This is a genomic window from Pseudomonas sp. TH07, assembly GCF_016651285.1.
In the GTDB taxonomy this organism is placed as follows: Bacteria; Pseudomonadota; Gammaproteobacteria; order Pseudomonadales; family Pseudomonadaceae; genus Aquipseudomonas.
Window position 1 is genome coordinate 1875314 of the sequence record NZ_JAEKED010000001.1, and the last position, 461373, is coordinate 2336686.

Annotated in this window: 397 protein-coding genes, 4 tRNA genes, 9 pseudogenes and 1 riboswitch (2 of these 411 only partly in view); of the genes and pseudogenes, 214 read left to right on the plus strand and 196 right to left on the minus strand. The window is 62.6% G+C overall.

The window, feature by feature from the left end:
* A protein-coding gene (locus JFU57_RS08900) for a Tex family protein (RefSeq protein ID WP_201128945.1) crosses the window boundary here: on the minus strand, positions 1-877 show its start. 1448 nt of this gene lie to the left of the window's left edge; only the first 877 of its 2325 coding nucleotides appear in the window; it begins with the start codon at positions 875-877; the stop codon falls past the left edge of the window.
* Between the two features lie 359 nt (positions 878-1236).
* On the opposite strand from JFU57_RS08900, the gene ompR reads away from it, so the two are divergent.
* Together ompR and JFU57_RS08910 are read left to right on the plus strand one after the other, a co-directional pair.
* The gene (ompR, locus tag JFU57_RS08905) at positions 1237-1977 is read left to right on the plus strand and encodes an osmolarity response regulator transcription factor OmpR (RefSeq protein WP_078469282.1); all 741 of its coding nucleotides are present in this window, start codon (positions 1237-1239) and stop codon (positions 1975-1977) included.
* Positions 1978-2081: 104 nt separating this feature from the next.
* Positions 2082-3395: an ATP-binding protein gene (locus JFU57_RS08910; protein ID WP_201128946.1), complete on the plus strand. Its 1314-nt coding sequence runs from the start codon at positions 2082-2084 to the stop codon at positions 3393-3395.
* A gap of 63 nt (positions 3396-3458) precedes the next feature.
* Here the strand turns inward: JFU57_RS08910 and rimK are convergent, their stop codons facing one another.
* The 3 genes from rimK to rimA are packed head-to-tail and all read right to left on the minus strand — an operon-like array spanning position 3459 to position 5638.
* The gene (gene rimK / locus JFU57_RS08915) at positions 3459-4364 is read right to left on the minus strand and encodes a 30S ribosomal protein S6--L-glutamate ligase (RefSeq protein WP_007972871.1); all 906 of its coding nucleotides are present in this window, start codon (positions 4362-4364) and stop codon (positions 3459-3461) included.
* Positions 4361-4843 carry a retropepsin-like aspartic endopeptidase RimB gene (gene rimB, locus JFU57_RS08920; RefSeq protein ID WP_446739659.1) on the minus strand — a complete coding sequence of 161 codons (483 nt, stop codon included), beginning with the start codon at positions 4841-4843 and terminating at the stop codon, positions 4361-4363. Before rimB ends, rimK begins: the two co-directional genes overlap by 4 nt.
* 15 nt (positions 4844-4858) lie before the next feature.
* Positions 4859-5638, minus strand: a complete 780-nt coding sequence (rimA, locus tag JFU57_RS08925) for a S6 modification regulatory phosphodiesterase RimA (protein ID WP_201128947.1) — start codon at positions 5636-5638, stop codon at positions 4859-4861.
* A 115-nt stretch (positions 5639-5753) separates the two neighbouring features.
* Here rimA and JFU57_RS08930 point away from each other — a divergent pair, with 115 nt between their 5' ends.
* Complete coding sequence (locus tag JFU57_RS08930; RefSeq protein ID WP_020299814.1) at positions 5754-6158, plus strand: RNA-binding S4 domain-containing protein; 405 nt, start codon at positions 5754-5756, stop codon at positions 6156-6158.
* Positions 6159-6230: 72 nt separating this feature from the next.
* On the opposite strand, the gene JFU57_RS08935 is transcribed toward JFU57_RS08930, so the two are convergent.
* Positions 6231-7031, minus strand: coding sequence for a phosphatase PAP2 family protein (locus JFU57_RS08935; protein WP_201128949.1), 801 nt, complete (start codon positions 7029-7031; stop codon positions 6231-6233).
* A gap of 102 nt (positions 7032-7133) precedes the next feature.
* On the opposite strand from JFU57_RS08935, the gene hslO reads away from it, so the two are divergent.
* Entirely contained in the window at positions 7134-8036 is a 903-nt protein-coding gene (hslO, locus tag JFU57_RS08940; RefSeq protein ID WP_078469287.1) for an Hsp33 family molecular chaperone HslO, read from the plus strand.
* 179 nt (positions 8037-8215) lie between these two features.
* Positions 8216-9757: a phosphoenolpyruvate carboxykinase gene (locus JFU57_RS08945; protein WP_020299817.1), complete on the plus strand. Its 1542-nt coding sequence runs from the start codon at positions 8216-8218 to the stop codon at positions 9755-9757.
* Positions 9758-9916: 159 nt separating this feature from the next.
* Here JFU57_RS08945 and JFU57_RS08950 read toward each other — a convergent pair whose 3' ends face one another.
* Complete coding sequence (locus JFU57_RS08950; protein WP_201128950.1) at positions 9917-10276, minus strand: DUF1493 family protein; 360 nt, start codon at positions 10274-10276, stop codon at positions 9917-9919.
* Between the two features lie 2 nt (positions 10277-10278).
* Entirely contained in the window at positions 10279-10563 is a 285-nt protein-coding gene (locus JFU57_RS08955) for a hypothetical protein (RefSeq protein ID WP_201128952.1), read from the minus strand.
* Positions 10564-10771: 208 nt separating this feature from the next.
* Here JFU57_RS08955 and JFU57_RS08960 point away from each other — a divergent pair, with 208 nt between their 5' ends.
* From JFU57_RS08960 to JFU57_RS08980, 5 genes are all read left to right on the plus strand, one after another.
* Entirely contained in the window at positions 10772-11947 is a 1176-nt protein-coding gene (locus JFU57_RS08960; protein WP_201128954.1) for a tetratricopeptide repeat protein, read from the plus strand.
* A 66-nt stretch (positions 11948-12013) separates the two neighbouring features.
* Positions 12014-13144, plus strand: coding sequence for a polysaccharide deacetylase family protein (locus tag JFU57_RS08965; protein ID WP_201128960.1), 1131 nt, complete (start codon positions 12014-12016; stop codon positions 13142-13144).
* A 240-nt stretch (positions 13145-13384) separates the two neighbouring features.
* A complete protein-coding gene (locus JFU57_RS08970; protein WP_201128963.1) occupies positions 13385-15319 on the plus strand; it encodes a RecQ family ATP-dependent DNA helicase in 1935 nt (644 codons plus the stop codon).
* 129 nt (positions 15320-15448) lie between these two features.
* On the plus strand, positions 15449-16675 hold the full coding sequence (locus tag JFU57_RS08975) for a 3-hydroxyacyl-CoA dehydrogenase (RefSeq protein WP_201128965.1): 1227 nt from the start codon (positions 15449-15451) through the stop codon (positions 16673-16675).
* A gap of 167 nt (positions 16676-16842) precedes the next feature.
* Positions 16843-17286: an acyl-CoA thioesterase gene (locus JFU57_RS08980; protein ID WP_078469294.1), complete on the plus strand. Its 444-nt coding sequence runs from the start codon at positions 16843-16845 to the stop codon at positions 17284-17286.
* Positions 17287-17353: 67 nt separating this feature from the next.
* Here the strand turns inward: JFU57_RS08980 and JFU57_RS08985 are convergent, their stop codons facing one another.
* From JFU57_RS08985 to JFU57_RS09000, 4 genes are all read right to left on the minus strand, one after another.
* Positions 17354-17827 (minus strand): YMGG-like glycine zipper-containing protein, encoded by a 474-nt coding sequence (locus JFU57_RS08985; RefSeq protein ID WP_020299825.1) that lies wholly within the window; start codon positions 17825-17827, stop codon positions 17354-17356.
* A 253-nt stretch (positions 17828-18080) separates the two neighbouring features.
* Entirely contained in the window at positions 18081-20429 is a 2349-nt protein-coding gene (locus JFU57_RS08990) for an FdhF/YdeP family oxidoreductase (RefSeq protein ID WP_201128970.1), read from the minus strand.
* The gene (gene fdhD / locus JFU57_RS08995) at positions 20426-21265 is read right to left on the minus strand and encodes a formate dehydrogenase accessory sulfurtransferase FdhD (RefSeq protein ID WP_078469296.1); all 840 of its coding nucleotides are present in this window, start codon (positions 21263-21265) and stop codon (positions 20426-20428) included. Before fdhD ends, JFU57_RS08990 begins: the two co-directional genes overlap by 4 nt.
* Before the next feature lie 94 nt (positions 21266-21359).
* Positions 21360-22247 (minus strand): LysR substrate-binding domain-containing protein, encoded by an 888-nt coding sequence (locus JFU57_RS09000; protein WP_201128972.1) that lies wholly within the window; start codon positions 22245-22247, stop codon positions 21360-21362.
* 138 nt (positions 22248-22385) lie between these two features.
* On the opposite strand from JFU57_RS09000, the gene lysM reads away from it, so the two are divergent.
* A complete protein-coding gene (gene lysM / locus JFU57_RS09005) occupies positions 22386-22826 on the plus strand; it encodes a peptidoglycan-binding protein LysM (RefSeq protein ID WP_020299829.1) in 441 nt (146 codons plus the stop codon).
* Between the two features lie 108 nt (positions 22827-22934).
* Here the strand turns inward: lysM and yrfG are convergent, their stop codons facing one another.
* Positions 22935-23597: a GMP/IMP nucleotidase gene (gene yrfG, locus JFU57_RS09010; protein WP_020299830.1), complete on the minus strand. Its 663-nt coding sequence runs from the start codon at positions 23595-23597 to the stop codon at positions 22935-22937.
* An 89-nt stretch (positions 23598-23686) separates the two neighbouring features.
* Here yrfG and nudE point away from each other — a divergent pair, with 89 nt between their 5' ends.
* Together nudE and cysQ are read left to right on the plus strand one after the other, a co-directional pair.
* Positions 23687-24253, plus strand: coding sequence for an ADP compounds hydrolase NudE (gene nudE / locus JFU57_RS09015; RefSeq protein WP_020299831.1), 567 nt, complete (start codon positions 23687-23689; stop codon positions 24251-24253).
* Positions 24254-24264: 11 nt separating this feature from the next.
* On the plus strand, positions 24265-25092 hold the full coding sequence (gene cysQ, locus JFU57_RS09020; protein WP_201132091.1) for a 3'(2'),5'-bisphosphate nucleotidase CysQ: 828 nt from the start codon (positions 24265-24267) through the stop codon (positions 25090-25092).
* A gap of 18 nt (positions 25093-25110) precedes the next feature.
* Here cysQ and JFU57_RS09025 read toward each other — a convergent pair whose 3' ends face one another.
* The 7 genes from JFU57_RS09025 to rfbB are packed head-to-tail and all read right to left on the minus strand — an operon-like array spanning position 25111 to position 32226.
* Positions 25111-25566 (minus strand): thioesterase domain-containing protein, encoded by a 456-nt coding sequence (locus JFU57_RS09025; protein WP_201128974.1) that lies wholly within the window; start codon positions 25564-25566, stop codon positions 25111-25113.
* 44 nt (positions 25567-25610) lie between these two features.
* Entirely contained in the window at positions 25611-27011 is a 1401-nt protein-coding gene (locus JFU57_RS09030; protein WP_020299834.1) for a sigma-54-dependent transcriptional regulator, read from the minus strand.
* On the minus strand, positions 27008-28816 hold the full coding sequence (locus JFU57_RS09035) for a sensor histidine kinase (protein WP_078469301.1): 1809 nt from the start codon (positions 28814-28816) through the stop codon (positions 27008-27010). The genes JFU57_RS09030 and JFU57_RS09035 overlap by 4 nt, the downstream gene beginning before the upstream one ends.
* 35 nt (positions 28817-28851) lie before the next feature.
* A complete protein-coding gene (gene rfbD, locus JFU57_RS09040; protein WP_201128976.1) occupies positions 28852-29733 on the minus strand; it encodes a dTDP-4-dehydrorhamnose reductase in 882 nt (293 codons plus the stop codon).
* Positions 29730-30275 (minus strand): dTDP-4-dehydrorhamnose 3,5-epimerase, encoded by a 546-nt coding sequence (gene rfbC / locus JFU57_RS09045; protein ID WP_201128978.1) that lies wholly within the window; start codon positions 30273-30275, stop codon positions 29730-29732. The genes rfbD and rfbC overlap by 4 nt, the downstream gene beginning before the upstream one ends.
* The gene (gene rfbA / locus JFU57_RS09050) at positions 30272-31147 is read right to left on the minus strand and encodes a glucose-1-phosphate thymidylyltransferase RfbA (protein WP_201128980.1); all 876 of its coding nucleotides are present in this window, start codon (positions 31145-31147) and stop codon (positions 30272-30274) included. Before rfbA ends, rfbC begins: the two co-directional genes overlap by 4 nt.
* On the minus strand, positions 31144-32226 hold the full coding sequence (gene rfbB, locus JFU57_RS09055; RefSeq protein ID WP_201128982.1) for a dTDP-glucose 4,6-dehydratase: 1083 nt from the start codon (positions 32224-32226) through the stop codon (positions 31144-31146). Before rfbB ends, rfbA begins: the two co-directional genes overlap by 4 nt.
* A gap of 242 nt (positions 32227-32468) precedes the next feature.
* Here rfbB and JFU57_RS09060 point away from each other — a divergent pair, with 242 nt between their 5' ends.
* The 4 genes from JFU57_RS09060 to JFU57_RS09075 all read left to right on the plus strand — a co-directional run bounded on the left by JFU57_RS09060 (position 32469) and on the right by JFU57_RS09075 (position 38016).
* Entirely contained in the window at positions 32469-35381 is a 2913-nt protein-coding gene (locus tag JFU57_RS09060) for an aminotransferase (RefSeq protein ID WP_201128984.1), read from the plus strand.
* A 198-nt stretch (positions 35382-35579) separates the two neighbouring features.
* Positions 35580-36458, plus strand: coding sequence for an N-carbamoylputrescine amidase (gene aguB / locus JFU57_RS09065; RefSeq protein ID WP_078469307.1), 879 nt, complete (start codon positions 35580-35582; stop codon positions 36456-36458).
* Positions 36459-36463: 5 nt separating this feature from the next.
* Positions 36464-37570: an agmatine deiminase gene (gene aguA / locus JFU57_RS09070; protein WP_201128987.1), complete on the plus strand. Its 1107-nt coding sequence runs from the start codon at positions 36464-36466 to the stop codon at positions 37568-37570.
* Positions 37571-37815: 245 nt separating this feature from the next.
* Positions 37816-38016, plus strand: a complete 201-nt coding sequence (locus tag JFU57_RS09075) for a hypothetical protein (protein ID WP_020299843.1) — start codon at positions 37816-37818, stop codon at positions 38014-38016.
* 91 nt (positions 38017-38107) lie between these two features.
* Here JFU57_RS09075 and JFU57_RS09080 read toward each other — a convergent pair whose 3' ends face one another.
* Positions 38108-40204, minus strand: a complete 2097-nt coding sequence (locus JFU57_RS09080; protein ID WP_201128988.1) for a TonB-dependent receptor — start codon at positions 40202-40204, stop codon at positions 38108-38110.
* 261 nt (positions 40205-40465) lie between these two features.
* Here JFU57_RS09080 and JFU57_RS09085 point away from each other — a divergent pair, with 261 nt between their 5' ends.
* The 3 genes from JFU57_RS09085 to JFU57_RS09095 all read left to right on the plus strand — a co-directional run bounded on the left by JFU57_RS09085 (position 40466) and on the right by JFU57_RS09095 (position 43201).
* Positions 40466-41161, plus strand: a complete 696-nt coding sequence (locus JFU57_RS09085; RefSeq protein WP_201128990.1) for a DsbA family protein — start codon at positions 40466-40468, stop codon at positions 41159-41161.
* A 29-nt stretch (positions 41162-41190) separates the two neighbouring features.
* Positions 41191-41595 (plus strand): nuclear transport factor 2 family protein, encoded by a 405-nt coding sequence (locus JFU57_RS09090; RefSeq protein ID WP_201128992.1) that lies wholly within the window; start codon positions 41191-41193, stop codon positions 41593-41595.
* Positions 41596-41896: 301 nt separating this feature from the next.
* Positions 41897-43201 (plus strand): OprD family porin, encoded by a 1305-nt coding sequence (locus JFU57_RS09095; RefSeq protein ID WP_078469312.1) that lies wholly within the window; start codon positions 41897-41899, stop codon positions 43199-43201.
* A gap of 78 nt (positions 43202-43279) precedes the next feature.
* Here JFU57_RS09095 and JFU57_RS09100 read toward each other — a convergent pair whose 3' ends face one another.
* A complete protein-coding gene (locus tag JFU57_RS09100; protein ID WP_201128994.1) occupies positions 43280-43666 on the minus strand; it encodes a c-type cytochrome in 387 nt (128 codons plus the stop codon).
* A gap of 230 nt (positions 43667-43896) precedes the next feature.
* On the opposite strand from JFU57_RS09100, the gene JFU57_RS09105 reads away from it, so the two are divergent.
* The 4 genes from JFU57_RS09105 to JFU57_RS09120 all read left to right on the plus strand — a co-directional run bounded on the left by JFU57_RS09105 (position 43897) and on the right by JFU57_RS09120 (position 45837).
* Positions 43897-44334, plus strand: a complete 438-nt coding sequence (locus JFU57_RS09105; RefSeq protein ID WP_201128996.1) for an SMI1/KNR4 family protein — start codon at positions 43897-43899, stop codon at positions 44332-44334.
* A 2-nt stretch (positions 44335-44336) separates the two neighbouring features.
* Positions 44337-44525, plus strand: coding sequence for a hypothetical protein (locus JFU57_RS09110; protein ID WP_201128998.1), 189 nt, complete (start codon positions 44337-44339; stop codon positions 44523-44525).
* Between the two features lie 20 nt (positions 44526-44545).
* Complete coding sequence (locus JFU57_RS09115) at positions 44546-44914, plus strand: hypothetical protein (RefSeq protein WP_201129000.1); 369 nt, start codon at positions 44546-44548, stop codon at positions 44912-44914.
* Positions 44915-45078: 164 nt separating this feature from the next.
* Entirely contained in the window at positions 45079-45837 is a 759-nt protein-coding gene (locus tag JFU57_RS09120) for a FadR/GntR family transcriptional regulator (protein ID WP_020299852.1), read from the plus strand.
* A 33-nt stretch (positions 45838-45870) separates the two neighbouring features.
* Here JFU57_RS09120 and JFU57_RS09125 read toward each other — a convergent pair whose 3' ends face one another.
* The 3 genes from JFU57_RS09125 to JFU57_RS09135 all read right to left on the minus strand — a co-directional run bounded on the left by JFU57_RS09125 (position 45871) and on the right by JFU57_RS09135 (position 48471).
* Positions 45871-46764, minus strand: coding sequence for an SMP-30/gluconolactonase/LRE family protein (locus JFU57_RS09125; RefSeq protein ID WP_201129002.1), 894 nt, complete (start codon positions 46762-46764; stop codon positions 45871-45873).
* Positions 46765-46830: 66 nt separating this feature from the next.
* Positions 46831-47655, minus strand: a complete 825-nt coding sequence (locus JFU57_RS09130) for an NAD-dependent epimerase/dehydratase family protein (protein WP_078469318.1) — start codon at positions 47653-47655, stop codon at positions 46831-46833.
* 90 nt (positions 47656-47745) lie between these two features.
* Positions 47746-48471, minus strand: a complete 726-nt coding sequence (locus JFU57_RS09135; protein ID WP_078469319.1) for an oligogalacturonate-specific porin KdgM family protein — start codon at positions 48469-48471, stop codon at positions 47746-47748.
* Positions 48472-48829: 358 nt separating this feature from the next.
* Here JFU57_RS09135 and JFU57_RS09140 point away from each other — a divergent pair, with 358 nt between their 5' ends.
* The 13 genes from JFU57_RS09140 to JFU57_RS09200 all read left to right on the plus strand — a co-directional run bounded on the left by JFU57_RS09140 (position 48830) and on the right by JFU57_RS09200 (position 62897).
* Positions 48830-49984, plus strand: a complete 1155-nt coding sequence (locus tag JFU57_RS09140; protein WP_078469320.1) for a mandelate racemase family protein — start codon at positions 48830-48832, stop codon at positions 49982-49984.
* A gap of 75 nt (positions 49985-50059) precedes the next feature.
* Positions 50060-51670 (plus strand): ABC transporter substrate-binding protein, encoded by a 1611-nt coding sequence (locus JFU57_RS09145; RefSeq protein WP_201129004.1) that lies wholly within the window; start codon positions 50060-50062, stop codon positions 51668-51670.
* A 64-nt stretch (positions 51671-51734) separates the two neighbouring features.
* Positions 51735-52772 (plus strand): ABC transporter permease, encoded by a 1038-nt coding sequence (locus tag JFU57_RS09150; RefSeq protein ID WP_078469322.1) that lies wholly within the window; start codon positions 51735-51737, stop codon positions 52770-52772.
* 50 nt (positions 52773-52822) lie between these two features.
* Positions 52823-54433, plus strand: coding sequence for an ABC transporter substrate-binding protein (locus JFU57_RS09155; protein WP_201129005.1), 1611 nt, complete (start codon positions 52823-52825; stop codon positions 54431-54433).
* Positions 54434-54495: 62 nt separating this feature from the next.
* Positions 54496-55413 carry an ABC transporter permease gene (locus JFU57_RS09160; RefSeq protein WP_020299860.1) on the plus strand — a complete coding sequence of 306 codons (918 nt, stop codon included), beginning with the start codon at positions 54496-54498 and terminating at the stop codon, positions 55411-55413.
* An 11-nt stretch (positions 55414-55424) separates the two neighbouring features.
* Entirely contained in the window at positions 55425-56264 is an 840-nt protein-coding gene (locus JFU57_RS09165; protein WP_201129006.1) for an ABC transporter ATP-binding protein, read from the plus strand.
* A 10-nt stretch (positions 56265-56274) separates the two neighbouring features.
* Positions 56275-57051, plus strand: coding sequence for an ABC transporter ATP-binding protein (locus JFU57_RS09170; RefSeq protein ID WP_043230485.1), 777 nt, complete (start codon positions 56275-56277; stop codon positions 57049-57051).
* A gap of 217 nt (positions 57052-57268) precedes the next feature.
* Positions 57269-58180, plus strand: coding sequence for a 5-dehydro-4-deoxyglucarate dehydratase (kdgD, locus tag JFU57_RS09175; RefSeq protein ID WP_201129007.1), 912 nt, complete (start codon positions 57269-57271; stop codon positions 58178-58180).
* Positions 58181-58265: 85 nt separating this feature from the next.
* Positions 58266-59879 (plus strand): methyl-accepting chemotaxis protein, encoded by a 1614-nt coding sequence (locus JFU57_RS09180; RefSeq protein WP_242487493.1) that lies wholly within the window; start codon positions 58266-58268, stop codon positions 59877-59879.
* A gap of 30 nt (positions 59880-59909) precedes the next feature.
* Positions 59910-60278, plus strand: coding sequence for a 5-carboxymethyl-2-hydroxymuconate Delta-isomerase (locus JFU57_RS09185; protein ID WP_078469327.1), 369 nt, complete (start codon positions 59910-59912; stop codon positions 60276-60278).
* Positions 60279-60332: 54 nt separating this feature from the next.
* Positions 60333-62150 carry a glycosyl hydrolase family 28 protein gene (locus JFU57_RS09190; protein WP_201129008.1) on the plus strand — a complete coding sequence of 606 codons (1818 nt, stop codon included), beginning with the start codon at positions 60333-60335 and terminating at the stop codon, positions 62148-62150.
* Between the two features lie 154 nt (positions 62151-62304).
* Positions 62305-62583: a ribbon-helix-helix domain-containing protein gene (locus JFU57_RS09195; RefSeq protein ID WP_078469328.1), complete on the plus strand. Its 279-nt coding sequence runs from the start codon at positions 62305-62307 to the stop codon at positions 62581-62583.
* Positions 62583-62897, plus strand: coding sequence for a type II toxin-antitoxin system RelE/ParE family toxin (locus JFU57_RS09200; RefSeq protein ID WP_201129009.1), 315 nt, complete (start codon positions 62583-62585; stop codon positions 62895-62897). Before JFU57_RS09195 ends, JFU57_RS09200 begins: the two co-directional genes overlap by 1 nt.
* Before the next feature lie 128 nt (positions 62898-63025).
* Here the strand turns inward: JFU57_RS09200 and JFU57_RS09205 are convergent.
* Together JFU57_RS09205 and JFU57_RS09210 are read right to left on the minus strand one after the other, a co-directional pair.
* Positions 63026-63667, minus strand: a pseudogene (locus tag JFU57_RS09205) (TonB-dependent siderophore receptor); the annotation flags it as partial.
* A gap of 19 nt (positions 63668-63686) precedes the next feature.
* Positions 63687-64124 (minus strand): Lrp/AsnC family transcriptional regulator, encoded by a 438-nt coding sequence (locus JFU57_RS09210; protein ID WP_020299869.1) that lies wholly within the window; start codon positions 64122-64124, stop codon positions 63687-63689.
* A gap of 140 nt (positions 64125-64264) precedes the next feature.
* Here JFU57_RS09210 and JFU57_RS09215 point away from each other — a divergent pair, with 140 nt between their 5' ends.
* The 7 genes and pseudogenes from JFU57_RS09215 to JFU57_RS09245 all read left to right on the plus strand — a co-directional run.
* Complete coding sequence (locus JFU57_RS09215; protein WP_201129010.1) at positions 64265-67312, plus strand: aminotransferase class III-fold pyridoxal phosphate-dependent enzyme; 3048 nt, start codon at positions 64265-64267, stop codon at positions 67310-67312.
* 260 nt (positions 67313-67572) lie between these two features.
* Positions 67573-68361 (plus strand): ABC transporter substrate-binding protein, encoded by a 789-nt coding sequence (locus tag JFU57_RS09220; protein WP_201129011.1) that lies wholly within the window; start codon positions 67573-67575, stop codon positions 68359-68361.
* 63 nt (positions 68362-68424) lie between these two features.
* On the plus strand, positions 68425-69072 hold the full coding sequence (locus JFU57_RS09225; RefSeq protein ID WP_201129013.1) for an amino acid ABC transporter permease: 648 nt from the start codon (positions 68425-68427) through the stop codon (positions 69070-69072).
* Positions 69073-69081: 9 nt separating this feature from the next.
* Positions 69082-69741: an amino acid ABC transporter permease gene (locus tag JFU57_RS09230; RefSeq protein ID WP_201129015.1), complete on the plus strand. Its 660-nt coding sequence runs from the start codon at positions 69082-69084 to the stop codon at positions 69739-69741.
* Positions 69738-70505, plus strand: coding sequence for an amino acid ABC transporter ATP-binding protein (locus JFU57_RS09235; RefSeq protein WP_078469337.1), 768 nt, complete (start codon positions 69738-69740; stop codon positions 70503-70505). The genes JFU57_RS09230 and JFU57_RS09235 overlap by 4 nt, the downstream gene beginning before the upstream one ends.
* Before the next feature lie 442 nt (positions 70506-70947).
* Positions 70948-71112, plus strand: a pseudogene (locus JFU57_RS09240) (DsbA family oxidoreductase); the annotation flags it as partial.
* Positions 71052-71234: pseudogene (locus JFU57_RS09245) on the plus strand (hypothetical protein); the annotation flags it as partial. The pseudogenes JFU57_RS09240 and JFU57_RS09245, both read left to right, overlap by 61 nt.
* A gap of 97 nt (positions 71235-71331) precedes the next feature.
* Here JFU57_RS09245 and JFU57_RS09250 read toward each other — a convergent pair.
* The 6 genes and pseudogenes from JFU57_RS09250 to JFU57_RS09270 form a co-directional block, all read right to left on the minus strand.
* On the minus strand, positions 71332-73749 hold the full coding sequence (locus JFU57_RS09250; RefSeq protein ID WP_201129017.1) for a TonB-dependent siderophore receptor: 2418 nt from the start codon (positions 73747-73749) through the stop codon (positions 71332-71334).
* Positions 73750-73860: 111 nt separating this feature from the next.
* Positions 73861-74796, minus strand: a complete 936-nt coding sequence (locus JFU57_RS09255; RefSeq protein ID WP_201132093.1) for a FecR domain-containing protein — start codon at positions 74794-74796, stop codon at positions 73861-73863.
* An 11-nt stretch (positions 74797-74807) separates the two neighbouring features.
* Positions 74808-75308, minus strand: coding sequence for a sigma-70 family RNA polymerase sigma factor (locus JFU57_RS09260; RefSeq protein ID WP_150573250.1), 501 nt, complete (start codon positions 75306-75308; stop codon positions 74808-74810).
* A gap of 162 nt (positions 75309-75470) precedes the next feature.
* Positions 75471-75569, minus strand: a pseudogene (locus JFU57_RS33585) (DUF6124 family protein); the annotation flags it as partial.
* Positions 75570-76250: 681 nt separating this feature from the next.
* Positions 76251-76511: a hypothetical protein gene (locus JFU57_RS09265; protein ID WP_201129019.1), complete on the minus strand. Its 261-nt coding sequence runs from the start codon at positions 76509-76511 to the stop codon at positions 76251-76253.
* A gap of 187 nt (positions 76512-76698) precedes the next feature.
* Positions 76699-76774: transfer RNA gene (locus JFU57_RS09270), tRNA-Thr, on the minus strand.
* A 255-nt stretch (positions 76775-77029) separates the two neighbouring features.
* Between JFU57_RS09270 and JFU57_RS09275 the strand changes: the two genes are divergently transcribed.
* Complete coding sequence (locus JFU57_RS09275; RefSeq protein WP_342032564.1) at positions 77030-77617, plus strand: amidase; 588 nt, start codon at positions 77030-77032, stop codon at positions 77615-77617.
* A gap of 103 nt (positions 77618-77720) precedes the next feature.
* Here the strand turns inward: JFU57_RS09275 and JFU57_RS09280 are convergent, their stop codons facing one another.
* From JFU57_RS09280 to JFU57_RS09340, 13 genes are all read right to left on the minus strand, one after another.
* Positions 77721-77942 carry a formate dehydrogenase subunit delta gene (locus JFU57_RS09280; protein WP_020299883.1) on the minus strand — a complete coding sequence of 74 codons (222 nt, stop codon included), beginning with the start codon at positions 77940-77942 and terminating at the stop codon, positions 77721-77723.
* Complete coding sequence (fdhF, locus tag JFU57_RS09285) at positions 77939-80827, minus strand: formate dehydrogenase subunit alpha (protein WP_201129023.1); 2889 nt, start codon at positions 80825-80827, stop codon at positions 77939-77941. Before fdhF ends, JFU57_RS09280 begins: the two co-directional genes overlap by 4 nt.
* Positions 80824-82383, minus strand: a complete 1560-nt coding sequence (locus JFU57_RS09290; protein ID WP_201129025.1) for a formate dehydrogenase beta subunit — start codon at positions 82381-82383, stop codon at positions 80824-80826. Before JFU57_RS09290 ends, fdhF begins: the two co-directional genes overlap by 4 nt.
* Entirely contained in the window at positions 82380-82859 is a 480-nt protein-coding gene (locus JFU57_RS09295; protein ID WP_201129027.1) for a formate dehydrogenase subunit gamma, read from the minus strand. Before JFU57_RS09295 ends, JFU57_RS09290 begins: the two co-directional genes overlap by 4 nt.
* 520 nt (positions 82860-83379) lie before the next feature.
* A complete protein-coding gene (locus JFU57_RS09300) occupies positions 83380-84195 on the minus strand; it encodes an ABC transporter permease (RefSeq protein WP_078469352.1) in 816 nt (271 codons plus the stop codon).
* A 7-nt stretch (positions 84196-84202) separates the two neighbouring features.
* On the minus strand, positions 84203-85039 hold the full coding sequence (locus JFU57_RS09305) for an ABC transporter permease (RefSeq protein WP_078469353.1): 837 nt from the start codon (positions 85037-85039) through the stop codon (positions 84203-84205).
* Between the two features lie 10 nt (positions 85040-85049).
* Positions 85050-86162, minus strand: coding sequence for an ABC transporter substrate-binding protein (locus tag JFU57_RS09310; RefSeq protein WP_201129029.1), 1113 nt, complete (start codon positions 86160-86162; stop codon positions 85050-85052).
* Between the two features lie 101 nt (positions 86163-86263).
* A complete protein-coding gene (locus tag JFU57_RS33500) occupies positions 86264-87355 on the minus strand; it encodes an ATP-binding cassette domain-containing protein (RefSeq protein WP_201129031.1) in 1092 nt (363 codons plus the stop codon).
* A 471-nt stretch (positions 87356-87826) separates the two neighbouring features.
* A complete protein-coding gene (locus tag JFU57_RS09320) occupies positions 87827-89038 on the minus strand; it encodes a methyltransferase (protein ID WP_201129033.1) in 1212 nt (403 codons plus the stop codon).
* Positions 89039-89109: 71 nt separating this feature from the next.
* The gene (locus tag JFU57_RS09325; protein WP_201129034.1) at positions 89110-89799 is read right to left on the minus strand and encodes an ABC transporter permease; all 690 of its coding nucleotides are present in this window, start codon (positions 89797-89799) and stop codon (positions 89110-89112) included.
* Complete coding sequence (locus JFU57_RS09330; protein WP_078469358.1) at positions 89799-90491, minus strand: ABC transporter permease; 693 nt, start codon at positions 90489-90491, stop codon at positions 89799-89801. Before JFU57_RS09330 ends, JFU57_RS09325 begins: the two co-directional genes overlap by 1 nt.
* A 65-nt stretch (positions 90492-90556) precedes the next feature.
* Positions 90557-91309 (minus strand): ABC transporter substrate-binding protein, encoded by a 753-nt coding sequence (locus tag JFU57_RS09335; RefSeq protein ID WP_020299576.1) that lies wholly within the window; start codon positions 91307-91309, stop codon positions 90557-90559.
* 13 nt (positions 91310-91322) lie between these two features.
* Positions 91323-92096, minus strand: coding sequence for an ABC transporter ATP-binding protein (locus JFU57_RS09340; protein WP_020299575.1), 774 nt, complete (start codon positions 92094-92096; stop codon positions 91323-91325).
* A 555-nt stretch (positions 92097-92651) separates the two neighbouring features.
* Here JFU57_RS09340 and gabP point away from each other — a divergent pair.
* The 3 genes from gabP (at position 92652) to JFU57_RS09355 (ending at position 96922) form a co-directional block, all read left to right on the plus strand.
* A complete protein-coding gene (gabP, locus tag JFU57_RS09345; protein ID WP_201129038.1) occupies positions 92652-94043 on the plus strand; it encodes a GABA permease in 1392 nt (463 codons plus the stop codon).
* Positions 94044-94211: 168 nt separating this feature from the next.
* Positions 94212-96233, plus strand: a complete 2022-nt coding sequence (locus JFU57_RS09350) for a DKNYY domain-containing protein (RefSeq protein ID WP_201129040.1) — start codon at positions 94212-94214, stop codon at positions 96231-96233.
* A 368-nt stretch (positions 96234-96601) separates the two neighbouring features.
* Positions 96602-96922, plus strand: a complete 321-nt coding sequence (locus JFU57_RS09355; RefSeq protein ID WP_020299573.1) for a hypothetical protein — start codon at positions 96602-96604, stop codon at positions 96920-96922.
* A gap of 79 nt (positions 96923-97001) precedes the next feature.
* On the opposite strand, the gene JFU57_RS09360 is transcribed toward JFU57_RS09355, so the two are convergent.
* Together JFU57_RS09360 and JFU57_RS09365 are read right to left on the minus strand one after the other, a co-directional pair.
* Positions 97002-97412: a hypothetical protein gene (locus tag JFU57_RS09360; RefSeq protein WP_078469361.1), complete on the minus strand. Its 411-nt coding sequence runs from the start codon at positions 97410-97412 to the stop codon at positions 97002-97004.
* Positions 97413-97519: 107 nt separating this feature from the next.
* On the minus strand, positions 97520-98476 hold the full coding sequence (locus JFU57_RS09365) for an alpha/beta hydrolase family protein (RefSeq protein ID WP_201129044.1): 957 nt from the start codon (positions 98474-98476) through the stop codon (positions 97520-97522).
* Positions 98477-98650: 174 nt separating this feature from the next.
* Here JFU57_RS09365 and JFU57_RS09370 point away from each other — a divergent pair, with 174 nt between their 5' ends.
* Both JFU57_RS09370 and JFU57_RS09375 read left to right on the plus strand, forming a co-directional pair.
* Positions 98651-100675 carry a DKNYY domain-containing protein gene (locus JFU57_RS09370; protein WP_201129046.1) on the plus strand — a complete coding sequence of 675 codons (2025 nt, stop codon included), beginning with the start codon at positions 98651-98653 and terminating at the stop codon, positions 100673-100675.
* A gap of 23 nt (positions 100676-100698) precedes the next feature.
* The gene (locus tag JFU57_RS09375) at positions 100699-101019 is read left to right on the plus strand and encodes an isochorismate lyase (protein WP_078469364.1); all 321 of its coding nucleotides are present in this window, start codon (positions 100699-100701) and stop codon (positions 101017-101019) included.
* A 10-nt stretch (positions 101020-101029) separates the two neighbouring features.
* Here the strand turns inward: JFU57_RS09375 and JFU57_RS09380 are convergent, their stop codons facing one another.
* Positions 101030-101593 (minus strand): DUF4272 domain-containing protein, encoded by a 564-nt coding sequence (locus JFU57_RS09380; RefSeq protein ID WP_201129048.1) that lies wholly within the window; start codon positions 101591-101593, stop codon positions 101030-101032.
* A gap of 83 nt (positions 101594-101676) precedes the next feature.
* The gene (locus tag JFU57_RS09385) at positions 101677-102231 is read right to left on the minus strand and encodes a hypothetical protein (protein ID WP_201129050.1); all 555 of its coding nucleotides are present in this window, start codon (positions 102229-102231) and stop codon (positions 101677-101679) included.
* A gap of 89 nt (positions 102232-102320) precedes the next feature.
* Here JFU57_RS09385 and JFU57_RS09390 point away from each other — a divergent pair, with 89 nt between their 5' ends.
* On the plus strand, positions 102321-102920 hold the full coding sequence (locus JFU57_RS09390) for a hypothetical protein (RefSeq protein WP_201129052.1): 600 nt from the start codon (positions 102321-102323) through the stop codon (positions 102918-102920).
* Between the two features lie 18 nt (positions 102921-102938).
* Here the strand turns inward: JFU57_RS09390 and JFU57_RS09395 are convergent, their stop codons facing one another.
* From JFU57_RS09395 to JFU57_RS09405, 3 genes are all read right to left on the minus strand, one after another.
* Complete coding sequence (locus JFU57_RS09395) at positions 102939-104780, minus strand: M48 family metallopeptidase (RefSeq protein WP_201129054.1); 1842 nt, start codon at positions 104778-104780, stop codon at positions 102939-102941.
* A 5-nt stretch (positions 104781-104785) separates the two neighbouring features.
* Positions 104786-106786, minus strand: coding sequence for a DUF4034 domain-containing protein (locus JFU57_RS09400; RefSeq protein ID WP_201129056.1), 2001 nt, complete (start codon positions 106784-106786; stop codon positions 104786-104788).
* Between the two features lie 142 nt (positions 106787-106928).
* The gene (locus JFU57_RS09405; RefSeq protein WP_201129058.1) at positions 106929-107891 is read right to left on the minus strand and encodes a LysR substrate-binding domain-containing protein; all 963 of its coding nucleotides are present in this window, start codon (positions 107889-107891) and stop codon (positions 106929-106931) included.
* A gap of 92 nt (positions 107892-107983) precedes the next feature.
* Between JFU57_RS09405 and JFU57_RS09410 the strand changes: the two genes are divergently transcribed.
* From JFU57_RS09410 to JFU57_RS09425, 4 genes are all read left to right on the plus strand, one after another.
* Complete coding sequence (locus JFU57_RS09410; RefSeq protein ID WP_201129060.1) at positions 107984-108973, plus strand: DMT family transporter; 990 nt, start codon at positions 107984-107986, stop codon at positions 108971-108973.
* Between the two features lie 270 nt (positions 108974-109243).
* The gene (locus JFU57_RS09415) at positions 109244-109819 is read left to right on the plus strand and encodes a hypothetical protein (RefSeq protein ID WP_201129062.1); all 576 of its coding nucleotides are present in this window, start codon (positions 109244-109246) and stop codon (positions 109817-109819) included.
* A 97-nt stretch (positions 109820-109916) separates the two neighbouring features.
* Positions 109917-110207, plus strand: coding sequence for a type II toxin-antitoxin system RelE/ParE family toxin (locus JFU57_RS09420; protein WP_201129064.1), 291 nt, complete (start codon positions 109917-109919; stop codon positions 110205-110207).
* A gap of 9 nt (positions 110208-110216) precedes the next feature.
* A complete protein-coding gene (locus JFU57_RS09425; RefSeq protein WP_201129066.1) occupies positions 110217-110543 on the plus strand; it encodes an addiction module antidote protein in 327 nt (108 codons plus the stop codon).
* Positions 110544-110624: 81 nt separating this feature from the next.
* Here JFU57_RS09425 and JFU57_RS09430 read toward each other — a convergent pair.
* The 5 genes from JFU57_RS09430 to JFU57_RS09450 form a co-directional block, all read right to left on the minus strand.
* Positions 110625-110700, minus strand: a tRNA-Phe gene (locus JFU57_RS09430).
* A 104-nt stretch (positions 110701-110804) separates the two neighbouring features.
* Complete coding sequence (locus tag JFU57_RS09435) at positions 110805-111077, minus strand: oxidative damage protection protein (protein ID WP_078469385.1); 273 nt, start codon at positions 111075-111077, stop codon at positions 110805-110807.
* Positions 111074-112141 (minus strand): A/G-specific adenine glycosylase, encoded by a 1068-nt coding sequence (gene mutY / locus JFU57_RS09440; protein WP_078469386.1) that lies wholly within the window; start codon positions 112139-112141, stop codon positions 111074-111076. Before mutY ends, JFU57_RS09435 begins: the two co-directional genes overlap by 4 nt.
* Positions 112138-114366 carry an AsmA family protein gene (locus tag JFU57_RS09445; protein ID WP_201129067.1) on the minus strand — a complete coding sequence of 743 codons (2229 nt, stop codon included), beginning with the start codon at positions 114364-114366 and terminating at the stop codon, positions 112138-112140. The genes mutY and JFU57_RS09445 overlap by 4 nt, the downstream gene beginning before the upstream one ends.
* 81 nt (positions 114367-114447) lie before the next feature.
* Positions 114448-114846 (minus strand): acetyl-CoA sensor PanZ family protein, encoded by a 399-nt coding sequence (locus JFU57_RS09450; protein ID WP_201129069.1) that lies wholly within the window; start codon positions 114844-114846, stop codon positions 114448-114450.
* 309 nt (positions 114847-115155) lie between these two features.
* Here JFU57_RS09450 and JFU57_RS09455 point away from each other — a divergent pair, with 309 nt between their 5' ends.
* From JFU57_RS09455 to JFU57_RS09485, 7 genes are all read left to right on the plus strand, one after another.
* Complete coding sequence (locus JFU57_RS09455; RefSeq protein WP_201129072.1) at positions 115156-116817, plus strand: OFA family MFS transporter; 1662 nt, start codon at positions 115156-115158, stop codon at positions 116815-116817.
* 220 nt (positions 116818-117037) lie between these two features.
* Positions 117038-117631, plus strand: a complete 594-nt coding sequence (hisB, locus tag JFU57_RS09460; protein WP_017849940.1) for an imidazoleglycerol-phosphate dehydratase HisB — start codon at positions 117038-117040, stop codon at positions 117629-117631.
* Entirely contained in the window at positions 117631-118269 is a 639-nt protein-coding gene (gene hisH / locus JFU57_RS09465) for an imidazole glycerol phosphate synthase subunit HisH (protein ID WP_020299546.1), read from the plus strand. Before hisB ends, hisH begins: the two co-directional genes overlap by 1 nt.
* Positions 118269-118526: a DUF2164 domain-containing protein gene (locus JFU57_RS09470; protein WP_078469390.1), complete on the plus strand. Its 258-nt coding sequence runs from the start codon at positions 118269-118271 to the stop codon at positions 118524-118526. Before hisH ends, JFU57_RS09470 begins: the two co-directional genes overlap by 1 nt.
* A gap of 100 nt (positions 118527-118626) precedes the next feature.
* On the plus strand, positions 118627-119364 hold the full coding sequence (hisA, locus tag JFU57_RS09475) for a 1-(5-phosphoribosyl)-5-[(5-phosphoribosylamino)methylideneamino]imidazole-4-carboxamide isomerase (RefSeq protein ID WP_003187784.1): 738 nt from the start codon (positions 118627-118629) through the stop codon (positions 119362-119364).
* A gap of 9 nt (positions 119365-119373) precedes the next feature.
* Positions 119374-120144 (plus strand): imidazole glycerol phosphate synthase subunit HisF, encoded by a 771-nt coding sequence (gene hisF, locus JFU57_RS09480; RefSeq protein ID WP_020299543.1) that lies wholly within the window; start codon positions 119374-119376, stop codon positions 120142-120144.
* Positions 120145-120207: 63 nt separating this feature from the next.
* Complete coding sequence (locus JFU57_RS09485) at positions 120208-120963, plus strand: substrate-binding periplasmic protein (protein ID WP_078469391.1); 756 nt, start codon at positions 120208-120210, stop codon at positions 120961-120963.
* Positions 120964-120973: 10 nt separating this feature from the next.
* On the opposite strand, the gene JFU57_RS09490 is transcribed toward JFU57_RS09485, so the two are convergent.
* The 4 genes from JFU57_RS09490 to gpmI form a co-directional block, all read right to left on the minus strand.
* Entirely contained in the window at positions 120974-121798 is an 825-nt protein-coding gene (locus JFU57_RS09490; protein WP_242487496.1) for a divergent polysaccharide deacetylase family protein, read from the minus strand.
* A gap of 115 nt (positions 121799-121913) precedes the next feature.
* Positions 121914-123224, minus strand: coding sequence for a S41 family peptidase (locus JFU57_RS09495; RefSeq protein WP_020299540.1), 1311 nt, complete (start codon positions 123222-123224; stop codon positions 121914-121916).
* Positions 123225-123256: 32 nt separating this feature from the next.
* A complete protein-coding gene (locus tag JFU57_RS09500) occupies positions 123257-124543 on the minus strand; it encodes a murein hydrolase activator EnvC family protein (protein WP_020299539.1) in 1287 nt (428 codons plus the stop codon).
* Between the two features lie 134 nt (positions 124544-124677).
* Positions 124678-126207: a 2,3-bisphosphoglycerate-independent phosphoglycerate mutase gene (gene gpmI, locus JFU57_RS09505; protein WP_078469393.1), complete on the minus strand. Its 1530-nt coding sequence runs from the start codon at positions 126205-126207 to the stop codon at positions 124678-124680.
* Between the two features lie 151 nt (positions 126208-126358).
* On the opposite strand from gpmI, the gene JFU57_RS09510 reads away from it, so the two are divergent.
* The 3 genes from JFU57_RS09510 to secB are packed head-to-tail and all read left to right on the plus strand — an operon-like array spanning position 126359 to position 127569.
* Positions 126359-126772 (plus strand): rhodanese-like domain-containing protein, encoded by a 414-nt coding sequence (locus tag JFU57_RS09510; protein ID WP_078469394.1) that lies wholly within the window; start codon positions 126359-126361, stop codon positions 126770-126772.
* 1 nt (position 126773) lies between these two features.
* Complete coding sequence (gene grxC / locus JFU57_RS09515; protein WP_020299536.1) at positions 126774-127028, plus strand: glutaredoxin 3; 255 nt, start codon at positions 126774-126776, stop codon at positions 127026-127028.
* Between the two features lie 58 nt (positions 127029-127086).
* Positions 127087-127569 carry a protein-export chaperone SecB gene (gene secB, locus JFU57_RS09520; RefSeq protein ID WP_020299535.1) on the plus strand — a complete coding sequence of 161 codons (483 nt, stop codon included), beginning with the start codon at positions 127087-127089 and terminating at the stop codon, positions 127567-127569.
* 180 nt (positions 127570-127749) lie between these two features.
* Here secB and JFU57_RS09525 read toward each other — a convergent pair whose 3' ends face one another.
* Positions 127750-128205 carry a tRNA (cytidine(34)-2'-O)-methyltransferase gene (locus JFU57_RS09525; protein WP_078469395.1) on the minus strand — a complete coding sequence of 152 codons (456 nt, stop codon included), beginning with the start codon at positions 128203-128205 and terminating at the stop codon, positions 127750-127752.
* Here JFU57_RS09525 and JFU57_RS09530 point away from each other — a divergent pair.
* On the plus strand, positions 128204-128644 hold the full coding sequence (locus JFU57_RS09530; RefSeq protein WP_201129074.1) for a hypothetical protein: 441 nt from the start codon (positions 128204-128206) through the stop codon (positions 128642-128644). The genes JFU57_RS09525 and JFU57_RS09530 overlap by 2 nt on opposite strands.
* A gap of 677 nt (positions 128645-129321) precedes the next feature.
* On the opposite strand, the gene ntrC is transcribed toward JFU57_RS09530, so the two are convergent.
* From ntrC to JFU57_RS09550, 4 genes are all read right to left on the minus strand, one after another.
* Positions 129322-130758, minus strand: a complete 1437-nt coding sequence (gene ntrC, locus JFU57_RS09535; RefSeq protein WP_020299532.1) for a nitrogen regulation protein NR(I) — start codon at positions 130756-130758, stop codon at positions 129322-129324.
* Positions 130755-131840, minus strand: a complete 1086-nt coding sequence (gene glnL, locus JFU57_RS09540; RefSeq protein ID WP_020299531.1) for a nitrogen regulation protein NR(II) — start codon at positions 131838-131840, stop codon at positions 130755-130757. The genes ntrC and glnL overlap by 4 nt, the downstream gene beginning before the upstream one ends.
* A gap of 416 nt (positions 131841-132256) precedes the next feature.
* On the minus strand, positions 132257-133675 hold the full coding sequence (locus JFU57_RS09545; RefSeq protein WP_201129076.1) for an MFS transporter: 1419 nt from the start codon (positions 133673-133675) through the stop codon (positions 132257-132259).
* Between the two features lie 198 nt (positions 133676-133873).
* Complete coding sequence (locus JFU57_RS09550; RefSeq protein WP_078469398.1) at positions 133874-134773, minus strand: LysR family transcriptional regulator; 900 nt, start codon at positions 134771-134773, stop codon at positions 133874-133876.
* Positions 134774-134884: 111 nt separating this feature from the next.
* Between JFU57_RS09550 and JFU57_RS09555 the strand changes: the two genes are divergently transcribed.
* From JFU57_RS09555 to JFU57_RS09570, 4 genes are read left to right on the plus strand one after another with little or no spacing between them, the layout of a single operon-like run.
* On the plus strand, positions 134885-136606 hold the full coding sequence (locus tag JFU57_RS09555; protein ID WP_201129078.1) for an acyl-CoA dehydrogenase family protein: 1722 nt from the start codon (positions 134885-134887) through the stop codon (positions 136604-136606).
* A 32-nt stretch (positions 136607-136638) separates the two neighbouring features.
* Positions 136639-137826 carry a CaiB/BaiF CoA transferase family protein gene (locus JFU57_RS09560; protein WP_201129080.1) on the plus strand — a complete coding sequence of 396 codons (1188 nt, stop codon included), beginning with the start codon at positions 136639-136641 and terminating at the stop codon, positions 137824-137826.
* A 36-nt stretch (positions 137827-137862) separates the two neighbouring features.
* Positions 137863-139410 (plus strand): 3-hydroxyacyl-CoA dehydrogenase, encoded by a 1548-nt coding sequence (locus tag JFU57_RS09565; RefSeq protein ID WP_201129081.1) that lies wholly within the window; start codon positions 137863-137865, stop codon positions 139408-139410.
* Positions 139411-139443: 33 nt separating this feature from the next.
* On the plus strand, positions 139444-140646 hold the full coding sequence (locus JFU57_RS09570; protein ID WP_078469402.1) for a 3-oxoadipyl-CoA thiolase: 1203 nt from the start codon (positions 139444-139446) through the stop codon (positions 140644-140646).
* Positions 140647-140662: 16 nt separating this feature from the next.
* Here the strand turns inward: JFU57_RS09570 and JFU57_RS09575 are convergent, their stop codons facing one another.
* The 4 genes from JFU57_RS09575 to glnA form a co-directional block, all read right to left on the minus strand.
* Entirely contained in the window at positions 140663-141181 is a 519-nt protein-coding gene (locus JFU57_RS09575; RefSeq protein WP_201129082.1) for a DUF4124 domain-containing protein, read from the minus strand.
* Between the two features lie 70 nt (positions 141182-141251).
* Complete coding sequence (locus JFU57_RS09580) at positions 141252-141806, minus strand: chorismate mutase (protein WP_201129083.1); 555 nt, start codon at positions 141804-141806, stop codon at positions 141252-141254.
* A gap of 128 nt (positions 141807-141934) precedes the next feature.
* Positions 141935-143977 carry a hypothetical protein gene (locus JFU57_RS09585; protein ID WP_201129084.1) on the minus strand — a complete coding sequence of 681 codons (2043 nt, stop codon included), beginning with the start codon at positions 143975-143977 and terminating at the stop codon, positions 141935-141937.
* Positions 143978-144135: 158 nt separating this feature from the next.
* Complete coding sequence (gene glnA, locus JFU57_RS09590) at positions 144136-145542, minus strand: glutamate--ammonia ligase (RefSeq protein WP_020299521.1); 1407 nt, start codon at positions 145540-145542, stop codon at positions 144136-144138.
* 331 nt (positions 145543-145873) lie between these two features.
* Between glnA and thiI the strand changes: the two genes are divergently transcribed.
* The gene (gene thiI, locus JFU57_RS09595; protein WP_078469407.1) at positions 145874-147328 is read left to right on the plus strand and encodes a tRNA uracil 4-sulfurtransferase ThiI; all 1455 of its coding nucleotides are present in this window, start codon (positions 145874-145876) and stop codon (positions 147326-147328) included.
* Positions 147329-147465: 137 nt separating this feature from the next.
* Positions 147466-149286, plus strand: a complete 1821-nt coding sequence (gene typA / locus JFU57_RS09600) for a translational GTPase TypA (protein ID WP_020299519.1) — start codon at positions 147466-147468, stop codon at positions 149284-149286.
* Positions 149287-149516: 230 nt separating this feature from the next.
* On the opposite strand, the gene JFU57_RS09605 is transcribed toward typA, so the two are convergent.
* Positions 149517-149951 (minus strand): YkgJ family cysteine cluster protein, encoded by a 435-nt coding sequence (locus tag JFU57_RS09605; RefSeq protein WP_020299518.1) that lies wholly within the window; start codon positions 149949-149951, stop codon positions 149517-149519.
* 237 nt (positions 149952-150188) lie between these two features.
* Between JFU57_RS09605 and JFU57_RS09610 the strand changes: the two genes are divergently transcribed.
* From JFU57_RS09610 to JFU57_RS09630, 5 genes are all read left to right on the plus strand, one after another.
* Entirely contained in the window at positions 150189-152639 is a 2451-nt protein-coding gene (locus JFU57_RS09610; RefSeq protein ID WP_201129085.1) for a glycogen/starch/alpha-glucan phosphorylase, read from the plus strand.
* 129 nt (positions 152640-152768) lie between these two features.
* Positions 152769-156413, plus strand: coding sequence for a DUF2339 domain-containing protein (locus tag JFU57_RS09615; RefSeq protein ID WP_201129086.1), 3645 nt, complete (start codon positions 152769-152771; stop codon positions 156411-156413).
* Positions 156410-157789 (plus strand): DUF3999 domain-containing protein, encoded by a 1380-nt coding sequence (locus JFU57_RS09620; RefSeq protein WP_201129088.1) that lies wholly within the window; start codon positions 156410-156412, stop codon positions 157787-157789. Before JFU57_RS09615 ends, JFU57_RS09620 begins: the two co-directional genes overlap by 4 nt.
* Before the next feature lie 218 nt (positions 157790-158007).
* The gene (locus JFU57_RS09625) at positions 158008-159018 is read left to right on the plus strand and encodes a class 1 fructose-bisphosphatase (protein ID WP_020299514.1); all 1011 of its coding nucleotides are present in this window, start codon (positions 158008-158010) and stop codon (positions 159016-159018) included.
* Between the two features lie 4 nt (positions 159019-159022).
* Positions 159023-159625, plus strand: coding sequence for a DUF924 family protein (locus JFU57_RS09630; protein ID WP_201129090.1), 603 nt, complete (start codon positions 159023-159025; stop codon positions 159623-159625).
* Positions 159626-159784: 159 nt separating this feature from the next.
* Here JFU57_RS09630 and JFU57_RS33590 read toward each other — a convergent pair whose 3' ends face one another.
* From JFU57_RS33590 to JFU57_RS09640, 3 genes and pseudogenes are all read right to left on the minus strand, one after another.
* The gene (locus tag JFU57_RS33590; RefSeq protein WP_421548313.1) at positions 159785-160549 is read right to left on the minus strand and encodes a methyl-accepting chemotaxis protein; all 765 of its coding nucleotides are present in this window, start codon (positions 160547-160549) and stop codon (positions 159785-159787) included.
* 93 nt (positions 160550-160642) lie between these two features.
* A pseudogene (locus tag JFU57_RS33595) lies at positions 160643-161677 on the minus strand (HAMP domain-containing protein); the annotation flags it as partial.
* 25 nt (positions 161678-161702) lie between these two features.
* Positions 161703-161930, minus strand: a complete 228-nt coding sequence (locus tag JFU57_RS09640; protein WP_201129093.1) for a hypothetical protein — start codon at positions 161928-161930, stop codon at positions 161703-161705.
* 29 nt (positions 161931-161959) lie between these two features.
* Here JFU57_RS09640 and JFU57_RS09645 point away from each other — a divergent pair, with 29 nt between their 5' ends.
* Positions 161960-162214 carry a lipoprotein gene (locus JFU57_RS09645; RefSeq protein ID WP_020299511.1) on the plus strand — a complete coding sequence of 85 codons (255 nt, stop codon included), beginning with the start codon at positions 161960-161962 and terminating at the stop codon, positions 162212-162214.
* A gap of 31 nt (positions 162215-162245) precedes the next feature.
* Complete coding sequence (locus JFU57_RS09650; protein WP_020299510.1) at positions 162246-162815, plus strand: lipocalin family protein; 570 nt, start codon at positions 162246-162248, stop codon at positions 162813-162815.
* Between the two features lie 132 nt (positions 162816-162947).
* Here JFU57_RS09650 and JFU57_RS09655 read toward each other — a convergent pair whose 3' ends face one another.
* Positions 162948-164312, minus strand: coding sequence for a formimidoylglutamate deiminase (locus JFU57_RS09655; RefSeq protein WP_201129094.1), 1365 nt, complete (start codon positions 164310-164312; stop codon positions 162948-162950).
* 187 nt (positions 164313-164499) lie between these two features.
* Between JFU57_RS09655 and hutC the strand changes: the two genes are divergently transcribed.
* The 19 genes from hutC to JFU57_RS09750 all read left to right on the plus strand — a co-directional run bounded on the left by hutC (position 164500) and on the right by JFU57_RS09750 (position 188308).
* The gene (gene hutC / locus JFU57_RS09660; RefSeq protein WP_238596131.1) at positions 164500-165168 is read left to right on the plus strand and encodes a histidine utilization repressor; all 669 of its coding nucleotides are present in this window, start codon (positions 164500-164502) and stop codon (positions 165166-165168) included.
* Positions 165165-165737 carry a HutD/Ves family protein gene (locus JFU57_RS09665; RefSeq protein ID WP_201129095.1) on the plus strand — a complete coding sequence of 191 codons (573 nt, stop codon included), beginning with the start codon at positions 165165-165167 and terminating at the stop codon, positions 165735-165737. The genes hutC and JFU57_RS09665 overlap by 4 nt, the downstream gene beginning before the upstream one ends.
* Positions 165738-166125: 388 nt before the next feature.
* Positions 166126-167808 (plus strand): urocanate hydratase, encoded by a 1683-nt coding sequence (gene hutU / locus JFU57_RS09670; RefSeq protein ID WP_078469416.1) that lies wholly within the window; start codon positions 166126-166128, stop codon positions 167806-167808.
* 99 nt (positions 167809-167907) lie between these two features.
* On the plus strand, positions 167908-169377 hold the full coding sequence (locus tag JFU57_RS09675) for a purine-cytosine permease family protein (RefSeq protein ID WP_201129096.1): 1470 nt from the start codon (positions 167908-167910) through the stop codon (positions 169375-169377).
* Between the two features lie 74 nt (positions 169378-169451).
* Positions 169452-170420 (plus strand): ABC transporter substrate-binding protein, encoded by a 969-nt coding sequence (locus JFU57_RS09680; protein WP_201129097.1) that lies wholly within the window; start codon positions 169452-169454, stop codon positions 170418-170420.
* A gap of 72 nt (positions 170421-170492) precedes the next feature.
* Positions 170493-171344 carry an ABC transporter permease gene (locus JFU57_RS09685; protein WP_078469419.1) on the plus strand — a complete coding sequence of 284 codons (852 nt, stop codon included), beginning with the start codon at positions 170493-170495 and terminating at the stop codon, positions 171342-171344.
* Positions 171341-172171, plus strand: a complete 831-nt coding sequence (locus JFU57_RS09690; RefSeq protein ID WP_020299502.1) for a quaternary amine ABC transporter ATP-binding protein — start codon at positions 171341-171343, stop codon at positions 172169-172171. The genes JFU57_RS09685 and JFU57_RS09690 overlap by 4 nt, the downstream gene beginning before the upstream one ends.
* 48 nt (positions 172172-172219) lie before the next feature.
* Complete coding sequence (hutH, locus tag JFU57_RS09695; protein WP_201129098.1) at positions 172220-173743, plus strand: histidine ammonia-lyase; 1524 nt, start codon at positions 172220-172222, stop codon at positions 173741-173743.
* Positions 173744-173854: 111 nt separating this feature from the next.
* The gene (gene hutH / locus JFU57_RS09700) at positions 173855-175393 is read left to right on the plus strand and encodes a histidine ammonia-lyase (RefSeq protein ID WP_102047881.1); all 1539 of its coding nucleotides are present in this window, start codon (positions 173855-173857) and stop codon (positions 175391-175393) included.
* A gap of 224 nt (positions 175394-175617) precedes the next feature.
* Entirely contained in the window at positions 175618-177027 is a 1410-nt protein-coding gene (locus tag JFU57_RS09705; RefSeq protein WP_078469421.1) for an amino acid permease, read from the plus strand.
* A 12-nt stretch (positions 177028-177039) separates the two neighbouring features.
* Complete coding sequence (gene hutI, locus JFU57_RS09710; RefSeq protein ID WP_201129099.1) at positions 177040-178245, plus strand: imidazolonepropionase; 1206 nt, start codon at positions 177040-177042, stop codon at positions 178243-178245.
* A gap of 10 nt (positions 178246-178255) precedes the next feature.
* Positions 178256-179059 (plus strand): N-formylglutamate deformylase, encoded by an 804-nt coding sequence (hutG, locus tag JFU57_RS09715; protein ID WP_201129101.1) that lies wholly within the window; start codon positions 178256-178258, stop codon positions 179057-179059.
* A 173-nt stretch (positions 179060-179232) separates the two neighbouring features.
* Positions 179233-180204 carry a prolyl aminopeptidase gene (pip, locus tag JFU57_RS09720; RefSeq protein WP_078469424.1) on the plus strand — a complete coding sequence of 324 codons (972 nt, stop codon included), beginning with the start codon at positions 179233-179235 and terminating at the stop codon, positions 180202-180204.
* Positions 180201-180638 carry a D-aminoacyl-tRNA deacylase gene (dtd, locus tag JFU57_RS09725; protein WP_201129104.1) on the plus strand — a complete coding sequence of 146 codons (438 nt, stop codon included), beginning with the start codon at positions 180201-180203 and terminating at the stop codon, positions 180636-180638. The genes pip and dtd overlap by 4 nt, the downstream gene beginning before the upstream one ends.
* Before the next feature lie 276 nt (positions 180639-180914).
* Positions 180915-182732, plus strand: coding sequence for a glucan biosynthesis protein (locus tag JFU57_RS09730; protein ID WP_201129106.1), 1818 nt, complete (start codon positions 180915-180917; stop codon positions 182730-182732).
* Positions 182725-185295 (plus strand): glucans biosynthesis glucosyltransferase MdoH, encoded by a 2571-nt coding sequence (gene mdoH, locus JFU57_RS09735; RefSeq protein ID WP_201129108.1) that lies wholly within the window; start codon positions 182725-182727, stop codon positions 185293-185295. Before JFU57_RS09730 ends, mdoH begins: the two co-directional genes overlap by 8 nt.
* Positions 185296-185680: 385 nt before the next feature.
* Complete coding sequence (locus JFU57_RS09740; protein WP_078469427.1) at positions 185681-186478, plus strand: transporter substrate-binding domain-containing protein; 798 nt, start codon at positions 185681-185683, stop codon at positions 186476-186478.
* A gap of 143 nt (positions 186479-186621) precedes the next feature.
* Positions 186622-187581 carry an amino acid ABC transporter permease gene (locus JFU57_RS09745; RefSeq protein ID WP_201129109.1) on the plus strand — a complete coding sequence of 320 codons (960 nt, stop codon included), beginning with the start codon at positions 186622-186624 and terminating at the stop codon, positions 187579-187581.
* A complete protein-coding gene (locus tag JFU57_RS09750) occupies positions 187574-188308 on the plus strand; it encodes an amino acid ABC transporter ATP-binding protein (protein WP_078469429.1) in 735 nt (244 codons plus the stop codon). The genes JFU57_RS09745 and JFU57_RS09750 overlap by 8 nt, the downstream gene beginning before the upstream one ends.
* A gap of 132 nt (positions 188309-188440) precedes the next feature.
* On the opposite strand, the gene JFU57_RS33600 is transcribed toward JFU57_RS09750, so the two are convergent.
* The 11 genes and pseudogenes from JFU57_RS33600 to ubiE all read right to left on the minus strand — a co-directional run bounded on the left by JFU57_RS33600 (position 188441) and on the right by ubiE (position 196575).
* Positions 188441-189313 (minus strand): methyl-accepting chemotaxis protein, encoded by an 873-nt coding sequence (locus tag JFU57_RS33600; RefSeq protein ID WP_443217280.1) that lies wholly within the window; start codon positions 189311-189313, stop codon positions 188441-188443.
* Positions 189296-190357 (minus strand): annotated as a pseudogene (locus JFU57_RS33605) (methyl-accepting chemotaxis protein); the annotation flags it as partial. The pseudogene JFU57_RS33605 and the gene JFU57_RS33600, both read right to left, overlap by 18 nt.
* A 145-nt stretch (positions 190358-190502) precedes the next feature.
* Complete coding sequence (locus JFU57_RS09760) at positions 190503-191210, minus strand: 16S rRNA (uracil(1498)-N(3))-methyltransferase (protein WP_078469431.1); 708 nt, start codon at positions 191208-191210, stop codon at positions 190503-190505.
* Positions 191207-192001, minus strand: coding sequence for a twin-arginine translocase subunit TatC (gene tatC / locus JFU57_RS09765; protein WP_078469432.1), 795 nt, complete (start codon positions 191999-192001; stop codon positions 191207-191209). The genes JFU57_RS09760 and tatC overlap by 4 nt, the downstream gene beginning before the upstream one ends.
* A complete protein-coding gene (tatB, locus tag JFU57_RS09770; RefSeq protein WP_201129111.1) occupies positions 191998-192453 on the minus strand; it encodes a Sec-independent protein translocase protein TatB in 456 nt (151 codons plus the stop codon). Before tatB ends, tatC begins: the two co-directional genes overlap by 4 nt.
* 10 nt (positions 192454-192463) lie before the next feature.
* Positions 192464-192745, minus strand: a complete 282-nt coding sequence (locus JFU57_RS09775) for a twin-arginine translocase TatA/TatE family subunit (RefSeq protein ID WP_078469434.1) — start codon at positions 192743-192745, stop codon at positions 192464-192466.
* Positions 192746-192772: 27 nt separating this feature from the next.
* The gene (locus tag JFU57_RS09780; protein ID WP_020299481.1) at positions 192773-193105 is read right to left on the minus strand and encodes a phosphoribosyl-ATP diphosphatase; all 333 of its coding nucleotides are present in this window, start codon (positions 193103-193105) and stop codon (positions 192773-192775) included.
* A gap of 2 nt (positions 193106-193107) precedes the next feature.
* A complete protein-coding gene (gene hisI, locus JFU57_RS09785; protein ID WP_201129112.1) occupies positions 193108-193500 on the minus strand; it encodes a phosphoribosyl-AMP cyclohydrolase in 393 nt (130 codons plus the stop codon).
* A gap of 80 nt (positions 193501-193580) precedes the next feature.
* Positions 193581-195185, minus strand: a complete 1605-nt coding sequence (ubiB, locus tag JFU57_RS09790; RefSeq protein ID WP_201129113.1) for a ubiquinone biosynthesis regulatory protein kinase UbiB — start codon at positions 195183-195185, stop codon at positions 193581-193583.
* On the minus strand, positions 195182-195805 hold the full coding sequence (locus JFU57_RS09795; protein ID WP_201129114.1) for a ubiquinone biosynthesis accessory factor UbiJ: 624 nt from the start codon (positions 195803-195805) through the stop codon (positions 195182-195184). Before JFU57_RS09795 ends, ubiB begins: the two co-directional genes overlap by 4 nt.
* Complete coding sequence (ubiE, locus tag JFU57_RS09800) at positions 195805-196575, minus strand: bifunctional demethylmenaquinone methyltransferase/2-methoxy-6-polyprenyl-1,4-benzoquinol methylase UbiE (protein ID WP_020299477.1); 771 nt, start codon at positions 196573-196575, stop codon at positions 195805-195807. The genes JFU57_RS09795 and ubiE overlap by 1 nt, the downstream gene beginning before the upstream one ends.
* Before the next feature lie 155 nt (positions 196576-196730).
* Between ubiE and JFU57_RS09805 the strand changes: the two genes are divergently transcribed.
* The 3 genes from JFU57_RS09805 to JFU57_RS09815 all read left to right on the plus strand — a co-directional run bounded on the left by JFU57_RS09805 (position 196731) and on the right by JFU57_RS09815 (position 198577).
* A complete protein-coding gene (locus JFU57_RS09805) occupies positions 196731-197006 on the plus strand; it encodes a polyhydroxyalkanoic acid system family protein (RefSeq protein ID WP_201129115.1) in 276 nt (91 codons plus the stop codon).
* Between the two features lie 208 nt (positions 197007-197214).
* Complete coding sequence (locus JFU57_RS09810; RefSeq protein WP_020299475.1) at positions 197215-197637, plus strand: phasin family protein; 423 nt, start codon at positions 197215-197217, stop codon at positions 197635-197637.
* Between the two features lie 10 nt (positions 197638-197647).
* Positions 197648-198577, plus strand: a complete 930-nt coding sequence (locus JFU57_RS09815; RefSeq protein ID WP_078469439.1) for a phasin family protein — start codon at positions 197648-197650, stop codon at positions 198575-198577.
* A 116-nt stretch (positions 198578-198693) separates the two neighbouring features.
* Here the strand turns inward: JFU57_RS09815 and JFU57_RS09820 are convergent, their stop codons facing one another.
* From JFU57_RS09820 to JFU57_RS09865, 10 genes are all read right to left on the minus strand, one after another.
* Positions 198694-199314, minus strand: coding sequence for a TetR/AcrR family transcriptional regulator (locus JFU57_RS09820; RefSeq protein ID WP_078469440.1), 621 nt, complete (start codon positions 199312-199314; stop codon positions 198694-198696).
* A gap of 61 nt (positions 199315-199375) precedes the next feature.
* Positions 199376-201058 (minus strand): class II poly(R)-hydroxyalkanoic acid synthase, encoded by a 1683-nt coding sequence (gene phaC / locus JFU57_RS09825; RefSeq protein WP_201129117.1) that lies wholly within the window; start codon positions 201056-201058, stop codon positions 199376-199378.
* Between the two features lie 107 nt (positions 201059-201165).
* Positions 201166-202023 (minus strand): poly(3-hydroxyalkanoate) depolymerase, encoded by an 858-nt coding sequence (phaZ, locus tag JFU57_RS09830; protein ID WP_078469442.1) that lies wholly within the window; start codon positions 202021-202023, stop codon positions 201166-201168.
* Between the two features lie 137 nt (positions 202024-202160).
* On the minus strand, positions 202161-203840 hold the full coding sequence (gene phaC, locus JFU57_RS09835) for a class II poly(R)-hydroxyalkanoic acid synthase (protein WP_201129119.1): 1680 nt from the start codon (positions 203838-203840) through the stop codon (positions 202161-202163).
* 259 nt (positions 203841-204099) lie between these two features.
* Positions 204100-204477 carry a gamma-butyrobetaine hydroxylase-like domain-containing protein gene (locus JFU57_RS09840; RefSeq protein WP_078469444.1) on the minus strand — a complete coding sequence of 126 codons (378 nt, stop codon included), beginning with the start codon at positions 204475-204477 and terminating at the stop codon, positions 204100-204102.
* An 80-nt stretch (positions 204478-204557) separates the two neighbouring features.
* A complete protein-coding gene (gene hslU / locus JFU57_RS09845) occupies positions 204558-205895 on the minus strand; it encodes an ATP-dependent protease ATPase subunit HslU (RefSeq protein ID WP_020299468.1) in 1338 nt (445 codons plus the stop codon).
* A 57-nt stretch (positions 205896-205952) separates the two neighbouring features.
* Positions 205953-206483: an ATP-dependent protease subunit HslV gene (gene hslV / locus JFU57_RS09850; protein WP_020299467.1), complete on the minus strand. Its 531-nt coding sequence runs from the start codon at positions 206481-206483 to the stop codon at positions 205953-205955.
* Between the two features lie 305 nt (positions 206484-206788).
* Positions 206789-207487, minus strand: coding sequence for an SPOR domain-containing protein (locus JFU57_RS09855; RefSeq protein ID WP_078469445.1), 699 nt, complete (start codon positions 207485-207487; stop codon positions 206789-206791).
* 1 nt (position 207488) lies between these two features.
* Complete coding sequence (gene argS / locus JFU57_RS09860) at positions 207489-209225, minus strand: arginine--tRNA ligase (RefSeq protein WP_078469446.1); 1737 nt, start codon at positions 209223-209225, stop codon at positions 207489-207491.
* 155 nt (positions 209226-209380) lie between these two features.
* Positions 209381-211600, minus strand: a complete 2220-nt coding sequence (locus JFU57_RS09865) for a primosomal protein N' (RefSeq protein ID WP_078469447.1) — start codon at positions 211598-211600, stop codon at positions 209381-209383.
* 168 nt (positions 211601-211768) lie between these two features.
* Between JFU57_RS09865 and rpmE the strand changes: the two genes are divergently transcribed.
* From rpmE to JFU57_RS09880, 3 genes are all read left to right on the plus strand, one after another.
* Positions 211769-211990 carry a 50S ribosomal protein L31 gene (rpmE, locus tag JFU57_RS09870; protein ID WP_011058815.1) on the plus strand — a complete coding sequence of 74 codons (222 nt, stop codon included), beginning with the start codon at positions 211769-211771 and terminating at the stop codon, positions 211988-211990.
* 41 nt (positions 211991-212031) lie between these two features.
* Positions 212032-212811: a thermonuclease family protein gene (locus JFU57_RS09875; protein ID WP_201129121.1), complete on the plus strand. Its 780-nt coding sequence runs from the start codon at positions 212032-212034 to the stop codon at positions 212809-212811.
* Between the two features lie 187 nt (positions 212812-212998).
* Positions 212999-214267, plus strand: coding sequence for a malic enzyme-like NAD(P)-binding protein (locus JFU57_RS09880; RefSeq protein ID WP_078469449.1), 1269 nt, complete (start codon positions 212999-213001; stop codon positions 214265-214267).
* 135 nt (positions 214268-214402) lie between these two features.
* On the opposite strand, the gene JFU57_RS09885 is transcribed toward JFU57_RS09880, so the two are convergent.
* Complete coding sequence (locus JFU57_RS09885; protein WP_421548920.1) at positions 214403-216838, minus strand: penicillin-binding protein 1A; 2436 nt, start codon at positions 216836-216838, stop codon at positions 214403-214405.
* Between the two features lie 230 nt (positions 216839-217068).
* Between JFU57_RS09885 and JFU57_RS09890 the strand changes: the two genes are divergently transcribed.
* The 12 genes and pseudogenes from JFU57_RS09890 (at position 217069) to JFU57_RS09945 (ending at position 233007) form a co-directional block, all read left to right on the plus strand.
* Entirely contained in the window at positions 217069-218118 is a 1050-nt protein-coding gene (locus tag JFU57_RS09890) for a type IV pilus assembly protein PilM (RefSeq protein ID WP_201129125.1), read from the plus strand.
* Positions 218118-218684, plus strand: coding sequence for a PilN domain-containing protein (locus JFU57_RS09895; RefSeq protein ID WP_201129127.1), 567 nt, complete (start codon positions 218118-218120; stop codon positions 218682-218684). Before JFU57_RS09890 ends, JFU57_RS09895 begins: the two co-directional genes overlap by 1 nt.
* Positions 218681-219304: a type 4a pilus biogenesis protein PilO gene (locus JFU57_RS09900; RefSeq protein ID WP_201129129.1), complete on the plus strand. Its 624-nt coding sequence runs from the start codon at positions 218681-218683 to the stop codon at positions 219302-219304. The genes JFU57_RS09895 and JFU57_RS09900 overlap by 4 nt, the downstream gene beginning before the upstream one ends.
* The gene (locus tag JFU57_RS09905; RefSeq protein ID WP_078469454.1) at positions 219301-219828 is read left to right on the plus strand and encodes a pilus assembly protein PilP; all 528 of its coding nucleotides are present in this window, start codon (positions 219301-219303) and stop codon (positions 219826-219828) included. Before JFU57_RS09900 ends, JFU57_RS09905 begins: the two co-directional genes overlap by 4 nt.
* A 112-nt stretch (positions 219829-219940) precedes the next feature.
* A pseudogene (locus tag JFU57_RS09910) lies at positions 219941-221563 on the plus strand (type IV pilus secretin PilQ); the annotation flags it as partial.
* Between the two features lie 4 nt (positions 221564-221567).
* Complete coding sequence (gene aroK / locus JFU57_RS09915; RefSeq protein ID WP_078469456.1) at positions 221568-222086, plus strand: shikimate kinase AroK; 519 nt, start codon at positions 221568-221570, stop codon at positions 222084-222086.
* A gap of 148 nt (positions 222087-222234) precedes the next feature.
* Entirely contained in the window at positions 222235-223335 is a 1101-nt protein-coding gene (gene aroB, locus JFU57_RS09920; protein ID WP_078469457.1) for a 3-dehydroquinate synthase, read from the plus strand.
* Between the two features lie 10 nt (positions 223336-223345).
* Positions 223346-224926, plus strand: coding sequence for an AAA family ATPase (locus JFU57_RS09925; protein WP_201129131.1), 1581 nt, complete (start codon positions 223346-223348; stop codon positions 224924-224926).
* Between the two features lie 351 nt (positions 224927-225277).
* Entirely contained in the window at positions 225278-229726 is a 4449-nt protein-coding gene (gltB, locus tag JFU57_RS09930) for a glutamate synthase large subunit (protein WP_078469459.1), read from the plus strand.
* A gap of 124 nt (positions 229727-229850) precedes the next feature.
* Complete coding sequence (locus tag JFU57_RS09935) at positions 229851-231269, plus strand: FAD-dependent oxidoreductase (RefSeq protein WP_201129134.1); 1419 nt, start codon at positions 229851-229853, stop codon at positions 231267-231269.
* Positions 231270-231458: 189 nt separating this feature from the next.
* On the plus strand, positions 231459-232526 hold the full coding sequence (hemE, locus tag JFU57_RS09940) for a uroporphyrinogen decarboxylase (protein ID WP_078469461.1): 1068 nt from the start codon (positions 231459-231461) through the stop codon (positions 232524-232526).
* Positions 232527-232659: 133 nt separating this feature from the next.
* The gene (locus JFU57_RS09945) at positions 232660-233007 is read left to right on the plus strand and encodes a YgiW/YdeI family stress tolerance OB fold protein (RefSeq protein WP_078469462.1); all 348 of its coding nucleotides are present in this window, start codon (positions 232660-232662) and stop codon (positions 233005-233007) included.
* 94 nt (positions 233008-233101) lie between these two features.
* On the opposite strand, the gene JFU57_RS09950 is transcribed toward JFU57_RS09945, so the two are convergent.
* On the minus strand, positions 233102-234370 hold the full coding sequence (locus JFU57_RS09950) for an MFS transporter (protein ID WP_201129136.1): 1269 nt from the start codon (positions 234368-234370) through the stop codon (positions 233102-233104).
* A 122-nt stretch (positions 234371-234492) separates the two neighbouring features.
* On the opposite strand from JFU57_RS09950, the gene JFU57_RS09955 reads away from it, so the two are divergent.
* Positions 234493-235401, plus strand: coding sequence for a LysR family transcriptional regulator (locus JFU57_RS09955; protein ID WP_201129138.1), 909 nt, complete (start codon positions 234493-234495; stop codon positions 235399-235401).
* A 15-nt stretch (positions 235402-235416) separates the two neighbouring features.
* On the opposite strand, the gene JFU57_RS09960 is transcribed toward JFU57_RS09955, so the two are convergent.
* The 23 genes from JFU57_RS09960 to JFU57_RS10070 form a co-directional block, all read right to left on the minus strand.
* Positions 235417-235854 (minus strand): hypothetical protein, encoded by a 438-nt coding sequence (locus JFU57_RS09960; protein ID WP_020297415.1) that lies wholly within the window; start codon positions 235852-235854, stop codon positions 235417-235419.
* 267 nt (positions 235855-236121) lie between these two features.
* On the minus strand, positions 236122-236568 hold the full coding sequence (locus JFU57_RS09965) for an excinuclease (protein ID WP_078469465.1): 447 nt from the start codon (positions 236566-236568) through the stop codon (positions 236122-236124).
* Positions 236569-236640: 72 nt separating this feature from the next.
* Complete coding sequence (locus JFU57_RS09970) at positions 236641-237087, minus strand: hypothetical protein (RefSeq protein ID WP_078469466.1); 447 nt, start codon at positions 237085-237087, stop codon at positions 236641-236643.
* A gap of 27 nt (positions 237088-237114) precedes the next feature.
* A complete protein-coding gene (locus JFU57_RS09975) occupies positions 237115-238341 on the minus strand; it encodes a beta-ketoacyl-ACP synthase (RefSeq protein ID WP_201129139.1) in 1227 nt (408 codons plus the stop codon).
* Entirely contained in the window at positions 238341-239069 is a 729-nt protein-coding gene (fabG, locus tag JFU57_RS09980; protein WP_078469468.1) for a 3-oxoacyl-ACP reductase FabG, read from the minus strand. Before fabG ends, JFU57_RS09975 begins: the two co-directional genes overlap by 1 nt.
* Positions 239062-239526 (minus strand): ApeP family dehydratase, encoded by a 465-nt coding sequence (locus tag JFU57_RS09985; protein WP_078469469.1) that lies wholly within the window; start codon positions 239524-239526, stop codon positions 239062-239064. Before JFU57_RS09985 ends, fabG begins: the two co-directional genes overlap by 8 nt.
* Positions 239523-240719, minus strand: a complete 1197-nt coding sequence (locus tag JFU57_RS09990) for a beta-ketoacyl-[acyl-carrier-protein] synthase family protein (RefSeq protein WP_201129141.1) — start codon at positions 240717-240719, stop codon at positions 239523-239525. Before JFU57_RS09990 ends, JFU57_RS09985 begins: the two co-directional genes overlap by 4 nt.
* On the minus strand, positions 240716-241201 hold the full coding sequence (locus JFU57_RS09995) for a DUF3261 domain-containing protein (protein WP_078469471.1): 486 nt from the start codon (positions 241199-241201) through the stop codon (positions 240716-240718). The genes JFU57_RS09990 and JFU57_RS09995 overlap by 4 nt, the downstream gene beginning before the upstream one ends.
* The gene (locus JFU57_RS10000; protein ID WP_201129143.1) at positions 241198-241956 is read right to left on the minus strand and encodes a class I SAM-dependent methyltransferase; all 759 of its coding nucleotides are present in this window, start codon (positions 241954-241956) and stop codon (positions 241198-241200) included. The genes JFU57_RS09995 and JFU57_RS10000 overlap by 4 nt, the downstream gene beginning before the upstream one ends.
* On the minus strand, positions 241953-243200 hold the full coding sequence (locus tag JFU57_RS10005) for an NAD(P)/FAD-dependent oxidoreductase (RefSeq protein ID WP_078469473.1): 1248 nt from the start codon (positions 243198-243200) through the stop codon (positions 241953-241955). The genes JFU57_RS10000 and JFU57_RS10005 overlap by 4 nt, the downstream gene beginning before the upstream one ends.
* Positions 243187-244362 carry a sodium:proton antiporter gene (locus JFU57_RS10010; protein WP_201129145.1) on the minus strand — a complete coding sequence of 392 codons (1176 nt, stop codon included), beginning with the start codon at positions 244360-244362 and terminating at the stop codon, positions 243187-243189. Before JFU57_RS10010 ends, JFU57_RS10005 begins: the two co-directional genes overlap by 14 nt.
* The gene (locus JFU57_RS10015; protein ID WP_201129147.1) at positions 244356-246698 is read right to left on the minus strand and encodes an MMPL family transporter; all 2343 of its coding nucleotides are present in this window, start codon (positions 246696-246698) and stop codon (positions 244356-244358) included. The genes JFU57_RS10010 and JFU57_RS10015 overlap by 7 nt, the downstream gene beginning before the upstream one ends.
* Complete coding sequence (locus tag JFU57_RS10020; protein ID WP_078469476.1) at positions 246682-247302, minus strand: outer membrane lipoprotein carrier protein LolA; 621 nt, start codon at positions 247300-247302, stop codon at positions 246682-246684. The genes JFU57_RS10015 and JFU57_RS10020 overlap by 17 nt, the downstream gene beginning before the upstream one ends.
* Entirely contained in the window at positions 247299-247724 is a 426-nt protein-coding gene (locus tag JFU57_RS10025; RefSeq protein WP_078469477.1) for an acyl-CoA thioesterase, read from the minus strand. Before JFU57_RS10025 ends, JFU57_RS10020 begins: the two co-directional genes overlap by 4 nt.
* Positions 247714-249261: an HAL/PAL/TAL family ammonia-lyase gene (locus JFU57_RS10030; RefSeq protein WP_078469478.1), complete on the minus strand. Its 1548-nt coding sequence runs from the start codon at positions 249259-249261 to the stop codon at positions 247714-247716. Before JFU57_RS10030 ends, JFU57_RS10025 begins: the two co-directional genes overlap by 11 nt.
* Entirely contained in the window at positions 249242-250177 is a 936-nt protein-coding gene (locus JFU57_RS10035; protein ID WP_201129149.1) for an LpxL/LpxP family acyltransferase, read from the minus strand. Before JFU57_RS10035 ends, JFU57_RS10030 begins: the two co-directional genes overlap by 20 nt.
* On the minus strand, positions 250174-250908 hold the full coding sequence (locus tag JFU57_RS10040; RefSeq protein WP_201129151.1) for a glycosyltransferase family 2 protein: 735 nt from the start codon (positions 250906-250908) through the stop codon (positions 250174-250176). The genes JFU57_RS10035 and JFU57_RS10040 overlap by 4 nt, the downstream gene beginning before the upstream one ends.
* 62 nt (positions 250909-250970) lie before the next feature.
* Positions 250971-252650 (minus strand): AMP-binding protein, encoded by a 1680-nt coding sequence (locus JFU57_RS10045; protein ID WP_201129153.1) that lies wholly within the window; start codon positions 252648-252650, stop codon positions 250971-250973.
* A complete protein-coding gene (locus tag JFU57_RS10050; RefSeq protein ID WP_078469482.1) occupies positions 252647-253192 on the minus strand; it encodes a COG4648 family protein in 546 nt (181 codons plus the stop codon). Before JFU57_RS10050 ends, JFU57_RS10045 begins: the two co-directional genes overlap by 4 nt.
* Complete coding sequence (locus JFU57_RS10055) at positions 253189-253443, minus strand: acyl carrier protein (protein WP_078469483.1); 255 nt, start codon at positions 253441-253443, stop codon at positions 253189-253191. The genes JFU57_RS10050 and JFU57_RS10055 overlap by 4 nt, the downstream gene beginning before the upstream one ends.
* 9 nt (positions 253444-253452) lie before the next feature.
* Positions 253453-253725, minus strand: a complete 273-nt coding sequence (locus JFU57_RS10060) for a phosphopantetheine-binding protein (RefSeq protein WP_020297332.1) — start codon at positions 253723-253725, stop codon at positions 253453-253455.
* Positions 253694-254515 (minus strand): lysophospholipid acyltransferase family protein, encoded by an 822-nt coding sequence (locus JFU57_RS10065; protein WP_020297331.1) that lies wholly within the window; start codon positions 254513-254515, stop codon positions 253694-253696. Before JFU57_RS10065 ends, JFU57_RS10060 begins: the two co-directional genes overlap by 32 nt.
* Complete coding sequence (locus JFU57_RS10070) at positions 254491-255225, minus strand: beta-ketoacyl synthase chain length factor (RefSeq protein ID WP_201129154.1); 735 nt, start codon at positions 255223-255225, stop codon at positions 254491-254493. Before JFU57_RS10070 ends, JFU57_RS10065 begins: the two co-directional genes overlap by 25 nt.
* 346 nt (positions 255226-255571) lie before the next feature.
* Between JFU57_RS10070 and JFU57_RS10075 the strand changes: the two genes are divergently transcribed.
* Positions 255572-256342, plus strand: a complete 771-nt coding sequence (locus tag JFU57_RS10075) for a ParA family protein (RefSeq protein WP_078469485.1) — start codon at positions 255572-255574, stop codon at positions 256340-256342.
* Positions 256343-256386: 44 nt separating this feature from the next.
* Here JFU57_RS10075 and trxC read toward each other — a convergent pair whose 3' ends face one another.
* The 6 genes from trxC to JFU57_RS10105 form a co-directional block, all read right to left on the minus strand.
* Positions 256387-256821: a thioredoxin TrxC gene (gene trxC, locus JFU57_RS10080; protein ID WP_020297328.1), complete on the minus strand. Its 435-nt coding sequence runs from the start codon at positions 256819-256821 to the stop codon at positions 256387-256389.
* A gap of 100 nt (positions 256822-256921) precedes the next feature.
* Positions 256922-257872 (minus strand): hypothetical protein, encoded by a 951-nt coding sequence (locus tag JFU57_RS10085; protein ID WP_201129155.1) that lies wholly within the window; start codon positions 257870-257872, stop codon positions 256922-256924.
* Between the two features lie 24 nt (positions 257873-257896).
* On the minus strand, positions 257897-258838 hold the full coding sequence (locus tag JFU57_RS10090) for a hypothetical protein (protein WP_201129156.1): 942 nt from the start codon (positions 258836-258838) through the stop codon (positions 257897-257899).
* Between the two features lie 82 nt (positions 258839-258920).
* The gene (locus JFU57_RS10095; RefSeq protein WP_201129157.1) at positions 258921-259361 is read right to left on the minus strand and encodes a hypothetical protein; all 441 of its coding nucleotides are present in this window, start codon (positions 259359-259361) and stop codon (positions 258921-258923) included.
* Between the two features lie 81 nt (positions 259362-259442).
* Complete coding sequence (locus tag JFU57_RS10100) at positions 259443-259781, minus strand: DUF7716 domain-containing protein (RefSeq protein WP_201129158.1); 339 nt, start codon at positions 259779-259781, stop codon at positions 259443-259445.
* Between the two features lie 14 nt (positions 259782-259795).
* Entirely contained in the window at positions 259796-260179 is a 384-nt protein-coding gene (locus tag JFU57_RS10105) for an immunity 22 family protein (protein WP_078469490.1), read from the minus strand.
* Positions 260180-260427: 248 nt separating this feature from the next.
* On the opposite strand from JFU57_RS10105, the gene JFU57_RS10110 reads away from it, so the two are divergent.
* Both JFU57_RS10110 and JFU57_RS10115 read left to right on the plus strand, forming a co-directional pair.
* A complete protein-coding gene (locus JFU57_RS10110) occupies positions 260428-260724 on the plus strand; it encodes a type II toxin-antitoxin system HigB family toxin (protein ID WP_201129159.1) in 297 nt (98 codons plus the stop codon).
* Positions 260721-261122, plus strand: coding sequence for a helix-turn-helix domain-containing protein (locus JFU57_RS10115; protein WP_078469492.1), 402 nt, complete (start codon positions 260721-260723; stop codon positions 261120-261122). The genes JFU57_RS10110 and JFU57_RS10115 overlap by 4 nt, the downstream gene beginning before the upstream one ends.
* Positions 261123-261131: 9 nt before the next feature.
* Here the strand turns inward: JFU57_RS10115 and selO are convergent, their stop codons facing one another.
* The 3 genes from selO to JFU57_RS10130 all read right to left on the minus strand — a co-directional run bounded on the left by selO (position 261132) and on the right by JFU57_RS10130 (position 267915).
* The gene (selO, locus tag JFU57_RS10120; RefSeq protein ID WP_078469493.1) at positions 261132-262595 is read right to left on the minus strand and encodes a protein adenylyltransferase SelO; all 1464 of its coding nucleotides are present in this window, start codon (positions 262593-262595) and stop codon (positions 261132-261134) included.
* A gap of 138 nt (positions 262596-262733) precedes the next feature.
* Positions 262734-266087 (minus strand): mechanosensitive channel MscK, encoded by a 3354-nt coding sequence (gene mscK / locus JFU57_RS10125; RefSeq protein ID WP_201129161.1) that lies wholly within the window; start codon positions 266085-266087, stop codon positions 262734-262736.
* A gap of 85 nt (positions 266088-266172) precedes the next feature.
* Positions 266173-267915 carry a potassium/proton antiporter gene (locus JFU57_RS10130; protein WP_078469495.1) on the minus strand — a complete coding sequence of 581 codons (1743 nt, stop codon included), beginning with the start codon at positions 267913-267915 and terminating at the stop codon, positions 266173-266175.
* Between the two features lie 437 nt (positions 267916-268352).
* On the opposite strand from JFU57_RS10130, the gene JFU57_RS10135 reads away from it, so the two are divergent.
* The 4 genes and pseudogenes from JFU57_RS10135 (at position 268353) to JFU57_RS33615 (ending at position 270919) form a co-directional block, all read left to right on the plus strand.
* A complete protein-coding gene (locus JFU57_RS10135) occupies positions 268353-268583 on the plus strand; it encodes a hypothetical protein (RefSeq protein WP_078469497.1) in 231 nt (76 codons plus the stop codon).
* A complete protein-coding gene (locus JFU57_RS10140) occupies positions 268580-268882 on the plus strand; it encodes a cell division protein ZapA (protein ID WP_078469498.1) in 303 nt (100 codons plus the stop codon). The genes JFU57_RS10135 and JFU57_RS10140 overlap by 4 nt, the downstream gene beginning before the upstream one ends.
* A gap of 144 nt (positions 268883-269026) precedes the next feature.
* Positions 269027-270052 (plus strand): annotated as a pseudogene (locus tag JFU57_RS33610) (HAMP domain-containing protein); the annotation flags it as partial.
* Positions 270053-270187: 135 nt separating this feature from the next.
* Complete coding sequence (locus JFU57_RS33615) at positions 270188-270919, plus strand: methyl-accepting chemotaxis protein (protein WP_443217282.1); 732 nt, start codon at positions 270188-270190, stop codon at positions 270917-270919.
* 37 nt (positions 270920-270956) lie between these two features.
* Here the strand turns inward: JFU57_RS33615 and JFU57_RS10150 are convergent, their stop codons facing one another.
* Both JFU57_RS10150 and putA read right to left on the minus strand, forming a co-directional pair.
* Positions 270957-272759, minus strand: coding sequence for an acyl-CoA dehydrogenase (locus tag JFU57_RS10150; RefSeq protein WP_078469500.1), 1803 nt, complete (start codon positions 272757-272759; stop codon positions 270957-270959).
* Positions 272760-272949: 190 nt separating this feature from the next.
* On the minus strand, positions 272950-276903 hold the full coding sequence (gene putA, locus JFU57_RS10155) for a trifunctional transcriptional regulator/proline dehydrogenase/L-glutamate gamma-semialdehyde dehydrogenase (protein WP_201129162.1): 3954 nt from the start codon (positions 276901-276903) through the stop codon (positions 272950-272952).
* Positions 276904-277362: 459 nt separating this feature from the next.
* On the opposite strand from putA, the gene putP reads away from it, so the two are divergent.
* Complete coding sequence (gene putP / locus JFU57_RS10160; RefSeq protein WP_078469502.1) at positions 277363-278847, plus strand: sodium/proline symporter PutP; 1485 nt, start codon at positions 277363-277365, stop codon at positions 278845-278847.
* Positions 278848-278919: 72 nt separating this feature from the next.
* Here the strand turns inward: putP and JFU57_RS10165 are convergent, their stop codons facing one another.
* Entirely contained in the window at positions 278920-280191 is a 1272-nt protein-coding gene (locus JFU57_RS10165) for an O-acetylhomoserine aminocarboxypropyltransferase/cysteine synthase family protein (RefSeq protein WP_201129163.1), read from the minus strand.
* A 198-nt stretch (positions 280192-280389) separates the two neighbouring features.
* Here JFU57_RS10165 and JFU57_RS10170 point away from each other — a divergent pair, with 198 nt between their 5' ends.
* On the plus strand, positions 280390-281226 hold the full coding sequence (locus JFU57_RS10170) for a 23S rRNA (adenine(2030)-N(6))-methyltransferase RlmJ (RefSeq protein WP_078469504.1): 837 nt from the start codon (positions 280390-280392) through the stop codon (positions 281224-281226).
* 67 nt (positions 281227-281293) lie between these two features.
* Here the strand turns inward: JFU57_RS10170 and msrA are convergent, their stop codons facing one another.
* The 4 genes from msrA to aceE all read right to left on the minus strand — a co-directional run bounded on the left by msrA (position 281294) and on the right by aceE (position 289622).
* Positions 281294-281941 carry a peptide-methionine (S)-S-oxide reductase MsrA gene (gene msrA, locus JFU57_RS10175; protein ID WP_020297308.1) on the minus strand — a complete coding sequence of 216 codons (648 nt, stop codon included), beginning with the start codon at positions 281939-281941 and terminating at the stop codon, positions 281294-281296.
* Positions 281942-282016: 75 nt separating this feature from the next.
* A complete protein-coding gene (locus tag JFU57_RS10180) occupies positions 282017-284710 on the minus strand; it encodes a sensor domain-containing phosphodiesterase (RefSeq protein ID WP_201129164.1) in 2694 nt (897 codons plus the stop codon).
* A gap of 308 nt (positions 284711-285018) precedes the next feature.
* Positions 285019-286965, minus strand: coding sequence for a dihydrolipoyllysine-residue acetyltransferase (gene aceF / locus JFU57_RS10185; RefSeq protein ID WP_201129165.1), 1947 nt, complete (start codon positions 286963-286965; stop codon positions 285019-285021).
* 11 nt (positions 286966-286976) lie between these two features.
* A complete protein-coding gene (gene aceE, locus JFU57_RS10190; RefSeq protein WP_078469508.1) occupies positions 286977-289622 on the minus strand; it encodes a pyruvate dehydrogenase (acetyl-transferring), homodimeric type in 2646 nt (881 codons plus the stop codon).
* Positions 289623-290007: 385 nt separating this feature from the next.
* Between aceE and glnE the strand changes: the two genes are divergently transcribed.
* From glnE to JFU57_RS10230, 8 genes are all read left to right on the plus strand, one after another.
* Complete coding sequence (gene glnE, locus JFU57_RS10195; protein ID WP_078469509.1) at positions 290008-292947, plus strand: bifunctional [glutamate--ammonia ligase]-adenylyl-L-tyrosine phosphorylase/[glutamate--ammonia-ligase] adenylyltransferase; 2940 nt, start codon at positions 290008-290010, stop codon at positions 292945-292947.
* Positions 292948-293118: 171 nt separating this feature from the next.
* Positions 293119-294153: a lipopolysaccharide heptosyltransferase II gene (waaF, locus tag JFU57_RS10200; RefSeq protein WP_020298936.1), complete on the plus strand. Its 1035-nt coding sequence runs from the start codon at positions 293119-293121 to the stop codon at positions 294151-294153.
* A gap of 1 nt (position 294154) precedes the next feature.
* Complete coding sequence (waaC, locus tag JFU57_RS10205; RefSeq protein ID WP_078469510.1) at positions 294155-295216, plus strand: lipopolysaccharide heptosyltransferase I; 1062 nt, start codon at positions 294155-294157, stop codon at positions 295214-295216.
* Entirely contained in the window at positions 295216-296337 is a 1122-nt protein-coding gene (locus JFU57_RS10210) for a glycosyltransferase family 4 protein (RefSeq protein ID WP_201129166.1), read from the plus strand. The genes waaC and JFU57_RS10210 overlap by 1 nt, the downstream gene beginning before the upstream one ends.
* Positions 296337-297143 (plus strand): lipopolysaccharide core heptose(I) kinase RfaP, encoded by an 807-nt coding sequence (rfaP, locus tag JFU57_RS10215; RefSeq protein ID WP_078469512.1) that lies wholly within the window; start codon positions 296337-296339, stop codon positions 297141-297143. The genes JFU57_RS10210 and rfaP overlap by 1 nt, the downstream gene beginning before the upstream one ends.
* A complete protein-coding gene (locus JFU57_RS10220; RefSeq protein ID WP_078469513.1) occupies positions 297143-297877 on the plus strand; it encodes a lipopolysaccharide kinase InaA family protein in 735 nt (244 codons plus the stop codon). Before rfaP ends, JFU57_RS10220 begins: the two co-directional genes overlap by 1 nt.
* Complete coding sequence (locus JFU57_RS10225; protein WP_201129167.1) at positions 297874-298626, plus strand: lipopolysaccharide kinase InaA family protein; 753 nt, start codon at positions 297874-297876, stop codon at positions 298624-298626. The genes JFU57_RS10220 and JFU57_RS10225 overlap by 4 nt, the downstream gene beginning before the upstream one ends.
* Positions 298626-300068 carry a lipopolysaccharide kinase InaA family protein gene (locus tag JFU57_RS10230; protein ID WP_201129168.1) on the plus strand — a complete coding sequence of 481 codons (1443 nt, stop codon included), beginning with the start codon at positions 298626-298628 and terminating at the stop codon, positions 300066-300068. The genes JFU57_RS10225 and JFU57_RS10230 overlap by 1 nt, the downstream gene beginning before the upstream one ends.
* 87 nt (positions 300069-300155) lie before the next feature.
* On the opposite strand, the gene JFU57_RS10235 is transcribed toward JFU57_RS10230, so the two are convergent.
* Positions 300156-302264 carry a TonB-dependent receptor family protein gene (locus JFU57_RS10235; protein ID WP_201129170.1) on the minus strand — a complete coding sequence of 703 codons (2109 nt, stop codon included), beginning with the start codon at positions 302262-302264 and terminating at the stop codon, positions 300156-300158.
* A 373-nt stretch (positions 302265-302637) separates the two neighbouring features.
* On the opposite strand from JFU57_RS10235, the gene JFU57_RS10240 reads away from it, so the two are divergent.
* The 7 genes from JFU57_RS10240 to JFU57_RS10270 are packed head-to-tail and all read left to right on the plus strand — an operon-like array spanning position 302638 to position 310751.
* A complete protein-coding gene (locus JFU57_RS10240) occupies positions 302638-304395 on the plus strand; it encodes a carbamoyltransferase family protein (RefSeq protein WP_020298928.1) in 1758 nt (585 codons plus the stop codon).
* Positions 304379-305509, plus strand: a complete 1131-nt coding sequence (locus JFU57_RS10245) for a glycosyltransferase (protein ID WP_201129171.1) — start codon at positions 304379-304381, stop codon at positions 305507-305509. Before JFU57_RS10240 ends, JFU57_RS10245 begins: the two co-directional genes overlap by 17 nt.
* Positions 305509-306405, plus strand: a complete 897-nt coding sequence (locus JFU57_RS10250) for an antimicrobial resistance protein Mig-14 (protein WP_201129172.1) — start codon at positions 305509-305511, stop codon at positions 306403-306405. The genes JFU57_RS10245 and JFU57_RS10250 overlap by 1 nt, the downstream gene beginning before the upstream one ends.
* A gap of 8 nt (positions 306406-306413) precedes the next feature.
* On the plus strand, positions 306414-307838 hold the full coding sequence (locus JFU57_RS10255) for a PIG-L deacetylase family protein (protein WP_201129173.1): 1425 nt from the start codon (positions 306414-306416) through the stop codon (positions 307836-307838).
* Positions 307835-308791 (plus strand): glycosyltransferase family protein, encoded by a 957-nt coding sequence (locus JFU57_RS10260; protein WP_201129174.1) that lies wholly within the window; start codon positions 307835-307837, stop codon positions 308789-308791. The genes JFU57_RS10255 and JFU57_RS10260 overlap by 4 nt, the downstream gene beginning before the upstream one ends.
* A 42-nt stretch (positions 308792-308833) precedes the next feature.
* Positions 308834-309601, plus strand: coding sequence for a hypothetical protein (locus JFU57_RS10265; protein WP_078469521.1), 768 nt, complete (start codon positions 308834-308836; stop codon positions 309599-309601).
* On the plus strand, positions 309591-310751 hold the full coding sequence (locus tag JFU57_RS10270; RefSeq protein ID WP_201129175.1) for an O-antigen ligase domain-containing protein: 1161 nt from the start codon (positions 309591-309593) through the stop codon (positions 310749-310751). The genes JFU57_RS10265 and JFU57_RS10270 overlap by 11 nt, the downstream gene beginning before the upstream one ends.
* Positions 310752-310792: 41 nt before the next feature.
* On the opposite strand, the gene JFU57_RS10275 is transcribed toward JFU57_RS10270, so the two are convergent.
* Positions 310793-311437: a toluene tolerance protein gene (locus tag JFU57_RS10275; RefSeq protein ID WP_201129176.1), complete on the minus strand. Its 645-nt coding sequence runs from the start codon at positions 311435-311437 to the stop codon at positions 310793-310795.
* A gap of 115 nt (positions 311438-311552) precedes the next feature.
* Between JFU57_RS10275 and msbA the strand changes: the two genes are divergently transcribed.
* From msbA to hldE, 4 genes are all read left to right on the plus strand, one after another.
* Complete coding sequence (msbA, locus tag JFU57_RS10280) at positions 311553-313355, plus strand: lipid A export permease/ATP-binding protein MsbA (RefSeq protein WP_020298920.1); 1803 nt, start codon at positions 311553-311555, stop codon at positions 313353-313355.
* A 187-nt stretch (positions 313356-313542) separates the two neighbouring features.
* The gene (locus JFU57_RS10285; RefSeq protein ID WP_201129177.1) at positions 313543-314247 is read left to right on the plus strand and encodes a sulfotransferase family 2 domain-containing protein; all 705 of its coding nucleotides are present in this window, start codon (positions 313543-313545) and stop codon (positions 314245-314247) included.
* Positions 314240-314851 carry an adenylyl-sulfate kinase gene (gene cysC, locus JFU57_RS10290; protein ID WP_078469526.1) on the plus strand — a complete coding sequence of 204 codons (612 nt, stop codon included), beginning with the start codon at positions 314240-314242 and terminating at the stop codon, positions 314849-314851. Before JFU57_RS10285 ends, cysC begins: the two co-directional genes overlap by 8 nt.
* Positions 314852-314953: 102 nt before the next feature.
* Complete coding sequence (hldE, locus tag JFU57_RS10295; RefSeq protein WP_078469527.1) at positions 314954-316375, plus strand: bifunctional D-glycero-beta-D-manno-heptose-7-phosphate kinase/D-glycero-beta-D-manno-heptose 1-phosphate adenylyltransferase HldE; 1422 nt, start codon at positions 314954-314956, stop codon at positions 316373-316375.
* A 51-nt stretch (positions 316376-316426) separates the two neighbouring features.
* Here hldE and JFU57_RS10300 read toward each other — a convergent pair whose 3' ends face one another.
* The 4 genes from JFU57_RS10300 to JFU57_RS10315 all read right to left on the minus strand — a co-directional run bounded on the left by JFU57_RS10300 (position 316427) and on the right by JFU57_RS10315 (position 319867).
* Positions 316427-317398, minus strand: a complete 972-nt coding sequence (locus JFU57_RS10300; RefSeq protein WP_020298916.1) for a hypothetical protein — start codon at positions 317396-317398, stop codon at positions 316427-316429.
* A 41-nt stretch (positions 317399-317439) separates the two neighbouring features.
* The gene (locus tag JFU57_RS10305) at positions 317440-318252 is read right to left on the minus strand and encodes an aldo/keto reductase (RefSeq protein ID WP_078469528.1); all 813 of its coding nucleotides are present in this window, start codon (positions 318250-318252) and stop codon (positions 317440-317442) included.
* Positions 318249-319424: an FAD-dependent oxidoreductase gene (locus tag JFU57_RS10310; protein WP_078469529.1), complete on the minus strand. Its 1176-nt coding sequence runs from the start codon at positions 319422-319424 to the stop codon at positions 318249-318251. Before JFU57_RS10310 ends, JFU57_RS10305 begins: the two co-directional genes overlap by 4 nt.
* A 110-nt stretch (positions 319425-319534) precedes the next feature.
* A complete protein-coding gene (locus JFU57_RS10315) occupies positions 319535-319867 on the minus strand; it encodes a DMT family transporter (RefSeq protein ID WP_242487468.1) in 333 nt (110 codons plus the stop codon).
* A 103-nt stretch (positions 319868-319970) separates the two neighbouring features.
* Between JFU57_RS10315 and JFU57_RS10320 the strand changes: the two genes are divergently transcribed.
* Positions 319971-320873 (plus strand): LysR family transcriptional regulator, encoded by a 903-nt coding sequence (locus tag JFU57_RS10320; RefSeq protein WP_201129180.1) that lies wholly within the window; start codon positions 319971-319973, stop codon positions 320871-320873.
* A gap of 11 nt (positions 320874-320884) precedes the next feature.
* Positions 320885-322165: a lipid IV(A) 3-deoxy-D-manno-octulosonic acid transferase gene (waaA, locus tag JFU57_RS10325; protein ID WP_201129181.1), complete on the plus strand. Its 1281-nt coding sequence runs from the start codon at positions 320885-320887 to the stop codon at positions 322163-322165.
* A 187-nt stretch (positions 322166-322352) separates the two neighbouring features.
* On the opposite strand, the gene JFU57_RS10330 is transcribed toward waaA, so the two are convergent.
* Entirely contained in the window at positions 322353-323786 is a 1434-nt protein-coding gene (locus JFU57_RS10330; RefSeq protein WP_020299466.1) for a TolC family outer membrane protein, read from the minus strand.
* Positions 323787-323983: 197 nt separating this feature from the next.
* Positions 323984-324088: riboswitch (TPP riboswitch) on the plus strand.
* A gap of 165 nt (positions 324089-324253) precedes the next feature.
* Between JFU57_RS10330 and thiC the strand changes: the two genes are divergently transcribed.
* Together thiC and cytX are read left to right on the plus strand one after the other, a co-directional pair.
* Positions 324254-326143, plus strand: coding sequence for a phosphomethylpyrimidine synthase ThiC (gene thiC, locus JFU57_RS10335; protein WP_020299465.1), 1890 nt, complete (start codon positions 324254-324256; stop codon positions 326141-326143).
* A gap of 103 nt (positions 326144-326246) precedes the next feature.
* Complete coding sequence (gene cytX / locus JFU57_RS10340) at positions 326247-327539, plus strand: putative hydroxymethylpyrimidine transporter CytX (protein WP_201129182.1); 1293 nt, start codon at positions 326247-326249, stop codon at positions 327537-327539.
* Here the strand turns inward: cytX and JFU57_RS10345 are convergent.
* The gene (locus JFU57_RS10345; RefSeq protein WP_201129183.1) at positions 327508-328254 is read right to left on the minus strand and encodes an RsiV family protein; all 747 of its coding nucleotides are present in this window, start codon (positions 328252-328254) and stop codon (positions 327508-327510) included. The two genes, cytX and JFU57_RS10345, sit on opposite strands and share 32 nt — an antisense overlap.
* A 223-nt stretch (positions 328255-328477) precedes the next feature.
* Here JFU57_RS10345 and JFU57_RS10350 point away from each other — a divergent pair, with 223 nt between their 5' ends.
* From JFU57_RS10350 to JFU57_RS10390, 9 genes are all read left to right on the plus strand, one after another.
* Positions 328478-329095 carry an NUDIX domain-containing protein gene (locus tag JFU57_RS10350; RefSeq protein WP_078469535.1) on the plus strand — a complete coding sequence of 206 codons (618 nt, stop codon included), beginning with the start codon at positions 328478-328480 and terminating at the stop codon, positions 329093-329095.
* The gene (locus tag JFU57_RS10355; protein ID WP_020299461.1) at positions 329086-329538 is read left to right on the plus strand and encodes a DUF1249 domain-containing protein; all 453 of its coding nucleotides are present in this window, start codon (positions 329086-329088) and stop codon (positions 329536-329538) included. The genes JFU57_RS10350 and JFU57_RS10355 overlap by 10 nt, the downstream gene beginning before the upstream one ends.
* 98 nt (positions 329539-329636) lie before the next feature.
* On the plus strand, positions 329637-330452 hold the full coding sequence (cpdA, locus tag JFU57_RS10360) for a 3',5'-cyclic-AMP phosphodiesterase (RefSeq protein WP_201129184.1): 816 nt from the start codon (positions 329637-329639) through the stop codon (positions 330450-330452).
* Positions 330453-330561: 109 nt separating this feature from the next.
* On the plus strand, positions 330562-331170 hold the full coding sequence (locus tag JFU57_RS10365) for a YqiA/YcfP family alpha/beta fold hydrolase (RefSeq protein ID WP_078469538.1): 609 nt from the start codon (positions 330562-330564) through the stop codon (positions 331168-331170).
* Between the two features lie 43 nt (positions 331171-331213).
* Positions 331214-333118: a DNA topoisomerase IV subunit B gene (gene parE / locus JFU57_RS10370; RefSeq protein WP_020299458.1), complete on the plus strand. Its 1905-nt coding sequence runs from the start codon at positions 331214-331216 to the stop codon at positions 333116-333118.
* Positions 333118-334101: an esterase-like activity of phytase family protein gene (locus JFU57_RS10375; RefSeq protein ID WP_201129185.1), complete on the plus strand. Its 984-nt coding sequence runs from the start codon at positions 333118-333120 to the stop codon at positions 334099-334101. Before parE ends, JFU57_RS10375 begins: the two co-directional genes overlap by 1 nt.
* Entirely contained in the window at positions 334098-334616 is a 519-nt protein-coding gene (locus JFU57_RS10380; protein WP_020299456.1) for a retropepsin-like aspartic protease family protein, read from the plus strand. Before JFU57_RS10375 ends, JFU57_RS10380 begins: the two co-directional genes overlap by 4 nt.
* A 10-nt stretch (positions 334617-334626) precedes the next feature.
* Complete coding sequence (gene parC, locus JFU57_RS10385) at positions 334627-336891, plus strand: DNA topoisomerase IV subunit A (protein ID WP_078469541.1); 2265 nt, start codon at positions 334627-334629, stop codon at positions 336889-336891.
* A 179-nt stretch (positions 336892-337070) separates the two neighbouring features.
* Positions 337071-337781, plus strand: coding sequence for a PqiC family protein (locus tag JFU57_RS10390; RefSeq protein ID WP_020299454.1), 711 nt, complete (start codon positions 337071-337073; stop codon positions 337779-337781).
* 214 nt (positions 337782-337995) lie between these two features.
* On the opposite strand, the gene JFU57_RS10395 is transcribed toward JFU57_RS10390, so the two are convergent.
* Positions 337996-339537, minus strand: a complete 1542-nt coding sequence (locus JFU57_RS10395) for an AhpA/YtjB family protein (protein WP_020299453.1) — start codon at positions 339535-339537, stop codon at positions 337996-337998.
* 134 nt (positions 339538-339671) lie between these two features.
* Between JFU57_RS10395 and serB the strand changes: the two genes are divergently transcribed.
* Positions 339672-340886 carry a phosphoserine phosphatase SerB gene (gene serB / locus JFU57_RS10400; protein ID WP_020299452.1) on the plus strand — a complete coding sequence of 405 codons (1215 nt, stop codon included), beginning with the start codon at positions 339672-339674 and terminating at the stop codon, positions 340884-340886.
* 86 nt (positions 340887-340972) lie between these two features.
* Here serB and asd read toward each other — a convergent pair whose 3' ends face one another.
* From asd to JFU57_RS10415, 3 genes are read right to left on the minus strand one after another with little or no spacing between them, the layout of a single operon-like run.
* Complete coding sequence (gene asd, locus JFU57_RS10405) at positions 340973-341833, minus strand: archaetidylserine decarboxylase (RefSeq protein WP_201129187.1); 861 nt, start codon at positions 341831-341833, stop codon at positions 340973-340975.
* Between the two features lie 18 nt (positions 341834-341851).
* On the minus strand, positions 341852-342667 hold the full coding sequence (locus JFU57_RS10410; RefSeq protein ID WP_078469543.1) for a rhodanese-like domain-containing protein: 816 nt from the start codon (positions 342665-342667) through the stop codon (positions 341852-341854).
* A 43-nt stretch (positions 342668-342710) separates the two neighbouring features.
* Positions 342711-344249 carry an HDOD domain-containing protein gene (locus tag JFU57_RS10415; RefSeq protein ID WP_078469544.1) on the minus strand — a complete coding sequence of 513 codons (1539 nt, stop codon included), beginning with the start codon at positions 344247-344249 and terminating at the stop codon, positions 342711-342713.
* A gap of 166 nt (positions 344250-344415) precedes the next feature.
* Here JFU57_RS10415 and motA point away from each other — a divergent pair, with 166 nt between their 5' ends.
* Both motA and motB read left to right on the plus strand, forming a co-directional pair.
* The gene (gene motA / locus JFU57_RS10420) at positions 344416-345267 is read left to right on the plus strand and encodes a flagellar motor stator protein MotA (RefSeq protein ID WP_020299448.1); all 852 of its coding nucleotides are present in this window, start codon (positions 344416-344418) and stop codon (positions 345265-345267) included.
* A gap of 3 nt (positions 345268-345270) precedes the next feature.
* Positions 345271-346371 (plus strand): flagellar motor protein MotB, encoded by a 1101-nt coding sequence (motB, locus tag JFU57_RS10425; RefSeq protein ID WP_201129189.1) that lies wholly within the window; start codon positions 345271-345273, stop codon positions 346369-346371.
* A gap of 56 nt (positions 346372-346427) precedes the next feature.
* Here motB and rsgA read toward each other — a convergent pair whose 3' ends face one another.
* Positions 346428-347459: a small ribosomal subunit biogenesis GTPase RsgA gene (gene rsgA / locus JFU57_RS10430; RefSeq protein WP_020299446.1), complete on the minus strand. Its 1032-nt coding sequence runs from the start codon at positions 347457-347459 to the stop codon at positions 346428-346430.
* 108 nt (positions 347460-347567) lie between these two features.
* Here rsgA and orn point away from each other — a divergent pair, with 108 nt between their 5' ends.
* On the plus strand, positions 347568-348110 hold the full coding sequence (orn, locus tag JFU57_RS10435; RefSeq protein ID WP_020299445.1) for an oligoribonuclease: 543 nt from the start codon (positions 347568-347570) through the stop codon (positions 348108-348110).
* A 104-nt stretch (positions 348111-348214) separates the two neighbouring features.
* Positions 348215-348829, plus strand: coding sequence for a trimeric intracellular cation channel family protein (locus JFU57_RS10440; RefSeq protein WP_178102921.1), 615 nt, complete (start codon positions 348215-348217; stop codon positions 348827-348829).
* Here JFU57_RS10440 and queG read toward each other — a convergent pair.
* Entirely contained in the window at positions 348811-349890 is a 1080-nt protein-coding gene (gene queG / locus JFU57_RS10445; protein ID WP_078469547.1) for a tRNA epoxyqueuosine(34) reductase QueG, read from the minus strand. The two genes, JFU57_RS10440 and queG, sit on opposite strands and share 19 nt — an antisense overlap.
* 63 nt (positions 349891-349953) lie before the next feature.
* On the opposite strand from queG, the gene JFU57_RS10450 reads away from it, so the two are divergent.
* From JFU57_RS10450 to JFU57_RS33625, 13 genes and pseudogenes are all read left to right on the plus strand, one after another.
* Entirely contained in the window at positions 349954-350814 is an 861-nt protein-coding gene (locus JFU57_RS10450) for an NAD(P)H-hydrate dehydratase (RefSeq protein WP_201129191.1), read from the plus strand.
* Positions 350802-351272: a tRNA (adenosine(37)-N6)-threonylcarbamoyltransferase complex ATPase subunit type 1 TsaE gene (gene tsaE, locus JFU57_RS10455; protein ID WP_020299441.1), complete on the plus strand. Its 471-nt coding sequence runs from the start codon at positions 350802-350804 to the stop codon at positions 351270-351272. The genes JFU57_RS10450 and tsaE overlap by 13 nt, the downstream gene beginning before the upstream one ends.
* A gap of 3 nt (positions 351273-351275) precedes the next feature.
* Entirely contained in the window at positions 351276-352703 is a 1428-nt protein-coding gene (locus JFU57_RS10460) for an N-acetylmuramoyl-L-alanine amidase (RefSeq protein ID WP_201129193.1), read from the plus strand.
* Positions 352700-354610 (plus strand): DNA mismatch repair endonuclease MutL, encoded by a 1911-nt coding sequence (mutL, locus tag JFU57_RS10465; RefSeq protein ID WP_201129194.1) that lies wholly within the window; start codon positions 352700-352702, stop codon positions 354608-354610. The genes JFU57_RS10460 and mutL overlap by 4 nt, the downstream gene beginning before the upstream one ends.
* A complete protein-coding gene (miaA, locus tag JFU57_RS10470) occupies positions 354610-355581 on the plus strand; it encodes a tRNA (adenosine(37)-N6)-dimethylallyltransferase MiaA (protein ID WP_078469551.1) in 972 nt (323 codons plus the stop codon). Before mutL ends, miaA begins: the two co-directional genes overlap by 1 nt.
* 93 nt (positions 355582-355674) lie before the next feature.
* Positions 355675-355935 carry an RNA chaperone Hfq gene (gene hfq / locus JFU57_RS10475; protein ID WP_007921378.1) on the plus strand — a complete coding sequence of 87 codons (261 nt, stop codon included), beginning with the start codon at positions 355675-355677 and terminating at the stop codon, positions 355933-355935.
* Between the two features lie 12 nt (positions 355936-355947).
* Entirely contained in the window at positions 355948-357249 is a 1302-nt protein-coding gene (gene hflX / locus JFU57_RS10480) for a ribosome rescue GTPase HflX (RefSeq protein ID WP_020299437.1), read from the plus strand.
* Positions 357250-357345: 96 nt separating this feature from the next.
* A complete protein-coding gene (gene hflK, locus JFU57_RS10485) occupies positions 357346-358521 on the plus strand; it encodes an FtsH protease activity modulator HflK (protein ID WP_078469552.1) in 1176 nt (391 codons plus the stop codon).
* Complete coding sequence (gene hflC, locus JFU57_RS10490; protein WP_020299435.1) at positions 358521-359390, plus strand: protease modulator HflC; 870 nt, start codon at positions 358521-358523, stop codon at positions 359388-359390. The genes hflK and hflC overlap by 1 nt, the downstream gene beginning before the upstream one ends.
* A 288-nt stretch (positions 359391-359678) precedes the next feature.
* A complete protein-coding gene (locus JFU57_RS10495; RefSeq protein WP_078469553.1) occupies positions 359679-360866 on the plus strand; it encodes an ATP phosphoribosyltransferase regulatory subunit in 1188 nt (395 codons plus the stop codon).
* A 54-nt stretch (positions 360867-360920) separates the two neighbouring features.
* Positions 360921-362210: an adenylosuccinate synthase gene (locus tag JFU57_RS10500; RefSeq protein ID WP_003217505.1), complete on the plus strand. Its 1290-nt coding sequence runs from the start codon at positions 360921-360923 to the stop codon at positions 362208-362210.
* Positions 362211-363164: 954 nt separating this feature from the next.
* Positions 363165-363377: pseudogene (locus tag JFU57_RS33620) on the plus strand (methyl-accepting chemotaxis protein); the annotation flags it as partial.
* A 201-nt stretch (positions 363378-363578) separates the two neighbouring features.
* A complete protein-coding gene (locus JFU57_RS33625; protein WP_443217283.1) occupies positions 363579-364283 on the plus strand; it encodes a methyl-accepting chemotaxis protein in 705 nt (234 codons plus the stop codon).
* 61 nt (positions 364284-364344) lie between these two features.
* On the opposite strand, the gene JFU57_RS10510 is transcribed toward JFU57_RS33625, so the two are convergent.
* Both JFU57_RS10510 and JFU57_RS10515 read right to left on the minus strand, forming a co-directional pair.
* A complete protein-coding gene (locus JFU57_RS10510; RefSeq protein WP_201129196.1) occupies positions 364345-365910 on the minus strand; it encodes an ABC transporter permease in 1566 nt (521 codons plus the stop codon).
* Complete coding sequence (locus JFU57_RS10515) at positions 365910-366923, minus strand: extracellular solute-binding protein (protein WP_078469556.1); 1014 nt, start codon at positions 366921-366923, stop codon at positions 365910-365912. The genes JFU57_RS10510 and JFU57_RS10515 overlap by 1 nt, the downstream gene beginning before the upstream one ends.
* 398 nt (positions 366924-367321) lie before the next feature.
* Between JFU57_RS10515 and JFU57_RS10520 the strand changes: the two genes are divergently transcribed.
* From JFU57_RS10520 to JFU57_RS10530, 3 genes are all read left to right on the plus strand, one after another.
* Positions 367322-370450 carry a TonB-dependent receptor domain-containing protein gene (locus JFU57_RS10520; protein ID WP_242487439.1) on the plus strand — a complete coding sequence of 1043 codons (3129 nt, stop codon included), beginning with the start codon at positions 367322-367324 and terminating at the stop codon, positions 370448-370450.
* Positions 370451-370508: 58 nt separating this feature from the next.
* Positions 370509-371345: a Slam-dependent surface lipoprotein gene (locus JFU57_RS10525; RefSeq protein ID WP_201129197.1), complete on the plus strand. Its 837-nt coding sequence runs from the start codon at positions 370509-370511 to the stop codon at positions 371343-371345.
* Positions 371346-371454: 109 nt separating this feature from the next.
* A complete protein-coding gene (locus tag JFU57_RS10530; RefSeq protein WP_242487438.1) occupies positions 371455-372909 on the plus strand; it encodes a surface lipoprotein assembly modifier in 1455 nt (484 codons plus the stop codon).
* Positions 372910-372981: 72 nt separating this feature from the next.
* Here the strand turns inward: JFU57_RS10530 and JFU57_RS10535 are convergent.
* Together JFU57_RS10535 and JFU57_RS10540 are read right to left on the minus strand one after the other, a co-directional pair.
* Positions 372982-373068, minus strand: a tRNA-Leu gene (locus tag JFU57_RS10535).
* A 164-nt stretch (positions 373069-373232) separates the two neighbouring features.
* A tRNA-Leu gene (locus JFU57_RS10540) sits at positions 373233-373319 on the minus strand.
* A 223-nt stretch (positions 373320-373542) separates the two neighbouring features.
* Between JFU57_RS10540 and rnr the strand changes: the two genes are divergently transcribed.
* The 13 genes from rnr (at position 373543) to JFU57_RS10605 (ending at position 391777) form a co-directional block, all read left to right on the plus strand.
* The gene (gene rnr / locus JFU57_RS10545) at positions 373543-376167 is read left to right on the plus strand and encodes a ribonuclease R (RefSeq protein ID WP_078469559.1); all 2625 of its coding nucleotides are present in this window, start codon (positions 373543-373545) and stop codon (positions 376165-376167) included.
* Positions 376164-376919, plus strand: coding sequence for a 23S rRNA (guanosine(2251)-2'-O)-methyltransferase RlmB (rlmB, locus tag JFU57_RS10550; protein ID WP_078469560.1), 756 nt, complete (start codon positions 376164-376166; stop codon positions 376917-376919). The genes rnr and rlmB overlap by 4 nt, the downstream gene beginning before the upstream one ends.
* Positions 376920-377227: 308 nt before the next feature.
* Positions 377228-377653, plus strand: coding sequence for a 30S ribosomal protein S6 (rpsF, locus tag JFU57_RS10555; RefSeq protein ID WP_020299424.1), 426 nt, complete (start codon positions 377228-377230; stop codon positions 377651-377653).
* Between the two features lie 28 nt (positions 377654-377681).
* On the plus strand, positions 377682-377912 hold the full coding sequence (gene rpsR, locus JFU57_RS10560) for a 30S ribosomal protein S18 (RefSeq protein WP_002551829.1): 231 nt from the start codon (positions 377682-377684) through the stop codon (positions 377910-377912).
* Positions 377913-377948: 36 nt separating this feature from the next.
* Positions 377949-378842 (plus strand): hypothetical protein, encoded by an 894-nt coding sequence (locus tag JFU57_RS10565; protein WP_078469561.1) that lies wholly within the window; start codon positions 377949-377951, stop codon positions 378840-378842.
* 19 nt (positions 378843-378861) lie between these two features.
* On the plus strand, positions 378862-379308 hold the full coding sequence (rplI, locus tag JFU57_RS10570) for a 50S ribosomal protein L9 (protein ID WP_020299422.1): 447 nt from the start codon (positions 378862-378864) through the stop codon (positions 379306-379308).
* Between the two features lie 123 nt (positions 379309-379431).
* Positions 379432-380826 carry a replicative DNA helicase gene (gene dnaB, locus JFU57_RS10575; RefSeq protein ID WP_078469562.1) on the plus strand — a complete coding sequence of 465 codons (1395 nt, stop codon included), beginning with the start codon at positions 379432-379434 and terminating at the stop codon, positions 380824-380826.
* A 143-nt stretch (positions 380827-380969) separates the two neighbouring features.
* Positions 380970-383273 (plus strand): YgiQ family radical SAM protein, encoded by a 2304-nt coding sequence (locus JFU57_RS10580; RefSeq protein WP_043230381.1) that lies wholly within the window; start codon positions 380970-380972, stop codon positions 383271-383273.
* A gap of 164 nt (positions 383274-383437) precedes the next feature.
* A complete protein-coding gene (locus JFU57_RS10585) occupies positions 383438-384409 on the plus strand; it encodes an NAD synthetase (RefSeq protein WP_242487437.1) in 972 nt (323 codons plus the stop codon).
* Positions 384406-384867, plus strand: coding sequence for a hypothetical protein (locus JFU57_RS10590; RefSeq protein WP_078469564.1), 462 nt, complete (start codon positions 384406-384408; stop codon positions 384865-384867). Before JFU57_RS10585 ends, JFU57_RS10590 begins: the two co-directional genes overlap by 4 nt.
* Positions 384868-385037: 170 nt before the next feature.
* Positions 385038-388313 carry a transglutaminase family protein gene (locus JFU57_RS10595; protein WP_201129201.1) on the plus strand — a complete coding sequence of 1092 codons (3276 nt, stop codon included), beginning with the start codon at positions 385038-385040 and terminating at the stop codon, positions 388311-388313.
* Between the two features lie 87 nt (positions 388314-388400).
* Positions 388401-390887, plus strand: a complete 2487-nt coding sequence (locus JFU57_RS10600; RefSeq protein ID WP_201129203.1) for a circularly permuted type 2 ATP-grasp protein — start codon at positions 388401-388403, stop codon at positions 390885-390887.
* On the plus strand, positions 390887-391777 hold the full coding sequence (locus JFU57_RS10605; RefSeq protein WP_078469567.1) for a transglutaminase family protein: 891 nt from the start codon (positions 390887-390889) through the stop codon (positions 391775-391777). The genes JFU57_RS10600 and JFU57_RS10605 overlap by 1 nt, the downstream gene beginning before the upstream one ends.
* Before the next feature lie 179 nt (positions 391778-391956).
* On the opposite strand, the gene JFU57_RS10610 is transcribed toward JFU57_RS10605, so the two are convergent.
* Complete coding sequence (locus JFU57_RS10610; RefSeq protein WP_020299414.1) at positions 391957-392145, minus strand: hypothetical protein; 189 nt, start codon at positions 392143-392145, stop codon at positions 391957-391959.
* 69 nt (positions 392146-392214) lie between these two features.
* On the minus strand, positions 392215-392802 hold the full coding sequence (locus JFU57_RS10615; protein ID WP_201129206.1) for an LOG family protein: 588 nt from the start codon (positions 392800-392802) through the stop codon (positions 392215-392217).
* 351 nt (positions 392803-393153) lie between these two features.
* On the opposite strand from JFU57_RS10615, the gene azu reads away from it, so the two are divergent.
* On the plus strand, positions 393154-393600 hold the full coding sequence (gene azu / locus JFU57_RS10620) for an azurin (RefSeq protein ID WP_020299412.1): 447 nt from the start codon (positions 393154-393156) through the stop codon (positions 393598-393600).
* A gap of 117 nt (positions 393601-393717) precedes the next feature.
* Here the strand turns inward: azu and nadE are convergent, their stop codons facing one another.
* The 3 genes from nadE to JFU57_RS10635 form a co-directional block, all read right to left on the minus strand.
* Positions 393718-394545 carry an ammonia-dependent NAD(+) synthetase gene (nadE, locus tag JFU57_RS10625; protein ID WP_020299411.1) on the minus strand — a complete coding sequence of 276 codons (828 nt, stop codon included), beginning with the start codon at positions 394543-394545 and terminating at the stop codon, positions 393718-393720.
* Positions 394546-394548: 3 nt separating this feature from the next.
* Positions 394549-395775: a nicotinate phosphoribosyltransferase gene (gene pncB, locus JFU57_RS10630; RefSeq protein ID WP_020299410.1), complete on the minus strand. Its 1227-nt coding sequence runs from the start codon at positions 395773-395775 to the stop codon at positions 394549-394551.
* Positions 395776-395900: 125 nt separating this feature from the next.
* Positions 395901-396803, minus strand: a complete 903-nt coding sequence (locus tag JFU57_RS10635) for a LysR family transcriptional regulator (protein WP_078469569.1) — start codon at positions 396801-396803, stop codon at positions 395901-395903.
* A 178-nt stretch (positions 396804-396981) separates the two neighbouring features.
* Between JFU57_RS10635 and amaB the strand changes: the two genes are divergently transcribed.
* The 9 genes from amaB to JFU57_RS10680 all read left to right on the plus strand — a co-directional run bounded on the left by amaB (position 396982) and on the right by JFU57_RS10680 (position 408420).
* Positions 396982-398472, plus strand: a complete 1491-nt coding sequence (gene amaB, locus JFU57_RS10640; RefSeq protein ID WP_201129208.1) for an L-piperidine-6-carboxylate dehydrogenase — start codon at positions 396982-396984, stop codon at positions 398470-398472.
* 244 nt (positions 398473-398716) lie between these two features.
* Positions 398717-400000: an L-pipecolate oxidase gene (gene amaA / locus JFU57_RS10645; RefSeq protein WP_201129210.1), complete on the plus strand. Its 1284-nt coding sequence runs from the start codon at positions 398717-398719 to the stop codon at positions 399998-400000.
* A 362-nt stretch (positions 400001-400362) separates the two neighbouring features.
* Entirely contained in the window at positions 400363-401499 is a 1137-nt protein-coding gene (locus tag JFU57_RS10650; protein ID WP_020299406.1) for a branched-chain amino acid ABC transporter substrate-binding protein, read from the plus strand.
* Positions 401500-401749: 250 nt separating this feature from the next.
* Positions 401750-402664, plus strand: coding sequence for an ABC transporter permease subunit (locus JFU57_RS10655; protein WP_020299405.1), 915 nt, complete (start codon positions 401750-401752; stop codon positions 402662-402664).
* Between the two features lie 2 nt (positions 402665-402666).
* A complete protein-coding gene (gene livM, locus JFU57_RS10660; RefSeq protein ID WP_078469572.1) occupies positions 402667-403962 on the plus strand; it encodes a high-affinity branched-chain amino acid ABC transporter permease LivM in 1296 nt (431 codons plus the stop codon).
* Positions 403959-404834 (plus strand): ABC transporter ATP-binding protein, encoded by an 876-nt coding sequence (locus JFU57_RS10665; protein WP_078469573.1) that lies wholly within the window; start codon positions 403959-403961, stop codon positions 404832-404834. Before livM ends, JFU57_RS10665 begins: the two co-directional genes overlap by 4 nt.
* Complete coding sequence (locus JFU57_RS10670) at positions 404831-405547, plus strand: ABC transporter ATP-binding protein (protein ID WP_078469574.1); 717 nt, start codon at positions 404831-404833, stop codon at positions 405545-405547. The genes JFU57_RS10665 and JFU57_RS10670 overlap by 4 nt, the downstream gene beginning before the upstream one ends.
* A gap of 930 nt (positions 405548-406477) precedes the next feature.
* Positions 406478-407245 (plus strand): SDR family oxidoreductase, encoded by a 768-nt coding sequence (locus JFU57_RS10675; RefSeq protein ID WP_078469575.1) that lies wholly within the window; start codon positions 406478-406480, stop codon positions 407243-407245.
* A gap of 269 nt (positions 407246-407514) precedes the next feature.
* Positions 407515-408420 (plus strand): cation diffusion facilitator family transporter, encoded by a 906-nt coding sequence (locus JFU57_RS10680; protein ID WP_078469576.1) that lies wholly within the window; start codon positions 407515-407517, stop codon positions 408418-408420.
* Positions 408421-408468: 48 nt separating this feature from the next.
* Here JFU57_RS10680 and JFU57_RS10685 read toward each other — a convergent pair whose 3' ends face one another.
* The 7 genes from JFU57_RS10685 to JFU57_RS10715 form a co-directional block, all read right to left on the minus strand.
* Positions 408469-409602, minus strand: a complete 1134-nt coding sequence (locus tag JFU57_RS10685; protein ID WP_201129212.1) for an AGE family epimerase/isomerase — start codon at positions 409600-409602, stop codon at positions 408469-408471.
* A 107-nt stretch (positions 409603-409709) separates the two neighbouring features.
* Positions 409710-410282 (minus strand): HupE/UreJ family protein, encoded by a 573-nt coding sequence (locus JFU57_RS10690; RefSeq protein ID WP_201129214.1) that lies wholly within the window; start codon positions 410280-410282, stop codon positions 409710-409712.
* A gap of 37 nt (positions 410283-410319) precedes the next feature.
* A complete protein-coding gene (ureG, locus tag JFU57_RS10695) occupies positions 410320-410934 on the minus strand; it encodes an urease accessory protein UreG (protein ID WP_020298712.1) in 615 nt (204 codons plus the stop codon).
* A 39-nt stretch (positions 410935-410973) separates the two neighbouring features.
* Positions 410974-411648, minus strand: a complete 675-nt coding sequence (locus JFU57_RS10700; RefSeq protein WP_201129216.1) for an urease accessory protein UreF — start codon at positions 411646-411648, stop codon at positions 410974-410976.
* The gene (gene ureE, locus JFU57_RS10705; protein ID WP_201129218.1) at positions 411645-412145 is read right to left on the minus strand and encodes an urease accessory protein UreE; all 501 of its coding nucleotides are present in this window, start codon (positions 412143-412145) and stop codon (positions 411645-411647) included. The genes JFU57_RS10700 and ureE overlap by 4 nt, the downstream gene beginning before the upstream one ends.
* 274 nt (positions 412146-412419) lie before the next feature.
* Positions 412420-413052 (minus strand): TetR family transcriptional regulator, encoded by a 633-nt coding sequence (locus JFU57_RS10710; RefSeq protein ID WP_020298715.1) that lies wholly within the window; start codon positions 413050-413052, stop codon positions 412420-412422.
* 167 nt (positions 413053-413219) lie between these two features.
* Positions 413220-413729, minus strand: coding sequence for a hypothetical protein (locus tag JFU57_RS10715; RefSeq protein WP_078469582.1), 510 nt, complete (start codon positions 413727-413729; stop codon positions 413220-413222).
* A gap of 388 nt (positions 413730-414117) precedes the next feature.
* On the opposite strand from JFU57_RS10715, the gene JFU57_RS10720 reads away from it, so the two are divergent.
* On the plus strand, positions 414118-416193 hold the full coding sequence (locus tag JFU57_RS10720; RefSeq protein ID WP_201129219.1) for an AsmA family protein: 2076 nt from the start codon (positions 414118-414120) through the stop codon (positions 416191-416193).
* Positions 416194-416252: 59 nt separating this feature from the next.
* Here the strand turns inward: JFU57_RS10720 and JFU57_RS10725 are convergent, their stop codons facing one another.
* The gene (locus JFU57_RS10725) at positions 416253-416783 is read right to left on the minus strand and encodes a ferritin-like domain-containing protein (RefSeq protein WP_020298718.1); all 531 of its coding nucleotides are present in this window, start codon (positions 416781-416783) and stop codon (positions 416253-416255) included.
* A gap of 110 nt (positions 416784-416893) precedes the next feature.
* Positions 416894-417805 carry a LysR substrate-binding domain-containing protein gene (locus tag JFU57_RS10730; RefSeq protein WP_078469584.1) on the minus strand — a complete coding sequence of 304 codons (912 nt, stop codon included), beginning with the start codon at positions 417803-417805 and terminating at the stop codon, positions 416894-416896.
* Positions 417806-417942: 137 nt separating this feature from the next.
* On the opposite strand from JFU57_RS10730, the gene JFU57_RS10735 reads away from it, so the two are divergent.
* Complete coding sequence (locus JFU57_RS10735) at positions 417943-418581, plus strand: FMN-dependent NADH-azoreductase (protein WP_201129220.1); 639 nt, start codon at positions 417943-417945, stop codon at positions 418579-418581.
* Between the two features lie 193 nt (positions 418582-418774).
* A complete protein-coding gene (locus JFU57_RS10740) occupies positions 418775-419665 on the plus strand; it encodes a lipase family alpha/beta hydrolase (protein WP_078469586.1) in 891 nt (296 codons plus the stop codon).
* A 25-nt stretch (positions 419666-419690) separates the two neighbouring features.
* Here JFU57_RS10740 and JFU57_RS10745 read toward each other — a convergent pair whose 3' ends face one another.
* On the minus strand, positions 419691-420578 hold the full coding sequence (locus JFU57_RS10745) for a DMT family transporter (protein WP_078469587.1): 888 nt from the start codon (positions 420576-420578) through the stop codon (positions 419691-419693).
* Between the two features lie 96 nt (positions 420579-420674).
* On the opposite strand from JFU57_RS10745, the gene JFU57_RS10750 reads away from it, so the two are divergent.
* The 7 genes from JFU57_RS10750 (at position 420675) to JFU57_RS10780 (ending at position 436367) form a co-directional block, all read left to right on the plus strand.
* Entirely contained in the window at positions 420675-421463 is a 789-nt protein-coding gene (locus JFU57_RS10750) for an AraC family transcriptional regulator (RefSeq protein WP_078469588.1), read from the plus strand.
* 71 nt (positions 421464-421534) lie between these two features.
* A complete protein-coding gene (locus tag JFU57_RS10755) occupies positions 421535-421828 on the plus strand; it encodes a PsiF family protein (protein ID WP_020298724.1) in 294 nt (97 codons plus the stop codon).
* Positions 421829-422017: 189 nt separating this feature from the next.
* Positions 422018-422695, plus strand: a complete 678-nt coding sequence (locus JFU57_RS10760) for a hypothetical protein (RefSeq protein WP_201129221.1) — start codon at positions 422018-422020, stop codon at positions 422693-422695.
* A 309-nt stretch (positions 422696-423004) separates the two neighbouring features.
* Positions 423005-424702 carry a ShlB/FhaC/HecB family hemolysin secretion/activation protein gene (locus JFU57_RS10765; protein ID WP_446739660.1) on the plus strand — a complete coding sequence of 566 codons (1698 nt, stop codon included), beginning with the start codon at positions 423005-423007 and terminating at the stop codon, positions 424700-424702.
* Positions 424703-424736: 34 nt separating this feature from the next.
* Positions 424737-434375: a hemagglutinin repeat-containing protein gene (locus JFU57_RS10770; protein ID WP_201129222.1), complete on the plus strand. Its 9639-nt coding sequence runs from the start codon at positions 424737-424739 to the stop codon at positions 434373-434375.
* Positions 434372-435214 (plus strand): hypothetical protein, encoded by an 843-nt coding sequence (locus JFU57_RS10775; protein ID WP_201129223.1) that lies wholly within the window; start codon positions 434372-434374, stop codon positions 435212-435214. The genes JFU57_RS10770 and JFU57_RS10775 overlap by 4 nt, the downstream gene beginning before the upstream one ends.
* A gap of 142 nt (positions 435215-435356) precedes the next feature.
* Positions 435357-436367, plus strand: a complete 1011-nt coding sequence (locus tag JFU57_RS10780) for an AI-2E family transporter (RefSeq protein ID WP_078469592.1) — start codon at positions 435357-435359, stop codon at positions 436365-436367.
* A gap of 13 nt (positions 436368-436380) precedes the next feature.
* Here the strand turns inward: JFU57_RS10780 and JFU57_RS10785 are convergent, their stop codons facing one another.
* Together JFU57_RS10785 and JFU57_RS10790 are read right to left on the minus strand one after the other, a co-directional pair.
* The gene (locus JFU57_RS10785; RefSeq protein WP_201129224.1) at positions 436381-437289 is read right to left on the minus strand and encodes a hypothetical protein; all 909 of its coding nucleotides are present in this window, start codon (positions 437287-437289) and stop codon (positions 436381-436383) included.
* Between the two features lie 59 nt (positions 437290-437348).
* Positions 437349-438614 (minus strand): Hsp70 family protein, encoded by a 1266-nt coding sequence (locus JFU57_RS10790; RefSeq protein ID WP_078469594.1) that lies wholly within the window; start codon positions 438612-438614, stop codon positions 437349-437351.
* 300 nt (positions 438615-438914) lie between these two features.
* On the opposite strand from JFU57_RS10790, the gene JFU57_RS10795 reads away from it, so the two are divergent.
* Both JFU57_RS10795 and JFU57_RS10800 read left to right on the plus strand, forming a co-directional pair.
* Entirely contained in the window at positions 438915-439859 is a 945-nt protein-coding gene (locus tag JFU57_RS10795) for a DnaJ C-terminal domain-containing protein (protein WP_078469696.1), read from the plus strand.
* A gap of 22 nt (positions 439860-439881) precedes the next feature.
* Positions 439882-440184 carry a chaperone modulator CbpM gene (locus JFU57_RS10800; protein ID WP_020298733.1) on the plus strand — a complete coding sequence of 101 codons (303 nt, stop codon included), beginning with the start codon at positions 439882-439884 and terminating at the stop codon, positions 440182-440184.
* Between the two features lie 104 nt (positions 440185-440288).
* Here JFU57_RS10800 and JFU57_RS10805 read toward each other — a convergent pair whose 3' ends face one another.
* From JFU57_RS10805 to JFU57_RS10920, 24 genes are all read right to left on the minus strand, one after another.
* Positions 440289-441428 (minus strand): sensor histidine kinase, encoded by a 1140-nt coding sequence (locus JFU57_RS10805; RefSeq protein ID WP_201129225.1) that lies wholly within the window; start codon positions 441426-441428, stop codon positions 440289-440291.
* Positions 441429-441540: 112 nt separating this feature from the next.
* The gene (gene ureC, locus JFU57_RS10810) at positions 441541-443241 is read right to left on the minus strand and encodes an urease subunit alpha (RefSeq protein WP_078469596.1); all 1701 of its coding nucleotides are present in this window, start codon (positions 443239-443241) and stop codon (positions 441541-441543) included.
* A 116-nt stretch (positions 443242-443357) separates the two neighbouring features.
* Positions 443358-443663, minus strand: a complete 306-nt coding sequence (locus tag JFU57_RS10815) for an urease subunit beta (RefSeq protein ID WP_078469597.1) — start codon at positions 443661-443663, stop codon at positions 443358-443360.
* Positions 443660-444193: a GNAT family N-acetyltransferase gene (locus tag JFU57_RS10820; RefSeq protein WP_078469598.1), complete on the minus strand. Its 534-nt coding sequence runs from the start codon at positions 444191-444193 to the stop codon at positions 443660-443662. The genes JFU57_RS10815 and JFU57_RS10820 overlap by 4 nt, the downstream gene beginning before the upstream one ends.
* 6 nt (positions 444194-444199) lie before the next feature.
* A complete protein-coding gene (locus tag JFU57_RS10825; RefSeq protein ID WP_078469599.1) occupies positions 444200-444733 on the minus strand; it encodes a GNAT family N-acetyltransferase in 534 nt (177 codons plus the stop codon).
* Positions 444734-444742: 9 nt separating this feature from the next.
* Positions 444743-445045, minus strand: coding sequence for an urease subunit gamma (locus JFU57_RS10830; RefSeq protein ID WP_020298739.1), 303 nt, complete (start codon positions 445043-445045; stop codon positions 444743-444745).
* Between the two features lie 69 nt (positions 445046-445114).
* Positions 445115-445954, minus strand: a complete 840-nt coding sequence (locus JFU57_RS10835) for an urease accessory protein UreD (protein ID WP_201129226.1) — start codon at positions 445952-445954, stop codon at positions 445115-445117.
* Between the two features lie 30 nt (positions 445955-445984).
* On the minus strand, positions 445985-446683 hold the full coding sequence (urtE, locus tag JFU57_RS10840; RefSeq protein ID WP_201129228.1) for an urea ABC transporter ATP-binding subunit UrtE: 699 nt from the start codon (positions 446681-446683) through the stop codon (positions 445985-445987).
* A 116-nt stretch (positions 446684-446799) separates the two neighbouring features.
* Complete coding sequence (urtD, locus tag JFU57_RS10845) at positions 446800-447660, minus strand: urea ABC transporter ATP-binding protein UrtD (protein ID WP_078469602.1); 861 nt, start codon at positions 447658-447660, stop codon at positions 446800-446802.
* Entirely contained in the window at positions 447657-448736 is a 1080-nt protein-coding gene (gene urtC / locus JFU57_RS10850) for an urea ABC transporter permease subunit UrtC (RefSeq protein ID WP_201129230.1), read from the minus strand. Before urtC ends, urtD begins: the two co-directional genes overlap by 4 nt.
* Positions 448736-450238, minus strand: coding sequence for an urea ABC transporter permease subunit UrtB (gene urtB / locus JFU57_RS10855; RefSeq protein ID WP_078469604.1), 1503 nt, complete (start codon positions 450236-450238; stop codon positions 448736-448738). The genes urtC and urtB overlap by 1 nt, the downstream gene beginning before the upstream one ends.
* A gap of 158 nt (positions 450239-450396) precedes the next feature.
* On the minus strand, positions 450397-451662 hold the full coding sequence (urtA, locus tag JFU57_RS10860) for an urea ABC transporter substrate-binding protein (protein ID WP_020298745.1): 1266 nt from the start codon (positions 451660-451662) through the stop codon (positions 450397-450399).
* A 226-nt stretch (positions 451663-451888) separates the two neighbouring features.
* Positions 451889-452188 carry a hypothetical protein gene (locus JFU57_RS10865; RefSeq protein ID WP_201129232.1) on the minus strand — a complete coding sequence of 100 codons (300 nt, stop codon included), beginning with the start codon at positions 452186-452188 and terminating at the stop codon, positions 451889-451891.
* A 97-nt stretch (positions 452189-452285) separates the two neighbouring features.
* Positions 452286-453296, minus strand: coding sequence for a FecCD family ABC transporter permease (locus JFU57_RS10870; RefSeq protein ID WP_078469606.1), 1011 nt, complete (start codon positions 453294-453296; stop codon positions 452286-452288).
* Positions 453293-454240, minus strand: coding sequence for an ABC transporter substrate-binding protein (locus tag JFU57_RS10875; RefSeq protein ID WP_201129234.1), 948 nt, complete (start codon positions 454238-454240; stop codon positions 453293-453295). Before JFU57_RS10875 ends, JFU57_RS10870 begins: the two co-directional genes overlap by 4 nt.
* Complete coding sequence (locus JFU57_RS10880; protein ID WP_078469608.1) at positions 454237-455025, minus strand: ABC transporter ATP-binding protein; 789 nt, start codon at positions 455023-455025, stop codon at positions 454237-454239. Before JFU57_RS10880 ends, JFU57_RS10875 begins: the two co-directional genes overlap by 4 nt.
* A gap of 144 nt (positions 455026-455169) precedes the next feature.
* Positions 455170-456552, minus strand: coding sequence for a PepSY-associated TM helix domain-containing protein (locus JFU57_RS10885; RefSeq protein WP_201129236.1), 1383 nt, complete (start codon positions 456550-456552; stop codon positions 455170-455172).
* Positions 456553-456707: 155 nt separating this feature from the next.
* Positions 456708-458843 carry a TonB-dependent copper receptor gene (locus JFU57_RS10890; RefSeq protein WP_201129238.1) on the minus strand — a complete coding sequence of 712 codons (2136 nt, stop codon included), beginning with the start codon at positions 458841-458843 and terminating at the stop codon, positions 456708-456710.
* Between the two features lie 85 nt (positions 458844-458928).
* Positions 458929-459339: a DUF2946 family protein gene (locus JFU57_RS10895; protein WP_201129240.1), complete on the minus strand. Its 411-nt coding sequence runs from the start codon at positions 459337-459339 to the stop codon at positions 458929-458931.
* A gap of 55 nt (positions 459340-459394) precedes the next feature.
* On the minus strand, positions 459395-459889 hold the full coding sequence (locus tag JFU57_RS10900; protein ID WP_078469612.1) for a copper chaperone PCu(A)C: 495 nt from the start codon (positions 459887-459889) through the stop codon (positions 459395-459397).
* Positions 459890-459937: 48 nt separating this feature from the next.
* Positions 459938-460336, minus strand: a complete 399-nt coding sequence (locus tag JFU57_RS10905) for a DUF2946 domain-containing protein (RefSeq protein WP_078469613.1) — start codon at positions 460334-460336, stop codon at positions 459938-459940.
* A gap of 98 nt (positions 460337-460434) precedes the next feature.
* Positions 460435-460725: an addiction module antidote protein gene (locus JFU57_RS10910; RefSeq protein WP_201129242.1), complete on the minus strand. Its 291-nt coding sequence runs from the start codon at positions 460723-460725 to the stop codon at positions 460435-460437.
* Between the two features lie 3 nt (positions 460726-460728).
* Positions 460729-461031 (minus strand): type II toxin-antitoxin system RelE/ParE family toxin, encoded by a 303-nt coding sequence (locus JFU57_RS10915; protein ID WP_078469615.1) that lies wholly within the window; start codon positions 461029-461031, stop codon positions 460729-460731.
* Between the two features lie 190 nt (positions 461032-461221).
* Positions 461222-461373, minus strand: partial view of a cobalt-precorrin-6A reductase gene (locus JFU57_RS10920; RefSeq protein WP_201129245.1) — the final stretch only. The gene runs 577 nt beyond the window's last position; only the last 152 of its 729 coding nucleotides appear in the window; the start codon falls outside the window, past its right edge; its stop codon occupies positions 461222-461224.

Consider the following 461373-nt stretch of genomic DNA (forward strand, 5'->3'; position numbering starts at 1 on the left):
CCAGGAGGTCGGTTTCGAGGTGGGTGTAGAGCTTGACCTTCCAGGTCCAGCGCACCACTTCGCCGAGCCATTTGTCGGCCGGGCGATTCTGGTTCTGGATGCCGAATTGCTGGCCGATCATGCCTTCGCACGGGTGCATGGTGCCCGGCAGTTCGTCGCCGACTTTCAGCGCGGAACTGAGGATGCCTTCGTTGCGGCCACGGAAAATCGCCAGGGCGCGGTGCGACGGCATGCTTTTCAGGGGTTCGTCGTGTTCGAAGTAGTCGCGGAACTTGGCGCCTTCCTCTTCCTTGCCGGCGATCACGCGGGCGCTGAGGGTGGCTTCCTGCTTGAGGTAGTTGCGCAGTTTGTCCAACAGGCCCGCGTCTTCGGCGAAGCGTTCCATGAGGATGTATTTGGCGCCTTCGAGGGCGGCCTTGACGTCAGCCACGCCTTTTTCGGCGTCGACAAAGCGTGCGGCTTCGGTTTCCGGGGCCAGGCTCGGATCGTTGAACAGACCGTCCGCCAGCTCGCCGAGGCCGGCTTCCAGGGCGATCTGGCCCTTGGTGCGGCGCTTCTGCTTATACGGCAGGTAAAGGTCTTCGAGGCGGGTCTTGGTGTCGGCGAGCTTGATGTCGCGAGCAAGTTCCGGGGTCAGTTTGCCTTGCTCTTCGATGCTGGCCAGGATGCTGATCCGCCGTTCGTCGAGTTCTCGCAGGTAGCGCAGGCGCTCTTCCAGATGACGCAGCTGGGTGTCATCGAGGCTGCCGGTGATTTCTTTCCGGTAGCGGGAGATGAAGGGCACGGTGGAGCCTTCATCCAATAGAGCGACGGCCGCTTCGACCTGTTGTGGGCGTACGCCGAGTTCCTCGGCGATGCGGCTGTTGATGCTGTCCATAAAACCACCTGACAAATTGTGAAAGCAGGCTCGCAGGCGCGGATTGATGGGCCCGGCGAGCCTGGTTGAGCGGCCTGACCAGCGCCGCCACCTGGGTCAACAGGCAGCCTGTTGACCCGCGAAATCGAAAAATTACTGCCGGCCATGAAAAATAAAAAAGCGGCCATTGGCATAACGATCAGATAATGCCCGACACAAAAGGCGGCGCATTATAACCAGCGTTCTGCTGTTCCGGGGTATTGCGCGGCGCCGGCCGACGGCGGGTTTGCTGGCGACCGAGGAAAAATCTGCTAACAATGCACACGGTGCGTATAACGGCAGCTACGCCATAATGCGCACCGAGATTAGAGGAGCATCCAATGAGCAGCACTGCACAAACTGCTGAAGGCGAAAAAATTCTTATTGTTGACGACGACCCCGGGCTGAGCAGCCTGCTGGAGCGTTTCTTCGTCAGCAAGGGCTATCGTGCCCGCGCAGTACCGAACACCGAACAAATGGACCGCCTGCTGGGCCGCGAGGTCTTCAACCTGGTGGTCCTTGACCTGATGCTGCCTGGCGAAGACGGCCTGACCGCTTGCCGCCGCCTGCGCAACGCCAACAACCAGATCCCGATCATCATGCTCACCGCCAAGGGCGACGAGCTGAGCCGCATCAAGGGCCTGGAACTGGGTGCCGACGATTACCTGGCCAAGCCCTTCAACCCGGACGAGCTGATGGCGCGGGTCAAGGCCGTGCTGCGTCGCCAATCGGCGCCGGTGCCAGGGGCTCCGGGCAGCGAAGACGAAAGCGTGACCTTCGGTGACTACGAACTGTCCCTGGCGACCCGCGAACTCAAGCGCGGCGATGAAGTACACATGCTCACCACCGGTGAGTTCGCGGTACTCAAGGCGCTGGTGATGAACGCCCGCCAACCGCTGACCCGCGACAAGCTGATGAACCTGGCCCGTGGCCGTGAATGGGACGCCCTGGAGCGCTCCATCGACGTGCAGATCTCCCGCCTGCGCCGGATGATCGAGCCTGATCCTTCCAAGCCGCGTTATATCCAGACCGTCTGGGGCGTGGGTTATGTGTTCGTGCCGGATGGCACCGCGACCAAGTGATCGGTGATTTGTAGGAGCGAACGCCCGGGCCATCAACGCCCGGGCGTTCGCATTCCGCAACGCTGCGAGTGCGACTCGCTCCTGCAAAGTGTGTATGGGCTGTTATGAAAACCCCGCTGTGGTTCCCGCAAAGTTTCTTCTCCCGCACCCTGTGGCTGGTGCTGATCGTGGTGCTGTTCTCCAAGGCCCTGACCCTGGTTTATCTGCTGATGAACGAGGACGTGCTGGTGGACCGCCAGTACAGCCACGGCGTGGCCCTGACCCTGCGTGCCTACTGGGCCGCCGATGAGTCAAACCGCGACCAGATCGCCGAAGCCGCCGGGTTGATCAAGGTGGTCGGCAGTGGCGTGCCGGCCGGCGAACAGCACTGGCCCTACAGCGAGATCTACCAGCGGCAGATGCAGGCCGAGCTGGGCGCCGACACCGAAGTGCGGTTGCGCATGCATGCACCCCCCGCCCTCTGGGTCCGGGCACCGAGTCTGGGAGATGGCTGGCTGAAAGTACCGCTGTACCCGCACCCGTTGCGCGGGCAGAAGATCTGGAGCGTGCTGGGCTGGTTCCTTGCCATCGGCCTGTTATCCACTGCGTCGGCCTGGATTTTCGTCAGCCAGCTCAACCAGCCGCTCAAGCGCCTGGTGTATGCCGCCCGACAACTGGGGCAGGGGCGCAGCGTGCGCCTGCCGATCAGCGATACCCCGAGCGAGATGACCGAGGTCTACCGTGCCTTCAATCAGATGGCCGAGGATGTGGAGCAGGCCGGGCGCGAGCGCGAGCTGATGCTGGCCGGGGTCTCCCATGACCTGCGCACACCGCTGACGCGCTTGCGCCTGTCGCTGGAGCTGATGGGCAACCACAGCGACCTGAGCGACGACATGGTGCGCGACATCGAGGACATGGACGCGATTCTCGATCAGTTCCTGGCGTTTATCCGCGACGGGCGTGACGAGTCGGTGGAAGAGGTCGACCTGAGCGACCTGGTGCGTGAAGTGGCAGCGCCCTACAACCAGAACGAAGAGCGGGTGCATCTGCGCCTGGAGCCGATCCAGCCGTTCCCGCTGCGTCGGGTGTCGATGAAGCGCCTGCTCAATAACCTGATTGGTAACGCGCTGAATCACGCGGGCACCGAAGTGGAAGTGGCGGCCTATGTGTCCGGCGACACCAACGCGCCGTACGTGGTGCTGAGCGTGATGGACCGTGGGGCCGGGATCGACCCTTCGGAGCTGGAGGCGATCTTCAACCCGTTCACCCGCGGCGACCGCGCCCGTGGCGGCAAGGGCACCGGCCTCGGGCTGGCGATCGTCAAGCGCATCGCCTCGATGCACGGCGGCAATGTCGAGCTGCGCAATCGCGCCGGTGGCGGCCTGGAAGCACGAGTACGCCTTCCACTAGGCCTGCTGCTCCCCCGCGACGCCGATTGAATCCGCTGTAAGCGGCAAGCCGTTCTTCCCTTGCCGCTTACAGCTTGAAGCGTGTAGTTGCTCCTATCCCTTGCCTTTGGTACGGGTCATGTTCGGCCCGCCGTTCTTTTCCAGGTGCTCGATGATGATCCCCGCCACGTTCTTGCCGGTGGTGGTCTCGATGCCTTCCAGGCCTGGCGAGGAATTGACTTCCATCACCAGCGGCCCGTGGTTCGAGCGCAGGATGTCCACACCGGCCACCGCCAGCCCCATGACCTTGGCTGCGCGCAGGGCGGTCATGCGTTCCTCGGGGGTGATCTTGATCAGGCTGGCGCTGCCGCCACGGTGCAGGTTGGAGCGGAATTCGCCGGGCTTGGCCTGGCGCTTCATGGCGGCAATCACCTTGTCGCCGACCACGAAGCAGCGAATATCGGCACCGCCGGCTTCCTTGATGTACTCCTGGACCATGATGTTCTGCTTCAGACCCATAAAGGCCTCGATCACCGATTCTGCCGCAGTGGCGGTTTCGCACAGGACCACGCCGATGCCCTGGGTGCCTTCCAGCACCTTGATCACCAGTGGCGCGCCGTTGACCATTTCGATCAGGTCGGGGATGTCGTCCGGTGAGTGAGCAAAGCCGGTCACCGGCAAGCCGATACCCCGGCGCGACAGCAATTGCAGCGAGCGCAGTTTGTCCCGCGAGCGGGCGATCGCCACTGACTCGTTGAGGGGAAACACCCCCATCATTTCGAACTGGCGCAGCACCGCGCAGCCATAGAACGTCACCGAGGCGCCAATCCGCGGGATCACCGCATCGAAGCCTTCCAGCGGCTTGCCGCGGTAGTGGATCTGCGGCTTATGGCTGGCGATATTCATGTAGGCGCGCAGGGTATCGACCACCACCATTTCATGGCCACGCTCGGTGCCGGCTTCGACCAGACGACGAGTGGAATACAGACGCGGGTTACGCGACAGCACAGCGATCTTCATGCAACACCTGTGGCAGAGGTAGTGGACACCGGGAACACCGGCTTGTCTTGAACGTATTTGATCCCTGGATTGACCACCAACTGGCCGTCGATCAGGGCTTTGGATCCCAGCAACAAGCGGTAACGCATGGACTTGCGGCAGGCGAGGGTGAACTCGACCCGCCAGACCCGATCGCCCAGGGCCAGGGTGGTGCTGATCACATAACGCACCTGGGCCTGGCCGTTGGAACTCTTGATGGTCTTCATCGCCACCAGCGGCGCTTCACAGCGTCGATGTCGCAGCTGCACCACGCTGCCCAGGTGCGCGGTGAAGCGTACCCAGCGCTCACCGTCGCGCTCGAATGGCTCGATCTCGGTGGCATGCAGGCTGGAGGTGCTGGCGCCGGTGTCGATCTTGGCGCGCAGGCCGGCCACTCCCAAATCGGGAAGCGCCACCCACTCGCGCAAACCCACGACGGTCAAATGGTCAAATGTCTTCAAAATGGTAACCAGCGATTACGCTTTCCAGGCCTCGGGAGGAACCTCGGCCAATGCTTTGAATGCAGGCTTGGCGAACCAGTAGCCCTGCATCAGAAAAATTCCGCAGTCGGCGAGAAAGTCCCGTTCACCGGCACTTTCAATGCCTTCGGCGATGACTGTAATGCTCAATTCCGCACAGATTGTGACAATCCCTCGAACGATGGCCTGCCGGACGCGATCACGGTCGACATCGCGAATCAACGCCATGTCGAGTTTGATCAGGTCAGGTTGGAAATCGGCCAGCAGGTTCAGCCCCGAATAGCCGGAGCCGAAGTCGTCGATGGCGGTCTTGAAGCCGAATTCGCGGTATTCACGCAGAATATTGGTCAAATGGCGATAGTTATCTACGTGCTCACTTTCCAGGGCCTCGAAAATCAGCCGATCCAGCGGGAAGTTATGCTGGCGGGCAGCCTCCAGGGTGCTGCGAATACACAACTCGGGACGGTACACCGCGTTGGGCATGAAGTTGATCGACAGGTGACTCTGCATCCCCAGTTGTGCCGCGCCGGCAATTGCCTGGGTGCGGCAGCGCTGGTCGAATCGATAGCGATTGCTGTCGTTGACCTGGTTCAGCACCGTCAGCGCGCCTTCGCCATGGACCCCGCGTACCAGGGCTTCGTGGGCGAAAATCGAGCGGTCGCGCAGATCGACGATGGGTTGATAGGCGAAGGCAAAGTCAAAGTCCAGCGGCTGGCTTTGTTGGCAACCTTCGCAGCGGGTCTTGGGCGAGGTCAATGATGTGGGGAAATCAGTCACAAGGACTCCTCGCTGTTCAGGTGCAAACCTGGGGTATTTTAGGTGAGGCACGGGGTTTATGCGCCCCTGCGATCAAGTAGTACAGTTGCGACATCTTTCAGAGAGGGGAATTCCAGTGGCTCAAAAGCAGGAAGAGGACGACAAGGTCCGTCTCGATAAATGGCTGTGGGCGGCGCGGTTCTTCAAGACTCGCGCTCTGGCCAAGGCGGCGATCGAGAGCGGCAAGGTGCATCACCGGGGGGAGCGTTGCAAGCCCGGTAAGGAGCCGCGAATCGGCGATGAATTTCAGATCCGCGCCGGTTTCGACGAACGCACCGTGGTGGTTCTGGCGTTATCCATCGTGCGCCGTGGCGCGCCCGAGGCGCAGGCCCTGTACGCGGAAACCGAAGCCAGCATCGCCAAGCGCGAAGGCGCGGCCGCCCTGCGCAAGGCTGGCGCCCTGGGCGTCAGCACCGACGGCAAGCCGAGCAAAAAGCAGCGCCGCGACCTGTTCAAGTTTCACGGCAGCAGCCACGAATGATTGTCCAGCGATCGCAGCAGGGCGAGGGAGCTTGCTCCCTCGCCACTCCACCCGCGTGACGCTGTTACAGCCTCAGCGCAGCCGTACCACGCTCAGCCGCGACAGAAGCGGCATCCGCTCCACCAGGTTGAACAGCGGCGCGGTCAGGCGCAGCAGCAGGTCCGAGGCCTTGGCCGCATATGGCGTGTAGTAACCCCAGCCCAGGGCCCAGATCGCCAGCAGCACGCCGCCGATGTAATCGTCCTGCCCCCAATGGGCGCCCGCCACCAGACGCGGCATCATGAACAGCAGGGCCAGGCCCCAGACCACCACGAACTGCCCCAGGCTGCGGCTGAACAACCCCATGAACATCGCCCAGATCAGCAGCACCGACGCATGATCGCCCGGGAAGCTCTGGCTGGAACGGTCCTTGAGTTCCCAGGTTCTTTCCAGCCCGGGGAAGTACTCGCTCATATGCACCGCGCCGTCGATCACCATCGACGGGCTTTGATGTTGCCAGCCCATGAAGGCGGCGAACTTTGAAAACAGCACGCGAATCACCAGCATCAGCACCAGGATCGAGACAAACCCGAAGAACGCCCGGCGCACGTCGCTGGCCTTGAACACCCAGTCACCGCGAATCAACAGGCTCAGCAGAATCACCCCGACCACCGCATCGAACGGACGCAGGCTGGCCACGGCCCAGATATGCAGCCAGGTCGAGTGCGTCGCCAAGGGGGAATTGAGCAGATGAAACAGCCATTCGTCGAACATCACACAGAGCATTTGCCCGGTCGGCCACAACCAGAAACCCAGCAGGGCCAAAGGGAGTAAATTACACACAGCCAATCTGCCGAGGTTCCACCTTGCTTGGAACAGACCCGGATTGTTCATAAAATGCCTCCAGCAAGCGAAAATACGCGCACCATAAAGGTGCGAAAAAACTGATTTTCGATGCTTGTACACATTTTGTCATCACTTCAGATACCCAGACCTATGACTGATTTGCCGGATACCGACTTCACCCAACGCTTCATCTTCGATGACAGCGACACCCGCGGCGAGCTCGTGGGCCTGGAACTCAGCTATGCCGAAGTCCTTGCCAAACACGCCTATCCCGAGCCTGTAGCACAGTTGCTTGGCGAGCTGATGGCCGCCGCCGCGCTGCTGGTCGGCACCTTGAAGTTCGACGGTTTGCTGATCCTGCAGGCACGCTCCGAGGGCCCGGTTCCGCTGCTGATGATCGAGTGCTCCAGCGACCGTGAAATCCGTGGCCTGGCTCGCTATGACGCGGCGCAGATCGCCCCTGACGCCACCTTGGCCGACCTGATGCCCAACGGCGTCCTGGCGCTGACGGTCGACCCGACCCAGGGCCAGCGCTACCAGGGCATCGTCGACCTGGACGGTGCGACCCTGTCGGAATGCTTCACCAACTATTTCGTGATGTCGCAGCAAGTTGGCACCCGTTTCTGGCTGTACGCCGACGGCCGCCGCGCCCGCGGCCTGCTGCTGCAGCAATTGCCCGCCGACCGCCTGCGTGACCAGGAAGAACGCGACGCCAGCTGGCAGCACATCACCGCCCTGGCCAGCACCCTGACCGCCGACGAGTTGCTCAGCCTGGATAACGAAACCGTGCTGCATCGTCTGTATCACGAAGAGGCCGTGCGCCTGTTCGACGTGCAGTCGCTGCGCTTTCGCTGCAGCTGCTCGCGCGAACGTTCGGGCAATGCACTGGTCAGTCTGGGTCTGGAAGATGCCAAACAACTGGTCATCGAGCATGGTGGCCGCATCGAGATCGATTGCCAGTTCTGCAACGAACGCTACCTGTTCGACGCCACCGATATCGCTCAATTGTTTGCCGGAGCGGGTGTCGACACGCCGTCAGATACTCGTCACTAAAACGATTCAGCGCAGGTAAATCACCTGGCAAGTGCCGGAATAACGCCGTTCTGACGGGAGGGCCCTACTCTTTTTGGGCTTTTCTGGCATAATCCGGCCCACTTTTTTCGCGGTAGTAGTGCACGACTTTCTACTACAAAACGTTTGGAGCACTCGGCCACTGGCCGACGGGGAACCTCATGACGCAAGCCAATAACGCCGTGTACACCGATCTGAGTGTCGATGATCTGGTCAAAGAAGCCCTGAGTCGCGGTGAAGGCGAGCTTGCCGATACCGGCGCGCTGGTGGTTCGCACCGGTCACCGCACCGGCCGCTCGCCAGTCGATCGTTTCATCGTTGAAGAACCGTCCACCTCGGCTGCCATTGCCTGGGGCCCGATCAACCGCAAGTTCCCGGCCGACAAGTTCGATGCCCTGTGGAACCGCGTCGAGGCATTCAACAACGCGCAGGAACATTTTGTTTCCCATGTTCATGTAGGGGCGTCTGCCGATCACTACCTGGCCGTGAAAATGACCACTCAGACTGCCTGGCAGAACCTGTTCGGTCGTTGCCTGTTCATCAACCCGGCCCAGTACAACCCGGCTGGCCGTGACGAGTGGCAGGTGCTCAACGTTGCCAACTTCGAATGCGTTCCAGAGCGTGACGGCACCAACTCCGATGGTTGCGTGATCCTCAACTTCGCTCAGAAAAAAGTGCTGATCGCCGGCATGCGCTACGCCGGTGAAATGAAGAAAGCCATGTTCTCGGTGCAGAACTTCCTGCTGCCGGCCGCCGACGTGCTGCCAATGCACTGCGCTGCCAACATCGGTGAAGCGGGCGACGTGACCCTGTTCTTCGGTCTGTCCGGCACCGGCAAAACCACTCTGTCCGCCGACGAAAGCCGTTACCTGATCGGTGACGACGAACACGGTTGGGGCGAGGGCGTGGTGTTCAACATCGAAGGCGGTTGCTATGCCAAGTGCATCGACTTGTCCGAGAAGAACGAGCCGGTCATCTGGAAAGCCATCAAGCACGGCGCAGTCCTGGAAAACGTCGTTATCGATGACGCCAAGCACGCCGACTACGCCGATGTCAGCCTGACCCAGAACAGCCGCGCCGCCTACCCGCTGGAGCACGTTGCCAAGCGTTCCGAGAAAAACCTCGGTGGCGAGCCAAACGCGGTGATCTTCCTGACCTGCGACCTGACCGGCGTGCTGCCACCCGTGTCGATCCTCAGCGAAGAGCAAGCGGCCTACCACTTCCTGTCCGGCTACACCGCTCTGGTGGGCTCGACTGAAATGGGGTCGGGCACCGGCATCAAGTCGACCTTCTCCACCTGCTTCGGCGCACCGTTCTTCCCGCGTCCGGCTGGCGAATACGCTGAGCTTTTGATCAAGCGCATCCGTGGCTTCGGCTCCAAGGTCTACCTGGTCAACACCGGCTGGACCGGCGGTGGCTACGGCGTCGGCCAACGCTTCAACATCCCGACCACCCGTGGCGTGATCGCAGCGATCCAGAGCGGCGCGCTGATCGGTGCCGAGACCGAGCACCTGGACACCATCAACCTGGACGTGCCACTGGCCGTTCCAGGTGTCGAAACCGGCCTGCTCAACCCACGCAACACCTGGGCTGACAAAGCCGCCTACGACGAGGCTGCCAAAGCCCTGGCCGGCCTGTTCACCGAGAACTTCAAGAAGTTCGACGTAAGCGACGCGATCAAGGCTGCCGGCCCGAAGTTGTAAGCATCGGTTCAGTGTTTTGAGAAGCCGCCCTTCGGGGCGGCTTTTTTGTGGGCGCAAGGTTTGGGTTCAGTTGCCGCCGCCAGGCTTCGACGCCCATCAGAACGGCGTTGGAAACGAGGCGCAGATCAACCCTGCAACAGGTCCGGGTTCTGCTCTGGTTCAGTGCTGGTGGCTTTCCAGCGTCTGTGTGTCCCAACGCTGTGCCTTGATGGCTCGGTACAGCATGCCGATGGTCAGCGGCAGTTTGTCGCCCCGGCCCTTGGCCCGGCGCTTGAGGAAAACGTCGAAGCCTTCGGGCTGGAAGTAGCGATAGGCGTCGTAGTCGACGAACTCGATGACGAACAGTTCTTCCAGCGCCAGCATCAGCTGCTCGGCATCCGCGCCGTCGCAACCCAGGTCGAAGTTGATGGCGGTATCGAGGCTGATGGTCTTGCGCTCGGGCAGGCCAAGTTCTTCGTGCAGCAACTGCATGAGCTGGCGCATGGCCGGGTCATCGGGGAAGTGCGGGGCCAAGTGCATGCCTAAGAGTCCTTGTGAGAAGAGCCGGTGGCCCGCTCATGGGCTTCGGACAGGTTCAGCAGCAGGTTGAGGCTGTCGATGGCACAACGGATGTCGTCCCGTTGTTCCTCATCGCCTTCGTCGGCCTCCAGGCTCATGGCCTTCAGCGAGTGGATGCGCTGTCTGACTTCTGCTCTTTCCGCCGCTCCACATTGGGTGGCAAGGGCTCGCCATTTTTCGTCGCTGATGGACTGCATGACGCTGAGCCCTTGCCTGGCTTCGGCGAACAGGTGTTGCAGCTTGCTCATGGGCATTGCTTACCAAGGTTGTGGTGCAGGGGTGTGATCACTGCAGGATTCGGTGAAGGAGGATGATGCCAGACTCGGGAGTAGGAAGTACCTGCCGCTGTGGCAGGAGAGGTTCCTCAAGCAGTGTGCGGATAATCTGTGTATCGTGCGCGCCAAATGGCCCGGGGGCTGTCAGCCTATGGCGGTTAATACGTAAAGGGATGTGGGTATGCGCAGGTTTCGCATGGCGTGGTGGTTGTCGCTCTGGCTGGTGGCGTGTTCGGTGCAGGCATTGCCCTGGACGATTGAAGTGGTTGATGGCTTGGATCGCCAGCAGACGCTGGCCGAGGTCCAACTGCAGTTGCTTCCCGCACGGCAGCAGGTCGCTGGCGGGCTGACCGATGGCTCAGGCCGGTTCAGCCTCAACACCGAAATGGCGGACGACTCGAGCACCACCCTGACCCTGAAAAAGCATGGACTCGTGGTGATCGAGGCTCCTTGCCCGTGCAATGGCAAAACCTACGCCATGTTGCCGGTAAAGCAGAACTTCGATGGCCTGCGGATCGTGCTGACCTGGGAGGCCGATGGGCTGGATCTGGATGCGCGCCTGATCTATCCCGGCAAGAAACTGTACTTCGAGACCCTGAAGGGGCCCGACACCTTGCTGGAAGGGGCTGACAAACCGGGTCATGGCCCGGAAGTCATCACCCTGGAAAAAAAGCATGCCGGCGACAGTTACATCTATGCCGTGCATGACTTCACTCACGGCACTACCGCGCGCGCCCACCAGCTTTCCCTGAGTCAGGCCAAGGTGCAGCTGTACCTGGGTAAAACCCTGCTGCGCACCTACAAGGTGCCACGCCAGCGCGTCGGCAATCTGTGGACGGTGTTTCGCATTACCGGTAACAGCGAGCTGCAGGACATCAATCGCCTCGGCGAAGTGCGTGGCGAACCTGCCGACGCCATGAGCGAGGTCGAGGTGTTGCTGGACGACAAGGTCGCGGTGAGCAGCCTGGAGGTAGGAGCGGTGCCTCAGGGCGATGCGAAAACCCTGAATGAACAGGGCGAAGCGACCTACAAGGTCGGTGATGTGCTGCGCTCACGTGACTTCTTTCGCCAGGCCATCGAGCAGGACCCGGCTTACGCCCAGGCGTACAGCAACCTCGGGCTGACCCACCGCAAGCTCGGCGAGCTGTCCAGGGCCCTTGAGGCCGACAACCAGGCCATCGCCCTGGCCAGCGGTGCGACGGCGGCCACTGTACGTGCCAGCGCCTATTACAACTCGGCGTCTATCTATGAGGCCGCCGGACGGTTTGCCGATGCCCTGGCCCTGTATCAGAAGGCCCGTGAGCAGAAAGCCAGTCCGGTGTATGACCAAGCTATTGAACGGGTCAGAAAACTCTGAGCTCCCTGACGGAGTACTACCCACAACGCGCCTACCTTGGCGCGTTGTGTATTTAAAGAGGTTGTTATGGGGTTAAGAGGTTTCCTTTTTCTGTCTGCGTTTTTTCTGGTTCCTGGTGTGGCTTGTGCTGCAGGTCCCTCGGTTTTTGCCACCATCGACCGCAGCGGCTGGCCAACTACCCTGAGCAGCGTTAACGGATTTGACACCGCCTCCCGGGCCGAGATTCTGATGTTCGCCAAGGCGCTATTGGCCAGCGAAGCACTGGATGAAAAGGCGCTGCAGCAACAGCTGGGGGTCAAGCGCATCGACCTGGCTGCGGTGAATCGGGTGCGTGAGCGTTTCTGGCAGCGGCTGCTGAACAACTTCCGCCTCGCCAGCCAGCAGTGTGAGGGCGAGGCGTTCTGCCTGAGGGTGCGCAACCTGGGGGAGTTCCGCCAACTGGTGGCCGGCTTCACCGGCCAGAGCAAAGCCACCTATGGTGCCTGGGCTGAGGCGAGCCTGGGTTTTCACCAGCAATACCTGCGTGAGCAACTGCGGCTGGCGGCGTTGTTCCCGATGGTCAGCAGTGAGATTGAACGCTTCTCCGAAGCTGAAATCCTTGGCGATGAACTGGGTGACCGCCAATTTCTGCTGACGTTTGACGATGGTCCGACGGCGCGGAGCGGGTCGACCGACCGCCTGTTGGATGTGGTGCGGGCCGAGGATGTGCATGCTTTTTTCTTCGTGTTGGGCGCGCCATTTCAGAAGCGTCTTGAGCAGTCATCGGCGGACGACATGCGCAATCTTTACAGCGATCAATGCGTTGGCCTACATGGCTGGGAGCACAAATCCCACAGCTCCTGGCGCGATTGGCAGGGCTCGATTACCCGATCGGCAGGCCTGGTCAGTGCCGCCTTGACCGAGGAGTACCAGCCGCTGTTTCGCCCGCCCTATGGCCAGCGTCGCAGCGACAGCGCTGCGTTCTTCAAGGCCCAGGGCGTGCAGTTGATGCTGTGGAACATTGACTCCCAGGACTGGAGCAAGGCCGTTGACAGCCGTGCGGCGAGCCAGCGGGTGCAGACCTTGATGCTGCTGTGGCGCAGCGGCGTGATCCTGTTTCACGACACCCATGACAATGCCGCCAAGGCCTTGCCCGCGCTGTTCGACACCAATCGGGGCAATGGCGTGCAATGGGTGGATTGCCGCATGGGCCGCTGATTGTCGTCGCTGCCGAGCCTGCAAGGTTGCGCTGGCCGGCTTGGGCACCGGGGGGTGTCAGGTGAATCTTGGTCGTGGCCCAGGGCCAGCGCAGCCTGGCGGCAGCGGTCAAGGTGGCGGCCACCGATTTAGCCGTGTGCCTGTATCATCCGGTATCCCTTTCCTCTCGACCTTTTCTCGACCTGCTGACGGGCCACGCTAGGCTTCAAGGCATGTCAGCGGTCAATGGAGTGACAGCTTATGCACAACACCCTCGAACAGGTCTTTGGTTATCCACAGTTTCGCCCGGGCCAGGAGGCGGCGGTCGGTGCGGTGCTGGGCGGGCGTTCAGCGGCGGCGATTTTCCCCACCGGTTCCGGCAAGTCCCTGTGTTATCAACTGCCGGCCCTGCTGCTGCCGCACCTGACCCTGGTGGTTTCGCCGTTGCTGGCGCTGATGCAGGATCAGCTCGCGTTCCTGCAACGCCACGGCATCGCCGCAGCCAGCATCGATTCCGCCCAGAGCCGCGATGACGCCAACGCCGTCATAGCCCGCGCGCGTTCCGGCGAGCTGAAGATTCTGATGATTTCCGTGGAGCGCCTGAAGAACGAGCGCTTCCGGAATTTCCTGCAACAGGTGCCGATCTCGTTGCTGGTGGTGGACGAGGCGCACTGCATCTCCGAATGGGGGCACAACTTCCGCCCGGACTACCTGAAACTGCCGGACTACCAGCGTCAGTTCAACATCCCCCAGGCCTTGTTGCTGACCGCCACCGCGACGCCCAAGGTGATCGCCGACATGCAGGCCAAGTTCGCCATCGCCCCGCAGGATGTGGTCACCACCGGTTTCTACCGGCCCAACCTCAACCTGCTGGTAGAACCGGTGCGTGGGCAGGACAAACGCCGGCGCCTGGTGCAGTGGATGGGCGAACGCCCCGGGCAGCCGAGCATCGTCTATGTCACCCTGCAGAAAACCGCCGAGCAGATTGCCCAACACCTGAGCCAGCACGGCATCCAGGCCCAGGCCTATCACGCCGGCTTGCCCCATGAGCAGCGGGAGGCAATCCAGCGTCAGTTCATGGGCGGTCAGTCCAATTGCATCGTCGCCACCATCGCCTTCGGCATGGGTATCGACAAGAGCGACATCCGCAATGTGGTGCATTTCGACCTGCCCAAATCCATCGAGAACTACAGCCAGGAAATCGGCCGCGCCGGGCGTGACGGGCAGCCCTCGGATTGCCTGGTGCTGGCCAACCGCGACAGCCTCAATGTGCTGGAGAACTTCGTCTACGGCGACACCCCGGAACTGGATGGCATCCGCTGTGTGCTGGACGAACTCCAGGCCGCGGCGCCGGATGGGCAATGGGAGTTTCTGCTGGGGCCGCTGGCGGATCAGAGCAATATTCGCCAGCTGCCACTCAAGACCTTGTTGGTGCAACTGGAGCTGCGCGGCTTGATTGCGCCGCGTTATGCGTATTTTGCCGAGTATCGCTTCAAGTTCCTGCTGGAGCCGCAAGCCCTGCTGGCGCGTTTTGAGGGCGAACGGCGGGATTTCGTCGAGGCCATCATCCAGACCTCAAGCCGCGCCCGCACCTGGGCCACGGTCAATTTCGATGCGCTGTACCTGCAGCATCAGGCCGAGCGCAGCCGCGTGGTCAAGGCCCTGGATTATTTCCAGGAGCGCGGTTGGGTCGAGCTGGAAAGCAAGCAAATGACCGAGGTCTACAGCCTGCTGCAAACCGACTTCGACGCGGCAGAACTGAGTGCGCAATTGCACGGGTATTTCACCCGGCATGAGGGCGCCGAGATTGCGCGGATCCACGCCATGCTCGATCTGTTCGGCACCGAGCAGTGCCTGGGTTACCGCCTGGCGCAGTACTTTGGCGACGATAACGCGCCGCGGCGTTGCGGGCATTGTTCGGTGTGCCATGGCCAGGTGGCGCGTCTGCCGGCGCCGCCCGACTTGCCTGCGCTTGTGGATAAAAACTTTGCCCAGTTGTGCGAGCCCTTTATCCACAGGCATCAGCAGCACACCGAGCGCTTGCCGGGTGCCGAGCGCCTGACGCGGTTTCTGTGCGGCATCAGTGTGCCGCTGTTCACCAAGCTCAAGGCGCGGGCGATCCCCGGGTTTGCGGCGCTTGAGGATTACCCCTACGCCGAGGTGCGGGACTGGGCCGACAGCCATTTGCGCGCTTGAGGTTCGGGGGATTGCAGCCGCTGCTGCATCCATCTGCTGAATGGCGCTCATCACAGGAATAAATTTCAAAAATACCCGGTGCCTGACTATGGTGTGGGCTGTCTTCGCATCGCCAACAAGAGAGCCAATATGAGCCAGACAGCCGTCGATATTCAGCACGCCGCCGTGATTGGCGCGGGCACCATGGGCCGCGGAATCGTAATGTGCCTGGCCAATGCCGGGGTGCGGGTGCAGTGGGTGGACAACAACCCGCAGATGCTGGAGCAGGCGCTGCTGGCCGTGGCCGAGACCTACGCGCACAACGTGCGCCAGGGGCGGATCGAGCAGGCCGAAGCCGATGCGCGTATCGCAAGGGTCAGCTCCGCTGCGGACTATCCGGCGATCCGTGAGGTCGACCTGGTGATCGAGGCGGTCTACGAGAACCTTGAGCTCAAGCAACAGATCTTTCGCCAACTCGATGCCCTGCTCAAGCCCGAAGCGATCCTGGCCAGCAACACGTCGGCCCTGGATATCGACGCCATCGCTGCCGTCACCCAGCGTCCGCAGCAGGTGCTGGGCCTGCACTTCTTCAGCCCGGCGCACATCATGAAGCTGCTCGAAGTGGTGCGCGGCGCGCGGACCGCGCCCGAGGTGCTCGAGGCGGCCCTGGCCCTGGGCCGACGCATGGGTAAAGTCAGTGTGGTGGCGGGGAATTGTTTCGGTTTTATCGGCAACCGCATGCTCAATACCTACGTGCTGGAGGCGCGCAAGATGCTGCTCGAGGGCGCTTTTCCCTACCAGGTGGATGCGGCCCTGCAAGGCTTCGGTTTCGCCATGGGGCCGTTTCGCATGTACGACGTGGTGGGTATCGACCTGGGCTGGCGGGCCCGGCAGCTGGACGGCGTCGGTCAGGATCAACCCGAGGTGCAGGTCGATAATCGTCTGTGCGAGCTGGGGCGCTTCGGCCAAAAGAGCGGGAACGGCTATTACCACTACGAGCCCGGCAGCCGTCAGGCGGAGCACGACCTGGAGGTGGATGCCCTGGTGCAGCAGGTCAGCGAAGGCCTGGGCTATCAGCGCCGGCCGATCGGCCCCGAGGAGATTCTTGAACGGTGCCTGCTGGCCCTGGTCAACGAGGGGGCGAAGATCCTCGAGGAAGGCATTGCCGAGTCGGCCCATGACATCGACCTGGTTTATCTCAATGGCTATGGCTTCCCCAAGGACCAGGGCGGCCCGATGAGCTGGGCCGATCGGCAAGGGCTGGCGGCTGTGCACCAGCGTCTGCTGCGGCTTGAGGCCGAGTTGGGCGAACACTGGCAGCCGGCACGCTTGCTCACTGAGCTGGCGCAAGCCGGTAAAGGGTTTGCCGAACGCTAGGCGCTGTTGATGTTTGCTGGCGGCCCTGTCCCTTTGGGCTGCGCGGCAAATTGTGCGAGGCTGCGCTGCGGGATCTGCCAGGGGAACAACCATTGGCGGCATCCCGCGCGATCAATGGATCGACCTCGCGGGCCAACCCGCACCTACCTGGATTGTGAGAGAGCCTTATGACCGAGCGGATGCCGCAACGCAGCGACTATCGCCACTTTCAGCCGATCATCACCCGTTGGCACGACAACGATGTGTATGGGCATGTGAATAACGTCACCTACTACAGCTTCTTCGACACGGCGGTAAACACCTACCTGATCGAAGAGGGTGGGCTGGATATCCATGACGGTGAGGTGGTGGGGTTTGTGGTGAGTTCCGCCTGCGACTACTTCGCCTCGATCGCCTTTCCCGAGCGTATTGAAATCGGCCTGCGGGTCGGCAAGCTGGGCAACAGTTCGGTGCAGTACGAGTTGGCGGTATTCAAGGCGGGGGAGGAGGATGCCTGTGCTGCCGGGCGCTTTGTGCATGTGTTTGTAGAGCGGGCGTCAAACCGGCCGGTGGCGCTGCCGGCCGGATTACGCGAAGCGTTGGAGCGTCTGGTGCTGGAGCCGATCCGCTAAGTCGCGGTCCAGGGCTCCGGCGAGGTGTGCAGAGCCTGCGTTCGGGCGCAGGCCTGAGCCGCGTTGATCAGTCGCGGTGATGGCGATGTTTGCGGTGGCCATATGCATGGCCGCGACCGCGGTGATCGTCACGGTAGTAGCGGCGGTTGTCGCGGCCACGGTACTCGCGATCGTCGCGCGCACTTTCATTGCCCATGTAGTTGCCCAGCGCGCCGCCGGCACCACCGCCTGCCGCTGCACCGATCAGGCTGCCGGTGTTGCCACCCATGCTGCGCCCGACCACGTTGCCGCCCGCTGCGCCCAAGGCGCCACCAATGGCTGCCTGGCCACGGCTGCGTTTGTCGGCACCCACCGCACTGCCGCCCGCGCCGCCCAATGCTGCGCCGATGGCCGAGCCGGTATTGCCGCCGATCGACTGACCGACCACCGAGCCCAGAACCCCGCCCAATGCGCCGCCCACACCTGCTTCAGTGGTGCCTCCGGCAGAGGCGAAGCCGCTGACCAGGCCAAGGGACAACAAGAGAATCGAGGAAAACTTCATAGAGGAACCTCAAAGGGATGACGGCGCGATCCTGAGGCTGTGTCTGGAGGCTTACAATCAAAATCCGACGAATAGCACGAGTTGTACACAATCTCGTAAGTTATTGTTTTAGCTCGGGAACTTAAGTCGTTTTGACGGGTCTTTAGCTACTTCGGACAGGCCGCTTTTGCACAAAGGCGGCTTTTTTTTGCGCACTGGAAAAGCCGGGCGAGAGGCCCGGCCCCATCGTGATGGGGCCGGGGCAGCCATCGATTTACGCCGACTTGGCCAGGATCAAACCGCTGTCACTGGCGGCTTCCAGGCGAATCGCCACGAACTTCGAGGTCGGCGTATGGCTGCCGTCGCCGGTGCTTTCCAACGGCACCAGCGGGTTGACCTCCGGGTAATAGGCCGCAGCCTGGCCAGCCGGAATATCGAAGGCCAGCAGGGTGAAGCCCTTGACCCGACGTTCGCGGCCGTCGTCCCAGATCGACACGATGTCGGCCTTCTGCCCCGGCTTGAAGCCCAGGCGGATGATGTCCGCTTCGTTGACGAACAGCACATCGCGCTGGCCCTTGACCCCGCGATAGCGGTCGTCCAGGCCATAGATTGTGGTGTTGTACTGATCGTGGGAGCGCATGGACTGCATGATCAGGTCCGGTACCTGCCCGGTGGCTCGGGTGCGTTCGTGCACCAGGTCCTTGGGCAGCACGTTGGCGCGGAAGTTGGCGCGACCGGACGCAGTGCTCCAGCGCCGCGCGCCAGCCGAGTTGCCCAGGTAGAAGCCCCCCGGGTTTTGCAGGCGCTGGTTGAAGTCCTTGAAGCCTGGGATGGTGTCGGCGATCAGGTCGCGGATGCGCCCGTAGTCGGCCACCAGCCAGTTCCAGTCCACCGGGCGGCTGCCCAGGGCTGCGGCGGCGATGCCGGCGATGATCCACGGCTCCGAGCGCATCTGTTGCGACAGCGGCTGCAACTGGCCGTTGGAGGCGTGCACCATGCTGAACGAGTCTTCCACAGTCACTGCCTGCGGACCTTCGCTCTGCAGGTCGATGTCGGTACGACCCAGGCACGGCAGGATCAGGGCCTGTTTGCCATGGGCCAGGTGGCTGCGGTTGAGCTTGGTGCTGATCTGCACCGTGAGGTCGCAGTTGCTCAGGGCCTGGAAGGTCCGCGGGCTGTCCGGGGTGGCCTGGGCGAAGTTGCCGCCCAGGGCGATGAAGACCTTCGAGCGGCCTTCGGCCATGGCGTGGATCGCCTCGACCACGTTGTGCCCGTCGCTGCGTGGCACCTTGAACTGGAAGCGTCGCTCCAGGGCGTCGAGAAACGCTACCGGAGGCCGTTCGTTGATGCCCATGGTGCGGTCGCCCTGCACGTTACTGTGGCCGCGCACCGGGCACAGGCCGGCGCCTGGACGCCCGATATTGCCGCGCAGCAGCATCAGGTTGGCGATTTCCTGGATGGTCGCCACGGAATGGCGATGCTGGGTGATGCCCATGGCCCAGCACATGATCACGTTCTTGCCCTTGGCGTACATACGCGCCGCTTGCTCGATCTCGACCAGGGTCAGGCCGGACTGCTCGACGATCTGCTCCCACGAGGTGTCATCGATCACCCCCAGGTACTCGAGCACGCTGGCGGTGTGTTCATTGAGGAAGTCGTGGTCGAACACCGACGGGCTGCCGGCTTTCTGCGCCTCGCGTTCCCACAGCAGCAGGAACTTGGCCATGCCGCGCACCACTGCCATGTCGCCACCCAGGGCCGGGCGGAAGTAGGCGGTGTTGGTGGGCTTGTCACCGTTGGTGAGCATTTCCAGCGGATGCTGCGGATGCTGGAAGCGTTCCAGGCCGCGCTCTTTCAGCGGGTTGACGCATACGACCTGGGCACCGCGCTTCACCGCTTCACGCAGCGGTTCGAGCATGCGCGGGTGGTTGGTGCCGGGGTTCTGGCCCCAGACGAAAATCGCATCCGCATGCTCGAAATCGTCGAAAGTCACTGTGCCTTTGCCGACGCCGACGCTTTGCGCCAGGGCCACGCCGCTGGCTTCGTGGCACATGTTCGAGCAATCGGGGAAGTTGTTGGTGCCATAGGCGCGCACAAACAGCTGGTACAGGTACGCCGCTTCGTTGCTGGCCCGGCCCGAGGTGTAGAACTCGGCCATGTCCGGGCTCGGCAGCGCCTGCAAATGCTGGCCGATCAAGGCGAACGCGGCTTCCCAGCTGATGGGCTGGTAGCGGTCGCTGGCGGCGTCGTAGCTCAGGGGTTCGGTGAGGCGGCCCTGGTATTCGAGCCAGTAGTCGCTCTGTTCCAGCAGCGAGGTAACGCTGTGCTTGGCGAAGAACGCCCCATCCACACGGCGTTTGGTGGCTTCCCAGTTGACCGCCTTGGCGCCGTTTTCGCAGAACTTGACCATGCCGCTTTCCGGCGAGTCGCCCCAGGCGCAGCCGGGGCAGTCGAAGCCGCCGTTCTGGTTGGTCTTGAGCATCATGCGCAGGTTCTTCAGCGCGTTGTCGCTGGTCAGCCAGGCCTGGGCCACGCTGATCAGCGCGCCCCAGCCGCCTGCTGCGCCTTTGTAAGGCTTGTAGCGCGGTGTTGGGGTCTGGTCGGCTTGGTTGTGGTTGCTCACGCTTGGTTCTCCATCGCGGGGCTATAGACCCGCGGCGCACTTTTCTGCGGCAGGTGGATGAGGTTGAGGTTGTGCCGGCGCGCCCATTGCACGGCCAGGCCGGTGGGAGCCGACAGGCTGACCAGGGTCTGGATGCCCGCGCGCAGGACTTTCTGGATCAGCTCCAGGCTGCAGCGGCTGGTGACAATGGCCACGCCGCCGGCCGTGGGGATGTCCTGGCGGATCAGTGCGCCGATCAGCTTGTCCAGGGCGTTGTGCCGGCCGATGTCTTCCCGGCCCAGCAGCAACTCCCCCTGGTGGTTCATGAACACCGCCGCGTGCACCGCGCCGCAATGCTGGCCCAGGGGCTGGAAGCTGCCGATTCGCTGGCGCAGGCCGTCAAGCCATGCCGCCGGTGGCAAAGGGGCGCCGGGCAATACCTTGAGGTCGGGCAGAGCCTGTTCCACGGCCTCGACACCGCACAGGCCGCAGCCGCTGGTGCCAGCCAACTGACGACGTTGCTGCTTGAGGTTCCAGAACGCGCGGTTGGCGATTTCCACTTGCGCGTACTGCGCCGAGCCCGAACCGCTCAGTTGCAGGTCATAGATCTCGGTCGCGTCGCTGATGATGCCGCTGCCCAGGCTGAAGCCGACGATGAAGTCTTCCAGGTTCGACGGGGTCACGAGCATCACCGCCTGGCTGATGCCGTTGTAGGCGATCGCCAGCGCGACTTCCTCGGCCAGCGCGGTGCTGTCCGATTCGCAGTGTTCAAGGTTGCTGTAGCTGTAGTTCTGACTGGCGGCGGGCGCGGGCGTTTCTAGGGCTGGCGTCGCGCGGGTCGGGCGCTTGGCGGTCATGGGGCAATACCAGCGGAGTATTCAACGCCAAGACTAAGCGCGGCAAAGTGTCACGTCTAATTGCTAGTACTGATGTGTTGATAGATGGCGTCGATCAAGAAGGTTTGGACGATTTCTGGTAAAGCGCGAAACAGGCCTCGGCCAAGGCTGAGCGTGGCGCGCTGCGACGCATGATCAAACCCAGCCGCGCCAGGGTCTGGGCGCCTTCGATGGGTTGCAGGCGCAAGTGCTCGGTGAGGGTTTCCAGGCCGCCTTCCAACGGCATCACCGCGCAGCAGAAACCGCCATGGACCATTTGCACCAACTGATGAACTGCATCGGTCTGCAACAGCGGTTGCGGGCTGAGGCCTCGGCTGTGGAAGTTGTGGTCGATGGATTGGCGAAAATGCATGCCGCTGGTGAGCATGCCCAGGGGCAGTTCGATCAGCGCCTCCCAGCTCAGGGGCTGCTCGCCGAAACTGAAAAACCGTTGGTCGTAGAGCAAGCCCATGCGGGTCTCGCCCAGGGCCAGGGAATCGAAACGCTCGGTGTCCAGGCGCTCCAGGTAGGACACGCCGAGGTCCAGGCGGTTGCTCGCCAGTTGTTCGAGGATCTGCTCGGAACTCAAGGCCGAGAGCTCGAAACGCAAGTTCGGGTGCTGCTGGTGCAGGGCCTGCATCAAGTGCTGCGGGTCGAAGCTAGACAGCGGCACCACCCCCAGGCGCAGGGTGCCGACCAGGTTGCCGCGACAGGCGGCAGCTTCCGCCTGCAGCCCGTCGTAGGCCGCCAGCACGGTGCGTGCCCAAGCCAGCACCCGTTCACCCGGGGCAGTAAAACCTTCGAAGCGCTGGCCGCGATTGACCAGCGGCAGTTCCAGCTCTTCTTCCAGGCTGCGCAGGCGCATGGACAGGGTCGGCTGGGTGATATGGCAGCGGGCGGCGGCCTGGCCGAAATGCCGGGTTTCGTCGAGGGCGATGAGGAATTTCAGCTGCTTGATGTCCATCTTCGCTCCAGGGCGCCGGGAAGGTGCCGATTCTAGCCTGCTTGTGCGGCACTGGGTCACTGGTCGTTTTTGAACCTCATTTGCCGTGGCTGGTCTAGTCTTTCGCGTCTGGACCCCATAACCCAAGGAGTGTGCACCATGAGTATTTTTAGCTTTGTGAAAGAAGCAGGCGAAAAGCTTATTGATCTGTTGACGCCGGGTAACGCCAATGCGAGCGAGCAGTTGAAGGAACACATTGCCAAGGTCGGCCTGGGCAATCCGAATGTGCAGGCCAGCGTCGACGGCGACAAGGTCACGGTGACCGGTGAGGTCGCGAGCCAGGAAGAGAAAGAAAAAATCCTGCTGGCCGTGGGCAATATCGCCGGTGTAGGCAGTGTCGACGACCAGATCACCGTAACCGGGCCGGTGGCGGTGGCGGCGGTGTTTGTCACCGTGAAGAAGGGCGACACCCTGAGTGCGATTGCCAAGGTGCAGTACGGCGACGCGAACAAGTACAACAAGATCTTTGAGGCCAACAAGCCGCTGCTGTCCCATCCGGACAAGATCTATCCGGGTCAGGTACTGCGAATTCCCGAGTGATGGTGGGTGCCTGACAGGGCCAGCGCAGCTTGCGGCAGCGGCTACAGTGTCTCGCCGCTGATGCAGGTTGCGCTGGTCCTGACATCCACCACCTGATTCCGGGCCTCTCTACAGTCCCTCGATCAAGTCTCGATAATCTCCCACCGCCGCGAATTCCGCGGTGTCTTTCGGCCCTTTGCGGCTGTCCGGTTCACGCACCGCCAACAGATGAGCCACACCGAAGTCCCGCGCGCTGCGCAGGATCGGCAGGGTGTCGTCGATAAACAGGCTGCGGCTCGGGTCAAACCCGATATCGGCCTGCAAGGCATCCCAGAACTGCGGGTTTTCCTTGGCGAAACCGTAGTCATGGGAACTGATCAGGCGTTCGAAGTAAGGCGCCAGTTCGATCCGCTCCAGCTTCAGCGACAGCGAGTCGCGGTGGGCGTTGGTGATCAGTACCACACGTTTACCGGCCTGCTTGATGGCGGCCAGGAAGGTGTCGGCGTCAGGACGCAGGGCGATCAGGTGCGCGGTTTCCAGCTTCAGTTCGCGCACCGGCAGCTTCAGTTCGGCGCTCCAGAAGTCCAGGCAGTACCACTTCAACTGGCCGGCGTTGTTCTCGAACAGGGGCTGCAGCTCCATCTCGGCCATGGCCCGGCTGACTCCGTGCAGCTCGGCGTAGCGCTGGGGCAGGTGCTCCATCCAGAAGTGGTTGTCGTAATGCAGATCGAGCAGGGTGCCGTCCATATCCAGCAGAACGGTGTCGATATCGCGCCAGGGCAGTGAAGGCATGGGAAACGTCTCGAGCGGTAGAAAGATATCCGACACAAACTATCGGGAAAGCCGCGTTATAGTAGCGCGTTCACGCCAAGGAGCCCTTCATGCGCCAGAAACCCACTGTACTCGCCCGCGAGATCGTCGCCACCAGCCGTCTGTTTTGTGTCGAAGAAGTGCAGTTGCGCTTTTCCAATGGCGTGGAACGTACCTATGAACGCCTGGTGGGCAAAGGCGCCGGTTATGGCGCGGTGATGATCGTGGCGATGCTCGACGCCGAGCACGCAGTGCTGGTGGAAGAATACTGCGGCGGTACCGACGCCTATGAACTGTCGTTGCCCAAGGGCCTGATCGAGCCGGGCGAGGATGTGCTGGCCGCGGCCGAGCGGGAACTCAAGGAGGAAGCCGGGTATGGCGCACGGCAGCTGGAGCATCTGACCGAGCTGTCCTTGTCGCCCGGTTACATGAGCCAGAAGATCCAGGTGGTGCTGGCCACCGACCTCTACGAAGAAAGCCTGGAAGGCGACGAGCCCGAGCCGATGGGCGTGGACAAGATCAACCTGCGTGAACTCTCGGGCCTGGCCCAGAACCCCAACTTCACCGAAGGCCGTGCCTTGGCGGCGCTGTACCTGGCCCGTGACCTGCTGACCCAGCGCGGAGTGTTTCCGGCATGAGTCAGGCGTCGATGACCTTTCCCCACCCGTTGCTGGCTCCGGTGATCGAGTTGGCCTTGCAGGCTGGCGAGGCAATCCTGCCGTTCTGGCGCTCCGATGTGGCGGTGACGCAAAAAACCGACGACTCGCCGGTGACCGCCGCGGATCTGGCTGCGCACCATCTGATCCTGGCCGGCCTGACCGCGCTGGACCCGAGCATTCCGGTATTGTCCGAAGAGGACGCGAACATTCCGCAGGCGGTGCGCGCCGGCTGGCAGCGCTGGTGGCTGGTTGACCCGCTGGATGGCACCAAGGAATTCATTTCCGGCAGCGAAGAGTTCACCGTCAACATCGCCCTCATCGAACAGGGTCGCGTGGTGTTTGGCGTGGTCACGATGCCGACCAACGGTCGCAGCTACTGCGGCGGTGCCGGCCTGGGCGCCTGGCGCGCCGACCGTGGCCAGGCGCCCGTGCCGATCCAGGTGCGCGAAGCGCCGGGTGCCGACCAGGCCTTCACCGTGGTCGCCAGCCGGCGTCATTCCAGCCCGGAGCAGGAGCGCCTGCTGGCCGGGCTCAGCGCCAGCCTGGGCGAACTGCAACTGGCGAATATCGGCAGCTCGCTGAAATTCTGCCTGCTGGCCGAAGGCGCCGCCGATTGTTACCCCCGACTGGCCCCGACCTCGCAATGGGACACTGCCGCCGCCCAGGGCGTGCTTGAGGGTGCCGGTGGTGAAGTGCTGGACTTGAGTGGCGCACCGTTCTGCTACCCGGCGCGTGAGTCGCTGCTCAATGAGTTTTTCCTGGCGTTGCCGGCCAAGGCGACCTGGCGCCAGAAGCTGCTGGAGTTGGCGCGCAGCTGATGGTCGCCGTTGCGGCGCTCAGCGGTGCAGCACGTACTGCCCGGTAAAGCGCACCGCGTCGGCATCGCTTCCCTCATTGACGATCCGCGTCTCCAGGCTCAGCCGCGCCCGCCCGTGACGTTCATAGGTGCGCAGGAATTTCGTCCACTGCGCATCGTTGGGCGCGGTGCAGATGGCCGTGGCGTCGCGGGTCACGGGCAGCGGATAACTGATCTGGCCCTCCTGGATCACGATGTGCCCGTCCTCGATCCCTTCTTCCTTGAGCCGCAGGTGCAGCCAGCCCCAGCCCACCAGCACCGCACCGCAATACAGGCTGCCGCCGAACATGGTGCTCTTGTGGTTGACGTTGGCCGCCAGCGGCAGTGACAGGCGCAGTTGCCGCGCCTGCCAGTCGAGCACCTTGAGCCCCATGTCCCGGGTGAGCGGGATGTCGTGATGGAGCACGGATTCCAGGTAACGACTGTCGCTGTTCATGCAGGGGCCCTCTGGCTTGAAAGGTGGGAAGGGGTGGACGCTGCTCAATCGAGCTCGTCGCTGCCGGTGCTGGCGCCACTGTCGGCGAAGCTCAGGCCGTGTTTGCGCAGCTTGTCGTGCAGGGTCTTGCGCGGGATGCCCAAGGCCTCGGCCAGGCTGCGCACCGAGCTGTGAGCGCGGCTCATTTCGGCGGCGATCAGGCTCTTTTCGAAGTTCTCCACCTGCTCGCTCAACCCGCCCTCGACCAGGGTCGGGGCCGGCTGCGCACTGCCGTCCGGGGCGCTGTTGTCCAGGGCCAGTTCCAGGCCCAGGGCAAAGCGTTCGGCGGCGTTCTGCAGTTCGCGCACGTTGCCCGGCCAGGTGTGGCGCAGCAGCAACGCCCGTTGCCCGGGTTGCAGCTCATGAAGTGGCAGGCCGTGGCGGGTGCTGGCTTCGTCGGCGAAATGCTGGAACAGCATCAGCGCATCTTCGCCCCGCTCGCGCAGCGGCGGAATGCGCAGCGGCGCGACGTTGAGCCGGTAGTACAGGTCGGCGCGAAAGCGCCCCTGATCGGCGGCCTGGCGCAAGTCTTCCTTGGTCGCGGCGATGATCCGGATGTCCAGCGGGATCAGCTGATTGCCCCCCAGGCGCTCCACCACCCGCTCCTGCAACATGCGCAGCAGCTTGACCTGTACATCCAGGCTCATGCTTTCGATTTCATCGAGAAACAGCGTGCCGCCATTGGCGAACTCGAACTTGCCGATGCGGCGCTTTTGCGCACCGGTGAAGGCCCCGGGTTCGTGGCCGAACAGTTCGCTTTCCACCACCGATTCCGCCAGGGCCCCGGCATTGATCGCCACGAACGGGCCGTTGCGCCGGTTCGACAGGTCGTGCAGTGCTCGCGCCACCACCTCCTTGCCCGCCCCGGTTTCGCCGAGGATCAGCACGTCGGCCCGGGTCGCCGCCAAGGCACCGATCTGTTCGCGCAGGCGCAGCATCGGCGCCGAGTGCCCGACCAGGCGCGTGCTCAGTTGCTGGCGATCACTCAGGGCCAGGCGCAGGCTGCGGTTGTCCAGAACCAGCCGGCGCAAGGCCAGGGCGCGGCGCACGCTGTCGAGCAGGGCATCGCTGGCGAACGGTTTTTCCAGGAAGTCATAGGCCCCGGCGCGCATAGCCTGCACTGCCAGCGGCACATCGCCGTGACCGGTAATCAGCAGCACCGGTAGCTCCGGGTCCTGGCCATGGAGTTCGGCCAGCAGCTCCAGGCCATCCATGCCCGGCATGCGGATGTCGCTGACCACCACGCCCGGCCAGTCGCGCTCCAGGCGCGCGGCCAGCCCGCGGGCCTCGGCCAGCGGCAGGATCTGCAGCCCGGCCAGGTCCAGGGTCTGGCTCAAGGCCTGGCGCAGATGGGGATCGTCGTCGATCAACACCACCTGCACCTGGTGGTCGATGGGGGTACTCATACACTGCGGTCCTCGGACGGTTGCAGGCTCACACCCGGTGCGCCGGCGCGCAGTCGCAGGGTGATCAGGGCGCCGCCTTCGCGGTGGTTGGCGAACGACAGCTCACCGCCAAAGGCGCGCATCAGGGTGTCACAGATCGCCAGGCCCAGGCCAAGGCCCTGGGTCCGGGTCTTGGTGGTGTAGAACGGCTCGCCGGCGCGGCCCAGGGCTTCCATGCAAAAGCCCGGGCCATTGTCGCGAATGTACAGATTGACGCCGCTCTCGGTGGATTCGGCACTCAACCACAATTTGCGCGGCGGGCCTTTTTCGGTCAGGGCATCGAGGGCATTGGCCAGCAGGTTGCCCAGTACCTGGCGCAGGCGGGTCTCCCCGGCTTCGACCCACAGCGTGGCGGCCGGCAGGTCGCGAATCAGCTCGACCTCCATCGCTCTGCGGCGCTTGGCCAGCAAGGCCAGGGCATCGTCCAGCGCCGGTTGCAGGGCCACGCTTTCCGGTGCATGGCGGTCGCGGCGGGCAAAGGCTCGCAGGTGGGCGATGATCGAGGCCATGCGCCCGGTCAGCTCGCTGATCAACTTCAGGTTGCCGCGGGCGTCTTCGGTGCGCTGGTGATCGAGCAGCACCTCGGCGTTTTCCGCGTAGCTGCGGATCGCCGCCAGGGGTTGATTGAGCTCGTGGCTGATGCTCGCCGACATGGTACCCAGGGCCGAGAGCTTGCCGGCCTGGACCAGGTCGTCCTGGGCCCGCACCAATTCCTGCTGCGCGGTTTCCCGCTCCAGTACTTCCTGCTTGAGCCGGCGGTTGAGGCCTTCCAGGTCACTGGTGCGCTCGGCTACGCGCATTTCCAGCTCGCGGCGCGCCTTGGCCTCGAAGGCAATGCGCTCCAGGTAGTGGCGGCGGCGCTGCATCATCAGGCCCAGCAGCAGCATCAACACCAGCAGCGCAGCACCGCCCACCGCCACCACCGTGCGCACCGGGCGCGCCACCAGGGTCTGCGGAGCGAGGATGCTCACGCTCCAGCCGGTTTCATCGATCTGCACGGTCTGGGTCAGCCAGGCATTGGCGTTGAGCTTCAGGGGCCTGGGTTCGCGAGTCGGGTAGGGCTGGATGGCGCTGATCGCCTGGCGCTCCGCATCGCTCAGGGGCCGGGTGGCACGGAAGCGCCACTCGGGGCGCGAGGTCAGGATCACCACACCGTTGTGGTCGGTCACCAGCAGTTGTTCCGGAGTTTTGCCCCACAGACTTTCGGTGTGGTCGAGATCGACCTTGATCACCAGCACGCCGATGATCCGCTCGCCGTCGTGCACCGCTGCGGCGAAGAAGTAACCGCGCTTGGCCGAGGTGGTCCCAAGGCCGAAGAAACGCCCGAGGCGCCCGGCCATGGCTTCGCTGAAATACGGACGGAAGGAAAAATTGCGCCCGACAAAGCTGTCGTGCTTGTCCCAGTTGGAGGCGGCCAGGGTCTTGCCGTTGGTGTCCATCAGGTACATGACTTCGGCGCCGGTCTGGGCACTGATGTTTTTCAGCAGGCGGTTGGCATTGCCTTGGGTGACGCCATCATCCGGGGCATCGAGCACCGAGCGCAGGGCGGGCAGGTCGCCCAGGATCTGCGGCAGCACTTCGTAGCGATGCAGGGTGCCGAGCAGGTTGGCCACGTACAGATCGAGGGTCTGGCGGTTCTGTCCTACCAACTCACTGCGGTAATAGCGCTCGGCCAAATGCTCCAGCGGCCACAGCAGCGGCGCCAGGCACAGGGCCAGCAACGCCAGGCTGCGCCAACGGGGTCTGCGGGGGAGGGGTGGAGTCATGAGGGTCGGCGCCTGTGGATACAGGCGCATTATGCCTAGCCCAGCTCGGCAAGACACTCGTGCAATGCAGCTTGCCAGTCAGGCTGGTTCACGCCCCATTCGCGTTCCAGGCGGCTGCAGTCCATGCGCGAGTTCAGCGGCCGTGGTGCCGGAGTCGGGTAGTCGCTGGAGGGAATCGCCTCCAGTGCGGCGCAGGCCTTGCCTTGGTCCCGAAGGTGCGCGGCGATCGCCTCGGCAAAGCCGAACCACGAGGTGTGGCCTGCAGCGCTCAGGTGATAAGTGCCCCAGGCACCCGCCGTCCCGGCCTGCCAGCGCTCGATCAGCAGGCGGGTGCTGTGGGCGATGGTTCCGGCCCAGGTTGGCGCACCGATCTGATCGGCGACCACCCGCAGCAGGGGTTTTTCCTGCATCAGGCGCTGCATGGTCAGCAGGAAGTTCTTGCCGTGGCTGGAGTAGACCCAGCTGGTGCGCAGGATCAGGTGTTGGCCGCCGACTGCGCCGATCGCGCGCTCCCCGGCCAGTTTGCTCTGGCCGTAGACCCCAAGCGGGTTGGGCACGTCGTCCTCGGTATAGGGCGTGGCCTTGCCGCCATCGAACACATAATCGGTGGAGTAGTGAATCAACGGGATGCCCAGGGCCCGGGCCTCTTCGGCGAAGATGCCGGGGGCCGTGGCGTTGATGGCAAAGGCCAGCTCGGGTTCGCTTTGCGCCTGGTCCACCGCGGTGTGGGCGGCAGCGTTGATGATCAGCTGCGGGGCGATGGCCTGGACCTGGCGGCGGATCTGCTCCGGGTGCGCCAGGTCGAGCTGGTCGCGACCCAGTACGATCAGCTCGCCCAAGCCCTTGAGGCGCTGCTGCAGCTCGCGGGACACCTGGCCATGCTGGCCGCTGATAAGGATCTTCATGGGCGTGCTCATGGAAACAGGTCGGCCTCGTTCAGGCGCTTGCCGGCCTGATCCTTGGCCGAGAGGGTCGGCGTGCCCGTGAGCTGCCAGTCGATGGCCAGGTCCGGGTCATTCCAGCGAATGCAGCGCTCGGCGGATGGGGTGTAGTAATCGGTGGTCTTGTAGAGGAACTCGGCGAAGTCGCTGAGGACGACGAAGCCGTGGGCGAAGCCTTCGGGTACCCATAGCTGGCGATGGTTATCGGCGGACAGCCGCACCGCTACCCACTGCCCGAAATGCGCCGAGCTGCGACGGATATCCACCGCCACATCGAGTACTTCACCCACGGTGACGCGCACCAGTTTGCCTTGGGTATTTTCCAGCTGGTAATGCAAGCCGCGCAGTACACCTTGCTGTGAGCGGGAGTGATTGTCCTGCACGAACTGGGTATCCAGACCGGTGGCTTCCTGGAAGGCCCTGGCATTGAAGCTTTCGTAGAAGAAACCGCGCTCATCGCCAAAGACCTTGGGCTCAAGGATCAATACGCCAGGAAGGTCGGTAGGGATGACGTTCATCGTTCTTCTCCGGCAAGGGTGAAGAGGTATTGGCCGTAGCCGGTCTTGCCGAAGTATTGAGCTCGTTCGAGCAGTAGTGTGCGGTCAATCCAGCCTTGGTTGTAGGCAATTTCTTCGAGGCAGGCGACCTTTAGACCCTGTCGGTGTTCGATGGTCTGCACGTATTGCGACGCCTCGAGCAGGCTATCGTGAGTGCCAGTATCGAGCCAGGCAAACCCCCTGCCGAAACGTTCCACACGAAGATCACCCCGTTGCAGGTACGCATTATTGATGTCGGTAATTTCCAACTCGCCACGGGCCGAGGGTTGGATCGTTTTAGCTATCTGGATGACAGAGTTGTCGTAAAAGTACAGCCCGGTCACTGCGTAACTGGATTTGGGCGTTTCTGGTTTCTCTTCAATCGACAGCGCGTTGCCGTTCTCATCGAAATCGATAACACCAAAACGTTGTGGGTCCTTGACCCAATATCCAAATACGGTAGCTCCCAACGATTTTTCGGCTGCGGCCTGCAGTTTCTCGGTGAAATGCTGACCATGAAAAATGTTGTCACCCAGGATCAGGCACACCGGGTCCTTGCCAATAAATTCTTCGCCAATCAGAAAGGCCTGGGCCAGCCCGTCCGGCGAAGGCTGCTCGGCGTAGCTGAAACGCACCCCGAACTGGCTACCATCGCCCAGCAGGTTGCGGTACTGCGGCAGGTCCTGGGGGGTGGAAATCAGCAGGATGTCCTTGATCCCCGCGAGCATCAGCACCGAGATCGGGTAGTAGATCATCGGCTTGTCGTAGACCGGCAGCAGTTGCTTCGAAACGCCGAGGGTGATCGGGTGCAGGCGCGTGCCTGAACCGCCTGCCAGAACAATGCCCTTCATCATGCAATCAGATCCTTGGTGTCGGTGAAGCCTAATCGTTGGCCCTGGTAGCTGCCGTCCTGGACGTGCTGGCACCATTCGAGGTTTGCCAGGTACCACTGCACGGTCTTGCGCAGGCCGCTGGCGAAGGTTTCCTCGGGAACCCAATCCAGCTCGCGTTCGATCTTGCTGGCGTCGATGGCATAGCGCAGGTCGTGTCCGGGGCGGTCCTGGACGAAGGTGATGAGGTCGGCGAACTGCTTGATCCCGGCCGGTTTGTGCGGCGCCAGCTCTTCGAGCAGGGCGCAGATGCCGCGCACCACGTCGATGTTGGTCTGTTCGTTATGGCCGCCGATGTTGTAGGTCTCGCCGACCACACCTTGGGTCACCACTTCGAACAGGGCGCGGGCGTGGTCTTCGACAAACAGCCAGTCGCGCACTTGCAGGCCATTGCCGTACACCGGCAGCGGCTTGCCCGCGAGGGCATTGAGGATCACCAGTGGAATCAGCTTTTCCGGGAAGTGGAACGGGCCGTAGTTGTTCGAGCAATTGGTGATCAGCACCGGCAGGCCGTAGGTGCGCTGCCAGGCGCGGACCAAGTGGTCGGACGCAGCCTTGCTGGCGGAGTAGGGCGAGCTGGGGGCATAGGGCGTGGTTTCGGTGAACAGGTCATCGACCCCATGCAGGTCGCCGTAAACCTCATCGGTGGAGATATGGTGAAAACGAAAGGCGCTTTTCTCCGCCACCGGCAGGCCCTGCCAATAGGCGCGGCTGGCTTCCAGCAGGCTGTAGGTGCCGACGATATTGGTCTGGATAAAATCCGACGGACCGTCAATGGAGCGGTCGACGTGGGACTCAGCAGCCAGGTGCATGATGGCATGGGGCTGGAAGCGTGCCAGGACGGCACTGACGGTGGCCTGGTCGATGATGTCGGCCTTGACGAATTCATAGCGGCTGTTACTGGCAACACTGTGCAGCGACTCGAGATTGCCGGCGTAGGTCAGTTTGTCCAGGTTGAGCACTTCGTGTTCGGTGTGCTCGATCAAGTGGCGAACCAACGCCGACCCAATAAAACCGGCTCCGCCGGTAACGAGAATGCGCATGTTGGGTGGCCTGTTTCCTTAAGTTGGTCGGTGATTCAAGCGGAAGCAGCATAGCTTGTTGGCATAGCCCCTAGGGTGCAAGGGGGATGGAAGGGGCAATCCATTGTGGTGGAGGCTTTTCAGACGATTCTCAACCCATAGTGGCGCTTGGCTTGTTCACTGGCTGTCACACCTGGGGGGTTGCGTAACGTCGGGCGCGGTGGCGATATAAGCGCCTGATAATAATTGCCTGGGGTCGTTGTATGTTGCTCGCCACGTTGATTCACCGTGCCAGCCTGCCAAGTCCGCAGATTAGCGCGCAGCAGGCGCTGGAGTTGCTGGAAACCCACTACGGGCTGCGCGGCACGGTGCAGTCCCTGGGCAGCCAGCAGGACCTCAACTTTCGCGTCGACACCGATCAGGGTCGGTTTGTCCTGAAAATCTGCCATGGCGACTACGCCGCCCTGGAGTTGCAGGCACAGCACGCCGGGCTGCGGCATCTGGGCCAGCATCCCGAGTGGCGAGTGCCGCGGGTGATCCCGTCCAACAGCGGTGCCGACCTGCTTTCGCTGGAAATATCCGGACAAACGGTACATGTGCGCCTGCTCGATTTCATCGAAGGCCACTCCCTGACCCACCTGGATTACCTGGGGCCGCAACTGATGGCTGGCTTTGGCCGGTTGTGCGGGCAGATGGACCTGGCCCTGGCCGATTTCCAGCATCCGGGCCTTGAGCGCACCTTGCAGTGGGACGCGCGCCACGCCAGCACCCTGATCAGCCATCTGCTGCCGGTGATTGCCGATGCGCACCAGCGCGGGTTGATTGCAGAGGCTGCCGAGCAGGCTGAGCGTCGCTTGCAGCCGCTGCTCGACGAACTCCCGGTGCAGGCGATCCATATGGACATCACCGATGACAACGTGGTCTGGCAGCGTGATTCGCAACGGCACTGGCAATTACAGGGCGTCATCGATTTTGGCGACCTGATCCGCACCTGGCGCATCACCGACCTTTCGGTCACCTGCGCCGCCCTGCTGCACCATGCTGAAGGCGATCCGTTGCGCATCCTGCCGGCAGTTCGGGCCTATCACGCGGTCAACCCGTTGCAGCATGCCGAGTTGCGGGCGCTGTGGCCGCTGATCGTGGCGCGCGCGGCGGTGTTGGTGCTCAGTGGTGAGCAGCAGGTCAGCATCGACCCGGGTAATGCATACAGCCGCGCCAACCTGAGCCATGAATGGGAGATTTTCCGGGTCGCCACGGCCGTGCCCTTCGAGTTGATGGAGGCGGCGATTCTGACGGCGGTTGGCCAGTCCCTGCCGAGCATTGCCAGTGAGGGTTTTGCGCCGCTGTTGCCGAGCCTGGTGGGACGGGAGTTCGCCCTGATCGATCTGGGGGTGCTCAGCCCGCATTTTGAAGCCGGCAACTGGGAACAGCCCGGCATCGATCAGCGGCTGCTGGAAGAGGCAGCCGCCACCCATGGCCTGGCCGCCAGCCGCTATGGCCAGTACCGCTTATCCCGGACCCGCCCTGATAGCGCCGTAGAGCCGGACACCTGCCCGCTGCATGTGCAGTTGCAAGTGCCCAGCGGCACCCCGGTCGAAGCACCTTTTGCCGGTGTACTCAAGGTGGCCGCCGATGGCCGCCTGCGCCTCGACAGCGGGCAATTGAGTGTGCACCTGTGGGGCGTCAGGCCGTCTCTGGACTCGGGTGCGGCGCTGCTCAAGGGGCAGGTGCTGGGTGAGGTGACCCAGGGCTTGCAGGTACAGTTGTGCCGTGGCCTGGAGCTTGACCCGCCGCTGTTTTGCACGCCGGCCCGAGCGGCGGCCTGGCAGGCGTTGTGCCCGTCACCGGCGGCGCTGCTGGGGCTGGCCTGCGATGCCGAGCCGGAGCTTGACTCCCAACTGCTGCTGGCACGGCGCGATGCCAGTTTTGCCCGCTCGCAAAAACACTATTACGTGGACCCGCCGCGTATCGAGCGCGGCTGGCGCAACCATCTGATCGATATGCAGGGCCGTTCCTACCTCGACATGCTCAACAACGTGGCGGTGCTGGGCCATGGCCACCCGCGCATGGCCGCTGAAGCGAGCCGCCAGTGGTCGTTGCTCAACACCAATTCGCGCTTTCACTACGCCGCGTTGGCGGAGTTTTCCGAACGCCTGCTGGCCCTGGCGCCGGACTCCATGGACCGGGTATTTCTGGTCAACAGCGGCACCGAGGCCAACGACCTGGCGATTCGCCTGGCCTGGGCCTACAGCGGCGGGCGCGACATGCTCAGTGTTCTTGAGGCCTATCACGGGTGGTCGGTGGCGGCGGACGCGGTGTCGACCTCGATCGCCGATAATCCCAAGGCCCTGAGCAGTCGACCGGACTGGGTGCACCCGGTCACCGCGCCCAATACCTACCGTGGCGAGTTCCGCGGTCAGGACAGCGCGCCGGACTACGTGCGCAGTGTCGAGCACAACCTGGCCAAGCTGGCCGCGCAACAACGGCAGCTGGCCGGTTTTATCTGCGAGCCGGTGTACGGCAATGCCGGCGGGATTTCCCTGCCGCCGGGTTATCTGCAGCAGGTCTATGGCCTGGTGCGGGCCCAGGGCGGTGTGTGCATTGCCGATGAGGTGCAGGTCGGCTACGGCCGCATGGGCTCCTTCTTCTGGGGCTTTGAAGAGCAGGGCGTGGTGCCGGACATCATCACCATGGCCAAGGGCATGGGCAACGGCCAGCCACTGGGGGCGGTGATCACCCGGCGCGAAATTGCCGAAGCGCTGGAGGCTGAGGGCTATTTCTTCTCGTCCTCGGGCGGCAGTCCGGTGAGCTGCCGGATCGGCATGGCGGTGTTGGATGTGATGGAGCAAGAACAGCTCTGGGAAAACGCCCAGGTGGTCGGCGGCCATTTCAAGCAACGCTTGCTGGCGCTGATGGATATTCATCCGTTGGTGGGGGCGGTGCATGGTTCCGGCTTCTATCTGGGGGTGGAGCTGGTGCGCGACCGCGAGACCCTGGAGCCGGCTACCGAAGAAACCACCCTGCTGTGTGAACGCCTGCGGGAGTTGGGCATCTTCATGCAGCCCACCGGTGACTACCTGAATATTCTCAAGATCAAGCCACCGATGGTCACCACTCGCCAAAGCGTGGATTTCTTTGTCGACATGCTATCCAAGGTGCTGGGCGAGGGGCTGTGAATAGGTAAACTTTAATCGATTGTTATCGGCTTTAGATGCGTGTTTTTCAACTTTATGAATTTATATCGCTTTTAAAGTCGATTTTTATCGGATATAAAGTCGGCGTTGCTGAAACGCCCGCGTGTTCGCACGTCGCCCTTTTCTGTCACGGGCCACTGTCACCATTGGCCCAACGCCCGCCAGCCCAGGAGATGCTCCATGAGTCGTATCGTTACCGTCGCCGCTACCCAGATGGCTTGTTCCTGGGATCTGGAAGCCAATATCGAGACCGCTGAAAAGCTGGTCCGCGAGGCCGCAGGCCAAGGCGCGCAGATCATCCTGATCCAGGAGCTGTTCGAGACCCCGTACTTCTGCCAGAAGCCGAATCCGGACTACCTGCAGTTGGCGACGACGGTTGAAGAAAACGTCGCGATCAAGCATTTCCAGAAGGTCGCCAAGGAGCTGCAAGTGGTGTTGCCCATCAGCTTCTTCGAGCTGGCCGGGCGCGCGCGGTTCAACAGCATCGCGATCATCGACGCCGATGGCAGCAACCTCGGGATTTATCGGAAAAGCCATATTCCGGATGGTCCCGGCTACCACGAAAAGTATTACTTCAACCCGGGCGATACCGGTTTCAAGGTATGGAACACACGCTACGCAAAAATCGGCGTCGGTATTTGCTGGGACCAGTGGTTCCCGGAATGCGCGCGGAGCATGGCGCTGCAAGGGGCGGAAATCCTGTTCTACCCCACCGCCATCGGCAGCGAGCCCCATGACCAAAGCATTTCGTCCCGCGATCATTGGCAGCGCGTGCAGCAAGGTCATGCAGGTGCCAACCTGATGCCGCTGATCGCCAGCAACCGCATCGGCAACGAAGAGCAGGACGGCTACGACATTACCTTCTACGGCTCGTCGTTTATCGCCAATCAATTCGGCGAGAAGGTCCAGGAACTGAACCAGACCGAAGAAGGGGTACTGGTTCAGAGTTTTGACCTCGACCAGCTGGAACACATTCGCAGCGCCTGGGGTTCGTTTCGTGACCGTCGTCCGAACCTGTATGGTGCGATCAAAACACTCGACGGTTCCCTGGAGTCCTAAGCACCATGAGCATTTTGCACAGCACGCCTCGCGCCGACGGCTTTTACATGCCCGCCGAATGGGCAGCGCAGACCCAGACCTGGATGATCTGGCCCGAGCGCCCGGACAACTGGCGCCTGGGCGGCAAGCCGGCGCAGGCCGCGCATGCGGCGGTGGCCCGGGCCATCGCCCGTTTTGAACCGGTGACCGTGGCGGTATCGGCCGGCCAATATGAAAACGCCCGGGCGCGCCTCGACGTCCCCAATATCCGCCTGGTGGAAATGTCCAGCGATGACGCCTGGGTCCGTGATACCGGCCCGACCTTTGTCATCAACAACAGCGGCGAAGTCCGCGGCGTGCACTGGGGGTTCAACTCCTGGGGCGGTTTCGACGGCGGCCTGTACTCGCCGTGGAACCGTGACGAGCAGGTCGCGAGCAAGGTCCTGGAAATCGAACGCTGCCAGCGCTACCGCACTGAAGGTTTTGTGCTCGAAGGCGGCTCGATCCACGTCGATGGCGAAGGCACGGTCATCACCACCGAAGAATGCCTGCTCAACCGCAATCGCAACCCGCACCTGAAGCGCGATGAGATCGAAGCGCTGCTGGGCGAGCACCTGGCGGTGGACAAGGTCATCTGGCTGCCGGATGGCCTGTTCAACGATGAAACCGACGGTCATGTGGATAACTTCTGCTGCTACGTGCGCCCGGGTGAAGTGTTGCTGGCCTGGACCGATGATCCCGAGGACCCGAACTACCCGCGCTGCCAGGCGGCGATGAAAGTGCTGGAAAGTACCCGCGATGCCAAGGGCCGCACCTTCAAGGTGCATAAAATGCCGATCCCGGGACCGCTCTATGCGACCCAGGAAGAGTGCGACGGCGTCGATGCCGTGGAAGGAACCCAGGAGCGCAACCCGTCGGTGCGCCTGGCCGGCTCTTATGTGAACTTCCTGATCGTCAACGGCGGCATCATTGCCCCAAGTTTTGACGATCCTCTGGATGACCAGGCCCGGGAGGTCCTCCAGGGGCTGTTCCCGCAGCATGAAGTGGTGATGGTGCCGGGGCGCGAACTGTTACTGGGGGGCGGCAATATCCATTGCCTTACCCAACAGCAGCCTGCACCGCACAAAGGTTGAGTGGGGTTGTAACAGCCCATGTCACCTGAGTACGGGATGGGATGATGAATTTAATCCTGTACTGAGCAGCAAGCCCGCAGCCCTTATGGACTGCGGGCTTTTTTGTATCCGCCAACCCACATTGCCGGCACATTGGCACAGCTCTTGTATCAGTTCAGAGGTGATTCTGAGACCGGTAGAACTGCGATGTTCTGTCATAAACCTTGGATAAGTTAGCCGCTCACGAACCAGGAGAGAGCGCTGGAATGAATATGATCAGCGAGCGGGCATCGCATCCCTTGGCAATGAATAACGAATCGCTTCAGGCTCTGGCCCTGTGGTTGAAATCCAATGGAACGCGCCAGATCAGAGAGCCTGATCCGCGCCGGATGATCACCGAGCGCTACCCTGCCGGCTTGCTCAGCGAGGCAGAACTGCAAGCGTTGTGGGATGTAATGGAAGGATAGTCAGCAACGGATTGATAAAAGCGCTGCCGGGATGGCAGCGCTTTTTTTTGCGTGGATTTTTTAGCGGGGCTTCAGCGTCTTCCGTGGGGGGTCAGAAGCTGTAGGTGCCGGTGACCACCAGGCTGCGCGGGTCGCCGAACTGGATCTGCCCGGCACTGGTGGCCGTGGAGTAGTAAGTGCGGTCGCTGATGTTGTTCAGCGAGGCCCGCAGGTTCCAGTCTTTCTGCCGGAAGCCGGCCAGGGCATCCCAACGGCCATAACCGGGCAGCACCACGGTATTGAGGTTGTCGGCGTAGCGATCGCCGACCAGGGTCAGGCCGGTTTCGGCGTACCAGCCCGCTTCCGGTTTCCAGGTGATGAACAGGCTGCCGTTGCGCTTGGCGACGTTGTTGACCCGGTTGCCTTCGTCGCCGTTGTTGCTCTTGACCACGGTCGCGTCCTGCAAGCCGATGCCGCCCCGCAGCGACCAGTTGCCGACGATCTTGCCGCTGGCGGTCAGCTCCACGCCACGTGAGCGTTGCAGGCCGGTGAGCAGGATGATGTTCGGATTGTCGACGCTCCGACTGCGGCGGTTGTACAGCTCCAGTTCATAGACCGCGAGGGTGGTGCTGAAACGGTCGTCGAACCAGTCGCTCTTGACCCCGACTTCCTTCTGCCGGGTGCGCTCAGGGCTCAGGTCATTGGTGTTGCCGTTGGCGTTGGGGGTGATGCCGATCAAGCCGCCGCCCACCGGAGAAAAGCTCTTGCTCCACGAGGCATAGAACGAGTGGTGCTCCAGAGGCGTCCAGACCACCCCCAGGCGCGGGCTGGTGCTGTGGCTGTCGCGGTCGTCCTTGCGGTGGGTGACCTGGTTGTCGGTCTCGATGCTGAAGTTGTCGTAACGCAGGCCGGCGAGCAGTTGCCATTGATCGTTCAGGCGCAACTGATCCTGCACATAGACGGCGCGGCTTTCGACTTCGCTCCGGTTGTGGGTGGAAATCACCATTTTCCCGGTGTGCCGCAGGTCGCGGTTCGGGTTGAACGGGTCCAGTGCCGGTACGGCCTGGCCGCCAGCGCCGACTGCGGCCGCGGTGTACAACTTGGGGTCGCGGGTCTGATTGCCCAGCTCAACGCCGGTCAGCAAGCGGTGCTCCAGGCCGAAGGTGTCGAAGGTGCCTTCCAGCTCGGTGTTGTTGTAAAGGTTGCGAGTGTTGAGGTCCTGCTGCCAGCGCTGGCGGGTCACGGTCCTGTTGGCAGGGTTATAGGTGGTGACGTAGGTATTGTCGAAATCGCTGTCGAGCTTGAACACCCCCAGGGTGTTGCGCAGCTGCCAGTTGTCGCTGAGCTCGTAACTGAGCTTGGAACGCAGGGATTGGGATTTGTCGTTGATGTAGTCGCGCTTGTCACCGTAGGTGGTGTCGCGGCTGACATCGGCCGGGCGCCCGTTGATACCGGGAATCCCGCGGTCCGGCGTACGGTCATAACGGCTGTATTCGTATTGCACCAGCCAGTTCAGGTCCGGGGTCAGTTGCCAGCTCATCGACGGTGCGAACAGCTGGCGGTTGCCGCTGACGCCATCGCGGAAACTGTTTCTATCCTCGTTGCCCATGTTCAGGCGCAGGCTGATGTTCTCCGACGGATCGCTGCTGAGGTCGGCGTAGAGGCTGCGCAAATCCTCGCTGCCGCCCCTGAGCTCGACACTGGAGCGACGGCCGAACTGCGGCAGTTTGCTTACGCGGTTGATGATCCCGCCCTGGCTGCCGCGGCCGTAAAGCACGGCGGCAGGGCCCTTGAGCACCTCGATGCGCTCGATGTTGTGCAGGTCGCGCACGTACTGGCTGTCGTCGCGTATACCGTCGAGGTAGAAGTCGTTGCTGGCGTCGAAACCGCGGATGCGCACGCTGTCGAAACGCGTATCGGCGCTGTTGCTGACGTTGGGGATGCCGCTCAGCGCCGTGCCCAGGTCATTGATCCCGTAATCCATGACGTTGGCGGTCTTGATCGAGTCGATGGCCTGGGGCACGTAGCGCAATGGCGTGGCAGTGCGAGTCGCGGTGCTGCTTTCCCTGACCCGAGGATCGTCTTCATCGGCATTGGCTTCGGCGTTGATGGCGGTGACCGGCAGGGTGGTGGCGGCGTAGCTGAACCCGGAAGTCAGCAGGGCGCACAGGCCGATGGAAACGGGCGTGAGACGAGGGTGGGCAGGCATTTAAAGCGCATCCGAAGGGTGGGTGAGTCGAGGGTGCGAATGGTAATGCTTGCTATTTGCTTTCGTTAATTATTCCTGAAAAGTTCCCTTGGGTTTATGTTTCAAATTGTGTCTTTGTCGTAAGGGGCTGGATACACGGGCCGGGAGGACCCATTCGACCGATTGGCGAAACAGACTGAATGCCATTCCGGGGTTTTTCCGTGGCGGGCCTGGGCATAGGCTGCGGCATCGGTTTTTTTCAATCTTTTGCTGGAGCCCGTCATGTCTGCCGCGACCCTTCATTACATCTACGACCCTCTTTGCGGCTGGTGCTACGGCGCCAAGCCTCTGGTACAGGTTGCACAGGCGTTAGTGCCGGTGGTGCTCCATGGCGGCGGCATGATGACCGGCCATAACCGCCAGGCCGTCTCGCCACAGTTGCGCGACTACGTGATGCCCCACGACCGGCGCATTGCCGAGTACACCGGGCAGCCGTTTGGCGAGGCGTATTTTGAAGGCCTGCTGCGCGATCATTCGGCGGTCTTCGATTCGGCGCCGCCCATTGCCGCGGTGCTTGCTGCACAGGCGTTGAGCGGGCAGGGCCTGGCGCTGCTCGGGCGATTGCAGACGGCGCACTACCTTGAAGGCCGGCGCATCGCCGACAAGGATTTACTGCAGGAGCTTGCACAAGAGCTGGGGCTGGACGCCGGCAGCTTCGACGCGGCGTTCGAGTTGGCCAGCGCGCAGCAGGTAACAGACCACATCAAGGACAGCCGTGCGTTGCTGGCCCAGGTCGGTGGCCAAGGGTTCCCGACCCTGGTGCTGGAGCTGGGTGGCCAGCGGCGGCTGCTGGATATCGGCCCCTGGCTGGGCAAGCCCGAAGCGTTCGCCACCTGGCTCAAGGCAGCGCTGATCAGCGAATCCGCTGTACCCTCTTCCAGCGCCCCGGTCTGTGGCCTGGACGGTTGCACCCCTTGAATGTTCTTCCCCCTGTCGCGGAGTCACCCATGGATAACCTTGCGCTGATCAAAAGCACCTACGAAGGTGCCAATTCCCAGGAAAACGCGAAGAACACCGCCGCCGCCCTGGCCCCCGATGCTCGCTGGACCGAAGCGGCGGGTTTTCCCTATGCCGGCACCTATGTGGGTTTCGAGGCCATTGTCGAGAATGTTTTCAAGCGTCTGGCCACCGAATGGGAGGGGTTCGCCTTCAAGGTCGAGAACTATGTGGCCCAGGGCGACCAGGTGGTTGCCTACGGCAATTACACCGGCGTCTACAAGGCCACCGGCTTGCCGATAAACGTCCGCGTGGTCCATTTATGGACCCTGAAAGACGGCAAGGTCAGCCACTTCGAGCAGTTCGTCGACAGCCACCCGGTGCAGTTGGCGATGCAAGGGGCTGCTGCTCCTTGATGAAGGGCCGCACATCCGTCGCGGCCTGTCACTCAAGCGCAATGGCCCCTGCGCAAATGAATTCTTAGAAGATTTTTGCCTATTTCCAGAAGATTCTCGAAATTGACACACTGTTCTGGGCGCGGATAGGATTCGCCCCAACGCCTGTGGCCAAGAGCCATAACTTCTTAAAATAATAAAGGCCCGCCACGTTTTCTCGTGGGGCGGGCCTTTTTATTTTCGGGTCGCAAAAGAGCGCTAAGACGCCATCCGGACCGGGTTCCACAGCGCGTAATCAACCCGTAATAAGGAAAATAAAAGAATGTTGAAACAACGGATCTGCCTGATTGCACTGGGGATTTTGGGCGCTACTCAAGCCATGGCTAACGACCAGGCTGAGTCCAAGGGCTTTGTTGAAGACGCCAGCCTGAAAGTGCTGCTGCGTAACGCTTATATCAATCGCGACAAGAAAGACGGTAATCACGATCAGCGCGAGTGGGGCCAAGCGGCTATCGGTACCTTCTCTTCCGGTTTCACCCAGGGCACGGTCGGTGTGGGCGTTGACGCCTTCGGCCTGTACGGCCTGCGTCTGGACCGTGGTAGCCACGCTGGCGGCGCCGGCATCGACTTCTTCAAGCAAAGCGAAAACGGCAACAAGACGCCGGCTGGCGACCTGGCCAAGGCCGGTGGTGCAGTCAAGTTCCGTGTTTCCAACACCACCCTGGCGTACGGCGACCAGATGCCTGAGCTGCCGGTCCTGAACTACGACAGTTCGCGCCTGCTGCCGGAAAGCTACACCGGTACCCTGATCACTTCCAAAGAGATCAAGGGCCTGGTGCTGAACGCCGGTCGTTTCACCGCTGAGTCGCGCAAGAGCGCCGAAGGCCGTGACAGCGGTGGTCTGAAGTCGATCAACGTTTTGGGCGGTGCCTATCAGTTCACCGAACAGTTCAAGGGCGCGCTGTACGCTTCCGACGTCGAAGACGTGCTGAAGAAGCAATACGTGAACCTGAACTACGTGTTCCCGTTGGCCACCTCCCAGTCCCTGACCCTGGACTTCAACGGCTACCGCACCGAGCTGGACAAGTCCTACGCGCAGAAGACCAACGCTGGCGGCGAAGACAACAAGATCTGGAGCCTGGCCGCTGTCTACGCCGTGGGTCCTCACTCGTTCACCCTGGCCCACCAGCGCAGCACCGGTGACAGCAACCTGGGCTACGCCTATGGCGGCTACCAGAAGCAGCAAGGTCGTGTCGGTGACGGTGGTAACACCATCTACCTGGCCAACTCCTACTGGTCCGACTTCAACGCTGAAGACGAGCGCAGCTGGCAGCTGGGCTACGGCCTGGACTTCGGTACGTTCGGCGTGCCTGGTCTGAGCTACAACCTGGCCTACGTGCGTGGTGACAACATCACTTCGACCAACAGCGCTGGCGCGACCACCACTGGTGGTACCGAGCGTGAAATCTTCAACCAGGTCAAGTACGTGGTGCAGAGCGGCCCGGCCAAAGACCTGAGCGTGAAGGTTCGTAGCTCGATCCTGCGCGTGGCGCAGAAATCCAGCGGCTACAACGACAGCGGCAACGAGCTGCGTGTGTTCGTCGACTACCCGATCAACGTGTTCTGATTCTGGCGCACACGGGTAACGCAAAAGGCCTCACAGCGATGTGAGGCCTTTTTTTTGCCTGGGGAATGCCTCCCGGCCTTATGGCTGCTCGGCAAAGGTTTGTAGATAGGCCAGGAGGTTGTCGATTTTTTCTGCATCGCTCAGCCCCCAGAAGATCATCCGCGTGCCGGGCACCACGGCCTTGGGGTCTTCGAGATAGGCCACCAGTTTGTCGCGGGTCCAGACCACGCCGGAGTTCTTCATGGCCTCCGAATACTGGTAGTCGCTGGCACTGCCCGCCGGGCGTCCGATGATGCCGTTGAGCTGGGGCCCAAAAGAGCTGCGTACCGAAGGCCCGATAGTGTGGCAGCCGCCGCAGATCCGCTTGAACAGCTTGCCGCCGGCCTCGGCATCGCCTTGCGCGTGGGCGGGACTGCCGAGCAGGGCCAGGGTGAACAGTAGGGCCAGGGCTGCGGTTTTCTTCATGGGGGACTCCAGATCGGCAACGGCTTGCGGCAAAAACGCGCGGCTATTTCAGCATGAAAAACCCGTGGCCGGGGTTCGCAGATCAAAGGTCCGGCGCGTGGGGCTTGAGGGATAGGGATTGGCGCCGATCCGAAACTGCTCATAAACTGCCGCGCGACAGTGGTTGGCGGGCAGATTGCCGCGTTCGGTCGAGCGTCGGCGTTATCGGTTTTTTCAAGGAGGAGGCAGCGATGGCTCAGGCACGGGTGATTGGTACGTCGATAGCGGCCATCCAGGCGGCAGAGAGCGAGCTGGGGCGGCGTTTGCCCGAGTCTTTTACGCAATGGCTGCTGGTCAATAACGGTCGCTCGCTAGGTGCGCTGACGGTGTTTCCGGTGTTTGATGCGCGGGATCCGCGCAAGACCTGGGACTCCATCGTTCGGCAGTACCAGGAGGGCTGGCAGGTGTGGCTGGACAACGTGGCCGACACCGCGAGCGACTTCTCGGCATTGCTGCCGTTTGCCGAGTTCGGCACCGGGGATTACTACTGTTTCGACTACGCCGTGGCAGGCGCTGGCGGCGAGCCGGTGGTGGTCCTGTGGTCCCACGAAAGCGGCGTGACCCAGCGGGTGGCGGACAGCTTCATGGCGTTTATGCAGCTGTCCGAGCACCGTGTGAGAGGGGCTTGATGATGATCGACACGTCGCCGCAGGACGTGTTTGAAACCGCAGACGGCGAGGTGCGTGTGGTGCTTGAGCAAGGCTCGTCCATTCATCTCAAGGCGGCCAGCGCCTACAACGATCCTGTCGAGCTTACGGCCACCCAGGCCCTGGAAATTGCCGATATCCTCCTTCACTTCGCCAGTCGCCTGGGCGCTTGAACAGGCCAACGGATCTCCCCATGAACATGCCCACACAGCTCCAGGCCTATGCCGCGGCCCAGGTCCTGGTCGACGCCCTTGATCGGCGCGACACCGACACCCTTCAGCAGGGCTTCTGCATCAGCGACGCCGTCCTGGAAGAGGTTTACCAAGCCTTGGATGACTCATTCGATCCGGGCGCCCGCTTGTCTCTCGCGCCTGTTGCCCTGGCCTTCGCCGAGCGCGGAGGGCAACGGCGGTTTATCGACCTCTATCAACAGAACGACCAGGCCGTGGCCCTGGACTGCGTGCTGTTCGCCGATGGCCAGCCCAGCGAGACGGCAGTGTATCTGGCGCTGCATCAGGTCGATGGCCAGTGGTTGGCGCACTACAAGTACATCGGTCACTGAGGCCCCCAGGTAGCGGGCGCGCGGGTGACGGGAAGCGTTCGGTTTAAAGCAATTGCGCTGAGTTCGTATGCAAATCGCCGCACTTGTTGCGTACAAAGGTAGTTGTCGTACAACTGCTTGAGCTATCATGAGCCTTCATCCGTAAACCTGGATACACGCTCTTAATGGACCACCAGAACGTCCAACCCACCGTCCGCCGAAAGCACCGCAGCCTGGCCCAGGAACTGGTCACCGAACTGTCGCGGCGCATTCGTGAAGGTGAGATCGAGCGCGGGGCGAAGCTGCCCACCGAGTCTCAGGTCATGGACGAGCATAAGGTCAGCCGCACCGTGGTCCGCGAGGCCATTTCCCGGCTGCAGGCCGCGGGCCTGGTGGAAACCCGCCACGGTATCGGCACCTTTGTCCGCGATATCCCCAGCCCCAGCGGCTTTTGTATCGACCCCGAGACCATCGTCACCCTGCATGACGTGCTGGCGGTGCTCGAGTTGCGCATCAGCCTGGAAGTGGAGGCGGCAGGCCTGGCCTGTGTGCGGCGTACCGATGAGCAATTGCGCCTGATGCGCGACTCCCTCGATGCCCTGAATTCCCCGGCGGTCAGTGTCGATTACGCGGTGGCGGCGGACTTTCAGTTTCACCAGCAGATCGCCCTGGCCACGGGCAATCGCTACTTCACCGACATCATGTTGCACATGGGGGTCAGCATCATTCCCCGGACCCGCCTGCACTCCAAGCGCCTGGTGAATGATGCCAAGGAGCCTTACCTGGAGCGCTTGAGCCGCGAGCACGAAGACATCTATCAGGCGATTGCCCGACGCGACGCTGACGCCGCACGTGCTGCGATGCGCCTGCACCTGTCCAACAGTCGCGAGCGCATGCGCAAGGCGTACGAAGCCTTTGAAGCGGCGGCCGCGCTGACTTCCTGAGCGCCGCCGCCAAGGCCTTTCAGCCGAGGTTGTTCAACTGCGCGCCTGGGGCTCGGGCAAGCCTTTGACCCCGGGGTTCAAGGCGAACACGCCACCGGCCAGCGGCTGGTCGCCAAGGTCGATGCCCTGGGGGCGAATCGAGGTCACAAACAAAGTGTCGAGCCCGGCGCCGCCAAAGGCGCACATGGTCGGTTTCTTCACCGGCAGCGGTAGCGAGCGGTCCTGCTTGCCCTCGGGGGTGAAGCGCAGCACCAGACCGGCATCGATGGCACAGATCCAGTAGCACCCCTCGGCATCGACCGCCGCGCCGTCCGGCCGGCCGGGGTGGGCGTTCATGTCGACGAAGCTGCGCCGGTTGTGGGGGGTGCCACTGTCGATGTCGTAGTCGAAGGCCCAGATCTGCTGCACCGTGGGGTGCGAGTCCGACAGGTACAGGGTCTTGCCGTCCGGGCTGAAGGCCAGTCCATTGCCCACCAGCAGGCCGTCCAGTTGTGCGCTCAGTGGCTCGACCAGGCCCGGGGTTTGCCCGTCGTAACGGTACAGCGCCCCCACCGGGTCGGTGCCCATAGCGGGTTGCATGGTGCTGGACCAGAAACGCCCCTGGCGGTCGCAGCGCCCGTCGTTGAAACGCATGTTGGCCCGAGCGTGCTCAACCCCGGCGCGTTTTTCGGCGTGCAGGCGGCCGTCGGCCTGGGGCGTGAGTTGGAAGATGCCGCTTTCCTGGGCCCCGAGCCAGTGGCCCTGGGGGCTGCGGACGATGCAGGCGAGCATCTCGTCGGCCTGCCAGGATTCGGTCTTGCCGTCCGCCTGCCAGCGATGCAGGCGGCCCGCAGGGATATCGACCCAATACAAGGCATTTTCCTGCACGTGCCAGACCGGGCTTTCACCGGTGGCATTGCGGGCATCGACGATGAGTTCGGCGTTCATACCGTGGGCTCCAGAAGGTAGGGGGCGGCGGCGCCCGTGCGCCGCCGCGCAGGGAGAGGGGCAGTCTCAGTCGCCGAACGGCCCGGCTGCGGTAAACGCGCCGCCCTGGAACAGGCTGTTGGGATCATCGGCCGCAGGCTTGGGCTGCTGCTCGATCTGCGGGCGAAATTTTTCCGAGCTGTCCTGCGGGGCAAACTCCAGGTGCGCGGCGTGGCGGTTGTTCCACCACAGGTCGCGGTTGGCGGATACGCCGTAGACCACGCTATGCCCGACATCACTGGCCAGCAGTGCGCGTTCCACCAGGTGGTCGAGGTCCTGGTAACTGAGCCATGTGGACAGCATCCGCAGGTTGCGCGGTTCGGGGAATGACGAACCGATGCGCAGGCTCACGGTTTCGATGCCGTAGCGGTGAAAGTAGAAGGTCGCCAGGTCTTCGCCATAGGACTTGGACAGCGCGTAATAACCGTCCGGGCGGCGCAGGCTGTGGGCGTCGAGTTCTGCGTCCTGCGGGTAGAAGCCGGTGACGTGGTTCGAGCTGGCGAACACCACGCGTTTGATCCCGTGTTTGCGCGCCGCTTCGTAAATATGAAAGGTGCCGCGAATGTTGGCATCGAGAATTTCTTCGAAGGGCCGCTCAACGGAAATCCCGCCGAGGTGGACGATGGCCTCCACGTCCTTGACCAGGGCTTCGACCCCGGCCTTGTCGGCCAGGTTGCAGTTGATCACTTCGTCATGCGCGCCGCGGCTGGGTGCCATGGGGCTGATGTCCGAGGAGCGGACGACGGCGGCGTGGGCCTGCAGGGTTTCCCTGAGTATCTGGCCCAGGCCACCGGCGGCGCCCGTCAGCAGGATGCGGGTGAAGGGTTTGCGCGAAGGGGGCTGTGTGGTCATGGTCGGGTCTTCCATAGAGCTGTGGTTGCGGAGGGGGAGGGGGCGGCCAGGCCTGGTGAACGATGCGCGATCGCCAGGCCGGCTCGACTGTTACATGAAGTTGTACTGGATCCCGAAGCGCCAGCGGGCTTGACGGTCATCACTGGTGGAATTGACTTTGACGTCGCCGATCTCGATGAACGGAACCCACTCCTTGGTGAGTTTGTATTTGACGATCATGTTCTGCTCGTAGTCGCTCTTCTTGTTGTCGTAGCGGATGTAGTCGGTCTTGAAGTAGATGAACTGGTACTCATAGGCCCACTTGCTGGCCGGGGTATAGCCCAGCCAGCCTTCGAAACGGTTGGTGTTCTGGTTGTCCTTGGCGCGATCAGGCAAGTCTTCGTTGATCTGATCGCGGTCGAGCTTCTTGGCATCGAGCCGGTAGCGCGTGGCGACGTAGAAGGCATCGTTGATCTTGTAGTTGTACTTGAGCCCGAACTTGTAGCTGGTCGAGTCCTTGGAGCTGTCCATCTGGAACGCCGGGGTCAGGGTCGACTGCGGGCTCAGCTTGTAGTTGTAGCTGACGGTGAACTCGTGACCGTTGTTGACCATGTTGTCGTAGGCGACATCTTCGCGATCGCCGGCCGTGCGGTATTTCATCTCCGCCTCAAACCCCAGACCACTGTCCAGGCGATAGCCGAGCTTGATCCGATCGGCGTGGGCGCTGTCGTCTTCAGTGAACTGGTGGCGGTAGTTGATGTTGGCGGAATCGGCGCTGGCGCAGAAAGGCAGGCTGAGTGTGGCGAGCGTAACGAGGGTACGGAATGTGATGTTCATGGAGTCTTCTTTTATTGTTTTTGTTGGGTTTGTGAACAGTGCGGCAGGCAGCAGAGGTGTTGCGGAGGTCTCATTTCTTGGTGTCGATATACGTTATCGTACGACTATGGGGGTGTCTACGGGTTATGGCCCTGTTTGTAACGTCTTGTTACATATAATGCCTGTAAATAGGGCTCTAGAGGTCACTGTGTTGTCTTTAAGTCATCTTTAAATAGGGGATTTTGCGGGGCTTACGGGGTAAAATGCGCGGAAATTCGGAGGTTATTTTTCGTCTTTTCAAGTGTTGTACGATGACGTATGATCATTTTCAGCAGGCGACATTCCTGTCATAAATCTAATAAGCAGGCTAAAGACGTCCATGAGAATTACAGCAGTCAACGTCCAGGTTTTTTCCTACCCGACCCGTCGCGCTGTCGACAGTGCGGGCCACGCCCACCCCGGTGATGTCGCCCAGGCCAAGATGGCCCTGCTGCGCATCCAGACCGAAGACGGCAATGAGGGTTATGCCTTCGGCGCCCCCGAATTGATCCGTCCTTATGTGCTCGATGGTTTTGTGCGCAAGGTGCTGATCGGGCAGAACGCCCTCGATCGCGAAAAGATCTGGCACGACCTGGTGCACTGGCAGCGCGGCAGCGCCAGCCAACTCACCGACCGTGCCCTGGCCCTGGTGGAACAGGCGCTGTGGGACTGGGCCGGGCGCAAGTTCAACGTGCCGGTGCACAAACTCATCGGCGGTTTCCGCGACAAGGTGCCGGCGTACGGCTCGACCATGTGTGGCGATGAATTGCCAGGCGGCCTGGCGACCCCGGAAGACTACGGCCGTTTTGCCGAGACCCTGGTCCAGCGCGGCTACAAGGCGATCAAGCTGCACACCTGGATGCCGCCGGTGTCGTTTGCGCCAAGCCCGCGTATCGACGTCAAGGCCTGCGCCGCCGTGCGTGAAGCGGTCGGCCCGGACATCGCCCTGATGCTCGATGGCTACCACTGGTACAACCGCACCGACGCTCTCTACATTGGTCGCGAATTGCAGAAGCTCGACTTCGCCTGGTTCGAAGAACCGATGATGGAAGACTCCGCCGAGTCCTACGCCTGGTTGGCGGGGCAGCTGGATATTCCGGTACTCGGCCCGGAAACCCTGGCCGGCAAGCACCTGAGCCGTGCCAGCTGGGTGAAGAACGATGTCTGCGACATCCTGCGCGCCGGTGTCGCCGGTGTCGGCGGTATTGCCCCCTGCCTGAAGGTGGCGCACATGGCCGAATCCTTCGGCATGGATTGCGAGATCCACGGCAACGGCGCGGCCAACCTGGCGGTGGTCGGGGCAATCAAGAACTGCACCTGGTACGAGCGCGGCCTGCTGCACCCGTACCTGGACTACGACGAAGTCCCGGCCTACCTCAAGCGTCTGGTCGACCCGATGGACAGCGACGGTTTCGTCCACCTGTCCGACCTGCCGGGCCTGGGTGAAGAGATCGACTTCGAGTTCATCGAGACCAACACACTCAACAGTTTCTGATGTGTAACGCGGGCTTCCCGGTCCAGGCCGGGTCGCCCGAGAGCCCTGAATAAATATAAGAAAGGCACTCTCACTATGAGCATTCTCCCCTCGCTTTGGGCGCGGGTATTTGCGGCTACTCTGGCGATCTCCACCTTGCCTGTCGCTTATGCCAAGACCCCGGCCGATCAACTGATTGTCGGCATGAGCATGATCAACCTGTTGTCCCTGGACCCTGCCGCCGCCACCGGGCTGGATGTCTCGGAGATCAACGCCAACCTCTACGACATGCTGCTGGTGCAGGATGTGGCCCAGCCTGATCGCCTGGTTCCGGCCCTGGCCGAACGCTGGCAGGTCAGCGACGACCGCAAGACCTTGACCTTCACCCTGCGTCCCGGGGTCAAGTTCCAGTCCGGCAACCCCCTGAGCGCCGAAGACGTCGCCTGGTCCCTGCAGCGGGTACTCAAGCTCAACCTGGCCCTGGCCTCGACCTGGAAGGCCTACGGTTTCAGCGCGGAAAACGTCGAGCAGTACATGCGCGCCACCGACGCCACTACCTTTGTCATCGAGCTGCCACGGCCGACCGACCCGCTCTTGGTGCTCAACACCCTGGCCACCTCGCCCAGCGCGTTTGTCCTCGACCGCAAGAAAGTGCTGGAGCACCAGAAGAACAACGACCTGGGCGCCGCCTGGCTGGTGACCCACGCCGCCGGCAGTGGCGCCTTTGTGCTCAATGACTGGCGCGCCAACGATGTGATCCTCATGAGCCGTTTCGACGGTTACTGGGGTGGACCGGCCAAGCTCAAGCGCATCGTCATGCGCAACATGACCGAGTCCCAGTCTCTGCGCCTGATGATCGAGCGCGGCGACCTGGACATCGCCAAGGGCATGTCGGCACCGGATATCGAAGCCCTGCAAGGCAGTGACAAGGTGCGCACCCAGACCCTGCAGCGCGGCACCCTGTACTACGTCGCCCTGAGCGTGAAGCAGCCGATGTTCGCCGATGCCCGGGTGCGCAAGGCGGTGCGTTCGCTGATCGATTACCAGGGCATCAACCAGACCGTGATGCCGCACTACGGCCTGATCAACCAGCGGCCGTTGCCCCTGGGCCTGGCGGCGCGCCTGCCGGATCCGGGCTACCGGCTGAATGTCGAGGAAGCGAAAAAGCTCCTGGCCGAAGCCGGCTACCCCAATGGCTTCAAGACCAGCATCCGGGTGCTGACCGATCCGCCCTTCATCAACATCGCCTCCAACCTGCAATCGACCCTGGCCCAGGCCGGGATCCAGGCCAGCATCATCACCGGCACCGGTAACCAGATCTACGGTGCGATGCGCGAGCGCAACTTCGACATCATCGTCGGCCGTGGCGGCGGCGGTGCCGAGCGGCATCCGCATTCCAGCCTGCGGACCCTGGTGTACAACCCGGACAACCGCGATGAAGCCAAGCTGAGCAACTTCCAGGGCTGGCGCACTTCGTTCTACAGCCCCGAGCTGAACCAACTGATCGAGAGCGCCGAGGTCGAGCCTGACGCCAGCAAACAACTGGCCCAGTACCGGCAGATCCAGGAGCAACTCGACCAGCAGGTGGGCGCCATTCTGCCGGTCTCGCAAATGACCGACACGGTGCTGATCTACGGCGACGTTGCCGACTATCAAGGCCATACGGCCGCGACCACTCGCTACAAAGACGTCTACAAGAATCGCTGAGTGTGGCGCGGGGCCTGGCCCTGCGCCCTTGGTGTACCGGTGACTGTTTTATCAGGAGCTCACTATGTTTGTTTCGACTGCCTCCGTGTTGGGGGCTCGCGCTTCCAATACCGCCCGGCGTGTCAGCACGGTCCTGGTGACCTTGCTCGGCCTGCTGGCGCTGACCTTTATCATTGGTCGGGTCATGCCGCTGGATCCCGTGCTGGCGGTGGTCGGGCCAGACGCCGACAGTTCCACCTACGACCAGGTGTACCGGGCCATGGGCCTGGACAAGCCGATCTGGACCCAGTTCGGGCTGTACCTCAACGACTTGCTCCACGGTGATTTCGGCAACGCCCTGTTGACCGGCCACCCGGTGCTGGAAGACATCAAGCGGGTATTCCCGGCGACCATCGAACTGGCGACCCTGGCGATTCTGTTCGGGGTCCTGATCGGCCTGCCGCTGGGTGTGTGCGCCGCCAGCAACCAGGGGCGCCTGGGGGACCATATCGCCCGGGTCATCACCCTGTTCGGTTACTCCACACCGATTTTCTGGCTGGGCATGATGGGCCTGCTGGTGTTCTACGCCTGGCTCGGGTGGGCCGGCGGCGCCGGACGCATCGACCTGGCGTACGACGGCATGGTGCCGGAAGTGACTGGCCTGCTGCTGATCGACTCGACCCTGGCCCGGGACTGGGACGCCTTTGCCAGCGCCCTGCGCCATATCATCCTGCCGTCGCTGATCCTGGGCCTGAACTCGGTGGCCTACATCAGCCGCATGACCCGCAGCTTCATGCTTGAGCAGCTGTCCCAGGAATACATCATCACCGCCCGGGTCAAGGGGTTGTCCCGCCGCCAGGTGGTCTGGGGCCATGCCTTTCGCAACATCCTCGTGCAACTGCTGACGGTGGTCGCGCTGGCCTACGGCTCGCTGCTCGAAGGCGCGGTGCTGATCGAGACTGTGTTTGCCTGGCCCGGTTTCGGCCAGTACCTGACCAGCAGCCTGATGCTCGGCGACATGAACGCGGTGATGGGCTGTGTGCTGGTGATCGGCCTGATCTTCGTCGCCCTGAACCTGATCAGCGACGCCTTGTACAAGGTGTTCGACCCGCGTACGCGCTGAGCCGTTTTGCCGTTGCGAACCGATAAAAATATAAGAAGAAGGATCCTTGAATGAAAACTGCATTTTCCAAACTGCACCTGGGCCTGCTGGCGGCGGTCCTGGCCCTGGGGCCGATGGCCGTGGTGAACGCCAAGACGCCGAACGACCAACTGATCGTCGGCATGAGCATGGTCAACCTGTTCTCCATCGACCCGGCCAATGCCCCGGGCCTGGATGCCTCGGGGGTCAACGCCAACCTCTACGACACCCTGGTCAAGCGCGACCACGGCAACCCGGAAAAACACCTGCCGCAACTGGCCGAGCGCTGGGACATCAGCGAAGACGGCAAGCAGGTGACGTTCCACCTGCGCCAGGACGTGAAGTTCCACTCCGGCAACCCGTTGACCGCTGAAGACGTGGCCTGGTCGCTGTACCGGGTGATGAAGCTCAACTTCGGCCTGGCCACCACCTGGAAGGCCTACGGCTACAGCGTCGACAATATCCAGTCGCTGATTCGTGCCAGCGATGCCAACACCCTTGTCATCGACCTGCCGCAAGTCATGGACCCACTGTTGCTGATCGACTCCCTGGCGATTTCCCCAAGCGCCGTGGTGGTGGATCGCAAGACTGCCCTGGCCCACGAGAAAAACGGCGACCTGGGCGCCGGCTGGCTGGTGACCAACGAGGCCGGCAGCGGCCCGTTCGTGCTCACCAAGTGGAGTGCCAACGACTCGCTGCTGCTGACCCGTTTCGACGGTTACTGGAATGGCGCGGCCAAGCTCAAGCGCGTGGTGGTGCGGCACATGACCGAGTCCCAATCGCTGCGCCTGATGCTTGAGCGCGGCGACCTCGACCTGGCCTATGGCATGGCCGCGCCGGACATCCGCGCCATCGATGGCTCGGAGAAAATCCAGGTCCAGTCCCTGCAGCGCGGCACCATGTATTACGTGGCCATGAGCATGAAACAGCCCGAGTTCGCCAAGCCCAAGGTGCGCGAAGCGGTGCGCAACCTGATCGACTACAAGGGCCTGGACGAACAGGTGATGCCTTACTACGGCAAGCTCAACCAGCAGCCGATGCAGCTGAGCCTGGAGGCCCGCCTGCCGGATCCGGGTTACCACATGGACGTGGCCAAGGCCAAGAAACTGCTGGCCGAAGCCGGTTACCCCGAAGGCTTCAGCACCACCATCCGCACCTTGTCCGAGCCGCCCTTCATCGACATCGCCGCGCGTCTGCAGGCGACCCTGGCCGAAGGCGGGATCAAGGCCAGCATCGTCACCGGCACCGGCAACCAGGTGTATGGCGCGATGCGTGCGCGCAACTTCGAAATCATCGTCGCCCGCGGTGCCGAGCGTTACCCGCACCCGTATTTCAGCCTGCGCACCTTTGCCTACAACCCCAACAACAGCGACGACGCCGGCCTGCCCAACTTCCAGGGCTGGCGTGCCTCATTCTTCAGCCCGGAGCTCAACAGCCTGATCGACAAGGTGGGTATCGAGCGCGACGGTGCCCAGCGCCTGAGCCTGTACCACCAGGCGCAGAAGCTCTACGACCAGCAGGTGGGCCCGATCATGATGATTTCCCAGATGACCGACACCGTGGTCAGCGCTTCCGACGTCAAGGGCTTCGACGGCGATGACGCCGAAGCCACCCGTTACCTGGGTGTCTACAAGCAACGCTGAGTGCCACCCGGGGCGCCTGCGGGCGCATCGGGTGATCCTGATTTTGAACCGAGAACATGCCGATGATTGCCAACATGTCTTCTACCGATTCCACCGCCAAACGCCAGAGCGAGCGGGCCCCCGGGTCCAGCTTCGATGCCTTGTGCAAAAGCGGCCTGCGGGTCCTGCGCCACCTGCTGCGCAACCCCATGACCCTGGCCGGTTTGCTGGTCGCACTGCTGCTGATCGTGGTCGCGGCCTTCGCCCCCTGGATCGCCACCCATGACCCGGTCGCGCAGAACCTGGCCAGCGCCCTGCAGGCACCGGGCGCCGCCCACTGGTTCGGAACCGATGAGTACGGTCGGGATATCTTCAGCCGGCTGGTCTATGGCTCGCGCATCACGCTGTACATCATCACCCTGGTGACTGTGATCGTCGGCCCGATCGGGCTGTTTATCGGCACCGTCTCGGGCTACTACGGCGGCGTGGTGGACACGGTGTTCATGCGCCTGACCGACATCTTCATTTCCTTCCCCAGCCTGGTGCTGGCGCTGGCCTTTATCGCCGCCCTGGGCCCTGGCCTGGAGCATGCGGTGGTGGCGATTGCCCTGACCTCCTGGCCACCGATTGCACGCCTGGCGCGGGCGGAAACCCTGTCCCTGCGCAACGCCGATTTTGTGGTGGCGGTGGAGCTGCAAGGCGCTTCGTCGTCGCGCATCATCCTGCGGCACATCGTGCCGATGTGCATGTCGTCGGTGATCATCCGCCTGACCATGAACATGGCCGGGATCATCCTGACCGCCGCCGCCCTGGGTTTTCTCGGCCTGGGTGCCCAGGCGCCGTCGCCGGAGTGGGGCGCGATGATTTCCACGGGTCGGCGCTACATGCTCGAGTGCTGGTGGCTGGTGGCCGTACCGGGTGCGGCGATCATGCTGGTCAGCCTGGCATTCAACCTGTTGGGCGATGGCCTGCGGGACATCCTCGATCCGCGTAGCGAGTAACCGGAGGCTCCATGTCCGACATCAAACTGAACGTCGAAGGGCTCAATGTGCGCTTCGTCAGTGGCAAGAAAGAAATGCACGCCGTGCGTGATGTGTCCTTCACCCTGGGCCGGGAAAAACTGGCCATCGTCGGCGAGTCCGGCTCGGGTAAATCCACCGTCGGCCGCAGCCTGCTCAAGCTGCACCCGGCAAGCGCCAAAATCACCGCCCAGACCCTGCGCTTTGGCGATGTCGACCTGCTTTCGGCCAGTGAAAAGGCCATGCAGAAGATCCGCGGCCAGCGCATCTCGATGATCATGCAAGACCCCAAATACTCGCTCAACCCGGTGGTCAAGGTCGGCGACCAGATTGCCGAGGCCTACCTGGCCCACCACAAGGCCAGCCGCAGCGACGCTCGCGAGCGGGTGATGGAGATGCTGGAAAAGGTCCATATCCGCGACCCGAAGCGGGTCTACAACCTGTACCCCCATGAAGTCTCCGGCGGCATGGGGCAGCGCATCATGATCGCGATGATGGTCATCACCCGGCCCGAGGTGATCATCGCCGACGAGCCGACCTCGGCCCTCGATGTCTCGGTGCGCCAGCAGGTGCTCAGCGTGCTCGAAGAGCTGGTGGAGCAGCAGGAGCTGGGGCTGATTTTCGTCAGCCACGACCTGAACCTGGTGCGCAATTACTGTGACCGGGTGCTGGTGATGTACTCCGGGCGCGTGGTCGAGTCCCTGGCGGCCTGCGACCTGCAGTACGCCGAGCATCCCTATACCCGTGGCCTGCTGGCTGCCCTGCCGAGCATGGACAACCGCCGCGAGCGCCTGCCGGTGCTGCAGCGCGATCCGCTCTGGCTGACTTCTTGAGGAACCGACCATGCCCATGATCCAAGCCCATTCGCTGAACCTCAGTTTTGGCGCCGGCCCGGCCCTCAACCAGGTGCTGCATGACGTCAACCTCAGCGTCGCCGATGGCGAATCCTTCGGCCTGGTGGGGGAGTCCGGCTCGGGCAAGACCACCGTCCTGCGCTGCCTGGCCGGGCAGTACCGGCACTGGAGCGGCGAGCTGAGCATTGCCGGCGCGCCGTTGCAGCACAAGATCCCCAAGGAGCACTTTCGCAAGGTGCAGATGGTGTTCCAGGACCCCTACGGTTCCCTGCACCCGCGCCACACCATCGACACCGCGCTGCGTGAGCCGCTGATCATCCATGGCATCGCCGACAAGGACGACCGGATCAACGAAATTCTGCTCAAGGTCGGCCTCAACGAAAGCTTTCGCTATCGCTATCCGCACCAGTTGTCCGGTGGCCAGCGCCAGCGCGTGGCGATTGCCCGGGCGCTGATTCTCGAACCCCGGGTGCTGTTGCTGGATGAGCCAACCTCGGCCCTGGATGTGTCGGTGCAGGCAGAAATCCTCAACCTGCTGGCGGACCTGCGTCAGCGCGAGAAACTCACTTACCTGATGGTGACCCACGACCTGGGGGTGGTGACCCACCTGTGTGATCGGGTGGCGGTGATGCAGCAGGGCAAGATCGTCGAACTGCTCGACAGCCAGGCCCTGAGCCAGGACCTGGCAAGCCATGCCTATACGCGGATGCTGGTGCAGGCCAGTCGCGATTTCAGCCGCGAATCCGAACGGCAACTCGCCGGTTGAGGAGGGCGCTGGCAGCGTTATTGTTATCGTACAACTATAAAAGGGCTCTGCTCCGCTATCCCATGGGGTTTACGGGGTAAGGTCCTTTATCTATAGGGTTTTTACTTGCGGTTACATAGCCAGGACGTTTTTGTCGTGGTCCTTTTCAAATTTTAGTTGTACGATGACGTACCTCTTAAGGTATTTCATTCACTTTCCGGCTCGAGGTTTGCGAACCATGACTCCACAAGAACTAAAATCCGTCCTGTCTTCCGGCTTGCTGTCGTTCCCCATCACTGACTTCGACGCGAAAGGCGACTTCCGCGCCGACACCTACGCCCGCCGCCTGGAGTGGCTGACCCCGTACGGTGCCAGTGCTCTGTTCGCCGCGGGTGGCACCGGTGAGTTCTTCTCCCTGGAACCCACCGAGTACACCCAGATCATCAAAACTGCAGTCGACACCTGCAGAGGCCAGGTGCCGATCCTCGCCGGCGCCGGCGGCCCGACTCGCCAGGCCATCGCCTATGCCCAGGAAGCCGAGCGCCTGGGCGCGGCCGGCATCCTGCTGATGCCGCACTACCTCACCGAAGCCAGCCAGAAGGGCCTGGTGGCTCACGTTGAGCAGGTCTGCAACTCGGTGGACTTCGGTGTCGTGGTCTACAACCGCAACCTGTGCCGGCTCAACGCCGAAAGCCTGGAAATCCTCGCAGAGCGTTGCCCGAACCTGATCGGTTTCAAGGACGGCATCGGCGAAGTCGAGTCGATGGTCTCGATCCGCCGCCGCCTGGGCGAGCGCCTGACCTACCTTGGCGGCCTGCCGACCGCAGAGGTCTATGCCGCGGCCTACAAGGCCCTGGGCGTGCCGGTGTATTCCTCGGCGGTGTTCAACTTCATCCCGAAAACCGCCATGGACTTCTACAAGGCGGTGGCCGCTGACGACCACCAAACCGTGGGCCGCCTGATCGATGATTTCTTCCTGCCGTACCTGGCCATTCGCAACCGTTGCGAAGGCTATGGCGTGAGCATCGTCAAGGCCGGCGCACGCCTGGTCGGGCATGACGCGGGCCCGGTGCGCGCACCGCTGACCGACCTGCTGCCGGACGAAGTGGAGCAACTGGGCGCGCTGATCCAGAAACTCGGCGCCCAGTAAGGCGGTTGCCTGCGGCGCTGTCGGGGCGCCGCAGGACCTCGATCAAGCACCGGGTGAGCCGGGTACAACGCAACAGGGACGCGTTATGAAGCTGCATCATCGACTCACGCTTATGGTCATCTGCACCGTGCTCGGCCTGCTGTTGATTGCCGGGTTCGGCTTGAGCGCCCTGCGCTCGAACATGCTGGAAAACAAACGCAGCGAAATTTACACCGTGCTCAATCTGGCCGCGCAGCAAGTGGCGTATTACCAGGAGCAGGAACAACGCGGCATCCTCAGCCGCGACGCTGCGCAGGCCAAGGCCATCGAAGCCCTTTCGAGCCTGCGCGATGGCAAGAAGACCTACCTCTGGGCCCGCACCGTGGACGCCCTGGGCCTGGTCCATCCCAACCCCGAGGTGATCGGCAAGGTCGACGTCGGCGTGACTCTGGCCGACGGTAGAACCAAGTGGCAGGGCTATCTGGACGGTTTGAAAAACACCCGATTCGCTTACTTCGACGACCTGGCCAAATACCCGGGCGCCGAACAAGCGGTGCCGAAAATCAACGGCATCACCAAAATCGACGGCTGGAACTGGCTGGTGGGTTTCGGCATTTTTGTCGACGACATCGATGCCGCATTCTGGCGCCTGGCCTGGCAGTTTCTCGGGGTCGGCCTATTGGTGGTGCTGGTGACCACGGCGCTGGCCTTGAGCATGTCCCGAGGCATTTATCGCAGCCTTGGCGGCGAGCCGACCTATGCCACCGAGGTGGCGCGGGCGATCGCGGCCGGTGACCTGAGCCTCGCGGTCAGCGGGCGCTTCGGCCCGCAGAGCCTGCTGGCGGCGGTGGCGACCATGCAGACCAGCCTGCGGGAAATGATCGTCGGCATCCACAACGGCTCCGGCCTGCTGGGCGAAGCGGCCAGTGGCCTGACCGGGCAGATGCGCCAGATCGACAGCGCCTCCCAGCAGACCTCGGAAGCCACCACCGCCACGGCGGCGGCCATCGAGCAGATGTCGGTCACCATCGATCATATTTCTTCGAGTGCCCGCGAGACCGAAGCCAACTCCGCGCGCTCGGCGCAACTGGCGGCCGACGGCGAGCAACTGGTGCACCAGGCGGCGGGGGCGATCCAGCAAGTGTCGGCCCAGGTCGAGGACGCCTCGGTGCGCATCGCCGGGCTGGTCAAGCGCACCCATGAGATCGACGGCATCGCCAGCGCCATCAGCGACATCGCCAGCCAGACCAACCTGCTGGCGCTGAATGCCGCCATCGAGGCGGCGCGGGCCGGAGAGCAGGGCCGGGGCTTTGCGGTGGTGGCCGATGAAGTGCGGCACCTGGCCCAGCGCACCGCGCTGGCGACCCAGGACATCACCCGCATGATCAATTCGATTCAGGTCGACACCGGCTCGGTGGTCGAGGGCATGACCGCCGTCACGCCCCAGGTGGCGATTGGCGTGGCCCTGGCCGAGCAGGCCGCCAACGCCCTGCGCGAGATCAATCGCGGGGCCTCGCTGACCCTGGTCCAGGTGCGCGAAGTGGCCAGCTCCACCGCCGAACAAAGCCAGGCCAGCGCCAGCGTGGCGCAGAACATCGAGAGCATCGCCAACCGCGTCGAAGACTCGGCGGCATCGGTGCGCGCGGCCCACGGCAACGTGCATTCCCTGGAACGCCTGGCGGATGAACTGCGCGAATCCGTGGCGCGCTTTCGGCTTTGACACCCCCTGACCCCTGAAAGGAGATCCGCCATGCCCCATTGCATCATCGATTGCCCGGTTGCCCTGGCCCAGCGTGTCGGCGAGCAGACGCTGCTGGCCGCCGTGCATGACGCCCTCGATGCCTTCGGCGTATTCAAGCCGGGGGACATCAAGGTGCGCCTCAACGGCTGCAGCCATTACCGCTGCGGCGCGACCCAGGACGACTTCGTGCACGTGGCGCTGTACCTGTTCGCCGGGCGCAGCGCCGAGCAACAACGCAGCCTCGCCTCGGCGACCCTGGCCGCCCTGGTAGCCTTGCTGCCCGAGGTCGAGGCGCTGTCCATGGATGTGAGGGAAATGCCGCGCGAGACGTTCGTCAACCGCAGCCAATACCTCGAAGAAGCCGGGCGCTCGGCCTGAACCCAGCGGTTCAGCCACCCCGGTGTGATGACTGGCAAAAACAAGGAAAACAACATGCCGTATCAAAACCCTGCTGTCGCTCTGCCCAAACGCCCCCTGGCACGCGCTGTCGTCGCCACCCTCACGCTGGGCTGCAGCCTGCCGCTGTGGGCCCTGCAAGCACCGAGCAAGGTGCAAGTGCCGACCCTGGCCTTTGATGACCAGCAGATCATCCTGGTCTGGGAAAAGCCCGCGGACCACGCCGCGATCAAGGATTACCGGGTCTACGTCAATGGCACCCTGCTGGGCAGCGCCAATGGCAACAACGACAGCGTATCGCCGGCCAAGCCCTACATCGACCGCTTCTACGAGCAGGACCCGGCCAACTTCCACTACCGCATCGCCATCCACAGCTTCACCGCCCAGGGCCTGAAGCCCGACACCCAGTACCGTTTCACCGTGCGTTCGGTCGACGGCCATGGCAAGGAGTCCGCCGACAGCCCGGCCGTGGTGCAGCGCACCAGCCAAGTCCCGGCCCTGTTCGATGTCAAAAAATACGGCGCCAAGGGCGATGGCAGCAGCCTCGACACCCTGGCAATCCAGAACGCCATCGACGCCTGCACGGCCGGCTGCAAAGTGCTGCTGCCCAAGGGCACCTACAAAAGCGGCGCGCTCTACCTCAAGAGCAACATGACCCTGGAAATCGCCGAGGGCGCGACCCTGCTCGGCTCCGAGCGCGCCGAAGACTATCCGCTGGCGGGTTACATCCAGTATCCGTACTCGACCACCGTGCGCCCGGCCTCGCTGATCAATGCCTTGCCGCGTGATCCGAAACAGCACCAGACCTTCGAAAACATCCGCATCGTCGGCAAGGGCACCATCGACGGTAACGGCTGGAAGCGCCAGGCCGACGTCAAGGACGAACTGGGCCGGCCGCTGCCGTTCTACCTGCCCAGCGACAACACCCGTTACATGCAGGACGGCATCCTGGCCAAGGCCCAGGTCGAGCAAGCCGTGGCCCGGGGCCTGAACGTCAAGGACGCCTACGGCCAGATGCGCTCGTCGCTGATCACCCTGCGCAACGTGAAGAATGTGTTCTACGGCGGCTTCACTGTGCTCAACCCGGCGTACCACGGGATCATGAACCTGGAAACCGAAAACGTGGTCATGGCCAACACCACCCACAAGACCTACGACGCCAATAACGGCGACGGCATCGAATTCGCCAACAGCAAGGGGGCGATGGTGTTCAACAACTTCTTCGACACCGGCGATGACTGCGTCAACTTCGCCGCCGGCACCGGGGCCGAAGCGGTGAAGCAAAAGCCCCAGGAAGATGCGTGGATCTTCAACAACTTCTTCCGCAAGGGCCACGGCATGGTGGTCGCCGGCAGCCATACCGGTGCCTGGATCCAGAACATCCTGGCTGAAGACAACGTCTCCGACGGCACCGATGCCGGCCTGCGCATGAAGAGCACCAACTTCATGGACGGTGGCGCGCGCAACGTGGTCTTCCGCGATTCGGCGATCCGCAACACGGTCAAGCAAGCCTTTATCTTCACCCTCGACTACAACGACCCCAACGCCAAACTCGACTACACCAAATCCACCGTGCCCGGGCAGTTCAAAGACATTCGGGTCAGCGACGTCAGCGTCGAGAACGCCAAACTGGCCGCCATCGAAGTCAAGGGTGAAGGCAAGAACAACGCCTACCACCAAGGCCTGACCTTCGAGCGCGTACGCTTCAGCGGCACTGCCAAAGCCAAGATCGACGGCCTCAAGGACTCCCGCTTCGACACCCTGCGCTTCACCCAGACCGGTGGCGCCAACCCTTGGCAAATCAGCGACAGCCCGGGCTTGACCTTCAAGGATGTAGAGCCGGCTCCGTTGTAGGGCTCAAATCACCCACCCATAAAAAACCGCCTGTGAAGGCGGTTTTTTGTGCTGCTACTTCAGTGAAAAGCCACGTGGCAATTGGTCCGAACGGTCGTGTGCATGTTTTCTGGATCTAGTAGGATTAAATCCTATTCCATCCGGAAGTCTCATCATGCGCACCACTCAACAATTTAGTATCACGCTGCCCAGCCAGATGGCCGATGTGGTCAAGGCCAAGGTGGCCTCAGGTGAATACGCCACTGAAAGCGAAGTGATTCGGGACGGCCTGCGGGCGCTGCTGGCTCGTGACCGCGCCTTGGATAACTGGTTGGTTGGCCAGGTTGGTCCGGCTTATGACGCTTTGAAAGCTGACCCTGAAAGTGCACTCAGCGTTGAGCAAGTACGCGCTCGTTTACTGGCCGAGCATCAGGCCACCCTTGCTAAACCGTAATGACCTACACCGTGCAGTTCGCCCCGCAGTCCCTGGAGCATTTGGCAGCACTCTATGGTTACCTTGCCGCAGAGGCTTCGCCGCAGATTGCCCTGCGCTACACCGACGCTATCGTTAGCCATTGTGAAAAATTACGTACGTTCCCGCGGCGAGGAAACTTGCGCGAGGATATACGCCCAGGCCTGCGTATCACCCACTACCGCAAGCGGGCAGTGATTGCCTTTACGGTGGATGAGGAGAAGGTTTTCATCCTGGGGATTTTTTATGGTGGGCAAGACTTCGAGACGGCGTTGCAAGGGAATGTGGATGAATAGAGCAGCCTGCAAGATTAAGCACCGCAACGACTACCCACTACTGCCTTGACCCAGAAACAAGAGCTTGGATAGCCGATTTGTGATGCGGCCAGGCAATGCTCCACCCACTGCCTGGCCCATCGCGGCCCTTAGAAATCCCAGCGGGTAGTGACCATCACATTGCGCGGGTCGCCGTAGTAGGCCGAGGTGTAGAAGCCGATGTTGGTGTAGTACACCTTGTCGAACAGGTTGTTGACGTTGAGGGTCGCCGACAGGTTTTCCGTGAGCTGGTAGCGGGCCATCAGGTCCACCAGCCAGTACGGGTCCTGGGTGAACTCTTCGGAGCGTCGCTTGCCGCTGTTGTAGAGCGTCTGCCAGCCAGCGCCCTGCCAGCGTGCGCCGCCGCCGAGGGTGAGTTTGTCCAGGCTGCCCTTGAGCTTGTAGCTGGTGTAGAAGCTGACCTGGTCTTCCGGCTCCCAGGTCGAGACCTTTTCGTTCTCGGCGTCGCGGGCGATCTTGTGGGTGTAGCCCGCCTGCAATTGCCAGCCGGGGCTGAGTTCGCCGGAGATTTCCGCTTCATAGCCTTTGGTCCTGGTCTCGGTGCCCACATAGGCGCGGTCGTTGCCCGGAATCGAGTTGAACAGCGTGTCGGCCAGCGGTCGATTTTTTTCATGCACTTCGAAATAGGCGAGGCTGGTATTCAGTCGGCCGTCGAAGAACTCGCCCTTGAGACCAAATTCATAGTTTTTGCCTTCGTTGGGCTCCAGCATCTTGCCGTTACGGTCCTCGTATTCGGTATTTTTCAGTGAGTCAGGACTGTCGATCAATATCGCGCCGCAGAACGACCGCGGTGGTGATGTCCTCAACGGACTCGTGGCTGGCTACGGCATCCCTGACTCGATTCAAGTCATCGATGGTGCGTGATTCGACCTCAATCACCAGGTCGAGCTGGCCACTGACCGAAGAAATGCGCCGCACCTGAGAGTTCTGCGCCAGCAGGTCCAGCAGGCCCATGGCAGGGGTGCGTTTGAGGCTCACAAGGAGGATGGCGCGAATCACATTGGCATCGATTTCGCCGATATCCGCTCGGTAGCCTCTGATCACGCCATTGCGTTCAAGGTTGATCACCCGCTCGCTGGTAGCGCTTCTTGAAAGCCCGATTCTGGCTGCCAGAGCCTTCAGCGCAATGCGCGCCTCTTTGGACAGAATTTCGAGTATTTCGCGATCTTTCGTGTCCAGGTCGCGCATGAGAACTCCCTCCGTTGTGCTACCGAATTTGTGCCGGTCGATTCCGACAATATGCAGGCCAAAGCCGACCGCATACTTACTGTCCTCCCCTATTTCGCATGCCAAGCTATCTGAAAAAAATGGCTTGGAAAACAATTACTATGACGAACCTTTCCCACCCCGCCCCTCAGTTCTCGATGAGGGATGCCGAAGCGCTGGCTGCACAGCTTTACAACGTTACTGCTACGGCATCGCCTCTGGATGGTGAGCGAGACCGCAACTATCGGTTGAAGACAGGTAGCGATGCGGGGTGGATTCTGAAAGTCGTCAATTCGACCGAGCCACGGGTTGAAAGCGAACTGCAGACGGCCATTCTCAGTCATCTCGCCAGTAACAGCCCCGAGCTTGCGGTGCCCTTGCTCAAGAAAAGCCTCACAGGGGATTTCCTGGCCTCGGCAGTGGCACCCTCTGGCGAAACCCATGCGGTGCGCCTGGTCAGTTGGTTGCACGGAACACCGCTGGCCGAGGTCACGCGCACGTTCGAGCTGATGCGCAGCCTGGGTCGATCGTTCGGTGATATGGATCGGGCCCTTCAGGGTTTCATGCACCCGGGCGCGATACGTGATCTCGACTGGGACTTGCGTCACGCCGCACGGTCCAGATCACGCCTGCATTTCGTGGAAGACCCTGGCAGAAGGGCCATTCTGGAACGCTTCATTGATCGGTTCGAAAACACCGTTCAACCCAGGCTTTCGCGATTGCGCACCCAGGTCATTCACAACGATGGCAATGACTGGAATGTCCTCGTCGATCCCCAGGACCATCAGACAGTCTCCGGCATCATCGATTTTGGCGATGCGGTCCATACGGTGCTCATTGCCGAAGTAGCCATCACCTGCGCCTATTCCATTCTCGACATGGAAGATCCAATCGGCGCGGCCGCCGCGCTCACTGCCGGCTTCCATGAGACGTATCCGCTTCAGGCGCAGGAGCTGGACGTCCTCTTCACCCTCATTGCCATGCGCCTGGTCACAAGCGTCACCTTGTCGGCCTCACGCTACGACCGGACCCAAGACAATCCCTACCTTGCCATCAGCGAAGCGCCGGCCTGGCGCCTGCTGGAAAAAATGGACCGCATGAACCCGCGACTGGCGACGGCGATCCTGCGCAAGGCCTGCGGGTTTGACGCGATCGAAGGTGCTGGGGCGGTTCGCCGCTGGGTGGCCGAAAACAGGCAGTCATTCGCGGATATCGTGCGCCCATCGGCGGCGACCCTGAACAAGGTGATTGTTCCGTTCGCAGATGCCTCCCACGTGATGACCATCGCTTCAGCCGAGCAGCGCCCAGCGGAGGCCACCCAGTGGTGGAATGATTTCTCTGCCGAGCACAAGGTGCCGCTGGGTATCGGGCCATGGGGCGAAGAGCGGACCATCTACACCGACACGGCGTTTGAATCGCGATTTATCGAAGGGCAGCGGCGAATCATTCACGTCGGTGTCGACTTGATCATGCCGGCTGGAACGCCTCTGTATACCCCCGTCGCCGGCGTGGTGCAAAGCGTCGAGGTCGAGCTTGAGCCGCTTGGCTACGGCGGTTTGATCATGCTCGAACACGCGCCTGAAGGCTGTCCGCCGTTCCTGACCTTGTGGGGGCACATGGCGCACGAAGCCATGGCGCGGCTGAAGCCCGGGGACCGTCTTGAGGCCGGCGCGCTGGTTGGATACATGGGGGCGGATACGGAGAATGGCGGCTGGATCCCCCATGTGCATTTCCAGATGTCCACCGACACCCAGCTCAAGGCGAGCGAGTTCATTGGCGTAGGCGAGCGGGCTTACCTTGACGTATGGGCCGACGTTTTTCCCGATGCATCGGTTCTGGCCGGCATTCCTCCGGAAACCTACAGCCAGGAGGGACGGACCAAGGCCGAAATTGTGGCGAAGCGTAAGGAGTTGTTGCTTCCCAACTTGTCGATTTCCTATTCAGACCCGATTAAGTTCGTGCGCGGTGATGGGGTCTGGTTGATCGACAACTTTGGCCGGGCGTATCTGGATTGCTTCAACAATGTCTGCCATCTCGGCCACTCTCATCCCGATGTGGTGCAGGCACTTTCGCGTCAGGCTTCAAAACTGAATACCAACACGCGTTACCTCCACGACACCATTGTGGAGTACGCCGAACGGCTCACCGCGACCCTGCCTGAAGGCTTGGCAGTCGCCTCCTTCGGGTGTTCCGGAAGTGAAGCAAACAGCCTCATGCTGCGCATGGCGCGCAATCACACGGGCCGCAACGACGCCATCGTGCTGGACTGGGCTTACCACGGCACCACACAGGAGCTGATTGATCTCAGCCCCTACAAATACAAACGCAAAGCCGGTAACGGCCGTGCAGAACATGTGTTTGAGGCGACCGTCCCGGACACCTACCGTGGCGTCGAACACTGGCCGTTCGAGGAGCTTGGCAAGCGTTTCGCTGAAAGTGTGGCGCAGCAGATCGAGACCATGCGCAAGCAGGGCAGGTCCCCGGCGTTCTTTCTGGCAGAGTCCATTCCCAGTGTCGCCGGGCAACTGTTCTTCCCGGAAAACTACTTGAAAGAAGTCTATGCAATGGTTCGTGCAGAAGGCGGTCTTTGCCTGGCTGACGAAGTCCAGGTTGGCTTTGGTCGAGTGGGCAGCCACTGGTGGGCCTTTGAAACCCAGGGCGTCGTGCCCGATGCAGTGTCCATGGGCAAACCCATTGGCAATGGCCACCCCATGTCGGCGGTGGTCACCACGCGCGAGATTGCAGACAGCTTCAACAACGGCATGGAGTACTTCAATACCTTTGCCGGCAGCCCGGTTTCATGTGCCGTAGGGCTCAGCGTGCTCGATGTGATTGAGCGCGATAACTTGAAACTCAACGCCCTGACAGTTGGCAATTATTTGCTCGATGGCTTTCGCAAACTGCAACAGCGATACGACGCCATTGGCGACGTACGCGGCCTGGGCCTGTTCCTGGGGATTGAGCTTGTCACGGATCGCAAAAGCAAATTTCCAGCCACGCAACTGGCCAGGAAAGTCGCCGATGGTGCCCGGGAGCGAGGCATTTTGATCGGCACTGAAGGCCCCCATGACAATGTGCTGAAAATGCGCCCATCGATGATTTTCAGTCAAAAAAATGCGGACTTTTTGCTTGAGGTCCTGGACGAAAGCTTCAAGGCTGCGCTCCAGTAAGTCGTGGACCCGGTGGGCGTGTGGCAAGAGGCGGAGGCGGAATGGCCTGCTGGGTTTTGTCGCACACTGTCCGCGCTTTGGCGCAGTACGCAGGACAAGCGCCGTGCCTGGCCGGCATAGTGTCGGCCAACTCCGGCAATGTGTCCGGCAGGCTGACACCTTGCCTGGTGCTTTCCACAATTGCCTATGCAAAGCTTTTCCTGAAGGCTGGGTGAAGAGCCCCAAAAAAATAAATAATAATTCTTCAGAGGTGCCATCCAATGCTAACCAGAACGCTCAAGGGTCTGATTGTCGCATCCACCGTGGCGGCCGCAGCGCTACTTTCCTTCACCGCTGCTCACGCGGACGACTTGAAGTCGATCCAGGAATCCAAAGAGATTCGCATTGCAATGAGCGGTCAATATTCCCCCTTCAGCTTTGCCAACGAGCAGAACCAGATTGTCGGATTCGACGCCTCCATCAGTGAGGCCCTGGCTGAGCGGATGGGCGTGAAAGTGACAATCATCACCACCCCGTTCGACGGAATAATTGCCGGCCTCCTGGCAAAAAAATATGACGCCATCATCGCCTCCATGACCATCACCCCGGAACGCCTGAGGGCAGTGGATTTCGCGGGGCCCTACTACCACGCCGGCCGCACGATCGTGGTGAAGGAGGATTCGGCGATCCAAAGCCTGGATGATCTGAAAGATGTAACTGTTGGCGTCACGCTGGGGGACGCTCACGACAAATGGGCCAGGGCGCGCGGCAACCTGAAGGTGAGAACCTATAAAGGCCTTCCGGAAATGCTGGTCGACCTGGAAGCCGGGCGTATCAACGCGCTGGTGATGGACAGCGTTCCAGTGCTGGTCGCGGTCAAGGAAACAGGACAGAAAGTGCGCATCATCACGCCTCCGGAAAGCGATGGCGGCATTGAAGGCATGGGCATTGCGCTACGCAAAAATAACCCCGAACTCAAGGCGACGGTACAGAAGGCGCTTGACGACATGCTCGCCGATGGCAGCTACGAAAAGATCTCGATGAAGTGGATTGGCAAAGATATCCGCTGATTCATCTTCAGTCTGGCCCGGTTTATTCGCGGGTCAGTCAACCTGACTTTTCCGAGCGTTCCCATGGATCTGACACTCATACAGCGCACACTCCCATTCTTTCTGGAAGCGGCCTGGACCACGGTGCAAATCTCCGTACTTGCACTTCTACTGGGGTTCCTGATCGCAATCGTGCTGGTTGCCATGAGGTTGTCCGGCGTTTTCATAGCTCGATGCCTGGCAAGAGTCTACATAAGCATCTTTCGCGGGACGCCCTGTCTGGTTCAGCTGTTCATCATCTACTTTGGCGGACCCCAAATCGGACTCGAATTGGAGCCGTTTGCGGCGGGGGTGATCGGCCTGGGCCTGAACATCGCGGCGTACATGGCGGAATCGATTCGAGGTGCCATCGTCAACGTCGATCCGGGTCAGGTAGAAGCTGCGCGTTCGATCGGCTTCGGCAAAGGCCAGACCTTATGGCTGGTCACCTTGCCTCAAACGGCAAAGTTGATGATAAGGCCGCTGGGCGTTAATGCAGTCGCGCTTATAAAAGGCTCCGCATTAGTGTCAACCATATCCGTGGTTGAACTCTCCTATACCGCGCAGCGCTTTATCAGCTCAACCTACAAACCTTTTGAAATTTTTGCGGTGTCGGCAGTTCTTTATATTGCGATGGTCTACACGGTCAGATTGATTGTTGACTACCTCGATAATCGCTTCGCGGCAAGGTGAGACTCTTCAATGCAAAGCCTCGATCTAAGCATAGTTGCACCCTACTCTGAACTGCTGGCGACAGGCTTGTGGTGGACCGTTGTATTGTTTCTAAGCTCCAGCGTGTTAAGCCTGATGTTGGGAGTGGTCTTTGCCCTTATCGTTCTTTATGCGCCCAGGGTCGCTGCTCTTCCGGTGCGCTTTATCACCTGGCTGCTGATGGGCACGCCGCTCCTTCTACAGTTGTACGTGATTTATTACGGTCTGGTGCAAGTGGGGATCGATATCCCGGCCTTGGTGGCAGGCATCATAGGCCTGAGCCTGCACTTCGCTGTCTACAATGCTGACGTGATTCGTGCCGGGGTAATGTCCGTGGACCCTGGCCAGATTGAAGGCGCCAGATCCATTGGCCTCAGCCGCGGTCAGACCCAGCGTTACGTGATTGTGCCGCAAGCACTTCGCAGCACCATTGCGCCCCTTGGAAACAACCTGATCGTGCTGTTGAAGGACACCTCCCTGGTGTCCATCATCGGTATTGCAGAGTTGGTCTATAGCGCTCAGCGTGCAGTCAGCGAGACATACAGCCCCTTTGAGTTTTATCTGACCGTTGGGGTTATTTATTATGCGGTCAATCTTGTTCTGGAAGCCGGTCTGCACCTTCTCGAAAATAAGGTAGAGATGTCACGATGATCACAGAAAAGTCCATGATTGAGGTTAAAGGCGCTCGCAAGTCCTATGGCGCCATTGAAGTTCTCAAAGGCATCGATCTTTCCGTCTCTCGCGGACAAATCATCGCCATTATCGGCCCCAGTGGCTCGGGCAAAAGCACACTGTTACGTTCAATCAATCAACTTGAAGTACTGAACGACGGTGAGATTTGGCTAGAGGGTGAACAGGTCAATCGCCCCTTGAAAGGCCGCGCGTTTGAACAGCATATCAATGCGGTGCGTCAGCAAATGGGCATGGTGTTTCAACACTTCAATCTATTTCCGCATCTGACCGTGTATGAAAACATTGCCCTGGGTCCGATAAAGCTCAAAGGGTTTAGTAAAAAAGCATCGCGTGAGTTGGCGATGGAGTACTTGTCAAAAGTTGGACTGGCCAACAAGTTCGATGAGTACCCCTCTCGGCTATCGGGTGGGCAGAAGCAGCGCGTTGCCATTGCACGGGCACTGGCGATGCAACCCAAAGTCATGCTGTTCGATGAGGCCACATCGGCGCTGGATCCCGAGCTTGTCGAAGAGGTCAACTTGGTCATGAAGCAACTTGCTGCAGAGCACATGACCATGTTGATCGTCACCCATGAAATGCGCTTTGCGGGCGAAGTGGCAGACCGGATCATCTTTATGGACGGTGGCGTAGTGGTGGAAGAGGGCGCGCCGGGAGAGATCCTGAAAAACCCTGTTCACGAACGAACCCGGTCGTTCTTGAAAAAGCATCTGCACGATAGATAAGTCGCGCCGGATACAAGGGGTGTGGCGTATCGATCGGGCAATTGAAGCAGAAGCCGTGGGCAGGCCAGCCACGCGGTTACTGTGAAAACCTCGGAATCGGCCACCGCCGAAATCCGGGCCAGAATTCCCAGCCTTCCAGCGCCGCCCGGCGCCCGCCCAAGTCGCATGGCCAGAGCCAGAAGAACCGTCAGCACTCCACCATGCAGGCTGATGCTGGTGCCGCCGCACCAGACGCGCACTCTACCCGCGACATCCAATCGAGGAACGGGGAGCGAACAGGGAAAGTTTTGACTTTCAGGGATGCAAAACAAAAAAGGCCCACCTTTCGGTGAGCCTTTTTCGTTGTTCTCTCGTCCCGCCCTTTCTACCCAAAAGCGCCGATGAGGAATTCATCAGTAAACCGGCGATAGAGGCAAGCCAGCGCTACGGTAGACCCCGACAAGCGACGGCGCTGGAGCAGGCTATCGAGAACGTGGCCGGTGAAGTGTTGGCCGAGCTCACCTACAAGCCGTTCGAGCTGAACCCGAACATGCCGCCCGAAGGCGAGAAAGCCATCGAGCACTTGATGCGCAAATACGGGCGCACCGCCGAAGACGTCGCCGCCGGCACCCGGTCGACCACATGGGCGAGATCAGCGACATTGCCCAGGCGGTGGTTTCCCTGGACAGCGCCAAGGTTGTCACCGGTAAAATCCTGCACGTGGATGGTGAGCAAAGCGCGGGTCACTAAGACCGGGTTTTCCACACCGCGAAAAAAAAAGCCCTCGTAGCGATACGAGGGCTTTGTTGCATGAGCAGCAGAAAGGAAACCGGTTTGATCGCAGAAATCAGAAATCCCAGCGCGTGGTGACCATCATGTTGCGTGGGTCGCCAGGGTAGGCCGAGTCATAGAAACCGATGTTGGTGTAGTAGTGCTTGTCGAACAGGTTGTTGACGTTGAAGGTGACCGAAAGGTTATCGGTCACTTGGTAGCGGGTCATCAGATCAACCAGCCAGTAGGGGTCTTGGGTGAATTTCTCGTAGCGGCCACCACCGGGGTAGCCCCAGTTGTTGACGGTCTGCCAGCCAGCGCTTTGCCAGCGCGCGCCGCCACCGACGGTGAGCTTGTCCAGGCTGCCCTGGAGTTTGTAGGTGCTGTAGAAGCTGACCTGGTCTTCCGGTTCCCAGGTGGCGACTTTATCACCATCGCTATTGCGGGCGATCTTATGGGTATACCCCGCTTGCAACTGCCAGCCCTTGGCCAATTCGCCGGAGATTTCCGCTTCGTAGCCCTTGGTCTTGGTCTTGGTGCCGATGTACGAGTAGTCGACGCCCGGCTGGGAGTTCCAGGCCGTGTCGGCCAGCGGACGGTTTTCTTCGTGCACCTCGAAGTAGGCGAGGCTGGAATTCAAACGGCCACCGAAGAACTCACCCTTGAGGCCGAACTCATAGTTCTTGCCTTCGTTGGGGGCTAGCATGGCACGGGTGCGGGTGCGGTACTGGGTCTGTGGCTGGAAGATTTCGGTGTAGCTGGCGTACGCGGTGAAATTGTCGTTCAGGTCATATGTCAGGCCGGCATACGGCACCACCTTTCCGCTTTCCTGAGTGTCGCTGGTCCCGGTCACCTGGTAGTTGGCGACACGTGAGCCGAGCAACAGGTGCAGTTCATCCGTCAGGCTGAAGCGACCGGTGACGTAGGTGCCGGTCTGGCGGGTAGTTTCGTCGTTGAACTTGGTGGCGGTCCACAGCGGCTCGGTGGCATCGCCGTCCCAGTTGTAGAAATCATAGGAGTTGTTGAAGTAGGTGGTTGCGGTGTAGTCCTTGGCTTTCCATTTGGAAATGGACAGGGACTGGCCGATCACCAGTTCGTGTTCGCGGCCGAACAGCTCGAATGGCCCCGAGGCGTACACATCGAGACTGTCGCTGGTAGTCTTGCCCACGTATTTGCGCGCGTAGATGGAGCTGGCAGTGGCGGAGTCCTGGGAGATGTAGCCCAGGGGGGCGTCATAGCCGTTGATCTGGTGGTTGTATTGGCCTTTGGTGACCCAGCCATTATCAAAGGTATGTTCCAGGCTCGCGAAGGCCGTGCGGCTGTACTGTTCCCATGAGCCCCATTTCGGGCCGTTGTTGAACGAACGCGGCAGGTCCAGCTTTTTGCCGGTCGCATCAAAGATGGTGCGTGTACCGGTCCAACTGGAGCCTTTCGGATCGCTGTCCTGATAATCGGCACCGAGGGTCAGCAGGGTGTTTTCATCCAGGTCGACCTCCAGGATGCCGTATAGCACACCGGTCTTGCGCGAGTAATGATCGAGGAACGATTGTTTGTCCTGATACGCCGCTACGACACGGCCGCGGACGTTGCCGGTTTCGGTCAGGGGACCGCTGACGTCGACTTGGGAGCGATAGTTGTCCCAGGAGCCGGCGCCCAGTTCGATGCTGCTCTTGAACTCGGAGGTCGGTTTCTTGCGAACGAGGTTGATGGTACCCCCTGGGCCGCCTGCCCCGGTGAGCAGACCGGTAGCGCCCTTGAGAACTTCGACGCGATCATAGATCGCCATGTCGGTCAGGGTCTGGCCCGCCGAATATTGGGCGTCGCGCAGAGTGGGGATACCGTCGTACTGGAAGTTGACGATGGAGAAACCGCGGGAATAGTAGTTAGTACGCTCGGTGTCATAGGTCGATACGGTGATGCCCGGAGTATGGCGCATCACGTCATCGATGGCTTCAAGCCCGAAGTCATCCATCACCTGGCGTGTTACCACCGAGATCGATTGCGGTGTTTCTCGAGGCGTCAGCACCATGCGCGTCGCCGTAGCGATAGTGCCAGGGGTGTACGAACCGGTGCCTTCAGTCACGGTGCCCAACTGGTTGGCGGTGATTTGCGTAGTCCCCAGTTCCAGGGCATCGTCGGTGCTGTTCGCGACCAGAACGTACCCGCCATTGTTCTGACGTTGCGCTTGCAGTCCACTGTTGGCGAGCAGGCGCGACAGCCCATCCTCGATGCTATATGAGCCTTTGAGCCCAGCCGTTGTGAGATGACGAGCCTGCTCGGTGTCGAACGAAATAGTAACCCCCGCTTGCACACCAAACTGGGCCAGGGCGGTACCCAACGGCCCGGGGGCGATCTGGTAAGCGCTTAGGCTTTGAGCCATGACCTGAACCGGCATCAGCGCCAGGCCAGATAGGCTGGCGAGGGAAGCGCCCATTACGGCCAGGCGAACGGCGCGCGTCAGCAGCGTCGGGGTTTTGAGGGGAAGCGGGGGCATTCAGTGATCCTTCCGTTGTCATGGCAGAAACCCGCTATATCGCGGCTTATGTCATTGACGGATGAGAATCGAAATCAGCAAGGTTTCCGGTTGAGATTCTGCGACGCAGGTTCACACCGGTTCAATGCTGGCCCAGTAACGCGTCAGGTAACGCACTTTTACCGGCAAGGATTTGCCCAGGTTTTCCAGCACTGTATCCGTATCATCGATGCGGAAGGCGCCCGAAATGCTCAACCCCTGAACCTCTGCGGCACAGCGCAGCACGCCCGGGCGATAGCGCCCCAACTCCTCGAGGAAGTCCCCTAGACGCCAGTCGTCCACGCTCAGCATTCCCTGCACCCAGGCGGTCGAACCCGCTGGCAGGGGGCGGGCGCTGCCCACCCGATCACGATCGAACGTGACCTGCTGGCCGGTTTCCAGGCGCAGCGCGTGATCGGCATGCCGCTGCGGGCTGACTTCAACCGCCGCCTCTAGCACACCGACCCGCGTTTGCTCAGGCAGTTGTCGCACACTGAACCGGGTGCCGAGCGCGCGCACGCCCCCTTGCGCGGTCTGAACCATGAAGGGGCGCTGGGCGGGATCCTTGGCGGTCTGCACAATAATTTCGCCACGGAGTAGCTGGATCAGCCGCTGTCTGGAGTCGAAATGGATATCCAGTGCGGTGTCGGCGTTAAGTTCCAGTTGCGAGCCATCGTCCAGGCGCAGCGAGCGACGTTCCCGGATGCCCGTTCGCTGTTGCGCCAGCATCGAGCGGTACGGCACCTGCTCAACGGCCAGCCATGAACCGCCGCCAACGACCATCAGCATACCGAGCATTTTCAGTACGTCACGGCGTTGCGCTTGCGCTGCACCCAGGCCGGACAACGCCGCCTGCTGCGGCATCATCGCCCACTGCTGCTGAAGTTTTTCAACCCGCGACCAAGCGGCCGCATGTTCAGGGCTGGATTGCATCCACGCCTGCCACGCCTGCGTGCGCGCTTCGCTGGCTGCACCGTCATTGAGCTGCACGTACCACGTGGCGGCCGCTTCCAGCGTCTCCAGGGTCAGGGACGAGGACATCAGTTATCCACCAGCAACAGGCATCGGGTCATGGCGCGAATCAGATGATTCTTCACCGTGGTCACCGACACGCCGAACCGCTCGGCCGCCGCCACGTAGCTCAGCCCTTCGAGCTGCACCGCCAGGAAAATCTCCCGCGTGCGCTGGCCCAGCTCATCTAGCAGGCTATCGACCGCCACCAGCATCTCGATGATGGACAAGCGAATCTCCGGCGAAACATCCACCGGTTCCGGCCGCTGGGCCAACGCATGCAAGTAAGCCTGCTCAATGGCGCGGCGACGGGATTTATCGATCAGCAGCGAACGGGCGATGGCGCTCAGATAACCACGGGGTTCGCGGATGGGCGCGTCATTGCGCGCCGTCATCACTCGCAGGAACGTGTCCTGGGCCAGGTCCGAAGCATCGGCGGCGTTGCCCAAACGCACACGCAACCAGCCTTTCAGCCAACTGTTGTGTTCGCTGTACAACCGATGAAGAGCCGAATGATCAAGCGCCGACATGAGAGAGATACCGAGGTATAAATGGTAATCGATCTCATTATCGTGATGGCGGGATTTTAATGCAAGGGACTTCCCATAGCACCCACTGAATGAAGTCCGTGGAAAACCTGATATCGCGAACAGGCACTCTACGGATCGAGCATGATTTTTACGCGCAGCGTATCAGGCAATTGGGTCGAGCTGATCCAGTGCCCGGTTCACTGAGAGTTCTGCCAGCATCGGAATTTGATGCACGCCCAGCAGCGAATTGCGACTTGGCCCTGTCTCTCGAAGCCAAAACTTTTAAAGCCTTCCCCACGTCATCCCGCCAAGAATGCTGAGTATTATCAGGGATCAAGGCCCCTGCGACCTGTGAGGGTTGTCCACTAACGCGGGACTGGCGGCTCTTTACGACCGGGAGCTTGGGCATCTCATGATCTGGCCTCCTGAACACTTCCGAAGACGTGGGCGGGTGGAGACTGCGCTGGCTGACGAGACCAATGCCGCGAGATCCTGAGTCGGTGAAGGCAGTGAAGCGATGACAGGGGCATGCCTGACTGTCAGTCAGGTGCAGTCCGTTCTGTGTGCTGCGGCACCATCATCTACATCGCTGTTGCGGGTGACTTCGGTGTTTGTCACGCCGATTGTCACGAGGGGGATGCCGCAAAGCCTTGTACGAAGTGGGCTGCAGCAGCGGTAGGAGCGCCGGTCTCTTTCCGGAAGAAAGAGACCGGCGCAGGTTGGCGCAATGAATTGGCCAAGCGGATAGGTTGCTGCAGGGCGACCGAGAAGGGTGGGTTTTGCCGCAGTAGACAAAGCTGAGAAGTAGCCATCCATCACATCGCGGTGACCGTGCGAGCAAAACAACGCTAATCAGTTGAGCCATCAAGGACTGCATGGCTTGAGGGGGCTACTTTGGTTGCGCTCATTGGCAACCTTTTCCAAGCGCTATTAGCAGCTATCTCAGCTGTATCGTTGCTCATAAAGAGCTATGAGATGGCTGCGATTGGTGCCATCGATTGGCCAAGGGGCGTTAATCTCGACCAGGTCAAATTCGGTTTGTTCGGATTTGGCCAGCTCAACGATTTCTTCGTCTGAAAGCTCTGCGTATTCGGGCCATTGGTCAATGAGTTCCCGCGCATTTGCTACGGTATTTTCCTTCGTCTCGCCAATGAAGAGATCTTCGATTTGAGTCATCCCGTAGGTAATCATGTAGAAGCTCATTGGGTTCTCCAGCGGTAACGATCTAGTGGTTAGAAAGTAATAATTTCCCTGTTCTGAAACTCAAAATCAGGGTGCGGGTTACCTTTTACCGACAAATCCAGGCGGTTAGAAGCGTTGGCCTAAAACGCGAAACATATGAAAAACAAAAAAGGCCCACCTTTCGGTGAGCCTTTTTCGTTGTTCTATATGGTGCCGGCACCAGGAGTCGAACCCGGGACCTACTGATTACAAGTCAGTTGCTCTACCAACTGAGCTATACCGGCGTGTTAGGGCGACGATTATAGCGATTGGCGGGCGTCTGTAAACCCCTGAAAACTGACTATTTTTGCGCAGGCGTCTGGTGCGCGGTTGGCGCTTGGTTGGGAAGCCGTGGGCGCGAGTGTGTCCGGTGCGGCTGAGGGTGTGTCCAAGGTGGCGTGTTTGCGTTTTGTCCCCGTTTATCAGGAATAGCCCCAATGGTCATGGATCTCAGGAAAAACCTCGTTTTCGTCGCGTTGGCTTTGCTCGGTGGGTGCAGTGTGAAACCAGTGCAGCCTTATGCCGAGCCCCCACAGGGTGCTCAGACGGCGCAGTTGCGGGTGATCACCAATGGCGAGGTGCGTGGCGCCGATTACGCCGGGTGTGTCGGCGAAACCCGGGGCTTGGCCAAGGCCGGGCGCTTTGGCGAGGATTTGCAGCCGAGCATCAATTATCCACAGGCGCCGCTGGTGCCGGGCAAGCAGGATATGGCGCCGCGTTATGCGCCGAAGATGCAGCAGTACCTGGGGGCGAGTCGCATGGCCGAGGGGTTGTATACCGAGATCGTTGCCGAGTACCGGGTGCCGGCTGGCACGCCTTTCCTGCTGGAAAGCATGGGGCTGGCGGCGGGCAGCTATGGCAGTACTTACCTGACGTGCCCGGCGGCGAAGAAGGTGGTGCAGTTTGAGCCGGGTCGCAGTTATGAGGTTTATGTGGGCTTGAACAACGCCCCGGGTGCCGACGGCAAGCTGGCTGCGATCTGTGTGTTTGGGGTTTACGAACTGCTGCCTCTTGGTCAGGCGCAGAAGTCTCTACCGCTGCCGATTGTGGCCACTCCGGCGGTCGAGACGCGCTGCCCGAGCCGTTGAGACGCCGCACCACTGATGCTCTGTCGGTGGTACGGCGGCACTGGCCACCAAGCCACCCCAGAGCCCGTCCAGCGACGGGCTCTGTCCTTTCATCTCGTCACTTTCAGGCCTCCCACCCTGCGCCGCTGACGGCGGTTTGCACCAGGGGATGCAGTTGCGCCCCCTGGTGTTCGGTTTGCCAGGCCAGCAGGTCTTTGCGCATGCCGGGGGTCCAGAACATTTTCAGGTGGTTGCGCACGCTGAGCATGGCTTGCTGCTGGTCCGGCTCGTTGGCGAAGTACTGGGCGATCTGGTTGGCCATTTTGATCAGGTTGGCGGTGCTCATCGGCGGACCTCCGCGGCAGCGCCGCCTTTGCGTGCCTGGCGACGTTCGCTGAGCAGGCGCTGCTGTTCGTCACTGAACGCCTGGTAGCGTTTCTGCCATTCGGAAGGGTGGTAGACGCGGCTGACTTCCACCGCCGTGACCTTGTACTCCGGGCAGTTGGTGGCCCAGTCGGAGTTGTCGGTGGTGATCACGTTGGCCCCGGATTCGGGGAAGTGGAAGGTGGTGTACACCACGCCCGCCGCCACCCGTTCGGTGACCCGGGCCCGAAGTACGGTCTGCCCGGCGCGGCTGCCGATGCCGACCCAGTCGCCTTCGTTGATGCCCCGGCTTTCGGCGTCGGTGGGGTGGATTTCCAGGCGGTCTTCATCGTGCCAGGCGACGTTGTCGGTGCGGCGAGTCTGGGCGCCGACGTTGTACTGGCTGAGGATGCGCCCGGTGGTCAGCAGCAGTGGGTAGCGGCCGTTGACCTTCTCTTCAGTGGGCACGTAGCCGGTCAGCATGAAGCGCCCCTTGCCGCGCACGAACTGGTCGATGTGCATGGTCGGGGTGCCGTCCGGCGCGTCCTGGTTGCATGGCCATTGCAGGCTGCCGTGGCGGTCCAGTTCGGCGTAGCTGACGTTGGTGAAGGTCGGGGTCAGGCTGGCGATTTCATCCATGATTTCTGATGGGTGCTGATAGTGCATGGGGTAGCCCAGGGCGTTGGCCAGGGCCACGGTGCCTTCCCAGTCGGCCTTGCCGCCCAGGGGCTCCATGACTTTGCGCACCCGCGAGATGCGTCGTTCGGCATTGGTGAAGGTGCCGTCTTTTTCCAGGAACGAGCTGCCCGGCAGGAACACGTGGGCGAACTTGGCGGTTTCGTTGAGGAAGATGTCCTGCACCACCACGCACTCCATGGCCGACAGCGCGGCCGTCACGTGCTGGGTGTTGGGGTCGCTCTGGGCGATGTCTTCGCCCTGGCAGTACAGGCCCTTGAAGCTGCCGCCCAGGGCTGCTTCGAACATGTTGGGGATGCGCAGGCCCGGGTCCGGTTGCAGGCTGACGTTCCACGCCTGCTCGAACTGCGCCCGCACCAGGTCGTTGGAAATATGCCGGTAGCCCGGCAGCTCGTGGGGGAACGAGCCCATGTCGCACGAGCCCTGGACGTTGTTCTGCCCACGCAGCGGGTTGACCCCCACGCCTTCGCGGCCGATGTTGCCGGTGGCCATGGCCAGGTTGGCGATGCCCATTACCGCGGTGCTGCCCTGGCTGTGCTCGGTGATGCCCAGGCCGTAGTAGATCGCCGCGTTGCCACCGGTGGCGTAAAGCCGCGCGGCGGCGCGGATGTCGGAGGCGGGCACGCCGCAGATCAGGCCCAGGACCTCCGGCGAGTTCTCGGGGCGGCTGACAAACTCGCTCCAGCGCACGAAATCCGCAGCCTCGCAGCGGGCATCGATAAAGTCCTGCTGGAGCAGGCCCTCGGTGACGATCACGTGGGCCAGGGCATTGAGCATGGCGACGTTGGTGCCGGGGCGCAGGGCCAGGTGCAGCTCGGCGCGGGCGTGCACCGAGTCCACCAGGTCGATGCGCCGCGGGTCGATCACGATCAACCTGGCGCCTTCGCGCAGGCGCCGTTTGAGCTGGGAGGCGAACACCGGGTGCGCATCGCTGGGGTTGGCGCCCATCACCAGGATCACATCGGCCTGCATCACCGAGTCGAAGCTCTGGGTCCCGGCGGATTCACCCAGGGTTTGCTTGAGGCCGTAGCCGGTGGGCGAGTGGCAGACCCGGGCGCAGGTGTCGACGTTGTTGTTGCCGAAGGCGGCGCGCACCAGTTTCTGCACCAGGTAGGTTTCTTCGTTGGTGCAGCGGCTGGAAGTGATGCCGCCGATCGAGTCGCGGCCGTAGGTCTGTTGCAGCCGGCGGAATTCGCTGGCGGCGTAGGTCACGGCTTCATCCCAGCTGACTTCCTGCCACGGGTCGCTGATGTGCTTGCGGATCATCGGCTTGGTGATGCGATCCGGGTGGGTCGCATAACCCCAGGCGAAGCGCCCTTTGACGCAGGAGTGGCCGTGGTTGGCGTGGCCGTTCTTGTCCGGGACCATGCGCACCAGTTGGTCGCCCTTCATCTCGGCGCGGAATGAGCAGCCGACCCCGCAATAGGCGCAGGTGGTGATGACGCTGCGCTCGGGCTGGCCCAGTTCGACCACGCTTTTTTCCATCAGGGTCGCGGTCGGGCACGCCTGTACGCAGGCGCCGCAGGACACGCATTCGGACTCCAGGAAGTTGTCGCCACCGGCGGCGGCCACCCGCGACTCGAAACCGCGCCCGGTGATGGTCAGGGCGAAGGTGCCCTGGGTTTCCTCGCAGGCGCGCACGCAACGGTTGCAGACGATGCACTTGCTGGGGTCGTAGTCGAAGTAGGGGTTGGAGGTGTCCTTTTTATCACTCAGGTGGTTCTCGCCTTCATAGCCGTAACGCACCTCGCGCAGGCCGACCTGGCCGGCCACGGTTTGCAGTTCGCAGTTGCCGTTGGCCGAGCAGGTCAGGCAGTCCAGCGGGTGGTCGGAGATGTACAGCTCCATCACGTTGCGGCGCAGGGTGGCAAGCTTCGGTGTTTGCGTGTGCACGCTCATGCCCTCGCTGACCGGGGTGGTGCAGGAGGCCGGGTAGCCGCGCATGCCGTCGATTTCCACCAGGCACATGCGGCACGAGCCGAAGGCTTCCAGGCTGTCGGTGGCGCACAGTTTGGGGATGCTGGTGCCCAGCAGCGCGGCGGCGCGCATCACCGAGGTGCCTTGGGGCACGCTGATGCTGCGCCCGTCGATGTTCAGGGTGACCTGCACCTGGCTCTCGCGGGCCGGGGTGCCAAGATCCATGTCTTTGGCGGGGTCGAATTGGATGATCATTGCTCAGCCTCCGCGGCATGCAGACCGAAGTCGGCGGGGAAGTGCTTGAGGGCGCTGGCGACCGGGTAGGAGGTCATGCCCCCGAGGGCGCACAGCGAGCCATATTGCAGGGTGTCGCACAGGTCTTTGAGGATGATGGCCTGCTGTTCGCGATGGTCCTGGTCGGGCGCCGCCAGCAGGCGGTCGATGACCTCCATGCCGCGGGTCGAACCGATCCGGCATGGGGTGCATTTACCGCAGGATTCCTCGGCGCAGAATTGCAGGGCGAAGCGCGCCATGTGCGCCATGTCCAGGCTGTCATCGGCGACCACCACGCCGCCGTGGCCAAGCATCGCGCCCATGGCGGCGAAGGCTTCGTAATCCAGTGGCGTGTCGAATTGCGACGGTGGCACCCAGGCGCCAAGCGGGCCGCCGACCTGGGCCGCTTTCAACGGGCGGCCGCTGGCGGTGCCGCCGCCGTAGTCTTCCACCAGCTCGCGCAGGGTCAGGCCGAAGGCGCGTTCCACCAGGCCGCCGTGGCGCACATTGCCCGCCAGCTGGAAGGGCATGGTGCCCAGGGAGCGCCCCATGCCGTAGTCGCGATAGAACTGTGCACCCTTGGCCAGGATCAGCGGCACCGAGGCCAGGGTCAGCACGTTGTGCACCAGGGTCGGCAGGCCGAACAGCCCTTGCAGGGCCGGGATCGGCGGCTTGGCGCGGACGATCCCGCGCTTGCCTTCCAGGGAGTCCAGCAGCGCGGTTTCTTCGCCGCAGATATAGGCCCCGGCGCCGACCCGCACTTCCATATCGAACGCCTGGCCGCTGCCGCCGACATTGGCCCCGAGGTAACCGTTGCGGCGCGCGATCTCCAGCGCTTCGCGCAGGGTGGCCACGGCCTGCGGGTACTCCGAGCGCACGTAAATATAGCCGTAGCTGGCGCCGACGCTGATGCCGGCGATGGCCATGCCTTCGATCAGCAGAAACGGGTCGCCTTCCATCAGCATGCGGTCGGCGAAGGTGCCGGAGTCGCCTTCGTCGGCGTTGCACACGATGTACTTTTGCGCCGCCTGGGTGCCGCGCACGGTGCGCCATTTGATCCCCGCCGGAAATGCCGCGCCGCCCCGGCCACGCAGGCCGGAATCGAACACCGCGGTGGCGGTCTGTTCGCCGCCCAGGGTCACGGCCCGGGCCAGACCCTCAAAGCCGCCGTGGGCTCGGTAGTCATCCAGGGACAGTGGCCGGGTGATGCCGGCGCGGGCAAACAGCAGGCGTTGCTGGCTGTGCAGATACGGCAGTTGTTCCACCAGACCCAGGGCCAGTGGATGAGCGCTGGCGTCGCCTTGCAGGGCGTCAAGCAGGGAGGGGACATCGGCGGCGGTCAGCGGGCCGAAGCCGATGCGCCCCTCGGGGGTGTCGACTTCCAGCATGGGCTCAAGCCAGTACAGCCCGCGCGAGCTGGTGCGATGCAGGTCCAGCGGCCAGTGGCGTTGCTCGGCCTGGGTCACCAGGGCGCTGGCCACGGCATCGGCGCCGACCGCGCGGGCCAGGGAGTCACAGGGCAGGTACAGGCGGTTCATGGCGCATCCTCCCGACAGCTGTCGAGCAGCGCATCGAGTCGCTCGGCGTTCAGGCGCGCGTGAACCTGGCCATCCAGTTCCAGGGCGGGCGAGCAGGCACAGGCGCCCAGGCAATACACCGGGCGCAGGCTGATGCTGCCATCGGCGCTGCTGCCGTGGTCGTCCAATTGCAGGCGCTCGCGCAGGTGCGCCGCCAGTTGCTCGGCGCCGCGGCTCTGGCATGACTCGGCCCGGCACAGGCGCAGGATATGGCGCGCCGGCGGTGCGGTGCGAAAGTCATGGTAGAAGCTGATTACCCCGCGAATCTCGGCCTGACTCTGGTTCAGGGCGTGGGCAATCTCGGGGATGGCGGCATCGGGGATGTAGCCGATGCCCTCCTGAATTTCATGAAGGATCGGCAACAGTGCGCCGGGGGAGCCCTGGTGGCGCTCCAGCAGGCTGTTGACCATAGGCAGGTGCAACATCTCATCAGGCATACAGCATTCCTCACGGTCACGGACACGCCCAAAGGCTGTCGGCTGTCCGAAAGTGTCGGCTGCGGCAGTCACGCCACGTCACGGTATCGCGGCATGTTCAGGCCGTTGGCCAGGCACCCTGAGCGGGCATCTTGTTGTACCCGGCGCGGTCTTCGCCGCACCTGTTCAGGGCATAAAGGGCAGCTTGCCACGCCGCCTCCGATTCAATGGCTCGGAAGCGACATGTTCAGTTCCATGCACGACTGCCTATTGAGTCTAGAAGAGTCGATGCAACCTGACGGGCCGCGGGCTGAATATCGGACAAAAGATACGTGTCCAGGTATGACCCCGATCAGTTGTAGGCGTAATAGTCAGTGGCGCCGCCCAAAGAGGAGGGTGGGCACTGTGGCGAGGGAGCTTGCTCCCGCTCGGGCGCCCAGCGGCGGTAGAGCCCGCGGTTCGTCGGTCGGAACCGGGACTCAGCCATTGGGCTGGCGTTGCCAGCCAGCGGGAGCAAGCGCCCTCGCCACAAAAAGGGGGGTTAGGAACGGGCGCGGCGCTGGGCGGCGTACTGCAAGGCCAGGCGGGCCAGCAGCACCAGCAGGGTGACGCCGATCAGCAGCACCGAAATCGCCGCCACGCTGGGGTCGACGTTATCGCGCAGGCCGCCCCAGATCCGTCGCGGCAAGGTGTTGACATCGACGCTGGTGATAAACAGGGTCACCGCCACTTCTTCCCAGGACAGGGCAAAGCTCAGCAGCGCGGTGGAAAAAATCCCCAGCTTGAGGTTCGGCAGCATCACCAGGAAGGTGGTCTGCATCAAGCTGGCTCCGAGGTTGCGCGAGGCCAGTTCGATGCGCCGGTCGATCTGGCTCAGGGCCACCAGCATTGTCACCACGCCATAGGGCACCACCATCACCACATGGGCGATCACCACCCCGGGCAGGGTGTCGTAGCCCAGGCCTGGGGCGATGCGGCTGAGGTTGGTTTCCATGAAGTACAGGACCAGCGCCGAGATCACCGGCGGAATGGCCATGGGCAGCAGCACCAGGCCGATCAGCAAGGTCGCCAGGCGTGAGCGCAGGTACCAGATGCCGAGGCTGAAACTCACCGCCAGCAGGGTCGCGATCAGGCTGGTGGCGGTGGCGATGGCCAGGCTCTGGCCGATGCTCGACAGCCAGTCGGGGTTGCTCAGCAGCGCTTCGTAGTGACGCAGCGACCAGTTGCCGTCGGGCATCGACAGGTAGCGCTTGGCGGTGAAGGACACCGGGATCACCGTCAGCAACGGAAACAGCATGAAGGCCATGGCGACCACGGCCAGCAGCCGGGTACTCGGGGCAGTGCGATGTGTATTCATAAAGTCCTCAGCTCACCAGTCGGTTGACGCGGGTGATGCGCAGCAGCAGCCAGATCAGCGCGCTGACCAGGGCCAGCAGCACCAGGCTGAGCGCCGCGCCCAGGCCCCAGTTGCTGGTCTGGAACATTTGCAGGAACACGTATTCGGCAATCATCACGGTCTGCCCGCCACCGAGCAGCACCGGGGTGATGAAAAAGCCCAGGCAGAACACAAAGACCATGATGAAGGCCCCCAGCAGCCCGGGCAGGGTCTGCGGCAACAGCACCTGCCAGAAGGTGCGCAAGGCGCTGGCGCCGAGCCCGCGCGAAGCCAGCAGCACGCGCTGGTCGAGCTGGCGCATGCTCGACAGCAGTGGAAACAACGCATAGGGAATCATGAAGTGGAGCATGCCGATTACCACCCCCAGTTCGTTGCGGGTCAGTTGCAGCGGGTGATCCACCAGCCCCAGGGCCATCAGGCTGTCGTTGACCACACCGTTGCTGCGCAGGGCGATCAGCCAGCCGAAGGCCCGCACCAGCACCGAGATCCAGAACGGGATAAACACGCAGATTTCCACCACCCGCTGCCAGAACGGCGGGCTGAACACCCAGCAATAGGCCAGCAGGTAGCCGATCAGCAGCGCCAGCACGCTGACCGTCAGGCACAGGCGCAAGGTGCGCCAGAGCATGTCGTGGATCGCCGGGTCGGTGGCGATGCGCTGATACTGGTCGAGGCCGGGTTCGGGCAGGGTGAAGCTCCAGCCGACCACGCCGAAAAACGGCAGCAGGTAAAACACCACCAGCAGCAGCGGCAGGGGGAACAGCAGCAGGTTGCGTTCCAGGCGAGCGGTTCGGGTTGCACTCATGGTCGACGGCTCACTTGGACAGGTGGGTCAGGTACTGTTCCAGGGTGCTGGCGTAGTGGTCGGCGTACCACTGGGTGTCGAGGAAGATCTGCTTCTTCAGGTTCTCCTCGGAGGCGCAGTTGCGCTCGCGCTGCTCGGCGCTCATCAACTGCTGGGTGGCCGGGTTGGACGGGCCGTTGCCCAGGCTTTCGAACAGTGTGAGCTGGCCTGCCGGCTGCAACGCGTGCTGGATGAACTGCATAGCCGCCGGCCGCCCGGCCGGGTTGTCCTTGAGCACGCCCCAACTGCTGGCGTTGATAAAGGCGTTGTCGAAGCTCCACTTGATGCGGTTTTCGCTGTCTTCGGCGAGCAGGGTGGCGCGGGTGTGCCAGATGGCGCCGACCGAGGCTTCGCCCTCGATCATCAACTGCTGGCTTTCCGCGCCCGACCCCCAGAACGACAGGACGTGGGGCTTGAGTTCGTCGATTTTGCGCAACGCCCGGGGCACGTCCAGCGGGTACAGCTGATGCGCCGCTACGCCGTCGGCCAGCAGCGCCGCTTCGAGCATGCCGTTCATCCATTTGTAGAGGGTGCGCTTGCCGGGAAATTTTTCCACGTTCCAGAAATCGGCCCAGTTCTTCGGTCCGTTGTCGCCGAATTTCTGGCTGTCCCAGGCAATCACGTAGCTGAACAGATAACCGGCGATCCCGTGTTCGTGGGACAGCTCCGGGGCCACCAGGTCGCGCTGCACGATGCTGTAGTCCAGGGGTTGCAGAACCTGGTCGCGGCCCAGGGTCATGGCGCTGTAACTGTCGACATCGACCACGTCCCAGCTGGGGCGGCCGCTGGCCAGTTGCGAGCGGATGGCGCCCTCGGTCGGCCCGGCGCCGTCGATGCGCACCGCGATCCCGGTGTTGCGGGTGAAGCTGTCGGTCCAGGCCTTGCGAAACGCATCCAGCGCATCGCCGCCCCAGTTGACCACCACCAGCGGCTTGTCCGCTGCCCAGCTGATGCCGCTGCGCATGGCCAGCGGCAGGGCCGCGAGCAACCCCATGGCCTGGATGAAACTGCGGCGGTCGATCTGCCCGGTGCGGGCTTTGTCGATCAGGATCTGAATGCTGTCGCGCTGATGGTCCTGGCTCATGGGGCAAGTCCTCGCTGGGCCGGCACCCTTCAGCGGGTGCGGCCGATTGTTGTTAGGGGGAGAGCTGTGATGGTGCGGCGCTGGGCGAAACCCGCCCTGGTTCAGGCGTCCAGCAGGAACCCGTGCTGCACCGGCCAACTGAGCCACACAGGGGTGCCGCTGGGCAGCCGCGCGCCGGGGTGGTCGCCCGGCACCGACAGGTTGATCGGTGCCAGGTCCACGCTGACGTTGAGCGCCAGGTGGGTGCTGGCGCCCTGGTACACCCGGTCGCCCAGATAGGCCGGCAGCACGTTGCCGCTGCCGGCTTCGGGGCGCTGGGTGTGCAGGGTCATGTGCTCGGGGCGCACGGCCAGCAACTGCGCCTGACTGCCCAGGGCCTGGGGCGCGGCGGCGTGCAGTTGGCTGTCGCCGCAGCGACCACTGGCCTGGCTGCCATGGCGTGCCACGTCCTGCAGCGGGAAGAGGTTCATCTTGCCCAGGAACTCGGCGACGAAACGGCTGTTGGGCCGGTCATAGATGACTTGCGGGGTATCGACCTGGGCCAGGCGGCCCTGGTTGAAAATGGCGATCCGCGTCGACAGTGCCAGGGCTTCGCCCTGGTCGTGGGTGACGAAGACGAAGCTGGTGCCGACCTGGCGGTGGATGCGCTGCAACTCGGTTTGCAGCTGTTCGCGCAGGTTTTTGTCGAGGGCCGACAGGGGTTCGTCGAGCAGCAGCATGTCCGGTTCGAACACCAGGGCGCGGGCGATGGCGACGCGCTGCTGCTGGCCGCCGGAAAGCTCCGAGGGTTTCTTGTCGAGGTGGGCGCCGAGGCCGACCACTTCAATGATGTGCTTGACCCGGCGCTGGCGCTCCTCGGCCTTGACCCCGCGAATGCGCAGCGGATAGGCGACGTTGTCGGCCACGCTCATGTGCGGGAACAGTGCATAACCCTGGAACACCATGCCGTAGTTGCGCTTCTCGGCCGGCCGCTGGCTGATGTCCACGCCATGCTCCAGCAGCTTGCCGGCGCTGGGGCTGAGAAAGCCGGCGAGGATCATCAGCAGGGTGGTTTTGCCCGAGCCGGAAGGTCCGAGCAGGGTCAGGAATTCGCCTTGGCGAACATCCAGGTTGATCGCATCAAGGGCGGTGAATTTGCCGTAGTACTGGCTGATGCCTTGGGCGCTGAGCTGAATAGAGGGATTGCTGGACACGACGAAGTTCTCCCTTTGGCCTGTCTGGCATCTGAGGTTTTTGTTGTGGGCTCAGGCAGGCGTAGGCCCATTATTGTCAAAAGGATTGCTACATCAATGGAATATTTTTCGCCGCATTGGTGAGGAATATTGAACAAAAAAGCAGGCGCGAGGGGGCTTGCCCCGGTGCCTCGCCGCCGCTGTTCAAAGCCGCTAAAAGCCGGTCGAAGGCCCTGGCTCAAAGCTGCTGCGGGGACCTTGAATGGCTGGCCTTATGCCCTTTGGCCGCTGGGCTTATGCACAATCGACGGCTGCCGCGAGCCCCGTCTGCGGGATTTTGTGAAGCCGTTCTCATTAGCTCGCAACTGGCTGTTTTTCCGATATTTTATTGTGTGAACAAAAAATGACCAGCGCTGATGGTGGCCTCTGGGCCATGGTTTTACAGGCGTCGTTGATATTCCATCAACAGAGTTATCCACAGGCTGGGGCGGCTCAGGCGCGCTCGGCAAGCAGCATCAGATTGCGGGGTGTCAGCGGCGCCTGGCAGAACAGGCCCAGGCATACCTGGTAGCCCTGTTCCTGCAGAAACAGTCCGCGATCCAGCACCAGCCACAGTTCCAGTGGCCGCCGAAACAAACCGCGAAGCAATTCCAGGTTGCGCACCTGGGCCAGGCGCTGCCAGCCGGCGGCTTCCAGGGCCGGCCAGTCCGGGTTGCCGGTGATGGCCAAACCCTTGAGCGCCGCCAGGTCGCGGCAATAGTCGGCGAAGGGTTTATCCAGCCAACTGCTGGGCAGCGACGGAGTGGGCAGGTACTGGTCACTGGCGCGCAGGCGGCGTTGCAGCAGGTCGAACCCCAGGCGCCGGGCCATGGAGGTATCACGCTGGCGCCGGACCCGGGCGCCGGCGGTCACGGTTTCACTCATGGGCAGGGCCAGGTCGTCGAGGGACAGGCGCAATGCCGACCCCTGGGCGCTGGTCGACAGCGGCACGTAGTGTGGGGCCTGGATACGGTTGTAGCAGCACGGGGCAATCGCCAGTTGCCGGCAACCGGCGCTGCTGGCCAGTTGCATCAGGCGTACATGCAGATCGCCGCAGGCATGCAGCGCCACCGGGGTGTGTTCGGGTTTGAGGCGCGAGGCCGCGTCGGCGGCCAATACATCCTGCTGCACATGGGTGGCGCTTAGATGATGGTGCTGGCTCAGTTGCTGGCCGCTGGCGATCAGCGCCGGGTCGTACTCCAGGCAGGTCAGCTGTTGCCCCGGTTGCAGCAGGCGCCGGCCCAGGTGGCCCTTGCCCGCGCACCAGTCCAGCCAGTGGCTGGGCGTTGCAGAAAACTGCAGGCGGCTGGCAAAGGCTTCCAGTTGCTGCCATTTGCGCCCGGGTACGTCCACGCTCAGGCGTTGCCGGGCCGGCGGCACCGGGTGTTCGGGCAGCTCGCCCAGGTCACTCAGGGCCAGGGCCTCGTCGGCCAGGGCCGGGAAGGGCGCCGGCGCATCCAGGGTCTGCAGGTGGGTATGGCTGGCCTCGGCGTCGACCAGGGAGCGCCCGCGCAGCCAGTGCGCCAGCTCGGGATACTGGGCTTCCCAAGGCAGGTGCAGGTGCGTGAACGGACGGGGACGCCACAGCGCCTGGTGCGCCAGCAGAAAACGCTCCAGGGCCTGGAAGCGGGGCTGCAGTTCGGGGCCGTGGAGGGCGGTGGGCATGGGCGGCTCGGCGAAGTGGGGCGGGGTATGCGCCCGCTCTGCCGGTAGCGATCAGCAGAGCGGGTGGCGCTTCAGCGACCCTGGCAGGCGTCGACCCGCAGCCAGCGTTCCAGTTGGCGGAATGCCTGGACCAGCATGAACGACATCAACAGGTAGAACACCCCGGCGGTGAAGAACATATCCACCGTCAGGTAGTTGCGGGCAATGATGGTGCGCGCCATGCCGGTCAGTTCCAGCAGGGTCACGGTACTGGCCAGGGAACTGGCCTTGAGCATCAGGATCACTTCGTTGCTGTAGGCCGGCAGGCCGATGCGCGCGGCACGGGGCAGGATGATATAGAACAGCGTCTTGGGCTTGGACATGCCCAGGGCCCGTGCGGCTTCGATCTCGCCGGGCGGAATGGCCTGGATCGCGCCGCGCAGGATCTCGGCAATATAGGCCGCGGTGTGCAGGGTCATGGTGGCGGTGGCACACCAGAACGGGTCACGCAGGTACGGCCACATGAAGCTCTCGCGCACCGCATCGAACTGCGCCAGGCCGTAATACACCAGAAACAGCTGCACCAGCAGCGGCGTGCCGCGAAAGAAAAAGATGTAGGCATAAGGCAGGGCGCGCACGTACCACAGCTTGGACGAGCGGGCGATGCCCAGGGGGATGGCCAGCAGCAGGCCGAGAATCACGGCGATGCCCACCAGCTCCAGGGTCAGCGTCGCGCCCTGGATGAACTTCGGCAGCCATTTGTAGATGACTTCCCATTCCATTACGTCGTCCTCACAAAGCCGCGGGCGGCGCGTTTTTCCAGGAAGTGCATGCCGGTCATGGCCAGCACGGTCAGGCCCAGGTACATGAAGGCCGCGACCATGAAGAAGGTGAACGGGTGCTTGGCGAAGGTCACGGCGTTCTGCGCGTGGCGCATGATCTCTTCAAGGCCGATCACCGACACCAGCGCGGTGTCCTTCATCAGGATCATGAACAGGTTGCCCAGGCCCGGCAGGGCGATGCGCCACATCTGCGGCAGGATCAGCCGGGTGAAAATCCGAAACTTTGAAAGGCCCAGGGCGGTGCCCGCCTCGCGGTGACCCTTGGGGATGGCCAGGATCGCGCCGCGGAACACTTCCGTGGCATAGGCGCCAAAGCACAGGCCGAGGGCGATGACCCCGGCGAGAAACGGGCTGAGGGCCAGATCGGGGTTGCCGAAATACTCACCCAGCGCGCTCATCATATTCACCGTGCCGTAGTACATCAGCAGCACCCACAGCAGTTCCGGGACGCCGCGCACGATGGTCGAATAGGTTTCGCCAAGCCAGCGCAGCGGCTTGTACGGGGAAGTCTTGGCCAAGGCGCCGAGCAGACCGAGTACCAGCCCCAGGCACAACGCCGAGAGGGCCAGCTTGACGGTCATCAGCGCGCCGGCGGCGAGCGCCGGGCCGAATCCGTAGAGATCGATATTCATGGGTTCTGGATGGCTTTGCTAAGGACCGGCGCCCAGGGGGCGAGCGCCGGTCAGGCAAGTCAGTATCAATAGATGCTGAACGGGAAGTACTTGTCGTTGATCTTCTTGTACGTGCCGTCGGCCACGATTTCCTTCAGGGCGGCGTTCAGCTTCTCGCGCAGTGGATCTTTCTTGCGCACGGCAATCCCGATCTTGTCGCTTTCTTCAACCGGGTCGCCCTTGAACTCGTAAGGCTTGCCGGCATCGCTCTTGAGCCACTCGTAGTTGACGTACTTGTCGGCCAGGATCGCGTCCAGGCGGCCGGAGGTCAGGTCCAGGTAGGCGTTTTCCTGGGTGTCATAGAGCTTGATGGTGATGTCGTCGCCCAGGTTGTCTTCCAGCCAGGTGCCGGCCAGGGTCGCCCGTTGTGCGCCGATAATCTTGCCCTTGAGCGAGGCCTTGTCGGTCTTGAACTCGGTTTTGGCTTTAGGGGCAATGAACTGCAGTTTGTTCGAGTAGTACGGGTCGGTGAAATCCACCGCCTGCTTGCGCTCGTCGGTGATCGACAGCGAGGAGATCAGGAAGTCGAACTTCTTGGCGTTCAGGGCCGGAATGATGCCGTCCCAGTCGGAGGTGACCACGGTGCATTCGACTTTCATCTTGGCGCACAGGGCGTCGCCGATGTCTTTGTCGAAGCCGACGACCTGGCCGCTCGCATCTTTATTGTTGAACGGCGGGTAGGCGGCTTCGATCCCCATTTTCAGGGTCTCGGCGGCAGCCGTGGCGCTGAAGGCCAGGGTGACGGCAGCGGCCAGGAGGATTTTTTTATAGCTCTGCATGCGTGTAGCTCCGTTAGCGGTTGCTGGACATGAATTGTTTGCAGCGCGCCGAAAGCGGGTTATCGAAGACCTGCTGTGGCGATCCTTGCTCTTCTACCAGACCCTGGTGCAGGAATACCACTTCACTGGAAACCTGGCGGGCAAAGCCCATCTCATGGGTCACCAGCAGCATGGTACGGCCTTCTTCGGCCAGGGCGCGGATCACGGCCAGCACTTCCTGGACCATTTCCGGGTCCAGGGCCGAGGTCGGTTCATCGAACAGAATGACCTTGGGCGCCATGGCCAGGGTGCGGGCAATGGCCGCGCGTTGCTGCTGGCCACCGGAGAGCTGGGACGGGTAGGCGTGGCGCTTGTCGCCGATGCCGACCTTGGCCAGCAGCGCCTCGGCCACTTCGATGGCTTCGGCCTTGCTCTGGCCGAGGACCCGGCGCGGAGCCTCGATAATGTTGTCGAGCACGCTCATGTGCGGCCAGAGGTTGAAGTTCTGGAACACGAAACCGATTTCGCTGCGCAGGCGGTTGATCTGCTTGCCGTCGGCGGCAACCAGTTCGCCATTTTTGGCGGGCTTGAGCTTGAGTTCTTCACCGGCGACCAGGATCTGGCCCTGGTGCGGGTTTTCCAGCAGGTTGATGCAGCGCAGGAAGGTGGACTTGCCAGAACCGGAGGAGCCCAGGATCGAGATCACGTCGCCGTCGCGTGCGGTCAGCGAGACGCCCTTGAGCACCTCCAGCGAGCCGTAGCGTTTATGCAAGTTGCGGATTTCAAGCGCGGGCGTGGCCTCAGCCATGTGCGGTCCTCATTGGGTTCATTGCGCTCCTGCTGTTGGCCGCCTTCCTGGCGAGGCGCCAAGCTAGCATAGGGTTTCAATCACAGCCAACAGCGCCACGGGGGGTAAACAGAAGGTGTGCGGCAGGTTGTCGCATCAGCACAGCAGACTGTCGCGCCATCAACAACCGAACGCCTGTTTGAACCCGGTTCGTGGTGGGCGTCGCGTAAAAAAAGGCGCGATGGTGCCAGCTTTGGCCGGGTGTTGGAAGCGTCAAGGGGCCAAAGGTCATGGATCCGCACCTTAATTGGGCGCAACGCCGTTTTGGGGTGTGTTTCTGGTGCGCCGTTTCGTCCTACAAAGTGGGTCTCTCGGTAACGCTGTGGCTAATTGCTATCAAACTCAATGACTTGCGATGACCCGCCGGTCGGGCTTGCAGCCCGCGCCGTTGGGGATCCTGTAACATTTTGGCGCAATTCTTGCGTAAGAAATAAACAACGCCCTGTTGGATTATTTTTACGAGAAGGAATGCAGACCGGGCGCAGTGAATCTATTTTCGTTGCAAAGGTGCTTTAAATGAGCGGTACGCAACTCTCCAATGACCTCGAACAGGGGCTCAAACCGCGGCATGTCACCATGCTGTCGATTGCCGGCGTCATCGGCGCCGGGCTGTTTGTCGGCTCCGGCCATGCCATCGCCGAAGCCGGCCCCGCCGTGCTCCTGGCCTATGCCGCCGCCGGTACCCTGGTGGTGCTGGTCATGCGCATGCTGGCCGAGATGGCCGTGGCCTCACCGGATACCGGTTCCTTTTCGACCTACGCCGACCGCGCCATCGGGCACTGGGCCGGTTTCACCATCGGCTGGTTGTACTGGTGGTTCTGGGTGTTGGTGATTCCGCTGGAAGCCAACGCCGCCGCGACCATCCTCCATGCCTGGTTCCCCGGCATCGCGATCTGGGTCTTTACCCTGGTCATCACCCTGTTGCTGACCGCGACCAACCTGTTCAGCGTGAAGAACTACGGCGAGTTCGAGTTCTGGTTCGCCCTGATCAAGGTCGTGGCCATCATCGGCTTCGTGATCCTGGGCCTGCTGGCGATCTTCGGCTGGTTGCCGGGCAGCCAAGTCAGTGGCGTGTCCCACCTGTTTGACACTCAGGGCTTCCTGCCCAACGGCATGGGCGCGGTGTTGGCGGCGATGCTGACCACCATGTTCTCCTTCATGGGCACCGAGATCGTCACCATCGCGGCCGCCGAGTCGAAGAACCCGGGGCAGCAGATCTCCAAGGCCACCAACTCGGTGATCTGGCGGATCGGCCTGTTCTACCTGGTGTCGATCTTTATCGTCGTGGCCCTGGTGCCGTGGAACGATCCGGCCCTGGCCAAGGTGGGTTCCTACCAGACCGTGCTCGACCGCATGGGCATCCCCAACGCCAAGCTGATCGTCGACCTGGTGGTCCTGGTCGCCGTGACCAGCTGCCTGAACTCGGCGCTCTACACCGCCTCGCGCATGCTCTTCTCCCTGGGCAAGCGTGGCGATGCACCGGCCGTGGCCAAGCGCACCAATAAAAGCGGCACCCCGTACTGGGCCGTATTGCTGTCGACGGCAGCAGCGTTCCTCGCGGTATTTGCCAACTATGTGGCACCGGCGGCGGTGTTCGATTTCCTGCTGGCCAGTTCCGGCGCCATCGCCCTGCTGGTGTACCTGGTGATTGCCGTCTCGCAACTGCGCATGCGCCAGAAACGCATGGCTGCGGGCGAGAAAATCGCCTTCCGCATGTGGCTGTTCCCGGGCCTGACCTACGCGGTGATCGTGTTCATCATCGGCGTCCTGGCGATCATGCTGTTCCAGGAAGAGCACCGCGTGGAGATCCTCGCCACCGGCCTGCTGAGCCTGCTGGTGATTGCCGCGGGCCTGCTGGTAGCGCGGCGCCGTCGGATCGAGCGCGCTGGTCCGCCGGTGCTGAGCTGACGGCTGAGCCCACTACCCGCTGAAAAGGCCGCGCTCAGAAATGACCGCGGCCTTTTTCATCTCCGAGCGCAGCCTTGCGCGTTCTTGCCGGTGGTTTGGCAGACGGTCGCTTTACCCACGCAGGAGGGCTGTTGATAATCCCTCGCTCGGTCAGCTTGGGATAGGGCGATGAAGCAACTGGATATGGATTCTGCCGAATGGGAAATGCTCGACCTTGAATGGCATCAAGGGTTTGCCTTCGTGGAGGGGGCGCTGCTGGTGGAGGAGAGGGCCCGGGATGTCTACCTCATGCTCCATGAGGGGCAGACAGCGGCTGAGCAGGCGCGTCAGGCGGCGGCCGAACAATTCCCGGTTTCACCCCTGGTGGCGGGTGAACCCCTCTGGCGGCACCGTATCCACCGGCATCTGCTACGTGATGCCCGGGCGGACTACTATGCCTTGCCCCGCTACGTCGAGCGTTACGGCTATTACCCTTTGCAAGCCTTGCCGGTGCGGGTGGGCCGTGGCTTGCAGAGCCTGGGCCATGACCATTGGCGCGATCACGACCGCGCCTACTTCTGTCACGACTACGGGCTCGCGGTGATCGAAGGCGCGCAGCATGAGCGCCTGGCGCTTCTGCACCCGGTGCCAGAGAACTGGCCTTCGGGCGCGGTGCTGTTCAGTGACGGGCTCAAGGTCTTCCTCGGCGCCCGGGCGATCGCCAGCGCTGAGCAGCAGGTCCGCGGCACCAACCATCCGGCTTATCAAGTGATCGGCGGCCAGGTCTGCCGGGGCGGCGCCGTGCTGCACCAGAAGGACGGTTCGCCGTTGCCGATTGCCAATCCGCACGGCTTTCAGATGCTGGCCTGGCGCTGGGGCACGGACGGGCACTCGGTGATCGTCCAGGCGCAGCAGGGCTCTAGCGTTGCCTACGAGTATTTCTACCGCATCGATAATGTCGACCTGGCGACGTTCAGCGTGCTCAACGAGCGCTATGCCAAGGACGCACGGCGGGCCTACTACCTGACCGGAAAAACCCTGCGTTATGTCGGCGACTTTCGCCTGCTGAACCGCGTTGAGTCGGTGTTCGACGCCGGTGGTCGAGTCTTGAGCCAGAGTGAAAAGGCGGACCCGTACATTGCCGTGGATGACCAGTTCGTCTACTGCAATGGCACCCGTCTGCGGGGTGCCGATGGTCCGAGCTTTCGCCACCTGGGATTCGACTACTACGCTGACCGGCATCGTGCCTACAGGCGCAGCAAACCGCTGGATGTGGATGTAGATAGCTTTGTGGTGACCCAGCCGGATCGCGGCGAATGCAACTATTCGCCCGTGCTGGTGGGGGACAAGCACGGTCCGCTCGGTTCGGATGGGCTGATCGATGACGCCATGCTGCAAGCGTGGTCCGCGTTCTTCGAGGCTCATCCGCAGTTGCAGGGCTACTGGTGGCACCGCCTGCAGGCGCCATCCGCGTCAACCACCCAAGCCCTGCGTTCCATCGGCTTGGGGTTTGAGCTGGGGCACCAGGTGCACTTTCAGGGTCGTGCCATCAATGGTCTGGATGCCGCCAGTTTCAAATTGCTGGGCACACACCTGTGCGGTGACGCCAACGGCTTGTACCTGATCCCCTTTCATCGTGCCGAAACCAAGGTGCCGGAGCGATTTTCTTCAGCCTCCGCCGATCATTACCGTGACCTGGGTGGGCCCTATCTGACAGATGGGCAGAGGGTTTTTTGCCACCGGATCTTTTATCAGGCGCCTGAGCCGCTGGCTAAAGCGGATCAGGCCAGCTTCGAGTCCTGCGGGCATGGCTGGGCCAGGGATAAGGGCGCGGTGTACTACTACAGCGAAAGAAAAAGGAACCTCGACCCGGCCCACACGCGCTTCATGGGCAGTTACGCCTTCACCGCGACGCAGATGTTTTCCGCAGGCAAGACGCTGGAGGTGGAATTCAGCCCGGAAGAAGTGAAGGTTCCCCATCCGGATTTCTTGCAGTTGGGCACGCGCAAGCTGTTTTGTGGCCGGCGCCCAGTGAGTGCCAAGCGCATCGACCTGGCCAGTCTGGAGTTTCTCGCGGACCGCTATGCCCGGGACAAGCAGCGTTTTTACGAGTACGACGGTTACGCGGCGCTCAGTGAAATCAGTGCCGAGCAGTATCGCCAGGCAACGATGAAGGCCTCGGCCGGAGACGCTGAAAATTTGGCTGTTTGAGCGGCAAAAGGGCTGCTGTCAGCATTGATGGTGGTCTTTTTTATCGGATAGGTGACTTGTTGCATGGTGTTTCATGGACAGCCCGCTGGCGAAATAGTAGCCTGCGCGCTCTTCGATAAGAGCTCTTGCGTGCCAGCGTGAGAGGAGCTATGGAATAGCGCGGTATAGCAAGGGATTGAATGCTTGTCGGGGACCTGAATCCGTCTTCTGTCTCTCTCCCTTGATCCCTGCGTACTTGCCATGGCTCCTGAGTGTCAGCGCCTGCCTTCGGCATGCCCGGCAGTCCCGGCTCGAAGAATGAGCATTCAGGGTTCAATGGTGATCGCCCGGCCATTGGTCCCCTAAAAAAGGGCGGCAAGGAGACGCGCATGGCGTTCACTAAAATCATCTTCAAAAACCCGAACACCGGAGCCATCAAGGAAGCGCCAGTTGGTTTCTCTTGGACCGTGTTCTTCTTCGGCTTCATCCCGGCACTGTTCCGCGCCGACTGGAAATGGGCAGCCATCATGTTCCTGCTGGCCATGTTCACGTTCGGTCTGAGCAACCTGGTGTTCATGTTCATCTACAACAAGCTGTACCTCAAAGACCTGATCGGCTCCGGCTTCAAGGCCCAGTCCATCGCCAGCGGCGACCTGAGCTACGCCAGCGCCAACATCGGTATGGAAATCCCGAAGCTGGAAGCGGCATAAGCCACGGGCTTTTAGCCAGACCAAAAAAACGGGCGCCTCCAGTCATGGAAGCGCCCGTTTTTTTTAGGCCTCAGACAGGCTACTGGGCGGCGTCCAGCAGGGCCTGGGAGGCGGCTACGTAGTCGGCCTGGAAGGCCGGTGACTCGATCCAGGCCAGGGCGGCGGCCTCATCGGCTTCAGTGGACCACTGGCGGTACTCGATCAGCGCCGCGAGGATGAAATCGGTGGCGCCGTCTTCGCCTTCCTGCTCGAACACCAGTTCCAGCAGCGGGTCCTGCAAAAAGGCGCTGCACAGGGCCAGTTGGCTGGTCTGCTCGGCGTCGCGCATTTTCTTGAACAGTTCGGTCAGGTCCACCGACTCGAAGTCCAGGCGGTCATCGTTGGGGTCCAGTTCCACCGCGCTGCTGGCGCCGGCGCGCTGGCTGCGGTTCTGCTTGGCCTTGGCTTTGGCCCGGGTGGCACGTTTGTGTTGTTTGTTTGCAGATGCCATGGGCTTCTTACCTGGTGAAAAGGGGGGAGCGGCGGCTGGAGCCGACAATCAGGCGACACAGGATGCCAGTAAATGAGCGGGCCGGCACCCTTGTCCCCGGGCCCGGGTCAATCGAGCCAGCGTCCCGGCGCGTCGGCGGGCAGCTCGGCGTGCTGCAACCAGGCCAGGGCCAGCGGCCACAACCGGGCCTGGTAGTGGCTGCGAAAAAACGCGAAATGCCCGACCTGCTGTTCGCCGATGTCTTCGGGTGTGAGACGCCGATGGTGACAATCGCCGGCCTCGAAATACGCCAGCAGGCGCTCGATGGCCGGCACCGTGCCGTAGGGGTCATCGCTGATGCTGATGGCCAGGATCTGCGCCGTGACCCGCGCGAACGGCAACCCGCCCGACGTCTCCAGCAGCGCCCGCCCGCTGGGCCGACCCTGGTAGCGAGCGCTGGGGGTGGCCCAGTCGCGCACCACGCCGGAGGGGGTGTCTTCCAGCCAACCCAGGCGCTTGCCGGGGAAGTAACCGCAGACGGCGGTGAGCAGCGGCATCGCCAGGTGCCATTTGAGCAGCATGCGCCAGCGGGTTGCGGCGGCGTAGTCGCGCCAGTAGGCGAACTGCGCGCCAACCGTCACCACGCGCCGGATCAGCGCGCTCGACGCCGCCAGCCCCACCGCGCAGCCGCCGAAGCTGTGGCCGACCACATCGATCGGCTGCCCGGGGAACTCGCGCTGTGCACGTTGCAGCATGGCCTCGAAATCCAGCGCGCCCCAATCCGACCACGAGGCCTTGAACCCACGCAATGAGGCCGGGCGCGACTCGCCGATGCCCCGGTAGTCATAGACGATCACATCCAGGCCGTGGGCGAACAGGTAATCGGCGAAGCGAAAGTAATGTCGGCAACGCACCGAGGTCGCGGCGTTGATGATCACCACCGGGCGCTGCGGCTCGTGGCGCGCATGGCGCCAGGTAAAGCCACCGAGGCGCACGCCGTCTGCGGCCCGTTCATGGAAGGCTTCGCCACCGGGGCTGGCGGCCTGCCGGGCGATGGGCTCGGGCAAGGGGGACTGCACGGTCATGGCAGGTGTTCCTGGTTGGGGCTGGGTCCGCTGCGGGCCGTCGAAAGGGCGAGTGGCAGCGTTCGGCTCTTTTTAGTGCGCCCATTAATAACCGGGCCGCCCTGCCTCGGGCAACTTTACTCGCCCCCGGCCGATCACGATAATCGGCGCCTCTATCACCTCGGAACGCCGCACATGGAATTGCTGGAAAGGGATCTTGCCGATTGGGAACCACTGGAGCTTGAGTGGCATCAGGGCTTTGCATTTCTGGAGGGTGAGCTGCTGGGTGATGCCCAGGTTCGTGACACCTACACCCTGATCAGCCCCCAGGGCAAGGCGCCCAAAACGGTGGTCGAAGAAGCCATCGCCCAACAGTGTTGGCCGACGCCGCTGATCCCCGGGCAGCCGGTTTGGCGCCATCGCCGCCAGCCCCATCTGCTGGCCGATGCCCGCTGGGTTTTCTACCGGTTGCCGGCATACGACGGACGCCGCGGCTTTCAGGTGTTGCAGGCCTTGCCGTTCCAGTTCCGCGAGCCGCTGCACAGCCTGGGTAATCGCTATTGGCGCGACCGTCTGACCCTCTACTACTTTCACGACTACACCGTGCATGCGGTGCAGGGCGTGCGGCATGCCGAGTTTGCCCTGCTGGAGCAGGACCTGCCTGAAGGCGCCGTGGCGTCGCCGCTGTACAGCGATGGGGTCAACCTCTTCCTCAGTGGCAGTCGTGTAGCCAGTGCTGGCGATCAGGTACAAGCGACCAACAGCGCGGGCTATCGGTTGGTCAATGGCCAGGTCTGCTGTGGTTTCAAGCCCTTGCACCAGAAGGACGGCAGCCTGTTGCCGATTGCCAATCCGGAGGGTTTCCATCGGGTCAATGGCCGCTGGTTCAGCGATGGCCAGTCGATCATCGTCCAGGCGCAGCAGGGTTCGAGTGCGAGCTACGAATACTTCTACAGCATCGATGACGTCGACCTCGAAAGCTTCACCGTGCTCAACGAGCGCTACGCCAAGGACGCCCGGCGCGCCTATTACATCACCGGCAGAACCATCCGCAACGTCGGCGAGTTCCGCCTGGTGAAGGAGCAGTACCCGCAGTTCGACGCCAGCGGGCGACTGGTGGCGAGCACGGAAAGCGACGACCGCTATTTTGCCGTGGACGAGCAACATGTCTACGCTGCCGGCACCCGATTGCGCGGCGCTCACGGCCCGAGTTTTCGCTCCCTGGGCTTCAACCATTACTGCGATCAGCAGCGGGCCTATCTGGGCAAGCAGCCGCTGGAGCTGGAGGTGGATAGCCTGGTGGTGGCCAAGCTGTACCGCGGCGAGGACGAATACGCACCGGTGCTGGTGGGCGACCGGCATGGCCCGCTGAACTCTGGCGGAGTGCTTAATAACGCGATGTTCGAACAGTGGGCGCCGTACTTTGCCGCGCACCCCGAGCGACAGGATTACTGGTGGCACCGCATGCAGGCGCAACGTGAACAGCCTGAAGCAGAGGAGGACCCGGCCAACCTGCGGGATATCGGCCAGGGCTTCAGCCTGGGGCGCAGTGTCTACTTCCAGGGGAATAAGATCGAAGGCCTGGACGCGGCCAGCTTCAGATTGTTCAACGAAATCCTGTGCGGCGATGTCAATGGCCTGTACCGCGTTGACTTCTATTCGAAGGCCAACATGACCGCCGAGCGTTTTTCGGCCCAGCCTGTAGAGTGTTTCCGGTTCCTGGATGAGGCGTACATCACCGATGGCAAGGCTGTGTTCAAGTACTGGAATCACTACCACCTGCCGGAACTGCTGCGCAAAGCCGATCTCGCCACCTTCGAAACCTTCAGCCACGGCTGGGCCAGGGACGCGTCGGCGGTGTACTGCTATGGCGAAATAAAAAAGCACCTCAACCCGGCGACCACGCGCTTTTTGGGCAGCTATGCCTTCAGCCCCGACCTGATGTCGTGGGCCGGCAAACCGCTGGATGTGGAATTCACCATGGACGAAGTGTCGGTGCCGCACCCGGAGTTTCTGCAACTGGGGACCCGCAAACTGTTCTGCGGCCGCCGCCCGCAGAGCGCCAAGCGCATCGACCTGCCGACCCTGGAGTTTCTCGACGACAAATTTGCCCGGGACAAACGAACGTTCTATCGCTACGAGCGCGACCTGGGCCTGACTGAAACCAGCGAAGACGAGTACCGGCAAGCCTTGGCCAAGGCCGGCGAAACGTCGAAATAATCACTCACCAAAGGACTGCACACATGGACGCGACAAACACGCTGCAACCCCAGGAATGCCAAGGCATGGACGATATCCGCCGGGAAATCGACCGCCTGGATCAGAGCGTCATCCAGCTACTGGGCCAGCGCTTTCAGTACGTCCTGGCGGCCTCTAAGTTCAAGACCTCGGCCACCTCGGTGCGCGCTCCGGAACGCTTCAAGGCGATGCTTGCCACCCGCCGCGAATGGGCCCAGGCCGAGGGCCTGAGCCCGGACGCCATCGAGAAAATGTACAGCGACCTGGTCACACATTTTATCGAGCAGGAGCTGCAGCATTGGCAGGCGGCGCAGCCTGCGGTTTGAGTCGCCAGCATCAGGTATCGGTGGGCACCTCATCCCAATCGTCGCCATAGCCCACCAGCCAGCTCAAGGCATAGCGTCGTTCGTACACCACCCCGGGGTGGAGTTCGTCGGGCATCGGTTTGTTGAACAACTGGGCGTCGCGCACCCGCCAGTGCTGTTGATAGAGCTCGCCTTCGGCGGCTTCGATATCGGCCGCTGGGCGCAGTTGGGCCTGGGCGATAAAGGCTTTAGGGTCGTTCATGGCCTGGGCCAGCAGGCGGATGCTCTTCAGGTCTGCCGTCAGGTTCAGCGCCGGAAGCTGGTCGAGTCCGCCCAGGGCCCAGGCCACTGCGACCAGGCCTTCGGCGCGCCAGCTGAAGTTGACCAACTGCTGCTCGGTGGGCTCCGGTTGCTGGTAAAACGCCCGCTCCTCATCCGAGAAAAACGCCTCGACGCCGTGCTGCTTGACCCAGGCCAGTTCCGGCGAGTCCGCTGCCGAGTAGGTGCGCGACACGGTGGCCGTCAGGGCCAGCAGGCGCTGCGCGACCTGTTCCGGGGTGCGTGGGCTCATGGCGTCATCGTCGTGGTCGGTCATCTGCTGCGAAGCTCCATTTCTGTGGCCGAACGGGCCGGGAGGGCGATCCTGGCACAGCCCTCGGCGGTGTTCAACGTGTGGCGTCAGTCGGTTTTTGCGTGCAGTTTGATCAGCCCGGTGGGCAATTGGTCGAGCTCTTCGTAGGCATCGCGCGGGCCGTACACCAGGTAGCGGTGGCTGCTCTCGTGGCCGACATTGTTGAAGATCACCCGTGGCCCCTGGGCGGTCATCTGCACCCAGCCGGCGCGGTTTCTTTCGGCAAAATCGATGCGCTGCACCTGATTGCCCTGGGGGTCCCAGTAGAACGCCGCGCCTTGCAGGTAATTGGCGGTGAACTCGCCGGACAGCAGCAGCAGGTGGCTGTTGGTACCGGTGGCCACGCATTGCCATTGCACATTCATGCCCAGTGAATCGTCTTCGCTGTTGTAGAGCAGCCAGGTCTGCGGTCCATGGCGCAGGCGATAGATAAACGAATCGACAAAGGCGGCGCTGCGCAGCAAGGCCAGCCGCTGGGAAGGGCCCGCCAGCTCGCAATCGATCACAGTCCTGGCCGGCGCCGCTGCCCAGGCGTGGGCGGTGCACAGCAGGGGCAGCAGGCCGAGTAAAAGGCGGCGCAGGGTTAGCGACAGGGTGGGCATAAAGGGGGCGGCTTCCATGGCGAGATATTGAGGCGGTGCGGGTCGTACCTAGTAATATGGCGGCACTTTTTTTACCAGCTGATTTGTGAATGCCTGAGTACAGCCCGTCTGCCAGCGATGCGCCCATCATGTTGTTTCCCGAGCACATCAGCCTGTGGGCCGATGGGGGGGAATTGCCGGCGCTGGCCATGCCTGTGCCGGGCCCTTTCCGGGTATTGCGTTATGGCTGGCTGGTACTGGCCCTCGGATTGCTGGGGGCGCTGGCACTGGGGCAGCAGGCGCTGGTGCTGATCCTTGGCACGTCGATGGTGATGATTCCATTGCTGGTCCTGGGTGTGCGCCGGTGGCTGTTTCCGCCTGCTCGCCCCAACGCCTGGTTCGACGCCCAGGGCCTGCACCTGGCCTGCGGCACTGAAACAGCCCCCGGTGGCGTTTACCGGCACTTCATTGCCTTCGGTGATATCACCCGTATCGCGAGCCTGGATCAGTCGATAGATCTGCCGCGGCGCGGTCATGCCCAGTACCGCACCTACCTCGTCGAAACTCGGCAGTTTCTGGGCGACGACACCTGTATCCACATCAGCACCCAGCAGAGCCTGGAAGCGCTGCACAGCGTACTGGAGCGCCTGAGGAAACTGCCCGCGGCGGCCCATATCAGCCTGCCGCCGACGCACCAGTACGGTGCCTGAACCGCTGTCCAGCGCGCCTCAGCCGGGTAATGCAGCCAGACGCATCCGCGCCGCCTCTGTGCACTGCGCAAGCCGTGGGTCGTTGTCTTCGAGGAGGTAGGCTTCGACCCGCAGGTGCAGGCGGGGCATTAGCCGATCCAGCAGTTGCTCGCAGTTGCGCTGGCTGTAGTTCTGCTCGCCGGTCAGACGGCTGACCAGGCGCAGCAGAAGGTTCTCCCGGGCCTGGACCAGCAGCACATAGTCCCGGCTATCGGGCTGGCGCAGCAGCCAGACGCCGCTGGCGATGCGCAGCAGCGGGGCCAGGGTCTGAGCCAGTTTGTTGACTTCCACGGCGGCCAGTTCATGGGGGTGATACTGCTGTGGGCCCTGCTCGGCGTTGGTCTGTTTTTGCAGGCGGTCGGCCTGTTGCCGATAGTGGCTGGCCTGCTCCCAGTCCTGCGCGGTCATGGCCAGCATGCTCAATTGGCGCAAGCTGCCCAACTGGTAGGGCCCCGGCTCGGCGGCCAGTTGTTGCCAGCGTTGCGCGGCGGCTTGATGCTCCCCGGCCTGATACAGGCTGAAGGCTTGCTGCTGGCGCAGGGCGCGGTGTTCCGGGTCCTGGCCCAGGGCCTCTTCCAGCAATGAGGCGGCCCGGGGGTTGTCGTCCAGGTGGGTGCGATACAGCCAGGCCAGGCGGGCGATCTCATCACTGTTGAGGCTGCGGATCCGTTGCTTGCGCAACAGCTCGTGGTGTTCGCCGACCAGGGCCTGATAGTCGTCGCGGGCGTCGTTGCAGCGCTCGCGGATGAACTCGGCAAATTCTTGGTCCAGACGTTGCGCCAGGGCCTGGTGCTGTTCTCCCAGCCACGCCTGGGCGGCGCTGGGTTGGGCGCGTTGCCAGTGCAGGGGCAGGTCGGTGCGTGCGGTGTCGATGCCCAGCGCGGCCAGGCGCTCGGCCAGTGCCGGGTGGGTGTCGCTGCGTTCGGTGCTGTTGCACAGTTCGGCGTGCAACCAGGTGCCGGCCTGGGCGGCGTCCACCGGGGTCGCCAGCAGGCCGTGGCGCGCCAGTTCAAGCAGGGGTTGCAGGTCGTCCCGGGGCTGGTTCACCGCCTGGGTGTAGAGCCTGGGCCAGTAGTCCTCGGCCAAGGCGCGGCGTTGCAGGGCGGTGCCGATCAGGGCCTGGGCGAAGGTGTCGGCGCCGCAGACTCGCGCCGCCTCGGCATCGGCCTGGTATTCACAGTGGCGGGCGAAATCCAGGCTGATATCGAGAAACCTCGGCACGTACCACTCCACGAACAACCGCAGCGGGGCGCCGCTCAGGGTGCGATTGCGCTCCAGTCGGTCGCTGACGGCCTGCCATTGCAGGCGGGCGAAATACACCCGGCTGGTGTAGCGCCCGTGGCGATGGGCAATGTGCGCGCATTCGTGGGCGAGGATGGCCGCGCAGGCTGCGGGCGACAAGGTGTCGAGCAGCGGCAGCCCCAGCCACAGCACATTGCGGGTGCGGCCGGCGAGCACCCGGTGCTGGCGAATGCTGGCGTTGAACTGGCTGTTGAGGTACACCGCATCCAGCCTGGGCGCGCCCAGCTCGCTGCGGATCCGCTCCAGTTCGGTGAACAGCTGCGGCACCTCCTCGGGCAGCAGGGCGATGCCGTCTTCATTCCCCTGGACCCGGCTGCTGAACGGAACCTTGAGCATCACCAGGCCGAACGGCGCGGCGGGGAAGGTCGCCACCGCCGCCAGCACCCCAAACAGCCCCGGCAAGGCCACCAGCAACAGCGCCGGCAGCAGGCAGAGCAGCAGGCCCAGGGTCAGCAGCGCTACATCCCCCAGCAGCAGCCAGGCGCTGATCCGCAGCCGGTGTCGACGCAGGTTCGGCATTTCACTCATGACGCAGGTTTGGGTGGCAGGTCGTCGGGGCTGATGTTTCCGCGCTTGAAAAAGGCCCCGACCACCGTGCCCATGGTCTTCACCAGGCTGTGGGAGTTGAGCACCTCGCGTTCGATTTCCTCGATGCCCTCGTTGTCCGGCAACAGGCGGGTGGCGTGCTGGGCCCATTCGATGGCGGCAAAACGGCTGCGCTTGGCGCCGCGTCCGTTCATGTAGGCCAGGGCGATTTCCGCACAGGCGCGGGCGGCGGCCCAGTCGTCCTGGTCGTCGATCAGCGAGCGCAGGTAGCCTTGCACGCCTTCTTCCTGCTCGTCGAGGGTGCCGAAGTCGCGTTGCAGCACGCCGATCCGCAGCCGGGCGAATGCTTCGCAGCGCGGGTCCTCGCGGGACTCCTGCAGCAGTTGGCGCACGGCGTTGAAGTGCTTGCGCTCGTTGAAGTCCAGGCCCTGGCTGAACAGCCGGTCCCAGGCCATGTTGTACTTGGCCAGGGCCGAACCGTCGGCCACTGCGCGCTCCAGCCAGAACTCGCGGGCGGCGTCATTGATATAGCTCTCCGGGGTGTTGCTGCGGCTGCCCCGGTGAATGTCGTACATGGCACTGGAAGCGTCGTGTACCCGGCGTTCGGCGCATTGTCGGATCAAGTAGTAGCCCGCCTCATGGGCGCCGCTGTCCCACAGCAGGTAGCCGGCATTGAGGATATTGAAGTTGTCGTCCATCTGGTTTTTGCTCAGCACCGCGGCGCGGTTGAGCAGGGTGCGTGCGCGCTCCGCATCATGAGCAAAGCCCCAGAGCCCGAACTCGTGACCCACGGCGGCCAGGGCCAGCGGGGTGGCCAATTCATCCATGCGGCACATGCGTTCGATCGCGTCTCTGAAGACGTCGATGTGGTCCGTCATCTGATGGATCAGGGTCAGGTAGGCGAAGCTGTGGAACGGGCCGTCGACCTCACGGAAATACACCCCGGGCGCAAAGGCCGCGACGCTGGCCACATGCAGCGAGTAGGCGCGGGCTTCGTCGTTCAGCGAGTAGCTGCAGAAGTTGGCGAAGCGGCCCAGGGCATCGCCGCGCTCTTCGGGCCGCAGGTCGCGTTGCAGCCAGGCTTCGAAGCGCGTCTGGAAGGCTTGCGCGGTGCTGACTTCATCGGCGGCCGGGTAGTCGCTGATGGCGTCGTAGGCGCCAATCCAGCGGATCGCGTTGCGTTGCGCTTCGTCCAGCCCGGTGGCGAGCGGGCCGCTGGCCAGGCCTTCGATGTCTTCGTAACTGCCGCCCCAGCGCGGCCGCAGATAATTGGTGTAGGCCAGCAAGGCTTCGAGGCAGGCGGGGCGCCATTGCAGGATCTGATGCAGCCAGTAGTCCTGGCCCTGGTCCATCTCGTGGGCCTCCCGGGTCGGCAGCAACTCCGGCAGCGCCTGAGTCGCTTGGGCCAGCGGGGTCAGGCCATAGTCGGCCAGGTGTGCCAGGGCCTGGGCCAGCAGTTCCGGCTCCTGGTCGTTGGCGGCGCAGGTGACGGCGGGCTGTTGGCGGAACAGTTCCAGCAGCCAGGCCGGCTCCTGGAAGTGTGACGACAATTGCAGCATGGCCATGCCGGCTGCCACCGGGCGCGACGAGCGCTGCATGGCGGTCAGCAGTGCTGCGGTGGCGTTCTCGCAGGCCATGGCTGCGCCCAGCCAGCAGTCCTGGGACACGCCCTGGGCCCAGCCGTAGCCGCGGATGTCGGTGGCGCGGCCAAAGCAGAATTTGCCCCAGATCAGTTGTGGGTGATACGCCTCGGGGCAGGCCGCGATCCAGGCCTGGAGAAACTGCGCCACGGACGCATAGGACTGGGTGCTGTAGTCGAACAGCGTCCCGGCCTGGGTTGCATCGATGTAGGGATGGCTGCCAGTGGGCGCCTCGAGCCATTGCGCCTCGAGCTCGTTGTAGTAGTGATCCAGCTCGGCATAGGCGGCAGTGCGTACCAGATCACGAACGTGCAGGCGCAGGGTAGAGAGGGTATGCAAGGGGCATCATCCTTGATCGGGTAAGGGGGCGGCGCAGTCCGGGGTTTGCGCGTGGGGCGTATCGCATGGGGCATCGCGCCCGGGCTGCGGTAAAAAATCCGCGTGATATTAATACAATGGCAGGCGTGGCGCAGCCGGATGTTCAGGCTGGCAGCGGTGGGGTGTCGGCGTCGAGCTTTTTGGCGGCCTGGGCCTCATCGTCAGCGCGCAACTCATCCTCCAGCCATTGCACCAGGGCCCGGGTTTCGTGACGATCGCGGTCCTGATAGCGGCTGAACACCGAGATCGCCTCCGGCAGCGGCACGCTCTGCACGCAGGGGCGGATCAGCGCGCCGCTCTCGATCAAGCGGTTGGCCGTGCGCTGCCAGCCCATGGCGATGCCATGCCCCTCGACAGCGGCTTGCAGCATCATCGGGTAGTTATCGAACACCTGACTGGCACTGTGCTGGGCCAGGGTCAGGCCGAACTTGCCCAGCCAACTGTCCCATTCCATCAAGTGCGGCGGGCTGGAGCGGTGGTGCAGCAGGGTGTGCTGCGGCAAGTCAGTGAGGGCCAGCGGCAGTGCGGTACCTGCCAGATAGCTCGGGCTGCACACCGGGAATACCTCGTCGGACGCCGTGAACGCCAGGGCCTGGGAGCCGCTGGCGCGCCCGGTGCTTTGCAGGGCGACGTCGAAATGGCCGTTAAATTCGGTCAGCGGGCGGGTGGTGGTGACCACTTGGATCTCGATCTGCGCATGCCGCTGATGAAAACCGGACAGGCGCGGCATCAGCCAGTAGAAGGCCTCGCACAGCTGGCACAGCAGCACCAGCTGGTTCTTGCGCGGCGCGCCACGCAGTTCGTCGGCGCTGGTGCCGATGCTGCGCAAGGCGCTGCCGACCACCCGCGACAACTCGATGCCCTGGGCCGTGAGAAACACCGCGCGATTGCGCCGGCTGAACAACTGCACACCGAGGTTCTCCTCCAGCCCGCGAATCTGCCGGCTGATGGCGGCCTGGGTGATGTGCAGCTCCTGCGCCGCCAGGGAAAAACTGCCGAGCCGCGCGGCGGCCTCGAACGGCAGCAAGCTGGCGAGTGGGGGAAGGGACTTGCCGAGAGCATTCATAATCTGTGGTTATGCATAGGCGGCTGAGAACTCGTTTGTAGCACAGAACCGGCGTTGCGCAGTATGGCCCCACGTTATCGATGGAGGCTGTCATGTCCCAACCTGTCCCACATCTGGCCGCTGGCATCGCCTGCGCCGTGTTCGCCACCCTGAGCTGGGCGCTGAACTTCATTGCGCCCTATGTCGGCGGGGCTTACAGCTTGTTTGATCTGCTGGCGCTGCGGTTTCTGCTGGCGGGGTTGATCGGCGGCATATTGCTGCTGGTGCACCACCGCCAACTGACCTTTATCCGCCCGTGGCAACGCGGGCTCGGGCTAAGCCTGGGGGTTATGGGTTACCTGGGCTACAGCGCCTGCATCGCCGGCGGCATCCTCTTCGCCGGCCCGGTACTGACTCCGGCCCTGATTGGCCTGGTGCCGGTGCTGCTGGCGCTGCTGGGCAATGTCCGCTGCCCAACATTGACGTGGAGCCGGCTGGTGTTGCCCCTGGGCTCTCTGCTGTGCGGCTTGCTGTTGATCCACCTCGGTAGCCTCGATCAACCCCTTATCGCCGGTCCATCGCTGGGCATCGGCCTGCTGTTCTCGGTGCTGGCGGTGGTGATCTGGCTGGTGTTCAGTCTGCTCAACCAGCACGCCATGGACCAGTTACCGACCACCGCCAACGGTGCGTGGACCGGGCTGATGATGGCCGGTGGCGCCCTGGGCACCCTGTGCTTGCTGCCGATCGGCCTGCACCTCGACCTGTTGCGCCTGCCGCACCTGGGGTTCGGCTTCGACCAGGCCGGCTCGCTCTACGCCTGGGCCCTGGCGCTGGCCCTGCTGTCATCGGTGGCCGGCGGCTGGGCCTGGAACCTCGCCACTCGCTACCTGCCGATGGTGCTCTCGGCCCAATTGATCTCCCTCGAGTCCCTGTTCGCCAGCGTGCTTGGCCTGCTGTTCCATGGGCGCTGGCCGACCCTGTTTGAAGCCTTGGGCCTGGGGGCCGTGCTGCTGGGGGCGATGCTGGCGGTGCGGGTGATTTTGCCGGGGCGGGGGCAGGAGGTGGGTGAGCGCAGGGCGTGCGTGGGTGGGCGTTTGGATTAGCCGCGTAAACATCTCAACACGAACAGAAGCCGGTCTCAAAAAAGCTGGCTCAGGCACAAAACAACCTGTGGCGAGGGAGCTTGCTCCCGCTGGGCCGCGCAGCGACCCCAAACCCAGTCACCGCGATCTGTCAGGAAAATCTTGCACTCGGGTTTGCGGATTCTGCGCCCCAGGACGCGGGCCGCCCGAGCGGGAGCAAGCTCCCTCGCCTCTGAACACGCCGGCGCAGGTATGCTGGCGGCTTTTGCTGATGGACCAGGAACGACAACGATGACATTACGCACATGGATTGGGCTGGTGCTGCTGGCTGTCAGCGGGCCGCTATGGGCCAGCGAGCCGGCCTCGGTGTACCTGCGCTGCACGATGACAGCCGAGCAGTACGCCAAGGCCATGGCGGCGCCTCCAAGCTCGGCGCTGGCCTATAGCGATTGGCAGGCGTGGTTCGACAGCCAGGGCCCATTCGGCCCGGGGCTGGTCGAGGTGGAATGGCTGCGTGACTATTCCGCTGTCCCCAGCCTGCAAACCCTGGTGCAGTGGTGGCTGGGCGCAGGCGGGACCTCACGCTATGACCCGCAGACCGGGAGTTGGCAGTTTGCGCTGCTGGAATTCACCGACAACTACGGCGAAATGATCCAACTGCTGGCGCCCCTGCGCGGCGTCGCCTCTTACTGCCAGCCGCAGTCCGGCAGCTTCCTGTTTATCTACTCCTACTTCTGGGGCAACGGCGACAACGCCTACCTGACCCTGGATACACAACGCAGCCAGTTCGCCCCCGGCCCGACACCGGCCCAGCGCACCGAGGCGAATGCGGCGCTCAAGGCGCTGATGGAGTCGAGTGCCGACTGAAACCGTCTTATGCCCAGGTATTTTTCGGGACTGAGCACTTCGTCGGTTCGGCAAGGAATTCATTGATAGTCTGTAAGCTGTGGTTTACATTTCTTTCATGCATGCACTTATCCAGACTGAGCGTGACAGCCGATGGTTTGCCAGGCTGCGTGACGCTCGGGCACAAGCTCGAATCAAGGCTCGATTACGTCGGGTTGAGTTGGGGGTTCTGGGTGACTGCAAATCGGTGGGTGAGGGTGTATCGGAATTGCGGATTGATTATGGGCCTGGTTATCGCGTGTATTTCATCCAGCATGGGTATGAAGTGATTGTGCTGTTGGCTGGCGGTGACAAGTCGACGCAGGCCAATGACATTCGGGCGGCTATCAAGTTGGCTCGTGAGCTTTAGGAGGGTGGCATGGCAAAGATCAAACTGAGCAAGTGGGACGTTGTGGACCACTTGAAAACCGAGCAGGACATGGCGCTCTATCTGGAGGCCTGTCTGGAAGAAAACGATCCGGTTCTGCTGGCTGCTGCTCTGGGAGATATCGCCCGAGCGCGAGGCATGTCGCAGCTGGCACGTGATACTGGCCTGACCCGTGAGGGGCTTTACAAGGCGCTTTCTGTCGAGGGCAACCCCAGTCTGGCGACCGTCATGAAGGTAATGGCGGCGCTGGGGATAAAGCTTCACGCTGAAGTTGCGCCGGTATCATTGTTGTCGCCAACAGGTCTGGTAGAAGGCTAAACCCCAGACAACAAAAAACCCGCACTAGGCGGGTTTTCTGGTTGCTCTCACGTGATGTAAACACCACCTGAAAGCCGAAGGTGGTGCCCAGAGACGGAATCGAACCGCCGACACGGGGATTTTCAATCCCCTGCTCTACCGACTGAGCTATCTGGGCAACGGGGCGCATTAAACGGGTTTTTCGGGGGGGCGTCAAGCGAGTTTTGAAAAAAATGTTTAATTATTACCGTCGCTTACGTTCCACCCCCGATTTATACGGGTTTACTCAGCTGGCGGCACGTAGCCGTCGGCCTTGGCGTATTCCTCGCCGGAGAAGAACTTGTCCATCTCGCCCTGCAAGTATTTGCGGTCTTCGGCGTTCATCATGTTCAGGCGTTTTTCGTTGATCAGCAGGGTCTGGTGTTTTTGCCAATCGGCCCAGGCCTTGGCCGAGACGTGGTCGAAGATGTCCTGGCCCTTGGCGCCGGGAAACGGCGCGCGCTCCAGGGCGGGCAATTCTTCTTGGTACTTGCGGCACATGATGGTGCGGGTCATGACAACTCTCCTGCGTTCAAGACGTCGGCCGCGCGTTTAAGCAGCTTTTTCACCGGGGCGGCAAGGCCCAGGCGCGGCGGGGTGGCGAGGTTATACCAGAGCCAGTCGGCCTCGGCCACGTGATGGGCCGACTCCTCGACCTGGACCAGCCAGGGTTCGATGGCCAGCTGGAAGTGGCTGAAGGTGTGCACCAGGCTCGGCAGTTCGTGTTGCTCGCCCAGGGCCAGCGAGTGTTGCAGCGCCAGGTGTTCGAGGTCGGCCAGGTCATCGAGCTCCGGCAGACTCCACAAGCCGCCCCAGAGGCCGCTGGAAGGGCGGCGATAAAGCAGGATCGCGCCGTCGCGATTGGCCAGCATCGGCATCAGGGTGCGCTTTTGCGGCACGCTCTTGCGCGGCTTGGGGATCGGGTAGCGGGTTTCGAGCCCCAGCATGTGAGCCTCGCAGCCGCGCTCCAGGGGGCACAGCAGGCAACTGGGCTTGCTGCGGGTGCAGAGCGTGGCGCCCAGGTCCATCATCGCCTGGGTGTAATGGTTGACCCGGGTGTGCGGCGTGAAGCGCTCGGCGGTGGCCCACAGTTGCTTGGCCACCTTGGGCTCGCCCGGGTAGCCCTCCTGCGCCGTAAACCGTGCCAGCACGCGCTTGACGTTGCCGTCGAGGATCGAGGCGCGGATACCCATGCTCAGGCTGGCGATGGCGCCGGCGGTGGACAGGCCGATGCCTGGCAGTTCGGTGAGTTTCTCGACGTCGCGGGGAAACTCGCCGCCGTAGTCGGCAACGATGATTTTCGCGGTCTTTTGCAGGTTGCGCGCCCGGGTGTAGTAGCCCAGGCCGGTCCACAGGTGCAGCACTTCGTCTTCCGGCGCGGCGGCCAGGGCTTCGACCGTCGGCAGCGAGGCCATGAAACGGTCGAAGTAGTTGAGCACGGTGCTGACCTGGGTCTGTTGCAGCATGATCTCCGAGACCCACACCCGGTACGGGGTGATGCCCTGTTGCCAGGGCAGGTCGTGGCGGCCGTGGTGGTCGTACCAGTCCAGTACCGCCGGTGCAAACTGTTCCGCTCTCATCGTTTGAACAGCCCTTTGAGCGCGTTTTTCAGTTCCGGGCTGACCTTATCGCCGAGTTTCTCTTCAAGCTTTTCGCTGAGGCGATCGCCGGCCATCCGCGTCGCGACCTGACCCAGGCCGTCCTTATCCAGGCGGCAGGCCTTGGCCCCCAGTTCCAGCGGGCCACGGCAGCGCAATGGCAGTTCGAGGCCGACAAAGCGCTCGCCGACCTGGCAGGCCGGATCGGGCATGTCGCTCTTGTCGCCTTCGACCACGATGCCGACGCGGTAGTCCATGCCCAGCACCCGCAGGTCGATGTCGCCGTTGCCGTTGACGGTCATGCCCGGGATGCGCACCTTCAGGTCCGGGTTGCTGGCCACGCCGTTGCGCAAGGTCAGGTTGCCCTTGAGTTCCTGGAACGGCGTGTCCTTGCCGCGCGGGGTGCTGCTGAGGGTCTTGCGGTTGAGGAAGGCGATGCCCTGGCACAGCTGCTGTTCCAGGTTAGCGTTGAGCAGCACGCCGTTGTTGATCACAAAGCTGGTGGTGCCGTTGAGGCTGTCGATCAGGGCTTTCTGGCTGTTGCCGCTGCCGCTGAGGTTGCTGTTGAGCGTCACCAGACCCTTGACCGGAGGCGTCTGCCCCTGGCTTTCGAGGATGCGCTCCACCGGCACCCGGTTGATCTTGGTCTGCAGGCTCAGCAGCGGGGTGGCCTGGCGCACGTCGAGGTTGCCGCTGGCGTCGAAACTGCCGTTGTACAGCTCGCCGCGCAGGCTTTGCAGTTTCAGCAGGCCGCCCTGGCCGTTGGCCTTGAGTGCGGCATTCTGGATCGGCAGTTTGTCCAGGGTCAGTTGGCCAAAGCTCAGGTCGGCGTCGACGTCCAGCTTGCTCAGGCGTTCCACCGGCAGCAGGCGTTCGGTGCTCCAGGCGCCCTTGGTCGGTGCGTCCGGCAGCGGGGTGGTGCCGGCACCGGCCATGGCATCGGCCTCGCTGCTTTGCACTTCGGCCTTGCGCGCCACTGCTGCGCTGTTGGCGGCGGCGGACTTGGGCGGCAGGTAGCGGTCGACGTTGAAGGTATCGGCCTTGAGCTGGGCGCGCAGCGACTGCTTGGCGAAGTCTTCGATGGCCAGGCGGCCGCTGAAGGTGCTGTCGTCGAGCTTCAGGTTCAGGTCTTCCAGGGCCATGCTGGTGGGCGTGCCTTGCAGGCGGCTGACCAGTTCGACCTTGGTCAGGCTGCCCTCGGCCATGGCCGGCAGGGTCTGGCCGATGCTGTCGACGAATTTGGCCAGGTCGAACTGGGCAATCGAGATGCCGCCACTGATCTGCGGGGTTTTATCCAGGTCATTGACCTTGAGTTCACCCAAGGCGCGCAGCTGGTTGGCGGAGATTTTCAGGCCGGTCCATTCACCGACGTTGGCGGCCTTGTCCAGCAGCAACTGGCCTTGGGCGGCGAAGGTCACGGTCTTGCCTTGAAGCGGGTCGCCGGTGACTTCGCCCGACAGGCGCATGTCTTCGAACTGGTAGCGCTGCAGGGCGCGGTCAAAGCGCAGCTCGCCGTTGAGTTCGGTGCGCACCCGCACCACTGGCTGGTTGCTGGCCAGGAATGCGGTGAGTTTGACCGGGGTGGCGGTGGCCTCGTGGATCGGCCCGGTACTGAGCTGGATGCTCTCGGCGGTGAACTGCTTGCCGCTCTGTTCGTCGTTGTATTCAACCCGGGCGTTGTTCACGGTCAGGCTGTCGATGTCGAGGCGGATCGGCTGCGCGGCCTTGTCGGCCGTGGCCGGGGTTTCGACGCTCGGCTCGCCGGTACTGGTGGCCGGGGTATCGGCCTGTTTCGCCAGGGGCGCGGCACGACCGATGTCTTCCCAGTTGCCGTGGCCGTCCTTGTCGCGGTTCAGGCGCAGGTTCAGGCCTTCGACCCGTACATCGCTCATCTGCACTTCGCGGCGCAGCAGGGGCAGCACGCGTACCGACAGGCCCAGCATCTGCAGGTCGGCGAAGGGTTGGGTCGGGTTTGCCAGGGTCGCGACGCTGGCTTCGTGCAGTTCGAGGCCGAGCCAGGGGAACAGGCTCCAGCCGATGTCGCCATTGAGCGTCAGCTCGATGTGGGCCTTGTCGCGGGCAATCTGGCGAATCTCGTCTTTGTAGTCGTTGGGATCAAACAGGTGGGTCAGGGCAAAGCCCAGAGCCACGATGATCAGCAACAGCCCGAGAAGTACCAGACCCAGGATTTTGCCGAACGCTTTCATGGGCGAGTCCTTGTAGTGTCGAATTCAAATTTAGCCGGGGAGTATAGCGCCCCGGAACCGACGACTGGTCACCGATCGCGCCTAGAACTCATCCAGCTCCAGATGCAGTTTGGCGGCCAGTGCCTGGGCCGGCAGATGCCCGGCTGGCGCGAGCAGGCGCAAGGTTGCGCCCTGTTGTCGGGCCATTCTTTGTGCCTCGCTCACCAGTCGCTCGGCCACGCCGCGGCGGCGGGTTATGCTGCGCACGCACAACTGGGACAGGTGCCAGACCGCTTGGTGCCGTTGCAGGCGCGCGGCCCCCAGCAGGCGGTCGTTGAAGCGTCCGGCAATCAGCGAGCCGTCGCCCAGGCCGGTTTCAATCAGATGCCCGGCGTCGCTCAGCGGTGCGAACAGCCAGTGGGGGGCGTCCTGGTAGATTTTCTGTAGGTCCTGCTGATCCTGATAGCTCACGTGGTGCAGCGACTCGACAACGATGGGCATGGATTCTCCTGGGCAGGCAGTGCGGCGTCGGCAAACACGGTTGCAGACGGGCCGGCTGCTGCGCATGGCTCGGGCTTTTGCCGGGTGTGCCTGCAGGTTTGCAGGGGTTCGAAGCAGATGAGCACTGCGCCGCTATCTGTTTGCGTTTTCTGTGGCGGGCAAATGGTAACCTCTCGCCGTTCGTCCGTCCCTCTGCGACTTAACGTCGCGCTCAAATGGAGCTTTACTCAATAAAACGGCCATGCCTGCGTGCAAAGGCCGTGGGTGAAGAGCGGCCGACGAATAATTCTAACAATTGGGGGAATATCCATGAGCACTAGCACTTCGGCGGGCAGTTCCGCCGTCCAGCCAGCGTTCTTGTCCAAAGAGCGCATCATCGCCAAGCCCGGTTTCAACCGCTGGCTGGTTCCACCGGCCGCCCTGGCCATCCACCTGTGCATCGGCATGGCCTATGGCTTTTCCGTGTTCTGGCTGCCGTTGTCCCAGGCCCTGGGGGTAACCGCCCCGGTGGCCTGTGCGCCTGACATGAGCTATATCGCGCAGATCTTCTCGTCCCAGTGTGACTGGCCGATCTCCATGCTCGGCTGGATCTACACCCTGTTCTTCATCTTCCTCGGCTGCTCGGCAGCGATCTGGGGTGGCTGGCTGGAACGCGCCGGCCCGCGCAAGGCTGGGGTGGTCTCGGCACTGTGCTGGTGCGGCGGCCTGCTGATTTCGGCGTTGGGCATCTATACCCACCAGATCTGGCTGATGTGGCTCGGTTCCGGAGTGATTGGCGGCATCGGCCTGGGCCTGGGCTACATCTCGCCGGTGTCGACCCTGATCAAGTGGTTCCCGGACAAGCGCGGCATGGCCACCGGCATGGCGATCATGGGCTTTGGCGGCGGTGCCATGGTCGGTGCTCCGCTGGCCGCGGCGTTGATGGGTCACTTTGCCTCGCCGACCGGCGTCGGTGTATGGCAGAGCTTTCTGGTAATGGCGGCGATCTACTTCGTGTTCATGCTGGCCGGCGCCCTGTCGTACCGCGTTCCGCCGACCGGCTGGAAGCCTGAGGGCTGGACCCCGCCGGCGAAGCGAGCCGCCAACGCGATGATTACCCATCGCCATGTGCACGTGAGCGTGGCCTGGAAAACCCCGCAGTTCCGCCTGGTATGGCTGGTGCTGTGCCTGAACGTCTCGGCCGGTATCGGCATCCTCGGCATGGCTTCGCCGCTGTTGCAGGAAGTGTTCGGCGGCAAGTTGCTGGGCAATGGCTTGTCGTTCGGCCAACTTGATACCGCGCAAAAGGCGTCGATTGCGGCGATTGCTGCGGGCTTCACCGGTTTGTTGAGCCTGTTCAACATCGGCGGCCGCTTCTTCTGGGCCTCGTTCTCCGACTACCTGGGGCGTAAAAATACCTATTTCGTGTTCTTCGCCCTGGGCTTTGCCCTGTACGCGCTGATTCCGAACCTGGGCCACCTGGGCAATATCGCGCTGTTCGTGGCGGCGTTCTGCATCATCCTGTCGATGTACGGCGGCGGTTTTGCCACGGTGCCGGCCTACCTGGCGGACCTGTTCGGCACGCAGATGGTCGGCGCGATCCATGGTCGGCTGCTGACGGCCTGGGCTGCTGCCGGCGTGCTGGGCCCGGTGCTGGTGAACTACCTGCGTGAGTACCAGTTGAGCATCGGCGTCGAGCGCGCCGCCGCCTATGACATCACCCTGTACATCCTCGCCGGCCTGCTGGTGCTGGGTTTCCTGTGCAACCTGCTGGTACGCCCGGTGGCGGACAAGTACTTCATGACCGACGCGCAACTGGCGGCCGAGCAGGCACTGGGGCATGACAAGGGCGCCGACAGCAGCACCATGCTGGAATGGAAGGCGTCGGCGTCGAGCCTGCCGCTGGTGATCGTGGCCTGGCTGGTGGTGGGTATTCCGCTGGCGTGGGGCGTGTGGGTCACCCTGCAAAAAACGGCGGTGCTGTTCCGCTAGGCCTCGGCCTGATGCACAAAAAGCCGGTGCGTGATCTTCACGCGCCGGCTTTTTGCCGTGTGGGCCGGGCCAATGTCCGTTCGGCTGGCTTGTCATGACAGGTATAGCCCCGCAGCCATTGGCTCGCGCCCGTCAGGATATTGTCCGGCATGTTTCTGTTTGGCGGCCGTCGGGCCTATAATGGTCGCCTTTTTCGCCCAATGATTTTGCGGAGCTGGTGATGGCCGAACGTAAGGCGTCTGTCGAGCGCGACACTCTGGAAACCCAGATCAAAGCCTCGATCAACCTGGATGGCACCGGAAAGGCCCGATTTGATATCGGTGTTCCGTTCCTTGAGCACATGCTGGACCAGATCGCCCGTCACGGGCTGATCGACCTGGATATCGTCAGCAAGGGCGACCTGCATATCGATGACCACCACACCGTGGAAGACGTCGGTATCACCCTGGGCCAGGCGTTTGCCAAAGCCATCGGTGACAAGAAAGGCATCCGCCGCTATGGCCATGCCTATGTGCCGTTGGATGAAGCCCTGTCGCGTGTGGTGATCGACTTCTCCGGCCGCCCGGGCCTGCAGATGCACGTGCCCTATACCCGTGCCACCGTTGGCGGCTTCGACGTCGACCTGTTCCAGGAATTCTTCCAGGGCTTCGTCAACCACGCCCTGGTCAGCCTGCACATCGACAACCTGCGTGGCACCAATACCCACCACCAGATCGAGACCGTGTTCAAGGCCTTCGGCCGTGCCCTGCGCATGGCGGTGGAACTGGATGAGCGCATGGCCGGGCAAATGCCCTCGACCAAGGGCGTCCTGTAATGCAGACGGTCGCGGTTATCGATTACGGCATGGGCAACCTGCACTCGGTGGCCAAGGCCCTCGAGCACGTAGGGGCCGGCAAGGTGCTGATCACCAGCGATGCCGATGTGATTCGCGAAGCCGACCGGGTGGTGTTCCCCGGCGTTGGTGCGATTCGCGACTGCATGGCGGAGATCCGGCGCCTGGGTTTCGACTCGCTGGTGCGTGAAGTCAGCCAGGACCGTCCATTCCTCGGCATTTGCGTGGGCATGCAAGCCCTGCTCGATCGCAGCGAAGAGAACGACGGCGTTGACTGCATCGGCCTGTTCCCGGGCCAGGTGAAGTTCTTCGGCAAGGGCCTGGTAGAAGACGGCGAGCACCTCAAAGTCCCGCACATGGGTTGGAATGAAGTGCAGCAGACGGTGGATCACCCGCTGTGGCACAACATCGCCGACCGTGCGCGCTTCTACTTCGTGCACAGCTACTACATTGCCGCCGGCAATGCGCGGCAGGTGGTGGGTGGCGGTCATTACGGTGTCGATTTCGCCGCGGCACTGGCCGATGGCTCGCGTTTCGCCGTGCAGTTCCACCCGGAGAAGAGCCATACCCATGGCCTGCAATTGCTGCAGAACTTCGCCGCCTGGGACGGGCGCTGGTAATGGCCATCAAGAAAAAGCCGCCGATCCTGACCCTCACTCCCGAGCAGGAGAGCGAGGCCAATCACAAGATCAAGCGCTTTATGGAGGATCGCTTCGAACTGGACCTGGGTTCGTTCGAAGCGGCCGAAATCCTCGATCTGTTTACCCGCGAAATTGCGCCGCACTATTACAATAGGGCGATTTTCGATGTGCAGACGCACCTTAAAGAAAGGTTCGAAAGCATCGAAAGCGACTTGTGGGCGCTCGAGAAGAACTAGGGCAGCGGCAAGCTTCAGGCTGCAAGCTGCAAGAAGTAGACACGCGTGCGCGCTTGCAGCTTATGGCTTGCAGCTTGCAGCTCTTTGACGAAGGAAAAGCATGCTAATTATTCCCGCTATCGATCTCAAGGACGGCGCCTGCGTACGTCTGCGCCAGGGCCGCATGGAAGATTCCACAGTGTTCTCCGATGACCCGGTGAGCATGGCTGCCAAGTGGGTGGAGGGCGGTTGCCGTCGCCTGCACCTGGTGGACCTGAACGGTGCCTTCGAAGGTCAGCCGGTCAATGGTGAAGTGGTGACCGCGATCGCCAAGCGCTACCCGAACCTGCCGATCCAGATCGGCGGCGGCATCCGCTCCCTGGAAACCATCGAGCACTACGTCAAGGCTGGCGTCAGCTACGTGATCATCGGCACCAAGGCCGTGAAAGACCCGGCCTTCGTCGCCGAAGCCTGCCGTGCGTTTCCGGGCAAAGTCATCGTTGGCCTGGACGCCAAGGACGGCTTCGTCGCCACCGACGGCTGGGCTGAAATCAGCACCGTGCAGGTGATCGACCTGGCCAAGCAGTTCGAGGCTGATGGCGTGTCTGCCATCGTTTATACCGACATCGCCAAAGACGGCATGATGCAGGGCTGCAACGTGCCTTTCACCGCTGCGCTGGCGGCGGCCACGAAGATTCCGGTGATCGCCTCCGGTGGCATTCACAACCTGGGTGACATCAAATCGCTGCTGGACGCCAAGGCGCCTGGCATTATCGGCGCCATCACCGGCCGTGCGATCTACGAAGGCACCCTGGACGTCGCCGAAGCTCAGGCTTACTGCGACGCCTACAACGGCTGAGGACTGACCATGGCGCTGGCCAAACGCATCATCCCTTGCCTGGACGTCGACAACGGTCGCGTGGTCAAGGGCGTCAAGTTCGAGAACATCCGTGACGCCGGCGACCCGGTGGAAATCGCCCGTCGCTACGATGAGCAGGGTGCCGACGAGATTACCTTTCTCGACATCACCGCCAGCGTCGACGGTCGTGACACCACGCTGCATACCGTCGAGCGCATGGCCAGCCAGGTGTTCATTCCGCTGACCGTGGGCGGTGGTGTGCGTACCGTGCAGGACATCCGCAACTTGTTGAATGCCGGTGCGGACAAGGTTTCGATCAACACTGCAGCCGTGTTCAACCCCGAGTTCGTGGGCGAAGCGGCGCAGCATTTCGGCTCGCAGTGCATCGTCGTCGCCATCGACGCGAAGAAGGTATCCGGCCCGGGCGAAACCCCGCGCTGGGAGATCTTCACCCATGGCGGGCGCAAGCCTACCGGGCTGGACGCGGTGGAGTGGGCGAAGAAGATGGAAGGCCTGGGCGCCGGTGAAATCCTCCTGACCAGCATGGACCAGGACGGCATGAAAAACGGCTTCGACCTGGGCGTGACCCGCGCCATCAGCGATGCCCTGGGGATTCCGGTGATCGCCTCTGGTGGCGTCGGCAACCTGCAGCATCTGGCCGATGGCATCCTCGAAGGCCACGCTAGTGCGGTGCTGGCGGCGAGTATTTTCCACTTCGGCGAGTACACGGTTCCCGAGGCCAAGGCGTACATGGCCCAGCGCGGAATAGTTGTGCGATAGCCACTGGACAGCATGGCGGGCTCACGGCACTCTTGAGCACGCCATGGATTCCGGTAGCCCGTCATGTTCAAACGTCTGCTCCTTGTTCTTGCCAGCGCTACGCTCCTGCTTTCAGCTGCCTCTCGTGCCGCCGACACGTCCGATACCTCCCTGGTGTTGCTGACGGAAAACTTCCCCCCTTACAACATGGCCAAGAACGGCAAGAACTTCGCCCAGGGCGATAACATCAACGGCATCGCCGTGGATATCGTGCGGGAAATGTTCAAGCGCGCCGGGATCAATTACAGCCTCACCCTGCGTTTCCCCTGGGAGCGGATCTACAAGCTGGCCCTGGAGCAGCCGGGTTACGGCGTGTTTGTCATGGCGCGCCTGCCGGACCGGGAGCAGCTGTTCAAATGGGTCGGCCCGATCGGCCCGGATGACTGGATCATGCTGGCCAAGGCCGACAGCAAAATCGCCCTGGAGAATCTGGAGCAGGCGCGTCAGTACAAGATCGGCGCCTACAAGGGCGACGCCATCGCCGAGACCCTGGCCAAGCAGGGCCTGGCACCGCTGGTGGTGCTGCGTGACCAGGACAACGCGAAGAAGCTGCTTAACGGCCAGATCGACCTCTGGGCCACCGGCGACCCGGCCGGGCGCTACCTGGCCAGGCAGGAAGGCATCACCGGTCTCAAGACCGTGCTGCGTTTCAACAGCGCTCAGTTGTACATGGCCCTGAACAAAGACGTCCCCGACGAAATCGTCACCAGACTCCAAGCCGCCCTGGATCAGCTGCGCAAAGAAGGCGTGGTCGACGAAATCATGGGGCGTTATCTCTAGAGCAGTTGCCCTACCTGTACTTGCCGTTTTTGCCGTGAGCTGCTGTGGCCTGGTTGCTGCGCACGCTGATCATCAGTTTGATATCGATCCACTCGATGCTCTGGGCCTTGAGCTTGGGCAGCTCGCGTTCTAGTACGGCCAGGGTCTGTGGATAAGGGTGGCCGATCATCACCGCCGAGCCCTGCTTGTGCGCCAGGTTGATGGCGGTTTGCAGTTGCCCGGCAATAGCGGCCTCGGTGCGCTCGTCGTCGAGGAATACATCCCGTGAAACACTGGCCAGGCCGATTTTCTGGGCCTCGGCGGCGGCGACGGTCTGCGCGCTGGTGCGGCTGTCGACGAAGAACTTGTGGCGGCGCTGCAATTCAGCCATCAACCAGGCCATGGCCTGCGGCTGGGCGGTCATGCGGCTGCCCATATGGTTGTTGATGCCGCTGGTGTAGGGCACGGCCTTGAATGCCGCATCGAGACGCTTTTGCAGTTCTTCGATGGGCAGCTCGGGGTGCCAGGCAAAAGGCCCGGTGGCCGGGTCCATGGGCATGTGCAGGATGACGATCTTGCCGGCGCGATGGGCTTCGCGGGCGAATTCGGCGGCGTGGGGAGTGTCGGGCATGATCGCGGTGGTCACCGGCCCTGGCAGGGCCAGCACGCGGCGATCCCGGGGCAGGTTTTGCCCAAGGTCGTCGATGATCAGGGTCAGGTAGGCCTTGCGCGGCACCTGGGAGGTTTCAGCCGCCTGGGCCGGGATCACATTCAGAAGACACAACAGGGCGACCAGAAGCCCCCACGACAACCTTGAGACGGGTTGGCGCTGGCGGGTCAGGGGGATGCGTAACATGGGATTGGGCTGCGGCCTTTGCACGGGTGGTGAGGCGCCATCGCCGCCGAGGGGCGTGCCCCTCGGGCTCCCGCAGAATGCGCGGGAGCCGCTTTACCGGCGATGGGTTTGACGGTCAGCGACCGCGGGTGATGCTCAAGCCCTTGAGCAGGCTCAACGCCTGGGCCAGCTGGTAATCGTCGTCCTGCGGCATCGGCTTGGCCTTGCTCGCCGAACCGCTCGGCTTGTCCGCGCCGCCGTTGCCATTGCCCAGGTGGCCCTGGAGATCGGCTTCCTTGAAGTATTCGCCGTCCTGGGACTCGCTGGTGATCTTGGCGCGACGCACCTCGATGTCCGGCACGATGCCCTGGGCCTGGATCGAGCGCCCATTGGGGGTGAAGTACAGCGCGGTGGTGATCTTCAGCGCGCGGTCGTTGTTCAGGGGCAGCACGGTTTGCACCGAACCTTTGCCGAAGCTGGTGGTGCCCATCAGCACCGCGCGTTTCTGGTCTTGCAGGGCGCCGGCGACGATTTCCGAGGCCGAGGCGCTGCCACCGTTGATCAGCACCACCATCGGCACGGCTTCGCTTTCGTCCTTGCCGGTGGCCGAGAAGCGCAGCTCGGAGTTGGCGATACGGCCCTTGGTGTAGACGATCAGGCCCTTGGTGATGAAGTGGTCGACCACTTCCACCGCCGATTGCAGCACGCCACCCGGGTTGTTACGCAGGTCGAGAATGATCCCGCTGAGTTTCTTGCCGTTGTCCTTGCGCAGCTTGGCCAGGGCCTTGGAGACTTCTTCGCCGGTCTTGACCTGGAACTGGGTGATGCGGATGTAGCCGTAGCCCGATTCCAGCAACTGGCTCTTCACGCTTTTGACCTGGATCGTGGCGCGCGCCAGGGTCACGTCGAAAGGTGTACCGCCGTCGCGGACCAGGGTCAGGGTGATCTTCTGCCCGAGTTTGCCGCGCATCTTGTCCACGGCTTCGGTCATGGTCTGGCCACGGGTCGGCTGGCCGTTGATCTTGACGATCAGGTCGCCGGCCTGGATCCCGGCCTTGGACGCCGGGGTGTCGTCGATCGGCGATACCACTTTGATAAAGCCGTCTTCGGCGCCGACTTCGATGCCCAGGCCACCGAATTCACCGCTGGTGCTTTCCTGCAGCTCGGCAAAATCTTCCGGGCCCAGATAGGCGGAGTGCGGGTCGAGGTTGCTGAGCATGCCTTTGATGGCGTTTTCCAGCAGGGTCTTGTCGTCGACAGGTTCGACATACGCGGCCTTGATCCGGTCCATGACCTCGGCAAAGGTGCGCAGCTCTTCGAGCGGCAATGGCGCCTTGGTGGTCGCGGCGGCTGCCGATTGAGCAGTTTCGGCGGCGAACGCCAGCGGCGCGCCGATCACCAGAGCGATCGTCAGGGCCAGCGAGGTGAGGCGGGACAAATGCAGCATGTCGAACGAACTCCTAAATTAGGTAACGGCGCTTATCCTTGCGCGCGGCACCATTGTGCCGGGTCGCTGGGGCGGCCCTGCTGACGAATAGCGAAGTACAGCGCAGGTGTGTCTTGTCCGCCACTATTACCGACCGTGGAAATGGACTCACCGGCTTTGACAATGTCGCCAGCTTCTTTAAGCAATGTCTGGTTGTGTCCGTAGAGGCTGAGGTAACCGTTGCCGTGGTCGAGGATCACCAGCAAGCCGGCGCCGCGCAACCAGTCGGCAAACACCACGCGACCACCATGTACGGCGTGTACCTGGCTGCCGGCGCTGGCGCTGATCATCACCCCGTCCCACTTGGTACGGGCGTCGTCGCCACGGGATTCACCAAAGCGTGCAAGCAGTCGACCATCAACAGGCCATGGAAGTTTTCCCCGGGCTGAAGCAAAAGGTCCGCCGAAGGATGCGCCTGAACTTGAAACCAGGGGGCCAGGCGCTGATCTGGTTGGTTTGCGTGGGGCATCGCTGGCGTCTGCCTGGGCCTCACGTAAACGCTTTTTTTCGGCTTCCTGCTGGGCGATCAGCGCTTTCTGTCGCGCTTCTTCTGCCTCTCGAGCCTGGCGGGCCAGGGTTTCCTCGATGGTTTTCAGGACTTTCGACAGGTCGGCCTGGTCTTGCTCGCGGGCTTGCAGCTTCTGGTCGCGGGCCTTCACATCGTCGTTGAGCTTGGCCAGGACCTGCTGGCGTTCCTTGCGGACTTTGTCGAGTTCTTCGCGCTGGCTGTCGAGGCTGCTTTTCTGCACCAGCAACTGGGCCTGTTGCAGGGAGATGTCTTTTTCGACATTGGCCAGTTGGCGCAGGGTTTCGTTGAAGTTCTTCAACTGCTCCAGGCGTGCCTGGCTCAGGTAGTCGTAATAGGTCAGGGTGCGGGCGAATTTTTCCGGATTCTGCTGGTTGAGCAACAGCTTGAGGTATTCCTGGCGACCGTTCTGGTAGGCCGCACGGGCTTGGATCGCGATCAGTCGTTGCTGTTCAGTGCGCGCGCTCTGGAGTTTTTTTTTCTCCTCATCGAGTCGCTGCAGCTCGGTCTCGCTTTTCTTCAGCTCTTTTTGCAGGGTTTCGACCTGCTTTTCCAGCTTGCCCATCTCGGTTTCAGTGCCGCGCAGGTCTTTTTGCACGCCGGATTTTTCTTCCTGCAGCTTGCCCAGCAGCTTTTTCAGCTCGGTAATGTCCTGACGCGTGGCGTCCAACTGTTGTTGGGTTTGCGCGCGCTCATCGGCAAACGCCGGTTGGAGCAGGCAGATCAGAGCAAGGGCAATCAGCGAGCGAAGCATAGAGGCGGGCGACACCAGGGAAAGGGACGGCCTAGTATGCCCGCCCATCGCAGCAAAAAAAACGCCTCAAAGCCAACTGCTTTGAGGCGTTCGTCATAAAAAGCCGTTTCCGGCCGGTTTTGGGCCTTTTGCTATCAAACCAGGATCGATTTACCGGTCATCTCTTCAGGCTGCTTGAGGCCCAGCAGCTTGAGCATGGTCGGCGCGACGTCGGCCAGGACCCCGCCTTCGCGCACTTTCAGTGCACGTTTGCCGACATAAATGAACGGCACCGGCTCGGTGGTGTGGGCGGTGTGCGCCTGGCCGGTGGATTCGTCGGACATTTGCTCGACGTTGCCATGATCGGCGGTGATCAGGGCTTCGCCGCCGACCTTCTCCAGGGCGTCGACAATCCGCCCCACACACAGGTCCAGGCATTCCACGGCCTTGACCGCCGCGTCGAACACGCCGCTGTGGCCGACCATGTCGCCGTTGGCGTAGTTGACGATAATCACGTCATAGCGCTGGTGTTCGATGGCGTCGACGATCTTGTCGGTGACTTCCGGTGCGCTCATTTCCGGCTGCAGGTCATAGGTGGCGACCTTGGGCGACGGGATCAGGATGCGTTCTTCGCCGGGGAAGGGCTCTTCACGGCCGCCGGAGAAGAAGAAGGTCACGTGGGCGTATTTTTCGGTTTCGGCGATGCGCAGCTGGGTCTTGCCGTTTTTCGCCAGGTAGTCGCCGAGGACGTTTTCCAGGCTGCCGGGAGCAAAGGCCGATGGCGCGGGGATGCTGGCGGCGTATTGGGTGAGCATGACGAAACCGGCCAGTTTCGGCTGGCGGGCGCGCTCGAAGTCCTTGAAACCGTCCTCGACGAAGACCCGGGTCAACTCACGGGCGCGGTCGGCGCGGAAGTTCATGAACACCACGGCGTCGCCGTCTTCGACCTTCACCGGCTCGCCCAGGGTGGTGGCCTTGACGAATTCGTCGCTTTCGCCACGCTCGTAAGCGGCCTGCAGGCCTGCCTGGGCATCGGCGGCGTTGAATTCAGCCTGACCGTCGACGATCAGGTTGTAGGCCTGGGCCACGCGGTCCCAGCGATTGTCGCGGTCCATGGCGAAGTAGCGCCCGATCAGGCTGGCGATACGGCCCTTGCCCAGGGTCTTGAAGGATTCATCCAGCAGTTCGATGGACGACTGGGCGCTTTTAGGCGGGGTGTCGCGGCCATCGAGGAAGGCGTGCAGGTAGATTTTTTCGGCGCCACGCTTGAACGCCAGCTCGGCCATGGCCACCAGGTGGTCCTGGTGGCTGTGCACGCCGCCGTCGGACAGCAGGCCGAGGATGTGCACGGCCTTGCCCGCCGCCACGGCTTTATCGACGGTGGCGCAGAGGGTCGGGTTCTCGAAAAAGTCGCCGTCGCGGATCGATTTGGTCACCCGGGTGAAGTCCTGGTACACCACGCGCCCGGCGCCGAGGTTCATGTGGCCGACTTCGGAGTTGCCCATTTGCCCGTCCGGCAGGCCGACATCCATGCCCGAACCCGAGATCAGGCCGTTCGGCATGCTGGCGCACAAGCGGTCCAGGACCGGCTTCTTGGCCGAATAGACGGCGTTGGATTCGTGGCTCTCGCTGTGACCGAAGCCATCCAGAATCATCAGGACCAAAGGTTTAGGCGTGGTAGTCATAGATTCCACTCGTGGCTGGATTGGGGGAGGTGTTTAAAAAGGGAGTGGCAGTTTAAAGCTAAGTTCCGGTGCCGTCACCGCCGGGCGGGGTTTGGCCGACCTTGACGGCTGTGTATACTGGCCGACATTTTAACGCCCTGGAACCTCCTTGATGGTTGCTCACCTGATTCAATTCGCCACTGATCACTACTTGCTCGTCGGCGCCTTCGTCATCTTGTTGGCTCTGTTGATCGCCCATGAGTTGAGCCGCGGCGGCCGCAGCCTCAGCACCCGCGAGCTGACCGCACTGGTCAACAGCGAGCAGGGCGTAGTGATCGATATCCGTCCATCCAAGGACTTCGCCGCAGGCCACATCGTGGGCGCGCTGAACATTCCCCAGGACAAACTGATGGCTCGCATCGGCGAGCTGGAAAAACACAAGGCCAAGACCCTCATCCTGGTCGACGCCCAAGGCCAGCATTCAGGCATTCACGCTCGCGAACTGCTGAAGGCCGGCTTTACCGCCGCCAAGTTGTCCGGTGGCATCGGCAGCTGGAAAGCCGACAATCTGCCGTTGGTGAAGTGATATGGCCGCTGTCGTCGTCTACTCAAGTGATTACTGCCCTTACTGCTCGCGGGCCAAGCACCTGCTCGAGAACAAAGGCGTAGCCTTCGAAGAGATCAAGGTCGATGGCAAGCCCCAGGTGCGCGCCGAAATGGCCCAGAAGGCCGGACGCACGTCCGTGCCACAGATCTGGATCGGCAGCACCCATGTGGGCGGTTGTGATGATTTGTTCGCCCTGGAGCGCGCCGGCAAGCTCGACGCGCTGCTTAAGGCTTGACCGAACCCCCCAAAATAGTCGAACCCTCTAGTAGCCCCGAGATCAAGAAGGATCCGAGATGACTGACCAACAGAACACCGCCGCTACCGAAGACGAAAGCGCTCCACAATTTTCCCTGCAGCGCATTTACGTGCGTGACCTGTCCTTTGAAGCTCCGAAAAGCCCGGCAATCTTCCGCCAGCAGTGGGAGCCAAGCGTCGGTCTGGACCTGAACACCCGCCAAAAACCACTGGAAGGCGACTTCCATGAAGTGGTCCTGACCCTGTCGGTGACCGTGAAAAACGGTGAAGAAGTGGCATTCATCGCTGAAGTGCAACAGGCCGGGATCTTCCTGATCAAGAACCTGGACGAGGCTTCCATGAGCCACACCCTGGGTGCCTTCTGCCCGAACATCCTGTTCCCGTACGCTCGTGAAGCGCTGGACAGCCTGGTGACCCGTGGTTCGTTCCCGGCACTGATGCTGGCGCCGGTGAACTTCGACGCGCTGTACGCCCAGGAGCTGCAGCGCATGCAGTCGGCTGGCGAAAACACCGTCCAGTAAACCGCACGTGCAGTACGAAAAAAGCGCCGTTCAAGGCGCTTTTTTCATGTTCGGCCCAGCCATTTCCAGCGATCACCTTCAGCCGCTGCCGAGCCCGCGGGGCTGCGCTGGCCGGTGAGCTCGCCGTCGGTTGCGATCTGCGGCTGGAGCGTTTAGCAGTCTTGCGCCAGCGGCTGAAACTTACTTGAAACCCAGCTGCCGCCAGCCTTCATAGACGGCGACGGCTACGGTGTTGGACAGGTTCAGGCTGCGGCACCCTTCGCGCATCGGCAGGCGCAGGCGCTGCTCGCCGGGCAGGGCGTCCAGCACTTCGGCGGGCAGGCCGCGGCTTTCCGGGCCGAACAAAAAGGCATCGCCCTCGGCAAAGCTGGCATCGTGGAACGGCCGCGAGCCCTTGGTGGTGAAGGCGAACAAGCGTGGCTGGCCGAGACTTTCCAAGCAACTGGCGAGGTCGGCATGGCGTTGCAGGGTGGCGTATTCGTGATAGTCGAGGCCGGCACGGCGCAGGCGCTTGTCGTCCATGTCGAAACCCAGCGGTTCGATCAAATGCAGGTGGCAGCCACTGTTGGCGCACAGCCTGATAACGTTGCCGGTATTCGGCGGAATTTCTGGTTGAAAGAGGATGACGTGAAACATGCACGGCTCCGAAGAGAAAGACAGGCTGCATTCTACGCCTGAAGAAGACCCCAGGCCGAAGCTAATGCTGCGGGTGTTCGGCTCGTTGGCGATTGTCGGTTTGATGGTGGGGCTGATGATCGGCCGGCTGACGACCCCCGAGCCCACGCTGCTGCAGCAAGTGGAGGTGCAGCCCGATGGCCTGGTGGTGTGGTTCAGTCAGGAACCCAAGGTGCATGGCGAGCATATCGACGGCACCGTGGCGCTGCTGTTCGATGCCCAGGGGACGGCGCAGAACGGTCGGCTGAAGGTCAATGACAAGGATGTGAATTGGCGGGTCAGGGCGGCGGATGCGGGGTTGCTGCTGAACCTGGTGGCGGCGCGACCGCTGCACGGCGAGTGGGCCGGGACCAAGGTCGACGGGCGCTGGAAGCTGCAGATCCATCTGCGGGAGGAATAAAAGAGGGAATCCCCGGCCTGCCTGTACCAAGGTTCCCGAAACGGGTTGGACTCGTCGCTGTGAGCGTGATGAGCCCGGTGTAAAAGAGGGAATCCCCGGCCTGCCTGTACCAAGGTTCCCGAAACGGGTTGGGCTCGTCGCCGTGAGCGTGATGAGCCCGGTGTAAAAGAGGGAATCCCCGGCCTGCCTGTACCAAGGTTCCCGAAACTGGGTCGTGCTTGGGGTATTGCAGGGGGCGTGCCAATGTTCGAAAAGAATGTGGTTGTTGCCGGTATCCATGGTTGAAAGCCCCGTAATACGGGGCTTTTATCTTTTCGAAAGGCCACTGTTCGAATCCGAACTCCGCGAGACTCAAGGCCCGCTCTGTGCCCGATCACGGGGCACCGCGCATTCAGGCAGTGCAAAAGTCGCCTTCCCTGGCCGCCAACATAAATGCCAAGCAGAACTCCCATGCCTGTAGCCGCTGCCAAGCCCGCGAGGCTGCGCTGGCCGGGGGATATCGCTCATGGGTGTCAGAGTGGTTCAGAAGTGTTTGGAAGGGCCAGCGTTCGAACGCGGCCCGAGCCTGCGGCAGCGGCTACACGAGTCTGTAGCCGCTGCCGCGCTGGCGATGCAGCGATGGCTGGGAAGGTCGCCGAAGGGTCTCAGGTGGTTTTGCGGTGTATGCGCGGGCCAGCTCAGCCTTCCTCGCCTTCGTCATCGTCACCGCCGTCGACCTTCATCCCCAACTCCTTGATCTTGCGGGTCAAGGTGTTGCGGCCCCAGCCCAAGAGCACGGCGGCATCGCGACGGCGGCCTGCGGTGTGCTTGAGGGCGGTCTCGATCATGATCCGCTCGAAGCTCGGCACGGCGCTGTCCAGCAGGCTCGACTGACCACGGGCCAAGGCCTGATCGGCCCATTGGCGCAGCGCCTGTTCCCAGTTGGTCACTGGCGCCGAGTCCTGCGGCAGGCTCAGCAGCTCTGGCGGCAGGTCGCTGATGTGCACTTCACGCCCCGAAGCCATGACCGTGATCCAGCGGCAGGTATTCTCCAACTGGCGCACGTTGCCCGGCCACGGCAGATTTTTCAGGTATTCCTCGGTCTCGCTTTTCAGCAGTTTCGGCTCGACCGCCAGCTCCTGGGCGGCACGGCTGAGGAAGTGGCGGGCGAGGGTCGGGATGTCTTCGCGGCGATCGGACATCCGTGGAATATGGATGCGGATCACGTTCAGGCGGTGAAACAAATCCTCACGGAATTTGCCGGCGTGGACCAGGGTTTCCAGGTTCTGGTGGGTCGCGGCGATGATCCGCACATCGACCTTGACCGGCGTGTGCCCGCCGACCCGATAGAACTCGCCATCGGCCAGCACCCGCAACAGGCGGGTCTGGGTCTCGGCCGGCATGTCGCCGATCTCATCGAGAAACAGCGTGCCGCCATCGGCCTGTTCAAAGCGTCCGCGGCGCAGGTTGGCTGCGCCGGTGAAGGCGCCTTTTTCATGGCCGAACAGCTCGGATTCCATCAAGTCCTTGGGAATCGCCGCCATGTTCAGGGCAATGAACGGCGACGCCGCACGCGGGCTGTGGCGATGCAGGGCGTGGGCCACCAGCTCTTTGCCAGTACCGGATTCGCCATTGATCAACACCGTGATGTTGGAGTGACTCAGGCGGCCAATGGCGCGAAACACTTCCTGCATTGCCGGCGCTTCGCCGATGATTTCCGGGGTCCGGGCCAGGGCGGGCACCACTTCCAGGCCTTGCTGCTCCTGGGCGTGCTGGTTGGCGCGCTTGACCAGGGACACTGCCTCATCCACATCGAACGGCTTGGGCAGGTACTCGAAGGCGCCTCCCTGATAGGACGCGACAGCGCTGTCCAGGTCCGAATGGGCGGTCATGATAATCACCGGCAAACGCGGGTGCTGCTCGCGGATCCGCGCCAACAGGTCCAGGCCGCTGGCACCGGGCATCCGGATATCGGAAATGATCACGTCCGGTTGCTGGCGCGCCAGGCGACTCATCACGCCATCGGCACTGTCGAAGCTCTGGGTGGTCATGCCTTCCTGCTGCAAGGCTTTTTCCAGGACCCAACGGATAGAACGGTCGTCATCGACGATCCACACGGTTTCACTACGGCTCATGTCGATGGGGCTCCTTGTTCCAGTGGCAGAAAGATCGAGAACGTGGTGTGGCCAGGATGGCTGTCACATTCGATCAGGCCCTGGTGCTGGCTGATGATGTTCTGGGTAATGGCCAGGCCCAGCCCGGTACCGTCCGGGCGGCCACTGACCATGGGGAAGAAGATGGTTTCCTGCAGGTCGGCAGGGATCCCGGGGCCGTTGTCGATGATCTCGATCTTGGTCACCAGGCGATGGCGCACGTGGCCGATGGTGAACTGGCGCATGGCCCGGGTGCGCAGGCTGATGCGCCCCAGGCGCAGTTCATTCTGGCTGCTGATGGCCTGCATTGCGTTGCGCACGATGTTGAGCACCGCCTGGATCATTTGCTCGCGGTCGATCAACACATCGGGAATGCTTGGGTCGTAGTCGCGCACCAAGGTGATGCAGCCCTGGCTCTCGGCTTCCACCAGGCTGCTGACCCGCTCCAGCACTTCATGCACATTGCACATGGCCAGGGACGGCAGCTTGTTCGAGCCGAGCATGCGGTCCACCAGGTTTCGCAGGCGGTCGGCTTCTTCAATGATGACGTTGGTGTAGTCCTTGAGGCTTTCTTCCGGCAGCTCCCGGGCCAGCAACTGGGCGGCGCCGCGAATCCCGCCGAGGGGGTTCTTGATTTCATGGGCCAGGCCGCGCACCAGCATCTTGCTGGTTTCCTGCTTGGACAACTGGGCCTCTTCCTTGGTGATGCGCAGCAGCCGGTCCCGAGGGTGGACCTCCAGCAGCAGCAAGGTGTCGCCGTTACTCAGAATCGGCGTCACCGCGTAATCCACGGTCAGGGTCTGGCCGGTCAGCGCGGTGAGCATGGCTTCACGCTTGGTGAAGGGATGAGCCTGCTCCACGGCCTGGCGCAAGGAGCTCAGTGCTTCGGCCGACTCGGTGAACAACTCACTGATAAATTGCCCGTGGCTGCGTTGTCCGCTGATGGCCAGGAGCATTTCCGCGGCCGGGTTCATGTACTCAAGGCGCAGGTCGGCGTTGAGCAGAATGGTCGCGGTGGTCAGGTTGTCGAGTAGCAAGCGGTGCAATTGGTCGCTGATGGTCATTAGGACCTCTTTTGGAGCAAAACACTTCGGGGCCGATCCCGGAGTGCGCGCGCGGGTAAAGCGCTGAGTGAGGAAAATGCAAAAACCAAACCAAGGCTCCGAAAAGAAGCGTCAAAGCCCTGAAACAGCTGTTTGAAGCTCGATTGCGTGGCGCTTGGCCAGCTTTGGCGGGTATTTTCGAACCAAAATGGGCCGGGTAATGGGTATCGGGGCGTGCGTGCGCACCAATATAGTGCGCTTCCTGAACGAGTGCTCTAAAGAATAGCCGCTGCCCGTGGCGACGCGATCGGCGCTGCGTTTTTGTGCGGCGCACCACGCACAAGGCCCGCTCGGGGCGGGCCTTGTTATTCAGTCAAAAGCGAACACTTCCTATGGGGGGGAGCAAACTCCCGCGCCACCGGAGGCTGGTCGCTCGGTCAGCGGGCGGGCTGGGGCAATCCGCCCACGTCCTGATGTGCCGGGCGAGGACTGTCTGTCGGGGTGATGGTCGAAGTGCCGGCTTCGCGCGCCAGTTCATCGGCATCTGCCTGCTCGGCGGTCGACAGCTCGGCGGCGTTATGGCCGATGCGTTTGAGCAACAGCAGCATGCACACCAGCGACACCACGGCATAGCAGGCCGATGCGATGGCCACGCCGACGATGCTCCCGGTGCCGTTGAGGATGCTTTGCGCCAGTACCGGTGTGGCGCCGCCCACCAGCAACGAGCACAGCTGATAGGAAATCGACAGCCCGCTGTAGCGCACCCGGGTCGGGAAGGCGCGGGCGAGGATACCGCCGACGGCACCGTAGAACATCGAGTGCGGCACGGTGGCCAGGCACATGCCGAGCACGGCGATCCAGTAATTGCCGGTTTCCACCGCGAAGAACATCGCCGGCATCAGGAAAAATTCCGGCACCACCATCAGCACCACGGCCTTGCGCATGTCCATGCGTGACACCAGCACCGCGCCCAGGGGCTGGGTGATGAACTGCACCACCAGGGCGATGATGATCACGCTGAGAAACGTGCTTTGGGTGTAGCCCAGTTCCTTGGTTGCCCAGGACAGGGCAAAGGTGCTTTTGAAGTAGGTGACGTGGATGATCGGCAACACCCCGGCCCCCAGCAGCACGATTTTCCAGTGGCTGCGCAGCACCTCGAGGATCGGCAGCTTGACGGTCTTTTTCTGCTGGATCAGGCGCTTCATGTCGTCCGACTCTTCGAGCTTGAGGCGGATCACCATGCCGACGATGACCAGCGCCGCCGAGAGCAGGAACGGAATGCGCCAGCCCCAGAGCAGGAAGTCCGGTGCCGGCAGCGCACTGAGGGCGAAGAACACCAGGGTCGCCAGCAGGTTGCCGGCCGGTGAGCCTTGCTGAGCGAAGGCGGCGTAGAGAATGCCCTTGCCCTTGGGCGCGCTTTCACTGGCGATCAGCACCGCGCCGCCCCATTCACCGCCTACCGCGATGCCCTGGATGATGCGCAGCACCACCAGGGCGATTGGCGCCCAGATGCCGATCTGCAGGTAAGTGGGCAGCAGGCCGATGCAGGTAGTGGCGATGCCCATCATGATCAGGGTGATGACCAGGGTGGTCTTGCGCCCGATCTTGTCGCCCAGGTGGCCGAAGATGATGCCGCCGACGGGGCGTGCGACAAAACCGGCCCACAGGGTCAGGAACGACAGCAGGGTAGCGGTGCCCGGTGGCAGGTCGGCGGGGAAGAACACTTTGCCGAAGACCAGGGCGGCCGCGATCCCGTAGGCATAGAAGTCATACCATTCGATGGTGGTGCCGATGAATGAGGCAACGCCCGCTTTGCGGGCTTTTTTGTGGGCAGCAGCTTCCAGGGCGGGATTCATGTTCACTTCCTGCTTGTTGTTATTGTTATGTGCGCCCCGCGCCATTTTCTGCCGAAAATGTCGCGGACATTTCGCTGGGCGAATCGGCGCATGAGGTTCTTGCAAGGTCCGACTGCTCGGAGCCTATACAGGCAGGTATGAAAAAAATAATGATTAAAACTTATTGTTTGATACGTGATTTCGTATGGTCGCCCGGGCTCAGGGCTCCGCTGTTGCGGGTTGTTGCAGGGCCTTGAGCAGCGCCAGGAAACTCTCGGCGGCGGCCGCCGGTTTGTCGGCATGACGAATCGCATGGATCTCTGAAAGCGCGCCCTCGCCCTCGATCTCGCAGTAATGCACCCCTTGTTGCCGAGTCATGGCCAGGGTCTGCGGGACCAGCGCCACGCCCATTTCGTAAGCCACCATCGCCACCACGGTTTGCCAGAGCCGGGTCTCATGGCGGATGCGCGGGCTGAACCCGGCGGCCACGCAGCGGGCGATGATCAGGTCGTGGTAGTGCGGCGAGACGTTACGCGGAAACAGAATGAAATCATCGCCGGCCAGTTGTGCCAGGTCGATCCGCTGTTGCTGCGCCAGGGGGTGTCCCTCGGGCAGGCAGCAGAGAAAGGGTTCGGCCAGCACCGGCTCGCAGTGGATGCTCGCGGCAAAGGTGTTGCCATGCACGAAGCCGATATCGATCTGGCCGCGTTGCAGGGCCTGGACCTGTTCGGCGCTGTTCATTTCCATCATCACCACTTCGGTGTCCGGGTGTTGCTGCTCGAAGCTCTTCACCGCCTGGGGCAGGCCGCGGTGCAGGATCGAGTTGACGAAACCGACACTCAGGCGCCCGACAAAACCCTGGGCCGAACGCTGGGTCAGGCGCCGCGCCTGCTCGGCGCGCAGCAGCAGGTAACGCGCCTCGTCGAGCAGCACCTGGCCGGCATTGGTCAAACTCACCGACTTGTTGTTGCGGATCAGCAGCTGGATATCCAGCTGGCTCTCGAGCTTTTTGATGTCGAAACTCAGCGCCGGTTGCGAGATGAACAGGCGAGTCGCGGCGCGCCCGAAATGCAGTTCTTCGGCCACGGCGACGAAGTAGCGCAACTGTTTGAGGTCCATGCTGATCCCCTGCTCTACGATTTGGTTTTCTTATCGTAGTGGAATGATTTTGTATTAGATACTTATCGATGGCGGTTCTAGTCTCGGCGTACAAGAACCAGGAGACGCCCCATGAACGTCGAGCCACACGCCACCGAAGACAGCCTGAACATCCCCGATAGCCGGGGCCTGAATCTATTCGAATGCGATGCCGGGCTGGCCGCGCTGCTCAAGGTTTACCTGCCGGCGCAGGTCTATGGGCAGTGGCTACCGACCTGGCAGCGCCTGGGGGCCAGGGCGGGTGGCGAACTGGACGTGCTGGCCCTGTCGGCCGACAAGAATCCCCCGGTACTGCGGCCCCGCACCCGACGAGGGGAAAACCTGCAAAGCATCGCCAAGCATCCCGACTTCGTTGAGCTGGAGCGTGTCGCCTATGCCGAACTGGGCCTGGCCGCCATGAGCCATCGCCCCGAGCCGGCGCTGCCGCTGGTGAAGTACGCGCTGACCTACCTGTTCGTGCAGGCGGAGTTCGGCCTGTGCTGCCCGGTGAGCATGACCGACTCCCTGACCCGCACATTGCGCAAGTTCGGTGCCCCGGAATTGGTGGAACGCTACCTGCCGCAGCTGGCGTCACAGGATTTTGACCAACTGTTCCAGGGCGCCATGTTCATGACCGAGCAGGCGGCCGGCTCCGATGTGTCACGCACCGAAACCCGGGCGCGGCTTGAGAATGGCGAATGGCAGCTGTTTGGCGAAAAGTGGTTCTGTTCCAACCCGGATGCCGACCTGGCCATGGTTCTGGCCCGGCCAGACGATGCCCCGGCGGGCATGGCCGGGGTCACCCTGTTCCTGCTGCCCAGGCTGCGCCCCGATGGTTCGCGCAACGCCTACCGGATCCAGCGCCTGAAGGACAAGTTGGGCAGCCGCTCGATGGCCAGTGGCGAGATCACCCTGGAAGGGGCCACCGCGTACCTGATCGGCGAAGTCGGCCGCGGTTTTCAGCAGATGGCCGACATGGTCAACATGTCGCGCCTGTCCAACGGGGTGCGCGCGGCGGGGTTGATGCGCCGTGGCTTCAACGAGGCGCTGTTTATCGCGCGCCAGCGCCGAGCCTTCGGCAAACACCTGATCGAAATGCCGCTGATGCAGCGCCAGTTGTTGAAGATGATGCTGCCCACCGAGCAGGCCCGCTCGATGTTCATGCAGATCGCCACGTTGCTGCCTCGGGCCGATGGCGGCGATGAAGCGGCGCGCAAGTGTGTGCGCATCCTCACCCCGATGATCAAGTTCCGCGCCTGTCGCGATGCGCGGCGAGTGACCGGCGATGCCATGGAGGTGCGCGGCGGGGTCGGTTACATCGAAGAGTGGAGCGACGGGCGGCTGGTGCGCGATGCCCATCTGGGCTCGATCTGGGAAGGCACCAGCAACATTGTTGCGTTGGATATCGCCCGCGCCGTGACCCGCGAGCAAGCCCTGGAACCCTTGCAGAAAATGCTCGCGCAATTGCTGGCCGAAGCCGACTTGCCGGAGCCCAGCCGGCGCCTGTTCGAGGTGACCCTGCAGCGTACGGTCAGCCACTTCGACGAGGTGGCCCGGCAGCGTCAGGACGAACAGGTGCGCCAGGCCGGCAGCGCCCTGTATCACCTCGCCAGCGCGATTTTCATGGCCTGGGAAGCCTGTCGACAGGCACCTGACTATCGCCGCCTGGCCTTGGCCCATCTGGTGCTGCAGCACAAGTTGCTGCCCCGCGACCCGCTGCGTTCGGCACCGGTGATCGACGCCGCGCTGCTGGCGAACCTGGCCAATGAGCGTCCGCTGTCGCTGGCTGAAGCCATGCAGTTGCTGCCTGCCTGAACGGCACTTCCCCTCTTTGCTGGAGAACACTGATGAACCCAACCCAAGGTGCCCTGGCGGGCCTGAAAGTCATTGACCTCAGCCGCGTGCTGGGCGGCCCTTACTGCTCCCAGGCACTGGCTGACCATGGCGCCGAAGTGATCAAGCTCGAACCATTGGGCGGCGACGAAACCCGTGGCTGGGGGCCGCCCTTCGAGGGTGACGACGCCTCGTACTTCAAGGGTGTGAACCGCAACAAGCAAGGGATCGCCGTTGACCTGTCGCGGCCCGAGGGCCTGGATCTGTTGATGCAACTGCTGGAAGGTGCCGACGTGCTGGTGGAGAACTTCAAGCCAGGCACCCTGCAGCGCTGGGGGATCGGTTATGCCGAGGTGCTGAGCCAGCGCTTCCCGGGGCTGATCCATTGCGCGATTTCCGGCTTCGGCGGCGATGGGCCCCTGGGCGGCTTGCCCGGTTACGACGCGGTGATCCAGGCGATGGCGGGCTTGATGAGCGTCAACGGCGAAGGCGATGGCGGGCCGTTGCGCATCGGGCTGCCGATTGTGGACATGGTCACCGGCCTGAACGCCCTGGCCGGGATTCTGCTGGCGCTCAATGAACGTCACCGCAGCGGCCTTGGGCAGTCCCTGGACATCAGCCTTTACGATTGCGGCGTGTCGCTGCTGCACCCGCACCTGGCGAACTTCTTCGCCGCCGGCAAGACCCCGCAGCGCACCGGCAATGCCCACCCCAATATCGCGCCCTACGACAGCTATCGCACCGGCAGCGTGCCGATCTTCCTGGCTGTGGGCAACGACCGCCAGTTCGCCCGATTGTGCGAGCAACTGGGGGCGGGTGCCTTGCTCGATGACCCGCGTTTTGCCAGCAACGGCAGCCGTTCGGTCAACCGTGAGGCACTGAAGCAGGCGCTGGAGCACCACCTGCAAACCCATGACGGCGCGGCCTTGGCCCAGCAGCTGATTGGCCTGGGGGTGCCCTGCGGTTCGATTGCCACCATCGACCAAGTGGTGGCCCACCCCCACACCCGACACCGGGGCTTGCTGGTGCAGATCGACGATTACCGCGGGGTCGGCTCGCCGGTGAAGCTGTCGCGCACCCCCGCCAGCTACCGCAGTGCACCGCCGGCCCTGGGCCAGGACACGCGCCAGGTTCTCGAAGGCCTGGGCCTGGATGCGCAGATGATCGCCGGCCTGTACGCCAGCGGCATCGTGCGCGGCTAAGCGCGCCATGGCTGTTTCATTTTTCGGGAGCGCTTTATGAATGGCGAGTCGGTCTGCCTGAACACCTTGCAATGCATCGGCGTGGTCGGTGCCGGCGCCATGGGCCAGGGCATCACCCAGGTGCTGCTCCAGGCTGGGCTGACGGTGCAACTGTTCGACGCCCGTTCCGGTGCCGCCGATAGTGCCCGCGAGCAACTGCACGTGCGCTTCGCCCGGTTGCAGGACAAGGCACGCATGAGCCCGGAGGCAGTGGTGCAGGCGCTGGGCAAGCTACAGGTCGTGCACAGCCTGCAAGCGCTGGGCGACTGCCAGTTGGTGATCGAGGCGATCGTCGAAAACCTGGAGGCCAAGCAGCAGCTGTTCCGGGAACTGGAGCAGGTGCTGGACAGCAGCGCGCTGCTGGCGAGCAACACCTCGTCGCTGTCGATCACGGCCATCGCGGCGGCCTGTCGTAACCCGCAGCGGGTCGCGGGGCTGCACTTCTTCAACCCGGTGCCGCGTATGCGCCTGGTGGAAGTGATTGCCGGCCTGGAAACCGCGCCCGAGATCGCCGGGCAATTGCAGGCCCTGGTGCGGCACATTGGGCACCGTCCGGTGCTGGCCAAGGATTCCCCCGGGTTTATCGTCAACCATGCCGGCCGTGCGTTTGGCACCGAGGCCCTGCGTATCTTGAGCGAGGGCGTGGCGTCGGTGACGCAGATCGATGCACTGCTGCGTGACGGTGCCGGATTCGCCATGGGGCCCTTCGAACTGATGGACCTGGTGGGCCTGGATGTCAGCCTGCCGGTGATGGAATCGGTCTACCGGCAGTTCTACCAGGAGCCGCGCTACCGCCCCCATCCGCTGCTGCGCCAGATGCAGGCTGCTGGCCATCTGGGGCGCAAGAGTGGCCAGGGTTTCTACCGCTATGACGGCGTGCACGACACTCCGCAGCCATCCTCTGTATCGGCGCCACGTGGTATGCCGCCGGCGGTGTGGATGGCCGCTGATGACGAGCTGGGGCATGCGCGTCTGTTGGCCCTGCTCCAGCGCCTGGGGGTGGAGCTGCAAACCGGCCCTAGGCCATCCGGCGATGCGTTGTGCCTGCTGGCGCCCCTGGGCGATGACGCCACTGAGGCCGCCTTGCGTCATGGGGTCGACCCGGCGCGCACGGTGGCGATCGATACCTTGTTCGGGCTCGATCACCAGCGCTGCCTGATGCTCACTCCCAGCACCCGGCCGGACATGCAGCTGGCTGCCCACGACTTGTTCAGTGCTGACGGTGGCCGGGTGACGCTGATCCACGACAGCTGCGGTTTTGTCCTGCAACGAACCCTGGCGTCGATCGTCAACCTGGCTTGCGATATCGCCCAGCAAGGCATTGCCTCAGTTGCCGATATCGATACCGCGGTGCGCCTGGGGCTCGGTTACCCCCAGGGACCGCTGGCCTGGGGCGATCAATTGGGTGCCGAGCGGCTGTTACAGATTCTGCTGCGCATGCACGCCCTGACCGGCGAGCCGCGCTATCGCCCGAGTGGCTGGCTGCGGCGCCGGGTGCGCCTGGGCCTGTCGTTGTGTCAGGCGCCCGAGCCGCTGCTGGCTTGAGTGCTGTCGTCCACCTGCCATGAGAGTTGCGCCATGCTTGATGCCTACATTTACAGCGGTTTGCGTACCCCGTTCGGCCGCTATGCCGGTTGCCTGTCGCGGGTGCGCCCGGATGATCTGGTCGGGCCGTTGCTGGCCCGGTTGATGGAAACCTCGGGCTTGCCGATGGATGAGCTGGAGGAGGTGATTCTGGGCTGCACCAACCAGGCGGGCGAAGACAGCCGCAACCTGGCGCGCAATGCCTTGCTCAGCGCCGGCCTGCCTTGGTGCGTGCCCGGGCAGACGATCAACCGCCTGTGCGCCAGCGGCCTGTCGGCGGTGGTCGATGCGGCGCGTGCCATCACCTGTGGCGAGGGCCAGTTGTACCTGGCTGGCGGCGTCGAAAGCATGTCCCGTGCGCCCTTTGTCATGGCCAAGGCCGAGAGCGCGTTCAGCCGCTCGGCGGAGGTGGCGGACAGCACCCTCGGCGCGCGTTTCAGCAACCCGCGTCTGGTCCGGCTCTACGGCAACGACAGCATGCCGCAGACCGCTGACAACCTGGCGCGGCTGTTTTCCATCAGCCGCGAGCAGGCCGATATCTTTGCCGCGCTGTCCCAATCGCGTTACCAGTCGGCCCTGCAGGCCGGGCACCTGGACGACGAGATCCTGCCGGTCGAGGTGCCGGCGGGGCGCAAGGGCGAGGTGCTGCAGGTCAGCCACGACGAACATCCACGGCCGCAATCCGATTTCGAACGGCTGTCGAAAATGTCGCCCCTGGCTCCGGGCTCGGTGATCACTGCGGGTAATGCCTCGGGGATCAACGACGGTGCGGCGGTGCTGCTGCTCGGCAATCGCGCCATTGGCGAGGCGCATGGGGTGGCCCCGATGGCGCGGATTCTTTCGTCGGCCGCCGTCGGCGTGGAGCCGCGAATCATGGGGATCGGCCCGCATCAGGCCATCGAGCTGGCGTTGCACCGTGCCGGCCTGACCCTGGAGCAGGTCGACCTGATTGAAATCAACGAAGCATTCGCGGTGCAGGTGCTGGCCTGTCTCAAAGTCCTGGGCCTGCGCCATGACGACCCTCGGGTCAACCCGGGCGGCGGGGCCATTGCCATCGGTCATCCGCTGGGCGCATCCGGCGCTCGCCTGGTGCTGAGCGCCTGCCGCACCTTGCAACGCTACAAGCTGCGCTATGCGGTGGTCAGCCTCTGCGTCGGGTTGGGCCAGGGTGTGGCCATGGTCATTGAGCGCGCCTGAGGCCCAGGGCTCAACCTCAAGGCCGGTGCACCCGCAGCAGGTGAAACGTGGTGCTCGGGCTTTGTTGCACCACGTGTTCGCCATCGAGTACCTGGACCGCCAGGCGATGTTCGCCGCGGTCGATATTTTCCAGATGCAGTTCCAGTGCCGTGCCGGGTTGGCCGTAGGGCTGGTCGTCCAACAGCAGGCGCAGGCGATGGGGCCCTTGCAGGTTCGGTCGCAGCAGCACCTGCACGCTGAAGCTGCCGTTGTTGGCCCGCAATGCGCCGTCGCGCGGCAAGCCACTGACTTGCAGCACCTCATAGGGCCGCGCCACAACGGTGCGCTGCCTGGCGGCAGCTGGCGGCGTCGGTAACGGCAAGCGGGTTGGGCCGGGAATGGCATGGGTGGGCGTTGGCGCAATGGCCTGGCTGCGAGTGTCGCTTGGCGGCTGATCACTGTAGGCCGGGTTGCCCTGGGCATCGGTGTATTGATAGATCTGCGCCGTCGCCGGCAGACAGATGATCAGCAGCAGGTAGCAAACGGCAGCGCGCATGGCTGAGGGTTCCTGGGCGGCGAGGTGAGGGCCCCAGCCTAGAGCAAGGGGCCGTTCGCGGGGCGCGGGCTTAACCTTTGAACACACAAAGCTCGGCCGTGGCCCGGGTCAGGGCCAGCCTGCGCAGTGGGTCCTGGCTTGCGGCCTGGGTGGCCTGGGCCAGCCACTGCGGGCATTGCGCATCGGTGCGCGCCGGGCTGAAGTCGGCCAGTTGCTGCAGCAGGCGTTTTTGTAACTGATCGAGTTGCGGGCGGATCTGCCCCAGCAGATCGGGGCGGGCGCTGTCCGGCGCGTGGCCTTGCAGGTGCCAGGCAGACAGGTGGGCGTATTGCACCAGCTTGTTGGCTTCGATCTGCGCTGCAAAAAACTGCTCAACATCGGCGGCGGCCAGTGAGTATTGCGCGGCCTGGGCCACCGCGCCGGCAATCACTTCACGCTCCCGGGGGCGGTCTTCCACGGCTTTATGGCTGTCCCATTTGCTCAGGGCCACCTGGTCGGCTATTGCCAGGCGCGCCTCGATACTGCTCAACAACGGGGCGAGAGTGGTCGGGGCGTTGGCTGCGCAGGCGTTGCCGGCCAGCAGCAGGGTCGTCAGGGCGAGGCAGAGTATGGCGTGCAGGGGCATGGGCGATCTCGGCTGTTGTGGGCAAGTCGGCGGCCATGATGCACGCAAAGGCGCCCGGTCTGGCAAGCGCTCGCCCTGGGCGCGGGGATTTGGCGAGCGCCGATTGTGACCTGTACCAGGCGCGCCGGTCAGTGCACGGCCTCGGCACTGGTCGGTCTGCGGCAACCGCTGGGGCCGGGGAAGGTTTGCTTGCCGGTCTCGTCATACAGGGTCTTGCAACCGGTGGGGCCCTTGTCGAAAAAGTCGCGACTCTTGATCACGCCATTGGGGTAGTAACACAGCTGCTCGCCGCTCAGGACCGCCTGGTTGTAGTTCTTGAGCTTCTGCTGGTTGATGGTCATCCACTCGAACCCGACCTTGTTGACCCGGCACTCGACCTGGCCGTTGTCGTAGTAGGTGATTTCGCTGACCTGGTCACCCTTGCCGATGACGCGCTCTCGGGTCTTGAGTCCGGTTTGCGCGTTGTATTCGCGGTATTCCTGCAACTCGCCGTACAGGTAGTCGCGTTCGCTGGTGACCCGGCCCTGGCGGAACTCGCGGGACATGCCGCAGAGGCCGACGGTCGACTGGTAGCTTTGGAAGCGGCAGCGGGTTGCGGCGGAAAAGATCTGGCCATGCTCATCGAGCTGGGTCATCAGGCCAATGAATTCGCTGCCCTCGACGCGCCCGACCGTGGCCGGCGAACCGTCTGCGAGGAAAGTCAGGTACGGGCCCTGCTTGTTGCCGTTCTTGTAGCTCATGTCCGACAGCAGCACCTTGCCGTCGGCGCTGTAGATCAGCGAGCGACCTTCGCGCTGGCCGTTTTCGTAGGCATAGGAATACATCAACTGGCCGCTGTCGTTGTAACCCTCCTGAGTGCCCCAGAGCAGGCCGTCGCGATAGTGCTCGATGACCCGCAGCACGCCCTGGGCGTCGGTGTCGCGCAGTTCGCCCTGCATCTTGTCCGCAACAAAGCTGACGCTGTGGGTGTGACCATCGGCGGCCTTGAGTTGCCAGGGCCCACTCTTCAGGCCCCGGTCGTAGCTGCCGCTGCCGGCTGTGGTCAGCCAGGGCCCCTGGCGCAGGTCATCGCGGTAGTCGCCCCGCTCCAGCACCGCGCCACCTTCGCGGCTTTCACTGGGGCCGTTGCGCAGGTCATGGAGGTAGGTGACGAAGCCGCCGTCTTCCAGGGCTTCGGAGTCGCTCAGCTTGATGTCCCAGCGTCCTTCCCGCAGGTCGTCGCGATACAGACCGGTCATGCCGTAGCCTTCGTTTTCATTGGACAGGCTCCATTGGCCCTGGCGCTTGCCGTCGACATAGGGCCCGTGGGACCAACTGTTGGACGGTCCGGCAAAGCCCCACTCGCCGTTGCGTTGGCCATGGGTGTAAGGCCCGCGAGAGGCGATGGCCCCGTCTTCGCTGTAGGCCACGGAGGGCCCGTCTTCGCTGCCGGTCAGGCGCGCGGGTTCGGTGTCCCAGGTCACGCGGCTGGCCTGGTAGTTGTAGAGCTGGCGCGGGCCGTCGACCAGGGCCGGGCTCTGGTCGCGCTGATAGGTGACGCTGAGAAAGCGCCCCTGTTTTTCGCCAAAGGTCTTTTTGTAGCTGTAGGCCTCGGCACCTGGCGAGGTATTGCCCAGGGGCTGGCCGTCCTGGCCGAAGTAACCCACCAGGGTCCCGGCGCTGTGGTCGAGCTGGTCGAACTCGGCAATGCCCGAATCTTCGTAGGAAACCCGGTAATTGAGCGGCGTGAGCTGGCTCAGGGCCTGGTTCACCGTGCGTGCGTCGAGTTTGCGCTGGCCCTGGGTAATGCGGTCCAGGGCTTTTTGCAGATTGTCCAGGCGGCTGTAGAGGTGGTCGTTGTCGTCATAACGGTAGGCGCGCAGGTGATAGTTACCCTGCAGCTTGAACAGCACCAGGCGTGTCAGGTGCTGGTTATCCAGGGCGATGTTGAACACCGACTCGATCGAGGCCTTGCCGAAATCGTCCAGCAATTGCGCCTGGCTTTGCGCCTCATCGACCGCGTAATAGCCCCGTACTCCGGCAGGCGTCTTGATAAAGGCCAGGGTCGCCGAGCTTTCCGCCAGGCCGGTGATCAGCGGATGGGCCAGGGTCTTGCCTTCGTAGAAGGGCGCAGCCTGGGCCTGGCTCAAAGCCAGGCAAGCGATCAGGCCGAGCGCGCGTGTCCATTGCATACCATTCCTTCGTCAATGCGCCGCACCGAGGGTGCGCGAGGCGCGGATTATCCACCGAAGGGGCGAGGGAAGGAACAATCGCGGCCAATGGCCGGGCAATAAAAAAGGCCTCCCGAAGGAGGCCTCTTGGTTACGCCGCTTGCGCGGGCGTCACGGGATCAGCAGCTGTAGTACAGCTCGTATTCCAGTGGGTGCACGAAGGTACGAACCTTGATTTCTTCTTCGCTTTTCAGGGCGATGTAAGCGTCGATGAAGTCGTCGCTGAAAACGCCGCCTTTGGTCAGGAACGCACGACCTTTGTCCAGCTCTTCCAGGGCTTCTTTCAGGCTGCCGCAAACTTGTGGGATCTCTTTGGCCTCTTCAGGCGGCAGGTCATACAGGTTTTTGTCAGCAGCGTCGCCAGGGTGGATCTTGTTCTGGATGCCGTCCAGGCCAGCCATCAGCAGTGCAGCGAAGCCCAGGTACGGGTTGGCTGCTGGATCCGGGAAGCGGGCTTCGATACGGCGAGCGCGAGGGCTGGACACGTAAGGAATACGGATCGAAGCGGAACGGTTGCGAGCCGAGTAGGCCAGCATCACGGGTGCTTCGAAACCTGGGACCAGACGCTTGTAGGAGTTGGTCGACGGGTTGGTGAAGCCGTTCAGGGCCTTACCGTGCTTGATGATGCCGCCGATGAAGTACAGGGCGGTGTCGGACAGGCCGGCATAACCTTCGCCAGCGAAGGTGTTCTTGCCATCTTTGGCGATGGACAGGTGAACGTGCATACCCGAGCCGTTGTCGCCGTACAGAGGCTTAGGCATGAAGGTAGCGGTACGGCCGTAGGCATCAGCCACGTTGTGTACGCAGTACTTCAGGGTCTGAACTTCGTCAGCCTTGGCTACCAGGGTGTTGAACTTGACGCCGATTTCGTTCTGGCCGGCAGTCGCCACTTCGTGGTGGTGAACTTCGATGACCAGGCCCATTTCTTCCATGGCGTTGCACATGGAGGTACGGATTTCGTGGTCGTGGTCGAACGGAGGAACCGGGAAGTAGCCGCCCTTGATACCTGGACGGTGGCCACGGTTGCCGCCTTCCACGTCCTGGTCGGACATCCACGAACCTTGTTCGGAGAAGATTTTGAACATGGAACCGGAGATGTCGGACTTGAACTTCACTTCGTCGAAGATGAAGAACTCAGGCTCCGGACCTACGAATACGGTGTCGCCGATACCGGTCGACTTCAGGTATTCCTCGGCACGCTTGGCGATGGCCCGTGGGTCACGGTCGTAGCCTTGCATGGTCGAAGGCTCGATCACGTCGCAGACCAGGATCAGGGTCGGCTCTTCGGTGAACGGGTCGAGTACGGCAGTGGTGTCGTCCGGCATCAGGATCATGTCGGAGGCTTCGATGCCTTTCCAGCCAGCAATGGAGGAGCCGTCGAACATTTTGCCTTCTTCGAAGAAGGCGTCATCCAGCGCGTCACGGGCCGGCATGGTCACGTGGTGCTGAGTGCCTTTGGTATCAGTGAAGCGCAGATCAATCCACTTGACGTCATGATCTTTGATGAGTTGAACCGACTTCGACATAGTGTCCTCCGGGTGGCTTCGGGCTAAGTAGTGGAGTGCCCTTAGAATGTGGGTGATGCCGGCGCGAATACTCGACCAAGGCAACCTGCCTCACAAGGGAGCAAATTGCATGCCAGTGCCCCGACTTGGGTTTTCTGCCCCAAACTCACGCATATAAAGGTGCAATCCGCCGTTTTCGGGAAAATCGCGCACCGCAATGTGGCGTTGATAAATCAAAATGACCTGTTTTGGTGCATCGAAAACCATCTGTACATAAACTGGTTAAACCTTGAGCAATTTCCGCTATAATCCGCGCCCCCCTTTTTCGGCTGGCCCTGCGCGCGCTGTTTTCATGAAACTAATCGTTAAAGTTTTCCCGGAAATCACCATCAAGAGCCGCCCGGTACGGATGCGTTTCATCCGTCAGTTGGCGAAAAACATCCGTGCCGTGCTCCGCGATCTGGACCCGGCTGTGGTGGTCAATGGTGTCTGGGACAACCTCGAGCTTGAAACCGCGCTCACTGACCCCAAATCCTTGAAGGACATGACCGAGCGCCTGAGTTGCATGCCGGGCATCGCGCATTTCCTGCAGGTCGACGAGTACCCGCTGGGTGACTTCGACGACATCGTCGCCAAGTGCAAGCAGCACTTCGGCGAAGCCCTGGCGGGGAAGATTTTTTCCGTGCGCTGCAAGCGTGCCGGCAAGCATGAATTCACCTCCATGGAGGTCGAAAAATACGTCGGCAGCCAGCTGCGTCGTCAGTGCGGCGCCGCCGGAATCTCCCTGAAAGAGCCGGAAATCGAAGTTCGCATCGAAATTCGCGACCAACGGTTGTTTGTGATCCACAACCAGCACAACAGCATCGGCGGCTACCCCCTGGGCGCCCTGGAACAGACCCTGGTCCTGATGTCCGGCGGTTTCGATTCCACGGTGGCGGCGTACCAGATCATGCGCCGCGGGCTGATGAGCCATTTTTGCTTCTTCAACCTGGGCGGGCGTGCCCACGAATTGGGCGTGATGGAAGTCGCGCACTTTATCTGGAAGAAGTACGGCAGCTCCCAGCGGGTGCTGTTCGTCAGCGTGCCGTTCGAGGAAGTGCTGGGAGAAATTCTCGGCAAAGTCGATAACAGTCATATGGGCGTAGTATTGAAGCGTATGATGTTGCGCGCTGCGTCGAGAATCGCCGACCGCCTGGAGATCGATGCCCTGGTCACCGGCGAAGCGATTTCCCAGGTGTCGAGCCAGACGCTGCCGAACCTGTCCGTGATCGACTGCGTGACCGACAAGCTGGTGCTGCGCCCGCTGATCGCCAGCCACAAGCAGGACATCATCGACCTGGCGAATGAAATCGGCACCGCCGACTTCGCCAAGCACATGCCGGAATATTGCGGGGTCATCTCGGTGAACCCCAAGACCCACGCCAAGCGCCCGCGCGTGGAGCATGAAGAGAAAGAATTCGATATGGCGGTTCTGGAGCGTGCGCTCGAGAACGCCAAGCTGGTGCCGATCGATCGAGTGATCGACGAGTTGGGCCAGGATTTGCAGATCGAAGAAGTCAGCGAAGCGCTGGCCGGTCAGATCGTGATCGACATCCGTCACCCGGATGCTCAGGAAGATCAGCCGCTGGAGCTTGCTGGCATTGAGGTACAAGCGATGCCGTTTTATGCACTGAACGCTCGTTTCAAGGAACTGGACCCTACTCGCCAGTACCTGCTCTATTGCGACAAAGGCGTGATGAGTCGCCTGCATGCCCACCATTTGCTCAGTGAGGGACATGCCAATGTGCGCGTTTATCGACCGAGCTAAGTGCCCGGGGATGTTTGCCTGTGGCCTGCGTCACCGGCCCCCCGACGCCGCCGTCGAGCTGTAACGGCTTTACGGACGCAACGTTAATCGCTGCCACGACCTGTCAGCACACCGAATCCTCTGATCGAGATACACAAGTGATCGAAAATCTACGCAACATCGCCATCATTGCTCACGTTGACCACGGTAAAACCACCCTGGTAGACAAACTCTTGCGTCAATCCGGCACTCTGGAGCGCAACGAGCTCAACGACGAGCGCGTGATGGACTCCAACGACCAGGAGAAAGAGCGCGGTATTACCATTCTGGCGAAAAACACCGCCATCAACTGGAACGGCTACCACATCAACATCGTGGACACCCCGGGCCACGCCGACTTCGGCGGCGAAGTTGAACGTGTAATGTCGATGGTTGACTCCGTTCTGCTGCTGGTTGATGCCCAGGACGGCCCTATGCCGCAAACCCGTTTTGTGACCAAGAAGGCTTTCGAAGCCGGCCTGCGTCCAATCGTGGTAATCAACAAGGTTGACCGTCCAGGCGCCCGTCCGGACTGGGTTCTGGACCAGATCTTCGACCTGTTCGACAACCTGGGTGCTACCGAAGAACAGCTGGACTTCAAAGTGGTTTACGCCTCCGCCCTGAACGGTATTGCTGGTCTTGACCACACCGATATGGCTGAAGACATGACCCCGCTGTACCAGTCGATCGTCGACAACGTACCAGCACCAGCCGTTGACCGTGACGGTCCGTTCCAGATGCAAATCTCGGCTCTGGACTACAACAGCTTCCTGGGTGTTATCGGCGTTGGCCGTATCGCTCGTGGTCGCGTCAAGCCGAACACTCCGGTCGTCGCTATCGACGCCGACGGCAAGAAGCGCAACGGTCGTATCCTCAAGCTGATGGGTCACCACGGCCTGCACCGCATCGACGTTGAAGAAGCAGCTGCCGGCGACATCGTCTGCATCAGCGGCTTCGACCAGCTGTTCATCTCCGACACCCTGTGCGACCCAACCGCTGTTGAAGCGATGAAGCCGCTGACCGTTGACGAGCCAACCGTTTCCATGACCTTCCAGGTAAACGACTCGCCATTCTGCGGTAAAGAAGGCAAGTTCGTGACCAGCCGTAACATCAAGGAACGTCTGGACAAAGAGCTGCTCTACAACGTTGCTCTGCGCGTTGAAGAAGGCGACTCGGCTGACAAGTTCAAGGTCTCCGGCCGTGGTGAGCTGCACCTCTCGGTACTGATCGAAACCATGCGTCGCGAAGGCTTCGAAATGGGTGTTGGTCGTCCGGAAGTGATCATCCGCATGGTTGACGGCGTGAAGCACGAACCGTACGAAAACGTGACCATCGACCTGCCGGAAGAATCGCAAGGTTCGATCATGGAGCAGATCGGTATCCGTAAAGGCGACCTGACCAACATGGTTCCGGATGGCAAGGGCCGTGTGCGCCTTGAGTACAACATCCCGGCTCGTGGCCTGATCGGTTTCCGTAACGAGTTCCTGACCCTGACCTCCGGTGCAGGCATCCTGACCTCGATCTTCGACCGTTACGACGTGATGAAGTCCGGCGACATGTCCGGCCGTCAGAACGGCGTGCTGGTATCGGTTGCTACCGGTAAGGCGCTGACCTACTCGCTGGAAACCCTGCAGTCCCGTGGCAAGCTGTTCATCGAACACGGCCAGGACATCTATGAAGGTCAAATCGTTGGTCTGAACAGCCGCGACAACGACCTGGGTGTGAACCCAACCAAAGGCAAGAAGCTCGACAACATGCGTGCTTCGGGTAAAGACGAAACCATCGCTCTGGTTCCGCCTGTACGTTTCACTCTGGAGCAAGCTCTGGAATTCGTACAAGAAGACGAGCTGTGTGAAGTCACTCCTAAGTCCATCCGTCTTCGCAAGAAGATCCTGGGCGAAAGCGAGCGTACCCGCGCTGCCAAGAAAAGCAGTAACTAAGTCATTTAGTTAGCTGCAAAAAAACGCCCCCGACCGCAAGGTCGGGGGCGTTTTTGTTTGTCTGGGCTTTATGGCCTGGCAACGACCTTGTGGCGAGGGAGCTTGCTCCCGTTGGGCTGCGCAGCAGCCCTAAAGCAGATCGACCCGATCTACCTGAAAGACCGCGCCAGCCTTATTGGGGTCGCTTCGCAACCCAGCGGGAGCAGGCTCCCTCGCCACAGGTAGGCTATTTAAAACTTCTCGAGGGTGCGCAGCTTGGTTTCGCGCACCACTTCCTTGGGCTTGTAGGCGCAGTAGCCTGGGCGCGGCCCGATTTTCGGGTGGTTGCGGCAGGTGTCGGGGCGCTTGTCATAAATAGTGCAGAAGCGGCTTTTACGATCCAGGTACAGGCAGTCGTCGTTGCTCATGCGCTGCAGGGTGAAGATCTCGGACTTGGCGTTGAAGCGCTCGACGATGCCTTCTTTCTGCAAACGCTTGGCGATGTTCTTCGGCGGATCGCCACGCTCGAACTCATCGACGATACCGATGCGGATCAGGTCCTTGATCTTCACCTCGACCGGCAGGGTGCAGCAGCTCGACACACAGCCGCCGCACATATGGCTCGAGTATTTCTGCCAGGTCTCGAGACGGTCGAGTTCCGCGGCGGCGATCAGTTGAGGCTTCATCAGGTTTCCAAGAGGGGGCTTTATCCGGGCGCGCGATCATACCGGGATTGGTGGTTTTTTGAACAATATTTTGCAGCTTTCAGCTCGAAGGCTGCTTTGGCGAATAAACGGGCACGGCCCCTGCATCTAATTAGCGCAAAGGTGAATGAGTTTAAAAACTGCCGAACCAGAGCGTCTACCGTCTGTCAGACCGTCTAGGCTCTAGCAACTCCTTCTATCTCGCCCGAGGTCGCATCGATGTCTCAGGAACCGCTTGTACGAGAAGCAGAGGTAGCCGCATTCCGCGATGCCGTCTTGACCAAACTCACCTACGCGGTGGGCAAGGACCCGGATCACGCCTTTGACCATGACTGGTTCGAAGCCATTGCCCTGGCGGCGCGTGATCATATGGTCGAACACTGGATGGACCACACCCGGCAGATCTACCGCAAGGGTCAGAAGCGGGTGTACTACCTGTCCCTGGAATTCCTTATCGGCCGCCTGCTGTATGACAGCCTGAGCAACCTGGGGCTGCTCGACGTGGCGCGCGATGCCCTCACCGAACTGGGCGTCGACCTGGAACGCATTCGCCTGCTGGAGCCGGATGCGGCCCTGGGCAACGGTGGCCTGGGGCGCCTGGCGGCGTGCTTCATGGAAAGCATGTCGACCCTGGGCATCGCCGGCCATGGCTACGGCATTCGTTATGAGCACGGGCTGTTCCGCCAGGCCATCGTCGATGGCTGGCAGCAGGAACAGACTGAGCACTGGCTGGATTTCGGCAACCCCTGGGAGTTCGAGCGTGCCGAGGTGATCTACCCGATCGGCTTTGGCGGCGGAGTCGAAACCCTGCTCGATGCCAGCGGCAAATCGATCCAGGTCTGGACCCCCAGTGAAACCGTGCGCGCGGTGGCCTATGACACGCCGGTAGTGGGCTGGCGCGGTGCCAGCGTGAATACCCTGCGCCTGTGGCGCGCGCGGGCGGTGGAAGACTTGCACCTGGAACGCTTCAACGCCGGCGACCACTTGGGCGCGGTGGCGGAGGTCGCCCGGGCAGAAAGCATCTCCCGTGTGCTGTACCCGGCCGACAGCACCGAAGCGGGGCAGGAACTGCGCCTGCGCCAGGAATATTTCTTTGTCTCGGCCTCGCTGCAAGACCTGCTGCGTCGCCACAAAAACATGCACGGCTCGGTGCTCAGCCTGGGCGAGCATGCGGCGATCCAGCTCAACGACACCCACCCCTCGATCGCCGTGGCCGAACTGATGCGACAGCTGGTCGACCTGCACGACATCGCCTGGGATGCGGCCTGGCAAGTCACCGTGGAAACCCTGGCCTACACCAACCACACCTTGCTCCCCGAAGCCCTGGAAACCTGGCCGGTCGGCCTGATGGAACGCATGCTGCCGCGGCATATGCAGATCATTTACCTGATCAACGCCCAGCACATCGATTCGCTGCGGGCCAAGGGCATCCATGACTTCGACGTGCTGCGCGCGGTGTCGCTGATCGAGGAAGACAATGGCCGTCGGGTGCGCATGGGCAACCTGGCGTTTCTCGGCTCCCACAGCGTCAACGGCGTGTCCGGGCTGCACACCCAACTGATGCGCAGCACGGTGTTTTCGGAGCTGCACAAGCTGTATCCGGAACGCATCAACAACAAGACCAACGGCATCACCTTCCGCCGCTGGCTGTACCAGGCCAATGCCCAACTGACGGCGATGATGGTCGAGGCGGTCGGCCCCGAGTTGCTGGACAACCCCGAAGAGCTGCTGCTGAAGCTGGAGCCCTTTGCCGAAAAACCCGGGTTCCGCAAACAGTTCGCCGAGCAGCGCCTGCACAGCAAGCGCGCCCTGGCGGCGATCATTCATGAGCGCCTGGGGATTTCGGTCAACCCGGCGGCCATGTTCGATGTGCAGGTCAAGCGCATCCACGAGTACAAGCGCCAGTTGCTCAACCTGCTGCACACCGTGGCGCTGTACCAGGCGATCCGCGCCGAGCCGGAAACCGACTGGGTGCCGCGGGTGAAGATCTTCGCCGGCAAGGCCGCCGCCAGTTATCACCAGGCCAAGCTGATCATCAAGCTGACCAACGACATCGCGCGCACGGTCAACAACGACCCCACCGTGCGCGGCCTGCTCAAGGTGGTGTTCCTGCCCAACTACAACGTCAGCCTGGCGGAAAGCATCATCCCGGCGGCCGACCTCTCGGAGCAGATCTCCACCGCGGGCTTCGAAGCCTCGGGCACCAGCAACATGAAGTTCGGCCTGAACGGCGCGCTGACCATCGGCACCCTGGACGGCGCCAACGTCGAGATGTGCGAGCGCGTGGGCGCCGATCACATGTTTATCTTCGGCCTCACTGCCCAGCAGGTGGAAGCCCGCAAGCGTAACGGCGAGTTCAGCGCGGTGCCGGATATCGCCGCCTCCCATCGGCTCAACGATGTGTTGCAAGCCATCCGTGGCGGGGTGTTTTCGCCGGACGATCCGTCGCGCTACACCGGGCTTATCGATTCACTGATTGACTACGACCGCTTCCTGGTCTGTGCCGACTTCGATTCCTACTGGGCCGCCCAGGCCCGGGTCGAAGAGCGCTGGCACGATTCCAAGGAATGGTGGCGTTCGGCAGTGCTCAACAGTGCGCGGATGGGCTGGTTCTCTTCGGACCGAACCATTCGCGAGTACGCCACGGAAATCTGGAAGGCTCTGGAGTAACCGCTTTCAGAGAATTCTAGAAATGCGCACAAGGCCCAACGTTTGTTGGGCCTTGTCGATATACTGGGCGCCAGTTTTTTCTGCGGCTGCTGGCGGCAGGATCTGATTCGGTGCTTAGGGATATCGACCATGCAATGGATTTTCATGCTGATAGGGCTGGTGCTGGGCTGGGTGCTCGATGAGTCCTTCAGCGACGCACTGATCGGCGCGCTGCTGGGCCTGGGCATTGGCCTGGCGGTCCGGGTGGGTGGCCTGAGTGCCCAGGCCCGCGAGCTGCACCGCGAGCTGCAGCAGGCCAAAACCGCGCTGGCAGCCCTCGGCCAGCGTCTGTCCTCCCTTGAGCGCAGTGGCGTCAGCACGCCTGAGCCGGCCCCGGCCAGCGAAGCGCCCAGCGTCCACCCGGCGCCCACGCCGGAAGCTGCGCTGCCGATTCTGCTGGCCCAGTCTGCAAAACCTCAGCCGCCACCGGTTGTCGAGCCTGCGCCCGGGGAATTGGTCTGGGAACTGCCGCCCACACTGCAACCGAGCCCGGCAACCACTCGCGTATTCAGCCAGGCCCCGCCGGCCGACGTTCTGCGCCAGGCGCAGCCTGCGCGCCAACCGATAGCGCCAGCGGCCCCCGCCGAACCCTTGGAACCCAACCTGATCGAACGCGCCATCAGCGGCGCGCGCGCTTGGCTGTTTGGCGGCAACACTGTGCTGCGGGTGGGTGTGCTGCTGTTGTTCCTCGGCCTGGCCTTCCTGTTGCGCTATGCCACCGAAGGCATGGTGGTGCCGATTGAATTGCGTTACGCCGGGGTTGCCGCCAGCGCCCTGGGGTTGCTGGGCCTGGGCTGGTGGCTGCGGCTGCGCAACAGCAACTACGGGCTGATGCTGCAAGGCACGGGGATCGGCGTGCTGTACCTGACGGTCTTTGCGGCCATGCGCCTGCACCCGCTGCTCGACCCATCGGCAGCCCTGGGACTGTTGGTGGCGGTCACACTGTTCTCGGCGATCCTGGCTGTGACCCAGGATGCCCTGGGCCTGGCCGCCGCCGCTGCCCTGGGCGGCTTTGCCGCGCCGATCCTGACCTCCACCGGAGCCGGCAGCCACGTCGCTTTATTCAGCTACTTCGCCCTGCTCAATGCCGGGATCCTCGCCATCGCCTGGTTCAAGGCCTGGCGCCTGCTGAACCTGATCGGTTTTGTCGGCACCTTCGGCATCGGTTTCGCCTGGGGCCTGCGCTCCTACGAGCCGCAGCTGTTGTGGAGCACCGAGCCGTTCCTGGTGGTGTTCTTCCTGATGTACCTGGCGATCGGCCTGCTGTTCGCCCGGCGCACACTCATGGACCTGCCCGATGCGCCGCAAGACGCCAGCCGCGAGGCACTGCTGCGCTGGTCGGCGCGCAAGGGCGACTACGTCGACGGCAGCATGCTGTTCGGCCCGCCGCTGGTAGGCTTCGGCCTGCAGTTCGCGCTGGTGCAGCACCTGGAGTTCGGCGCGGCGTTCAGTGCCCTGGCGCTGGGCATCCTCTACATGGGCCTGGCGCGAGTGCTGAGCGGCGGCCGCGCCTTGCTGCTGGGCGAGACCTGCCTGGCCCTGGGTGTGATTTTCGCCAGCCTGGCGATTCCCCTGGGCCTGGACGCACGCTGGACCAGCGCCGCCTGGGCGGTCGAAGGCGCGGGGATCTTCTGGCTCGGCTTGCGCCAGCAACGGCCATTGGCCCGGGCATTTGCCTTGTTGCTGCAACTGGGCGCGGCGGTGGCCTTCCTCGGCGAATTGCGCCCCGGCAGCAACAGCCTGCTGGATGGCGCGCCCCTGGGAGCGCTGTTGTTGGGTGCTGCGCTGCTGTTCAGCTTTTATCAACTGCGCAAGGCCCAACCGCAGCAGGTGTCGAGTTGGGAGCAAGGGTTGTTGCCGATTTTGGCCTGCCTGGGCTTGAGTTTCCTGTACCTGTTGGCGCCGTTGTTCTTCTTCACCCACGGCACCGCCATCGGTTGGGCCCTGGCCGGTTTGGCGACGCTGTTTGTCGGCCTGCGCCTGCAATCGCGGACCTTCCTGTTCACGGCCTTTGCCGTGCAGCTGTTGGGCGGTGCGTTGTTTCTGTTGCGCCTGCAAGGCGCCGAAGGCGATTCCACGGCAGTGTTCAGCGCCGGCTGGAATGGCCTGCTCAGCGCCTCGCTGATTGGCCTGGCGCTGATCGGCGGCATGTTGCTGGCTGCCCGGGACGACATGGTGCGCAACGATGTGCGCTTGCTGCGCGGGTTGTCGGTGGTGCTGCTGGCCGGCTTGATGATGATCAACCTGGCGGTGCTGTTTGTCCTGCCGTGGTCCATCGCCAGCGGGGTGTGGGCGGCCAGTGGCCTGTTGATCATCTGGCTGAGCCTGTATTTGCAGCAGCGCGCCAGTTTCGTTTTCGGTTTGCTGTTGCAGGTGATCGGCGGCAGCGCCTTCCTGCTGGCCGGTGCCGACTGGTTCGGCCCGTTGCTCAGCGAAGGCCTACGGCCGTTGGCCAACGCTGACTTCTGCACGCCGATGGTGCTGGCCCTGGCCGCGCTGGTCGGCGCCTGGCGCCTGCAACGCGGCAGTCATGGCCCGGTGTTCGACGCCTTGAAGCTGGGACACCTGTCGGATCTGTTGCTGGCCTGGGGCGCCTGCTGGTGGAGTTTTGCCCTGGTCCGGGAAGTGCTGCGCTTTGCCCCTGTGCACCTACAAGGCAGCCTGTTGCTGGCGATTGCCGCACTCAGTGTGCTGCTCTGGGCCTGGCTGGCACTGCGTCTGAAGTGGGCCTCGCTGGGCCTGCTGTGCAGCCTGTTGATGCCGGTGGCTGCGCTGGTGCTGATCGCCTCCTGGCATTCGCGTTACCACCCGGCCGCGAGTGTTGGCTGGCTGGCCTGGACGCTGGTGTTCGCGGTGCATTTCTTCAGCCTGCGGCGCCTGGCGTCGATGCTGCCGGCGCGGCTGCAAAGCGCTGCCCATGTGCTCGGCTGCTGGTTGCTGATCGGCGTGCTGGCCCTGGAGCTGCGCTACGGCCTGTTGCTGTTGTCCGAGCAGTACAACGCCTGGCGCTGGTTGGGCTGGGCGATTCTGCCGAGCCTGTACCTGGTGCTGATGGCCGCGCCACGGGCCTGGCCATGGCCGGTGGCGGCCCATGCCCGCGAGTATCGGCTGTACGCGGCATTGCCCCTGGCGGTGTTGATGCTGGGCTGGTTCTGGCTGGCGAACATCGCCAGCGACGGCAGCGCCGAGCCTCTGCCGTACCTGCCATTGCTCAACCCGCTGGAACTGGGGCTGCTGTTTGCCTTGTTCGGGGTTTATATGTGGTCGCGCAGCGCGGTGGAGCAATGGGCGATCCGTGTCGACTACGCCGAGCGCGGCACCCAGGCCGTGGCGGGAATTTCGCTGTTCGCGTTCTTCACCGCACTGGTGATGCGTACCGCGCACCATTGGAGCGGGGTGCCGTACGAGCTTGATGCGTTGCTCGGCTCGATGCGGGTGCAGGCCGGGTTGTCCATCGTCTGGACCCTGATTGCCCTGGGGCTGATGATCGGCGGCCACCTGCGCCATCGCCGCGAGGTCTGGCTGGTGGGGGCGGGGTTGATCGCCCTGGTGGTCGCCAAGCTGTTCTTTGTCGAATTGAGCAACCGTGGCGGGCTGGCGCGGATCGTGTCGTTTATCGGCGTTGGGGTGTTGCTGCTGGTGGTCGGCTATTTCGCCCCGCTGCCGCCCAAGCGCGTCGAGGCAGAGCCGGATCAACCCCGGCCAGAGCCTGAAACCGAAGGAGTGTCGTCTTGAAGCAGAACCTGAACCTGGGGTGGCTGGGGGCACTGGGCCTATGTGTGGCGCTGTCGGCCACGGCCCAGGAAAAACCTGCGGACTTCAAGTCCCAGCTGCCGCTGAGCCTGAGTGGCGAAGGCCCCTGGTATCGCCTGGAACTGCCGCTGGCGGCGCAGCTCAATTCCAGCCAGAGCGATCTGAGTGATATCCGCGTGTTCAATGCTGCCGGCGAACCCCAGGCCTATGCCCTGGCCCGCGAACAGGCCGAAACCCGCGAACAGCGCAGCCTGACCGAGGTCAAGTGGTTCCCGCTGTACAGCTCGGCGGATGCCAGCGAAGCGGCGCCGAGCGTGCGCGTGCAGTCGAGTGCCAGCGGGACCCTGGTCGAGGTGCAGCCGTCCAGCCAGCTCGAGGCCGGTGAAGAGGTGCTGCGGGGGTGGTTGCTGGACGCCAGCGCGATCAAGGCACCCTTGCAGCAACTGGTGCTCGACTGGACCAGCGAGCGCGATGGTTTCCAGCGTTTCAGCATCGAGGCCAGCGACGACCTGCAACATTGGCAGGCCTGGGGAGAGGGGCAGGTGGCGCGGCTGTCGTTTGCCGATGAGCGTATCGAGCAGCATGAAGTCGGCTTGCCCGGGCAGTCGGCGCGTTACCTGCGCCTGCTGTGGAGCGCCCCGCAATCGGCGCCGATCCTGACCTCGGCGCAACTGCAAAGCACCAGCACCAGCAGCCTGCCGTTGCCCCTGCTGTGGTCGCAGCCGCTGGCCGGCAGCAGCCCCAAGGCCGGGGAATACATCTGGCAGTTGCCGACGGGGTTGAATGTCGAGCGCCTGCAGGTCGAGCTGAGCCAGCCCAACAGCCTGGCACCGGTGACCCTGTACGGGCGCCGCGACAACAACCAACCCTGGCAGCCGCTGACCAGTGGCTTGCTCTATCGCCTGACCCAGAATGGCCAGGACGTGGTGCAGAACGATCTGCAACTGACCGGGCGCAACGTGCAGCAACTGAGGTTGACGGTGGACGAGCGCGGCGGTGGCCTGGGTGCCGAGGCCCCGGCCTTGAAGGTTGCCGTGCGTGCCACGCAACTGGTGTTCCTGGCCCGTGGCGCCGGCCCCTACACCCTGGCGCTGGGCAACCCAACGGTCGCAGCGGCGAACCTGCCATTGGCCACCCTGATCCCTGACTACAGCCCGCAACGCCTCAAGGCCCTGGGCCAGGCCCGGGTCGATGGCGCGCTGCAGCTGGCTGCGTCCACCGCCACCCCCTCGGTCGCCCCGCAAGCGAGCGGGCCGGACTGGAAGAAAATCGCCCTGTGGGCAGTCTTGCTGCTCGGGGTACTGGCCCTGGGCGCCATGGCCTTCAGCCTGTTGCGCAAACCCGCAGCGAAAACCTGATCGCCGCTGACATCGCCGGCGGTGGCCAGGGCGCCTGCTCTTGCGCCACCGCCGATTGGCGGGGCCGTTGGGGATGTCAGTCATAAAGGCTGTTTTGTAGCTACGCTGAAAGCGGTCCATGAACTCTATTGGGCAGTTCCCTGTCTGACAGGAGGAAATGCGCCTCGACTCGCGTTAAACTGCGCGGGTTTTTAGTCCCCCATCCTCCGGAGCCTTCCATGTCCCGCGTTACCCTGAGTCGCTATTTGATTGAGCAGACCCGCAGCAACAACACTCCTGCCGATCTGCGCTTCCTGATCGAAGTGGTGGCGCGTGCTTGCAAGGAAATCAGCCACGCTGTCTCCAAAGGCGCCCTGGGCGGTGTTCTGGGCAGCATGGGCACCGAAAACGTACAGGGCGAAGTGCAGAAGAAGCTCGACGTGATCTCCAACGAGATCCTGCTCGAAGCCAACGAATGGGGCGGTCACCTGGCCGGCATGGCGTCCGAGGAAATGGACAATGCCTACCAGATTCCCGGCAAATACCCGAAAGGTGCCTACCTGCTGGTATTCGACCCATTGGACGGTTCGTCGAACATCGACATCAACGTCTCGGTCGGCACCATCTTCTCGGTACTGCGTTGCCCTAACGAGCACCTGAGCCAGAACGAAGCCCTGAGCGAAAAAGCCTTCCTGCAACCGGGCACCCAACAAGTGGCTGCCGGTTACGCGATCTACGGCCCGCAGACCATGCTGGTGCTGACCCTGGGTGATGGCGTCAAAGGTTTCACTCTGGACCGTGAAATGGGCAGCTTCGTCCTGACCCACGAAAACATGACCATCCCGGCATCGACCCAGGAATTTGCCATCAACATGTCCAACCAGCGTCACTGGGAAGCCCCGGTACAGCGCTACGTGAGCGAGTTGCTGGAAGGCGAGACCGGCCCGCTGAAGAAAGACTTCAACATGCGCTGGATCGCCGCGATGGTGGCCGACGTGCACCGCATCCTGACCCGTGGCGGTCTGTTCATGTACCCGCGTGATGCTCGCGACCCGTCCAAGCCAGGCAAATTGCGCCTGATGTACGAAGCCAACCCGATGTCGTTCCTGGTGGAACAGGCGGGCGGCGTTTCCACTGACGGTCATCAGCGTATCCTCGACATCCAGCCTGAAGGCCTGCACCAGCGTGTGGCGGTGTTCCTGGGTTCGAAGGAAGAAGTTGACCGCGTGACCGCGTACCACAAGGAATAACCCCATGGCCCAGCCCTGGCAGCCCCTGCTCGATTGGTGGTTCGGCTCAGCCGAAAAGCCGGCCGAGATTGTGGCGGACAAGGGCGGGCTGTGGTTTGGCAAGCGTGACAGCCAGGACCTTGAAGCGCGCGAGCGCTTCGGGGCCCAGGTCGAACAGGCACTGGCCGGCGGATTGACCGAATGGGCGCAAGGCCCACACGGTTGGCTGGCCCTGGTGTTGTTGCTCGATCAACTGCCACGGATGATCTTTCGCGAAACCCCCAAGGCCTTCAGCGGTGACCTGCGTGCGCAAGCACTGGTGGCCCAGGGCATCGCCGCGGATTTTGACCGGCAACTGCCGCCCATGCAGCGCGCGTTCATCTACCTGGTATTCGAGCATTGCGAAAACCTGGCGGTGCAGAACGAAGGCGTATCGCGCTTTGCTGCCCTGCATGACCAACAGTCTGCGGAGGATCGTCCGGTATTTGCCGACCACCTGGATTACGCCGAACGGCACCAGAAGGTCATCGCCCGCTTCGGCCGCTTCCCTCACCGCAATGCCATCCTCGGCCGTGAATCCACCGCTGAAGAACTTACCTTCCTGAGCCAGCCTGGCTCGCGTTTTTAAGCTGCGTTCGACCCTGTCGTCGAGGTACCCCCGTGTCAGTTGCGTGGGTATAGACCCAGCGTCCGAACGGCGGCTACAGGCTTTGTAGCCGCTGCCGAAGGCTGCGCTGGCCCGCACGGCCGCTGACGTATTCCCGGATGCCCCCTAGCGGCTACGGACTCAGATCCGGAAACTACCTACCAACTGCTTCAGGCGTGCCGCCTGCTGTTCCAGGTCGGCGCAGGCGCGCAGGGTGGATTGCAGGTTTTCCACGCCTTCCTGGTTCAGGGTGTTGATCTCGGTGATATCGACATTGATCGACTCGACCACCGCGGTCTGCTCCTCGGTGGCGGTGGCCACCGACTGGTTCATGCCGTCGATCTCGCCGATGCGCTGGGTCACGCTGCCCAGGCGCTCGCCAGCCTGGTTGGCGATGCCCACGCTGCTTTCGCTCTCGCGCTGGCTTTCGGTCATGGTGCTCACCGCCTGGCGCGCGCCCACTTGCAGCTCCTCGATCATCTTCTGCACTTGCTGCGCCGAATCCTGAGTCCGGTGGGCCAGGTTGCGCACCTCATCGGCCACCACCGCAAACCCACGCCCGGCTTCACCGGCGCGGGCCGCTTCAATGGCCGCGTTCAGGGCCAGCAGGTTGGTTTGCTGGGAGATGCTGGTGATCACTTCGAGGATCTGCCCGATGTTCACCGTGTTGCTGTTCAGGGTTTCGATATTGCCGCAGGAGTCGCTGATCTTGGCCGACAGCTGGTGCATCGCGGCGATGGTCTGATCCACCACCTGTTGGCCTTCGGCGGCCAGGTTGCGCGCGTCGCTGGAATGCTGCGAGGCGAGGGCGGCGTTCTGGGCGATTTCCTGGGCCGCGGCCCCCAATTCGTTGATCGCTGCGGCCACGCTGCTGGTGCGCGAGGCCTGCTGGTCGGAGTTGAACATCGACGAGTTGGAGGCCGCGACCACCCGTAGCGCCACTTCATTGACCTGGCCGGTGGCCGAGGACACCTCGGTGATCGAGGTGTGGATGCGCTCGACAAACCGGTTGAACGACAGGCCCAGGGTGCCGAACTCATCGTGGCCGTGGATGCTCAGGCGCTTGGTCAGGTCGCCTTCGCCTTCGGCGATGTCATGCATGGCGCGGCCCATCAGGTGCAGCGGTTGCATCAGTACCCGGATCAGCATGCCGAGCAGGGCGATGATGATCACCACCGCGATAAACATGGCAATGATCGCCGAGGTGCGGAACTCGCTGAGCATGGCGAACGCGGTGTCCTGATCCAGCACCAGCGCCACGTACCAGTCGGCCGAGGGCACGCCGTTGACGTGGGTGAAGGAGATGAATTGGCGTTTGCCGTTCACGTCCACTTCTTTCAGGCCCGGGCTGATGCTGGGTGCGCCGTTGGGGTAGGCCTCGCCCAGGCTTTTGAGCACCAGCTTGCTGTCCGGGTGGATCAGGATCTTGCCGTCGGCACTGACGATAAACGCGTGGCCATGGCCGCCGAAGTTCAGCGAGTTGATGATGGCGCTGACACTGGAGAGGTCGATGTCGGCGCCGGCCACGCCGATAAACTGGTTCTGGTGCTGCACCGGCGTGGCGACGGTGATCACCAGCTTGCCGGAGGACGCGGCGATGTACGGCTCGGTGACGATGGTCCGGCCGGCGCTGTTGGCCGCCTTGAACCAGCCCCGGGCGCGCGGATCGTAGTCGGCGGCCCGGTTGCCGGCTGGCACCGAGAACATCACCCCGTCCTGGCCGCCAAAATAGCTGAGTTGGAAGTTGCTGGCGTAAGCCGGCAGGCCGACGCTGCGTTGCAGGCTGTCGCCACCGTTGCCATCCACGGCGATCTGCTGGGCCAGGGATTGCAGGAGCTGGATGCGGCTTTCGAGCCAGGTCTGAATGTTGCTGGTGGTCAGGCTGCCGAGTTCCTGCATGGAAGATTCGGTGCTGCTGCGCAGGGCTGCGCGCTGACGGTAGTCGTTGAACAGGATGAAACAGGCGAACGCCACGGCGACCACAAGGGCGGCGGCGAGCAGGATCTTGTGGCTGAACTTCATGTTTCTGGTCATTAAATGAACTACCGCGAGAGGCTGGTCAACGAGGGTGCGCTAATTTGCCACAGTAGAGGGCTTTTCGCTGCCTATATGTCGACTTGCCAGCGTCAAAACTGAAGCGAGTTTCGGCAAAGCCGACGAAATGCTTTCGGCCTAGGGAAAGTGCCTGATTTGTGACGCAAATCGTGTTTTTTGCCGGTAATAAATACCCGCCGTCATGGGGAACCAGATCGGGGTTTTCTCTTCTAAGCTTCTGGTTGGCAGCCATGCCTTCCCCCTTCCGTTCAGGAGTTCACCATGTCGCTGCGTTCCCTCGCTCTGTTGTCGTTCTGCGTGCTGCTGGCAGCCTGCAGCAAGGTCAATCAGGAAAACTATTCCAAGCTGTCGGCGGGCATGCCCAAGGCCGAGGTTGAAAACCTGCTCGGCAAACCGACCGATTGCTCCGGCGCCCTGGGCATGTCCAGCTGCACCTGGGGTGACAAGAACAGCTTTATCAGCGTGCAGTACGCCGGTGACAAAGTGCTGATGTTTTCCGGGCAAGGCCTGAAGTAAACCGGGGCCACGTGCCCGCGGGAGAAAAATAATGATGCGTTTGGTATTCACTCTTCTGGCCGGCCTGCTCTTGGCCGGCTGCGCCACGTCCCGGGACGATTCGCTGGCGCCCAAGACCGTTAGTCACGTCGACCTCAAGCGTTACCAAGGGACCTGGTACGAGCTGGCGCGACTGCCGATGTACTTCCAGCGCAATTGTGCGCAATCCGAAGCCCGTTACACCCTGTTGCCCGAAGGCAATGTGGCGGTGCTCAACCGCTGCCTGACGCCCGAGTGGAAGTGGGAAGAAGCACGGGGCACGGCGACGCCGCAGGTGCCGGGTAACACCGACAAGCTGTGGGTCGAGTTCGACAACTGGTTTTCCCGGTTGCTGCCCGGGGTCGCGAAGGGTGATTACTGGGTGCTTTACGTCAGCGACGACTACAAGACAGCCATTGTCGGCGACCCGAGCCGGCGTTACCTGTGGCTGCTGTCGCGCAAACCGGAGGTCAGCGAGACGGTTCGTGAGGACTTGCTGAGCCGGGCACGCCAGCAGGGCTACGACACCACACGACTGATCTGGCGGGTGTCGGATTCGGTGATGGCGAAGAATTCCAAGTAACGCTGGGGGCGAGGGCGATTGGCAGGTGACTGTTGAATTGCCCGTTTGGCCTGAGTGGCCGCTGTGCGGCCAGGCGCGAGCAAGCTCCCGCGCCACAATGATTCCCCGCGCCGCAAGAGCGTGGGGCCGAACTCAGTTGAGCAGTTCGCGCAGGACCTGGGTGAAGGCGCGGTTGCTTTCTTCTTCCCCGGCATGGCGTCCGTTGCGCACCACCCACTGGCCGTTGACCAGCACATCGCGTACCTGACGGTCGCCGCCGGCGAATAGCCAACGATTGAGAATGGCGTCGCCGTCGGCAGTGGCCAGGTACGGGTCGTTGCCGTCCAGCACCAGCCAGTCGGCACGCTTGCCCACTTCCAATGCCCCGATGGCTTGCCCTAGCGCCTCGGCGCCGCCATCCAGCGCGGCGTCATACAGGGTGCGCCCGACCATCGGCTGATCGGCGCCATACAAGCGGTTGCGCCGCTGGTCGCGCAGACGTTGGCCGTATTCCAGCCAGCGCAATTCCTCGACCACGCTCAGTGACACATGGCTGTCGGAACCGATACCCATGCGCCCGCCCTGGGCCAGGAAGTCCACGGCAGGGAAGATCCCGTCCCCGAGGTTGGCTTCGGTGGTCAGGCACAGCCCGGCAATCGCCCGGCTCCTGGCCATCAGCGTGACTTCTTCCGGGTTGGCATGGGTGGCGTGGACCAGGCACCAGCGCTGATCGACCTCAGTGTTTTCATACAGCCATTGCAACGGCCGGCGCCCGCTCCAGGCCAGGCAGTCATCGACTTCCTTCTGCTGCTCGGCGATGTGGATATGCACCGGGCACTCTCGGTCGCTGGCGGCCAGGACTTCGCTGATTTGCTGCGGCGTGACCGCGCGCAATGAGTGAAAGCACAATCCCAGTCGTTGCGCCGGCTGTGCGGCCAGCAGCGGTTGCAGGCGCGATTGCAGCTCGAGGTAGTTCTCGGTGCTGTTGATAAAGCGTCGCTGGCCTTCGTTGGGCGCCTGGCCGCCGAAGCCCGAGTGGCTGTACAGCACGGGTAGCAGGGTCAGGCCGATGCCGGCAGAGCTGGCCGCCTGGCTGATACGCAGCGCCAGTTCGGCCGGGTCTGCATAGGGCTGACCGCTGGTGTCGTGGTGCACGTAATGGAATTCGGCGACCGAGGTGTAGCCGGCCTTGAGCATTTCGATGTACAGCTGGCGCGCGATGACGTGCAGTTGCTCGGGGCTGATCTTGCCGACCAGGCGATACATCAGGTCGCGCCAGGTCCAGAAGCTGTCATTGGGGTTGCCGGCGACTTCCGCCAGGCCGGCCATCGCCCGCTGGAAGGCGTGGGAGTGCAGGTTGGGCATGCCTGGCAGCAGCGGGCCCTGGACCCGTTCAGCTCCTTGCGCATCGGCGTTGGCCTGGATGTGGGTCAGCAGGCCGTCGGCGCTGACCTCAAGACGTACATTGTTGGCCCATCCATTAGGCAGCAGCGCGCGTTCGGCAAAGAAGGCGGACATGGTTCAGCACCCCATCGTGTGTTATTTGTATATACATATACAGACGTTTGCCTGCTCGGTAAACTCCGGCAAGCTAGCCCCCTTTATTCACGAACAAGGATTCCCTGTGCCGATTCCGACTGCCAACTCCCCGCTGGCCGCCCACTTGGGCGATAGTCCGGCGCCCTTGTACGCCCGCGTCAAACAGATGATTACCCAGCAGATCGAGAGCGGAAACTGGCCGCCGCACTACCGCGTTCCGTCGGAAAGTGAACTGGTCAACCAGCTGGGTTTCAGCCGCATGACCATCAACCGTGCCCTGCGCGAAATGACTGCCGAGGGCATGCTGGTGCGGATGCAGGGCGTCGGCACCTTCGTCGCTGAACCCAAGAGCCAGTCGGCGCTGTTCGAAGTGCATAACATTGCCGACGAGATTGCCTCCCGTGGCCATCGCCACACGTGCAAGGTCATCACCTTGGGTGAAGAGGCCGCCGGCTCCGAGCGCGCCGTGGCCCTGGACATGCGCGAAGGGCAGAAGGTGTTCCACTCGCTGATCGTGCATTTCGAAAACGATATTCCGGTACAAATCGAAGACCGCTTCGTCAACGCCCTGGTGGCGCCGGAGTACCTCAAGCAAGACTTCACCCTGCAAACCCCCTACGCCTACCTGAACCAGGTGGCCCCGCTGACCGAGGGCGAGCATGTGGTCGAGGCGATTCTGGCCGAGGCCGAGGAGTGCAGGCTGTTGCAGATCGAGCGCGGCGAGCCGTGCCTGCTGATCCGGCGCCGCACCTGGTCCGGTCGCCAGCCAGTGACCGCGGCGCGGTTGATCCACCCCGGTTCCCGTCATCGTCTGGAAGGACGCTTTCATAAATGACCCAATTGAAACTTTTGCGCGCGACCGACTACCCGCGCATGCCGTGGAAGAACGGCGGTGGCAGCACCGAAGAAATCACCCGTGATGCCGGCGTTGGCCTGGAAGGGTTTGGCTGGCGCCTGTCGATTGCGGATATCGGTGAGTCCGGTGGTTTTTCCAGCTTTGCCGGCTACCAGCGGATCATCACCGTGCTGCAAGGCAGCGGCATGGCGCTGACGGTGGATGGCCACGAGACGCGCCCGCTGCTGCCCCTCGACCCCTTCGCCTTCAGTGGCGCGAGCCAGGTGACCTGCAACCTGCTGGACGGTCCGATCCGCGACTTCAACCTGATCTACGCCGCCGACCGCTATAAAGCGCGCCTGCAATGGCTCGAAGGCGAGCAGCGTTTCTTCAGCCAGGCCAGCACTCTGCTGGTGTTCAGCGTGGCTGAGCAGTTGCAGGTCACGATCAATGACGGCGCGTTGCAGGAGCTGGGTTGCCATGATTGCCTGCAACTGGACGGCAATGCCTCATTGCTGGAGGTCGCCATCGGCGGCCGCTGCTGCGTAATCGAACTCACCCACCTCTAAAAACCGTAGCTCTGCGGCGCTACAGATTTTGTGGGATTGGCGTTTCCCAATCGCGCACCAGTTTGTTACCGAACGCCCCAGCGTGGCGCAAAACCACGCTTTGGTAACAGCCGTTACCACCCTCGAAAAATCCCGCGAAAAAAATCACCTCTGCGCAAAGCCTTTATTTTCAAGGCGTGCGCGCCTGCGTCGAATTTTCTTCGGTAGTCGTTTCCCGAGTTGGCCGCTTGATTGCATATGCTTGTATGTACAAGTAAAGATGTGTGCGTAAGAGTGAGGTGATTTCCTCTTCGCGCCATTGCTGATTCGCTTGTAGCGCAACCCCTGCGCGCAGGCTCGCTGGCCCACTGCCTGGGTTGGTTTGGATTGATTGCTGAGGATTTTTTCCGTGACTGACAACAAACCTACGAAATACCGGAACGTCGAAATTCGCGCTGCCCGCGGCAACAAGCTGACCGCCAAGAGCTGGCTGACGGAAGCGCCGCTGCGGATGCTGATGAACAACCTCGATCCGGAAGTCGCCGAGAACCCTAAAGAGCTGGTGGTCTACGGCGGCATTGGTCGCGCCGCGCGCAACTGGGAGTGCTACGACAAAATCGTCGAGAGCCTGACCAACCTCAATGACGATGAAACCCTGCTGGTGCAGTCGGGCAAGCCGGTCGGCGTGTTCAAGACCCACAGCAACGCACCGCGCGTACTGATCGCCAACTCCAACCTGGTGCCGCACTGGGCCAGTTGGGAACATTTCAACGAACTGGATGCCAAGGGCCTGGCCATGTACGGCCAGATGACCGCCGGCAGCTGGATCTACATCGGCAGCCAGGGCATCGTCCAGGGCACCTACGAAACCTTCGTCGAAGCCGGTCGCCAGCACTACAACAGCAATCTGAAAGGCCGCTGGGTCCTCACCGCCGGCCTCGGCGGCATGGGTGGCGCCCAGCCGCTGGCCGCGACCCTGGCCGGTGCCTGCTCGCTGAACATCGAATGCCAGCAGGTCAGCATCGATTTCCGCCTCAACAGCCGCTACGTCGATGAACAAGCCCGCGACCTCGACGATGCCCTGGCCCGCATCGAGAAATACACCAAGGAAGGCAAGGCCATCTCCATTGCCCTGCTGGGTAACGCCGCGGAAATCCTCCCGGAACTGGTCAAGCGTGGTGTGCGCCCGGACATGGTCACCGACCAGACCAGCGCCCACGATCCGCTCAACGGTTACCTGCCAGCTGGCTGGACCTGGGACGAGTACCGCGCTCGCGCCAAGACCGAGCCGGCCGCCGTGGTCAAGGCCGCCAAGCAATCCATGGCGGTGCACGTCAAGGCCATGCTCGACTTCCAGAAGCAGGGCATTCCGACCTTCGACTACGGCAACAACATCCGGCAGATGGCTCAGGAAGAGGGCGTGGAAAACGCCTTCGACTTCCCGGGTTTCGTACCGGCCTATATCCGTCCGCTGTTCTGCCGTGGCATCGGTCCGTTCCGTTGGGCCGCGCTGTCCGGCGACCCGCAGGACATCTACAAGACCGACGCCAAGGTCAAGGAACTGATCCCCGACGACGCCCACCTGCACAACTGGCTGGACATGGCCCGCGAGCGCATCAGCTTCCAGGGCCTGCCGGCGCGTATCTGCTGGGTCGGCCTGGGCCAGCGCGCCAAGCTCGGCCTGGCATTCAACGAAATGGTGCGCCGCGGTGAGCTGTCGGCGCCGATCGTGATCGGTCGCGACCACCTGGACTCCGGTTCGGTCGCCAGCCCGAACCGCGAAACCGAGTCGATGCAGGATGGTTCCGACGCCGTGTCCGACTGGCCACTGCTCAACGCCCTGCTCAACACCGCCAGTGGCGCGACCTGGGTCTCGCTGCACCACGGTGGCGGCGTCGGCATGGGCTTCTCCCAGCACTCGGGGATGGTCATCGTCTGCGACGGTACCGATGAAGCTGCCGAGCGTATCGCACGCGTGCTGCACAACGACCCGGCCACCGGTGTCATGCGTCACGCCGACGCCGGCTATCAGATCGCCATCGACTGCGCCAAGGAGCAAGGCCTGAATCTGCCGATGATCACCGGCCAGTAAGCCGTATCGCGGGGGCCGGTTCACCGGCTCCCGCCGCTACAAAAAACGCTCCTGTCGGAGCAGCAAATCGTCTGCAGTGCCCATAGAGGTTCGACGTAAATGGCTTTATCGAATGATCGTGCAAGCAGTAAACCGTTGATCGAAAGGCGTTCGATCGACTACATCCCGGAAGCGGAAAGACACGGTCGTCTATTGAGTCAGTTCACCCTATGGCTGGGTGCCAACCTGCAAATCACTGCAATTGTCACCGGGGCCCTGGCCGTGGTGCTGGGCGGTGATGTGTTCTGGTCGCTGATCGGCCTGTTGCTTGGGCAATTGATCGGCGGCGGGGTTATGGCGCTGCACGCGGCGCAAGGGCCGCAACTGGGCCTGCCGCAGATGATCTCCAGCCGTGTGCAGTTCGGTGTCTACGGTGCGGTGATTCCCCTGGTGTTGGTGTGCCTGATGTACATCGGTTTCTCGGCCAGCGGTTCGTTGCTGGCGGGGCAGGCGGTGGCGCAACTGCTGCAGGTCCAGGACTGGGTCGGCATCGTGTTGTTTGCCGGCTCGATCATGGTCTTCACCATCTTCGGCTACCGGGTGATTCACGGCATTGGCCGGATCGCCAGCGTGCTGGGGGTCGTGGCCTTCATCTACCTGTTCTACAAACTGCTGTCCGGCAACGACATTGGCGCGTTGCTGGGGAACAAGCATTTTTCTCTTTCGAGCTTTCTGTTGGCGGTGTCGTTGTCGGCATCCTGGCAAATCGCGTTTGGCCCTTATGTGGCCGACTACTCGCGTTATCTGCCGCGCAGCACTTCGGCGGTCAAGACCTTCTGGGCCGTGGGCCTGGGTTCGGTGATCGGCGCGCAGGCGGCGATGGTGTTCGGGGTGTTCGCGGCGGCCCTGGCCGGTTCGCAGTTCGCCCACCACGAGGTTTCGTTTATCGTCGGCCTGGGTGGCACCGGGATCGTTGCCGGCCTGCTGTATTTCGCCGTGGCCTTCGGCAAGGTGACAGTGACCACCCTCAACGCCTACGGCAGCTTCATGTCGATCGCCACCATCATCAGCGGCTTTCGTGGCAGCCGGCACATCGGCAGCGGCGTGCGCCTGCTGTACATCTTCATCATGGTCTCGATCGCGGCGTCCCTGGCACTGCTGGGCAAGGACTCGTTCCTCAAGGATTTCTCCGCGTTCATCCTGTTCCTGCTGGCGTTCTTCACGCCCTGGAGCGCGATCAACCTGGTGGACTTCTACTGCATCACCAAAGAGCGCTATGACATTCCCGCGCTCTCGGACCCCAATGCCCGGTACGGGCGCTGGAACCTCATGGGCATCAGCATTTACGTGTTTGGTGTGTTGATTCAAATGCCGTTCATCTCCACCCATTTCTACACCGGTCCGCTGGTGGCGAGCCTGGGGGACACCGATATCTCCTGGATCATCGGCCTGGTGGTGCCGGCAGCGCTGTATTACTTCGCCGCCAGGAAATGGCATGGCGCGGTACCCGATCGTCTGATCCTGCCGGTAGAGCAGGACGCGGTCACCGAACAAAAGCTGAGTGGGGCGGCCCGCGCAAGCGCGGTGTGAGCCTGATTGGACGTGGATAGGGCTGGATGCCTCTTGACTGCCGTATGCCAATTCATGATTAGGAGCGTCACACAATGAGCGTCAATAAGACCCTGCTGACCACTCTGCTTTCCATGGGCCTGCTGGCCAGTGCCGGTGCTGCCCAGGCCGCCGGCTGGTGCGAATCCGGCAAACCGGTGAAGTTCGCCGGGCTGAACTGGGAAAGCGGCATGTTGCTGACCGACGTGCTGCAACTGGTGCTGGAAAAAGGCTACGACTGCAAGACCGATACCTTGCCCGGCAACTCCATCACCATGGAGAACGCCCTGGGCAGCAACGACATTCAAGTGTTCGCCGAGGAGTGGGTAGGCCGCAGCGAAGTCTGGAACAAGGCCGAGAGGGCCGGCAAGGTGGTGGGTGTCGGCGCCCCGGTGGTGGGTGCCGTCGAAGGCTGGTACGTGCCGCGCTACGTGATCGAGGGCGATGCCAAGCGCAAGCTGGAAGCCAAGGCGCCGGACCTGAAGAACATCGCCGACCTGGCCAAGTATTCAGCAGTGTTCAAGGACCAGGAAGAGCCTGCCAAAGGTCGTTTCTACAACTGCCCGGCCGGCTGGACCTGTGAGCTGGACAACAGCGAAATGCTCAAGAGCTACGGCCTGGAAAACAGCTACACCAACTTCCGCCCGGGCACCGGCCCGGCCCTGGATGCCGCTGTGCTGTCGAGCTACAAGCGTGGCGAGCCGATCCTGTTTTACTACTGGTCGCCGACGCCGCTGATGGGCCAGGTCGACCTGGTGAAGCTCGAGGAAAAACCCGGCGTGGATAAAAGCGTGACCATCAAGGTCGGCCTGTCCAAGGTGTTCCACGAGCAGGCGCCGGAGCTGGTCGCGGTGCTGGAGAAGGTCAACCTGCCGATCGATCTGCTGAACCAGAACCTGGCGCGGATGACCAAGGAACGCATCGAATCGCCGAAGCTGGCGAAAATTTTTCTCAAGGAACATCCTGAAGTCTGGCATGCATGGGTAAGCGACGATGCGGCCAGGAAAATCGACGCGGCCTTGTAGGTAGAGCCTTTGCGGCCGTCAGCACTGGCTGCCGCAAGCGACGCCACATCCCCCCTTGATCGAGAGTTGCTTATGTTTCCTGAGCGTTTCACATTTTCTATCGCCGACTGGGTCAACGGTTGGGTTGACTCGTTGGTGACCAATTACGGCGATGTCTTCCGCCACATCTCCGACACCCTGCTGTGGGCCATCGTCAACCTCGAAGGTCTGCTGCGCATGGCGCCCTGGTGGCTGATGCTGGCCATTGTCGGCGGCATTGCCTGGCATGCGACACGCAAGGTGGTGACCACTGCGGTGATTGTCGGCCTGCTGTTTCTGGTGGGCGCCGTCGGGCTGTGGGACAAGCTGATGCAGACCCTGGCACTGATGCTGGTGGCGACCGTGATTTCGGTGCTGATCGGCATTCCCCTGGGCATCCTTTCGGCGCGCAGCAATCGCCTGCGTTCGGTGCTGATGCCGCTGCTCGACATCATGCAGACCATGCCCAGCTTCGTGTACCTGATCCCGGTGCTGATGCTGTTCGGTCTGGGCAAGGTGCCGGCGATCTTCGCCACCGTCATCTACGCCGCGCCGCCGCTGATCCGCCTCACCGACCTGGGTATTCGCCAGGTCGACCGCGAGGTCATGGAAGCGATCAACGCCTTTGGTGCCAATCGCTGGCAGCAGCTGTTCGGCGTGCAATTGCCGCTGGCGCTGCCGAGCATCATGGCCGGGATCAACCAGACCACCATGATGGCCCTGTCGATGGTGGTGATCGCCTCGATGATCGGTGCCCGGGGCCTGGGCGAAGATGTGCTGGTGGGCATCCAGACCCTCAACGTCGGGCGCGGCCTGGAGGCGGGGCTGGCCATCGTGATTCTGGCGGTGGTGATCGATCGGATTACCCAGGCCTATGGTCGTCCACGCCATGAGGTGAACCCATGAGCAACACAGCCATCAGCAAAATCGAAGTCAAGAACGTGTTCAAGATCTTCGGCAATCGTTCCGCCGATGCCTTGAACATGATTCGCCAGAACAAGAGCAAGGACCAGGTGCTGGCCGAGACCGGTTGCGTGGTCGGGGTCAACGACCTGTCGCTGAGCATCGGCACCGGCGAAATCTTCGTGATCATGGGCCTCTCCGGCTCCGGCAAGTCGACCCTGGTGCGCCACTTCAATCGCCTGATCGACCCCACCAGCGGCGCGATCCTGGTGGACGGCGAGGACATCCTGCAATACGACATGGACGCCCTGCGCCAGTTTCGCCGGCACAAGATCAGCATGGTGTTCCAGAGTTTCGGCCTGTTGCCCCACAAGAGCGTGCTGGACAACGTCGCCTATGGCCTGAAAGTGCGCGGCGAGAGCAAGCAGGTCTGTGCCGAACGGGCGCTGCACTGGATCAATACCGTGGGCCTCAAGGGCTATGAAAACAAATACCCGCACCAGCTCTCCGGCGGCATGCGCCAACGGGTCGGCCTGGCCCGGGCGTTGGCGGCGGACACCGACATTATCCTGATGGACGAAGCCTTCAGCGCCCTCGACCCACTGATCCGCGCCGAAATGCAGGACCAGTTGCTGGAGCTGCAGAAGACCCTGCACAAGACCATCGTTTTTATCACTCACGATCTGGATGAGGCGGTACGCATCGGCAATCGCATCGCGATCCTCAAGGACGGCCGCCTGATCCAGGTCGGCACGCCGAAAGAGATCCTGCATTCGCCGGCCGACGAGTACGTCGACCGTTTCGTCCAGCGCCGCGCGGCGGTGGTCTGATGAGCACCGTGGCTGCTGCACCGTCATTCACTCGGTATGAGGCCGGACATGTCCCAGGCTGAAACAATCGTTATCGCCGACGCCCCGCTGCGTTGGCAGGATGTCGTCGCCGTCGCCCGCCAGGGCGCGCAGCTGGCGCTGTCGGAGCAGGCCTGGGCGCGGGTCGAGAATGCCCAGGCCATCGTCCAGCGCATCGTCGCCAGCGGCGAGCGCGCCTACGGCGTCAGCACCGGCCTGGGGGCGCTGTGCAACGTTTCGCTCGAGGGTGAGCAACTCAGCCAGTTGTCGCGCAATACCTTGCTCAGCCACGCCTGCGGCGTCGGTCCGGTGCTGAGTGACGAGCAGACCCGGGCCATTCTCTGCGCCGCCATCATCAACTTCAGCCAGGGCAAATCCGGGGTGCAGCGGCCGGTGGTCGAGGCACTGCTGAACGTGCTCAATCGCGGGATTACGCCGCAGGTGCCGTCCCAGGGCTCGGTGGGTTACCTGACCCACATGGCGCATATCAGCATCGCCCTGCTCGGGGTGGGCCAGGTCAGTTATCGCGGCCAGGTGGTCGCGGCCGCGCAAGCCCTGGCAGCCGAAGGTTTGCAGCCGGTGCAACTGGGGGCCAAGGACGGCCTGTGCCTGGTCAACGGCACGCCGTGCATGACCGGCCTCAGTTGCCTGGCATTGGCCGATGCCACACGCCTGCTGCAATGGGCCGATGTGATCGGCGCCATGAGTTTTGAAGCCTTGCGCGGGCAGATTGCCGCGTTCGACGCCGAGATCATCGCCCTCAAGCCGCACCCGGGCATGCAACAGGTCGCCACTAACCTGCGGGGCCTGCTCGAAGGCAGCGAAGTGATCGCCAACAGCCTGGGTATCCGCACCCAGGACGCCTTGAGCATTCGTTCGATTCCCCAGGTGCACGGCGCCGCCCGCGACCAGTTGGCCCACGCCACGCGCCAGATCGAAACCGAACTCAACGCCGCCACCGACAACCCGCTGCTGCTGGGCACGCCGGATAACTACCGGGTGGTGTCCCAGGCCAATCCCCACGGCCAATCGGTGGCCCTGGCCGCGGACCTGCTGGCGATCGCCATGGCGGAAATCGGCTCGATCGCCGAGCGTCGCCTGGACCGCCTGATCAACCCTCATGTCAGCGGCCTGCCGGCCTTCCTGGTGAGCAACCCGGGGGTCAATTCCGGAATGATGATCGTGCAATACGTGGCCGCGTCGCTGTGCGCGGAAAACCGCCAGCTGGCGCAACCCGCGGTGCTCGACAACTACGTGACCTCGGGCCTGCAGGAGGATCACCTGAGCCTGGGCACCAACGCCGCGCTGAAGCTGCACCGGGCCCTGGAGAATTGCCGTCAGATCCTCGCCATCGAGTACCTGCTGGCGGCCCAGGCCTTTGAATTTCTCAAGCCCCAGGGCTTTGGCCAGGGCACCGGCCGCGCCTGGAAGCTGCTGCGCCAACGGGTCCCGGCCTATGACCAGGACCGCTGGCTGGCGCCGGACATCGCCAGCGCCGCCTCGATTTTGCAAGACCCGACACTGCTCGAAGACGTTTTACCGAAGCTGTACTGATTTCTACACAAGCCAGCGTGCCAAGGCGCCACTCCGCTGAACCAGCGGGTGGCGACGGACAACGGAATTATCCGGAGCGACTGGCAAGTTAATAAAACTCTCAAAAGGAGAATGAATGTGACTGCGCTTAACCTTATCCCCGGCCAACTGAGCCTGGCTCAACTGCGTGCCATCTATCAGCAACCGGTGACCCTGAGCCTGGATGACAGTGCCTCGGCCCAGATCGACGCCAGCGTTGCCTGCGTCGAGCAGATCCTCGCGGAAAACCGCACCGCCTATGGCATCAACACCGGTTTCGGCCTGCTGGCCTCGACCCGCATTGCCAGCGCCGACCTGGAAAACCTCCAGCGCTCGCTGGTGCTGTCCCACGCCGCCGGTGTCGGCGAGCCGATCAGCGATGACCTGGTGCGCCTGATCATGGTGCTCAAGGTCAACAGCCTGAGCCGTGGTTTCTCGGGTATCCGTCGCCAGGTGATCGATGGCCTGATCGCGCTGATCAACGCCGAGGTTTATCCCCACATCCCGCTCAAGGGTTCGGTAGGCGCCTCCGGCGACCTGGCACCATTGGCCCATATGTCGCTGGTGCTGCTGGGCGAGGGCAAGGCGCGCTACAAGGGTGAATGGCTGGAAGCGACCGCAGCCTTGAAAGTTGCCGGTCTCAAGCCCCTGACCCTGGCCGCCAAGGAAGGGCTGGCCCTGCTCAATGGCACCCAGGTGTCCACTGCCTATGCCTTGCGCGGCCTGTTTGAAGGTGAAGACCTGTTCGCCGGCGCCCTGGCCTGTGGCGGCCTGACGGTCGAGGCGGTACTGGGTTCGCGCTCGCCGTTCGACGCGCGGATTCACGCAGCCCGTGGCCAGCGTGGCCAGATCGATGCCGCCGCGGCCTACCGCGACCTGCTGGGCGAGGGCAGTGAAGTGTCGGCCTCCCACGAGAACTGCGACAAGGTCCAGGATCCGTACTCCCTGCGCTGCCAGCCGCAAGTCATGGGCGCCTGCCTGACTCAGTTGCGCCAGGCGGCCGAAGTGCTGGTGGTCGAAGCCAACGCCGTTTCCGACAACCCGCTGGTATTCGCCGCCGAAGGCGACGTGATTTCCGGTGGCAACTTCCACGCCGAGCCGGTGGCCATGGCCGCCGACAACATGGCCCTGGCCATTGCCGAAATCGGCTCCCTGAGCGAGCGTCGCATTTCGCTGATGATGGACAAGCACATGTCGCAACTGCCGCCGTTCCTGGTGGCCAATGGCGGCGTCAACTCCGGCTTCATGATCGCCCAGGTCACCGCGGCGGCCCTGGCCAGCGAAAACAAGGCCCTGGCTCACCCGCATTCGGTGGACAGCATCCCGACCTCCGCCAACCAGGAAGACCACGTGTCGATGGCTCCGGCCGCCGGCAAGCGCCTGTGGGAAATGGCTGAAAACACCCGTGGCGTGCTCGCCGTGGAATGGCTGGCGGCCTGCCAGGGCCTGGACCTGCGCGATGGCCTGAAGACCTCGGTCAAGCTGGAAAAAGCCCGCAGCGCCCTGCGCGCCAAGGTGCCGTTCTACGAGAAGGACCGCTTCTTCGCGCCGGACATCAATGCCGCAAGCGAACTGCTGGCCTCGCGCTGCCTGAACGAGCTGGTGCCGGCCAAGTTGCTGCCAAGCCTGTAATCACCAAAAAGCCTTGCGCGGCCCGGCCTTCACGCCGGGCTTGTGCAGGCTGCTGCCGAGCCTCGAGTAGGGGAGGCTGCTGATTGTCTCCATGCCTGGCATGGAAGTGCGGCCTGTGACGCCTGGCGTCACAAAATGGACGCGGAGCGTCTGTTGATGATTCTTCCCGGGCATGTGCCCGGGAAGAAATGGTCGTCTGATAAGAATAAATAGGGGACGAAGAAATGGAACAGAAAACAGCTGGATTGAAGCGCGGCCTATCGGCTCGCCACATTCGGTTCATGGCCTTGGGGTCTGCCATCGGCACCGGGCTTTTTTACGGTTCTGCCTCGGCCATTCAAATGGCCGGCCCTGCAGTTTTGCTCGCCTACCTGATTGGTGGCGCAGCCGTTTTCATGGTGATGCGCGCCCTCGGCGAGATGGCCGTGCATAACCCGGTGTCCGGTTCGTTCGGGCACTACGCAAGCCAGTACCTGGGGCCGTTGTCGGGCTTCATCCTGGGCTGGACCTACGCCTTTGAAATGATCATCGTCTGCCTCGCGGACGTCACTGCGTTCGGTATCTACATGGGCTTCTGGTTCCCGGAGGTGGCCCGCTGGATCTGGGTGCTGGGCATTGTGCTGCTGATCGGCGGCCTGAACCTGTGCAACGTCAAGGTCTTCGGCGAGATGGAGTTCTGGCTGTCGCTGCTCAAGGTCGGGGCCATTGTCGCGATGATTCTCGGCGGCTTCGGCATCATGCTGTTCGGCATCGGTTCGGCCGGCAGCGATCAGGCAGTGGGGGTCTCCAACCTGTGGGCCCATGGCGGTTTCATGCCTAACGGCATCGGTGGCCTGATCGCCTCGTTCGCGGTGGTGATGTTTGCCTTTGGCGGGATTGAAATCATCGGCATCACCGCCGGTGAAGCCAAGGACCCGCGTCGGGTTATTCCCAAGGCGATCAACGCCGTACCGCTGCGGATTCTGCTGTTCTACGTGCTGACCCTGTTTGTGCTGATGGCCATCTACCCATGGCAGCAGATCGGTACCCAGGGCAGCCCGTTCGTGCAGATCTTCGATAACCTGGGCATCGCCTCGGCGGCGACCATCCTCAACATCGTGGTGATCTCGGCGGCGGTTTCGGCGATCAACAGCGACATCTTCGGCGCCGGGCGCATGATGTATGGCCTGGCCCAGCAAGGTCAGGCGCCCAAGGGCTTTGCCCAACTGTCGAAGCAGGGCGTGCCATGGATGACCGTGGTGGTGATGGCGGCGGCCCTGTTGGGCGGCGTGCTGCTGAACTACCTGATCCCGGAAAACGTGTTCCTGCTAATCGCGTCCATCGCGACCTTCGCCACGGTCTGGGTCTGGCTGATGATCCTCGTGACCCAGGTGGCAATGCGTCGCTCCATGAACGCCGAGCAGGTTGCCCAGTTGCAGTTCAAGGTGCCGTTCTGGCCTTGGGCACCGGCGGCGGCCATCGTCTTCATGCTGTTCATCTTTGGCGTGCTGGGCTATTTCCCGCAGACTCAGGCGGCGCTGATGGTGGGCGCGGTGTGGATCGTGCTGCTGGTGATTGCCTATATGTTGTGGGTCAAGCCAGCGGCGGCTCAGGCGCTGGAGGTTGATCGCACTTTTTCACCGACTGACCATTAACGGAGACCCTGGATGAAAACTCTTTGGCAACACTGCAACGTCGCCAGCATGGCCTCGGGCACTTACTCGATCATCGAGGACGCGGCCATGGTGACGTCAGGGGCGCACATCGAGTGGATCGGCCGGCGCTCGGAGGCGCCGGCCGGCGACTACGCCCAGGTCAAGGACCTGGCTGGAGCCTGGGTAACCCCGGGCTTTATCGATTGCCATACCCATACGGTTTTCGGCGGCAACCGCAGCGGTGAATTCGAGCAGCGCCTGCAGGGCGTGAGTTATGCCGAGATCGCCGCCGCCGGTGGCGGTATCGCCAGCACCGTGCGCGCGACCCGCGCCGCCAGTGAGGACGAGCTGTTCGCCAGTGCCAAAAAGCGTCTGCAAAGCCTGCTGCGCGACGGCGTCACCAGTGTCGAGATCAAGTCCGGCTACGGCCTGGACCTGGCCAGCGAGCGCAAGATCCTGCGGGTTATCCGCCGCCTGGGCGCCGAGTTGCCGGTCAGTGTGCGTAGCACCTGCCTGGCGGCCCACGCCTTGCCACCGGAATACGCCGACCGCGCTGACGACTATATCGACCACATCTGCCACGAGATGCTTCCGGCGCTGGCCGCCGAAGGGCTGGTGGATGCAGTGGATGCGTTCTGCGAATACCTGGCGTTTTCGCCGGCCCAGGTGGAACGGGTGTTTATTGCCGCGCAGGCACTTGGCTTGCCGGTGAAGCTGCACGCCGAGCAATTGTCGTCGCTGCACGGTTCGAGCCTGGCCGCGCGCTACCACGCGCTGTCGGCCGACCACCTGGAATTCATGACCGAAGACGATGCCATCGCCATGGCCCAGTCCGGCACGGTGGCGGTGTTGTTGCCGGGGGCGTTCTACTTTTTGCGCGAAACCCAACTGCCGCCGATGGAGGCCCTGCGCAAGCATGGGGTGAAGATCGCCGTGGCCAGCGACCTCAACCCTGGCACCTCGCCGGCGTTGTCGGTGCGCCTGATGCTGAACATGGCCTGCACCTGTTTCCGCATGACCCCGGAAGAAGCCCTGGCCGGCGTCACGCTGCACGCGGCCAAGGCCCTGGGCATGGAACAGACCCATGGTTCGCTGGAGGTCGGCAAGGTCGCGGACTTTGTCGCCTGGCAGATTGATCGTCCGGCCGACCTGGCCTACTGGCTGGGCGGCGACCTGGAAAAACGCGTCGTGCGTCACGGCGTGGAAGTGACTGTTTAGGAGAATGCTTGTGGATAAGGTGCTGAACTTCAAACAAGGCCGGGTGCCGCTGCTGATCAGCATGCCCCATGCCGGCGTGCGCCTGACGCCCGCCGTGGAGGCCGGGCTGATCGCCGAGGCGCAAAGCCTGCCGGACACCGACTGGCACATCCCGCAGCTCTACGAGTTTGCCCAGGAACTGGGGGCCAGCACCCTGGCTGCCGAGTACTCGCGGTTTGTCATCGACCTCAACCGCCCGTCCGACGACACACCTTTATATGTCGGGGCCACCACTGGCCTGTACCCGGCCACCCTGTTCGACGGCGTGCCGTTGTTCAAGGAGGGCCATGAGCCGTCGGCCGAGGAACGGGTGAGTTACCTGCAAAAGGTCTGGGGGCCGTATCACCGCACCCTGCAGGAAGAACTGGCGCGGCTGCGGGACGAGTTTGGCTACGCCTTGCTGTTCGATGCCCACTCGATCCGTTCGCTGATCCCCCATCTGTTCGAGGGCAAGCTGCCGGACTTCAACCTCGGCACCTTCAACGGCGCCAGCTGCGACTCGCAACTGGCTAACCAGCTGGAGGCTATCTGCGCCGGCCATGGCGACTACAGCCATGTGTTGAACGGGCGCTTCAAGGGCGGTCATATCACCCGCCATTACGGCAACCCGGCCGAGCATATCCACGCGGTGCAACTGGAGCTGGCGCAGAGCACCTACATGGAAGAGTTCGAACCGTTCCGCTATCGCCCGGACCTGGCGGCGCCGACCCAGTTGGTGCTCAAGGAGTTGCTGCAAGGGTTGCTCGCCTGGGGCCGGCAGCGTTACGGCAAGTGAGGGTGCGCGCCCTGGCGGCAAACCCCTGAGGGGCAGCGTTCATGTGCATGAATGGGGCTGACAACCCCATTTTTCTCAAGGGCATGCCGATTGCGTAATTCGGGTTTATGATGCCGGACGGCAGAATAATTGAAGTCCCCCCAGGGATGAACCCGACCCTTACGGAGCGCGCAATGCAGACTTTGTACCCGCAGATCAAACCCTACGCCCGGCACGATCTGGCTGTCGACGAACCGCATGTGCTGTACGTCGATGAAAGCGGTTCTCCGGAAGGCCTGCCGGTGGTGTTTATCCACGGTGGCCCGGGAGCCGGGTGCGATGCCCAGAGCCGCTGCTACTTCGACCCGAACCTGTACCGCATCATCACCTTCGATCAGCGCGGTTGCGGTCGCTCCACCCCCCACGCCAGCCTGGAAAACAACACCACCTGGGACCTGGTCGCCGACCTGGAGCGGATTCGCCTGCACTTGGGGATCGAAAAGTGGGTGGTGTTTGGCGGTTCATGGGGGTCGACCCTGGCGCTGGCTTACGCGCAAAGCCATCCAGAGCGTGTGCACGGTCTGATTCTGCGCGGGATCTTTCTGGCGCGTCCGCAGGAAATCGAGTGGTTCTACCAGAACGGCGCCAGCCGTCTGTTCCCGGATTACTGGCAGGACTACGTGGCGCCCATCCCACAGGATGAACGCCACGACCTGCTCAACGCTTTCCACAAACGCCTGACCGGCACCGACCAGATTGCCCAGATGCATGCGGCCAAGGCCTGGTCGACCTGGGAGGGGCGCACCGCGACCCTGCGCCCGAACCCATTGGTGGTGGATCGTTTCTCCGAGCCGCAGCGCGCGCTGTCGATTGCCCGGATCGAATGCCACTACTTCACCAACAATGCCTTCCTTGAGCCCGACCAGCTGATTCGCGACATGGGCAAGATCGCCCACCTGCCGGGGGTTATCGTCCACGGTCGCTACGACGTGATCTGCCCTCTGGACAACGCCTGGGAGCTGCACCAGGCCTGGCCCAACAGCGAGCTGCAAGTCATCCGCGACGCCGGCCATGCGGCCTCCGAGCCAGGGATCACCGACGCCTTGGTGCGCGCCGCCGACCAGATGGCCCGGCGCCTGCTCGACCTGCCGCTTGAAGAAGCATGAAGGGCCTGCTGCAACGGGTGCGTGGCGCACGAGTGGAAGTGGCGGGGGAGGTGGTAGGCGCCATCGACCAAGGGTTGCTGGTGCTGGTGGCGGTCGAACCCGACGACACCCGGGCCAGCGCCGACAAACTTCTGCACAAGCTGCTTAACTATCGGGTGTTCAGTGATCCCGAGGGCAAGATGAATCTGTCCCTGGCCGAGGTTGGTGGCGGTCTGCTGCTGGTGTCGCAGTTCACCCTGGCCGCCGACACCAGAAGCGGCTTGCGTCCGAGCTTTTCCACGGCCGCGCCGCCAGCCCTGGGCCAGGAGCTTTTCGACTATCTATTAGCAAAGGCGCAACAGTTACATGGCAAAGTGGCATCGGGACGTTTCGGTGCGGACATGCAGGTGCATCTGGTCAATGATGGCCCGGTAACCTTCCTGTTACAGACCTGAAAGTGCTTGAAACATCTTTTTCCGCCGATTTAGGTCGAAAACAGCTGTTTTACCCAATAAATACTTTGTTCCCCCTGATGCGTTGTAACGCGGCCTACTAGATAATCGCGCGCTACGGGGATCAGCGTTCGTTGGTCCATTTTGACTTAGGTAGAGACTTGTCCGTGACCGCTTGGGGAATCATTTCGCCCCATCGGAGTCGGAACAATGCTCGCCAACCTGGCATATAGATAGCTGGCCGTTGGTTTTTTGATCTGTTTTCGGCGAGGGTTGCTCGTGATTGTTAGTCCCTGTAATGCACCAAAATTGTCTGCCAAACGGTTACGAAACGCGCTGCTGACAGGCTCTGCCCTGCTTTGCCTGCTTGGCGCCGGTCCGCTCATGGCTTTCAATCTGGATGATGTATCGGCCAAAGCCAAAGAGCTGGCCGGGCAGAAGTACGAGGCCCCGCGCAGTAACCTGCCGAACGAATTTCGTGACATGAAGTTCGCGGATTATCAAAAAATCCGCTTCCTCACTGAAAAAGCTGAGTGGGCCAATCAGAAAACCCCCTTCAAGCTGTCGTTCTATCACCAGGGCATGCACTTCGATACGCCGGTGAAAATCAACGAAATCACGGCCAACACCGTCGAAGAGATCAAATACGACCCAAGTCGCTTCGACTTCGGCGACGTCAAGTTCGATCCCAAGGCCACCGAGAAGCTGGGTTATGCCGGTTTCCGTGTGCTGTATCCGATCAACAAGGCCGACAAGCAAGACGAGATCATGACCATGCTCGGCGCGAGCTACTTCCGCGTTGTGGGCAAGGGCCATACCTACGGCTTGTCCGCCCGTGGCCTGGCGATCGATACCGCCTTGCCTTCCGGCGAAGAGTTCCCGCGTTTCAGCGAGTTCTGGATCCAGCAACCCAAGCCGACCGACAAGCACCTGGTGATCTACGCCCTGCTGGACTCGCCGCGTGCAGCCGGTGCCTACCGCCTGACCCTGCGTCCGGGCAGCGATACCATCGTCGACGTCAAGGCCAAAGTGTTCCTGCGGGACAAGGTCGGCAAGCTGGGCATCGCCCCGCTGACCAGCATGTTCCTGTTCGGCGCCAACCAGCCGTCCAAGGTCCTCAACTACCGTCGCGAGTTGCATGACTCCAGCGGCCTGTCGATCCATGCCGGCAATGGCGAGTGGATCTGGCGCCCGCTGAACAACCCGAAACACCTGGCTGTGAGCAACTTCTCGGTCGAAAACCCGCGTGGTTTCGGCTTGCTGCAACGTGGCCGTGACTTCAGCCACTACGAAGACCTCGATGACCGCTACGACAAGCGTCCAAGCGCGTGGATCGAGCCAAAAGGCGATTGGGGCAAGGGCACCGTCGATCTGGTGGAGATCCCGACTGCCGATGAAACCAACGACAACATCGTTGCCTTCTGGAGCCCGGAGAAACAGCCGGAGCCGGGCCAGGCCTTTGATTTCGCCTACCGCCTGCACTGGACCATCGACGAAGCCGCCCTGCATTCGCCGGACAGCGCCTGGGTCGAGCAGACCCTGCGTTCCACGGGTGACGTCAAACAGTCGAACCTGATCCGTCAGCCGGACGGCAGCGTGGCGTACCTGGTGGACTTCCAGGGCCCATCCCTGGCGGCCCTGCCGGAAGATGCCGAAGTGCGCAGCCAGGTCAGCGTTGGCGATAACGCCGAGCTGGTCGAAAACAGCGTGCGCTACAACCCTGAAACCAAAGGCTGGCGCCTGACCCTGCGGATGAAAATCAAGGACGCAGGCAAGTCCACCGAGATGCGTGCGGCGCTGGTGAGAAACGTGGCTCCGGCCGAACCTGCCAAGTCGACCCTGCCGGCATCCAATTCTTCCGTGGCCAAGGCTGACAAGATTGCCGCCAAGCAACAGGAGAAGAAGGACAAGGAAGCCAAGCTGGCCGAGGCCAAGCAAGCTGACGCCAAGCCGGCCAAAGACGCCAAGGACGCCAAGGACAACAAAGACGCGAAGCAGCCTGTCGCTGCCGATGCCGCCCCAGCCACACCGGAATCTGTCCCGACTGAGCAAGTCCTGACCGAGACCTGGAGCTATCAGTTGCCTGCCGATGAGTAACTCTCAAGTACAGCCAGAGACTCTCGCCGAGTACCTGGCGCACCTGCCAATGACGGACGAGCAGCGCGCTGAACTGGCGGGTTGCCAGTCTTTCAGCGAGCTGCACCAGCGGCTGTCGTCTGCAACCTTCGATGCCCCTGCCGATGCCGCCCAGGCGTCGGTCGGCCGGCGTCTGACCCTGAGCACCGCCGAAGAGCTGGAGGACGCCGAAATGCTGGCGCTCGACGCCAGTGGCCGGGTTTGCCTCAAGGCCACGCCACCGATCCGTCGCACCAAGGTGGTTCCGGAGCCGTGGCGCACCAACATTCTGGTCCGTGGCTGGCGGCGCCTGACCGGGCGCACAAACCCGCCGGCACCACCCAAGGATGAGCGGGTGCTCCCGGCGGCGCGCTGGCGTACCGTGGGCTCGATCCGCCGTTACATCCTGCTGGTGCTGATGCTCGGCCAGACCATCGTCGCCGGCTGGTACATGAAAGGCATCATGCCGTACCAGGGCTGGGCCTTCGTCGACCTGGAAGAAGTCCTGCACCAACCCTTGATGCAGACCGCTACCCAGGTGCTGCCGTATGCGCTGCAGACCAGCATCCTGATCCTGTTCGGGATTCTGTTCTGCTGGGTCTCGGCGGGCTTCTGGACCGCGCTGATGGGCTTCCTCGAGTTGCTCACCGGGCATGACAAATACCGTATCTCCGGCGCCAGTGCCGGTGACGAGCCGATCCCTCGGGACGCGCGCACCGCTCTGGTCATGCCGATCTGCAACGAAGACGTGCCGCGGGTATTCGCCGGTTTGCGAGCGACTTTCGAGTCGGTTGCCGCCACGGGTGACCTCGACCGCTTCGACTTCTTCGTGCTCAGCGACAGTAACGATGCCGATATCTGCATCGCCGAACAGCAGGCGTGGCTGGATGTGTGCCGTGAAGCCAAGGGCTTCGGCAAGATCTTCTATCGCCGCCGTCGTCGCCGGGTCAAACGCAAGAGCGGCAACCTCGACGACTTCTGCCGTCGCTGGGGCGGCGACTACAAGTACATGGTGGTGCTCGACGCCGACAGCGTGATGAGCGGTGAATGCCTGACCAGCCTGGTGCGCTTGATGGAAGCCACGCCGGACGCCGGGATCATTCAGACCGCGCCACGGGCTTCGGGCATGGACACGCTGTATGCGCGCATGCAGCAGTTCGCGACCCGGGTCTACGGCCCGCTGTTCACCGCCGGCCTGCACTTCTGGCAGTTGGGTGAATCCCACTACTGGGGCCACAACGCGATCATCCGCATGCAGCCGTTCATCGAGCATTGCGCCCTGGCGCCTTTGCCGGGCAAAGGCGCGTTCGCCGGTGCGATTCTTTCCCACGACTTCGTCGAAGCTGCGCTGATGCGCCGTGCCGGCTGGGGTGTGTGGATTGCCTACGACCTGCCGGGCAGCTATGAAGAACTGCCGCCGAACCTGCTGGACGAACTCAAGCGTGACCGTCGCTGGTGCCACGGCAACCTGATGAACTTCCGCCTGTTCCTGGTAAAAGGCATGCACCCGGTGCACCGCGCGGTGTTCCTCACTGGCGTGATGTCCTACCTGTCGGCGCCCTTGTGGTTCTTCTTCCTGGTGTTGTCCACCGCCCTGCTGGCAGTGAACACGCTGATGGAGCCGCAGTACTTCATGGAGCCGCGCCAACTGTACCCGCTGTGGCCGCAATGGCACCCGGACAAGGCCGTGGCCCTGTTCTCGACCACCATCGTGCTGCTGTTCCTGCCCAAGTTGCTGAGCATCATCCTGATCTGGGCCAAGGGCGCGAAAGAGTTCGGCGGCAAGTTCAAGGTGACCCTGTCGATGCTGCTGGAGATGCTGTTCTCCATGCTGCTGGCGCCGGTGCGGATGATTTTCCACACCCGCTTCGTTCTGGCCGCATTCCTCGGCTGGGCTGCGACCTGGAATTCGCCACAGCGTGACGACGACTCCACGCCGTGGAGCGAGGCGGTCAAGCGCCACGGTCCACAGACCTTGCTGGGTTTCTTCTGGGCATTGCTGGTGGTGTGGCTGAACCCGAGCTTCCTGTGGTGGCTGGTGCCGATTGTCGGTTCGCTGATGCTGTCGATCCCGGTGTCGGTGATCTCCAGCCGTGTCGGCCTGGGCCTGAAGTCCCGTGACGAGAGCCTGTTCCTGATCCCCGAGGAATACAATCCGCCGCAGGCCTTGCTGGCTACTGACCAGTACACCCACGAAAACCGCTGGCACGCCCTCAACGACGGCTTTATCCGTGCCGTGGTCGACCCGCAGCAGAACGCCCTGGCGTGTGCGCTGGCGACCTCCCGTCACGGTCAGGCCGAGCCGATCGAGTGGCTGCGTATCGAGCGCGTGCGGCATGCGCTGAAAGTCGGGCCGGCGGCCCTCAACAACAGCGAGCGCCTGGCGCTGTTGAGCGACCCGGTGGCCCTGGCCCGCCTGCATGAGCAGGTCTGGAGCGAAGGCCACAGTGAATGGCTCGGTGCCTGGCGCCAGTCGGTAGACGCCGACCCCCATGCCCCGCTGTTACCGTTGCAACCGCTGATCGCGGCCCCGCAACCGGCCTGACGCCAACGCCCTTGAGCTCCCACTCAAGGGCGTTTTACATTGCACCACCACCCTTCAACCCCGTAGCCGCTGCCGCAGGCTGCGCCGGCCGGTACTGGCGCCACCTCTTTTCCTGACACGCTCCGGCGCCCCATAGGGCCAGCGCCGCCCCGCGGGCTCGGCAGCAGCTACAGGTCATACTTTTTCTGGTGCTTCTGCGGTGCTCTCTGGGGCCTGCGTACGGGGTTGTCGTGCTGACAAAAAACCTTGTGCAAATGGCCGAGTGCGTTAGCATCGCTCCCGCAAATTCTTGCGCGTGAACGACAACGGCTTGATATCCGGAGATTTTCCGTCCGGCGCCAGTACGCGCAGGCATCACAATAAAATCGGTTCAGGGGACTTGAAGATGAAGAAGTATCTCTCGATGCTGCTGCTCGGCGTCAGCGCCTTGGTGGCAGTCAACGCAGCCCAGGCGGGCGCCATCGACGACGCGGTCAAGCGCGGCACATTGAAAGTCGGCATGGACCCGACCTACATGCCGTTTGAAATGACCAACAAGCGTGGCGAGATCATCGGTTTTGAAGTCGACCTGCTCAAAGCCATGGCCAAGTCCATGGGCGTCAAGCTGGAGATGGTTTCCACCGGTTACGACGGCATCATCCCGGCCCTGCTGACCGACAAGTTCGACATGATCGGCAGCGGCATGACCCTGACCCAGGAACGCAACCTGCGCCTGAACTTCAGCGACCCCTTCATCGTGGTCGGCCAGACCCTGCTGATCCGCAAAGAACTCGAAGGCACTATCAAGTCCTATAAAGACCTGAACAGCGCCGACTACCGTATCACCTCCAAACTCGGCACCACCGGTGAGATGGTCGCCAAGAAGCTGATCGCCAAAGCCAAGTACCACGGCTACGACAATGAGCAGGAAGCGGTACTCGACGTGGTCAACGGCAAGGCCGACGCCTTTATCTACGACGCCCCGTACAACGTGGTGGCGCTGGGCAAGGTCGGCAACGGCAAGCTTACGTTCCTTGATAAGCCGTTCACCTACGAGCCTCTGGCCTTCGGTCTGAAGAAGGGTGACTACGACAGCATCAACTTCATCAACAACTTCCTGCACCAGATCCACGAAGACGGCACCTACGATCGCATCCATGACAAGTGGTTCAAGAGCACCGAGTGGCTCAAGGACATGGAATAAGCACCCTGTAGCCAAGGCGCTGGTTTTCTTCGGGCCGCTTTGCGGTTCCGCCAGCGCCGTCGCCGCGCCCCGCTCTTTGACCAAGGCGGCGTCCCCCTACCGTTGGGGGTGCTGTCCTTTGATCGCTATGGATTCACCGACCCATGAAGCAGAAAAAAGCCCAGTGGCCCTGGCACATCCTGACCGTACTGGTCCTGATCGGCCTGGCCGGCGCCTTGTATTACGCCACCTCGCTGATGTCTTACGAATGGCGCTGGAACCGCGTACCGCAGTATTTCGTCTACCAGGCTGAAGAGCCCCAGCGCGCCGCGGAGGTTTCCACCGTCAGCCAGCTGGTGCGCAAGGGCGATACGTTCGAGGTCTCCCTGCGCAACGACGGCGGCAACGAGCAGGTGCTGACGGTCGATGCGGCCAGCCTGCAAGTGGCCAATGGCGACGATGTGGGCGAGGGCGATGTGATTGGCATGACTTACCACTGGGCGGCCGGGCCGCTGTTGTGGGGGCTGTGGACCACCTTGTGGCTGTCGGTGGTGTCCGGCGTGCTCGGGCTGCTGATCGGCCTGGCAACGGGCCTGTGCCGGCTGTCGAGCAACCCGACCCTGCGTGATCTGTCGACGATTTATGTCGAGTTGGTACGGGGCACGCCGCTGCTGGTGCAGATTTTCATTTTCTACTTCTTTATCGGCACCGTGCTCAATCTGTCCCGGGAGTTCGCCGGGATTGCCGCGCTGTCGCTGTTCACCGGCGCCTATGTGGCGGAAATCATTCGCGCCGGGGTGCAGTCCATTGCCCGCGGGCAGAACGAAGCCGCGCGCTCCCTGGGCCTGAGCGGTGGCCAGTCGATGCGTCATGTGGTGCTGCCGCAGGCGCTCAAGCGCGTGCTGCCGCCGTTGGCCGGGCAGTTCATCAGCCTGGTCAAGGACACCTCGCTGGTCTCGGTGATCGCCATTACCGAACTGCTCAAGAGCGGCCGCGAGGTGATCACCACCTCGTTCTCGCCGTTCGAGATCCTGTTCTGCGTGGCCGGTCTTTATCTGTTGATCAACCTGCCGCTGTCGAAAATCGCCAGCCGGCTTGAGCGGAGGCTCGCGCAAAGTGATTGAAGTCCGCGATCTGGTAAAAGTCTTCGACACCCGCGGCCAAGTGGTGCGCGCGGTGGATAACGTCACCACCCAGGTGGCCCGTGGCGAAGTGCTGGTGGTGATCGGCCCGTCCGGCTCCGGCAAATCGACCTTCCTGCGTTGCCTCAATGGCCTGGAGGAATTCGACTCCGGCTCGGTGAGCATCGACGGCCTGCAACTGGCCGACCCCAAGACCGATGTGAACGCCTACCGCCGGGAAGTGGGCATGGTGTTCCAGCACTTCAACCTGTTTCCGCACATGACGGTGCTGGAAAACCTGTGCCTGGCGCAGAAAGTGGTGCGCAAGCGCGGCAAGAAAGAGCGCGAGGCCAAGGCCCTGGCGCTGCTGGAAAAAGTCGGTATTGCGCAGAAGGCCAATGAGTTTCCGTCACGTCTGTCCGGCGGCCAGCAGCAGCGCGTGGCGATTGCCCGGGCGCTGGCGATGGAGCCCAAGGTCATGCTGTTCGATGAGCCGACCTCGGCCCTGGACCCGGAAATGGTCGGTGAAGTACTGGACGTGATGAAAACCCTGGCCCTGGAAGGCATGACCATGGTCTGCGTGACCCACGAAATGGGCTTCGCCCGGGAAGTGGCGGACCGGGTGCTGTTTTTCGACCACGGCAAACTGCTGGAAGACGCCGCGCCGGCGGCGTTCTTCGACGCCCCCCAGGACCCCCGGGCCCAGGCCTTCTTGCGCCAGGTGCTGTAGGCGCTCCTGATTCACTCGGCCCCGAGCGCAACCTGCTGGCAGCGGCTACAAATGTAGCCGCTGCCGAGGGACGAGGCTGCGCTGTCCATCCCTGACACACCTGCTCACCTGCTAGGCCGTTGCGGCTACCGGTCAGACCCGAAAGCGCCCCACCAGGCTTTGCAGGTGGATGCCCAGGCGCGCCAGTTCGGCGCTGGAGGCGGCGGTTTCTTCGCTGGCGGCGGAGGTCTGCTCGGAAACGTCACGCACGTTCAGCACGCTGCGGTTGATCTCTTCGGCCACGGCGCTTTGCTGCTCGGCGGCGGTGGCGATCTGTTGGTTCATGGCCTGGATCGCCGACACCGTACGGGTGATGTTCTCCAGGGCGCCGCCGGCACGCCGGGTCAGCTCGACGCTGCTTTCGGTCAGGCCACGGCTGTTGTCCATGATGGTTGCCACCTGCTGGGTGCCGCTTTGCAGGCCGACGATCAACTCCTCGATCTCCTCGGTGGACTTCTGTGTGCGCTGGGCCAGGCTGCGCACCTCGTCGGCCACCACCGCAAAACCACGGCCGGCTTCCCCGGCACGAGCGGCTTCGATGGCGGCATTGAGCGCCAGCAGATTGGTCTGCTGGGCCACGGACTTGATCACATCCAGCACGCTGCCGATCTTGTCGCTCTCGTGCTTGAGGTGGCTCATGGCATCGGTGGAGTTGCCGACCTCGGTCGCCAGGCGCTCGATCTGGGCGATGGCTTCGCTGACCACCCGATCACCCTCGCGGGCCTGCTGATCGGCAGCCACAGCGGCCTCGGAGGCCTCCTCGGCGTTACGCGCGACCTCTTGCACGGTAGCCGCCATCTCATTCATGGCGGTGGCGACCTGGTCGGTCTCGACTTTCTGGTTATTGACCCCGGCGCTGGTCTGCTCGGTGACGGCCGACAGCTGCTCGGCGGCGCTGGCGATCTGGGTCACGCCATCGCCGATGCCGCCGATCAGCTCGCGCAGGCTCAGGGTCATGCGCTGCATGGCGCCTTGTAGCTGGCCCAGCTCATCACGGCGCTCGACGTTGAGGTTCTGGCTCAGATCCCCCGAGGCGACCCGCTCGGCGGCTTTCAGCGCCTGTTGCAGGGGAATGACGATCTGCCGGGTGATGCTCCACGCGGCGATCAGGCCAAAGAGCAGGGCCAGTGCGGTGACGATGATCAGCGTGTTCCGGGCCTGGGCGGCGTCGCTGTCGCGCTTGAGGGTCTGGGCGCTGGTGAGCTGCTTGCTCAGGTCCATCAGGCGCGTGCCTTGATCGGCCATGCGTTTGAGCGCTGCGGCACTGGCCACTTGCGAGTCACGGAACTCACTGACGGCGGCGCGATAGCCTTTGAGGGAGTCGGTGGCCTGTTGCAGGTTGGCGATATGTTGCTCCGGCAATCGGGTCGGCAGGCTGGCCAGGTTGCTCAGGGCGTTGTCGATGGCGTCCAGGGCCGGCTGCTCGGCATCAGCCTTGCCGCTGTAGGTGTAGCCACGCACCTGGAAGCGCGCCTGCTGGATCAGCTTGGAAAGATCGATGACGCTGTTGAACTGGGCGACGCTGTCGCCCTGCAGCAGGGATTTCTCGACCTCGGCAACCCGGGCCACGGCGTTGTCCGCGGTGGCCCCGAGTTTGCCGCGGGCGGCCTCACGGCTGTCGGTGGCACGGGTCATGTCGCTGAAAGCGGCCTTGTACTCGCCGACCGCTGCCAGCTGTTGGTCAATCAGCGTCAGGCTGTCGGATTGCTCCAGCATGCCGCGTGCAGTCTGCAAGCCGCTGTCGAGCTGCTTGAGCAGGTCGCTGACCGCCCCCGGGCCTTGTTCGCCGCGGCGCATTTCGTAATCCAGGCGCGCGGCACGCAGGTCCTTGGTCAATTCGTTGAGGCTGGAGATGTAGCCGAGCTTGTCGCCACGCTCGATCACGCTGCCCAGGCCCATCCAGCCGGTGGCGGTGATCAGCAGGGTCAGGAGCAGCACCAGGCCGAAGCCAAAGCCCAGTTTTTTATTGACGCTTACATTCCCCAGGGTTTGGGCGAGCCAGCGGTACATGGTGTGAACTCCCTTTTTTGCCGATTGGGTTTATCCATACGCTATCGGCGGGCACGGGCGTTCCTGTAGGCAACGGCCTGCCGACAATGGCGCAATAGAGGGGGTAGCGCTGGATGCAAGGCGCCGGCGAGCACCTGCTCGAGCCTCAGAACAAGCGGGCGAGCAGGGCGGTGACGGCGGTTTCGACGCGCAGGATGCGTTCGCCGAGCTGTACCGGCTGCAGGCCGGCCTTGCCCAGCAAGTCGATTTCGTAGGGGATCCAACCGCCTTCGGGGCCGATGGCCAGGGTCACCGGCTCGTCCAGCCCGCGTGGGCAGGCCGGGTAGGGGCCCGGGTGGCCGACCAGGCCCCGCGTGCCTTCAACCAGGCCAGGCAGGCGGTCTTCGACAAAGGGCTTGAAGCGTTTTTCGATCAGCACCTGCGGCAGCACAGTGTCCCGGGCCTGTTCAAGGCCGAGAATCAGTTGTTCGCGAATGGCCGCAGGTTCGAGGAAGGGGGTTTGCCAGAAGCTCTTTTCGACCCGGTAGCTGTTGACCAGGATCAGCCGTGGCACGCCCATGGCGGAAACGGTCTGCAGCACCCGGCGCAGCATCTTCGGCCGGGGCAGGGCCAGCACCAGGGTCAGCGGCAGCTTGGCGGGCGGCGACAGGTCGAGGTTGACCCGCAGTTCGGCCTCATGGGCCTCCAGGCGCAGCAGTTCGGCCGAACCCATCGCGCCGTCGATGCGCCCGACCCGCAGGCTGTCACCGACCGCGGCGCGATGCACTTCCTGCATGTGGGTCAGGCGCCGATCCCGCAGGATCACGCGGTCCGGCGCGATGAAATCGGCCTCTTCGAGGAGCAGCAGGTTCACGCCTGGGTCGCTGGCGGCTGGTCGTTGTGATCGTCGGCCGGTTGATCGTCCACGTGGTCGCCACGCTTGCTGATCAGGCTGCCGAACAGGATGCCGATTTCAAACAGCAGCCACATGGGAACGGCCAGCAGCGTCTGCGAGAAAATGTCCGGCGGCGTGAGGATCATGCCGACCACGAAGCAGCCGATGATCACGTACGGGCGGATCTTCTTCAGGTATTTGACGTCGACCACGCCGATCCAGACCAGCAGCACCACGGCCACCGGGATCTCGAAGGCCACGCCAAAGGCGAAGAACAGGGTCATCACGAAATCGAGGTAGCTGGTGATGTCGGTCATCATTTCGACGCCAGCCGGAGTGGCGGCGGCAAAGAACTTGAAGATCAGCGGGAACACCAGGAAGTAGGCGAAGGCCATGCCGGTGTAGAACAGCATGATGCTCGACACCAGCAGCGGCACGGCGATGCGTTTTTCATGCTTGTACAGGCCCGGTGCGATAAAGCCCCAGATCTGATGCAGGATCACCGGGATTGCCAGAAACAGCGAGACCATCATGGTCAGCTTCAGCGGCGTCAGGAACGGCGAGGACACATCGGTGGCGATCATCGTCGCGCCCACCGGCAAGTACTGGCGCAGCGGCGTGGAGACGAAGGTGTAGATCTGCTGTGTGAAGGCGAACAGCCCGGCAAAGATCAGGAAGATCGCCGCGACGCAGCGCAACAGGCGGGTGCGCAACTCGGTGAGGTGCGACACCAGCGGCATGTGTTGGTCGTTTTCCGGAATATCGCTCATGGGGCTCGCGGCGGCAAAGTAGGGTCATGGGGCGCGGGCGTGGCTGGAGCCGCCGCGGCAGGTGCAGGTTCAGTCAGCGTCTGGGGCGTGGCCGGCTCGACGGGGGCGGTCGGTGCTGGCGCCGGAGCGCTGGCCACTGGCGGAGCGTCGCTCGCAGCCGGGGCCGGTTGTTCAGCCACCGCTGGCGGCGGGGTGGCTTCCAGCTGGGTCGGTGCCAGGATCTTCCGCGCTTCCTGCTCCAACGACAGAATGTGTTCGTTGTGCAGTTGCCGGCGAATCTCGTCGGCACCGATTTCCCGTTCAACTTCCTGTTTAATCGCGTTGAAGCTGCGCTTCAGGCGCCCGACCCAGAGGCCGGCGGTCCGCGCAGCACCCGGCAGGCGCTCCGGGCCCAGGACCAGCAGGGCCACGAGGCCGACGAGCAGCAGTTCAGAGAAGCTGATACCAAACATTAGTCAGTGCTCACGAGTCTTTGCGGGTCGGCTCTTCGACTTTTTGGGCCTGCACGTCAATGGTGTGCGGTTGGCTCAGCGGCGCGGTGGTGTGTGGTTGCACCGGTGGCACGGGCTGCGCGGTCGGCGGTACCACAGGCTCGGCAGGCTTTTCATCGTCGTTCATGGCCTTGCGAAAGCCCTTGATCGATTCGCCGACGTCAGTACCCAGGTTCTTCAGTTTCTTGGTGCCGAATACCAGTACCACGACAACCAGGATGACGATCCAGTGTTTCCAGTCAAAAATGCCCATGCTGCGTTTTCCTCTCTAAAGTGTGGTTCAGGCGGATGGGCGCGAGGCCTTCTCGGCGTGCCCGGACAAACCGAAGCGACGATCCAGCTCATCGAGAACGGCCTGCGGATGCTGCCCCAGTTGGGCGAGCATGACCATACTGTGAAACCACAAATCGGCGGTTTCGTAGATCACATCGCTGCAGTCGCCACTGATGGCGGCGTCCTTGGCGGCGAGGATGGTTTCGACCGACTCTTCGCCCACTTTCTCCAGAATCTTGTTCAGACCCTTGTGGTACAGGCTGGCGACATAGGAACTGTCGGCCGCGGCCCCTTTGCGCTCTTCCAGCACCTGTGCCAGACGGTTCAGGGTGTCATTCATGTTCAGTGTCCTGCCGAATAAATCGCATGCGGGTCTTTGAGGACCGGTTCGACGGTCTTCCACTCACCGTTCTGGTGAACGCGGTAGAAGCAGCTATGGCGGCCGGTGTGGCAGGCGATGTCGCCGACTTGCTCGACCATCAGGATGATCACGTCGGCGTCGCAGTCCAGGCGCATTTCGTGGAGCTTCTGCACGTGCCCGGACTCTTCGCCCTTGCGCCACAGTTTGCCGCGCGAACGTGACCAGTAAATGGCACGGTTCTCGGCGGCGGTCAGGCTCAGGGCCTCGCGGTTCATCCAGGCCATCATCAGCACGCGCCCAGTCTTGTGATCCTGGGCGATGGCCGGCACCAGGCCGTCAGCGTCCCATTTGATCTCGTCCAGCCAATCTTTCATCTTCGACTCCGACTACCAGGTTCAACCCGATGGTTGCGCCTCGGCGATTTGAACAGTTTGCCAGCCGACTGCGTCACTGGCTATCGGCGAACGACCAGATACAGGCCGACCGCAATCATGATTCCCGCCGGCCAGTGCCCCAGTTCGTTCAACGGGCCACCGACTGCCAGGATCGCGCCGCCGGCCAGATGGGCGCAGCCCAGCAGACGCAGGAACCAGTCGTCCTTGCGCTGATGCCAGGGCGGCGGCGGGTCCTTGGCGTGGGGTTGGGACATGCGTTCGAGCAGGTCGCGGGTCATGTTGGCCAGGTGCGGCAGTTGTTCGACCTGGCTGTGGAGGTTGCCCAGCAGGGTTTTCGGGCTGACCCGCTCGCGCATCCAGCGTTCGAGGAAAGGCTGCGCGGTGTTCCACAGGTCCAGGTCCGGGTACAGCTGGCGGCCCAGGCCCTCGATGTTGAGCAGGGTCTTTTGCAGCAGCACCAGTTGCGGCTGGACTTCCATATTGAAGCGCCGCGCCGTCTGGAACAGGCGCATCAGCACCTGGCCGAAGGAAATATCCTTTAACGGTTTTTCGAAGATCGGTTCGCACACGGTGCGGATCGCCGCTTCGAATTCGTTGAGTTTGGTTTCCGCCGGCACCCAGCCGGAGTCAATGTGCAACTGGGCCACGCGGCGGTAGTCGCGCTTGAAAAAGGCGAACAGGTTGCGCGCCAGGTAGTCCTGGTCCTCGGGCGTCAGGCTGCCGACGATGCCGCAGTCGATCGCTATGTATTGCGGGCTCCACGGGTTGACGGTGCTGACAAAAATGTTGCCCGGGTGCATGTCGGCGTGGAAGAAGCTGTCGCGGAACACCTGGGTGAAGAAAATCTCCACACCGCGCTCGGCGAGCATCTTCATGTCGGTGCGCTGGTCGGCCAGGGTCGCGAGGTCGGTGACCTGGATCCCGTAGATACGCTCCATCACCAGCACTTTGGGGCGGCACCAGTCCCAGTAGACCTGGGGCACATACAGCAGCGACGAGCCCTCGAAGTTGCGCTTGAGCTGGCTGGCGTTGGCCGCCTCGCGCAGCAGGTCGAGTTCGTCGTAGATGGTTTTTTCGTAGTCGCTGACCACGTCCACCGGGTGCAGCAGGCGCGCGTCGGCCGAGAGTTTTTCCGCAGTGCGGGCCAGGATGAACAGCCACGCCAGGTCCTGGGCGATGATCGGCTTGAGGCCCGGGCGGATGACCTTGACCACCACCTCTTCACCACTTTTGAGCTGCGCGGCGTGCACCTGCGCCACCGAAGCCGAGGCCAGGGGCTCGATATCAAAGCGACTGAAGACGTCGCTGATCTTCTTGCCCAACTGCTGCTCGATCAGCGCCACGGCCTTTTGCGAGTCGAACGGCGGCACGCGGTCCTGCAGGCGCATCAGTTCATCGGCGATGTCTTCGGGGAGCAGGTCGCGGCGGGTGGATAGAATCTGCCCGAACTTGATAAAGATCGGCCCCAGGTCCTGCAGTGCCAGGCGCAAGCGTGCACCCCGACTCAGCTCCAGCGGTTTGCGCGGCAGCCAGCGCCAGGGCAGGGCGTAGCGCAGGGCCAGGAGAAACCAGGGCAGGGGCAGGGCAAACAGCAGGTCATCGAGGCGGTAACGAATCACGACGCGCTGGATGCGCAACAAACGGCGGACGGCGAGCAGCTTCATGCGTTATCGCTTGGATCAAGGGATCGGGAAAGGCGCTCGAAGCGCGCCTCAAGACGTTCCAGGTCGAGTTTGATCTGGTCCAGCTCGCTAAACCGGGCTTCGGCTTCGCGCTGGCCTACCAGGGTGCGTGATTCTTCGGCCAGGTATTCGCCCAGGTTCTGATTGAGGCTGGCGAACCCTTGCTGATACCAGCGGGCCCGGCTGCGCACATGGCCGCTGAACAGCGAGGTGGCGACCGGGCCAAGCCAGTGCGACAGCTCGTATTCCCAGTCCAGGTCGAGGTCCTGGAGGATCGCCGCCAGTTCCAGGAGCACGCCGCTGTCGCCTTCCAGCTCGACCTCGGGACCATGCAGGATCGTGGTCTTGTCTTTGCTCAGGGCCAGCTTTAGCAGGCTTGAGGCCGGGGCCCGCAAGGTGCAGTCGGCATCGGTGGCCCAGTGCGCGGCCAGCATCAGGCCTTCATCGCTGGGCAGGATAAACAGCTGCAACGCCGGGTTGCGGCAGTCGACCGCGATCACCTTGCCGCTCAGTTGTTGCAGACGCGGCAGGGCCGTGCTGTCGAGGCGCAGCACGCGATTGACGCCGAGTTCGACGCTGGCGAGCAGGCCGCTGAGCAACATCAGGGCTTGATGCCGCGATGCAGGGCGACGATGCCCGCGGTCATGTTGTGGTAGGTCACACGGTCGAAACCGGCCTCGACCATCATCGATTTCAGGGTTTCCTGATTCGGGTGCATGCGGATCGATTCGGCCAGGTAACGGTAGCTTTCCGAGTCATTGGTGATCAGCTTGCCCATCAACGGCATGAAGGCGAACGAATACGCGTCATAGGCCTTGGACATCAGCGCGTTGGTCGGCTTGGAGAACTCCAGCACCAGCAGGCGGCCACCGGGCTTGAGTACACGCAGCATCGAGCGCAGGGCGTCTTCCTTGTGGGTGACGTTGCGCAGGCCGAAGGCGATGGTCACGCAGTCGAAATGGTTGTCCGGGAACGGCAGTTTTTCTGCATCGGCCTGGACGAATTCGACATTGCCGGCCACACCGAGGTCCAGCAGACGGTCGCGACCGACCTTGAGCATGGATGCGTTGATATCAGCCAGTACTACCTGGCCGGTCGGGCCAACCAGGTGCGAGAACTTCTTGGTCAGGTCGCCAGTGCCACCGGCGATGTCCAATACGCGGTTGCCGCTGCGTACGCCCGACAGCTCGATGGCAAAGCGCTTCCACAAACGGTGCATCCCGCCCGACAGCAGGTCGTTCATCAGGTCGTACTTGGCGGCTACCGAGTGGAACACCTCAGCGACTTTTTCCGCCTTTTGGCTTTCTGGAACGTTCTTGAAGCCGAAGTGTGTGGTGGGTTCGGCATCGCTGCCTTTGCGCTGATCAGTCATATCGCTGTCACCAAAAGAGAATGCGGGACATTCTAATCCCGGTGGCGGCCTTTGTCTTGGCAAGGCTGAATGTAAGATAGTGCGCCGCCGAGACGTTTTGACGCAGCCACGGTCAAGATGCTTCAGGCAAGTCCCGATAAATCAGGAGTTATTTAATGGCCCGTATTACTGTTGAACGTGCCCATGGCCTGGGCAAGGAAGCAGCCCGTGAAAAGGCTGAGCAACTGGCGCAGAAACTGGCCGACCAATATGGCCTGGAACCCAAGTGGTCGGGCGACACCCTGAACCTCAAGCGTTCCGGAGTCAAAGGCACGGTGCACGTGGGCGAGGAGTTGATCCGGATTGATGTTGAACTGGGACTGTTGATGTCCGCCATGAGCGGCACCATCAAGTCGGAAATCGAAAAGGCTCTGGATAAAGCCCTGGCCTGATTGGCTGTTACAGCAACTGGCTTGCCGGCCATCGCAGGCGTTGCAATGGCGCTGATTGAACACCACCGGTAAGCCAGCACCCCTATCAAGTTGCTTCACTGTTTTGTTGCAGTGGTTAGGGTGCCGATTCTAATTTTTCTCACTACTTTGTGCTTCAGCCCCATTTTCTGTGGGCAGTTCCTCCAACCTTCTGCGCGTGAGGTGCACCATGGCCAAAGTAATTCTGAAGAAAAAAGTTGATGTTTCGTCGACTGCTCTGAGTGAAGTCAAATCCTATGCCCGCAAGATCTGGCTGGCAGGCCTGGGTGCCTACGCCAAGGTCGGGCAGGAAGGCAGCGAGTACTTCCAGGAACTCATCAAGGAAGGTCAAGTTGTTGAAAAGAAGGGCAAAAAAGTTGTGACTGAACAACTTGATGCTGCCAACAGTCAAATCGACAACGTCAAGGGTGATGTCACCAGTCTCAAAGGCAAAGTTGAAGTGCAACTGGATAAAGTCGAAAAGGCTTTTGACACGCGCGTCGCAAGTGCCTTGAATCGCATCGGCATTCCGTCTAAACATGACGTTGAGACACTCTCTGCTAAGCTCGATGAGCTGACGGCATTGCTCGAACGTGTCGCGCGTAAACATTAAGGAGAACGGGATGGCTGGTAAAAAGAATACTGAAAAAGAAGGCAGCTCGTGGATCGGGAAAGTCGAAGACTACTCCCGCAAAATCTGGCTTGCTGGTTTAGGCGTGTACTCGAAGATTGACACTGACGGCAGCAAACTCTTCGAGACCCTGGTCAAAGATGGCGAGAAAGCCGAGAAGCTGACTAAAAGTGCGGTCGGCAAGAAAGTTGAATCCGCCAAGGATTCCGCCAGCTCTGCCAAGTCGCGTATCAGTGATGTCAAAGACCGTGCACTGGGCAAGTGGGACGAACTCGAAGGTGCGTTCGACAAGCGTCTGAACAGTGCCATCTCGCGCCTCGGCGTGCCAAGCCGCAATGAGGTCAAGGCCCTGCACAGCAAGGTCGATACCCTGACCAAGCAAATCGAAAAACTCACAGGTGCCAAGGTGGCTCCCGTTGCGGCTAAAACTGCAGCGGCCAAGCCGGCTGCCAAACCCGCCGCCAAGCCACTGGTCAAGGCTGCTGCTAAACCAGCTGCCAAGCCAGCTGCAAAACCTGCCGCCAAGACCGCAGCGGCTAAACCGGCAGCCAAACCTGCCGCCAAGACCGCCGCCGCGAAACCTGCCGCCAAACCCGCGGCCAAACCAGTAGCCGCCAAGCCGGCAGCCAAGCCAGCAGCTAAACCTGCTGCGAAGCCCGCCGCTAAAACAGCCGCCGCCAAACCGGCAGCTGCTGCCAAGCCTGCGGTCAAACCGGCAGCCAAGCCAGCAGCGGCGAAAAAGCCGGTAGCCAAGAAACCTGCTGCGGCCAAACCCGCCGCTCCAAAAGCAGCGGCGCCAAAGCCTGCTGTTGCAGCAAAACCTGCCGCCCCGGTCAGCCCAGCGAACTCCTCGTCGGCTCCGACCCCGGTTGCAACCCCGACTGCCGCGCCAACTCCAGTGACGCCAACCAGTCAAACCTGATCTTTTCAGGTTTTGCAAAAACGCCCGGCCTGCAAAGGTCGGGCGTTTTTGTTGCTGCCCGCCAGGGCTTGAATCCTTGAATGCACTGCTTGCCGGTCAGCACTGCCGACAGTGGCTTATTCATGCTGGTCCAGATACTGGCGTGCCATCTGTTCGGTTGCCATCTTGGCCGGCGGCAGCAAGTGCGGCGCCACCAGCATCATGATCTGGTACACCACCAGCCGCACCTCGCCTTCGCGGTCGAGGATTCGCTGGTAGTCCAGGGAAAACAGCAAGGTCATGGTGATCTGTTCCACCAGTTGGCCCAGGGCCTGGGTGTCGCTGACCAATTGACCGGCCGCCTTGAGTCGGGCCAGCAAGGACGCCAGGGTGCGCTTGAGGGCATTGAGCAGGTTGCGAATGCCCCTGGCCAGTTTCGGCAGGCGACCGGCCAGGTTCGACAGGTCCTGGAACAGGAAGCGGTAGTGCGCCAGGCGCTCGACGATCAGGTGCAAAAACAGCCAATAGTCTTCTGGAGCCAGCAACGCGTCGGCGGGCGGGTCCAGCAAGGGGGTCAGCTCGTTCTGGAAGCGCTCGAACAGGCCCAGGATCAACGGCTCCTTGCCGTGGAAATGGTAGTAGAGGTTGCCGGGGCTGATCCCCATTTCATTGGCAACTTCCATGGTCGAGACATTGGGTTCGCCCTTTTGGTTGAACAATTGCAGGGCACATTCGAGGATCCGGTCGCGGGTTTTCATCCAGTCTTCTTGATTGTTCCGTCAGGCCACGGCCCGCTGGCGGGCGTGGCGCCAGGGTTGTTCAGCGTACGTGCACGTAAGTGCCGGGTGCCGCTTCCATGGGTGGATAGTTCTGGTTGCCGAGGGTCATCTGGGTTTCGCGCTGGACGCCGGAACGCTCCTGAATCCAGCCCAGCCACTGAGTCCACCAACTGCCATCGACGTGCTTGGCGTCGTAGTACCAGGCGCGCGGGTCGCTGCTGAGCTTGGGGTTTTCAACGTAGTTGGCCTTGGGGTTGCTCGGCGGGTTGAGGATGCTCTGCACGTGGCCGCTGTTGGACAGCACGAAGCGCCGCTCGCCGCCCAGCAGCAGGGTCGAGCGATACACCGCGTCCCAGGGCGTGATGTGATCGTTGATCCCGGCCACGCTGAAGCTGTCGACATTGACCTTCTGCAGGTCGATCGGTGTGCCGCAGACCTCCAGGCCCCCGGCATGGCTCAACGGGTTGTGCTTGAAGAAGTCCAGCAGGTCGCCGTGCAGCGCGGCCGGCAGGCGGGTGTTGTCATTGTTCCAATAGAGGATGTCGAAAGCCGGTGGCTCTTTGCCCAGCAGGTAGTTGTTGACCCAGTAATTCCAGATCAGGTCGTTGGGGCGCATCCAGGCGAAGACTTTGGCCATGTCCCGGCCGTCCAGCACCCCTTGCTGATAGGAGCGGCGCTTGGCGGCTTCCAGGGTCTGTTCGTCGGCGAACAGGGTTGCCGGGCTGTCCATCTGGCTGTCGAGCAGGCTGACCAGGTAGCTGGCGCTGGACACCCGGCGCAATTGGCGCTTGGCCTGCAAGTGGCCTTGCAGGGCAGCGATGGTCAGGCCACCGGCGCAGGCGCCCATCAGGTTCACTTCGCGGCTGCCGGTGATCGCCCGGCACACATTCATCGCCTCTTCGGCTGCTTCGATGTAGCTGGAAAGCCCCCATTCTCGGTGGCGGATATCCGGGTTGCGCCAACTGATCATGAAGGTCTGCAAGCCGTTTTTCAGGGCGAACTGGACGAAGCTGTTGGCCGGGCTGAGGTCGAAAATGTAGTACTTGTTGATTTGCGGCGGCACGATCAGCAAGGGCTTGGCGTATTGTTTCTCGCTCATCGGCTTGTACTGGATCAGTTCCAGCAGCTCGTTGCGAAACACCACCGAGCCTGGAGTGGTGGCCAGGGTCTTGCCGATCTCGAAAGCCTGTTTGGTGACCTGGCTGGGCAGGCCGTTGTTGTGCAACAGGTCGTCCACCAGATGGCCAAGACCGCGAACCACGCTGTTGCCGCCGGAGTTGAACAGCTCCTTGATCGCCAGCGGGTTGAGCAAGGTGTTGGAGGGGGCGATGGCGTCATTGAGCAAGGTGAAGGCGAAATGCGCACGGGCGCGGTCGTCGTCGTTCATGCCACTGTCGTCGATCCAGTTCCTGGTCTGCTTTTGCCAACTCAGGTAAGCCTGCAGGCTGCGCCGATAGAAGGGGTTCAGGCTCCAGGTCGGGTCGGCGAACCGACTGTCCTGGGGGTTGGGTTTGTGCAGGGTCTCCCCCAGCAGTACCCGACCCCATTGGCCGCCCAGGGCCAGGGCGTGCCGGGCGCTGTGCAGGGGGTTACGCAGGCCGTGAGCGGCCACGTTGCGCAGCGTCGACAACAGATCTCGGCCGCGCAGGCCGGTGATCGCGCTTTGAGCATTGATAAACGCGGCGGGCGTCGTCAACGAGCCTGTCGCTGGTTTTTCTCGCATGAGTCAACACTCCTTCGTCACCATCAACAAGCACACCAATCCAAGACAGACAACATAGTCGGTCCCGGGCCAACTTGCGCGCGAAGTCCTGTTCGACGTGCGCCTTCTCACGTACCGCTGAAAGGCGTCGGGTGCGGATGCATCACGGCCCGCTGCCGCTCCTCCTGGAGAAATTTCATGATGATCGGTGCAACCGCTTCGGCCCGGGTGATCAGAAACAGATGGCCGTCGTCGATGATGTGCAACTGAGCATTGGGGATGCGCCAGGCGAGCAGGCGCATATTGATCAGCGGGATCAGCGGGTCGTCGTCACCGGCCAGCACCAGGGTCGGCTGATGGATCTTGTGCAGCCAGTGGATGCTGGTCCAGCCCATGCCGGCGAACAATTGCCAGTAGTAGCCCAGTTTGCCCGCCGAACGCACCTTGGCCGCGTGTTCTGCGGCCAGGGACGGATCGCGACGAAAGGCGCCGCCATAGATCATCGGTGCGATGCGAATCACGTGGGAGGGCTGAATGTAGCGCCGTGGACTGGCCATCATCCACAGCACCTTGGGCTTGCCCGGGACCATGAAGGCGCCTGCGGCGGTAGCGGCCAGCACCAGCTTCTTGCAGCGCTCGGGATAGTCGTAGGCGAACTGCTGGGCCAGGGCGCCGCCCCACGACACGCCCACCGCATTGACCTGGCCATAGTCGAGGTAATCGAGCATGCGCGCGGTGAGCTTGGCCAGGCCGGGAAAGCGGTAAGGGTGGCTGGGCGTCGAGGAACCGCCGACGCCTGGCACATCGAACGCGATGACTTCCAGGTCCGGGTCCAGGGCCTGGACGAACGGAAACACCAGCTCCAGGTTGGCGCCGATGCCGTTGAAAATCAGCAGCGGGGTCAAGTGAGGCTTGCCTGGGCGTACGGCGGTGCGGATGGTCTGTCCATCCAGATCGACGGTACGAAATATGAACGGTTGAGGCATGCCTGGACCCTGTGAATTAAACCGCCGGAGCCGCCATCGTGGCTGAATCCGGATGACCCGAGGTGGGTATCCGCCTCGTCGAAAAGTAAGGCTGACGGCACCTCCAGGTGCCGGGTTGGTCATTGCCGGCGGACGGTTTACCGCTCGTGGACATAGGTGCCGGGTGCGGCTTCGGCGGCGGCGAACTTCTTGTTGCCCAGGGCGGTCGGCGACGCTTTCAGCTTGCCCGAGCGCTCGGCCTGCCAGGCCTGCCAGTGCAGCCACCAGGAGTCAGTGTGCTTGGTAGAGTTTTCCTGCCAGTCGTCGGCTTTGTCGGTCATTCCGGTGCCGGTCATGTAACGCGACTTGGGGTTGCCCGGCGGGTTGAGAATGCTCTGGATATGGCCGCTGCTGGACAACACGAACTCGACATTGCCGCCAAACAGCTGGGCTGACTTGTAGCAGGACTTCCACGGCGTGATGTGATCGTTGGTGCCGGCCAGGGAGAAGATGTCGGCGGTGACTTGTTTCAGATCGATCGGCGTGCCGCACACTTCCAGTGCATTGGGTCGGATCAGTGGGTTGTTTTTGAACATCTCGATCAGGTCGCCGTGGAATGCTGCCGGCAGCCGGGTCGTGTCGTTGTTCCAGAACAGGATGTCGAACACCGGCGGCTCGTTGCCCAGCAGGTAGTTATTGACCCAGTAATTCCAGATCAGGTCGTTGGGACGCATCCAGGCGAAGACTTTTGCCATGTCGCGCCCTTCCAGGACACCGGCCTGGTAGGAGTGGCGCTTGGCCGCCTCCAGCGTCTGCTCGTCGACAAACAACGCCACATCGCTGTCCAGGGTGGTGTCGAGCACGCTCACCAGCAAGGTCAGGGCGTTGACCTTCTTCTCACCGATCGCGGCGTAGTGCCCGAGCAGGGCGGTGCAGGTAATGCCGCCGGAGCAGGCGCCGAGCATGTTCACGTCTTTGCTGCCGGTGATCGCGGTGACCACGCCGACCGCTTCCTTGAGCGCCTCGATATAGGTCGACAGGCCCCACTCGCGCTGGGCCTTGGTCGGGTTGCGCCAACTGATGATAAAGGTCTGCACATTGTTGCGCAGGCAGAAGCGCGCCAGGCTTTTGTCCGGGCTGAGGTCGAAGACATAGAACTTGTTGATCTGCGGCGGCACCACCAGCAGCGGGCGCTCGTGCACCTGTTCGGTGATCGGGCGGTATTGGATCAATTCCAGCACGTCGTTGCGAAACACCACCGCACCTTCGCTGGTGCCCAGGTTCTTGCCGACCTCGAAGGCGTCCATGTTGACCTGGCTGGGCATGCCGCCGTTGTGCACCAGGTCCTTGGCCAGGTGTGACAGGCCGTCGAGCAGACTCTTGCCGCCGGTTTCAAAGAAGCGCTTGACCGCCGCCGGGTTGGCCGCACTGTTGGTCGGGGCCATGGCTTCGGTCATCAGGTTGATCACGAAATGCCCGCGGCTGATGTCTTTGGGCGAGAGGTTACTGTCGTCGATCCAGTCGTGGAGCTCCTTGCGCCACGCCAGGTAGGTTTGCAGGTAACGCTTGTAGAGCGGATTCTGGCTCCAGGCCGGATCATTGAAGCGGCGGTCATCGCCAGCCGGTTGCAATTGCGATTTGCCGAACAGTACGTTTTTCAGTTCAAGACCGAAATGGGTGACGTGCTTGACACTGTGCAGCGGTTGTTTGATGGCCTGGGTGAGCACCATGCGAGCAGAGCCAAGAAGATCCTTTCGACGCAAGCCAATGACCGGATTTAGCCCCAGGGTGTTTTCCGAGGCTTGGGCTTTCAGGTCATCGTTATTCTTGTTACTCATCTACGACGCTCCATTGTCCTGAGACGAGTACCAGACCTGCTGTGTAGTCACACAGCAAAGATGCCAGGTACTACTGCTCGGGTGACCGTTGATTCCACATCGCTGCTTTGTTGCTGCACAAAGCATTGCAGGGAACTTGCCAGCTCCATTGGTTACCCGAGTTTAATTTTTTTCGCAAGCAGGCCAATGCATGGCACTGCGGCCAAGCATTCAAACAGATGAAATTAGAAAATGCGTTCTAATCAGTTGGAGGCTTGAGCTAGAGCATCAGCTTGACGATCGACTCGCTCGGATCGCGGGATTTTCCAGCCGCTTTGAGCTCGGCCAAATAATCGTTCCACAGCGTGTCCTGGCGCACAGCCAGCTGGTACAGGTAGTCCCAGGTGAACAGGCCGCTGTCATGACCGTCGTCGAAGGTCAATTTCAGTGCGTACTGGCCGGCCGGTTCGACCTTGGTCAGGCCGACGTTGATCTTGCCCCATTGCAGGATGGGTTTGCCGTGGCCCTGGACCTCGGCGGAAGGAGAGTGCACGCGCAACAGCTCGGCGGGCAGGTGATAGACCTCGTCCGGCCCATAGGTCAGGGTCAGGGTTTTCGAGGCTTTGTGCAGGTTGATGGCAGTCGGGAGTTTGGTCATGGGGGGCAGCTTAAAGCTGCGAGCTGCAAGCCACAAGATGACCGCGGTCAACTTGCAGCTTGGCGCTCGTCACGGGTCGCTTAAAGAATGTAGCGCGACAGGTCTTCGTTCTGCGCCAATTCGCCGAGGTGGCTGTTGACGTAGGCGGCGTCGATGCGGATCGGCTCTTCGCCATGGGCGCTGGCCAGGTCACCGGCGCTGAACGACACCTCTTCGAGCAGACGCTCGAGCAGGGTGTGCAGGCGGCGCGCACCGATGTTCTCGGTCTTCTCGTTGACCTGCCAGGCGATTTCCGCCAGGCGCTTGATGCCGTCGGGCAGGAACTCGATGGCCAGGCCTTCGGTTTTCAGCAACTCGCGATACTGCTCGGTCAACGAAGCATGGGGCTCGCTGAGGATGCGCTCGAAGTCGCCGGGGGTCAGGGCCTTGAGTTCGACGCGGATCGGCAGCCGGCCTTGCAACTCGGGGACCAGGTCGCTCGGTTTGCTCAAGTGGAAAGCGCCGGAGGCGATGAACAGGATGTGGTCGGTCTTGACCATGCCCAGTTTGGTATTGACCGTGCAGCCTTCGATCAACGGCAGCAGGTCGCGCTGTACGCCTTCCCGGGAGACGTCGACGCCGCCCGAGTTGCCGCGCTTGGCGACCTTGTCGATTTCGTCGATGAACACGATGCCGTGCTGCTCGACCGCTTCCAGGGCCTTGGCTTTCAATTCTTCATCATTGACCAGGCGCCCGGCTTCTTCGTCGCGCACCAGCTTCAGCGCTTCCTTGACCTTGAGCTTGCGGTTCTTGCGCTTGCCCTTGCCCATGTTGGCGAACAGGCTTTGCAGCTGGTTGGTCATTTCTTCCATGCCCGGTGGCGCGGAGATATCGACGCCGGCGCTTTCCGCCACTTCGATCTCGATCTCCTTGTCATCCAGTTGCCCTTCGCGCAGGCGCTTGCGGAACAGCTGGCGGGTGTTGGAGTCCTGGGCGGGAGCGTCGTCGCTGCTGAAACCCATGCGTGCCGGAGGCAGCAGGGCGTCGAGAATGCGCTCTTCGGCAGCATCTTCGGCGCGATGGCGAACCTTGATGATTTCCTGCTCGCGAAACAGCTTGATCGCGGCATCGGCCAGGTCACGGATGATCGACTCGACATCGCGGCCGACGTAGCCGACTTCGGTGAACTTGGTCGCTTCGACCTTGATGAACGGTGCATTGGCCAGCTTGGCCAGGCGGCGGGCGATTTCGGTCTTGCCGACGCCGGTCGGGCCGATCATCAGGATGTTCTTGGGGGTTACTTCAACGCGCAGCTCTTCCGGCAGCTGCATCCGGCGCCAGCGGTTACGCAGGGCGATGGCGACGGCGCGCTTGGCATCGTCCTGGCCGATGATATGGCGGTTGAGTTCGTGGACGATTTCGCGGGGAGTCATGGACATAGTAGTTGGCGGTCCTCAAGCAAGAATAAATACCGTGGCCCTGGGCCTGTACCGGATTTATTCCGCGAGATCCTGCTCCTCAATGGTGATGTTGTGGTTGGTGAATACGCAGATATCGCCGGCGATGCCGAGGGCGGTTTCAACGATTTCCCGGGCCGACAGGTCGGTTTTCTTCAGCAAGGCGCTGGCTGCGGCCTGGGCGAAGGCGCCGCCGGAACCCATGGCGATCAGGCCGTCTTCGGGTTCGACCACGTCACCGTTGCCGGTGATGATCAGGGAAGCGTCCTTGTTGGCCACGGCGAGCATGGCTTCCAGGCGGCTCAGGGAACGGTCGGTACGCCACTCCTTGGCCAGCTCGACAGCGGCGCGGACCAGATGGCCCTGGTGTTTTTCCAACTGGCCTTCGAAGCGCTCGAACAGGGTGAAGGCGTCAGCGGTGGCACCGGCGAAGCCGGCAATGACTTCACCGTGGTACAGGCGGCGCACTTTTTTGGCGTTGCCTTTCATCACGGTATTGCCCAGAGAAACCTGGCCGTCGCCGCCCATGACGACTTTGCCGTGGCGGCGAACTGAAACGATGGTGGTCAAGGGAGAGTCTCCACGCTGCGGGGCGAAAATGCCCTGATGGAAACTCATATGGGGGTGGTGAGAGGTTTTTCAACCGTGGGGCGGGGATAGAGACGAGCGGTGAGACGGGTCTAATGTCACAGAGTGTGACTTGCCAGACAGCGCAGCCGCACGTTGTAGCCGCTGCCGCAGGTGGGAGGGACTGCGTGGCTTTCACTGACGCTCCAGCGGCGGTCCTGATGGCCAGCGCCGCTCCGTGCCTCGGCAGTGGCTACGGGCGAATGCGGTGGTGAGGGTATTGAGCCATACCCCCGCCACGGATTGGCTTAGCGGCTTTGGCGCTGTTGCAGCAGCAGGTTGCTGAAGCCGGCGCCGGCCAGTTGTTTCTGTGCGGTGGTCAGTTGCTCGCGGTTGCTGAACGGACCGACCAGCACCCGATACCAGGTCTCGTCCTTGACCGTGCCCGACTCCACGGCCACCGACTGCCCGAGCAGGATGATCTGTGCGCGCACCTTGTCGGCGTCGGCTTCCTTGCGGAACGAGCCCGCCTGCAGGAAGAACTTGGTGACCGCTGCGGCTTTGGCCACGGGCGGTGGCGGCGGCGGGGTGATGCCGGCCAGCGCCGCCTGGGCGCGGGCGGTGTCGATCTTCGCCGCTTCGGCTGGGGTGACCGGAGTGGTGGGGGTGGTCTGCGGCGTCGGCAGGGTTTTCTCCGGCACGGCCTCAGGCGGCACTATCACTTCCGATTCCGGCAGCAGGGTGTAGAAGTCGTATTTCGGCTTCACCGGTTGCTGCGGGCTCGGCGGGGTCTTGTTGGCCTCGGCGATCTTGCTGGCCTTTTGCTGTTCCAGCTTTTCCCGTTTGACGTTGTCGCCCTTGCCTGGCTCCAGCTTCATCAGGAACACGATAAACGCGCCGACGGTCAGGCCGATGGCCAGCCACAGCCAGCCCGGGATCGGTTTCTTCGCAGGAGCTTGGTAACGGCTGGCGCCACGCTTGGGTGCAGGTTTTTTCTTGGCAGCCAACTTACATGCGCTCCAGAGTTTCCAGACCCAGCAGTTCCAGGCCTTGCTTGAGTGTGCGGCCGGTCAGTGCGGCGAGGCGCAAGCGGCTCTGCATCTGAGCCGGGGTTTCGGCGTTCAGGATCGGGCAGTTCTCGTAGAAGCTGGAGAACAGGCCGGCCACATCGTAAAGGTAGGTGCAGAGAATGTGCGGCGTGCCTTTTTCGCCAACGCTGTTGAGCACTTCACCGAACTGCGCCAGCTTGGCCGCCAGTTCCTGCTCGTGAGCGGCTTCGAGCACGATCTGCCCTTCGACCTGGCTGAAGTCCTTGCCCAGCTTGCGGAATACGCCAGCGACACGGGTGTAGGCGTACAGCAGGTAAGGCGCGGTGTTGCCTTCAAAGTTGAGCATCAGGTCGAAGTTGAAGCTGTAGTCGCTGGTGCGGTGCTTGGACAGGTCGGCGTATTTGACTGCGCCAATACCCACCACTCGGGCGATGTTGCGCAGTTCGTTCTCGGCCAGTTCCGGGTTCTTTTCCTTGACCAGGGTGTAGGCGCGCTCCCGGGCTTCGGTCAGCAGGTCGATCAGCTTCACGGTGCCGCCGTCGCGGGTCTTGAACGGACGGCCGTCGGCGCCGTTCATGGTGCCGAAGCCCATGTGCTCCATTTCCATCGGGTGGGTCACGAAGCCGGCCTTGCGTGCTACCGCGAACACCTGCTGGAAGTGCAGGGCCTGGCGCTGGTCGACGAAATACAGCGCGCGGTCGGCCTTGAGCACGCCGCTGCGGTAACGCACGGCGGCCAGGTCGGTGGTGGCGTAGAGGTAGCCGCCGTCGGCCTTGACGATGATCACCGGCAGCGGCTCGCCATCAGCGTCCTTGAACTCGTCGAGGAACACGCACTGGGCGCCTTTGCTCTCGACCAGCATGCCCTTGGCCTTGAGGTCATTGACCACGTTGATCAAGTCGTCGTTGTAGGCGCTTTCGCCCATCACGTCGGCCATGGTCAGTTTGACGTTGAGCAGTTCGTAGATCTTCTGGCAGTGGGACAGCGAGATGTCCTTGAACTTGGTCCACAGCGCCAGGCAGTCCGGGTCGCCGGCTTGCAGCTTGACCACCAGTCCCCGGGCGCGGTCGGCGAACTCCGCAGACTCGTCGAAGCGTTGCTTGGCGGCACGGTAGAAGTTTTCCAGGTCCGACAGCTCTTCGCTGGTGATCGGGTTTTCCTGCAGGTAGGCCATCAGCATGCCGAACTGGGTGCCCCAGTCGCCAACGTGGTTCTGGCGGATCACGGTATCGCCGAGGAACTCCAGGACCCGCGCCACGCCGTCGCCGATGATGGTCGAGCGCAGGTGGCCAACGTGCATTTCCTTGGCCAGGTTTGGCGCCGAGAGGTCGACCACCGTGCGTTGTACCGGGCCAGCCTTGCGTACGCCAACCTGCTCATCGGCCAGGGCCGCATCCAGCCGGCTGGCCAGGGCCTGGGTGTTCTGGAAGAAGTTGATGAAGCCTGGGCCGGCAATTTCGGCCTTGGTCACGCTGTCATCGGCCGGCAGCGCGGCGATGATTTTTTCCGCCAGGTCTCGCGGTTTCATGCCGGCCGGCTTGGCCAGCATCATGGCGATATTGCTGGCGAAATCGCCGTGGGTCTTGTCGCGCGTGTTTTCTACCTGGATCGCCGGCGTCAGGCCTTCTGGCAACACACCGTCGTTGACGAGTTGGGTGATGGCTTGCTGGATGAGCTGGCGAATGGTGTCTTTCATGGTCTTCTCTTTCGACCGCAGGCGCGGCGGCGCTTCGATGCGCAGGTGGAAAAACTGGGCATTATCCGTTGCCGGGGCAGGCTTGCCAACCTTCGCACGCCCCGGACGGACGATTAACCGGTGCTGGGGGAGCAAGCTCCCGCGCCACAGGCTTATCAATATAGATCGACGGGATCCACATCCAGCGACCAGCGCACCTGGCGCCCGCTGGGCATCTGCTCCAGCACCAGCAGCCAACTGCTCAGCAGGCGGTGCAGGGGCGCGCGGGCGTTGGCCTGCAGCAGCAGCTGCGCGCGATAACGCCCGGCGCGGCGCTCCATCGGCGCCGGTACCGGGCCCAACAACTCGATGCCACCCAGGTTGTGCTCGGCGAGCAGGCGTTCGGCTTCGCTGCAGGCTTCATCGAGAAACCCCTCGGCCTGCCCCGGTTTGTGGGCTTCGGCCCGCAGCAGCGCCAGGTGCGCAAAGGGCGGTAGCCCGGCGGCGCGGCGCTCGCTCAGGGCCTGTTCGGCAAAGGCGAAATAACCCTGTTCGGTCAGTTGCACCAACAATGGGTGGTCGGCGAGGTGGGTCTGGATGATCACCTTGCCCGGCTCCTCGGCGCGTCCGGCTCGGCCGGCGACCTGGACGATCAACTGGGCCATGCGTTCGCTGGCGCGGAAGTCACCGGAAAACAGCCCGCCGTCGGCATCCAGGATCGACACCAGGGTCACCCGGGGGAAGTGATGGCCCTTTGCGAGCATCTGCGTGCCCACCAGGATGCACGGGTGGCCCTTCTGGATGGTGGCGAACAACTGGTTCATCGCGTCCTTGCGCGAGGTGCTGTCGCGATCCACCCGCAGCACCGGGAAATCGGGAAACAGAATCCCCAGGCGCTCCTCGGCGCGCTCGGTGCCGGCACCCACCGGACGCAAATCGACTTTGCCGCACTGCGGGCAGTGCCGCGGAACCCGCTCCACATGGCCGCAATGGTGACAGCGCAGTTCGCCGGAGCGCTGGTGCACGGTCATCCGCGCATCGCAGCGGTTGCATTCGGACATCCAGCCGCAGTCGTGGCACAGCAGGGTCGGCGCAAAGCCGCGGCGGTTGAGAAACACCAGCACCTGCTGGCCGGCGGCAAGCGTCTGGCCGATGGCCTGCTGCATCGGCCCGGAGATACCGCTGTCCAGAGGGCGGCTTTTGACGTCGAGGCGCAAAAAGCGCGGTTGCTTGGCGCCGCCGGCGCGCTCGGTCAGGCGCAGCAGGCCATAACGGCCGGTGTAGGCGTTGTGCAGGCTTTCCAGGGACGGCGTGGCGGAGCCGAGGACGATCGGAATGTTTTCCTGGCGCGCGCGCACCAGGGCCAGATCGCGGGCGTGGTAGCGCAGGCCTTCCTGCTGTTTATAGGAGCCGTCGTGTTCTTCATCGATGATGATCAGCCCGGGATTCTTCATCGGCGTGAACAGCGCCGAGCGGGTGCCGATAATAATGTCGGCATCGCCGTCCCGCGCCGCCAGCCAGGCGTCCAGGCGTTCGCGGTCATTGACGGCCGAGTGCAGCAGGGCGATGCGTGCATTGAAGCGCTGTTCGAAACGCGCCAGGGTCTGGGGCCCGAGGTTGATCTCCGGGATCAGCACCAGGGCTTGCTTGCCGGCTTCCAGGGTTTCGCGGATCAGTTGCAGGTAGACCTCGGTCTTGCCGCTGCCGGTAACGCCTGCGAGCAGAAACGCGTGGTAGCTGTCGAAACCCGCGCGGATGGCCTCGTAGGCGGCGCGTTGCTCATGGTTGAGGGGCAGTTCCGGCTGCGCCAGCCAGTGTTCATGGCGCGCTTCGGGGGCGTGCTTGCGGATCTCGACCTGGACCAGCTCCTTGGCCAGCAGCAGGTCGAGGCTGTCCTTGCTCAGCATCAACTTGCTCAGCAACTGATGGGCGACGCCGTGGGGGTGCTGGGCCAGGGTCGCCAGGGCTTCCCGCTGGCGTGGCGCGCGGGCGATACGCGGATCGTCCAGCTTGGCGCCGGGGCTGACCGACCAGAAGCGCTCCTGGCGCGCCTCGGCCAGCTCGCCCTGGCGCAGCAGCACCGGCAGTGCCCAGCTCAGGGTGTCGCCGAGGCTGTGCTGGTAATACTGCGAGGTCCACAGGCACAGCTTGAACAGCGCGGGCGGCAGCGGCGGGGTGGCGTCGAGCAGGGCGAGGGCCGGTTTGAGTTTCTCGGCGGGGACTTCGCTGCTGTCGGCGATCTCCACCAGGATGCCGATCATCTCCCGGCGACCAAAGGGCACTCGCAGGCGCATGCCCGGGTGCAACTGGGCTCGCAGGACGCCGGCCGGGGCACGGTAGTCGAACAGGCGGCGCAGGGGCGAAGGCAGGGCGAGGCGCAAGATGGCGTCGGGCACGCGGGGAAATCTCATGAGCGGGCGGTAAAGAAGGCCCGGAGCCTAGCAGACGACCGGTGTAAGGGACAGCTTGCGTGATTGACGCGCTCTGGTAGAATCCGCGGCCTAATTACGTGCGGTATTCAACAATAGTGTTGGGTGGCGGCACGCTAGCCTGAGGAAGACACCATGAAAGCCGATATCCATCCAGTATACGAAGCCATTACCGCTACTTGCAGCTGCGGTAACGTCATCGAAACTCGCTCCACCCTGGCCAAGCCTCTGAGCCTGGACGTGTGCAACGAGTGCCACCCGTTCTACACCGGTAAGCAAAAAACTCTGGACGTTGGCGGCCGTGTCGACAAGTTCAAGTCGCGCTTCGGTGCTTTCGGCGCAACGAAAAAAGCCTAAGGCTGATCGTTCTGGAAAGCCAATACGGCCTTTCCTCGCTGATGAAAAAGGCGTCCCTGGTGGGCGCCTTTTTTGTGTCTGCGATTTGGCTGACAGCCGCCCAGGCATTTTGCCCAACCCCCAGCGGCCTGACGCCGGCCGTGGTGCAGCGCGTGGTCGATGGCGACACCCTGCGCCTGAAAGACGGTCGCAGCGTGCGCCTGATCGGCCTCAATGCGCCCGAGCTGGCGCGCCAAGGTCGTCCTGCCGAGCCCTTCGCGGTGGCGGCGCGTGCGCGTTTGCAGGCGTTGGTCAAGCAAGGCGCAGGGCGAGTGGGCTTGCGGCTCGGGGCCGAGACCAGCGACCGTTACGGCCGGACCCTGGCCTACGTCTACGGTGCCGATGGCAGTAACCTGGCCGCGCGTTTGCTGGCCGAGGGCCTGGCCTATCAGATTGCGATTGCGCCCAACGTCGCTCTGGCGTCCTGCCAGCGGGCTGCCGAAGACAGCGCGCGCCAGGCTCGGCTGGGCCTGTGGCGCCAGGCATCTGTACTGAAAGCGCAGCAGATCAGGGACTCGGGCTTTGCCGTGCTCAGTGGGCGTGTGAGCAAGGTGCAACGCAATCGCGGTGGGGTTTGGATTGAGTTGCCGGGTTCGGTTGTATTGCACATTGCGCCCAAACTGCTGGCGAATTTCGATGCTTCGCTGCTGGATCGCCTCCAGGGTCGGGAAATCGAGGCGCGGGGCTGGGTCGTGGATCGCGCGCGAAAAGCACCGGTCAAGCCTGGTCAGGCTCGCTGGATGTTGCCGCTGACCGACCCAACGATGCTCGGAATGTTCTGATAAATAAAAATTGTAGACATTTTTTATTTGGATTGTGAACAGTTGTAGGCCTTGTGTTCCGTGGCTCTTGGGCCAAAGTCGTATGCCAGGGCCCTTGACAGGGGTGACTGGTCAGTCTTGTAGGGACTTTGCGACACGCGTATCCTCGGCGGTCCGTCTGTCCAACAGTAAAAAGCGGAATGCCCACATGTCTGATTTGAAAACTGCCGCTCTCGAATATCATGCCCATCCTCGTCCAGGAAAGCTGAGTGTCGAGCTCACCAAGGCCACTGCTACCGCTCGCGACCTGTCGCTGGCCTACAGCCCCGGCGTAGCCGAACCAGTACGCGAAATCGCCCGCGATCCTGAGCTGGCCTACAAATACACCGGCAAGGGCAACCTGGTTGCAGTCATTTCCGATGGCACCGCGATTCTCGGCCTGGGTAACCTCGGTCCATTGGCTTCCAAGCCAGTCATGGAAGGCAAGGGCGTGCTGTTCAAGCGTTTCGCCGGCATTGACGTGTTCGACATCGAAGTCGACTCCGAAAGCCCGCAAGCCTTCATCGACACCGTCAAGCGTATCTCCATCACCTTCGGTGGCATCAACCTGGAAGACATCAAGGCACCTGAGTGCTTTGAGATCGAACGTGCTCTGATCGAGCAGTGCGACATTCCGGTATTCCACGATGACCAGCACGGCACCGCGATCGTTACTGCGGCCGGCATGATCAACGCCCTGGAAATCGCTGGCAAAACCCTGCCTGAAGCGAAAATCGTCTGCCTCGGTGCAGGCGCTGCGGCCATCTCCTGCATGAAGTTGCTGGTGAGCATGGGCGCCAATATCGAAAACATCTTCATGGTTGACCGTACCGGCGTGATCCACTCCGGCCGTGACGACCTGAACCAGTACAAGGCGGTGTTCGCCCACGCTACCGACAAGCGCAGCCTGGCTGATGCCCTGCAAGGCGCTGACGTGTTCGTTGGCCTGTCCGGCCCGAACCTGCTGAGCGCTGAAGGCCTGAAGTCGATGGCCGCCAACCCGATCGTGTTCGCGTGCTCGAACCCGGATCCGGAAATCGCTCCTGAGCTGGCCCACGCCACTCGTGACGACGTGATCATGGCCACCGGTCGTTCCGACTACCCGAACCAGGTCAACAACGTACTGGGCTTCCCGTTCATCTTCCGTGGTGCCCTGGACGTTCGCGCCAAGCGCATCAACGAAGAAATGAAAGTCGCCGCAGCCAACGCCCTGCGTGAACTGGCCAAACTGCCAGTGCCACAGGAAGTCTGCGACGCCTACGGCGGCATCAAGCTGGAATTCGGTCGTGAGTACATCATCCCGAAACCAATGGACGCCCGCCTGATCACCGTGATCTCCGATGCCGTGGCCAAGGCCGCGATCGAGACTGGCGTAGCGACCCTGCCGTATCCGAAGAACTACCCGCTGAAAAGCGTGGATGACGTGTTCAACGGTTAACAGCAGCGCATAAAAAACCCGGCCTTTGAGCCGGGTTTTTTTATGGGCGTTTTGAGCTGCAAGCTACAGGCGGCAAGAAGCAGTGCGTACTGCTTCTCTCTTGCCGCTTGAAACTAAAAGCTCGCCGCTGCCCCCTTAGAACAAATCGGCTGGCGCTGATTCGTCGGCTGGCAGTGGGCTGCCCGGCACGCTGCCGTTGCCCAGTTCGTTGACCGACGGTGGGCTGTCTTCGCTTTTGAACAGCTCGAAGTAGGCGTTTGGCGTGCCTGGGGTAGCGGCGCGGCCACTGACCGGGTCGACCCGCAGGCTGAGGATGCCTTCCGGTTCGGGCTGGGTGTGTGGTGGCCGGCCCTTGAGCGCGGCGCCCATGTAGTTCATCCAGATCGGTAGGGCCACGGTGCCGCCGAATTCGCGGCGGCCGAGGCTTTCCGGCTGGTCGAAGCCGGTCCACACGGTGGTCACGTAATCGGCGTTGTAGCCGGAGAACCAGGCATCCTTGGACTCGTTGGTGGTACCGGTCTTGCCTGCCAGGTCGGTGCGGCCCAGGGCCAGGGCGCGGCGCCCGGTGCCGAGCTTGATCACGTCCTGCAGCATGCTGTTGAGGATGTAGGTGGTGCGCCCGTCGACAATCCGCTCGGCAACGGCCGGGGTCTGGGCCACTGGCTGAGCCGGGTTTTCGCCGCCAACCTGGTTGACGGTGAAGGTCTGCTCGCTTGGCGCCGCTATGCCGCTGCTGGCGCTGACGCTGTTGGGCACGCTGGGCGGGTTGGCGGTGAACAGGTTCTCGCCATTGCGGCTTTCGATCTTGTCGATGATGTACGGCGAGATCTTGTAGCCGCCATTGGCAAAGGTGCTCCAGCCGGTGGCGATTTCCATCGGGGTCAGGGTCGCGGTGCCCAGGGCCAGGGACAGGTTGCGTGGCAGGTCCTGCTTGTTGAAGCCGAACTTGCTGATGTAGTCGATGGTGCGGTCGACCCCCATGCTTTGCAGGAGGCGGATCGATACCAGGTTGCGCGACTTGTACAGCGCTTCGCGCATGCGAATCGGGCCGAGGAAGGTGTTGGTGTCGTTTTTCGGACGCCAGACCTTATCCAGGTATTCGTCGACGAACACGATCGGTGCATCGTTCACCAGGCTGGCGGCGGTGTAGCCGTTATCCAGGGCAGCGCTGTAGACGAACGGCTTGAAGCTCGAGCCGGGTTGGCGCTTGGCCTGCATGGCGCGGTTGTAGTTGCTTTGCTCGAAGGCGAAGCCGCCAACCAGTGCCCGAATGGCCCCGTTCTGTGGGTCCAGGGACACCAGGGCGCCCTGGGCCACGGGGAGCTGGCTGAATTTCAGCGAGTTGTCAGCCTGGCGTTGCACGCGGATCAGGTCGCCGACCTGGGCCACGTCCGATGGCTGCTTGGGCGCCGGGCCCATGCTGTTGGTGTTAAGGAAAGGGCGGGCCCATTTCATGCTGTCCCAGCTCACATGCTCTTCACCGGTGCGGGTCAGGACCTGCACGCCGGTCTTGTCGACCTGGGTGACGATGGCGGGTTCAAGCCCGCTGATGGGACGTTGCTTGGTCAGCTCCGAGGCCCAGGCTGCCTGGGTCTTGCCGGGCAGGCGCGATTCCGGGCCACGGTAACCGTGACGCTGGTCGTAGCTGATCAGGCCTTCATGGACGGCGGTGTTGGCCATTTCCTGCAGGTTGCTCGGCACCGTGGTGGTGACGCGGAAACCTTCGGTGTAGGCGTCGCTGCCGTAGCGCCCGACCATCTCGGCACGGGCCATTTCGGCGATGTACGGTGCGTTAACTTCGGGGGTCGGTACGTGGTAGCTGGCGTTGAGCGGCTCGTTGATCGCGGTGGTGTACGCCGCTTCGTCGATTTTGCCGAGCTTGTACATACGGCCCAGGATCCAGTCGCGCCGCTCCTTACTGCGGGCCGGGTTGGCCAGCGGGTTGAAGCGCGACGGCGCCTTGGGCAGGCCGGCAATCATCGCCATCTGCGCCAGGCTCACGTCACGAATCGATTTGCCGTAATACACCTGCGCCGCCGCCTCGATGCCGTAGGCACGGTTACCCAGATAGATCTTGTTGACGTACAGCTCAAGGATTTCGTCCTTGGTCAGCTGGCGTTCGATCTGCAGGGCCAGGAGGATTTCCGTGGTCTTGCGCGAGAAGCTGCGTTCGCTGGTCAGGAAGAAGTTTTTTGCGACCTGCATGGTGATGGTGCTGCCGCCCGACTGGATGTGGCCACTCTTGACCAATTGGGTCGCGGCACGCATCAGGCTGCTGGGGTCAACACCGTAATGGTTAGCAAAGTTGTCGTCTTCAGCACTTAGTAACGCATTGATGAAGTTGGGGGGAATGTCGGCGAAACGTATCGGTGTACGGCGCATTTCGCCGAATTCTGCGATCAACTTGCCGTCGCTGCTGTAGACCCGGAGGGGAATCTGCAACTGGATACTTCTGAGCGCCTCTACGGACGGTAACCCAGGACTAAGATAGAGAAACGCGCCGGACAGAGCCAAAAGCAGCCCGCAGAACACAGCGACGATGGACCACCCGAAAAACTTCAGCAGACGAATCAAGGCTTTTGGATTTCCAGAGAAAGGAATGAATTAGGCGTCAGGGCATTCACGGCAAGTATTCACGGTAAATGGGATCGACCCACGCGGCAGGCAAAGCGGAAAAAAACGCTGGGCATTATAAGCATTTTCCGCCAAGGGCGTCATTTGCCGGTCTGTCAAGGCGCGGTGATTGAACGCAATGGGCATTAGGGAGTCCGTAACTCACGGAAAGTCATAGGGAATGGGTAGTGCTAGGACTCTTCAGTAAAAAGACGAGTTCCCTCCTGGGAATCGATATCAGCTCCACCTCGGTCAAGCTGGTCCAATTGAGCCGCGTCGGCGATCGCCACCGGGTCGAGGCCTACGCCGTGGAGGCGCTGCCTCACAGTGCGGTGGTCGAGAAGCGGATCGCCGAGCTTGAGGTGGTCGGGCAGGCCCTCTCGCGAGTAGTGCTCAAGGCCGATTCGCTCGGCAAGGGCGCAGCGGTGGCGATGGCCGGATCGGCAGTCATCAGCAAACTTATCCAGATGCCCGCCGGACTTTCCGACGAAGCGTTGGAAAACCAGCTCAAGGTCGAGGCCGGCCAATATATTCCCTACCCCCTGGACGAGGTCGCCATCGACTTTGAGGTCCAGGGCTGTTCTGCGCACCACCCGGACCAGGTGGACGTGCTGCTGGTGGCTTGTCGCAAGGAGCACGTCGAGGCGCGGGAAGCGGTCCTGGCGCTGGCGGGGCTGACGGCGCGGGTGGTTGATATCGAGGTCGCCGCACTCGAGCGCGTCCTGGCGTTGCAGGTCGCGGTGCCGGGGCGGACTTCGGCGCTGGTCGATATCGGCGCCAGTATGACCACACTCAGCGTGCTGCACGACGGTCGAGTCATTTATAGCCGCGAACAATTGTTTGGCGGGCGCCAGTTGAGTGAAGCCATCCAGCGGCGTTATGGCCTGTCGGCCGATGAGGCCGAGCGGGCGAAGCATGATGGGCGTTTGCCGGACGACTACCCCGATCAGGTCCTGCAGCCGTTTTGCCAGGAGCTGGTGCAACAGGTCGCACGTTCCCTGCAGTTCTTTGCCGAGTCGCCCCAGGCTCGGGCGCTGGATGACCTGCTGCTGGCGGGCGGTAGTGCCGGGTTGCCGGGTTTGGCGGAGGTCTTGGGCCGGGAGCTGGGTGTTGCGGTTCGGCTGGCCGATCCCTTCGCCGGCATGGCCATCGGTGACAAGGTCGATGCGTTGGCCCTGCAGCGTGACGGGCCGATGTTGATGATTGCCTGCGGCCTGGCGTTGCGAGGGCTCGACTGATGGCGCGGATCAACCTGTTGCCCTGGCGCGAAGAGTTGCGCGAGACGCGGCGCAAGCGTTTTTTCCTGACCCTGGGCGCAGTGCTGGTGGGCGGCTTGGCCGTGGTACTGGTGGCCGAGCGCTACATTGATGCCGCGATCGAGCGACAACTGGCCCGCAATAACCACCTGAGCCAGCAGGCCGCCCACCTCGATCAGCGGATCGTGCAGATCAACGAACTCAAGGCCCATCGCCAGCAACTGATGGAGCGGATGAAGATCATCGAGGACCTGCAAGGTAACCGCTCGATCAGCGCGCGGGTGTTCGACCAGTTGGTGCGGACCCTGCCTGACGGGGTGTATTTCACCGACGTCTCCCAGGTGGGTACTACGCTGGCGATCTCCGGGTCCGCCGAGTCCAATGACCGGATCTCCGAGCTGATGCGTCAGCTGGACCGCTCCGAGTGGTTTGACGCGCCGGTGCTTGGCGAGGTCAAGGGAACGGCGGCCGAAGGTGCGAACCAGGCCAGCCGCTTCCAACTGAGCGTGCGTCAGACCCGGGCTGCCGCACCGGAGGACCAGCAGTGAGCACCAGCCGTTGGTTTGCCGCGTTGCGCAAAACGGAATGGGGCGAGTTGGGTACCCACAACATTGGCTCCTGGCCGATCACGGTCAAGACGGCCGTGGCCGGCCTGGTGCTGCTGGTGGTGCTGGCGACGGGCTACAACCTTTATCTCAGCGGTTCGCTGGAACAACTGGAGCACAAGCGCGGGGAGGAGGTGCAGCTCAAGCAGCAGTTCGCCAGCAAGGCCCGCCAGGCTGCGAACCTTGAGCGCTACAGCGAGCAGCTGCATGTCATGCAGAACGCCTTCGGGCTCTTGCTGCGGCAACTGCCCAGCGATACCGAGGTGCCCGGCCTGTTGGAAGACATCAGCCGGACCGGACTGGGCAGTGGCCTGGAGTTCGAGGAGATCAAACTGCTGCCGGAGGTGACGCGGCCGTTCTATATCGAGCTGCCGATCCAGATCACCGTGATCGGTGCCTACCATGACCTGGCAACCTTCGTCAGCGGTGTCTCCGGACTGCCGCGCATCGTGACCCTGCATGATTTCGAGATCAAACCGCTGGCGGCGGGCGACGGCTCCCGGTTGCGCATGAGCATCCAGGCCCGGACCTATCGCTACAACGGCCAGGAGTCGCAGCGATGAACGTGCGGCAGTGGGGCCTGATGGTGATGCTGGGCGGCAGTTTGAGCGGCTGCGATGGCCGCGATGATTTCAGTGATCTGGACGCCTACATGAATCAGATGCGCCTGCAGCCGCCGGCGCAGATTGAACCAACGCCGGCAATCCGGTCTTACCCATCATTCACCTATGACGCAGCGTCGTTGCGCAGCCCGTTCCAGCCGCCACTCAGGGTCGATCCGGCGGGACGACTTCGGGGTTCGAGCAACGTGGCGCCGGACCCGGCCCGGGTGAAGCAGTTTCTCGAAGGGTTCGGCATTGAACAGTTCGAAATGGTCGGGACCCTTTCCAATGCTTCCGGATCCTTTGCATTGCTGCGCGGTGCGGGTGGTGTGTACCGGCTGAAAGTCGGTGACTACCTGGGGCGCAACGATGGCCGAGTCATCGCTATCAGCGATTCACAGATCGAGGTGGTCGAGATTGTTCCCGATGGAGCGGGAGCCTGGCTGGAGCGACCACGGACGATCCCCTTGAAAGAGCACTCTTAGTGGAACTCGAATAATGAACAGGATTCTTTCAGCCTTCGGCACCGCGCTATGGATAGCGCTGCTGTCGCCCATGGCCTTCGCTGCCAGCCCCAAGACCCAGGATGCCTCCGCCCAGGGGCGCGCCATCAACAGCCTGGATTTCCAGCGTGGCGATCGTGGCGAAGGCAATGTGCAGATCCGCTTGTCCGACCCGGGCATCAGCGCGGACGTCCAGCGCCAGGACGGCAAGATCGTCCTCAGGTTCAGCCGGGTCCAATTGCCCGAGCGGCAGCGTGTGCGCCTCGACGTCAAGGATTTCGCCACCCCGGTGCAGTTCGTCAACGCCACGGCCAAAGCCGATCAGGTGACCATCAGCATCGACGCCGGCGGCGAATTTGATTTTTCGACCTATCAGACCGACCGTCTGCTGACAGTCAGCGTTCGTCCCCTGAATGATAAAGACCGGCAAAAACGTGCAGCGACGCCAGCCTACAGCGGTGAAAAGCTGTCGCTGAATTTCCAGAACATCGAAGTGCGTTCCGTGTTGCAACTGATCGCCGATTTCACCGGGCTCAACCTGGTGGCCAGCGATACGGTGCAGGGCGGCATTACCTTGCGCCTGCAAAATGTGCCCTGGGATCAGGCGCTGGACCTGGTGCTCAAGACCAAGGGGCTGGACCAGCGCAAGATCGGCAACGTGCTGCTGGTGGCGCCGGCGGATGAAATCGCCGCCCGTGAACGCCAGGAACTGGAGTCGCAGAAGCAGCTGGAAGACCTGGCGCCGCTGCGTCGGGAACTGTTGCAGGTCAACTACGCCAAGGCGGCGGATATTGCCAAGCTGTTCCAGTCGGTCACCAGCGTTGAAGAAAAGGCCGACGAACGAGGCTCGATCACGGTCGATGACCGGACCAACAACATCATTGCCTACCAGACCCAGGAGCGCCTCGACGAGCTGCGGCGGATCGTGGCGCAGCTGGATATCCCGGTGCGCCAGGTAATGATCGAGGCGCGCATCGTCGAAGCCAACGTCGACTACGACAAAAGCCTGGGCGTGCGCTGGGGTGGCTCGGTGCAGAACCAGGGCAACTGGAATGCCTCCGGGGTACAGAACGGTGCCAATGGTTCGTCGACCATCGGCACGCCGGGCAGCACCAGCAGCAACGCGCCCTTCGTCGACCTGGGGGCGGTGGCCAACACCTCGGGGATCGGCATCGCCTACATCACCGATAACGTGCTGCTCGACCTGGAGCTGACCGCCATGGAAAAGACCGGCAACGGGGAAATTGTCTCGCAACCCAAGGTGGTCACTTCCGACAAGGAAACCGCCAAGATCCTCAAGGGCACCGAGATTCCCTACCAAGAGGCCAGCTCCAGCGGCGCCACCTCGGTGGCGTTCAAGGAGGCCTCGTTATCGCTGGAGGTGACGCCGCAGATCACCCCGGACAACCGCATCATCATGGAGGTCAAGGTCACCAAGGATGAGCCGGACTACCTCAACAGGGTTCAGGATGTGCCGCCCATCAGGAAAAACGAGGTCAACGCCAAGGTTCTGGTCAACGACGGGGTGACGATCGTCATTGGCGGGGTTTTCTCGAATACGCAAAGCAAGGTTGTAGATAAAGTGCCATTTCTTGGCGATGTGCCGTATCTTGGCCGCCTTTTCCGGCGTGACGTGGTGTCGGAGAAAAAATCCGAGCTGCTGGTATTTCTCACTCCGCGTATCATGAATAACCAGGCGATTGCTGTGAGTCGTTGATTCTGTGCGAAATTTGATTCTTGTTGGGCCGATGGGGGCTGGAAAAAGCACCATCGGTCGCTTGCTGGCCAAAGAGCTGCGCCTGCCATTCAAAGATTCCGATAAGGAAATTGAACTGCGCACGGGCGCCAATATCCCGTGGATCTTCGATAAGGAAGGTGAGCCCGGCTTTCGTGACCGCGAGCAGGCGATGATTGCCGAACTCTGTGGATCCGACGGCGTGGTCCTGGCCACCGGCGGCGGCGCGGTCATGCGTGAAGCCAATCGTCGAGCCCTGCACGAAGGCGGGCGCGTGGTCTATCTGCATGCTTCGGTGGAGCAGCAGGTGGGGCGTACCGCACGGGACCGCAATCGTCCGCTGCTACGCACTGCCGACCCGGCGAAAACCCTTCGCGACCTGCTGACGATCCGCGACCCGCTTTATCGGGAAATCGCCGATCTGGTGGTGGAAACCGATGAGCGGCCGCCGCGAATGGTGGTTCTGGACATACTGGAGCGCTTGCAGCAGCTTCCTCCCCGTTAATGCGCCGAGCGAAATGCGCTATCCTCGGCGTCGCGCTTTGACCGCCTGAGGTCGTGGCGTAGAGCCATCAGAGAGCGTCAGAACACCAGGCAATGCCAGCCGTTGATACAGGGCTCGGCGCCTGCTTCCATCTTCACTGTGGGGACACATGCAGACACTTAAGGTCGACCTGGGCGAGCGCAGCTACCCGATTCATATTGGCGAAGGTTTGTTGGATCAACCCGAGCTGCTGGTACCGCATATCGCCGGGCGGCAAGTGGCGATCATTTCCAATGAAACTGTCGCGCCGCTGTACCTTGAGCGTCTGACCCGCAGCCTCGGGCAGTTCTCCGTGATCTCGGTGATTCTTCCGGATGGCGAAGCCTTCAAGAACTGGGAAACCCTGCAGCTGATTTTCGACGGCCTGCTGACCGCGCGGCATGATCGGCGGACCACCGTCATCGCCCTGGGTGGCGGGGTTATCGGCGATATGGCCGGCTTTGCCGCAGCTTGCTATCAGCGCGGTGTCGACTTCATCCAGATTCCCACCACCCTGCTGTCGCAAGTGGATTCCTCGGTCGGCGGCAAGACCGGAATCAACCATCCGCTGGGCAAGAACATGGTTGGGGCGTTCTATCAGCCCAATGTGGTGCTGATCGATACCACCAGTCTCAACACCTTGCCGGCGCGCGAGCTATCGGCAGGCCTGGCGGAAGTGATCAAGTACGGGCTGATCTGCGATGAGCCGTTTCTCACCTGGCTTGAAGAAAACGTCGACCGGCTGCGAGCTCTGGACCAACAAGCGCTGACTTACGCCATCGAACGCTCCTGCGCGGCCAAGGCGGCCGTGGTCGGCGCCGACGAACGTGAGTCCGGTGTACGCGCCACGCTCAACCTGGGCCACACCTTTGGCCACGCCATCGAAACCCACATGGGTTATGGCGTATGGCTGCATGGCGAGGCGGTGGCTGCGGGCACCGTCATGGCCCTCGAAATGTCCGCGCGCCTGGGCTGGATTTCCGCCCAGGAACGCGACCGCGGCATTCGCCTGTTCCAGCGCGCGGGCTTGCCGGTCATCCCCCCTGAAGAGATGACCGAAGCGGATTTTCTCGAACATATGGCAATTGACAAGAAAGTGATCGACGGTCGTTTGCGTCTGGTGCTATTGCGCCGCATGGGCGAAGCCGTAGTGACCGACGATTATCCGAAAGAGGTTTTACAGGCCACGCTGGGAGCGGATTACCGCGTTCTGGCTCAGCTTAAAGGTTAATAAGATCCCCATGACTAGTTTGCACGCCGACGAGGCTTTCCTCGGCCATTACCAGTTAAGCCACGACCCTTTTGCACCGCGGGTCCCTGGTTTCAAATTTTTCCCTGCCCAACGCAAACCGGTGTTGGGCCAGTTGCATCACCTGGCGCGTTATAGCCAGCTGTTGCTGGTGGTTACCGGCCCACAAGGCAGTGGCAAGACCCTGTTGCGCCAGGCCCTGGTGGCCAGCACCAACAAGCAATCGGTGCAGAGCGTGGTGGTTTCCGCCCGTGGCGCCGGCGACGCGGCCGGCGTGTTGCGCCAGGTGGCGCAGGCGTTGAATGTGGCCCAGGCCGAGGTCGGGCCGATCCTGTCCCAGGTGGTGCAATTGGCACTGACTGGCCAGGAAGTCTATCTGCTGGTGGATGATGCCGAGCAACTCGACGAGTCAGCCCTGGAAGCCTTGCTGGCCCTGGCCGCTGGCGCGCCGGAAGGTCGGCCGCATGTGTTCCTGTTTGGCGAGTCGTCGCTGATTGCCGCCCTGGAGCAATTGAGCACCGAGGAAGAGCGCTTCCACGTCATCGAATTGCAGCCCTACAGCGAAGAAGAAACCCGCGAATACCTGGCCCAGCGTCTTGAGGGGGCAGGCCAGGGGATCGAACTTTTCTCTGCGGATCAGATCACTGATATTCACGAAAGCTCCGATGGCTGGCCTGGCAACATCAACCAGGTCGCTCGCGATGCAATGATCGAAGCCATGATTGCCAGCCGCTCAGCGGTCAAGCGTCCAAGTATGGGGTTCAACATGCCGAAGAAACACGTATTGGCGATATCCGCAGTAGTGGTTGTCGCGGTGGCCGCTGCCTGGTTGATGCCGGGTCGCAGCAAAGCGCCGGCGACCGGCGCACCTGCTACTGAACAAGCGCAGCTGCCCCTGGGGCAGAAACCGACACCTAACAGTGGTGGAAGCCCGGCGGTCGAATTCGCCGGCTCTTCGCAGCCAATGCCGCTGCCGCTGGTAGGCCAGTCGCAACCGGTCATGCGCGGCCCTCTGGCCGAGGCGGCAGGTGGCATCAGCGAAGGCGACGATGGCGTGCCGGTCGAAGGCTCCAGCGCCACGCCACCGACCGTGACCACCACCGCGCCGCCTAGCGGCATGGCAGCGGGCCCGGCGCCGACTCCGGCCGCGCGTCCGACCCCGGCACCGACTCAGGTCGCCACCGCCAAACCTGCTGCCAAGCCCGCAGAGAAACCGGTCGCCGCCGCCAAACCGGCTGCGCCTGCCAAACCTGTCGAGAAACCAGTGGTGGTGGCCAAGGCCGCCGGTGGCAGCTGGTACGCCGGCCAGGCGCCGGGCAACTACGTGGTGCAGATCCTCGGCACCAGCTCGGAAACCGCAGCCCAGAGCTTCGTCAAGGAGCAGGGTGGCGAGTACCGTTACTTCAAGAAAGTCCTCAACGGCAAGCCGCTTTACGTGATCACTTACGGCAACTTCTCCAGCCGTGATGCAGCTGTAAACGCCATCAAAGCCTTGCCAGCGAAGGTTCAGGCTGGTAAACCTTGGCCTCGCACTGTCGCCAGCGTCCAACAAGAACTGGCAACAACTCGCTGAAGATTCGGCGGCCTTACCCAGGCCGCCTCTCCCGGCACCTCAAAAAAAATCACACGGGCATGCTGCCTTCCAGGCCGCGTGCCTTGTGGTGTCTGCGTCACAGTGGCTTTTGAGTCGTAGCGGTCAACATTAAAAATATTTTGACTAGCACAGCGTATCGCTTTAAACCTTTCATAAATGCGACATAGATTTGCGACATTTCGTCGCCAAATTTGTGAGCGTCTGTGTCGGTGTGTACAATGACCTCCCTTTTGCCCCCGCAAAGCTGGCGTACGTTCGGCGCGGATGGTAACGGGTTGAATTGAAAAGAAATTTGCCTCGAACAAGAGGCAGCCTGGTGAGAAAGTGTCTATGAAAGCAGGTCTGTACCAACCAGATGAATTCAAGGATAACTGTGGTTTCGGCCTGATAGCCCATATGCAGGGCGAACCCAGTCATACCCTGTTGCAAACGGCCATTGAGGCCCTGACCTGCATGACCCACCGCGGTGGGATCAACGCAGACGGCAAGACCGGCGACGGTTGCGGTCTGCTGATGCAAAAGCCCGATCTGTTCCTGCGCGCCATCGCCAAGGAACACTTCGGCAATGACCTGCCCAAGCAGTACGCCGTGGGCATGGTGTTCTTCAACCAGGATCCGGTAAAAGCCCAGGCTGCTCGCGAGAACATGAACCGCGAGATCCTGGCTGCCGGCCTGCAATTGATCGGCTGGCGCAAAGTGCCAATCGATACCAGCGTGCTCGGCCGCCTGGCCCTGGAGCGCCTGCCGCAGATCGAACAGGTGTTTATCGGTGGCGAGTCCTTGAGCGATCAGGATTTCGCGATCAAGCTGTTCAGCTCCCGTCGTCGCTCCTCGGTGGCCAACGCCGCCGACACCGACCACTACATCTGCAGCTTTTCCCACAAGACCATCATCTATAAAGGCCTGATGATGCCGGCCGACCTGGCCGCCTTCTATCCAGACCTGGGTGACCCGCGCCTGCAAACCGCGATCTGTGTGTTCCACCAGCGCTTCTCCACCAACACCCTGCCGAAATGGCCGCTGGCCCAGCCATTCCGCTTCCTCGCCCACAACGGCGAGATCAACACCATCACCGGCAACCGCAACTGGGCCCAGGCCCGTCGCACCAAGTTCGCCAACGACCTGATCCCGGACCTCGAAGAGCTCGGCCCGCTGGTCAACCGCGTGGGTTCCGACTCTTCCAGCATGGACAACATGCTGGAGCTGATGGTCACCGGCGGCATCGACCTGTTCCGTGGCGTGCGGATGATCATTCCGCCAGCGTGGCAGAACGTCGAGACCATGGACCCGGACCTGCGTGCGTTCTACGAGTACAACTCGATGCACATGGAGCCGTGGGACGGTCCTGCCGGTGTGGTCATGACCGACGGCCGTTATGCCGTGTGCCTGCTCGACCGTAACGGTCTGCGCCCGGCGCGCTGGGTCACCACCAAGAACGGTTTCATCACCCTGGCTTCGGAAATCGGTGTCTGGAACTACCAGCCTGAAGACGTGATCGCCAAGGGCCGTGTCGGCCCGGGTCAGATCTTTGCCGTGGACACCGAAACCGGGCAGATCCTCGACACTGACGCCATCGACAACCGCTTGAAGTCCCGCCATCCGTACAAGCAATGGCTGCGCAAGAACGCCCTGCGCATCCAGGCGACCATGGAAGACAACGACCACGGTTCGGCTTTCTACGATGTCGACCAGCTCAAGCAGTACATGAAGATGTACCAGGTCACGTTCGAAGAGCGCGACCAGGTGCTGCGTCCACTGGGCGAGCAGGGCTACGAAGCGGTCGGCTCCATGGGCGACGATACGCCGATGGCCGTGCTGTCCCAGCGCGTGCGCACGCCGTACGACTATTTCCGCCAGCAGTTCGCCCAGGTCACCAACCCGCCGATCGACCCGCTACGTGAAGCCATCGTCATGTCGCTGGAGATTTGCCTCGGTGCCGAGCGCAATATCTTCCAGGAGTCGCCGGAACACGCCTCGCGCGTGATCCTCAGCTCGCCGGTCATTTCCCCGGCCAAGTGGCGTTCGCTGATGAACCTCGACCGCCCGGGCTTCGAGCGTCAGATCATCGATCTGAACTACGACGAAAGCCTTGGCCTGGAAGCGGCGATCCGCAACGTGGCCGATCAGGCTGAAGAAGCCGTGCGCTCCGGCCGCACCCAGATCGTCCTCAGCGACCGTCATATCGCACCGGGCAAGCTGCCGATCCACGCCTCCCTGGCCACTGGCGCGGTGCACCACCGCCTGACCGAAAAGGGCCTGCGTTGCGACTCCAACATCCTGGTCGAGACCGCCACTGCCCGCGATCCGCACCACTTCGCGGTATTGATCGGTTTTGGCGCTTCGGCGGTCTACCCGTTCCTGGCCTACGAAGTGCTGGGCGATCTGATCCGCACCGGTGAAGTGCTGGGCGACCTCTACGAGGTGTTCAAGAACTACCGCAAGGGCATCACCAAGGGCCTGCTCAAGATCCTGTCGAAAATGGGTATCTCGACCATCACTTCGTACCGCGGTGCGCAGTTGTTCGAGGCCATTGGCCTGTCTGAGGAAGTCTGCGAGCTGAGCTTCCGTGGCGTACCAAGCCGCATCAAGGGTGCGCGCTTTGTCGACATCGAAGCCGAGCAGAAAGCCCTGGCAGCCGAAGCCTGGAGCCCACGCAAGGCCATCCAGCAGGGCGGTTTGCTGAAGTTCGTCCACGGTGGCGAGTACCACGCTTACAACCCGGACGTGGTCAACACCCTGCAGGCCGCTGTGCAGCAGGGCGACTACGCCAAGTTCAAGGAATACACGGCGCTGGTGGACAACCGCCCGGTGTCGATGATCCGCGACCTGTTCAAGGTCAAGGTCCTGGATACCGCGCTCGACCTCAGCGAAGTCGAGCCCCTGGAGTCGGTGCTCAAGCGCTTCGATTCCGCCGGGATCTCCCTCGGCGCACTGTCGCCCGAGGCCCACGAAGCCCTGGCCGAAGCCATGAACCGCCTGGGTGCGCGTTCCAACTCCGGTGAAGGCGGCGAAGACCCGGCGCGTTACGGCACCATCAAGAGCTCGAAAATCAAGCAAGTGGCCACCGGTCGTTTTGGTGTCACCCCGGAGTACCTGGTCAACGCCGAAGTGCTGCAGATCAAGGTGGCCCAGGGTGCCAAGCCCGGTGAGGGCGGCCAGCTGCCAGGCGGCAAGGTCAACGGCCTGATCGCCAAGCTGCGCTATGCGGTTCCGGGCGTGACCCTGATCTCGCCACCGCCGCACCACGACATCTATTCCATCGAAGACTTGTCGCAGCTGATTTTCGACCTGAAACAGGTCAATCCCCAGGCGCTGGTCTCGGTCAAGCTGGTGGCGGAAGCCGGCGTTGGCACCATCGCCGCTGGCGTGGCCAAGGCCTATGCCGACCTGATCACCATCTCCGGCTACGACGGCGGCACCGGCGCTTCGCCGCTGACGTCGATCAAGTACGCGGGCGCTCCGTGGGAGCTAGGCCTGGCGGAAACCCACCAGACCCTGCGCGGCAACGACCTGCGCGGCAAGGTCCGGGTGCAGACCGACGGCGGCCTGAAAACCGGCCTCGACGTGATCAAGGCCGCGATCCTCGGCGCCGAAAGCTTCGGCTTCGGCACCGCGCCAATGATCGCCCTGGGCTGCAAATACCTGCGCATCTGCCACCTGAACAACTGCGCCACCGGCGTGGCGACGCAGAACGAGAAACTGCGCAAGGATCACTACATCGGCACCGTCGACATGGTGGTGAACTTCTTCACCTACGTCGCCGAAGAAACCCGCGAGTGGCTGGCCAAGCTCGGCGTGCGCTCCCTCGAAGAGCTGATTGGGCGTACCGATCTGCTGGAAATCCTCGAAGGCCAGACCGCCAAGCAGCAACACCTGGACCTGACGCCGTTGCTGGGCAGTGATCACATCCCGGCCGACAAACCGCAGTTCTGCCAGGTGGACCGCAACCCGCCGTTCGACAAAGGCCTGCTGGCCGAGAAGATGGTCGACATGGCGAGGTCGGCCATCAACGACCTCAGCGGCGCCGATTTTGCCCTGGATATCTGTAACTGCGACCGTTCGATCGGTGCGCGGATCTCCGGTGAAATCGCCAAGCTCCACGGCAACCAGGGCATGGCCAAGGCGCCGATCACGTTCCGCTTCAAGGGCACCGCAGGCCAGAGCTTCGGCGTATGGAACGCCGGTGGCTTGAACATGTACCTGGAAGGCGATGCCAACGATTACGTGGGCAAGGGCATGACCGGCGGCAAGCTGGTGATCGTTCCGCCCAAAGGCAGCGTGTACAAGACCCAGGACAGCGCGATTATCGGCAACACCTGCCTGTACGGCGCCACTGGCGGCAAGCTGTTTGCCGCAGGTACGGCCGGCGAGCGGTTCGCGGTGCGCAACTCCGGTGCCCACACCGTGGTTGAAGGCACGGGCGATCACTGCTGCGAATACATGACCGGTGGTTTCGTCTGCGTCCTGGGCAAGACCGGTTACAACTTCGGCTCAGGCATGACCGGCGGGTTCGCCTACGTGCTCGACCAGGACAACACCTTCGTTGACCGGGTCAACCACGAACTGGTGGAAATCCAGCGAATCAGCGGCGAAGCGATGGAGGCCTATCGCAGCCACCTGCAACGTGTGCTGGACGAGTACGTCGCGGAAACCGACAGCGAGTGGGGACGTAATCTCGCCGAGAACCTCGATGACTACTTGCGTCGTTTCTGGCTGGTCAAACCCAAGGCGGCGAGCTTGAAATCTCTGCTCACCAGTACTCGTGCCAACCCGCAATAACGACGCAGCTGCAAGCGGCAAGCTTCAAGCCGCAAGTTAACAGCAGTGCGCGATATGCCTGCACACGTGATTGTCTTGCAGCTTGAAGCTTGTAGCTTCGAGCTGCTGCTAAGAGGTTTTGATAATGGCCGAACGTCTGAATAACGACTTCCAATTCATCGAAGTCGGGCGTAAAGACCCGAAGAAGAAACTGTTGCGTCAACGCAAGAAAGAGTTCGTGGAAATCTACGAACCGTTCAAACCCCAGCATTCGGCCGACCAGGCCCACCGCTGCCTGGGTTGCGGCAACCCGTATTGCGAATGGAAGTGCCCGGTGCACAACTTCATTCCCAACTGGCTGAAGTTGGTGGCCGAGGGCAACATCCTCCAGGCCGCCGAGCTGTCGCACCAGACCAATACCCTGCCGGAAGTCTGCGGCCGCGTTTGCCCCCAGGACCGGCTGTGCGAGGGTGCCTGCACCCTTAACGACGGTTTTGGCGCGGTGACCATCGGTTCGGTGGAGAAGTACATCACCGACACCGCCTTCGCCATGGGCTGGCGTCCGGACATGTCCAAGGTCAAGCCGACCGGCAAGCGCGTCGCGATCATCGGCGCCGGCCCGGCAGGCCTGGGCTGTGCCGACGTTCTGGTGCGCGGCGGCGTGACCCCGGTGGTGTTCGACAAGAACCCGGAAATCGGCGGCCTGCTGACCTTCGGCATCCCCGAGTTCAAGCTGGAAAAGACCGTGCTGAGCAATCGCCGCGAAGTCTTCACCGGCATGGGTATCGAGTTCCGCCTCAACACCGAGGTGGGCAAGGACGTGACCATGGAGCAACTGCTCGCCGAATACGATGCCGTGTTCATGGGCATGGGCACCTACACCTACATGAAAGGCGGTTTCGCCGGTGAAGACCTGCCAGGCGTGCATGACGCGCTCGATTTCCTGATTGCCAACGTCAACCGCAACCTGGGCTTTGAAAAGTCGCCGGAAGATTTCGTCGACATGAAAGGCAAGAGGGTGGTGGTCCTGGGCGGCGGCGACACGGCGATGGACTGCAACCGCACGTCGATCCGTCAGGGCGCCAAGTCGGTGACCTGCGCCTATCGTCGTGACGAAGCGAACATGCCGGGCTCGCGCAAGGAAGTGAAAAACGCCAAGGAAGAAGGGGTGAAGTTCCTCTACAACCGCCAGCCGATCGCCATTATCGGCGAAGACAAGGTCGAAGGCGTGAAGGTAGTCGAGACCCGTCTCGGCGCGCCGGATGCCCGTGGCCGCCGCAGCCCCGAGCCGATCCCGGGTTCCGAAGAGATCATCCCGGCCGACGCCGTGGTCATCGCCTTCGGTTTCCGCCCGAGCCCGGCACCCTGGTTCGAGCAGTTCAGCATCCAGACCGACAGCCAGGGCCGCGTCGTGGCTCCGGAACATGCCCAGTACAAACACCAGACCAGCAACCCGAAAATCTTCGCCGGTGGCGATATGGTGCGCGGTTCTGACCTGGTGGTGACGGCGATCTTCGAAGGGCGCAATGCGGCCGAAGGGATCCTCGATTACCTGGGCGTCTGACGACGCCAGCGGCAAGCTGCAAGCGGCAAGTTAGAGGCGATACAGCCTCTCTCTTGAAGCTTGCGCTTGCAGCTTGCAGCTGCTCCCCTCTGTGACAAATTGCCCCCATAGACATAAAGAAACGGCTCTTGCCGTGCCTTTTGCGTCGCGCTCTGAGAAAATGCCCCCACTTTTTTTCCGGATGCCGACATGACTGCCCTGAAGAACGACCGTTTCCTTCGTGCCCTGCTCAAGCAACCCGTAGACGTCACCCCGGTGTGGATGATGCGTCAGGCTGGGCGCTACCTGCCTGAATACCGCGCCAGCCGTGCCAAGGCCGGTGACTTCATGAGCCTGTGCATGAACCCGGAGTTCGCTTGCGAAGTCACGATGCAGCCTCTGGACCGCTATCCGCAGCTGGATGCGGCGATTCTGTTCTCCGACATCCTGACCATCCCCGACGCCATGGGCCAAGGCCTGTATTTTGAAACCGGCGAAGGTCCGCGCTTCAAGAAAGTCGTCAGCACCCTGGCCGATATCGAAGCCCTGCCGATTCCGGATCCGCACAAGGACCTGGGTTATGTGATGGATGCGGTCAGCACCATTCGTCGCGAACTTAATGGCCGTGTACCGCTGATCGGTTTCTCCGGCAGCCCTTGGACCCTGGCGACTTACATGGTCGAAGGCGGCTCGTCGAAAGACTTCCGCAAATCCAAAGCCATGCTTTACGAAAACCCTCAAGCCATGCACTTGCTGCTGGACAAGCTCGCGCAGTCGGTGACGTCCTACCTCAATGGCCAGATCATGGCCGGCGCGCAAGCGGTGCAGATCTTCGACAGCTGGGGCGGCAGCCTCTCGGCGGCGGCCTACCAGGAGTTCTCCCTGGCCTATATGCGCAAGATCGTCAGCGGCCTGATCCGCGAGCACGAGGGGCGCAAGGTTCCGGTGATCCTGTTCACCAAAGGCGGCGGCCTGTGGCTGGAAAGCATCGCCGACGCTGGCGCTGATGCCCTGGGCCTGGACTGGACCTGCGATATCGGCAACGCCCGTGAGCGCGTCGGCAACAAAGTCGCCCTGCAAGGCAACATGGACCCGACCGTGCTCTACGCCAACCCGGAAGCGATCCGCACTGAAGTCGGGCGCATTCTCGCCAGCTACGGCAAAGGCAGCGGCCACGTGTTCAACCTCGGTCACGGCATCACCCCGGAAGTCGATCCGGAACACGCCGGCGCCTTCCTGCGTGCGGTGCATGAGCTGTCGGCGCAGTACCACGAGTAAGCGTCATCCGCTAAAAAACGCCCGGCCAGTGCCGGGCTTTTTTATGGGCGGGGTAAACCGATCGGTGGATTAAGTTTCAATTCAGCATCACTGGTTAACCTGGCTCCATCGAAACCCACACTGGATCACTGCCATGAAAACCCGTTATCTCGTTCTGCTGCTTGCTCCGCTGTTCAGCACCGCTGCTCTGGCTGTCGGTTACACCGGCCCGGGCGCGCACGCGGTCACCACCGTTGCCGCGGCCAACGACGCCGCAGACGACACGCCGGTGGTATTGCAGGGCCACGTGACCAAGAAGTTGAACAATGACGACAAGTACGAATTCAAGGATGCCAGCGGCACCATCACCGTCGAGATCGATGACGAGGACCTGCCGCCCGTGGCGTTCAACGAAAAGACCCGGGTCAAACTGACCGGTGAAGTCGAGAAGAGCCTGATGAAGCGCGAGATCGATGTCGACCTGGTGGAGATCGTCCAGTAACTTGCCCCGTCTTCTCAGATGCAGTCGCCCATGCCGGCGATCGGGTCCTGGCGCTCTACGCGCCGAACCCGATCGCCGGCATGGGCGTTTCAGATCACTGGGTGGCCAGTGGCGGCAGTTTCGACAGCTTCATGGCAATCAGCAGCGCGCCCACCAGCAACGCCCCGATAAACAGCCCGATCCCATTCCAGCCCCCCAGATGCCAGAACACCCCGCCGGCGGTGCCGGCGATGCTGGAGCCGGCGTAGTAGCTGAACAGGTACAGCGACGAGGCCTGGCCCTTGGCCTTGAGTGCGCGGCGGCCGATCCAGCTGCTGGCCACCGAGTGCGCGCCGAAGAAGCCGAAGGTGAACAGCAGCATGCCCGCCAATACCAGCGCCAGAGGTTGCAGCAAGGTCAGGGCGATGCCCGCCAGCATCAGCACGATGGTGCCCCAGAGCACGCGGCGACGGCCGAGCCGGTCGGCCAGGGCGCCGATTTTTGCCGAGCTGTAGATACCCGACAGGTAAACCACCGACAGCAGGCCGACCAGCGCCTGGCTCATGTGATAGGGCTCGGCCAGCAGGCGGTACCCGATGTAGTTGAACAGGGTCACAAAGGCCCCCATCAGCAGGAAACCTTCAAGGAACAACCAGGGCAGGCCGGCGTCGCGAAAGTGCATGGTGAAGCCGTCCAGCAGGCTGCGCGGGTGCAGCGAGCGGGCGCGGAAGTTGCGTGATTCGGGGAGGATCTTCCAGAACACCGCCGCCGCGATCAGGGACAACCCGCCGATCACCAGCATCGCTGTGTGCCAGCTGACGAAGTCGATCAGGACCCCGACGATCAACCGCCCGCTCATGCCGCCGATGGCGTTGCCGCCGATGTACAGGCCCATGGCCAGACCGATGTGCTGCGGGTGGATCTCTTCGCTCAGGTAGGTCATGGCCACCGCCGCCAGGCCGCTCAGCGACAGCCCCACCAGCGCGCGCATCACCAGCACTCCCTGCCAGCTTGGCATCAGGGCGCTGGCCATGGTGCAGGCGGCCGCGGCCAGCAGCGCCGCGACCATCACCGGCTTGCGGCCGACGCGGTCGGAGATCGGGCCGGTGATCAGCAAGCCGACCGCCAGCATGCCGGTGGCAACGGACAGGATCAGGCTGCTCTGGGCCGCATTGATGGAAAACTCTTTGGACAGCAGCGGCATCATCGGTTGCACGCAGTACAGCAGGGCAAAGGTGGCGAAGCCGCCGGCAAACAGGGCCAGCACGGTACGCATGAACATCGGCGTGCCGTGTTCGATGTAAATGTCACTGCGCAAAGGGAGAACGTCGTCGAGGGCGGGAGCGGGTGTTTCTTGGGCAAGTGGAGCAACGGCAGATTTCACGGGGACCTCAGGGGGGATGCGCAGCCGGTCAGGCAATGGAAAAAAGCATATAACTGGCTAATGATTCTTTCCAATATATTGTTCGACCTGTTTGATAGGTTGTACGACCTAATGGAGTCTTTATGGAATTGCGTCATCTGCGCTACTTCATCGCGGTGGCCGAAGAGCTGCATTTCGGCCGCGCCGCGCAGGCCTTGGGGATCTCCCAACCCCCGTTGAGCCAGCAGATCCAGGCACTGGAACAGGAAATCGGGGCGCGGCTGTTCGAGCGTACCAACCGTCGGGTCGAACTCAGCGAGGCCGGGCGCCTGTTTCTCGAAGAAGCACGGCTGGTCCTGGCCCAGGTGGATAAAGCCGCCGATGTGGCCCGTCGCGCGCAACTGGGGGAGTTGGGGGAACTGAAGATCGGTTTCACCTCGTCGGCGCCCTTCAATTCCAATATCCCCCAGGCGATCTTCGCCTTTCGCCAGCGCTTCCCGGCGGTGCACCTCAACCTGCGGGAGATGAGCAGCACCCAGGTGGCGGATGCGTTGGTGGACCAGTCGATCCAGGTCGGCCTGATGCGACCCTTGCCGCTGCCTGACTCTTTGAGCGTGGTGGAGTTGCTGCGCGAGCCGCTGGTGGCGGTCCTCAGTGCCAAGCACCCGCTGGTGACGGGCAGTGAGGACGGCCTGCCATTGTCGGCGCTGGCCCATGAGCCGTTTGTGTTCTTCCCGCGCAGTTATGGCAGCGGCCTGTACGCGCAACTGCTGAGCCTGGCCCGTGATGCCGGGTTCACCCCGCATTTTGCCCAGGAGGCGGGCGAGGCCATGACCATCATCGGCCTGGTGGCGGCCGGGCTTGGGGTCTCGGTGTTGCCGGCGTCGTACCAGCGCATGCGCATCGACGGCGTGGTCTATCGCCGGCTGCTGGACCCGGAAGCGGTGTCGGCGGTATGGCTGGTACAGCGCACCGATCAGGCTTCGCCGATGGCCAAGGCCTTTGTCGAATTGCTCACGCGCAAGACCGAAAGCCTGGGAGGGCGGGCCTGATCGCCGGCCGGCAGGTTATTGCAGCCGCACCAGGTCGCCGCGCAACGCCACGCCGGCCATCAGCACTCCGGCATGGCACTCGTAGGTGTTGAGGTCCTTGCGCACGTGGTGCTTGTAGTAACTGACGATGTTGGTCACGGCGTTGGCCCCGGCCTTCTTGGCAGCGGCCTGCAAGGTGATCAACGCCGATTGCAGCACCCATTCGCAGGCGTCGTTGTCGCTCTTGTTGAAGCCGTTGGTCTTTTTGTTGGTGGCGACGTCGCTTACCAGTAGGCGCATCGGTCCTGCCGGCTGGTTGCCGGCCAGGTAGAACTGCACGCTGCCGTCCAGGCGTCCGGCGCGGATCGCATCGGCCACGACTTTCTCGAAGGGCATGTACAGCAGGTTGGTGGCGTGCCCGGTGTCGGGCAGCAGGCTGAGCAGGGCAACGGCGAACAGGGCTTTGATAGGCATGGTCAGCTCCTTGACGTTGAAGGAGAACCGCGATCATCCGCCGGCCCGGAATGCGTTTGGACAAACGCCGTGACGGTCACCTCGCAGTTCGCGCGGGCTGCAATGGGTCAGCTCGCTGTTGCGAGTGTAGACCGGGATTTGCCCCGCGCCGTAGCCGCTGCCGAGGCCCGAGGCTGCGCTGGCCCTCACAGCCGCCGTGGTTGCTTTGGCTGGCGGCAGCAACAGAAAGGGCGCCCTGAGGCGCCCTGGATGTAGCAGGGGCTTGGCTTACTGCACTTTGGCCAGGTCGCCGCGCAACGCTACGCCGGCCATGACGGCGCCGGCGTGGCACTCGTAGGTCTTGGCGTCTTTGCGTTCGTTGCTTTTGTAGAAGCTGGCGATGTCGGTCACGGCATTGGCGCCGACTTTTTTCGCCGCCTGGTGCAGGGTGATCAGCGCCGACTGCAGGGCCCATTCGCAGGCCACTTCGTCAGACTTGTTGAAAGCGTTGGTTTTCTTGTTGGTCACGGCGCCCGGGCTGATGACCGAGACCTTGCCCGCTGGCTTGTTGCCGGCCAGGTAGAACTTGACGCTGCCGTCGATCTTGCCGGTGGCGATGGCTTCGGCGACGACTTTGTCGAATGGGAGGTACAGCGCGGTGTCACGGGCCTGGCTGATGCCGGGCAGGGTAGCGAGCAGCAGGGTGGCGGCCGCGGCCAGGGTCTTGATTTGCATGGTGGTCTCCTTGACGTCTAAGGGGGGCAAAGCACAAAGGTGCAGCCGCCGCCCTGGGGCGACGGCTACAGATCAGTTCGGCGCAGGGATGGCCTGGGCCGCGTCGGACAGCTGTTGCGCGGTGCGTTCGTTCTGGTTGTCACGCAGCTCGCGCAGGATGCCCTTGTCCAGCAGGCGCACCCAGCGGATGTAGTTCTTGTGGATCTTGCCGTCCTTGTAGTCCAGGTCACGGCTGTCGCGGTAGACGATCTTGTAGAAGCTGGCCGAGTACTCGATGTCGATCTCGGCATGGAATTCCTGGCGCACGGTGATCTGCGCCTGGATCAGGCCGGGGCTGATGCGTTGCACCTCCCACTTGCGGGCCACCAGGTTTTTCAGGATGGCCTGTTTGACCTGGTCCTGGTCGGCGGTGATGGTCGCCGGGATGACGCGGTTCGGGGTGTACATGCGTTTGCTGGTGCAGGAGACCGTGGTCAGCAGCGCCAGAACGATCAAGGTTGCGCGAAGCAGGGAAGACATTCCGTTTTCTCCAGTGGGGTGGGGCGGTTACGACCAGCGGCGGAAAATCAACGACGTGTTGACCCCGCCAAAGGCAAAGTTGTTGTTCATCACGTACTGATGGCTCATCTGCCGGAACTCGCCGCGCAGGTAGTCCAGTCCGCCGCAACGGGGGTCGACTTCATCGAGGTTGAAGGTGTGCACGTACTGATCGCGGTTGAGCATCTCGATGCTGAACCACGACTCCAGCGCGCCGCAGGCACCCAGGGTGTGGCCGAGGAAGCTCTTCTGCGAACTGATGGGCATGCCGCTGCCGAACAGGCTGCTGGTGGCCAGGGTTTCGGCAATGTCGCCCTGTTCGGTGGCCGTGCCGTGGCCGTTGACGTAGCCGATGGCGGACGCCGGGATGCCGGCGTCTTCCAGGGCCAGCTCCATGGCCCGGCGCATGGTGGTCTGCTCCGGCCGGGTGGTGTGCTGGCCATCGGCGTTGCTGCCAAAACCGACGATTTCCGCGTGGATGTGCGCACCGCGCGCCAGGGCGTGCTCCAGTTCCTCGAGCACCAGCATGCCGCCGCCTTCACCGATCACCAGGCCGTCGCGGCCGCTGTCGTAGGGCCGAGGACTGGTTTGCGGGGCGTCGTTTTTCAGGCTGGTGGCGTACAGCGCGTCGAACACCATGGCTTCGGTGGGGCACAGCTCTTCGGCGCCGCCGGCGAGCATCAGCGGCAAGCGTCCGAACTTGATCGCCTCATAGGCGTAGCCGATGCCCTGGCTGCCGCTGGTGCAGGCGCTGGAGGTGGGAATCAGGCGCCCGGTGAGGCCGAAGAAGATGCTGATATTGGCCGCCGTGGTGTGGGGCATCATGCGCACGTAGGAGTTGGCGTTCAGGCCTTCTGCCACCGAGTTCAGCAGCATGTTGCCGAAGGCCTTGATCTCGTCGGTGCTGCCGGTGGACGAGCCACAGGCCACGCCCATGCGCCCGTCCTTGATCGACTCGTCGCCCAGCAGCCCGGCGTCGGCCAGCGCCTGCTCGGCGGCGCCCACGGCCAGGCGCGAAACCCGGCCCATGCTGCGCAATTGCTTGCGGGTCCAGTGGGCCGGAACCTTGAAGTCATCGATCGGCCCCGCCAGGCGGGTGTTGAGTTCGGTAAAGCGATCCCACTCGTCCATGCGCCGGATGCCGCTGCGGTTGGCGCTGAAGTTGCCGGCGATGGTGGCCCAGTCGCTGCCCAGGGAGGTGATGCCGGCCATGCCGGTGACGACCACGCGTTTCATCAGCACAGGCCTCCGTTGACGGCCAGCACCTGGCGCGTGATGTAGGACGCTTCGGCCGACATCAGGAAGTTCACCGCACTGGCGACTTCTTCCGGGGTGCCCATGCGTTGTGCGGGGATCATTTTCATCAGTTCCTCCACCGGGACGTTCTCGTCGAGCATGGCGGTGTCGATCAGGCCCGGGGCCACGCAGTTGACGGTGATCTTGCGCTTGCCCAGCTCGATGGCCAGGGCCTTGGCGGCACCGATCACACCGGCCTTGGAGGCGCTGTAGTTGACCTGGCCACGGTTGCCGATCAGCCCGGAGACCGAGGTGATGCAGACAATGCGCCCGGCGGCGCGGCGCCGGATCATCGGCATCATCACCGGGTGCAGCACGTTGTAGAAACCGTCGAGGTTGGTGCGCAGCACGTCGTCCCAGTCGTCCTCGGTCAGGGCCGGGAAGGCGCCGTCCCGGGTCAGCCCGGCATTGAGTACCACGCCGTAATAGGCGCCGTGGGTGTCGACGTCGGCTTCAAGAATGGCCTTGCAGGTGGCGCGGTCGGCGACGTCGAATTGCAGGATGCGCGCATTGCGGCCCAGGGCCTGGACTTCGGCCTGTACCGCCTGAGCCTCGGCGAGGCCGGTGCGGCAGTGCAGCACCAGGTCATGCCCGGCCTGGGCCAGGCGCAGGGCGATGGCGCGGCCGATACCACGGCTGGAGCCGGTGACCAGTACGGATTCAGTCATGGCGGGGTTCCTGTGTTTCGTCGAGATAGTGGGCCGCGTGCGGCGGGCGGAACACGTTGAGGCGAGCGCTGGCCTGGATGCCCGGGCCGCTGAGGTGGCACTCGAATACGCCCATGCCGTTGTCGTCTTCCAGGGAGCGCAGAGCGTGGATGCGCAGCTCGCTGCCGGCCGGAAAGTGTTCCACATTGCATTCGAATTTGCGCGTGCCGAGCAAAAAGCCCAGCTCCACGGCCTGCCCTTGCTGGCGTGCGCGGCAGCCGGCATAGGCGGCCACGCTCTGGGCCATCAGCTCGATACCGAGCCAGGCCGGCAGGCTGCCGTCGGCGCGGTTGAACAGGCCACCGGGCTTGACGGTGAGGCGGGTGTGGATCTGTTCTTCATCGAACCCCAGGACCTGATCGATCAGGATCATGTCGCCCGCGTGGGGCAGCAGTTCGGCGAGTGGCCAAGGGATCATGGGGCGTCTCCGATAATCAGGCTGACGTTGTTGCCGCCGAAGGCAAAGGAGTTGCTCATCAGGCAGCGCGGTGCGCCCGTGGCCAGGCGATCGGCGCTGCCGACCCAGCGCAGGGCGGGCAATTGCGGGTCGGGCTGGGCGTCCCAGACATGGGGTGGCAGGGCCTGTTGCCGGTTGTCGGCGGCCAGGCTCAGCCAGCAGAAGGCGGCTTCCAGGGCCCCGGCGGCGCCCAGGGTGTGGCCGCTCATGGGCTTGGTCGACGAGCAGGGCACGCCATCGGGAAACAGCTCGGCCACGGCCAGGCTTTCCATGGCGTCGTTGTGCTGGGTGGCGGTGCCGTGCAGGTTCAGGTAACCGATCTGCTGCGCTGCCAGGCCGGCACTGCTCAAGGCCTTGCGCATCGCTTGCAGGGCGCCCCGGCCGCTGGGCTCGGGCGCGGAAATATGGTGCGCATCGGAACTCGCGCCGCCGCCCAGCAGGGCGATGGGCTGCTGCGTGCCGGATTCCCTGCTCATCAGGAACAGCACCGCAGCCTCGCCGATATTGATCCCGTCGCGGTTGACCGAAAACGGGTTGCAGCGCTGGTCACTGACGGCTTCCAGCGCCGAAAAACCATTCAGGGTCAGTTGGCACAGGCTGTCGACCCCGCCGCACAGCACCGCGTCGCACAACCCCAGGTCGAGCAGGCGCCGGGCGCTCATCAGGGCCCGGGCGCTGGAGGTGCAGGCGGTGGAAATCACGTAGGCCGGACCGCTCAGTTGCAGCCAGTCGGCGAGAAAGTTCGCCGGTGCCCCGAGTTCCTGCTGCTGGTAGTCGTAGTGGGCCGGGAATTGCTGGTCGCGCAGGTAATGGGCGATGCCACGGCTGGCTTCGTCGATGCCCGAAGTACTGGTGCCCAGCACCACGCCAATGCGCCCCGGGCCGTAGGCCTGGATCGCCTGATCGATGTCGTCGCGGATCTGCAGCGCCGCCTCCAGCAGCAGCTGGTTATTGCGACTGTGCTGCCGGCTCAGGTGCGCAGGCAGGGCCGCCAGCGGGCCCTTGACCGCCGCCACCGGCAGGCTGCGCTCGGGCACCCAGCCGGCTTCGTCGCGCATGCCTGAGCAGTCACCGGCAAACAGGCTGCGGGCCACCTGTTGTTTGTCCCGTCCGAGGGCGCAGATCAGCCCCAGGGCGTTGAGGTAGGACGTCATGGCGCGCGCTCGGCGGTCAACGGGCTGACGTGGTATTGCAGGCCTTGAGGCAGGTTCAACTGGAAATCCAATGGTTGGCGATAACGGAGCTGCCAGCGCGGGGCGAGGCTGCGTTGCTCGCCCCGGGCCTGCGCAGCGGGGTAATTCTCGGACAGCTCGGCGGCTGGCGTCAGGGCAAACAGCAGCGCGGCGAACAGCTCCCGCGCTTCGGGGTTGGGTGGCAGCAGGCCATCGGCCTGCCACTGGCCATCGATCAGGCGCTGGCGGGCCAGGGGAATGCCCAAGGGGTCCATCAGCGACCAGCGCAGGCCGGCGCCTTCGGCCTGGATCACCAGCAGCCAGTCCTGGCGTTGCGCTGCCTGCTCACGCTCGATATGCAGCTGCAACGGCAGGGCCAGGCTCGGGGTTTTTGCGGGCAGCGGCGCCTGGCTGGCGCAACCGGCCAGCAGCAACAGGCAACCCACCAGCAGGGCGCGGATCATGCCGGCTGCCCTGGCGCGCAGTGCTCGTCCAACGGCTTGCGCGCCACCACGTTGACCAGGGTCTCTTCACGCTGGCCAAAGGGTTTCGGGCGGCGCAGGCCGAAGCGTTCCAGCAGGCCGAAATCCGTCGAGCGGCTCCACCACAAGTAGGGGTAGGAGACGTTCTGCGGGGTGAACTCGAAGCCCTGGTTGCGGATCATGTCCAGGTACTGGGCGGCGCTTTTCTGCACGTGCATCGGGTGGCGGAACAGCCAGCGAATGACCCAGGTGTCGATGTAGGCCTCGGTGGACTCGGCAAACAGCAGGTAGCCGCCGGGCTTGAGCACCCGGTAGAACTCGGCCAGGGCTTTGTCCTGCTCCACCAGGTGGTGGAAGGTCTGGTGGCAGAACAGCAGGTCGACGCTGGCGTCCGGCACGTCCAGGGTCGCGCAGTCGCTGCCGATCAGTTCCACCTGCATGCCCTGGCGCGCCGCTTCCTGGGCGCTCAGTTCCAGGCTGTGGGGGTCGGCATCCAGGCCGATCAGGCGCTGGGGCGCGAACACCTGGCGCAGGTGCTGGAACGACTTGCCCTGGCCGCAACCGGCGTCGAGCAGCACCGGGTTGCCGGGCAGGTCGCGGGTGAACAGCGAGCGCAGGTCGTTGATCGCCACCCGCAATACATGGTGCTGCCAGGTGTGGCTGCGCAGGAACCAGAAGCCGAAGCGGGTTTCCTCGACGTACTTATCGCTCAGGTACTGTGGCTGGGGACTGCTCATGCCACCTCCGTCGCGCAGATTTCCGAGAGCATGCGCAGGCGGCGCTTGGGTTCGCTGACAAACGGGTTGCGCTCGTCCCAGGCGTAGCCGGCGAGGATCGAACTGATCATGCGGCGGATTTCCGGCGAGCTGCCGGGGTGGAAGATCACGTCCTGGAAGGTCCCGGCGTACCAGCCTTCGACGTAGCAGCGGAAGGTGTCGACCCCGCGCTTGAGCGGCTCGGCAAACTCGAGCTGCCAGTCGACGCTTTCACCTTGCAGCTGACGATGCAGCACGGCGGCGGCCATGCTCGCCGAACGCATGGCGATCGTGACCCCGGAAGAGAACACCGGGTCGAGGAATTCCGCGGCATTGCCCAGCAGGGCGAAGCCCGGGCCGTGCAGGCTCTTGACGTTGGCCGAGTAGCCGCCGATGGTCCGCGCCGGGGTGTCCCATACCGCGTTGGCCAGGACCTTGGCCAGGCTCGGGGTCTCGGCGATAAAGCCGCGCAGGCACTGGTCCAGGTCCTGGTCGCGGCCGACAAAATGTTCCTTGGCCGCGACCACGCCCACCGAGCACCGGCCGTTGCTGAAGGGGATGCTCCAGAACCAGATGTCGCGCTGGGTCGGGTGGGTGGTGACGAGGATCTTTTCCCGTTCGAAACCGGGGTGGTCGATACGGTCTTCGACGTGGGTGAACACTGCCTGGCGCACCGGGAAGTTGGACGGCGCCTCGAGGTCGAGCAAGCGTGGCAGGACCCGGCCATAGCCGCTGGCATCGAGTACGAAATGGGCCTCGACCTGGTACTGGCTGCCGTCTTCGCGGCGCACTCCGAGCTGCGGCTGGGGCAGGCTGAAGTCGGCGCTGACGATCTCTTCGCCATAGCGCACTTCAACCCCTTGCAGCGCCGCCTGGTCGGCCAGCAACTTGTCGAAGTCGCCGCGCTGGACCTGGAAGGTGGTGGGCTTGCCGTTGCTGAAGGTGTCGCCGAAATCAAAGGCGCTGTAGCGCTCGCCCCAGGCGAAGGCCGCGCCGTTCTTCAGTTGGAAGCCGGCGGCTTGCACGGCTTCGAGCATGCCCGCTTCCTCGACGAAATCCAGGCAATGGGAGAGCAGGCTTTCGCCGATGGAGAACCGCGGGAAATGCTGGCGCTCGATGATCAGCACGTCGTGGCCCTTGCGCTTGAGCAGGGCGGCGGCAATCGCGCCCGATGGGCCGGCGCCGATGACCACAACCTGGCGGCGTTCCATTTCAACTGTTGGCACTGGGGCTCCTTGCCGGTTCGGCGATGTTCATATTCAGAGGGACCAAGGGGGTTCGATGCATGCCGGCTACTGCCGGCAGCAGGGTCGCGATCAGGCCCATCAGCATCAGCGCAAAGTACAGCGCCGGGCTGATCAGCTGTTGTTGCAGCAGCAGGTTGAGAAACACGATCTCGCTCAGGCCGCGAATATTGAGCAGCAGGCTTTCCCGCCAGCGGCTGGCACCGGCGAAGGACGCACCGGCCCAGCCCAGGCCCAGCCAGTTGCCGGCCAGCTTGCTGGCAATTGGCACCAGCAGCAGGGCGCCCAGTTGCAGCCAGCTCAGGCTGTCCATGGCGCTGTGCACGTTGATCTGCACGATGCCGAACGTCAGGATCAGCGGGATGGCGATGTAGGTCTGCAAACGGCTCATCCAGGCTGCCTGTAACGGCAGCACCAGCGCCACCTTGAGGGCGGCCATGCACAGCAGGTAGCCGATGCCGAAAATCAGCGCATTGAGCTTGTAGTGCTCGGCCACCACCAGCAGCGCAAAGAAGCCCAGGCTGTACAGCAGCGGCTGGCGCAGGCCGAGCAGGCGCAGGAGCAACGGCAGGCAGGCGCCGGCCAGGGGCAGCAGCAGGCTGGCCAGGTGCAGGCTGCCCTGGGCAATGGCGAACAGGCTCCAGCAGGTCAGGTCGATCAGGATCGCGGTCTGCACCAGGCGCCGAGTGGCGGCGGCCGGGTAGTTGATATGGCGCAGGTACAGGTAGAGCACCGGGATCGCGGTGATCGCAAACAGCAGGCCCACTGCCAGGGAGCTCAGCCACGGCTGCGGCGGCAGCAGCCAGAAGGCGATCGCCAGGCCGCAGGCGAAGGGGATGATGAAACTCGGCAGGGCGATCTTCAGGCTCTGGCGGTCCAGGCGCAGGTCGATCACGTCGCTCAGGATATGCCCCAGCAGCAGGGCGAAGCTCAGGCTGTAGAGGTTTTTCAGCCACACCGGGGACACCAGTTGGGCGCCGCTCAACTGCCAGTGCGGCTCGATCCACAGCAGCATCAGCAGGGGCAGGCCGAAGGTTGCCAGCAGCAACTGGCTGACGATCGGGATCAGGCCCAGGCGCCGACCGACGGCGGTCGCCAGGGCAAACAGCGCCAGGGCCAGGCACCAGAACAGGGCGATCAGCATGGGCTTGGCTCCGTCACCTTGGCGTGGTGTTGCTGTTGCCCGGCCCAGGGCGCGAGCATAAAGCTGAAGGCCAGCCCAAGGCTGACCGACAGCCCGAAATTGCTCACCGCCGGGGTGCTGGAGATGGCCAGCAAACCGAACGACAGCCAGGTGGTCAGGGCCGCCAGCAGGGTGCCCAGCAGGCTGACGGCGGCGCCGCCGATCTGCTCGCGCATGAGGATGGCGTAGTCGACGCTGATGGCGGTCACCAGCAGCAGGCCGAACAGGCTGAACAGGGTCAGCGGTTGCCCCAGCCAGCCGAGGCTGGCCAGGCTGCACAGGGCCGCCAGCAGCGGCAGGGCGACGATGCGCAGGGCCCCGCCAAGGCCGAACGGCAGAATCAGCAGCAACACGATCAGCACGCAGGAGGCGAGCTTGAGTTCGGCGGCACTGATCTGGGTTGCGGCAAAGACTTTATTCAATTCGCCAAGCCGGTCCACCAGTTGCACCCCGGGCAGGTCCTGGGCCTGGGCCCGCAGCAGGCCGGCATCGTTCAGCCCTTGCAGGCTGACCATGGCCGCCACGCCCTCGGGGCCGGCGCCCAGCCACAGTGTGCGGTAGGGTTCGGCCAGCGGGCCGCCGAGGGCGGCATCGATGTCTTGCACCGGCAGCGCCTGCAACTGGGCCAGCTCGGCCTGCAGGGCACTGGCCGGCACGCCGAGGTCCAGCAGCGGCTGCCAGAACTGCGGCAGGCGCGTCAGGGCCTCACGCAATTGCTGTTGGTCGCTGGGCAGGTTGACCAGTTGATTGAGCGCCAGGTAACCCTGCAACTTGCCCTGCTTGACCAATTGCCCCAGGCGCTCGCCAAGGGCTTGCTGGCGTTCGAGCAATTGCTGCTGGTCGGCGGCGCGCACCAGGAAGAACTGGCTGGTGGGTTGATAGCCGGTGATGCGGGCAATGGCCTGGGCTTCGTTGAGCAACTGCGGCGGTGCGCCGACCCACTGGCGAATATCGTTTTTGCTGGTCAGCTGCCACAGCCCGGCGGCGCAGAACACCGCCAACAGTGCCAACAGCACCGGGCTCGGCACTCGCCGCAGCAGGGCTTCGCGCAGTTGCAGCAGGCACTGCGCAACCCGCAGCGGCCATTGCGCCGGGCGCAGGTCAGCGCCCTTGAGCAGGGCCGGCAGCAGGCACACCGCCGACAGGTAGGCGCCGAGCAGGCCAGCCGCGGAGAACACGGCGATCTGGGTCAGGGCCGGGAACGGGGTCCAGGCCAGCGCCAGGTACCCGATGCAGCTGGTGGCCAGGCTCAGGCTCAGGCCCGGCAGGGTCAGGCGCAACGCCGGCCAGCTGTGCCAGGGTTTCAGGCTCCAGCTCTTGGACAGGTAATGCAGCGGGTAGTCGACCGCGACGCCGATCAGGCTCGAGCCCAGGACCAGGGTCATCACATGCATATGGCCGAACAGCGCCACGCAGGCCACTGCGCCAAACAACATGCCCACCAGCACCGGCACAAACGCCAGCAGCACCCGCAGCCGGCGGAACGCCAGGAGCAACAGCAGCAGGATGCCCACGGTCGCACCGCCGCCGACCCAGGTGATTTCCCGGGTGGCTTGCTGCTGGCCATTGGCGGCGTACAGCAGGCCGCTGGCGGCCAGCAATTGCACATCGGCCTGGCTCGCCTGTTCGCGGCTTTGCCGGAGCAGCTCGGCCACCTGCAACGGCAGGCTCATATCAAATGCGTTGCCGGTGGTGCGCGCCCGCAGCAGGACCCAGCTTTTGCCGTCGGCGTCGGCCACCAGGGCACCGCTGCCGATGTCCAGTTGCACCGCGCCGCGTTGCGGTTGGCTGTTCTGGATGCGCCCGGTAAGGCCCAGCCAGTCATCCTGGCTCGGCACCAGGCTGAACCCGGTAAAGGGGTCGAACAAGACTTGGACCCGCTGCTGGATAAAGGCCGCGGGGTGTTCAATCAGTTGTTGCTGGTCGGCCGCCGAGAGCATCGCCAGCCGGCCTTGCAGCAGTTGGCTGCGCAGTGCCGGAAGGTCGGCTTGCAGGTTCCACTGGACCTTTTCGAACAGCCCGCTGGCCTGCCAGCGCTCACCCAGTTGCTGGGCCATGGCCACCGCCTGCTGACGCTCGGCATGGCCCACCAGCACCAGCATTTCGCGGTTCAGCGGCTCTTGCATGCGCTGCTCGGCCTTGAGCTCCAGGGCGTCCGGGGCAGTGCCCGGCACCAGCTCCATCAGGTTGGCCGACAACGGCGCACCCTGGCGCCATTGCCAGCCGGCCAGGGCCAGCACCGCCACCAGCAGGATCAGGAACAGCCTGGGCAACCAGCGCTCACTGGGCAAAGTCATGTTGCTCCGCTGCGCTCAAAGGTTGGCTGCTGGTGCTGTCGCGCATCTGCAGCAGGGTGCTGTCGCCCTGGGTTTCCAGGAGTTCGATGCGCTGCACCAGGGCACCGCCGTCGATATTGATCTGGGTGAACACTTGCTTGAGCAGCAGCGAGCGCGGGGTCAGGGTCAGTTTCCAGTCCTGGGCGTCGCCCGCCAGCTTGAGTTCGAAGTCGCGCTGCAGGCCGCTGCTGTCGCCTTGCAACACCGCGAGGAACAGGCGGTTCTGCTCGGCGCCGGCACTTTTGCCCGGGAGCATCTGCCAGCCATTGGCGTCACGCCGGGCGATGCCCTGGCCGGTGATGCGGTAGTCCTGCTGCAACGGCGTTTTCAGCAGCCAGAGCAGGCCGTGGTCCTTAGCCAGGACGAACGTGCCCTTGCTGGTCAGGGGCTGGGGCAGGGCCCGCAGGTGCTTTTCCTGGATGAAGTTGCCGTGGATGACCTCGGGCTTGGCCAACTGCTCGCTGAGCTGTTGCAGGTCGAAGGCCTGGGCGAGGGAACTGAACCCCAGCAGCACCAGGCCCGACAGGGCCACCCTGGCCAGAGGCAGGAAATTCAACCGGCTCATAGCAGCACCTTGGCCACGGCGTCGGTAAAGACCCGGGGCGAGGCCAGTTGCATCTCGCGGCTGGCCATGTCCACCGCGACCTGCACCGAGCTGGCGCGGGTCAGGCGTTCGCCGCTGGCGAGGTCGGTGATCAGGTAATTGATCTTCAGCCGGTTTTCCCACTCCACCAGGCTGGCGCGTACGTTCAGGGTCTGGCCGAACACCGCGCCGCGCACGTAGCGCAGTTGCAGGTCGATCACCGGCCAGGCGTAGCCCGACTCGACCATGGCCGTGTAGTTGTGGCCGATCCGATCGAGCAAGGCGCAGCGAGCGACTTCCAGGTATTTGACGTAATGCCCGTGCCAGACGACGTGCATGGTGTCGACGTCGAAAAACGGCACCAGGATCTGGGTGTCGGCGTGCAGCACTCCCTTACTGCGCATGCAGCCTCCAGTGTTGCTCGGCGATGCGTTGCAGGCACAGGCGCAGTTCGCCTTCCAGGGCGCGGTCTTCGATCACCGGCGGGAAGTCCTTGGCCAACTCTGCGTGCATCGCAGCCAGGGCTGGAGGCAGGGGGCGGGCATCGGCGGACTGGGCGCGCAGCCACACACCCTGGTTGGCCGCCAGCAGGGTGGCGGCGGCGACCTGTTCGGTCAGCTCCAGCACGCGAATCGCGTCCCGGGCGGCGATGGTGCCCATGCTCACCTTGTCCTGGTTGTGGCACTCGGTGGAGCGCGAGAACACGCTGGCCGGCATGGTGTTTTTCAGGGCTTCGGCGGTCCAGGCACTGGTGCCGATCTGCACTGCCTTGAAGCCGTGGTTGAGCATCGCGCGCTCGGCGCTGGCGCCGGACAGGTTGCTCGGCAGGCCGTGGTTGTAACGCACGTCCACCAGCAGCGCGAGCTGCCGGTCGAGCAGGTCGGCGACGTTGGCCACCAGGGTCTTGAGGCTGTCCATGGCGAACGCAATGTGCCCGCCGTAGAAATGCCCGCCGTGCAGCACGCGCTCGGCTTCGGCGTCGATGATCGGGTTGTCGTTGGCGCTGTTGAGCTCGGTCTCGATAAACGCGCGCAGCCAGTTCAGGCTGTCGGCCAGCACCCCCAGGACGTGGGGCGCGCAGCGCAGGGAGTAGCGGTCTTGCAGGCGATGCAGCGGCGCGGTCGGTGCGTCGATGGCCAAATCCTGGCGCAGCCAGGCCGCCACTTGCATCTGCCCCGGGTGCGGCTTGGCGGCGAACAGGCGCTCGTCGAAGTGCTCGGGGTTGCCTTGCAGGGCTACTACGTTCAGCGCGGTGATGCGGGTTGCCAGTTGCAGCAGGTAATCAGCGCGGGCGAAGGCCAGGCAGGCCAGGCCGGTCATCACCGCGGTGCCGTTCATCAACGCCAGGGCTTCTTTGGGGCGCAGCACCAGCGGGTCCCAGCCCAGTTCCCGGTGCACGTCGGCGGCCTGACGGCGTTCGCCACGGAACAGGACTTCACGCTCGCCGGACAGGGTCGCAGCCACGTAGGACAGCGGCGTCAGGTCGCCGCTGGCGCCGACCGAGCCTTCTTCCGGGATCAGCGGCAGGATGTCGTGTTCGAGAAAAGCCTGCAGGCGCTCCAGCAGCTCGACCCGCACCCCGGACACGCCGTGGCACAGCGACTGCAAGCGCGCCGCCAGTACCGCGCGGGTGGCCTGGGCATCCAGCAGCTTGCCCAGCCCGCACCCGTGGAAGGTGTACAGGTGGCGCGGCAGCGCCTCGACGTGTTGCAGCGGCACCGCGACCACGCAGGAGTCGCCGTAGCCGGTGGTGACGCCATAGATCACGCCTTCCTTGTCGAGCAAGGAGTCGAGAAACTGCGCGCCCTTGGCGATGCGCTGGCGAAACCCGGCATCACCTTGCAGTTGCACGGGCACCTGACGGTTGGCCAGGGCCAGCACGTCTTCGATGCGCAAGGGGAGTTCGCCGAAGGTTACCGGCTCAAGCGGATGCGTCGTCATCGGTCTTCCAGAATAGGTAAAAGTTGAACCACTGTTGCGGCGCTTCGAGGCAGTACTGGCCCAGGCGTTCGGCGTAGCGGGCGGTCCACTGGGCGATCACTTGCTCGCGGTCGCTGCGTTTCCAGGCCACGGCGTCGGTGAAGGGCTCGAGGATCACCCGGTAGCGACCCTGATGCTTGAGGCACAGCAGCAGGTTGACCGGGCATTTGAGCAGCCCGGCCAGCAGCCATGGGCCTTGGGGGAATGCCGCCGGATGGCCGAGGAAATCCACCCGTACATTGCGTCCGCCGTGCAGCGGCACGCGGTCGCCGGCAATCGCCAGCCACTCGCCGCGGTCCAGGCGCTGGCTCAGTTGCAGCATGATCGCCGGGTCCAGCTCGCTGACCTGGATCAGCCGCAGGTTGGTGGCCCCGGCCTCGCCCAGCAGGCGGTTGAAACGTTCGGCGTGCTTGGTGTGCACCAGCACGTTCATGGTCACCTGCTCGCCGAGTTCAGCCAGGGCGCGGCAGACTTCGAGGTTGCCCAGGTGCGCGCCCACCAGCATCTGCCCGCGTTCGCCGCGCAATTCGTTGCGCAGCAGCGCCGGGTCGACGATCTCGATCTGCTCGATGCGCAGCTTGCCGTTCCACACGTCGAGCTTGTCCAGCAGGGCGTCGGCAAAGGCCATGAACTGGCCGAACACCCGACGCTGGGTCGGGCGCAGTTCGTTGCGTCCGCTCCAGTCGGCGAGCCGTTGCTGATACTGCCAGGCGCTGTGTCGGGCGTTGCGGCCGAACAGGAAAAAGTACAGGACGATGGCGTACAGCACCGGGCTCAGCACCCGCCGCCCGAGGATCCTGACCCCGAATGCGGTGAGCTTCATCAGCCAGAAGCTGCCGCGTTCTTCATGCTCGGCCCAATGCTGTTGCTGGCTCATGCTCGCCACCGTCGCCAGAGGATCTGCGGCGCGCGCAGCAACATGCCGAAAAACAGCCGGGTGTGCATGCTGGAAATCAATGCGTTGTCGTGCAGCAGGCGAAAGTGCGAGAGGCCATCGGTGGGGTAGTGGACCTTGGTCGGCAGCCAGCGCATCGGCTGATTGCGCCAGGCCAGGCGCACCAGGACTTCGGGATCGAAATCCATGCGCTTGCCGAGTTTGACCGAATCGATCAGCGCCAGCACTGGCGGCAGCGGGTAGACCCGGAAGCCGCACATGGAGTCGGGAATCTGCAACGACAGGCTGTTGATCCAGACCCAGACATGGGTCAGGTAACGGGCATACAGGCGGCCCTTGGGCACGCTGCTGTCGTACTGTGGATAACCGCAGATCAGTGCCTCGGGGTGGGCGCGGGAGCTGGCGATAAAGTTATCCACATCGCGCAGGTCGTGCTGGCCGTCGGCATCCACCTGCAGGGCGTGGCTGAAGCCCAGGCGCGAGGCCTCGCGCAGGCCGGCCATGACTGCGCCACCCTTGCCCTGGTTCAGTGCCAGGCGGATCAGGAACACCTGCTCGCGCTTGGCCAGTTGTTCCAGGACCGCCGCGCAGGCCGGGCTGCTGGCGTCGTCCACCAGCACGCAGGGCAAGCCACCGGCGAGCAGGGCGTCGACCACCGCCGGCACCGCGCCTTCGTGGTTATAAACCGGAATCACCGCACAGGGCTTATGCATCGACCGCCCCCTGCCGCAGGCTGCGGCCAATGGCCCGGAACACGCGGATTCCCCGATAAAACTTATCCACAGGCTGCCTCCAGCAAAATGCGCCCACTGGAACAGGCCGCCGTGTCGTTGCGGTAGGCGAAATACAATTTTCCGCGTTCATCGTCGAACCGCAGGTGCAATTGCACCTGGTCGCCGGGGCGCACCAGTTGCTGGAATTTCAGCACTTCCATGCCGGCAAAGCGGCCCGGCAGGTCCAGCAGTTGCTGGCCCAGGGCCAGGGCCCAATCGACCTGGACCACCCCAGGCAATACCGGGGTCTGCGGGAAGTGCCCGCTGAAATAGGCCAGGTCCGGGGGGATGCTCAATTGCAGGTTCCACTCGCCGTCCTGTTCGTGCTGTTCCAGCACTTCAGGCGCTTGTGGGCGCGGTGCCAGCAGCAGGGCCTCGACCTCGGCCTGGGGCAACTTGCCCTGGGCGTTCAGCGGCAGCTGGCGCAGCAACCGCCAGCGGCGCGGCAGGGCCAGGGCTTCGCAGTGCTGGCTCAGGTGCTGGCGCAGGGACTGGGTCAGGTGGCGGCGGCCGCCGTTGCGCAGGGCCTGCAAGCCCGCTTCGCTCAAGACCAGCACGGCGCCGAGGGAGGCTCGGTTTTCCTGGACCACGCCCAGGCGCGCTTCGCTGACCCAGGCATGGCTGGCCAGGGCCTGTTCGAGCATGGGCAGGGAGATGCGTTTTTCTTCCAGCTTGACGATCCGGTCCAGGCGCCCGAGCAGCTCGAAACGGCCATCGGCCTCGATTCGTGCGGCATCGGCGCTGTGTTCGACATGCCCTTCTGGCAGGTAGGTCGAGGCAATCAGCAGCGCGCCGTCCGCGTCCTGGCTCAACTGCACGCCGGCGAACGGTTGCCACAGGCTCGCGCCCTGGCGCCAGGCGATGCCGCCGGTTTCCGAACTGCCGAAAATCTCGGTCGGCCATTGGCCCAGGCGCTGTTGCAGGCTGTGCGCGGCCTCGGCGGGCAAGGCGCCGCCCGAGGAAAACACCCGGCTGACCTGGCTCAAGGCCGGCCAGTCGAGGTTGTCGCCCATGCGCTTGAGCAGCGCCGGGCTGGCGACCCAGGCAAAGGCCGGGTACTCGCGGCTGGCGCGTTGCAGGTCTTCGGGGAACGGCAATTGGCGGCGCACGAACGGGCGCCCGGCGCACAGCGGCCACAGCACCCGAAACAGCAGGCCGTAGATGTGTTGCGCGGCGACGCTGCCAATCATGCAGGCGCTGCCCAGTTCCGCGCCCCATAGCTGTTCCAGGGCCTGGACCTCGTTGGCCAGTTGCACCAGGGTCTTGTCGATGCGCTTGGGTTCGCCACTGGAGCCGGACGTGCACAGGCTCAAGCGGCACTGCGCCAGGTCCAACTCGGCAGCCGGCAGCGGCGCCTGCAACAGGTCAGCGAGGCGCGTGTCGTGCTCCAGGTCGGTGAGCCACAGGTCTACCTCACCGGACCAGCGCTGGCGGGTCTGGGTCTGCAGGTCGGCCGGCAGCAGCACGCTGACCCCGGCCCGCCAGGCGCCGAGCAGGGCGATGGCCAGTTGCGCGGCGTCTTCCAGGTGCAGGGCCATGCGCTGCACGCCCCGGGCCTGGAGCCCGGCGGCCAGGCGCAGCGCCTGGTCGTGCAGGGCGCTGTGGTCGAGTACCGGGTCGAAGGTCACCGTCCGCCCCGGGTGAGCCTTGAGCAGCAGGTGCTCAAGCTTGATCCAATTCATGCGCGGCCTCGTACGCGTTGTCGTAATAGCCATTCAATGGCAAACAGCAAGCCCATCAGCCCGTAGGCGATCAGGCCGTTGTACAACGTCCACCAGCTCAGCGGCGCCCAGAGGGTCAGGGCGGCGGCGAGCAATCCGTTACAGAGGAAAAACACACTCCAGGCCACGGTGACCTGGCGCGTGTAGCGAATCGCCTTGGGCGGCAGCGCAGGCTCACGCAGGCGCGCCAGGCGCTCGGCCACCGGCGGGCCGTATTTCAGGCTCAGGCCGAACAGACCGAGCATGAAACTGCTGATCAGCACCGGGTACCAGCGCAGCAATTGCGGGCTGTCGAACAGCGCCAGCAGCAGGCAGAACAGCATGGCCGCCGCCGCCATCCACAGGCTGCTGGCCCGCCGTTCGCCGGTCAGTGCGCGGGCCAGCCACAGGCCGCCCAGCAACAGGCCGAACTGCCACGGGGCGAAGTGCTCCATGCCGAAATACACCGCAAAGGGGTACAGCAAGCCCGCCAGCAGCAGGCCCAGGCCGATCAGACGACTCATGCGGCCGGCTGGACCAGACGGTAGACCGCCTCGACCACGTCATTGACGGTGCGCACCGACTTGAATTCCTCGGCGGCGATTTTCTTGCCGGTCTGACGCTTGATGTGGTCGATCAGGTCGACCGCGTCGATGCTGTCGATTTCCAGGTCCTGGTACAGGTTGGACTCAAGGCTCACGCGCTCGGGTTCCAGCTCGAAGAGTTCGACCAGGGCATCGCGCAGGGTGTTGAAGATATCGTCACGAGTTTGCATGGTCCGGTCTCAAGCTGCCTGTTTTGCAGTGACGAAGGCCGCAAGGCTCGCCACGTTACTGAAGTGATTGCGCGTGTCCTTGGCGTCGGCGTCGATCTTGATGCCGTACTTCTTCTGGATCGCCAGGCCCAGTTCCAGGGCGTCTACCGAGTCCAGGCCCAGGCCGTCGCCGAAAAGGGTCTGCTCGTTGCCGATATCCTGTGCGCTGATGTCTTCGAGGCCCAGGGCATCGATGATCAACAGCTTGATCTCAAGGGTTAAGTCCGGGTGCAGATTGCTCATCTGAGGCGAGCTCCTTAATGAAATAGTGATGCAAGTGGTCGTTGAGTTTGCGCGAGGCCTGGGGTGCGGGGCCTTGAGCGGCGAAGGTCTGTGGGTCTATATCGGCACCCACGCGGAAACTGAAGTGCACGCGACGTTGCGGGATGCGGTACCAGGGTTCGGCCTTGGTCAGGGTGGTCGGGCTGACCTTTATCACCACCGGGGTGAGGATTCTCGCACCCCGCAGGGCAATCGCTGCCCCGCCCCGATGAAAGGCCGGTGCCTGGCCCGGTACGGTGCGCGTGCCTTCGGGGAAAATGATCAGGGTCTGGCCGTCCTGCAGTGCCTGGCCGGCGGCATCGAGCATGTCCATGCTGCCGTCATTGCTGATATAGCCGGCTTCGCGCACCGGGCCGCGGGTGAAGGGGTTCTGCCACAGGCTCTGTTTGACCACGCAGTTGGCGTTGCGCACCAGGCCGATCAGAAACACCACGTCGATCAGCGACGGGTGGTTGGCGATGATCATCTGCCCCGGGCGGCCGAGTTTCTCCGCGCCCTGGACGTCATAGGTCAGCACGCCGCAGCGGGCCATGAACCGGATAAACAGCCAGAACAGCCGGCTGATGGTCGCGCGGGCACGACGCTGGTGCGCCTCGGGTGTGCCCGGCAGGCAGCTCAATAGCGGAAAAATCACCAGGCGCAGGCACAAACTACCTAGACCGAACAGCGTAAAGCTCGCTGCCGTGGCCATCAGGCGCCAGTAGTAGGCATCGCGCGGTTTCGCGCTTACCGGTTGCGTTGCCAGGTCCATACACGATTCTTCCAGGCATGTTGGCAGGTGGCCTGCGGGGTGAGCAGGGTACGCAACAGATTCAGGGCATGGGGCCACTGGGCTCGCGGGCTGTCTTCAGACGCGCTGCCATCGCCGGCGCTGCCGAGGGACAGCTGCCAGTCGTCGCCCGGGGTCAGCAGCAGGCCGACCGCATAAGGAAAGGGCACGTCGTCGATCCATTCGGCATAGGCCTGTGGCGGCTGCTCTTCGGTGATCAGCAGCAGCACCGCCGGGGCGCCTTCGGCGAGCAGCGCGGCGGCTTCGAGCATGCCGTGTTCCAGGCCGTCGCCGGCGGCGGCGAGGGCGGTCATTTCGCTGGTTTCGCCGCGCATGATCGACCACAGGCCGATCACCGCGTTATGCACCGACAGGCTGAACTGGGTCGGCGACAGGGGCTGGCCGGCGGCCAGGTCGCTGAGAATGTCGAAGGTGCGTGGGGTTTCGCCGTGGCGTGAAACAAACACCAGGGGCAAGTGTTCCAAGCCTTGGGCCAAGGGCCAGCCAACGCTGAAGGCCATTCGTGCCAGGCGGCTCAGGCGTCGGCGTTGCATGGCGGGCAGGAAGGACACGTCGGGGGCGGCATCGCTGCTGGCAAGCACGGTCGGTTGGCGGCTCCAGGCCTGCCAATCGTCCACGCTTTCGAGCCCAGGGGCCCATGCGCGCCATTGAGCGATGTTGAACTTGATCACTGGTTTTCATCCCGCCCCTGCGGGCTTCCTTGACGCGGTGAGTCGCGTTGATAGCGAACCGACTCTACGTGGCCCTATGGCCGAGTGGCGCGCATTATCCCGGTGCGGCTGGCTTGTAGCAAATATTGGTTACATTTGCTTGAAGAAATAAGACGCTTCTCATGCGGAGATGTCATTTTGACATCTTTTGCCCCGAAAAATAATGCAGCCCATCGGTAATACGGGGGCTTAGGATGATATTTTCCACTGCCGGCTGGGCTCGTGTGCGAGTGGGGCGCCAACGAGGTAGCTAAGCGGCAACCAGGGCTACTACACTCGCTGATCTTTGATACACGGAGGTTTTGACATGCGGCGTGTGGTGTTCAATCAGAAAGGTGGCGTGGGCAAGTCGAGTATTGCCTGCAATCTGGCGGCGGTCAGCGCCAGCGAGGGTTATCGCACCTTGTTGGTGGATCTGGATGCCCAGGCCAACTCCACCCAGTACCTCACCGGCCTGACCGGCGACGACATTCCCATGGGCATTGCCGATTTCTTCAAGCAGACCCTATCGTCCGGGCCGTTTTCGAAGAAAAACCAGGTGGATATCTACGAGACTCCGTTCGACAACCTGCACGTGGTCACCGCCACCGCCGAGCTGGCCGACCTGCAGCCCAAGCTCGAGGCCAAGCACAAGATCAACAAACTGCGCAAATTGCTCGACGAGTTGTCCGAAGATTACGACCGGATCTACCTCGACACCCCGCCGGCCCTGAATTTTTATGCGGTATCCGCACTGATTGCCGCTGATCGGGTGTTGATCCCCTTCGATTGCGACAGCTTCTCACGCCAGGCGCTATACGGCCTGCTGGCAGAAATCGAAGAATTGAAGGAAGACCACAACGAAGACCTGCAAGTGGAAGGCATCGTGGTCAATCAGTTCCAGGCCCGGGCCAGCCTGCCGCAGCAGATCCTCGACGAGTTGATAGCCGAAGGCCTGCCGGTGCTGCCGGTGTACCTCGCCAGCTCGGTGCGCATGCGTGAATCGCACCAGGCCAATATGCCGCTGATCCACCTCGACCCACGGCACAAGCTGACCCAGCAATTTGTCGAGCTGCACAATCTGCTGGAAAACGCCTGACTCCACCATGAGGGGGCAAGCCCCTCATTGGCCGGTGCAGGGCCTCAGATGCCCTGGCTGCGCAACCAGCCCAGCAGTTGCGGCAACGGCAGGGCGCCGCTCTGGCGGGCGACTTCCCGGCCGTTCTTGAACAGGATCAGGCTGGGAATCGATCGAATCCCCAATTGCCCCGACAACTGCTGATTGCTTTCGCTGTCGAGTTTGGCCAGCCGGCATTTGCCCTTGAGCTGGGCCGCCGCCTGTTCGAATACCGGGGCGAAGGATGTGCACGGCCCGCACCACTGCGCCCAGACATCCACCAGCAACGGCAGGTCGCCCTTGATCTGGCTGGCGTAATCGCCCTGGGTCAGTTCAAAGGGTTTACCCAGCAACACCTCGGCCTTGCAGCGCCCGCACTTGGGCAGGTCGCCCAGGCGCTCGCCGGGGATGCGGTTGAGACCGTTGCAATGAGGGCAGGGGATCAGCAGTGGCTCGGACATGGTTGGGCTCCGCAAGCAGGGTAGAGCGCCTTAAATGGCGGCGCCCGGGGTGAATATCAAGTCGGCGCCGGCAGGCAGGTGCCGACGTGGCGCCCCGGGTTCACGGGGCGGTCGGGGCCTGCTCGACGCTGACCAGGCGGTCCATGGAACGGCCGATGTAAAAGGTAAAGGGCCGACCCAGGGCCATGGCCATACGCTCGCAGCGGCCCATGAACCCTATGTTTTGCAGGGGCGAAATCTCTCCGTCCTCGTGGTGCTGCAGGCCCAGGGAGCCGACATTGAACCCGACCCGGTCGGCCCGGCGATTGGGGCGCGTCCCCCAGGAGGTCTTGATTGCACCCAATGTGATGCGGTTGTCGAACAGCTGCTGGTTGAGCGAGGGGTTGACGAAGGTGATGTTGCCGAACAGGTACTGCGCGGGCGCGTGCTTGTCCTCTTTCCACTGCAGGTACAGGTTGTAATCGCCTTTTCCGGTCCCGGCCTTGCTGCCCATCTGGCTGAACGGCATGCCCGGTGGTCGGACAGTGGCCTGGTATTGGCAAAACGCCTCGTTGGGGGTGCCGGCGGCTGCGAGCTTGCCGGTGGCCAATTCCTCTGCCGAGAACTGAAACATGACGTCGGCGAACTTCACCGGTTCCAGGGGCAGCGGCAAGCGGCGCGGCAGGGCCATGGCTTTTTTGCGGTAGTCGGCGCTGGTGTATTTCCCGGTTTCCGGGGCGATCTCCAACACCGCTTCGAAGGTGCCGGCTGCACGGGCCTGGACGATCTCGTCGAACAGTTCCCGCAGGCGCAGGCGCTGGGCCTCGGGCACGCTGCTGCCCAGTTTGATATGCAGGGTCTTGTCGTCCTGGCGGTCCATCTCCAGGCCGATGTCGCCGGCCTCGATGCCGATCCCGGCGGCCATCTGGGTGATGGTCTCCTCAAAGTACGGCACGATTCTGGCCTGCTTGGGGTTACCCACCTCTTCCTGGAAATGCAGGGTGAGGTAGGTCTGCTTGCAGCCGGTTAGCAGCATCAGCAGCAGGGCGGTCACGCAGAGGCGTCGGTTCAATGGGGATCCTTGTCGCGCAAGTGGTTACAGGTAATCGACCCGGCTCAAGCGATCCAGGGTCCGGCCCATCTGAAACGTAAATGGCCGGCCCAGGGCCTGCATTTTTTGATCGCACAGCGCTTGCAGCTCATCTTTGCGGGTGTCGAAAGACTGGGCGGAGGTGAGCTTCTGCACGCCGATGGAGCCGATGCTGATGGCGAATTCGTCGAACGGAACAGGCGCGGGCCGGGTGATTTTCGAGCTCGATGGCCAGATCTGGACGTTTTTCTGTTGCAGGTGCCGGTTCAGGTCCGGGTCATCGAAATGCACCCTGAGCGGTACCTTGGCGATGCTGCTGCGGATCATCAATGAGATCAGGCCGGGCTCGCTGATGTCGTCCTGGAGGGCTTCGTAGGCGATCAATTGCAAGCGCTCGGGCATTTTCAGGTGGGCGGTGATCTTGCAACTGACCGGGCCTTCGATTTCGCTCTTGCTGACGATGGCGCTCATGCTGTCCTCATAGCTGCGGGCCAGCAGCATTTCGAACGTCGGGTCGAACTCCAGGCTGGCGTCGATGCTGTCCGGCAGCCCGCTGGAGCCGGACGGGGTGACGCTGGCATGGGCGTTATCCAGGTCCAGGCGCAGGTTCATCGAGCTGGCCTTTCGCGCGTTGGTGACCCCTTCGAAGATGGCCCTGAGGCTGCCTCGTTGTTCCGGGCTCAGGGAACGGTCCGCCAGGCGCAGGTGGATCACCTTGTCATCCTCCGCGTCGCGCTCCAGGGCGATGGCATCCGGGTCCAGGCCCTGGACGCTGAGCGCGGTGTAAATGCTCTGCTTGTACGCCTCGTGCACCAATTGGTCGGAGAATTGCGGGCCGGCCTTGGGGTCGGAACGCACCGAGTCCTGGAAGTGCAGGGTCGCGAAGTCTTCCTTGCATCCGGTCAGTGAGAGCAGCAGTGGCAATAGCAGCAGGCAGCAACGTTTCATGGTGGGCTCGTGCAGAGGATCAGCGGGGGCAGGGTTCGCGGCATGGGCGAACCGGAGAAGGTGCGGACAGGCGGCCGACGCGTCACTGCGCGAGGCGGCGACCATTGAGGCCGATGACCACGGCGAACTTTTTGGCGATGACCACCTCGGCCAGGTTGCTGGCGGCCAGGAAGTTCTGCATCGGGTAGGGAAATTCCACGGGGATTTCACCGATCGACACATGTTGCAGCGCTTGCGCCGGCAGCTCGATGCCGTCGCTCGCGGCGCCGCCGCGAATCAGGTAGACGTTGTCGCTGACAGGTTCGTAGGACATGCCGCCACTGCCCTGGATCCGTTGCAGGCTGGCGGTCTGCTCGGCCAGCGCCTCCAGTTCGGCCTGGGTGATGGTGCGATGGGGTTTGCCGTGCAGGCGCAGGTCCTGCAGGTTCATGCGGTACTTGGCGCGGCGGCTCAGGTAGATGACAGCCGACACCAGGCTGATGACACCAAAAACCAGGGTGACCAGGTTGAGGAACAGGTTCATGCGCATCCTTGCAGGTACTGGCAATCAGGGTCGCGCATTATCCGCATCCGTTGCCGGTGGGTCCATGGCCCAGCCCGGGGCTTAATCGAAGCTCATGAAGCAGTCGCGCTCGGCGTAGTACTCGATGGCCGCCAGTAGCTCGGTGTTGCTCACCGTCGGCTTGTGGTGCAGGGCGCTCATGACCACGTCTTCGAGCAGTTCGTCGCTGAACCAGAATTCCAGGCCGTTCTGGATGACGTACGGCGGGTAGATTTCTTCGTCGTCATCGGTGATCTGGGAAAACGCCTCGATCACGCAGGGGGTGTGCAAGGTCAGAGGGGTGTCTTGTGGCGCGCCGTAGACGCAGAACTGCAGGGTTTTTTCCTGCTGGCGCAACAGCTCGATCAAGTCGCCAAAGGCCAGGTGCTGCTGGTAGTGCATAACACCTCCGCCGGTCATTCGCGGTAGCTGACGCTGGCGATGTAGTGAACGATCACGCCGCGGATGCTGGCGGTCGATGGGGTGCCGGTGAAACGGTGGTCGTAGGCCAGCACCAGTTGATTGAACGGCTGCGGGGTTTGCCCCAGGCCTTGCTCGGTGAGGCTGTCGCAGATGCTGGCGGCGTATGAAAAGTCTTCAAGGGCGGCGAGCAGCGAGCAGCCCACCTCGACTCGCGCAACTTCCAGCAGGTCGTCGTCGAGGCTCACGCCGAAGGCCCGGGAAAACTCCGAACCCTGGCTATCGCCGTCTTCGGTGTAGCTGGGGCAGGTCAGGTGGTGCAGCGTGTCCTCGCTCCAGTCAGCGTGGGTCGCCCAGATCGAGACGGTTTTTTCCGGCATTTGCGGTTCCTTGGCAAGCGCTCGGCATGGGGGCTCAAGCGTGCTCGGTAAAAGTGTTGCGGACTTTACCAGACACCAGAGTGCCCTGGAGTTTGTTGCAATCGCTCACACACTGCGCGGCAGGCAGGCGCCTTGGCTGTCTAGGCTTGGCAGTACACGAGCGCCGTTGGTCTGACGGCGGATATAGCATATTGAGATATCCGATGCTCGCGTCTAGCCTCCATAGCACTATGCGATAGGGACATTGCATGCGAATCATCACGGTCAAACGAATCTGGGAAGCCAAGGCGCGCTGGCAGCAGTCGGCCAATGCGCTGGATACGTGGTATCGACTGCTCAAGGGCAGCAAGCCGGTGGATTTCGCCGCCCTGCGCGCCCTTTGTCCGGCGGTGGACAAAGTGGGCCCGCTGCATGTGTTCGATATCGGTGGTAACAACGTGCGGTTGATTGCAGTGGTTCGCTTTACCACGCAGAAGCTGTACATCCGTCATGTGTTGGATCACCGCGACTATGATCGCGGCCAATGGAGGGAGGAACGAGGATGAGTGTGTTGGTCGAGCAGGCTGCCGAGCATTGGCAGTATGTGGCGCCCCTGGTGTGCAAACCCAGGACCGAGGCGGATTACGACAGGTTGGTCGCGGCGCTCGATGAGTTGCTGGAGCTGACCGGGGATGACGAGGCGCATCCGCTCAACAGCCTGGTGGATATCATCGGCGACTGGATCGAGGCCTACGACGAAGAGCATCGGCCCATGCCGCAGGTCAGTGGGGTCAGTATGCTGGCGTCCCTGATGCGCGAGCACGGCCTGACCCAAAGCGACCTGCCCGGGGTGGGCGCGCAGTCGGTGGTGTCGGAGGTGCTCAGCGGCAAGCGCCAGCTTAACCTGCGGCAGGTCCGCTGGCTGGCCGAGCGCTTTGGTATCTCGGCCGAAGTGTTCATCTGAGGGCGCGACTCAGGAAGAACAACTGATCTCCAGGTGCTTGCCCCACTCCGGGGGTCGCTCGGCATAGGCCTGCATGCCGGGCTGCTCCTCGAACGGCTGGCTCAAGACGCTGTGCAGGCGGCGTACCTCGCTGTAGTCGCCGCTCTCGGCGGCATCGATGGCCTTTTGCGCCAGGTAGTTGCGCAGGATGTACAGCGGGTTGACCCCGTGCATCCGTGCCCGGCGCTGAGCCTGAGGCTCCTGCGGCTCGCGGGCGACCCGGGCCTTGTAGCGCTCGGCCCAGGCGTCGAACCCCTTGATGTCGACAAAGTCGTCCCGCAGGCGGGCCACGGCCAGTTCGGCGGACTCGTCCCCCAGGCGGCGGAAGAACAGGGTGTAGTCGACGCTGCTGCCCTGCATCAGTTGCAGCAGTTGCTCCAGCAACTTCTGGTCCTCGTCCTCGGCGGTGGTCAGGCCCAGGCGCCGGCGCATCAGGTCCAGGTACTGCGCCTGGTACAGCGGCAGGAACAGGCCGAGGGTTTCGCGCAGCGCCTCGACGCTGATGAAGGGGGTCAGGGCCTGGGCCAGTGCGCTGAGGTTCCACTGGCCGATCGGCACCTGGTTGCTGAAGGAATAGCGGCCCTGGTCGTCGGAATGGTTGCAGATGAAGTGGGCGTCGAAATCGTCGAGAAAGGCGAAGGGGCCGAAGTCGAAGGTGATGCCCAGGATCGACATGTTGTCGGTGTTCATTACCCCGTGGCAGAAGCCATAGGCCTGCCACTTGGCGATCAGTTCGGCGTTGCGCTCGACGATTTCGCGAAACATCGCCAGGTACGGCTCGGGCTGCTCAAGGCACTCGGGGAAGTGCATGGCCAGCACGTGTTCGCCGAGCTGTTTTTGCTGCTCGGGTTTTTTCGTGTAGTAGAAATATTCGAAGTGGCCAAAGCGGATATGACTCGGCGCCATGCGCAGCACCATCGCCGCCCGCTCCTGTTTCTCGCGCCAGACCGGGGTGTCGGAGCCGATCACGCACAGCGCCCGTGAGCTGGGGATGCCCAGGGCATGCAGCGCCTCGGAGGCGAGGAATTCGCGGATCGACGAACGCAGCACCGCGCGGCCATCGCCCATGCGCGAGTAAGGGGTTTGGCCGGCGCCCTTGAGGTGCAGGTCCCAGTGCTCGCCGGCGGCGTTGTACACCTCGCCCAGCAGCAGGCCACGGCCGTCGCCGAGTTGCGGGTTGTAGGAGCCGAACTGATGCCCGGAATACACCATCGCCCGTGGCTCGGCCTCGGCCCACAGCTTGTGCCCGCCAAACAGCTCGGCGAACACCGGGGTCTCGGCCAGCGCCGGGTCCAGGTCCAGCAGGGCCATGGCGGCGTCGCTTGCCACCACCAGGCGCGGGTTGTCGATGGGGTCGGGCAGGACGTGGGTTGAGAAGGCGTCGCCCAGGCGGGCGAAGCGATTGTCGAAGGTCAGTTCGTCGAGGGCTTTCAACGGCCATCTCCTGGGGTCTGTTGCCGTTTGGTGATGAGCCGCGTTGCGGGGCCAAACGGTGCGAGGAAAGGCGCGGCCTGTCACCAAGCGGCAACAGGCCCTCGCAGAATGTCCGAGCATTCTGCTCGGATAGGGCGCCTAGTCGAGTTTGCCCGGCGGCGGCTCTTGCAGCGGCTTGCCTTCGGGCAGCGGGACAATGGTCTTGGTCTCCGGCTCGATGGGCACCATTTTGTACTCCTGGCCGTGGAGGTTTTTCAGGTAAACCTCCATCTGCCGGAACGAAATGTTGATGTGCTGCTTCTTGAACTCGCGGTTGATAAAGCGGTTGACCTCATCCACCACCGGGTTGCGGTCGCCCAGCTCGCGCACGTGCATGCGCAGCTCGTGGTCCAGGGTGCTCTCGCCGAAATTGAGGAAGTACACGTGGGGCTCGGGCTCCTTGAGCACCCGTGGGTTCTCCCGCGCGGCCTTGAGCAGCAGCTCTTTCACCAGGTCCAGGTCCGAGCCGTAGTCGACGCCGAGCTTGAGGGTGACCCGGGTGATGGTATCGGTCAGCGACCAGTTGATCAGTTGCCCGGTGATGAAGGTCTGGTTGGGGACAATGATGTCCTTGCGGTCGAAGTCGGTGATGGTGGTGGCGCGGATGCGGATCTTGCTCACCGTACCCGACAGGTTGCCGATGGTGATGGTGTCGCCAATGCGCACCGGGCGCTCGAACAGGATGATGATGCCGGAGATGAAGTTGGCGAAGATCGCCTGCATGCCAAAACCCAGTCCCACGGACAAGGCCGCTACCAGCCACTGCAACTTGTCCCAACTGACCCCGAGGGTCGAGAGGGTGGCGACGAAACCGACCCCGGCAATGGCGTAGGACAGCAGGGTGGTGGTGGCGTAGGCGCTGCCCTGGGCCAGGTCCAGCTTGGACAGCACCAGCACCTCCAGCAGCCCCGGCAAGTTGCGCGCCAGGGCGAAGGTGATGCCGATAATGATCAGCGCGCCGAGCATGTCGCCGATGCTGATCGGCACCATGCTCATGTTGGCGCCGGTGCCGCTGGTGTATTCGTAGAGGGTGACGTTGTCCAGGTAGGAGAACACGGTGATCAGGTCCGACCAGACCCAGTACAGCGCCGCCATGAAGCCGCCGAGCAAGGCCAGACGGATCAGGCGCAGGGATTGTTCGTTGACCTTTTCGATATCCAGGGGCGGCTCTTCGACCATCGCATCGCCGCTTTCCCCGGCTTCCTTGGCAGCCTGGCGCTTGCTCAGAGCGCGCTGGTAGGCCAGGCGCCGTGCCGCCACGCTGAGGCCGCGCACGAAGGTGGCTTCGATCACCAGCCAGAACATCAGCAGGTACAGGGTATTGATCAGGCGGTCGCTGAGTTTCAGCGCGGTGTAGTAGTAGCCGAAGCACACCGCGATGAACAAGGCGATCGGCAACGCCGTGAACAGCACCCCCACCGCCTTGCGAAACAGCGAGGCGTTCTGGTGGGTCGGGCTGCTCAGCAGCAGGCGGCTGAGCAGCCAGGCCATCAGCGCATAACAGGTCAGGACCACGGCGATCCCGAGCACGTCATCGGCCAGGGCCGCCGGTTGGTGCTCGGCCACCGCCACCACGGCCACCAGTGCCAGCACCACCAGGCCCAGGCGCCGGACCCAGCCCTGGAGGAATTCGACCTGGGGCTTCTCCCAACGGAAATGCAGTTCGGCCACGCCGCCCGGCGCGAGGATGCGATAGGCGGTGTAGAACACCAGCCAGGCCTGGGCCGTCTGCAACAGCGCGGCACCGAGGTTGGCGTTCTGTCCCCGGGCGTCGATCTGCAGGGCATAGCCGCACAGCGCCAGGGCCAGGGTCACCGGCATGGCCAGGAGGATATTGACCAGGATCGCCAGCGGTGTGTGCCACTGACTGTCGCGCTTAAAGTGGCCGATGTCCTGGTGAACCTTGTTCAGCCGCGAGTACAGGCTCTTGCGTCGCCACAGCAGGGCACCGATCAACAGCAGCAGCGGCAGGAACAGCAACGGGCGCTGGGCCAGGCCGTCGGTCAGCTCGCTCAGGCTCGAGGCCCAGGGCAGGGTGGTGATCTGCTTCTGCAGGCGCTGCGGCACGCCTTCCAGCCATTCGAGGTCCAGCGGCTTGTTGCTGGGGATCCAGAACATCTGCTCGTCGAGGGTCGCCCGCAGGTTTTGCGAGGTGCTCAGCAGTTGCTTCTGGTTCAGTTGCAGGGTGATGGATTCGTTGAGCAGCGCGCTCAGTTCGCGGTTCAGCCGCTCCAGCAGGTCGGCGCGGGTGATCGCCAGGTCGAGCAGGGTCCGGCGCAATTGCGGCGTGACCTGCTCGGACGGCTGGGTGGCCAGCAGGTTGTCGACGTAGGTGCTGGGGCTGCTGATCAGCTCGCGCTGCTGGTTGACTTCGAACTGGTACAGGCGGATGTCGGCGATCTGGTCGGCCAGGTCGCGGTCCAGGCGCAGGCGCGGCAGGGCCTGTTTCTGTTTATAGAGGATCTTCGACAGCAGCAGGCTGCCCTTGAGCACGCTGATCTGCTCGTCCAGGGCTGCATCGCTCTGGGTCACGCTGTCCAGTTGCTGCTTGGTTTCCAGGTTCTGCTGGGTCAGTTCGTTGAGACGGTCGGTGCTTTTGAGCAGGTAGTCGGAGAGCTTGAGGTTGGCCGCGCTTTCGCTGGCCAGCAGGCTGCTGCTGCCGGCCTTTTGCGCTTCGATGGACTGCTGGGTGACGGTCTGCTGCGACTGGGCCAGGCGCTTCTGGTTGATCAGGGTTTGCAGGTCCTGGATTTCCTGTTCCAGGCGCGCGGTTTTTTCCATCAGCAGGTCATGCTGGCTGTTGCCCAGGTCCTGCAACTGGCTATTGCCTGCCAGCTCCTGGCGCCGCAGGGGGATCAAGGCATTGATCGCCGCCAGTTCGGCATTCAACAGGTTGCGCTGGTCGGCGCTGAGCAGCTTGCCGTTGTCGCGGCCGGACTTGAGGGTCAGGTTGATCTGCTGGGTGCGGGTCTGGCTGCTGCTGATTTCCGCCTGGGCGCGCTCCGGACGGGTTTGCGCGGTGATGGTCAGGCTGTTGGCATCGGCCAGGGCTTTTTGCAGGTCGCTCTGCTGGGTGGTGCGTTCGGTGAGCAGTTGCTCCAGCTGCGACACCGGCGCGCTGGCATAGCGTTGCGCCACTGGCACCACCTTGGTGGCTTTGAGGCGAGCCAGTTCACGCTGGTTTTCCGTGGTCTGGCGCGGCGCGTTGGCCAGTTGCTGCTTGAGGTCGTTCAGCCGCTGTTCGTAGTCCTGCTTGTTGCTCAACTGGGTCAGGGTGTTTTGCAGCACCGTCTGCAAGGCTTTCTGGTCGGCCTCGGGCAGTTTGCGGTCGGCGATTTTGTCCAGGCTTTGCTGGACCGCTTCGGCGCTGGGCGGTTCGGCAGCCTGGGCGGCGCTTACGGAAAAACACAAGCCCAGCAGGGCAATGGCGAGAAAAGTGCGCAGGGTTGGCATAGAGACCGGTCAAGCAAGTGGAAAAAGGGTCGGGTGCGTCAAAGCTGGTATCAGGTTGATACTAAACCGCAACGCGCCCTGGAGTTTAGAGGAAGAGACCGGGACCCGGGCGACTTCCTTCGGGGAATCTGACGCCCACTTTGCTGATCTTGTTCCCGTCCATCACTGCAACGGTCCAGATGGTGCTGTTCCACTCCACCTGGTCGCCCACCACCGGTGCGCCACCGACCTTCTGGGTGATGAAACGGCTCAATGGCATGTCGCTATCAAGGCCGTCCAGCTTAAGCCCGTACAGCGCCGAAACCGCGCCCAGCTGGGCGTCTCCTTCCAGCACGAAGTCGCCGAAGAAGCGCAGATCCAGGCCACGTTGCGGGGCCTGGCTGAAGAGTTTGCCGAGGGCCGACAGGTTGTGTTCATGGCCGATCACGCACAGCAAATCATCGGCTTCGAGCACCGTACTACCCGACGGATGGAGCAGTTCCTGGCCGCGGAACAGGGCCGCGATCCGCGTGCCCTCGGGCATTTTCAGCTCGCGCAGGGCGGCGCCAATGCACCATTTCTCCGCGCCCAGGCGGTAAACGAACAGCTCCCACTCGCTGGTGACGTGGACTTCCAGCGCGGCCCGGGAAATCGGCGCCGGCTCCGGCGGCACCGTGACCTTCAGCAGCTTGGCGACCCAGGGCAGGCTGGTGCCCTGGACCAGCAACGACACCAGGACGATAAAGAACGCCAGGTTGAAGTACAGCTGGGCGTGGGGCAGCCCGGCCATCAGCGGGAACACCGCGAGAATGATCGGCACCGCGCCGCGCAGGCCGACCCAGGAGATAAAGGCTTTTTCCCGGCCATGGAAGGCCTTGAACGGCAGCAGGCCGACCATCACCGACAGCGGACGGGCAAACAGGATCATCCACAGCGCCAGGCCCAGGGCCGGCAGGGCGATGGGCAGCAGGTCGTGGGGGGTGACCAGCAGCCCCAGCACCAGGAACATGCCGATCTGCGCCAGCCAGGCCATGCCGTCGAGCATGTGCAGGATGCCGTGGCGGCTGCGCACCGGGCGATTGCCGATCACCAGGCCACACAGGTACACCGCGAGGAAACCGCTGCCATGCAGGGCGTTGGTCAGGGCGAACACCAGCAGGCCGCCGCTGATCACCAGGATCGGGTACAGGCCGTTGGCCAGATGGATGCGGTTGACCATTTGCAGCATCACCCAGCCACCGCCCAGACCGATCACGCCACCGATGCCGAACTCGCGCAGCAGGTGCCCGAGCAGGCTCCAGTGCAGGCCGGTCTGGCCGCTGGCGAGCATGTCGATCAGGGTCACGGTGAGGAACACCGCCATCGGGTCGTTGCTGCCGGATTCGATCTCCAGGCTCGCGGTCACCCGTTCGTTCAGGCCCTTGCCGCCCAGCAGGGAAAACACCGCCGCGGCATCCGTGGAGCCGACAATGGCGCCGATCAACAGGCCCTGGATCAGGTTGAGGTCAAATAGCCAGGCGGCGGCCATGCCGGTCAGCCCGGTGGTAATGAGCACCCCGACCGTGGCCAGGGACAACGCCGGCCACAACGCCACGCGAAAGCTCGAGACCCGGGTGCGTAGGCCACCGTCGAGCAGGATCACGGCCAGGGCCAGGTTGCCCACCAGGTACGCGGTTGGGTAATTGTCGAAAATGATCCCGCCGCCATCGACGCCGGCAGCCATGCCCACGGCCAGGATGATCACCAGGATCGGGATGCCCAGGCGGGACGAAAGTGAACTGACTAAAATGCTCGCACCTACCAGCAACGCGCCGATCAAGAACAGGCTGTTGATGGTCGTCGCATTCAAAGGCAGTACTCCAGGAGCGAAAAGGCGGGCACAAACTGACCATGCAGTCTGCGTGCCAGCGATTCTAACCTGTTGAAATACGGTGATGTCAAAAAGCTTTTTCAGCAATCGCTCGCCACCCTCTGATGCGAGCTAAAACGGGTTCAACCGCTGCTGGCAAAAGAGTGCCAGGTGCACACCGGGTGGTTTTTCCCCTTGCGCGGTTGCCTGGCCGACCCTTTCCCGAGGTCGGTGCCAGCGCCGACGACCCTTGGGATTTTCAGAAAAATCCGAGCAGGCGACGAGGCGTCAGGAACCACATGGGCCCGAGGCAGTCTTTAGGACTCATCTGTGAGGTCAGCAGCCAGGTTTATCAAGGCGTTGCGCCGGATAGCCCTGGCATCCGTGGTGACTTTTCTTTATCGTACGCGCCCTTTGAAAATGCTCGGAAAATCATAATGTTGGAAGCATCCCTAAGCCAATTGGAACAGCTGGTCAGCGACCTGGTGCAACAGAACCAGGAACTGCTCGGCACGAACGAAACCCTGAAGAGCGAACTGGCTCAGGCCAAGGATGAAAACGAAAGCCTGCAACTGAGCCTGATGGAGCAGGAAGAGAAACAAGGCGCGACCGCCGCCCGTATCCAGGCCCTGGTCGAGCGCGTCAGCGCTGGTCCCGTTAGCGCATGATGCACGGCGCCGAAGGGGTAAAAGTCGTCTCGATTCTCGGTGAAACCTATTCGATCAAGGCGCCGGCCGGGGAAGAGCAGACCCTGCTGGACGCTGCATTGATGTTGAAAGCCGCGTTGGCCGACACCAAGAAGAAATACCCATCGTTGATTGGCGACCGGTTGTTGGTGCTGGCAGCGATGAATCTGTGTTCGCAGCAGATCGAGATGCAAAAGCGCCACCAGCAGGAACTCAACCGTTACCAAGAGCAAGTCAGCGCCACGGTTGAAGTCATCGCCAAGACCATCAACCAGGGTTGAAGGGTTTGAGTACAACCAAAGAATAGATTGTCGATTGAGTTGTATACAATCGGCACGGCTGTTGCAGTGTTTCAGCCTCTTATTCTTTGGGGGTGCTCCATGCAGTTCTGGCGACGCAGTATTCAATGGCAACTGATCCTGGGCATGGGTACTGCCCTGCTGGTCAGTGTTCTGATCGTGGTTGGCCTCTACACCCTGGTGGTCAACCGCCTGGCCCAGAGCTATCTGCTGGAGCAGGCACTGCCGTCGAGCATCGAAGCGATGCGCAACGATATCGAACGGATTCTGGTACAGCCGCTGACGGCAGCGAAGGACATTGCCGGCAACACAATGGTGCGTGATTGGCTGGCGGGGGGCGAAAACGTCGCTCAATCGGACAGCTTCGTCAGCTACCTGGAAGGTATCCGCGCCGAGCACCAGGCCTTCACCGCCCTGATCGCGGGCACCGCCAGCCACCACTACTACAACGAAAAAGGCCTGGACCGGACCCTCAGTCGGTCCAATCCCGCCGACTCCTGGTTCTACTCCTTCATCGACGGCGATTCGCCGCGCCTGCTCAATATCGATAACGACACCAGCACCGGCGAGCTGGCGCTGTTCATCGACCTCAAGGTGCGCCAGGCCGGCAAGGTGGTGGGTGTGGCCGGGCTGGGCCTGAGCATGCGCGAGCTGTCGGAGCTGATTCACAATTTCAGTTTTGGCGAGCGCGGTAAGGTGTTGCTGGTGCGAGACGACGGCCTGATCCAGGTCCACCCCGAGGCCCGGTTCAGCGGCAAGCGCCAGCTGGCGCAGCAGATCGGCGAAGACGCGGCCAAGGCGGTGATGGGCCATCAAGGCCTGTCCAGCAGCGCCTTCATCCGCGACGGCGAGGACTACCTGGCCTTCAGCCTGCCCCTGCGCGACCTGGGCTGGACCCTGGTGGCCGAAGTGCCCAGGGCGCAGATCTACGCCGAGGCTCGGCAGGCCCTGTGGCTGACCAGCGGCATCGGTTTGGCCGTGGCCCTGGCCTGCCTGTTATTGGTGGTGCTGCTGGCGCGTGGGCTGGTGCGCCCGATCCGCCAGGTAACAGCGGCGCTGGTAGCGATTGGTAGCGGTGGTGGCGATTTGACCCATCGCCTGGATGCCAGTCGTGCCGATGAGCTGGGTGATCTGGCCCGGGGCTTCAATCGTTTTCTGCAAAGCCAGCGCGACATGATCGGCGAAGTCCTGGCCACCAGCGAGCGCCTGCGTGCGGCCGTGGGCCAGGTGGCGCAGGTGGTGGACAACACCGCCGGGCGTTCCGGCCGCCAGCAGGAAATGACCGACATGGTGGCCACCGCCGTCCACGAAATGGGCCTGACGGTGCAGGACATCGCGCAGAACGCCGGCAACGCCGCGCTCGCCTCGCAGTCGGCACGGGACGAGGCGTTGCAGGCACGTGACGTGGTGGGGGGATCGATCCGGCATATCCAGAGCCTGTCCGATGAAGTAGGGATTGCCGCCGAGGCGGTGAGCGAACTGGCGACCCAGGTGGCTTCCATCGATCAGGTGCTGGCGGTGATTCGCAGTATTTCCGAACAGACCAACCTGTTGGCCTTGAACGCCGCCATCGAAGCGGCGCGGGCCGGTGACATGGGCCGTGGTTTCGCGGTGGTGGCCGATGAAGTGCGAACCCTGGCGCGGCGGACCCAAGCCTCCACTGATGAGATCCAGCACATGATCCAGCGCCTCAAGCAGGGCGCGGAGAACGCCGTGTCCTCCATGCATTCCGGGCAGGCGGCCACCGGCACCGGAGTCGAGTCGAGCCAGCGCACCGGGGCTTCCCTGACCGCGATTACCGGCCAGGTCGAGCGCATCAGCGACATGAACCATCAGGTGGCGACGGCCACCGAGGAGCAGTCGGCGGTGACCGAGGAAATCAATCGCAATGTCCAGGGCATCTCCGACCTGGCGCGGGCCACGGCCAGTGAAGTGCAGGCCTGCCGCGAAGACTGCCAGACCCTGCAGCGCCTGGCGGATGACCTGGCGCGGCAGGTGGGCGGGTTCAAACTGGGTTGATCGAGTGCGTCAGGCCCCGTGTCTCAGAGCCCGCGCCTCAGAACCAGGCGTCCTGCATGGTCAGGCAGGTGTCGTCCCGGGCTTCGAGCAGGGCCAGTTCATGATGGCAACTCGGTACTTCCCAGGTCAGGAAGTACCGCGCCGCCTGCAATTTGCCCTGGTAGAAATCGCTGTCCGCCGGGTTGCCCCTGGCCAGCCCTTGTTCGGCGTGGATCGCCTGTTCCAGCCAGCGCCAGCCAATCACCGTGTGGCCGAAAGCTTTAAGGTACAGCGCCGAGTTGGCCAGGCTGCTGTTGACCCGGCCCTGGGCCAGGTCGCCGAGCAGGCCCAGGGTCACGCTTTGCAGGCGTGCCACCAGTTGCTCCAGGGGCTGGCGCAGGCGCGTCAGTGATTCATGGGCCTGGGCCCGTTCTGTGGTCTGGGCGATCAGGCGGATCAGTTGCTTCAGGCCGGCGCCACCGTTCTGCGCCAGCTTGCGCCCCAGCAGGTCGAGGGACTGGATGCCGTGGGTGCCTTCGTGGATCGGGTTCAGGCGGTTGTCGCGGTAGTACTGCTCCACCGGGTATTCGCGGGTGTAGCCGTGGCCGCCGAGGATCTGGATCGCCAGCTCATTGGCCTTGAGGCAAAACTCCGAAGGCCAGGATTTGACGATCGGGGTCAGCAGGTCCAGCAGTTCGTGGGCCTGCCTGCGCTCGGTCTCGCTGCCCAGGGTGGTGGTGTCATCGAACAGCCGCGCGGCGTACAGGCCAAGGTCGAACGCGCCTTCCACATAGGCCTTCTGGGTCAGCAGCATGCGCTTGACGTCGGCGTGCTGGATGATCGACACCGGTGCGGTGTTCGGGTCCTTGCTGTCCGGCAGGCGGCCCTGTGGCCGTTCGCGGGCGTACTCCAGGGAGTACAGGTAACCGGCATATCCGAGCATCACCGCGCCCATGCCGACGCCGATCCGTGCCTCGTTCATCATCTGGAACATATAGCTCAGGCCCTGGTGCGGCTTGCCCACCAGGTAGCCGACGCAGGCGCCGTTGTCGCCGAAGTTCAGTGCGGTGGAGGTGGTGCCGCGCCAGCCCATCTTGTGGAACAGCCCGGCCAGCAGCACGTCGTTGCGCGGACCGAGGCTGCCGTCATCGTTGACCAGGAACTTGGGCACGATAAACAGCGAAATGCCCTTCACTCCGGCCGGTGCATCCGGCAGCTTGGCCAGGACCATGTGCACGATGTTTTCCGACAGCGGGTGATCGCCGCCGGAGATAAAGATCTTGTTGCCCTTGAGCCGGTAGCTGCCATCGGCCGCCGGTTCGGCGCGAGTGCGGATATCCGACAGCGAAGAGCCGGCGTGGGGTTCGGTGAGGGCCATGGTGCCGAAGAAACGACCGTCGATCATCGGTTGCAGGAAGCGTTGCTTCTGCTCCTCGGTGCCGAAGCTCTCGATCAGGTTGGCCGCACCCATGGTCAGGAACGGATAGGAAGTCGAGGCCGCGTTGGCCGCCTGGAAATGCGCAAAGCAGGCCTGGGACAGCAAGGTTGGCAACTGCATGCCGCCAGCCTCGAAACTGCGGGCAGCATTGAGAAAGCCGGCCTCGAGGAAGGCATCGACGGCGGGTTTGACGTCGGGAATCAGAATCGCGGCGCCGTTCTCATAGCGCGGTTCGTTCTCGTCACCCTTGCGGTTGTGCGGGGCGAAGAACTTCTCGGCAATGCTGCGGGCGGTGCCGATGGCGGCATCGAACGTTTCGCGATTGTGTTCGGCAAACCGCTCGCGCTGGGTCAGGCCCTCGGCATCGAGGACTTCATACAGCTCGAAAGCCAGATTGCGGGAACTGAGCAGCGTCTCGGACATGGCGGCCTACCTGTAGAAAAGTATGCCGCGAGTGTAGGAAGGCTTATAAAAAGGGGGAAGGAAGATAGATGGGGGTGATGGGGCGGCACAAGCAGCAAGTAACAGCGGCAAGTTGCAAGCTTCTAGCGGCAAGAAAAAAGCAGCCCGAACTGGACTGCTTTTCCTTGCCGCTAGAAGCTTGCCGCTGCTCTTACCCGATGGTCATGAGGCTGGCGTTACCGCCCGCCGCAGCAGTGTTGACGCTCAGTGCGCGCTCGATCACCAGGCGTTCCAGGGCCACCCCGGTTTCGCCCTGGGACAGGCCGTGCACGCCGACGATGGCGCCGGCACGCTTGGCCACTTGCTCGCACACTGCGCGCAACTGGTCGGAGTCGCCGTGATGCAGCACGGCATCGATCAGCACCTCGTCCTTGGTCCAATCGGCGACGCGCTGGATGCGGGCCTGGACGTCCTTCGGCAGGCGCGCATACAGCGCCTTGCCCGGTTCACCTTCCGGCCATACCGCGCTGCCGCCTACGGCCAGTACCGCGGCCAGTTGCGTCAGCAGGTCGCCTTCGTCCTGGGCCAGGCACAGCACGTGTTCGCGGGGCAGGATCGCGTAGCTGTTGCGCTCACCGGTCGGGCCGGCCAGGGTCCGGGTGACGCCACTTTGCGATTGCGCCGCAAACTGCACGCAGAGCGCGCCCAGTTCCGCCAACTTATTGCTTTCGGCCCAGGCTTGCAGGGCGCCCAGCGGTTTGCTCATGGCGTCGCGCAGGCGCACATCCGGTGCATTCAGGGCGTCGCCACGAGCGAACGACTGCTCGATGGCGTCCACTGGGCGGGTCGACAGCAGGCGGTACAGGTACAGCGGGCCACCGGCTTTCGGGCCAGTGCCCGACAGGCCTTCGCCGCCGAACGGTTGCACACCGACCACGGCGCCAACGATGTTGCGGTTGACGTAGACGTTACCGGCATGGACGTTGTCGATCACCTTGGCGATGGTTTCGTCGATGCGGGTGTGCACGCCCAGGGTCAGGCCGTAGCCTGAGGCGTTGATCTGGGCGATCAACTGGTCGATCTCTTTGCGCTTGTAGCGCACCACGTGCAGCACCGGACCGAAGATCTCCCGTTGCAGCTCGTCGAAGCTTTCCAGTTCGATCAGGGTCGGCATGACGAAGGTGCCGCGCTTGATTTCTTCGCCGTCGGCAATCGCCACCTGGTACACGTTGCGACCTTTGTCGCGCATGGCCTGGATATGTTTCTCGATGCCGGCCTTGGCTTCGGCGTCGATCACCGGGCCGATGTCCACCGACAGGCGCTCCGGGTTGCCCAGGCGGCATTCAGCCATGGCGCCCTTGAGCATTTCGATCACGCGGTCTGCCGAATCTTCCTGCAGGCACAGTACACGCAGGGCCGAGCAACGCTGGCCGGCGCTGTCGAAGGCCGAGGACACCACGTCGATGACCACTTGTTCGGTCAGCGCCGAGGAGTCGACGATCATCGCGTTCTGGCCGCCGGTTTCGGCGATCAGCGGAATCGGCCGGCCCTGGTTGTCCAGGCGCCCGGCGACGTTGCGTTGCAGCAGTCGCGCCACTTCGGTGGAGCCAGTGAACATCACGCCTTTGACCCGATCGTCGCCAACCAGGCGGGCGCCGACGGTTTCGCCGCGGCCCGGCAGCAGTTGCAGCACGCCTTCGGGAATCCCGGCTTCGAGCAGAATGCGCACGGCTTGTGCCGCCACCAGCGGAGTTTGCTCGGCAGGCTTGGCCAGTACCGGGTTGCCGGCAGCCAGCGCTGCGGCGACCTGGCCACTGAAGATGGCCAGCGGGAAGTTCCACGGGCTGATGCAGACCACCGGGCCCAATGGGCGGTGGGCATCGTTGGTGAAGTCGTTGCGAGCCTGTACCGCGTAGTAGCGCAGGAAGTCCACGGCTTCACGCACTTCGGCGATGGCGTTGGCGAAGGTCTTGCCGGCTTCGCGGGCCAGCAGGCCCATCAGCGGCTGGATCTCGCCTTCCATCAGGTCGGCGGCGCGTTCCAGGATCGCGGCGCGTTCGGCGGGCGGGGTCGCCTGCCAGATCGGGCCGGCGTTGATCGCGCACTGGAGAGCATTGTCGACGTCTTCGACCGTGGCTTCCTGGAAATGGCCGACCACGTCGCGCAGATCCGACGGGTTGAGCACGGGGGCAGGCGCTTCGGTGCTGGACGCGCAGCCCAGCATCGGCGCGGCTTTCCAGTTGTTGTGAGCAGTGGCCAGCAGGGCGCAGGACAGCGATGCCAGGCGGTGTTCGTTGGCCAGGTCGATGCCCGCCGAGTTGGCGCGCTCGCTGCCGTACAGATCACGCGGCAATGGAATACGCGGGTGCGGCAGGCCGAAGCCGCCTTCCAGCGTCGCCATTTGCTCGATGCTGGCCACTGGATCGGCCACCAGCTCCTGGATCGAAATCGACTGGTCGGCAATTCGGTTGACGAACGACGTGTTGGCGCCGTTTTCCAGCAGGCGACGGACCAGGTAGGCCAGCAGGGTTTCATGGGTGCCCACCGGCGCGTACACGCGGCACGGTCGGTTCAACTTGCCTTCGGCAACCTTGCCCACCACTTGCTCGTACAGGGGTTCGCCCATGCCGTGCAGGCACTGGAACTCGTACTGGCCCGGGTAATAGTTCTGCCCGGCGATGTGGTAGATGGCCGACAGGGTGTGGGCGTTGTGGGTAGCGAACTGCGGGTAGATGACTTCCGGCACCGACAGCAGCTTGCGTGCGCAGGCGATGTAGGAAACGTCGGTGTAGACCTTGCGGGTGTAGACCGGGTAGCCCTCCAGGCCTTCGACCTGGGCGCGCTTGATTTCGCTGTCCCAGTACGCGCCTTTTACCAGGCGGATCATCAGGCGATGGCGGCTGCGGCGCGCGAGGTCGATCACGTAGTCGATCACGTACGGGCAGCGTTTCTGATAGGCCTGGATCACAAAGCCGATACCGTTCCAGCCGGTCAGCTGCGGCTCGAAGCACAGGCGCTCCAGCAGGTCCAGGGACAGCTCCAGGCGGTCGGCTTCTTCGGCGTCGATGTTCAGGCCGATGTCGTATTGCTTGGCCAAGAGGGTCAGCGACAGCAGACGCGGGTACAGCTCGTCCATCACGCGCTCGTACTGGGCGCGGCTGTAACGCGGGTGCAGGGCCGAGAGCTTGATCGAGATGCCCGGGCCTTCATAAATGCCGCGGCCGTGGGAAGCCTTGCCGATCGAATGGATGGCCTGCTCGTAGGAGGCGAGGTACTTCTGTGCATCGTGTTCGGTGAGTGCTGCTTCACCGAGCATGTCGTAGGAGTAGCGGAAGCCCTTGGCTTCGAACTTGCTGGCGTTGGCCAGGGCTTCGGCGATGGTTTCGCCGGTGACGAACTGTTCGCCCATCAGGCGCATGGCCATGTCGACGCCCTTGCGGATCATCGGCTCGCCGCTCTTGCCGATGATGCGGCTCAGGGACGATGTCAGGCCGGCTTCGTTGTGGGTGGCCACCAGTTTGCCGGTCAGCAGCAGGCCCCAGGTGGCCGCGTTGACGAACAGCGACGGGCTGTTGCCCAGGTGCGGCTGCCAGTTGCCGGTGCTGATCTTGTCGCGGATCAGCGCGTCACGGGTGCCCTTGTCGGGAATGCGCAGCAGCGCTTCGGCCAGGCACATCAGGGCCACGCCCTCCTGGGACGACAGGGAGAACTCCTGCAGCAGGCCCTGAACGATACCGGCACGGCCGCCGGCGCTCTTCTGGTTGCGCAGTTTTTCCGCAATCGACGACGCCAGCTTGTTGGTGGCTTCGGCCATGGCCGCCGGCAGGCGGGCCTGCTCGATCAGCATCGGCACCACTTCCGGTTCCGGACGGCGGTAGGCGGCGGTGATCGATGCACGCAGCACCGACTGCGGGAGGATGCTTTCGGCGAATTCGAGGAAGCACTGGTGCGCGTGGTCGAGTTGCACCTCGCCGGCTTCGTCGCCGTCGGTGCGGATCGAACCGCTGAGCTCAGTCAGGGTTGCACCACCCTCGAGTTTTTCCAGGTAATTGAAAATTGCCTGCTTGATCAGCCAGTGCGGTGTGCGATCAATCGAGGTCGCGGCCGCCTTCAGGCGCTCGCGGGTCGGGTCATCGAGTTTGACCCCAAGGGTGGTGGTAGCCATATTTTTATCCTCATGTTTGCCACGACTGCGTGGCATCAGCTGGGCGCAAGATTAGCCGGGCGCCGAAAGAGGTGCAACCGGGTGCAACCCTTTTTTTGTCGGACAAATACGCAGCTCATCAGGAAAAAAATTCCAGTTGCTTGGGTGTGATCGCAGTTGGTGCTTTTCATTCTGAAAATCAGGCTTTTTGCTCCAAAAGGGAGCTAGAAATGGGTTATTACGGATTAAAACGACTAGGTGCAACTAATTCTCAAGAAACTGGTTGCACCCTATTTGGGTTGTTGAATAGGATTCGCGCCCAAGGTGCAACCGTCTCACGAGGGCGGTTCACCGGCTGATGGCTTTCCTGGGGAAACATCGGTCATAAATGCGCGGAACACCCCATCGTCTGTCAGACGTACACGTTTGGCGGTGAAGAATGACCGCAGCACCATAAAAACAAAGCCAGGGCGTAACTCAATGAGTGCAAGCAATCCAACCTTGATCACCTTCGTGATCTACATCGCAGCAATGGTGCTGATCGGCTTCATGGCCTATCGCTCTACCAATAACCTTTCCGACTACATTCTGGGCGGCCGCAGCCTGGGCAGCGTGGTAACTGCGCTTTCCGCCGGTGCCTCGGACATGAGCGGCTGGTTGTTGATGGGCTTGCCAGGTGCCATCTATATGTCGGGCCTGTCGGAAAGCTGGATCGCCATCGGCCTGATCATCGGCGCCTACCTGAACTGGCTGTTCGTGGCCGGTCGCCTGCGGGTGCAGACCGAGCACAACGGCGATGCCTTGACCCTGCCGGATTATTTCTCCAGCCGTTTCGAGGATAAAAGCGGTCTGCTGCGGATCATTTCCGCGGTCGTGATCCTGGTGTTCTTCACCATCTACTGCGCTTCGGGCATCGTGGCCGGCGCCCGTCTGTTCGAAAGCACCTTCGGCATGTCCTACGAGACCGCGCTGTGGGCCGGCGCTGCCGCGACCATCGCCTACACCTTCGTCGGCGGTTTCCTGGCGGTGAGCTGGACGGACACCGTACAAGCCACGCTGATGATCTTCGCCCTGCTGCTGACGCCGATCATCGTGCTGCTGGCCACCGGTGGCGTCGACACCACCTTCCTGGCCATCGAGGCCCAGGACCCAAGCAACTTCGACATGCTGAAAAACACCACCTTCGTCGGCGTGATCTCGCTGCTGGGCTGGGGCCTGGGTTACTTCGGCCAGCCGCATATCCTGGCGCGCTTCATGGCCGCGGATTCGGTGAAATCGATCGCCAAGGCCCGTCGCATCTCCATGACCTGGATGATCCTGTGCCTGGGCGGCACTGTGGCGGTGGGCTTCTTCGGCATCGCCTACTTCTCGGCGCACCCGGAAGTGGCCGGCCCTGTGACCGAGAACCACGAGCGTGTGTTCATCGAACTGGCCAAGCTGCTGTTCAACCCTTGGATTGCCGGTGTCCTGCTGTCGGCCATCCTCGCGGCGGTCATGAGCACCCTGAGCTGCCAGTTGCTGGTGTGCTCCAGTGCCTTGACCGAAGACTTCTACAAGGCTTTCCTGCGTAAAAACGCTTCCCAGGTCGAGCTGGTGTGGGTCGGTCGGGCCATGGTGCTGCTGGTGGCCCTGGTTGCCATCCTCATGGCCGCCAACCCGGAAAACCGCGTACTGGGTCTGGTCAGCTACGCCTGGGCCGGCTTCGGCGCTGCCTTCGGTCCTGTGGTGCTGATCTCGGTGCTGTGGAAAGGCATGACCCGTGACGGCGCGTTGGCGGGGATCATTGTCGGTGCGGCCACTGTGATTCTGTGGAAACACTTCGACACCATGGGCCTGTACGAAATCATCCCGGGCTTTATCTTCGCCAGCCTGGCGATCCTCCTGGTCAGCAGCAAAGGCCGCCCTACGGCGGGCATGCTGCAACGCTTTGACGCTGCGGAAAAAGACTTCAAACTCAATCGCTGACGGCCACGAGCCAAGGCTCGTTGCCCTCGGATAAGAAACGGCCCGCCACCTTCTGGTTGCGGGCCGTTTTTTTTAGGCCAGGCTCAGGGCCTGGTCGAGGTCGGCAAGGATGTCTTCGATGGCTTCGATGCCCACCGAGAGGCGGATCATTTCCGGTTTGACCCCGGCTTTGGCCTGCTCCTGCTCATTCATTTGGCGATGGGTGGTGGAGGCCGGGTGACAGGCCAGGGACTTGGCGTCGCCGATGTTCACCAGGCGCTTGAAGATCTGCAGCGCGTCGTAGAAACGCACGCCGGCTTCATAGCCGCCCTTGAGGCCGAACGAGAGAATCGCCGACGGTTTGCCCTTCATGTATTTCTGCGCCAACTCGTGGTGCGGGTGGTCAGGCAGCCCGGCGTAGCTGACCCAGGCCACCTGGGCATGCTGCTGCAGGAACTGCGCGACCTTGAGCGCGTTCTCGGTGTGGCGTTCCATGCGCAGGGCCAGGGTCTCCAGGCCTTGCAGCAGCAGGAACGCGTTCATCGGCGCCAGGGCTGCGCCGGTGTTGCGCAGTGGCACGGTACGGGCGCGGGCGATAAAGGCCGCCGGGCCGAACTTCTCGGTGTAGACCACACCGTGGTAGGCCGGCTCCGGGGTGTTGAGGCTGGCGAATTTTTCCGGGTGGTCGGCCCACGGGAAGGTGCCGCTGTCGACAATCACCCCGCCTAGGGAGTTGCCGTGGCCGCCCACGTACTTGGTCACCGAGTGCACCACGATATCGGCGCCGAACTGGATCGGCTTGCACAGGATCGGCGTGGCCACGGTGTTGTCCACCATCAGCGGCACGCCACGGGCGTGAGCGACCTGGGCCAGGCCTTCGAGGTCGACGATGTTGCCGGCCGGGTTGCCGATGCTTTCGCAGTACACCAGCTTGGTCTTGTCGTCGATCAGCTCGGCAATCGCCTCGGCCGAATCATCCCGGGCAAACCGCACCTCGACGCCGAAGCTGGGCAGCAGGTGGGCGAACAGGGTGTAGGTGCCGCCGTACAGCTGCGGGGTGGAGACAATATTGTCACCGGCTTGGGTCAGGGTCTGGATCGCGTAGTGGATCGCCGCACTGCCCGCGGCCACCGCCAACCCGGCAATCCCGCCTTCCAGGGCTGCCATGCGCTGCTCCAGCACATCGTTGGTGGGGTTCATGATGCGGGTGTAGATATTGCCCGGCACATCGAGGTTGAACAGGTCCGCGCCATGCTGCGCGTTATCGAACTCGAAGGCGACGTTCTGGTAGATCGGCACGGCCACGGCCTTGGTCGTCGGGTCTGATTTGAATCCATGGTGCAGCGCAATCGTTGCGTCTTTCATAAGTGGCTCGACCTCCTTGGCTTGCATTGGTTTTTTTGTAGGGCCTGAATGTAATGCCTTCGCGGCGCACAGGTCGAACTGGCATTAGAATTTTTTCTCACTCCGGCCCCGGTTTGCGGCATAAGCCAGGGGCTGCGCGGCGTGACCTGACGACGGCGCGTGTACAAGGTAAACTTCGCCCCCTGCGCAGGAGCAACCATGAACTATCGTCACGCCTTCCACGCCGGCAACCACGCCGACGTCTTCAAACACCTGACCCTGACCCGCCTCATCGCCCTGATGTCGCGCAAGGAGCAGCCATTCGCTTACCTCGACAGCCACGCCGGCATTGGTCTGTACGACCTTCAGGGCGACCAGGCGTCGCGCACCGGCGAGTACCTGGAGGGCATTGCCCGGTTGTGGGGCGAGCAGGATCTGCCGCCGCTGACCGCCGATTACATGGACCTGCTGCGCAAGATGAACCCGGATGGCCAATTGCGCTATTACCCGGGCTCGCCGGAGCTGGCGCGGCGCCTGACCCGTCCCCAGGACCGGGTGCTGCTCAACGAGAAACACCCTGAAGACGGGCAGTTGCTCAAGGACAACATGAAAGGTGATCGCCGGGTGGCGGTGCACCTGGGCGAAGGCTGGCACGTGGCGCGGGCGCTGCTGCCGGTGGCCGAGAAGCGCGCGTTGATGCTGATCGATCCGCCCTTCGAGCAATTGGACGAAATGCAGCGGTGCGCGGCGTCGCTCAAGGAAGCCATCGGCCGCATGCGCCAGACCGTGGCGGCCATCTGGTACCCGGTCAAGGATCAGCGCATGTTGCGCCGCTTCTACCAGGACCTGGCCGGCACCGGAGCCCCCAAGCTGTTGCGCGTGGAGTTGCTGGTGCACCCGCTGGACACCCCCAACAGCCTCAACGGTTCCGGCCTGGCCATCGCCAACCCGCCGTGGGGCCTGGAGGAAGAGCTGCGGGAACTGCTGCCGTGGCTGTCGAAAAAGCTCGGCCAGACCCAGGGCGGCTGGCAGATGGACTGGCTGATAGAGGAGTAACAGCGGCAAGCGGCAAGCCAGGACTGAACCGCTTGTCGCTGCTCTTAACTTGCCGCTTGTGGCTGCTCTAAATGGGGCAAGTGACCCCGGTGCCACCGATGCCGCAGTAGCCGGCGGGATTTTTCGCCAGGTATTGCTGGTGGTAGGCCTCGGCAAAGTAGACGGTCGGGGCTTCTTCGATTTCAGTGGTGATGGTGCCCAGGCCGGCCTTTGTCAGTTCTTCCTGATAGGCCTGTGCACTGGCTTTTGCCGCCGCCAACTGCTCTGGCGTGGTGGCATAGATCACCGAGCGATACTGGCTGCCGATGTCATTGCCCTGGCGCATGCCCTGGGTCGGATTGTGCAGTTCCCAGAACATTTTCAGCAGGTCTTCGTAGCGAGTCTTGGCCTGGTCGTAGACCACCAGCACCACTTCGCTGTGGCCGGTCAGGCCCGAGCAGACTTCTTCATAGGTCGGATTGGGCGTCAGGCCGCCGGCATAGCCGACCACCGTGCTGACCACGCCGTCGTGCTGCCAGAAGCGGCGTTCCGCGCCCCAGAAGCAACCCAGGCCAAAGATCGCGAAACCCACATCGTCGAGGAATGGGCCCAGCAGCGGGTTGCCATTGACGAAATGGGTTTCGGGCAGGTTCATCGGGGTTTCGCGGCCAGGTAGAGCTTGTTCTTTAGTCGGTAGCACGTTTTTGTTCACCAGGATTTCCGAGCGCAGAACCATGATTCAGTCCTCTCAGTCAGGTTGGGGAGTCAGTTACAGAATAGACACGCAGTTTGCCCGAGTGTTACAGCGCTGTCAGGCGATTGGGCCGCGCGGGTAGCGTTTGAGCTTGTCGATCAGCTCGGAGCCGGGGATCGGGCGGTCGAACAGGTAGCCCTGGCCGACGTCGCAACGGTGGCGGCGCAGGAAGGCCAGTTGCTCGGCAGTCTCGATGCCTTCGGCCACCACCTTGAGTTTCAGGTTGTGGGCCATGGCGATCACCGCTGAAGTGATCTCCATATCGTCCTGATTGTCGGGAATTTCGTGGATAAAGCTGCGATCGATCTTGATGATGTCGATCGGGAATTTCTTCAGGTAGCTCAGGGACGAATAGCCAGTGCCGAAGTCGTCCATGGCCAGGGTCAGGCCCAGCTTTTTCAACTGATCCAGTTGCTGGTGGGTGTCTTCCGTGGCTTCCAGCAGCAAGCCTTCCGTCAGTTCCAGCTCCAGCAGCGAGGAGGGCAGTTGCTCCTCCTTGAGGATGCTGGCGATCGAGGCCACCAGGTCCGGGTCGGAAAACTGCTTGGGTGACAGGTTGATCGCCACCTGCAGGTTGCCCAGGCCCGCTGCGGTCAGTTGCTTGCTCATGCGGCAGGCCTGGCGCGCGATCCACTTGCCGATGGGGATGATCAGGCCGGTCTCTTCAGCCACGCTGATGAACTGGTCCGGGCGGATCATGCCCTTTTCCGGGTGGTTCCAGCGCAGCAGGGCTTCCATCCCCAGCAACCGGCCGCTGCGCAGGCAGAGTTTGGGTTGGTAGAACACGTCGAGTTCGTTCTGGGTCAGGGCGCGGCGCAGGTTGTTTTCCACGAACAGCTTGTAGCTGGCCTCGGCGTTCAGTGCTTCGGTGAACACCTGCACCTGGTGCTTGCCGTTGGCCTTGGCCTTGTGCAGAGCCAGGCCGGCGTTGCGCATCAGGGTTTGCGGGTCGCGCCCGTGCAGCGGCGCGCAGGCCAGGCCCACGGAGCCGGTGACGCTGATCAGCTGGTTGTCGACGAACATCGGCTTGTCCAGAGTCGTCAGCAACTGGCTGGCAATCAGTTGGCCGGCCTCCAGGCTGGTGTCATCCAGCAGCACCGCGAACTCGTTGCTGGCGAAGCGCGCCAGGCTGCCGCTCGGGCTCAGGCTGTTGCGCAGGCGGCGGGCCAGGCTGATCAGCAATTTGTCGCCGGTCTGGTGGCCGAGGCTGTCGTTGATCCGCTTGAAGTTGTCGATGTCCACCAGCAGCAGGCTGATGGGGGTGTTGCTGTCGCGGGCGAAACGTTCGTCAAGGTTGCGGATAAAGGCCGGACGGTTGCCCAGGTTGGTCAGGTTGTCGGTGTAGGCCAGGCGCTCGATGCGCTGCTGGGCCAGCTTGGCCTGGGTGATGTCTTCGTAGATGCCGATGTAGTGCGTCAGCTCGCGGTTGTCGCCATAGACCTTGGAGATCGACAACTGGCCCCAGTAGGGCTCCAGGTTCTTGCGGCGGCTCTTGAACTCGCCTTGCCAGCTGTTGCTCTGGGCCAGGCTGGACGGCGCGTCGAACAGCAGCTCGCTGAGGTTTTCCAGGGCCGGCAGTTCCGACAGCCGATGGCCGTGGACTTCCTCGGTGCTGTACTGGGTGATCGCCGTGAAACTGGGGTTGACGTACTCCACCACGCCATCGCAATTGACCAGCAAAAACGCGTTGGCGCTTTGCTCCACGGCACGCTGGAACAGGTGCAGGGCGCTGGTGGCGGTGCGGCGGTTGTGATTGTTGATGACTTGGGCGAACTGATCGGCCAGCTCGCCGGCAAAGGCGATCTCGTCGGACTGCCAGGCCCGGGTCACGCCGGTCTGTTCCAGGCACAGCACGCCGACCACCTGGCCGTCGATGCGGATGCTCGCGTCGAGCATCGCATTCACGTCGCGGGGCCTAAGGCTTTCTGCCATCTCTCGGGTGCGCGGATCGCGCATGGCGTTGTGCGCATCGATGGCGCGGCAGCTGTGCAGGGCCTCCAGGTAATCCGGAAAACCACTGGCGTCGATGACCTCGGGGATCCGGTATTCCTGAGTCGCGCGGGTGTACGCGGCGATCGGCTTCAACAGCTGGTCTTCGAGATTCCAGATGCTCGCGCAGTCGATCTCGTAGATGTCGCAGGCGCAGCGGGTGATCAGCTCGGCGGCTTCCTTCAGCGAGTTGCCGGAGCTGTAGCGCTGGCGCGTCAGGAGCAGGATCAGGTCCTGCTGGGCGCGTACCCGGTCCAGGTGCTGCAGCTGTTCCTGCTGGGCGCGCTGGTTGAGTTCCAGGGCGATCTGCAGGCGGCTGTTCTGGGTCTCCAGGTCCTGGGTGGGCAGTGTGGGGACGTCGCTGAACAGGCCGTCGACCACCAGCAGGTAGCCGCGCAACAGGTGGCGATTGTGCTGTTTGTAGGCTTCGCCCAGCTCCAGCAGGCTCAACGGGCCTTCTGCTGTGTGCAGGGTGTAGCGCACCAGATAGTGCGGGCTGTGGGTCAGTTGCTGCTGGATGGCGTCATGCAACTGATAGCGCGCTTCAGGCTCCATCAGGCTGGCGTAAGGGGCGCCGACCAGGGCACAGAGTTCGACCGCCGGCAGGCCGAATTGGCGTTCGCAATTGGGGTCGAGAAACAGCAGCGCCCAGCTAGCTTCGTTCAGCCGTTCGAAACGCAGCATGCCGAGCCTGGAAGGCACGGGCAACTGCGTCACTACCTCGGCCACCATACGGCTGGCGGCATCGGGTTGGCTTTTCATTGAGGAACTCGCTTCGAAAATGCTGATCGCGCTGGGCTCGCGCCCTCTTCACTGTTGTCTGCGGCAAGGTTGCATCATGCGGCACTTACTGACAAGAGAGATGAAGGCTAAGTGCTATAAGAATCTATCGGCAGCGCTCAGGATTTCTGCACACTTATCGCGTGCCGTTTGGCGCCGGGCTCTGGCCTGGCTGCTGCGCCGATGTGCAGGCAAAAAAAAGCCCCGCCAAATTGGCGGGGTTGAGGTACGAGCGTGGCGCTCGGAAAACAGTGCGTATCGGCTCTCCCATGACAGGAGAGCCGATTGGCTTACAGCAGGATGGTGCGGATGTCGGCCAGCAGGTCGCTCAGGCGCTTGGTGAAGCGTGCCGCAGCGGCGCCGTTGATCACACGGTGATCATAGGAGAGCGACAGGGGCAGCATCAGCTTCGGCTGGAAGGCTTTACCGTCCCAGACAGGCTGGATGGTGGCCTTGGAAACACCGAGGATCGCCACTTCCGGCGCGTTGACGATCGGCGTGAAGCCGGTGCCGCCAATGTGCCCGAGGCTGGAGATGGTGAAGCAGGCGCCCTGCATGTCGTCGGCCGAAAGTTTCTTGGTCCGGGCTTTTTCAGCCAGGGCCGCGGCTTCGGCAGCCAGTTGCAACAGGCTCTTCTGATCGACGTTCTTGATCACCGGTACCAGCAGGCCATCAGGGGTGTCGACCGCGAAGCCGATGTTGACGTACTTCTTGCGGATGATCGCCTTGCCGCTAGGGGCCAGCGAGCTGTTGAAGTCCGGCAGTTCCTTGAGCAGGTGTGCGCAGGACTTGAGCAGCAATGGCAGCACGGTCAGCTTGACGCCAGCCTTCTCGGCGACGGCTTTCTGGGCCACGCGGAACGCTTCCAGCTCGGTGATATCAGCCGAGTCGAATTGGGTCACGTGCGGCACGTTCAGCCAGCTGCGGTGCAGGTTGGCGGCGCCAGCCTGCATCAGGCGGGTCATCGGCACTTCTTCGATCTCGCCGAAGCGGCTGAAGTCCACGACCGGGATCGGCGGGATGCCAGCGCCACCGGTTGCGCCGGCAGCTGCCGGTGCTTCCTTGGCTTTCTGCAGCATGGCCTTGACGTAGACCTGCACGTCTTCTTTCAGCACACGGCCGTGTGGGCCGCTGGCGCTGACGCCGCTCAGATCGACGCCGAACTCGCGAGCCAGTTGGCGAACCGCCGGACCTGCGTGAACCTTGGCGCCTGGCTTGGCCGGGGCCGCCGCGGGTGCGGCAGCAGGTGCCGGAGCCGCAGCGGCAGGTGCGCTTTCAGCCTTGGCCGCGGGAGCCGCAGCAGGGGCTGGAGCAGGAGCGGCTGCGGGAGCTGCGCCCTTGACCTTGAGCTTGAGGATCAGGTCGCCGGTGCCGACTTCGTCGTCCAGCTTGATCGAAACGCTTTCCACTACGCCGGCGGCAGGCGATGGAATTTCCATGCTCGCCTTGTCGGATTCGAGGGTGATCAGCGACTGGTCGGCGGTGACGGTGTCGCCAGCCTTGACCAGGACTTCGATGATCTTGGCCTTGCCCGACGAACCGATATCCGGGACATGGATGTCCTGGACGGTGTCGGCTACCGGGGCTGCAGGCGCGGCCGCAGGAGCGGCAGCGGCTGCCGGAGCAGGCGCTGCAGCCTGGGCTGGCGCGGCGGCGGCAGGGGCCGCAGCACCCGCCACTTTCAACGCCAGGATCAGGTCGCCAGTGCCGACTTCGTCGTTGAGCTTGACGCTGATGCTCTCGACCACGCCAGCGGCAGGCGATGGAATTTCCATGCTCGCCTTGTCGGATTCGAGGGTGATCAAGGATTGATCGGCCTCGACGGTGTCGCCGACCTTGACCTGGATCTCGATGATCTGGGCCTTGCCCGACGAGCCGATGTCCGGCACGTGGACTTGCTGCGTGGTGGCAGCAGCCGGCGCGGCGGCTGGAGCGGCGCCGGCAGGTGCGGCCGCCGGTGCCGCTTCAGCTTTGGCCGCCGGCGCAGGGGCCGCAGCAGCGGCACCTTCGACTTCCAGCTCGAGCAGTTCGTCGCCTTCTTTCAGGCGATCGCCCAGCTTCACTTTCAGGGCTTTGACGATACCGGCCTTGGGCGCAGGAATTTCCATGCTGGCCTTGTCCGACTCAAGCGTCAGGATGCTCTGGTCGGCTTCGACACGGTCGCCGACCTTCACAAATAGTTCGATTACTTCACCTTCACCGCTGCCGATGTCAGGTACGCGAATGAGTTCGCTCACAGAGTGTCTCCTCAGCAGTCCAGTGGGTTGCGTTTTTCCGGGTTGATCCCGAACTTGACGATAGCCTCGGCCACCACCTTGGGTTCGATATCACCACGGTCAGCCAAGGCTTCCAGGGCTGCCAACACCACGAAATGACGGTCTACTTCGAAGAAGTGACGCAGTTTCTTGCGGCTGTCGCTGCGGCCGAAACCGTCGGTGCCCAGGACTTTGAATTCCTTGGACGGGACCCACTGACGAATTTGTTCAGCGAACAGTTTCATGTAGTCGGTAGAGGCAATGACCGGACCTTTACGGCCGCTCAGGCACTCTTCGACGTAGCTCAGTTGCGGCTTCTGGCCCGGGTGCAGGCGGTTGCTGCGCTCGACGGCCAGGCCATCGCGACGCAGTTCGTTGAAGCTGGTAACGCTCCAGACGTCAGCGCCGATGTTGAACTCTTCACGCAGAATCTTCGCCGCTTCACGCACTTCGCGCAGGATGGTGCCGGAGCCCATCAGTTGGACGTGGTGCGCCGCTTCCTTGGTGTCTTCTTCGAGCAGGTACATGCCCTTGATGATGCCGTCCTCGACACCGGCCGGCATGGCTGGCTGCTGGTACGACTCGTTCATCACGGTGATGTAGTAGAAAACGTCCTGCTGCTCTTCGGTCATTTTCTTCATGCCGTCCTGGATGATCACCGCCAGCTCATAGCCGTAGGTTGGATCAAAGGTGCGGCAGTTCGGGATGGTGCCGGCCAGGATGTGGCTGTGGCCGTCTTCGTGTTGCAGGCCTTCGCCGTTCAGCGTGGTGCGGCCGGCGGTGCCGCCGATCAGGAAGCCACGGGTGCGGCTGTCGCCAGCGGCCCAGGCCAGGTCGCCGATACGCTGGAAGCCGAACATCGAGTAGAAGATGTAGAACGGCAGCATCGGCTGGTTGTGGCTGGAGTACGAAGTACCGGCAGCGATGAAGGAGCTCATGGCGCCCGCTTCGTTGATGCCTTCTTCGAGAATCTGGCCCTTCTTGTCTTCGCGGTAGAACATCACCTGGTCTTTATCGACTGGCTCGTAGAGCTGGCCGACGGACGAGTAGATGCCCAACTGGCGGAACATGCCTTCCATACCGAAGGTACGGGCTTCGTCCGGGATGATCGGAACGATGCGTGGGCCGATTTCCTTGTCCTTGACCAGCTGCGCGAGGATCCGCACGAAGGCCATGGTGGTGGAGATTTCACGGTCGCCCGAGCCGTCGAGGATGGCCTTGAGGGTGCTGAGGTCTGGCGTCGGGACGGCGAAGCTCTCGGCGCGGCGCTGTGGCACGAAACCACCCAGGGCAGTGCGGCGCTCGCTGAGGTAGCGGGCTTCGGCGCTGTTTGGCTCTGGCTTGAAGAACGGCAGGTTCTCCAGCTCTTCGTCCTTGACCGGGATGTCGAAGCGGTCGCGGAACAACTTCAGGCTGTCGACATCGACTTTCTTGGTGTTGTGCGCGGTGTTTTTCGCTTCGCCGGCACCGGTGCCATAACCCTTGATGGTCTTGGCCAGGATGACGGTAGGTTGTTCTTTGTGGTTGACCGCTTCGTGGTAGGCCGCATAGACCTTGTACGGGTCGTGGCCGCCACGGTTGAGTTTCCAGATCTCGTCGTCGGACAAGTCGGCAACCATGGCCTTGAGTTCAGGCGTGTTGAAGAAGTGCTCGCGAACGAAGGCGCCGTCTTTGGCCTTGTAGTTCTGGTACTCGCCGTCGATGACTTCGTCCATGCGACGTTGCAGGATGCCGTCGACGTCCTTGGCCAGCAGTGGGTCCCAGAAACGGCCCCAGATGACTTTGGTCACGTTCCACTGGGCGCCACGGAATACGCCTTCGAGTTCCTGGATGATCTTGCCGTTGCCGCGAACCGGGCCGTCGAGGCGCTGCAGGTTGCAGTTGATGACGAAGATCAGGTTGTCCAGCTTCTCGCGGCCGGCCAGGGAGATAGCGCCCAGGGATTCCGGTTCGTCGCACTCGCCGTCGCCCAGGAAGCACCAGACTTTCTGCTTGCCTTCAGGGATGAAACCACGGGCTTCCAGGTACTTCATGAAGCGCGCCTGGTAGATCGCCTGGATTGGACCCAGACCCATGGATACGGTCGGGAACTGCCAGAAGTCAGGCATCAGCCAAGGGTGCGGGTAGGACGACAGGCCCTGACCGTCGACTTCCTGGCGGAAGTTGTTCATTTGTTCTTCAGAGATGCGGCCTTCCATGAACGCACGGGCGTAAACGCCTGGGGAGGTGTGGCCCTGGAAGTAGATCAGGTCGCCGCCGTGTTCGTCGGTCGGGGCCTGGAAGAAGTAGTTGAAACCAATGTCATACAGCGTCGCGCTGGAGGCGAAGCTGGAGATGTGACCGCCCAGGTCTGAATCCTTCAGGTTGGTGCGCATGACCATCGCCATCGCGTTCCAACGTACCAACGAGCGAATGCGGCGTTCCATGAACAGGTCGCCAGGCATGCGTGCTTCGTGGGTGACGGGAATCGTGTTGCGATAGGGCGTGGTGATGGCGTAGGGCAATTGCGAGCCGCTGCGGGTCGCGAGTTCGCCCATACGGGTCATCAGATAGTGAGCACGGTCTTCGCCTTCTTTGTCGAGAACCGATTCCAGGGCGTCCAGCCATTCCTGGGTTTCGACGGGATCGAGGTCTTGCATGGCTTGCTCCAGGGCGGAAAGGCTTCCAGAATCGGTTGCCTGAGTTTGCGACTGGCCTTGTGGGCAGACGATTATAAATTCTTGGATTGCCGGAGGGTTGATCCGGCGGCGTGTAGTTTTACTACAAATCGTCGGCCATTTCAGCCTTTCGAATGTATATACGAGTAGTAAAACTACAGAAGATTGGCTTGTGGCCTCCTGCTTCGTTGTGAGAAAAATCGTTACTGTTGGTCAACGGCCAACATCCTTGGGTAGGAATTTGATGCTGGCTGCCAATAAAACAGAATTTTCAGCTATTTCTAACCTTTGTTCGACAGTCCATCACGACGCGTGTTCGCGGTATTTGCCACAGCCCCTCACTTTCCACGCCGATCAAGGATAGCCCATGAGCCTGCCCGTGCTTGCCCAAGTCCCCGCGATTCTCCTGCCATTAGTCACTCGTGCGCAGCAGTCGTTTCGTGACGCGGTGGCAGCCCTGGATGACGAACACGGGCTTGGAGCCTGGACCGAGCAACGCTGGGACGACTTTGCCCGGGTCGGCGCGGCCAGCGATTTTGTCATTGAGCAGAGTCTGCGTGACCCTTTGATGTTGCTGCAACTGGTGCAGTCCGGCGAGCTGGATCGCGGTTTTGCGCCGGGAGAGCTGTGCGCCCAGATTGCAGCCGCGGTGCAGCAGGCCGAAACCGAAGACGAGTTGGGTCGGGTGCTGCGCCGCCAGCGGACCCGGCACCAGGTCCGGATCATCTGGCGCGACCTGACGCGCCAGGCGGACCTGGTGCAAACCTGTCGCGACCTGTCCGACATGGCCGACGCCAGCATCGACCAGGCCTATCAATGGCTGTACCTGCGCCATTGCCAGCAGTTCGGCACCCCCACCGGTCGCCGCAGCGGCGAGCCGCAACAGATGGTGATCCTCGGCATGGGCAAGCTGGGGGCGGTGGAGCTGAACCTGTCTTCGGACATCGACCTGATCTTTGCCTACCCCGAAGGCGGCGAGACGGTGGGGGTCAAGCGTTCGCTGGATAACCAGGAATTCTTCATTCGCCTCGGTCAGCGCCTGATCAAGGCCCTGGACCCGATGACCGTCGACGGTTTTGTGTTCCGTGTGGACATGCGCCTGCGCCCTTATGGGTCGGCCGGCGCCCTGGTCCTGAGTTTCAATGCCCTTGAGCAGTACTACCAGGACCAGGGCCGGGACTGGGAGCGCTACGCCATGATCAAGGCGCGGGTGGTGGCTGGTGATCAAGTGGCCGGGGCCCAGTTGCTGGACCTGCTGCGGCCCTTTGTCTACCGGCGCTACCTGGATTTTTCGGCGATCGAAGCGCTGCGCACCATGAAGCAGTTGATCCAGCAGGAAGTGCGGCGCAAGGGCATGGCCGAGAACATCAAGCTGGGTTCTGGCGGCATTCGCGAGGTCGAGTTCATTGCCCAGGCGTTTCAACTGATCCATGGCGGGCGTGACCTCAGCTTGCAGCAGCGGCCTTTATTAAAGGTGCTGAGTACCCTGGAAGGTCAGGGTTACCTGCCGCCGGCAGTGATTGGTGAGTTGCGCGAAGGTTATGAGTTCCTGCGTTACACCGAGCATGCAATCCAGGCGATTGCCGACCGCCAGACCCAAATGCTGCCTGACAGCCCGCAGGACCAGGCGCGTATCGCCTTTATGCTGGGCTTTGCCGATTGGGCGGCGTTCCACGAGCAGTTGATGTACTGGCGCGGCCGGGTGGAGTGGCACTTCCGCCAGGTGATTGCCGATCCGGACGAGGAAGACGGTACCGAGAGCGAAGTGGTGGTCGGCGGCGAATGGCTGCCGCTGTGGGAGGAGGCCCAGGACGAGGAGGCAGCCTGCCGGCAGTTGCAGGAAGGCGGCTTCAACGATGCGCCCAAAGCCCTGAAAACCCTCGCCAGCCTGCGCAGCAGCCCGCAACTGCGGGCCATGCAACGCCTGGGGCGGGAGCGGCTCGACGCCTTTATCCCGCGCTTGCTCGCGCAGGCGGTGGAACATGCCAACCCTGATCTGGTGCTGGAGCGGGTGTTGCCGCTGGTGGAGGCGGTGGCGCGGCGTTCGGCCTATCTGGTACTGCTCACCGAGAACCCCGGGGCCCTGCGCCGTTTGCTGACCCTGTGCGCCGCCAGCCCGTGGATTGCCGAGCAGATCACCCGTTTTCCGCTGTTGCTCGATGAATTGCTTAACGAGGGCCGACTGTTCAAGCCGCCCCTGGCCCCGGAGCTGGCCGCCGAGCTGCGGGAGCGCCTGACCCGCATCCCCGAGGACGACCTTGAGCAGCAGATGGAAGCCTTGCGCCACTTCAAGCTGGCCCACCGGCTGCGGGTCGCCGCCTCGGAAATCGCCGGCAGCCTGCCCTTGATGAAGGTCAGCGATTACCTGACCTGGCTGGCCGAGGCCATTCTCGAACAGGTTCTGGCCCTGGCCTGGCGCCAGACGGTGGCCAAATATGGCTCGCCCCAACGCAGCGACGGCACCCTGTGCGACCCGGGCTTTATCATTGTCGGCTACGGCAAGGTCGGTGGTATCGAGCTGGGGCACGGCTCCGACCTGGACCTGGTGTTTATCCATGACGGCGATCCCCAGGCCGAAACCGATGGCGCCAAGCCGATCGACGGTGCGCAATTCTTCACCCGGCTGGGCCAGCGGATCATTCATTTGCTGACCACCCAGACCAACTCCGGGCAGCTCTATGAGGTCGATATGCGCCTGCGTCCGTCCGGCGCTTCGGGGCTCTTGGTCAGCTCCCTGGGGGCCTTTGCGCGTTATCAGGAAAACGAAGCCTGGACCTGGGAGCATCAGGCCCTGGTGCGGGCGCGGGTGCTGGTCGGCAGCCAGGATGTGGGCCGGGCCTTTGAGAAAGTCCGCGCCGCGGTGCTGGGCAAGGCCCGCGACCTGCCCAAGCTGCGCCAGGAGGTCAGCGAGATGCGGGCCAAGATGCGCGACAACCTGGGCAGCAAGCTGACCGCCGCCGGAACCGCGGCAAACGCCTTCGAGGCCACGGCGCCGTTCGATCTCAAGCAGGACGCCGGTGGTATCGTCGATATTGAATTTATGGTGCAATACGCGGCCCTGGCGTGGTCGCAAGAGCACCCGTCATTGCTGCGCTACACCGACAATATCCGCATTCTGGAAGGGTTGGAGGAGGTCGGGCTACTTCCCGCAGCCGATGCCAGCCTGCTGCGCGAGGTGTATAAGGCCTACCGTTCCGCCGCCCACCGCCAGGCCTTGCAGAACGAGGCCGGGGTGATTGCCGGTGATCAGTTCGCCAGCGAACGGCGCGAGGTTTTACGGATTTGGCGCGAGCTGGGGCTAAGCTAGGTTTTTGCCCATACCCGCGCAGCCAGGGTTGGCCAGCAACGTGAGGTTGCTACAAACGTACCCGGCGAGCCGTTCGCGGCTGGTCGTAAATCAACTGGCGGTGAAGGCCGCGGGTGCTGGATTCTCGAGGCGGGGAGGCGGAAGCCTCCCCGGTTCGTTTTTGGAAACCACATGAATATTCTGATCGTTGGGCCCAGTTGGGTCGGTGACATGGTGATGGCACAGACGCTGTTTCAGTGCCTGAAGCAGCGCCATCCGCAATGCGAGATCGACGTGCTGGCCCCCGAGTGGAGCCGCCCGATCCTGGAGCGCATGCCCGAAGTGCGCCAGGCCTTGAGCTTCCCGCTCGGCCACGGCGCGCTGGAATTGGCCACCCGTCGGCGCATCGGCAAATCCCTGGCCGGCCAGTACGACCAGGCGATCCTGCTGCCCAATTCCCTGAAATCGGCCCTGGTGCCGTTTTTCGCCGGCATCCCCCAGCGCACCGGTTGGCGTGGCGAGTTCCGCTATGGCCTGCTCAACGATGTGCGCAAGCTGGATAAAGAACGCTACCCGCTGATGATCGAGCGCTTTATGGCCCTGGCCTACGCGCCTGGCGCCGAGCTGCCGACGCCTTACCCGCGCCCGAGCCTGCGCATCGAACCGCAAAGCCGCGATGCCGCCCTGGCCAAGTTCGGCCTGAGCCTCGATCGCCCGGTATTGGCCTTGTGCCCGGGTGCCGAGTTTGGTGAATCCAAGCGCTGGCCGTCCGAGCATTACGCCAAAGTGGCTGAAACCAAGATCCGCGAGGGCTGGCAGGTCTGGCTGTTCGGTTCGAAGAACGACCATGGCGTGGGTGAAGAGATTCGCGCCCGCTTGATTCCGGGCCTGCGTGAAGAGTCATACAACCTCAGCGGCGGCACCTCCCTGGCCGAAGCCATCGATCTGCTGTCCTGCGCCGACTCGGTGGTGTCCAACGACTCCGGCCTGATGCACGTGGCCGCCGCCCTGAATCGCCCGCTGGTGGCGGTGTACGGTTCCACGTCGCCGGGTTTTACACCGCCGCTGGCGGAGAAAGTCGAAATCGTGCGCCTGGGCCTCGAATGCAGCCCCTGCTTTGACCGCACGTGCCGTTTCGGCCATTACAACTGCCTGCGCCAGCTCCTGCCGCAGCCGGTGAACGAAGCCTTGCAGCGCTTGCAGGGCACTGCGGTCGAGGTCCAGTAAGTTGCGGGTACTGTTGATCAAGACTTCCTCCCTGGGTGATGTGATCCATGCGTTGCCGGCGCTGACCGATGCCGCGCGGGCGATTCCCGGGATTACGTTCGATTGGGTGGTGGAAGAAGGTTTTGCCGAGATTCCCACCTGGCACCCGGCGGTGGGCAAGGTGATTCCGGTGGCGATCCGCCGCTGGCGCAAGAACATCTGGCAGACCATCAAGAGCGGCGAGTGGAAACGCTTCAAGCAAAGCGTGCGTTCGACCAAATACGACCTGGTGATCGACGCCCAGGGCCTGCTCAAAAGCGCCTGGTTGACCCGTTACGTGCGCGCCCCGGTCGCCGGCCTGGATAAAGAGTCGGCGCGTGAGCCGCTGGCGGCGCGCTTTTATTCGCGGCGCCTGGCGGTGGCCCGTGGGCAGCACGCGGTGGAGCGGGTGCGCCAGCTGTTTGCCGTGGCCCTGGGCTACGACCTGCCCCAGGGCCTGGGTGACTACGGCCTGAACCAGGAAAAACTGGTGGAGCTGCCGCGCAAGAATCCGTTTGTGCTGTTTCTGCACGGCACCACCTGGGACACCAAGCACTGGCCCGAAGCCTACTGGCGCGAGCTGTGCGAGCGCATGGGCAACCTTGGGGTCGAGGTCCGCCTGCCGTGGGGCAATGTGGCCGAGAAGGAGCGTGCGGAGCGCATTGCCAGCGGCCTGAAAAATGTCACGGTGTTGCCGAAGCTGAACCTGGCCGGAGTGGCCAAGGTGCTGGTCCAGGCCCAGGCCTGCGTGGCGGTGGATACCGGTCTTGGCCACCTGGCCGCGGCGCTGGATGTGCCGACCATCTCCCTGTTCGGCCCGACCAATCCGGGCCTGACCGGGGCCTATGGCAAGGTGCAGGTCCACATGGGCAGCGACTTTCCTTGCGCACCCTGCCTGCAGAAAAAATGCACCTACCAGCCGACGCCCCAAGACCAGCGCCGGTTTGACCTGAAACGCGAGTGGCCGCTGTGCTTCACTCGCCTGAATCCTGAGCGTGTCGCCAGCCGGCTGAGCAGGTTGTTACTGGCTGAGGAGCTGCGCTGATGCAACTGGCTTTTGTCCTTTATAAATACTTCCCCTTTGGCGGCCTGCAACGCGACTTCATGCGCATTGCCCTTGAGTGCCAGAGCCGTGGGCATCAGATCCGCGTCTACACGCTGATCTGGGAAGGTGATATTCCACCGGGTTTCGAAGTGCTGGTAGCGCCGGTCAAGGCCTTCTTCAACCATCGGCGCAACGAGAAACTCAGCGCCTGGATGGAAGCCGACCTGGCCCAGCGCCCGGTGGATCGCCTGATCGGTTTCAACAAAATGCCGGGGCTGGACGTGTACTACGCCGCCGACGGCTGTTTTGAAGACAAGGCGCAGAACCTGCGCAACTCGTTCTATCGTCGCTGGGGCCGCTACCGGCATTTCGCCGAGTACGAGCGCGCTGTCTTCGCCAAGGATGCCAAGACTGAAATCCTGATGATTTCCGAAGTCCAGCAGCCGCTGTTCATCAAGCATTACGACACCCCGCTGGCGCGTTTCCACCTGCTGCCGCCGGGCATCGCCCAGGACCGCCGGGCGCCGCCCAATGCGCCTGAAATCCGCACCGAGTTCCGCCGCGAGTTCGGCCTGGCCGACGATGACTTGCTGCTGGTGCAGATCGGTTCCGGGTTCAAGACCAAGGGCGTCGACCGCAGCCTCAAGGCCCTGGCCGCGCTGCCCCCGGCCCTGAAGAAACGCACCCGGCTGTTTGTAATTGGCCAGGACGACCCCAAGGTATTCCAATTGCAGAGTGCTGCATTGGGCTTGGGCGAGCATGTGCAGTTCCTCAAGGGGCGCAGCGATATTCCGCGCTTCCTGTTGGGCGCCGACCTGTTGATCCACCCGGCGTACAACGAAAACACCGGCACTGTATTGCTCGAGGCCCTGGTGGCCGGGCTGCCGGTGCTGGTCAGCGCCGTCTGCGGTTATGCCCATTACATCGCCGAGGCCGACAGCGGCCTGGTGCTGGATGAGCCGCTGGAGCAGGCGCAACTCAATCAATACCTGAACACCATGTTGACCGACGACGCTGCACGAGCGACCTGGAGCCGTAACGGCCTGGCGTTCGCCGAGACGGCCGACCTCTATAGCATGCCGCAGCACGCTGCGGATGTGATTCTGGCGGAGCAACACTGATGAAGTTGATTCTTGCCGAACCGTTCAAGAGCCTTTGGGCCGGGCGCGATGCGTTCGCCGAAGTCGAGCGTCTGGACGGCCAGGTTTATCGTGAACTGGAAGCCCGGCGCACCTTGCGCACGGAAGTCGCCGGTCACGGTTTCTTTGTAAAAATCCATCGCGGCATCGGCTGGGGCGAGATCTTCAAGAACCTGCTCACCGCCAAGCTGCCGGTGCTCGGCGCCGGCCAGGAATGGCAGGCCATCCAGCGTCTGCAGCAGGCTGGAGTGCCGACCATGACCGCCGTCGCCTATGGCGAGCGCGGCAGCAACCCGGCGGATCAGCATTCGTTCATCGTCACCGAGGAGCTGGCGCCCACCGTCAGCCTCGAAGACTTCAGCCTCGACTGGGTCAAGCAGCCGCCCGAACCCCGGCTCAAGCGCGCGCTGATCGCCGAAGTGGCGCGCATGACCGGGATGATGCACCGCGCCGGGGTCAACCACCGCGACTGCTACATCTGCCACTTCCTGCTGCACACCGACAAACCGGTGACCGCCGATGACTTCAAGCTCTCGGTGATCGACCTGCACCGGGCCCAGACCCGCGACGCCATTACCCGGCGCTGGCGCGACAAGGACCTGGCCGCGCTGTACTTTTCGGCGTTGGACATCGGCCTGACCCGGCGCGACAAGCTGCGTTTTCTCAAGGGCTATTTCCAGCAGCCGCTGCGCCAGATCCTGGCCGAAGAAGCGGCGCTGCTGGCCTGGCTCGAAGGCAAGGCCAACAAGCTCTACGCACGTAAGCAGCGGTACGGAGATGCGCTCTGATGGCGGGTTGGAATCTGGAACCTGGCTACGAGGATCTGGCGCAGAGTTTTGGCAGTCTTGAGGCGGTGTTCGCCCTGCAGGGCGAGCGCCTGACCCGGGACCCGCTGTCCGAGGTCATCCGTGTCGAGCTCAAGGGCGTCAACTATTACGTCAAACGCTACAGCGGCGCCGGCAAGAACCTGCGGCGCTACCTGGGCAAGCCACGGGTCAAGTCCGAATGGCAGAACCTCAAGCGCTTCGCCAAGTGGGGTATCCCCACTGCCGAAGTCGTGGCCTGGGGCCTGGAGCGTCGTGGCCTGGCCTACGACCGCGGGGCGATGATCACCCGCGAGTTGCCGCAGACCGAAGACCTGTCGGCCCTGGCCGAGCGCAAGGACCCGCGCCTGGCGGATCGGGCCTGGGTCGACGGCATCAGCCGGCAGTTGGCGGGCTACACCCGGACCATGCACGATCAGCGCTTCACCCATAACGACCTGAAGTGGCGCAACCTGCTGGTGGATGATCAGGCCACGCTGTACCTGATCGACTGCCCGAACGGCGACTTCTGGCGCGGTTTCTGGCTCAAATATCGAATTACCAAGGACCTGGCGTGTCTGGATAAGGTGGCCAAGTATCACCTGTCGGCCACCCAGCGCCTGCGCTTCTACTTGCAGTACCGCGAACGCAGTCGGCTGAGTGAGGCGGACAAGCAACGGATTCGCCACGTGGTGAGATTCTTCGAGGGACGCGAATGACTGACTTTCTGGCGGCTGAAGACCGTGCGCTGCTGGAGCGCCACGGCTTGGGCGATTTTGATGCGCTGTGGGCCAAGCAACTGGAGGCGGTGGATGAGCCCAACACCAATCGTGGTGGCTGGAGCAGCGTCTATCGGCTGGATCTGGAAGGTCGGGGCTTTTACCTCAAGCGCCAGAGCAATTACCTGACCCGGACCCTGCATCGCCCTTTTGGCGAGCCGAGCTTTGCCCGCGAGTTCCGCAATATCAGCCGCTACCGGCAGCTGGGTATCCCGGCCCTGCAGGCGACGTTCTTCGGTGAGCGCAAGGTGGCCGGCGAGACCCGGGCCATCCTGCTGACCCGGGCGCTGGACGGCTGGAATGACCTGGACTCGCTGTTGCAGCAGTGGGAGCAGCTCAGCGTCGCGCAGCATCAGGCGATCCTGCGGGCGTGCGGCCTGCTGGCGCGGCAACTGCACGGCCTGCGCCAGGTGCATGGCTGTTTCTACCCCAAGCATATTTTCCTGCACGCCACCGGCGACGGTTACCAGGCGCAATTGATCGACCTGGAAAAGACCCGGCCGTTGCTGTTTGGGCAGCGCGATCGGGTCAAGGACCTTGAACCCCTGTTGCGCCGGGCTTCTGTCTGGAGCGTGGATGAGGTGCGTAGCTTGCTCGCAGCGTACCTGGACCAGCCGGTGGACAGTTCGCTGGTGCAAACCTGGGTTCAGCGCCTGACCGCGCGCAGCAGTCACAAGAGGGCGCGCTGATGCGGTTGTCTGAATTGAAAAACGCCGGGCGCACCCCGCGCTTGCCTCTGAGCCTGGAACTGGCGGACGCCGCCGGCCCGGCCCAGTTGCAATTGCTCAGCCTGCTGCGGGTGCTGCCCGGGCAGCGTTATGTCGGCGCCGGCGTCTGGCGCGGGCGCACGGTGCTGGCCAAGCTGCTGGTGGGCAATAAGGCGGCCCGGCACTTTCAGCGCGAGCTGCAAGGGGTGCGCCTGCTGGCCGAGCAGGGCCTGACCACGCCGCTGTTGCTCGCCGATGGCTTGCAAGAGGGCGAGGGCGGCTGGTTGTTGTTCGAGTTTCTCGAAGGCGCCCACAGCCTGGGCGATGCCTGGGAGCAGGTCGCGGCGTTGCCGGTGCTGGCGGATACGCAGCTGGATGTGCTGGGGCAGGCGTTGGCTGCGATTGCCGAACTGCATGCCAGGGGCCTGTGGCAGGAAGACCTGCACCTGGACAACCTGCTGCGCCATGACGACAAGCTGTATTTGATCGACGGCGCGGGTATCTGCGTGGAGCACGCCGGGCAGCCGTTGTCTCGGCAAAAGGTCCTGGAAAACCTCGGGGTGTTCTTCGCCCAGTTGCCCAAGAGCCTGGAGCCCTTCACCGAAGAGTTGCTGGTGCATTACCTGCTGGCCAATCCCGAGCACGCCTTGCCCCTGGAGATGTTGCAGAAGCAGGTGAGCAAGGTGCGCAGCTGGCGCCTGAAGGACTTCCTGAACAAGGTCGGGCGCGAGTGCAGCCTGTTCAGCGTGCAGCGCGGGCCCTTTGCCTTGCGCGCGATCCGCCGCGAAGAAGAGGCAGCGATGCTGCCGGTGCTGGAGCAGGCCGATCAACTGCTCGACCAGGGACACCTGTACAAGACCGGAGGCGCCGCCAGTGTCGGTCGGGTCGACGTTGCGGGTCGCAGCCTGGTGGTCAAGCGCTACAACATCAAAGGGCTGGCCCACTGGTTCAAGCGCTTCTGGCGCCCGAGCCGGGCCTGGCATTCCTGGCGCGAGGGCAATCGCCTGGCGTTCCTGGGGATTGCCACACCCAAGCCGCTGGCGGTGTTGGAGAAACGCTTCCTGTGGTTGCGCAGCCGCGCCTACCTGATCACCGAGTATTTGCCGGGGCCGGACATCATCGAGCGTTTTGCGCCTTTCGTCGAAAGCGGCGCGGCGCCGGAATCCGAGCTGGTGGCGCTGGATGCGTTGTTCGCCGAGTTGCTCAAGGAGCGCATCAGCCATGGCGACTTCAAGGGGCACAACCTGTTCTGGCAGGAGGATCGCTGGGCCCTGATCGACCTCGATTCCATGTGCCAGCACTCAAGCCTGAGCAGCTTCGCCCCGGCCTACGCCCGCGACCGGGCGCGCTTCATGCGCAACTGGCCGGAAACCAGCGCCCTGTACCAACTCATCGATCAACGCCTACCCAAAACCGCCCTGTAGCCGCTGCCGAGGTACGAGGCTGCGCTGTCCCTCGCGGGCGCCGGCGTCGTATCTGACCCATCACGGCCAGCCTGCGTACCCATCAGATCAGAACCGATACTCGGCGCCTGCGCCGGCATACCACGAGCGCCCCGGTGCGGCTTCGTAATAGCGTCCGTTGCCGTCGCCAACGATCACCGAACCGACGTACTGCCGATCCAGCAGGTTGTCCAGGCGCAGGGTCTGGTGGAAGGTCCAGTGCTCGACCTTCTGCTCGAAGCGCGTGCGCCAATTGAACACGCTGTAGCCCGGCGCGGCCTTGTCCTGGTTGCTGTCTTCGACGTAGACCTTGCTGCGGTACAGGCCTTCAAGGGCGGTGCTGACCCAGTCCCGCGGCTTCCAGTTCAGCTCGGCGAACAGCGTGGTCTGCGGTACGCCGGGCAGGTAGTTGCCCTTGTCGATGTGTTTTTGCGTGGCGCCGCTGCCGCTGGTGAAGTCGCTGTCGTAGGTGGCTTGCAGGCGGGTGTAGGCGAGGTTGGTGCTCCATTGTTCGCTGAGCTGGCTCTCGATACCCAGCTCGAATCCGCGGCGCAGGGTGCGTCCGGCGTTTTGGTAGCTGGTACGGCCTTGATTGGATTCCGCCACCACCAACTCGTCTTCGGTGGTGATCTGGAACACTGCGGCATTCACTCGCGTGTCGCTGTTAAGCCGAGCCTTCAGGCCGACTTCGTACTGCTTGCTCTCGGAAGGCTTGAGACCGAAGTTGAAGCCCTCGCTGCCTCCCGGGGCATAGGCCAGTTCGGCCTGGGTCGGGGTTTCGAAACCTTTGCCGGCGCTGACATAACCATGCAGGTCATCGGTGAAGGCATACATCGCACTCAGCGACGGGGTGGTCTTCTGGTAGCGCTTTGTACCGCTGGCGTCGCCATTGCTCAGGAAGTGATCGTCGACATCCAACTCCATGGTGCTGTGGCGCACGCCGGCTTGCAGGGTCCAGCGACCGATGGCCCAGTTGGCCTGCAAGTAAGGGTCGAGGCTGCGGGCGGTGTCGACTTCATCGCGGCGCAACTCGCCTTTGACGCCCAACTGGTTGCCGCTGTAGTTCCGGTAGCCGTTGCGGTCATCCTGGCTCTGGTCATAGTCCAGGCCGCCGATCAGGGTCAGCTCGCCGGGCACCCCATCCACCGGTTGCAGCCAGCGCACGCCGGCGCCATAGAACTTGCGGTCGAACTGCACCACGCCGCCGCCGCGTTCGTTGGCTGGCGTTCCCTTGGGAATCGACAGGTACTGAATCACACTCCGCCGTCCCGTATAAGCATTGACCTGCAAGGTCGCATCGCCGAAATAGCGCTCGTAATTCATCCCCAATTGCTGATGATCGATGCTTTTACGCGTGTTGTAGCTCAAGGCGTTGGCAGTCACCGAACGTGGATCGGCCTTATAGGCCGCCCAGGTCTGCCCCAACGGGTCCTGGGTGCCGTTCTGCTCCAGGCTGCTGAAAATCAGCGCCATCTTGCTGTCGTCGTCGGGCTTGAAGTTGACCTTGGCGAAGGTCTGGTCGCGCCGCGCGGCGCTGTGGTCGCGGTAACCATCGGTGTCCATGCGCGAGGCGTCTAGCACAAAGCCTGCGCCGTCGACCGCACCTTCGGCGCTCAGGTGATTCTTGCTCAGGCCGTCGCTGCCGATCAGGGTTTCGGCGCCGATCCGTGGTGGACCTTCGCCATCACGGGAGAACATCTGGATCACCCCGCCGGCATTGCTGCCATACAGGGTCGCCGCCGGACCGCGCAGCACTTCGATGCGCTCGGCGGTGTCGAGGTTGAAGGTTGCCGCCTGGCCCTGGCCGTCCGGAGTGCTGGCCGGAATGCCGTCGGCCAGCAGCTTGATGCCGCGCACGCCGAAGGCCGAGCGCGCACCGAAGCCGCGGGAGGAAATCTGCAGGTCCTGGGCATAGTTCTGGCGGTTCTGCACCACCAGCCCGGGCACCCGTGACAGGGCTTCGGAGGCGTTGATGCCGAGCTGGCCGTCACTGATCTGTTGCTGGCTGACGCTGTCCACCGAGTAGGGCAGGTCGAAGCTCTGGGTGGCGCTGCGTGAGCCCGTGACGACGCTGGGGTCGAGTTCCAGGGGCGCTGGTGCGGCGAGGCTGGCACCACTGAGGCCAAGGAGCAGGCCCGGCAACAGCGGGGCGAGGCGGGCAGGAGCGGCTTTTTTCATGGGGTGAGTCGAATTCCGGAAAGCGGGTCGCCCTGTCGGGGCGAGCAAAGGGGCGCGAGTTTACCCAGTGTGGGGCGCCTGGCAGGCGTCTGCGACATTCAGTCGCAAGCGGCGGGCCGGGTTGGCGATGGTAGCGCTGTTTCAGATAGACGTCCGGCTCGCGCCATAAAAAAGGCCGTCATGGCCTTCGCAGGCTGTCGCAAGGCCTGAATATCGGCAAAAGTCGCCTCAATCGCCGGCCGTTTGCCGCTAGAGGCTTGCCGCCGCTTTTACGTTATAATCCCGCCCTTTAGTTGTTTCTCGCCCTTTTGCGAGCACACATTTTCTCAAGGCGCATCGCGCCTGCACGCAGACTAAACGAGGCTAGACCCCTGTGGCATTGACGATTCTTGGCCTGTCCGGCGCCCTTAGCCATGATCCTTCAGCAGCCCTGTACATCGACGGCAAACTGATTGCGGCCGCTGAAGAAGAGCGCTTCGTGCGCGACAAACATGCAAAGAACCGCATGCCCTACGAATCGGCGAAGTTCTGCCTGGAACAGGCCGGGATCAAGCCTTCCGACGTTGACGTGGTGGCGATTCCGTTCGCCCCCATCAGCTTGTTCGGCGAGGCCCGCTGGCACTACGCCAAGCGTTACTGGTACGCCCCGGACCGTGCCCTCGACGCGATCCTGATGGGCAACCGCCGCTACAAACGCTATCGCAACAAGATCGTCTGGTGCCTCGAGCAACTGGGTTTCGATCCGAAGAAAATCAAGATCGAGCCGGTCGAGCATCACCTGGCCCACGCCTCCAGCGCCTACCACTGCTCGGGCTTCCAGGAGAAAACCGCGATCCTCGGGATCGACGGCAAGGGTGAGTACGCCACCACCTTCTTCGGCTACGGCGAAAACGGCAAGATCCACAAGATCAAGGAATTCTACGACCCGGACTCCCTGGGTGGCCTGTACGGCGCGATCACCGAGTTCCTCGGTTTCGAGATGCTCGACGGCGAGTTCAAGGTCATGGGCATGGCGCCTTACGGCGATGCCAGCAAGTACGATTTCTCGCGTCTGGCCAGCTTTGAAAACGGCCAGTTGGTGATCAACACCGACTACGCCAACGTCATTGGCCTGCGTCGCTATAAAGAGAAGGGCAAGGGCTTCTACTTCTCGCCAAAACTCATCGAGTGGCTGGGTCCCAAGCGCGAAGGCGACATCGCCGACGAACCGTACATCCACTACGCGGCCAGCATGCAAGCGCTGTTCGAGAAACTCTCGCTGCAGATGATCGACTACTACCTGGGCGATGTGCTCAAGGAAACCGGCAAGCTGGCCTTCGCTGGCGGCTGTGCGTTGAACGTCAAGCTGAACCAGAAAATCATCGCTCGCGACGACGTCAAGGAACTGTTCGTGCAGCCGGCCTCCGGCGACGCCGGGACCGCAGTCGGCGCGGCGGCCTACGTTTCCCACGCCCGTGGCGTACCGGTGGAGAAGATGGAACACGTCTATCTCGGCCCGTCCTACAGCAACGAAGACGTGATCGCCGCTTGCGCCCGTCATCCGAGCAAGCCGGTGTGGCGCAAGCTCGAAGACATGCCGGAAAAAATCGCCAAGATCATGGTCGACGGCAACCCGGTGGCCTGGTTCCAGGGCCGCATGGAGTTCGGCCCGCGCGCCTTGGGAGGTCGCTCGATCATTGGTTGCCCAAGCGCCACCGGCGTGGCCGACCGCATCAACCACCAGATCAAGTTCCGCGAGCGCTGGAGGCCTTTCTGCCCGTCGATGCTCGACACCGTGGCCCCACAGATGATCAAGGTCGATCACCCAGCGCCGTTCATGACCTTCACCTTCGAAGTGGCTGAAGAGTGGAAAACCCGCGTGCCGGAAGTCGTCCATGAAGACGGCACCTCCCGCGCCCAGGTGCTCAAGCGCGAATACAACCCGCGCTACTACGACATGATGAAGGCCCTGGAAGTCCTGACCGGCAACGGCGTTTCCCTGAATACCTCGCTCAACCGTCGTGGCGAACCGATGATCTGCTCGCCGACCGACGCGCTGAACATGTTCTTCGGCTCCGACCTGCAGTACCTGATCATGGAAGATATTTTGGTGGTCAAAGACGGCGCGGATGCTTATGACTCGCTCGGCTGAGCGCCATGTGCTGCAGTTCTGTCACGGATATGACGGGCCTTTTCTGGACTGCGCCCGGCAGTACGCCAGCCTGTTCGTGGGGCGCGGCTATCGGGTGACCACGGTCTTTTTGACCGGTGCCGCGGATGCGGAAGTCGCTGCTGGCTGTGCTTCCGATGAAGTGCTGTTCATGGAGCGCAGCTCCAAGAGTATCCGTGGCCTGAAACTGGGGGCGATCGCCGATTTGCGCAAAATCGTCGCCTCGCGCAATTTCAGTTTCTGTATCGCCCATCGTTTCAAACCGATCTACATCGCGCTGCTGGGCAGCCGCTTGCCGGTGATTGGCGTGCATCACGCGTTTGGCGACTATCAGCGCTGCAGCCGCAAGCTGTTCGCGCGGATATTTCGCCAGCGCTTGAGCCTGCTCGGTGTGTCCGATGCCGTGCGCGATGACATTCGTCGCTGCTTGCCGAATTGGTCGCCCACACGTATTCAGACCCTCTACAACCGCATTGATATAGACGCCTTGCAGGCGTCTCAGTTGGACGTGGTCGAAGCCCGCCAAGAGCTGGGGCTGTCCGCCAATGCCTGGATCGTCGGCAATGTGGGTCGCCTGCACCCGGATAAAGACCAGGCGACGTTGTTGCGTGGTTTCGCGCTGGCCTTGCCGGGGCTGCCCGAGAACAGCCAGCTGGCAATCATGGGCAGCGGTCGGCTGGAATCGGACCTCAAGGCCCTGGCTCTTGAGCTGGGGATTGGCGAGCGGGTGCTGTTTCTCGGACAGGTGGCGCAAGGCCGTCGCTACTTCCGGGCGTTCGATGTGTTTGCCCTGAGTTCCGATCATGAGCCCTTCGGCATGGTGCTGCTCGAAGCCATGGCGGCTGGCGTGCCGCTGTTGGCTACGGCTTGCGGTGGCGCCAGCGAAGTGGTCGAGGGCGTGGGTATTCTGTTTCCACTGGGCGATGCCGAGCACATGGCTCAGGGCCTGAAGCATCTGGCCGCAATGGAGCCCAAGCAGCGCCTGCAATGTGCCGAGCTGATGCTTGATCGCTTGCGTGAGCGTTTTTCGGATCAGGCCGTGCGCGATGCATTCTGGCGTTTGCCATCCGTCACCGACCTGACCGCGAGGGGCTGATGCTTAACCGATTTCAAGGCTGGCGCGAGCGCGGTTGGTCAGTCATCGACGCGCCTGCCTATGCTGCGGCCTGGCAGCGTTTTGGTGGCAGCGTCGCGACCCATCCTCTGGTGGTTGAGCGTCTTGCGGACCTGGCGAAAATTCCGGTGCGCTACCTGGCCTGGGAGCAGGACGGCGAGCTGACAGCCGCTATCCCGACCTGGGGGCGCGACTTGGCGCTGTCCAAGGATGTGCTCAAGCGGGCCGGCAAAAAAGGCTTGTTCGACCTCGGCAATGCCGAACTGATTCTGCCTGCCGCGCCTGAGGCCGGGGCGGTCTTGCGTCATCGCGGGCGTTACTTGTCTGCACTCAACGAAGGCCGATTCACGGCACTCAAGCCCCAGGCCGAGCAATTGGCCATGGCGCGCACGCCGGAAGAACTGTCGAAGAAATTTCGCTACAACCAGCGCCGTGAGCTGCGGCTGCTGGAAGAGGCGGGTGGCGTGGTGCGCCCGGTCGGAGAGTTTTCCAGTGCCGAACTGGCCGCCATCTACTGCGATCTGTTCAAGCGGCGCTGGGGCTTTGTTGCCACCGGCGCGGAGCACATGGCGCAGGTCATCGAGTTGCTGGGCGAGCTATTGATGGGGTCGGTGATTTTTCTCAACGATGCGCCGATTGCCATCCAACTGGTCTATCGGGTGGAAGCGCCGGAGTGGATCAGCGTCGAGTACGTCAATGGTGGCGTCGATCCGCAAACCCGCGAGTTCAGTCCGGGCAGCGTGCTGAGTTTCCTCAATACGCAAAGTGCCTGGGAGCACGCGCGTGCGCTCGGCAAGCCGCTGCGTTTTTCCTTCGGGCGCGCCGACCGTGAATACAAGGACCGTTGGTGCAATCCTGTACCGGTCTTCCAGGTATGAGCCAGCCCATGAGTCGCAAACAGCAACTGCTCAAACGCCATCGGCGCAACAAGCGTATCGGTCTGATGATCGGCCTGTTGGTGTTGCTGGCTGTTGGCGTGCTTGTGGTCTGGTGGCTGCCGTTGCTGCTGGCTGTCCTGGGCTGGGTGGCCCATGAGGCGTGGTTTGCCGATCACTTGTTCTATTCTCCCGGCGATGATTACGACTATCAGCTCGCCGCCGATGAGCAACTGGCGCTGACGCTGGTGGCAGGCCGCTTGACCCTGCCCGGGACCCTGTCGCTGGGGGCTGGCGATACCTTGATGCTGAAGGTGCGCATCCGGGCATCCTGGTGCGGGCGGTTTCTCGACCCCGGAGTAAAGATTCTGGGTGGAACGGCCGATCAGCAGGATTTCGAGCGTGGCACCCGCGGTATTCGCTACCTCAATCTGACAGGTCAGCATGAGGCGCTGCTTGGCGGTCGGCTCCAGCTCCAGGGGCGTTTCTGTAAAATCGCCGAGGCGGTAGAGCTGTCAGTTGTGCGTCACCCGGATTACCGAGCGCAACGCTTGCTGGTGATAGCGCCCCATGCCGATGACGCCGAGCTTGCGGCTTTTGGCCTGTACAGCAGCGCCGAGGAAAGCTGGGTGGTCACCCTCACGGCGGGTGAAATTGAGGCTGAGCATTATCAGGCAATGGGCCTGGATCGAGTCGCCGCCGCGCGATTGAAAGGCTCGTTGCGGGCGTGGGACAGCATCAGCGTGCCGTTGTGGGCGGGCGTGCCCCAGGAGCGTTGCGTGCAACTGGGCTACTTCTGCCTGCAGTTGCCGCAGATGCAGGCAGCGCCGAGCGTTGCCGTGCCTTCGCGAGAGGCAGACTTGAGCGATACCCGGTACTTCCGGCGTTTTAATGCCTTTGCTCTGGGCAGTGACGCTGATGGCATTGCGTCATGGGACAACCTGGTGGCTGATCTGGTCGAGCTGATCGAGCGCATCGAGCCGCAGGTGGTCGTCTTGCCGCACCCGCGCTTCGATCCTCATCCCGATCACATCTGTGCCCAACAGGCGCTGATGCAGGCCCTTACCCGCAGTTCCTGGCAGCCGCAATCACTGTTGCACTATGCCAACCACCTGCATGATAACGACCGCTGGCCCATGGGCGCCGCTGGCAGTGGCGTAGCCTTGCCGCCACAGCTCGCCAGCCAGGGGCCGTTGCGGCCTTGGGCGCTGCCCATTTCAGACCAGCAACAGTGGCACAAGGCTATGTCCTTGGGCATGATGCACGACTTGCAGCCCGCGCCCCCTTTCAAACGCACGTTGCGGCGCATTATCCAGCGCTACCTCGCCGCGCGCCGGTGGCCTGCTTTCGGTGATAACGAGTTCTTTCGCAAGGCGGTTCGGCAGCACGAATTGTTCTGGGTCGACGAGAACCTCAGTGAGAGAGACAACCCTTGAAAGTCCTGTTTCTGGTGCAGAAAGAACAGCGTGCCATTCTCGACCGGTTCTACGACGGGATCGCTGAGCGTTGCGAGTGCGATATGCGCGAGCTGACCAGCGCTGAACAAGACAATCTGCGCAAGTATTTCCGCGAGCATGTGGATGTCTCGCGTTACGACCGCATCGTTTTTTTCCTGCGCTTCAAGAAAGAGATCAGACAGGTCAGGTTCATACAGACCCTGCCCAACCTGGTTATTCTCGAGCATGACGCCTATCAGAACTATATCCCCTGCAAGTACACCGGAAAATTCAGCGCCCATTACCGCAAGCTGCCTTGGGCCAGGGTCATCAGTTCCGGGTTCATGGTCAGCGAACGCTTGCGCCAGGAGGGCTTCGACGCGCACTTCGTGCCCAAGGGCTACGATCAGGCGCTGTTGCAGAATCGCGGGCGGGAGCGGGATATCGAACTCGGGTTTGTCGGCAGCCTCAACAGCGTGGCCTATGCCGGGCGTAAAGCCATGCTGGAGTCGGTGGCCGAGGTGGAGAACCTGCTGATCACCCGGACCAAGTCGGGTGAGGAATACTGCGAGACCTTGAGTCGTATCCGCTATTTCGTCAGTGCCGATGTCGACATGGGCGAGTACATGATCAAGAACTTCGAGGCGATGGCCTGTGGTTGTGTACTCCTGGCCTATGACCAGGGCGAAGAAGAAAACCGTGCGCTGGGGTTTGTCGATATGCAGAACATCGTGTTGTACCGCACTCGGGAAGAGCTCAGGAGCAAGCTGCAAACGCTGCGCGCCTCTCCAGCCTTGAGTCTGGCAATCGCCCAGGCCGGCCAGGCGCTGGTCGAACAACGTTACAGTTTCAGGGCTCTCGGGCACGCCGTAGTCGAGGCCATGAGCGCCCCGCTGCGTGAGCGCGCACCGCTGAGCTGGAAAGAAAAACTACGTCTGTCGTTAGGTTTCTAAGAACCGGCGGCTACTCCACCCTTAATAAGGCGGTGCACATACATGCTGTTCAGTGAGAGTAGCGATATCTCGGTGATGGTGACCAGTTGCGGGCGTTTCGACTTGCTCAAGCGAACGCTCGAGACATTTGATCGCTTCAATACTGCGCCTATTCGCAAAGTGTTCATTACTGAGGACTCGGGTGATCGGGCCGTCGAAGACTGCATTCCCGAGCATTGGAGACCTCACACGGTTTTTCTCGTCAACAATCCGCGGTTGGGCCAGTTGCGCTCGATCGATCTGGCCTATGGGCAGATTGAGACCCCGTGGATTTTCCATTGCGAAGACGACTGGGACTTCTACCGCGAAGGTTTTATCGAAGAGTCTCAGCAGTTGCTGGAAGACGACCCTCAGGCCTTGCAGGTCTGGCTGCGCAGTGCCCATCACGACTTGGCGGTGCACAGCCCCTATGTCTTCTTGAATGAGCGCAAGGTGGCACATGGAATTGCGTTCTATGTGCTGGGCTCGCATAAAGCCGATTGGCAGGGGTTCTCCTTCAACCCAGGGTTGCGCCGGCGTGCCGACTACCTGCTGCATGCGCCGTATGCGGCGTTTTCCGGGGAGAAGGATTTATCACGGCTGTACGCCCAGGAAAATCGTTATGCGTTGATTTTGGAGAATGATGCGGTTCTGCACACCGGGTTTGGTGAGCATGTGGTGGTTCCTGAAGAGCGTTCGAACAAGCTGCGGCGCAAGCGTCGAGACCGCGTAAAGCTCATGGCAACTTTAATTTTAGGTATGGCGATAGGATGGTTGCTGCATGGAATTTAATGGCGTGAAGTTAAGCAGAGTGACCACTTACTTCAGTGCGATGTTATGTCTGTTTCTGTTGAGCTTTGTCGTTGGTTGGTCGTCGAAGTCGACCAATAACGTGTTTTACGGGCTGATTGCCCTGCCAGGGTTGTTCTTCCTGCTAAAAGGTCACGGCCTCAAGGTACTCAAAGAGCCATTGGCCTGGCTTTGGCTGGTGTTTATGCTCTGGTTTGCTGTTTCGGCCACGGTATTTGGGGCGATGGAGTTCTATAAACCCATTGTCTACGTCTTATCGTTTGTCTTTATCGTTGCCAGCCTGGTAAGCCCTGATTTTTTCAGAAGCAAAGAGTTTATCCGGGCCCAGTTCTGGATTCTGATTCTCTACATTTACCTGAGCGCGATATACAGCTGGAGCACAGGGCAATTCCCCTTCGGCAGTCGAGTGGCCTTGTTGCCGGCCCGGCTGATAAACGTGATTTACGCCAGCATCTGGTTGTTCTGTGCCCTGGCACTGGCCTTGCCATACTGGGTCAAGACCAAGCGTTGGATTGAGGCCACTGCCGCAGTGCTGCTGTCGGTGATTGCCGTGACCTTTGTTCTGCAGACCCGGACCGCTCTGGTGGGGGCTGCATTTCTATTCGGGCTTTGGGTGCTGTATGGCCTTTATCTGCGGCCGAAGGTTGTCGGTAGCATTCTCCTGGTGGGAGCCTTGGTCCTGGGCCTGGTGGTCTGGGGCGTGCATAACGAAGCCTGGTACATCTCGCTGTGGAACCGTGGAGACTCTTACCGGGTCGAGATCTTCAACGTCATGGTCGGCGAGTGGAGAAACTGCGGCTGGACCTTGGGCTGCGGCGTCGAATTCCACACTGCGCAATTGTTGGACGGGTTTATGCCGATCCAGCATCCACACAACATCTTCGTGGCCCTGGGTGTCTACACGGGGGCTCCGGCCTTGTTGCTGTTTGTGGTGTTGATGCTGACAAGTCTTCTGGCGGCCTGGCGCCTGCGCGATGCCTGGGGCATGTTCCTGGCCTGTGCGCTGGTGATGCTCAACTTTGATGGCAGTATTTTGGTCCACAGTCCGGATGAGCTGTGGCCGCTGGTGTTGATGCCCGCGGCATTGATCCTGGGACGTGTCTCGCAAGCGCGGCAGTTGCAGCGCGGGTAAGGCTTTGCCCCCGCCAGCGCTGAGGCGCTGGCGGGTGGTGTTCAGTTTTTATGCAGTTCGGTATTCAATTCGCTTATCGAGCACGTGCTTTGCGCCGCGGCGTAGTGCTCTATAAACACCCTGCCGTGGTTATCCAGCAACCATTCCCGATCTTGCTTGTAACGCAACATGTGTTTGAAGTTGCGCAGGCGCAAGGCCTTGCGCAATGGGCGGGAAAAGACTTTCAGGTCGGCAATGTCGATCAGCCCCAACTGCCCTTCAGGTGTCAGCACGATATTGCCCAGGTGCGCAGAGCGAAAGTAAATGCCGCGCTCGTGGAGTATCGCGATGAACGTGCCCAGTTGCGCCCTCAGTGCATCACCGCGCAGGCCATCATCCAGCAACTGACGCAGGGTCTGGCCCGGCAGTGGATCATAATGCACGGCATCCCTTTGAATGCTTGAGATCCGGTAAACCTGGCGGATGCTGGGGCACGGTATCTGGCGTTGCTTCAAGCGCGTGCAGTTATCGGCGAAGCGCTTTGCATAGGGATACCAGGCCGCCGAAGTCAGGAGGCGCTTGCGCCGGAACAGTTTGAGTATCGAGCCATCCGTCAACCGCAGCACCTTATCGCCAGAACCGTCGGCTTCGAGGACTTCAGCTGCTTCGCGCAAAGTGAGGTAGTGATTATGGTCAAGCGCTTGCATCAATACTCCAGAGTTCAACAACAGCAGGCGGGGTCAAGGTACATGGTACCGTAGCTCATCGACTAAAATGGCCTGTGTTATAGTTGCGGGCTCATTTCTCATTCAACGGCTTCTCATGACTACCCCTGATTCGCCTGCGGCGTCGAGCCTGAAGATTTACCTGCGATTGCTGTCGTACGTCCGTCCCTATGCGGGGATGTTCGCGCTCAGTATCCTGGGTTTTGTCATTTTCGCATCGACGCAGCCGATGCTGGCGGGAATCCTCAAGTACTTTGTCGACGGCTTGAGCAACCCCGAGGCCGTACTCTTTCCAAACGTTCCTTACCTGCGTGATCTGCAACTGCTGCAGGCCGTGCCGATGCTGATCGTCCTGATCGCCGCATGGCAGGGGCTGGGTTCGTTTCTGGGTAACTTCTACCTGGCCAAGGTGTCCCTCGGGCTGGTGCATGATCTGCGGGTCGAGCTGTTCAACAAGTTGCTGGTCCTGCCCAATCGGTACTTTGACACCCACAACTCCGGACACCTGATTTCCCGCATCACCTTCAACGTGACCATGGTCACTGGTGCTGCAACGGATGCCATCAAGGTGGTGATCCGCGAAGGCCTGACCGTGGTGTTCCTGTTTGTCTACCTGTTGTGGATGAACTGGCAGTTGACCCTGGTGATGGTCGCGATCCTGCCGTTGATCGCGGTCATGGTCAGCAGCACCAGCAAGAAATTCCGCAAGCAAAGCAAGAAAATCCAGGTGGCCATGGGGGATGTCACCCACGTGGCCTCCGAAACCATCCAGGGCTATCGCGTGGTTCGCAGCTTTGGTGGCGAGGCCTATGAGCAGCAGCGTTTCGCTTTGGCCAGCCAGAGCAACACCGATAAGCAACTGCGCATGACCAAGACCGGCGCGGTGTACACGCCCATGCTGCAGTTGGTGATTTATTCGGCCATGGCGGTGCTGATGTTCCTGGTGCTGTTCCTGCGTGGCGATGCCACGGCGGGTGACCTGGTGGCCTACATTACCGCTGCCGGCCTGTTGCCCAAGCCCATCCGCCAGTTGTCGGAAGTCAGCTCGACCATTCAGAAGGGCGTGGCTGGCGCTGAAAGCATCTTTGAGCAACTGGATGTCGAGCCTGAATCGGACACCGGCACCGTCGAGCTCGAGCGTGTCGAAGGGCGGCTGGAGGTGCGTAACCTGAGCTTCACCTACCCGGGCACCGAGCGTGAAGTGCTGCGTGATATCAGCTTCAGCGCCGATCCAGGACAGATGATTGCCCTGGTTGGGCGCTCCGGTAGTGGCAAATCCACATTGGCTGCACTTATTCCGCGCTTTTATCACCACGATATCGGGCAGATTCTGCTGGATGGTGTCGAGGTCGAAAACTACCGCCTGCGCAACCTGCGCCGACATGTGGCCCAAGTGACCCAGCATGTGACCCTGTTCAACGACACCATCGCCAACAACATCGCCTATGGCGACCTGGCAGGAGCTCCGCGGGAGGATATCGAGAAGGCGGCCAAGGATGCCTACGCGATGGACTTTATTGCGCAAATGCCCCAGGGGCTGGACACCCAGGTCGGAGAGAACGGTGTGCTCCTGTCTGGTGGTCAGCGTCAGCGGTTAGCCATTGCCCGGGCCCTGCTGAAAAATGCCCCGCTGTTGATTCTCGACGAGGCAACGTCTGCGCTGGATACCGAATCCGAGCGGCATATCCAGGCTGCGCTGGACAAGGTCATGAAAGGCCGTACGACCCTGGTGATTGCACACCGCCTGTCGACCATCGAGAAGGCCGACCTGATCCTGGTCATGGATCAGGGGCAGATTGTCGAGCGCGGCACCCATACGCAGTTGTTGGAGCAGAACGGCTATTACTCCCGACTGCACGCCATGGGGCTGGAAGAGCCCGTTCATAACGATATTGCCTGACCGGTAAAAGGCAGTGGCCAGGCCACTGCCAATCAGGCCCACATTGTGCAAGGCAATGGGGCCTGGTTTGTATCCGGATATTTACTGTCTTGACCAAGCCTAAATAATTTCTCCCGCCGTGCTTGTTATGGTTTCCCGCTATTAGTCGAATGATCGACGGGGCTATCCCCGCCGCGTGGGGGCTGGAATGCTGCAACGCTATTTGTGGAAGTTATTGCCCAAATCCCAGCGCACCTTGCTGTTGGGGCGCTTGTCGGTAGTGGATCGTCAGGCAGTGAATAAATCCATGTCTGCCGATGTACGCTTTCCCGAGGCGTTCACCAAACACTCCTGCTTGTACATCCATGTGCCCAAGTGTGCCGGTAGCAGCGTGTGCTCCGCTTTGTTCGGGGGCTGGAGCCCGGGGCATCTGCCGCTGTACTGGTACGAGCAACAGTTCCCGCGCGCGTTTGCCAGCAGTTTCAAGTTCGCCTTCGTCCGTGACCCTCTGGCGCGCGCCTACTCGGCCTATACCTTTCTGCGAAGCAATCGGCTCAACCCCAGGGATCAGCCGGCCCAGGTACTGGTCAACCAGTATCGGGATTTCGACGACTTCGTGGCGCGCTGGCTGCGACCGGACACCATCTGCAAGCAGATCCATTTCGCCCCGCAGAGTGACTTTCTCACCGATTCCCTGGGGCACATGTCGCTGGACTTCATCGGCTATCAGGAGCATTTGCCCCGTGATTTCGAGCTGGTATGCGAACACTTGGGCATCCACTCGCGACTGCCGCTGCTGAACGCTTCCTGCCAGCCTGCCAATGGCTCTGTGCGGGACCTGTGCTCAGTGCGTACCCGGCGCCTGGTGCGTCGGGTCTATGAGCGCGACTACGAGATGCTGGGTTATGAATAAGCCGATGCTCGCTGCCATGGAACAACCGCAGATCCGCCCTTATGCGCTGTCATTGTCGTGCGCTTCCCGAGCGGCCCTGAAGCAGCAGAAGCCATGCTGCCTCTGGTTGACCGGGCTGTCCGGTGCGGGCAAGTCGACCCTGGCCAATCTGCTGGAACTGCGCCTCAACCAACTGGGGCGGCACACCTTTATCCTCGATGGCGACAACGTGCGCCATGGTTTGTGCAGCGATCTGGGGATGAGTGCCGAGGCGCGCAAGGAAAATATCCGGCGCATGGCCGAAGTGGCGCGCTTGATGGTGGATGCCGGCCTGTTGGTCATCGTCTCGGCCATTTCGCCATTTCGCGCTGATCGTGAGACAGCCCGCGCCTTGTTCGCGCCTGGCGAGTTTCTTGAGGTGTACATCAGCACGGCGTTTGCGACCTGTGCAGAGCGTGATCCAAAAGGCCTGTATAAAGCCGCGTTGGCTGGGCAGATCAAGGATTTCACCGGCTTGGACAGCCCCTACGAAGCGCCGCTGCAGGCGGACTGTGAAATTGATACTGCCCGGGTCGGGGTCGATCAGGCCACGGCCCGCCTGTTGCAGCTTCTACTCGAGAAGTAAGCCGCTGAAAAACTTCAAGACCCAGGCTAAAGCCATAGAACTTGACGGCGCCAACCCTGTGTTAATATCGCGCCCCTGTTCATTTTGTATGTGGGTTGCACCATGAAGTTGTCCATGCCGCGATTCGATCAAGCCCCTGTCTTGGTGGTCGGCGATGTCATGCTCGACCGTTACTGGCATGGTGGTACCTCACGGATTTCCCCTGAGGCGCCGGTGCCGGTGGTCAAGGTCGAGCAGATCGAGGACCGCCCGGGCGGTGCCGCCAACGTTGCCCTGAACATTGCCGCCCTGGGCGCGCCGGCTTCCCTGGTCGGTGTGACCGGTGACGATGAAGCCGCCGACAGCCTGGCCAATAGCCTGCGCGGGGCGGGTGTGCGGGCGTTGTTCCAGCGCATTGCGCATCAGCCGACCATCGTCAAGCTACGGGTCATGAGCCGTCACCAGCAGCTGTTGCGCATCGACTTCGAAGAACCCTTCGCCACCGACGCCCTGGCCCTGGGCGCGGAAGTGGACGCGCTGCTCGAAGGCATCAAGGTCCTGGTGTTGTCCGACTACGGTAAAGGCGCCCTGAAGAATCACCAGGCGCTGATCCAGGCCGCCCGTGCCCGCGGCATCCCGGTACTGGCGGACCCCAAAGGCAAGGACTTCTCGGTCTATCGCGGCGCGAGCCTGATCACACCGAATCTCAACGAGTTCGAAACCATCGTCGGCGGCTGCGCCGATGAGCACGAGCTGGTCAGCAAGGGCGCGCAGTTGATGCACGACCTGGAACTGGGCGCCTTGCTGGTCACGCGCGGCGAACACGGCATGACCCTGTTGCGTCCCGATCACGCGGCGTTGCATTTGCCAGCGCGGGCGCGTGAGGTGTTTGACGTCACCGGTGCCGGCGACACTGTGATCTCGACCCTGGCGGCGGCGATCGCGGCCGGTGAAGAGCTGCCCCATGCAGTGGCTCTGGCCAACCTGGCGGCGAGCATCGTGGTCGGCAAGTTGGGTACCGCCTCCATCAGCGCGCCGGAACTGCGTCGCGCCATCCAGCGCGAGGAAGGTTCCGAGCGCGGCGTGCTGAGCCTCGACCAACTGCTGCTGGCAATCGACGATGCCCGTGCGCACAAGGAAAAGATCGTCTTCACCAACGGTTGCTTCGACATCCTGCATGCCGGCCACGTGACCTACCTCGAACAGGCTCGGGCCCAGGGCGATCGCTTGATTGTCGCGGTCAACGACGATGCTTCGGTCAGCCGCCTGAAAGGGCCTGGACGGCCGATCAACAGTGTCGACCGACGCATGGCGGTACTGGCTGGCCTCGGCGCGGTGGACTGGGTGATCAGCTTCCCTGAGGGCACTCCGGAGAATCTGCTGAGCCAGGTGCGGCCGGATGTGCTGGTCAAGGGCGGAGACTACGGTATCGACCAGGTGGTCGGCGCCGATATCGTGGCGGCTTATGGCGGCACGGTGAAGGTGCTGGGGCTGGTGGAGAACAGCTCGACCACCGCGATCGTCGAGAAGATCCGCAAGACCTGAGTGACCGCTGGGCGCCATGCCGACTCCGCTGCCGGAGCGGCGTGGCGGCCTTCAACGCTGCCGGCTGGCCTTGGCCGGCACGATCTTGCGCAGTATCTGCCGCGCCCTGCCGGTCAGGCGCTTGAGTTTCGAGTCCTTTTCCGGCGCGCTCAGACCCTGCTGCCGCAGCCAATCCTTCCAGCGAATCCGTTCATCACGCACCAGCCAACCGTCCTGTTGGGCGAAGCTTTCCGCCAGGTATAAACCGCGGGTGCTGGCGGGTTGCAGTTGGTCCTTTTTCAGGGTGTAGAGCTCGGCGCAGGGCTGGCCGTCCTGCAAGGGCATCAGGTACAGGTCCGGGCGCTTGCGGTCCAGGCGCGCGACCAGTTGGTCGCCTTCCAGGCGTTCATCGACATGGAACAGGCTCAGGGACTTGGCCTCCTTGGGGATCTCCAGGCGCAGGTCGTAAATCAGTTGCAGCGACGCGGTCGGCAAGTGCACGTAGGCCCGCGGGCGCTCGATCAGTTGCAGGTTGGCGCAGCGCACCGGGCGGGCAGCGCCGGACAGCGGTGTCAGGCGAAAGGGCAGGGCTTCGCGATAATGCAGTGCGTTGGCGTAGGGCGCTGGCAGCCAGGTGTCGTTGAAACGGCCGCTGAGCCAACCCTCCGGGGTTTCCAGCAGGCACTCCTCGGCGATCTCCTGAATCGCGGTGTGCAGCGGCAGGTTCAGCTCCTGGGCGGGCACATAGCCGGATATGAGTTTGAGCACCACGTCGCCACGGTCCTGGCGCCGTTGCCGGACCAGCACCCAGTAATCGCGGTTTTGCCAGTGCAGGGTCAGGCGCACCGAGACCCCGAGGTTGGCCAGCTCCACGGAAAAGCGCTCGGCGTCTTCCACCGTGACCGGGCGCCGGCGTTGCAGAGTCTGGGAGAAATTGAGCGGCATCCCGACGCTCTGGTAGCTCAGGCCTTCGGGAGTCGCTTCGACGAACAGGGGCAGGGTCTTGAAGTTGCTGGGGTTCTTTCTTATGAGCGTGCGCGGCATGTCGGCTCCTTCTTGCGTCGGGGTCGGCCGCATGGGCGGCATCAGTTTTTGCGCAGGACCTGCGCCACAGTGGCCACATTGTGCGCCAGATGCAGTGGATTGATGGTCCCGACAATAGCACTGGCAACACCGGGCTGGTCAAACAGCAGTTCAAAGCTGGCCCGCACCGGATCGACCCCCGGGCTCAGGCACGCATGGCCGCTGGCCAGGGCTTTTTTTACCAGGATGCCTTTGCCGTGGGCAGCGGCATATTCAATGACCGCCTGCTCGCCGCGTTCGTTCAGATTGTAGGTGACCATTGCGCAGTCACCGTGCTCCAGGGCCTTGAGGCCGCCTTCGACGGTTTTTCCGGAGAAGCCGAAACCGCGGATCTTGCCCTCGCGCTTGAGCTCGGCCAGGGTCTGGTAGACCTCGCACTGTTCGAGAATCATCAGGTCGTTGCCGTCGGAGTGCACCAGCACCAGGTCGATGAAGTCTGTTTCCAACCGTTGCAGGCTGCGCTCCACCGAGCGTCGTGTGTGCTCGGCGCTGAAGTCGTGCCGGGACTGGCCATCGCTGAATTCCTCGCCGACCTTGCTGACGATCACCCAGTCCTGGCGTTGCCCGCGCAGCAACGGGCCCAGGCGCTCTTCGCTGCGGCCATAGGCCGGCGCGGTATCGATCAGGTTGATCCCCAGGTCGCGGCTCATTTTCAGCAGCATGCGCGCTTCGTCGTCATCGGGAATCTGGAAGCCATTGGGGTACTTCACCCCCTGGTCACGACCGAGCTTGACGGTGCCCAGGCCCAGGGGCGAGACCACCAGGCCGGTGTCGCCCAGGGGGCGGTGGAACGGGTGCAGGGTCGCGAGGCTCATGGCAGCAGTTGCTCCCAGGCGGGTTGGGCCAGGGGCGGTTTGGGCAGGTCAGGCAGGTCGGTGGCGGGGCCCGGACGAATGCCATCGCGCTCCAGGGCAGCCAGTACCCGGTCGGCGAAGTCCGGGGCCAGGGCCAGTTTGGTCGGCCAGCCCACCAGCAACCGGCCCTCTTCGGCGAGGAAGGCGTTATCCGGGCGAGTCAGCCCCGATTGCGCCGGCTCGGCTCGATCGACCCGCAGGGTGGCCCAGCGCGCTTGACTGAGGTCGACCCAGGGCAGCAGGTTGCCCAGCTCTTTTTGCGCCGCCGCGATCTGCGCCGCCGGCTCCCGGGCCACGCCTTCGGCTTCGGCGATATCGCCCCCCAGGTACCACACCCATTGCCCATCGGCGGCCGGGTGGGTAGTGACGGTGATTCGCGGTTTGGGGCCGCCACCGAGGCAGTGGGCGTACAGCGGCTTCAGGCTCGGGCCCTTGACCAGCACCATGTGCAGAGGGCGTTTCTGCATGGCCGGCTGGCTCAGGTCGAGGTTGGCCAGCAGCGCGGCGTTGCCGGCACCGGCGCTGAGCACGATGCGTTGCGCGCGAATCTCGCGGTCATCGACCCGCAGGCCGACCAGGGCGTTGTGTTCCACCAGGGGCTCGATTTTCTGCCCAGCCAGCAAACCGTCGCCGGCCAGCGCCGCGAGGCGTTCGATCAGGCTGGGCACGTCCACCACCAGCTCGGCCAGGCGATAGACCTTGCCCTTGAACCGCCGGTCCTGCAGTGCCGGCGGCAACTGCTCGCCTTTGACCTGGTCGACCCGGCCGCGCACCGCCTTGCTGGCGAAGAAGCTGGTGAGGTTGCCGGCCAGGGTGCCGGGGGACCACAGGTAGTGGGCCTCGGACAGCAGGCGTACCCCCGACAGGTCCAGCTCGCCGGTGCCGGCCAGGGCTTCGCGCCAGCGGCGTGGCATATCGGCAATGGCTTCGGAGGCGCCGGTCAGGGCACCGTGCAGGGCGTACTTGGCGCCGCCGTGGATGATGCCCTGGGACTTCACGCTCTGCCCGCCGCCGAGGCTGGCGCTTTCCACCAATACCGTCGAGAAGCCCTGGCGACGCAGGCGCGCGTTGAGCCAGAGGCCGGCGACGCCAGCGCCGACAATCAGCACGTCGGTGGAAATAACGGATGGCATGCGGCGACCTCGGGAAACAAAACGGAGGCGCAAGTTTCAAGCTTCAAGCCGCAAGCTGCAAGCGTGTCGCCTTTCTTGCCGAGCAAAGCCTGTCGCTTGCCGCTGTTTTCCTAGTGCCCGGCGGTTTTCGAAAACAGCTGGATCACCACCACGCCAAGGACGATCAGGCCCATGCCGAGCATGGCCGGCAGGTCGAGTTTCTGGCCATAAAGGAACAGCGCCGCGACGCTGACCATGACGATGCCCATGCCGGCCCATACGGCGTAGGCCACGCCCACGGGGACGGTACGCACCACCAGGGTCAGCATCCAGAACGCAATGCCGTAGCCGACGATGACCAGCAGCAGTGGCAACGGGGTGCTCAAGCCTTTGACCGCTTTCATCGAAACGGTGGCGATCACTTCGGCGCAGATGGCGATGGCCAGGTAGGTGTAAGCGTTCATGGGGACTTCCTCGTGGTGGTGCGTGCTGGATGAGGTCGGCATTTTAGAGTGCGCCCAGATGCGGTAAAGTCATTACCTATCTAAATTGAAGATAGGTTGCGCCATGAGTGTGCAGTGGAATCTGGAACATCTGCAGTTGTTTATCAGCGTCGCCGAACTGCGCTCCTTTTCCGCTGCGGCGCGGGATCAGCGCAAGGCGCAATCGGCGGTCAGCAGTGCGATTGCGTTGCTTGAGGCGGACCTGGGATTGAGTCTGTTCGAGCGTAGCAGCGGGCGTCAGCCACGCTTGACCGAGGCCGGCGAGGCGTTGCTCGAAGATGCGCGGGAAGTATTGCGCCAGTGCGAGCGCCTCAACGGTCGGGCGCTGGCCATGATGCGCGGCCAGGAGCCACGGCTGCGTGTGGCGCAGGACGAGGCGATGCCCTATCAGGCGGTGGTCGACAGTTTCGAGGCCCTGGCCTTGCAGTTCCCCAGTATCGAAGTGCAATTGACCAGTGCCGCCCAGGGTGACGTGGCGCGCAAATTGGTGGAGCGCCGGGCCGATCTCGGGTTGCTGTTTTATCACGAGCAGATTCCCGAGGCCCTGGAGCGTCGGGTATTGGGCAGTGTGGAAATGGTCACCGTGTGCGGCGTGGCGCACCCGCTGGCCCGGCAGGCGCGGGTGGATTGCCAGCAGTTGGCGCAGCATCGCCAGCTGTTGATGTCGACTCAAGCCAGCGTCTACCCCGGCAGCGAGGCTGCCAGCCCCCAGGTCTGGCGCGCCGACAGTTTCTATGTAATGGCCGAGTGGCTGGTGCGCGGCCTGGGGTGGGCCTGGTTGCCACGGCATGTGGTGCAGTACCCGGCGTATCAGGACCAGATGGTCGAGCTCAGCAGTGAGTGGACGCCCCCGGCGCTGGTGGTCGAGCTGGTGTGGCGTCGCGATGAGCCGCTGGGACCTGCGGCGCGTTGGCTGGCGGAACGTTTTGCCGTGCACTTGCAGGCTATCGGCGGCAAAAGCCGATAAACTCCGCCGCCATGAATAGAACTCTGTATACCGCGCTGTTTTACCTGGGGCTGCCATTGGTGGCGATTCGGCTATGGCTGCGTGCGCGCAAGGCGCCGGCTTACGCCAAGCGCGTTGGCGAGCGCTTTTCCTATGGTCTGCCGCCGTTGCAGCCGGGCGGGATCTGGGTGCACGCGGTGTCGGTGGGCGAAAGCATTGCGGCGGCGCCGATGATCCGCGCATTGCTGGCGCGCTACCCGCAACTGCCGATCACCGTGACCTGCATGACCCCGACCGGCTCGGAGCGGATCCAGGCGATGTTCGCCAATGAGCCACGAATCCAGCACTGCTATCTGCCTTATGATCTGCCCTGTGCCGCCGCGCGCTTTCTCGACCGGGCAAAGCCGAGGCTGGCGGTGATCATGGAGACCGAGCTCTGGCCCAATCACATCCACCAATGCGCCAAGCGCAGCATCCCGGTGGCGCTGGCCAATGCGCGCTTGTCCGAGCGTTCGGCCAGGGGCTACGCACGGTTTGCCCGATTGACCCGGCCGATGCTCGAGGAAATGAGCTTGCTGGCGGTGCAGACCGCTGCCGAGGCTGAGCGCTTCCTGAGCCTGGGCGCGCGCCCGGAGGCGGTGCAGGTCACGGGTTCGATCAAGTTCGACCTGACGATCGACCCGCAATTGCTGGTGCGGGCCAGTGAGCTGCGCCAGCAGTGGCGAGCGGTGGAGCGTCCGGTATGGATCGCTGCCAGTACCCACGAAGGTGAGGACGAGGTGGTGCTCAATGCCCATCGTCAGTTGTTGGCGAGCCATCCGGATGCCTTGCTGATTGTGGTGCCGCGTCATCCGGAGCGCTTCAACTCGGTGTTCGAACTGTGTCGCGAGCAAGGGTTCGAGACCATTCGCCGTTCCACCGGTGAGCCGGTCACCCGCAGCACGTCGGTGCTGTTGGGCGACACCATGGGCGAGTTGCTGTTTCTCTACGCCCTGGCCGACAGCGCCTTTGTCGGAGGCAGCCTGGTCAGCAACGGCGGGCATAACCTGCTGGAGCCGGCGGCGCTGGCCAAGCCGGTACTGAGCGGGCCGCACCTGTTCAACTTCCTGGAAATCGCCGCAATGTTGCGCGAGGCGGGGGCCTTGCAAGAGGTCGACGATGCCGAGGGGTTGGCGGTGGCGGTGCAGCGTTTGTTCGAGCTGCCACGGGATGCGCAGAAAATGGCCGACGCGGGCCTTAAGGTCATGGCGGCCAACCAGGGTGCCCTGCAACGCTTGCTCGACGGCCTCGACCGCCTCCTCAACCCCCGCTGACCTGTAGCCGCTGCCGCAGGCTGCGCTGGCCCGAATCGACGCTGGGGATATTCCTGAGGTACCTCCGGCATTCCCTATGGCCAGCGCAGCCTTGTGCCTCGGCCGCAACTACAGATGAGCCACTGTAGCCGTAGGCGGCAATAAAAAAGGCCACCCGCTTGGGTGGCCTTTTTTTCTGTCGGTGTGCTCAAGGGCGGGCTTTAAGCTGCTCTTGCGCGGCTTTGGCCAAATCCGGTGGGAGGAAGTCGCGGTCCGGGTTGTAATCGGCCTTGAGGTAGCGCGACAGGTCCTGCAGGTCGCCCGGACTCAGGGTGCCCGCAGCCTGCTTCAGGCGCAGGTTGTCGAGGATGTAGTCGTAGCGGCTGTTGTTGTAGTTGCGTACCGAGGTGTACAGCTGGCGCTGGGCGTCGAGTACATCGACGATATTGCGCGTGCCCACCTGGTAACCGATTTCGGTGGCTTCCACCGCGCTCTGGTTGGAGATGATCGATTGGCGCCGGGCTTGCACCTGCTCGACATCGGTATTCACCGCGCGGTGCAGGTTGCGGGTGTTTTCCACCACCTGCCGGCGCAGGCCTTCGCGTTGCTGTTCGGTCTGGCTCAGGCGCGAATAGGACTCGCGCACCTGGGAACTGGTCAGGCCGCCGCTGAAGATCGGGATATTCAGCTGCAGGCCGACGGTGCGCTGCTCGACGTCGCTGCCATAGCGCTGGCCCAGGGGGTTGGGGTTGCTGAAGCCGAGGGCGTCGTTATCGCCTTTCTTGTACTGCGCTACTGCGTCCAGGGTCGGTGCGTGGCCGGCCTTGCGCTGCTTGAGGGTTTCTTCGGCGGCGCTGACCGCGTAGTTGCTGGCCAGCAGGTTGAGGTTCTGGCGGGCGGCGGTGTCGACCCAGGACTTGGCGTCATTCGGCGTCGGCGCCAATACCGGCAAGGTGTGGACAATGCCCTGGATCGAGTTGTACTCGCGGTTGGTCAGGGTGATCAGTGCTTCGAAGGCATCGTCCACCTGGCGCTGGGCGAGGATCCGGTTGGCCCGCGCCGTGTCGTAGCTGGCCTGGGATTGCAGGACGTCGGTCTTGTCCGAGAGGCCGACATCGAAGCGCTCGTTGGACTGGTCCAGCTGGCGCTTGAAGGCCGATTCCTCGGCCTTGGTCGAGGCCAGGTTGTCCTGGGCACGCAGCACTGCGAAGTAGTTTTCGGCGGACTGCAGGATCAGGTTCTGCTCGGTGGCCGACAGTTGCAGGGCCGCCTGTTCATTGATGTCTTTGGCGGCTTGCAGTTGGAACCAGCGGTCGGCGCGGAACAACGGTTGAGCCAGGGTCGCCTGGTACACGGTGCCGCTGCGGGTGGCGGTCATCGAAGGTTCGTCGAACTTGGTCCGGGTGTTGTTCATGTCGGCGCCGGCCGAAAGATTGGGTAGCAGGCCGGCACGAGCCTGGGGTACGACTTCTTTCTGTGCGCCGTATTGGGCGCGAGCGGCGGCCAGGTCGGCGTTGTTGTCCACGGCTTCCTGGTAGACGCTGACCAGATCGGTCTTGGTGGTTAAGGGCGCTTCTGCTGCCCAGGCCAATCCATTGGACGCACAAGACACGGCAAGGGCCAGTGAGAGTTTGCGCAGCATGAGACGATCCCTAGAGTTGATATTACGGCGATAATTCAAGCGCCAAGGCTACGGCGCGGCCCGTGGAGCGTCAAGGCGCTGCACAGCCCAGCGAGTGTAGATGTGCTGACCTGTCGCAACAATCCTGCAATTACGCCATTCATCATGCTGATTGCACGGGCATTGGCATTGGGCGCGGACTTTGGTCTAGACTGCGCGAGTTCTTGTCGGGGTGCCTTGCTATGAGGCTGAGATCGGATAATCCGGATCCCGTTGAACCTGATCAGGTTAGCGCCTGCGTAGGGAACAAGATTTCTCGTCACCCGGCGAGTCCTCTTGTGCTTCGTCCGGGATGTTGTTCGACAATCGAACACCCCTCGAGCACTGAGCACAGCACCCACTGGCTTTTTCAGTGACGCGTGCGTCCATTCGTTACAGGTTCGCTCCGACAAAAATCCACTGCCTGGATGCTGTCTGGAGAGCCCGTGATGACTACAAAACTAAAAAGCGCAACCAACCTGAGTGACTCGGCCAAGGTCGATCAGCAGTCGGTTCAGCCCTTTACTCGCTCGCAAAAAATCTACGTCCAGGGCTCGCGCCCGGACATCCTCGTGCCAATGCGCGAAATCAGCCTCGATGTGACCCCGACCGACTTTGGCGGCGAGATCAACGCGCCGGTCGTGGTCTACGACACCTCGGGCCCGTACACCGACCCCAACGTCATCATCGACGTGCGCAAAGGCCTGGCCGATGTGCGTTCGCCGTGGATCGAAGCCCGTGGCGACACCGAGCGCCTTCCCGGCCTGAGCTCCAACTTCGGCCAGGAGCGCCTGGCCGATGCCGAGCTGACCAAGCTGCGCTTCGCCCACGTGAACAACCCGCGCCGGGCCAAGGCCGGGGCCAACGTCAGCCAGATGCACTACGCGCGCCAGGGCATCATCACCGCCGAGATGGAATACGTCGCCATCCGCGAAAACATGAAGCTCGAAGTGGCCCGGGCTGCCGGCCTGCTCGATCAGCAACATGCCGGCCACAGTTTTGGCGCCAGCGTGCCGAAAATCATCACCCCCGAATTTGTCCGTGAAGAAATCGCCCGCGGTCGCGCGATCATTCCAGCCAACATCAACCACACCGAACTGGAACCGATGATCATCGGCCGTAACTTCCTGGTGAAGATCAACGGCAACATCGGCAACAGCGCCCTGGGTTCGTCCATCGAAGAAGAAGTGGCGAAGCTGACCTGGGGTATCCGCTGGGGTTCGGACACGGTCATGGACCTGTCCACCGGCAAGCACATCCACGAAACCCGCGAGTGGATCATCCGCAACTCGCCGGTGCCGATCGGCACCGTACCGATCTACCAGGCCCTGGAAAAAGTCGGCGGCGCCGCCGAAGACCTGACCTGGGAGCTGTTCCGCGACACCCTGATCGAACAGGCCGAGCAGGGCGTGGACTACTTCACCATCCACGCCGGCGTGTTGCTGCGCTATGTGCCGCTGACCGCCAAGCGCGTGACCGGCATCGTCTCCCGGGGCGGCTCGATCATGGCCAAGTGGTGCCTGGCGCACCACAAAGAGAACTTCCTCTACACCCATTTCGAAGACATCTGCGAAATCATGAAGGCCTACGACGTCAGCTTCTCGCTGGGCGATGGCCTGCGTCCGGGCTCGATTGCCGACGCCAACGACGCCGCGCAATTCGGTGAGCTGGAAACTCTCGGCGAACTGACGAAGATCGCCTGGAAGCACGACGTGCAGTGCATGATCGAAGGCCCGGGCCACGTGCCGATGCAGTTGATCAAGGAGAACATGGACAAGCAGCTGGAGTGCTGTGACGAGGCGCCGTTCTACACCCTCGGCCCGCTGACCACCGACATCGCTCCGGGCTACGACCACATCACCTCCGGCATCGGCGCGGCGATGATCGGCTGGTTCGGTTGCGCCATGCTCTGCTACGTCACACCCAAGGAACACCTGGGCCTGCCGAACAAGGATGACGTGAAGACCGGGATCATCACCTACAAGATCGCCGCCCACGCGGCCGACCTTGCCAAAGGCCATCCCGGCGCGCAGATCCGCGACAACGCCCTGTCCAAGGCGCGCTTCGAGTTCCGCTGGGAAGACCAGTTCAACCTCGGCCTGGACCCGGACACCGCGCGCTCGTATCACGATGAAACCCTGCCGAAGGATTCGGCCAAGGTCGCGCATTTCTGCTCGATGTGCGGGCCGAAGTTCTGCTCGATGAAAATCACCCAGGAAGTCCGTGAGTACGCGGCCAACCAGCGGATCGAAGCCATCGACGTGGACGTCGCCCAAGGCCTGGCGGAACAGGCCGAGCGCTTCAAGCAGGAAGGCAGCCAGCTGTACAAGAAGGTTTAAGCCGCAAGCGGCAGGCTGCACGTTGCAAGCGAGGGCGCCGCGCCTTTTCTTGCAGCTTGAAGCTTGCTGCTGCGTTTCTCTGTCCCTCTCTGAGTCTCTCCCCTTGAGCATTCAATCCAGCACCTATTCCCCGGATATCGCGGTGCCCACCGACAAGCGTGTGTTTGGCGGCCGCGATCTGTTTTCCCTGTGGTTTTCCCTCGGCATCGGCCTGATGGTGTTGCAGACCGGTGCCTTGCTGGCCCCTGGCCTGGGCATGTCCGGCTCGTTGCTGGCGATTTTTTTCGGCACGGCGGTGGGCGTGTTGCTGCTGGCGGCGGTCGGTGTGATCGGCAGTGACACCGGCCTGTCGTCGATGGCGGCGCTCAAGCTCAGCCTCGGCAACCGTGGCGCCAGTCTGCCGGCGTTGCTCAACCTGCTGCAGCTGGTGGGTTGGGGATCGTTTGAAATCATCGTCATGCGCGATGCGGCCAGCCTGCTCGGCGCCCGCGCCTTCAGCGAAGGCAGCCTGTGGAGCAACCCCGTGCTCTGGACCCTGTTTTTCGGTGCACTGGCGACCCTGCTCGCGGTCAGTGGCCCGCTGACCTTTGTCCGCCAGATCCTGCGCAAATGGGGCATCTGGCTGCTGCTGGCGGCCTGCCTATGGCTGACCTGGAACCTGCTGGCCAAGGTCGATCTGGCGGCCCTGTGGGCTCAGGCCGGTGACGGTTCGATGCAGTTTGCCGTAGGTTTTGACATTGCGATCGCCATGCCGCTGTCCTGGCTGCCGTTGATTGCCGATTACTCACGCTTCGGCAAGCGCGCCAGGACCGTGTTCGGCGGCACCGCGCTGGGCTTCTTTATCGGTAACTTGTGGCTGATGAGCCTGGGTGTGGCCTACACCCTGGCCTTTGCTCCGAGCGGCGAGGTCAATGCGCTGCTGCTGGCGTTGGCGGGGGCCGGCCTGGGGATTCCGCTGTTGCTGATTCTGCTGGATGAGTCGGAAAACGCCTTCGCCGACATTCACTCGGCGGCGGTTTCCAGCGGGATTCTATTGCGCCTCAAGGTCGAGCACCTGGCCCTGGCCATTGGCGTGCTCTGCACCGTGATCGCCTGCCTGGCACCGCTGGCGCAGTACCAGAACTTCCTGCTGCTGATCGGCTCGGTATTCGCGCCGCTGTTCGGCGTGGTGCTGGTGGATCACTTCATCCTGCGTAAACGCAGCGCCCAGGTTTCGGCTGCGAGCTTGCGCTGGCCGGCGCTGCTGGCCTGGCTGGGTGGGGTCAGCACCTATCACCTGTTGGCCAACTTCTACCCGGATGTCGGCGCAACCCTGCCGTCGCTGATTCTGGCAGGACTGCTGCAATGGCTGCTGGGCCGTGCCTTCAGTTACGGGCGGGAAACAGCTCGGGTTTGAGGATGCCGTTCAGGCGGTTGTAGGGGATCTTCAGTTCAACGTGGCCGAGGGCGTAAGGCGCGATCACCGACACGTTGTACTTGAGGATCACGCCGCCGGAGGTCAGCGCCACATTCGGGGTTTTCTGGAAGGGCCAGCTCTTGATGTACTCCGGCTCCTGATCCAGCTTGGTGCTGATCAGCCAGCTGTTGTGCGCCACTTGTGCGGCCTTCCAGAAGCTGTCTTCCTGCCCCGGCAACAGCATGTCGGCGAGGTTCAGCGCCTTGTGCTGCGCCCGTGAATAGTTGATGAAGCCGCGGCCCGGCGTGCCATGGGCGGCGCCGGTATCCAGATAACTGGCCAGCTCGATGATCACCAAGCCGTCATGCTGCTCACGTACCTTGGCTTGCAGGTACATGCTGTTGCGGCTGGGGGCGTCGCGTAAAAACGTCTGCCGATAGGCGCTGAGTGTGGCTGGAACCGAGTCTTGCGGGCTGGTACGTGTCATCTGCAACAGGCGCTTTTCGATGACGGCGTCCAGTTGCGGCTCGTCCGGGAAATGCACGGTGTCGATATTGACCAGCGGGCAATCCGGGGCATTGCACCCGGGCTTGATCTGCTCCGACTTGTCGCTGGTGGTGCTCAGCGGAGTCTTGTAGCTGGGCTGGAACAGGCTTTGGCAGGCGCCCAGGGTCAGGGCGATACAGGCCACGGAGGCGATTTTGGCAAGCGACATGGGCGTCCTTCATAAACCAGGGGGGAGCGAAAGTTACCGGCTTCGACTGTCGGCGAGGCAGTCAGTTCGCCACTAAGCTCAATACAGGCAATTAGATTAGGTTTGCCCCCTCGCCGTCTATCCCGCTGACAGGAAAGGGGCTGCATCCGGGGTCACGGGCGCGTTAGGATGGCGCGAAGTCGAGGGGGATCCTCGCAAGAACAGGCAGTAGACGAGGATTGCTATGACTGACTTTGCCAACGCCACGCCGAGCGCGGTCGATATTGTCCGCCGCGAGAAATGCTACCAGGGCTTCTATCAGCTCGATCGACTGCACCTGCGCCATGAGCTATTTGCCGGTGGCATGGGCAACGAGATCAGCCGTGAAGTATTCGTGCGCCATGATGCCGTGTGCATGCTGCCTTACGACCCGCAGCGCGATGAAGTGGTGCTGATCGAACAGTTTCGCGTCGGTGTCGTGGGAAAGACCGGCAACCCATGGCTGATCGAACTGGTGGCTGGCCTGATCGACAAGGACGAACAACCGGAACAGGTTGCTCACCGCGAGGCGCAGGAGGAAGCTGGGCTGGACATCAGTGCGCTGTGGCCGATGACCAAATATTTTCCATCGCCGGGGGGCAGCACTGAATTCGTTCATCTGTTTCTCGGGCGCTGCGACAGCCGTGGCGTCGGCGGCCTGCACGGGCTGGTGGAGGAGGGTGAAGACATACGCGTGTCGGTCTGGGCTTTTGAAGACGCGCTGCAGGCGGTACGGGATGGGCGGATTTCCAACGCGGCGAGCATCATTGCCTTGCAATGGCTGGCTCTGAATCGCGCTGAAGTGAGGGGGCTATGGTCGTAAACAAGCAACGCGACCGCTATCGGGTCGATCTGGTGGGGCTGCAAACCTCCTGCGAGGCCAACTACGCGCGCTTGATGCGCCTCTTGCCCGACATGCGCAACCAGCCGGTCGCCCGGCGCATTGCGGTGACCCAGGGTGACCAGATGCTGGGCGTGCTGGCCCTCGAAGTGCTGCAGGCCTGCCCCTATACCACCACCTTGCAGGTGCGCCAGGAACACAGCCTGCCGTGGCTGCCGGTGCCGCAGCTGGAAGTGCAGGTGTATCACGATGCGCGGATGGCCGAAGTGATCAGCGCCGAACATGCCCGGCGCTTTCGCGGCATTTATCCTTATCCCAATGCACACATGCACCAACCGGACGAGAAGGCCCAGCTCAACGTATTCCTCGGTGAGTGGCTGAGCCATTGCCTGGCCTGCGGCCATGAATTCGAAGCAGTGCGGTAGTTGTGAACTGCGTCCGGTTCGCCAGTTTCCTCTTTTGAATTTCCCCCAGCATAATTGCGCCACCTTTTATATCCCGTGACACGCCCTGGGAGACCGCCTTGCCGAGCGTATCCACTCTGACCACCGACGATAGCGTGTTGCTGGTGCAACTCTCCGACAGCCACCTGTTTGCCGAGGCGGACGGCACCCTGCTGGGCATGAATACCTGCGACAGCCTGCAACGGGTGATCGAACTGGTGCTGGCCCAGCAACCGAAGATCGACTTGCTGCTGGCCACCGGTGATCTGTCCCAGGACGGCAGCCTGGAGTCCTACCAGCGTTTTCGCCAGATGAGCGCGTCCATTGCCGCCCCGGCGCGCTGGATCCCGGGCAATCACGATGAGCCCCAGGTCATGGCCCAGGCCGTCACCCAAAGCCCGCTGCTCGAGCCGGTGGTGGACATCGGCAATTGGCGCGTCACTCTGCTCGACTCGGCAGTGCCGGGCTCGGTGCCGGGTTATCTGCAGGATGAGCAGCTGCAATTGCTGGTCCGTTCCTTGAGCGAGGCGCCTGATCGCCATCACCTGGTGTGCCTGCACCATCACCCGGTGTCCATTGGCTGTGCGTGGATGGAACCGATCGGCCTGCGCAACCGCGAAGCGCTGTTCGCCGTCCTTGAGCGCTTCCCTCAGGCGCGGGCGGTGCTCTGGGGCCACGTGCACCAGGAGATCGACCGCTTGCACGGCAGCCTGCGGCTGCTGGCATCGCCCTCGACCTGCATTCAGTTCGAGCCCGGCAGTGAAGATTTCAAGGTCGATGAGCGGGCGCCGGGTTATCGCTGGCTGCGGTTGCTGCCCGATGGCGGCCTGGAAACCGGCGTCGAGCGGGTGACCGGCTTTGATTTCGAGGTCGACTACGGCAGCGACGGCTACTGAGCCCGGAGTGCCTGTCGCCGCGGCGGGACAAGTCGATACACCTGAAGGCAAGTCAATCCGCCAGACTCCCTGTAAACTGCGCCCTTTGCTTGATGCCTAGGGAGCTCGCATGTCCGGTTCGATCCTGTATATCCACGGTTTCAACAGCGCACCGGCGTCGCAGAAGGCCAGTCAGTTGAGTTCGGTGATGAGCACCCTGGGGCTGTCCGATCAACTGCGGGTTCCGGCCCTGCATCATCACCCGCGCGAGGCGATGGTCCAGCTGGAGCAGGCGATTGCCGAGCTCGGAAGGCCATTGCTGGTCGGCAGCTCGCTCGGCGGCTACTATGCCACTCACCTTGCCGAGCGGCATGGCCTGAAAGCCCTGTTGGTCAACCCCGCTGTCAGTCCGCATCGGATGTTCGACGGCTACCTGGGCACGCAGAAAAACCTGTACACCGATGAAACCTGGGAACTGACCCACGACCATGTAGCGGCCCTGGCCGAACTGGAAGTACCGGCGCCCCAGGATCCCCAGCGCTATCAGGTGTGGTTGCAGACAGGTGACGAGACTCTGGACTATCGCAGCGCTCAGCTGTATTACCGTGCCTGTGCCTTGCGCATTCAAGCCGGCGGCGACCACGGTTTCCAGGGTTTTGCCGGACAATTACCGGCGTTGTTGAGTTTTGCCGGCATTGGCACAGATCAGTACCAGGCGATCGATTTCACTGCACTGTGAAGCCGCGCCTCTATTTTCATTGAACGACTAACGACGAGACCCCATGGCCACTCCCAGCGCTAGCTCTTATAACGCAGACGCCATCGAAGTCCTCTCGGGCCTCGACCCGGTGCGCAAACGCCCGGGCATGTACACCGACACCAGTCGGCCGAACCACCTTGCCCAGGAAGTCATCGACAACAGTGTCGACGAGGCCTTGGCCGGGCATGCGAAGTCGGTGCAGGTCATCCTGCATGCCGATCACTCCCTTGAAGTGTCCGACGATGGTCGCGGCATGCCGGTGGATATCCACCCCGAAGAAGGGGTTCCCGGTGTCGAGCTGATCCTCACCAAGCTGCACGCCGGCGGCAAGTTCTCGAACAAGAACTACCAGTTCTCCGGTGGTTTGCACGGCGTGGGCATCTCGGTGGTCAACGCCTTGTCGACCCTGGTCCGGGTCAAGGTCAAGCGCGACGGTAACGAATACCAGATGACCTTCGCTGACGGCTATAAAGCCACCGACCTGGAAGTGATCGGTACCGTTGGCAAGCGCAACACCGGGACCAGCGTGTATTTCGCACCGGACCCGAAGTATTTCGATTCACCGAAGTTTTCCGTCAGCCGCCTCAAGCACGTGCTCAAGGCCAAGGCCGTACTGTGCCCGGGGCTGCTGGTCAGCTTTGAGGACAAGTCCACCGGCGAGAAGGTCGAGTGGCACTACGAAGATGGCCTGCGCTCCTACCTGGAAGACGCGGTCAGCGAATTCGAACGCCTGCCCAACGAGCCTTTCTGCGGCAGCCTGGCCGGTAACAAGGAGGCGGTGGACTGGGCCCTGCTGTGGCTGCCCGAGGGTGGCGACAGTGTGCAGGAAAGCTACGTCAACCTGATCCCTACGGCGCAGGGCGGGACCCACGTCAACGGCCTGCGCCAGGGCCTGCTGGATGCGATGCGCGAGTTCTGCGAATTCCGCAGCCTGCTGCCGCGTGGGGTCAAGCTGGCTCCGGAGGACGTCTGGGAACGCATCGCTTTCGTGCTGTCGATGAAGATGCAGGAGCCGCAATTCTCCGGCCAGACCAAAGAGCGCCTGTCGTCCCGTGAAGCGGCGGCCTTTGTTTCGGGTGTGGTCAAGGACGCCTTTAGCCTGTGGCTCAACGAGCATCCGGAGCTGGGTCTGCAACTGGCGGAACTGGCGATCAACAACGCTGGTCGTCGCTTGAAGGCCAGTAAAAAGGTCGAGCGCAAGCGCATCACCCAGGGCCCTGCACTGCCGGGCAAGCTGGCCGATTGCGCCGGGCAGGACCCGATGCGTTCCGAGCTGTTCCTGGTGGAAGGTGATTCCGCGGGTGGTTCGGCCAAGCAGGCGCGTGACAAGGAATTCCAGGCGATCCTGCCGCTGCGCGGGAAAATCCTCAACACCTGGGAAGTCGACGGCAGCGAAGTGCTGGCCAGCCAGGAAGTGCACAACATCGCCGTGGCCATCGGTGTCGATCCGGGCGCAGCGGACATGAGCCAGCTGCGTTACGGCAAGATCTGCATCCTCGCCGACGCCGACTCCGACGGCTTGCACATCGCCACCCTGCTTTGTGCGTTGTTCGTCCAGCATTTCCGCCCGCTGGTGGATGCCGGCCACGTCTACGTCGCCATGCCGCCGCTGTACCGGATCGACCTGGGCAAAGAGATCTACTACGCCCTGGACGAGGCCGAACGCGATGGCATTCTCGATCGCCTGGTGGCCGAGAAGAAACGCGGCAAACCCCAGGTCACCCGATTCAAGGGCCTGGGTGAAATGAACCCGCCGCAACTGCGCGAAACCACCATGGACCCCAATACCCGGCGCCTGGTGCAGTTGACCCTCGAAGATTTCGAGGCGACCTCGGAAATGATGGACATGCTGCTGGCGAAAAAACGCGCCGGCGACCGCAAGTCCTGGTTGGAATCCAAAGGCAACCTGGCGGAGGTTCTGGGCTGATGCGCAGAGGCTTTGCCCTGGCCTTGGCGCTGGTGGCGACGTCGGTGCTGGCAGAGCCTGTACCCGAGCTGAAATTGCTTGCCGAACACCCGGTCGAAGGCATGCGCGGCGGCAACCTGTCGGGGTTGGCGCTGTGCGGCAATGAGCTGTGGACGGTCTCCGACCGTGATGATGATCAGATCTATCGTCTCGATACCCGGGACACGGTGTGGCAGGCCGAGACCGTGCACATCGAGGTGCCTGCGGTGCCGGATGCAGGCTTGCCCTGGGGCCTGAAGTCGCGCACCTGGGCGACCTCGCTGGTGCGCGGGGGCGAGCTGGATTTCGAAGGCATCGCCTGCGATGGCGCGGGCAACAAGTACATCGTCAGTGAGTCCGAGGCCACGGTGCTGCAGGTGCCGGTGACGGGGCGGCCGGACTGGCTGAAAATCTCGCCGATCCTGGTGCGTGAGGCCCGGGCCAGTGGCATGTTGCTGCACTTCAATGCCTTGTTCGAAGGGCTGGCGGTCAACCCGGAAGGCAACCGCTTATGGCTGGCGGCCGAGCGCGAGCGCCGTGGGTTGTTGCTGATCAAGCGCGAACAAAGTGTCTGGAACTGTGACGGCGCCTGCGTATTGCTCAGCGAGGCGGGTGTGGAAATGCAGCCGGCGCAAATGCCCAAGGCTCGCGCGGTATCTCGGGACTTTGCCGATCTGGCCTTGTTCGAGGGCAAGTTATTCACCCTGGAGCGCAACGCCTATCGGATCTGTCGCCGGGATGCGCAAACGGCCAAGGTCGAGCGGTGCTGGTCGTTTGCCGCCGAGGCGCTGGTAGAGAATCGCCAGTATCCACAGGCGTACGGCCTGGCCGAAGCATTGCTGGTGGATGCCGATGGCGCCTGGATCGGCCTCGACAACAACAACGGTGCCCGGGTCGATGGCGAGAGCAGGCCGATCGTCTGGCGCTTTGCCGCCCCGCAAGGTGGCTGGAGCGACAAATCATGAGCCGACAGCCGGGCAGCCGTGCAGGGCGGATCATGCTGATCCTGGCTTGGGCCGCCGGTCTGTTTTTGGCCACGCAGTTTTTTTCGCAGTGGGAGCGGCGGCAGGAGAACCCCAACGCTGTCGTCACTTCGCAACAACACGAGGGTTACATCGAAGTGAAACTGGTCGGAAACGGCCAGGGACATTTCGTCGCCAGCGGCCAGATCAACGGCCAGCCGGTGGATTTCATGCTCGACACCGGGGCCACCGATGTGGCGATTCCCACCCGCCTGGCCGAGCGCCTGGGGCTGGAGAAAGGCTCCCCGGTAACCCTGAGCACTGCCAATGGTCGCAGCGAGGGCTATCGAACCCGCCTCGACCGGGTGCAGTTGGGCGATATCGTTTTACGTGATGTCCGGGCGCTGGTGGCGCCGGGGCTGGACGGTGAACAAGTGCTGCTGGGCATGAGCGCTTTGAAACAACTTGAATTTACCCAGCGTGGCGGCACTTTGCTGCTGCGCCAGACAACGAACTGATGAGGCCCGCATGAGCGACTCCCTTGATCTCAGCCTGGACGGTGTAGAGCGCCGGTCACTGGCTGACTTCACCGAAAATGCCTACCTCAACTACTCCATGTACGTGATCATGGACCGTGCCCTGCCGCATATCGGCGACGGCCTGAAGCCCGTACAGCGGCGGATCATCTACGCCATGAGTGAGCTGGGGCTGGACGCTGATTCCAAGCACAAGAAGTCTGCGCGTACCGTCGGTGACGTGCTCGGCAAGTTCCACCCCCACGGCGACTCGGCCTGCTATGAAGCCATGGTGCTGATGGCTCAGCCCTTCAGCTATCGCTACACGCTGGTGGACGGGCAGGGCAACTGGGGTGCGCCGGATGATCCCAAGTCCTTCGCGGCCATGCGGTATACCGAGGCGCGGTTGTCCCGTTACTCCGAGGTGCTGCTCAGCGAACTGGGCCAGGGCACCGCGGACTGGGGGCCGAACTTCGACGGTACCCTGGACGAACCCCTGGTGTTGCCGGCACGTTTGCCGAATATCCTGCTCAATGGCACCACCGGTATCGCTGTGGGCATGGCCACCGACGTGCCGCCGCACAACCTGCGTGAAGTCGCCACTGCCTGCGTCAGGCTGCTGGATGAACCCAAGGCTACGGTCGAACAGCTGTGCGAGCACATCCAGGGTCCGGACTACCCGACCGAAGCGGAGATCATTACCCCGCGCGCTGATCTGCTGAAAATGTACGAAACCGGCAAGGGCTCGGTGCGCATGCGTGCCGTGTACCACGTCGAAGACGGCGATATCGTGGTCACCGCACTGCCGCACCAGGTTTCCGGGGCCAAGGTCCTGGAACAGATCGCGGCCATGATGCAGGCCAAGCCCTCGAAAGCACCACAGGTTGCGGACCTGCGCGATGAGTCGGACCACGAGAACCCTTGCCGTATCGTGATTATTCCGGTCAATAGCCGGGTCGATCACGAAGCGCTGATGCAGCACCTGTTTGCTACCACCGATCTGGAGTCGAGCTACCGGGTCAACATCAATATCATTGGCCTGGACGGCAAGCCGCAGCTGAAAAACCTGCGCGCGCTGCTGGTGGAATGGCTGGAATTCCGGGTGCAGACCGTGCGTCGCCGCCTGCAATTCCGCCTCGACAAGGTCGAGCGTCGCCTGCACCTGTTGGACGGCTTGTTGATTGCCTACCTCAACCTGGATGAAGTGATTCACATCATTCGCACCGAGGAGCACCCCAAGGCCAGCCTGATCGCGCGTTTTGCCCTGAGTGAAATCCAGGCCGACTACATCCTCGACACCCGCTTGCGTCAATTGGCGCGGCTGGAAGAGATGAAGCTGCGTTCCGAGCAGGATGAACTGCTCAAGGAACAGGCCAAGCTGCAAGCCTTGCTCAACAGCGAAGCCAAGCTGAAGAAGCTGGTGCGTACCGAACTGATCAAGGACGCCGAAACCTATGGCGACGATCGCCGCTCGCCGATTGTCGAGCGCGCCGAAGCCAAGGCCATGACCGAGCACGATCTGCTGCCCAACGAGAAAGTGACGGTCGTACTCTCGGAAAAAGGCTGGGTGCGCTCAGCCAAGGGCCATGACATCGACGCCACCGGGCTTTCCTACAAGGCCGGTGACGGCTTCAAGACCTCGGCGCCGGGGCGTTCCAACCAATATGCGGTGTTTATCGATTCCACTGGCCGCAGCTATTCGGTGGCTGCGCACACCCTGCCGTCGGCACGGGGCCAGGGCGAGCCATTGACCGGCCGTCTGACACCGCCACCCGGGGCGAACTTTGAATGTGTACTGCTCCCTGAAGACGATGCTTTGTATGTCATCGCCTCTGACGCCGGTTATGGTTTCGTGGTCAAGGGTGAAGACCTGCAGGCCAAGAACAAGGCGGGCAAGGCGCTGTTGAGCCTGCCCAACAACGCCAAGGTGCTGCCACCACGCCCGGTCGCCGACCGCGAGCAGAACTGGCTGGCTTCGGTCACCACCGAAGGTCGCCTGTTGATCTTCAAGATCAGCGATCTGCCGCAGTTGGGCAAAGGCAAGGGCAACAAGATCATTGGCATTCCCGGCGAGCGCGTAGCCAGCCGTGAGGAATATGTCACTGATATTGCCGTGCTACCCGATGGCGCAACCCTGGTGTTGCAGGCCGGTAAACGTACCTTGTCGCTCAAGGCCGATGACCTGGAGCATTACAAGGGCGAGCGTGGACGCCGTGGTAACAAATTGCCACGTGGATTCCAGCGGGTGGATGCGTTGCTGGTAGAAAATCTCAATTAATGCGGGTTAGAGCGCTCGATCTGCGATTTAACGCGTAGATCGACGCTACAGCGCTGGAGTCAGGACGCATATTCACGGATGATATGCGCTTTCAAGCGCCGGCGTAGCTGAGCGTTATTTAGAGTTTTTTTGAGTATTTACACTGTGGCTAGCCTTGTGGCCGCCACCTGGATGGGATGATGACTGCTCTGCGCCTTCCTTTGGTTTTTTTGCTCGCTGGCGTTCTTGGCCTGGCGGGTTGCAGCGTACACCAACCGGTGTCGCTGTATCAGCTGGACAGCGGAAGTCCAGCTCAGCCGGCCAATGCCGGCATGTCGGTGGTGCTGGGTCCGGTGTTGATCGCCGATTACCTGCAACGTGAAACCCTGCTGCAACGCCAGGATGATGGCAGTTTGCAAGCTTCGACCGATGGTCGTTGGGCGGGTAGCCTGTCCTCCGATATTGGCCAACTGCTATTGCGCCAGGTGGCAGGTCACCTGGACAGCCAGCGCGTAGTACTGGCGCCGGCGACCAGCGGGTTTACCCCGGATGTGCAGGTGCTGCTGTCGATCACCCGCCTGGATTCCGGTAAATCGCAGCCGGCGGTACTGGATGCGCAATGGCGCCTGATCGACCGTCGTGGCCAGGTGCGTGATAACCGCATCGTGCACTTGCAGGAGCAGCACGCGGGCACTACGGCCTCCCAGGTCCAGGCACAGGGCGTATTGCTGCAGCGTCTGGCCGAGCAACTGTCGGGCGCGCTGAAGCCGCTGGCCAACCAGCCTGTGGTGGCTGAGGTGCCACGCAAGGCCGCTCCAGCCCCTGCGGCCAAGCCTGTCGAGCAGGAGAAGCAGCCAAAGATCCCTATGGCTACTCCTATCCGTACGGATATGGAAGTGTTCAGGTTCTAGGTTGTTGGCCCCCAAGACAAAGCCCGCTCTGAAGCGGGCTTTGTTGTTTCTGGGGTAAACCTTTGCCCATTGCCGTTGGCTGCGAGCTGGCAGGTTCGGGCGCTTGAAGGCTGCTGCCGCGATAGCGGTGGAAGGCGCCGTTACTCGACAGGCGCGTTGTTCAGCCACAAAAAAGCCCGCTACACAGCGGGCTTTTTTATGGGCGGGGCCAGGCTTAAAGCTTGGCCCGTGTCTCGTGCATGCGTGCCAGCTGGCGCTCCAGCATCGATGGGTAGGGTTCCATCAGGCGTTCGACGCAGCAGGCGCCTTCCGGGCTGGCGATTGGGCGAATGCGTGCGCGTTGGCGGATCAGCGCGTCATCACTGATCTTGCGTTCCACCAGCAGCAGATTGCGGCTGTGCTGGGACAGCGCCAGGGCATCCTGTGCGGTTTCGGTCAGCAGCAGGTCGATCTGGCTCAGGCCAAACAGCTCGTCACCCAGAGTCAGGCCCAGTTGCAATTGCAGGGTGATGCCGCTGTCCGCGACTTCGATCTGCAAGGCATGGCCCAGGGCGCGCAGCAGTTCGCCACAGCAGATGGCGTTGGTCAGGTAGTCGTCACCACTGTCTTCACTGTGGAACAGCATCAGGGTGCTGCCGTCGTTCAGGGTATGCAGCTCGCTCTGGTAGAGCGACGCAGCCTGGTCGAGGCAGTCGCGATAGCGTTCCAGCAGCTCCGTCAGTCGAGCACGGGGCAGGCGACGCAGCTGATCCTGGGCGCCGAGTTGTACCGCCAGCACCGCACTGTGCTGCGGTTGCGCGGGCGTTACCGGCCGTGCCAGCGGCTTGGGGGCGGTGGGTGTGGTGTGATCGCGCAGGTCGGCGAACGGGTCTTCTTCGTCCAGTTCGTCTTCTTCGGCGCTGACCAGCCGCCGCGGCGCAGGCTTGAGGCCGGCGACCGGGGCGCTTTCATCAAAACTCGGGTCGCGCAGGTTACGCATCTCGAAGGCCGGCTCGCGGTCCTGCGGTTCGTCGTAATCCTCGTCGTCGTAATCGGCCTCGGGTTCGGGGGCCGGCTGCGGTTTCTCCGGTGCCAGGCGCGCATGGAGCTGGCGCGCCAGGTCGCCGATTTCATCCTGGCGCTGGGTAGCCGGGGTGTGTTCGTCCATGTCACGCAGCCAGACCCGCAATTGCATCAGGGGGGTCGAGATGTGACGTCCCAGGCGCAGGCTCAGGGCCAGGGCCAGGGCCAGCAGGATCGCGCTGAGGATGCCCATGCTTTGCAGGCTGATGGTCATCGGCTGCTGGAACTGCGCCATGTCCAGGCTGATCCGCAGGTTGCCGGCGGTCACGTCCTGGAAGGTGATCTTGGTCTGGTAGACGCCTTCGGTCTCGCCCAGCAGGCTGCTTTTCGGGCGTTGGCCGGCTTCGGCGAGGATCCGGTTATCGACGCTGTAGATGGCCGCGTGGGCCACCAGCGGATTTTTGGTCAGGTTGTTGAGCAGCACATTGAGGCTGAGGATGTCGTTGGACACCAGCAGCTCGGTCGCCGAAGTGGCGGTCTGGGTGGTCAGGCTCTGGCCCAGGGCATCGGCTTGTTCATGCATGGCTTGCTTGAATTGCAGGCCCATCACGCAGGCGTAGATCACCAGGGCCAGGGCGACCAGGATCACGTTATGGCTGGCAATGCGCAATGCAATCGGTACACGGCGGTGGCGCAGTGCACGGAAGATCAGCAGAAAGAAATTATCGGTTTTAACAGGCGTGGGCCGGTTCACTGAGCTCGGCTCTTTTGTCCGTGAAGTTGACGCGCAGTATAGCGACAGGCCCTAGGCCGGCAAAGCGCTGGCTGTGCCCGATGGTCACTGAATGTGGGTAGAATGCGGTTTTTTTCCACCTGCGGGGGTGCGCCTTGCGCGAAATCGTCCTGATAAACATCACCGGTGAAGATCGTCCCGGTCTCACTGCAGCCATTACCGGCGTTCTGGCCCAGGGTGGTGTGAATATTCTCGACATCGGTCAGGCGGTGATCCACGACACCTTGTCGTTCGGCATCCTGGTTGAAATCCCGAGTACCGAACAAGCGTCCTCGGTGCTCAAGGACATTCTGTTCACCGCTTACAAGCTGGACCAACAGGTACGTTTCACCCCGGTTTCCGAAGAGGATTACCAGCAGTGGGTCGGCGGTCAGGGCAAGAAACGCCATATTGTGACCCTGCTGACCCGCAAGGTGACGGCCGAGCAGTTGCAGCGAGTCAGTTCGATCACCGCCAAATACGGCCTGAACATCGACCATATCGACCGTCTGTCGGGGCGCATGCCCCTCGACACCCCGGCCGATCAAGGCAAAGGCTGCATCGAGTTCTCGGTGCGCGGTGAAGCCGCCGATCCCCAGGCATTGCGCGCCGAGTTCCTGAGCGTCGCCCAGGAATTGAACGTCGATATCGCCTTCCAGGAAGACTCGCTGTTCCGCCGCAATCGCCGCCTGGCGGTATTCGACATGGATTCGACGCTGATCGAGGCCGAAGTCATCGACGAATTGGCCAAGGCCGCAGGCGTGGGTGACCGTGTTGCCGAAATCACCGAGCGGGCCATGGCCGGCGAGCTGGATTTTCGCGCCAGCTTCAAGGAGCGCCTGGCGTTGCTCAAGGGGCTGGACGTCGGCGTGCTTGATTCCATAGGTGCATCACTGCGCCTGACCGAAGGCGCCGAGACGCTGTTTGCCGAGCTCAAGCGCCTGGGCTACAAAACCGCGATCCTCTCGGGCGGTTTCACCTACTTCGCCAAGCAACTGCAGGCCAAGCTGGGTATCGACTACGTGTTTGCCAACGAGCTGGAAGTGGTAGATGGCAAGGTGACGGGTGTGGCGGTCGAGCCGATTGTCGATGCCCAGCGCAAGGCTGATCTGCTGCGCGAACTGGCGCACAAGGAAGGCTTGCGCCTGGAGCAGACCATTGCCGTGGGTGACGGCGCCAACGATTTGCCGATGCTGGCGATTGCCGGGTTGGGCGTGGCGTTTCGCGCCAAACCGCTGGTCAAGCAATCGGCCAAGCAGGCGATTTCCACCCTGGGCCTGGACGGTGTGCTGTACCTGCTGGGCTTCCGTGATCGCGACGGCCAGCTCTAAGGGCCAGGTGTGCTGTTTTGCTCAGCTAACCCCCTCCATAAAAAACGCCGCTGATCAGCGGCGTTTTTTTGCGTCCGGGAATGGCTTCAGGCTTTTGGCAAGCCTAGGCCCTGGCCCATCTGCACCGGCGAGCCGGCGACCAACTCCTGCGCCCACTGCACTTGATCCGGGCCGAACAGCACGATGGCGGTCGATCCCAGTTTGAAACGGCCCAGCTCGGCGCCTTTTTCCAGGTGGATCGGCGCACGCGCGGCTTCGTCGTAACGCACGGTTTTCAGCTCGCGCTTGGGTGGCGTTACCAGGCCGGCCCAGACGGTTTCGATCGAAGCGACAATCATCGCCCCCACCAGCACCACGGCCATTGGGCCGCGTTCGGTATCGAACAGGCATACCACGCGTTCGTTGCGGGCAAACAGCTCCGGGACGTTTTCGGCAGTGGTCTGGTTAACCGAGAAAATCCGGCCCGGCACGTAGACCATTTCACGCAGGGTGCCGGCCAGCGGCATGTGCACGCGGTGGTAGTCCTTGGGCGACAGGTAGATGGTGGCGAAGTCGCCGCCCATGAACGGCGCGGCAACGGCAGCATCCCCGCCCAGCAGTTCGAGCACGCTGTAGCTGTGGCCTTTGGCCTGGAACACCCGGCCATGTTCAATCGGGCCGAGCTGGCTGACGGCACCGTCGGCCGGGCTGAGGATGGCGCCCGGGGTTTGGTCCAGCGGGCGGGCGCCGTCTTTCAGGGCGCGGGTGAAGAAGGCGTTGAAGTGCTCGTAGGCACTCAGGTCTTCCACCAGGGCCTGGGACATGTCCACTTGATAACGCTTGGCGAACCAGGCAGTGAAGGCATTCTTGAACCAGCGCACGCGGCACTCGGCAATGCAGCCGGCCAGGCGCGACAGCAGGTGGTGAGGCAGCAGGTACTGGCTGAGGATAAACAAACGCTTTTTCATTAACTGTCCTTAAAAACCTTAAATCTCTACAGGCGTGTCGGGGTGGTTGCCCCATTCGCCCCAGGAACCGGCATAGCCCTTGACCCGCGGATAACCGAGCGCCTTGGCCACCAGGTAGGTGAAGCCAGAGCGGTGGTGGGTCTGGCAGTGGGTGATGATTTCTTTGTCTTTGCTGATGCCGAGGTTTTCGAGGATCTGCGGCATGTCGGAGCGGATGCGCAGGTTGCGCGTCTGGTCCATGCCGGCGGTCCACTCGAAATTCACAGCGCCGGGGATGTGGCCGCCTTTGGCTGCCAGGACTTTTTCGCCCGAGTACTCCAGCGGTCCACGGGCATCCCAGATCGCCAGGTCGGCAGCGCCGAGGCGGCTTTGCAGGTACTCGCGAGTGGCGGTGGGTTCGTCGTGCAGGGTCAGGGCGACCGGGCCGCCAGCGGCCGCCGGCACAGCAGTGGACACCGGCAGGCCTTGCGCTAGCCAGGACAGCAGACCGCCATCGAGGTAGTGATACCGAGTGTGGCCGATGACATCGAGCAGCCAGATGAAACGCCCGGCCCAGCCGCCACCTTCATCGTCGTAGACCACATAGACCGCGTTGGGGTTGTGCCCCAGTTCGCCGAACAGCGCTTCAAGCGCGCCTTGGGTCGGCAGCAGGCCCGGTGCGGGAGGCTGGCCGAGCTGGGTGCGCTTGGGGTCGACAAAGTGGGCGCCGGGAATATGGCCGGTGGCATAACGAGCGGCGCTGGTCAGGTCGACCAGGATCAGTTCGCGGGATTCGAGGCGGTCGAGCAAGTCGCTCGGCTCTATAACCAGCGGCAAGCCAGAGAAGTCAGACATGTGAGGTCTCCAGAGCACAAAGGGGAGGATTGTAGCGCAAGCGTCATTGGCTGCGGTTGGTAAAGCTGTGAAGGGCTTTTTCAATACATTGCGCAGTTTTGCCAAAGGCCTGGACGCTGATTTCCGAGAACGGCCCGCCGCCCTGGTCGGCGGCGATCAGCATCACCACGCGGCCGTTGCTCGAGAGTGAGCGCAGCAGCAGGTGCTCGCCACGGAACAGGCCGCGCAACTGCGGCGGCAGCAGGGCCGAGAATTGCGCGTTGTTGTCCGGGTTCAGGCGCACCTGAGCCGATTTGGTCACCAGGCGTTGCAGCACGTTGCTCTGGCTGACGCGCAGGGTCAGGTTCGCCGACTCCGCAGGCAGGCCGGCAATTTGTTGTGCCCGCAGATTGGCCAGGCCGCGATCGACCATCAGCAGCATCACCCGGCGCATGCCACAGGCCACCAGCGCATCGCAGGCGGCGCTGGTGAGGTGCAGCGCATTGCGAAAGGCGCTCGGTTCGACCAACAGTTGTGCACATTGTTCGCGCCAGTGTCCCAGCGCTTCGGCAGTCGGTGCCGGGGCCGGCAGCAAACCCTTGGGCAGGCGCCGTGCATCCCACGGCCAGAGCAAGGCCTCGGCAGGGTGCCAGAGACCGGGCGCCGCGTCGTTGCGCGCGCTGATCACCGCCTGCTGGTGCAGCTGCTGTTGCAGGTTGTCCATGGGCATTTGCAGATAAAGGCTGGTCAGGTGCTGCCAGCGCAGGCAGTGGGTACTGTCCCAGGCGTATTGCGCCGAAAGTGCCAGGCCGTTGGCCAGCAACACGCTGTTGGCCGGCTGGTTCAGCCAGCGACGCAGGTCGGGGTCGGCATCCAGGCGTTGTTGCTGATGCAGCGGATGTTCGCTGTCGCGGGCAATGTGCAGGACCTTGACCAGCAGCCGGCGCTCGCTGATCAACAGGCGATAGCCCTGTTGGACCCAGATCGGCAGGTGCCAGACCTCCACCAGTGCCTGGCATATCTCCAGCAACCTGACCCCGAACAACTCCAGCTCGACCTTGTGCGCCGATTCATGCTTGTGGATAACTCGCAGTTCCCACTCTTCCAGCAGCTTCGGCTGGGCCAGGGCCAGGGGCCACAGTGGCGATAGAAACAGCAGACTGCCCCAGTGGATGTCCTGCCAGAGGCGGGCCAGGCGGCTGGCGAAAAAACCATTGGCCTGCTGGCTGGCGTGCTGGCTGATCAGTTGCAGTTGGCGCAGGACCGGCGGGATCTGCCCTTCCGGCAGCGCTGGCAGGCGAGCGAGCAGTTCTTCGGTGCGCTTGAGGCCCAGGCGGTTGAGGGCGACCTCAAGGTTTTCCGCAGGCTCGCTCATGCTGCCGTGGGTATGCCGATTGGCCTCGCGGATGATGCTCAAGGCCAGCGCTGGGCTGTTCTGCATCAGGTCGGCGATATCGCGCAACGAACTGCGGCTGTCGGCGATGGCTCGACAGACTTTGTCGTGGCTGACTTGCGGCACCGGCAACGGCACCCCGTCCAGGAGCTTTATCCAGCCGCTGAGGGTCGTCGGTCGGGGAGTTGGGACTGTCGTTTCATTAGACATGGCTGGGCGCAATCATCGTCTGCTGTAAACACGCCCAGAGCGGGCCAAACTGGCTTTTCGCCTTAACTGGCTATAGTCTGGCGCAGTTTTGCCGATAAGTAGAAGAAGAGTTTTAAGAACTTCCGAATATGACCTTGAACCCGACTCAATAAGTACTCTCCTACCTATGGCTAAAATTATCGGCATCATCGTCGTATTCGCGAGCGTGCTCGGCGGATACGTGCTCTCACACGGCAAAATCGCAGCCCTGATCCAGCCTTTCGAAGTGCTGATCATCGGCGGCGCGGCCTTTGGCGCATTCCTGCAGGCCAACCCCGGCTATATGACGATGCACGTCATCAAGAAATCCCTGGGGATGTTCAGTTCGCGCTTCACCCACACGTTCTATCTGGAAGTGCTGGGCCTGGTGTACGAGATCCTCAACAAGAGCCGCCGCGAAGGCATGATGGCGATCGAGGGAGATATCGAGGACGCCGCCGCCAGCCCGATTTTCGCCAAGTACCCGGCGGTGCTCAAAGACGCCCGCATGACCGCTTATATCTGTGACTACCTGCGCATCATGTCTTCCGGCAACATGGCTCCCCACGAGCTTGAAGGCCTGTTCGACATGGAGCTGTTCAGCATGAAGGAAGACCTCGAGCACCCTTCCCATGCGGTGACCGGCATCGCCGACGCCATGCCCGGCTTCGGTATCGTTGCTGCGGTATTGGGGATCGTGGTGACCATGGCTTCCCTGGGTGAGGGCGACCAGAAGTCCATCGGCCTGCACGTAGGTGCGGCGTTGGTGGGTACCTTCTTCGGTATTCTCGCGGCGTACGGCTTCTTCGGCCCGCTGGCCACCTCCCTGGCCCACGATGCCAAGGAAGAACTGAACGTCTACGAAGCCATCAAGGCGGCCCTGGTCGCCTCCGCTTCCGGCATGCCGCCATCGCTGGCTGTGGAGTTCGGGCGCAAGGTGCTGTACCCGGCGCACCGTCCAAGCTTTGCCGAGCTGGAACAAGCGGTTCGCGGTCGCTAAGTCATGGAAAATAACCAGCCGATTATCATCAAGCGCGTCAAGCGCTTCGCTGGCGGACACCACGGGGGCGCCTGGAAAATCGCCTTCGCCGACTTCGCCACGGCGATGATGGCGTTCTTCCTGGTGCTGTGGTTGTTGTCCACCGCCACCCCGGAACAGAAGATCGCCATCGCCGGTTACTTCAAAGACCCGATCGGCTTCTCCGAAAGCGGCACTCCCTACATCATCGATCTGGGCGGTTCGCCTGAGCTGGCGCCGGACACCACCCTCAACCCCGAGGTGAAGTCCCAGCCACAGCCGGACAAGGTGACGGTCGATTCCGAACAGGTCGAGGGCATGGCCGAGCAGGTCGAGCGCGAACGTCTCGAACTGTTGTTGCAGGAGCTGCAGAACAAGGTTGAAGAGAACCCGCAGCTGCAGAAATTCAAGGACCAGATCCTGTTCGAAATCACCCAGGACGGCTTGCGCATCCAGATCATGGACGCCGAGAACCGGCCGATGTTCGACTCGGGTAGCGCGCGTCTGAAACCGTATTTCGAAGACATCCTGCTGGCCATGGCCGACACCATCAAAGCGGTGCCGAACAAGATCAGCATCAGCGGCCACACCGATGCCAAGCCATACTCGGGCGCCGGTGACTTTGGCAACTGGGAGCTTTCGGCCAACCGTGCCAACGCCGCACGCCGCGCCCTGGTCGCGGGCAGCTATCCCGACTCCCAGGTGGCACGGGTGGTGGGGTATGCCTCGTCGTCGCTGTTCGATCGCAAGGACCCGTTCAACCCGGTCAACCGGCGGATCGATATCGTGGTCCTGACCAAGAAGGCACAGCGTGCCATCGAGGGTGAGCAACTGCCGGCCGATGTGCCGACTCAGGGCCAGGGTGCGCCGGGCGAAGTGCCGGGGGCTGCGGCTGATCCGAATGCCTTGCCGCCAGGCGCCGATCCGCTGCCGGCACATGAAGTGCGGCAGCGCCTGAATATCTTCGAGGATGGGGTGTTGAAGATGGATGAGCCCGGCAAGTCTGGTCAGCCTTCGACCGCACCGGCACCGGCCACGCCACCTGCGGCGCCACCGCCAGCGTCTGCGCCCGCAGCGCCGAAGTAACCCACAAAAAAGGCCGCGATGATCGCGGCCTTTTTGTCAGTGCGGGGTGCGACAGCTCAGTAGCTGGTTTCCGGCAGGCTGGCGATGATCGAGCGGTAGCTGTTCATCCGTTGCTGCTGCACGCGGCCATCTTCAAGGGCCTTGAGCAGGGCGCAACCGGGTTCGCGATCATGTTTGCAATCGCGGAAGCGGCAGGTGCCCAGCAGGTCGTTGAATTCGATAAACCCGGCTTCGACATCGGCGCGGCTGACGTGGCCCAGGCCGAATTCGCGAATGCCCGGGGAGTCGATCAATTCGCCGCCACCCGGGAAGTGGAACAGTCGCGCGGTGGTGGTGGTGTGAGTGCCCTGGCCGGACAGCTCGGACAGCGGGCCGACGCGGGTTTCGACTTCCGGCAGCAAGCTGTTCACCAGCGAGGATTTGCCGACACCGGACTGGCCGACGAATACGCTGATGCGCCCGTCCAGTTGGGCCTGCAATTGCTCCATACCATCGCCGTGGTGCGCCGAGACTTCCAGCAGCGGGTAACCCAACTGGCGATACACCGCCAGCAGGGCATTGAGTGCCGGAGCATTCTGCTCGTCGATCAAGTCGGCCTTGTTCAGCAGCAGCAACGGACGGATGCCGGCGTGTTCGGCAGCGACCAGGTAGCGGTCGATCAGGTTGGCATGGGGTTCGGGCAGCGGGGCGAAGACAATCACGATCATGTCGACGTTGGCTGCCACCGGCTTGAGCTGGCCGCGGCTGTCCGGGCGGCACAGCTCGGTGTTGCGTGGCAATTGGGCGACGATCACGCCGATGCCCTGGTTGCCGGCGCGCCACACCACCTGGTCGCCCGTTACCAATGCTGGCAGGTTGGCGCGCAAGTGGCAGCGGAATACCTGGCCGGCCAATTCGCCTTCGCGAGCTTCGACTTCGACCTGAACGCCGAAGTGGGCGATCACCAGGCCGGTCTGCTCGGGGCCCAGGTCGCCTCCCTCAAGCGCTTCCACGGCGGATGATTCCCGCTTGGCGGCGCGGGCGGCGCGTTCGCCTTGAATTTTTTCGATGCGCCAGTTTTGGCGACGGTTGAGCTGGCGTTTGGCCATGGGTGTTCCGTGTTGATAATGCAGCAGGATAGGTAAAACGGCCGCGAGTTTAGCACGCCGAGGAGGCCCTCTAGGCTAAACTGCGCAACTACGCCGAGGAGCCCACCCATGCAAAACCCACAGAATCTGATTTGGATCGATCTGGAAATGACCGGTCTGAACCCTGACACCGACGTCATCATCGAGATGGCCACCATCGTCACCGACAGCAACCTCAATACCTTGGCCGAAGGTCCGGTCATCGCCATCCATCACAGTGACGAAGTCCTGGCCGGCATGGACGAGTGGAACACCCGCACCCACGGTGGCTCGGGCCTGACGCAACGGGTCCGCGAGAGTCGCATCAGCATGGCTGAGGCCGAAGCCGAAACCATCGCCTTCCTGGAGCAGTGGGTGCCTCGGGGCAAGTCGCCGATCTGTGGCAACAGCATCTGCCAGGATCGCCGCTTCCTTTATACCCACATGAAATCCCTGGAAAGCTTCTTCCACTACCGCAACCTCGATGTCTCGACCCTCAAGGAGCTGGCCGCGCGCTGGGCGCCGGACGTGCGCGACAGCTTCAAGAAAGGCAGCACCCACCTGGCCCTGGACGACATCCGTGAGTCCATCGCCGAGCTGCAGCATTACCGCAAACACTTCATCAAGTTCTGATGTCGGGCAGGCCGGCCTGGTCGTCCAGGGCTATTTCACGGCCTCGCCCTCTTTTGGTGCCCGTGCCAACTGAGTAGACTGCGCGCCTTCCTGCAAGGACCGCCATCATGCTGCTGATGCTCTACCTGATCGCCATTACCGCTGAAGCCATGACTGGCGCCCTGTCCGCGGGGCGCCGCGGCATGGACTGGTTCGGCGTGGTGCTGATCGCCTGCGTCACGGCCCTGGGTGGCGGTTCGGTGCGTGATGTATTGCTCGGCCACTACCCGCTGACCTGGGTCAAACACCCGGAATACCTGGTGCTGACCTCGGTGGCGGCCCTGGTGACGATCTTTATCGCACCGCTGATGCGCCACCTGCGTTCGCTGTTTCTGGTGCTCGACGCCGTGGGCCTGGTGGCGTTTACCCTGATCGGCTGCATGACCGCCCTGGAAATGGGCCACGGCATGTTGGTGGCCTCGGTCAGCGGGGTGATTACCGGGGTGTTCGGCGGGATTTTGCGGGATATCTTCTGCAACGATATTCCGCTGATCTTCCGCCGCGAGCTGTACGCCAGCGTCTCGTTCGCCGCGGCCTGGTGCTACATGCTGTGTATCTACCTGCAACTGCCCAGCGAGCAGGCGATCCTGGTCACCCTGTTCGGCGGTTTTCTACTGCGCCTGCTGGCGATCCGCTTTCACTGGGAAATGCCCAAGTTCGTCTACAACGACGCCGAGTGACGCTTGGCGTGTTGCGCCAGCGCCCACTCCACGTGTTCCTGCACCAGTTCTGATGGATAGTCCCGGCGCGCCTTGAGCGCTTCCAGCACCGGAATGCTCGAGGGCGCATTGCCCAGGCCGACCGCCAGGTTGCGCAGCCAGCGCTCATACCCGGCGCGCCGCAGGGGCGAGCCCTCGGTGCTGCTGAGGAAACGCTCCTCATCCCACATGAACAGCTCGGCCAGTTCGGCGTTATCCAGGTTGTGCCGCGGCTTGAAGTCGTTTTCTCCCGACGGGCGAGCGAAGCGGTTCCAGGGGCAGACGATCTGGCAGTCATCGCAGCCGAACACCCGATTGCCGATCAGCGCGCGCAATTCTTCGGGGATGGCGCTTTTGAGTTCGATGGTCAGGTAGGAAATGCAACGCCGCGCATCCAGCACATAGGGGCCGACAAACGCCTGGGTCGGACAGATATCGAGGCAGGCGGTGCAGCGTCCGCAGTGCTCGCTGGCGTGGGGCTGGTCCACGGGCAGCGGCAGGTCGACGAACAGTTCGCTGAGGAAGAAATAGCTGCCGGCCTTGCGGTTGAGGACCAGGGTGTTCTTGCCGATCCAGCCCAGGCCGGCCTGTTCGGCGATGGCTTTTTCCAGCACTGGGGCGCTGTCGACAAAGGCGCGATAGCCAAAGGGGCCGATGGCTTGCTGGATGCGCTCGGCCAGTTGCTGCACGCGTTTACGAATCAATTTGTGGTAATCGCGGCCCAGGGCATAGCGTGAAACGTAAGCTTTGGCAGGCTGCGCCAGGCGCTGGGCCATTTGCGTATCGCCTGGCAGGTAGTCCATGCGCAGCGAAACCACGCGCAAGGTGCCGGGCACCAGCTCCTCGGGGTGGGAGCGTTTGCTGCCGTGGGCGCCCATGTAGTCCATCTCGCCGTGGTAGCCAGCCTCGAGCCAGCGTTGCAGGTGCTGCTCGTGCTCGGCCAGGTCCAGGCCGCTGATGCCGACTTGTTGAAAGCCCAACTCGCGGCCCCAGTCTTTGATCGATTGAGCCAGAGCGGGCAGATCGGTGGTAATAGCAGGCATGAGGCGAGAGAAACCGGGGCTGAGGTGCGTATAATTCTGCCAGACATCGGAGCCTGAAGACGCATGCCGCAGACAAAACACGATTTACCCGACGCGCAGTTACTGATGCCCGGCCATTTGCCGAGGCTGGCTGCCCGTTCGCCGGACGCCCATAAGGGCCAGTTTGGCCATGTCCTGCTGATTGGCGGCGATCGCGGCTTTGGCGGCGCGGTGTTGCTGAGCGCGCAAAGTGCCCTGCGCAGCGGCGCTGGCCTGGTGTCCCTGGCGACGCGCAGCGAGCACGTGCCGGCCGCCCTGGCTCGTTTGCCGGAGGTGATGACCCAGGGCGTGCATTCGGCCAATCAACTGATGGGGCTGCTCGCCCAGGCATCGGTGCTGGTGGTCGGCCCCGGCCTGGGCCAGGCGGCATGGGGGCACAGCCTGTTGTCGGCGGCGGCAAATACCTCGCAACCACAGGTCTGGGATGCCGATGCGCTGAATCTGTTGTCCAAGGGCGGGCTGAGCTTGCCCGAGGGCAGCGTCATTACCCCGCATCCGGGAGAAGCGGCGCGTTTGCTCGGGTTGTCGACGGCCGACGTGCAGGCCGACCGTCCGGCGGCGGCGCGGGCCTTGAGTAAAAAGTATGCAGTGGTGGCCGTCCTCAAGGGGGCGGGTACCCTGATCGCCGGCCCCGATGGCCAATTGGCACGTTGTGATCAAGGCCATCCGGCCATGGCCAGCGCCGGGTTGGGCGATGTGCTGGCGGGCGTGATCGGCGCCTTGCTGGCCCAGGGCATGAGCGCATTTGATGGCGCTTGCCTGGCCGTCTGGTTGCATGCGACGGCGGGAGAGCAGCAAGGCAAGTTGGGCCGGGGGCTGGCGGCCAGTGATCTGATACCGGCCATTCGTCAGTTGTTGGAGGAGCAAGCACCGTGTCTGAACTAACCCTTTATCTGGCCGATGAGCAGGCCATGGTCGAATTGGGTGCGCGAATCGCTCAGGTCACCCGAGGGGTTGGCGTGATCTTCCTGGAGGGCGACCTGGGGGCGGGTAAAACCACCCTGTCACGGGGCATAATTCGTGGTTTGGGGCATGTGGGGGCGGTCAAGAGCCCGACCTTTACCCTGGTCGAGCCCTATGAGATCGGTGAGATTCGAGCGTTTCACTTTGACCTGTATCGCCTGGTCGATCCGGAAGAGCTGGAGTTTCTAGGTATCCGCGATTACTTCGACGGCGATGCCTTGTGCCTGCTTGAGTGGCCCCAACGTGGTGCAGGCTTTTTGCCAAAGCCGGACCTGACCATTACCATTACCCCGCATAACAACGGGCGTTCTCTGCATTTGTTGTCGCAAGGCTCGCGTGGCGAGTCCTGGTGTGCCGCTTTGGCGTTGGAATTCAAATAAATTATGGGGTTAGGTATGCGCATTCGCGCGTTGGTTGCTGTCGTAGGACTGTTGCTTACGGCATTGGCCGTCGAGGCTGTAGCCGCGACACAGGTGCGCAGCGTGCGCCTGTGGCGAGCACCGGATAACACTCGTTTGGTGTTCGATCTGTCCGGCCCGGTTCAGCACAGCGTGTTTACCCTGAGCGCCCCCGACCGGCTGGTGATCGATATCAATGGCGCGACCCTCGGCGGTCCGCTGAACATTGCCACGGCCAACACCCCCATCACGGCCATGCGCTCCGCGCAGCGCACGCCGACCGATCTGCGGGTGGTCATCGACCTGAAAAAAGCCGTCACCCCCAAGAGCTTCACCCTGGCGCCGAACGCGCAATACGGTAACCGCCTGGTGGTCGACCTGTTCGATAACCCGGCTGACGCTGCTCCGCCGCCTACCCCTGCGCCCAGTGTCGCCACGGTTCCGGCGGTGCCGGTCACTCCGGTCGAGCCGGCGATCAAGCTGCCACCGGCGCCTGCCGGCAAGCGCGACATCATTGTGGTGATCGATGCCGGTCACGGCGGTGAAGACCCGGGTGCCTCCGGCTCCCGCGGCCAGCATGAAAAAGATGTGGTACTGGCCATCGCCCGCGAGTTGCAGCGCCAAGTCAATGGCCTGAAAGGCTTTCGCGCCGAGCTGACCCGTACCGGCGATTACTTCATTCCGTTGCGTGGCCGTACCGAAATCGCCCGCAAGAAGGGCGCCGATCTGTTCGTGTCGATCCACGCCGATGCCGCGCCCTCGGCCGCCGCCTTCGGGGCCTCGGTGTTTGCCCTGTCGGACCGTGGCGCCACTTCGGAAACAGCCCGTTGGCTGGCGGACAGTGAAAACCGTTCCGACTTGATCGGCGGGGCCGGCAACGTCAGCCTGGACGACAAGGACCGCATGCTCGCCGGGGTATTGCTCGACCTGTCGATGACCGCCTCGCTCACTTCCAGCCTGAATGTCGGGCAGAAGGTCCTGAGCAACATCGGCCGGGTCACGCCGTTGCACAAGCAGCGGGTGGAGCAGGCCGGGTTCATGGTGCTGAAGTCGCCGGATATTCCGTCGATCCTGGTGGAAACCGGCTTTATCTCCAACGCCAACGAGGCCTCCAAGCTGGCCGCCGCCAGTCACCAGCAGGCCCTGGCGCGCTCCATCAGCAGCGGTATTCGTCAGTTCTTCCAGCAGAACCCGCCGCCGGGCACCTACATTGCCTGGTTGCGCGACTCCGGGAAAATCGCCCAGGGCCCGCGTGATCACCGGGTCAGCCCCGGGGAAACCCTGGCCATGCTCGCGGTGCGTTACCAAGTGTCGGCGGCCACCCTGCGCACGGCCAATAACCTGAAGACTGATGAACTCAAGGTCGGGCAGACCCTGACCATCCCAGGTACTGAACTGGCGTCCAAGCAATGAGTGATAGGGTCCTGAACAACGCGCGCATCGAGCTGCTCAGCCCGCGCCTGGCGAACCAGATTGCTGCAGGTGAGGTGGTCGAGCGTCCGGCTTCGGTGATCAAGGAGCTGCTGGAAAACAGTCTCGACTCGGGTGCCAAGCGCATCGACGTGGATGTGGAGCAGGCCGGCGTCAAGCTGCTGCGAGTGCGTGACGATGGTCGCGGGATTTCCGCTGATGATCTGCCGCTGGCGTTGGCGCGACACGCCACCAGTAAAATCCGCGATCTCGAAGACCTAGAGCGGGTGATGAGCCTGGGGTTTCGTGGCGAGGCCCTGGCGTCCATCAGCTCCGTGGCACGTCTGACCCTGACCTCGCGCACCCGCGACGCCGAGCAGGCCTGGCAGGTGGAAACCGAAGGCCGGGACATGGCGCCTCGGGTCCAGCCCGCAGCACACCCGGCCGGGACCTCGGTTGAAGTCCGCGACCTGTTCTTCAATACCCCGGCGCGGCGCAAGTTTCTCAAGGCTGAAAAAACCGAATTCGATCATCTGCAGGAAGTGATCAAGCGCTTGGCGCTGGCCCGTTTCGATGTGGCCTTCCACCTGCGACACAACGGCAAAAGCATCCTCAGCCTGCACGAAGCCAATGATGACGCGGCCCGTGCCCGGCGCGTGGCGGCGGTCTGCGGCGCGGGCTTCCTCGAGCAGGCATTGCCGATCGAGGTCGAGCGCAATGGCCTGCACCTGTGGGGCTGGGTCGGTTTGCCGACCTTCTCCCGTAGCCAGGCGGACCTGCAGTACTTCTATGTGAATGGCCGCGCGGTGCGCGACAAACTGGTGGCCCACGCGGTGCGCCAGGCTTACCGCGACGTGCTGTTCAATGGTCGGCATCCGACCTTTGTGCTGTTTTTCGAGGTCGACCCGTCGGTGGTCGACGTCAATGTGCACCCGACCAAACACGAAGTGCGCTTCCGTGACGGGCGCATGGTTCACGACTTTCTCTATGGCACCCTGCACCGCGCCCTGGGCGATGTGCGCCCCGAAGACCACCTGGCTGCGCCGGCCGCAGTCGCGGGCATGGTCCGGCCAACAGGCATCGACGCCGGTGAATTCGGCCCCCAGGGTGAAATGCGCCTGGCGGCCCATATGGCGCTGGAGCAACCGCAAACCCAGCCGGGCTTGAGTGCGCCGGGCACTGGGGCGGGGGCCGGTTATCAGTATCAGTACACGCCGCGTCCACAGGCGGTCCTGCCGGCGGCAGAGGCGCAGAGTGCCTATCGCGAGTTTTACGCGCCCTTGCCCGACGCCGGCGGCGTTTCGCTGCCCGAAGGGCAAGGGGATATTCCGCCCCTGGGTTATGCCTTGGCGCAGCTCAAGGGGATCTACATCCTCGCGGAAAACGCCCAGGGCCTGGTGCTGGTGGATATGCACGCGGCCCACGAACGGATCATGTACGAGCGCCTGAAGGTGGCCATGGCCAGCGAGGGCTTGAGTGGCCAGCCGCTGCTGGTGCCGGAGTCGATCGCCGTCAGCCAGCGCGAAGCCGACTGCGCCGAAGAGCACGTCAGTTGGTTCCAGCGCCTGGGCTTCGAGCTGCAGCGCCTGGGGCCCGAGTCGTTGGCGATCCGGCAGATTCCGGCGTTGTTGAAGCAGGCTGAGGCCAATCGCCTGGTACACGACGTACTCGCCGACCTGATGGAGTACGGGACCAGCGACCGGATCCAGGCCCACCTCAACGAATTGCTCGGCACCATGGCCTGCCACGGCGCGATCCGCGCCAATCGGCGCCTGGCCCTGCCGGAAATGAACGGTTTGCTGCGCGATATGGAAAACACCGAGCGCAGCGGCCAATGCAACCATGGCCGACCGACCTGGACCCAACTGGGCCTGGACGATCTGGACAAACTATTCTTGCGCGGTCGTTGATGAGCCAGCTTCCTCCAGCGATCTTCCTGATGGGCCCGACTGCTGCTGGCAAGACCGACCTGGCCATCGAACTCACCAAAGTCCTGCCTTGCGAGCTGATCAGTGTCGATTCGGCGCTGGTCTATCGTGGTATGGACATCGGTACGGCGAAGCCTTCCCGGGAGCTGCTGGACGAGTTTCCACACCGTTTGATCGATATTCTCGACCCGGCCGAGAGCTATTCCGCTGCCGATTTTCGTAAAGACGCCCTGGCGGCGATGGCCGAGATCACCGCGCGCGGCAATATTCCGCTGCTGGTGGGCGGCACCATGCTTTATTACAAAGCGTTGGTCGAAGGCTTGGCGGATATGCCCGCGGCTGATCCGCAGGTCCGTGCCGAGCTTGAGGAAGAGGCCGCACGCCTTGGCTGGCAGGCCCTGCACGATCAGTTGGCGGCAATTGATCCGGAGTCGGCAGCAAGAATTCACCCCAATGACCCTCAACGCCTGACGCGGGCGCTGGAAGTCTATCGGGTCAGTGGCCTGAGCATGACCGCTCACCGCCAGCGACAATCTGCGCAAAGTACTGAAGCAGCCGCTTCGGGACAGGGACAATTGCCCTATACTGTCGCGAACTTGGCCATCGCTCCGGCGAATCGCCAGGTACTGCATCAGCGGATTGCACAAAGATTCACACAAATGTTGGAACAGGGATTCATCGACGAGGTCGTAGCTCTGCGTTCAAGAAGTGACCTGCATGCCGGGTTGCCGTCTATACGTGCGGTGGGCTATCGCCAAGTCTGGGATCATCTGGATGGCAAGCTGACGTCAGCCGAGATGCAGGAGCGGGGCATCATTGCCACGCGCCAATTGGCGAAGCGCCAGTTCACCTGGTTACGCAGTTGGGCTGATTTACACTGGCTGGACAGTCTGGATTGCGACAATCTGCCACGCGCCTTGAAATACTTGGGAACGGTCTCCATATTGAGCTGAGTCCTTGCAATTGCCGTCTATCCTTGGGGGTGTGGCGGCATAAGCCATCTGTTTTCTAATTTTTTATTATTGATCCTTAAAGGAGTGCGGCACATGTCAAAAGGGCATTCGCTACAAGACCCTTACTTGAATACTTTACGTAAAGAGAAAGTTGGGGTTTCCATCTATCTGGTTAACGGGATCAAGCTGCAAGGTACGATCGAGTCCTTCGACCAGTTCGTCATCCTGCTGAAAAACACCGTCAGCCAAATGGTTTACAAACACGCTATCTCGACAGTGGTGCCAGTTCGTCCAATTCGCCTGCCTAGCGCATCCGAATCCGAACAGGGCGACGCTGAGCCAGGTAACGCCTGATAGGAGTCTCCTTTGTTCTTTGAGCGCCACGGTGGTGGTGAGCGAGTGATCCTCGTTCACTTGGATGGACAGGACCCTGAGGCGCGCGAAGATCCGCAGGAGTTTCAGGAGTTGGCAAATTCGGCCGGCGCCGAGACCGTCGCGTTTTTTAACGTGCCGCGTCATCGGCCAACCGCCAAATTCCTGATTGGCAGTGGCAAGGTCGAGGAATTACGCGACCTGGTCCATGCCGAAAAGGCCGATCTGGTGATTTTCAATCACATCCTCACGCCCAGTCAGGAACGTAACCTCGAACGTGTATTCGAGTGTCGCGTGATCGATCGCACGGGTCTGATTCTCGATATTTTCGCCCAACGCGCCCGTACCCATGAAGGCAAGCTCCAGGTTGAACTGGCCCAGCTTGACCACATGAGCACCCGTCTGGTTCGTGGCTGGACTCACCTTGAGCGTCAGGGCGGCGGTATCGGCATGCGTGGTCCGGGTGAGACCCAGTTGGAAACCGACCGACGCCTGCTGCGGGTTCGCCTGCGACAGATCAAGGGTCGACTGGAGAAGGTGCGCAGCCAGCGTGAGCAATCGCGGCGTGGTCGGATGCGTGCGGATATTCCTACCGTTTCCCTGGTGGGCTATACCAACGCCGGTAAATCAACACTCTTCAACAACGTGACGAAATCGGACGTGTACGCGGCCGACCAACTGTTTGCCACGCTCGACCCGACCTTGCGCCGTCTGGATCTGGACGACCTGGGGCCGATTGTCCTGGCCGATACCGTGGGTTTCATTCGTCACTTGCCCCATAAGCTGGTCGAGGCATTTCGGTCTACGCTCGAAGAGTCGAGCAACTCCGACCTGCTGTTGCACGTGATTGACGCGGCCGAGCCGGATCGTATGTTGCAGATTGAACAGGTCATGGTGGTGCTGGGCGAGATTGGTGCCCAGGACTTGCCGATCCTCGAGGTCTATAACAAACTCGATTTGCTTGAAGGCGTTGAGCCACAGATCCAGCGCGACGAAAACGGCAAGCCCCAGCGGGTATGGCTTTCGGCGCGTGATGGCAGTGGCCTGGAGTTGCTTGAGCAAGCCATTGCCGAGTTGTTGGGCAGCGATTTGTTCGTCGGCACCTTGCGCTTGCCTCAACGTTTTGCTCGGTTGCGTGCTCAGTTCTTCGAATTGGGCGCGGTACAGAAAGAAGAACACGACGAAGAAGGTGTCAGCTTGCTGGCCGTTCGATTGCCACGCTCGGAGCTGAATCGGCTGGTCAGCCGTGAAGGCGTTGTGCCGATGGAGTTCATCGAGCAACACACTTTGCAATAAAAGCCTGGGAAAGCGGTTGTGCCGCTGTGACAGGCATTCTGTAGCATTGGTCGGCGCGCCGTGGGTGCGTCTTTGCTTTATCAGATGGAGAGCGCTATGGCTTGGAATGAGCCGGGTGGCAACTCGAATAATCAGGATCCTTGGGGTGGTAAGCGCCGCAATAACGGCGACCGCAAGGGGCCACCGGATCTCGACGAGGCCTTCCGAAAGCTGCAGGAAAGCCTGAATGGGTTGTTCGGTGGTGGTAAGAAACGTGGTGGTGACGAGGGCGGCAGATCGGGTAAAGGCGGTGGTTTCGGCTTGCTCGGTATCGGCCTTGTCGTACTGGCGGCCGTTTGGCTGTACAGCGCGGTTTACGTGGTGGATGAGCAGGAGCAAGCCGTGGTGCTGCGCTTCGGCAAGTACTACGAAACCGTCGGCCCGGGCCTGAACATCTACTTCCCGCCGATCGATCGCAAGTACATGGAGAACGTCACGCGCGAGCGTGCCTATACCAAGCAGGGCCAGATGCTGACTGAAGACGAAAACATCGTCGAAGTGCCGCTGACCGTGCAGTACAAGATCAGCAACCTGCAGGACTTCGTGCTGAACGTCGATCAGCCGGAAATCAGCCTGCAGCACGCGACCGACAGTGCCCTGCGCCACGTTGTGGGTTCCACCGCGATGGACCAGGTGCTGACCGAAGGTCGTGAATTGATGGCCAGCGAGATCAAGGAGCGTCTGCAACGCTTCCTCGATACCTATCGCACCGGTATCACTGTCACTCAGGTCAACGTACAGAGCGCAGCGGCACCGCGTGAAGTGCAGGAAGCCTTCGATGACGTGATCCGTGCTCGTGAAGATGAGCAGCGTTCGCGCAACCAGGCTGAAACCTACGCCAATGGCGTGGTGCCGGAAGCCCGTGGTCAGGCCCAGCGTATCCTCGAGGATGCCAACGGTTACCGCGATGAAGTGGTTTCCCGCGCCAAGGGTGAGGCTGATCGCTTCACCAAGCTGGTCGCCGAATATCGCAAGGCTCCTGAAGTCACGCGTGAGCGTCTGTACTTGGACACCATGCAGGAAGTCTTCAGTAACACCAGCAAAGTGCTGGTGACCGGTGGCAAGGGGGGGCAGAACAACCTGCTTTACCTGCCGCTGGACAAGATGATCGACAGCGGTCGTAGCAACAACGCTCCGGCAACGGGTGCGGCGTCTGCGGCTGGCAATGAAGTGAATGCACGTGCGGCGGCTGACTTGCAGCAACAGCAGACGCGTTCTAGGGAGAGTCGCTGATGAGCAATAAATCGCTGATCGCCCTGATTGTGGGTGTTGTCGTGGCGGTAGTTGCCTGGAACAGCTTCTACATCGTGGCTCAGACCGAGCGCGCGGTGTTGCTGCAGTTCGGTCGCGTGGTTCAGGCCGATGTCCAGCCTGGCCTGCATGTGAAAGTGCCCTACGTCAACCAGGTGCGTAAGTTCGATGCGCGTCTGATGACCCTGGATGCACCGACGCAGCGCTTCCTGACCCTGGAAAAGAAAGCGGTCATGGTCGACGCCTTCGCCAAGTGGCGGGTCAAGGACGCCGAGCGTTTCTACACCGCGACTTCCGGTCTCAAGCAGATTGCCGACGAGCGTCTGTCTCGTCGTCTGGAGTCGGGCCTGCGTGACCAGTTCGGCAAGCGCACCTTGCATGAAGTGGTTTCCGGTGAGCGCGACGCCTTGATGGCTGACATCACCGCTTCGTTGAACAAGATGGCCGAGAAAGAACTGGGCATCGAAGTTGTCGACGTACGGGTCAAGGCCATCGACCTGCCCAAGGAAGTGAACCGCAGCGTGTTCGAGCGTATGAGCACCGAGCGTGAGCGTGAAGCTCGCGAGCACCGCGCCAAGGGTAACGAGCTGGCCGAAGGCATCCGTGCCGACGCTGATCGTCAGCGCCGTGTGCTGCTGGCAGAAGCCTATCGCGAGTCTGAAGAGGCGCGCGGTGATGGTGATGCCCAGGCAGCGGCGATCTACGCCAAGGCCTACGGCCAGGACCAGGAGTTCTACGCGTTCTATCGCAGCCTGCGTGCCTACCGTGAAAGCTTCGCGAACAAAAGTGACGTGATGGTTCTGGATCCGGGCAGTGACTTCTTCCGTTACCTGGAAAAAGCCAAGCCTTGATCTCACACTGACCCAGATCACCCCGCCGGGCGGCTAACGCACTTGGCGGGGTGATCCTTTGGGAAAACGTGTGTATCATGCGGCAGCCGGGAAATTCCCGGCTTTTTTGCGTCTGCACGTTTGATTGGTCGATTCGTTCAAGAGCTCGACAAGATTTTTCGAGGAAAGTGGTCTGTACAGCTGATTCCTGGCTGCCTGTCCGGCTGAGTTCGCGTCGGATGCGATCGCTTTCTGCTTCACTCAAGGCTGGCCGAAGGCCTGCCGCCCGGATCATAGGGGAAAGGCGTAATGGCAACGGTAGACCGCTGGCTGCTGCCAGATGGCATCGAAGAAGTATTGCCGCCGGAAGCGGCGCGCATCGAAGTAGCGCGTCGTCAGGTGTTGGATCTGTTCCAGAGCTGGGGTTACGAGTTCGTCGTGACCCCGCATATCGAATACCTGGAATCCCTGCTGACAGGTGCTGGCCAGGATCTGGACCTGCGCACCTTCAAGGTCATCGACCCGCAATCGGGTCGGCAGATGGGCTTTCGGGCCGACATCACGCCGCAAGTGGCGCGCATCGATGCGCACACCTTGCGTCGCGAAGGTCCGAGCCGCCTGTGCTACGCCGGCAGCGTGCTGCATGCCCAGCCGCGAGCCCTGTCGTCTTCGCGCAGCCCGATCCAGTTGGGCGCCGAGTTGTATGGCGATGCCAGCCCGAGCAGCGACGTCGAAGTCATCAGCCTGATGCTGGCGATGCTGCAACTGGCTGATGTACCGGATGTCCACATGGACCTGGGTCACGTCGGTATCTACCGCGGCCTGGCCCGTGCTGCCGGCTTGTCCGGTGAAGTCGAGCAACAGCTGTTCGATGCCCTGCAACGCAAGGCGATCGACGAGGTCATTACCTTGACCGAAGGCCTGCCTGCCGACCTGTCGGGCATGCTGCGTGCCCTGGTCGACTTGTGTGGCGGCCGTGAGGTATTGACTGCCGCCCGTGACCGCCTGGCCCACGCGCCGGCGCCGGTACTGGCGGCACTGGATGATTTGCTGGCGATCGCCGAGCGTTTATCGGCGCGTTTCCCGGAGTTGCCGCTGTATTTCGACCTGGGTGAACTGCGCGGTTACCACTACCACACCGGTGTGGTGTTCGCGGTGTTTGTTCCTGGCGTGGGTCAATCCATCGCCCAGGGCGGGCGTTATGACGATATTGGCGCCGATTTTGGCCGTGCGCGGCCGGCGACCGGTTTTTCCACCGATTTGAAAACCCTGGTGACCCTGGGGCGTGCTGAAGTCGAGCTACCGTCTGGCGGTATCTGGATGCCTGACAGCACTGATGCGGCACTCTGGCAGCAAGTCTGTCAGTTGCGCGGTGAGGGTCAGCGTGTCGTCCAGGCGTTGCCTGGGCAACCTTTGGCCGCCGCCCGTGAAGCGGATTGCGACCGACAATTGATTCAGCAGAATGGGCTTTGGCAGGTACTGCCGCTGTCTTCTTGAGTTTTCCCGCCGGCGGCTGCCGGCACCAAGTTTGCGCGAATGAGGACAAGTGTTATGGGTAAGAATGTCGTAGTCCTGGGCACCCAGTGGGGTGATGAGGGCAAAGGCAAGATCGTTGATCTGCTGACCGAACATGCTGCCGCCGTAGTGCGCTACCAAGGTGGCCACAACGCGGGTCACACCCTGGTGATCGATGGCGAAAAAACCGTCTTGCACCTGATCCCGTCGGGTGTACTGCGCGAAGGCGTGCAGTGCCTGATCGGCAACGGCGTGGTGGTTGCACCTGACGCCCTGCTGCGCGAGATCACCAAGCTGGAAGAGAAAGGCGTGCCAGTGCGCGAGCGCCTGCGTATCAGCCCTTCCTGCCCTCTGATCCTGTCCTTCCACGTTGCGCTGGACCAGGCCCGTGAAAAGGCCCGTGGCGAGCTGAAGATCGGTACGACCGGTCGCGGCATCGGCCCGGCCTACGAAGACAAGGTTGCACGTCGTGGCCTGCGTGTGGGCGACCTGCTCAACATGCCGCGCTTTGAAGACAAGCTGCGTGAACTGGTGGACTACCACAACTTCATGCTGGTGGGTTACTACAAAGAGCCGGCCATCGAGTTTGAAAAGACCCTGGCCGAGTGCAAGGAATACGCTGAGCTGCTCAAGCCGCTGATGCTGGACGTGACTGCCGAGCTGCACGACCTGCGTCGCGCCGGCAAAGACATCATGTTCGAAGGCGCCCAGGGCTCGTTGCTGGACATCGACCACGGCACCTACCCGTACGTTACCAGCTCCAACACCACCGCTGGCGGCGTTGCGACTGGTTCGGGCGTTGGCCCGATGTTCCTGGACTACATCCTCGGCATCACCAAGGCGTACACCACGCGTGTAGGTTCGGGCCCGTTCCCGACTGAGCTGTTCGACGACGTCGGTGCGCACCTGGCCAAACAGGGTCACGAATTCGGTGCTACCACCGGCCGTGCCCGTCGTTGCGGCTGGTTCGACGCCGTTATCCTGCGTCGCGCTATCGATGTGAACAGCATCTCGGGCATCTGCCTGACCAAGCTGGACGTACTCGACGGCCTGGAAACCATCAACATCTGCATCGGCTACAAGGATGCGGAAGGTAAGGACGTTGCCCCGACTGACGCGGACAGCTACGTAGGCCTGCAGCCTGTGTACGAAGAAGTGCCGGGCTGGACTGAATCGACCGTGGGCGCCAAGACCCTGGAAGAGCTGCCAGCCAACGCCCGCGCTTACATCAAACGCGTCGAAGAGCTGATCGGTGCGCCGATTGACATTATTTCGACAGGTCCGGACCGCAACGAAACCATCGTTCTGCGTCATCCGTTCGCGTAATAAGTCGTTGATGTAAATCACAAAGGGCCCTGAATTGGGCCCTTTGTCGTATCTGGTGCTTGAACGGCACGACCCTTGCTGTTAACTCTGATTCTAGAGTGCCATCAATTTTATGGCGTCAAAGCAGAGGGATTTCCTGTGTCGGCCGTTCTCTCACTGTTACAAAGCCGTTTGCTGCGGCCAGTGTTCGTTACCCTAGGTATCGCCCTTTTGGTGCAGGTACTGGTGGCGGTTGCCCTGACCCGGAGCACGGTGACTGCGCTCGAGGCTGATCTTGCCGCCCGTCTGGGCGTTGATAGCCAGAAGCTGTCTGCGGAACTGGAGCAGGCCGGGCGTGAAGTCACATCCAGTCTGGAGAGCCTCTCCAGCAGTACCCGTCAGCGCCTGACCGCGGGCCTGTCCTCGCGCCTGCAGGAAGAGCAGGCGCAATTGCGCGCCACCCTGGAAAAAGACCTGAAGGATTCAGCCAATGACATGGCCCAATTGCTGGCGTCGGTAGCGCCGCGAGCAATGTGGGACAGCGACGTGCCGACTCTTTCCGAATTTGCCCGGCGTGCGCAACGCAATCCCAACGTGTTGTTCGTGGTTTACGACGACGCTGCGGGCGAACACTTGACCCGTTACCTGAACCGGGACAACCCGATCAACAAGGCACTGCTGGAGAAGGGCAAGGGCGACCGAGCCCTGGACAAAGTGCTGGATGCGGCGAAGAGCGACCCCTCGGTCTACTACCTCGAAGCGTCGATCAACCCCAATGGCGTGGAAATCGGCAAGGTGTTGATGGGTGTGTCCACTGCCTCGGTCGAGGCGGATGTGGCGGCGCTGGACAAGCGTTTTGCGGCGCTGATTGCCAGCAGCGATCAATTGGTGGGCGACAGCGTGAAAGGCGCCTCGGCAGAGAGCTCGGCGGCCATGCGCTCGCGCCTGCAATCGGCCCAGGGTACGGCCACGCAAATGCAGGCCAACACTGCTAGCACCGTGCAGGACGCGGCGCAGACCCTGCGCTGGCGGATCGGCCTGGGCCTGGCGCTGGTGGGCTGCGGTGTCTTGCTGTTGCTGGCGGTGGTGCTGGGGCGGCGTGTGGTCAACAAGCTGCACCTGCTGATCGCCGCGCTGAATGATCTGGCGGCGGGCGAGGGGGATCTGACCAAACGTGTGCAGCTCAACAGCAATGATGAAATCGGCGACATGGCCTCGGCGGTCAATCGGTTTGTCGACAAGTTGCAACCCATCGTGCGCGAGGCGGGGGATGTGGCGCAGCGCACCGGGGTTGAGATCGGTGCCATGAGCCTGCGCAACGCCGGCGCCGATGCGGCGGCCGAAGCCCAGCGCGATGAAGTGGCCGAGAGTCTGCGGGCACTGTCGCAAATGGCCGATGAGGCCCAGGCCGAAAGCCAGGCGATGCAGGCAGCGTTGCAGCAAGTGGTGGAGATTCGCCAGGCCACCGACGAGAACACCCGCACTTCGGCCCAGGTCGGCGGCCTGATCGAGGCGCTGGCGGGGCAGGTCGATACCGGGGCCAAGGTCATCGAGCGCCTGGCCCAGCAGAGTGAACAGATCGAGGTGGTGCTGACGGTGATCCACGGTATCGCCGAGCAGACCAACCTGCTGGCGCTGAACGCGGCCATCGAAGCCGCGCGCGCGGGCGAAACCGGCCGCGGCTTCGCGGTGGTGGCCGATGAGGTCAGGGCTCTGGCCAGCAAGACCCAGAGTTCCACCGGCGATATCCAGGCCCATATCGGCGCCCTGCAGCAAGGCGCGCGCGAGGCCGTGGCGGCCATCGGCCAAGCCGGACGCCAGGCCAGCGAGGGGTTGTTGGTGCTGCGCGACAGTGCACGGCTGCAACAGTCAGTGCAGTCTTCGGTGGAGCAGGTGCACGCCGCCATCGGACTGGCGACCAAGGCTGCGGCTCATCAGGCGCAAGGTGCGCAGGCGGTGCGCGGGCGGGTTGAGACCATTCATGCCCAGGCCGAACGCGCGGCTCAGGCGGTGGTGGAGACCACGGCCAGTGGCAAGGTCCTCGACAGTCTGGCCGCGCAGCTCAAGGCCAGCCTGGGGCAATTCCGGGCCTGACCGTCCGGCCAACCGACTCCTGCAGGGGTGTGGATAACTGCAGGAGCGGTTGCGCGCACGCTCAGCGACTCAGGTACATCCGCGTGGTCAGCAGATAGACCGGCAAGCCCGAGACCAGAATCAGCAGCGCCGCATAGGGCGCGGCCGCCGCAAACTCGACATTCGCCGTATGTGCCCAGACTTCAGTCGCCAGTGTGTTGAGCCCGGTCGGGCTGAGCAGCAGGGTGGCGGTGAGTTCTTTCATCGCATCCAGGAACACCAGGGCAAACGCGGCGCCAAGGGCTGGAAAGATGATCGGCAGCGTCACCCGGCAGAATGCACTGAACGAGGAAGCGCCGAGGGTGCGCGCGGCTTCTTCGAGTTGTGGCGCGGCCTTGTTCAATGCGGTGCGGATGGGGGCCTGGGCCAGCGGCAGAAACAGCAGTGCGTAGGCGATCAGCAGCAACGCCGAGGTCTGATACAGCGCCGGCACATAGTGCAGGGCGAAGAACACCAGCGTCAGGGCGATTACCAGGCCCGGCAAGGCATGCAGCAGATACGGCAGGCGCTCGGCCCATAGCGCCAGGCGGCCCTTGTAGCGCACCACCAGCAGCCCGACCGGTACCGCCAGCAGCAGGCACAGTGCAGCGCCGCCCAGGGACAAGGCCAGGGACGAGAGCAGGGCCTCGCTGATGGCCGCCACCGGAAAGGCCGCCGAAGAACCTACAGCCAACCAGTAGGCAAGCATGCCCAGGGGGATGCCGCTGCCGATCACCGCCAGCAACAGGCAATAGACTTGCCCGCCCCAGGCCCAGTACCCCAGTCGAACCTGTTCGGCGTGACGCGCCGCACCCTGGCCGGTGCGCACATGGCGGCCCTTGCCGCGAATCCGCAACTCCAGCCACAGCAGCATCAGGCACATCGCCAGCAGCACGGCGGAGAGCATGGCTGCGTTGGCGTTGCTGAACTCCAGCTCGAACTGTTGATAGATCGCAGTGGTGAAGGTTTGCAGGCCGATGATCGACAGCGCGCCGAACTCCACCAGCATATGCAGGGCGATCAGCAGCGAGCCGGCCAGCAGTGACGGCCAGAGCAGAGGCAAAGTGATTCTGAAGAACACTCCCAGGCGGTTTTGCCCCAGGGTGCGCGCGGACTCTTCCAGGGAAGGATCGAGATTGCGCAGGGTCGCCGCCACCGGCAGGAACACCAGCGGGTACTTGGACAGCGTCATCACCAGGATCGCCCCGCCCAGCCCTTCGAAATGAGCGCTGAGGGAGACCCAGGTAAAGCTGCTGACAAAGGCCGGCACCGCAAAGGGCAGGCACAGCACCACGCCCCATAGCCGCCGCCCTGGCAAGTCACTGCGCTCCAGCAGCCAGGCCAGCGACAAGCCGATGACCGCACAGGCCAGCGTAACGCCGACCATCAGCAGCAGGGTGTTGCGCAGCAGCCCGAACACGTAGGGGCGCCACAGCAGGTGCAGGGCTTCAGCCCAGCCGGCCTGCCAGGCCTTGAGCCCGACATAGAGCAGCGGCAGCAGGCTCAGGCCGACCAGCAGCAGCACCGGCAGCAGCAACCAGATCGACGGCCGCTTGCGACGCGGGACATAACCGGCGCGGGCAGTGCCGGCGGGCAGCGACAGGCTCATCAGTTCAGGCCAACTTCACGTTCCAGTTCCAGGGCTTCCTCGGCGTTGCCCAGGTCGGCCGGGGTGACTTTCGGTGCCTGCAGCTCGCTGAATGGCTTGAGCCCGCGATCCGACTCCAACCCCTTGCGTAGCGGGTATTCGGCGGTGGTCTGGGTGATGACCCGCTGGCCTTCTTCGCTGGCCATGTAGGCCAGGAACTGCTGGGCTTCCTTCGGATGTTTGCTCGACTTGAGCACCGCCGCGCTGGAGACCGTGATCAGGCCGCCGACGTCGCCGCCGGTGAAGTAGTGCAGTTTCGAATCCAGTTGGCCTTTCTCGCGTTGCAGGGCGAACCAGTAGTAGTTGTTCACCAGCACGGTGGCGACTTCGCCGTTTTCCACCGCTTTGAGCGCAACCATGTTGTTGCTGTAAGTCTTGCCGAAAGCGCGCAGGCCGGTCAGCCATTCTTCCGCGGCGTCCATCCCGTGCAGCTTGATAATGGCCACGGCTTGTTCCTGGAACGCGCCGCTGGTGGGCACGAAACCGACTTTGCCTTGCCATTGCGGCTGGGCGAAATCGAGCACCGACTTGGGCAGGTCTTTTTCGTCGATCAGTTTCGGGTTGAATGCCACTACGCGCACCCGAGCGGTGATGCCGATCCAGGTGCCATTGGTGGCGACGTAGTCCTTGGGCAGGACCTCCAGGGTCGCGGCATCGGTCTTGGCCAGCAGGCCTTGCTCACCCAGCTTGTTCAGCGGTGGCGACTCTTCGGTGTAGATCACGTCGGCCGGGGAGCGATCGCCTTCCTCGACGACCTGGCTGGCCAGTTGATTGCTGCTGCCCTTGCGCACATTGACGTGGATGCCGGTCTTGGCTTCAAACGCCTTGGCGATGGCGTCGCCGACCTCCTTGTGCTGACCGTTGTAGAGGGTCAGGGAAACCGGGTCGGCGGCCATGGCCTGTGATGCCCCCAGAATCAGGCCCAGCATCGAAACGGCCAGGCCGCGCAGCATCGGGTTATTGCGAATCGTCATGCGGGTACTTCCTCGCTTGCGGCTACATATCTTGAAATAATGATAAACGATATTGTTTCTCAAGTGCCTTTTTGCGGGAAATTGATAAGCAGGCTATCGGTCTTCACCGCCGCCTTTTGCGTTACGCCCCTGCATTTTACGGCTCCTGCCCCGGCCCATTCCTCCCTAGGCAATCCCCTTCTGGCCGCAGCTTTTACTCGCGCGGGCGGCCATTCAAGGGCGAATCAGCCGTTATGCAACCGGGAAAAGTTCCCGCGGCACCATCGCGCATAGGAATTACTTCGATGTGCATACAAAGCGAAGTGAGATTCATTTGCATTGGTGAGTAGTATCACTGCGTCGCCCGAGAGGGCCCGGAAACATCGTTTCGCAGTGCATGAAAACTACAGGTCCTCGCTATGTCCTTGCTTAGCCCGTCGCCTTCGCTGAACAGATTGAAGCCCCTGGCCTGTTCGATTCTGTTGGCGCTTGCCACTTTGTCTACCCAGGCCCAGGAAGCGCTTGAAAGCCCCGCCCCGCAGGCGCCGCTGAAGATGGGGGCGGTCGAGATCGAACTGCCCGCGGGGGTCGAGGAAGAAAAGCACCAGGGCACCTCGCAGAAAGGACTGGAGGTGCTGCAGGCGATCGAGGTCAAGGGCGAGTGGGAGACCAAGGACGAGATCGGCCAGAACAACGTGTTCGCCAAGGATGTATCCAACGTCTACGCCGGCAAGGATGACCTGGAGCGCTATAAGGGCGCGAGCGTGTCCGATCTGTTCAAGGGCTTGAACGGCGTGTACAGCGGCGATGCGCGCAACAGTGGCTCGCTGGACCCGAATATCCGGGGCATCCAGGGCGAAGGGCGGATCCCGGTGACCGTGGATGGCACTGAGCAGGCCACGTCAGTGTGGATGGGCTCGGCGGGCGTCGCCAACCGCAATTATGTCGACCCGAACATGATCGGCAGCATCGCGGTGGAGAAGGGCCCGTCGATGAGTTCCGGGATCAAGAGCGGCATCGGCGGCTCGGTAGAGATCAAGACCCTGGACGTCGACGACATCGTCAGGCCTGGCGAAAGCTTTGGCCTGGAGATCAAGACCGAAACCGCGACCAATTCCATCAAGCCCAATGAAAGCGGAATGAAGTCTTTCGGCCGCGACTATCGGGATATCGATGGGGCCTACGCCGGGTACGACGGCAACCTGACCTTCAGCAAGGGCGGCGGCACCGAGTTCAGTCCGCGCGGCGGCTCCCATTCCGGGAACTTCGACTTCAACGACAACGCGTTTCGCATCGCCACCGCTACGCGCCAGGACAACTTCGACCTGTTCGCGGCCTACAGCTACCGCAACAAAGGCAACTACTTCAGCGGCAAGGGCGGTAGCCAGCGCTACCAGACAAGCGACTGGCTGGCCGATGCCAAGGCCGACGCGGGAGCCAAGGACGCCCCCGGCGACGCGAACGTGCAGTCCTACGTGGCTAACCTGTTCCTGCCCGGACACGAAGTGGCCAACACCTCCAGCGAGATGCGCACCACCTTGCTCAAGGGCACCCTGTACCTGCCCGATGAGCAGAGCCTGAAGCTGTCCTATATGCACAACGAGTTGGAGTACGGGGAGAGTTCGCCGTACCTGGTCTCTTACTACGTGGGCCTGGACAAGGCGGGGGGCAACAATATCGGGTTGCAGTTCCCCTACAGCCAGGTCAAGCAAGACACCTACAACCTGAACTACAGCTGGAACCCGGACAACCCGCTGATCGACCTCAAGACTGGTCTGTGGATGACCCGCAGTGACAGCGAGCGGCATCAGAATGGCGACGACGTCTATGGCATAACCGCGGCCGATGTCGGTGGCCAGGATGTGGCCTGGGACAACTATGTGCGCTGCCAGGCAGGCGCCAACCCCAGCAGTTGCGGGACGGCCCCGGAGAAGCTGCCCAATATCAACGATCGATACACCATCTACGCCAAGGCCCTGCAACTCTCGAAGCATGACCGTTGGGGGGTGAATGTCAGCAACAAACTGCAGTTGACCGATGATCTGGCGGTAATCCTGGCCAGTGATTTCAGCCATGAAAAACTCGAGCAAAAAGACGCCTCGCAAGATCGCGCCGCGACCACCGCGACCTGGGGCAACCGGCATATGGGGCCGCGCAGTGGCAACCGCCAGCAATACAACTTCTCCTTCACCGGGGACTGGTCGCCCACCTCCTGGCTGGTCTTGAGCGCGGGCGCCCGCTACAGCGATTACAACTCGTTTGATGAGGGGTTGAAGCGTCACCGCGAAAGCCAGGACGCCAACTGGCAGGTCAACGCGCCTACCGACCGAAAGGGGTTTGAGTATCGAAGGGTGATGAGCGATGCGGAAAACCAGCAGTTCGTGGATGCCGTCAATGAAGAGTTTGTGAACGGCAATTTAACCGCGGAAGACCTTCCGTTCGTGCTCGACAAAGACAAGGTCAACGGCGTTCGTTATACGACCGAGTCGGTGGATATTCCCTTTAACGGGTTCACTCTGGATCGCTCGCAGAACCCTTTTCTCAATGGCGGGATCAACCTTCAGGAAACGGTCAATAACCCCCAGGGCGTTTCCGGGGACTATGCCCGATACCTTGTTAACCGCAGTTACACCGGTGTTGCCAAGTCGGGTGCCGAACCCGCCGATAAATGGGCTTTGCCGAAAAAACGCAAGGACAGTGCGTGGGCACCCATGGCGGGGGCGACCGTTTTCCTGACGGAGCATGCACGGGTCTACCTGCGCTACACCGAGTTCGTCCGCTTCCCCTCCATTTATGAAGATACCCAGGCCGCTTCGGGGTTTGGCGGCACCGGTGTGTCAAACAATGCGATGCGCCCCGAGCACTCGTATAACTGGGAAGTGGGGTATGCCCACGACTTGAGAAGTTATTTTGAAGAGTGGCGGCATGCGGACTTCAAGATCAACTACTACAACAACACCATTCGCGATTATGTTGACCGCGATTACAACTTCAATATCGTTCAGTATGACAAGAAAGTGTATTCGGGTATTGAGCTGCAAACCCGGTTCGATACGGGTAAGTACTTCACCAACTTCTCCGCGAGTTATCGCCTGCAACAAAAGCTCTGCGACAAGGATTATGCCGCCACCCTTGATCCCTATTACAACAACGCGATCTCTACCTGCGTCACAGCCGGGTTCCCTACGACCTTTGCCCGCAGCAGCCTGCAGCCCGACTATTCGCTGAACCTGGACAGCGGCCTGCGCCTGTTCAATGAAAGCCTGGAATTGGGCGGGCGCATGATTTACCACAGCAGTGCAGTCAATAAGGATGAAGAAGACTGGATTCGTAATGGCGTGATGTATGTCGACGGGTTCAATCGACCTCTTAATTGGCACCCGATCTGGGTCTTCGATACTTACGCCAGTTATCACGTGAATAAAAATGTCGATGTCGATTTTGGCATTAATAACCTGACCAATCGTTATTACCTCGACCCTTTGGCTCGAGTCATGATGCCGGCGCCGGGGCGCACCATGAAACTTGGTTTGACCGCCCGTTTCTGATTTTTTGCTGTTTTTAGTTAAAAACAGTGGTTTTTATCATTTTAACTTGGAGGTTGTTATGAAAAAACTGTTTGTGTTTAGCGCGCTGGCATTGGTGACGTCGGGTAGTTTTGCTGCCCCTGTCACGGGTGGCTCTTCGAGCGCTTATGTACAGGTCGGACAATCTAACTTGCAAGGCATTGGGGAAGTTGGGATTGCCATGCCGACTGCCGTCGGCGGGACTGCCGATACCAGCAAGATTGTCAGCTTCAAAAGCGGCCCGATTGCCCAGACCAATGCCTTGATCGCAACACCAGGCACGGCCTCTGCGCATATTGTGATGAATGGCAACAAGATCTCGGAAACCTGGAAGTCTTCGGTTGTCTATGGCACTCAAGTCTATTCCTATCGGCAGATCTCCGACCCACTGCCAAACTTCCCACAGTTTGGCGGTGAAGTGATCGCCAAGGTCTCCGGTGCCGAAGTGTATTTCGGCGAATGGGCTCCGCGTAAAACCGGTGTGCAGCCGGATAACAGTACGGATCTCAATTTGACTCACGCCAACCGTACGGTGTTCTTCGCTGGCGAAAACCCAACGACCAGCATGCCGACGCTGGTCAATGCCAAGTACGACGTTGTCGGGATCAAGAAGTTTGATCCGGGGGCGCCGAATGTTTCGACGGGCACTCTGACTGCCAACTACGGTGGTGGCAGCGGCACCCTGGCGGGTTCTATTGCCGGTGGTGCGGGCACGGTTAACTTCGCGGGCACCAACATTGCCTCCAATGGCTCGTTCCAGAACACCAGCGGCCTTATCAAGGGCCAGTTCTATGGTGCAGGTGCTGAGGCATTGGCGGGTATCTACAACAACGGCATCTCATCCAGCAGCGTTGCCTTTGGTGGCAAAAAACAATAACTGAGCCTGGCATCAGAAAAGGGAGAGTCGATCTCTCCCTTTTTTAATCATTGTCTATTCGCTGGATCTGACCCACATGTCGATGTGCTTGCCTGTGCGGCTTGTCTTAATGCTTGCATTCACTCTATTTGCCGGTGCCGCAGGGGCCGATGAAGACGATACCCGGCGACTGTTGAACAAGATTGACCGAACAGTGAACGAGCGTGAGCGCTCGCATTTGATCGATATTGATCCGGCCACGGATGACTCGTCACTGATTACCATCGAGGGGCGCACGTACAACGTGCAGAACACTCTGGAGGATCTGGGGCCTGCCATCTATGTCACGCTGAATTTGCAGCAATGGCCCAAGGTGCGCCAGTTCGTCGAGCGCTACCGGCAACTACCGGGTCATGAAGAGAAAGTGGTGCTGATGGCCGAAGGCATGCTGGCCCTGCAGGAAAAGCGCTACGGCCGGGCCATCGCCCATCTTCGAGCCGCAGTGGCTATGGACCCGGCTTTTGTGCGGGCCAAGCTGGAGCTGGCCCGGGCATTGTTCGAGGACAACCAGTCGCGTGAAGCCAAGGTGCTGTTTGATGAAGTGGCGGCGAGTGCGGTTCCTGAGCAGGTCATTCCAGTGCTTGAGGGTTATCAGGGGGCCTTGCAGGAGCGGCGCAGCTGGCATGGGTCGGTTGCGCTGGGCGCCGGCTACAACAGCAACGTCAACCAGGCCAACGGCATGACGACCCATACGGACGTGTGTGATTTCTTTGGCTGCTACCGTTTCAGTCGCAAGATGCCCGAGCCCATCAAGTCCTCCAGCCTGGTGTACGACGCCGTGGCCGAGCGGCGCTTTCAGATCGATGGGCATCATCATGTGCTGGTTCGCGGACTCAGCTATGGCAACTACTACCATCGGCACAAGGAAGACGAGCCCGAGACCTATTACGACGAAAACACCAGTGTGATTTATGCCGGCTACAACTACCTGAGCGCGTTGAATGATGTCTCGGTGTCGCCACTGTTCGAAAGCTACTACGGCGATCGGCACAACAAGTATCAAGCCAGCGGCCTGCGCCTGGAGTGGAAGCACACCCTGACCGAGCGGCTGCAACTGAGCCTCCAGGGGCAGCAGAAGCACTTTCGTTTCCAGGGTGAGGAGCGGGACTACTTCGAGAACTACGACGAGCGCCTGGTGGGCGGCTCGGCGTCTTACCTGTTGGGCGGTCAAACCCTGGTGTACGGCGGCTTGACCTATACCCGTCGGACCCAGCCGCAGGAGTCGGCCAGTAACAAGGAATACATGGCGAGCCTTGGGCTGTATCGAATGTTCGATGTGGGGCTGAACCTCAATGCGACGGCGCTGTACCGGCGCACGCGGTATGACGAGCCGGATTACTTTCTCGGCGGGCTGCGCGAGGATCGTCAGCAGATCTATATCGCCAACCTGGCCATGCCACGCTTTAAAGTGGCGGGTGTGGTGCCCAACCTTTACGTCAAGCGCACCCTCAATGCGAGCACCATCGATTGGGCTTATCAATATCGCCAGACGGAAGTGGCGCTGAAGCTGGAGAAGAGTTTTTGATGGGGGAGGGGTGTGTAGCGCGTACAGGAGGCCAGAAACGAAAAAACCCGCTTTCGCGGGTTTAATCTGAATTGGTGCCCAGAAGAAGACTCGAACTTCCACGACCTTGCGGTCACCAGCACCTGAAGCTGGCGTGTCTACCAATTTCACCATCTGGGCAGTATCGACATCGTTGCCGTGTCGATGGAGCGCACTATACGGAGCGTGATTTGATCTGTAAACCCCTGTTTTGGTTTTAATAAATCAAATACTTAGAATGCAAAAACCCGCTTTCGCGGGTTTTTGTGTGAGCCTTGAGATTGATCTACTCTCAAGCTCGAAATTGGTGCCCAGAAGAAGACTCGAACTTCCACGACCTTGCGGTCACCAGCACCTGAAGCTGGCGTGTCTACCAATTTCACCATCTGGGCAGTATCAACGACGTCGCCGTGTTGATGGCGCGCACTATACGGACCACTTTTTAAGCTGTAAACCCCTGTTTTGAAAAATACCCAAAAAATTGTGTAAGCCATGCTGCTAAGAGGTTTCCGAGGCGTTTCACGGATCTTTCGCGCGTTGTCTGAGCCTGAAATTTCCCGTTTCAATACGCGTATGCCAAACTAACCCGCATATAGACAAGGTGAAATTTATCTAATGGCCGATTGGCAGTCCCTCGATCCCGAGGCCGCTCGTGAAGCGGAAAAATACGAAAACCCTATTCCTAGCCGCGAACTGATCCTGCAGCACCTTGCTGACCGGGGTTCGCCTGCTAGCCGCGAGCAGTTGGTAGAGGAGTTCGGTCTGACCACAGAAGACCAGCTCGAAGCCCTGCGCCGCCGCCTGCGCGCCATGGAGCGCGATGCTCAACTGATTTACACCCGTCGTGGCACCTATGCCCCGGTGGACAAGCTCGACCTGATCCTGGGCCGCATCAGCGGTCACCGCGATGGATTCGGCTTCCTGGTGCCGGACGACGGCAGTGACGACCTGTTCATGAGCCCAGGGCAAATGCGCCTGGTGTTCGATGGCGACCGCGCCCTGGCACGTGTTTCCGGCCTGGACCGTCGTGGTCGCCGTGAAGGTGTGATCGTTGAAGTGGTATCCCGTGCCCACGAGACCATCGTCGGCCGTTACTTCGAAGAGGGCGGCATCGGCTTTGTCGTGGCCGATAATCCGAAGATCCAGCAAGAAGTGCTGGTGACCCCGGGTCGCAACGCCAACGCCAAGGTCGGTCAGTTCGTCGAGGTGAAGATCACTCACTGGCCGACGCCGCGCTTCCAGCCGCAGGGCGATGTGGTCGAAGTGGTGGGCAACTACATGGCGCCGGGCATGGAGATCGATGTCGCGCTGCGTACCTACGACATCCCTCACGTCTGGCCGGAGGCCGTCCTCAAGGAAGCCGCCAAGCTCAAGCCGGAAGTCGAAGAAAAAGACAAAGAGAAGCGCATCGACCTGCGTCATCTGCCGTTCGTCACCATTGACGGCGAAGATGCGCGGGACTTCGATGACGCGGTGTATTGCGAAGCCAAGCCTGGCAAGTTGCGCCTGTTCTCCGGCGGCTGGAAGTTGTTCGTCGCGATTGCCGACGTTTCCAGCTACGTGAAGATCGGTTCGGCCCTGGACAACGAAGCCCAGGTGCGCGGCAACTCGGTGTACTTCCCCGAGCGCGTGATCCCGATGCTGCCTGAGCAGCTGTCCAACGGCTTGTGCTCGCTGAACCCGAAAGTCGACCGCTTGGCCATGGTGTGCGAGATGACCATCTCGAAAACCGGCGAAATGACCGACTACCAGTTCTACGAAGCGGTGATTCACTCCCAGGCCCGCCTGACCTACAACAAGGTCAGCACCATCCTGGAGCAGCCGAAAACCAGCGAAGCCAAAACCCTGCGCGGTGAGTACGGCCATGTCGTGCCGCACCTCAAGCAGCTCTACGCACTGTACAAGGTGCTGTTGGGCGCTCGGCATGTGCGCGGCGCGATCGATTTTGAAACTCAGGAAACCCGGATTGTCTTCGGTTCCGAGCGCAAGATCGCCGCGATCACCCCGACCACGCGCAACGACGCTCACAAGCTGATCGAGGAATGCATGCTGGCGGCCAACGTGGCCACCGCTGAATTCCTGAAGAAGCATGAGATCCCTGCGTTGTACCGAGTACACGACGGCCCGCCGCCGGAGCGTCTGGAGAAGTTGCGCGCGTTCCTCGGCGAGCTCGGCCTGTCCCTGCACAAAGGCAAGGACGGCCCGACGCCGAAGGACTACCAGGCACTGTTGGCCAGCATCAAGGACCGTCCGGATTACCACGTGATCCAGACCGTGATGCTGCGCTCCCTGAGCCAGGCGGTGTACAGCGCCGATAACCAGGGCCACTTCGGCCTGAATTACGAGGCGTACACCCACTTCACCTCGCCGATTCGCCGTTACCCGGACCTGCTCACGCACCGGGCGATCCGCAGCGTGATCCATTCCAAGCAGAACACCCCGCACGTCAAGCGCGCCGGTGCCATGACCATTCCGAAGGCGCGGATCTATCCGTACGACGAAGCGGCCCTGGAGCAACTGGGCGAGCAGTGCTCCATGAGCGAGCGGCGTGCCGACGAAGCCACCCGCGACGTCGTGAACTGGCTCAAGTGCGAGTTCATGAAAGACCGCGTGGGCGAGTCGTTCCCGGGCGTGATCACCGCGGTGACTGGCTTTGGTCTGTTCGTCGAGCTGACTGACATCTACGTCGAAGGCCTGGTGCATGTCACCGCCTTGCCGGGTGACTACTACCACTTCGATCCTGTGCATCACCGCCTGGCGGGCGAGCGCACCGGTCGCAGCTTCCGTCTGGGCGATACCGTGGAAGTACAGGTCATGCGCGTCGACTTGGACGAGCGCAAGATCGACTTCGGCATGCCGGACAAGCCTGTTGAGCCGACTGGCCGTAAAAAACGTGGCAACGAAACCGCAGCACCGGCCGCGAAAGGTAAAGGTGCTCCTGCGAAAGCAGCGGCCGCCGAGCCTGCGCCAGCCAAGGCGGGTCGTCGTTCGTCTGCCAAGGACAAGGCCCCCGAAGCCTACCGCCCAAGCGATGCCGCGGCAAAAAACGCCGAAGTACGCAAGAGTCGTGAGTTGAAGCAGCAGTTGCTCAGCGAAGCCAAAAGCGGTGGTAAAGCGGCGTCTGGGGGAAAGTCCCAGGGCGCAGAAAAGAAGCCGAGCAAACACCGTAAAGGCCCGCCGAAAGCGGGTTCGGCCCCCGCGAAAAGCGGCGGGTCGCGCAAACCTAAGGCCAAGTCATGAGTCTGGAAAAAATCTACGGCGTACACGCCGTAGAAGCATTGCTGCGTCACCATCCGAAACGCGTCAAGCAGGTGTGGTTGGCAGAAGGCCGCAGTGAGCCGCGCGTTCAAGCGCTGGTCGAGCTGGCCAACCAAAACAAAGTGGCGATCGGCCAAGCCGAGCGTCGTGAGATGGACGTCTGGGTCGAAGGCGTTCACCAGGGCGTGGTTGCGGACGTAAGCCCGAGCCAGGTCTGGGGCGAGGCGATGCTCGATGAGCTGCTCGATCGTACCGAAGGCGCACCGCTGTTGCTGGTGCTCGACGGCGTGACCGATCCGCACAACCTGGGCGCCTGCCTGCGCTCGGCCGATGCTGCCGGTGCGCTGGCGGTGATCGTGCCTAAAGACAAGTCGGCGACCTTGACGCCTGTGGTGCGTAAAGTCGCCTGCGGTGCGGCGGAAGTGATTCCGCTGGTGGCCGTGACCAACCTGGCGCGCACCCTGGAGAAGCTCCAGCAGCGTGGCCTGTGGATCGTGGGCACGGCGGGGGAGGCCGAGGTCAGCATTTATGACCAGGACCTGACCGGCCCAACCATCCTGATCATGGGGGCTGAAGGCAAGGGCATGCGTCGCCTGACTCGCGAGCATTGCGACTACCTGGTGCACCTGCCGATGGCCGGTAGCGTCAGCAGCCTCAACGTTTCAGTCGCAACGGGTGTCTGCCTGTTCGAAGCCCAGCGCCAGCGTGGCGCCAAGGCCAAAGCCAAGAAGTAACCAAGTTTGGCGCAGGTCAAAGTGTGGGAGGGGGCTTGCTCCCGGATACGGTGTGTCAGCCAGTGCATTGGTTAACTGGCATACCGCTTTCGGAAGTACGCCCCCTCCCACATTTGTTTTTGTGGTGTATGGGGGATTGTTCAAATAATCACCAATCACCTTGCGCCCTTTCTCCCCCTTCTCTACAATTGCGCCCCTTGCCTTCCTGGCAGGCACGCATGTGCCTCCCTGGGGCAAGATCCATAAGTGTCATTCACTCCTTGTCTGACCGTTTTTGAGCGGCAGGCTACAACCCGTAAGGAGCATTCATGCGTCATTACGAAATCATCTTTTTGGTCCACCCGGATCAAAGCGAGCAAGTCGGCGGCATGGTTGAGCGTTACACCAAGCTGATCGAAGAAGACGGCGGCAAAATCCACCGTCTGGAAGATTGGGGCCGTCGTCAACTGGCCTACGCAATCAACAATGTTCACAAGGCTCACTACGTGATGCTGAACGTTGAGTGCACTGGCAAGGCCCTGGCCGAGCTGGAAGACAACTTCCGCTACAACGATGCAGTGATCCGTAACCTGGTCATCCGTCGCGAAGAAGCCGTTACCGGCCAATCCGAGATGCTCAAGGCTGAAGAAAACCGCAGTGAGCGCCGTGAGCGTCGTGACCGTCCTGAGCATTCTGACAGCGCCGATGGCGATGACAGCGATAACAGCGACGCCAGCGATAACGCTGACGAGTAATCCACGGACCTTTTGAGGAGCCAATTACATGGCACGTTTCTTCCGTCGTCGTAAATTCTGCCGCTTCACCGCTGAAGACGTGAAAGAGATCGATTACAAAGATCTCAACACTCTGAAAGCCTACGTATCCGAGACCGGCAAAATCGTTCCAAGCCGCATCACCGGTACCAAAGCTCGTTATCAGCGTCAGCTGGCCACCGCTATCAAGCGCGCCCGCTTCCTGGCCCTGCTGGCCTACACCGACAGCCACGGCCGCTGAGACCGGGCAGTCGACAAGTAGTAAGGGATTGAATGCATGCGCGCCTTAGCTGAGTTCATCATGCGCGGTCGTGTGCAGGCCACTCTGGTAGTGGCTGGATGTGCGGCATTGCCGTTGTTGTATTGGTTGGGTGCTGCTGCGGGAAGCCTTGTGCTCCTGCGGCGCGGATTGAAGGACGCCGTTGGTGTCCTCGCCCTGGGACTGCTGCCAGCGTTGATCTGGTGGTTTTATTCCGCTGATCCCCGCGCGCTTTTAGTGATGCTGGGGTCTTCGGGCCTTGCGTTGGTTTTACGCGCAAGCGAGTCCTGGAACCGTGTGCTGCTGGTCAGCATAGCGCTGGGCCTGGTGTTTGCTGGAGTGCTGGGTGTGACTTTCCGCCCCCAGATCGAGATGCTCTCGCAGGAGTTGGTAAAAATCCTGCCGTTGGCCCTCGGTGATCTCTACCAGCAATTATCGGTTGAAGAGCGAGCTCGTCTCGCCTCGCTGATAGCACCGGTCCTGACCGGCCTGATTGCGGCCTTGTTGCAGATCGTCAGTGTGCTGAGCCTGATTGTTGGGCGCTACTGGCAGGCGTTGTTGTACAACCCTGGAGGTTTTGGTCGCGAGTTTCGCGCTATCAGAATCCCGCTGGGGCCGGCGATGTTGCTGCTGGCGTGCATGCTTCTGGGACCGAATTTCGGCCCGCAGATGGCGATGTTGACGCCGTTGTGCAGCGTACCGCTGGTGTTCGCCGGGCTGGCCCTGATTCATGGGCTGGTGGCTGAGAAGCGGCTGGCCAGATTCTGGCTGGTGGGGTTGTACGTAACGCTGCTGCTGTTCATGCAACTGATCTATCCGTTGCTGGTGGTCTTGGCCATCGTCGACAGCCTGATTGATTTTCGCGGTCGTTTGGCGCCGAAAGACGCCGATAACGCGAACGGTGAAGGTTAAAAGTTAAGAGGATTTTCACATGCAACTGATCCTTCTGGAAAAAGTCGCCAACCTGGGCAACCTGGGCGACAAAGTGAACGTTAAGGCTGGTTACGGCCGTAACTACCTGCTGCCTTACGGCAAAGCTACCGCTGCGACCGCTGCCAACCTGGCTGCGTTCGAAGAGCGTCGTGCTGAGCTGGAAAAACTGGCTGCAGACCGTAAAGCATCGGCTGAAAGCCGCGCTGCCCAACTGGCTGAGCTGGAAGTGACTATCACTGCCACCGCCGGTGACGAAGGCAAGCTGTTCGGTTCGATCGGTACTCACGACATCGCTGATGCACTGACCGCCTCTGGCGTTGAAGTTGCAAAAAGCGAAGTTCGTCTGCCGAACGGCACCATCCGCAACGTAGGCGAATTCGACGTAGCCGTGCACCTGCACGCCGAAGTTGAAGCCACCGTACGCGTTGTCGTGGTAGCAGCTTAAGCAGCACTTGTCGGCTGGCACCCCCGGGTGCTTGTCGGTAACATCGGGCACGATCCTGTTTACAGGTCGTGCCCTTTGTCTTTCTGCACCCTGTGTTTTTTACTCCCCTGATTCCAAGTGGCCATGAACGATATCTCCGCTCCCGAGCAATACGATCTGCAAACCGCTGCCCTGAAGGTGCCGCCGCATTCCATCGAGGCCGAGCAGGCCGTGCTCGGTGGTCTGATGCTGGACAACAACGCCTGGGAACGCGTGCTCGATCAAGTATCGGATGGCGATTTCTATCGACATGACCACCGCCTGATCTTCCGTGCGATCGCCAAGCTGGCCGATCAGAACATGCCGATCGACGTGGTGACCCTGTCCGAGCAATTGGACAAGGAAGGCCAGACCTCGCAAGTGGGTGGCCTCGGCTATCTGGGCGAGCTGGCGAAAAATACCCCGTCGGTGGCCAACATCAAGGCCTATGCGGCGATCGTGCGCGAGCGTGCGACCCTTCGCCAACTGATCGGCATCAGCACCGAAATCGCCGACAGCGCCTTCAACCCCGAAGGGCGCACCGCCGCCGAGATCCTCGACGAGGCCGAGCGGCAGATCTTCCAGATCGCCGAGGCCCGGCCGAAAACCGGCGGCCCGGTCAGCGTCAATGACCTGCTGACCAAGGCCATCGACCGCATCGACACCCTGTTCAACACCGACAACGCGATTACCGGCCTGTCCACCGGCTACACCGACCTCGACGAGAAGACCAGCGGCCTGCAACCGTCCGACTTGATCATCGTCGCCGGCCGTCCATCCATGGGTAAAACCACCTTTGCGATGAACCTGGTGGAAAACGCCGTACTGCGCAGTGACAAGTGTGTACTGGTCTACTCCCTGGAGATGCCAGGCGAATCGCTGATCATGCGTATGTTGTCGTCCCTGGGGCGGATCGATCAAACCAAGGTCCGGGCCGGCCGCCTGGACGACGACGATTGGCCGCGCCTGACTTCGGCGGTCAACCTGCTCAATGATCGCAAGTTGTTCATCGACGATACGGCCGGTATCAGCCCCTCGGAAATGCGTGCGCGGACCCGACGCCTGGTGCGTGAGCACGGCGAAGTCGCGCTGATCATGATCGACTACCTGCAGTTGATGCAGATCCCGGGTTCGGGCGGCGATAACCGGACCAACGAGATTTCGGAAATCTCTCGCTCCCTGAAAGCCCTGGCCAAAGAGTTCAACTGCCCGGTGGTGGCGCTGTCGCAGCTCAACCGCTCCCTGGAGCAACGCCCGAACAAGCGCCCGATCAACTCCGACTTGCGGGAATCCGGAGCCATCGAGCAGGATGCCGACGTCATCATGTTCGTGTACCGGGACGAGGTGTACCACCCGGAAACCGAGCACAAGGGCATCGCCGAGATCATTATCGGCAAGCAGCGGAACGGTCCGATCGGTACCTCGCGACTGGCGTTTATCGGCAAGTACACCCGCTTCGAAAACCTGGCCCCAGGCAGCTACAACTTCGACGACGAGTAAGCCCGCCGGAGCATCAGGCTCCCGGCGGCAGGTCCCAAGCCCGGCGCTGATATTTCCGACCGTTGCAGTCGGAATTGGTCATTTTTTGTGCTATATTCCGCGCCCGCGAAATTCAATGAAAGCCAACACCGGTTATCGACATGATGCAAGCAGCCAAGCCTCTCTTTGACTATCCCAAGTACTGGGCCGAATGTTTCGGGCCAGCGCCGTTCCTGCCGATGAGCAGGGAGGAGATGGATCAGCTCGGCTGGGATTCATGCGACATCATCATCGTGACCGGTGATGCCTATGTCGATCACCCGTCGTTCGGCATGGCGATCATCGGCCGGCTGCTGGAGTCCCAGGGCTTTCGCGTCGGGATCATTGCCCAGCCGAACTGGCAGTCCAAAGACGATTTCATGAAGCTCGGCGAGCCGAACCTGTTCTTCGGCGTCGCGGCCGGCAACATGGATTCGATGATCAACCGCTACACCGCCGATAAAAAGATCCGTTCCGATGACGCCTACACCCCAGGTGGCATGGCTGGCAAACGTCCGGATCGCGCCAGCCTGGTCTACAGCCAGCGCTGCAAGGAAGCCTACAAGAATGTGCCGATCGTCCTCGGCGGCATCGAAGCGTCCCTGCGCCGTATCGCCCACTACGACTATTGGCAGGACCGCGTACGCAACTCGATCCTGATCGACGCCTGTGCCGATATCCTGCTGTACGGCAACGCTGAGCGGGCGATTGTCGAAGTTGCCCAGCGCCTGTCCTACGGTCACAAGATCGAAGACATCACCGACGTGCGTGGCACCGCGTTCATCCGTCGCGATACACCGAAAGACTGGTACGAAGTCGACTCCACGCGCATCGACCGTCCGGGCAAGGTCGACAAGATCATCAACCCCTACGTGAATACGCAGGACACCCAGGCTTGCGCCATCGAGCAAGAGAAAGGGCCGGTTGAAGACCCCAACGAAGCCAAGGTGGTGCAGATCCTGGCCAGCCCGCGGATGACCCGGGACAAGACAGTGATTCGCCTGCCGTCGGTGGAAAAGGTCCGTGGCGACGCGGTGCTGTATGCCCACGCCAACCGCGTGCTGCACCTGGAAACCAACCCGGGCAACGCCCGCGCGCTGGTGCAGAAGCATGGTGAAGTGGACGTCTGGTTCAACCCGCCGCCCATTCCCATGACCACCGAAGAAATGGACTACGTGTTCGGCATGCCCTATGCGCGCGTCCCGCACCCGGCGTACGGCAAGGAAAAAATTCCGGCCTACGACATGATCCGCTTCTCGGTGAACATCATGCGTGGCTGCTTCGGCGGCTGTACCTTCTGCTCGATCACCGAGCACGAGGGGCGGATCATCCAGAACCGTTCCGAAGAGTCGATCATTCGCGAGATCGAAGAGATTCGCGACAAGGTCCCAGGCTTTACCGGCGTGATCTCCGACCTCGGCGGCCCGACCGCGAACATGTACCGCATTGCCTGCAAGAGCCCGGAAATCGAATCCGCGTGCCGCAAGCCGTCCTGCGTGTTCCCGGGTATCTGCCCGAACCTGAATACCGACCACTCGTCGCTGATCCAGCTGTATCGCAGCGCCCGTGCCTTGCCGGGTGTGAAGAAGATCCTGATCGCTTCCGGCCTGCGCTACGACCTGGCGGTCGAGTCGCCGGAATACGTCAAAGAGCTGGTGACCCACCACGTTGGCGGCTACCTGAAGATCGCCCCGGAACACACCGAGGAAGGTCCGCTCAACCAGATGATGAAGCCGGGCATCGGCAGCTATGACAAGTTCAAGCGCATGTTCGAGAAGTACACCAAGGAAGCCGGGAAAGAGCAGTACCTGATTCCATACTTCATCGCTGCGCACCCTGGTACCACCGACGAAGACATGATGAACCTGGCCCTGTGGCTCAAGGGCAACGGCTTCCGTGCCGACCAGGTGCAGGCGTTCTACCCGTCGCCGATGGCCACCGCCACCGCCATGTACCACTCGGGCAAGAACCCGCTGCGCAAGGTGACCTACAAGAGCGACGCGGTGACCATCGTCAAGAGCGAGGAGCAGCGTCGCCTGCACAAGGCGTTCTTGCGTTATCACGACCCGAAAGGCTGGCCGATGCTGCGTGAAGCCTTGACCCGCATGGGCCGCGCCGACCTGATCGGGCCGGGCAAGAACCAGTTGATCCCGTTGCACCAGCCGGCCACCGACAGCTACCAGAGCGCCCGTCGCAAGAACTCGACGCCGGCTGGCAGCCACAAAGTGGCCGGCGAGAAGACCACCAAGATCCTGACCCAGCACACCGGCCTGCCACCACGGGCCAGCGATGGCGGCAACTCGTGGGACAAACGCGAGCAGGCCAAGGCGGCGGCTTTCGCCCGCAACCAGCAGGCGGCCAAGGAACGCAAGGATGCGGCCAAGGGCAAGGGCCCCAAGCCCGCGCGTAAACCGGTCGTACCGCGTTAAGCGCAACGCCAGCCTCAGGGCTGGCGTTTTGCATTCCGGCGAAACATTTTGCCGCGCTGCCGGTCTTAAAAGTCCTGCCGGCTTTGTTAAGGTGGCGCCAGCCTGCACCGCCGACGTGCCCGAGGCAGCTACCAGCTGACGCATGGCAGGCCGACTTTTCACCCATGAGATCAAGGACGAATCCCGTGACCAGCGCTTTAGACGAAGTGATCGGAGACCTGCGCCTGACGCAGGTTCTTGCCCGCCAGCGGATCGAAAGCCAGATCAACCTGCCGCGGCTGTTTGCCGCCATCGATACCGACCCCTCGATTGCCGGCGCCGGGGTGGTGTACATCGATGCCGACTTCAATGTGATCACCCTGCGCGAATTTCGGCCGATCTGCAGCATCCGGCCCAAACGGCTGATTCTGCGGGAGGCCAAGCGCTACATCGCGCCCCAGCAGTTTGTCGACCAGGTGAAGAACAACCCGCGGGAGTCGCGGCTGGCCAGTGAGTCCTTCAACACCACCCTGGCCTGCACGGCCGCGGTGATCGGCTGGGTGGTGGTGTTCAGTGGCAGCATTGCCGTGCCTTTCACCGCCGGCGCCAGTGCCTGGCTGGTGGTGCTGGGGGCTTCGGCAGCGATGGCCGGCACCGCTCAATGCGTGATCGGGGGTGTGCGGGTGGCCAACGAGGTCCAGGACCCGGCGGCCAACGACCGCATGGACGATGCCGAGTGGTACAACGTCGTCTCGCCGATTCTCGATGGCATTTCCCTGGTGGGGGTCGGTGGATCAGCGCTGACCACCTACAGGCTGCTCAAGGCCAGCAAAGCGGCCAACGCCGGCAGAAGCTGGACGCAGTTGCTCAAGGGCCTCAACCGCCAGGAACGGGCCAAGTTGACCAACGAGCTGTTGAGCCTGCGGGACCCGAGCCTGACCGCCAAACTGTTGAAGCTGCGCCAGCGTGCCGGTGTCTTGCCCAAGCGCTATTCGACAACGCAGATCAGTCACGCGACCCTGACCCAGATGCAGGATGCCCTCGGCGCCACGCTGAGTACCGGCGGCAGCCTTAGATCCGGCAACATCAAAGCGGCGAAAGAATACGTGGTGCAAAAAGCCATCGCGCTGGGTCTCTACGAGGAGTTCGACGAATGATTGGCGGTGGCCGGACGGTGGATTTCCTTGCGCGTTATTTTCCGACCTTCATGCTCACGATCCTGCTCGGCTGCTTCAGTGGCTCGATCCTGCTGTCCCTGGCCGGCACCACCTATTGGCGCATGCTGGAGCCTTCGCGCAGTACCGATAATGTCGGGCTCGGCATGTTGGTGCTGGTGACGCTGCTGGTGTTCGGCAACCTGATGATTGTGCGCGGGCGGGAATGGGCGGCGTGGCTGGTGGCGGGGTATTTCCTGCTGTGCCTGGCGGCGCTGGTGCCGATGTACCGGTATGGGCCGCACCCGGGCCTGTATGGCTTTGCGCTGTTGCTGCCATTGCTCGGCCTGTTGTTACTCAACAGCCGACGCCATCGGGAGATGCGCAAGCAGCTTGTGCAGATTCGCCACGAACGCCAGCGCATCAAGCGTGAGGCCAAGGGACCGGGCAAGCGCGGGTGAGGTATCGCACCGTGCCTGCCGCATTTGTGTGCAACCCTTGCACGGCAATGCACGCACTGCGCGGTTTTGGTGCTGTACTGCGTTGAGTCACAGTGGAAAGCGTTGGCGGGGCGGGATGGCATAAGTCTTGCGCGCTTTCTTTCACCGCCCAGGCTCGCAGGAGGCACGCCGTGTCGATCCATGTCGCATTGCACCATGTCACGCATTACCGCTACGACCGCGCGGTCGAACTCGGCCCGCAGATCGTGCGCCTGCGCCCGGCCGCCCACAGCCGTACGCGGATTCTCTCCTATGCGCTGAAGGTTTTGCCTGAGCAGCACTTCATCAACTGGCAGCAGGACCCCCAGGGCAACTACCTGGCACGCCTGGTGTTCCCGGAAAAAACCAGCGAGCTGCGGATCGAGGTCGATCTGCTGGCCGAGATGGCGGTGTTCAACCCGTTCGACTTTTTCCTTGAGCCCTACGCCGAGCAAATCCCCTTTGTCTACGCCGCCGACGAACAGCGCGAGCTGGCGCCGTATCTGGAAACCTTGCCGCTGACCCCGAAATTCCAGGCCTACCTGGATGGCATCGACCGCACGCCACTGCCGGCAGTGGATTTCCTGGTGGCCCTCAACCAGCGCCTGAGCGAAGACATCGGCTACCTGATTCGCATGGAACCCGGGGTCCAGACCCCGGAGCAGACCCTGGACAACGCCTCGGGCTCCTGCCGCGACTCGGCCTGGCTGCTGGTCCAGCTGCTGCGCAACCTGGGGCTGGCGGCGCGATTCGTTTCGGGCTACCTGATTCAACTGACCGCGGATGTAAAGGCCCTCGATGGCCCCTCGGGCACCGAGGTCGACTTCACCGACCTGCATGCCTGGTGCGAAGTCTATTTGCCGGGTGCGGGCTGGATCGGCCTGGATGCCACCTCCGGGCTGTTTGCCGGCGAAGGGCACATTCCGTTGGCGTGCAGCCCCGATCCGTCCTCTGCGGCGCCTATCAGCGGCCTGGTGGAGCCTTGCGAGTGCGAATTCACCCACGAAATGTCGGTTGAGCGGATCTGGGAAGCCCCTCGGGTCACCAAGCCCTACACCGAAGAGCAGTGGCTGGCGATCCAGACCCTGGGGCGGCAGATTGACGCCGACCTGCTGCAAGGCGATGTGCGCCTGACCATGGGCGGCGAGCCGACCTTTGTCTCGATCGACGACCCGGACGGTGCCGAGTGGAACACCGCAGCCCTGGGTGCCGACAAGCGCCGGCTGTCCGCCGAGTTGTTCCAGCGCATGCGCAATCACTACGCGCCCAAGGGCCTGGTGCATTTCGGCCAGGGCAAGTGGTACCCCGGCGAGCAACTGCCGCGCTGGTCGTTGAACTGCTACTGGCGGCGGGACGGTGTGCCGATCTGGCACAACAGCGCCTTGATCGCCGATGAGCATCAGGACTACGGCGCCGATGGCCTGCTGGCTGGACGTTTTCTGGCGAGTGTCGCCGAGCGCCTGAAGCTGCCGGCGCGCTTCGTGTTTGCGGCTTACGAAGACAATTTCTACTACCTGTGGCGCGAGGGTGCCTTGCCGTCCAACGTCACCGCCGAAGATTCGCGCCTGGACGATGCCCTGGAACGCGCGCGGCTGCATAAGGTGTTCAGCCAGGGCCTGGACAAGGTCATCGGCCAGGTCTTGCCCCTGGCGCGCACGGCCAAGGGCGACCAGTGGCAGAGCGGCCGCTGGTACCTGCGCGACAGTCACTGCCGGCTGATTCCCGGGGATTCGCCCCTGGGTTATCGCCTGCCCCTGGGGTCCCAACCCTGGGTCAAGGCAGCGGAGTACCCGTTCATTCACCCGACCGACCCCAATCAGGAGTTCGCCGAGCTGCCCGGCAGCCAGCAACTGCACAGCCATGGCGAACCGTCTCCGGTGGATGAGCGGGTACCGGCCATCGATGAGTCCGCCGACTGGCTGACGCGCACTGCGCTCTGCGCCGAGGCGCGTGAGGGGCGTCTTTATCTGTTTATGCCGCCGCTGGAGCGAGTGGAGGATTACCTGGAGCTGGTGAGCGCCATCGAAGCCACCGCCGAGGAGTTGCACAGCCCGGTGTTGCTGGAAGGGTACGAGCCGCCCAGTGATCCGCGCCTGAGCAACTTCAGGGTCACCCCGGACCCGGGTGTGATCGAGGTCAACGTGCAGCCTTCGGCCAGTTGGGACGAGTTGGTGGAGCGCACCGAGTTTCTCTACGAAGAGGCGCGGCAGAACCGCCTGACCACCGAGAAATTCATGATCGACGGGCGCCACACCGGTACCGGTGGCGGCAACCACTTCGTCCTCGGCGGCGCGACCCCAGCGGACTCGCCCTTCCTGCGGCGCCCGGACCTGCTGCGCAGCCTCATCAGTTACTGGCACAACCACCCCTCGTTGTCCTACCTGTTTTCCGGGTTGTTTATCGGGCCGACCTCCCAGGCGCCCCGGGTCGACGAGGCGCGCAACGATGCCTTGTACGAGCTGGAAATCGCCTTCGCGCAAATGCCCGAACCAGGCCAGGAGTGCGCGCCGTGGCTGGTGGACCGGCTGCTGCGCAACCTGCTGATCGACGTCACCGGCAATACACACCGGGCTGAGTTCTGCATCGACAAACTGTATTCGCCGGACGGTGCCACTGGACGCCTGGGGCTGCTGGAGCTGCGGGCCTTCGAGATGCCGCCCCATGCGCGCATGAGCCTGGCCCAGCAACTGCTGCTGCGGGCCCTGGTGGCGCGCTTCTGGCGCGAACCTTATGCGCCGGCCAAGCTGGCGCGCTGGGGCACCGAGCTGCATGACCGCTTTATGCTGCCGCACTTTATCGAGCAGGACTTCGCCGACGTCATTGTCGAGCTCAATGCGGCCGGCTACGGGCTGCGCGCCGAATGGTTTGCCGCGCACCTGGAGTTTCGATTCCCGAAGGTGGGGGATTACGCGGTCAGCGGTATCGAGCTGGAACTGCGCCAGGCCCTGGAACCCTGGCATGTGCTGGGGGAAGAGGGCACGGCCGGCGGCACGGTGCGTTACGTCGACTCCTCGCTGGAGCGCCTGCAGGTCAAGCTCAGTGGGCTGGCACCGCAACGCTACATCCTGACCTGCAACGGGGTGGCGGTGCCGTTGCAGCCAACCGGCCGGGTCGGTGAGTTTGTCGCTGGCGTGCGCTATCGCGCCTGGCAGCCGGCCAACTGTCTGCAACCGACCATCCCGGTGCATGCGCCGCTGGTGTTCGACCTGCTCGACACCTGGATGCAGCGCTCCCTGGGCGGTTGCCAGTACCACGTCGCGCACCCGGGCGGGCGGAACTACGACAGCCTGCCGGTCAACGCCAATGAGGCGGAAAGCCGGCGTATGGCGCGCTTTTTCCGCCTGGGCCACACCCCGGGAACCCTGCCCGTGCCGAGCTTGAGCATCAACGACGAGTTGCCGATGACGCTCGATTTACGACGCTTCTAAAGCAGACGCGACGTCCGGAGGATTCGAATATCCGGGCGTCATGTGTCTGCGTTAATCTGACGGTCCTTGCTGTCTGCCGAGTTTTCCATGCCCGACCTGCTTGCCCGCTACCCGCTGACGGCGGGTACTTACCATGAACTGCTGGACGACAGCGGTGCGGTCCGGCCGCACTGGCAGCGCCTGCTCGAGCAATTGCAACGGAGCACGCCGACGCAGTTGGCCCAGCGCCAGGCGCTGCTGACCCGGCAAATTCACGAGAACGGCGTCACCTATAACGTCTACGCCGATCCCAAGGGCGCCGACCGGCCCTGGGAGCTGGACTTGCTGCCCCATGTGATTCCCGCGGACGAGTGGCAGCATTTGTCGGCCGGGATCGCCCAGCGCGCGCGCCTGCTCAACGCCGTGCTGGCCGACCTCTACGGGCCGCAGCGCCTGATCAGCGAAGGCCTGCTGCCGGCTGAGCTGGTGTTTGGCCATAACAATTTCCTGTGGCCGTGCCAGGGTATCCAGCCACCTGACGGCGCCTTCCTGCACCTGTACGCGGTGGATCTGGCGCGCACCCCCGATGGCCGCTGGTGGGTCACCGCCGACCGCACCCAGGCGCCCTCCGGCGCCGGTTATGCCCTGGAAAACCGGATGATCGTGTCCCGGGCCTTTCCCGATCTGTACCGGGACCTGCAAGTGCAGCACCTGGCCGGGTTCTTCCGCACCTTGCAGGAAACCCTGGCCCGCCAGGCTCCGCGAGACGAGGAAGCGCCACTGATCGTGCTGCTGACGCCGGGGCGCTTCAATGAAAGCTATTTCGAACACCTGTACCTGGCGCGGCAGCTGGGCTACCCCCTGGTCGAGGGCGGCGACCTGACCGTGCGCGATGCCACGGTCTACCTGAAAACCCTCAGCGGGCTGCGCCGGGTGCACGCCATCATGCGCCGCCTGGACGATGACTTCTGCGACCCACTGGAGCTGCGCACCGACTCGGCGCTCGGCGTGCCCGGGCTGCTGGAGGTGGTGCGTCAGGGCCGGGTGCTGGTGGCCAATGCCCTGGGCAGCGGGGTGCTGGAGTCTCCAGGGCTGCTCGGCTTCCTGCCGAAGATCAACCAATACCTGTTCGGCGAAGAGCTGATACTGCCGTCGGTGGCCACCTGGTGGTGCGGCGAGGCGCCGGTGCTGGCCCAGGCCCTGGAGAAAATGCCGGAGCTGCTGATCAAGCCGGCGTTTCCCTCGCAAAGCTTCGCGCCGCTGTTCGGCCGCGACCTGACCCCGGAGCAGCGCGTGGCGTTGGCCGAGCGGATGCGGGCGCGGCCCTATGCCTATGTCGCCCAGGAGTTGGCGCAGCTGTCCCAGGCGCCGATCTGGCAGGCCGAGGACGGCCAGTTGCAGCCCCGTGCGATCGGCATGCGGGTCTACGCCGTGGCCAGTGCCGAAGGCTATCGGGTGTTGCCCGGGGGCTTGACCCGGGTCGCCGCCGATGCGGATGCCGAAGTGGTGTCGATGCAGCGCGGTGGCGCGAGCAAGGACACCTGGGTGCTTGGCGAACGGGCGCCCAGCGGCGAGCAGTGGAAGGGCCAGCGCACCATTGGTGTGTACGACCTGGTGCGGCGCGATCCGTACCTGCCGTCGCGGGTGGTGGAGAACCTGTTCTGGTTTGGCCGTTATTGCGAGCGTTGCGATGACAGCGCGCGGCTGTTGCGGATCATGCTCGCGCGCTACGTCGACGGCGATGACCCACAGGCCTTGCAGGCCGCCGTCGACCTGGGCGAAAGCCTGATGCTGCTGCCGGATGAAGGTGAGCTGCCGGAGCGCTTGCTGGCGGCGCTGCTGGGTGACGACTGGTCGTTCAGCCTGCGGTCCAATCTGCAACGCTTGCAGTGGGCGGCGTCCCAGGTGCGCGGCAAGCTGTCCCGGGAAAACTGGCAGGCCCTGGTGGAGTTGCAGCGCGAAGCCCTGGAACTGGACACCGAGGAGCCGGACTTTGGCGAGCTGCTGGACTTTCTCAACCGCTTGGTGATGTCCCTGGCGGCGCTGTCCGGGTTTGCCCTGGACGACATGACCCGCGACGAGGGCTGGCGCTTCCTGATGATCGGCCGGCGCATCGAGCGCCTGCAGTTTCTCAGCGCCAGCCTTGCCGCATTCCTGCGTGGCACTGGCGCGTTCGATCAGGCCGGGCTGGAGTGGCTGCTGGAGTTGGGCAACAGCAGCATCACCTACCGCTCGCGCTACCTGGCGGTGGCGCAGTTGATCCCGGTGCTCGACTTGCTGCTGCTGGATGAGCAGAACCCGCACGCCGTGCTGTTCCAGTTGAAACTGGTGACCCGCACCCTGAAGCGCTTGAACGATGACTTCGGTGCCCCCCGCGAAGCCGGCCTGCCCAAACTGGTGGAGCGCCTGTCGCGTTTTGACCTGGGCTGCCTGGAAAACTCCCTGTTTGGCGAAGCCAGCGTGCACGCCGCCATCGATGGCCTGGCCGACCTGTTGCAGGAGATCGCCGATGTCAGCAGTCAGGTGTCCGATCGCCTGGCCTTGCGCCATTTCGCCCATGTCGACGATGTCAGCCAACAAACGGTGTCTGTCTGATGAGCGCCCGGTACCAGATCTTTCACGACACTCATTATCACTACGACAGTCCTGTGTCCCTGGCTCAGCAACTGGCTCACTTGTGGCCGCGAGCCTGCGCCTGGCAGCGTTGCACCGAACAGCAGTTGCTGATCAGCCCGGAGCCGACGGTGCGCCGCGATGAGCTGGATGTGTTCGGCAATCCGCTGACCCGCCTGGCGTTCGAGCGGCCCCATGATGAGTTGCTGGTCAATGCCCAGCTGACGGTCGAGGTGCTGGCCCGGCCGCTGCTGGATTTCAGCCAATCCCCGGCCTGGGATGAAACCCGCAGCGCGCTGACCTATAGCGGCCAGCCCTTGTCGGCAGCGTTGCTGGACGCCTGCCGTTATCGGTTTGAATCGCCCTATGTGCACCTGAAGAAAAGCTTCGTCGAGTTTTCCGCGAGCTGTTTCCCGAGCGGGCGCCCGCTATTGCTCGGGGTGCAGGCGCTGATGGAGAAGATCTTCAGCGAGTTCACCTTCGACGCCGAGGCTACCCAGGTCGCTACGCCCCTGGTGGAAGTGCTGGAACGGCGGCGCGGCGTGTGCCAGGACTTTGCCCACCTGATGCTCGCCTGCGTGCGTTCCCGCGGGTTGGCGGCGCGTTATGTCAGCGGCTACCTGTTGACCCAGCCACCGCCCGGGCAACCCAGGCTGATTGGCGCCGATGCGTCCCACGCCTGGGTTTCGGTGTTTTGTCCGGTGCTGGGTTGGGTGGATTTCGACCCGACCAACAACGTCCAGCCGGCGCTGGAACACATCACCCTGGCCTGGGGTCGGGATTTTTCCGATGTCTCGCCGCTGCGCGGGGTGATTCTGGGCGGCGGCAACCACGATCCGGAAGTGCAGGTCACGGTGATGCCCCTGGAGTGACTGCGGTTTGCCGGGCTTTCACCCAGGCGTGGTTGTACCAACGGCGGGGCTGGCGAACGGGATTTTTTGAGGGGGCGAGACCCGTGGGTCAAGGGGTGGGTCTGTGAGGACCGGCAGCGTGGCTGCCGATCCTGGGCACAGATCCCGGGGCCTGATCGGAACATCGGGCCCGGCGGGTATCAGGCCTGGGGAGCCTGATTGTCTACGGCGTCACTATCATCGGCTGCCACTTCACCTTCTGCTTCCGGGTTCAGTGCGCTGGCTTCTTCTTCAGCGGTCGCTTTCTTGCGTTGCAACTTTTCCTCTTTCTTCTGCTCCTTTGCCAGGTCTCTCTGACGTTTGGCGAAGGAGTAATTAGGTTTAGCCATGGGCGATCCTCTTGGGGTCGAAGGTGAGGTTGAGCGGCGCGTATTCTGCCTTGTATCGGGCCTGGGCGGTTAGCTGGGTTTTTGTTCGGCCCATTTTGCCGGGGCCGAAGGTTGCCAGGCGTCCAGTACATCCAGCAGTTCTGCGGGCGATTCGCTCATTTGCAGCATGGCACGGTGCTGAGCCCGAACGAAGCCTTCGCCGACGATATGATCGAGAAAACCACTGAGCTTTTCATAAAAACCGTTCACTTCCAGCAGACCCAGCGGCTTGCCGTGGTAGCCCAGCTGACCCCAGGTCCAGACTTCGAACAGCTCTTCCAGGGTGCCGAGACCGCCTGGCAGGGCGATGAAGGCGTCGCTCAATTGGGCCATGCGCGCCTTGCGTGCGTGCATGCCATCGACCACTTCCAGGCGGGTCAGACCGGTGTGGCCGATCTCCGAATCCTTCAGGCTTTGCGGGATGATCCCGATCACTTCGCCGCCAGCCGCCAGGGCGGCATCGGCAACAATCCCCATCAGCCCGACAGCGCCACCGCCGTAGACCAGGGTCAGCTTGCGCTCGGCCAGGGCCCGCCCGAGGGCAGCGGCCGCTTCACGGTAAACGGGGTTGGTGCCGGTGCTGGCACCGCAGAACACACAGACAGACGTTAATGGCATGCCTTACTCCCAGGTCATTGAGGGCCCAAGAGTAATGGCTTGAGGGTGATGCGCCAAACGTTAAACCTCGTGTTGCGGGGTTTCATGGGTGCCGCTGGCCCCACAGGCATAGGCGGCGAGCAAGCTGCGAAACAGGCTGTTGAGAGGCATGACGGTGCTCCAGCTGGGGGAATGAGCGGATCATAAAGGCCGAGTCGGCCCCGGGCCGGTCAATTGTCTTAATCGGGGCTATAGGTCGAAAGTTGTATACAATTTCTTGATGCAAATCATAGGAACTTGCGAAGTTTTCAGGCAGTCTTCACCTCCATGGATTCAGATGGATTTTGTTAAACCCTGCCTTGGAGATTCACCATGTTTGCCAAACTTGTTGCGGTATCCCTGTTGACACTGGCTAGCAGCCAATTGATGGCCGCCGAATGCAAGGTCGATGTTGATTCCACCGACCAGATGTCCTTCAACACGAAGGAAATCACCATCGACAAGAGCTGCAAGACGTTCACCGTCAACCTGACCCACTCCGGCAGCTTGCCGAAGAACGTCATGGGCCATAACTGGGTCCTGAGCAAAACCGCCGACATGGCCGGTATTGCCACCGACGGCATGGCCGCCGGCATCGACAAGAGCTACCTGAAAGATGGCGACACCCGCGTTATCGCTCACACCAAAATCATCGGTGCTGGCGAAAAAGACTCGGTGACCTTCGACGTGTCGAAGCTGACTGCTGGCGAAAGCTACCAGTTCTTCTGCTCGTTCCCAGGCCACAACTCGATGATGAAAGGCGCTGTGGTCCTGAAGTGATCGGTTGACCCGGCAGCAACAAAAAAGCCGCTTTCCTGATAAGGGAAAGCGGCTTTTTTTATGGGGGGAGCCTGCTCCCTGGCCATAGGTGTTAGCGGGACCAGGGCCCGCAGGGGCTCACGGCGCGAAGGGCATTTCGCGTTTGTGGTGGGTCTTGCGGTAGGTGTCGCAGATGATCTTGAACGCTTCTTCGCGCACCGGCTGGCCGTGCAGGAAGGCGTCGATCTCGGTGTAGGTGACGCCGTGGGAGGCTTCATCCGGTTTGCCCGGCGACAGGTCTTCAAGGTCGGCGGTGGGGACTTTTTCCACCAGGGACTCCGGCGCGCCGAAATGCCGGGCGATGGCCCGTACCTGGTTCTTCACCAGGCCGCTCAAGGGGGCCAGGTCGCAGGCACCGTCACCGAACTTGGTGAAGAAACCCATCACCGCCTCGGCCGCATGGTCGGTGCCGATCACCAGGCCATGGGCGGCGCCGGCGATGGTGTACTGGGCCACCATGCGCATCCGCGCCTTGGTGTTACCGAGAACGAAATCCACCGACACCGCGTGCTGCCCTTCAAAGGCGGCGACTTCATTGGCCAGGGCCTTGACCGCAGGGCCGATATTGACCGTGTGCCGCTCATCGGGGGCGATGAAGTCCACCGAGGCCTGGGCATCGTGCTCGTCGAACTGGGTTTCGTAGGGCAGGCGCACGGCGATGAAACGGTACTTGTCGTCACCCGTGCGTGCGCGCAGTTCGCGCATGGCCCGTTGTGCCAAGAGGCCTGCGGTGAGGGAGTCGACACCGCCGCTGATGCCCAGCACCAGGGATTTGAGCCCCGAGTTGAGCAGGCAGTCCTGGATAAAGGTCACGCGCCGGGCGACTTCCGCCTCCAGGGCGGCCTGGTCCTGGAACGGTGCCTGGACCTTGAGCTGCTGCGCAATCTCACGCTGTACGGCTTGCATGATTCACTCCTTGCTTGATGTGCCTGAAAGGGCGGCAGGTACTTGGAAAACGTGGCGCAGGTAACCTACGAAGTTCGGATCCCGGCAATGGGTCTTGCCCGCTTCGTCGGAGATCTTGGCGACCGGCTGGCCATTGCAGGCGGCCATTTTAAGCACGATGCTCATCGGCTCGACACCGGGAATATCACAGGTCAGGTTGGTGCCGATGCCGAAGCTGACATTGATCCGACCACGCAGCGCCCGGAAAATCTCCAGGGAGCGGGGCAGTGTCAGGCTGTCGGAGAACACCAGGGTCTTGCTCATCGGCTCGATGCCCAGCTTGTGGTAATGGGCGATGGCTTTTTCGGCCCACAGGATCGGGTCGCCGGAATCGTGGCGCAAACCGTCGAAGAGCTTGGCGAAGTACAGGTCGAAGTCGCCGAGAAAGGCGTCGGTGGTGATGCAGTCGGTCAGGGCGATGCCCAGCAGGCCGCGGTACTCGCGGACCCAGCAGTCCAGGGCGGCGATCTGGCTGTCGATCAGCCGTGGGCCGAGCTGCTGGTGGGCCATGATCCATTCGTGGGCCATGGTGCCCAGGGGCTTCATGTCCAGCACCCGCGACAGGTGCACGTTGCTGGTGCCGACGAAGCGCCCGGGGAAGTCGTGCTTGAGCACGTTCACCACTTCCTCCTGCACGCGGTAGGAGAAGCGCCGGCGGGTGCCGAAGTCGGCGACCTGCAGCTCCGAAAGCTCTTCGCTGCTGGCGTTGGCGCTGAGCCAGTCGAACTTGCGGTACAGCTGCTCGCGCGCCTGCTCCAGCACCACTTCGCGGTAGCGATAGCGGTTACGCACTTCGCTGACGATGGCCAGCATCGGCACTTCAAACAGGATCACGTGCAGCCAGGGCCCGCGCAGGCGGATAAACAGCTCGCCGTCCTCGATGCCGGTGTAGACGTAGCGCAGGTTGAAGCGGAACAGACCGAGAAAACGCAGGAAGTCGGGCTTGAGGAAGCTGATGCGCTCCAGGGAGCTCAGTTGGTCAGCGCTCAGGCTGAGTTCGGCCAGGCGTTCGAACTGGTAGCGGATTTCTGCCAGGTACGGCCGCAGGTCCTCGCTGTTACGGCAACGGAACTCCCATTCGACTTCCACGTTGGGGTAGTTGTGCAGCACCGCCTGCATCATGGTCAATTTGTAGAAGTCGGTGTCGAGCAGGTTCTGCACGATGCGATCGGCAAACACACTCTCGCTCATAACGGGAATCTCCAGGCGGGCCGCGTAGAAATGCGCGGCTTTGCAGCTTTTTTCAATGAAGGCGGTAGTGGCGCATATCCGCAGTCTGTTTTGCCAGCGTTTTTTTAGCGGGCGCGGCCGAGCCGCTAGGGGGTCGGGCTGTCGACCTGCTCCAGCATCCAGCGCACAAAGTCGCGGACCTTGGGCACTTCGGCGGAATGCTCGGGGTAGGCGATGAAGTACGCATCGTTACTGGGCATCGCGTACTGCCAGGCGATCACCAGCTTGCCGTCGTTCAACTCTTCCTCCACCAGAAAGCGCGGCAGCAGGGCCACGCCGCAACCGACCTGGGCGGCGCGGATGCACATGTAGAAGGTTTCGAAGCGCGGGCCGTGATAGCTGTGTTCGGTGTGGTAGCCCTGGCTGTCGAACCAGTCGTGCCAGGCCTGGGGCCGGGAGGCATTCTGCAGCAGCACCAGATCGGCCAGTTGCGTCGGGTCGGTGAACGGCTGGTCCGGCAAGCTGCCCGGGGCGCAGACCGCCACCAGCTCTTCGCTGAACAGCTTCAGGCACTCGGTGCCGGGGCGCGAACCCTGGCCGAAGTAGAACGCCAGGTCGCTGCGGCCCTGCAGCAAATCATCGGCCTCCTGCTCGTTGCACAGGTCCAGATGGATATGCGGATGACGCAGGCGCCAGCCCTTGAGGCGTGGCACCAGCCAGCGCGCGCCGAAGGTCGAGGGCGTGGACACCCGCAGCACTTCGGTTTCACCGCCGTAGGAACGCAGGTAGTGGGTCGACATCTCGACCTGGGTCAGGATCTTGCGCACTTCCACCAGGTACAGGTCGCCGGCCGGGGTCATCTGCAAGCGTCGGCGCACGCGGCGGAACAACAGGTGTTGCAGCAGCTCTTCGAGTTGCGCCACCTGCTTGCTGACCGCGCTTTGGGTCAGGTTCAGCTCTTCGGCGGCACGGGTGAAGCTCAGGTGGCGGGTGACCGCTTCGAAACACTGCAAGGCGGTGATCGAGGGCAGGTGGCGTTTGTTCAGCATGGCGCAAGGTCCCTGGTTCTTGTCTCAGCGCTGCTTGGCCGACGCAGCATGAATAAACGGAATGATATCTCGCCTAATCGTCGTTTGTTGGCAAGTCTCAGGCCAGCTACAACTACAGGCCTCAATAGCTGGTTTATCGGCTACGACTTTTTGTTTTTTCATCTGTAAGGAGTGACCCATGGTTGCCGCATTGCTTGATCGTCTCGGTGTGAACCCGGCCCTGTATCAGTCGGGCAGCCAGCCCGTGCACTCGCCGATCGACGGCAGCCGCATCGCCGCCGTGAACTGGGAAGGCGCGGCCGAAGTCGAGCAACAGGTCAGTCGCGCAGAGCATGCATTCGAACTCTGGCGCAAGGTGCCGGCGCCCCGTCGTGGTGAGCTGGTCCGCCAGTTCGGCGAAGTGTTGCGCGAGTACAAGGCCGACCTTGGCGAGCTGGTGTCCTGGGAAGCCGGCAAGATCACCCAGGAAGGCCTGGGTGAAGTGCAAGAGATGATCGACATCTGCGACTTCGCCGTCGGCCTGTCGCGCCAGCTCTACGGTTTGACCATCGCCTCCGAGCGTCCTGGCCACCACATGCGTGAAACCTGGCACCCGCTGGGCGTGGTCGGGGTGATCAGCGCGTTCAACTTCCCGGTGGCGGTCTGGGCCTGGAACACCACCCTGGCGCTGGTCTGCGGCAACCCGGTGATCTGGAAACCGTCAGAGAAAACCCCGCTGACCGCCCTGGCCTGCCAGGCGTTGTTCGAGCGCGTGCTGAAAAACTTCAGCGACGCTCCGCCCTACCTCAGTCAGGTGATCATCGGCGGGCGTGAAGCCGGCGCCGCGCTGGTGGACGATCCGCGTGTGGCCCTGATCAGCGCCACCGGCAGCACCCGCATGGGCCGTGAAGTGGCGCCCAAAGTCGCCGCGCGCTTTGCCCGCAGCATCCTTGAGCTGGGCGGCAACAACGCGATGATCCTCGGCCCAAGCGCCGACCTGGACATGGCCGTGCGCGCCATTCTGTTCAGCGCCGTCGGCACCGCCGGCCAGCGTTGCACGTCCCTGCGCCGACTGATCGCCCATGAGTCGGTCAAGGAAGAAATCGTCACCCGGCTCAAGGCCGCCTACTCCAAGGTGCGGATCGGTCATCCGCTGGAAGGCAACCTGGTCGGCCCGCTGATCGACAAGCACAGCTTCGACAATATGCAGGACGCCCTGGAACAGGCCTTGAGCGAAGGCGGCCGGGTGTTTGGCGGCAAGCGGCAGTTGGAAGAACAGTTCCCGAATGCCTATTACGTGTCGCCGGCCATCGTCGAGATGCCTGAGCAGAGCGACGTGGTGCGCGATGAAACCTTCGCCCCGATCCTCTACGTGGTCGGCTACACCGACTTTGCCGAAGCGCTGCGCCTGAACAACGCTGTGCCTCAGGGCCTGTCGTCGTGCATCTTCACCACCGATGTGCGCGAAGCCGAGCAGTTCATGTCGGCGGTGGGCAGCGACTGCGGCATCGCCAACGTCAACATCGGCCCGAGCGGCGCGGAAATCGGCGGCGCCTTCGGTGGCGAGAAAGAAACCGGTGGCGGTCGTGAGTCCGGCTCCGATGCGTGGCGCGGTTACATGCGCCGCCAGACCAACACCGTCAACTACTCCCTGGAACTGCCACTGGCCCAGGGCATTACCTTCGATTGAATGAAGGCGGCAAACCGGTAGCCGCTGCCGAGTTTGGTGAGGCTGCGCTGGACGCTGGAGTGCATCCGGGAACGGGGCGTTGTTTTTCAGGGCCAGCGTAGTCTTCGGCAGCGGCTACAACTGAAGCGGGTGTCCGGGGAGGGCGTTGTTTGCGAGAAGCAGCGTCCGAACGGCGGGCCGAGCCTGCGGCAGCGGTTACAGCGGCGAATGCAAACCTGTATGTGGTTGATTTCGGAGTCTGGCAATGGCGTTACGCGAAGAGTGTCTATGGGAAAAACTGACGCCGCAAAGGCCTGACAACGCCGCGCTCAATGGCGAGGTCGCGGTGGATGTCTGTGTGATTGGCGCAGGCTTTACCGGTTTGTCGGCGGCGGTGCATTTGCTGGAGCAGGGCAAGCGGGTCTGCGTGCTGGAGGCTCACCGCGCGGGGCATGGCGGCTCGGGGCGCAACGTCGGCCTGGTCAACGCCGGGATGTGGATCGCGCCCGACGATATCGAGGCCGGCTTCGGCGAGCAGGTCGGCAGCCAGCTCAACCGCATGCTGGGCGCGGCGCCGTCCCTGGTGTTCAGCCTGGTGGACAAATACCGCATTGATTGCCAGTTGCGCCGTGAAGGCACCTTGCACATGGCCCATAACGCCCGGGGCGAGGCCGACCTGCGCAGTCGCGAACAACAATGGAAGCGCCGTGGCGCGCCGGTGGAGTTGCTGACCGGTGCCGCATGCGAAGCCGCCACCGGCACCCAGAAGATTGCCGCCGCGCTCCTGGATCGACGCGCCGGCACCATCAACCCCATGGCCTATACCTCGGGCCTGGCCAAGGCGGCGGTGGACCTGGGCGGGCTGTTGTTCGACCACTCGCCGGTTACTCGTCTGGAACGCCAGGGCCAGCGCTGGTCGGTGCAAACGGCTCAGGGCTCGGTGCTGGCCGAGCAGGTGGTGATAGCCTCCAATGCCTACACCGAAGGCGACTGGACCGAACTGCGGCGCAATTTCTTCCCCGGTTACTACTACCAGGTTGCCTCCCGGCCTCTGACGGAAGACGCCGCGCAGCAAATCCTGCCGGGTGGCCAAGGCTCCTGGGACACGCGCCAGGTGCTGAGCAGCATCCGCCGCGATGCCGAAGGCCGCCTGCTGCTCGGCAGCCTGGGCAACGGCAACCAGAAACCCGCCTGGTTCCTCAAGGCCTGGGCCGATCGGGTGCAGCAGCATTACTTCCCGTATCTCAAGCCGGTGGAGTGGGAGTGCACCTGGACCGGCTGCATCGCCTTCACCCCCGATCACCTGATGCGTCTGTTCGAACCTGCGCCCGGTTTAGTGGCAGTCACCGGTTACAACGGGCGTGGCGTCACCACCGGGACCGTGGTCGGCAAAGCCTTTGCCGATTACCTGTGTAACGGAAACCCTCAAGCCCTGCCGATTCCCTTCGCGCCCATGCAGCCGCTGGCCGGGGTGGGCCTGCGCAGTTGCCTGTACGAGGCCGGGTTCTCTCTGTATCACGCGGGCCAGTGCCTGCGGATCGTCATCTGATCGGCGAAATTCAACCCCTGGGGCGGCGCTTTTCGGCGCAGCGACTAGCCTGTAATGGTGCGGCTCGTAGCAGTGCCGCACCAGCAGTGTGCACTTCGGTGACGCAGGCTGTTACAGGCTGGTTGCACGTTGATTTGCGCCGTGGTTGCAATGATGGCGCGTGCGGGTTGCGCCTTTCATTTTTTACGGTTTCACCTTCCGCGGTTTAGACGGTTGCACGCCCAATAAAAAAGGGCTCGAAACAGTCGAAATAACAACATCAGAACGACTTTTTTCAGAATAAAAAACCAATGGCACGGCCCTTGCTCTGAGCATTCAGTGAAGTCGCATTGCCAACTAAAAAAACCTTGGAGCACCACCCCATGTCCCAGACGTTTTACAAGAAAGGCTTTCTGGCCCTCGCAGTGGCAGCTGCGCTGGGTGTTTCTGCGTTTGCTCAGGCCGACCTGAAGATCGGCGTAGCGGGTCCCATGACTGGCGCCAACGCGGCATTTGGCGAGCAGTACATGAAGGGTGCACAGGCAGCGGCTGACGAAATCAACGCCAAGGGCGGTGTCAACGGCGAGAAGATCGTCCTGGTCAAGGGCGATGACGCTTGCGAGCCCAAGCAAGCGGTGGCCGTGGCCAACCGCCTGGTGGATCAGGACAAGGTCGCAGGCGTGGTCGGGCACTTCTGCTCGTCCTCGACCATTCCGGCGTCCGAGGTGTACAGCGATGCGGGCGTGATCGCCATTACCCCGGGCTCGACCAACCCGCAGGTTACCGAGCGCGGCCTGAGCGCCATGTTCCGCATGTGCGGGCGTGACGACCAGCAGGGCATCGTTGCCGGCGACTACATCGTCGATGTGCTCAAGGGCAAGAAGGTCGCGGTGCTGCACGACAAGGACACCTACGGCCAGGGCCTGGCGGATGCCACCAAGGCACAGCTGACCAAGCGCGGCGTGACCCCGGTGCTGTACGAAGGCCTGACCCGTGGCGAGAAAGACTTCAGCGCCGTCGTGACCAAGATCCGCTCCGTGGGGGCCGATGTCGTGTACTTCGGCGGCCTGCATCCGGAAGCCGGTCCACTGGTACGCCAACTGCGCGAGCAAGGCCTCAAGGACGTGAAATTCATGTCCGATGACGGCATCGTCACCGACGAACTGGTCACCACTGCTGGCGGCCCGCAATACGTCGACGGCGTGTACATGACCTTCGGTGCCGACCCGCGCCTGCTGCCAGACAGCAAGACCGTGGTCGACGCTTTCCGCAAGGCCGGCACCGAGCCTGAAGGCTATACCCTGTACGCCTACGCGTCGGTCCAGGCCCTGGCTGCCGGCTTCGGCGGCGCCAAGTCGAACAAGGGTGAAGACGCGGCCAAATGGCTGAAAGCCAATCCGGTGAAAACCGTGATGGGCGAGAAGACCTGGGACGCCAAAGGCGACCTGAAGATCTCCGACTACGTGGTCTACCAGTGGGACAAGGACGGCAAATACCACCAGCTCGAAAAACAGAAGTGACATGAGCGTCTGAGAACCGGTTTACGGTCCGGCGAGCAAGGTTCAGGCACTTTCAACGTCGTCTGAGCCTGGCGCAACTGACCGTATACCGGTTCTGAGCCGTCCGGCACCGCCCCCCGGTGTCGGCCGGTTGCCCGTGCAGTACTTGTCTTTTCTCGTAGAGCTGCACAATGGCCGTGTTGCGCCGGTGGCTGAACACCAGTCCGTCGTCTCCGCTGTGTGCAGTCTCTCAAATGCGTGAGATTGCGTTATGGATGGTATTTTCCTGCAGCAACTGATCAATGGACTGACCCTCGGGTCTGTCTATGGTCTGATCGCCATAGGCTACACAATGGTCTACGGCATCATTGGCATGATCAACTTCGCCCATGGCGAGGTTTACATGATTTCCGCTTACCTCGCGGCAATCAGTCTGGCTCTGCTGGCCTACTTTGGCATCGAATCCTTCCCGCTACTCATTCTCGGCACCCTGGTCTTTACCGTCGTCGTGACGGGGGTCTACGGCTGGGTCATCGAGCGCGTCGCCTACAAACCCCTGCGCAATTCCACCCGCCTGGCGCCGCTGATCAGCGCCATCGGTATCTCGCTGATCCTGCAGAACTATGCGCAGATCAGCCAGGGCGCCAAGCAACAGGGTGTGCCAACGCTGTTGGCCGGTGCCTGGAAGGTCGATATCGGCAGCGGTTTCGTCCAGCTCACCTACACCAAGATCTTCATCCTGGTTGCGGCATTCGCCGGCATGGCGTTGCTGACCTACATCATCAAGTACACCAAGCTTGGCCGCATGTGCCGTGCTACCCAGCAAGACCGCAAGATGGCCTCGATCCTCGGGATCAACACCGACCGCGTGATCTCCTATGTGTTCGTCATCGGCGCCGCCATGGCTGCGCTGGCGGGCGTGCTGATCACCATGAACTACGGCACGTTCGACTTCTATGCCGGCTTTGTCATCGGGATCAAGGCGTTTACCGCCGCGGTTCTCGGCGGCATTGGCTCGCTGCCGGGCGCGATGCTGGGCGGGATCATCCTCGGGATCTCCGAGTCGCTGTTCTCCGGGTTGATCAACTCCGACTACAAAGATGTGTTCAGTTTCTCGCTGCTGGTGCTGATTCTGATCTTCCGTCCCCAAGGCCTGCTGGGTCGCCCACTCGTGGCGAAGGTATAAGTATGTCTGCTGCCAATAAACCGATTGATATCAAAAAGAGCGTTATCGACGCCGTGCTGGCCGGGCTGATCTCGTTGATCGTGTTCGGGCCGATTGTCGGCGTGGTCCTGGATGGCTACAGCTTCAACCTGCAGCCGGCGCGCGTCGGCTGGCTGGTGGCGATCGTGATGATCGGCCGCCTGGCCATGAGCCTGTTCCTGCAGACCCCCAAGGGCCTGAAGATTCTCCAGGGCTTCGAGAGCACCGGCTCCGGCGTGCATGTGCGCCCGCCGGACTACAAGTCGCGGCTGCGCTGGATCATTCCGGTGCTGATCGTGATTGCCATCGTGTTCCCGATCTTCGCCAACAAGTACCTGCTGACCGTGGTGATCCTCGGCCTGATCTATGTGTTGCTGGGCCTGGGCCTGAACATCGTGGTCGGCCTGGCTGGCCTGCTCGACCTGGGTTACGTGGCCTTTTATGCCATCGGCGCCTACGGCCTGGCATTGGGTTACCAGTACCTGGGCCTGGGTTTCTGGTCGGTGCTGCCGCTGGCGGCGATTGCGGCGGCGCTGGCCGGCTGCATACTCGGCTTCCCGGTCTTGCGAATGCACGGTGATTACCTGGCCATCGTGACCCTGGGTTTTGGCGAGATCATCCGCCTGGTGCTCAACAACTGGCTGTCCTTCACCGGCGGTCCCAATGGCATGCCGGTGCCGTCGCCGACCTTCTTCGGCCTGGAGTTCGGCCGCAAGGCCAAGGATGGCGGTGTGCCGTTTCATGAGTTTTTCGGCATGGACTACAACCCCAATCTGAAATTCCTGTTTATCTACATCGTGCTGTTCCTGGTGGTGCTGCTGGTGCTCTACGTCAAGCATCGCCTGACCCGCATGCCGGTCGGCCGGGCCTGGGAAGCCTTGCGCGAAGACGAAATCGCTTGCCGGGCCATGGGCCTGAACCACGTGCTGGTCAAGCTCTCGGCGTTCACCATCGGCGCCTCGACCGCGGGTCTGGCCGGGGTGTTCTTCGCCAGCTACCAGGGCTTCGTCAACCCGTCGTCCTTTACCTTTTTCGAGTCGGCGCTGATCCTGGCCATCGTGGTGCTGGGCGGCATGGGTTCGACGGTGGGCGTGGTGATTGCCGCGTTCGTGCTCACCGTGGCCCCGGAACTGCTGCGCAGCTTCTCCGAGTACCGGGTGCTGCTGTTCGGGGTGTTGATGGTGTTGATGATGATCTGGCGACCCCGTGGCCTGATTCGCATCAGCCGTACCGGTGTGACCCCGCGTAAAGGTGTCCTGACCCAGAGGAGCGCATCATGAGCGATGAAGTGATTCTCTCGGTAGAGAACCTGATGATGCACTTCGGCGGGATCAAGGCCCTGAGCGACGTCAGCCTCAAGGTGCGCCGCAACTCGATCTTCGCCCTGATCGGCCCCAACGGTGCGGGCAAGACCACGGTTTTCAACTGCTTGACCGGGTTCTACAAGGCCTCCGGTGGGCGTATCGAACTCAATACCCGGGGCCAGAGCACCAACGTCATCAAACTGCTCGGCGAGCCTTTTCGCGCCACTGACTTCGTGTCGCCCAAAAGCTTTGCCAGCCGCCTGTATTACAAGATGTTCGGCGGCACCCACCTGGTGAACCGGGCGGGCCTGGCGCGGACCTTCCAGAACATTCGCCTGTTCAAGGAAATGTCGGTGCTGGAGAACCTGCTGGTGGCCCAGCACATGTGGGTCAACCGCAATATGCTGGCCGGCATTCTCAACACCAAGGGCTACCAGAAGGCCGAGAGTGACGCGCTGGACCACGCTTTCTACTGGCTGGAAGTGGTGGACCTGGTGGACTGCGCCAACCGCCTGGCTGGTGAATTGTCCTACGGCCAGCAGCGGCGCCTGGAAATCGCCCGGGCCATGTGCACCCGTCCGCAGATCATCTGCCTCGACGAACCGGCCGCCGGCCTCAACCCTCAGGAAACCGAAGCGCTGAGCGCGATGATCCGTCTGCTGCGTGACGAGCACGATCTGACCGTGGTGCTGATTGAACACGACATGGGCATGGTGATGAGTATTTCCGACCACATTGTGGTGCTCGACCACGGCAACGTGATCGCCGAAGGCGGGCCTGAGGCGATCCGCAACGATCCGAAAGTGATAGCCGCCTACCTGGGTGCCGACGAAGAGGAGCTGGTATGACTCAACCTATCCTCGAACTCAAGGACTTGGACGTTTACTACGGCCCGATCCAGGCCCTGAAGAAGGTCTCGCTGCACATCAATGAAGGCGAGACCGTGAGCCTGATCGGCTCCAACGGTGCCGGCAAGTCGACGTTGCTGATGTCGATTTTCGGCCAGCCCCGGGCCGAGTCCGGGCAGATCCTCTACCGTGGCGTGGACATCACCCACAAGTCGTCGCACTACATCGCCTCCAACGGTATCGCCCAGTCGCCGGAAGGGCGACGGGTGTTCCCGGATATGACGGTGGAGGAAAACCTGCTGATGGGCACCATCCCCATCGGCGACAAGCACGCCACCGAAGACATGCAGCGCATGTTCGACCTGTTCCCCCGGCTCAAGGAGCGGCGTACTCAGCGGGCCATGACCATGTCGGGCGGTGAACAGCAGATGCTGGCCATTGCCCGGGCGCTGATGAGCCGGCCCAAGCTGCTGTTGCTGGATGAGCCGAGTCTGGGCCTGGCGCCGATTGTGGTGAAACAGATCTTCTCCACCCTGCGTGAGCTGGCGGGCAGCGGTATGACCATCTTCCTGGTGGAGCAGAACGCCAACCATGCGCTGAAGTTGTCGGACCGGGCCTATGTGATGGTCAACGGCGAGATTCGCCTGAGCGGCACCGGGCAGGAACTGCTGGTCAATGAGGAGGTGCGCAACGCGTATCTGGGCGGCCACTGACGCCCCGCACTGTGGATAAAACCCGCCCCGATGTGCCTTGGCCATCGGGGCCTTTTTTTGTCCACAGGCGCCTGAAAAAGCTGAAACGGAGGGCGTTTTATCGGATGTCCACAGCGGGCACTGGAAATTGTGGAAAACATTATTCGCAAGCTATCAAAGCGCGGTATAAAGCCGCTGCAATTAGTTGTTTTGTCACGGTTTTGACTTGTCCCCGTTTGCTGTGGAACTGGCTGTGGGTAACGTGGGAGTAGCTGGCTGGAGGCCTTGATTGGCGTGGCCTGCAGGCGGGTGGTTGTTTTTTGATCAAGGGTTTTTGATGAAGCGGGCGGCGCGATTGTCAACCCCTTTATTGTCGCAGCCAGACGCTCTTGAAGGTGTCCCTCAGCCTGTGGATAAGTCTGTGACTAAACTCTGGAAAGACTCGGCTAAGCGCCGTCGTTACTGGCTTCAAGCCATCTCCTTAAACTGCTGTTTCGTGGTCAAACCCCTAGGGGCTGCATGATGGCCATGGGCGGGTCAAGCAAAAAACTTGCAAAGCCGGGCTGCAAGCCCTGTGGACAGCGGCTTTCAGACTTTTGCACTTGCCCCCAAAGACTGTGGACCGGCCTGTGGATAAGATGCGCGCAGATGGCTGCAGGCCATGTAAATCAACGCCTTGCGCCCGCTGATCGTTTTTCGTACAGCGATCCATCATTTATCACGCAAATCCTGTAGCCGCTGCCGAAGGCTCGGGCCGCGTTCGGACGCGGGCCCTCAATTTCGCCGTGAAGCACCTGACCCCCCTCTATCGCCCATCCGGGCCAGCGCCGCCTCGCGGGCTCAGCAGCGGCTACGGGTGCAACGTCTGGTTGCCGCTCGGAGCGAGGCCGGGCATGCTGCGAAGCGATTTTCCATTCCAATGGCTGCGCGCCACCCAGCAAGGAGAACACCATGACTTCCACCCTGTTTATCACTGGGGCCACTTCCGGTTTTGGCGAAGCCTGTGCCCGGCGTTTCGCCGAGGCCGGCTGGTCGCTGGTGCTCACCGGTCGTCGTGAAGAGCGCCTGAATGCGTTGTGCGCCGAGCTTTCCAAACAGACACAGGTGCATGGCCTGGTGCTCGATGTGCGTGACCGCAAGGCGATGGAGGAGGCGATCGCCAACCTGCCGCCGTCCTTCAGCACGCTGCGCGGCCTGATCAACAACGCCGGCCTGGCCCTGGGCGTCGATCCGGCGCCCAAGTGCGACCTGGATGACTGGGACACCATGGTCGACACCAACATCAAGGGCCTGATGTACAGCACCCGCCTGTTGCTGCCCCGGCTGATCGCCCACGGTCGCGGCGCCGGGATCATCAACCTGGGGTCCATCGCCGGCAACTACCCGTATCCGGGCAGCCATGTCTATGGCGCGAGCAAGGCCTTCGTCAAACAGTTCTCCCTGAACCTGCGCTGCGACCTGCAGGGCACCGGCGTACGGGTGACCAATATCGAGCCGGGCCTGTGCGAGAGCGAGTTCTCCCTGGTGCGCTTCGCCGGTGACCAGGCGCGCTACGACGCGACCTACGCCGGTGCCGAGCCGATCCAGCCGCAGGACATCGCCGAGACGATTTTCTGGGTGCTCAACACCCCGGCCCACATCAATATCAACAGCCTGGAGCTGATGCCGGTCAGCCAGACCTGGGCCGGCTTCTCGATTGAGCGCAACGCCAAGCCCTGAGGCATGTACGTGGGGCGCGCGCAGCCTGGCGGCACAACTCCCTGTAGTCGCTGCCGCAGGCTCGGTCCGCGTTCGGACACTGGTCAGCGGCAACACCCCCACCTATCGGCCTACCTCCAAGACGCTCGCCAGCTACAGTTGTTGTGCCTGGAAACACATAAGCTGATTCGTTTCAGCTTGAGGTCAGCCCAGCCCAGGTAGAATCCCCGCCAGACACTTCGCTACCGTCTCCTTCGAGGCGGTGGGTTTGAGGTTCGATAGGAGGCGTTGTGAGTAACCGAGGTGAGCAGGTTCTGCTCAAGCAATCGACCGTACTGATGTTCGCCGTGGCGATCGCCGGTATCGTCACGGGTTTTGTTTCTGGTGCCCAATCCATCCTGTTCGATGGCTTTTTTTCCCTGATCGCGACCTTTATCAAAGTCCTGATGCTGATCACCGCCAAGCTGATCGCCAAGGAAAGCAACCAGCGTTTCCAGTTCGGCTTCTGGCACCTGGAACCCATGGTGCTGTTGATCGAAGGCAGCTTCCTGCTGTTAATCGCGATCTACGCCTTTCTCAACGGTGTGTTCGGCATCATCAATGGCGGGCGTGAGATCGAGTTGGGGCTGGTGATCATCTACGCCGCGGTATTCACCGTGGTCGAGTTCGCTTATTTCTTCTACATCCGCCATCGCAACCGCACGCTCAAGTCCACCCTGATCCAGTTCGACAACATCAGTTGGCTGGTGGACGCCATGCTGTCCGTCGGCCTGTTGGTGAGTTTTCTCGCCGCCTTGCTGCTCAAGAGCCAGGGCTACCACGACTGGGCGATGTACGTTGACCCGCTGATCCTGATCCTGCTGGCGCTGAGCATGCTGCCCGCGGCGTTCAAGATCCTGCGGCCGGCGCTGCGGGACGTGCTGGGGATTGCCCCGGATCAGTTGGACGACAAGGTGCGTAACGTGATGGAAGCGGCCAAGGCCGAGCACGGTTTCGCCGACTATGTGTCTTACGTGCAGAAACACGGCCGGGCGCGCTTTATCGAGATCCATATCGTGCTGCCGGACGGCTATCCGCTGCACAGCGTGGCGACCCTGGATCAGTTGCGCGAAGAGATCTCCAGCCAACTCGGCCAGGCGGACACGGCGCGTTGGCTGACCATCAGTTTCACCGGGGATCGCAAGTGGATTGCCTGACCTGAAACCTGGGGGCCGGCCGGAGTCTGTACGACCCCGGCGGCCCAGTCAGGCGAAGTATTCAGTCAGGCCGCGATAGCAGGTGGCCAGGTGATAAGGCGTGGTCGACGGCATGTCCTGCCGGCTGACCTTGCCGGCCGCGTCCAGGCATTCGTTCCAGCCGGCGGGGTGCAGGAAGTGTTGCTGCAACGCCAGCAATTGGCGACGCAGCGATGCCTGGCTGTGAGGGCGCAAGGTCAGGGCGCGCAGGTATTCGGCCTGGGCCCAGATGCGCTGGGTGGCATCCCTTGGCTGTGCTGTGGCTTGCAGGTCGAGCATGGCCGCCACTGCGCCGGTCTCCGGGTCGACTCCGCAGTCTTCGGTGAAGGCAAAAGCCCGATCCAGTGAGCCGTGCAGCGCCGTGCCTCGCAGCAGGGGCGAAGATTCCAGGAGGAAAAACCACTCGAACTGATGCCCCGGCTCAAACCAGTTATCCACAGCCCCCAGCGGCTTCTCCAGCATCACCCCGGTTTGCGGGTCGATGAAGCGCCGCTGCATGGCCTCGCATAACGCGGTGAGAGCGCCTTGCACGCGACTGTCTTCGCGCACCGCCAGGGTTGCCAGGAAGGCTTCGGCCAGGTGCATCAGCGGATTCTGCAGCGGCCCGGAGCCCAGGGACGACCAGTCTTGATCAAGGCTGGCCTGGTACAGGCCGTCGCCGCTGGCGAAACGTTCGGCCACCACGCTCAGCGCCGCATTGAGTACCGATTCCACCAAGGGCTCGCGCGCCTTGGCCCAGTAATGGGCGCAGGCGAAAATGATGAACGCGTGGGTATAGAGGTCCTTGCGCTTGTCCAGCGGCGCGCCCTGGGCGTCGATGCTGTAGAACCAGCCGCCGTGTTCGGCATCGTGAAAGTGCTGCTGCAGGGAGCGGAACAGTGCGGCGGCGCGTTGTTCAGCCGCGGGCACCTGGCCGATCAGGCTGGAGAACAGATACAGCTGCCGGGCGCAGGCCATGGCGCGATAGCGCTGCACCGGCAATGGCTGATGCCTGGCGTCCAGGGCTTCGAAAGGCAGCGCCAGCGCCGGGTTCCAGCCAGGGCCTTGCCACAGAGGCACGATGACCCCCTGGAAGTGCTGCTGCACGGCCGCGAACAGAGCGGTCAATTCAGGCTGGGAGGCGGAGCTGGAAACATCGGGCATTGGCTGGCGTCGTCACGGCAGGGTTGAGTGCGCGACATGGTAGCAGGGCGAACGGGGCGGGCGCTCGCGAAAGCGCCGGCCCGTCTGTTCGGTCGTCGCTATTGGCCTCAGCCGGCCAGCAACCACACACCGGTGGCCGCCGATGCCGCACCGGCGACCCGTACCAGCGGCGCCGCAGCCTGGGGCAGGACCCGTACCACGGCGTAACCCGCGGCGTGCAGGGCGGCGGTCGCGGCCACGAAGCCTGCGGCATAGGCCCAGGGGCTGGACATGTCCGGCAGTTCCAGGCCGTGGGCCACACCGTGGAACAAGGCAAACAGCGCGGTGGCGGCCAGGGCCAGGCTCAGCGGTGGGCGTACCGCCAGGGCCACGGCCAGGCCCAGGGCCAGCACCGAGGCGGCGATCCCGCTTTCCAGGGCCGGCAGGTTCAGGCCTTCAAAACCCAGCAGGCCGCCGATCAGCATGGTGCCGACGAAGGTGCAGGGCAGGGCCCAGCGAGCGGCGCCTTGTTGCTGGGCCGCCCATAAACCGACCGCCAGCATCGCCAGCAAGTGGTCGAGGCCGCCGATGGGGTGGCTGATGCCGGCCATCAGACCGTTGTCGCCATGCCCTGGGTGGGCGAAGGCCAGGGCCGGGGTCAGCAGCAGGGCCAGGGCTCCGAAAATACGCTTGAGTGTCATAGGGTGGCTTCCTTGTTGAGTCGTTTATCAAGGGGAATCAGGCGGCGCCAAGCAGGCCCTGGCGTTCGATGAATTCGATGATCTGGTCCAGGCCGAGGCCGGTTTTCTGGTTGCTGAAGACGAACGGCTTGCCCGCGCGCATGCGCTGGGTGTCGCTGTTCATCAGTTCCAGGGAGGCGCCCACCAGTGGCGCGAGGTCGACCTTGTTGATCACCAGCAGATCGGACTTGCAGATCCCCGGGCCGCCCTTGCGCGGCAGCTTGTCGCCCGCGGAAACGTCGATCACGTAGATGGTCAGGTCCGACAGCTCCGGGCTGAAGGTCGCCGACAGGTTGTCGCCGCCGGATTCCACCAGAATCAGGTCCAGCCCGGGAAAACGCCGGTTCAGTTGATCCACCGCTTCGAGGTTGATCGACGCATCTTCGCGAATGGCGGTGTGCGGGCAGCCGCCGGTTTCCACGCCGATGATCCGCTCCGGCGCCAGGGCCTGGTTGCGCACCAGGAAGTCGGCGTCTTCGCGGGTGTAGATATCGTTGGTGACCACCGCCAGGTTGTAGCGCTCGCGCAGGGCCAGGCACAGGGCGAGGGTCAGGGCGGTCTTGCCGGAGCCGACCGGGCCGCCGATGCCGACGCGCAGGGGTTGTGAGTTCATGTGCTTCTCCACAATAAAAGGCGCCATGTCAGAGGGGGCCTAGGAACGGAATAGACGGCTGTACTGGCGCTCATGGGCCATGCACGCCAGGGACAGGCCAAACGCGGCGCTGCCGTAATGGATGGGGTCGATGTGGGTGGCGTCATGCTGCGCCTGTTGCAGCAGCGGCAGCAGTTCACTGGTCAGGCGCTGGGCAGCTTGCTGGCCCAGGGGCAGGGTTTTCATCAGCACTGCCAGTTGGTTTTCCAGCCAGCTCCAGAGCCAGGCGGCCAGGGCGTCCTGGGGGCTGATCTGCCAGGCACGCGCCGCCAGGGCCCAGCCCAGGGCCAGGTGCGGCTCGCCGCGTTGCTGGAGAAAATCCCGGGCGGCCTGATCCAGCTCAGGCAGGCCGTTGAGCAGTTGCTGCAGGGAATAGCCCATCTGCCGGCTTTCCTGATACAGCTCGCGGGTTTCCCGGCTGGCGCGATGCTCGTCGCACAGTTGCAGCAACTGCGCCCAGTCTTCATCCGCTGCGGCCTGGCAATGGGCAAGCAACAGCGGCGCTTCGAACCGCGCCAGGTTCAACAGCAATTGATCGCTGATCCAGCGCCGGGCGCTGGCCGAGTCCACCACGCGCTGCTGCTCGACGGCCATTTCCAGGCCCTGGGAATAGCTGTAGCCGCCAATCGGCAACTGCGGACTGGCCAGGCGCAGCAGGGCCCAGGCTGGGTTCATGGGCGCACGCCAAACTGGTGCAGGCGCGGCGGGTAGTTGAAGTCCTCGTCACCGTGCCGCGAGTGATGGTGGCCGCCGCCGTAGGCGCCGTGTTCCGGTTGGAATGGCGCTTCAATGGCTTCGGCCGAGGCTCCCAGTTGTTCGAGCATGGCCTTGAGCACGTAGTCATCGAGCAGGCGCAGCCAGCCATCACCGACTTGCAGCGCGACATGGCGGTTGCCCAGGTGATAGGCGGCACGGGTCAACTCGAAGGCGTTGCGGCAGGTGACGTGCAGCAGCGCTTCGGGGCGAGCGCAAACGCGCACGACGCGCCCGTCTTCGGCAGCCAGGCATTCACCATCGTGCAGCGGCGGCTGGCCGCGCTCCAGAAACAGACCGACGTCTTCACCCTCGGCACTAAAACAGCGCAGACGGCTTTTGCTGCGGGCCTCGAAGTTCAGGTGCAGCTCGGCGGACCATTGGGCTTGAGGTTCGATTCGGCGATGAATCACCAGCATGTGAGGGCTTCCAGCTAAGAGCGATGCAGGTGCTAGAGCAAGGGCCTTGCCAATCACCGGATACGCTCGAAAAACCCGGCGACCCCCCTATGTGCACGCCTGAAAATGGGGCACGCTCGTGTTTTATTTTGTTACAAGTTGGCGAGATGCACTGATTTATAGCACCGGCTTGGTGCGTCGTCGGATTTTTTGCTGCAAGGCGGGGCGCCGCGTCGGGTGCTAAGCGTTCGGCTTGATCGGGCGAGAGGGGGGGCTCTGTGGGGAAGGTACGGGGTTACTCGGTGCTGCCCAGGCCTTGCCAGTGCTTGAGGCCAATGAAGATAAAGCGCAGTTGCTGGGTGATCTTGGCCTGAGGCGTCAGGTGTTCGGGCAGGGCCGCAGCGGGCGGGTCGATGATGTCCGGCAGTGTGGCGAACACACTTTTGACGATCAGGTCGGCGATCACGCCGAGGTCCGCCGTCGCCAGATGCTGCAATTTGGGCATCAGGCTCAGGTCGGTGGCGAGGTCGGTGCTGATGTTTTCCCGCAGGTTGGCAATCGCCTGGCGCACCGGCAGCGAGCCACCGTACTGCTCACGCGCAAGAAACAGGAACTGCGAACGATTGGCCGCCACCACGTCGAGGAAGATCCGTACCGATGCGTCGATGATCCCGCCCATGACGAACTCGTTATGGCGGACCAGGCGAATGGTTTCGCGGAAGGTCTGGCCGACTTCGCTGACCAATACCAGGCCCAGTTGGTCCATATCGGCAAAGTGCCGGTAGAAACCGGTGGGGACGATACCGGCGGTCTTCGCCACTTCGCGCAGGCTCAGGCTGCCAAACCCTCGGCCACACTCCATCAAGTGACGGGCTGCGTCCATCAGGGCATTGCGGGTTTGTTGCTTCTGTTCGGCACGGGGCAGCATTGGCGGGCTGACTTTCTACTCAGGAAGAGCGGGGCACTCTAGCAAATCAACTTTGTCGGCGTCGAACCCGGGCTGGATTGACGGGGGGGCGTGTTGGAACGAGGTGAGGGCTTTACAAAGTCAAAGCCCGATCCAGGGACCGGGCTTTTTTCTGGGCCAGCATGGGCTCAGCTCACAGCTTGATGACGTTGTTCCAGGCGATCAGCACCGTCTGCGGCAACAGTCTGACCTTGTGGGGTGCGATCGAAGCCATCTTCGGCAACAGTCTGACCTTGTGGGGTGCGATCGAAGCCATCTTCGGCAACGGTCTGGCCTTGTGGGGTGCGGTCGTAACCATCTTCGGCAACGGTCTGACCTTGTGGGGTGCGATCGTAGCCGTCTTCAACCAGGCCTTTCTGTTCCAGGCGATCACGGCCACCTTCGGCTACGGTTTGGCCTTGTGGGGTGCGATCATAGCCGTCTTCGGCAACGCTCTGGCCTTGTGGGGTACGGTCCGAGCCATCGGCAGCGACTTTGTTGCGTTCGATCAGGCGGTCCGAACCACCTTCAGCGAGGGTCTGGCTGAACACGGTGTGGCTGGCTTTGACTTGTGGAGTGGCCTGTTCGGCGGCTGGCAGGGCATAAGCGTTGGCGGCCAGGATCGAGAGGGTCAGGCTGAGCAGTAATTGGCGTTTCATGATGGGGGTGCTCCTCGGGAGGGCGATAAAGTGGGTACGGAGCCAATGTTACGCGCGCTAAATCGATAGAAAAGTTCATAAAGACAATGGTAATAATCAACGGAATTGATTATTCGGCCCAAGGGCTCTATCTCGGGCCTTTGCGGCGAGGTGTTTTGCACCGGAGTGGGTATTTCCGACTCACTTGCGCTTCACATTCGGGCGGGCGCGGTAACGCGAAGTTGGCGGCCTGGTCAGAAAACCCCGGGTTATTTCGTCTAAATCGGCATTCGGGTTAAACCTGAGAGCGCTTTATCAGTCGTAGTTTTCATGGCCGATCATTTTTGTCCGGCATTTCATCCAAGGCGCCGTCCTACGCGCGCCTCGTCGTATTCAGGAGCCCTGTGCAATGACGCGCACTCGTAAAATTTTCGCCTGGACCATCGCCATCCTGGTGCTGCTATTGGCCGTGTTGGTGCTGCTGATTGCCTTCTTCGATTGGAACCGGATCAAGCCGCAGATCAACGCCAAGGTGTCCGAGGAGCTGCATCGGCCATTCGCAATCAATGGTGACCTGGCGGTGATCTGGCAGCGCGAGCCCGACGAAGGTGGCTGGCGGGCCTGGGTGCCGTGGCCGCATGTGGTGGCGCAAGACCTGACCCTGGGCAATCCGGACTGGTCCAAGGCCCCGCAGATGGTCACTCTCAAGCGTGTCGAGTTGCGTATTTCGCCCCTGGCACTGTTGGCGCAGCGCGTGCACATCCCGCGTATCGACCTGACCGAACCCAATGCCGCGCTGCAACGGCTGGGCGATGGGCGCGCCAACTGGACCTTCAAGTTCGACCCCAAGGACCCCAACGCCGAGCCCTCCAATTGGGTGGTGGACATCGGCGCCATCGGTTTCGACAAGGGCCACGTGACCCTCGACGACCAGAGCCTGAAAACCCAGCTCGACCTGCTGATCGACCCTTTGGGCCAGCCAATTCCATTCAGCGATATCGTCGGCGACAAGGCCGCGAAAAAGGTCCAGGAAAAAGGCGCCGAGCCCCAGGCCTATGCCTTCGCGTTGAAGGTCAAAGGTCAATACCATCAGCAGAAACTGACCGGCACCGGCAAGATCGGCGGGCTGCTGGCCCTGCAGGACGCGGCCAAGCCGTTCCCGTTGCAAGCCAAGGTCAAGATCGCCGACACCAGCGTTGAGTTGCAGGGCACCCTGACCGATCCGCTGAACCTGGGGGCGCTTGATCTGCGCCTGAAACTGGCCGGCAGCAGCCTGGGCAACCTGTACCCGCTGACCGGCGTCACGCTGCCGGATTCGCCGCCCTATGCCACCGACGGCCACCTGATTGCCAAGCTGCATGACCCGGCCGGCGCGAGTTTTCAGTACCAGGACTTCAACGGCAAGATCGGCGACAGCGACATCCATGGCAACCTGGCCTATGTCGCCAGCCAGCCGCGGCCCAAGCTCACCGGGGCGCTGGTGTCCAACCAGTTGCTATTTGCCGACCTCGCGCCACTGATCGGTGCCGACTCCAATGCCAAGCAGAAGGCCCGGGGCGGCGAAAGCAAACAGCCGGCGGACAAAGTGCTGCCGGTGGAGGAGTTCCGCACCGAACGCTGGCGCGATATGGACGCCGATGTCGAATTCACCGGCAAGCGCATCGTCCACAGTGCCGACCTGCCGTTCACCGACCTCTATACCCACCTGGTGCTCAATGACGGGCACCTGAGCCTCGAGCCGCTGCGTTTTGGCGTGGCCGGCGGCAAGCTCGATGCGCAGATCCGCCTCAATGGCCAGGCCACGCCCTTGCAGGGCCAGGCCAAGCTGACGGCGCGCAACTTCAAGCTCAAGCAGTTGTTCCCGACCTTTGAACCGATGAAAACCAGTTTCGGCGAACTCAATGGCGATGCCGATATCTCTGGCACCGGCAATTCGGTGGCCGCGTTGCTGGGGACCGCCAATGGTGACCTGAAGATGCTGATCAACGATGGCGCCATCAGCCGCAGTCTGATGGAAATCGCCGGGCTCAACGTCGGTAACTATGTGGTGGGGAAAATGTTCGGCGACAAGGAAGTGAAGATCAATTGCGCCGCCGCCGACTTCGGGATCAAGAGCGGGCTGGCCACCTCGCGCCTGTTCGTCTTCGACACCGAGAACGCCATCATTTACATCGATGGCACGGCAAACATGACCCGCGAGCAGCTCGACCTGACCATCACCCCGGAATCCAAGGGCCTGCGTCTGTTCTCCCTGCGCTCGCCGCTGTATGTGCAGGGTCCGTTCATCAAGCCGAGCGCCGGGGTCAAGGCGGTGCCGCTGATGCTGCGCGGTGCCGGCATGGTCGCCCTGGGGGTGATTGCCGGGCCGGCGGCGGGCCTGTTGGCGCTGGTTGCGCCGAGCGGGGGCGAGCCGAACCAGTGCGCGCCGCTGCTGGACCAGATGCGCTCGGGCAAGGCACCGGTCACGGTCAAGCCGACCAAGTAACCCGCCCAAACGAAAAAAGCCAGCTCCGGAGAGCTGGCTGCGGTATTACGAGAAGCGGCTTACAGGTCGGCCAGGATATCCGCCATGTCGTCGGCGTGTTCCTCTTCCTGGGCCAGGATGTCTTCAAAGATACGACGCGTGGTCGGGTCCTTGTCGCCGATGTACTGGATGATCTCGCGGTAGCTGTCGACGGCGATCCGCTCTGCCACCAGGTCTTCGTAGACCATTTCTTTCAAGGTGTTGCCGGCCACGTACTGGGCATGGGAGTTCTTGGACAGCAGGTCGGGGTTGAACTCCGGTTCGCCACCCAGTTGCACGATGCGTTCGGCCAGCTTGTCGGCGTGCTCGGCTTCCTGGTTCGCGTGTTCGAGAAATTCGTCGGCGGCGACACTGGCCTTGATCCCGTTGGCCATGAAGTAGTGCCGTTTGTAGCGCAGGACGCAGACCAGTTCAGTGGCCAGCGACTCGTTGAGCAGGCGCAGGATCTCTTCCCGGTCGGCACTGTAGCCTTCGGTCACGGCGCCGTTCTCCACATGCTGGCGGGCGCGTTCGCGAAGGGTGTTTACATCAGATAAATGCATGTCGCTCATCTCGATCTCCTGGAGGCTAATCCGATTGACGCCAGGCTCTGTCGGCCTGATCGCTACCTTGGGTGTGAGTCTCGGGAGCTGCAAAAAGTTTTATCGGATGTGTCCGGCGGTCAACTGCGCGCCAGGGGTGGATGCCCGGCCAGCAGCGATTCCTGCTGCAGCCATTGGAGAAAGGCGCGCACCGGCGGATGGCGCTCGCGCCCCGGCACACACAGTGCGCTGTAGCCGGCACCGTCCACCTGGACCTCGGGCCGGTAGGGCTGCAGCAGGCCGCCGGCCACGCTCTGCGACACCAGGATGTTGCTGGCCAGGACCAGGCCCTGACCGGCAATCGCGGCTTGCAGGGCGTACTGTTCCTCGTCGTAGGAGCGGATCAGCGGCTGGTGCTCGAACCAGCTTTCCCCGGCCAGGGCGCACCAGGCCTGCCAGCCGTCGGCATAGAGCCGGGAGTTGCGCCAGTGCACGCTGATCAGGGTCGGTTGCTGCTGGTGGGCCTGGGCCACTTGCTGCGGGGCGCCATAGACCGCGAAACGCTCGTCGAACAGGCACAGGCCGTGCAGGTTCAGGTAGCCCTCCTGGCTGTAGCGGATCGCCACATCGATGCTTGCATCCTGTTGCAGGTCGACCACCTCGGATTGGCTATCCAGGCGCACGCTGATGTTGGGATACCGGGCATAGAAACGCCCCAGCCGCGGCACCAGCCACAAGGCGGCAAAGGCCGCGGTGGTGGAGACCGTCAGTTGGGTGTTGCTGGGTTTTGGGCGCAGGGTGTCGACGCTCTGGGTCACCTCCAGCAGGGCGCTATGCAGGCTGTGGAACAAGCGCTGGCCGGGCTCGGTCAAGCGCACCTGGCGCGGCAACCGTTCGAACAGCGCCACCCCCAGCCAGTGTTCCAGGCTACGGATCTGGTGTGACACCGCGGTGGGCGTCACCGACAGGTCTTCGGCGGCGGCCTTGAAACTCAGCAGGCGCGCGGCGGACTCGAAAGTGCGCAGGGCGGTGAGAGGCAGGTGAGCAAACATCCAAGGCTCCACGATTGATTTAAATTCATCTGAAAGGATTTCTGCTCATTTGTTGAAGCAGGGTTTGGCTAATAGATTTAGCGCGGACAGGCCCTGGTTTCAAGGCCGCAATCAGCAACCTGCATGAGGCAGATGAGATGAGTACAGTTCTTGCGGTTCACGGTAGCCCACGGGGCGAGCGCTCCCATACCCGGCGCTTGGCCGAGGTTTTCCTCCAGGCCTGGCAAACGGCCAACCCCCAGGGGCATCTCACTCGGCGCGAGGTCGGACGCGGGCATTTGCCCCACGTCAGCGAGGCTTTTATCGCCGCGGCGTTTTATCCACAGCCCGAGGCGCGGCCGTTGTCGATGCAGGCGGACCTGGCTTTGAGCGATGAGCTGGTGGCGGAGTTGCTCGGCCACTCGCGCCTGGTGATCGCGGCGCCGATGCACAACTTCAGCGTGCCCAGCGGGATCAAGGCCTGGGTCGATCACATCGTGCGCCTGGGGCTGACGTTCAACACCCTGCAGGACAACGGCGTGGCTCAGTACCAGCCGTTGGTTCAGGGCAAGAAAGTGTTGATCGTCACCAGTCGTGGCGGGGGCGGCTTTGGTCCGGGAGGCGAGCATGAAGCGATGAACCACGCGGATCGCTGGTTGCGTACCGCCCTGGGTTTTATCGGTATTGAGAACGTCACGATGGTTGCCGCGGAGGGTGAGGAGTCGGAGAGCGAGGGTTTTCAGCGTTCCTGCGCAGAGGCGCAGCAGCGCTTGCAGGCCCTGGCGCAAACCTTCTGAGAAGGCAGTGTTGGCCAGGACGTTGCTGCGGTTGGTGGAGCTGATGGAGGCGGGGGTGGTCAGGCTTAAGCAGCCGGGTGGGCGACAGGGCTGTCATCAGCGTGTCGCCAAAGCGTCATGGGGGCTGACGATGTCCCCGGTTATGGTTTAGCTTTCAGCCAGCCCCGCTGCCTTCGCACAAGGACGTCGCCGCATGTCTCAAGAACTCGCCACGCGTTACCCGCTGGTCCTGGTGCCCGGCATGCTGGGGTTTGTCCGCCTGCTGCTGTACCCCTATTGGTACGGGATAGTCGCAGCCTTGCGCCGGGGTGGTGCGACCGTGATTGCGGTGCAGGTTTCGCCGCTCAACTCCAGTGAGGTGCGCGGCGAGCAGTTGCTGGCGCGGATTGAAGCCATCCGCCAGGAAACCGGAGCGGCCAGGGTCAACCTGATCGGCCACAGCCAAGGCTCGCTGACCGCGCGTTATGCCGCGGCCAAGCGACCGGACTGGGTGGCGTCGGTGACTTCGGTGGCCGGGCCCAACCACGGTTCGGAACTGGCCGACTACCTGGAGAAACACTACCCGGCGACCACCGCCAAGGGGCGTCTGCTGAGTGTCGCCCTGCGCCTGATTGCAGCGCTGATGAGCCTGCTGGAGACCGGCTATCGCGGGCCGCGGCTGCCGGTGGATGTGCCGGCGGCGCACCAATCGTTGACCAGCGAGGGCGTGGCCCTGTTCAACCGCCAGTACCCCCAGGGCTTGCCTGATACCTGGGGCGGCCAGGGGGCGGAAGAGGTCGACGGCGTGCGCTATTACTCCTGGTCCGGGACCTTGCAGCCCGGCAAGACCGACCGCGGGCGCAATCTGCTGGACGGCACCAACCGCAGTTGCCGGCTGTTCGCCAGAACCTTCGTGCGGGAAGCCGGGCACTGCGATGGCATGGTCGGGCGCTACAGCTCGCACCTGGGCACGGTGATCGGCGACGAATACCCGCTGGATCATTTCGATATCGTCAACCAATCCCTGGGGCTGGTGGGCAAGGGCGCCGAACCGGTGCGGCTGTTTGTCGAGCATGCCCGGCGCCTCAAGGCGGCGGGCGTCTAGGGGCTGTCAGTGTGGCGCGGCCGGGTCAGGCCGGTTGTGGCGAACGGCCGATGACGGTGGTCCAGCGTTCGCAGACAATCACCCCGCCCAGGGTCAGAACGCCGCCCACCAGGTGGTACAGGGCCAATTGTTCGTGCAGCACCACGGCCGCGATCAGGGCGGTGACCAGCGGCAGCAGGTTGAAAAACTGCGTGGTGCGGCTCGGCCCCAGGCGCGACACGGCCTGCATCCAGGCCAGGGGCGCCAGCATCGAGGCCAGCAGGCAGGCATAGAGCACCAGAGGAATGTTGCGCAGGGTCGGGCCGACTTTCTCGGACAGCAGAAACAACGGCAACAGCACCAGCACCGCCACCAGCACCTGCAGGTACAGCAGCACCAGGGGCGGGATGCGCAACTGCCATTTTTTCAGCAGGGTGCTGTAGATCGCGTAGGCCAGTGTGGCAATCAGCATCATCGCGTCACCCAGGTTCACCCCGTGTTGCAGCAGGGTCTCCAGGCTGCCGGCGGACACCACCACCAGCACCCCGGCGAACGACAGCAAGGCGCCGACCAGCGCGCCGGCGGTCAGGCGCTGGCCGAGGCTGATAATGGCCATGGCCAGCGACATCAGCGGCATCAGCGACAGGATGATCCCCATATTGGTGGCCGACGTGCGGCTCGCGGCGAAGTAGGCCAGGCTCTGGTAAACCGCCATGCCCAGCACGCCAAGGATGAAAATCCGCCCCAGGTTCGGGCGGATCAGCGGCCAATGCTGCTTCACCGGCTTGAGCATGAACGGGGTGAACAGCAGCCCGGCCAGCAGCCAGCGGTAAAAACCGATCTCCGCCGGGAAGATGGCGTCGGCCGCCAGTTTGGTGACCACGGTGTTGCCGGCCCAGATCAGAATCGCCAGCAAGGGATAAGCGTATTGCATGAGAACAGCCATAACGTTGATGAGGAGGGATTATCCGTCTGTCTGGATAAATGCTTATACTTCGAAACAGACAACCCGCCCTTGAATCCGGACAGCATGAGCAAAAAACATATCGAGCTGCTGCCTTTCAGCGGCCTGCCGGCACCGCTGTACTTTCGCCATGCGCACTTTCATGCCCACAGCCATGCCCTGGAGCATCGGCATCCCTGGGGTTGCCTGGAGTATTCGGCCCATGGCGTGCTGCACATGGAGATCGCAGGCAGCCGCTTCATGTCGCCGCCGCAGTTCGCCATCTGGGTGCCACCCCACACCGAGCACAGCTTCTACAGCCCGCAGCCGATCACCTACCGTGCCGTGTGCCTGGTGCCCGAGTTGTGCGAGGCGCTGCCGCAGCAGGGCTGTACCCTGGCCATCAGCGATATTCTCAAGGCCATCCTCAAGGACTTTGCCGTGCGCGACGTGCAGATACCCGACGGCGCGGCTGACCAGCGCCTGGCCGAGGTGGTGCTGGATCAACTGCAACAGGCGCCGGTGCATGACTGCTATCTGCCCTACGCCAGCAGCCCGGCCTTGCTCGGGGTGCTGGAAGCCTTGCAGGCCGCGCCGGGGGACAACCGCCCGCTGGCCGACTGGGCCGGGCAGATCCATGTCAGCGAACGCACCTTGGCCCGGCAGTTTGTCCGGGAACTGGGGATGAGTTTTGGCGAGTGGCGCCAGCGCCTGCGCTTTTTGGCGTCGATCGAGGCCCTGGACAGTGCCCGCAGCGTCCAGGAAGTGGCATTCGACATGGGCTACAGCAGCGCTTCAGCTTTTATCGCGATGTTCCAGCGCCAGGCCGGCTGCACTCCCGAGCAATACCGGCGGACCAGTTTGCAGAACAGGTGAAGGTGTAACCGGGTTTGTCTACACTGCGCTGGAGGCCGTGCCGATCGGCGCGGTAACCAGGAGAAAACTCCATGAAGATGCTGCGTATTCCGTTGTTGATGGTGGGCCTGTTGCTGTGTTCCCAGGGGTTTGCCGCAACGGCTGCCCAACAGGCCCAGCAGGACAAGATGAAGTCCTGCAATGCCGACGCCACCACCAAGGCCCTCAAGGGTGATGAGCGCAAGGCCTTCATGAGCACCTGCCTGAAAGCCGCCAAGCCCACTCAGCAAGACAAGATGAAAACCTGCAACGCCGACGCCACCACCAAGGCCCTCAAGGGTGATGAGCGCAAAACCTTCATGAGCACCTGCCTCAAGAACAAGTAAATCCCCCCGGTTCAGGCCTCTGCTGTTGCCGCAGTCGGAGGTCTTGGCCGAGGTTCAAGTCCCTTCGCCAAATCCCTGTATCCCGACCTATCCCTTTGGTTATGATTCGGCGCCGTAGTGGCGCTTTGTCATTGTCTGCGATGAGGCGTGCGGGTCCTGCTCGCTCATTGCTCTACCCAGGAATACGCGGTGAAGAAAATCGTATGGATGATGGTGCCCCTGTCGCTGCTGGGATGTGATTTTCACGCCCGCAGTTCCGCACCGACCCTCTGGAGCGACGGCATCATGCTGGAGCAGAAAAAGGTGGCGGTGGATGAACAGCACGCAAAAGTGATCATGCAGTCGACGAGTGTCAGCGCAGTGGAGTTTTCGGTCAGGCGCGAAAACGACCCGGACCCGCGTCCCGAAAAACTGGGCACCGCGTCCAAGCCTCTGGGCGGCAAGGTGGGGGCCTGGTTCGCCACCTTCGAGAGCGCCGTGCACAAGAACTTCCCCCAGCTTGAAATACCGGCGCAGCCCGGCCAGAAGTTGCAGGTACTGGGCTATTGGGAAACCTCGGGCACTCAGCCGGCGCCGGGTTATGAGTATCAGAGCACGGTGCAGAAGGTGTACGACCCGCAGAAGAACAAGTGGGAAGACAAGCCGGTGTCCATTCCCACCGTGCCGACCTCAAGCCATTGCGGGCCGTTGGGCAGCACCTTTGTGCCGGAGAAGCAAAAGGTCTACCTGGTGGAGTTCGCCAGGGTCGATAACGACACGGCTTGCCAGCAGCATGTCTATGACATCACCCAGCCCAATCAACGCATCCCGGTGGTGCTGATCGATGACATGCCCGGTTCAAGCATGCAGGCGTTTCATTCGCCTTAGACCGGGCGCCGAAGCAGGAGGTTTTTCAATAGGCGCGGCTATGACCCGCCCACTATCGGGAGCGGCTGGGCGCAATGAAGAGGGGTGAATCCGGTGTGTCTATTTGGATACAAAACACCTCATCCGGCGTGCTCCCAGTGGCCTTTTCTGCCGGTGGGCTAGTGGCAATAAGCCTTGTAGCCGCTCGTCGTTTTTCTGTCATGTAACGGATTTAACGCCTTAATATCTTTCCCCTTCAAAAGCAGGTGCTGGATTACACCTGATAGGCGCTGCGGTTTTCTGCGTCGGTTATTCAAGGGAATTGAATGAATGTCACGTTTTGGCATCACGCCTGTAGTAGCGTTTTGTGCTCTGTTCACTTCCATGCTCCAGGCTGCCCCGGTGCAGACCCCGGGCGATCGCGACCTGATTCGTGATCGCCAGCAGCAGTTGCTGCAAGAGCAGCAAAAACGTCTCGAAGAACTCCAGCAGTTGCCGGGTAAGTCCCTGCCGCCTGCACCCACCGAAAAAGCCGATGAACAGCGCTGCTTCACCATCAAGACCGTGGTGCTGGATGGTGCCGAACACCTGAGCTCCGGCGATCGTGACCGCTTGTTGGCGCCTTATCGCAACCAGTGCCTGTCGGTCGGCCAGATCAACACCCTGCTCAAAGCCATTACCCATCACTACCTGGAACGCGGGTATGTGACCACCCGTGCCTATCTGCCGGCCCAGGACCTGTCGACCGGTGAACTGAAGATCGTCGTGGTCGAAGGCCGCCTCGAGTCCCTGGACAGCTCGGCGCTGGCCAGTTCCCGGGAGCTGGCGATGACCTTTCCGGGGCAGGTGGGGGACGTGTTGAACCTGCGGGAACTGGAGCAACTGGTCGATCAGTTGACGCGCCTGCCTTCGCGCCAGGCCGAGCTTGAGCTGGCCCCCGGCGACGAGGTCGGCGGCAGCCGGGTCGGGCTCAAGGGTGAACGACTCAAGCCCTGGCGCGTCTCGGCGACCCGTAACAACGATGGCGATAAAACCACCGGCGAGCAGCAGATGGGCGTCGGTCTCGATTGGGACAGCCCGCTGGGCCTGGCCGACCAGTTGAGTTTGCGCGCCAATCAGGATGCGGTCAGTGATCGCTGGCGCCACTCCGACAACCAGAGCCTCTACTACAGCCTGCCCTGGGGCTGGTGGACCCTCAGTTATTCCTACAGCCAGAGCTACTACCGGACCCGCAATGACGACGCCGGGTTTGCTTTCGAATTCGATGGCGTGAGCAAGAGCCAGCAACTGCGCGCCGAGCGTGTGCTGCACCGCGACAACCTGAGCAAGACCGGCATGAGCCTTGGCCTGAGCCAGTTGCATACGCGCAATTACATCGATGACAACTTTATCGATGTGTCCAGCAACCGCATCACCGAAACCCAGTTGGGCTTCAACCACGGCCGGCGTATCGGCAGCGCCTTTGTCAACGCCGATATCGGCTGGCAACAGGGCATCGGTGCCCTGGATGCCCAGGGCAGTGGCCACCCGCGCGGCAGCGAGCCCGTGGCCCGTTACAACAAATACACCCTGACCCTGAGCTACCTGCAGCCGTTTCGCCTGTGGGACGAGAACTTCAGCTTCGACAGCCTGGCCACTGGTCAGCGCAGCGAAGACGTGTTGTTCAGCCCGCAACGAATCAGCCTGGGCGGGGTCAGTTCAGTACGGGGCTTTCAAGACCAGAGCCTGTCCGGCGACAGCGGTGGCTACTGGCGCAACCAGTTGCGCTGGCGGCGCGCCGTGACCTGGCAGCCGCTGCTGCCTTTTGTGCATGAGTACGGGGCGGCCCTGGCCTATGACGTTGGCGTGATAAAGGGCGGGCGCTACAACCCGGATGCCAAGGGGCGCATGACCGGCAATGCCCTGGAATTCAACGCCAGTGGCCAGTACCTGGCGGCTTCGGTCAGTTTTGCTCGATCCCTGGAGCGACCCGGCCTGATCGAGAAACGAGAACATCCGGTGTATTTCCGCCTCGACATGTTCTTTTGATTTGACTCACTTTCAGTGAATGGATGATTGCCACATGGACGTTCGCAAGCCCTTTGCTCAATGCATTGCCCTATCACTGTCGGGCATCATTTTCCTGAACCCGATTGTCAGCGTCGCCGCCGGGCTGACGCTCGATCCCCAGGCGGGTGGCAATGCCACCATCGGCCAGGCAGGCAATGGCGTGCCAGTGGTCAATATCAATGGGACCAACGGCAGCGGGCTGTCTCACAACAAATTCAGCGAATACAACGTCGGCAGCAACGGCCTGATCCTCAACAACAGCGTCAATTCGGTGCAGAACACCCAGCTTGGTGGTTACATCCCGGGCAACGCGAACCTCAAGGGCCAGGCCGCGCAAGTCATCCTCAACGAAGTCACCGGCAGTAACCGCAGCACCCTCAAGGGCTACACCGAAGTCGCGGGCCAGGCGGCGCGGGTGATAGTCGCCAACCCCCATGGCATCACCTGCAACGGCTGCGGCTTCATCAATACGCCGCGCGCCACCCTGACCACCGGCAAACCGGTGATCAATGGCCAGAAACTCGATCACTTCCAGGTCGATGGCGGGGATATCTCCATCGAGGGCGCGGGGCTCAACGCCAGCAATATCGACCAGTTCGACCTCATCACCCGCAGCACCAAACTCAATGCCGACCTGTACGCGAAGAAGCTCAATGTCATCACCGGCCGCAATGATGTCGGCGCCGATGACCTGAGCGTCACCGCGCGTGCAGACGACGGCAGCGCCAAGCCGGAAATGGCCATCGACAGCTCGGCCCTGGGCGGTATGTACGCCGGGGCGATCCGCCTGGTGGGCACGGAAAAGGGCGTGGGGGTGAACATCTCCGGCGAAATGGCCGCCAGCACCGGCGACATCCAGATCGATGCCAGCGGCAAGGTGACCGTAGCCAGCATGGGCGCCAACCAGGCCATCGCCATCAAGGCCCAGAGCATCGAGCTTCAGGGCCCGGCCTATGCGGGCACCGAAGCGCGGATCGACAGCCGCGGCGCCGTGACCGTCAGCAAGAGCCTCGCCGCGCGGGACAAAGTTCAGGTCACCAGCGGCAGCCAGATACGCAACAACGGCATCATCGAGGCGGGGGTCAACCCGGATAACACGCGCACTGCCACGGGCGATGTGACCCTCGTCAGCCAGACCCTGAGCAACCAGGGCAATGTGCTGGCCAGCCGCACGCTCAACGTGAAGGCGCAGCAGGCCGTCGAAAACAACAACGGCGTGATACAGGGCGCCAAGGTGCAAGTGAGCACCGCGCGCCTGGTCAGCCAGGGCGAGCAGGCGCGGCTGCTTGCGCAGCACACCCTCACCCTCGACACCCCGGCCATCGTCAACCTCGGCGGGCTGATCCGCTTTGGTGACGGCCAGGCGGTCGACCTCAACCTTGCCAGCCTGGACAACACTGGCGGGCGGATCGAGGTTGCCGGTGCCGGTCTGAACTTGCGTACCAGCGATTTCATCAACCAGAAGGGCAAGGTGATTGCCGACCAGGTACTGGTCACGGTTGATCGCCTCAACAACCAGCAAGGCCTGATCGGTGCGAGCCAGGGCAGTGCGATTTTCAAGATCAGCGGCCAGCTCGATAACGACGGCGGCCACCTCCAGGCCAAGAGCCTGCTTGAAGTGCAAGCGGGTGAAGCCCTGAACCGTGGCGGCAGCTTGTTGGGCGACCAGATCACCCTGACCGCGCAACGCCTGGACAACAGCCAGAAAGGCATGATCAGCGCAGAGAACGGTGCGACCGCAATCACCCTCGACCAGGACCTGATCAATGCCGGTGGGCAGATCCAGGCCACTACCGCGCTCGACCTCAAGATGGCGAGCCTGGACAACCGTGGCGGCACTTTGATAGCGCCACAACTGACTCTGGACAGTCGCGGCAACCTGGCCAACCAGGGAGGCACCATCAACGGTGATGTGCTCAAGCTCAAGGCCGGGGATGTGGATAACAGCGGCGGCCTGCTGCAAGGCCGGCAAACACTGAATCTGCAAGCCGGTGACCTGGCGAACAATCAGGGTCGTGTCCTCGGCAACGAACTGACGGCCCACCTCGACGGGCTCAGCGACAACGCCAACGGCGTGCTCAGCGCCGAGAACGGCCCGCTGACGCTGATCGTCAAGCAGCACCTGAATAACGCCCTGGGCCATCTGCAAGCCAAACAGGGCAATGTGCGGGTCGAAGCCGGCAGCGTCGGCAACCAGCAAGGGGTCGTGGTCGGTAACCAACTGGTGCTGACCAGCAGCGGGATGCTCGACAACCGTGGCGGGCGCCTGGTGGGTGACCGCCTGACGGTCACCGCCAGCGGCCTGGACAACCAGGCCAAGGGGCTGCTTGCGGCCGGAACCGATGGCTTGACGTTGACCATCAACCCCAACGGCACCGCACCGGGTCAGGTGAGCAACAGCCAGGGGCGGATCCAGAGCGATGGCGCCTTGCAGATCGACGGTGGCCAGTTGAGCAACAGCGCGGGTGTGATGCTCGGCAATAGCCTGGTGATCAATGCCGACAGCCTGGACAACAGCAACCAGGGCGCACTGGTCGCCCAGGCCGGCAATGTCGCCCTGACCCTCAGTGGCGCCTTGAACAACAACGCCGGACTGATCGATGCCGGCGAGCAGAAACTGCGGGTCAGCCAGTTCAGTCAGCTCGACAACCTGGGTGGCACCTTGAAGGGCAAGCGCCTGGAAATCCAGGGCGGGGCTGTGGATAACCGTCAGGGCCAATTGCTCGCGGGCGGTGCGGGCCTGGAGCTGATCACGGGCAACCTGGATAACCGCGGGGGCATGATCCTGGCCAAGGACAGCCATGCCGAAGTGGCCCTGGCCCAGGGCGCCATGGATAACCGTGGTGGGACCTTGCAAGGCGCCAGCGTCGCGCTGACTGCCGGCTCTGTGGATAACAGTGCCCTGGATGGCAAGGCCGGCCTGATCAGCAGCCAATCCGGCGCGCTGAAATTGACAGTCGACCGCCTGACCAACCAGGCCGGCAAGCTGTATGCGAACGGCTTGCTCAGCTCTTCCGGGCAACTGCTGGACAATCGGGGTGGCGAAGTCAGCGCCCGGCAACTGGAACTGGCGGCCCGTGGCGACCTGTTGAACCAGGGTGGCCTGATCGAATCGGCTGACGGCCTGCTGCTTACCGGCGGCAACCTGGACAACAGCAGCGGCGGTCGAGTGCGGGCGCTGGCGGGGCAGTTGGGCACTGTTGCGCTGACCGGCAACCTGAATAACCAGGGCGGATCGCTGGCCATCGGTACGGCTGCATTTGCCCTCAACGCCGGGCTGTTGAGCAACTCCCTGGGGAGCATCGAACATGCCGGGGGCGGCCTGTTCAAGCTGGACCTGGCCGGGCTTGCGGGCAGCCAGGGCCGTATCACCGGTCTCGGCCACGGCGATTGGGATATCGGCGCGGTCAATGGCGCCGGGCTGTTGCAGCTCAATGGCGCACTGGACTTGAGCACCTCGGGTGATCTCAGCCTGAATGCCGGCGACCGCATTGCCAGTGCCAGCGGCCTGCGCCTGGGCGCGGTGAACCTGAACAACGGGGGCGAGCTGGTCAGCGATGGCGACCTGGCCCTGGAGCTGGGTGGAAACCTGAACAACAGCGGCCTGCTCTCGGCGCAGAAAAAACTCACGGTCGGCGCCACCGACTTGAACCAGCTCGGCGGACGTATCGCCAGTGGCGGTGATACCCAACTGAACCTGCGCGGCACCCTGGACAACCTGGGGCGCCTGATCGCCAGCCAGAACCTGTCGGTGTCCGCAGCGCAGATCAACAACCGCGGCACCCTGGGCGCCCTGGGGCAATTGGAACTGCGCTCGGCCAATGGCATCACCACCTCGGCCGACACGCTGATCTACAGCGGCGCCGACATGATCCTGCGCGGCAACGGCCTGGCCAACAGCTACGGCGATATCTACAGCGCCGGCAACCTCAGCTTCACCGCGTTGGATGGCGGGCGAGCGGCGTTGCTCAGCAACCGTTCCGGCACCATCGAAAGCGAAGGCGACATGTACATCGACGTGGGGTTGCTGGAAAACGCCATGGACAAATTCAAGATCGGCGAAAGCATCGTCAGTCGCCGTATCGACATCAATTGCACCGACTGCTCCGGCGACCACAACACCGGGACTTACATCGTCAACACCACCTACGAGGACAAGGTCCTGGAGCAATCGCCGGCTGCACGGCTGGTCTCCAATCGTGACCTGATCCTTCATGCCGACACCGTGGAAAACAAGCAAAGCCTGATCGCTGCCAACCGCGATGCCTTTGTCACCGCCAATAACTTCTACAACCGCGGCTCGACCTTGAACAAGCGGGTCGAGAGTATTTCCTATCTGTTGCATGGCGTTTCCAAAAGCGCGTTCCGCTATGCCCAGCAAGAAACGGTTGCGTGGAATGCCCGTAATGCAAATGTTGCCCCCGACCATCAGGAACCGGTGCCGGCGGTGATTTTGCAATACCCGGTCTGGGCCTCCAACAGCACCCTCCTGCCGGGCACACAAACAGGCTACGCCTCGACCTTGCAAGCGGGTCAGCGGCTGAACCTGCAAGTCAGTGGCAATCTTGAAAACGGCACCCTGACCGAACAGAGCCGCGCCCAACTGACGGGCCAGCAGTTGCAGAACAACCTGTCCCAGGCCGGTGGCCAGGTGATCACGGTCAATGCGCAAAGCTCTGCCGCCAGCAATCAGGAAGCCAAGGATGTGCAGCGCGTCGAGCGCGTAGCCGCCGATGGCAGCACCCAGGTCGGTTTCGTGCCAGTGGACTTCAGCGGCACGCCGTTCGTTGCGGTCGATCCGACTTCGCTTGCGAGCTACCACCTGCCCCAGGGCGAGTACGGCATGTTCGTCAAGAGCCAGAACCCCAGCGGTCGTTACCTGATCGAGACCAACCCGGCCTTTACCGATCTGTCGCGTTTCATGAGCTCCGACTACATGCTCGGCCATCTCAACTACAACACCGACCAGACCTGGCGCCGCCTGGGCGACGGGCTGTATGAGACTCGGCTGATTCGCGAGGCCGTGTTGGCGCAAACCGGGCAACGCTTCCTGGCGGCCAGCCTGACCAGCGATTACGACCAGTATCGCTACCTGATGGATAACGCCATTGCGTCCAAGGACCAGTTGCAACTGAGCGTCGGGGTCTCCCTCAACGCGCAGCAAGTGGCGGCCTTGACCCACGACATTGTGTGGATGGAAACCCGCCAGGTGCAGGGCGAACAGGTATTGGTTCCGGTGCTGTACCTGGCCCAGGCCGACTCGCGCAATCTGCGCGGCGGCAGCCTGGTGCAAGGGCGGGATATGACCGTACTGGCAGGCAATGACCTGACCAACGTCGGCACCCTGCGCGCCAGCAATGACCTGAGCGTCAATGCCGGCGGCAACCTGTATCAGGGTGGCCTGGTGGAGGCCAACCAGCGGGTCAGCCTGATGGCCCAGGACAGCGTGCGAAATGCCCTGGGCGGTGAAATCCGCGGTAACCAGGTGAGCGTCACCGCGATCAAGGGCGACCTGATCAACGACCGCACCGCCGTTGCAGTGGGTTATGGCTCGGGTTCGCGCACGGTGCTGGATCAGGGCAGCCAGATCAGCGCGCGGCAGCAGCTGGACCTCAGTGCCGGACGCGACCTGACCAACGCAGGCCAGATCAGCAGCGCCGGCGATGCCAAGCTCAGTGCCGGCCGGGATATCGATCTGCTCGCGGTGCAGGACCATACCTTCACCCAGAGCGCCATCAGCCGTGGCCTGGTCACCAAGGACACGCTGCAGAACCTGGGTTCCAGCGTGACCACCCAGGGCAATCTCGAACTCAATGCCGGGCGTGATTTGGCGGTGGTGGCGAGCAAGGTCGCTGCGGGCAAGGACCTGACGCTCAATGCCGAGCGCGATATGGTCATCGCTTCGGCCCAGGACGCAGAGGCGTCGACCTTCTCCCAGAAGAAAAAAGGCTCCTGGGGCAGCAGCAAGACCACCCGCAGCGCGGATTCAGCCACCACCAACGTCGGTTCTGAAATCAGCGCCGGGCATGACCTGATGGTCAATGTCAGCCAGGACAAGGACGGCCGCATCAGCCTCAATGGCGGGCGCGATGTCACCGTGGTCGGCAGCCAGTTGAAAGCCGGCAATGACCTGTTGCTCGGCGCCGGTGGCGATGTGAGCCTGGTCTCGGCGCAAGAGCAGCAGGACAGCGCCTACAGCCAGAAGAAAAAAGGCAGCTTCGGCCTCAATAAAAGTGGCAACAGTCGCAGTTCCAGCACCACCACCCAGGTGGGCAGCGAGCTGAGCGCCGGCAATGACGCCGTGATCATCGCCGGCACCAACGTCAACCTGTCGGCCAGCACCGTCGAGGCCAAGCGTGATGCGGAGCTGCGAGCAGGGCTGATCGACAAGAACGGCGACATCAACCTGATCGATGCGGCGAACGAGTCCACCAGCCAAAGCGAGAAGTACCGGAGCAAGGTCGGTTTATCCAGTTCCGGCAGTTTTATCTCGATTGCCTCGTCCAAGAAGTCGGGGCAGGAAAACCTGCAGACCCAGAGCGTCGGCAGTGTGGTCAGTGCCGGGCGTGATACCACGCTGCAAGCGGCCCGTGACGTGAACATGATCGGCAGTACCGCTGCGGCGGTGCGCGACCTCAACGTCGGTGCGGGGCGCGACGTCAATGTCCTGGCCGGCAGCAACAGCCAGGACCAGAGCAATTGGAAAAGCGAGAAGCACACCGGCTTGTCCCTGGAAAGCGACCGTAACGGCGTCACCGCCTTCCTGGGGCGTGAGGCCCTCAAGGAGAAATCGCGCAATGCCCAGCAGACGGTCGCCGAGAGCCAGTTGCTGGCCGGGCAGGACGTCAACATCAAGACCGGTCGCGACCTGACTGTGGAAGGTTCGCGGATCGACGCCAATCGCGACGTCAACCTGCAGGCCGGGCGCGACATCAATGTCGATGCCGGCAAGGAAACCTCGATTCAGGAAAACAGCAAGAGCCGCGACCGCAACGGCCTGACGGTCAATATCAGCCACAACTATGGCAACACCAAGGACGCCCTCGCAGGCACCGGCAAGGGTGAAGACGGCGTGAGCAAGGCCTCGAGCGTGCTGAGCACCGTGGATTCGATCAACCAGTTCACCTCCGGGCCGACCAGCGCAACCCACTTCGGCTCGGCCAGCCAGGCCACCAGTTCGCGCCAGGAAGTCCGGAGCAACAGCCCGTCGAATGTGGGCGCGGGTCGAGACATCAGTGCCGTGGCCGGCAATGACATCACTGTCCGTGGCAGCCAGTTTGACGCCGGGCGCGATATCACCCTGGCCGGGCGCAACATCACCGTGGATGTGGCGCGTGGCGTGGTCTCGGAAGAGAGCAAGACCACCCGCAGCCAGGGTGGCATCAACGGCCAGAGCGGCGGTGGCAGTGCCCGGGCCGGGATCGGCGGCAGTGTCGGCTCGGCTACCGAGCAACTCAGCGATGGCACCAGTACGCCTTCGGTGTTTCTGGCCGGGCGTGACGTCAGCCTTGAAGCCCGTGACAACCTGACGCTGATTGGGACCCAGGTCCATGCCGGGCGGGATATCGACCTCAGTGCCGGCAAGGACCTGACCATTCGCGCGGCGCAGAATGACTCCAGCAGTGAGTCCGATCGCAGCAGTGGCGGCGGTGAAGTCGGCCTGGCAGTGGGCGGCAAGGACTTCATCTCGGTGTATGCCAGTGTCGATATGGGCAAGGGCAAGCTTGATCGCGAGAACGAACGGCAGCAGAACGCCAACCTCGTTGCCGGTGACCAGTTGCGCTTCACCAGCGGCAAGGACAGCACTATTTCCGGTGCGACCTTGCGTGGCGATGAAGTCATCGGCCGGGTGGGCGGTGACCTGACCGTGTCCTCGGTGCCCGATACCGGCAAAGTCAGCGGCAAGCAACTGGATGCCAGTGTGACGGTGAGCATCGGCCTGGGCGGCGGTGGCAGTGTCAGCGGTTCGCTGGGGGTGGGCAAGACCACCGGCAAGACCGATTGGGTACAGGAACAGACCAGTATCACCGGCAAGAACGGCGTCGATATCCGCACCGAAAACCATACCCAGATCGACGGTGCGGTGATCGCCGCCGACAACGGCAAGCTGAAGCTGGACACCAACACCCTGGGCTTCCGCGATATCTCCGGCCAGGACAAGGAGCACAGCTACTACGTCAACGCGGGCGGTTCCTTCGCCTGGGGCGGCGGTGGCGACGGCGCCAAGTCGACGGGCGGCAAGGACGTCGCCTTCACCACTGACAAGAGTGTCGCCGGCAAGGGCCAGAATGGCGTCGCGGGCTGGAGCGTCAGCGGTTATGACTACCGCAAGGAGAAGGAGCAGGAAGTTCGCGCCACCGTGGGCGCCGGCAGCATCATCGTGCGCAACGATGCCAAGACTGGCGTGGACTCCACGACAGGCCTGAACCGCGATCTGACCAAGGCCTTCGAGATCACCAAGGACAAGGAAAAACGCACCGACCTGTATGTCAGCCAGTCCTCCTTGGACGGCGTGTCGCATCCGGTGGATACCGTGAACAACTGGCGCCAGGGTGTGAAGGACTATGGCAAGAACGCGGCGGGGATTTTTAGCCAGTACGCCGCCTTGAGCGGTGCCGCCAGCGCGGCGCTTGAAGAGAACCCGTCGCTGTGGCCATTGGCATGGATTCCAGGGCTGCTGGAAACCGTCATGGACAAGGCGTCCACCTACACCCTCGGGGTCATGCCGGGTGTTGAAAGTCATGGTGGCCTGATTACCCAGGTGCCGACTCTGTTGACCGGGGACATGCGTTTTTATCGAGTCAAAACCGGCTTCGAATACGAGTCAGACGGCAAGACCATCAAAGTGGATGACGGTGGCAAACCGGTGCTCAAGAAAGATCAGAGCCTGGTTGAGATCAGCCGGCCGGATGGCGATGGTGCGATTTTCACCAACGGCATTCAGAACTCGCTGCTCTCGGCCCTGGTCAATGGCGCTATGCAGACGGGCTCGGATACCTTCATGCAGGCCTACAACCCGGAGCACGGCATATTGGGCGACCTGGTCGAGTCATTGTGGGATGTGGCGCTGGGGGGGGTAGTGCGCTCCGGTAACGCGCGCGAACTGCATGACTTCTATCAGGCTGGCATCGACGACAATTACAAACTGGACATCGCCGGCCACAGCCAGGGTGGTCTCCTGACCTACCGCGGGATCTCGGGGCTGGACTTCAACCTCAATGGCAAAGTGGGCAGCATCCAATTGTCCGGCGCACCTGTGGGCTCGACGAGTTTCTTCCAGGCAGCCAAGGAGGCCGGGTTCAACATTGAGGACGGCGCGTACTTCCAGGTGAACCGTCCCGGGTCGAAAAACTTCTTCGGCATGTTGCCCGTCACCGATACCGTGTCTGACTTGTTGGGCGGCAACTTCCTTCATTCGTCCGACCCGGTGGCGCGCTTCTTTGGTTCCCTGACCACCAGCACGTCGTTGCTGGGTGCGGCCAGCCCTCACTCCAACTACTTGTGCGTGTCCAAAGCCATGTGCGGTGATCAACCCAACGCCCTGCAAGAGCAGTTCAAAGGCAATTCGCGCTACATCACGCCGACGGTGATCGATGCCAACGGCACCCACACGCGCTTGCCCGATCCGGCCAACAAGACCAACAAGCTATGAAGATTCTCAGAGCAGTCGTGGCAGGCGGGTTGCTGATCCTGGGCAGCGGGTGCAGCAACCCGCCCCTGGTCTACGAGAATGCTCGCTTCGATAACCGCATGCTCTGCACCGAAGGCGCCAAGCGGGTCACGTTGATGCAGCGTTATTCCTTCGACCTGCCGGGGCCTTTTCGTCATGCGCCCTGCGGGACGATCACCAGCGGGTTTTATTATGAGAAGGGCCTTGATGCTCTCTCCGTAGGGACGTCCGGAACCTTTTCCTATGGCGATATCCAGGTGACGGCGTCCGGGCTCTATATGCGGGTCAACAGCTTTCTCAGTGGCAGGTCGGACGGGCTGCTCTATCCCAAGCAGGCGTTTAAGGACGATCTGGTGGCCAGGCAGGCGTTGCCTTCCTATCACGGGGTCAAACCCAGCAGTTTCGATTGGGTGACACGCCAGGGTTTTCAATGCCTGCGTACCTACGAGCGCTGGGAAGGGAAGGCGGTTGGCATTTTCGAGGATGAGGTCAAGTACTGGTGCTGGGAGCAGGAGAGCGGCTTGAAGCAGCCTTTCTACGTGCATGCGGGCCAGCGCCTGCCCTTGGGAACCAAGGGCTACGACCTGGATCAGGTCTTTATCGAACCGTTCTTCCAGAGCCTGAAAATCAATCGATTGCCCGCACCGGTGCTGGCCAAGGCGCGGGCGGATCTGCAAGCCTTCTGTAGCCACGTCAAGTCTCGTCTGGACAAGAACCTGCCCTGGGGCGATGACTACCCCGACAAGCGCCTGAACCTGACCTTTCTGCATTACTGCGGCTACGACGTGCCGCTGCCTGACTCGGCCGCGCCAGCGCTCTGATGGCACCATTGATTCGAACCAACGGCTGTCGCGACACTCTTGTAAATAATTGAGCCGCTTTCCTTACGGCGCCTGCCCCTATTCGTGCCCGGAGAACGCTGGCAGACTGCCAATCTTTTCAAGCCGTTCGTTTTGAGGCTATATGCCAACGTTTTCTCAGCGTCATCTGTTGTTGTTCAGTTGGGTCATCATTTTCGGCGGGTTGCTCCTGGTTCTGCCGCTGCGACTATTGCCAAGCCTGCTGGCCGGGCTGCTGGTTTTCGAACTGGTCAATATGCTCACCCCGCAGCTGCAACGGCTGATCGAAGGACGACGCGCGCGTTGGCTGGCAGTCGCGTTGCTCGGCACCCTGGTGGTCAGCCTGCTGACGCTGCTGTTTGCCGGGGCCATCAGTTTTCTGCTGCACGAGGCGGAAAACCCAGGCGCTTCCCTGGATAAATTCATGGCCGTGGTCGACAAGGCGCGTGGCCAGCTGCCGCCGTTTCTCGACTCCTACCTGCCGGCCAGTGCCGCAGAATTCCAGGCCGCGATTGGCGCCTGGGCCAGCAAGCATTTGAGTGAGTTGCAACTGGTGGGCAAGGACGCGGCCCATATGTTCGTGACCTTGCTGATCGGCATGGTGCTGGGGGCGATCATCGCCTTGCAGCGGGTGCCCGACCTGACCAAGCGCAAACCGTTGGCCGCTGCCCTGTTCGATCGCCTGCACCTGTTGGTCCAGGCGTTTCGCAACATCGTGTTTGCCCAGATCAAGATTTCCCTGCTCAACACCTTCTTCACCGGGATCTTCCTCGCGGTGGTACTGCCGATGTTCGGGGTCAAGCTGCCGCTGACCAAGACCCTGATCGTGCTGACCTTCCTCCTGGGCCTGCTGCCGGTAATCGGCAACCTGATCTCCAACACCCTGATCACCATAGTCGGGCTGTCACTGTCGATCTGGGTGGCGGTGGCGGCGCTGGGCTACCTGATCTTTATCCACAAGCTGGAATACTTCCTCAACGCGCGTATCGTCGGCGGGCAGATCAGTGCCAAGTCCTGGGAGTTGCTCCTGGCGATGCTGGTGTTCGAGGCCGCGTTCGGCCTGCCGGGGGTGGTGGCAGGGCCGATTTACTACGCCTACCTGAAAAGCGAGTTGAAGCTGGCGGGGCTGGTCTAGGCCGCCGCTTGCTTCAATTGCGCTTGTCGCCCTCATAGGTGACCGAATGGAGGCGATCAAGACCTGAGCCGATATGGAACGAGAACGGCCGGCCCAGTTGCTGGATCTTCTCGGCGCATTGAGCGTTCCAATCGTCGTTACGGTTATCGGGGCTGAAGTCGGCGGTTAGCAACTGTTCACCCAGGTTGGCGACTTCAATCGACAGTTGCAGCTTGGTCCGCAGCAGGTCGTCCTGAACCATGTCTTCGCTCCACAGGCGAATCTCGCCTTTGCGCACGCTTTCGCGCAATTGGGCGTCCTTGACGATCATTTGGCCGGTCACGGTCTTTTTTCTATACCCCTGGCTGCGGTAGTTGATGCGCACATGCTCCGGCGATTGCCCGGGAACTTGTTGCACGCTCACCGCGTTGAAGGGCAGGTCGCCGTCCAGTTGGCCCTGGATATTGCAGACGATTTCGACCGGAACCCCACTCTTGTTGTAATAGCCCAGTGCCCGGTCGAGCAGCAGGTAGCGCGCCGAAAGCCTGACCTCGGAGTTGATGGACAGGGTCAGGGTGGTCGGCTGCGGGGGCGCGTCCCCCGGCTGCGGTTCGAGTGTCATGTCGATGGCCATGCTGCTGGCCGTTCGCGCTTTGAGAATGTCATCGAACAGTGCGCGCAATGCCTCGCGCTGCTCGGGGCTCAGGCTGTCCTTGAGGGACAGATGAACCACTCGGCTGTCTTGCTCATCCAGCTCCAGCTCGACCTTTTCAGGATCGATGCCGCGGGCGCGAATCGCCTCCACCAGCAAGGCGCTGACACTGCCATTGACCTGCTGGCCCTGGTACCCAACCGGCTGCTCGAAGTGCAGGGACATGAAGTCTTCCTTGCAGCCGGTCAGCAGCAGGGCGGCGAGCAGGGGCAACAGTTTGTACAGGTTCATCGTTTCGGTTCCTTGCGAAAATTTTCCCCAGCCCTGGGGCACGACGGTCGAGCGGGTTTCTAGCCGTAGCGCTTCCTGGCTTCAATCGCCAGACCGCTGCCGATGCTGCCGAAGATGTTGCCTTCGACGTGGCGGGCATTGGGCAGCATGGCCGAGATGCTCTGGCGCAGGGCCGGGATGCCGCTGGAACCGCCGGTGAAGAACACCGTGTCGACCTGGGCCACATCGACGCTGGCATCGTCCAGCAACTGGGTCACGCTGTTGCGGATGCGCTCCAGCAGGTTGTCGATGGCCGACTCGAACAGCGCCCGGCTCAGCTCCACGCTCAACCCCGGCTCGATACGGTCCAGGGGCACGTGGCGGCTGTCGGTGTGGGTCAGCTGGATCTTGGTTTCCTCGACTTCCATCGCCAGCCAGTGGCCGGCACGCTGCTCGATCAGCTTGAACAGGCGGTCGATGCCACCGGTGTCTTCGATGTCGTAGCGCATGCTGCCCAGGGCCAACTGGGATTTTTGCGAGTACACCGAGTTGATGGTGTGCCAGGTCGCCAGGTTCATGTGGTGGCTGGTGGGCATGTAGGCGCCGCTTTTCATCCGGCTGCCGTAGCCGAACAGCGGCATCAGGCCTTGCAGGCTCAATTGCTTGTCGAAATCGGTACCGCCGATGTGCACGCCACCGGTGGCCAGGATGTCGTCGTGGCGGTTGTCCAGGTCGCGGCGCTCGGGGGCCAGGCGTACCAGGGAGAAGTCGGACGTACCACCGCCGATGTCGACGATCAGCACCAGTTCTTCGCGTTCGATGGTCGACTCGTAGTCGAAGGCTGCGGCGATGGGTTCGTACTGGAAGGACACTTCCTTGAAGCCCAGCTTGCGCGCCACCTCCACCAGGGTGTTTTCGGCTTCCTGGTCGGCGGCGGCATCGTCATCGACGAAGAACACCGGGCGACCCAGGACCACTTCCTCGAATTCCCGACCGGCGGCGGTTTCCGCGCGGGCCTTGAGTTGGCCGATAAACAGGCCCAGCAGGTCCTTGAAGGGCATCGCCGTGCCCAGCACGCTGGTGTCGTGCTTGATCAGCTTGGAGCCCAGCAGGCTTTTCAGCGAGCGCATCAGGCGGCCTTCATAGCCTTCCAGGTACTCGTGCAACGCCAGGCGACCGTACACCGGGCGACGTTCTTCGATATTGAAGAACACCACCGAGGGCAGGGTGATCTTGTCATCCTCCAGCGCGATAAGCGTTTCCATGCCGGGGCGCAGCCAGCCGACAGTGGAGTTGGACGTGCCAAAGTCGATACCGCAGGCACGGGCCGGAGATGCGTTTTTCATGTCTTTCAAGTTCCGGTTAAAAAACGGCCGCGCAGTGTATGCCAGTCGCTGGCAGATTCGAAGGCCGACTATCCGCTAAATCGAAACCTTTTCCTGCCTTGAAAGACTATTCTTCACCCCAAACTTGCAGGCATGAGCCGGGCAATCACCGGGCGCTCGCAAGAACCGCCGGCGATTGCCGATAAACTTTTGATGCGCCGCACCAGTCAACGGGTTGAGATTGATCAATCCTTATGCTGCCAATGAGAGCATGCTGCACTGTATGCCGCGCGATATTGATAACGGATGGTGATTCCCTCGATGGACTTCAAAGACTATTACAAGATTCTCGGTGTGGAACCGACGGCGGACGACAAGGCGATCAAGGCGGCCTATCGCAAGCTGGCGCGCAAGTACCACCCTGACGTCAGCAAGGAAAAGGACGCCGAGGCAAAGTTCAAGGACGCCTCGGAAGCCTATGAAGCGCTGAAAAGTGCCGACAAACGCGCCGAATACGACGAAATGCGCAAATACGGCCAGCACGGCCAACCGTTCCAGGGGCCGCCGGGCTGGCAGGGCCGTGGCGGTTTTGGCGGTGGCCAGGATACCGGCGACTTTTCGGACTTCTTCAGTTCGATCTTCGGTAACCGTGGCCCGGGCTTTGGTGGTGGTGAACAATCGCGGCGCAGCGCCGGACGTCGTGGACAGGATGTGGAAATGGAACTGCCGATCTTTCTTGAAGAAACCCTCTCTGCCGAGTCGAAGAAGATCAGCTTCCAGGTGCCGCAGTACAACGCCGCCGGCCAGCATGTCAGCAACACCAGCAAGAGCCTGAACGTGAAGATCCCGGCCGGGGTCAGCGATGGCGAGCGTATCCGCCTCAAGGGCCAGGGTGCGCCGGGTGTGGGCGGTGGGGCCAATGGTGACCTGTACCTGACCATTCGCTTCGCCCCGCACCCGAAATTCGACGTCGAAGGCGAGAACCTGATCATCACCTTGCCCCTGGCTCCGTGGGAGCTGGCGCTGGGTACCGAGGTCGCGGTGCCGACCCTGACCGGCAAGATCAACCTCAAGGTGCCGGCCGGCAGCCAGAACGGCCAGCGCATGCGCGCCAAGGGCCATGGCTTGCTGAACAAGGCCGGCGAGCGTGGTTCGCTGTTCGTCCAGCTCAAGGCGGTGATGCCGAAACAGGCTGACGATGACGTCAAGGCGTTGTGGCAGGAGCTGGCGAAAAAGGCGGCGTTTGACCCACGGGAACATTTTTGATTCGAGAATGGAGTAGCTGAGTATGAGTACCCTGATCGTTCAGCTGGACATGGAAGAATTCTGTGAGGTGACCGACCTGTCGGCCGCTTACGTGATCGAAATCGTCGAACACGGGATCCTCGAACCTCAGGGCCAGGCGCCCAAGGATTGGCGTTTCAACGATTACCAGCTGGCCCTGGCCAAGCGCGCGGCCATCCTGCACCGCGACCTGGAGCTGGAGTGGCAAGGCGTCGCCCTGGCCCTGGACCTGCTGGATGAAGTGCGCGAACTGCGCGCGGAAAATCGCATGCTCAAACAACGCCTGGGGCGCCTGGTCCTCGACTGACCTGTAGCCGCTGCCGAAGCCTCGGGCCGCGTTCGGACGCTGGCCCTGATAAACACCGCGGATGTTTCAGGAAAACGTCGGCGTTTGGGCGCCCAGTTGTGTTTTCAGGGCTGTGCCCGGGAAACCCGGGGCAGGGTGACGGTGAAGGTGGTGCCGTCGCTTTCGTTGGAGCTGACTTCGATGCTGCCCTGGTGCGCGCTGACCACTTCCTTGACGATAAACAACCCCAGGCCAAGGCTGGTGGAGGGAGTGCCGAGTTCTTCACTGGCGCTGCGCACCAGGGGGTCGAACAAGGTGCTCAGGGCGTCCTTGGGGATGGGCGTGCCGTAGTTGTGCACCGTCAGCAACACCTGTTCGGCGCCGCCGGTGATGGTCACGGTCACGGTGCGGCTGTTGTTTCCGTGCTGCAACGCATTGCCGATCAGGTTCTGCAGCATCTGTTCGATGCGCCCGCGATCCCAGATACCGTGGCCATCACCGTGGAAATTCAGCGAGGGGGAGCAATCGGGCTGCCCGGCGCAGGCTTCATCCATGGCCGCTTTGGCGGCGCTGGCCAGGTCCATCGGTGCCGGCTCGATCGGCAAGCCGCTGCCCAGCCGGCTGCGCACAAACTCCAGCAAGTCACTGACCATCGCCCCCATGTGTCGCGCGCCGCTCTTGATCCGCGCCACGTAGGCCAGGCCCTCGGCGTCCAGCGCGACACGCCGCGCCAGCATCTCGGTGGACATGCTCACAGCCTGCAAGGGTGCGCGCAGGTCATGGCCGAGAATCGCCAGGAAGATATCCCGCGAACGATCGACCTGTTCGGCATAGGCCGCGGTGGACTCGGCCAGCGCTTCGTCGATGGCTTCGTTGAAGCGGATCATGTCCTGGAAGTACATCAGGTCCGGTGATTCCAGGCTGCCCACCCACAGGCGGATCACGCAGGCGCGCAGGTGGCGGAATTCGGAGGTCATCTGCACCAGGTCAAAGCCCACGGTGTGCCGCAGTTCGCCATGGCTGGCGGCGGCTTCATCCAGGCTTGGGGTTTTTTCCGGCCCTTCGCCCTTGGCCTTGGCCTGTTGTTCATGGGCGGTCTGGGCGGTGCGCATGTCGCGCGCGGCGGCCAGCAGGATCGATTTTGCGTGATCGCGCAATTGCAGGCGGGTCATGGAGTCGGCGGCAGGGGCGATGGATTTCGCAAACTGCTCCCATTCATCAACGATTCGATCAACGTGTTGCACGATGAAATCGGACAGGCGCATAGCCGGGAACCCTGCAGGCAATTGTGAGAAATCGAGTGGCATCTTAGCGCCAAACCGGGGTTTTCAAAACTCGCGCTGCCAAACAGGGTTCCGGGCTGATCAGTGCCGGGTTCTAGAAGAGAAAATAACGTTGTGCCATGGGTAGCACCTCCGCCGGTTCACACCACAGCAGCACGCCATCGGCCTTGACCTGATAGGTCTGCGGGTCGACATCGATCTGTGGCAGGTAGTCGTTGTGGATCAGGTCGGTCTTTTGCACCTGGCGACAGCCCTTGACCACCGCGATGCGTTTTTTCAGGCCCAGGGTCTCGGGCACGCCGGCGTCCAGGGCCGCCTGGCTGATAAAGGTCAGGCTGGTGGCATGCCGACTGCCGCCAAAGCTGGCGAACATCGGGCGGTAATGCACCGGCTGCGGGGTCGGGATCGAAGCGTTGGCGTCGCCCATCAGGCTGGCGGCAATCGCCCCGCCCTTGAGGATCAGGGTCGGCTTGACCCCGAAAAACGCCGGGCGCCACAGCACCAGATCCGCCCACTTGCCGACTTCGATCGAGCCCACTTCGTGGCTGATGCCATGGGTGATCGCCGGGTTGATGGTGTATTTGGCGATGTAGCGCTTGACCCGGAAGTTGCTGTTGCCCTCGCCGTCGCCCGGCAGCGGACCGCGCTGCTTGTGCATCTTGTCGGCGGTCTGCCAGGTGCGGGTGATGACTTCGCCGACCCGGCCCATGGCCTGGCTGTCGGAGCTGATCATGGAGAACGCGCCCAGGTCGTGGAGGATGTCTTCGGCGGCGATGGTCTCGCGGCGAATGCGGCTTTCGGCAAAGGCCACGTCTTCGGCGATGCTTGGGTCCAGGTGATGGCAGACCATCAGCATGTCCAGGTGCTCGTCGATGGTGTTGCGGGTGAAGGGCCGGGTCGGGTTGGTCGAGCTCGGCAACACGTTGGCAAAACCGCAGGCCTTGATGATGTCCGGCGCATGGCCGCCACCGGCACCTTCGGTGTGGTAGGTGTGAATGGTGCGGCCCTTGAAGGCGGCCAGGGTGGTTTCGACGAAGCCCGACTCGTTGAGGGTGTCGGTGTGGATCGCCACCTGGACGTCGTACTGGTCGGCGACGCTCAGGCAGTTGTCGATGGCCGCGGGGGTGGTGCCCCAGTCTTCATGCAGCTTGAGGCCGATGGCCCCGGCCTTGACCTGCTCGATCAAGGGCTCCGGCAGGCTGGCGTTGCCCTTGCCGGTAAAGCCGATGTTCATCGCGAAGGCGTCGGCGGCCTGGAGCATGCGCGCCATGTGCCAGGGTCCCGAGGTGCAGGTGGTGGCGTTGGTTCCGGTGGCTGGCCCGGTGCCGCCGCCGATCATGGTGGTGACGCCGCTCATCAGCGCTTCTTCGATCTGCTGCGGGCAGATGAAGTGGATATGGGTGTCGATGCCGCCGGCGGTGAGGATCATGCCTTCGCCGGCGATGACTTCGGTGCTGGCGCCGATGGCGATGGTCACGTTGGGTTGGATGTCCGGGTTGCCGGCCTTGCCGATGGCGGCGATGCGCCCGTCCTTGAGGCCGACATCGGCCTTGACGATGCCCCAGTGGTCGATGATCAGGGCGTTGGTGATCAGGGTGTCGACCACCTCGGCCGCCAGCAACTGGCCCTGGCCCATGCCGTCACGGATCACCTTGCCACCGCCGAACTTCACTTCTTCGCCGTAGGTGGTGAAGTCCTTTTCCACTTCAATCCACAGCTCGGTATCGGCCAGCCGCACCTTGTCGCCGACGGTGGGGCCGAACATGTCGGCGTAGGCCTCGCGGGAAATGCGCATTCCTCGGTCCTCGGAAATAAGCGGCAAGCTTTAAGCTGCCCGCTGCAAGAAAAATCAAAAGCTATCGATAGCGCCGCAAATGGCTGTTACTTGCCGCTTGAAGCTTGAAGCTGCGCTCAAAGAGCGCCCATCACTCGCCCGGCAAAGCCGAATACCCGGCGATGCCCGGCCAGGTCCACCAGTTCCACTTCCCGGGTCTGCCCCGGCTCGAAGCGCACGGCGGTGCCGGCCGGGATGTTCAGGCGCATGCCCCGGCTGGCGGCGCGGTCGAAGGTCAGGGCGTCATTGGTCTCGAAGAAGTGGTAGTGCGAGCCGACCTGGATCGGCCGGTCGCCGCTGTTGGCCACTTTCAGGCTCAAGGTGCGACGGCCGACATTGAGTTCGATGTCGCCGGGCTGGATCTGGTATTGGCCTGGAATCATGCGGGCAGTCCCAAAGTCTTGAAGTAAATGGCGGTCGGGGTGTAGGTGCCGTCCGGGCTCTGGCAGTAGTTGGGCAGTTCACCGACCCGGATGTAGCCCAGAGAGCGGTAGAAGTCCTCGGCGGGGGAGCCGGCTTCGGTGTCCAGGTACAGCAGGCCGCGCTTGTTCTGGCGGGCTGCCTGCTCCAGGGCCGTCATCAGTTGCTGGCCCAGGCCGCGGCGACGGGCGTCGTGGCGCACCTGGAGTTTCTGGACCTCGGCGCGATTGCGTCCGTTGGGTTTCTGGCACAGCGCCAGTTGCACGCTGGCCAGGACCTTTTCGTTATCCACCACTACCCACAGCAGCAGGCTGGCGTCTTCCACCCCGGCCTGCAGGTTGCGCAAGTAGGCATCGGCCTGGGCCTGGTCGAGGTCGGCCATGAAGCCGATCGAGGCCCCGTGCTGCACCGCGTCGAACAGCAGATCACTCAGTCCCTGGCGGTAATGGGCAAAACTTTCCCCATGTACTCGGCGCAGTTGGGCAGCGTTCATCGGGTATCACTCCTTGTCGATGGCGGGCGGCAGCGCCCCGGGGTTGAGGATCAGTTGCATGAAGGTCAGGTCCAGCCAGCGTCCGAACTTGGTGCCTACTTGAGGCATCTGTCCGGTGGTGATGAAACCCAGACGCTGGTGCAGGCGGATCGAAGCCTCGTTGCCGCTTTCGATGGCTGCGACCATTACGTGCTTGTCACAGCCCCGGGCGCGTTCGATCAGTGCTTCCATCAGGCGTGGGCCAAGGCCGTTGCCGCGCTGGTCGTCGCGCACGTACACCGAGTGTTCGACGCTGTGGCGAAAGCCGTCGAACGGTCGCCAGTCGCCGAACGAAGCGTAGCCGAGCACCACTTCGTCGGCATTGATGATCACCAGGATCGGGTAACCCTGGGCCTGCCGGGCGCTGAACCAGGCCTGGCGGTTGCCCAGGTCCACGGGCTGCTCGTTCCAGATCGCCGTGGTAGTGCGCACGGCGTCGTTGTAGATGTCACGGATCGCCGGCAGGTCGGCATGCAGTGCATCGCGGATGCGGTAAGTCATGGCGCGGCCTCAGGCGATGGGTTGGTGGACGGTGACCAGCTTGGTGCCGTCGGGAAAGGTCGCCTCGACCTGGATCTCCGGGATCATTTCCGGGATGCCCTCCATCACTTGTTCACGGCTGAGCAGGGTGGTGCCGTAGTGCATCAGTTGGGCCACGGTCTGGCCGTCACGGGCGCCTTCGAGCAGCGCCGCGGAGATATAGGCCATGGCCTCCGGGTAATTGAGTTTCACGCCACGGGCCAGTCGTCGCTCGGCCACCAGGCCGGCGGTGAAGATCAGCATCTTGTCTTTTTCGCGTGGGGTCAGGTCCATCGTGTTCAATCCGTTTGGGCAGTTAAAAGGTTCAGCGCGTCAGGGCGGCGGCCCCGAGTGACAGGCGCTTCATGTATTCCAGATCCTCGGCGGCACGGCCTCGCGCCCGAGCAGGGCGGGGCGCAGCAGGCGCCACAGGTCGATCAGCCAGGCCCGGGCCAGCAGCGCTTCGCTGGCCAGGCAGCGGGCCACCAGCAGCCCGGGCAGTTGCGTCAGGTCGCCGCGTACCTCGTGGGGCAGGGAGCGGCAGGTCTCCAGCAGTTGCGTGTCGATTTCGCCGGTGACCAGCAGGGTCGCGAACACCGGTTGGCCGTCCAGGCCGATGGGCGAGTCCAGCAGGCCGTCGCCCCCGACAATGCGCTGGCGTTCGTGCCAGAGCAACTGGCCGTCACGGCGGATATCCAGGTGCGATTGAAAATGCCCGAGGTCAAAGCGTTCACCGCTGGCCGGGCGGCCCAGGGCCACGATGTCCCAGTAGAACAGTCGAGCGTCGCCCTCAAGCTCGATCACGGTCGCCAGTTCCGCCTGGGCGGCGCTGAACACGATGCTCTCCTGGGGCAGCCATTCCAGGGTGGCACCGGCGGCGACGTGCAGCTCAAGGTTTTGGTACGCCGGCCCAGCGGCGCGGTACCACTTGGCGGCGCCAGGGCTGGTCAGTTGCGCCCAGGCATCGGTGCCGACGCTGGCGCGGATGTCCAGGCGGTCGCCACCGGCAATCCCCCCAGGGGGGTGGACGATGATGTGCTGGCAGACCTCGGGGCCTTCGGCATACAGGTGCTTCTGCACCCGCAGCGGGCCCAGGTGACGGCGCTGCACCGGACGCGTGGTGTCGCCGAAACGGGCGTAGCCCAGCTCCAGCTCGGCATGCCAGCTAGGGGTGAACAACGCGGTGTGGGCAGGAAGATTCATGGTTCGCGCTTATCGTCAGGAGGCTACAGGTTAGATCGTAACCAGGCCGCGTACACCTTCGGTTTCCATATTTTCGCCCCGCCCTTGCTGGACGATTTCACCCCGGGACATCACCAGGTACTGGTCGGCCAGTTCAGCGGCAAAGTCGTAGAACTGTTCCACCAGCAGGATCGCCATGTCGCCTCGCGCCGCGAGTTTTTTGATCACCGCGCCGATCTCCTTGATCACCGAAGGCTGGATACCTTCGGTGGGCTCGTCGAGGATCAGCAAGCGCGGGCGGCTGGCCAGGGCGCGGCCGATGGCCAGTTGTTGCTGCTGACCGCCCGACAGATCGCCGCCACGACGCTGCTTCATTTGCAGCAGCACCGGGAACAGTTCGTAGATAAAGGCCGGCACCTCCTTGGCTTCCTTCGCGCCGAAACGTGACAGCCCCATCAGCAGGTTCTCCTCCACCGTCAGGCGCGGAAAAATCTCCCGGCCCTGGGGCACATAGGCAATACCGGCGTGCACCCGCTGGTGCGGTTTGTAGCCGGTGATGGCCTGGCCTTCCCAAGTGACCGTGCCTTCCTTGGTCGGCAGCAGGCCCATCAGGCACTTGAGCAGGGTGGTCTTGCCCACGCCGTTGCGCCCGAGCAGGCAGGTGACTTCACCCACCGTTACGTCAAAGCTCAGGCCACGCAGGATGTGGCTGCCGCCGTAGTACTGATGAAGGTGTTGGATCTGGAGCATGGAAGAACCTCAGATAGGAGAGCGGCAAGCTTCAAGCTGCAAGCTGCAAGCTGCAAGAAAGAGCGGGTGTACGGTTTTGCTTTCAACTTGCCGCTTGAAGCTTTCAGCTGGCCGATTCATCGGCCCAAATAAACCTCGATGACGCGTTCATCGGCCTGCACCTGCTCCAGGGAGCCCTCGGCCAGTACGCTGCCCTGGTGCAGCACGGTGACGTGGTCGGCGATGGCGCCGACGAAGCCCATGTCGTGCTCCACCACCATCAGCGAATGCTTGCCCGCCAGGCTTTTGAACAGTTCGGCGGTGAACTCGGTTTCGGCGTCGGTCATGCCGGCCACCGGTTCATCGAGCAGCAGCAACTGCGGGTCCTGCACCAGCAGCATGCCGATTTCCAGGAACTGCTTCTGGCCATGGGACAGCAGGCCCGCCGGGCGCTGGACCGAGGCAGTCAGGCGAATGGTCTGCAGCACCTCGTCGATACGGTCGCGCTGTTCACCGCTGAGTCGGGCCCGCAGGCTGGCCCACACCGATTTGTCGGTCTTTTGCGCCAGCTCCAGGTTCTCGAACACACTCAGGGCTTCGAACACCGTGGGTTTCTGGAACTTGCGGCCGATCCCGGCCTGGGCGATCTGCACTTCGCTCATCGCCGCCAGGTCCAGGGTCTCGCCGAACCAGGCCTTGCCGTGGCTGGGCCGGGTCTTGCCGGTGATCACGTCCATCAGGGTGGTCTTGCCCGCGCCGTTGGGGCCGATGATGCAGCGCAGTTCGCCCACGCCGATGTACAGGTTCAGGTCGTTGAGGGCCTTGAAGCCATCGAAGCTGACGCTGATGTCTTCCAGGGTCAGGATCGTCCCGTGGCGCGTGTTCAGGCCCTTGCCAGCGGCCTGGCCGAGGCCGATGGCATCGCGGCTGCTGCCCTGGTCCTTGTTGGGTTCCAGGATAGGTTCGAGCATGAACTCCGCCGTCGCCGTGACTCTCATTGCTCACCTCGTTTTTTCAGCAGGCCGATCACGCCCTTGGGCAGGTACAGGGTCACCACGATAAACAGCGCCCCGAGGAAGAACAGCCAGTACTCAGGGAAGGCCACGGTGAACCAGCTCTTCATGCCGTTGACCACGCCGGCCCCCAGCAGCGGCCCGATCAGCGTGCCGCGCCCGCCCAGGGCCACCCACACGGCAGCCTCGATGGAGTTGGTCGGCGACATTTCGCTGGGGTTGATGATGCCCACCTGGGGCACATACAAGGCCCCGGCCAGGCCGCACAGCACCGCGCTCAGCACCCACACGAAGAGCTTGAAGCCGCGCGGGTCGTAGCCGCAGAACATCAGGCGGTTTTCGGCGTCGCGCAGGGCGGTCAGGACCCGGCCGAACTTGCTCTGCGCCAGGCGCCAGCCAATCCACAGGCTGGCCACCAGCAACAGTACGGTGGCGAAAAACAGCACCGCGCGGGTTCCGGGTTCGGTAATGCCGAAACCGAGAATGGTGCGGAAGTTGGTGAAGCCGTTATTGCCGCCAAACCCGGTTTCGTTGCGAAAGAACAGCAGCATCCCGGCGAAGGTCAGGGCCTGGGTCATGATCGAGAAATACACGCCCTTGATCCGCGAGCGGAAGGCGAAGAAACCGAACACCAGGGCCAGCAATCCCGGGGCCAGCACCACCAGGCACAGGGCCCAGAGAAAATGGCTGGTGCCGACCCAGTACCACGGCAGCTCGGTCCACGAGAGGAAGGTCATGAACGCCGGCAGGCCATCGCCCGAGGCCTGGCGCATCAGGTACATGCCCATGGCATAGCCGCCCAGGGCAAAGAACAGCCCGTGGCCCAGGGACAGCAGCCCGGCATAGCCCCAGACCAGGTCCAGGGCCAGGGCGACGATGGCGTAGCAGAGGATCTTGCCCACCAGGGTCAGGGTGTAGGCCGAGACGTGCAGCGGGTTGTCCGCTGCCAGCAGCGACAACAGCGGCAAGGCCAGCAGCACCAGGAGCAGCAGCGCACCGACGGTGAGCGTGACCCTGGGCCCGGCTTTCTGGCTGGCGGTAACGAGCAGTGGTTGATTCATCAGTCGATCACCCGTCCTTTCAGAGCAAAGAGGCCTTGCGGACGTTTCTGGATAAACAGAATGATCAGCGCGAGGATCAGGATCTTGCCGAGCACGGCGCCGATCTGCGGTTCGAGAATCTTGTTCGCGATGCCCAGGCCAAAGGCCGCCAGCACGCTACCGGCCAACTGGCCGACCCCGCCCAGCACCACCACCAGGAACGAGTCGATGATGTAGCTCTGGCCCAGGTCCGGGCCGACGTTGCCGATCTGGCTCAGGGCCACGCCGCCGAGCCCGGCGATCCCCGAACCGAGGCCGAAGGCAAGCATGTCGACGCGCCCGGTGGGCACGCCGCAGCAGGCGGCCATGTTGCGGTTCTGGGTCACGGCGCGCACGTTCAGGCCCAGGCGTGTCCGGTTCAGCAGCAGCCAAGTGAGCACCACGACAAACAGCGCGAAGCCGATGATCACGATGCGGTTGTACGGTAGCACCAGGTTGGGCAGCACCTGGATCCCGCCCGAGAGCCAGGCCGGGTTGGCCACCTCGACGTTCTGCGCGCCGAACACCAGGCGCACCAGTTGGATCAGCATCAGGCTGATGCCCCAGGTCGCCAGCAGGGTTTCCAGCGGGCGGCCGTAGAGGTGGCGAATCACCGTGCGCTCCAGGGCCATGCCGATCGCCGCGGTGACGAAAAACGCCACCGGCAGGGCAATCAACGGGTAGAACTCGATGGCCTGCGGGGCGAAGCGCTGGAACAGCAACTGCACCACGTAGGTGGAGTAGGCGCCGAGCATCAGCATCTCGCCGTGGGCCATGTTGATCACCCCCAGCAACCCGAAGGTGATCGCCAGCCCCAGGGCCGCCAGCAGCAGGATCGAGCCCAGGGACATACCGCTGAAGGCCTGGCCCAGCACCTCGCCCACCAGCAGCTTGCGCTTGACCTGGGCCAGGCTGGTTTCGGCGGCGGTGCGCACCGCGGCGTCGGCTTCGACCCCGGGCTCGAGCAGGCCTTCGAGGCGGGTGCGGGCCAGCGGGTCGCCGGTTTCGCCGAGCAGGCGCACGGCGGCCAGGCGTACCGCCGGGTCGCTGTCCACCAGTTGCAGGTTGGCCAGGGCCAGGCTCAGGGCGGCATGTACGCTTGCGTCCGGTTCCGCGGCCAATTGCCGATCAAGGAATGTGAGTTGCGCCGGCTTGGCGCTCTTTTGCAATTGCTGGGCTGCCGCGAGGCGGATCTTGCTGTCGGCGGCAAGCAATTGGTGGCTGGCCAGGGCGGTGTCGATCAGCCCCCGCAAGCGGTTGTTCAGGCGCAGGGTCTTGGCTTGGCCATCGACCGTCAACTGGCCTTGCTGCAAGGCGTTGATCAGTTCGACGCGCGCCGGGTCGGGCTGCGCAGCCCAGGCTTCCAGCAGTTGAGCCTGCTGAGACGGGTTGGCCGCGACGAAGTCTTCGGCGTCACCGGCCCTGGCTGCCAGCGGCAACAGCAGCAGGCAGGCGAGGATAAAACGGTAGAGGGCAGTGGGCATATCGTTGGCCTTGCGCGGACAGGCCGGGGCCTGTGCGTGATCCTGTCGCCGCTGCCGAAGGCTGCGCTGACCCGGTTGGCCCGGGCTGGTCACAGCTTTCGGCAGCGGCGACAGAGGTTGTGCCGGACCGCAGACGGCGTCCGGCTTCCATCCCTCGCTTAGTTGCTCTTGACCGCGTAGTCCGGCTTCTTGTCGTTACCCGGAATGAACGGGCTCCACGGCTGGGCGCGGATCGGGCCTTCGGTCTGCCACACCACGTTGAACTGACCGTCGGGCTGGATCTCGCCGATCATCACCGGCTTGTGCAGGTGGTGGTTGGTCTTGTCCATGGTCAGGGTGTAGCCGGACGGCGCGGCAAAGGTCTGGCCGGCCAGGGCTTCGCGGACCTTGTCGACGTCGGTGGATTTGGCTTTCTCCACCGCCTGGGCCCACATGTGGATGCCGACATAGGTGGCTTCCATCGGGTCGTTGGTCACGGCCTTGTCCGCCCCCGGCAGGTTCTTGGCCTTGGCGTAGGCCTTCCAGTCGGCGACGAATTTTTTGTTGGTGGGGTTATCCACCGACTCGAAGTAGTTCCACGCCGCGAGGTTGCCCACCAGGGGTTTGGTGTCGATACCGCGCAGTTCTTCCTCGCCCACGGAGAAGGCCACCACCGGCACGTCGGTGGCTTTCAGGCCCTGGTTGGCCAGCTCTTTGTAGAACGGCACATTGGAGTCGCCGTTTACGGTGGAGATAACGGCGGTCTTGCCCCCGGCGGAGAATTTCTTGATGTTGGACACGATGGTCTGGTAGTCGGCATGGCCGAACGGGGTATAGACCTCTTCGATGTCCTTGTCGGCCACGCCCTTGGAGTGCAGGAACGAGCGCAGGATTTTATTGGTGGTGCGCGGGTACACGTAGTCGGTGCCCAGGAGGAAGAAGCGCTTGGCGCCGCCGCCGTCTTCGCTCATCAGGTACTCCACGGCCGGGATCGCCTGCTGGTTGGGCGCGGCACCGGTGTAGAAGACGTTGGGCGACATCTCTTCGCCTTCGTACTGCACCGGATAGAACAGCAGGCCATTGAGCTCTTCGAACACCGGCAACACCGACTTGCGCGACACCGAGGTCCAGCAACCGAACACCACCGCGACCTTGTCCTGGGTCAGCAACTGACGGCCCTTCTCGGCGAACAGCGGCCAGTTGGAGGCGGGGTCGACCACCACCGGCTCCAGCATCTTGCCGTTGACCCCGCCCTTGGCGTTGATCTCGTCGATGGTCATCAGCGCCATGTCTTTGAGCGAGGTTTCGGAGATCGCCATGGTCCCCGACAGCGAATGCAGGATACCGACCTTGATGGTCTCGGCGGCCTGGACGGTCCAGGTCAAGCCCATCGCGGCAATGCTTGCCGTGAGTGTGAAAGCCTTGATCAAGCTGCGACGCTTCATTGTGCGATCCCCATGACTATTTGAGTTTTTCAGGTGGCAGATGCGAGCTACTGAAAAGCTGTTTTGCAAGGGGTGTGCCGAGTCGCTGCAAGGCATGAAAACGTCGCCTTGCGCGCGCAGGCAGGGCAGGCGATGCCCCAAGACGAGGCCTTGGGCAGGGGGTGGTGCGTCGGGGTGCTTCATTGTGGTGCTGCCGCAGGGCGGCAGCCGAGGTCGCGAAGGAGCCTCAATTCACGCCGGGGAAGGAATCCACATACTCGATGGTGAAATCGGGAAAGGAGTCGACAATCTGGACCTTGTAATCCGGGAAGCTGTTGACGATTTTCCACTTGCCTGCCGAGTCGGGGAAGGCGCTGACCTGCTTCACCTTCAGGTCGGGAAAGGAGTGCACCACTTTGACTTTGTAGTCCGGGAAGCTGTTGACGAACTGGATGTTGCCGTAGATTTTCGAGACGTCGACCGTGGTGTCGGCCATTGCGCAACTGGAGCCGAACACCAGCAGCGACAGGCAAAGATTTTTCAACATGAGACTCATCCTGAGCAGTGTGAGGCGCGCATTCTAGGGCGCGCCGAGCCGTTGTGGGAAATCGTCCTATCGCCGCCTATCTGTATGCCGAAGGCCTTCAGCGCCGGCGCATCAGCCCGATAAAGAACAACCCGCCGATAGCCGCCGTGGCCACGCCGATCGGCAGGTCTTCGGGGGCGATCAAGGTGCGTGCCGCGACGTCGACCCAGACCAGGAACAGGCTGCCCAGCAGCACGCACACCGGCAGCAGACGCCGGTGTTCGGCGCCCACCAGGCGGCGGGCGATGTGCGGCACCATCAGACCGACAAAACCGATGGAGCCGCTGATGGACACCAGCACGCCGGTCATCAGGGAGGCGATCAAAAACACCCGCAGGCGCACGTTGCGGGCGTTCAGGCCCAGGGTCACGGCGGTCTGCTCGCCGGCCATCAGCGCGTTCAGCGGGCGGGCCATGCCCAGCAGCAACACCAGGCCGAGCAACACGCTGATGGCGGGGATCGTCAACAATTCCCAGCGCGCCAGGCCGAGGCCGCCCAGCATCCAGAACATCACCGCCGAGCTGGCGCGGTGGTCGCCCAGAAACAACAGCAGATTGGCGATCGCCATCATCACAAAGGACACCGCGACCCCACACAGCAGCAGGCGATCGCTGTCGAGACGGCCGTGGCGCGCGGCGATGCCGAGCACCAGCAGCATGCTCAGCAAGGCGCCGATAAAGGCCGCCAGGGGCAGGGTCAAGAGACCGATCACTTGCCCCACATGCAGCACCACGATCACGGCGCCCAGGGTTGCGCCGGACGTCACCCCCAGCAGGTGCGGGTCGGCCAGCGGGTTGCGCGTCACCGCTTGCAGCACCGCGCCGATCAGCGCCAACCCGGCGCCCACCAACGCCCCAAGCACCATGCGCGGCACGCGGATCAGCCAGACGATATGTTCCTGCCCGGCACTCCAACTCACCTCACCGATACCCAGGGCCTTGTGCAGCAGGATGCGCCACACCACGTCCAGTGGCACCGGCGCCGGGCCGAAGCCGAGGGAGACCACGCAGGACACCAGCAACAGCGCGCCCAGGAGCATCAGCAGCCCGGCATAACGACGGTTGATCATGGGCCGTGGAAACCCTTGGCCAGGGTCTGCACCGCCAGCACGTTGTCGATGCCCGGGGTGGCCTGGACGTAGGGGATCACGATAAATCGCCGGTTCCTGATGGCGTCCACCGACTGCAACGCCGGGTTGTCCAGCAAGAACTGCTGCTTCTGCTCGGCGCTGATTTCGCTGTAGTCGACGATCACAATCACCTGCGGATTGCGCTCGACCACGGTCTCCCAGTTGACCCGGGTCCAGCTGGTGTCCAGGTCAGCAAGAATGTTGCGCCCGCCAGCAGCATCGATCAGCGCCTGGGGCATGCCCAGGCGACCCGAGGTCATGGCGCGGTCTTCACCGCTGTCGTAGAGGAATACCCGTGGCCGGTCGGCGGGCAGCTGTTGTTTGACCTCTGCCACCTGCTGCTGCATCTGGCTGATCAACTGATTGGCGCGGTCCTGCACATCGAAAATGCGCCCCAGGTTGCGCAGGTCGTTGTAGGTGTCGTCGAGGCTGGCGGCCGGGCGCTTCATGACAAAAGCGCAGGACTCGGTCAGCTCATAGACGTTAATGCCCAGTGGCGCCAGGGTCTGGGGCGTGAGGTCGCCGCCGACGCGCATGCCGTAGTCCCAGCCGGCAAAAAAGAAGTCGACGTTGGCGTTGAGCAGGGTTTCCACCGATGGGTATTTGGCCGCGAGTTCCGGCAGCCCGGCGAGGCTGGCCTGCATCTCGGGAGTCATGGCTTTCCAGCCGCTGATGCCGCTGTAGCCGACCATGCGCGGCTTGAGGCCGAGGGCGAGCATCATCTGGGTCATGTTGATGTCATGGCTCAGGGCGTGCCGGGGGGCCTGGTTGAAGGTCACTTCGCGGTTGCAACTGTGGACGGTCAGCGGGTAGTGGGTGGCCTCGGCCAGGGCTTGGCCGGCCGCCAGGGACAGGGCGAGGCACAGCAGGACGCGCAGGGTCATGGTTGGGTTATCCAGGTAATGCGTGGATGGTCGGCCAGCGGATGGCGATCGATCAGGGCCTCGACCCCGAACACTTCCCGCAGCAGTTCGGCGGTCAGGACCTCGGTCGGCGTGCCGCTGGCGACGATGCGCCCGTGATCGAGCACGTACAGTCGGTCGCAGAAAGCCGCGGCCAGGTTCAAGTCGTGGATGCTGGCCAGGGTGCCTACCCCCAGGCGTTTCACCCATTGCAGCAGCTGCAGTTGGTAGCGTGGGTCGAGGTGGTTGGTCGGCTCGTCGAGGATCAGCAATTGCGGCTGCTGGGCCAGGGCGCGGGCCAGAATCACCCGCTGCTTTTCACCGCCGGAGAGGGTGGCGAAGGCATGCGTTTCAAAGCCCAGCAGGCCTACCGACTGCAGGGCCTGGCGGGCCAGTTCGCGGTCATGGGCGGTGTCGCCATCGAACAAGCCCTTGTGCGGGGTTCGGCCCATGGCGACCACTTCTTCAACGGTCAGACCGAAGGCGTCGGGGAACTCCTGCAGCACCACGGCAATGCGCTGCGCGCACCAGCGTGGCGATTGCCGCCACAGGTCGTAATGCTCCAGGCGCACTTCGCCCTGCTGCGGTTTGCTGAAGCGATAGGCGCAGCGCAGCAGGCTGGTCTTGCCGCTGCCATTGGGCCCGATCAGGCCGACGAACTCCCCCGGTGCCACATGCAGGCTGGCCTCACGCAGCTGGAACTGGTGATGACAATGGCCCTGGCCCAAGGGTGTCCAGGCCAGGTTGGTGAGGTTCAGCGAGGTCATGCGCGATCCGTATTGATTGCCTGGCGCCGCGATGGGGCGGCGGGCAGCAAGCTTACACTTGTAGGTTACAAAGTAACATTGTTCCGGGTCGAACCGGGCCGCGCACAGTCTACAGAAGCGCAAACGCCGCGCATCTCGCCGGGTTCATGTTGAAGATGAGGCGGACTCAGAGGCACGGTTCCAGCGTGATAACAGCAGGCGATCGAGCAGCCACACCGCAATCAGCGACGCGCCCACCAGGGGAAACGCCAACGCCAGGGCCAGCATCACCCACATCGCGGTTTTCCACTTCGGCAGGTCATGGCGCAGCGGCGGCACGCCGAGTCGGCCAGTGGGGCGGCGCTTCCACCAGATCACCAGGCCGCTGACGGCGCTGAGCAGAATCATCAGACAGATCAACAGCACCGCCAACTGATTCAGCGGCCCGAACATCTTGCCTTCGTGGAGCATGACCCCGACCTCGGTGGCGCGGGCCACGGGGCTGTAGTCCTGCCAGCGCACATCGGCCAGGACCTGGCCGGTGTACTGGTCGATGTGCAGGGTGGCGTCGTTGCGCGGGTCGTCGGCGAACACCGCGAGGGTGAACACGCCGCTGGCGGTAGTGGGCAGGGTGATGCTGTAGCCGGGCTCGACCTGGCGCTGGCGAGCGATGTCCTGCACCTGTTGCAAGCCGATGGCTGGCGCTGCCGGCGCGTGGTCGGCACCACCGTGGGCCATGTGCTCGGCATGGTCGCCGGACATCGGCATCGGCGTGTTTTCCAGGGCCCAGGGTACGGTCTGGCGCGTGGCGTTATTCAGGGCGCCGGCCTGCTGGTCGGACTGCGGCACGTTGTTCCACATGGCCGCCGGGAAGCGGTTCCAGAGGTCGGCGTATTGCTTGCCCCAGAAGCCGGTCCAGGTCATGCCGCTCAACAGCATCACCAGCAGGAATGCTGCGCCCCAAAAGCCCACCACGCTGTGCAGATCGCGCCAGAACAGGCGGCCGCGGCTGCTCAGGCGTGGCCACAGGACCCCGGCCGTGGACTTGCCGCGCGGCCACCACAGGTACAGGCCGGACACCACCAGCATCACGCCCCAGCCAGCGGCCAGTTCCACCAGGCGGTCGCCCAGGGTGCCGATCATCAGCTCGCCGTGAATGGCCCGGGCCACGGCTTGCAGCGTGCGCTTGGCGTGCTGCTCGCCGAGGATGTCGCCGTGGTAGGGATCGACGAACACGTTCAACTCGACGCCGGCGTTTTGCACCACGAACTGTGCGCTGCGCTCGGCATTGATCGGCGGCAGGTACTGTTTGACCTGGGCCTGTGGATAAACCGCCTGCACCCGCTTGAGCAGCTCGTCGGCGCTGAGGCTGTGGTGCCCGGCGGGGACGTTGAGCAGCTCGCCGTACATCAGCGGGTCGAGCTGGGGCTTGAACAGATAAATGATGCCGGTCAGGGCCAGCATCACCATAAAGGGCGCGACCAGCAGCCCGGCGTAGAAATGCCAGCGCCAGGCCAGGTTGTAGAAAGACACCTTGGGTTGAGTCATCGAATAAGGCTCCGCACGGCAGTGGATCTGTTGTTGTAGGGGCAGCTGTTGCTGCCAGTCATGCTCTGTAGCCGCTGCCGAGGCACGAGGCTGCGCTGGTCTGAGCGGAGTCACTCGCTCATCCCCACCGCAGCCTGGCGGCAGCGGCTATGGGGTCAGAAGCTCAGGTCGACCTTGGTCCAGAGCGTGCGTCCCGGTTCGTTGATGGCTTGCGGGTCATTGGCCGGATAGCCGAACCCGGCGTTGCCGGCCAGGTTCAAGTGCTCGGCGTAGGCTTTGCCGAACAGGTTGTCGACGCCGCTGCTGAGTTTCAGGTTCTTGTTGATGCGGTAGGCGCCGTTGAGCGAGAACACGCCGAAGCCGCCGCTCTTGTCGAAGTCCTTGCCGACCACGTTGCCCTTGTTCTGGTCGATGCGGTTCTGCGCCGCGACCACCCGCCACAAGGCGCCGGCGCTCCACTGATCCTGGCTGTAGGTCAGGCCCATGCGGGCGTCGAGCGGTGGCATTTGCGGCAGGGCCTTGCCATCGCTGCTGTTCTTGCCCCAGGCGTAGGCCAGGGTGGCGTCGGCCTTCCAGTTGGAGGTCAGCTTGTAGGCCGCCCCCAGTTCGCCGCCCATGATCCGGGCGTCGATGTTCTCGGCCTGGGAGGTGGTGCCCATCATTCCCGGGCGGTAGTTGAACAGGATGTAGTCGCGGATTTGCCCGACATAGCCCGAGGCCCAGGCCTCCAGGTCTTCGCTTTTGTATTGCAGGCCGAAATCAAGCTGGGTGGTTTTCTCCGGCTTGATCGAATCGAAGGCGTTGACCGAACCGGCAGGGCCGGTATTGGGCGAAAACAGCTCCCAGTAATCCGGGAAACGCTGGGTATGGCCAAGGCCGGCGTACAGGGTGGTGGGGCTGTCGGCCAGATCATGCTCGTAACGCACAAAGCCGCTGGGCAGGGTGTCGGCGCGGGTGTTGTCGGCGGTGGGGTTGGGGCGGCTCATCATGTTGCTGGTGAGGCGCTGGCGATAGTCCTTGGCCGAGGCGCGGTCCAGGCGCGCGCCGCTGATCAGGCGATCACGGTCGGCGGCGTACCAGGTCAGCTCACTGAAGACTCCATAGTTGTGGAAGTCGGCGTCCTTCTCGCGGGGCAGTTGCTTGTAGGTGTCGACGCCGCTGCTGGCGCGTTGGCGGTGTTCGTTGGTCTGTGCATCCAGGCCGCTGATCAGCTGCACATCGGCCCAGCGCCAGGTGGCCTTGATCCGCGCGCCGAGGGTCCGGCGATCGACGTTGGACGCCATGGCCCCGGCCATCATCCCGGTGCCCGACGGCGTGCGCAGGCTGTAGTTGTCCATCACGTGGTCGGCGTAGTTGTAGTAGACCTGGGCCTCGACCTTGTCCAGCACTTCGCCGAGGTTGGACTTCTCGAAGCGCAGCCCCAGGCTTTCGCGCTTGAACTGCGAACCGTCCATGCCGCGTCCGGCGTAGCGAGCCTCGCCGTCGCCCTTGCCGGCGGTCAGCTCCAGCAGGGTGTCGGCGTCCGGGGTCCAGCCCAGGGCCACATCGCCGTTCCACTTGTCGTAGCGCGAGGCCACGGTGTCGTTGTTGCCGTCTTTGTAATCGTCGGCGTGGGCGGTGTTGCCGATCACCCTGACATAGCCCAGCGGGCCACCGGCAGCGGCATCCAGCACCTTGTCGAAACGACCGTTGGAGCCGGCCAGCAGGCTGGCATTGACCCGGGTGCCCAGTTCGCCGAAATGCTCGGGCTCACGCTCGAACAACACGGTCCCGGCCGATGCGCCCGGGCCCCAGAGCACGGTTTGCGGGCCTTTGATCACGGTCAGCTTGTCGTAGGTCTCGGGGGAAATGTAGGAGGTCGGAGCGTCCATGCGCCCGGGGCAGGCGCCGAGCATCATGCCGCCATTGGTCAGTATGTTCAGCCGCGAACCAAACATCCCGCGCAGCACCGGGTCGCCATTGGTGCCGCCGTTGCGCACCAGGGCAAAGCCGGGAATGGTCTTCAGGTAGTCGCCACCATCGCTGGCCGGCACTGGCTGACGCGGGTCCTTGGGGTTGGTGACCACGGTCAGCGGCGAGCTGGGGGCAATGGCGGTAATTACCGTGGGTGTGAGCTCTTGCGGATGCGGGTGCTGGTGCAGGTCCTCGGCAGGCTCGGCGGCCATGGCCAGGGGGGCGAGCAGCGCCCCGCACATGACGCTGATGGCGCAGTTGAACCGCACACGGGACGGTTTCAGGGCAAAGGTGTTGCATGCCTGGGCGGCGCCCAGGCGAGTGTTGGCAGAAAACATAAATGTTCCATCAATAGGCACAAACGACACGGCCGAGTGCCTGCGACTGGGGGCGACAGTCGGCCGTGGGAGAGAAGCAAGGGGCCTAGCGGATGGCGGGCGGGGCGCGGGTCAGGGCGCCGGGGAACACGGTCTGCCGGGCGTGACCCAGGCGCGGGGAGGGGCTGACAAAGGGGGTGTTGGGGGGCGTCGCCGCGATGCTGAACGACAAACCGCCGGGCAGCGCCGGGCAGTTGAACAACAGGCTGCAATAGCCGCATTTTTCCCAGAGCCCATGGTGCTCGCTCTGGGTCTTGCCTGGTTGCGCGCTGGGTTGGGTTTCGCCGTGGCAGCCGGGTTCGCCGCTGTGCATGTCCATCGACATGGACATGTTCATCGGCATGGCCTGATCCATCGGCATCGCTTGGGAAATCAGCGGACCGATAAAGATCATCAGCATGGCGAACAGGCTGATCCAGCTACCGCGACGCACTTTTATCGAGTGGCGAGGCGGCACGGATCGCCTGGCGCCGGGCGGGCGCAGGGCGTTCACGAACAGCGCGGGTCAGTGATTACTGGGCGTGCTTGTGCTCGGCCATGTTGTCGGGCGCCTGCTTCTGCACCGCGACCTCGACCGTTACGTCACCGGCCTTCTCGAAGTGCAGGGTCAGCGGGAAGCGCTTGCCGTCGCTCAGCAGGCTGCGGTCTTTAAGCTCCAGCAGCATCACGTGGTAGGCCATGGGCGCGAAGCTGACCTCGGCACCCGGGGCAACGGCCACCTTCGGCACTTGCTGCATTTTCATCAGGTCGCCCTGCATCACGTGTTCATGCAGCTCGGCTTTGCCGGCAATCGGTGTGTCGACGCTGAGCAGGGTGTCGGCCGTGCTGCCGGTGTTGTGCAGCACGAAGTACGCCGCAACGGTCGGCGCGTTCGGCGGCAGCTCCTGGGACCAGGGGTGGGCAATCTGAATCTCGCCGGCCTTGTATTCATGGGCATTGGCGAAACAGGCAGGTAGCAGTACAGCGGCCAGCAGCAGGGCTTGCTTGACCAGGGATGGTTTGAACATGGCAATTCTCCAGGGTGATTCAAAAACGCAGGTCACTTGCGAAAGGAATCACGCCAGGGGCGGTGCACCGGGGTTCAGGCTCGGCCATTGCTGGCGCGGCGTGGGGGTGTCGATCAGGGTGGGCGGCAGGCTGCCGTGGGTGGCGTAGCGTGCGAAATACGGCTGCGGCACATGCCCGGGCATGGCCATCAGGGGCGCTGAGCCCGAGCAGCACCAGCAATGCTGCATGTTGGAGTGATCGTCGTTCTGCGGGGCTTTTTGCTCGAGCTTGCCCAGGGAGATCGCCACCAGCTTGGTGCCGGTCGAAGAACAGAAGCTGCCCCACAGCAGTTGCTCGGTAGCGCCCTGGTCATCCCGCGGCATGGCCCCGGAAAGCGGCATGGCAAGCATGTTGAACAGCACTGCGAAGCAGGCGATCCAGGCAAATGCGAGCCGTTGTCGGGACATGATGGACGATCCGTCGGGTTGAGCGATCAGGCGGGTATTTAGCCTGATCGCCGGGCATAAGTAAAAAAGCCGTGTGCGGTGTGGTGTCGCAGCGCGGCTCAGGCAGTGCTGGCGTGCAGCTTGAGGCCCAGGGCCTTCATCACCTTGATGATAGTCGCGAACTCGGGATTGCCCTGGCTGCCCAGCGCCTTGTACAGGCTTTCACGGCCCAGGCCGGTGTCGCGGGCGATCTGGGTCATGCCCCGGGCGCGGGCGATGTCGTTCAGGGCCGCGCGAATCAGCACGCCGTCGCCGCTGTCTTCCTCGAAGCAGGCGTCGAGGTAGGCCACCATGTCTTCGGGTGTTTTGAGGTGCTCGGCGGCGTCGAAAGGGATCAGTGGGTGGTTCATGGTTCAGTCCTCGCTCTTGAGGTCATGTGCCAACTGCCTGGCACGTTGGATATCGCGCGGCTGGGTGGTTTTGTCGCCACCTGCCAGCAACAGGTAGATCACCTTGCCGCGCCGGGAAAAGTACACCCGGTACCCGGGCCCGCGATGGATGCGCATTTCGTAGACGCCCCCACCGACGGCTTCGCAGTCTCCGAAATAACCAAGCTGCGCGGCCCTTACCCTGGCCAGTACCCGAGCCCTGACAGTGGAATCTCTCAAGGCCTGGAGCCAGCGGACAAACACTGGGGTCTGTTCAAAGATAAGCATGGCGACTGTATTCCTTGGGATACGACCTGGCAAGTCATTTGCCAGGTGACCAGCTCGCGAGGCGACGACCGGCCCTTCGGGGCTGTGACCATGGCCATCGATCTGGCTGTGCAAGGAACATTAAAACGTCGGCTTTTTTAAAGCTGTCAGGGGAATCCCAAGGGGCTGTGGGCCGGAGCTTTATTGTTTGTCAGGCGTGAGGCTGATCGCTCAACGCCAGCAGTAGCTCGGCCACGGAGGTAAAGCAGCGATCGGCCTCGGGCAGCGCCGGGCGCTTGAGCACCAGCACCGGTATCCGACGTTCGCGGGCCACTTCCAGCTTGGGCTCGGTGGCGCTGCTGC

Excerpts from the sequence above, each read along its gene's own strand:
- JFU57_RS10580 (WP_043230381.1), top strand. The coding sequence starts at position 380,970 with ATGCAAGCAGCCAAGCCTCTCTTTGACTATCCCAAGTACTGGGCCGAA.
- JFU57_RS33625 (WP_443217283.1), top strand. The coding sequence starts at position 363,579 with ATGGCCGATGAGGCCCAGGCCGAAAGCCAGGCGATGCAGGCAGCGTTG.
- JFU57_RS09260 (WP_150573250.1), bottom strand. The coding sequence starts at position 75,308 with ATGTCGGCGCTTGATCATTCGGCTCTTCATCGGTTGTACAGCGAACAC.
- gabP (WP_201129038.1), top strand. The coding sequence starts at position 92,652 with ATGAGCGGTACGCAACTCTCCAATGACCTCGAACAGGGGCTCAAACCG.
- JFU57_RS10060 (WP_020297332.1), bottom strand. The coding sequence starts at position 253,725 with ATGAGCAATCTGCACCCGGACTTAACCCTTGAGATCAAGCTGTTGATC.
- hisB (WP_017849940.1), top strand. The coding sequence starts at position 117,038 with ATGGCCGAACGTAAGGCGTCTGTCGAGCGCGACACTCTGGAAACCCAG.
- rpsR (WP_002551829.1), top strand. The coding sequence starts at position 377,682 with ATGGCACGTTTCTTCCGTCGTCGTAAATTCTGCCGCTTCACCGCTGAA.
- rfbD (WP_201128976.1), bottom strand. The coding sequence starts at position 29,733 with ATGAGCACGCCCATGAAGATCCTTATCAGCGGCCAGCATGGCCAGGTG.
- hutH (WP_102047881.1), top strand. The coding sequence starts at position 173,855 with ATGAATGTGACTGCGCTTAACCTTATCCCCGGCCAACTGAGCCTGGCT.
- JFU57_RS09025 (WP_201128974.1), bottom strand. The coding sequence starts at position 25,566 with ATGAACAGCGACAGTCGTTACCTGGAATCCGTGCTCCATCACGACATC.
- JFU57_RS10275 (WP_201129176.1), bottom strand. The coding sequence starts at position 311,437 with ATGCAAGCGCTTGACCATAATCACTACCTCACTTTGCGCGAAGCAGCT.
- JFU57_RS10180 (WP_201129164.1), bottom strand. The coding sequence starts at position 284,710 with ATGAAAAGCCAACCCGATGCCGCCAGCCGTATGGTGGCCGAGGTAGTG.
- JFU57_RS09550 (WP_078469398.1), bottom strand. The coding sequence starts at position 134,773 with ATGGACCTCAAACAGTTGCGCTACTTCGTCGCCGTGGCCGAAGAACTG.
- JFU57_RS10135 (WP_078469497.1), top strand. The coding sequence starts at position 268,353 with ATGTTGGAAGCATCCCTAAGCCAATTGGAACAGCTGGTCAGCGACCTG.
- JFU57_RS09485 (WP_078469391.1), top strand. The coding sequence starts at position 120,208 with ATGTTCAAACGTCTGCTCCTTGTTCTTGCCAGCGCTACGCTCCTGCTT.
- JFU57_RS09030 (WP_020299834.1), bottom strand. The coding sequence starts at position 27,011 with ATGAGTACCCCCATCGACCACCAGGTGCAGGTGGTGTTGATCGACGAC.
- JFU57_RS09305 (WP_078469353.1), bottom strand. The coding sequence starts at position 85,039 with ATGAGTGCAACCCGAACCGCTCGCCTGGAACGCAACCTGCTGCTGTTC.
- JFU57_RS10885 (WP_201129236.1), bottom strand. The coding sequence starts at position 456,552 with ATGACTCAACCCAAGGTGTCTTTCTACAACCTGGCCTGGCGCTGGCAT.
- putA (WP_201129162.1), bottom strand. The coding sequence starts at position 276,903 with ATGGCTACCACCACCCTTGGGGTCAAACTCGATGACCCGACCCGCGAG.
- livM (WP_078469572.1), top strand. The coding sequence starts at position 402,667 with ATGTCTGCTGCCAATAAACCGATTGATATCAAAAAGAGCGTTATCGAC.
- JFU57_RS09685 (WP_078469419.1), top strand. The coding sequence starts at position 170,493 with ATGTTTCCTGAGCGTTTCACATTTTCTATCGCCGACTGGGTCAACGGT.
- JFU57_RS09665 (WP_201129095.1), top strand. The coding sequence starts at position 165,165 with ATGACCCAATTGAAACTTTTGCGCGCGACCGACTACCCGCGCATGCCG.
- thiI (WP_078469407.1), top strand. The coding sequence starts at position 145,874 with ATGAAACTAATCGTTAAAGTTTTCCCGGAAATCACCATCAAGAGCCGC.
- rfaP (WP_078469512.1), top strand. The coding sequence starts at position 296,337 with ATGAAGTTGATTCTTGCCGAACCGTTCAAGAGCCTTTGGGCCGGGCGC.
- JFU57_RS10865 (WP_201129232.1), bottom strand. The coding sequence starts at position 452,188 with ATGTTGAAAAATCTTTGCCTGTCGCTGCTGGTGTTCGGCTCCAGTTGC.
- JFU57_RS09195 (WP_078469328.1), top strand. The coding sequence starts at position 62,305 with ATGCGCACCACTCAACAATTTAGTATCACGCTGCCCAGCCAGATGGCC.
- rfbA (WP_201128980.1), bottom strand. The coding sequence starts at position 31,147 with ATGATGAAGGGCATTGTTCTGGCAGGCGGTTCAGGCACGCGCCTGCAC.
- JFU57_RS09095 (WP_078469312.1), top strand. The coding sequence starts at position 41,897 with ATGTTGAAACAACGGATCTGCCTGATTGCACTGGGGATTTTGGGCGCT.
- JFU57_RS10410 (WP_078469543.1), bottom strand. The coding sequence starts at position 342,667 with ATGTCTGACTTCTCTGGCTTGCCGCTGGTTATAGAGCCGAGCGACTTG.
- rlmB (WP_078469560.1), top strand. The coding sequence starts at position 376,164 with ATGAGTCTGGAAAAAATCTACGGCGTACACGCCGTAGAAGCATTGCTG.
- JFU57_RS09340 (WP_020299575.1), bottom strand. The coding sequence starts at position 92,096 with ATGGCTGAGGCCACGCCCGCGCTTGAAATCCGCAACTTGCATAAACGC.
- JFU57_RS09585 (WP_201129084.1), bottom strand. The coding sequence starts at position 143,977 with ATGCAATGGACACGCGCGCTCGGCCTGATCGCTTGCCTGGCTTTGAGC.
- JFU57_RS09495 (WP_020299540.1), bottom strand. The coding sequence starts at position 123,224 with ATGCTGCATTTGTCCCGCCTCACCTCGCTGGCCCTGACGATCGCTCTG.
- JFU57_RS10330 (WP_020299466.1), bottom strand. The coding sequence starts at position 323,786 with ATGCTGCGCAAACTCTCACTGGCCCTTGCCGTGTCTTGTGCGTCCAAT.
- JFU57_RS10890 (WP_201129238.1), bottom strand. The coding sequence starts at position 458,843 with ATGTTTTCTGCCAACACTCGCCTGGGCGCCGCCCAGGCATGCAACACC.
- JFU57_RS10250 (WP_201129172.1), top strand. The coding sequence starts at position 305,509 with ATGCTTAACCGATTTCAAGGCTGGCGCGAGCGCGGTTGGTCAGTCATC.
- grxC (WP_020299536.1), top strand. The coding sequence starts at position 126,774 with ATGGCCGCTGTCGTCGTCTACTCAAGTGATTACTGCCCTTACTGCTCG.
- nadE (WP_020299411.1), bottom strand. The coding sequence starts at position 394,545 with ATGCAAGCCGTACAGCGTGAGATTGCGCAGCAGCTCAAGGTCCAGGCA.
- msrA (WP_020297308.1), bottom strand. The coding sequence starts at position 281,941 with ATGGTTCTGCGCTCGGAAATCCTGGTGAACAAAAACGTGCTACCGACT.
- JFU57_RS09525 (WP_078469395.1), bottom strand. The coding sequence starts at position 128,205 with ATGTTTCACGTCATCCTCTTTCAACCAGAAATTCCGCCGAATACCGGC.
- JFU57_RS09740 (WP_078469427.1), top strand. The coding sequence starts at position 185,681 with ATGAAGAAGTATCTCTCGATGCTGCTGCTCGGCGTCAGCGCCTTGGTG.
- hemE (WP_078469461.1), top strand. The coding sequence starts at position 231,459 with ATGACTGCCCTGAAGAACGACCGTTTCCTTCGTGCCCTGCTCAAGCAA.
- JFU57_RS10785 (WP_201129224.1), bottom strand. The coding sequence starts at position 437,289 with ATGAACCTGTACAAACTGTTGCCCCTGCTCGCCGCCCTGCTGCTGACC.
- JFU57_RS09650 (WP_020299510.1), top strand. The coding sequence starts at position 162,246 with ATGATGCGTTTGGTATTCACTCTTCTGGCCGGCCTGCTCTTGGCCGGC.
- JFU57_RS09145 (WP_201129004.1), top strand. The coding sequence starts at position 50,060 with ATGAGCATTCTCCCCTCGCTTTGGGCGCGGGTATTTGCGGCTACTCTG.
- JFU57_RS10610 (WP_020299414.1), bottom strand. The coding sequence starts at position 392,145 with ATGGCTAAACCTAATTACTCCTTCGCCAAACGTCAGAGAGACCTGGCA.
- JFU57_RS10565 (WP_078469561.1), top strand. The coding sequence starts at position 377,949 with ATGCGCGCCTTAGCTGAGTTCATCATGCGCGGTCGTGTGCAGGCCACT.
- JFU57_RS10010 (WP_201129145.1), bottom strand. The coding sequence starts at position 244,362 with ATGCTGATCGCCCTGTTCTGGTGCCTGGCCCTGGCGCTGTTTGCCCTG.
- hslU (WP_020299468.1), bottom strand. The coding sequence starts at position 205,895 with ATGTCCATGACTCCCCGCGAAATCGTCCACGAACTCAACCGCCATATC.
- glnL (WP_020299531.1), bottom strand. The coding sequence starts at position 131,840 with ATGACCATCAGCGACCAATTGCACCGCTTGCTACTCGACAACCTGACC.
- JFU57_RS09745 (WP_201129109.1), top strand. The coding sequence starts at position 186,622 with ATGAAGCAGAAAAAAGCCCAGTGGCCCTGGCACATCCTGACCGTACTG.
- cysC (WP_078469526.1), top strand. The coding sequence starts at position 314,240 with ATGAATAAGCCGATGCTCGCTGCCATGGAACAACCGCAGATCCGCCCT.
- JFU57_RS09365 (WP_201129044.1), bottom strand. The coding sequence starts at position 98,476 with ATGACCGTGCAGTCCCCCTTGCCCGAGCCCATCGCCCGGCAGGCCGCC.
- JFU57_RS09075 (WP_020299843.1), top strand. The coding sequence starts at position 37,816 with ATGAATATGATCAGCGAGCGGGCATCGCATCCCTTGGCAATGAATAAC.
- JFU57_RS09325 (WP_201129034.1), bottom strand. The coding sequence starts at position 89,799 with ATGGAATGGGAAGTCATCTACAAATGGCTGCCGAAGTTCATCCAGGGC.
- JFU57_RS10365 (WP_078469538.1), top strand. The coding sequence starts at position 330,562 with ATGTCCGGTTCGATCCTGTATATCCACGGTTTCAACAGCGCACCGGCG.
- urtA (WP_020298745.1), bottom strand. The coding sequence starts at position 451,662 with ATGAAGCGTCGCAGCTTGATCAAGGCTTTCACACTCACGGCAAGCATT.
- hslO (WP_078469287.1), top strand. The coding sequence starts at position 7,134 with ATGACTGATTTGCCGGATACCGACTTCACCCAACGCTTCATCTTCGAT.
- JFU57_RS09470 (WP_078469390.1), top strand. The coding sequence starts at position 118,269 with ATGGCCATCAAGAAAAAGCCGCCGATCCTGACCCTCACTCCCGAGCAG.
- waaA (WP_201129181.1), top strand. The coding sequence starts at position 320,885 with ATGAATAGAACTCTGTATACCGCGCTGTTTTACCTGGGGCTGCCATTG.
- JFU57_RS09225 (WP_201129013.1), top strand. The coding sequence starts at position 68,425 with ATGGATCTGACACTCATACAGCGCACACTCCCATTCTTTCTGGAAGCG.
- JFU57_RS10045 (WP_201129153.1), bottom strand. The coding sequence starts at position 252,650 with ATGAATTGGATCAAGCTTGAGCACCTGCTGCTCAAGGCTCACCCGGGG.
- JFU57_RS10800 (WP_020298733.1), top strand. The coding sequence starts at position 439,882 with ATGAGTACCCTGATCGTTCAGCTGGACATGGAAGAATTCTGTGAGGTG.
- hfq (WP_007921378.1), top strand. The coding sequence starts at position 355,675 with ATGTCAAAAGGGCATTCGCTACAAGACCCTTACTTGAATACTTTACGT.
- JFU57_RS10830 (WP_020298739.1), bottom strand. The coding sequence starts at position 445,045 with ATGGACCTGACCCCACGCGAAAAAGACAAGATGCTGATCTTCACCGCC.
- JFU57_RS09655 (WP_201129094.1), bottom strand. The coding sequence starts at position 164,312 with ATGTCCGCCTTCTTTGCCGAACGCGCGCTGCTGCCTAATGGATGGGCC.
- rsgA (WP_020299446.1), bottom strand. The coding sequence starts at position 347,459 with ATGGCCAAACGCCAGCTCAACCGTCGCCAAAACTGGCGCATCGAAAAA.
- cysQ (WP_201132091.1), top strand. The coding sequence starts at position 24,265 with ATGACCTTTCCCCACCCGTTGCTGGCTCCGGTGATCGAGTTGGCCTTG.
- JFU57_RS09110 (WP_201128998.1), top strand. The coding sequence starts at position 44,337 with ATGATCGACACGTCGCCGCAGGACGTGTTTGAAACCGCAGACGGCGAG.
- JFU57_RS10700 (WP_201129216.1), bottom strand. The coding sequence starts at position 411,648 with ATGAACCCAGCCTGGGCCCTGCTGCGCCTGGCCAGTCCGCAGTTGCCG.
- JFU57_RS10905 (WP_078469613.1), bottom strand. The coding sequence starts at position 460,336 with ATGTCCCGACAACGGCTCGCATTTGCCTGGATCGCCTGCTTCGCAGTG.
- JFU57_RS09330 (WP_078469358.1), bottom strand. The coding sequence starts at position 90,491 with ATGAATATCGATCTCTACGGATTCGGCCCGGCGCTCGCCGCCGGCGCG.
- JFU57_RS09170 (WP_043230485.1), top strand. The coding sequence starts at position 56,275 with ATGCCCATGATCCAAGCCCATTCGCTGAACCTCAGTTTTGGCGCCGGC.
- JFU57_RS09250 (WP_201129017.1), bottom strand. The coding sequence starts at position 73,749 with ATGCCCCCGCTTCCCCTCAAAACCCCGACGCTGCTGACGCGCGCCGTT.
- JFU57_RS09875 (WP_201129121.1), top strand. The coding sequence starts at position 212,032 with ATGAAAAAGGCGTCCCTGGTGGGCGCCTTTTTTGTGTCTGCGATTTGG.
- rfbC (WP_201128978.1), bottom strand. The coding sequence starts at position 30,275 with ATGAACGTCATCCCTACCGACCTTCCTGGCGTATTGATCCTTGAGCCC.
- JFU57_RS10900 (WP_078469612.1), bottom strand. The coding sequence starts at position 459,889 with ATGTTCAAACCATCCCTGGTCAAGCAAGCCCTGCTGCTGGCCGCTGTA.
- dnaB (WP_078469562.1), top strand. The coding sequence starts at position 379,432 with ATGAACGATATCTCCGCTCCCGAGCAATACGATCTGCAAACCGCTGCC.
- JFU57_RS10225 (WP_201129167.1), top strand. The coding sequence starts at position 297,874 with ATGACTGACTTTCTGGCGGCTGAAGACCGTGCGCTGCTGGAGCGCCAC.
- JFU57_RS09230 (WP_201129015.1), top strand. The coding sequence starts at position 69,082 with ATGCAAAGCCTCGATCTAAGCATAGTTGCACCCTACTCTGAACTGCTG.
- JFU57_RS10350 (WP_078469535.1), top strand. The coding sequence starts at position 328,478 with ATGACTGACTTTGCCAACGCCACGCCGAGCGCGGTCGATATTGTCCGC.
- JFU57_RS10230 (WP_201129168.1), top strand. The coding sequence starts at position 298,626 with ATGCGGTTGTCTGAATTGAAAAACGCCGGGCGCACCCCGCGCTTGCCT.
- JFU57_RS09410 (WP_201129060.1), top strand. The coding sequence starts at position 107,984 with ATGTCCCAACCTGTCCCACATCTGGCCGCTGGCATCGCCTGCGCCGTG.
- ompR (WP_078469282.1), top strand. The coding sequence starts at position 1,237 with ATGAGCAGCACTGCACAAACTGCTGAAGGCGAAAAAATTCTTATTGTT.
- urtC (WP_201129230.1), bottom strand. The coding sequence starts at position 448,736 with ATGAATCAACCACTGCTCGTTACCGCCAGCCAGAAAGCCGGGCCCAGG.
- hutH (WP_201129098.1), top strand. The coding sequence starts at position 172,220 with ATGTCCCAGGCTGAAACAATCGTTATCGCCGACGCCCCGCTGCGTTGG.
- JFU57_RS09880 (WP_078469449.1), top strand. The coding sequence starts at position 212,999 with ATGTCTGATTTGAAAACTGCCGCTCTCGAATATCATGCCCATCCTCGT.
- JFU57_RS09140 (WP_078469320.1), top strand. The coding sequence starts at position 48,830 with ATGAGAATTACAGCAGTCAACGTCCAGGTTTTTTCCTACCCGACCCGT.
- JFU57_RS10520 (WP_242487439.1), top strand. The coding sequence starts at position 367,322 with ATGTCCTTGCTTAGCCCGTCGCCTTCGCTGAACAGATTGAAGCCCCTG.
- JFU57_RS10675 (WP_078469575.1), top strand. The coding sequence starts at position 406,478 with ATGACTTCCACCCTGTTTATCACTGGGGCCACTTCCGGTTTTGGCGAA.
- JFU57_RS10740 (WP_078469586.1), top strand. The coding sequence starts at position 418,775 with ATGTCTCAAGAACTCGCCACGCGTTACCCGCTGGTCCTGGTGCCCGGC.
- hisA (WP_003187784.1), top strand. The coding sequence starts at position 118,627 with ATGCTAATTATTCCCGCTATCGATCTCAAGGACGGCGCCTGCGTACGT.
- JFU57_RS10720 (WP_201129219.1), top strand. The coding sequence starts at position 414,118 with ATGACGCGCACTCGTAAAATTTTCGCCTGGACCATCGCCATCCTGGTG.
- aceE (WP_078469508.1), bottom strand. The coding sequence starts at position 289,622 with ATGCAAGACCTCGATCCCGTCGAAACCCAGGAATGGCTGGACGCCCTG.
- JFU57_RS09810 (WP_020299475.1), top strand. The coding sequence starts at position 197,215 with ATGGCCAAAGTAATTCTGAAGAAAAAAGTTGATGTTTCGTCGACTGCT.
- rfbB (WP_201128982.1), bottom strand. The coding sequence starts at position 32,226 with ATGCGCATTCTCGTTACCGGCGGAGCCGGTTTTATTGGGTCGGCGTTG.
- ntrC (WP_020299532.1), bottom strand. The coding sequence starts at position 130,758 with ATGAGCCGTAGTGAAACCGTGTGGATCGTCGATGACGACCGTTCTATC.
- queG (WP_078469547.1), bottom strand. The coding sequence starts at position 349,890 with ATGCCTGCTATTACCACCGATCTGCCCGCTCTGGCTCAATCGATCAAA.
- JFU57_RS09500 (WP_020299539.1), bottom strand. The coding sequence starts at position 124,543 with ATGCTTCGCTCGCTGATTGCCCTTGCTCTGATCTGCCTGCTCCAACCG.
- fdhD (WP_078469296.1), bottom strand. The coding sequence starts at position 21,265 with ATGACCGCCAAGCGCCCGACCCGCGCGACGCCAGCCCTAGAAACGCCC.
- JFU57_RS10765 (WP_446739660.1), top strand. The coding sequence starts at position 423,005 with ATGTCACGTTTTGGCATCACGCCTGTAGTAGCGTTTTGTGCTCTGTTC.
- JFU57_RS09405 (WP_201129058.1), bottom strand. The coding sequence starts at position 107,891 with ATGAATGCTCTCGGCAAGTCCCTTCCCCCACTCGCCAGCTTGCTGCCG.
- JFU57_RS10835 (WP_201129226.1), bottom strand. The coding sequence starts at position 445,954 with ATGAATCTTCCTGCCCACACCGCGTTGTTCACCCCTAGCTGGCATGCC.
- JFU57_RS09450 (WP_201129069.1), bottom strand. The coding sequence starts at position 114,846 with ATGCCCATCGTTGTCGAGTCGCTGCACCACGTGAGCTATCAGGATCAG.
- dtd (WP_201129104.1), top strand. The coding sequence starts at position 180,201 with ATGAAGGGCCTGCTGCAACGGGTGCGTGGCGCACGAGTGGAAGTGGCG.
- kdgD (WP_201129007.1), top strand. The coding sequence starts at position 57,269 with ATGACTCCACAAGAACTAAAATCCGTCCTGTCTTCCGGCTTGCTGTCG.
- JFU57_RS08975 (WP_201128965.1), top strand. The coding sequence starts at position 15,449 with ATGAGCCAGACAGCCGTCGATATTCAGCACGCCGCCGTGATTGGCGCG.
- rpmE (WP_011058815.1), top strand. The coding sequence starts at position 211,769 with ATGAAAGCCGATATCCATCCAGTATACGAAGCCATTACCGCTACTTGC.
- phaZ (WP_078469442.1), bottom strand. The coding sequence starts at position 202,023 with ATGCCTCAACCGTTCATATTTCGTACCGTCGATCTGGATGGACAGACC.
- JFU57_RS09390 (WP_201129052.1), top strand. The coding sequence starts at position 102,321 with ATGCCTGAGTACAGCCCGTCTGCCAGCGATGCGCCCATCATGTTGTTT.
- yrfG (WP_020299830.1), bottom strand. The coding sequence starts at position 23,597 with ATGCCTTCACTGCCCTGGCGCGATATCGACACCGTTCTGCTGGATATG.
- ubiB (WP_201129113.1), bottom strand. The coding sequence starts at position 195,185 with ATGAAGCTGCTCGCCGTCCGCCGTTTGTTGCGCATCCAGCGCGTCGTG.
- JFU57_RS10255 (WP_201129173.1), top strand. The coding sequence starts at position 306,414 with ATGAGTCGCAAACAGCAACTGCTCAAACGCCATCGGCGCAACAAGCGT.
- JFU57_RS10615 (WP_201129206.1), bottom strand. The coding sequence starts at position 392,802 with ATGCCATTAACGTCTGTCTGTGTGTTCTGCGGTGCCAGCACCGGCACC.
- JFU57_RS10670 (WP_078469574.1), top strand. The coding sequence starts at position 404,831 with ATGACTCAACCTATCCTCGAACTCAAGGACTTGGACGTTTACTACGGC.
- waaF (WP_020298936.1), top strand. The coding sequence starts at position 293,119 with ATGAATATTCTGATCGTTGGGCCCAGTTGGGTCGGTGACATGGTGATG.
- JFU57_RS10805 (WP_201129225.1), bottom strand. The coding sequence starts at position 441,428 with ATGCGCCTGTCCGATTTCATCGTGCAACACGTTGATCGAATCGTTGAT.
- JFU57_RS09510 (WP_078469394.1), top strand. The coding sequence starts at position 126,359 with ATGGTTGCTCACCTGATTCAATTCGCCACTGATCACTACTTGCTCGTC.
- JFU57_RS10210 (WP_201129166.1), top strand. The coding sequence starts at position 295,216 with ATGCAACTGGCTTTTGTCCTTTATAAATACTTCCCCTTTGGCGGCCTG.
- JFU57_RS10065 (WP_020297331.1), bottom strand. The coding sequence starts at position 254,515 with ATGGACCTGGCAACGCAACCGGTAAGCGCGAAACCGCGCGATGCCTAC.
- JFU57_RS10285 (WP_201129177.1), top strand. The coding sequence starts at position 313,543 with ATGCTGCAACGCTATTTGTGGAAGTTATTGCCCAAATCCCAGCGCACC.
- parE (WP_020299458.1), top strand. The coding sequence starts at position 331,214 with ATGGCCACTCCCAGCGCTAGCTCTTATAACGCAGACGCCATCGAAGTC.
- JFU57_RS10100 (WP_201129158.1), bottom strand. The coding sequence starts at position 259,781 with ATGCACTACCAGCAGCACCTGGCCTTTGGCGACTTGATCGAGCTGTTG.
- JFU57_RS09975 (WP_201129139.1), bottom strand. The coding sequence starts at position 238,341 with ATGAAACGCGTGGTCGTCACCGGCATGGCCGGCATCACCTCCCTGGGC.
- JFU57_RS09335 (WP_020299576.1), bottom strand. The coding sequence starts at position 91,309 with ATGCAGAGCTATAAAAAAATCCTCCTGGCCGCTGCCGTCACCCTGGCC.
- JFU57_RS10020 (WP_078469476.1), bottom strand. The coding sequence starts at position 247,302 with ATGAGCCGGTTGAATTTCCTGCCTCTGGCCAGGGTGGCCCTGTCGGGC.
- nudE (WP_020299831.1), top strand. The coding sequence starts at position 23,687 with ATGCGCCAGAAACCCACTGTACTCGCCCGCGAGATCGTCGCCACCAGC.
- JFU57_RS09575 (WP_201129082.1), bottom strand. The coding sequence starts at position 141,181 with ATGCGCGCTGCCGTTTGCTACCTGCTGCTGATCATCTGTCTGCCGGCG.
- JFU57_RS09190 (WP_201129008.1), top strand. The coding sequence starts at position 60,333 with ATGCCGTATCAAAACCCTGCTGTCGCTCTGCCCAAACGCCCCCTGGCA.
- JFU57_RS10055 (WP_078469483.1), bottom strand. The coding sequence starts at position 253,443 with ATGCAAACTCGTGACGATATCTTCAACACCCTGCGCGATGCCCTGGTC.
- fabG (WP_078469468.1), bottom strand. The coding sequence starts at position 239,069 with ATGACTGAATCCGTACTGGTCACCGGCTCCAGCCGTGGTATCGGCCGC.
- rplI (WP_020299422.1), top strand. The coding sequence starts at position 378,862 with ATGCAACTGATCCTTCTGGAAAAAGTCGCCAACCTGGGCAACCTGGGC.
- rnr (WP_078469559.1), top strand. The coding sequence starts at position 373,543 with ATGGCCGATTGGCAGTCCCTCGATCCCGAGGCCGCTCGTGAAGCGGAA.
- JFU57_RS10795 (WP_078469696.1), top strand. The coding sequence starts at position 438,915 with ATGGACTTCAAAGACTATTACAAGATTCTCGGTGTGGAACCGACGGCG.
- JFU57_RS09805 (WP_201129115.1), top strand. The coding sequence starts at position 196,731 with ATGGCCCGTATTACTGTTGAACGTGCCCATGGCCTGGGCAAGGAAGCA.
- JFU57_RS09445 (WP_201129067.1), bottom strand. The coding sequence starts at position 114,366 with ATGAAAGCGTTCGGCAAAATCCTGGGTCTGGTACTTCTCGGGCTGTTG.
- JFU57_RS10525 (WP_201129197.1), top strand. The coding sequence starts at position 370,509 with ATGAAAAAACTGTTTGTGTTTAGCGCGCTGGCATTGGTGACGTCGGGT.
- JFU57_RS09985 (WP_078469469.1), bottom strand. The coding sequence starts at position 239,526 with ATGATCCCTTGGCCACTCGCCGAACTGCTGCCCCACGCGGGCGACATG.
- JFU57_RS10745 (WP_078469587.1), bottom strand. The coding sequence starts at position 420,578 with ATGCAATACGCTTATCCCTTGCTGGCGATTCTGATCTGGGCCGGCAAC.
- gpmI (WP_078469393.1), bottom strand. The coding sequence starts at position 126,207 with ATGACTACCACGCCTAAACCTTTGGTCCTGATGATTCTGGATGGCTTC.
- JFU57_RS10730 (WP_078469584.1), bottom strand. The coding sequence starts at position 417,805 with ATGTTTGCTCACCTGCCTCTCACCGCCCTGCGCACTTTCGAGTCCGCC.
- asd (WP_201129187.1), bottom strand. The coding sequence starts at position 341,833 with ATGAAAAAGCGTTTGTTTATCCTCAGCCAGTACCTGCTGCCTCACCAC.
- JFU57_RS10655 (WP_020299405.1), top strand. The coding sequence starts at position 401,750 with ATGGATGGTATTTTCCTGCAGCAACTGATCAATGGACTGACCCTCGGG.
- phaC (WP_201129119.1), bottom strand. The coding sequence starts at position 203,840 with ATGAGTAACAAGAATAACGATGACCTGAAAGCCCAAGCCTCGGAAAAC.
- JFU57_RS09000 (WP_201128972.1), bottom strand. The coding sequence starts at position 22,247 with ATGGACATCAAGCAGCTGAAATTCCTCATCGCCCTCGACGAAACCCGG.
- thiC (WP_020299465.1), top strand. The coding sequence starts at position 324,254 with ATGACTACAAAACTAAAAAGCGCAACCAACCTGAGTGACTCGGCCAAG.
- JFU57_RS09690 (WP_020299502.1), top strand. The coding sequence starts at position 171,341 with ATGAGCAACACAGCCATCAGCAAAATCGAAGTCAAGAACGTGTTCAAG.
- JFU57_RS09395 (WP_201129054.1), bottom strand. The coding sequence starts at position 104,780 with ATGCCGAACCTGCGTCGACACCGGCTGCGGATCAGCGCCTGGCTGCTG.
- JFU57_RS09775 (WP_078469434.1), bottom strand. The coding sequence starts at position 192,745 with ATGGGCATTTTTGACTGGAAACACTGGATCGTCATCCTGGTTGTCGTG.
- JFU57_RS09895 (WP_201129127.1), top strand. The coding sequence starts at position 218,118 with ATGGCGCGGATCAACCTGTTGCCCTGGCGCGAAGAGTTGCGCGAGACG.
- JFU57_RS09965 (WP_078469465.1), bottom strand. The coding sequence starts at position 236,568 with ATGCAAATCAAGACCCTGGCCGCGGCCGCCACCCTGCTGCTCGCTACC.
- JFU57_RS09925 (WP_201129131.1), top strand. The coding sequence starts at position 223,346 with ATGACTAGTTTGCACGCCGACGAGGCTTTCCTCGGCCATTACCAGTTA.
- JFU57_RS10460 (WP_201129193.1), top strand. The coding sequence starts at position 351,276 with ATGGGGTTAGGTATGCGCATTCGCGCGTTGGTTGCTGTCGTAGGACTG.
- JFU57_RS09610 (WP_201129085.1), top strand. The coding sequence starts at position 150,189 with ATGTCTCAGGAACCGCTTGTACGAGAAGCAGAGGTAGCCGCATTCCGC.
- JFU57_RS10095 (WP_201129157.1), bottom strand. The coding sequence starts at position 259,361 with ATGAACCTGTTCCTCAACCTGGTCACCCTGGTTTTTGGTGTCATCAGC.
- JFU57_RS09615 (WP_201129086.1), top strand. The coding sequence starts at position 152,769 with ATGCAATGGATTTTCATGCTGATAGGGCTGGTGCTGGGCTGGGTGCTC.
- JFU57_RS10025 (WP_078469477.1), bottom strand. The coding sequence starts at position 247,724 with ATGCGCAGTAAGGGAGTGCTGCACGCCGACACCCAGATCCTGGTGCCG.
- JFU57_RS09355 (WP_020299573.1), top strand. The coding sequence starts at position 96,602 with ATGGCGTTCACTAAAATCATCTTCAAAAACCCGAACACCGGAGCCATC.
- JFU57_RS09935 (WP_201129134.1), top strand. The coding sequence starts at position 229,851 with ATGGCCGAACGTCTGAATAACGACTTCCAATTCATCGAAGTCGGGCGT.
- JFU57_RS09705 (WP_078469421.1), top strand. The coding sequence starts at position 175,618 with ATGGAACAGAAAACAGCTGGATTGAAGCGCGGCCTATCGGCTCGCCAC.
- JFU57_RS09420 (WP_201129064.1), top strand. The coding sequence starts at position 109,917 with ATGCATGCACTTATCCAGACTGAGCGTGACAGCCGATGGTTTGCCAGG.
- JFU57_RS10685 (WP_201129212.1), bottom strand. The coding sequence starts at position 409,602 with ATGCCCGATGTTTCCAGCTCCGCCTCCCAGCCTGAATTGACCGCTCTG.
- JFU57_RS09530 (WP_201129074.1), top strand. The coding sequence starts at position 128,204 with ATGCACGGCTCCGAAGAGAAAGACAGGCTGCATTCTACGCCTGAAGAA.
- amaA (WP_201129210.1), top strand. The coding sequence starts at position 398,717 with ATGGCGTTACGCGAAGAGTGTCTATGGGAAAAACTGACGCCGCAAAGG.
- JFU57_RS09160 (WP_020299860.1), top strand. The coding sequence starts at position 54,496 with ATGATTGCCAACATGTCTTCTACCGATTCCACCGCCAAACGCCAGAGC.
- JFU57_RS09200 (WP_201129009.1), top strand. The coding sequence starts at position 62,583 with ATGACCTACACCGTGCAGTTCGCCCCGCAGTCCCTGGAGCATTTGGCA.
- JFU57_RS10870 (WP_078469606.1), bottom strand. The coding sequence starts at position 453,296 with ATGATCAACCGTCGTTATGCCGGGCTGCTGATGCTCCTGGGCGCGCTG.
- JFU57_RS09185 (WP_078469327.1), top strand. The coding sequence starts at position 59,910 with ATGCCCCATTGCATCATCGATTGCCCGGTTGCCCTGGCCCAGCGTGTC.
- JFU57_RS09360 (WP_078469361.1), bottom strand. The coding sequence starts at position 97,412 with ATGGCATCTGCAAACAAACAACACAAACGTGCCACCCGGGCCAAAGCC.
- hldE (WP_078469527.1), top strand. The coding sequence starts at position 314,954 with ATGAAGTTGTCCATGCCGCGATTCGATCAAGCCCCTGTCTTGGTGGTC.
- JFU57_RS10780 (WP_078469592.1), top strand. The coding sequence starts at position 435,357 with ATGCCAACGTTTTCTCAGCGTCATCTGTTGTTGTTCAGTTGGGTCATC.
- JFU57_RS10170 (WP_078469504.1), top strand. The coding sequence starts at position 280,390 with ATGAACTATCGTCACGCCTTCCACGCCGGCAACCACGCCGACGTCTTC.
- JFU57_RS10270 (WP_201129175.1), top strand. The coding sequence starts at position 309,591 with ATGGAATTTAATGGCGTGAAGTTAAGCAGAGTGACCACTTACTTCAGT.
- JFU57_RS10315 (WP_242487468.1), bottom strand. The coding sequence starts at position 319,867 with ATGAACGCTTACACCTACCTGGCCATCGCCATCTGCGCCGAAGTGATC.
- JFU57_RS10050 (WP_078469482.1), bottom strand. The coding sequence starts at position 253,192 with ATGAGTCGTCTGATCGGCCTGGGCCTGCTGCTGGCGGGCTTGCTGTAC.
- JFU57_RS10710 (WP_020298715.1), bottom strand. The coding sequence starts at position 413,052 with ATGCTGCCCCGTGCCGAACAGAAGCAACAAACCCGCAATGCCCTGATG.
- secB (WP_020299535.1), top strand. The coding sequence starts at position 127,087 with ATGACTGACCAACAGAACACCGCCGCTACCGAAGACGAAAGCGCTCCA.
- JFU57_RS33590 (WP_421548313.1), bottom strand. The coding sequence starts at position 160,549 with ATGTTCAACTCCGACCAGCAGGCCTCGCGCACCAGCAGCGTGGCCGCA.
- JFU57_RS09605 (WP_020299518.1), bottom strand. The coding sequence starts at position 149,951 with ATGAAGCCTCAACTGATCGCCGCCGCGGAACTCGACCGTCTCGAGACC.
- JFU57_RS09570 (WP_078469402.1), top strand. The coding sequence starts at position 139,444 with ATGCTTGATGCCTACATTTACAGCGGTTTGCGTACCCCGTTCGGCCGC.
- JFU57_RS09555 (WP_201129078.1), top strand. The coding sequence starts at position 134,885 with ATGAACGTCGAGCCACACGCCACCGAAGACAGCCTGAACATCCCCGAT.
- JFU57_RS09090 (WP_201128992.1), top strand. The coding sequence starts at position 41,191 with ATGGATAACCTTGCGCTGATCAAAAGCACCTACGAAGGTGCCAATTCC.
- JFU57_RS09580 (WP_201129083.1), bottom strand. The coding sequence starts at position 141,806 with ATGCCCCTGCACGCCATACTCTGCCTCGCCCTGACGACCCTGCTGCTG.
- JFU57_RS09105 (WP_201128996.1), top strand. The coding sequence starts at position 43,897 with ATGGCTCAGGCACGGGTGATTGGTACGTCGATAGCGGCCATCCAGGCG.
- mdoH (WP_201129108.1), top strand. The coding sequence starts at position 182,725 with ATGAGTAACTCTCAAGTACAGCCAGAGACTCTCGCCGAGTACCTGGCG.
- JFU57_RS09385 (WP_201129050.1), bottom strand. The coding sequence starts at position 102,231 with ATGCCCACCCTGTCGCTAACCCTGCGCCGCCTTTTACTCGGCCTGCTG.
- JFU57_RS09280 (WP_020299883.1), bottom strand. The coding sequence starts at position 77,942 with ATGAGCACCGCCAACCTGATCAAAATGGCCAACCAGATCGCCCAGTAC.
- JFU57_RS10345 (WP_201129183.1), bottom strand. The coding sequence starts at position 328,254 with ATGTCGCTTGCCAAAATCGCCTCCGTGGCCTGTATCGCCCTGACCCTG.
- JFU57_RS09955 (WP_201129138.1), top strand. The coding sequence starts at position 234,493 with ATGGAATTGCGTCATCTGCGCTACTTCATCGCGGTGGCCGAAGAGCTG.
- lysM (WP_020299829.1), top strand. The coding sequence starts at position 22,386 with ATGAGTATTTTTAGCTTTGTGAAAGAAGCAGGCGAAAAGCTTATTGAT.
- JFU57_RS09780 (WP_020299481.1), bottom strand. The coding sequence starts at position 193,105 with ATGAATGACACCCTGAACCGTCTGGCACAGGTGCTGGAAGAGCGCAAA.
- amaB (WP_201129208.1), top strand. The coding sequence starts at position 396,982 with ATGGTTGCCGCATTGCTTGATCGTCTCGGTGTGAACCCGGCCCTGTAT.
- msbA (WP_020298920.1), top strand. The coding sequence starts at position 311,553 with ATGACTACCCCTGATTCGCCTGCGGCGTCGAGCCTGAAGATTTACCTG.
- putP (WP_078469502.1), top strand. The coding sequence starts at position 277,363 with ATGAGTGCAAGCAATCCAACCTTGATCACCTTCGTGATCTACATCGCA.
- JFU57_RS10915 (WP_078469615.1), bottom strand. The coding sequence starts at position 461,031 with ATGCTTATCTTTGAACAGACCCCAGTGTTTGTCCGCTGGCTCCAGGCC.
- JFU57_RS10300 (WP_020298916.1), bottom strand. The coding sequence starts at position 317,398 with ATGCCGCGCACGCTCATAAGAAAGAACCCCAGCAACTTCAAGACCCTG.
- JFU57_RS10355 (WP_020299461.1), top strand. The coding sequence starts at position 329,086 with ATGGTCGTAAACAAGCAACGCGACCGCTATCGGGTCGATCTGGTGGGG.
- JFU57_RS08960 (WP_201128954.1), top strand. The coding sequence starts at position 10,772 with ATGCGCAGGTTTCGCATGGCGTGGTGGTTGTCGCTCTGGCTGGTGGCG.
- aroB (WP_078469457.1), top strand. The coding sequence starts at position 222,235 with ATGCAGACACTTAAGGTCGACCTGGGCGAGCGCAGCTACCCGATTCAT.
- JFU57_RS09840 (WP_078469444.1), bottom strand. The coding sequence starts at position 204,477 with ATGACCAAACTCCCGACTGCCATCAACCTGCACAAAGCCTCGAAAACC.
- JFU57_RS09560 (WP_201129080.1), top strand. The coding sequence starts at position 136,639 with ATGAACCCAACCCAAGGTGCCCTGGCGGGCCTGAAAGTCATTGACCTC.
- JFU57_RS10115 (WP_078469492.1), top strand. The coding sequence starts at position 260,721 with ATGAGTGTGTTGGTCGAGCAGGCTGCCGAGCATTGGCAGTATGTGGCG.
- parC (WP_078469541.1), top strand. The coding sequence starts at position 334,627 with ATGAGCGACTCCCTTGATCTCAGCCTGGACGGTGTAGAGCGCCGGTCA.
- JFU57_RS09425 (WP_201129066.1), top strand. The coding sequence starts at position 110,217 with ATGGCAAAGATCAAACTGAGCAAGTGGGACGTTGTGGACCACTTGAAA.
- JFU57_RS10235 (WP_201129170.1), bottom strand. The coding sequence starts at position 302,264 with ATGAAAAAAGCCGCTCCTGCCCGCCTCGCCCCGCTGTTGCCGGGCCTG.
- argS (WP_078469446.1), bottom strand. The coding sequence starts at position 209,225 with ATGAAAGACACCATTCGCCAGCTCATCCAGCAAGCCATCACCCAACTC.
- JFU57_RS09210 (WP_020299869.1), bottom strand. The coding sequence starts at position 64,124 with ATGCGCGACCTGGACACGAAAGATCGCGAAATACTCGAAATTCTGTCC.
- JFU57_RS09455 (WP_201129072.1), top strand. The coding sequence starts at position 115,156 with ATGAGCACTAGCACTTCGGCGGGCAGTTCCGCCGTCCAGCCAGCGTTC.
- ureG (WP_020298712.1), bottom strand. The coding sequence starts at position 410,934 with ATGAACTCACAACCCCTGCGCGTCGGCATCGGCGGCCCGGTCGGCTCC.
- JFU57_RS09235 (WP_078469337.1), top strand. The coding sequence starts at position 69,738 with ATGATCACAGAAAAGTCCATGATTGAGGTTAAAGGCGCTCGCAAGTCC.
- JFU57_RS10735 (WP_201129220.1), top strand. The coding sequence starts at position 417,943 with ATGAGTACAGTTCTTGCGGTTCACGGTAGCCCACGGGGCGAGCGCTCC.
- urtD (WP_078469602.1), bottom strand. The coding sequence starts at position 447,660 with ATGAGAGTCACGGCGACGGCGGAGTTCATGCTCGAACCTATCCTGGAA.
- JFU57_RS10245 (WP_201129171.1), top strand. The coding sequence starts at position 304,379 with ATGACTCGCTCGGCTGAGCGCCATGTGCTGCAGTTCTGTCACGGATAT.
- JFU57_RS09100 (WP_201128994.1), bottom strand. The coding sequence starts at position 43,666 with ATGAAGAAAACCGCAGCCCTGGCCCTACTGTTCACCCTGGCCCTGCTC.
- hflC (WP_020299435.1), top strand. The coding sequence starts at position 358,521 with ATGAGCAATAAATCGCTGATCGCCCTGATTGTGGGTGTTGTCGTGGCG.
- JFU57_RS10075 (WP_078469485.1), top strand. The coding sequence starts at position 255,572 with ATGCGGCGTGTGGTGTTCAATCAGAAAGGTGGCGTGGGCAAGTCGAGT.
- JFU57_RS09080 (WP_201128988.1), bottom strand. The coding sequence starts at position 40,204 with ATGCCTGCCCACCCTCGTCTCACGCCCGTTTCCATCGGCCTGTGCGCC.
- JFU57_RS10040 (WP_201129151.1), bottom strand. The coding sequence starts at position 250,908 with ATGCATAAGCCCTGTGCGGTGATTCCGGTTTATAACCACGAAGGCGCG.
- JFU57_RS09310 (WP_201129029.1), bottom strand. The coding sequence starts at position 86,162 with ATGAGCCAGGACCATCAGCGCGACAGCATTCAGATCCTGATCGACAAA.
- JFU57_RS09435 (WP_078469385.1), bottom strand. The coding sequence starts at position 111,077 with ATGACCCGCACCATCATGTGCCGCAAGTACCAAGAAGAATTGCCCGCC.
- hutI (WP_201129099.1), top strand. The coding sequence starts at position 177,040 with ATGAAAACTCTTTGGCAACACTGCAACGTCGCCAGCATGGCCTCGGGC.
- JFU57_RS09370 (WP_201129046.1), top strand. The coding sequence starts at position 98,651 with ATGGAATTGCTGGAAAGGGATCTTGCCGATTGGGAACCACTGGAGCTT.
- JFU57_RS09995 (WP_078469471.1), bottom strand. The coding sequence starts at position 241,201 with ATGATCCGCGCCCTGCTGGTGGGTTGCCTGTTGCTGCTGGCCGGTTGC.
- JFU57_RS10635 (WP_078469569.1), bottom strand. The coding sequence starts at position 396,803 with ATGCTGAACAAACGCCACCTGCCCTCGATCACCGCCTTGCAGTGTTTC.
- JFU57_RS10415 (WP_078469544.1), bottom strand. The coding sequence starts at position 344,249 with ATGTCTAATGAAACGACAGTCCCAACTCCCCGACCGACGACCCTCAGC.
- JFU57_RS09295 (WP_201129027.1), bottom strand. The coding sequence starts at position 82,859 with ATGCCTGATGAGATGTTGCACCTGCCTATGGTCAACAGCCTGCTGGAG.
- JFU57_RS10775 (WP_201129223.1), top strand. The coding sequence starts at position 434,372 with ATGAAGATTCTCAGAGCAGTCGTGGCAGGCGGGTTGCTGATCCTGGGC.
- JFU57_RS10265 (WP_078469521.1), top strand. The coding sequence starts at position 308,834 with ATGCTGTTCAGTGAGAGTAGCGATATCTCGGTGATGGTGACCAGTTGC.
- JFU57_RS10030 (WP_078469478.1), bottom strand. The coding sequence starts at position 249,261 with ATGACGACGCATCCGCTTGAGCCGGTAACCTTCGGCGAACTCCCCTTG.
- JFU57_RS09035 (WP_078469301.1), bottom strand. The coding sequence starts at position 28,816 with ATGACTCCACCCCTCCCCCGCAGACCCCGTTGGCGCAGCCTGGCGTTG.
- JFU57_RS10310 (WP_078469529.1), bottom strand. The coding sequence starts at position 319,424 with ATGCCATCCGTTATTTCCACCGACGTGCTGATTGTCGGCGCTGGCGTC.
- JFU57_RS08935 (WP_201128949.1), bottom strand. The coding sequence starts at position 7,031 with ATGAACAATCCGGGTCTGTTCCAAGCAAGGTGGAACCTCGGCAGATTG.
- JFU57_RS10880 (WP_078469608.1), bottom strand. The coding sequence starts at position 455,025 with ATGACCTCGCTGAACCTCACCAACCTGGCCTGGACACCCTTGGGCCAG.
- JFU57_RS10715 (WP_078469582.1), bottom strand. The coding sequence starts at position 413,729 with ATGAAACGCCAATTACTGCTCAGCCTGACCCTCTCGATCCTGGCCGCC.
- JFU57_RS10105 (WP_078469490.1), bottom strand. The coding sequence starts at position 260,179 with ATGCCGGAAAAAACCGTCTCGATCTGGGCGACCCACGCTGACTGGAGC.
- JFU57_RS09155 (WP_201129005.1), top strand. The coding sequence starts at position 52,823 with ATGAAAACTGCATTTTCCAAACTGCACCTGGGCCTGCTGGCGGCGGTC.
- miaA (WP_078469551.1), top strand. The coding sequence starts at position 354,610 with ATGAGCCAGCTTCCTCCAGCGATCTTCCTGATGGGCCCGACTGCTGCT.
- JFU57_RS09675 (WP_201129096.1), top strand. The coding sequence starts at position 167,908 with ATGGCTTTATCGAATGATCGTGCAAGCAGTAAACCGTTGATCGAAAGG.
- hisI (WP_201129112.1), bottom strand. The coding sequence starts at position 193,500 with ATGAAAGATTGGCTGGACGAGATCAAATGGGACGCTGACGGCCTGGTG.
- glnA (WP_020299521.1), bottom strand. The coding sequence starts at position 145,542 with ATGTCGAAGTCGGTTCAACTCATCAAAGATCATGACGTCAAGTGGATT.
- JFU57_RS09135 (WP_078469319.1), bottom strand. The coding sequence starts at position 48,471 with ATGAACATCACATTCCGTACCCTCGTTACGCTCGCCACACTCAGCCTG.
- JFU57_RS10220 (WP_078469513.1), top strand. The coding sequence starts at position 297,143 with ATGGCGGGTTGGAATCTGGAACCTGGCTACGAGGATCTGGCGCAGAGT.
- JFU57_RS09265 (WP_201129019.1), bottom strand. The coding sequence starts at position 76,511 with ATGAGCTTCTACATGATTACCTACGGGATGACTCAAATCGAAGATCTC.
- JFU57_RS10380 (WP_020299456.1), top strand. The coding sequence starts at position 334,098 with ATGAGCCGACAGCCGGGCAGCCGTGCAGGGCGGATCATGCTGATCCTG.
- JFU57_RS09115 (WP_201129000.1), top strand. The coding sequence starts at position 44,546 with ATGAACATGCCCACACAGCTCCAGGCCTATGCCGCGGCCCAGGTCCTG.
- JFU57_RS10305 (WP_078469528.1), bottom strand. The coding sequence starts at position 318,252 with ATGAGCCTCGCGACCCTGCACCCGTTCCACCGCCCCCTGGGCGACACC.
- JFU57_RS09990 (WP_201129141.1), bottom strand. The coding sequence starts at position 240,719 with ATGACGTCCTACCTCAACGCCCTGGGGCTGATCTGCGCCCTCGGACGG.
- tatB (WP_201129111.1), bottom strand. The coding sequence starts at position 192,453 with ATGTTTGGTATCAGCTTCTCTGAACTGCTGCTCGTCGGCCTCGTGGCC.
- rimK (WP_007972871.1), bottom strand. The coding sequence starts at position 4,364 with ATGAAGATCGCTGTGCTGTCGCGTAACCCGCGTCTGTATTCCACTCGT.
- JFU57_RS09320 (WP_201129033.1), bottom strand. The coding sequence starts at position 89,038 with ATGCCCACCGCCCTCCACGGCCCCGAACTGCAGCCCCGCTTCCAGGCC.
- JFU57_RS10035 (WP_201129149.1), bottom strand. The coding sequence starts at position 250,177 with ATGAGCCAGCAACAGCATTGGGCCGAGCATGAAGAACGCGGCAGCTTC.
- JFU57_RS10815 (WP_078469597.1), bottom strand. The coding sequence starts at position 443,663 with ATGATTCCAGGCCAATACCAGATCCAGCCCGGCGACATCGAACTCAAT.
- JFU57_RS09905 (WP_078469454.1), top strand. The coding sequence starts at position 219,301 with ATGAACGTGCGGCAGTGGGGCCTGATGGTGATGCTGGGCGGCAGTTTG.
- pncB (WP_020299410.1), bottom strand. The coding sequence starts at position 395,775 with ATGAGCGAGAGTGTGTTTGCCGATCGCATCGTGCAGAACCTGCTCGAC.
- JFU57_RS08970 (WP_201128963.1), top strand. The coding sequence starts at position 13,385 with ATGCACAACACCCTCGAACAGGTCTTTGGTTATCCACAGTTTCGCCCG.
- hisH (WP_020299546.1), top strand. The coding sequence starts at position 117,631 with ATGCAGACGGTCGCGGTTATCGATTACGGCATGGGCAACCTGCACTCG.
- urtE (WP_201129228.1), bottom strand. The coding sequence starts at position 446,683 with ATGCTCCAGATCCAACACCTTCATCAGTACTACGGCGGCAGCCACATC.
- JFU57_RS10375 (WP_201129185.1), top strand. The coding sequence starts at position 333,118 with ATGCGCAGAGGCTTTGCCCTGGCCTTGGCGCTGGTGGCGACGTCGGTG.
- JFU57_RS10530 (WP_242487438.1), top strand. The coding sequence starts at position 371,455 with ATGCTTGCATTCACTCTATTTGCCGGTGCCGCAGGGGCCGATGAAGAC.
- JFU57_RS09945 (WP_078469462.1), top strand. The coding sequence starts at position 232,660 with ATGAAAACCCGTTATCTCGTTCTGCTGCTTGCTCCGCTGTTCAGCACC.
- JFU57_RS10450 (WP_201129191.1), top strand. The coding sequence starts at position 349,954 with ATGCCGCAGACAAAACACGATTTACCCGACGCGCAGTTACTGATGCCC.
- JFU57_RS09215 (WP_201129010.1), top strand. The coding sequence starts at position 64,265 with ATGACGAACCTTTCCCACCCCGCCCCTCAGTTCTCGATGAGGGATGCC.
- JFU57_RS10515 (WP_078469556.1), bottom strand. The coding sequence starts at position 366,923 with ATGACGATTCGCAATAACCCGATGCTGCGCGGCCTGGCCGTTTCGATG.
- JFU57_RS09680 (WP_201129097.1), top strand. The coding sequence starts at position 169,452 with ATGAGCGTCAATAAGACCCTGCTGACCACTCTGCTTTCCATGGGCCTG.
- JFU57_RS09960 (WP_020297415.1), bottom strand. The coding sequence starts at position 235,854 with ATGCCTATCAAAGCCCTGTTCGCCGTTGCCCTGCTCAGCCTGCTGCCC.
- JFU57_RS10495 (WP_078469553.1), top strand. The coding sequence starts at position 359,679 with ATGGCAACGGTAGACCGCTGGCTGCTGCCAGATGGCATCGAAGAAGTA.
- trxC (WP_020297328.1), bottom strand. The coding sequence starts at position 256,821 with ATGTCCGAGCCACTGCTGATCCCCTGCCCTCATTGCAACGGTCTCAAC.
- JFU57_RS10605 (WP_078469567.1), top strand. The coding sequence starts at position 390,887 with ATGAGCGCCCGGTACCAGATCTTTCACGACACTCATTATCACTACGAC.
- JFU57_RS09085 (WP_201128990.1), top strand. The coding sequence starts at position 40,466 with ATGTCTGCCGCGACCCTTCATTACATCTACGACCCTCTTTGCGGCTGG.
- JFU57_RS10770 (WP_201129222.1), top strand. The coding sequence starts at position 424,737 with ATGGACGTTCGCAAGCCCTTTGCTCAATGCATTGCCCTATCACTGTCG.
- JFU57_RS33615 (WP_443217282.1), top strand. The coding sequence starts at position 270,188 with ATGGTGGCCACCGCCGTCCACGAAATGGGCCTGACGGTGCAGGACATC.
- JFU57_RS10015 (WP_201129147.1), bottom strand. The coding sequence starts at position 246,698 with ATGACTTTGCCCAGTGAGCGCTGGTTGCCCAGGCTGTTCCTGATCCTG.
- JFU57_RS09645 (WP_020299511.1), top strand. The coding sequence starts at position 161,960 with ATGTCGCTGCGTTCCCTCGCTCTGTTGTCGTTCTGCGTGCTGCTGGCA.
- motB (WP_201129189.1), top strand. The coding sequence starts at position 345,271 with ATGGAAAATAACCAGCCGATTATCATCAAGCGCGTCAAGCGCTTCGCT.
- JFU57_RS10500 (WP_003217505.1), top strand. The coding sequence starts at position 360,921 with ATGGGTAAGAATGTCGTAGTCCTGGGCACCCAGTGGGGTGATGAGGGC.
- JFU57_RS10590 (WP_078469564.1), top strand. The coding sequence starts at position 384,406 with ATGATTGGCGGTGGCCGGACGGTGGATTTCCTTGCGCGTTATTTTCCG.
- tatC (WP_078469432.1), bottom strand. The coding sequence starts at position 192,001 with ATGAGCGATATTCCGGAAAACGACCAACACATGCCGCTGGTGTCGCAC.
- JFU57_RS09300 (WP_078469352.1), bottom strand. The coding sequence starts at position 84,195 with ATGAATACACATCGCACTGCCCCGAGTACCCGGCTGCTGGCCGTGGTC.
- JFU57_RS09490 (WP_242487496.1), bottom strand. The coding sequence starts at position 121,798 with ATGTTACGCATCCCCCTGACCCGCCAGCGCCAACCCGTCTCAAGGTTG.
- JFU57_RS10665 (WP_078469573.1), top strand. The coding sequence starts at position 403,959 with ATGAGCGATGAAGTGATTCTCTCGGTAGAGAACCTGATGATGCACTTC.
- JFU57_RS09060 (WP_201128984.1), top strand. The coding sequence starts at position 32,469 with ATGTTGCTCGCCACGTTGATTCACCGTGCCAGCCTGCCAAGTCCGCAG.
- JFU57_RS10000 (WP_201129143.1), bottom strand. The coding sequence starts at position 241,956 with ATGAGCAGTCCCCAGCCACAGTACCTGAGCGATAAGTACGTCGAGGAA.
- ubiE (WP_020299477.1), bottom strand. The coding sequence starts at position 196,575 with ATGACTGATCAGCGCAAAGGCAGCGATGCCGAACCCACCACACACTTC.
- JFU57_RS10585 (WP_242487437.1), top strand. The coding sequence starts at position 383,438 with ATGAGATCAAGGACGAATCCCGTGACCAGCGCTTTAGACGAAGTGATC.
- JFU57_RS10910 (WP_201129242.1), bottom strand. The coding sequence starts at position 460,725 with ATGAACCACCCACTGATCCCTTTCGACGCCGCCGAGCACCTCAAAACA.
- JFU57_RS10750 (WP_078469588.1), top strand. The coding sequence starts at position 420,675 with ATGAGCAAAAAACATATCGAGCTGCTGCCTTTCAGCGGCCTGCCGGCA.
- JFU57_RS09375 (WP_078469364.1), top strand. The coding sequence starts at position 100,699 with ATGGACGCGACAAACACGCTGCAACCCCAGGAATGCCAAGGCATGGAC.
- JFU57_RS09290 (WP_201129025.1), bottom strand. The coding sequence starts at position 82,383 with ATGAACCGCCTGTACCTGCCCTGTGACTCCCTGGCCCGCGCGGTCGGC.
- JFU57_RS10875 (WP_201129234.1), bottom strand. The coding sequence starts at position 454,240 with ATGACCCTGCGCGTCCTGCTGTGCCTCGCCCTGTCCCTGGCGGCCGGC.
- JFU57_RS08945 (WP_020299817.1), top strand. The coding sequence starts at position 8,216 with ATGACGCAAGCCAATAACGCCGTGTACACCGATCTGAGTGTCGATGAT.
- JFU57_RS09120 (WP_020299852.1), top strand. The coding sequence starts at position 45,079 with ATGGACCACCAGAACGTCCAACCCACCGTCCGCCGAAAGCACCGCAGC.
- JFU57_RS09125 (WP_201129002.1), bottom strand. The coding sequence starts at position 46,764 with ATGAACGCCGAACTCATCGTCGATGCCCGCAATGCCACCGGTGAAAGC.
- JFU57_RS10650 (WP_020299406.1), top strand. The coding sequence starts at position 400,363 with ATGTCCCAGACGTTTTACAAGAAAGGCTTTCTGGCCCTCGCAGTGGCA.
- JFU57_RS10690 (WP_201129214.1), bottom strand. The coding sequence starts at position 410,282 with ATGACACTCAAGCGTATTTTCGGAGCCCTGGCCCTGCTGCTGACCCCG.
- glnE (WP_078469509.1), top strand. The coding sequence starts at position 290,008 with ATGAGCCTGCCCGTGCTTGCCCAAGTCCCCGCGATTCTCCTGCCATTA.
- JFU57_RS09180 (WP_242487493.1), top strand. The coding sequence starts at position 58,266 with ATGAAGCTGCATCATCGACTCACGCTTATGGTCATCTGCACCGTGCTC.
- gltB (WP_078469459.1), top strand. The coding sequence starts at position 225,278 with ATGAAAGCAGGTCTGTACCAACCAGATGAATTCAAGGATAACTGTGGT.
- JFU57_RS08950 (WP_201128950.1), bottom strand. The coding sequence starts at position 10,276 with ATGCACTTGGCCCCGCACTTCCCCGATGACCCGGCCATGCGCCAGCTC.
- JFU57_RS10510 (WP_201129196.1), bottom strand. The coding sequence starts at position 365,910 with ATGAGCCTGTCGCTGCCCGCCGGCACTGCCCGCGCCGGTTATGTCCCG.
- JFU57_RS09820 (WP_078469440.1), bottom strand. The coding sequence starts at position 199,314 with ATGAAAACCCGCGACCGGATCCTCGAATGTGCCCTGCAATTGTTCAAC.
- hisF (WP_020299543.1), top strand. The coding sequence starts at position 119,374 with ATGGCGCTGGCCAAACGCATCATCCCTTGCCTGGACGTCGACAACGGT.
- aguA (WP_201128987.1), top strand. The coding sequence starts at position 36,464 with ATGAGCATTTTGCACAGCACGCCTCGCGCCGACGGCTTTTACATGCCC.
- JFU57_RS10390 (WP_020299454.1), top strand. The coding sequence starts at position 337,071 with ATGACTGCTCTGCGCCTTCCTTTGGTTTTTTTGCTCGCTGGCGTTCTT.
- JFU57_RS09545 (WP_201129076.1), bottom strand. The coding sequence starts at position 133,675 with ATGAATCCCGCCCTGGAAGCTGCTGCCCACAAAAAAGCCCGCAAAGCG.
- JFU57_RS09565 (WP_201129081.1), top strand. The coding sequence starts at position 137,863 with ATGAATGGCGAGTCGGTCTGCCTGAACACCTTGCAATGCATCGGCGTG.
- JFU57_RS08985 (WP_020299825.1), bottom strand. The coding sequence starts at position 17,827 with ATGAAGTTTTCCTCGATTCTCTTGTTGTCCCTTGGCCTGGTCAGCGGC.
- JFU57_RS09165 (WP_201129006.1), top strand. The coding sequence starts at position 55,425 with ATGTCCGACATCAAACTGAACGTCGAAGGGCTCAATGTGCGCTTCGTC.
- motA (WP_020299448.1), top strand. The coding sequence starts at position 344,416 with ATGGCTAAAATTATCGGCATCATCGTCGTATTCGCGAGCGTGCTCGGC.
- JFU57_RS09220 (WP_201129011.1), top strand. The coding sequence starts at position 67,573 with ATGCTAACCAGAACGCTCAAGGGTCTGATTGTCGCATCCACCGTGGCG.
- hutC (WP_238596131.1), top strand. The coding sequence starts at position 164,500 with ATGATTACCCAGCAGATCGAGAGCGGAAACTGGCCGCCGCACTACCGC.
- JFU57_RS09150 (WP_078469322.1), top strand. The coding sequence starts at position 51,735 with ATGTTTGTTTCGACTGCCTCCGTGTTGGGGGCTCGCGCTTCCAATACC.
- JFU57_RS08965 (WP_201128960.1), top strand. The coding sequence starts at position 12,014 with ATGGGGTTAAGAGGTTTCCTTTTTCTGTCTGCGTTTTTTCTGGTTCCT.
- JFU57_RS09815 (WP_078469439.1), top strand. The coding sequence starts at position 197,648 with ATGGCTGGTAAAAAGAATACTGAAAAAGAAGGCAGCTCGTGGATCGGG.
- JFU57_RS09640 (WP_201129093.1), bottom strand. The coding sequence starts at position 161,930 with ATGGCTGCCAACCAGAAGCTTAGAAGAGAAAACCCCGATCTGGTTCCC.
- JFU57_RS10755 (WP_020298724.1), top strand. The coding sequence starts at position 421,535 with ATGAAGATGCTGCGTATTCCGTTGTTGATGGTGGGCCTGTTGCTGTGT.
- ureE (WP_201129218.1), bottom strand. The coding sequence starts at position 412,145 with ATGCTGGTGATTCATCGCCGAATCGAACCTCAAGCCCAATGGTCCGCC.
- JFU57_RS09415 (WP_201129062.1), top strand. The coding sequence starts at position 109,244 with ATGACATTACGCACATGGATTGGGCTGGTGCTGCTGGCTGTCAGCGGG.
- ureC (WP_078469596.1), bottom strand. The coding sequence starts at position 443,241 with ATGCGCATTTCCCGCGAGGCCTACGCCGACATGTTCGGCCCCACCGTC.
- JFU57_RS10140 (WP_078469498.1), top strand. The coding sequence starts at position 268,580 with ATGATGCACGGCGCCGAAGGGGTAAAAGTCGTCTCGATTCTCGGTGAA.
- JFU57_RS10600 (WP_201129203.1), top strand. The coding sequence starts at position 388,401 with ATGCCCGACCTGCTTGCCCGCTACCCGCTGACGGCGGGTACTTACCAT.
- fdhF (WP_201129023.1), bottom strand. The coding sequence starts at position 80,827 with ATGATCATCCAATTCGACCCCGCCAAAGACATGGATCTTGGCACCCCG.
- JFU57_RS09795 (WP_201129114.1), bottom strand. The coding sequence starts at position 195,805 with ATGTTGCTCAGCGGCCTGCTCGCCAGCGTCGAACTCGGCGTCAATCGC.
- JFU57_RS08955 (WP_201128952.1), bottom strand. The coding sequence starts at position 10,563 with ATGAGCAAGCTGCAACACCTGTTCGCCGAAGCCAGGCAAGGGCTCAGC.
- JFU57_RS08910 (WP_201128946.1), top strand. The coding sequence starts at position 2,082 with ATGAAAACCCCGCTGTGGTTCCCGCAAAGTTTCTTCTCCCGCACCCTG.
- mscK (WP_201129161.1), bottom strand. The coding sequence starts at position 266,087 with ATGCCAACCCTGCGCACTTTTCTCGCCATTGCCCTGCTGGGCTTGTGT.
- urtB (WP_078469604.1), bottom strand. The coding sequence starts at position 450,238 with ATGCCCACTGCCCTCTACCGTTTTATCCTCGCCTGCCTGCTGCTGTTG.
- JFU57_RS33600 (WP_443217280.1), bottom strand. The coding sequence starts at position 189,313 with ATGCAGCGCATGACCCTGAGCCTGCGCGAGCTGATCGGCGGCATCGGC.
- JFU57_RS10110 (WP_201129159.1), top strand. The coding sequence starts at position 260,428 with ATGCGAATCATCACGGTCAAACGAATCTGGGAAGCCAAGGCGCGCTGG.
- JFU57_RS10820 (WP_078469598.1), bottom strand. The coding sequence starts at position 444,193 with ATGAACGCTGCCCAACTGCGCCGAGTACATGGGGAAAGTTTTGCCCAT.
- JFU57_RS10790 (WP_078469594.1), bottom strand. The coding sequence starts at position 438,614 with ATGAAAAACGCATCTCCGGCCCGTGCCTGCGGTATCGACTTTGGCACG.
- phaC (WP_201129117.1), bottom strand. The coding sequence starts at position 201,058 with ATGCGAGAAAAACCAGCGACAGGCTCGTTGACGACGCCCGCCGCGTTT.
- azu (WP_020299412.1), top strand. The coding sequence starts at position 393,154 with ATGTTTGCCAAACTTGTTGCGGTATCCCTGTTGACACTGGCTAGCAGC.
- JFU57_RS10090 (WP_201129156.1), bottom strand. The coding sequence starts at position 258,838 with ATGAAACGTTGCTGCCTGCTGCTATTGCCACTGCTGCTCTCACTGACC.
- mutY (WP_078469386.1), bottom strand. The coding sequence starts at position 112,141 with ATGAGAGCGGAACAGTTTGCACCGGCGGTACTGGACTGGTACGACCAC.
- rpsF (WP_020299424.1), top strand. The coding sequence starts at position 377,228 with ATGCGTCATTACGAAATCATCTTTTTGGTCCACCCGGATCAAAGCGAG.
- JFU57_RS09630 (WP_201129090.1), top strand. The coding sequence starts at position 159,023 with ATGGCCCAGCCCTGGCAGCCCCTGCTCGATTGGTGGTTCGGCTCAGCC.
- JFU57_RS10165 (WP_201129163.1), bottom strand. The coding sequence starts at position 280,191 with ATGAAAGACGCAACGATTGCGCTGCACCATGGATTCAAATCAGACCCG.
- mutL (WP_201129194.1), top strand. The coding sequence starts at position 352,700 with ATGAGTGATAGGGTCCTGAACAACGCGCGCATCGAGCTGCTCAGCCCG.
- JFU57_RS09380 (WP_201129048.1), bottom strand. The coding sequence starts at position 101,593 with ATGACCGACCACGACGATGACGCCATGAGCCCACGCACCCCGGAACAG.
- JFU57_RS10825 (WP_078469599.1), bottom strand. The coding sequence starts at position 444,733 with ATGACTTACCGCATCCGCGATGCACTGCATGCCGACCTGCCGGCGATC.
- JFU57_RS10725 (WP_020298718.1), bottom strand. The coding sequence starts at position 416,783 with ATGAGCGACATGCATTTATCTGATGTAAACACCCTTCGCGAACGCGCC.
- JFU57_RS08980 (WP_078469294.1), top strand. The coding sequence starts at position 16,843 with ATGACCGAGCGGATGCCGCAACGCAGCGACTATCGCCACTTTCAGCCG.
- JFU57_RS09130 (WP_078469318.1), bottom strand. The coding sequence starts at position 47,655 with ATGACCACACAGCCCCCTTCGCGCAAACCCTTCACCCGCATCCTGCTG.
- hflK (WP_078469552.1), top strand. The coding sequence starts at position 357,346 with ATGGCTTGGAATGAGCCGGGTGGCAACTCGAATAATCAGGATCCTTGG.
- JFU57_RS10150 (WP_078469500.1), bottom strand. The coding sequence starts at position 272,759 with ATGTCCGAGACGCTGCTCAGTTCCCGCAATCTGGCTTTCGAGCTGTAT.
- aguB (WP_078469307.1), top strand. The coding sequence starts at position 35,580 with ATGAGTCGTATCGTTACCGTCGCCGCTACCCAGATGGCTTGTTCCTGG.
- orn (WP_020299445.1), top strand. The coding sequence starts at position 347,568 with ATGCAAAACCCACAGAATCTGATTTGGATCGATCTGGAAATGACCGGT.
- JFU57_RS09970 (WP_078469466.1), bottom strand. The coding sequence starts at position 237,087 with ATGTCTTCCCTGCTTCGCGCAACCTTGATCGTTCTGGCGCTGCTGACC.
- JFU57_RS09625 (WP_020299514.1), top strand. The coding sequence starts at position 158,008 with ATGTCCCGCGTTACCCTGAGTCGCTATTTGATTGAGCAGACCCGCAGC.
- JFU57_RS09350 (WP_201129040.1), top strand. The coding sequence starts at position 94,212 with ATGAAGCAACTGGATATGGATTCTGCCGAATGGGAAATGCTCGACCTT.
- pip (WP_078469424.1), top strand. The coding sequence starts at position 179,233 with ATGCAGACTTTGTACCCGCAGATCAAACCCTACGCCCGGCACGATCTG.
- JFU57_RS10320 (WP_201129180.1), top strand. The coding sequence starts at position 319,971 with ATGAGTGTGCAGTGGAATCTGGAACATCTGCAGTTGTTTATCAGCGTC.